417 protein-coding genes, 1 tRNA gene, 1 other RNA gene, 3 pseudogenes and 1 riboswitch (2 of these 423 only partly in view) are annotated in these 453,345 nt (G+C 65.8%); of the genes and pseudogenes, 211 read left to right on the top strand and 211 right to left on the bottom strand.

The window, feature by feature from the left end; genetic code table 11:
* Together ACIGJB_RS14180 and ACIGJB_RS14175 are read right to left on the bottom strand one after the other, a co-directional pair.
* Positions 1-215, bottom strand: partial view of an N-acetyltransferase family protein gene (locus tag ACIGJB_RS14180; protein WP_483730406.1) — the 5' portion only. The gene continues 199 nt to the left of window position 1, outside the view; 215 of the gene's 414 nt are visible here — the first part of the coding sequence; the start codon lies at positions 213-215; its stop codon lies beyond the left edge, outside the window.
* A 175-nt stretch (positions 216-390) separates the two neighbouring features.
* Positions 391-2,097 (bottom strand): ABC transporter ATP-binding protein, encoded by a 1,707-nt coding sequence (locus ACIGJB_RS14175; protein ID WP_483730405.1) that lies wholly within the window; start codon positions 2,095-2,097, stop codon positions 391-393.
* Positions 2,098-2,522: 425 nt separating this feature from the next.
* Here ACIGJB_RS14175 and ACIGJB_RS14170 point away from each other — a divergent pair, with 425 nt between their 5' ends.
* The 3 genes from ACIGJB_RS14170 (at position 2,523) to ACIGJB_RS14160 (ending at position 4,056) form a co-directional block, all read left to right on the top strand.
* Positions 2,523-2,774 carry a hypothetical protein gene (locus ACIGJB_RS14170; RefSeq protein WP_483730404.1) on the top strand — a complete coding sequence of 84 codons (252 nt, stop codon included), beginning with the start codon at positions 2,523-2,525 and terminating at the stop codon, positions 2,772-2,774.
* A gap of 34 nt (positions 2,775-2,808) precedes the next feature.
* Entirely contained in the window at positions 2,809-3,330 is a 522-nt protein-coding gene (locus tag ACIGJB_RS14165) for a helix-turn-helix transcriptional regulator (RefSeq protein WP_483732331.1), read from the top strand.
* A gap of 192 nt (positions 3,331-3,522) precedes the next feature.
* Positions 3,523-4,056 carry a DUF6496 domain-containing protein gene (locus ACIGJB_RS14160; protein WP_483732330.1) on the top strand — a complete coding sequence of 178 codons (534 nt, stop codon included), beginning with the start codon at positions 3,523-3,525 and terminating at the stop codon, positions 4,054-4,056.
* Positions 4,057-4,078: 22 nt separating this feature from the next.
* On the opposite strand, the gene ACIGJB_RS14155 is transcribed toward ACIGJB_RS14160, so the two are convergent.
* The gene (locus ACIGJB_RS14155) at positions 4,079-5,062 is read right to left on the bottom strand and encodes a tripartite tricarboxylate transporter substrate-binding protein (RefSeq protein ID WP_483730403.1); all 984 of its coding nucleotides are present in this window, start codon (positions 5,060-5,062) and stop codon (positions 4,079-4,081) included.
* Positions 5,063-5,412: 350 nt separating this feature from the next.
* Here ACIGJB_RS14155 and ACIGJB_RS14150 point away from each other — a divergent pair, with 350 nt between their 5' ends.
* From ACIGJB_RS14150 to ACIGJB_RS14125, 6 genes are all read left to right on the top strand, one after another.
* A complete protein-coding gene (locus ACIGJB_RS14150) occupies positions 5,413-6,528 on the top strand; it encodes a substrate-binding domain-containing protein (RefSeq protein ID WP_483730402.1) in 1,116 nt (371 codons plus the stop codon).
* A 42-nt stretch (positions 6,529-6,570) separates the two neighbouring features.
* Positions 6,571-7,590 (top strand): ABC transporter substrate-binding protein, encoded by a 1,020-nt coding sequence (locus tag ACIGJB_RS14145; protein ID WP_483730401.1) that lies wholly within the window; start codon positions 6,571-6,573, stop codon positions 7,588-7,590.
* A 73-nt stretch (positions 7,591-7,663) separates the two neighbouring features.
* Positions 7,664-8,482 (top strand): ABC transporter permease, encoded by an 819-nt coding sequence (locus tag ACIGJB_RS14140; RefSeq protein ID WP_483730400.1) that lies wholly within the window; start codon positions 7,664-7,666, stop codon positions 8,480-8,482.
* A 10-nt stretch (positions 8,483-8,492) separates the two neighbouring features.
* A complete protein-coding gene (locus tag ACIGJB_RS14135) occupies positions 8,493-9,368 on the top strand; it encodes an ABC transporter permease (RefSeq protein ID WP_483730399.1) in 876 nt (291 codons plus the stop codon).
* A complete protein-coding gene (locus tag ACIGJB_RS14130) occupies positions 9,361-10,422 on the top strand; it encodes an ABC transporter ATP-binding protein (protein ID WP_483730398.1) in 1,062 nt (353 codons plus the stop codon). Before ACIGJB_RS14135 ends, ACIGJB_RS14130 begins: the two co-directional genes overlap by 8 nt.
* Positions 10,419-11,261 carry a phosphodiesterase gene (locus ACIGJB_RS14125; RefSeq protein ID WP_483730397.1) on the top strand — a complete coding sequence of 281 codons (843 nt, stop codon included), beginning with the start codon at positions 10,419-10,421 and terminating at the stop codon, positions 11,259-11,261. The genes ACIGJB_RS14130 and ACIGJB_RS14125 overlap by 4 nt, the downstream gene beginning before the upstream one ends.
* Before the next feature lie 89 nt (positions 11,262-11,350).
* Here the strand turns inward: ACIGJB_RS14125 and ACIGJB_RS14120 are convergent, their stop codons facing one another.
* Both ACIGJB_RS14120 and ACIGJB_RS14115 read right to left on the bottom strand, forming a co-directional pair.
* A complete protein-coding gene (locus ACIGJB_RS14120; RefSeq protein ID WP_483730396.1) occupies positions 11,351-13,345 on the bottom strand; it encodes an AI-2E family transporter in 1,995 nt (664 codons plus the stop codon).
* 169 nt (positions 13,346-13,514) lie between these two features.
* The gene (locus tag ACIGJB_RS14115) at positions 13,515-14,435 is read right to left on the bottom strand and encodes a hypothetical protein (protein ID WP_483730395.1); all 921 of its coding nucleotides are present in this window, start codon (positions 14,433-14,435) and stop codon (positions 13,515-13,517) included.
* 348 nt (positions 14,436-14,783) lie between these two features.
* Between ACIGJB_RS14115 and ACIGJB_RS14110 the strand changes: the two genes are divergently transcribed.
* From ACIGJB_RS14110 to ACIGJB_RS14075, 8 genes are all read left to right on the top strand, one after another.
* Positions 14,784-15,044, top strand: a complete 261-nt coding sequence (locus ACIGJB_RS14110; RefSeq protein ID WP_483730394.1) for a hypothetical protein — start codon at positions 14,784-14,786, stop codon at positions 15,042-15,044.
* Between the two features lie 156 nt (positions 15,045-15,200).
* Positions 15,201-15,584 (top strand): lysozyme inhibitor LprI family protein, encoded by a 384-nt coding sequence (locus tag ACIGJB_RS14105; protein ID WP_483730393.1) that lies wholly within the window; start codon positions 15,201-15,203, stop codon positions 15,582-15,584.
* A gap of 4 nt (positions 15,585-15,588) precedes the next feature.
* On the top strand, positions 15,589-16,368 hold the full coding sequence (locus ACIGJB_RS14100; protein ID WP_483730392.1) for an N-acetylmuramoyl-L-alanine amidase: 780 nt from the start codon (positions 15,589-15,591) through the stop codon (positions 16,366-16,368).
* Positions 16,369-16,594: 226 nt separating this feature from the next.
* Entirely contained in the window at positions 16,595-17,854 is a 1,260-nt protein-coding gene (locus tag ACIGJB_RS14095) for an IS256 family transposase (RefSeq protein WP_483730391.1), read from the top strand.
* Positions 17,855-18,671: 817 nt separating this feature from the next.
* Positions 18,672-19,610 carry a LysR family transcriptional regulator gene (locus ACIGJB_RS14090; protein ID WP_483730390.1) on the top strand — a complete coding sequence of 313 codons (939 nt, stop codon included), beginning with the start codon at positions 18,672-18,674 and terminating at the stop codon, positions 19,608-19,610.
* A gap of 70 nt (positions 19,611-19,680) precedes the next feature.
* The gene (locus tag ACIGJB_RS14085) at positions 19,681-20,649 is read left to right on the top strand and encodes a Bug family tripartite tricarboxylate transporter substrate binding protein (protein WP_483730389.1); all 969 of its coding nucleotides are present in this window, start codon (positions 19,681-19,683) and stop codon (positions 20,647-20,649) included.
* 59 nt (positions 20,650-20,708) lie between these two features.
* Positions 20,709-21,944: a CaiB/BaiF CoA transferase family protein gene (locus ACIGJB_RS14080; RefSeq protein ID WP_483730388.1), complete on the top strand. Its 1,236-nt coding sequence runs from the start codon at positions 20,709-20,711 to the stop codon at positions 21,942-21,944.
* Complete coding sequence (locus ACIGJB_RS14075; RefSeq protein ID WP_483730387.1) at positions 21,941-22,738, top strand: enoyl-CoA hydratase/isomerase family protein; 798 nt, start codon at positions 21,941-21,943, stop codon at positions 22,736-22,738. The genes ACIGJB_RS14080 and ACIGJB_RS14075 overlap by 4 nt, the downstream gene beginning before the upstream one ends.
* A 34-nt stretch (positions 22,739-22,772) precedes the next feature.
* On the opposite strand, the gene ACIGJB_RS14070 is transcribed toward ACIGJB_RS14075, so the two are convergent.
* Genes ACIGJB_RS14070 through ACIGJB_RS14060 form a run of 3 tightly spaced genes read right to left on the bottom strand, consistent with a single transcriptional unit; the run spans position 22,773 to position 24,137 of the window.
* Positions 22,773-23,000, bottom strand: a complete 228-nt coding sequence (locus ACIGJB_RS14070) for a DUF2798 domain-containing protein (RefSeq protein ID WP_483730386.1) — start codon at positions 22,998-23,000, stop codon at positions 22,773-22,775.
* 37 nt (positions 23,001-23,037) lie between these two features.
* Complete coding sequence (locus ACIGJB_RS14065) at positions 23,038-23,598, bottom strand: flavodoxin family protein (protein ID WP_483730385.1); 561 nt, start codon at positions 23,596-23,598, stop codon at positions 23,038-23,040.
* A gap of 44 nt (positions 23,599-23,642) precedes the next feature.
* On the bottom strand, positions 23,643-24,137 hold the full coding sequence (locus tag ACIGJB_RS14060; protein ID WP_483730384.1) for a DUF2938 domain-containing protein: 495 nt from the start codon (positions 24,135-24,137) through the stop codon (positions 23,643-23,645).
* Positions 24,138-24,217: 80 nt separating this feature from the next.
* Between ACIGJB_RS14060 and ACIGJB_RS14055 the strand changes: the two genes are divergently transcribed.
* Positions 24,218-24,649, top strand: coding sequence for a helix-turn-helix domain-containing protein (locus ACIGJB_RS14055; RefSeq protein WP_483730383.1), 432 nt, complete (start codon positions 24,218-24,220; stop codon positions 24,647-24,649).
* A gap of 106 nt (positions 24,650-24,755) precedes the next feature.
* Here ACIGJB_RS14055 and ACIGJB_RS14050 read toward each other — a convergent pair whose 3' ends face one another.
* The gene (locus tag ACIGJB_RS14050) at positions 24,756-25,469 is read right to left on the bottom strand and encodes a hypothetical protein (protein ID WP_483730382.1); all 714 of its coding nucleotides are present in this window, start codon (positions 25,467-25,469) and stop codon (positions 24,756-24,758) included.
* Between the two features lie 373 nt (positions 25,470-25,842).
* Entirely contained in the window at positions 25,843-26,751 is a 909-nt protein-coding gene (locus ACIGJB_RS14045) for a LysR substrate-binding domain-containing protein (protein ID WP_483730381.1), read from the bottom strand.
* A 273-nt stretch (positions 26,752-27,024) separates the two neighbouring features.
* On the opposite strand from ACIGJB_RS14045, the gene ACIGJB_RS14040 reads away from it, so the two are divergent.
* Together ACIGJB_RS14040 and ACIGJB_RS14035 are read left to right on the top strand one after the other, a co-directional pair.
* Positions 27,025-27,231 (top strand): hypothetical protein, encoded by a 207-nt coding sequence (locus ACIGJB_RS14040; RefSeq protein WP_483730380.1) that lies wholly within the window; start codon positions 27,025-27,027, stop codon positions 27,229-27,231.
* A gap of 217 nt (positions 27,232-27,448) precedes the next feature.
* A complete protein-coding gene (locus tag ACIGJB_RS14035) occupies positions 27,449-27,997 on the top strand; it encodes a ferritin-like domain-containing protein (RefSeq protein WP_483730379.1) in 549 nt (182 codons plus the stop codon).
* A 25-nt stretch (positions 27,998-28,022) separates the two neighbouring features.
* On the opposite strand, the gene ACIGJB_RS14030 is transcribed toward ACIGJB_RS14035, so the two are convergent.
* On the bottom strand, positions 28,023-29,162 hold the full coding sequence (locus ACIGJB_RS14030; RefSeq protein WP_483730378.1) for an AI-2E family transporter: 1,140 nt from the start codon (positions 29,160-29,162) through the stop codon (positions 28,023-28,025).
* A 154-nt stretch (positions 29,163-29,316) separates the two neighbouring features.
* A complete protein-coding gene (locus tag ACIGJB_RS14025; protein ID WP_483730377.1) occupies positions 29,317-29,616 on the bottom strand; it encodes a hypothetical protein in 300 nt (99 codons plus the stop codon).
* A gap of 210 nt (positions 29,617-29,826) precedes the next feature.
* Here ACIGJB_RS14025 and ACIGJB_RS14020 point away from each other — a divergent pair, with 210 nt between their 5' ends.
* The gene (locus ACIGJB_RS14020) at positions 29,827-30,168 is read left to right on the top strand and encodes a hypothetical protein (RefSeq protein WP_483730376.1); all 342 of its coding nucleotides are present in this window, start codon (positions 29,827-29,829) and stop codon (positions 30,166-30,168) included.
* Here ACIGJB_RS14020 and ACIGJB_RS14015 read toward each other — a convergent pair.
* Positions 30,146-30,535 carry a nuclear transport factor 2 family protein gene (locus ACIGJB_RS14015; RefSeq protein WP_483709333.1) on the bottom strand — a complete coding sequence of 130 codons (390 nt, stop codon included), beginning with the start codon at positions 30,533-30,535 and terminating at the stop codon, positions 30,146-30,148. The genes ACIGJB_RS14020 and ACIGJB_RS14015 overlap by 23 nt on opposite strands.
* Before the next feature lie 72 nt (positions 30,536-30,607).
* Positions 30,608-31,867, bottom strand: a complete 1,260-nt coding sequence (locus ACIGJB_RS14010; RefSeq protein ID WP_483730375.1) for a CaiB/BaiF CoA transferase family protein — start codon at positions 31,865-31,867, stop codon at positions 30,608-30,610.
* 149 nt (positions 31,868-32,016) lie between these two features.
* On the opposite strand from ACIGJB_RS14010, the gene ACIGJB_RS14005 reads away from it, so the two are divergent.
* The 14 genes from ACIGJB_RS14005 (at position 32,017) to ACIGJB_RS13940 (ending at position 49,447) form a co-directional block, all read left to right on the top strand.
* Positions 32,017-32,823: an IclR family transcriptional regulator gene (locus ACIGJB_RS14005; protein ID WP_483732329.1), complete on the top strand. Its 807-nt coding sequence runs from the start codon at positions 32,017-32,019 to the stop codon at positions 32,821-32,823.
* A gap of 87 nt (positions 32,824-32,910) precedes the next feature.
* On the top strand, positions 32,911-33,927 hold the full coding sequence (locus ACIGJB_RS14000; RefSeq protein WP_483730374.1) for a tripartite tricarboxylate transporter substrate binding protein: 1,017 nt from the start codon (positions 32,911-32,913) through the stop codon (positions 33,925-33,927).
* Positions 33,928-33,968: 41 nt separating this feature from the next.
* Positions 33,969-35,144 carry an acyl-CoA dehydrogenase family protein gene (locus tag ACIGJB_RS13995; RefSeq protein ID WP_483730373.1) on the top strand — a complete coding sequence of 392 codons (1,176 nt, stop codon included), beginning with the start codon at positions 33,969-33,971 and terminating at the stop codon, positions 35,142-35,144.
* 335 nt (positions 35,145-35,479) lie between these two features.
* On the top strand, positions 35,480-36,679 hold the full coding sequence (locus ACIGJB_RS13990; protein WP_483730372.1) for a formylglycine-generating enzyme family protein: 1,200 nt from the start codon (positions 35,480-35,482) through the stop codon (positions 36,677-36,679).
* A 46-nt stretch (positions 36,680-36,725) separates the two neighbouring features.
* Positions 36,726-37,817 carry an HAD family hydrolase gene (locus ACIGJB_RS13985; RefSeq protein ID WP_483730371.1) on the top strand — a complete coding sequence of 364 codons (1,092 nt, stop codon included), beginning with the start codon at positions 36,726-36,728 and terminating at the stop codon, positions 37,815-37,817.
* 53 nt (positions 37,818-37,870) lie between these two features.
* Complete coding sequence (locus ACIGJB_RS13980) at positions 37,871-39,628, top strand: arylsulfatase (protein ID WP_483730370.1); 1,758 nt, start codon at positions 37,871-37,873, stop codon at positions 39,626-39,628.
* A gap of 58 nt (positions 39,629-39,686) precedes the next feature.
* Positions 39,687-42,323, top strand: a complete 2,637-nt coding sequence (locus ACIGJB_RS13975; RefSeq protein WP_483730369.1) for a fused MFS/spermidine synthase — start codon at positions 39,687-39,689, stop codon at positions 42,321-42,323.
* Positions 42,320-43,297: an AAA family ATPase gene (locus ACIGJB_RS13970; protein WP_483730368.1), complete on the top strand. Its 978-nt coding sequence runs from the start codon at positions 42,320-42,322 to the stop codon at positions 43,295-43,297. Before ACIGJB_RS13975 ends, ACIGJB_RS13970 begins: the two co-directional genes overlap by 4 nt.
* A 16-nt stretch (positions 43,298-43,313) precedes the next feature.
* Positions 43,314-44,342, top strand: a complete 1,029-nt coding sequence (locus ACIGJB_RS13965) for a DUF58 domain-containing protein (protein ID WP_483730367.1) — start codon at positions 43,314-43,316, stop codon at positions 44,340-44,342.
* Positions 44,339-44,884: a DUF4381 domain-containing protein gene (locus ACIGJB_RS13960; protein ID WP_483730366.1), complete on the top strand. Its 546-nt coding sequence runs from the start codon at positions 44,339-44,341 to the stop codon at positions 44,882-44,884. Before ACIGJB_RS13965 ends, ACIGJB_RS13960 begins: the two co-directional genes overlap by 4 nt.
* Positions 44,871-45,893, top strand: a complete 1,023-nt coding sequence (locus ACIGJB_RS13955; protein ID WP_483730365.1) for a vWA domain-containing protein — start codon at positions 44,871-44,873, stop codon at positions 45,891-45,893. The genes ACIGJB_RS13960 and ACIGJB_RS13955 overlap by 14 nt, the downstream gene beginning before the upstream one ends.
* A complete protein-coding gene (locus ACIGJB_RS13950; protein ID WP_483732328.1) occupies positions 45,893-47,530 on the top strand; it encodes a vWA domain-containing protein in 1,638 nt (545 codons plus the stop codon). Before ACIGJB_RS13955 ends, ACIGJB_RS13950 begins: the two co-directional genes overlap by 1 nt.
* The gene (locus tag ACIGJB_RS13945; protein WP_483730364.1) at positions 47,527-48,882 is read left to right on the top strand and encodes a BatD family protein; all 1,356 of its coding nucleotides are present in this window, start codon (positions 47,527-47,529) and stop codon (positions 48,880-48,882) included. Before ACIGJB_RS13950 ends, ACIGJB_RS13945 begins: the two co-directional genes overlap by 4 nt.
* A gap of 121 nt (positions 48,883-49,003) precedes the next feature.
* The gene (locus ACIGJB_RS13940) at positions 49,004-49,447 is read left to right on the top strand and encodes a thioesterase family protein (protein WP_483730363.1); all 444 of its coding nucleotides are present in this window, start codon (positions 49,004-49,006) and stop codon (positions 49,445-49,447) included.
* 63 nt (positions 49,448-49,510) lie between these two features.
* Here ACIGJB_RS13940 and ACIGJB_RS13935 read toward each other — a convergent pair whose 3' ends face one another.
* On the bottom strand, positions 49,511-50,410 hold the full coding sequence (locus tag ACIGJB_RS13935; protein WP_483730362.1) for a recombination-associated protein RdgC: 900 nt from the start codon (positions 50,408-50,410) through the stop codon (positions 49,511-49,513).
* Between the two features lie 89 nt (positions 50,411-50,499).
* Positions 50,500-51,078, bottom strand: a complete 579-nt coding sequence (locus ACIGJB_RS13930; RefSeq protein WP_483730361.1) for a BPSL1445 family SYLF domain-containing lipoprotein — start codon at positions 51,076-51,078, stop codon at positions 50,500-50,502.
* Positions 51,079-51,248: 170 nt separating this feature from the next.
* Here ACIGJB_RS13930 and ACIGJB_RS13925 point away from each other — a divergent pair, with 170 nt between their 5' ends.
* The gene (locus tag ACIGJB_RS13925) at positions 51,249-51,695 is read left to right on the top strand and encodes a hypothetical protein (RefSeq protein WP_483730360.1); all 447 of its coding nucleotides are present in this window, start codon (positions 51,249-51,251) and stop codon (positions 51,693-51,695) included.
* Between the two features lie 32 nt (positions 51,696-51,727).
* Here the strand turns inward: ACIGJB_RS13925 and ACIGJB_RS13920 are convergent, their stop codons facing one another.
* Complete coding sequence (locus ACIGJB_RS13920; protein WP_483730359.1) at positions 51,728-52,561, bottom strand: aldo/keto reductase; 834 nt, start codon at positions 52,559-52,561, stop codon at positions 51,728-51,730.
* 304 nt (positions 52,562-52,865) lie between these two features.
* Between ACIGJB_RS13920 and ACIGJB_RS13915 the strand changes: the two genes are divergently transcribed.
* Positions 52,866-54,989 (top strand): TonB-dependent receptor, encoded by a 2,124-nt coding sequence (locus tag ACIGJB_RS13915; protein WP_483730358.1) that lies wholly within the window; start codon positions 52,866-52,868, stop codon positions 54,987-54,989.
* An 80-nt stretch (positions 54,990-55,069) separates the two neighbouring features.
* Here the strand turns inward: ACIGJB_RS13915 and ACIGJB_RS13910 are convergent, their stop codons facing one another.
* The 5 genes from ACIGJB_RS13910 to ACIGJB_RS13890 all read right to left on the bottom strand — a co-directional run bounded on the left by ACIGJB_RS13910 (position 55,070) and on the right by ACIGJB_RS13890 (position 60,517).
* Positions 55,070-55,756 (bottom strand): Fe2+-dependent dioxygenase, encoded by a 687-nt coding sequence (locus tag ACIGJB_RS13910; RefSeq protein ID WP_483730357.1) that lies wholly within the window; start codon positions 55,754-55,756, stop codon positions 55,070-55,072.
* Between the two features lie 19 nt (positions 55,757-55,775).
* Positions 55,776-58,031, bottom strand: a complete 2,256-nt coding sequence (locus ACIGJB_RS13905) for a TonB-dependent receptor (RefSeq protein WP_483730356.1) — start codon at positions 58,029-58,031, stop codon at positions 55,776-55,778.
* Between the two features lie 354 nt (positions 58,032-58,385).
* Positions 58,386-59,384, bottom strand: coding sequence for a Bug family tripartite tricarboxylate transporter substrate binding protein (locus ACIGJB_RS13900; protein ID WP_483730355.1), 999 nt, complete (start codon positions 59,382-59,384; stop codon positions 58,386-58,388).
* Positions 59,385-59,611: 227 nt separating this feature from the next.
* Positions 59,612-60,085: a DUF2147 domain-containing protein gene (locus tag ACIGJB_RS13895; protein ID WP_483730354.1), complete on the bottom strand. Its 474-nt coding sequence runs from the start codon at positions 60,083-60,085 to the stop codon at positions 59,612-59,614.
* A 276-nt stretch (positions 60,086-60,361) separates the two neighbouring features.
* Positions 60,362-60,517: a hypothetical protein gene (locus ACIGJB_RS13890; RefSeq protein WP_483730353.1), complete on the bottom strand. Its 156-nt coding sequence runs from the start codon at positions 60,515-60,517 to the stop codon at positions 60,362-60,364.
* Between the two features lie 1,010 nt (positions 60,518-61,527).
* On the opposite strand from ACIGJB_RS13890, the gene ACIGJB_RS13885 reads away from it, so the two are divergent.
* Positions 61,528-62,136: a histone H1-like DNA-binding protein gene (locus ACIGJB_RS13885; RefSeq protein ID WP_483730352.1), complete on the top strand. Its 609-nt coding sequence runs from the start codon at positions 61,528-61,530 to the stop codon at positions 62,134-62,136.
* 279 nt (positions 62,137-62,415) lie between these two features.
* On the opposite strand, the gene ACIGJB_RS13880 is transcribed toward ACIGJB_RS13885, so the two are convergent.
* From ACIGJB_RS13880 to ACIGJB_RS13835, 10 genes are all read right to left on the bottom strand, one after another.
* Complete coding sequence (locus tag ACIGJB_RS13880) at positions 62,416-62,883, bottom strand: outer membrane lipoprotein (RefSeq protein WP_483730351.1); 468 nt, start codon at positions 62,881-62,883, stop codon at positions 62,416-62,418.
* A 37-nt stretch (positions 62,884-62,920) separates the two neighbouring features.
* On the bottom strand, positions 62,921-63,868 hold the full coding sequence (locus tag ACIGJB_RS13875; RefSeq protein ID WP_483730350.1) for a carbohydrate kinase family protein: 948 nt from the start codon (positions 63,866-63,868) through the stop codon (positions 62,921-62,923).
* 112 nt (positions 63,869-63,980) lie between these two features.
* Positions 63,981-64,481: a thiol peroxidase gene (gene tpx / locus ACIGJB_RS13870; protein WP_483709283.1), complete on the bottom strand. Its 501-nt coding sequence runs from the start codon at positions 64,479-64,481 to the stop codon at positions 63,981-63,983.
* Between the two features lie 131 nt (positions 64,482-64,612).
* The gene (locus ACIGJB_RS13865; protein WP_483730349.1) at positions 64,613-66,223 is read right to left on the bottom strand and encodes a zinc-ribbon and DUF3426 domain-containing protein; all 1,611 of its coding nucleotides are present in this window, start codon (positions 66,221-66,223) and stop codon (positions 64,613-64,615) included.
* Positions 66,224-66,232: 9 nt separating this feature from the next.
* Positions 66,233-67,126 (bottom strand): 50S ribosomal protein L11 methyltransferase, encoded by an 894-nt coding sequence (gene prmA / locus ACIGJB_RS13860; RefSeq protein ID WP_483730348.1) that lies wholly within the window; start codon positions 67,124-67,126, stop codon positions 66,233-66,235.
* A 45-nt stretch (positions 67,127-67,171) separates the two neighbouring features.
* Positions 67,172-68,524, bottom strand: coding sequence for an acetyl-CoA carboxylase biotin carboxylase subunit (gene accC, locus ACIGJB_RS13855; RefSeq protein ID WP_483709279.1), 1,353 nt, complete (start codon positions 68,522-68,524; stop codon positions 67,172-67,174).
* Positions 68,525-68,702: 178 nt separating this feature from the next.
* On the bottom strand, positions 68,703-69,170 hold the full coding sequence (gene accB, locus ACIGJB_RS13850) for an acetyl-CoA carboxylase biotin carboxyl carrier protein (RefSeq protein WP_483730347.1): 468 nt from the start codon (positions 69,168-69,170) through the stop codon (positions 68,703-68,705).
* Between the two features lie 177 nt (positions 69,171-69,347).
* Positions 69,348-69,836 carry a type II 3-dehydroquinate dehydratase gene (gene aroQ / locus ACIGJB_RS13845; RefSeq protein WP_483730346.1) on the bottom strand — a complete coding sequence of 163 codons (489 nt, stop codon included), beginning with the start codon at positions 69,834-69,836 and terminating at the stop codon, positions 69,348-69,350.
* 216 nt (positions 69,837-70,052) lie between these two features.
* A complete protein-coding gene (locus tag ACIGJB_RS13840; protein WP_483730345.1) occupies positions 70,053-70,601 on the bottom strand; it encodes a TlpA family protein disulfide reductase in 549 nt (182 codons plus the stop codon).
* Between the two features lie 75 nt (positions 70,602-70,676).
* Positions 70,677-71,360: a UDP-N-acetylmuramate--alanine ligase gene (locus ACIGJB_RS13835; RefSeq protein WP_483730344.1), complete on the bottom strand. Its 684-nt coding sequence runs from the start codon at positions 71,358-71,360 to the stop codon at positions 70,677-70,679.
* 172 nt (positions 71,361-71,532) lie between these two features.
* On the opposite strand from ACIGJB_RS13835, the gene mpl reads away from it, so the two are divergent.
* The 8 genes from mpl to mtgA all read left to right on the top strand — a co-directional run bounded on the left by mpl (position 71,533) and on the right by mtgA (position 79,931).
* On the top strand, positions 71,533-72,912 hold the full coding sequence (gene mpl, locus ACIGJB_RS13830; RefSeq protein ID WP_483730343.1) for a UDP-N-acetylmuramate:L-alanyl-gamma-D-glutamyl-meso-diaminopimelate ligase: 1,380 nt from the start codon (positions 71,533-71,535) through the stop codon (positions 72,910-72,912).
* Between the two features lie 10 nt (positions 72,913-72,922).
* Entirely contained in the window at positions 72,923-73,531 is a 609-nt protein-coding gene (locus ACIGJB_RS13825) for a YqiA/YcfP family alpha/beta fold hydrolase (protein WP_483730342.1), read from the top strand.
* Positions 73,528-74,133, top strand: a complete 606-nt coding sequence (locus tag ACIGJB_RS13820) for a chorismate--pyruvate lyase family protein (RefSeq protein ID WP_483730341.1) — start codon at positions 73,528-73,530, stop codon at positions 74,131-74,133. Before ACIGJB_RS13825 ends, ACIGJB_RS13820 begins: the two co-directional genes overlap by 4 nt.
* A 37-nt stretch (positions 74,134-74,170) precedes the next feature.
* The gene (fabG, locus tag ACIGJB_RS13815; protein ID WP_483730340.1) at positions 74,171-74,911 is read left to right on the top strand and encodes a 3-oxoacyl-ACP reductase FabG; all 741 of its coding nucleotides are present in this window, start codon (positions 74,171-74,173) and stop codon (positions 74,909-74,911) included.
* Positions 74,912-75,101: 190 nt separating this feature from the next.
* Complete coding sequence (locus ACIGJB_RS13810) at positions 75,102-77,216, top strand: ribonuclease catalytic domain-containing protein (protein ID WP_483730339.1); 2,115 nt, start codon at positions 75,102-75,104, stop codon at positions 77,214-77,216.
* Positions 77,217-77,408: 192 nt separating this feature from the next.
* On the top strand, positions 77,409-78,278 hold the full coding sequence (locus ACIGJB_RS13805; RefSeq protein ID WP_483732327.1) for an energy transducer TonB: 870 nt from the start codon (positions 77,409-77,411) through the stop codon (positions 78,276-78,278).
* Positions 78,278-79,162: a shikimate dehydrogenase gene (gene aroE, locus ACIGJB_RS13800; protein ID WP_483730338.1), complete on the top strand. Its 885-nt coding sequence runs from the start codon at positions 78,278-78,280 to the stop codon at positions 79,160-79,162. The genes ACIGJB_RS13805 and aroE overlap by 1 nt, the downstream gene beginning before the upstream one ends.
* Before the next feature lie 67 nt (positions 79,163-79,229).
* The gene (gene mtgA / locus ACIGJB_RS13795) at positions 79,230-79,931 is read left to right on the top strand and encodes a monofunctional biosynthetic peptidoglycan transglycosylase (RefSeq protein WP_483732326.1); all 702 of its coding nucleotides are present in this window, start codon (positions 79,230-79,232) and stop codon (positions 79,929-79,931) included.
* A gap of 79 nt (positions 79,932-80,010) precedes the next feature.
* Here the strand turns inward: mtgA and corA are convergent, their stop codons facing one another.
* A complete protein-coding gene (gene corA, locus ACIGJB_RS13790; RefSeq protein WP_483730337.1) occupies positions 80,011-80,973 on the bottom strand; it encodes a magnesium/cobalt transporter CorA in 963 nt (320 codons plus the stop codon).
* A 477-nt stretch (positions 80,974-81,450) separates the two neighbouring features.
* Positions 81,451-82,365 (bottom strand): DMT family transporter, encoded by a 915-nt coding sequence (locus ACIGJB_RS13785; RefSeq protein ID WP_483730336.1) that lies wholly within the window; start codon positions 82,363-82,365, stop codon positions 81,451-81,453.
* A 200-nt stretch (positions 82,366-82,565) separates the two neighbouring features.
* Here ACIGJB_RS13785 and pyrF point away from each other — a divergent pair, with 200 nt between their 5' ends.
* Positions 82,566-83,384 (top strand): orotidine-5'-phosphate decarboxylase, encoded by an 819-nt coding sequence (pyrF, locus tag ACIGJB_RS13780; protein ID WP_483709262.1) that lies wholly within the window; start codon positions 82,566-82,568, stop codon positions 83,382-83,384.
* Between the two features lie 73 nt (positions 83,385-83,457).
* On the opposite strand, the gene ACIGJB_RS13775 is transcribed toward pyrF, so the two are convergent.
* The 3 genes from ACIGJB_RS13775 to thiL form a co-directional block, all read right to left on the bottom strand.
* Positions 83,458-83,955 (bottom strand): CinA family protein, encoded by a 498-nt coding sequence (locus ACIGJB_RS13775; RefSeq protein ID WP_483730335.1) that lies wholly within the window; start codon positions 83,953-83,955, stop codon positions 83,458-83,460.
* Positions 83,956-84,022: 67 nt separating this feature from the next.
* Positions 84,023-84,589, bottom strand: coding sequence for a phosphatidylglycerophosphatase A family protein (locus ACIGJB_RS13770; RefSeq protein ID WP_483730334.1), 567 nt, complete (start codon positions 84,587-84,589; stop codon positions 84,023-84,025).
* A gap of 123 nt (positions 84,590-84,712) precedes the next feature.
* Positions 84,713-85,693 (bottom strand): thiamine-phosphate kinase, encoded by a 981-nt coding sequence (gene thiL / locus ACIGJB_RS13765; protein ID WP_483730333.1) that lies wholly within the window; start codon positions 85,691-85,693, stop codon positions 84,713-84,715.
* Positions 85,694-86,004: 311 nt separating this feature from the next.
* Here thiL and ACIGJB_RS13760 point away from each other — a divergent pair, with 311 nt between their 5' ends.
* The 3 genes from ACIGJB_RS13760 (at position 86,005) to ACIGJB_RS13750 (ending at position 89,672) form a co-directional block, all read left to right on the top strand.
* Positions 86,005-88,329 carry an NADP-dependent malic enzyme gene (locus ACIGJB_RS13760; RefSeq protein ID WP_483730332.1) on the top strand — a complete coding sequence of 775 codons (2,325 nt, stop codon included), beginning with the start codon at positions 86,005-86,007 and terminating at the stop codon, positions 88,327-88,329.
* Between the two features lie 387 nt (positions 88,330-88,716).
* Positions 88,717-89,064, top strand: a complete 348-nt coding sequence (locus ACIGJB_RS13755; protein ID WP_483732325.1) for a guanyl-specific ribonuclease — start codon at positions 88,717-88,719, stop codon at positions 89,062-89,064.
* Positions 89,061-89,672: a barstar family protein gene (locus ACIGJB_RS13750; RefSeq protein ID WP_483730331.1), complete on the top strand. Its 612-nt coding sequence runs from the start codon at positions 89,061-89,063 to the stop codon at positions 89,670-89,672. The genes ACIGJB_RS13755 and ACIGJB_RS13750 overlap by 4 nt, the downstream gene beginning before the upstream one ends.
* Positions 89,673-89,787: 115 nt before the next feature.
* Here ACIGJB_RS13750 and ACIGJB_RS13745 read toward each other — a convergent pair whose 3' ends face one another.
* From ACIGJB_RS13745 to ACIGJB_RS13735, 3 genes are read right to left on the bottom strand one after another with little or no spacing between them, the layout of a single operon-like run.
* On the bottom strand, positions 89,788-90,402 hold the full coding sequence (locus ACIGJB_RS13745) for a YidB family protein (RefSeq protein ID WP_483730330.1): 615 nt from the start codon (positions 90,400-90,402) through the stop codon (positions 89,788-89,790).
* A 38-nt stretch (positions 90,403-90,440) separates the two neighbouring features.
* Positions 90,441-91,190 carry a 16S rRNA (uracil(1498)-N(3))-methyltransferase gene (locus ACIGJB_RS13740; protein WP_483730329.1) on the bottom strand — a complete coding sequence of 250 codons (750 nt, stop codon included), beginning with the start codon at positions 91,188-91,190 and terminating at the stop codon, positions 90,441-90,443.
* Positions 91,190-91,621, bottom strand: a complete 432-nt coding sequence (locus ACIGJB_RS13735; RefSeq protein WP_483730328.1) for a VOC family protein — start codon at positions 91,619-91,621, stop codon at positions 91,190-91,192. The genes ACIGJB_RS13740 and ACIGJB_RS13735 overlap by 1 nt, the downstream gene beginning before the upstream one ends.
* 260 nt (positions 91,622-91,881) lie before the next feature.
* Between ACIGJB_RS13735 and tkt the strand changes: the two genes are divergently transcribed.
* Entirely contained in the window at positions 91,882-93,915 is a 2,034-nt protein-coding gene (gene tkt, locus ACIGJB_RS13730) for a transketolase (protein WP_483730327.1), read from the top strand.
* Between the two features lie 60 nt (positions 93,916-93,975).
* Positions 93,976-94,974 carry a type I glyceraldehyde-3-phosphate dehydrogenase gene (gene gap, locus ACIGJB_RS13725; protein WP_483730326.1) on the top strand — a complete coding sequence of 333 codons (999 nt, stop codon included), beginning with the start codon at positions 93,976-93,978 and terminating at the stop codon, positions 94,972-94,974.
* 13 nt (positions 94,975-94,987) lie between these two features.
* Here gap and ACIGJB_RS13720 read toward each other — a convergent pair whose 3' ends face one another.
* Positions 94,988-95,182, bottom strand: coding sequence for a hypothetical protein (locus ACIGJB_RS13720; RefSeq protein WP_483730325.1), 195 nt, complete (start codon positions 95,180-95,182; stop codon positions 94,988-94,990).
* A gap of 93 nt (positions 95,183-95,275) precedes the next feature.
* Here ACIGJB_RS13720 and ACIGJB_RS13715 point away from each other — a divergent pair, with 93 nt between their 5' ends.
* A complete protein-coding gene (locus tag ACIGJB_RS13715; protein ID WP_483730324.1) occupies positions 95,276-96,262 on the top strand; it encodes a LysR family transcriptional regulator in 987 nt (328 codons plus the stop codon).
* Between the two features lie 92 nt (positions 96,263-96,354).
* On the opposite strand, the gene fur is transcribed toward ACIGJB_RS13715, so the two are convergent.
* Positions 96,355-96,786, bottom strand: coding sequence for a ferric iron uptake transcriptional regulator (gene fur / locus ACIGJB_RS13710; RefSeq protein WP_483709247.1), 432 nt, complete (start codon positions 96,784-96,786; stop codon positions 96,355-96,357).
* Between the two features lie 185 nt (positions 96,787-96,971).
* Between fur and ACIGJB_RS13705 the strand changes: the two genes are divergently transcribed.
* From ACIGJB_RS13705 to ACIGJB_RS13665, 9 genes are all read left to right on the top strand, one after another.
* Positions 96,972-97,586 (top strand): outer membrane protein assembly factor BamE, encoded by a 615-nt coding sequence (locus ACIGJB_RS13705; RefSeq protein WP_483730323.1) that lies wholly within the window; start codon positions 96,972-96,974, stop codon positions 97,584-97,586.
* A gap of 88 nt (positions 97,587-97,674) precedes the next feature.
* On the top strand, positions 97,675-98,472 hold the full coding sequence (gene dapB / locus ACIGJB_RS13700; protein ID WP_483730322.1) for a 4-hydroxy-tetrahydrodipicolinate reductase: 798 nt from the start codon (positions 97,675-97,677) through the stop codon (positions 98,470-98,472).
* Between the two features lie 177 nt (positions 98,473-98,649).
* Complete coding sequence (gene leuS, locus ACIGJB_RS13695) at positions 98,650-101,271, top strand: leucine--tRNA ligase (RefSeq protein WP_483730321.1); 2,622 nt, start codon at positions 98,650-98,652, stop codon at positions 101,269-101,271.
* A 43-nt stretch (positions 101,272-101,314) separates the two neighbouring features.
* Complete coding sequence (locus tag ACIGJB_RS13690; protein WP_483730320.1) at positions 101,315-101,821, top strand: LPS-assembly lipoprotein LptE; 507 nt, start codon at positions 101,315-101,317, stop codon at positions 101,819-101,821.
* Between the two features lie 20 nt (positions 101,822-101,841).
* Entirely contained in the window at positions 101,842-102,900 is a 1,059-nt protein-coding gene (holA, locus tag ACIGJB_RS13685; protein ID WP_483730319.1) for a DNA polymerase III subunit delta, read from the top strand.
* 192 nt (positions 102,901-103,092) lie between these two features.
* Positions 103,093-104,379, top strand: coding sequence for a glutamate-5-semialdehyde dehydrogenase (locus ACIGJB_RS13680; RefSeq protein ID WP_483730318.1), 1,287 nt, complete (start codon positions 103,093-103,095; stop codon positions 104,377-104,379).
* Positions 104,380-104,445: 66 nt separating this feature from the next.
* The gene (locus ACIGJB_RS13675) at positions 104,446-104,868 is read left to right on the top strand and encodes a CopD family protein (protein WP_483730317.1); all 423 of its coding nucleotides are present in this window, start codon (positions 104,446-104,448) and stop codon (positions 104,866-104,868) included.
* A gap of 37 nt (positions 104,869-104,905) precedes the next feature.
* Positions 104,906-105,511: a DsbA family protein gene (locus tag ACIGJB_RS13670; RefSeq protein WP_483730316.1), complete on the top strand. Its 606-nt coding sequence runs from the start codon at positions 104,906-104,908 to the stop codon at positions 105,509-105,511.
* Positions 105,512-105,581: 70 nt separating this feature from the next.
* Complete coding sequence (locus ACIGJB_RS13665) at positions 105,582-106,838, top strand: THUMP domain-containing class I SAM-dependent RNA methyltransferase (protein WP_483730315.1); 1,257 nt, start codon at positions 105,582-105,584, stop codon at positions 106,836-106,838.
* 34 nt (positions 106,839-106,872) lie between these two features.
* On the opposite strand, the gene ACIGJB_RS13660 is transcribed toward ACIGJB_RS13665, so the two are convergent.
* From ACIGJB_RS13660 to ACIGJB_RS13635, 6 genes are all read right to left on the bottom strand, one after another.
* Complete coding sequence (locus ACIGJB_RS13660) at positions 106,873-107,919, bottom strand: response regulator (protein ID WP_483709237.1); 1,047 nt, start codon at positions 107,917-107,919, stop codon at positions 106,873-106,875.
* 116 nt (positions 107,920-108,035) lie between these two features.
* Positions 108,036-109,511, bottom strand: coding sequence for an NAD(P)(+) transhydrogenase (Re/Si-specific) subunit beta (locus ACIGJB_RS13655; RefSeq protein WP_483730314.1), 1,476 nt, complete (start codon positions 109,509-109,511; stop codon positions 108,036-108,038).
* On the bottom strand, positions 109,511-109,834 hold the full coding sequence (locus tag ACIGJB_RS13650; protein WP_211945740.1) for an NAD(P) transhydrogenase subunit alpha part 2: 324 nt from the start codon (positions 109,832-109,834) through the stop codon (positions 109,511-109,513). The genes ACIGJB_RS13655 and ACIGJB_RS13650 overlap by 1 nt, the downstream gene beginning before the upstream one ends.
* Positions 109,835-109,917: 83 nt before the next feature.
* Positions 109,918-111,048, bottom strand: a complete 1,131-nt coding sequence (locus ACIGJB_RS13645) for an HAD family hydrolase (protein ID WP_483730313.1) — start codon at positions 111,046-111,048, stop codon at positions 109,918-109,920.
* A 4-nt stretch (positions 111,049-111,052) separates the two neighbouring features.
* Positions 111,053-111,415, bottom strand: a complete 363-nt coding sequence (gene panD / locus ACIGJB_RS13640) for an aspartate 1-decarboxylase (protein ID WP_483709233.1) — start codon at positions 111,413-111,415, stop codon at positions 111,053-111,055.
* A 60-nt stretch (positions 111,416-111,475) separates the two neighbouring features.
* Positions 111,476-112,597, bottom strand: a complete 1,122-nt coding sequence (locus ACIGJB_RS13635) for a Re/Si-specific NAD(P)(+) transhydrogenase subunit alpha (protein WP_483730312.1) — start codon at positions 112,595-112,597, stop codon at positions 111,476-111,478.
* Positions 112,598-112,843: 246 nt separating this feature from the next.
* Here ACIGJB_RS13635 and ACIGJB_RS13630 point away from each other — a divergent pair, with 246 nt between their 5' ends.
* Entirely contained in the window at positions 112,844-113,335 is a 492-nt protein-coding gene (locus tag ACIGJB_RS13630; RefSeq protein ID WP_483730311.1) for an NUDIX hydrolase, read from the top strand.
* On the top strand, positions 113,332-114,420 hold the full coding sequence (mnmA, locus tag ACIGJB_RS13625; RefSeq protein WP_483730310.1) for a tRNA 2-thiouridine(34) synthase MnmA: 1,089 nt from the start codon (positions 113,332-113,334) through the stop codon (positions 114,418-114,420). Before ACIGJB_RS13630 ends, mnmA begins: the two co-directional genes overlap by 4 nt.
* 52 nt (positions 114,421-114,472) lie before the next feature.
* Here mnmA and ACIGJB_RS13620 read toward each other — a convergent pair whose 3' ends face one another.
* On the bottom strand, positions 114,473-115,087 hold the full coding sequence (locus tag ACIGJB_RS13620) for a glutathione S-transferase family protein (protein WP_483730309.1): 615 nt from the start codon (positions 115,085-115,087) through the stop codon (positions 114,473-114,475).
* A 374-nt stretch (positions 115,088-115,461) separates the two neighbouring features.
* On the opposite strand from ACIGJB_RS13620, the gene purB reads away from it, so the two are divergent.
* From purB to ACIGJB_RS13580, 8 genes are all read left to right on the top strand, one after another.
* A complete protein-coding gene (purB, locus tag ACIGJB_RS13615) occupies positions 115,462-116,838 on the top strand; it encodes an adenylosuccinate lyase (RefSeq protein ID WP_483730308.1) in 1,377 nt (458 codons plus the stop codon).
* Positions 116,839-117,090: 252 nt separating this feature from the next.
* Positions 117,091-117,642 carry a cytochrome b gene (locus tag ACIGJB_RS13610; protein ID WP_483730307.1) on the top strand — a complete coding sequence of 184 codons (552 nt, stop codon included), beginning with the start codon at positions 117,091-117,093 and terminating at the stop codon, positions 117,640-117,642.
* A 102-nt stretch (positions 117,643-117,744) separates the two neighbouring features.
* The gene (locus tag ACIGJB_RS13605; protein ID WP_483730306.1) at positions 117,745-118,317 is read left to right on the top strand and encodes a YceI family protein; all 573 of its coding nucleotides are present in this window, start codon (positions 117,745-117,747) and stop codon (positions 118,315-118,317) included.
* Positions 118,318-118,402: 85 nt separating this feature from the next.
* Positions 118,403-118,993: a YceI family protein gene (locus ACIGJB_RS13600; RefSeq protein ID WP_483730305.1), complete on the top strand. Its 591-nt coding sequence runs from the start codon at positions 118,403-118,405 to the stop codon at positions 118,991-118,993.
* 383 nt (positions 118,994-119,376) lie between these two features.
* Positions 119,377-120,768 (top strand): class I SAM-dependent methyltransferase, encoded by a 1,392-nt coding sequence (locus ACIGJB_RS13595; protein ID WP_483730304.1) that lies wholly within the window; start codon positions 119,377-119,379, stop codon positions 120,766-120,768.
* 60 nt (positions 120,769-120,828) lie between these two features.
* Positions 120,829-122,160: a sensor histidine kinase gene (locus ACIGJB_RS13590; protein ID WP_483730303.1), complete on the top strand. Its 1,332-nt coding sequence runs from the start codon at positions 120,829-120,831 to the stop codon at positions 122,158-122,160.
* A 7-nt stretch (positions 122,161-122,167) separates the two neighbouring features.
* Complete coding sequence (locus ACIGJB_RS13585) at positions 122,168-123,301, top strand: hybrid sensor histidine kinase/response regulator (protein WP_483730302.1); 1,134 nt, start codon at positions 122,168-122,170, stop codon at positions 123,299-123,301.
* Positions 123,298-124,305 carry a response regulator gene (locus ACIGJB_RS13580; protein ID WP_483730301.1) on the top strand — a complete coding sequence of 336 codons (1,008 nt, stop codon included), beginning with the start codon at positions 123,298-123,300 and terminating at the stop codon, positions 124,303-124,305. Before ACIGJB_RS13585 ends, ACIGJB_RS13580 begins: the two co-directional genes overlap by 4 nt.
* Positions 124,306-124,389: 84 nt before the next feature.
* On the opposite strand, the gene secF is transcribed toward ACIGJB_RS13580, so the two are convergent.
* The 5 genes from secF to queA all read right to left on the bottom strand — a co-directional run bounded on the left by secF (position 124,390) and on the right by queA (position 130,193).
* Positions 124,390-125,361 carry a protein translocase subunit SecF gene (gene secF / locus ACIGJB_RS13575; protein WP_483730300.1) on the bottom strand — a complete coding sequence of 324 codons (972 nt, stop codon included), beginning with the start codon at positions 125,359-125,361 and terminating at the stop codon, positions 124,390-124,392.
* A gap of 24 nt (positions 125,362-125,385) precedes the next feature.
* Positions 125,386-127,251 (bottom strand): protein translocase subunit SecD, encoded by a 1,866-nt coding sequence (gene secD / locus ACIGJB_RS13570; RefSeq protein ID WP_483730299.1) that lies wholly within the window; start codon positions 127,249-127,251, stop codon positions 125,386-125,388.
* 196 nt (positions 127,252-127,447) lie between these two features.
* Positions 127,448-127,774: a preprotein translocase subunit YajC gene (yajC, locus tag ACIGJB_RS13565; RefSeq protein ID WP_483709215.1), complete on the bottom strand. Its 327-nt coding sequence runs from the start codon at positions 127,772-127,774 to the stop codon at positions 127,448-127,450.
* Between the two features lie 185 nt (positions 127,775-127,959).
* Positions 127,960-129,090, bottom strand: coding sequence for a tRNA guanosine(34) transglycosylase Tgt (tgt, locus tag ACIGJB_RS13560; protein ID WP_483730298.1), 1,131 nt, complete (start codon positions 129,088-129,090; stop codon positions 127,960-127,962).
* A 53-nt stretch (positions 129,091-129,143) separates the two neighbouring features.
* Positions 129,144-130,193, bottom strand: a complete 1,050-nt coding sequence (gene queA / locus ACIGJB_RS13555) for a tRNA preQ1(34) S-adenosylmethionine ribosyltransferase-isomerase QueA (RefSeq protein ID WP_483730297.1) — start codon at positions 130,191-130,193, stop codon at positions 129,144-129,146.
* 155 nt (positions 130,194-130,348) lie between these two features.
* On the opposite strand from queA, the gene recG reads away from it, so the two are divergent.
* The 4 genes from recG to ubiA all read left to right on the top strand — a co-directional run bounded on the left by recG (position 130,349) and on the right by ubiA (position 135,264).
* Positions 130,349-132,523, top strand: a complete 2,175-nt coding sequence (gene recG, locus ACIGJB_RS13550) for an ATP-dependent DNA helicase RecG (protein WP_483730296.1) — start codon at positions 130,349-130,351, stop codon at positions 132,521-132,523.
* A 110-nt stretch (positions 132,524-132,633) separates the two neighbouring features.
* Positions 132,634-133,584: a LysR substrate-binding domain-containing protein gene (locus ACIGJB_RS13545; RefSeq protein WP_483709211.1), complete on the top strand. Its 951-nt coding sequence runs from the start codon at positions 132,634-132,636 to the stop codon at positions 133,582-133,584.
* Between the two features lie 190 nt (positions 133,585-133,774).
* The gene (locus tag ACIGJB_RS13540) at positions 133,775-134,260 is read left to right on the top strand and encodes a Dps family protein (protein ID WP_483730295.1); all 486 of its coding nucleotides are present in this window, start codon (positions 133,775-133,777) and stop codon (positions 134,258-134,260) included.
* Positions 134,261-134,406: 146 nt separating this feature from the next.
* Positions 134,407-135,264, top strand: a complete 858-nt coding sequence (gene ubiA / locus ACIGJB_RS13535) for a 4-hydroxybenzoate octaprenyltransferase (protein WP_483730294.1) — start codon at positions 134,407-134,409, stop codon at positions 135,262-135,264.
* A gap of 78 nt (positions 135,265-135,342) precedes the next feature.
* Here ubiA and proC read toward each other — a convergent pair whose 3' ends face one another.
* Together proC and ACIGJB_RS13525 are read right to left on the bottom strand one after the other, a co-directional pair.
* Positions 135,343-136,179 carry a pyrroline-5-carboxylate reductase gene (gene proC / locus ACIGJB_RS13530; RefSeq protein ID WP_483730293.1) on the bottom strand — a complete coding sequence of 279 codons (837 nt, stop codon included), beginning with the start codon at positions 136,177-136,179 and terminating at the stop codon, positions 135,343-135,345.
* A 45-nt stretch (positions 136,180-136,224) separates the two neighbouring features.
* Positions 136,225-136,914, bottom strand: coding sequence for a YggS family pyridoxal phosphate-dependent enzyme (locus ACIGJB_RS13525; RefSeq protein WP_483730292.1), 690 nt, complete (start codon positions 136,912-136,914; stop codon positions 136,225-136,227).
* 72 nt (positions 136,915-136,986) lie between these two features.
* On the opposite strand from ACIGJB_RS13525, the gene ACIGJB_RS13520 reads away from it, so the two are divergent.
* The 3 genes from ACIGJB_RS13520 (at position 136,987) to ACIGJB_RS13510 (ending at position 139,760) form a co-directional block, all read left to right on the top strand.
* Positions 136,987-138,030 carry a type IV pilus twitching motility protein PilT gene (locus ACIGJB_RS13520; protein WP_483730291.1) on the top strand — a complete coding sequence of 348 codons (1,044 nt, stop codon included), beginning with the start codon at positions 136,987-136,989 and terminating at the stop codon, positions 138,028-138,030.
* A gap of 61 nt (positions 138,031-138,091) precedes the next feature.
* Entirely contained in the window at positions 138,092-139,231 is a 1,140-nt protein-coding gene (locus tag ACIGJB_RS13515; protein WP_483730290.1) for a PilT/PilU family type 4a pilus ATPase, read from the top strand.
* Positions 139,232-139,265: 34 nt separating this feature from the next.
* Positions 139,266-139,760, top strand: coding sequence for a glutathione peroxidase (locus ACIGJB_RS13510; RefSeq protein WP_483730289.1), 495 nt, complete (start codon positions 139,266-139,268; stop codon positions 139,758-139,760).
* Positions 139,761-139,763: 3 nt separating this feature from the next.
* Here the strand turns inward: ACIGJB_RS13510 and ACIGJB_RS13505 are convergent, their stop codons facing one another.
* The 10 genes from ACIGJB_RS13505 to ACIGJB_RS13460 all read right to left on the bottom strand — a co-directional run bounded on the left by ACIGJB_RS13505 (position 139,764) and on the right by ACIGJB_RS13460 (position 149,938).
* A complete protein-coding gene (locus tag ACIGJB_RS13505; protein ID WP_483730288.1) occupies positions 139,764-140,453 on the bottom strand; it encodes a helix-turn-helix transcriptional regulator in 690 nt (229 codons plus the stop codon).
* 18 nt (positions 140,454-140,471) lie between these two features.
* On the bottom strand, positions 140,472-140,843 hold the full coding sequence (locus ACIGJB_RS13500; protein ID WP_211945710.1) for a VOC family protein: 372 nt from the start codon (positions 140,841-140,843) through the stop codon (positions 140,472-140,474).
* 85 nt (positions 140,844-140,928) lie between these two features.
* Positions 140,929-141,654, bottom strand: a complete 726-nt coding sequence (locus ACIGJB_RS13495) for an LrgB family protein (protein WP_483709199.1) — start codon at positions 141,652-141,654, stop codon at positions 140,929-140,931.
* Complete coding sequence (locus ACIGJB_RS13490) at positions 141,651-142,022, bottom strand: CidA/LrgA family protein (RefSeq protein WP_483730287.1); 372 nt, start codon at positions 142,020-142,022, stop codon at positions 141,651-141,653. Before ACIGJB_RS13490 ends, ACIGJB_RS13495 begins: the two co-directional genes overlap by 4 nt.
* Before the next feature lie 93 nt (positions 142,023-142,115).
* Positions 142,116-143,369: a glycolate oxidase subunit GlcF gene (gene glcF / locus ACIGJB_RS13485; protein WP_483730286.1), complete on the bottom strand. Its 1,254-nt coding sequence runs from the start codon at positions 143,367-143,369 to the stop codon at positions 142,116-142,118.
* A gap of 50 nt (positions 143,370-143,419) precedes the next feature.
* Positions 143,420-144,523: a glycolate oxidase subunit GlcE gene (gene glcE, locus ACIGJB_RS13480; RefSeq protein ID WP_483730285.1), complete on the bottom strand. Its 1,104-nt coding sequence runs from the start codon at positions 144,521-144,523 to the stop codon at positions 143,420-143,422.
* A gap of 15 nt (positions 144,524-144,538) precedes the next feature.
* The gene (locus tag ACIGJB_RS13475) at positions 144,539-145,459 is read right to left on the bottom strand and encodes an ion transporter (protein WP_483730284.1); all 921 of its coding nucleotides are present in this window, start codon (positions 145,457-145,459) and stop codon (positions 144,539-144,541) included.
* Positions 145,460-145,473: 14 nt separating this feature from the next.
* Positions 145,474-146,994 carry an FAD-linked oxidase C-terminal domain-containing protein gene (locus tag ACIGJB_RS13470; protein ID WP_483730283.1) on the bottom strand — a complete coding sequence of 507 codons (1,521 nt, stop codon included), beginning with the start codon at positions 146,992-146,994 and terminating at the stop codon, positions 145,474-145,476.
* 617 nt (positions 146,995-147,611) lie between these two features.
* Positions 147,612-148,502: a LysR substrate-binding domain-containing protein gene (locus ACIGJB_RS13465; protein ID WP_483730282.1), complete on the bottom strand. Its 891-nt coding sequence runs from the start codon at positions 148,500-148,502 to the stop codon at positions 147,612-147,614.
* A gap of 5 nt (positions 148,503-148,507) precedes the next feature.
* On the bottom strand, positions 148,508-149,938 hold the full coding sequence (locus ACIGJB_RS13460) for an FAD-binding oxidoreductase (RefSeq protein ID WP_483730281.1): 1,431 nt from the start codon (positions 149,936-149,938) through the stop codon (positions 148,508-148,510).
* Between the two features lie 235 nt (positions 149,939-150,173).
* Between ACIGJB_RS13460 and ACIGJB_RS13455 the strand changes: the two genes are divergently transcribed.
* The 4 genes from ACIGJB_RS13455 (at position 150,174) to ACIGJB_RS13440 (ending at position 156,175) form a co-directional block, all read left to right on the top strand.
* Entirely contained in the window at positions 150,174-150,749 is a 576-nt protein-coding gene (locus tag ACIGJB_RS13455) for a cob(I)yrinic acid a,c-diamide adenosyltransferase (protein WP_483730280.1), read from the top strand.
* A 204-nt stretch (positions 150,750-150,953) separates the two neighbouring features.
* Positions 150,954-152,894 (top strand): molecular chaperone DnaK, encoded by a 1,941-nt coding sequence (gene dnaK, locus ACIGJB_RS13450; protein ID WP_483730279.1) that lies wholly within the window; start codon positions 150,954-150,956, stop codon positions 152,892-152,894.
* 169 nt (positions 152,895-153,063) lie between these two features.
* Positions 153,064-154,200 carry a molecular chaperone DnaJ gene (gene dnaJ, locus ACIGJB_RS13445; RefSeq protein WP_483730278.1) on the top strand — a complete coding sequence of 379 codons (1,137 nt, stop codon included), beginning with the start codon at positions 153,064-153,066 and terminating at the stop codon, positions 154,198-154,200.
* A gap of 109 nt (positions 154,201-154,309) precedes the next feature.
* Positions 154,310-156,175: a chorismate-binding protein gene (locus ACIGJB_RS13440; RefSeq protein WP_483730277.1), complete on the top strand. Its 1,866-nt coding sequence runs from the start codon at positions 154,310-154,312 to the stop codon at positions 156,173-156,175.
* Positions 156,176-156,196: 21 nt separating this feature from the next.
* On the opposite strand, the gene ACIGJB_RS13435 is transcribed toward ACIGJB_RS13440, so the two are convergent.
* From ACIGJB_RS13435 to ACIGJB_RS13395, 9 genes are all read right to left on the bottom strand, one after another.
* Entirely contained in the window at positions 156,197-156,883 is a 687-nt protein-coding gene (locus tag ACIGJB_RS13435) for an energy-coupling factor ABC transporter ATP-binding protein (RefSeq protein ID WP_483730276.1), read from the bottom strand.
* A complete protein-coding gene (locus ACIGJB_RS13430; RefSeq protein ID WP_483730275.1) occupies positions 156,880-157,578 on the bottom strand; it encodes an ABC transporter permease in 699 nt (232 codons plus the stop codon). The genes ACIGJB_RS13435 and ACIGJB_RS13430 overlap by 4 nt, the downstream gene beginning before the upstream one ends.
* Positions 157,579-157,581: 3 nt before the next feature.
* Positions 157,582-158,403, bottom strand: coding sequence for a 3-methyl-2-oxobutanoate hydroxymethyltransferase (gene panB / locus ACIGJB_RS13425; RefSeq protein WP_483730274.1), 822 nt, complete (start codon positions 158,401-158,403; stop codon positions 157,582-157,584).
* 103 nt (positions 158,404-158,506) lie between these two features.
* Positions 158,507-159,151 (bottom strand): deoxynucleoside kinase, encoded by a 645-nt coding sequence (locus ACIGJB_RS13420; protein WP_483730273.1) that lies wholly within the window; start codon positions 159,149-159,151, stop codon positions 158,507-158,509.
* A gap of 33 nt (positions 159,152-159,184) precedes the next feature.
* Positions 159,185-159,712: a 2-amino-4-hydroxy-6-hydroxymethyldihydropteridine diphosphokinase gene (gene folK / locus ACIGJB_RS13415; protein WP_483730272.1), complete on the bottom strand. Its 528-nt coding sequence runs from the start codon at positions 159,710-159,712 to the stop codon at positions 159,185-159,187.
* On the bottom strand, positions 159,709-161,217 hold the full coding sequence (gene pcnB, locus ACIGJB_RS13410; protein WP_483730271.1) for a polynucleotide adenylyltransferase PcnB: 1,509 nt from the start codon (positions 161,215-161,217) through the stop codon (positions 159,709-159,711). The genes folK and pcnB overlap by 4 nt, the downstream gene beginning before the upstream one ends.
* A 1-nt stretch (position 161,218) precedes the next feature.
* Entirely contained in the window at positions 161,219-161,893 is a 675-nt protein-coding gene (locus ACIGJB_RS13405; RefSeq protein ID WP_483730270.1) for a histidinol-phosphatase, read from the bottom strand.
* A gap of 84 nt (positions 161,894-161,977) precedes the next feature.
* On the bottom strand, positions 161,978-162,685 hold the full coding sequence (gene hda / locus ACIGJB_RS13400; protein WP_483730269.1) for a DnaA regulatory inactivator Hda: 708 nt from the start codon (positions 162,683-162,685) through the stop codon (positions 161,978-161,980).
* Positions 162,686-162,786: 101 nt separating this feature from the next.
* Complete coding sequence (locus ACIGJB_RS13395) at positions 162,787-163,857, bottom strand: AI-2E family transporter (RefSeq protein WP_483730268.1); 1,071 nt, start codon at positions 163,855-163,857, stop codon at positions 162,787-162,789.
* A 157-nt stretch (positions 163,858-164,014) separates the two neighbouring features.
* Here ACIGJB_RS13395 and purM point away from each other — a divergent pair, with 157 nt between their 5' ends.
* Positions 164,015-165,067 (top strand): phosphoribosylformylglycinamidine cyclo-ligase, encoded by a 1,053-nt coding sequence (gene purM, locus ACIGJB_RS13390; RefSeq protein ID WP_483730267.1) that lies wholly within the window; start codon positions 164,015-164,017, stop codon positions 165,065-165,067.
* Between the two features lie 123 nt (positions 165,068-165,190).
* Here the strand turns inward: purM and ACIGJB_RS13385 are convergent, their stop codons facing one another.
* Together ACIGJB_RS13385 and ACIGJB_RS13380 are read right to left on the bottom strand one after the other, a co-directional pair.
* Entirely contained in the window at positions 165,191-166,630 is a 1,440-nt protein-coding gene (locus ACIGJB_RS13385; protein ID WP_483730266.1) for a coniferyl aldehyde dehydrogenase, read from the bottom strand.
* A gap of 60 nt (positions 166,631-166,690) precedes the next feature.
* A complete protein-coding gene (locus tag ACIGJB_RS13380) occupies positions 166,691-167,584 on the bottom strand; it encodes a sterol desaturase family protein (RefSeq protein WP_483730265.1) in 894 nt (297 codons plus the stop codon).
* A 117-nt stretch (positions 167,585-167,701) separates the two neighbouring features.
* Here ACIGJB_RS13380 and ACIGJB_RS13375 point away from each other — a divergent pair, with 117 nt between their 5' ends.
* A complete protein-coding gene (locus ACIGJB_RS13375) occupies positions 167,702-168,628 on the top strand; it encodes a LysR family transcriptional regulator (RefSeq protein ID WP_483730264.1) in 927 nt (308 codons plus the stop codon).
* Between the two features lie 6 nt (positions 168,629-168,634).
* Here ACIGJB_RS13375 and ACIGJB_RS13370 read toward each other — a convergent pair whose 3' ends face one another.
* The 3 genes from ACIGJB_RS13370 to mutL are packed head-to-tail and all read right to left on the bottom strand — an operon-like array spanning position 168,635 to position 172,133.
* Positions 168,635-169,138, bottom strand: a complete 504-nt coding sequence (locus ACIGJB_RS13370) for an N-acetyltransferase family protein (RefSeq protein WP_483730263.1) — start codon at positions 169,136-169,138, stop codon at positions 168,635-168,637.
* Between the two features lie 44 nt (positions 169,139-169,182).
* Positions 169,183-170,139: a tRNA (adenosine(37)-N6)-dimethylallyltransferase MiaA gene (gene miaA, locus ACIGJB_RS13365; RefSeq protein WP_483730262.1), complete on the bottom strand. Its 957-nt coding sequence runs from the start codon at positions 170,137-170,139 to the stop codon at positions 169,183-169,185.
* Between the two features lie 41 nt (positions 170,140-170,180).
* On the bottom strand, positions 170,181-172,133 hold the full coding sequence (gene mutL / locus ACIGJB_RS13360) for a DNA mismatch repair endonuclease MutL (RefSeq protein WP_483730261.1): 1,953 nt from the start codon (positions 172,131-172,133) through the stop codon (positions 170,181-170,183).
* Positions 172,134-172,273: 140 nt separating this feature from the next.
* On the opposite strand from mutL, the gene ACIGJB_RS13355 reads away from it, so the two are divergent.
* Positions 172,274-172,927 carry a VTT domain-containing protein gene (locus ACIGJB_RS13355; RefSeq protein WP_483732324.1) on the top strand — a complete coding sequence of 218 codons (654 nt, stop codon included), beginning with the start codon at positions 172,274-172,276 and terminating at the stop codon, positions 172,925-172,927.
* 19 nt (positions 172,928-172,946) lie between these two features.
* On the opposite strand, the gene ACIGJB_RS13350 is transcribed toward ACIGJB_RS13355, so the two are convergent.
* Both ACIGJB_RS13350 and murJ read right to left on the bottom strand, forming a co-directional pair.
* Complete coding sequence (locus ACIGJB_RS13350; protein WP_483730260.1) at positions 172,947-173,795, bottom strand: SirB1 family protein; 849 nt, start codon at positions 173,793-173,795, stop codon at positions 172,947-172,949.
* A gap of 82 nt (positions 173,796-173,877) precedes the next feature.
* Positions 173,878-175,428 carry a murein biosynthesis integral membrane protein MurJ gene (murJ, locus tag ACIGJB_RS13345; RefSeq protein WP_483730259.1) on the bottom strand — a complete coding sequence of 517 codons (1,551 nt, stop codon included), beginning with the start codon at positions 175,426-175,428 and terminating at the stop codon, positions 173,878-173,880.
* A gap of 361 nt (positions 175,429-175,789) precedes the next feature.
* Here murJ and rpsT point away from each other — a divergent pair, with 361 nt between their 5' ends.
* Positions 175,790-176,056 (top strand): 30S ribosomal protein S20, encoded by a 267-nt coding sequence (gene rpsT, locus ACIGJB_RS13340; RefSeq protein ID WP_011298911.1) that lies wholly within the window; start codon positions 175,790-175,792, stop codon positions 176,054-176,056.
* A gap of 122 nt (positions 176,057-176,178) precedes the next feature.
* Here the strand turns inward: rpsT and ACIGJB_RS13335 are convergent, their stop codons facing one another.
* Positions 176,179-176,478: a DUF3579 domain-containing protein gene (locus ACIGJB_RS13335; RefSeq protein ID WP_483730258.1), complete on the bottom strand. Its 300-nt coding sequence runs from the start codon at positions 176,476-176,478 to the stop codon at positions 176,179-176,181.
* Between the two features lie 426 nt (positions 176,479-176,904).
* Here ACIGJB_RS13335 and argF point away from each other — a divergent pair, with 426 nt between their 5' ends.
* Both argF and ppnP read left to right on the top strand, forming a co-directional pair.
* The gene (gene argF, locus ACIGJB_RS13330; protein WP_483730257.1) at positions 176,905-177,828 is read left to right on the top strand and encodes an ornithine carbamoyltransferase; all 924 of its coding nucleotides are present in this window, start codon (positions 176,905-176,907) and stop codon (positions 177,826-177,828) included.
* An 89-nt stretch (positions 177,829-177,917) separates the two neighbouring features.
* Entirely contained in the window at positions 177,918-178,229 is a 312-nt protein-coding gene (ppnP, locus tag ACIGJB_RS13325) for a pyrimidine/purine nucleoside phosphorylase (protein ID WP_483730256.1), read from the top strand.
* Between the two features lie 16 nt (positions 178,230-178,245).
* Here ppnP and murB read toward each other — a convergent pair whose 3' ends face one another.
* A complete protein-coding gene (gene murB / locus ACIGJB_RS13320) occupies positions 178,246-179,256 on the bottom strand; it encodes a UDP-N-acetylmuramate dehydrogenase (RefSeq protein WP_483730255.1) in 1,011 nt (336 codons plus the stop codon).
* 137 nt (positions 179,257-179,393) lie between these two features.
* Between murB and ACIGJB_RS13315 the strand changes: the two genes are divergently transcribed.
* Complete coding sequence (locus ACIGJB_RS13315) at positions 179,394-179,879, top strand: YajQ family cyclic di-GMP-binding protein (RefSeq protein WP_483709162.1); 486 nt, start codon at positions 179,394-179,396, stop codon at positions 179,877-179,879.
* A gap of 54 nt (positions 179,880-179,933) precedes the next feature.
* Here the strand turns inward: ACIGJB_RS13315 and ACIGJB_RS13310 are convergent, their stop codons facing one another.
* From ACIGJB_RS13310 to ACIGJB_RS13300, 3 genes are all read right to left on the bottom strand, one after another.
* Positions 179,934-180,383: a DUF192 domain-containing protein gene (locus ACIGJB_RS13310; RefSeq protein WP_483730254.1), complete on the bottom strand. Its 450-nt coding sequence runs from the start codon at positions 180,381-180,383 to the stop codon at positions 179,934-179,936.
* 157 nt (positions 180,384-180,540) lie between these two features.
* The gene (locus ACIGJB_RS13305) at positions 180,541-180,741 is read right to left on the bottom strand and encodes a hypothetical protein (protein ID WP_483730253.1); all 201 of its coding nucleotides are present in this window, start codon (positions 180,739-180,741) and stop codon (positions 180,541-180,543) included.
* 103 nt (positions 180,742-180,844) lie between these two features.
* Entirely contained in the window at positions 180,845-181,480 is a 636-nt protein-coding gene (locus ACIGJB_RS13300) for a pseudouridine synthase (protein WP_483730252.1), read from the bottom strand.
* Positions 181,481-181,733: 253 nt separating this feature from the next.
* Between ACIGJB_RS13300 and icd the strand changes: the two genes are divergently transcribed.
* Positions 181,734-182,984, top strand: a complete 1,251-nt coding sequence (gene icd / locus ACIGJB_RS13295) for an NADP-dependent isocitrate dehydrogenase (protein WP_483730251.1) — start codon at positions 181,734-181,736, stop codon at positions 182,982-182,984.
* Positions 182,985-183,313: 329 nt separating this feature from the next.
* Here the strand turns inward: icd and ACIGJB_RS13290 are convergent, their stop codons facing one another.
* Complete coding sequence (locus ACIGJB_RS13290) at positions 183,314-183,523, bottom strand: cold-shock protein (RefSeq protein ID WP_483709152.1); 210 nt, start codon at positions 183,521-183,523, stop codon at positions 183,314-183,316.
* Positions 183,524-184,047: 524 nt separating this feature from the next.
* Between ACIGJB_RS13290 and clpS the strand changes: the two genes are divergently transcribed.
* From clpS to ACIGJB_RS13270, 4 genes are all read left to right on the top strand, one after another.
* A complete protein-coding gene (clpS, locus tag ACIGJB_RS13285) occupies positions 184,048-184,374 on the top strand; it encodes an ATP-dependent Clp protease adapter ClpS (RefSeq protein ID WP_116318045.1) in 327 nt (108 codons plus the stop codon).
* Complete coding sequence (clpA, locus tag ACIGJB_RS13280) at positions 184,371-186,668, top strand: ATP-dependent Clp protease ATP-binding subunit ClpA (protein ID WP_483730250.1); 2,298 nt, start codon at positions 184,371-184,373, stop codon at positions 186,666-186,668. The genes clpS and clpA overlap by 4 nt, the downstream gene beginning before the upstream one ends.
* A gap of 122 nt (positions 186,669-186,790) precedes the next feature.
* Positions 186,791-187,792, top strand: coding sequence for a Bug family tripartite tricarboxylate transporter substrate binding protein (locus ACIGJB_RS13275; RefSeq protein ID WP_483730249.1), 1,002 nt, complete (start codon positions 186,791-186,793; stop codon positions 187,790-187,792).
* The gene (locus tag ACIGJB_RS13270; protein ID WP_483730248.1) at positions 187,792-188,640 is read left to right on the top strand and encodes a VOC family protein; all 849 of its coding nucleotides are present in this window, start codon (positions 187,792-187,794) and stop codon (positions 188,638-188,640) included. The genes ACIGJB_RS13275 and ACIGJB_RS13270 overlap by 1 nt, the downstream gene beginning before the upstream one ends.
* A gap of 11 nt (positions 188,641-188,651) precedes the next feature.
* On the opposite strand, the gene dut is transcribed toward ACIGJB_RS13270, so the two are convergent.
* The 6 genes from dut to ACIGJB_RS13240 form a co-directional block, all read right to left on the bottom strand.
* Positions 188,652-189,152, bottom strand: coding sequence for a dUTP diphosphatase (dut, locus tag ACIGJB_RS13265; protein WP_483730247.1), 501 nt, complete (start codon positions 189,150-189,152; stop codon positions 188,652-188,654).
* A gap of 8 nt (positions 189,153-189,160) precedes the next feature.
* Entirely contained in the window at positions 189,161-190,186 is a 1,026-nt protein-coding gene (locus ACIGJB_RS13260; protein WP_483730246.1) for an LLM class flavin-dependent oxidoreductase, read from the bottom strand.
* A 6-nt stretch (positions 190,187-190,192) separates the two neighbouring features.
* A complete protein-coding gene (gene coaBC / locus ACIGJB_RS13255) occupies positions 190,193-191,395 on the bottom strand; it encodes a bifunctional phosphopantothenoylcysteine decarboxylase/phosphopantothenate--cysteine ligase CoaBC (protein ID WP_483730245.1) in 1,203 nt (400 codons plus the stop codon).
* Between the two features lie 78 nt (positions 191,396-191,473).
* A complete protein-coding gene (gene lspA, locus ACIGJB_RS13250; protein ID WP_483730244.1) occupies positions 191,474-192,025 on the bottom strand; it encodes a signal peptidase II in 552 nt (183 codons plus the stop codon).
* Positions 192,025-194,916 carry an isoleucine--tRNA ligase gene (gene ileS, locus ACIGJB_RS13245; RefSeq protein ID WP_483730243.1) on the bottom strand — a complete coding sequence of 964 codons (2,892 nt, stop codon included), beginning with the start codon at positions 194,914-194,916 and terminating at the stop codon, positions 192,025-192,027. The genes lspA and ileS overlap by 1 nt, the downstream gene beginning before the upstream one ends.
* 133 nt (positions 194,917-195,049) lie before the next feature.
* Positions 195,050-196,051, bottom strand: a complete 1,002-nt coding sequence (locus ACIGJB_RS13240) for a bifunctional riboflavin kinase/FAD synthetase (protein ID WP_483709140.1) — start codon at positions 196,049-196,051, stop codon at positions 195,050-195,052.
* A 219-nt stretch (positions 196,052-196,270) separates the two neighbouring features.
* Here ACIGJB_RS13240 and ACIGJB_RS13235 point away from each other — a divergent pair, with 219 nt between their 5' ends.
* On the top strand, positions 196,271-198,076 hold the full coding sequence (locus ACIGJB_RS13235) for a hybrid sensor histidine kinase/response regulator (protein ID WP_483730242.1): 1,806 nt from the start codon (positions 196,271-196,273) through the stop codon (positions 198,074-198,076).
* Positions 198,077-198,102: 26 nt separating this feature from the next.
* Here the strand turns inward: ACIGJB_RS13235 and ACIGJB_RS13230 are convergent, their stop codons facing one another.
* A complete protein-coding gene (locus ACIGJB_RS13230) occupies positions 198,103-198,762 on the bottom strand; it encodes a response regulator (protein WP_483709138.1) in 660 nt (219 codons plus the stop codon).
* Between the two features lie 236 nt (positions 198,763-198,998).
* Between ACIGJB_RS13230 and purN the strand changes: the two genes are divergently transcribed.
* The 6 genes from purN (at position 198,999) to nadC (ending at position 206,206) form a co-directional block, all read left to right on the top strand.
* On the top strand, positions 198,999-199,664 hold the full coding sequence (gene purN / locus ACIGJB_RS13225; protein WP_483730241.1) for a phosphoribosylglycinamide formyltransferase: 666 nt from the start codon (positions 198,999-199,001) through the stop codon (positions 199,662-199,664).
* Positions 199,661-201,055, top strand: a complete 1,395-nt coding sequence (locus tag ACIGJB_RS13220; RefSeq protein WP_483730240.1) for an RsmB/NOP family class I SAM-dependent RNA methyltransferase — start codon at positions 199,661-199,663, stop codon at positions 201,053-201,055. The genes purN and ACIGJB_RS13220 overlap by 4 nt, the downstream gene beginning before the upstream one ends.
* A 72-nt stretch (positions 201,056-201,127) precedes the next feature.
* Positions 201,128-202,504 carry a mechanosensitive ion channel family protein gene (locus tag ACIGJB_RS13215; protein WP_483730239.1) on the top strand — a complete coding sequence of 459 codons (1,377 nt, stop codon included), beginning with the start codon at positions 201,128-201,130 and terminating at the stop codon, positions 202,502-202,504.
* 364 nt (positions 202,505-202,868) lie between these two features.
* Positions 202,869-204,059 carry a DesA family fatty acid desaturase gene (locus ACIGJB_RS13210; RefSeq protein ID WP_483730238.1) on the top strand — a complete coding sequence of 397 codons (1,191 nt, stop codon included), beginning with the start codon at positions 202,869-202,871 and terminating at the stop codon, positions 204,057-204,059.
* Between the two features lie 132 nt (positions 204,060-204,191).
* Positions 204,192-205,346: a quinolinate synthase NadA gene (gene nadA, locus ACIGJB_RS13205; protein ID WP_483730237.1), complete on the top strand. Its 1,155-nt coding sequence runs from the start codon at positions 204,192-204,194 to the stop codon at positions 205,344-205,346.
* The gene (nadC, locus tag ACIGJB_RS13200) at positions 205,343-206,206 is read left to right on the top strand and encodes a carboxylating nicotinate-nucleotide diphosphorylase (RefSeq protein ID WP_483730236.1); all 864 of its coding nucleotides are present in this window, start codon (positions 205,343-205,345) and stop codon (positions 206,204-206,206) included. The genes nadA and nadC overlap by 4 nt, the downstream gene beginning before the upstream one ends.
* A 74-nt stretch (positions 206,207-206,280) precedes the next feature.
* Here the strand turns inward: nadC and nadB are convergent, their stop codons facing one another.
* The 4 genes from nadB to radC form a co-directional block, all read right to left on the bottom strand.
* The gene (gene nadB / locus ACIGJB_RS13195; RefSeq protein WP_483732323.1) at positions 206,281-207,867 is read right to left on the bottom strand and encodes an L-aspartate oxidase; all 1,587 of its coding nucleotides are present in this window, start codon (positions 207,865-207,867) and stop codon (positions 206,281-206,283) included.
* A 209-nt stretch (positions 207,868-208,076) separates the two neighbouring features.
* Complete coding sequence (gene rpmG, locus ACIGJB_RS13190; RefSeq protein ID WP_010814980.1) at positions 208,077-208,247, bottom strand: 50S ribosomal protein L33; 171 nt, start codon at positions 208,245-208,247, stop codon at positions 208,077-208,079.
* Between the two features lie 13 nt (positions 208,248-208,260).
* Positions 208,261-208,494: a 50S ribosomal protein L28 gene (gene rpmB, locus ACIGJB_RS13185; protein WP_006575661.1), complete on the bottom strand. Its 234-nt coding sequence runs from the start codon at positions 208,492-208,494 to the stop codon at positions 208,261-208,263.
* A gap of 178 nt (positions 208,495-208,672) precedes the next feature.
* Positions 208,673-209,359 carry a RadC family protein gene (radC, locus tag ACIGJB_RS13180; protein ID WP_483730235.1) on the bottom strand — a complete coding sequence of 229 codons (687 nt, stop codon included), beginning with the start codon at positions 209,357-209,359 and terminating at the stop codon, positions 208,673-208,675.
* A gap of 108 nt (positions 209,360-209,467) precedes the next feature.
* On the opposite strand from radC, the gene ACIGJB_RS13175 reads away from it, so the two are divergent.
* The 7 genes from ACIGJB_RS13175 to ACIGJB_RS13145 all read left to right on the top strand — a co-directional run bounded on the left by ACIGJB_RS13175 (position 209,468) and on the right by ACIGJB_RS13145 (position 216,615).
* A complete protein-coding gene (locus ACIGJB_RS13175) occupies positions 209,468-209,956 on the top strand; it encodes an FKBP-type peptidyl-prolyl cis-trans isomerase (protein ID WP_483730234.1) in 489 nt (162 codons plus the stop codon).
* 9 nt (positions 209,957-209,965) lie between these two features.
* The gene (ispH, locus tag ACIGJB_RS13170) at positions 209,966-210,940 is read left to right on the top strand and encodes a 4-hydroxy-3-methylbut-2-enyl diphosphate reductase (RefSeq protein ID WP_483730233.1); all 975 of its coding nucleotides are present in this window, start codon (positions 209,966-209,968) and stop codon (positions 210,938-210,940) included.
* A 633-nt stretch (positions 210,941-211,573) separates the two neighbouring features.
* Positions 211,574-212,776, top strand: a complete 1,203-nt coding sequence (locus tag ACIGJB_RS13165) for a branched-chain amino acid ABC transporter substrate-binding protein (RefSeq protein ID WP_483709123.1) — start codon at positions 211,574-211,576, stop codon at positions 212,774-212,776.
* A 210-nt stretch (positions 212,777-212,986) separates the two neighbouring features.
* A complete protein-coding gene (locus tag ACIGJB_RS13160; RefSeq protein ID WP_483730232.1) occupies positions 212,987-213,922 on the top strand; it encodes a branched-chain amino acid ABC transporter permease in 936 nt (311 codons plus the stop codon).
* A gap of 13 nt (positions 213,923-213,935) precedes the next feature.
* A complete protein-coding gene (locus tag ACIGJB_RS13155; protein ID WP_483730231.1) occupies positions 213,936-215,093 on the top strand; it encodes an ABC transporter permease subunit in 1,158 nt (385 codons plus the stop codon).
* A gap of 13 nt (positions 215,094-215,106) precedes the next feature.
* Complete coding sequence (locus tag ACIGJB_RS13150; protein ID WP_483730230.1) at positions 215,107-215,883, top strand: ABC transporter ATP-binding protein; 777 nt, start codon at positions 215,107-215,109, stop codon at positions 215,881-215,883.
* 15 nt (positions 215,884-215,898) lie between these two features.
* Positions 215,899-216,615 carry an ABC transporter ATP-binding protein gene (locus ACIGJB_RS13145; RefSeq protein WP_483730229.1) on the top strand — a complete coding sequence of 239 codons (717 nt, stop codon included), beginning with the start codon at positions 215,899-215,901 and terminating at the stop codon, positions 216,613-216,615.
* A 61-nt stretch (positions 216,616-216,676) separates the two neighbouring features.
* Here ACIGJB_RS13145 and ACIGJB_RS13140 read toward each other — a convergent pair whose 3' ends face one another.
* Both ACIGJB_RS13140 and ACIGJB_RS13135 read right to left on the bottom strand, forming a co-directional pair.
* Positions 216,677-217,864, bottom strand: a complete 1,188-nt coding sequence (locus tag ACIGJB_RS13140; RefSeq protein WP_483730228.1) for an acetylornithine transaminase — start codon at positions 217,862-217,864, stop codon at positions 216,677-216,679.
* 302 nt (positions 217,865-218,166) lie between these two features.
* Entirely contained in the window at positions 218,167-219,225 is a 1,059-nt protein-coding gene (locus tag ACIGJB_RS13135; protein WP_483730227.1) for a CDP-6-deoxy-delta-3,4-glucoseen reductase, read from the bottom strand.
* 9 nt (positions 219,226-219,234) lie between these two features.
* On the opposite strand from ACIGJB_RS13135, the gene ACIGJB_RS13130 reads away from it, so the two are divergent.
* The 11 genes from ACIGJB_RS13130 to hutG all read left to right on the top strand — a co-directional run bounded on the left by ACIGJB_RS13130 (position 219,235) and on the right by hutG (position 231,562).
* A complete protein-coding gene (locus tag ACIGJB_RS13130; RefSeq protein ID WP_483730226.1) occupies positions 219,235-220,212 on the top strand; it encodes an NAD-dependent epimerase/dehydratase family protein in 978 nt (325 codons plus the stop codon).
* A 310-nt stretch (positions 220,213-220,522) separates the two neighbouring features.
* A complete protein-coding gene (locus tag ACIGJB_RS13125) occupies positions 220,523-221,500 on the top strand; it encodes an ABC transporter substrate-binding protein (protein WP_483730225.1) in 978 nt (325 codons plus the stop codon).
* Between the two features lie 16 nt (positions 221,501-221,516).
* Positions 221,517-222,371 carry an ABC transporter permease gene (locus tag ACIGJB_RS13120; protein WP_483730224.1) on the top strand — a complete coding sequence of 285 codons (855 nt, stop codon included), beginning with the start codon at positions 221,517-221,519 and terminating at the stop codon, positions 222,369-222,371.
* On the top strand, positions 222,371-223,150 hold the full coding sequence (locus tag ACIGJB_RS13115; protein ID WP_483730223.1) for an ABC transporter ATP-binding protein: 780 nt from the start codon (positions 222,371-222,373) through the stop codon (positions 223,148-223,150). Before ACIGJB_RS13120 ends, ACIGJB_RS13115 begins: the two co-directional genes overlap by 1 nt.
* Before the next feature lie 5 nt (positions 223,151-223,155).
* Positions 223,156-223,923 (top strand): histidine utilization repressor, encoded by a 768-nt coding sequence (hutC, locus tag ACIGJB_RS13110; RefSeq protein WP_483730222.1) that lies wholly within the window; start codon positions 223,156-223,158, stop codon positions 223,921-223,923.
* Positions 223,924-224,013: 90 nt separating this feature from the next.
* The gene (hutH, locus tag ACIGJB_RS13105; protein WP_483730221.1) at positions 224,014-225,588 is read left to right on the top strand and encodes a histidine ammonia-lyase; all 1,575 of its coding nucleotides are present in this window, start codon (positions 224,014-224,016) and stop codon (positions 225,586-225,588) included.
* A gap of 140 nt (positions 225,589-225,728) precedes the next feature.
* Positions 225,729-227,429 (top strand): urocanate hydratase, encoded by a 1,701-nt coding sequence (gene hutU, locus ACIGJB_RS13100; protein ID WP_483730220.1) that lies wholly within the window; start codon positions 225,729-225,731, stop codon positions 227,427-227,429.
* Complete coding sequence (locus tag ACIGJB_RS13095) at positions 227,426-228,019, top strand: HutD/Ves family protein (RefSeq protein ID WP_483730219.1); 594 nt, start codon at positions 227,426-227,428, stop codon at positions 228,017-228,019. Before hutU ends, ACIGJB_RS13095 begins: the two co-directional genes overlap by 4 nt.
* Entirely contained in the window at positions 228,016-229,287 is a 1,272-nt protein-coding gene (hutI, locus tag ACIGJB_RS13090; protein WP_483730218.1) for an imidazolonepropionase, read from the top strand. The genes ACIGJB_RS13095 and hutI overlap by 4 nt, the downstream gene beginning before the upstream one ends.
* A gap of 4 nt (positions 229,288-229,291) precedes the next feature.
* Positions 229,292-230,698 (top strand): formimidoylglutamate deiminase, encoded by a 1,407-nt coding sequence (locus ACIGJB_RS13085; protein WP_483730217.1) that lies wholly within the window; start codon positions 229,292-229,294, stop codon positions 230,696-230,698.
* A 51-nt stretch (positions 230,699-230,749) separates the two neighbouring features.
* Positions 230,750-231,562: an N-formylglutamate deformylase gene (gene hutG / locus ACIGJB_RS13080; protein ID WP_483730216.1), complete on the top strand. Its 813-nt coding sequence runs from the start codon at positions 230,750-230,752 to the stop codon at positions 231,560-231,562.
* Between the two features lie 181 nt (positions 231,563-231,743).
* On the opposite strand, the gene cls is transcribed toward hutG, so the two are convergent.
* The 11 genes from cls to ACIGJB_RS13025 all read right to left on the bottom strand — a co-directional run bounded on the left by cls (position 231,744) and on the right by ACIGJB_RS13025 (position 245,435).
* A complete protein-coding gene (cls, locus tag ACIGJB_RS13075) occupies positions 231,744-233,213 on the bottom strand; it encodes a cardiolipin synthase (protein ID WP_483730215.1) in 1,470 nt (489 codons plus the stop codon).
* A 148-nt stretch (positions 233,214-233,361) separates the two neighbouring features.
* Complete coding sequence (locus ACIGJB_RS13070; protein WP_483730214.1) at positions 233,362-234,987, bottom strand: bifunctional aspartate transaminase/aspartate 4-decarboxylase; 1,626 nt, start codon at positions 234,985-234,987, stop codon at positions 233,362-233,364.
* Between the two features lie 111 nt (positions 234,988-235,098).
* Positions 235,099-236,784, bottom strand: coding sequence for an aspartate-alanine antiporter (gene aspT, locus ACIGJB_RS13065; RefSeq protein ID WP_483730213.1), 1,686 nt, complete (start codon positions 236,782-236,784; stop codon positions 235,099-235,101).
* A 108-nt stretch (positions 236,785-236,892) separates the two neighbouring features.
* Positions 236,893-238,587 carry an aspartate-alanine antiporter gene (gene aspT, locus ACIGJB_RS13060; RefSeq protein ID WP_483730212.1) on the bottom strand — a complete coding sequence of 565 codons (1,695 nt, stop codon included), beginning with the start codon at positions 238,585-238,587 and terminating at the stop codon, positions 236,893-236,895.
* A gap of 274 nt (positions 238,588-238,861) precedes the next feature.
* The gene (gene loiP / locus ACIGJB_RS13055) at positions 238,862-239,614 is read right to left on the bottom strand and encodes a metalloprotease LoiP (protein ID WP_483730211.1); all 753 of its coding nucleotides are present in this window, start codon (positions 239,612-239,614) and stop codon (positions 238,862-238,864) included.
* 174 nt (positions 239,615-239,788) lie between these two features.
* Positions 239,789-240,577, bottom strand: coding sequence for a class I SAM-dependent methyltransferase (locus ACIGJB_RS13050; protein WP_483730210.1), 789 nt, complete (start codon positions 240,575-240,577; stop codon positions 239,789-239,791).
* A gap of 236 nt (positions 240,578-240,813) precedes the next feature.
* Positions 240,814-240,898, bottom strand: a tRNA-Leu gene (locus ACIGJB_RS13045).
* Between the two features lie 160 nt (positions 240,899-241,058).
* On the bottom strand, positions 241,059-241,949 hold the full coding sequence (locus tag ACIGJB_RS13040) for an NAD(P)-dependent oxidoreductase (protein WP_483730209.1): 891 nt from the start codon (positions 241,947-241,949) through the stop codon (positions 241,059-241,061).
* Between the two features lie 50 nt (positions 241,950-241,999).
* Positions 242,000-243,172, bottom strand: coding sequence for an ABC transporter substrate-binding protein (locus ACIGJB_RS13035; protein WP_483730208.1), 1,173 nt, complete (start codon positions 243,170-243,172; stop codon positions 242,000-242,002).
* 87 nt (positions 243,173-243,259) lie between these two features.
* Positions 243,260-244,405 carry a methyltransferase gene (locus ACIGJB_RS13030; protein ID WP_483730207.1) on the bottom strand — a complete coding sequence of 382 codons (1,146 nt, stop codon included), beginning with the start codon at positions 244,403-244,405 and terminating at the stop codon, positions 243,260-243,262.
* Between the two features lie 88 nt (positions 244,406-244,493).
* Positions 244,494-245,435 (bottom strand): CysB family HTH-type transcriptional regulator, encoded by a 942-nt coding sequence (locus tag ACIGJB_RS13025; protein ID WP_483709091.1) that lies wholly within the window; start codon positions 245,433-245,435, stop codon positions 244,494-244,496.
* A 165-nt stretch (positions 245,436-245,600) separates the two neighbouring features.
* Here ACIGJB_RS13025 and ACIGJB_RS13020 point away from each other — a divergent pair, with 165 nt between their 5' ends.
* From ACIGJB_RS13020 to cobA, 7 genes are read left to right on the top strand one after another with little or no spacing between them, the layout of a single operon-like run.
* Positions 245,601-246,374 carry a sulfite exporter TauE/SafE family protein gene (locus tag ACIGJB_RS13020; protein WP_483730206.1) on the top strand — a complete coding sequence of 258 codons (774 nt, stop codon included), beginning with the start codon at positions 245,601-245,603 and terminating at the stop codon, positions 246,372-246,374.
* 28 nt (positions 246,375-246,402) lie between these two features.
* The gene (locus ACIGJB_RS13015) at positions 246,403-248,085 is read left to right on the top strand and encodes a nitrite/sulfite reductase (RefSeq protein WP_483730205.1); all 1,683 of its coding nucleotides are present in this window, start codon (positions 246,403-246,405) and stop codon (positions 248,083-248,085) included.
* 17 nt (positions 248,086-248,102) lie between these two features.
* On the top strand, positions 248,103-248,678 hold the full coding sequence (locus tag ACIGJB_RS13010) for a DUF934 domain-containing protein (protein ID WP_483730204.1): 576 nt from the start codon (positions 248,103-248,105) through the stop codon (positions 248,676-248,678).
* Complete coding sequence (locus ACIGJB_RS13005) at positions 248,675-249,478, top strand: phosphoadenylyl-sulfate reductase (protein WP_483730203.1); 804 nt, start codon at positions 248,675-248,677, stop codon at positions 249,476-249,478. Before ACIGJB_RS13010 ends, ACIGJB_RS13005 begins: the two co-directional genes overlap by 4 nt.
* A gap of 17 nt (positions 249,479-249,495) precedes the next feature.
* Entirely contained in the window at positions 249,496-250,461 is a 966-nt protein-coding gene (cysD, locus tag ACIGJB_RS13000; protein ID WP_483730202.1) for a sulfate adenylyltransferase subunit CysD, read from the top strand.
* Positions 250,462-250,485: 24 nt separating this feature from the next.
* Positions 250,486-251,790 (top strand): sulfate adenylyltransferase subunit 1, encoded by a 1,305-nt coding sequence (locus tag ACIGJB_RS12995; RefSeq protein WP_483730201.1) that lies wholly within the window; start codon positions 250,486-250,488, stop codon positions 251,788-251,790.
* 39 nt (positions 251,791-251,829) lie between these two features.
* A complete protein-coding gene (cobA, locus tag ACIGJB_RS12990; RefSeq protein ID WP_483730200.1) occupies positions 251,830-252,633 on the top strand; it encodes a uroporphyrinogen-III C-methyltransferase in 804 nt (267 codons plus the stop codon).
* Positions 252,634-252,753: 120 nt separating this feature from the next.
* Here cobA and ACIGJB_RS12985 read toward each other — a convergent pair whose 3' ends face one another.
* Genes ACIGJB_RS12985 through lptF form a run of 3 tightly spaced genes read right to left on the bottom strand, consistent with a single transcriptional unit; the run spans position 252,754 to position 255,453 of the window.
* Positions 252,754-253,167, bottom strand: a complete 414-nt coding sequence (locus ACIGJB_RS12985; RefSeq protein ID WP_483730199.1) for a sirohydrochlorin chelatase — start codon at positions 253,165-253,167, stop codon at positions 252,754-252,756.
* A 13-nt stretch (positions 253,168-253,180) separates the two neighbouring features.
* Positions 253,181-254,335: an LPS export ABC transporter permease LptG gene (gene lptG / locus ACIGJB_RS12980; protein WP_483730198.1), complete on the bottom strand. Its 1,155-nt coding sequence runs from the start codon at positions 254,333-254,335 to the stop codon at positions 253,181-253,183.
* Positions 254,332-255,453, bottom strand: a complete 1,122-nt coding sequence (gene lptF, locus ACIGJB_RS12975) for an LPS export ABC transporter permease LptF (RefSeq protein ID WP_483730197.1) — start codon at positions 255,451-255,453, stop codon at positions 254,332-254,334. Before lptF ends, lptG begins: the two co-directional genes overlap by 4 nt.
* A gap of 165 nt (positions 255,454-255,618) precedes the next feature.
* Here lptF and ACIGJB_RS12970 point away from each other — a divergent pair, with 165 nt between their 5' ends.
* From ACIGJB_RS12970 to ACIGJB_RS12960, 3 genes are read left to right on the top strand one after another with little or no spacing between them, the layout of a single operon-like run.
* Positions 255,619-257,151, top strand: coding sequence for a leucyl aminopeptidase (locus ACIGJB_RS12970; RefSeq protein WP_483730196.1), 1,533 nt, complete (start codon positions 255,619-255,621; stop codon positions 257,149-257,151).
* 22 nt (positions 257,152-257,173) lie between these two features.
* Entirely contained in the window at positions 257,174-257,608 is a 435-nt protein-coding gene (locus tag ACIGJB_RS12965) for a DNA polymerase III subunit chi (RefSeq protein WP_483730195.1), read from the top strand.
* Positions 257,605-258,135: a hypothetical protein gene (locus tag ACIGJB_RS12960; protein ID WP_483730194.1), complete on the top strand. Its 531-nt coding sequence runs from the start codon at positions 257,605-257,607 to the stop codon at positions 258,133-258,135. The genes ACIGJB_RS12965 and ACIGJB_RS12960 overlap by 4 nt, the downstream gene beginning before the upstream one ends.
* Before the next feature lie 329 nt (positions 258,136-258,464).
* Here ACIGJB_RS12960 and ilvD read toward each other — a convergent pair whose 3' ends face one another.
* Positions 258,465-260,138: a dihydroxy-acid dehydratase gene (gene ilvD, locus ACIGJB_RS12955; RefSeq protein ID WP_483730193.1), complete on the bottom strand. Its 1,674-nt coding sequence runs from the start codon at positions 260,136-260,138 to the stop codon at positions 258,465-258,467.
* A gap of 152 nt (positions 260,139-260,290) precedes the next feature.
* On the opposite strand from ilvD, the gene ACIGJB_RS12950 reads away from it, so the two are divergent.
* The gene (locus ACIGJB_RS12950; protein WP_483730192.1) at positions 260,291-261,238 is read left to right on the top strand and encodes a LysR family transcriptional regulator; all 948 of its coding nucleotides are present in this window, start codon (positions 260,291-260,293) and stop codon (positions 261,236-261,238) included.
* A 17-nt stretch (positions 261,239-261,255) separates the two neighbouring features.
* A complete protein-coding gene (lgt, locus tag ACIGJB_RS12945; RefSeq protein ID WP_483730191.1) occupies positions 261,256-262,086 on the top strand; it encodes a prolipoprotein diacylglyceryl transferase in 831 nt (276 codons plus the stop codon).
* Positions 262,087-262,104: 18 nt separating this feature from the next.
* On the opposite strand, the gene ACIGJB_RS12940 is transcribed toward lgt, so the two are convergent.
* Both ACIGJB_RS12940 and ACIGJB_RS12935 read right to left on the bottom strand, forming a co-directional pair.
* Positions 262,105-263,148, bottom strand: coding sequence for a M48 family metallopeptidase (locus ACIGJB_RS12940; protein ID WP_483732322.1), 1,044 nt, complete (start codon positions 263,146-263,148; stop codon positions 262,105-262,107).
* A 48-nt stretch (positions 263,149-263,196) separates the two neighbouring features.
* A complete protein-coding gene (locus tag ACIGJB_RS12935) occupies positions 263,197-264,297 on the bottom strand; it encodes a YjgN family protein (RefSeq protein WP_483730190.1) in 1,101 nt (366 codons plus the stop codon).
* Between the two features lie 733 nt (positions 264,298-265,030).
* Here ACIGJB_RS12935 and ACIGJB_RS12930 point away from each other — a divergent pair.
* From ACIGJB_RS12930 to ACIGJB_RS12910, 5 genes are all read left to right on the top strand, one after another.
* Positions 265,031-265,747 carry a GntR family transcriptional regulator gene (locus ACIGJB_RS12930; protein WP_483730189.1) on the top strand — a complete coding sequence of 239 codons (717 nt, stop codon included), beginning with the start codon at positions 265,031-265,033 and terminating at the stop codon, positions 265,745-265,747.
* The gene (locus tag ACIGJB_RS12925; RefSeq protein ID WP_483730188.1) at positions 265,744-267,159 is read left to right on the top strand and encodes a malonyl-CoA decarboxylase domain-containing protein; all 1,416 of its coding nucleotides are present in this window, start codon (positions 265,744-265,746) and stop codon (positions 267,157-267,159) included. The genes ACIGJB_RS12930 and ACIGJB_RS12925 overlap by 4 nt, the downstream gene beginning before the upstream one ends.
* A gap of 132 nt (positions 267,160-267,291) precedes the next feature.
* Complete coding sequence (locus ACIGJB_RS12920; protein WP_483730187.1) at positions 267,292-268,293, top strand: Bug family tripartite tricarboxylate transporter substrate binding protein; 1,002 nt, start codon at positions 267,292-267,294, stop codon at positions 268,291-268,293.
* Between the two features lie 3 nt (positions 268,294-268,296).
* Positions 268,297-269,079 (top strand): enoyl-CoA hydratase/isomerase family protein, encoded by a 783-nt coding sequence (locus tag ACIGJB_RS12915; RefSeq protein WP_483730186.1) that lies wholly within the window; start codon positions 268,297-268,299, stop codon positions 269,077-269,079.
* A 103-nt stretch (positions 269,080-269,182) separates the two neighbouring features.
* Entirely contained in the window at positions 269,183-270,736 is a 1,554-nt protein-coding gene (locus ACIGJB_RS12910) for a malonate--CoA ligase (protein ID WP_483730185.1), read from the top strand.
* A 61-nt stretch (positions 270,737-270,797) separates the two neighbouring features.
* Here the strand turns inward: ACIGJB_RS12910 and ACIGJB_RS12905 are convergent, their stop codons facing one another.
* From ACIGJB_RS12905 to ACIGJB_RS12880, 6 genes are all read right to left on the bottom strand, one after another.
* Positions 270,798-271,490, bottom strand: a complete 693-nt coding sequence (locus ACIGJB_RS12905; protein WP_483730184.1) for an SIMPL domain-containing protein — start codon at positions 271,488-271,490, stop codon at positions 270,798-270,800.
* An 80-nt stretch (positions 271,491-271,570) separates the two neighbouring features.
* A complete protein-coding gene (locus tag ACIGJB_RS12900) occupies positions 271,571-272,383 on the bottom strand; it encodes a sulfite exporter TauE/SafE family protein (RefSeq protein ID WP_483730183.1) in 813 nt (270 codons plus the stop codon).
* 73 nt (positions 272,384-272,456) lie between these two features.
* Positions 272,457-272,960 (bottom strand): EVE domain-containing protein, encoded by a 504-nt coding sequence (locus tag ACIGJB_RS12895; RefSeq protein WP_483730182.1) that lies wholly within the window; start codon positions 272,958-272,960, stop codon positions 272,457-272,459.
* 104 nt (positions 272,961-273,064) lie between these two features.
* A non-coding RNA gene (ssrS, locus tag ACIGJB_RS12890) (6S RNA) lies at positions 273,065-273,282 on the bottom strand.
* A gap of 269 nt (positions 273,283-273,551) precedes the next feature.
* Positions 273,552-273,893, bottom strand: a complete 342-nt coding sequence (locus ACIGJB_RS12885; RefSeq protein WP_483709058.1) for a cell division protein ZapA — start codon at positions 273,891-273,893, stop codon at positions 273,552-273,554.
* The gene (locus ACIGJB_RS12880; protein WP_483730181.1) at positions 273,890-274,216 is read right to left on the bottom strand and encodes a hypothetical protein; all 327 of its coding nucleotides are present in this window, start codon (positions 274,214-274,216) and stop codon (positions 273,890-273,892) included. The genes ACIGJB_RS12885 and ACIGJB_RS12880 overlap by 4 nt, the downstream gene beginning before the upstream one ends.
* Before the next feature lie 199 nt (positions 274,217-274,415).
* Positions 274,416-274,668, top strand: a riboswitch (cobalamin riboswitch).
* 73 nt (positions 274,669-274,741) lie between these two features.
* Here ACIGJB_RS12880 and ACIGJB_RS12875 point away from each other — a divergent pair.
* Genes ACIGJB_RS12875 through ACIGJB_RS12845 form a run of 7 tightly spaced genes read left to right on the top strand, consistent with a single transcriptional unit; the run spans position 274,742 to position 281,612 of the window.
* On the top strand, positions 274,742-276,658 hold the full coding sequence (locus ACIGJB_RS12875) for a TonB-dependent receptor domain-containing protein (RefSeq protein WP_483730180.1): 1,917 nt from the start codon (positions 274,742-274,744) through the stop codon (positions 276,656-276,658).
* Between the two features lie 18 nt (positions 276,659-276,676).
* Positions 276,677-277,684, top strand: a complete 1,008-nt coding sequence (locus ACIGJB_RS12870; RefSeq protein WP_483730179.1) for a FecCD family ABC transporter permease — start codon at positions 276,677-276,679, stop codon at positions 277,682-277,684.
* Positions 277,681-278,517 carry an ABC transporter ATP-binding protein gene (locus tag ACIGJB_RS12865; RefSeq protein ID WP_483730178.1) on the top strand — a complete coding sequence of 279 codons (837 nt, stop codon included), beginning with the start codon at positions 277,681-277,683 and terminating at the stop codon, positions 278,515-278,517. Before ACIGJB_RS12870 ends, ACIGJB_RS12865 begins: the two co-directional genes overlap by 4 nt.
* On the top strand, positions 278,514-279,155 hold the full coding sequence (cobO, locus tag ACIGJB_RS12860; protein WP_483730177.1) for a cob(I)yrinic acid a,c-diamide adenosyltransferase: 642 nt from the start codon (positions 278,514-278,516) through the stop codon (positions 279,153-279,155). Before ACIGJB_RS12865 ends, cobO begins: the two co-directional genes overlap by 4 nt.
* A 55-nt stretch (positions 279,156-279,210) precedes the next feature.
* A complete protein-coding gene (gene cobT / locus ACIGJB_RS12855) occupies positions 279,211-280,251 on the top strand; it encodes a nicotinate-nucleotide--dimethylbenzimidazole phosphoribosyltransferase (RefSeq protein WP_483730176.1) in 1,041 nt (346 codons plus the stop codon).
* A 9-nt stretch (positions 280,252-280,260) separates the two neighbouring features.
* Entirely contained in the window at positions 280,261-281,037 is a 777-nt protein-coding gene (locus ACIGJB_RS12850; protein WP_483730175.1) for an adenosylcobinamide-GDP ribazoletransferase, read from the top strand.
* Positions 281,022-281,612 carry a histidine phosphatase family protein gene (locus tag ACIGJB_RS12845; RefSeq protein ID WP_483730174.1) on the top strand — a complete coding sequence of 197 codons (591 nt, stop codon included), beginning with the start codon at positions 281,022-281,024 and terminating at the stop codon, positions 281,610-281,612. The genes ACIGJB_RS12850 and ACIGJB_RS12845 overlap by 16 nt, the downstream gene beginning before the upstream one ends.
* On the opposite strand, the gene ACIGJB_RS12840 is transcribed toward ACIGJB_RS12845, so the two are convergent.
* The 4 genes from ACIGJB_RS12840 to cobU are packed head-to-tail and all read right to left on the bottom strand — an operon-like array spanning position 281,613 to position 285,217.
* Positions 281,613-282,527: a cobalamin-binding protein gene (locus tag ACIGJB_RS12840; RefSeq protein WP_483730173.1), complete on the bottom strand. Its 915-nt coding sequence runs from the start codon at positions 282,525-282,527 to the stop codon at positions 281,613-281,615. It lies immediately after the preceding gene.
* Between the two features lie 34 nt (positions 282,528-282,561).
* The gene (cobD, locus tag ACIGJB_RS12835; RefSeq protein ID WP_483730172.1) at positions 282,562-283,584 is read right to left on the bottom strand and encodes a threonine-phosphate decarboxylase CobD; all 1,023 of its coding nucleotides are present in this window, start codon (positions 283,582-283,584) and stop codon (positions 282,562-282,564) included.
* A complete protein-coding gene (gene cbiB, locus ACIGJB_RS12830; RefSeq protein WP_483730171.1) occupies positions 283,581-284,561 on the bottom strand; it encodes an adenosylcobinamide-phosphate synthase CbiB in 981 nt (326 codons plus the stop codon). Before cbiB ends, cobD begins: the two co-directional genes overlap by 4 nt.
* Positions 284,558-285,217 carry a bifunctional adenosylcobinamide kinase/adenosylcobinamide-phosphate guanylyltransferase gene (gene cobU, locus ACIGJB_RS12825; RefSeq protein WP_483730170.1) on the bottom strand — a complete coding sequence of 220 codons (660 nt, stop codon included), beginning with the start codon at positions 285,215-285,217 and terminating at the stop codon, positions 284,558-284,560. Before cobU ends, cbiB begins: the two co-directional genes overlap by 4 nt.
* Before the next feature lie 122 nt (positions 285,218-285,339).
* On the opposite strand from cobU, the gene ACIGJB_RS12820 reads away from it, so the two are divergent.
* The 4 genes from ACIGJB_RS12820 to ACIGJB_RS12805 all read left to right on the top strand — a co-directional run bounded on the left by ACIGJB_RS12820 (position 285,340) and on the right by ACIGJB_RS12805 (position 289,082).
* The gene (locus ACIGJB_RS12820; RefSeq protein WP_483732321.1) at positions 285,340-286,800 is read left to right on the top strand and encodes a cobyric acid synthase; all 1,461 of its coding nucleotides are present in this window, start codon (positions 285,340-285,342) and stop codon (positions 286,798-286,800) included.
* Between the two features lie 132 nt (positions 286,801-286,932).
* A complete protein-coding gene (locus tag ACIGJB_RS12815; RefSeq protein ID WP_483730169.1) occupies positions 286,933-288,150 on the top strand; it encodes a PepSY-associated TM helix domain-containing protein in 1,218 nt (405 codons plus the stop codon).
* Between the two features lie 99 nt (positions 288,151-288,249).
* Positions 288,250-288,579 (top strand): type II toxin-antitoxin system PrlF family antitoxin, encoded by a 330-nt coding sequence (locus tag ACIGJB_RS12810; protein ID WP_483730168.1) that lies wholly within the window; start codon positions 288,250-288,252, stop codon positions 288,577-288,579.
* On the top strand, positions 288,576-289,082 hold the full coding sequence (locus ACIGJB_RS12805; RefSeq protein WP_483730167.1) for a type II toxin-antitoxin system YhaV family toxin: 507 nt from the start codon (positions 288,576-288,578) through the stop codon (positions 289,080-289,082). Before ACIGJB_RS12810 ends, ACIGJB_RS12805 begins: the two co-directional genes overlap by 4 nt.
* A gap of 33 nt (positions 289,083-289,115) precedes the next feature.
* Here the strand turns inward: ACIGJB_RS12805 and panC are convergent, their stop codons facing one another.
* From panC to ACIGJB_RS12790, 3 genes are all read right to left on the bottom strand, one after another.
* Complete coding sequence (panC, locus tag ACIGJB_RS12800) at positions 289,116-289,964, bottom strand: pantoate--beta-alanine ligase (protein ID WP_483730166.1); 849 nt, start codon at positions 289,962-289,964, stop codon at positions 289,116-289,118.
* Positions 289,965-290,113: 149 nt separating this feature from the next.
* Positions 290,114-290,998 (bottom strand): segregation and condensation protein A, encoded by an 885-nt coding sequence (locus tag ACIGJB_RS12795; protein WP_483730165.1) that lies wholly within the window; start codon positions 290,996-290,998, stop codon positions 290,114-290,116.
* A gap of 34 nt (positions 290,999-291,032) precedes the next feature.
* The gene (locus tag ACIGJB_RS12790) at positions 291,033-291,224 is read right to left on the bottom strand and encodes a DUF3460 family protein (protein WP_483709034.1); all 192 of its coding nucleotides are present in this window, start codon (positions 291,222-291,224) and stop codon (positions 291,033-291,035) included.
* 223 nt (positions 291,225-291,447) lie between these two features.
* Between ACIGJB_RS12790 and ACIGJB_RS12785 the strand changes: the two genes are divergently transcribed.
* The 3 genes from ACIGJB_RS12785 to bamE are packed head-to-tail and all read left to right on the top strand — an operon-like array spanning position 291,448 to position 297,978.
* Positions 291,448-293,277, top strand: a complete 1,830-nt coding sequence (locus tag ACIGJB_RS12785; RefSeq protein WP_483730164.1) for an autotransporter assembly complex protein TamA — start codon at positions 291,448-291,450, stop codon at positions 293,275-293,277.
* Entirely contained in the window at positions 293,277-297,386 is a 4,110-nt protein-coding gene (locus ACIGJB_RS12780) for a translocation/assembly module TamB domain-containing protein (protein WP_483730163.1), read from the top strand. The genes ACIGJB_RS12785 and ACIGJB_RS12780 overlap by 1 nt, the downstream gene beginning before the upstream one ends.
* 43 nt (positions 297,387-297,429) lie before the next feature.
* Positions 297,430-297,978: an outer membrane protein assembly factor BamE domain-containing protein gene (bamE, locus tag ACIGJB_RS12775; protein ID WP_483730162.1), complete on the top strand. Its 549-nt coding sequence runs from the start codon at positions 297,430-297,432 to the stop codon at positions 297,976-297,978.
* An 81-nt stretch (positions 297,979-298,059) separates the two neighbouring features.
* On the opposite strand, the gene ACIGJB_RS12770 is transcribed toward bamE, so the two are convergent.
* On the bottom strand, positions 298,060-299,028 hold the full coding sequence (locus ACIGJB_RS12770) for a tripartite tricarboxylate transporter substrate binding protein BugE (RefSeq protein WP_483730161.1): 969 nt from the start codon (positions 299,026-299,028) through the stop codon (positions 298,060-298,062).
* Positions 299,029-299,140: 112 nt separating this feature from the next.
* A complete protein-coding gene (locus ACIGJB_RS12765) occupies positions 299,141-299,794 on the bottom strand; it encodes a chalcone isomerase family protein (protein ID WP_483730160.1) in 654 nt (217 codons plus the stop codon).
* 144 nt (positions 299,795-299,938) lie between these two features.
* Here ACIGJB_RS12765 and ACIGJB_RS12760 point away from each other — a divergent pair, with 144 nt between their 5' ends.
* Positions 299,939-300,832 carry an AEC family transporter gene (locus ACIGJB_RS12760; RefSeq protein WP_483730159.1) on the top strand — a complete coding sequence of 298 codons (894 nt, stop codon included), beginning with the start codon at positions 299,939-299,941 and terminating at the stop codon, positions 300,830-300,832.
* Here the strand turns inward: ACIGJB_RS12760 and queG are convergent.
* The gene (gene queG, locus ACIGJB_RS12755) at positions 300,825-302,006 is read right to left on the bottom strand and encodes a tRNA epoxyqueuosine(34) reductase QueG (protein WP_483730158.1); all 1,182 of its coding nucleotides are present in this window, start codon (positions 302,004-302,006) and stop codon (positions 300,825-300,827) included. The two genes, ACIGJB_RS12760 and queG, sit on opposite strands and share 8 nt — an antisense overlap.
* Positions 302,007-302,022: 16 nt before the next feature.
* Here queG and tsaE point away from each other — a divergent pair, with 16 nt between their 5' ends.
* Entirely contained in the window at positions 302,023-302,544 is a 522-nt protein-coding gene (tsaE, locus tag ACIGJB_RS12750; RefSeq protein WP_483730157.1) for a tRNA (adenosine(37)-N6)-threonylcarbamoyltransferase complex ATPase subunit type 1 TsaE, read from the top strand.
* On the top strand, positions 302,538-304,037 hold the full coding sequence (locus tag ACIGJB_RS12745; protein ID WP_483730156.1) for an N-acetylmuramoyl-L-alanine amidase: 1,500 nt from the start codon (positions 302,538-302,540) through the stop codon (positions 304,035-304,037). Before tsaE ends, ACIGJB_RS12745 begins: the two co-directional genes overlap by 7 nt.
* A 463-nt stretch (positions 304,038-304,500) precedes the next feature.
* Here the strand turns inward: ACIGJB_RS12745 and ACIGJB_RS12740 are convergent, their stop codons facing one another.
* Positions 304,501-305,517: a bile acid:sodium symporter family protein gene (locus ACIGJB_RS12740; RefSeq protein WP_483730155.1), complete on the bottom strand. Its 1,017-nt coding sequence runs from the start codon at positions 305,515-305,517 to the stop codon at positions 304,501-304,503.
* Positions 305,518-305,616: 99 nt separating this feature from the next.
* Between ACIGJB_RS12740 and ACIGJB_RS12735 the strand changes: the two genes are divergently transcribed.
* Entirely contained in the window at positions 305,617-306,534 is a 918-nt protein-coding gene (locus ACIGJB_RS12735) for a LysR family transcriptional regulator (RefSeq protein WP_483730154.1), read from the top strand.
* Positions 306,535-306,548: 14 nt separating this feature from the next.
* On the opposite strand, the gene ACIGJB_RS12730 is transcribed toward ACIGJB_RS12735, so the two are convergent.
* Positions 306,549-307,334, bottom strand: coding sequence for a class I SAM-dependent methyltransferase (locus ACIGJB_RS12730; RefSeq protein WP_483730153.1), 786 nt, complete (start codon positions 307,332-307,334; stop codon positions 306,549-306,551).
* 138 nt (positions 307,335-307,472) lie between these two features.
* On the opposite strand from ACIGJB_RS12730, the gene ACIGJB_RS12725 reads away from it, so the two are divergent.
* A complete protein-coding gene (locus ACIGJB_RS12725; RefSeq protein ID WP_483730152.1) occupies positions 307,473-308,309 on the top strand; it encodes a helix-turn-helix transcriptional regulator in 837 nt (278 codons plus the stop codon).
* Positions 308,310-308,336: 27 nt separating this feature from the next.
* On the opposite strand, the gene ACIGJB_RS12720 is transcribed toward ACIGJB_RS12725, so the two are convergent.
* The 7 genes from ACIGJB_RS12720 to ACIGJB_RS12690 all read right to left on the bottom strand — a co-directional run bounded on the left by ACIGJB_RS12720 (position 308,337) and on the right by ACIGJB_RS12690 (position 313,581).
* Positions 308,337-309,095: a 3-hydroxyacyl-CoA dehydrogenase gene (locus tag ACIGJB_RS12720; protein WP_483730151.1), complete on the bottom strand. Its 759-nt coding sequence runs from the start codon at positions 309,093-309,095 to the stop codon at positions 308,337-308,339.
* A 170-nt stretch (positions 309,096-309,265) separates the two neighbouring features.
* Positions 309,266-309,931: an adenylate kinase gene (adk, locus tag ACIGJB_RS12715; protein ID WP_483730150.1), complete on the bottom strand. Its 666-nt coding sequence runs from the start codon at positions 309,929-309,931 to the stop codon at positions 309,266-309,268.
* A 335-nt stretch (positions 309,932-310,266) separates the two neighbouring features.
* Positions 310,267-311,076, bottom strand: coding sequence for a 3-deoxy-manno-octulosonate cytidylyltransferase (gene kdsB / locus ACIGJB_RS12710; protein WP_483730149.1), 810 nt, complete (start codon positions 311,074-311,076; stop codon positions 310,267-310,269).
* Between the two features lie 10 nt (positions 311,077-311,086).
* Positions 311,087-311,290: a Trm112 family protein gene (locus tag ACIGJB_RS12705; protein ID WP_483710563.1), complete on the bottom strand. Its 204-nt coding sequence runs from the start codon at positions 311,288-311,290 to the stop codon at positions 311,087-311,089.
* Positions 311,271-312,377, bottom strand: coding sequence for a tetraacyldisaccharide 4'-kinase (gene lpxK, locus ACIGJB_RS12700; RefSeq protein WP_483730148.1), 1,107 nt, complete (start codon positions 312,375-312,377; stop codon positions 311,271-311,273). Before lpxK ends, ACIGJB_RS12705 begins: the two co-directional genes overlap by 20 nt.
* A 127-nt stretch (positions 312,378-312,504) precedes the next feature.
* A complete protein-coding gene (locus tag ACIGJB_RS12695) occupies positions 312,505-312,936 on the bottom strand; it encodes an ExbD/TolR family protein (protein WP_483730147.1) in 432 nt (143 codons plus the stop codon).
* A gap of 24 nt (positions 312,937-312,960) precedes the next feature.
* A complete protein-coding gene (locus ACIGJB_RS12690; protein WP_483710566.1) occupies positions 312,961-313,581 on the bottom strand; it encodes a MotA/TolQ/ExbB proton channel family protein in 621 nt (206 codons plus the stop codon).
* Between the two features lie 1,054 nt (positions 313,582-314,635).
* Between ACIGJB_RS12690 and xseA the strand changes: the two genes are divergently transcribed.
* From xseA to ACIGJB_RS12660, 6 genes and pseudogenes are all read left to right on the top strand, one after another.
* Positions 314,636-316,021, top strand: coding sequence for an exodeoxyribonuclease VII large subunit (xseA, locus tag ACIGJB_RS12685; protein WP_483730146.1), 1,386 nt, complete (start codon positions 314,636-314,638; stop codon positions 316,019-316,021).
* Positions 316,022-316,164: 143 nt separating this feature from the next.
* Positions 316,165-316,746: a superoxide dismutase [Fe] gene (gene sodB / locus ACIGJB_RS12680; RefSeq protein WP_483710568.1), complete on the top strand. Its 582-nt coding sequence runs from the start codon at positions 316,165-316,167 to the stop codon at positions 316,744-316,746.
* 570 nt (positions 316,747-317,316) lie between these two features.
* Positions 317,317-317,538 (top strand): annotated as a pseudogene (locus ACIGJB_RS12675) (glutathione-dependent formaldehyde dehydrogenase); the annotation flags it as partial.
* A 106-nt stretch (positions 317,539-317,644) separates the two neighbouring features.
* Positions 317,645-318,109, top strand: a complete 465-nt coding sequence (locus ACIGJB_RS12670) for a hemerythrin domain-containing protein (RefSeq protein WP_483730145.1) — start codon at positions 317,645-317,647, stop codon at positions 318,107-318,109.
* A gap of 252 nt (positions 318,110-318,361) precedes the next feature.
* The gene (locus ACIGJB_RS12665; protein ID WP_483730144.1) at positions 318,362-318,883 is read left to right on the top strand and encodes a hypothetical protein; all 522 of its coding nucleotides are present in this window, start codon (positions 318,362-318,364) and stop codon (positions 318,881-318,883) included.
* Between the two features lie 22 nt (positions 318,884-318,905).
* On the top strand, positions 318,906-319,055 hold the full coding sequence (locus ACIGJB_RS12660) for a hypothetical protein (protein WP_483710572.1): 150 nt from the start codon (positions 318,906-318,908) through the stop codon (positions 319,053-319,055).
* A 44-nt stretch (positions 319,056-319,099) separates the two neighbouring features.
* Here ACIGJB_RS12660 and ACIGJB_RS12655 read toward each other — a convergent pair whose 3' ends face one another.
* The 10 genes and pseudogenes from ACIGJB_RS12655 to ACIGJB_RS12610 all read right to left on the bottom strand — a co-directional run bounded on the left by ACIGJB_RS12655 (position 319,100) and on the right by ACIGJB_RS12610 (position 327,812).
* On the bottom strand, positions 319,100-319,975 hold the full coding sequence (locus tag ACIGJB_RS12655) for a DUF72 domain-containing protein (protein WP_483730143.1): 876 nt from the start codon (positions 319,973-319,975) through the stop codon (positions 319,100-319,102).
* A 31-nt stretch (positions 319,976-320,006) separates the two neighbouring features.
* A complete protein-coding gene (locus tag ACIGJB_RS12650) occupies positions 320,007-320,990 on the bottom strand; it encodes a chemotaxis protein CheB (RefSeq protein ID WP_483730142.1) in 984 nt (327 codons plus the stop codon).
* A 98-nt stretch (positions 320,991-321,088) separates the two neighbouring features.
* The gene (locus ACIGJB_RS12645; RefSeq protein WP_483730141.1) at positions 321,089-321,868 is read right to left on the bottom strand and encodes a CinA family protein; all 780 of its coding nucleotides are present in this window, start codon (positions 321,866-321,868) and stop codon (positions 321,089-321,091) included.
* Positions 321,869-321,949: 81 nt separating this feature from the next.
* Positions 321,950-322,174 carry a DUF2188 domain-containing protein gene (locus ACIGJB_RS12640; protein ID WP_483730140.1) on the bottom strand — a complete coding sequence of 75 codons (225 nt, stop codon included), beginning with the start codon at positions 322,172-322,174 and terminating at the stop codon, positions 321,950-321,952.
* Positions 322,175-322,336: 162 nt separating this feature from the next.
* Complete coding sequence (locus ACIGJB_RS12635; protein WP_483730139.1) at positions 322,337-323,350, bottom strand: FUSC family protein; 1,014 nt, start codon at positions 323,348-323,350, stop codon at positions 322,337-322,339.
* A gap of 156 nt (positions 323,351-323,506) precedes the next feature.
* Positions 323,507-323,788, bottom strand: coding sequence for a hypothetical protein (locus tag ACIGJB_RS12630; protein ID WP_483730138.1), 282 nt, complete (start codon positions 323,786-323,788; stop codon positions 323,507-323,509).
* 153 nt (positions 323,789-323,941) lie between these two features.
* Complete coding sequence (locus tag ACIGJB_RS12625) at positions 323,942-324,634, bottom strand: DUF2076 domain-containing protein (RefSeq protein ID WP_483730137.1); 693 nt, start codon at positions 324,632-324,634, stop codon at positions 323,942-323,944.
* 99 nt (positions 324,635-324,733) lie between these two features.
* Positions 324,734-325,537, bottom strand: a complete 804-nt coding sequence (locus ACIGJB_RS12620; protein WP_483730136.1) for a sulfite exporter TauE/SafE family protein — start codon at positions 325,535-325,537, stop codon at positions 324,734-324,736.
* Between the two features lie 6 nt (positions 325,538-325,543).
* Positions 325,544-326,755 (bottom strand): annotated as a pseudogene (locus ACIGJB_RS12615) (NAD(P)/FAD-dependent oxidoreductase); the annotation flags it as partial.
* A gap of 163 nt (positions 326,756-326,918) precedes the next feature.
* Positions 326,919-327,812: an MBL fold metallo-hydrolase gene (locus ACIGJB_RS12610; RefSeq protein ID WP_483730135.1), complete on the bottom strand. Its 894-nt coding sequence runs from the start codon at positions 327,810-327,812 to the stop codon at positions 326,919-326,921.
* Between the two features lie 274 nt (positions 327,813-328,086).
* On the opposite strand from ACIGJB_RS12610, the gene ACIGJB_RS12605 reads away from it, so the two are divergent.
* From ACIGJB_RS12605 to fdxA, 3 genes are all read left to right on the top strand, one after another.
* A complete protein-coding gene (locus ACIGJB_RS12605; RefSeq protein ID WP_483730134.1) occupies positions 328,087-329,403 on the top strand; it encodes a sigma-54 interaction domain-containing protein in 1,317 nt (438 codons plus the stop codon).
* Between the two features lie 142 nt (positions 329,404-329,545).
* Complete coding sequence (ppk2, locus tag ACIGJB_RS12600) at positions 329,546-330,469, top strand: polyphosphate kinase 2 (RefSeq protein ID WP_483730133.1); 924 nt, start codon at positions 329,546-329,548, stop codon at positions 330,467-330,469.
* Positions 330,470-330,580: 111 nt separating this feature from the next.
* On the top strand, positions 330,581-330,910 hold the full coding sequence (fdxA, locus tag ACIGJB_RS12595; protein WP_483730132.1) for a ferredoxin FdxA: 330 nt from the start codon (positions 330,581-330,583) through the stop codon (positions 330,908-330,910).
* A gap of 17 nt (positions 330,911-330,927) precedes the next feature.
* Here fdxA and ACIGJB_RS12590 read toward each other — a convergent pair whose 3' ends face one another.
* A complete protein-coding gene (locus ACIGJB_RS12590; protein ID WP_483730131.1) occupies positions 330,928-332,025 on the bottom strand; it encodes a substrate-binding domain-containing protein in 1,098 nt (365 codons plus the stop codon).
* Positions 332,026-332,172: 147 nt separating this feature from the next.
* Between ACIGJB_RS12590 and ACIGJB_RS12585 the strand changes: the two genes are divergently transcribed.
* From ACIGJB_RS12585 to ACIGJB_RS12565, 5 genes are read left to right on the top strand one after another with little or no spacing between them, the layout of a single operon-like run.
* On the top strand, positions 332,173-332,700 hold the full coding sequence (locus ACIGJB_RS12585; protein ID WP_483730130.1) for a formate dehydrogenase subunit gamma: 528 nt from the start codon (positions 332,173-332,175) through the stop codon (positions 332,698-332,700).
* Complete coding sequence (locus tag ACIGJB_RS12580) at positions 332,697-334,262, top strand: formate dehydrogenase beta subunit (RefSeq protein WP_483730129.1); 1,566 nt, start codon at positions 332,697-332,699, stop codon at positions 334,260-334,262. Before ACIGJB_RS12585 ends, ACIGJB_RS12580 begins: the two co-directional genes overlap by 4 nt.
* Positions 334,263-334,306: 44 nt before the next feature.
* A complete protein-coding gene (gene fdhF, locus ACIGJB_RS12575; RefSeq protein ID WP_483730128.1) occupies positions 334,307-337,171 on the top strand; it encodes a formate dehydrogenase subunit alpha in 2,865 nt (954 codons plus the stop codon).
* A 15-nt stretch (positions 337,172-337,186) separates the two neighbouring features.
* Positions 337,187-338,053 (top strand): formate dehydrogenase accessory sulfurtransferase FdhD, encoded by an 867-nt coding sequence (fdhD, locus tag ACIGJB_RS12570; RefSeq protein WP_483730127.1) that lies wholly within the window; start codon positions 337,187-337,189, stop codon positions 338,051-338,053.
* A complete protein-coding gene (locus tag ACIGJB_RS12565) occupies positions 338,050-338,274 on the top strand; it encodes a formate dehydrogenase subunit delta (RefSeq protein WP_483730126.1) in 225 nt (74 codons plus the stop codon). The genes fdhD and ACIGJB_RS12565 overlap by 4 nt, the downstream gene beginning before the upstream one ends.
* A gap of 67 nt (positions 338,275-338,341) precedes the next feature.
* Here ACIGJB_RS12565 and ACIGJB_RS12560 read toward each other — a convergent pair whose 3' ends face one another.
* Positions 338,342-339,037 carry a transglycosylase domain-containing protein gene (locus ACIGJB_RS12560; protein ID WP_483730125.1) on the bottom strand — a complete coding sequence of 232 codons (696 nt, stop codon included), beginning with the start codon at positions 339,035-339,037 and terminating at the stop codon, positions 338,342-338,344.
* A gap of 161 nt (positions 339,038-339,198) precedes the next feature.
* On the opposite strand from ACIGJB_RS12560, the gene ACIGJB_RS12555 reads away from it, so the two are divergent.
* The gene (locus ACIGJB_RS12555; RefSeq protein ID WP_483730124.1) at positions 339,199-339,948 is read left to right on the top strand and encodes a tyrosine-protein phosphatase; all 750 of its coding nucleotides are present in this window, start codon (positions 339,199-339,201) and stop codon (positions 339,946-339,948) included.
* A gap of 382 nt (positions 339,949-340,330) precedes the next feature.
* Here the strand turns inward: ACIGJB_RS12555 and ACIGJB_RS12550 are convergent.
* Together ACIGJB_RS12550 and ACIGJB_RS12545 are read right to left on the bottom strand one after the other, a co-directional pair.
* Positions 340,331-341,533: pseudogene (locus ACIGJB_RS12550) on the bottom strand (acetate/propionate family kinase).
* Positions 341,534-341,567: 34 nt separating this feature from the next.
* A complete protein-coding gene (locus ACIGJB_RS12545) occupies positions 341,568-342,542 on the bottom strand; it encodes a phosphate acetyltransferase (RefSeq protein ID WP_483730123.1) in 975 nt (324 codons plus the stop codon).
* A gap of 277 nt (positions 342,543-342,819) precedes the next feature.
* On the opposite strand from ACIGJB_RS12545, the gene ACIGJB_RS12540 reads away from it, so the two are divergent.
* From ACIGJB_RS12540 to ACIGJB_RS12520, 5 genes are all read left to right on the top strand, one after another.
* On the top strand, positions 342,820-345,195 hold the full coding sequence (locus tag ACIGJB_RS12540) for a DUF3141 domain-containing protein (protein WP_483730122.1): 2,376 nt from the start codon (positions 342,820-342,822) through the stop codon (positions 345,193-345,195).
* Between the two features lie 38 nt (positions 345,196-345,233).
* Entirely contained in the window at positions 345,234-345,512 is a 279-nt protein-coding gene (locus ACIGJB_RS12535; RefSeq protein WP_483730121.1) for an RNA recognition motif domain-containing protein, read from the top strand.
* Positions 345,513-345,563: 51 nt separating this feature from the next.
* Positions 345,564-346,358: a TOBE domain-containing protein gene (locus ACIGJB_RS12530; protein WP_483730120.1), complete on the top strand. Its 795-nt coding sequence runs from the start codon at positions 345,564-345,566 to the stop codon at positions 346,356-346,358.
* A 75-nt stretch (positions 346,359-346,433) separates the two neighbouring features.
* Positions 346,434-347,033, top strand: a complete 600-nt coding sequence (locus ACIGJB_RS12525; protein ID WP_483730119.1) for a LysE/ArgO family amino acid transporter — start codon at positions 346,434-346,436, stop codon at positions 347,031-347,033.
* A 26-nt stretch (positions 347,034-347,059) separates the two neighbouring features.
* Positions 347,060-347,599 carry a class IV adenylate cyclase gene (locus ACIGJB_RS12520; RefSeq protein WP_483730118.1) on the top strand — a complete coding sequence of 180 codons (540 nt, stop codon included), beginning with the start codon at positions 347,060-347,062 and terminating at the stop codon, positions 347,597-347,599.
* On the opposite strand, the gene ACIGJB_RS12515 is transcribed toward ACIGJB_RS12520, so the two are convergent.
* The 5 genes from ACIGJB_RS12515 to ACIGJB_RS12495 form a co-directional block, all read right to left on the bottom strand.
* Positions 347,569-348,291, bottom strand: coding sequence for an ATP-binding cassette domain-containing protein (locus ACIGJB_RS12515; RefSeq protein WP_483730117.1), 723 nt, complete (start codon positions 348,289-348,291; stop codon positions 347,569-347,571). The two genes, ACIGJB_RS12520 and ACIGJB_RS12515, sit on opposite strands and share 31 nt — an antisense overlap.
* A 7-nt stretch (positions 348,292-348,298) precedes the next feature.
* Positions 348,299-349,015 carry a molybdate ABC transporter permease subunit gene (gene modB / locus ACIGJB_RS12510; RefSeq protein WP_483730116.1) on the bottom strand — a complete coding sequence of 239 codons (717 nt, stop codon included), beginning with the start codon at positions 349,013-349,015 and terminating at the stop codon, positions 348,299-348,301.
* Between the two features lie 18 nt (positions 349,016-349,033).
* Positions 349,034-349,834, bottom strand: a complete 801-nt coding sequence (gene modA, locus ACIGJB_RS12505) for a molybdate ABC transporter substrate-binding protein (protein ID WP_483730115.1) — start codon at positions 349,832-349,834, stop codon at positions 349,034-349,036.
* Positions 349,835-350,051: 217 nt separating this feature from the next.
* A complete protein-coding gene (locus tag ACIGJB_RS12500) occupies positions 350,052-350,246 on the bottom strand; it encodes a DUF1059 domain-containing protein (RefSeq protein ID WP_483730114.1) in 195 nt (64 codons plus the stop codon).
* Between the two features lie 63 nt (positions 350,247-350,309).
* On the bottom strand, positions 350,310-351,251 hold the full coding sequence (locus ACIGJB_RS12495) for a 2-hydroxyacid dehydrogenase (RefSeq protein ID WP_483730113.1): 942 nt from the start codon (positions 351,249-351,251) through the stop codon (positions 350,310-350,312).
* Between the two features lie 135 nt (positions 351,252-351,386).
* Here ACIGJB_RS12495 and ACIGJB_RS12490 point away from each other — a divergent pair, with 135 nt between their 5' ends.
* Both ACIGJB_RS12490 and ACIGJB_RS12485 read left to right on the top strand, forming a co-directional pair.
* Positions 351,387-351,938, top strand: a complete 552-nt coding sequence (locus ACIGJB_RS12490) for a nucleoside 2-deoxyribosyltransferase (protein ID WP_483730112.1) — start codon at positions 351,387-351,389, stop codon at positions 351,936-351,938.
* A gap of 115 nt (positions 351,939-352,053) precedes the next feature.
* Positions 352,054-353,322, top strand: a complete 1,269-nt coding sequence (locus ACIGJB_RS12485; RefSeq protein ID WP_483729500.1) for an IS256 family transposase — start codon at positions 352,054-352,056, stop codon at positions 353,320-353,322.
* 69 nt (positions 353,323-353,391) lie between these two features.
* Here the strand turns inward: ACIGJB_RS12485 and ACIGJB_RS12480 are convergent, their stop codons facing one another.
* The 6 genes from ACIGJB_RS12480 to ACIGJB_RS12455 form a co-directional block, all read right to left on the bottom strand.
* On the bottom strand, positions 353,392-354,018 hold the full coding sequence (locus ACIGJB_RS12480; RefSeq protein ID WP_483730111.1) for a PqiC family protein: 627 nt from the start codon (positions 354,016-354,018) through the stop codon (positions 353,392-353,394).
* Positions 354,018-355,649, bottom strand: a complete 1,632-nt coding sequence (locus tag ACIGJB_RS12475) for a PqiB family protein (protein ID WP_483730110.1) — start codon at positions 355,647-355,649, stop codon at positions 354,018-354,020. Before ACIGJB_RS12475 ends, ACIGJB_RS12480 begins: the two co-directional genes overlap by 1 nt.
* Positions 355,642-356,394 (bottom strand): paraquat-inducible protein A, encoded by a 753-nt coding sequence (locus ACIGJB_RS12470; RefSeq protein ID WP_483730109.1) that lies wholly within the window; start codon positions 356,392-356,394, stop codon positions 355,642-355,644. The genes ACIGJB_RS12475 and ACIGJB_RS12470 overlap by 8 nt, the downstream gene beginning before the upstream one ends.
* A complete protein-coding gene (locus ACIGJB_RS12465; protein WP_483730108.1) occupies positions 356,391-357,062 on the bottom strand; it encodes a paraquat-inducible protein A in 672 nt (223 codons plus the stop codon). The genes ACIGJB_RS12470 and ACIGJB_RS12465 overlap by 4 nt, the downstream gene beginning before the upstream one ends.
* A gap of 9 nt (positions 357,063-357,071) precedes the next feature.
* The gene (locus tag ACIGJB_RS12460; protein ID WP_483730107.1) at positions 357,072-358,241 is read right to left on the bottom strand and encodes an AI-2E family transporter; all 1,170 of its coding nucleotides are present in this window, start codon (positions 358,239-358,241) and stop codon (positions 357,072-357,074) included.
* 222 nt (positions 358,242-358,463) lie between these two features.
* A complete protein-coding gene (locus ACIGJB_RS12455) occupies positions 358,464-359,603 on the bottom strand; it encodes an HPP family protein (RefSeq protein WP_483730106.1) in 1,140 nt (379 codons plus the stop codon).
* A 136-nt stretch (positions 359,604-359,739) separates the two neighbouring features.
* Between ACIGJB_RS12455 and ACIGJB_RS12450 the strand changes: the two genes are divergently transcribed.
* Complete coding sequence (locus ACIGJB_RS12450; RefSeq protein ID WP_483730105.1) at positions 359,740-361,503, top strand: chloride channel protein; 1,764 nt, start codon at positions 359,740-359,742, stop codon at positions 361,501-361,503.
* Between the two features lie 10 nt (positions 361,504-361,513).
* Here ACIGJB_RS12450 and ACIGJB_RS12445 read toward each other — a convergent pair whose 3' ends face one another.
* Entirely contained in the window at positions 361,514-361,936 is a 423-nt protein-coding gene (locus tag ACIGJB_RS12445; protein ID WP_483730104.1) for an Lrp/AsnC family transcriptional regulator, read from the bottom strand.
* Positions 361,937-362,093: 157 nt separating this feature from the next.
* On the opposite strand from ACIGJB_RS12445, the gene ACIGJB_RS12440 reads away from it, so the two are divergent.
* The gene (locus ACIGJB_RS12440) at positions 362,094-362,984 is read left to right on the top strand and encodes a dimethylarginine dimethylaminohydrolase family protein (protein ID WP_483730103.1); all 891 of its coding nucleotides are present in this window, start codon (positions 362,094-362,096) and stop codon (positions 362,982-362,984) included.
* A 30-nt stretch (positions 362,985-363,014) separates the two neighbouring features.
* A complete protein-coding gene (locus ACIGJB_RS12435; RefSeq protein WP_483730102.1) occupies positions 363,015-364,103 on the top strand; it encodes an ornithine cyclodeaminase in 1,089 nt (362 codons plus the stop codon).
* Positions 364,104-364,137: 34 nt separating this feature from the next.
* Here the strand turns inward: ACIGJB_RS12435 and ACIGJB_RS12430 are convergent, their stop codons facing one another.
* Together ACIGJB_RS12430 and ACIGJB_RS12425 are read right to left on the bottom strand one after the other, a co-directional pair.
* A complete protein-coding gene (locus ACIGJB_RS12430) occupies positions 364,138-364,734 on the bottom strand; it encodes a helix-turn-helix domain-containing protein (protein ID WP_483730101.1) in 597 nt (198 codons plus the stop codon).
* Positions 364,735-365,333: 599 nt separating this feature from the next.
* A complete protein-coding gene (locus tag ACIGJB_RS12425; protein WP_483730100.1) occupies positions 365,334-365,543 on the bottom strand; it encodes a hypothetical protein in 210 nt (69 codons plus the stop codon).
* Positions 365,544-366,200: 657 nt separating this feature from the next.
* On the opposite strand from ACIGJB_RS12425, the gene ACIGJB_RS12420 reads away from it, so the two are divergent.
* From ACIGJB_RS12420 to ACIGJB_RS12410, 3 genes are read left to right on the top strand one after another with little or no spacing between them, the layout of a single operon-like run.
* Positions 366,201-367,334 carry a polysaccharide biosynthesis/export family protein gene (locus ACIGJB_RS12420; RefSeq protein ID WP_483730099.1) on the top strand — a complete coding sequence of 378 codons (1,134 nt, stop codon included), beginning with the start codon at positions 366,201-366,203 and terminating at the stop codon, positions 367,332-367,334.
* Complete coding sequence (locus ACIGJB_RS12415) at positions 367,331-367,768, top strand: low molecular weight protein-tyrosine-phosphatase (RefSeq protein ID WP_483730098.1); 438 nt, start codon at positions 367,331-367,333, stop codon at positions 367,766-367,768. The genes ACIGJB_RS12420 and ACIGJB_RS12415 overlap by 4 nt, the downstream gene beginning before the upstream one ends.
* A 20-nt stretch (positions 367,769-367,788) precedes the next feature.
* Positions 367,789-370,029 carry a polysaccharide biosynthesis tyrosine autokinase gene (locus ACIGJB_RS12410; RefSeq protein WP_483730097.1) on the top strand — a complete coding sequence of 747 codons (2,241 nt, stop codon included), beginning with the start codon at positions 367,789-367,791 and terminating at the stop codon, positions 370,027-370,029.
* A 492-nt stretch (positions 370,030-370,521) separates the two neighbouring features.
* Here the strand turns inward: ACIGJB_RS12410 and ACIGJB_RS12405 are convergent, their stop codons facing one another.
* The 9 genes from ACIGJB_RS12405 to ACIGJB_RS12365 all read right to left on the bottom strand — a co-directional run bounded on the left by ACIGJB_RS12405 (position 370,522) and on the right by ACIGJB_RS12365 (position 380,555).
* The gene (locus ACIGJB_RS12405; protein WP_483730096.1) at positions 370,522-371,220 is read right to left on the bottom strand and encodes a WecB/TagA/CpsF family glycosyltransferase; all 699 of its coding nucleotides are present in this window, start codon (positions 371,218-371,220) and stop codon (positions 370,522-370,524) included.
* Between the two features lie 50 nt (positions 371,221-371,270).
* The gene (locus ACIGJB_RS12400; RefSeq protein ID WP_483730095.1) at positions 371,271-372,101 is read right to left on the bottom strand and encodes a heparin lyase I family protein; all 831 of its coding nucleotides are present in this window, start codon (positions 372,099-372,101) and stop codon (positions 371,271-371,273) included.
* Positions 372,098-373,123 carry a glycosyltransferase family 4 protein gene (locus tag ACIGJB_RS12395; protein ID WP_483730094.1) on the bottom strand — a complete coding sequence of 342 codons (1,026 nt, stop codon included), beginning with the start codon at positions 373,121-373,123 and terminating at the stop codon, positions 372,098-372,100. Before ACIGJB_RS12395 ends, ACIGJB_RS12400 begins: the two co-directional genes overlap by 4 nt.
* 103 nt (positions 373,124-373,226) lie before the next feature.
* Positions 373,227-374,447, bottom strand: a complete 1,221-nt coding sequence (locus ACIGJB_RS12390) for an O-antigen ligase family protein (protein ID WP_483730093.1) — start codon at positions 374,445-374,447, stop codon at positions 373,227-373,229.
* 81 nt (positions 374,448-374,528) lie between these two features.
* Positions 374,529-375,344 (bottom strand): glycosyltransferase family 25 protein, encoded by an 816-nt coding sequence (locus ACIGJB_RS12385; protein WP_483730092.1) that lies wholly within the window; start codon positions 375,342-375,344, stop codon positions 374,529-374,531.
* Positions 375,341-376,561 carry a flippase gene (locus tag ACIGJB_RS12380; RefSeq protein ID WP_483730091.1) on the bottom strand — a complete coding sequence of 407 codons (1,221 nt, stop codon included), beginning with the start codon at positions 376,559-376,561 and terminating at the stop codon, positions 375,341-375,343. Before ACIGJB_RS12380 ends, ACIGJB_RS12385 begins: the two co-directional genes overlap by 4 nt.
* A gap of 41 nt (positions 376,562-376,602) precedes the next feature.
* On the bottom strand, positions 376,603-377,859 hold the full coding sequence (wecC, locus tag ACIGJB_RS12375; RefSeq protein WP_483730090.1) for a UDP-N-acetyl-D-mannosamine dehydrogenase: 1,257 nt from the start codon (positions 377,857-377,859) through the stop codon (positions 376,603-376,605).
* A gap of 45 nt (positions 377,860-377,904) precedes the next feature.
* Positions 377,905-379,035 (bottom strand): non-hydrolyzing UDP-N-acetylglucosamine 2-epimerase, encoded by a 1,131-nt coding sequence (gene wecB / locus ACIGJB_RS12370; RefSeq protein ID WP_483730089.1) that lies wholly within the window; start codon positions 379,033-379,035, stop codon positions 377,905-377,907.
* A gap of 113 nt (positions 379,036-379,148) precedes the next feature.
* Complete coding sequence (locus ACIGJB_RS12365) at positions 379,149-380,555, bottom strand: undecaprenyl-phosphate glucose phosphotransferase (protein WP_483730088.1); 1,407 nt, start codon at positions 380,553-380,555, stop codon at positions 379,149-379,151.
* A 641-nt stretch (positions 380,556-381,196) separates the two neighbouring features.
* Here ACIGJB_RS12365 and ACIGJB_RS12360 point away from each other — a divergent pair.
* Both ACIGJB_RS12360 and ACIGJB_RS12355 read left to right on the top strand, forming a co-directional pair.
* Positions 381,197-382,900, top strand: a complete 1,704-nt coding sequence (locus tag ACIGJB_RS12360) for a hypothetical protein (protein ID WP_483730087.1) — start codon at positions 381,197-381,199, stop codon at positions 382,898-382,900.
* Positions 382,901-383,075: 175 nt separating this feature from the next.
* A complete protein-coding gene (locus tag ACIGJB_RS12355; protein WP_483730086.1) occupies positions 383,076-384,203 on the top strand; it encodes a hypothetical protein in 1,128 nt (375 codons plus the stop codon).
* A 64-nt stretch (positions 384,204-384,267) separates the two neighbouring features.
* On the opposite strand, the gene ACIGJB_RS12350 is transcribed toward ACIGJB_RS12355, so the two are convergent.
* The 4 genes from ACIGJB_RS12350 to ACIGJB_RS12335 form a co-directional block, all read right to left on the bottom strand.
* Entirely contained in the window at positions 384,268-384,471 is a 204-nt protein-coding gene (locus ACIGJB_RS12350; RefSeq protein WP_483730085.1) for a hypothetical protein, read from the bottom strand.
* A 337-nt stretch (positions 384,472-384,808) separates the two neighbouring features.
* A complete protein-coding gene (locus ACIGJB_RS12345; RefSeq protein ID WP_483730084.1) occupies positions 384,809-385,417 on the bottom strand; it encodes a phosphatase PAP2 family protein in 609 nt (202 codons plus the stop codon).
* A 9-nt stretch (positions 385,418-385,426) separates the two neighbouring features.
* Positions 385,427-386,746 carry a sigma-54-dependent transcriptional regulator gene (locus ACIGJB_RS12340; RefSeq protein ID WP_483730083.1) on the bottom strand — a complete coding sequence of 440 codons (1,320 nt, stop codon included), beginning with the start codon at positions 386,744-386,746 and terminating at the stop codon, positions 385,427-385,429.
* Positions 386,736-388,613, bottom strand: a complete 1,878-nt coding sequence (locus tag ACIGJB_RS12335; RefSeq protein WP_483730082.1) for a sensor histidine kinase — start codon at positions 388,611-388,613, stop codon at positions 386,736-386,738. The genes ACIGJB_RS12340 and ACIGJB_RS12335 overlap by 11 nt, the downstream gene beginning before the upstream one ends.
* Before the next feature lie 346 nt (positions 388,614-388,959).
* Here ACIGJB_RS12335 and ACIGJB_RS12330 point away from each other — a divergent pair, with 346 nt between their 5' ends.
* Positions 388,960-389,334 (top strand): cupin domain-containing protein, encoded by a 375-nt coding sequence (locus tag ACIGJB_RS12330; RefSeq protein ID WP_483730081.1) that lies wholly within the window; start codon positions 388,960-388,962, stop codon positions 389,332-389,334.
* 17 nt (positions 389,335-389,351) lie between these two features.
* On the opposite strand, the gene ACIGJB_RS12325 is transcribed toward ACIGJB_RS12330, so the two are convergent.
* On the bottom strand, positions 389,352-390,236 hold the full coding sequence (locus ACIGJB_RS12325) for an IclR family transcriptional regulator (protein WP_483730080.1): 885 nt from the start codon (positions 390,234-390,236) through the stop codon (positions 389,352-389,354).
* A 135-nt stretch (positions 390,237-390,371) separates the two neighbouring features.
* On the opposite strand from ACIGJB_RS12325, the gene ACIGJB_RS12320 reads away from it, so the two are divergent.
* The 4 genes from ACIGJB_RS12320 (at position 390,372) to ACIGJB_RS12305 (ending at position 394,626) form a co-directional block, all read left to right on the top strand.
* Positions 390,372-391,139: an enoyl-CoA hydratase/isomerase family protein gene (locus ACIGJB_RS12320; protein ID WP_483730079.1), complete on the top strand. Its 768-nt coding sequence runs from the start codon at positions 390,372-390,374 to the stop codon at positions 391,137-391,139.
* A gap of 11 nt (positions 391,140-391,150) precedes the next feature.
* Positions 391,151-392,359: a CaiB/BaiF CoA transferase family protein gene (locus ACIGJB_RS12315; protein WP_483730078.1), complete on the top strand. Its 1,209-nt coding sequence runs from the start codon at positions 391,151-391,153 to the stop codon at positions 392,357-392,359.
* 32 nt (positions 392,360-392,391) lie between these two features.
* Entirely contained in the window at positions 392,392-393,558 is a 1,167-nt protein-coding gene (locus ACIGJB_RS12310; RefSeq protein ID WP_483730077.1) for an acyl-CoA dehydrogenase family protein, read from the top strand.
* A gap of 75 nt (positions 393,559-393,633) precedes the next feature.
* Positions 393,634-394,626: a Bug family tripartite tricarboxylate transporter substrate binding protein gene (locus ACIGJB_RS12305; protein ID WP_483730076.1), complete on the top strand. Its 993-nt coding sequence runs from the start codon at positions 393,634-393,636 to the stop codon at positions 394,624-394,626.
* A gap of 489 nt (positions 394,627-395,115) precedes the next feature.
* Here ACIGJB_RS12305 and ACIGJB_RS12300 read toward each other — a convergent pair whose 3' ends face one another.
* The 3 genes from ACIGJB_RS12300 to ACIGJB_RS12290 form a co-directional block, all read right to left on the bottom strand.
* Positions 395,116-396,321, bottom strand: a complete 1,206-nt coding sequence (locus ACIGJB_RS12300) for an ISL3 family transposase (protein WP_483729871.1) — start codon at positions 396,319-396,321, stop codon at positions 395,116-395,118.
* 187 nt (positions 396,322-396,508) lie between these two features.
* A complete protein-coding gene (locus ACIGJB_RS12295) occupies positions 396,509-397,819 on the bottom strand; it encodes a dicarboxylate/amino acid:cation symporter (protein ID WP_483730075.1) in 1,311 nt (436 codons plus the stop codon).
* A 471-nt stretch (positions 397,820-398,290) separates the two neighbouring features.
* Positions 398,291-401,674 carry a diguanylate cyclase gene (locus ACIGJB_RS12290; RefSeq protein WP_483730074.1) on the bottom strand — a complete coding sequence of 1,128 codons (3,384 nt, stop codon included), beginning with the start codon at positions 401,672-401,674 and terminating at the stop codon, positions 398,291-398,293.
* A 283-nt stretch (positions 401,675-401,957) separates the two neighbouring features.
* On the opposite strand from ACIGJB_RS12290, the gene ACIGJB_RS12285 reads away from it, so the two are divergent.
* Positions 401,958-402,842 (top strand): c-type cytochrome, encoded by an 885-nt coding sequence (locus tag ACIGJB_RS12285; RefSeq protein ID WP_483730073.1) that lies wholly within the window; start codon positions 401,958-401,960, stop codon positions 402,840-402,842.
* Positions 402,843-402,846: 4 nt separating this feature from the next.
* Here ACIGJB_RS12285 and ACIGJB_RS12280 read toward each other — a convergent pair whose 3' ends face one another.
* A complete protein-coding gene (locus tag ACIGJB_RS12280) occupies positions 402,847-403,953 on the bottom strand; it encodes an acyltransferase family protein (RefSeq protein ID WP_483730072.1) in 1,107 nt (368 codons plus the stop codon).
* 210 nt (positions 403,954-404,163) lie between these two features.
* On the opposite strand from ACIGJB_RS12280, the gene ACIGJB_RS12275 reads away from it, so the two are divergent.
* The 3 genes from ACIGJB_RS12275 to ACIGJB_RS12265 all read left to right on the top strand — a co-directional run bounded on the left by ACIGJB_RS12275 (position 404,164) and on the right by ACIGJB_RS12265 (position 407,421).
* Complete coding sequence (locus ACIGJB_RS12275) at positions 404,164-404,622, top strand: (2Fe-2S)-binding protein (RefSeq protein ID WP_483710629.1); 459 nt, start codon at positions 404,164-404,166, stop codon at positions 404,620-404,622.
* Between the two features lie 14 nt (positions 404,623-404,636).
* Positions 404,637-406,898 (top strand): xanthine dehydrogenase family protein molybdopterin-binding subunit, encoded by a 2,262-nt coding sequence (locus tag ACIGJB_RS12270; RefSeq protein WP_483730071.1) that lies wholly within the window; start codon positions 404,637-404,639, stop codon positions 406,896-406,898.
* 235 nt (positions 406,899-407,133) lie between these two features.
* Entirely contained in the window at positions 407,134-407,421 is a 288-nt protein-coding gene (locus ACIGJB_RS12265) for an ArsR family transcriptional regulator (RefSeq protein WP_483730070.1), read from the top strand.
* Positions 407,422-407,475: 54 nt separating this feature from the next.
* Here ACIGJB_RS12265 and ACIGJB_RS12260 read toward each other — a convergent pair whose 3' ends face one another.
* Both ACIGJB_RS12260 and ACIGJB_RS12255 read right to left on the bottom strand, forming a co-directional pair.
* Positions 407,476-409,002 (bottom strand): MltF family protein, encoded by a 1,527-nt coding sequence (locus ACIGJB_RS12260; RefSeq protein ID WP_483730069.1) that lies wholly within the window; start codon positions 409,000-409,002, stop codon positions 407,476-407,478.
* A 151-nt stretch (positions 409,003-409,153) separates the two neighbouring features.
* Complete coding sequence (locus ACIGJB_RS12255) at positions 409,154-409,516, bottom strand: hypothetical protein (protein WP_483730068.1); 363 nt, start codon at positions 409,514-409,516, stop codon at positions 409,154-409,156.
* 525 nt (positions 409,517-410,041) lie between these two features.
* On the opposite strand from ACIGJB_RS12255, the gene groES reads away from it, so the two are divergent.
* The 7 genes from groES (at position 410,042) to ACIGJB_RS12220 (ending at position 418,214) form a co-directional block, all read left to right on the top strand.
* The gene (groES, locus tag ACIGJB_RS12250; protein ID WP_008644494.1) at positions 410,042-410,332 is read left to right on the top strand and encodes a co-chaperone GroES; all 291 of its coding nucleotides are present in this window, start codon (positions 410,042-410,044) and stop codon (positions 410,330-410,332) included.
* Positions 410,333-410,382: 50 nt separating this feature from the next.
* Positions 410,383-412,026: a chaperonin GroEL gene (gene groL / locus ACIGJB_RS12245; RefSeq protein WP_018312523.1), complete on the top strand. Its 1,644-nt coding sequence runs from the start codon at positions 410,383-410,385 to the stop codon at positions 412,024-412,026.
* A 520-nt stretch (positions 412,027-412,546) separates the two neighbouring features.
* Entirely contained in the window at positions 412,547-413,782 is a 1,236-nt protein-coding gene (locus ACIGJB_RS12240; RefSeq protein ID WP_483730067.1) for a pilus assembly protein TadG-related protein, read from the top strand.
* A 9-nt stretch (positions 413,783-413,791) separates the two neighbouring features.
* Positions 413,792-414,283, top strand: a complete 492-nt coding sequence (locus ACIGJB_RS12235) for a TadE/TadG family type IV pilus assembly protein (RefSeq protein ID WP_483730066.1) — start codon at positions 413,792-413,794, stop codon at positions 414,281-414,283.
* A complete protein-coding gene (locus tag ACIGJB_RS12230) occupies positions 414,276-414,722 on the top strand; it encodes a TadE/TadG family type IV pilus assembly protein (protein ID WP_483730065.1) in 447 nt (148 codons plus the stop codon). The genes ACIGJB_RS12235 and ACIGJB_RS12230 overlap by 8 nt, the downstream gene beginning before the upstream one ends.
* Positions 414,723-414,852: 130 nt before the next feature.
* Entirely contained in the window at positions 414,853-415,812 is a 960-nt protein-coding gene (locus ACIGJB_RS12225; RefSeq protein WP_483730064.1) for a phosphatase PAP2 family protein, read from the top strand.
* Between the two features lie 101 nt (positions 415,813-415,913).
* Complete coding sequence (locus ACIGJB_RS12220; protein WP_483730063.1) at positions 415,914-418,214, top strand: spermine/spermidine synthase domain-containing protein; 2,301 nt, start codon at positions 415,914-415,916, stop codon at positions 418,212-418,214.
* Positions 418,215-418,316: 102 nt separating this feature from the next.
* On the opposite strand, the gene ACIGJB_RS12215 is transcribed toward ACIGJB_RS12220, so the two are convergent.
* The 12 genes from ACIGJB_RS12215 to ACIGJB_RS12160 all read right to left on the bottom strand — a co-directional run bounded on the left by ACIGJB_RS12215 (position 418,317) and on the right by ACIGJB_RS12160 (position 429,843).
* Positions 418,317-419,102: a metallophosphoesterase family protein gene (locus tag ACIGJB_RS12215; protein WP_483730062.1), complete on the bottom strand. Its 786-nt coding sequence runs from the start codon at positions 419,100-419,102 to the stop codon at positions 418,317-418,319.
* Between the two features lie 219 nt (positions 419,103-419,321).
* Positions 419,322-420,293, bottom strand: a complete 972-nt coding sequence (locus tag ACIGJB_RS12210) for a type II secretion system F family protein (RefSeq protein ID WP_483730061.1) — start codon at positions 420,291-420,293, stop codon at positions 419,322-419,324.
* A 93-nt stretch (positions 420,294-420,386) separates the two neighbouring features.
* Positions 420,387-421,364 carry a type II secretion system F family protein gene (locus tag ACIGJB_RS12205; RefSeq protein WP_483730060.1) on the bottom strand — a complete coding sequence of 326 codons (978 nt, stop codon included), beginning with the start codon at positions 421,362-421,364 and terminating at the stop codon, positions 420,387-420,389.
* Between the two features lie 45 nt (positions 421,365-421,409).
* Positions 421,410-422,789 carry a TadA family conjugal transfer-associated ATPase gene (locus ACIGJB_RS12200; RefSeq protein WP_483730059.1) on the bottom strand — a complete coding sequence of 460 codons (1,380 nt, stop codon included), beginning with the start codon at positions 422,787-422,789 and terminating at the stop codon, positions 421,410-421,412.
* A gap of 49 nt (positions 422,790-422,838) precedes the next feature.
* Positions 422,839-424,032, bottom strand: coding sequence for a CpaE/TadZ family protein (locus ACIGJB_RS12195; RefSeq protein WP_483730058.1), 1,194 nt, complete (start codon positions 424,030-424,032; stop codon positions 422,839-422,841).
* Positions 424,033-424,096: 64 nt separating this feature from the next.
* Positions 424,097-424,441, bottom strand: a complete 345-nt coding sequence (locus tag ACIGJB_RS12190; protein ID WP_483730057.1) for a hypothetical protein — start codon at positions 424,439-424,441, stop codon at positions 424,097-424,099.
* Between the two features lie 32 nt (positions 424,442-424,473).
* Positions 424,474-426,366: a type II and III secretion system protein family protein gene (locus tag ACIGJB_RS12185; RefSeq protein WP_483730056.1), complete on the bottom strand. Its 1,893-nt coding sequence runs from the start codon at positions 426,364-426,366 to the stop codon at positions 424,474-424,476.
* 65 nt (positions 426,367-426,431) lie between these two features.
* Positions 426,432-427,274: a Flp pilus assembly protein CpaB gene (cpaB, locus tag ACIGJB_RS12180; RefSeq protein ID WP_483730055.1), complete on the bottom strand. Its 843-nt coding sequence runs from the start codon at positions 427,272-427,274 to the stop codon at positions 426,432-426,434.
* 39 nt (positions 427,275-427,313) lie between these two features.
* Positions 427,314-428,732 (bottom strand): P-loop NTPase family protein, encoded by a 1,419-nt coding sequence (locus ACIGJB_RS12175; RefSeq protein WP_483730054.1) that lies wholly within the window; start codon positions 428,730-428,732, stop codon positions 427,314-427,316.
* A 75-nt stretch (positions 428,733-428,807) separates the two neighbouring features.
* Complete coding sequence (locus ACIGJB_RS12170; protein ID WP_483730053.1) at positions 428,808-429,341, bottom strand: A24 family peptidase; 534 nt, start codon at positions 429,339-429,341, stop codon at positions 428,808-428,810.
* Between the two features lie 51 nt (positions 429,342-429,392).
* Positions 429,393-429,641 carry a Flp family type IVb pilin gene (locus ACIGJB_RS12165; RefSeq protein ID WP_483730052.1) on the bottom strand — a complete coding sequence of 83 codons (249 nt, stop codon included), beginning with the start codon at positions 429,639-429,641 and terminating at the stop codon, positions 429,393-429,395.
* A 16-nt stretch (positions 429,642-429,657) separates the two neighbouring features.
* Entirely contained in the window at positions 429,658-429,843 is a 186-nt protein-coding gene (locus ACIGJB_RS12160; protein WP_483730051.1) for a Flp family type IVb pilin, read from the bottom strand.
* A gap of 1,172 nt (positions 429,844-431,015) precedes the next feature.
* Between ACIGJB_RS12160 and ACIGJB_RS12155 the strand changes: the two genes are divergently transcribed.
* A complete protein-coding gene (locus tag ACIGJB_RS12155) occupies positions 431,016-432,287 on the top strand; it encodes a glycosyltransferase family 87 protein (protein ID WP_483730050.1) in 1,272 nt (423 codons plus the stop codon).
* Between the two features lie 169 nt (positions 432,288-432,456).
* A complete protein-coding gene (locus tag ACIGJB_RS12150) occupies positions 432,457-433,479 on the top strand; it encodes a glycosyltransferase family 2 protein (protein WP_483730049.1) in 1,023 nt (340 codons plus the stop codon).
* Between the two features lie 31 nt (positions 433,480-433,510).
* Here the strand turns inward: ACIGJB_RS12150 and ACIGJB_RS12145 are convergent, their stop codons facing one another.
* The 3 genes from ACIGJB_RS12145 to ACIGJB_RS12135 are packed head-to-tail and all read right to left on the bottom strand — an operon-like array spanning position 433,511 to position 436,035.
* Positions 433,511-433,900 (bottom strand): GtrA family protein, encoded by a 390-nt coding sequence (locus ACIGJB_RS12145; protein WP_483730048.1) that lies wholly within the window; start codon positions 433,898-433,900, stop codon positions 433,511-433,513.
* Positions 433,897-434,631, bottom strand: a complete 735-nt coding sequence (locus ACIGJB_RS12140) for a class I SAM-dependent methyltransferase (RefSeq protein ID WP_483730047.1) — start codon at positions 434,629-434,631, stop codon at positions 433,897-433,899. Before ACIGJB_RS12140 ends, ACIGJB_RS12145 begins: the two co-directional genes overlap by 4 nt.
* A 27-nt stretch (positions 434,632-434,658) precedes the next feature.
* Entirely contained in the window at positions 434,659-436,035 is a 1,377-nt protein-coding gene (locus ACIGJB_RS12135) for a sigma-54 dependent transcriptional regulator (RefSeq protein ID WP_483730046.1), read from the bottom strand.
* A 1,285-nt stretch (positions 436,036-437,320) separates the two neighbouring features.
* Here ACIGJB_RS12135 and ACIGJB_RS12130 point away from each other — a divergent pair.
* Positions 437,321-438,574, top strand: coding sequence for an MFS transporter (locus ACIGJB_RS12130; protein WP_483730045.1), 1,254 nt, complete (start codon positions 437,321-437,323; stop codon positions 438,572-438,574).
* A gap of 16 nt (positions 438,575-438,590) precedes the next feature.
* Here the strand turns inward: ACIGJB_RS12130 and ACIGJB_RS12125 are convergent, their stop codons facing one another.
* The 5 genes from ACIGJB_RS12125 to hemL all read right to left on the bottom strand — a co-directional run bounded on the left by ACIGJB_RS12125 (position 438,591) and on the right by hemL (position 442,883).
* Positions 438,591-439,259 carry a methyltransferase family protein gene (locus ACIGJB_RS12125; RefSeq protein ID WP_483730044.1) on the bottom strand — a complete coding sequence of 223 codons (669 nt, stop codon included), beginning with the start codon at positions 439,257-439,259 and terminating at the stop codon, positions 438,591-438,593.
* A 233-nt stretch (positions 439,260-439,492) separates the two neighbouring features.
* Entirely contained in the window at positions 439,493-439,996 is a 504-nt protein-coding gene (locus ACIGJB_RS12120) for a TPM domain-containing protein (RefSeq protein ID WP_483730043.1), read from the bottom strand.
* A gap of 12 nt (positions 439,997-440,008) precedes the next feature.
* On the bottom strand, positions 440,009-440,869 hold the full coding sequence (locus tag ACIGJB_RS12115; RefSeq protein WP_483730042.1) for a TPM domain-containing protein: 861 nt from the start codon (positions 440,867-440,869) through the stop codon (positions 440,009-440,011).
* A 16-nt stretch (positions 440,870-440,885) separates the two neighbouring features.
* The gene (locus tag ACIGJB_RS12110; protein ID WP_483730041.1) at positions 440,886-441,512 is read right to left on the bottom strand and encodes a LemA family protein; all 627 of its coding nucleotides are present in this window, start codon (positions 441,510-441,512) and stop codon (positions 440,886-440,888) included.
* A gap of 81 nt (positions 441,513-441,593) precedes the next feature.
* Positions 441,594-442,883 (bottom strand): glutamate-1-semialdehyde 2,1-aminomutase, encoded by a 1,290-nt coding sequence (gene hemL / locus ACIGJB_RS12105; protein WP_483730040.1) that lies wholly within the window; start codon positions 442,881-442,883, stop codon positions 441,594-441,596.
* Positions 442,884-443,117: 234 nt separating this feature from the next.
* Between hemL and ACIGJB_RS12100 the strand changes: the two genes are divergently transcribed.
* The 6 genes from ACIGJB_RS12100 to ACIGJB_RS12075 all read left to right on the top strand — a co-directional run.
* Positions 443,118-443,288 carry a rubredoxin gene (locus ACIGJB_RS12100; RefSeq protein WP_008644874.1) on the top strand — a complete coding sequence of 57 codons (171 nt, stop codon included), beginning with the start codon at positions 443,118-443,120 and terminating at the stop codon, positions 443,286-443,288.
* Between the two features lie 339 nt (positions 443,289-443,627).
* Positions 443,628-444,110 carry a response regulator gene (locus tag ACIGJB_RS12095; protein ID WP_483730039.1) on the top strand — a complete coding sequence of 161 codons (483 nt, stop codon included), beginning with the start codon at positions 443,628-443,630 and terminating at the stop codon, positions 444,108-444,110.
* 22 nt (positions 444,111-444,132) lie between these two features.
* On the top strand, positions 444,133-444,504 hold the full coding sequence (locus ACIGJB_RS12090) for a response regulator (protein WP_483710680.1): 372 nt from the start codon (positions 444,133-444,135) through the stop codon (positions 444,502-444,504).
* Positions 444,505-444,539: 35 nt separating this feature from the next.
* Positions 444,540-445,088 (top strand): chemotaxis protein CheW, encoded by a 549-nt coding sequence (locus tag ACIGJB_RS12085; protein WP_483730038.1) that lies wholly within the window; start codon positions 444,540-444,542, stop codon positions 445,086-445,088.
* Positions 445,089-445,209: 121 nt separating this feature from the next.
* Positions 445,210-447,402, top strand: coding sequence for a methyl-accepting chemotaxis protein (locus ACIGJB_RS12080; RefSeq protein ID WP_483730037.1), 2,193 nt, complete (start codon positions 445,210-445,212; stop codon positions 447,400-447,402).
* Between the two features lie 69 nt (positions 447,403-447,471).
* A protein-coding gene (locus ACIGJB_RS12075) for an Hpt domain-containing protein (protein WP_483730036.1) crosses the window boundary here: on the top strand, positions 447,472-453,345 show its 5' portion. It continues 18 nt past the right edge of the window; the window shows 5,874 of its 5,892 coding nt (coding positions 1-5,874); its start codon is at positions 447,472-447,474; the stop codon falls past the right edge of the window.

Genomic DNA, 453,345 nt, shown 5'->3' with positions numbered 1-453,345 from the left:
GCGATCACAGGAGCCTGATAGACGGGGAAATCAGTAGCCAATACCGCTCCTATCAATTGACCGCAAGCATCCTCGGCAACGAAAGACGCCTTAGGCAAGAGTTCCCCGTACCTGCCGTTGACGATCGAAGGAATTTTGCTGGTCCACAGCTCCAGCGGCGCACTGTCCACAGTATCTGCGAAGGCAGCATAAGTCAGCGGGGGCAGCGGTTGCATGTCACTGTCCGCGAAACACCGCACCGCAACGCCGCACGGCGTTCCAAGTTCTATCTCTGAACATACCCTTTCCCAAAGAGGTTCAGCGGAGCTGGCGGGCTCTGATACGGGCATTCGTGAGGACATAGGTTTCCTTGCTTGCCATTGAGCTTGGTTCCGGACCATTCCTGCCCAATCATCCCACGACGTTCGCAAAGCTTGGAGAATGCTCTTGAACCCTGCCATTCGCCACGTGATATACGCGATCTGACACCTGAACCAGCGCACGGCGGTGCGTAATCACGATCAGCGTTGGCACCCGTTGCCTGACGCGTTCGAAGATTCGCGCCTCGCGCTCGGGGTCGAGCGATGACGTAGGCTCATCGAGAATAATGACCGCTGGACGACGCGCAAGCGCACGGCCCAACGCGATACGCTGGCGCTCTCCCCCTGATAGTGCCCTGCCTTGTATGCCCAAGGGGCGATCCAGGATATCGCCGTTTCCATCTGACGCGATCCCATGTAGCTCGAGCAAAGTAATGAGTTCGTGCAGTGCATCGTCTGACGGCGGGTCATCACAGCCGTAGGTCAGATTCTCCCTGAGCGAGCCGGTGAGGATCATCGGCGCTTGAGGTGCGACAGCGACTTCGCGTGCAATATCGCTGACGGACAGCTTGCTCACGTCCGCACCAAAGAGGTAGACAGTGCCGGCAGCAGGGCGGGTGAGTCCCAGCATCAAGTGGATCAGGCTAGACTTGCCCGCACCCGATGGCCCGGTGACCGCGACCAGTTCGCCTCGGCTGATAGCAATGTCCACCCCCTGCAAGATCTGCTTCCCACCCTGGCAGACATCTGCACGCTCGATACGACAGACTTCGTTCGCAGTTTGGTCGATATGCTCGCTTGATTCGCTGCGCTCAATTGGCAGTTCCAGAAGCCCAAAACTCTCGTGCAGCGCGAGATGGTTGCGGCGCAAATCGGACAGCGATCCCGCGAGGTTAGTGAAAGGTATCGCCAGTGCCACAATGTAGCTGACAATCATCACGAAGTCGCCTGCGTTGAGTGCCGAATGGATGACGCCATATGCAGTCATCACCGTGAAGAGCGTAAGCAGAAGGCCGGTGCAGAGGGCTTGCGCCGCAAGCAGTAGCGCGAGCCTGGTGTTCCCTCGGGTCACTTTGCCGATATAGTCTTCAAGCGTGCGGTGCAACGCGGCATCTTCTCTCGCGTACGCGTTGTTGAGCTTGATGTCCAGCATGAAGCCCAGCTTCTCAACCAGATGGCTCGACAGCATGTCTGCAGCACTGAAGATCTCTTCGTGAGCGCCCTTGCTCTTGTCCGCGAGAAACCATGTCGCGGCAAGGAGAAGCAACATGGATATGGCGAATCCGAGAGCGAACGCGCCGTCGATCAGTTGCCACAGAACCACGCTGGACATTATCAACTGGAGAACAGTCGGCCCGATTGCCCAGAACACTGCAAACGTGATTGCACTGAAAGCTGCGCGGCTTCGCGCAATGACTGAGACCAGCTTACCCGGATCCTCTGCATTCAGACGCGGGTAGTCAACCCTGATCAGTCTGGCGAAGATGGCGTTATGGAATGCGGCATCACATCTTGCGAGAACGGCCGCGGAAAGCATGACTTTCAGCCAGTCAAACGCGCGAGCGGTAGTCCAGGCGAGTCCGTACGCGGCAGCCAGAAGCATTGGCATGCCTGTAGCGCTAAGCGTGGCTTGTGCAGTGAGGGCATTGGTGGCCTCGCGCAGGAGGTAGGGAACCAGCGTTGACAATGCCGCGGACAGCGCTACGAACAAGGTGGCTCCACAGAAGTGGATTGGCAACGCTCGATACTTTCTGACCGTGATTTGGTAGGCGAAGACCCAATCCTCATACAGATCCATAAGAAGGCTCATCGCCAATCATCTCCAGGCATCAAAGTCATTCGGGGCCTCAGGGCAGCTTTGGCATCGCCGTGGCCTTGCCTCGCGAACGTTCAATCTGTCCATCCTCAGCAGAGTGGTTCTTGTTTTGAACTTTGGAAATGAGAAGTTTCCCAACAGGGCCATTGAAACGTCTCGCGTTTGTGCAGCAATTCTTGGAGACGTGTCAGATGGCCGTACGAGTCATCGCCCCTTCGCTATCTGGCTGAGCCGCCGTGTTCGGAACTCCCGGCAGGAAGCTTGGCGATAGACGCCCTCAATTCCAGATTCCTCTCAAAGCCAACCCTGCCCAGCGCAATCACAATTCTCCGATTCAAGCAGGTAGCGTTTGTTTCGTAGTTGTCAGTTGACAACCATGCTTTGCGCTTCTAACATCGGAGATACCAGTGACCCGCGCCAACCATCCGAAGAAGGACGTCGAGGCCGCGCTACGGCAAGCAGAGTCGCAAGGCTGGCGCGTCGAGAGGGCGAAGGGGAACGGGCACGCCTGGGGGCGTCTGTATTGCCCCCGCAATGACAAGGAATGCCGCTGCGGCGAGTTCTGTGTCTCTAGCGTGTGGAGCACGCCGAAGAGTTCGGGCAACCATGCCAATGCAATCCGGCGAATCGTTGGAAACTGCTTGCATCAGCATCAATGACGTCGTTGCACACATCGCCGATCAGGAAACAGCTATGGAATACCCGTTCACATTCAGATTCCTGCTTTCGCAGGCCGATCACGATATCGACGCTCTGGTAGAACGCCTGGGCGAGGCAGGCTGCGATGATGCCCTCGTGGGCACTGGCCTGCCAGGACGCGTGGCGCTGTCCTTTGTCCGCGACTCGGATTCCGCAACGGCGGCGATGGTGAGCGCCCTGGCCGATGCCCGGCGCGCTATGCCATCCGCCACCCTGATCGAAGCGGCTCCTGATCTGGTCGGACTGACCGATATTGCCGATGCCGTTGGCATGTCCCGGCAGAACATGCGCAAGTTGATGATCGGCTATCCCGAGTCTTTCCCGGCGCCCGTGCATGAAGGCAGCACCACACTGTGGCACCTGCTGGACGTGCTGGTATGGCTGGATCAGCGCGATTACAGCATTGACCCGATCCTTGCCGAAGTCGCTGCTACGGCCATGCAGATCAACCTTGCCCGTTGCGCCCGTCAGGTAGCTCCTGCCATGGCGCGCGAGTTGCGGGCGCTGGTGGCGTAGTGGCAACGCCAACCAGCCTCTCGCGCTAGCGATGCCGCGGCCAGAAACTATGTAGATTCGACGCACGGAGTGCAGTTTTCGCAAGCTGCCGCACCGCGGTTTTCCCTTACGAGCGCCCGTCTCCACGACGGACGAGCCTGGCATGGCATATGCGGAAAGCTCAGAACTTCGGCGATCATCATGGAGACGATCATGCCAAGAGCATCCAGCATTGCGCAGGCAAAGGCGGACAAGCGAGCCGGCAAGGCCGCGAGTACCCAGGCCGGTCATTTTGTTCGCGATGAGATAGAAGCCGTTCGCCATGGCAAGCATGGCGTGCGCTCGGCCAAGCAGGCCATAGCCATTGGTTTGTCGGAAGCGCGCCGCGCTGGCGTTGAAGTGCCGCAGCCCAAGACCGGATCCAAGTCATCCAAGAGCGCCGGCAAGCCCGCTGCCAAGAGTGCCGGCGAAAAGGCGAAGGCGCCAAGACAGCCCAGTTCAGAAAGCACGGCCAAGCGTCGCAGTGCCGCGACCAAGGCGCTCAAACGGGAGAGCACGGCGGGGGCCTCGCATCAGGCGCTGTCCACCCAGGCGAAGAGCGCAGCCAGTAAGCGTACGGCGGCAGACCGCTCCGCGGCCGCCGAGAAGGCTGCCAAGACTAAGGGTGCGGAGGGCCGATCCGAAGCGGCCCAAAAGGCGGCGCGCACGCGTGCAGCGAGAAAGCGGGCAGACCAGGGATCCCGGTAGCGCAGGAAGCAAATGTACGCTGTCAGTCAACTTTCAGGTTGCGCAACAGCGGCTGCCACTTTTCGCTCTCGGCGGTCAGCCAGCGCTGCAGCCCCTGAGGGGTCTGTTTGTCCAACGGGACGATCTGGGCCCCTAGTTCGGTGAGCTTGGCGACCACTGCCGGGTCACGCAGGCCCTTCTGCAGTGCGTCCGTGAGGCGCTTCGTGGTGCCTGGCGGCGTGCCCTTCGGCGCATAGATGCCGTGCCAGACCTTGACCTCGAAGCCCTTGAGGCCGCCCTCCTGAAGCGTTGGGGCTTGGGGAAGCGCCGCAATGCGCTGAGCAGTGGTAACGCCGAAGAGCTTCACGCGACCGGCCTTGATCTGCGGTAGCGTGGCCGTCGTCTGGTCGCACAGCAGGTCGACTTGCCCGCCCAGCAATGCGGTAAGCGCCGGACCGGCACCGGGATAGGGAACCGCCGTCATCCTGGTTTGCACCGATTCCTCGAACAGCAGGCCACACAGTTGCGATACCGCGCCCAGGCCCGCGTTCGCCAGCGAGACCTTGTCGCGGTTCTGGCGAACATAGTGGATCAGCTCCGGCAGCGTCGAGGCGGGCAGGTCTTTGCGGCCCATCAGCGTCATCGGTACATCGGCAACTTGTCCGATGTACTCGAAGTCCTTGAGCGGATCGTAGGAGAGCTTCTTGTACAGCGCGGGCGCTGTCGCCATCCCGTTGTGGTGAATCAGGATGGTGTACCCGTCGGGCTGGGCGCGGGCAACGTACGCCGCCGCCACCGTGCCTCCGGCGCCGACCCGGTTCTCCACGATGACACTCTGGCCGAGCTCGCGCGTCATGGCAGCCGCGAGAGAGCGAGAGACCACATCGGTCGGGCCGCCAGCGGAGTAGGGAACAACGAGGGTCACCGGCCTGGACGGGTATGCGTCCGAGGCCTGGGCGGCCGATGCCAATGCCAGTGTTGCAAGCAGGCCAGACACGAACACGCTGGCGATTCTGTCTCCAAGCATTTTTGTCTCCATCTTGATTTGCCGGCACGCGAGAGTTCGCCAGCGAAAGACGCGTTGCCCGTACGATGGAAGGCACTCCTTAAAGCGACAATTCTTAATTCATGAAGTGGACTTTTGTGGTGGATGAACGCTGCGCAGGAAAAGTCCAAGACAATCCGCCTCACGCCACTGTCATCGCCCTGTCATTCCTCCCTTCCACAATGCGCAGCAGAGCAGGGAGCCGAGCCTTCCCGGCTGACCGCGTGACGCGGCGCAGCGACGGAATGTCTTGACTCCCGATTTTTTCCGCCTTCAATGAAAACGTTTTCATCCGGCCGCGCCGCTGCGGTTGATCCTCGAATCAGAATGCTGTGACGCGAAGACACATTCCAGATGGCAAGCCGGAGGCCAGGCCCGACAGCGGCGGCGCGACGCTGCTCGACGTGGCTCAGGCCGCGCGCGTGTCGCTGGCAACTGCGTCGCGCGTCTTCAGTACGCCCGCCATGGTGCGCGACAGCACCGCACAGCGTGTGCTCGACGCGGCGCATAAGCTGAGCTTTCGCCCGAACCTGCTCGGCAGCAAGCTGCGCGCCCAGCAGTCGAGGATGATCGGCGTGATGCTGCCGACCATGGACAACGCGGTATTCGCCGAATGCTGGCGTGGGATCGAGGAGGCGGCGCTTGCCGCCGGCTACTCGCTGATGCTGGTGACGAGCGGCTACGACCCGGCGCGCGAGCGCGAGCGCGTGGAGTACCTGCTGCGCCATCGCGTCGACGGCATGGTGCTGACGGTGGCCGACGCCGCCCGAAGCGCGGTGCTGGACCAGCTCGACGCCGAGGGCGTGCCCTATGTGCTCGCGTACAACCAGGCCAGCGCGCGCGGCCGGCGGCATTCGGTTTCCGTGGACAACCGCGGCAGCGCGTGCGCGGGCGTGGAGATGCTGATCGCGGCCGGACATCGGCGCATCGTCGTGGTCTCGGGCGCGTTCGTCGCCTCGGACCGCGCGCGCCAGCGCTTTGCGGGCTACCAGGACGCGATGCGCGAGCACGGCCTGGAACCGGTCCCGGCACTCTGCCTGCCGTCGCACACCGCCAGCAACGCGGCGCAGATCCGCGCGCTGATGAACGCTGACGACGCTCCCACGGCCTTCTTCTGCACCAACGACCTGCTGGCGATCGGCGTGATCGCCGACCTAGGCCGGCTCGGCTTGCGCGTGCCGGCGGACGTGTCCGTGCTCGGCTACGACGGTATCGCGCTCGGCAGCGTGGTCGAGCCGACGCTCGCGACCGTGTTGCAGCCCAACACCGACATCGGCACGCGGGCCGTGCGCCATCTGCTGGCGCGGCTGCGGGCAGCGCCCGACGACGCGCCGGCGCCCGCGCGTGTGACGCTGCTGCCGCACGCGCTGCGCGTGACCGGCACCATCGCGGCGCCGCCGGAGCGTGCGAGTGCGAGCATTCCGGCACGAATCCGGCGTATCCCATAACCCAGCTTCCACCACCGACAGTTGCCAACCAAGGAGCCTCTCATGCAACCGTTCTCCGCCTGGCGCCCGCTGCGCCGGATCGCCCTGATGTTCGCCGCCGCGGCCTTCGGCCACGGCGCCTTCGCGCAGACCGCCATCTGCTACAACTGCCCGCCCGAATGGGCCGACTGGGCCGCGCAGATCCGCGCCATCAAGGAAAAGACCGGCGTGACCGTGCCGCTGGACAACAAGAACTCCGGCCAGTCGCTCGCGCAACTGGTGGCGGAGAAAGCGAGCCCGGTGGCCGACGTGGTCTACTACGGCGTGACCTTCGGCATCCAGGCCAAGAAGGACGGCGTGACCGCCCCGTACAAGCCCGCGCACTGGAACGACATCCCCGACGGCCTGAAAGACCCGCAGGGCAACTGGTTCGCGATCCACTCGGGCACGCTCGGCTTCATGGTCAACGTCGACGCGCTGCGCGGCAAGCCCATGCCGCAGTCGTGGGCCGACCTGCAGAAGCCCGAGTACAAGGGCCTGATCGGCTACCTGGACCCGGCCAGCGCGTTCGTCGGCTACGTCGGCGCGGTCGCCGTCAACCAGGCGCTGGGTGGCAACTTCGACAACTTCGGCCCTGCCTTCAAGTACTTCAAGGACCTGCAGAAGAACCAGCCGATCGTGCCGAAGCAGACCGCCTACGCGCGCGTGCTCTCCGGCGAGATCCCGATCCTGCTCGACTATGACTTCAACGCGTACCGCGCCCGCTACAAGGACCACGCCAACGTGGCCTTCGTGATCCCGAAGGAAGGCACGGTCGTGGTGCCCTACGTGATGAGCCTGGTCAACAAAGCCCCGCATGAGGCCGAGGGCCGCAAGGTGCTGGATTTCGTGCTGTCAGATGCCGGCCAGGCGCTGTGGGCCAATGCCTACCTGCGCCCGGTACGCAGCAGCGCGGTCTCGAAGGAAGTCCAGGCGCGGTTCCTGCCGGCCTCCGAGTATGCGCGCGCCAAGCCGGTCGACTTCGGCCGCATGGCTGACGTGCAGAAGGCCTTCAGCGATCAGTACCTGAAGGAAGTGCGCTGAGCACGCGCTGGTAATGGTCGGTCGTTCCCGCCCGCCATGCGCGCGGGGACGACGCCACGGCAAGGCCCCTCCCATGACAAAGCGAAATCTCTTCCTGTTCGGCTTCGCGCTGCCGGCGCTGGTCGTGTTCCTGGCGTTCTTCTGCCTGCCGATGGCGCGCCTGGTTGCGGTCAGCGTCAACGGCCCGCAGGGCGCCGGCGTGTACTGGACCGTGCTGACGAGCCCGCGCTATCTGCATAGCCTGATGGTGACCGTGCTGCTGTCCGGCGCGGTCACGCTGGCTACGCTGGTCATCGCTGGCATTGCTGGCACGTTCCTGCAGCGCAACCCCGTGCCGGCCAAGCCCGCACTGGTCGCGGTGCTGACGTTCCCGCTCGCGTTCCCCGGCGTGGTGATCGGCTTCATGGTGATCATGCTCGGCGGCCGCAACGGCCTCTCGGCGATGGTCGGCGACTGGCTCGTGGGCGAGCGCTGGGCCTTTGCGTACGGGCTTGCCGGCCTCTTCGTCGGCTACCTCTACTTCTCGATTCCGCGCGTGATCCTGACCGTGATGGCGGCGGTGGAGAAGCTCGACACCTCGCTCGAGGAAGCGGCGCGCTCGCTCGGCGCGAGCCCGTGGCGCGTGGTGCGCGACGTGATGCTGCCGGCGCTGATGCCGGCGATGCTCTCCAGCGGCGCGATCTGCTTCGCGACCAGCATGGGCGCGTTCGGCACGGCATTCACGCTGGCCACGCAGCTCGACGTGCTGCCGCTGACGATTTACAACGAATTCACCAACTACGCCAACTTCGGCATGGCCGCCGCGCTCTCCATCCTGCTGGGCAGCGTGACCTGGGCCCTGCTCGCGGTGGCGCGCTGGTTCTCCGGCGATGCCGTCGCCGCAACCGCGTAGGAGCCCGCTCATGTCTACCGTTCGCCCCGGTCGCCCTGGCCTTCGCTACTGGCTGCAGCTCGCGCTGATGCTGGCGGTCTGCCTGTTCATGATCGTGCCGGTCGTGCTCTCCGTGCTGGCCGGTCTCACCAACAACATCTTCGTCGGCCTCGCCAGCGGTCTCACCACGCGCTGGCTTGGAGAGGTCTGGTCGCTGTACCGCAATACGATCTTCCTGTCGCTCGGCATCGCGCTTGCGTGCCTGGCCTGCACGCTGGTGCTCGGCGTGCCCGCCGCGTACTACATGGCGCTGCGCCGCAACCGCGTCACGCGCCTGATCGAGGAGCTGCTGATGCTGCCCGTGGCGATTCCGGGCCTGGCCACTGCGCTCGGCCTGATCCTGCTCTACGGCCAGTGGCAGGCGCTGCGCACGAGCTGGGTGTTCATCCTGATCGGCCACGTGCTGTTCACGCTGCCGTTCATGGTGCGCGCCGTGCTGGCGATCCTGTTGGCCATCGACATCCGCACGCTCGAGGACGCCGCCGCCAGCCTTGGCGCCGGCCGCATGCAGCGCTTTTTCACGGTGATCCTGCCGAATTGCCGCCAGGGCATCCTGGCCGGCGCGCTGATGGTGGTCACGCTGTCGGTGGGCGAGTTCAACCTGACCTGGATGCTGCATACGCCGACCACGCAGACGCTGCCCGTGGGACTGGCCGACAGCTATGCGTCGATGCGGCTCGAGATCGGCTCCGCCTACACCATCGTCTTCTTCGTGATGATCATTCCGCTGCTGGTGCTGATGCAGGCGCTGGCCGCCATGGGCGCGCGCGCCCGCAAGCACGTGCGCGCCGAGGTGCCGGCCATGGCCGTCGCACCCGCTACCCCTACCGAGACTCGCCATGCATGAACCCACGACCATCCGCCTGCGCCGCTGCGGCAAGACCTTCGCCGATGGCGCACTGGCGCTGCAGCCGCTGGACCTGGACATCGGCGCGGCCGAGACGCTGGTGCTGCTCGGCCCGTCTGGCTGCGGCAAGACCACCACGCTGCGCATCATCGCGGGACTCGAGTCGCCCGACGCCGGCGGCGAGGTCTGGTTCGGCGACACCAACGTGACCGCGCTGCCGATCGAGCAGCGCGGCGTCGGCATGGTGTTCCAGAACTATGCGCTGTTTCCCAACATGACGGTTGCCGAGAACATCGGCTACGGCTTGCGCGTGCGCCGCGTGGACGCCGCCACGCAACGCCGGCGCATCGACGACATGCTCGGCATGATGCATCTCGGGCCGTTCGCCGACCGCCGCGTCGACCAGCTTTCAGGCGGCCAGCGCCAGCGCGTGGCGCTCGCGCGCGCGATTGCCGTGCAGCCGCGCGTGCTGCTGCTGGACGAGCCGCTGACGGCGCTCGACGCCAAGCTGCGCGACGCGTTGCGCGCCGACATCAACCAGCTGCTGCGCAGCCTGCGGATCACGGCGGTCTATGTGACGCACGACCAGGCCGAGGCGATGGCGCTCGGCGACCGCATCGTCGTCATGGACCGCGGCCGTATCGCGCAGGCCGGCACGCCGCAGGAGATTTACCGCGCGCCGGCCAACGCGTTCGTCGCCGACTTCATCGGCACGATGAACCGCCTTTCCGCCACGGCCGAGCACGGCGGCGCGTGGCGCGTGCCGGGCGGCGTGGTGCCGCGCGACGGCGCGGCTGTGGCCGGCCCCCGCGCCGAACTCATGTTCCGGCCCGAAGACGTGGCGCTCGCACCTGCCGACAATGCGCACGTGCAGGGTGCCGTCGTCACCGCGCTGTTCCTCGGCAACTGCACGCGGCTACTGGTGGACGTCGGCGCCGGCGCGCCTCTGATCGTCGACACCACGCGGCGCGACCGCTGGCAGGCCGGCGAGCGCATCGGGCTGCGCATCGACACCGCGCACATGATCACATTGGCGGAGGCCGAGGCAGCATGAACACGCCGTATCTCGTCGCGCATGTCACCGACCTGCACATCAAGGCCGGCGGCAAGCTGTCCTACCGGATGGTCGATACCGCCGGCGCGCTGCACCGCTGGATCGACACGCTGCTGGCCCTGCCCCAACGCCCGGACCTCGTCATCATCACCGGCGACCTGGTCGACTTCGGCGCCGAGGCCGAGTACCGTTTCCTGCGCGATATTTTGCAGCGCCTGCCGATGCCATACCGGCTGCTGCCGGGCAATCACGACAGCCGTAGCGAGCTGCGCGCCGTCTTTGCCGATCACCACTACCTGCTCGACAACGGCGACGGCGAGGCGCCGGTCCACTATGTCGTCGACGCGGGGCCGCTGCGCCTCGTGGGCTTTGACTGCACGGTGCCCGGAAAGCCGGGCGGGCGCGTGGATCCCGCGGAGCTGCCGTGGCTGCAGACTGCGCTCGCTGGCGCGTCGGCCACGCCGACGCTGTTGCTGCTGCACCATCCGCCGTTCTACACCGGCATCGGGCACATGGACGAACAGGGTCTGGAGAATGCGGCGGCGCTAGAGGCCGTCGTGCGGCAGCACCCGCAGGTCGAGCGCGTACTGTGCGGCCACCTGCATCGCCACATCACGCGGCGCTTCGCCGGCACCATCGCCATCACTGCGCCTGGTCCCGCGCACCAGGTGGCGCTGGACCTGGACCCACAGGCGCCGTCAGGCTTCCGCATGGAGCCGCCCGGCTACCTGCTGCACTGGTGGCATCCGCAGCACGGCCTGGTCACGCACGCCGCCGCGATCGGCGAGTATGGTGCCGCGCATCCGTTCTTCGATGCGCAGGGCAAGCTGATCGACTGAGTGAAGAACGCCTTGCGAGCGACATGTCTTGCGCATCAACTGCGCGCCGCGCGGACTGGCGGCGTAGCGGCAACGCAATGGAAAAGGCGTTAGCTGGATTGCGGCGCCGTTATCACCCCTTGCGTCACGGCAGAGTGGGGCAAGTCGGCACCAGCCGCACTCCCGGTTTCCCCGGCGGCTTCCGCGGCGCGCTCCGAACGGACCAGGGCTATTACCTGGCTGAAGGACGACGCGGCAAATGCTGTCGTGCCGCGATGCTCCTGGGTGTCCCGCGACATCTCTGACACGAAGCCAAGAATCAGCTTCGCGGCAGGCGCTCGCTGCTGAAGCCGTCGCAGCAGGATACGGAGATAGACGTTCGACTGTCCCGCATCGAGCGACGTGATGCAGATTGTCGCCATCGCCGGCAGATTCTCTGGGGAAAATCTCGTGCGGGAGAACTGTTCATAACTGGCGGCCTCTGCCTGGATACCTGCCCTGGACAGAAGTTGTACGGTGGCCGCGGCGACCAGTTCATCGAGTCCCCCGCGACCGGCAACGCAGAGCACAGGGCCGACAACCGGCGCGCCGGAAGCGGCCGCCACGGTGGCGATTCCGGCTGCTTCGCGGGCTGGCGGCAGGCTTGGGGCCGGGCCGTCATCACCGCCGGATATTGGTGCGTCCCTGACCGGCTCATCGATATCTTCGAGCCCATCGATGATATCGAGCAGCGCTTCGCGGATGCGGCCAAGCTGTTCGGGCTGGATAACGCCCCGCATCATGTCGTTGTGCGCGAGCTTCAATCCCTCGAGCATGACAGTGTCGTAGTACTCGGCAAGGGTCATGTCCTTCAGCAGGGTTTCGGCCTGTCGCAACGCCTCGTCGGGATCATCCGCAAGGATGCGCTGGTAGAAGTTGGTCGGCGGCGATAGCGGCGGTCGGTCCCCCAGCAGGACTTCGAGAAATTCCAGCTTGTCGACATGCCGTCCAAGGATGACCAGGCACAGCGTGAGCGGCGTCGAAAGGATCAAACCGACCGGGCCCCAGATCCAGCTCCAGAAGATGGCGGCGACCACTACCGCGACGGGAGAAAGACCCGTGCTGCGGCCGTATAGCAGGGGCTCGATGACTTGTGAGGTGAGGAGATCCGTCGCGCCGAAGAGGCCAATCGTCCAGAGCAGCATGGTCCAGTCCGGACCCGTGGCCGCCAGCACGAGCGCGAGCAGCGCCCCGATCCACGTGCCGACATACGGAACGAACCGAAGCAGCGCCGTGATCACGCCGACCAGGATGGCACCCGGCACCCCGATGGTTGCCAGGCCAGCCGAGATGACGATGCCCACGCCGACGTTCACCCCGAGCTGCGTCAGGAAGTAGCGGCTCAAGCGGTGAGCGGCCTCGTTCATGGCCGTCGTGGCACGATGCAGGTCACGAGACCCGAACAGTCGGATCAGCCGGTCGCGCAGGTCTTCGCGCTGCAGGAGAATGAAGATCGCCACCACCAGCACGATGCCCGTGGTCTGGAGCGGGCCGACGATGGGCGAAAGATATTCCCTCATCAGGGCGAGCGGTGATGCCGGCGGTTCCTGGACTGCGACGGGCATCGGTGCCCGCTCTTCCTGTTTCCGGCCTGAGACGGTCGCACCTGGGACGCCCGCGCCGCCGGCAGCATGCGGAGTGCGCGCCGGCCGTTTGATGAGGTTTGATGCACTCACCAGAAGATCGTCCAGCCGCCCGACCGTGGCCTGCTGGACGAACTGGACTCTTTTCTCGATCGTAGCCTGGTAACGCGGCAGGTCGGCGGCGAGCTGCGCCACCTGCGCGCCGATCAGTGTCCCGATTCCGCCCATGACCGCCAGCGCCAGCAACACCGCAATGACAACCGAAGGGACTTGTCCAAATCTGAGCCGCGCCAGAATATCCACCAGCGGCGCGACAAGAAAACTGAGCAGCACCGCGAGCGTCACGGGCATCAACACATCACGGCCAAGATCCAGGGCGCAGATGACCACAACCGCGGTGATGAGCGAGGTCAGTTCCCGCAGCGTAGGAGCGTCCGCGGGCGCCACTTTCGTTGTGGGCCATTCAGGTCGTTTCTTGACCATCGCAGATACCCTTGCTCGATGCAAGGGATCCTCATTCGACGGGTTCAAGGCGCCTTACCCCTTCAAACTAATGCGAGAACAGCGCGATCAGGATGATCAGAGGAATGGGTACGCCGAGTAGGAAGAGGAGGATGGAACGCATGATTGTCTCCCGTTGGATAGATGGAATTCAGAGGTCGCGTTGCCGGCCGCCAATCGTGGCCAAAAGGCTTGCCGCGAACGCGCCCATCAGCAGCGAAACGAACAGCCAGAGTGACGCGTAGATACCGGCTTTTCTCGCTTTGTCGGCTGCGGCCTTTGCGGCGGCTTTGGCGTCCGCCAGTCTTTGCTGAAGCTGCGCATAGGTCGTCGTGACACGGGTCTGCGCGGCGTCCGGTGAGGACCCTGTTCGCCTGGCAACCAGCCGCGCGGCATAGTGAGTGTCCGCGGACGACAATGGGCCGCCCGATGCCAGGCTGTTCATGAATATGCGCACGACTTCTTCCCGGTCCGCAGCCCTTCCTTCGGGGCTGACATTGGGCGTAGCCGCCGCAGCGTCCGGCTCGCGAAACAGACCGTCGACGAGATAGCCCATCGGCCATGTATCGACCGCGGCGGACGCATTGCCACGGTCCTTCATGGTGCCCAGTGCGCTACCCGCTGCACCGGCCGACGCCGCTTGCGCCGTGGTGTAAAAAAGCCCTGACGCCGCGGACGTGATCAGGATCGCCGTCACGAGCGTTGCCGCTGCCCAACTCAGAAAGCCGTGCGCGGTATCCCGGAAAAAGGTCTCGTCCGAATGGACCGCGACCCAGCGTTTCCTCAACCGACCGGCCAGGTAGCCACCAAGTCCGGAAGCCAGGATCTGCGTCACGCAAATCCAGACAACCGCCGCGATGCCGAATCGTGCGGCGCTTTCCTCCCGGGGCGCCCAGGGCGAGATTGCCGACAGGCCAAGCCCGGATCCGAGCATGAGGAGGATGAGGGAAAAAGCCGCAGCAGCGACCGCGCCCGCGAGAATTGCGCCCCACGATACTGCGCTGCCAAGCGACGACGCCGCAGGGGGGTCTTCCAGGATTGCGCGGCGCCGGGTGTCTCCGAATTCTTCCATGTGGCTCTCCTGTCTACGGGTAAGCGCCGGACGCTTACACGGCGGGCGGCTGCCCTCCGTCAGCGACGACAGGTAGGAAGCACTACTTGTGCCTGGATTGTCAGCGCACGCTCTCCATGGGTTCTACAGCCGGCATTTCAGGTTTCGTTCCCTCAGCGCGGCGGGAATCATTGTGATGGTCAAGTAATTTCGAGAATCAGATGAGGTCTGGCGGGTAAATCTTGCATCTGCGCCATGCAGTTGCCCCGGCGCCTTGCGCATGCGCCTCAATCGCGCGCGGACAGGAACCGCTGCAGGAGCCGGCGGTTCGCGACGCCTTGTTCAGGCTCCGGACCGCGCGCGGTTTGCATGAGGCCTACGACCGGCATGTGGCGTGGCTGCAAAAAAGCGTTCGAAGATCCGTCGACCCTTGAGGCGCGCAGCCGGCTGGTGGTGGAGTGCACGGCAATGGCCCTTCAGGCCGCGCTGCTGTTGAGGTCCGGTAATGGCGAGATTGCCAACGCGTTCTGCCGCTCGCGCCTGGCGCGGGAAAGCGGCTTTGCCTATGGCACGCTGGATCCCCAGGCGCCGGTTGCCCTGCTGATCCACCGCGCCAGCCTGTCGATCTGAACTTCCGCCGCGCGCTGACAAGACACTGACAATCCATGCGCACGCTCCCGGCAGATGCGGCTGCAAGGTCAGGCGGATACACTGGCGGGCGTTGTCCACCCGCCTGGTGGCTCCATCCGGTTGCCGCCAGGCTATTCCTAACTCGATACCGAGCTCATGAAAGCCATCCTTTCCGCCCTGGCCCTCGCCCTGCTGGCCCCCGTTGCCGCCCACGCCGCCAACGAATGCGACAAGTACCGCACCAGTTACGACAAGACATATTGCTTCGCCAAACTGTTCCTCGAATCCGACAAGGAACTGAATACCAGCTACAACGACCTGCGCGGCCTGGTCGGCGATAGCGTGAAGCAGCAGTTGAAGGATACCCAGCTGGAATGGATCAAGTACCGCAACGCGTCTTGCGAAGCGAGCGGCGCCATCGATGTTGACTGCAACTATCGCGTCAATCGCGACCGCGCCGAGTACTTGCGCGACCGCGTGCGCGAGTGCAAGGCAGGCACCTGCCGTAACGACATGATCAGCAAAAAATCCTGGAACTGATCCGATGACGCGGGCGATCTCTCGTGGCCGCCGCGCGGTGGTGGCGGGGCTGGTGGCCGGTCTTTCTGCGGTCGCCTGCGCGTCGCAGTCGCCGGCTGGCCCGCGCCCGGGCCGCATCGTCATTGATCCCGGCCACACGCCGTCGCTGGGCGGCGCGCTGGGCGTGCGCGGTGTCCATGAGGTGCAATACAACGACCGGCTGGCAGCGCGGCTGGTTCAGGCGCTTTCGCTGGCGGGCTTCGATGTGGCCTTGACCCGTGGCCCGACCGAGAACGTATCGCTGGAAGCGCGGGCGCAGTACGCGAACGCGCGGCAGGCGGACCTGTTCCTGGCGATCCACCACGACTCGGCGCAGTTGCAGTTCCTCGAAAAGATCAAGGCGGGCGATCTCGACGCGTATCGGACTACGCGGCCCATCGCCGGGTACTCGATCTTCGTGTCGCAACGCAATCCACGCTTCGCCGAGAGCTATGCGTTTGCGCAGATGCTGGGCGAGGAGATGCGCAAGCTGGGCCGTGCACCGACGCTGCATCACGCGGAGCCCATCGCCGGGGAATCGCGGGAACTGCTGGCGCCGGATATCGGCATTTATCGCTTCGACGATCTGGTTGTGCTGCGGCAAACCGTCATGCCGGCGGTGCTGCTGGAGGCGGGGGTCATCGTGGACCCGACTGACGAGGGTTATGTCAGGGATCCAGGGAACCAGGGGCGCATGGTCCATGCGGTTGTTGTGGCGGTGCAGCGGTATGTGGCGACGATTCGGGGGGACTACTCGAAGAAATAAGGGGTTCTTCGCTGAATTGCGGGGACGGCGTGCTTGGCATGCGCGGCTGTTTCGCAGGCGTAGCCTGCGAGTCACTTTTTGTCCGAGCGACAAAAAGTAACCAAAAAACGCGTCGCTTGCCCTAACGGGCGAATATTGATCGTAGTGTGCGGAGAATTTCGTACGGGTACTCGGGCCTGTCAGAAATTTTGTGTTTAGGGCATAACATGTCGCCAAGGAGCATGTCATGCCACGTAGAAACAAGACGAGTCAGGCCGCCGATCGTGAGCTGCCGATCATTCCCGAGGATCTGATCGCCCATTTCGTAAAGGGCCCGATGACTGCCGAGGCCGTGCAGGACGCCTCAATGGCATTCAAGAAGGCCCTGATCGAGCGGGCCTTGGGCGCTGAACTCGGTCATCATCTGGGCTACCCGGCTGGCGCTGAGCGCCCAGCCGGCACAGCCAATCAACGCAATGGCAAGAGTGCTAAGACGGTTTTGACCGAGGACGGGCCGCTGCGAGTGGATATTCCGCGCGACCGCGACGGCAGCTTCGATCCGATCCTGATTCCCAAGCACGAGCGGCGCTTCACCGGGTTCGACGACAAGATCGTCGCCATGTACGCCCGCGGCATGACCGTGCGCGAGATCCAGGCGTTTCTGGCCGAACAGTACGGCACCGAGGTGTCGCCAGAATTCATCAGTTCTGTAACTGATGCAGTCATGGACGAGGTCACCACCTGGCAAGCCCGCCCGCTGGAGGCGATGTACCCGGTGGTGTTCTTCGACGCGCTGCGGGTCAAGATGCGTGAGGACGGCGTGGTACGCAACAAGGCCGTCTATCTGGCCTTGGGCGTGCTGCCCGACGGCACGCGCGACATCCTGGGCCTGTGGATCGAGAGCACCGAAGGCGCCAAGTTCTGGATGAAGGTGTTCAACGACCTGAAGATCCGTGGCACGCAGGACATCCTGATTGCAGTGACCGACGGGCTCAAGGGCATGGAACAGGCCCTGAACGCGGTGTTCCCGGCCACGACGCTACAGACCTGCATCGTGCATCTGATCCGAAACAGCTTGAGCTACGCCGGTTGGAAAGAGCGCCGGACCGTGGCTGCGGCGCTTAAGCCCGTGTACACCGCGCCCACTGTTGAGGCGGCGCTGGCCGAACTGGCGGCGTTCGAGCAGAGCGAATGGGCTAAGAAGTACCCCCCGATCGCCGCGTCCTGGCGTCGCGCCTGGGATCAGGTGATCCCGTTCTTTACGTTCCCACCGGCGATCCGCAAGATCATCTACACGACGAACGCGATCGAGAGCATCAACGCGCAACTACGTAAGATCATCAAGACGCGGGGGCACTTCCCCAGTGACGAGGCAGCAACGAAGCTGCTATGGCTGGCCCTGCGCAACATCACGGGCAAGTGGGGCAGCTCAACGCATGACTGGAAAGCTGCCATGAATCAGTTTGCGATTCTCTATGAGGAACGCTTTACCCACCCGCATCACTGAGATAATGCTGGCTCACCGGTTAAGTCGACGGGGAGCCTTTAACTGCCCTGAACACAAAAACGCTGACAGGCCCGGGTACTCGCTTCAGAGTCTGCCCCGCTGCCTGCCGCATGGTGCGCGTCCGTATGCAGGCTCTCCCACAATGATTGAACGAGCCCTGAACCTGTCCGTGGCCCGACACTGCCCGCGATATCGCATCATCGCCTACGGCTGCTGCGCGGCTCAGTAAAAGCCAAAAAAAGCGGGTAACGGAAGCACCGTCGCCAGCGCCGCTGATGCCCCTGACTAACCGACTAGTGAGCTGCGTAGCAGCCGAAGGCGATGATGCGATGACGGTGGAAGCAGGGGCCACGCAGGTTCAGGGCTCGTTCAATCATTGCCCGAGAGCCTGCTTGCGGACGCGCACCATGCGGCAGGCAGCCGGGCACGCTCTGAAGCTCATACCCGTACAACACCCTCAGCACACTACGATCAATATTCGCCCGTTAGGGCAAGTAAACGCGCTTCTTGCCTACTTCTTGTCGCTTGGACAAGAAGTAGGTCGCCGGCTACGCCGGCGAAACAGCAGCGCCTGCCAAGCAACCGCCCCCGCAATTCGCCGAAGCACAAAAAAATCAGGCAGCGGCGACCGTCGCTGATCGCATTCCATGCCGTCCAGACATGCGCATTGGCCGCGGGAAATCCGCAATTGCCGGAGCAGGCCCGCAAGCCGATAATCAGCGCCCACACGCAATCTTTCCCAGAATGCATGATGGCTTTACTAACCTTCATCCATTAGCTCGCCCCTGTAACGGCGCCCCACCGCGCGCAGATCACCTTGACGCCCTCCGCCCACCCGCGCAACCCCCGCCTGCATTTCGACCTCACCACCATCCAGCTCTTTATCGCCGTGGCCGACCAGGGCAGCATCACGCGCGGCGCGGAGCGCTTGCACCTGGCCGCCGCCGCCGCGTCGCGCCGCATCCTCGAACTGGAATCCCAGCTCGGCGTCTCGCTCTTCGAACGCCTGCCGCACGGCATGGCCCTGACCGAAGCCGGCCGCGCGCTGCTGGCCCACGCCCGCGGCATCACCCACACCGTCCAGCGCATGCAGGACGATGCGTCGTCGTTCGTCGGCGGCGATCTCGGCGTGGTGCGGGTGGCGGCGCCGAAGTCCGCCGTGATCCAGTTCCTGCCGTTCGATATCCAGCGCTGCGCCGCCGCCTGCCCCGGTGTCCGCATCGACCTGCAAGAGATGAACAGCCAGGAAGTCCAGCAATGCCTGCGCCGCGGCACGGTGGATATCGGCATCTACGAAAGCAGCCTCGGCGTGATCGACATGCCGACTGAGCCGTACCGCGCCGACCGGCTGGTACTGGTGGTGGCGCGCGGCCATGCGCTGGCGCGGCGCAAGCAGGTGACGACGGACGATGTGCTGGACTGCGACCTGATCGTGCTCGGCGAGAGTTCGGCGATCTCGATCGGGCTGGAGCGCCTGGCGGAAGAGGCCGGCCGCGTGCTGCGGATGCGCATGCGTGTAGGGGGCTTCGATAGCATCGCCGCGCTGGTCGCCCAGAACCTCGGCGGTGGCGTGATGCCGGAAGCGATAGCGGCCGAGGTGGCCGCCGGCAGCCGGTTCGTGCGGCTGCCTATCGCCGGCCCTTGGGCGGCGCGGCAGTTCGTGCTGTGCCACCGGCCCGAAGGCGCGCTCTCGTCGGCCGCGCGGGGCGTGCTGACGGTGCTTGCGCAAAACGCGAAACCTGAATCGCCCAAATAGCGATAGCCCGCGGCGGGCGCATTGCGCATCATGGGCTCCATAACACCCAGACACAGTACGGAGACACGCAATGCAGCGCAGGCAATTCATTCTCGCGGCTGCGGCCGGATTGGCGGTGCCCGGCTTTGCTCGGGCCGCAGTCGAGGTGCATGGTCCGGTACGGATCGTGGTCGGTTTTGCACCGGGCGGCGGCACGGACGTGCTGGCGCGCGTGATCGGGCAGAAGCTCGGGGTCATGTGGAACACCAGTGTGCTGGTCGAGAACAAGCCGGGCGCGACCGGCGCGATTGCCGCCGCCTATGTGGCCAAGCAGCCGCCTGACGGCACCACGCTGCTGATGGCCCACGTCAACAGCCATGCCATTGCCCCGGCGCTGCTCGACGTCAAGTACGACCCGCGCACCGATTTCTCGCCGATTTCGATGGTCGGCGTCACGCCCAATATGCTGACCTGCCGTCCCGAGCAGAAGGTGCGCACGGTGGCGGACATCGTGGCGCTGTGCCGCAAGAATCCGGGCAAGATTTCATTCGGCTCCTCGGGCATCGGCTCGGCGCAGCACCTGGCGCTGGAGATGTTCCGGATGCAGGCGAAGCTCGATGTGGTGCACGTGCCGTACAAGGGCTCTGGCCCGCTGGTGGCGGACCTGCTCGGCGGCCAGATCGACTATGCCTTCGACACGATGACCGCGGCCACGCCGTTTATCCAGCAGGGCAAGGTGATCGCGATTGCGCAGACCCGCCTGAAGCGCGCGGCCAGCCATCCGAATGTGCCGACGCTGGCGGAGTCCGGCTTCCCCGGTCTTGACGCGGCCTCATGGTACGGACTAGTCGGCCCGAAGGGCATGCCCTCGGCGCTGGTGCAGCGCATGAACGAGGACGTCAACCGCGTACTGGCCATGCCCGACGTCGTCGAGCGGCTCAAGAGCTTTGGCGCCGAGGACTCCGGCGGGACCAGCCAGCAATTCGCCGCCTTCATCGCGTCCGAGTCCGCCAAGTGGGCCAAGGTCGTGAAGGACGCCGGCGTCAAGGCAGAGGCCTGATGTCCGGGCGCCGCCGCACCGTTGCACGCCACCCCATACATCTCTCCAGAAACTACCCGATGACAGATTTCAGCGACACCTGCGGCCAGCCATCCGCGCGCCCCTTGCCGCTGGCCGGCGTGCGCGTGCTCGACGTCAGCCAGGTCATGGCCGGTCCCTATGCCTGCATGCTGCTGGCCGACCTCGGCGCCGACGTGATCAAGATCGAACCGCCCGAAGGCGGCGACCAGACGCGCGGATCGATGGGGTTCAAGATGAAGGGCCCGGACAGCATGGGCTTCCTCAATATGAACCGCAACAAGCGCAGCGTCACGCTCGATCTCAAGACCGAGTCGGGCCGCGAGGTGCTGTATCGCCTGGCGCAGACGGCCGATATCCTGGTCGAGAACTATCGCCCGGGCGTGATGAAGCGCCTCGGCATCGATTACGAGACGCTCAGCCAGATCAATCCGAAGCTGGTCTACTGCAGCATCTCCGGCTTCGGCCAGAGCGGCCCGTGGGCCAGCCGCCCGGGCTTCGACCTGATGGCGCAGGCCATGTCGGGCGTGATGAGCGTGACCGGCTATCCGGGCGGCGCGCCGGTCAAGGCGGGCGTGCCGGTGGCCGACATTGGCTGCGCGCTGTTCGCGACCTACGGCATGCTGTCCGCGTATATCGGGGCCAAGGCAACGGGCAAGGGGCAGTATGTCGATGCGTCGCTGTTCGATTCCGCGCTGGCGTTCTCGGTCTGGGACACCTGTGAGTACTGGGGCACCGGCCGCGAGCCCGAACCGCTGGGCACGGCCAACCGCATGAGTGCGCCGTACCAGGCGATGAAGTCCGCCGACGGCTACTTCGTCATGGGCGCGACCAACCAGAAGCTGTGGCAGTTGCTGTGCAAGACCATCGACCGGCCGGATTTGCTCGCCGATGAACGCTTTGCCACCGTGGCCTTGCGGCTGAACAACCGCAAGGCACTGATCGCCGCGCTCGAGGAGAGCTTCGCCGCGCAGGGTAGCGACTACTGGATCGAGCATCTGCTGGAGGTCGGTATCCCGGCCGGGCCGATCCTGACCTATCCGCAGGCCTTCGACAGCGAGCATGGCCGGCACCGCCAGATGCGCATCGAGATCGATCATCCGATCGAGGGCAAGGTGCCGAATATCGGCTTCGCCGTGAAGATGGGCGGCACGCCGCAACAGGTACGGCGCCCGCCGCCGCTGCTGGGCCAGCATACGGAGGAAATCCTGGCCGAGCTCGGCATTTCGCGTGATCAACAGCAGTCGCTGGCGGCGGCCGGCGCGTTCGGCGCATGAGTACCGCACAGTCCGATGAAGGGCGGGTCACGCTCGCGATGCAAGGGCAGGTTGCGACGCTGACCTTCGACCGCCCGGCAGCACGCAATGCGATGACGTGGGCCATGTACGAGCAGCTCGCCGCGCACTGCCACACGCTTTCCGCCGAGGGCAACGCTGGCGCGCGCGTCGTGGTCATGCGGGGCGCGGGCGGCGAGGCCTTTGTCGCGGGCACGGATATCGCCCAGTTCCAGAAGTTCTCCGGCGGCGACGACGGGGTGGGCTACGAAGCGCGCATCGACGCGGGCGTCGGGCTGGTCGAGCGATTGCCGATGCCCACCGTGGCAGTCATCGAAGGCTGGGCAGTCGGCGGCGGTCTTGCTATCGCGACCGCATGCGACTTCCGTATCGCTTCACCGAAAGCGCGCTTCGGCGTGCCGATTGCGAAGACGCTCGGCAATACGTTGTCCGCGCAAAATCTCGCCAAGCTGCGCGCGGCATGGGGGCTGCAGCCCGTGCGCCGCATGCTGCTGCTCGCGCAGATACTCGATGCCGATGCGGCGCTGGCGTGTGGTTTTCTGGAAGGCGTATATGCGCCTGAAGCGCTGGACGGCGCGGCCAAGGACCTGTGCGACCGGCTCGCAGCACTGGCGCCGGTTACGCAGCGGGTCGTGAAGGAATCATTGCGGCGCCAGACTGTGGAGGCGGTGGCGGATACGGATGACCTCGTGCGGGAGTGCTATGGCAGCGAAGACTTCCGCGAAGGGGTGGAAGCCTTCGTGGGCAAGCGGCCGCCGCAGTGGAAAGGCAAGTGAATGGTGGGCACGGCTGGTAACAGCCGTTGCATTGCTACGCCTTCACGACGAGGGCTTGCACAGCCTTGCGCGCAACCGGCGTGACCAGCAAAACGGCCGGGAACGCAACGGGCCATGCCGTCAGCCATGCGCTGGCCCACATGCCGGCAAAGTCCGGCACCAGGCCGACAGCGCGATACGTCGAGATGCCGGCAACGATCAGGGACATCAGCCCGGACAGCACCAGGCTGAATAGCGGCGCGCTGTATTTCCTCGGGATCATCGAAGTTCCTCCTGTTCATGACGCAGCATGCGCAGCTTCAGCGGATGCGGTGCAGCGTTTCGGCGAAGTTCCTGCCGAACATCCGGGCGGTCTTTACATCGCCGGGAGCGAACGCATCCGGCGCGGCCGAGTGCGCGGACTGGGCCATCATTCCGGACCACGATCCCAGCCGGTTGGCGGCCTCGTCATAGGGAACGCCGGCGTGCTGCTCGGGAAGGATAGGGTTGCCGACCCATAACATTCCGTGCTGCATGGAGAACACGAAGATCGACATCAGCGTCGATTGTTTGTCGCCGGCAGGCAGCGACGACACGGTGAAGCCGGCGGCGAGCTTGCCCTTGAGCTGCTGGGTTCGCCACAGGCCCCCGGTGGCATCCATGAAGGTCTTGAAGGGACCGGAGACACCGCCGAGGTAGGTTGGCGTGCCGAGGATATAGGCGTCATACCCGAGCAGTTCCTCCGGAGCTTCGGTGAGGTCCCTGGCCGGGAGCAGCCGAGCCTCGGTATGGGCCACGCCTGCCGCGCCTTCCTGCACACAAGTGGCAATGTGTTTCGTGTGCCCGTGGGCGCTGTGATAGATGATGGCGAGTTTCTTCATTGGATCGCTCCAGGTGGCGTTGTGGGGCTTCGGCAGGCTTGCGCTCATGGCGCGAGACAGCTGATGGCGAGCGCGGCGAGATACAGGCCGAAGCCAAACACGGTGTGGTTGGCGAAGCTGCGCAGGCAGTTCCTGAGCGGCGTCGGCGTCCGCGATGCTGCAAAGCCCGATCCCATCGCAGGCTGCATGACGAACAGCGGCGCCGCGACGGTGGCCATGCCGACAATCACTGCCGGCAGCACCGTAGGACTTTGCGCCCAGTCCATCCCATGAATCGCTATGAGCAATCCCGCGAAGGCGATGCCGATTGCGTAGTGAGTGAGCCAGCCCAGCGCGCGTTCGCCGGGAATTGGCCGCGCTTTCCCGATGGATGCATGCGCGAAGGTGCCGTGAAAGAGGTGCCCGACCCACCGGCCGATAAATGCGAAGTTGAGTGTCGGCACGTCCATGCGCTTGAGGAACGTCAGCCAGACGTCCATGAAAGCAGTGGCGCCGATCCCGATGGCGATGATCGTGGCGATTTCTGGCAGGCGTGTCATGAGAGCCCCTTGCGGTTGACTTGCGGAAACGATGTGGCCACTATAGAAGTTGAAGTCAACTTCAAGTCAAGGGCCGTCTCATGGATATCTCCGAAGTCGCAAAGCTGACCGGTGTGCCGGCATCGACACTGCGCTACTACGAGAAGAAGGGGCTCATCGTGTCGCTGGGTCGGCAAGGCGCGCGGCGTAGGTTTGCCGATGGCGTGGTCGATCAGCTCGCGTTGATTTCTCTTGGGCAGACTGCGGGGCTCTCGCTGGACGAGATCCGTTCCATGTTCTCGCCCGATGGGAAGCCGCACATCGACCGGCAGTTGCTGCGGGACAAGGCTGACGAGATCGACGCGCTGATCAAGCGTTTGCGGGCGATGAGCCACGGCCTGCGGCACGCGGCCGAGTGTCCGGCACCGAGCCATGCCGAGTGTCCGACTTTCCGGAAGCTGGTCAGGGCTGCGGGGTCGGGTGCGATGGAAAGAAGCCTGGGCAAGGCTGAGTTGAAACGGCGGGCGAGGTAGTGCCTTATCGCCGAGCTTCAGGCTGAGAGGCATCAACGCCGGCGGCAAGATGAGAGTTGGCAACCGGAGAGGAAGGCGCGATGCGCGCCCTCCGGTGCCCGCCTAGTTACTGCTTGAGCATCTGTGTCTTAAAGAAGCCCCCGGTGCCGGTGGTCGCCACCATGGTCAGAGAGCGGCTATACAACGTATTGCTGGTGATGAGGATGCCGCCATCGGATGGTACAAAACGGATTGCTGCATATCCATCGTGCGGGACACCCACGGACAGGTTGCACCCGGTGTTCGCAGGCTCTGTCGCGACGGACGGGATCACGGTGACGTGGTAGAAATTCTTCGCCGAGCCAGGCTCGGCCAACACGGCTGTCCCCGTCAACCTGCAGAGTTGCGTGCCGCTCGTGTAAGTGCCATTGATATTGCCCTCGGCGTCAATCGACATTGCGAATGCGCCTTGCTTCCAGTTTCCTTGAATGCTCGTCTGGTCCACCGACAGCGCGTTTGCGGGATCGTAAGTGGCATGGAAGTCCTTGGGCGTGTCCGATCCCTCCCTCTGATAGGAACCATCGAGCTTGCTGTTCAGCGTGATGGTGCCGGAGCCGGTTACAGGATAGGTAAAACCGTACTCGTAGAGTGCATCCGGTGTGAAATTCCAGTTTGACCCGGCGAACCGGAAGCCACCGCTCAAAGTACTTATCAGTTCGGCACGGACGAAGCGCCCCGCACTGTTGATGAACGTTACGCCCATGGGCTCCGACCAGATGCCTTCGCTGCCATTGCCCACCTTGGCCGTAGAGCCGGGCTGCGGATTGGAAAGGTCGGGCAAGGCTTCGCCTGTGCGCGAAGGATCGGGCGATGGCGCGGGGGAGGGGGATGGCGCCGGGGACGGAGAAGGCGAGGGGGCAGGCGAAGGTGCCGGGGTCGGCGTCGTGCCCCCGCTATCGCCGCTGTCTCCGCCTCCGCAGGCGCTCAGCAACGCGCACGCCGCAAGCGCGGCAATGGCGATCTGTGATGGAATGGCTCGCATCGAATTCTCCTTGTTGGGTGGTCTTGGTAAAGCCGACCGATCCTAGGGAGAGGGCTGCAAGCAAACTTGATTTCAGATCAACGGACCAGTGGTTTAGGAAAATTCCGATGGTATGGGACAAGCCGGTATCGCTTGAGCGCAACAAGCTCGCGATTGCCTGTGTGGAAGGGAATCAGTCCGGCCTTGTGCCCCCTTCGGACTCCAGCAGATGCCGCACCAGCAACTGCGCGGCCACCGGCAATGCCTCCATGCTGCGCACGGCCAGCAGGAACTCGCGCATGGCCAGTGCATCGGCGATCGGCACGATGCAAAGCGGCATGGTCGCTTGGTTACGTTCGGCGATGGCCTCGGGCAGGATGCCGATGCCAAGCCCGGCGCTGACCATCACGCATAAGGCATCGAAGCTGCTCACGCGGATGCGCAGCTTCAGGGGGCAGTGCAGGTCCTGCGCGGCGCGCAACAGGGCGACATCGATGGCGCTGCCGGTGTGCATGCTGACCAGCTCATGCTTGAGCAGGTCGCGCAGCGTGACATGCGGCCGATCGCAAAGCCCATGTCCCCCCGGTGTAATGACGACGAGGCGGTCCCGGCGGAACGGAAAGGTCTCCAGTCCCGGCACGGGCAGGACCGGCACATAGATGCCGATATCGGCCGCATTCTCCGCAATGGCCTTCGGGACTTGCGAGCTGGTCCTCTCTTCCAGCTCGAGCTGGACGGTCGGATATCGCGCGGAGAACGAATGCAGCGGCTGCGCCAGGAACTGCAGGATCGCCGACAGGCTCGAGCAGATACGGACCACGCCCCGCACGCCGGCAGCAAAGCTCTGCATCTGCGCCGACACCTGATCGAGTTCATGCAAGGCACTGCGCGCCAGCGTCAGCAGCGCCTGGCCGGCGGGCGTCGCTTCGACGCCCTTGTTGGTGCGCACCAGCAACTGGGTCCGCAACTGGCTTTCCAGCTCGCTGAGGCGCTTGCTGACGGCAGCGGCCGAGATGTGTTCGCGCTCGGCCGCCGCGGCAATCGTTCCCTGTTCCACCACATGGATGAAGAGTTGCAGGGAAAGCGGGTCAAGCTGGCTCATGTCGTCCGCAGCACTCGTCCGTGGCGCCCGGTTTTGCCTTGAACTTTCGTTATGGCGGCATCGCCAATGATTGCTTTGCACCGGCGCCTTCCCTAACCAGAATAGCAACCTATGTCCGGACGGCGCTGTCTGGGCGGCACGAAAGGAGACCGTGTCGATGCGCCGCCGAAGTTGCCAGGTCGAACCACGCACGGACACCGACGCAGCAAGAAGATCGAGGATCAGGCCGCACTCGCCCGGTGGTGCAGGCCAGGATGCAGAATCGGAGACAAGATGCTGACTCACCACGAAATTTCGGCGCTGATTCTTGTGCGGAACGCGCCATACCAAGCGACCAGCACGCTGGAACTCGAAGAGCTCGCGAGCAAGGGCATGATCCAGTGGGAAGAGCGCGGCATCACGCGGCCGCGGCCGTGCCTCACGGCGCTCGGCGAGAAGTTCTACACCAACGTAGTCGAGCGGATGCGCGTGGCTGCATAAGGCACGCGCTTGCGCGCTGGCACGCGCGACGGCTTTGCAATTTCTCGTCACCCTTCCCATTGCGTACCGTGCATTTTTTGCACGCCGCGACGCGGCGTGGCCGCTACGACGTTGATGAACCAGGGTCGCCGGCTTGGCATGTTTTTCGCGTCACACTCCCATTCATCCCACCCCGGACTGCGCGTCCCCCTGCGCGCCATCCGTACAGGAGCCCGTGATGACGACAACACCCTTCCTCACAGATGTAAAAACGCTGCGCGAGCGCGCGCGCAAGCATATCGACGATGGCGCGGTGACGGCCGGCTATGCGGCGGATCGCGACACCGTGCTGAAGCTGCTCAATGACGCGCTGGCCACCGAGCTGGTCTGCGTGCTGCGCTATCGGCGCCACTACTTCATGGCCAAGGGTCCGAACTCGAAGAGTGTCGCCGACGAGTTCCTCGCGCACTCGAATGAAGAGCAGGGCCATGCCGACCAGATTGCCGAGCGCATCGTGCAGCTCGGCGGCGAGCCCGATTTCGCGCCCAACGGGCTGACCAGCCGTTCCCATGCCGAGTATGTCGAAGGCAAGACGCTGACCGACATGATCCGCGAAGACCTGGTGGCCGAGCGCATTGCGATCGACAGCTATCGCGAAATCGTCAAGTTCCTCGGCGATCGCGATCCGACCTCGCGCCGCATGATGGAAGAGATCCTTGCCGTGGAGGAAGAGCACGCCGACGACATGGCGGACCTGCTGGCACGCCAGGGCGGGGAACAGCGCTGATTGGGGCCGCTGGCGGCGGCCGCTTTCAGCTCGCGTGCGGAGGCGCTGGCGACAGCGTCTCGGCCGGCTCGGGCGCCACCGCTTCGACCGGCGCCGCGGCAGGCTCGTCGACCCACAGCCAGAACAGGCGGTAGCCGACCGACAGCATCACCGGCCCGATGAACAGCCCGATGATGCCGCCGCTGATCATGCCGCCGAGCGCGCCGATCAGCACCACCGGCATCGGCACGTCGACGCCGCGCCCCAGCAGCAGCGGCTTGAGCACGTTGTCGGCAAGACCGGCCACGAACACATAGACTGCGAAGACGATCGTCGTGACGCTGGCGCCTTCCGTGACGAAGACGTAGACAATGACCGGGATCGTGATCAGCGTCGCGGGCAGCTGCATGATGCCCAGCAGCAGCACGGCCAGCGCCAGCAGGCCGGCGCCGGGAATGCCCTTCATGATGAACGCGACGCCGATCAGCAGCATCTGGATGAAGGCGATGCCGACTACGCCCTGCGCCACGGCGCGGATGGTCGCGGTGCACAGCTCCACGATGCGCAGGCCGCGCTCCGGCCCGACAATGCGCGACGCGATTCGCTGCGCGCTGCGGGTGCCCATTTCGCCGTACGCCATGATGATGCCGGCGATGATCAACGCAAACACGAACACAAGCAGCCCCGTGCCGACGCCGGCGAGCTTGCCCAGCATCAGGACGCTGAACTCCTTCAGTTGGGGCGCGACTTTCATCAGCAGGCCACTCAGGTCGTTGGCGGCCTGTTGCCAGAATCCGTAAAGCTGCTGGCCTATCAGCGGCCACTGGGATACCGCGTCGGACGGCGGTGGGATGCGCAGGTTTCCGCCCTTGACGACCTCGATCGCGCGCTCCACGGACTCGAACACGGCGAGACCCAGCAGGTACGCCGGCACCAGGATGATCAGGATCGACAGCAAGATGATCAGTGTGGCGATGTGCCCCTCGCTGAGGCCCAGGCGCCCGCGCAGCCGTACTTGCAGCGGATAGATTGTGACGGCCAGGATCAGCGCCCAGACCACCAGGTCGAAGAACGGGTGGAAGATCTCGAAGCAGAAGATCACCAGCGTGGCGATCAGCCCCGCGCGGATCAGGACGTCCAGTAATCCGCGGGACAGCGCCCGCTCGGAAATGGATGTTTGCAGCATCGCTTGTCTCCTGGCAGGGCGCGGCCGGACGCCGGTCCGGTGACGGAACGCTGGCTGTGCGACGGCCGCGGAAGGTGCACGGCGCAGAACGCCGGAGTTCAGTCTAGGTCAGCCCGAGTGCCGGATCAAGCTCAAAGACCCGGTGGCGGGACGGCTATTTGTCCGACGGCGCGTCCGCGAGCGCGTCCGGCTGCGGCGGCGGCAGCATCAGCGCCAGCGCGGGATTGAACGCCAGCCAGGGCTGCCATGTCGCCCGCACCATGTCGGCCCACCACTGCATGACATCTTCGAAGGGCAGCGGCGGGGACTGCGCCAGCCAGTGCTCCATGGCGGCGAACGACGGCGTAGCGCGGATCAGTACGGAAATGACATCGGTATTCTCTTCGGGCAGCCTGTGCCGCATGAGTTCGATATCCATCGTCGGAAGATGTGCGGTGATGCTGGCTTCGGGCATGGTCGGCAACTCCAGTTGGAAGAGAGGCATTGCCCCATTCTTGACGAGGAATGTGTCAACAGCAAGCGGGCGTCGTCAGGCCATTGCGAATCATCGCGCAGCGTTGATGCACGACATCGACAGCGCGTGGCGGAGGGCACGCAGCAAATTGACGGGCCGGGAGAACAGGAGCACCCTGTTGGTATCGTCCTACCATGCAGCGAGGCCGCCATGCCCACCGACGAATTCAAACCGTTCAAGGCAACGCTGGCAATGCTGCTGCGCGATATGCCAGCGGGAAGCACCGCGGACTTCTCCGACGTGGCCGTCGCCTATTGGAACGGCACCAGCGTGGCGGGCTTCTACCTGCGCGACGGCGGGCGGCTCGACGAGGAATTCGAGTTCGACGAAAACGCCTGGGAGAACTGGCGCGACGAGCTCGGCGCGTGGCTGGCCGCGCCACATTTCAGCGAACGCGCCGAACTCAAGGCCCGTCTGGCGCGGCCCGAGGCGCGCGCCACCGGCACGCGCCTGGCGACAGTCACGTGGCTTACGCCGGCGTCGCTGCGCTGAACGTCTTGTTGGCGATACCCCATACGCCATCGATCTCCAGCAGCGTGAAATAGTCGGTGAACGTCACGCCCGGATACTGCAAAACCACCTTGGCCGTGCCGGCGTTGCCGGTCACATCGAACTGCGTGATGAAGCGCTTGCGCTGCGCCTCGTCCGCGGCGGGCTCGCCCTGGAATCTGGCGGCGATAAACTCCTCGACGCTCAGGCTGTAATACACACCGTCACGGAAAGACTGGATGCGCGCATCGGCGTGGAACGCCTTGCGGATGTACTCGCCCTTGCCGGTCGCATGGCCCTTCAGGTAGTTCTCTACTGGCTCCAGTGCGGCAACGTGCTGGGTGGTCGGGCTGGTTTGGTGCGATGTCATGGTCTCTTCCTGTCCGGGCATGGTTCAAGAAGAGACATTGTATTCCATAATTGTATGCAATATGGGCGGCGTTCAGATAATCCCCGCCTGGTGCAACGCGTCCTGTTCTTCCGCGCCAAGACCCAGTTCGCCGTAGATTGACGCGTTGTGTTCCCCCACGGACGGACCGGTGCGGGGCGCGGGCGGGATATGTCCGGAGAACCTCGGCACGACGCACGGGGCGGGGAGCGAGCCGAAATCCGGGTCGGGCAGCCGCGTTACCACATTCCTGGCGCGGAAGTGCGGATCCGCCAGGATGTCTGCCATGCCGAAAACCTTGCTGAACGGCACGCCGTGCCGCTCCAGCGCCGCGCTGGTCGCGGCATGGTCGCGTTGCGCGAACCATCCGGCGACGATGGCATCGAGCCTGTCGATGTTGCGCACCCTTTCGACGTTGCCGGCGTAGTCGGCGCAGGTGGCCAGTTCTGGCTGATCCATGGCTTGCGCCAGGCGCGCGAAAGTAGCGTCGGAAGAGGCCACCACCGTGACCCATACATCATCCGCGGTGCGATACATATTCGATGGCGCGGCATAGGTCGTGCGATTGCCCGCGCGCTGCCGGGCCTGGCCCAGTTGTTCGTATTCGACCGCGAGCGGGTCGAGCAGGCGGAACACGGCCTCGGTGGCGGCCAGGTCGATCTCGCGCGCCGCGGTGTCGCGTCCGCTGCGCTGCTCGGCCACGGCGGTGGCGATGGAGAAGGCACCGAACAGGCCGGCGATCATGTCGCCAACCGGATAGTTCATGTGCAGCGGGCCGCTTTCGGGCGTGCCGGCCAGGTTGGTGAAGCCGCTCATGGCTTCGAAGATGCGCGCGAAACCGGGCCGCGTGGCGGCGGGGCCGGTCTGGCCAAAACCGGTCAGCCGCAGCACGGTCAGCCGCGGATTCGCCGCGCGCAGCGTACCGATGTCCAGGCCCCACCGGTCCAGCGTGCCGGTGCGGAAGTTCTCGACCAGCACATCGAACTGCGGCAGCAGGCGCAGGAAGATCTCGCGGCCGCGGGCCATGCGCACATCGAGCGAAATGCCGCGCTTGCCGCGATTGGTGACCTTCCAGTAGAGCGGACTGCCGTCCTTGACCGGCGCCAGCGTGCGCAGCGGATCGCTGCCATCGGGCAGTTCCAGCTTGACCACTTCTGCCCCCATGTCGGCGCACAAGGTCGCGGCAAACGGGCCGGCCACCACCGTGGCCATGTCGAGGATGCGCACACCGGCCAGCGGGCCGCGCGCGGCGTTGGAACCATCAGCGGGAGAGGGCGTGGACTGTGTCGTAGGAACTGCCGGAGATGCCTGCATGGAAATGACCTGTGGTTGGGCTTCCAGGCAAGGTGGCAGGCCGCGCCGCCAGGCGCAAGCACGGTTCCGCACAGCGAAACCGTCGTGATACAACGTTGACTTCCCCCCTTGCGGACACGAGCATGGAAAGCACGCAACGCCAACCGGAAATGGAACGCCACCCGCTGCCAGGTCTCGCGAGTTCCGATGAACTCTCCGTGGATCGCCAGTTCGCCACCAACCTGGCGCGCGGCCTGGATGTGCTCAGGGCGTTCTCGCCGGACCGTCCTGTGCTCGGCAACCAGGACATCGTCGAACGCACCGGGTTGCCCAAGGCGACGGTGTCCCGGCTGACGTACACGTTGTGCCTGCTCGGGTTCCTGAGCCGCGTGGCGTCGAACCAGAAGTACCGGCTGGGCGCGGGCGTGCTGGCGCTGGCGTACCCGATGCTGGCGGGGCTGGCGATCCGGCAGGTGGCCAGGCCGCACATGGAAGCGCTGGCGCGCGAGACCGGCTGCACCGTCAACCTCGGCATGCGCGAGCGCTTGTCGGTGGTGTACGTGGATAGCTGCCGGCTCGATCCGGCCAACCTCTATCAGCCCGACATCGGCAGCACGCGCCCGCTGCTGAGCAGTTCGATCGGCCGCGCGTTGCTGCTGGCTTGCGAGCGCGATGAGCGCACCGCCGTGCTGAACCGGCTGCGGGTCGAAGACCCGGAGCGCTTCGCCGCGGAGAAGCCGATGTGGGCCGCCGAGCAGAAGCATTTCGCGGAACACGGCTTCTGCGTGAGCCGCGGCGAATGGCGGCGCGAGATCCATGCGATTGCCGCCCCGATCCGGCAGTCGCTGCAGCAGGACGCGTTCGCGCTGAACTGCACGATGTCGGCCATGCGCGATGCCGGCGACCTGCTGGTCCGCGAGGTGGCGCCAAAGCTGACCGAGGCCGTTCGGCAGATCGAACTGGCCTGCGCACGATAGCAGTCGTGGAGCCACGTCCCCGGGGCGCCGCGACGGCAACCTGACCTGTCGTTCACGAAGACGGCGGGCATCCGACAAGGAGACGTGATGCACAGCAGCAAGGCTTGGAGCCGGCACCGTTTTGCCGGCGCAATCGCACGCATGGCGGCGGGCATGTGCCTAGGCGCCGCCGGACTGGCCGCCGCGCAGGAGCCGGCCGCCGCACGCTTTCCGGAGCACCCGGTCCGCATCATCGTGCCGTTCTCCGCCGGCGGCGTGGTGGATTCGGTGTCCCGCATCGTTGCCGAACGCGTGGCGCATATCCTGCACCAGCCGGTCATCGTCGAGAACAAGACCGGTGCGGGCGGCGCCATCGGCACCGACTTCGTCGCCAAGTCCGCGCCGGACGGCTATACGCTGCTCGCCGTCAGCCCGAGCCACGTGGTGGGACCGCTGCTGAACAGCGCCATCACGTGGAATGCGGAACGGGATTTCCGTTCCATCGCCGGCTTCGGGGTCATCCCCAACGTGATCGTCGTGCCTGCCGCGTCGCCGGCGAAGAGCCTTGACGCCTTGCTGAGTGCCGCGCGCAAGCAGCCCGGCGCGGTGACCTATGCGAGCGCGGGGGTCGGAACGTCCAACCACCTTTCCGGCGAACTGCTCGCCCAGATGACGAAGGTCAGCCTGACGCACGTGCCCTACAAGGGGCAGCCCGAAGCATTGTCGGACCTGCTCGGCGCGCGCGTGTCGATGATGGCGCTGACCATCGCCATTGCCAGGCAGCAGGTGCAGAGCGGCAAGCTGCGGGCGCTCGCCGTCACGTCGGCGCGCCGTTCGCCGGCGCTGCCGGACGTCCCCACGGTCGCGGAGGCGGCGCACATTCCCGGCTATGAGGTCGGCGCATGGTTCGGGCTGGTGGCGCCGCGCAAGACGCCGGATGCCGTGGTGAAGAAGCTTGCCGATGCCGTCGCGCAGGCCGTCGCCAATCCGGACATCGCACGGCGCCTGGCAGATCTGGGCATGGACGTCGCGCCGCAATCGGCACCGGCCTTCGACCGCTACATCGCCAGCGAGTCCCGCAAGTGGACCGGGGTGCTGAAAACGGCCGGCATTGCCTCGCAGTAAACACGCTGTCCCCCTATCTTCCGACCCGTCCTGTTACCGCCATGATCCAGAATCCCGCTCGCCTGCAGGCACTGCTTGCCACCCTGCGCCAGTTTGTCCTTGAAACCTGCATTCCGCAGGAAGCGCAGATCGATCGCGACGACTGCATTCCCGAACCGCTGGTCGACGCCATGCGCCAGCTCGGCCTGTTCGGGCACAGCATCCCCGAAGCCTATGGCGGCGCGGGGCTGACATCGGAAGAACTTACGCTGGTCAATATCGAGGTGTCGCAGGCGGCCACGGTGTTCCGCGCCCGCTTCGGCGGCAACACCGGCATTGCCTCGGAGTCGCTCGTTGTCGATGGCACGGCCGCGCAGAAGGCGCGCTACCTGCCGCGCCTGGCCTCCGGCGAGATCACGGGGTGCTTTGCGCTGACCGAGCCCGAGGCCGGCTCGGACGCCACGTCGCTGCGCACCAGCGCGACGCGCGACGGCGACCACTATGTGCTCAACGGGACCAAATGCTTCATCACCAATGCACCGCTGGCGGACCTGTTCACCGTCTTTGCGCGAACCGAGCCGGATACGCCTGGCGCGCACGGCATCAGCGCATTCCTCATCGAGCGCGGCACCCCGGGCCTCGACACCAGCGAGCCCGAGCGCAAGATGGGGCAGCACGGCTCGCCCGTCGGTGACGTGATCCTCAGGGACTGCAGGGTTCCCGCCAGCGCGATTGTCGGCGGCGAGCCGGGGCGCGGCTTTACCACGGCCATGAAGGCGCTCAACAAGCAACGCATCAACCTGGCCGGCCTGTGCATCGGCCCGGCGATCCGGCTGGTCGACGAGATGGTGCGCTATGCCCGCGAGCGCGAACAGTTCGGGCGCCCGATCTCGGAGTACCAGCTGGTCCAGCAGATGATTGCCGACAGCAACACCGAACTGCACGCCGCGCGTGCGCTGGTGCTCGAAACCGCCCGCCGTCGCGACGCCGGCGAGGACGTGACCATGGAAGCATCGATGTGCAAGATGTTTGCTTCCGAAATGACCGGGCGCGTGGCGGACCGGGCAGTCCAGGTGTTCGGCGGCAGCGGCTACATGGCGCGCACGGTGGCCGAGCGCTTTTACCGCGATGTGCGCGTGTTCCGGCTTTACGAAGGCACCACGCAGATCCACCAGCTCAATATCGCCAAGCGCACCATGACGGCGCGCGCCGGCGCGCTGGGCGCCAGCACGAACTGAAACTGGCAAGACCAATGCGGGCTTCGGGGCGCGACCTTTGTCTGTCGCGCCCTTTCCACGTGACCCTGTCGGCTGGTGTCTGTGTGTGCGGGTCGCAGCATTTTCAGCCGACGTGCCGTGCGTAGTCGCGCAAGAAATTCGGCCCGCGCCGCCGAATTGCTGCACAAAACATTGAACTCGTTGTCACGTCGCCTTTGCAAAGACTTGTCTGCTCGTCTATGCGAAATATCTAAAATCACGCGACAAGAAAACTGAATTCCGTTTCGCTTTTCGTTCTGCAACGATAGCCTCGTGGTGCGCTTTACGCACCACTTGTGCTTTGCGGAGGAAGAGTCATGGGCAAGAAGCGCCGGATTTCCGCAGCGACGGCGTCCGTCGCCGCGCCGCGCCGCTGGCGTGGGGCCATGATCGCGATGCTTGTGTGCGCCGGTGTCGCGGCGGGCTTTGGCGCGACCTGGTGGACGATGCATGGCCGCCACGTTGGCCAGTCGCAGGACATCGTGGTCGGTGATGGCGTGCGCGGCCCGGCCGGCATGGTCCACATCCCCGGCGGCGAATTCCTCATGGGCAGCGACAGCAAGATGGCGCAGGCCAACGAGAAGCCTGCGCACCAGGTGCGCATCCACGGTTTCTGGATGGACCAGCGCCACGTCACCAACGCCGAGTTCCGCAAGTTCGTCGAGGCCACCGGCTACGTCACCACCGCGGAAAAGGCGCCCGACTGGGAAACCCTGAAGGTACAGCTGCCGCCCGGCACGCCGCGCCCGCCCGACAGCGCGATGGTCGCGGGCGGCATGGTGTTCGTGGGCACTGCGCGACCCGTGCCGCTGCAGGACTATTCGCGCTGGTGGCGCTACGTGCCCGGTGCCGACTGGCGCCATCCGGGCGGCCCGGGCACGTCGATCGAAGGCAAGGACAACCACCCCGTCGTGCAGGTTTCGTATGAAGATGCGCAGGCCTATGCCAAGTGGGCCGGCAAGCGCCTGCCCACGGAGGCCGAGTGGGAGTTTGCCGCGCGCGGCGGCCTGGAGCAGGCCACCTACGCCTGGGGCGAGAAATTCGCGCCGGACGGCAAGCAGATGGCCAATGTCTGGCAAGGCCAGCAGGGCCAGCCGTTTCCGGTGGTCAGCGCGAAGGCGGGCGGCGCGCTCGGCACCAGCCCGGTCGGCACGTTCCCGGCCAACGGCTATGGCCTCTATGACATGACCGGCAACGCGTGGCAATGGGTCGCGGACTGGTACCGCGCGGACCAGTTCCGGCGCGAAGCCGCGCTGGGCAAGCTGATCGCGGACCCGGCGGGCCCCGTGGCGTCGTGGGATCCGAGCGAGCCCGGCGTGCCCGTGACCGCGCCCAAGCGCGTCACGCGCGGCGGCTCCTTCCTCTGCAACGAAGACTACTGCCTGAGCTACCGGCCCAGCGCCCGTCGCGGCACCGACCCGTACAACAGCATGTCGCACCTCGGCTTCCGGCTGGTGATGGATGACAGCCGCTGGGCCGAACAGCGCAAGCAGCAGCCGCTCGCCATGGCGCGATAGCCGCGCCACCCGCCTGCGCCACTTCCCGATGACCGGAGTACGCGTGATGGAACCTTTCACCTTCAAGCCGCCCGCGCGCAATGCGTTGCGTCCCGCGCTGGCCGCGTTGTGCCTGGCGGCACTGGCGTTCACTGGTGCCGGCCTGGGCGGATGCGCGGCACCGGCCGAGGGCGTTGCCGCGCCGAATGCGCAGCCGGCGCAGGCGCCTGAAGTCGCCGCGCAAGTGCTGCCTTCCTGGCGCGATGGAGCGGCCAGGCAGGCGCTGATCAAGTTCGTGGCCGATACCACGCGTCCGGGCTCGCCGACCTTCGTGGCGCCCGACGATCGCGTCGCCGTGTTCGACAACGACGGCACGTTGTGGAGCGAGCAGCCGCTCTACTTCCAGTTCTTCTTCCTGCTCGACCAGGTCAGGGCCGCCGCGCCGCAGCATCCGGAATGGAAGAACAACCCCGCCTTCAAGGCGCTGATGGCCAACGACATGCCGGCCCTGATGCGCAACGAGAAGTCGCTGCTGTCGCTGATCGCCGTGGCCAACAGCGGCATGACGGTGGGGGAATACGACCGCACCATCCGCGCGTGGCTGGCGCAAGCGAAGCATCCCAGGCTGCAGCGCCCGTTCACGGAACTGGTCTACCAGCCGCAGCTGGAACTGCTGTCCTACCTGCGCGCCAATGGCTTCAAGACCTACATTGTCTCGGGCGGCACCATCGAGTTCATGCGGCCGTGGGTGCAGAAGATCTACGGCATTCCGCCCGAGCAGGTGATTGGTTCCTCGCAGGCGGTCAAGTACATGGTGCGCGACGGCAAGCCGGTGCTCGTGCGTGACGCCAAGCTCGAATTCATCGATGACGGCCCGGGCAAGCCGGTTGGCATCTACCGCCATATCGGCCGTCGTCCGATCCTTGCCGTGGGCAACTCCGACGGCGACCTGCAGATGCTGGAGTACACCACCGGCGGCGAGGGACCGCGCATGGCCGTACTGGTCCACCACGACGACGCCGAACGCGAGTTCGCCTATGACCGGCAGTCAAAGGTCGGCAAGCTCGACAAGGCGCTCGACGCGGCCCAGGCCAAAGGCTGGACGGTGATCAGCATGAAGCAGGACTGGCTGCAGGTCTATCCGGCCAGCAAGCCATAAGCACGATGAGCGCAGCAAACCGACCGTAATGGGTCAATGAACGGAGGCGGGACATGCACCGAGTTGAAGAAGGCAAAGCAAAAGGAGGAGGCACCAGGCTGGTGATGCTGGCCGTGGCCGCCGCCGTCTTTACCGTCGCGGGCTGCGGCAAGAAAGAGACGCCGCCCAAGGCGCAGCAGCCGGCGGCGCAGGCGCCCGCCGCGGCGCCGGAAACCGCGGCCGCGCCAGTGCCGGCGAAGGAGAACCCGCCAGTCGCCGCCAGTGCGCCAGTCGACGTGGCATCGGCGCCCGCGGTGGCTGCCACCTCGCCGTCCGGCAAGAAGCCGAACATCCTGGTCATCTTTGGCGATGACATCGGGCAGACCAACATCAGCGCCTACAGCCATGGCGTGGTGGGCTACCGCACGCCGAACATCGACCGCATCGCCAACGAAGGCATGATGCTCACCGACTACTACGGCGAGAACAGCTGCACGGCGGGACGATCGACCTTCATCACGGGTGAAGTCGGCCTGCGCACGGGCCTGCTGAAGGTTGGCATCCCCGGTTCGCCGGTTGGCCTGCAGGCGCAGAATGTGACCATTGCACAGGCGCTCAAGCCCCTTGGCTATGCGACGGGCCAGTTCGGCAAGAATCACCTGGGTGACCGCAACGAGTACTTGCCCACCGCGCACGGCTTCGACGAGTTCTTTGGCAACCTCTATCACCTCAATGCGGAAGAGGAGCCCGAGCGCCCGTACTGGCCGAAGAACGACACGGCCTGGGTCAAGGCGAATTCGCCGCGCGGTGTGCTTCATTCCTTCGCCGACGGCAAGGTCGAAGACACCGGCCCGCTGAACCGCAAGCGCATGGAGACCATCGACGACGAAACCACGGCGGCGGCGATCGGCTTCATGGAAAAGCAGGTGAAGGCTGACAAGCCGTTCTTCGTGTGGATGAATACGACACGCATGCATGCCTTCACCCATGTGCGCGAGTCCATGCAAGGACAGAGCGGCATGCCGGGTAACGAGTACGCGGACGGCATGCTGGAGCATGACGGAGATGTCGGCAAGCTGCTCAAGTCGCTCGACGACCTGAAGGTTGCCGACAACACCATCGTCGTCTACACCACCGACAACGGTCCCAACCAGTGGTCGTGGCCCGATGCCGCGACCACGCCGTTCCGCAGCGAGAAGGATACCAATTGGGAAGGGGCCTTCCGTGTGCCGGCGATGGTGCGCTGGCCGGGCAGGATCAAGCCTGGCACGGTGTCCACGACCATGATGTCAGGTCTCGACTGGTTCCCGACGTTGCTTGCCGCGGCTGGTGACGGCGACATCAAGGACCGGCTCCTCAAGGGCACCAGCATTGGCGGAAAGTCCTTCAAGGTGCACCTCGATGGCTATAACTTCCTGCCCTACCTGACGGGACAGAGCAACACTGGGCCGCGCCAGGACTTCTACTACTTCAACGACGACGGCGTACTGGTGGCGATGCGGCACAACGACTGGAAGTTTGTCTTCTGCGAACAACGGCAGCCGGGCGGCTTCGAGGTGTGGGCCAACCCGTTCACCTGCCTGCGCGTGCCCAAGGCGTTCAACCTGCGCATGGATCCGTATGAACGGGCCGATGTCGTGTCGGACCAGTACTATGACTGGACCGCAAAGAATGCCTACATGATCGGCTATGCGTCGTCGCGGGTGGCACCGTTCCTCCAGACGTTCAAGGACTACCCGCCCAGCCAGCGTGGGGCGAGCTTCACCATCGACCAGATGACCGAGGCGGTAATGAAGTCGATCGACAAGGGCTCGGCGGGAGCCGGGAAGTAACTCCGGCGGCAATGGTTGGCCGGGCTGTCCCGGCCAACTTCTTCACCAGGATCGCACCATGACAGAAGCGCATGCCGGCGCCAACGCCGGCAAGCAGCAAGCGCGGCACAGATCTGGCAAGCCGCGGCGCGAACAAGGCGCCGCCTTGCAGGCAGGGCAGGGCCAACTGGCGCACGATGGCGCCGTGCTGGCACCTGCCCTGTTGCTTTTTGCGTCCGGCGCGGCCGGACTGATCTACCAGGTTCTCTGGATCAAGCAGCTTGCGCTGGTGGTTGGCGTCGATGTACACGCCGTCACTACGGCCGTGAGCGCATTTTTTGCCGGCCTTGCACTGGGCGGCTGGCTGCTGGGACGGGTGGCGGACCGCCATGCGCAGCCGCTGCGGCTGTACGCGTGGCTCGAGATCGCCGTGCTGGTGCTGGCCATCGGCGCCACGCTGGCGCTCGCGCGCGCCGCGGCACCGTTCGCGTGGCTGGAGAGCCGCGTTGGCCTGCTGGCGTGGGCGTTGCCGTTCGTGCTGGTGATCCTGCCCTCGGCGGCCATGGGCGGCACGCTGCCGGTGCTGATGCGCGTGCTGGCGTCGCGCGCTGGGCAGGTCGGCACGCATGGCGGACGCTTATATGCCGCCAACACCGCCGGCGCGATCGCGGGCACGCTGCTGGCGGGCTTCGTACTGATTCCGTGGCTCGGCATTACGGGCAGCGCACTGGCCGCGGCCACGCTCAACGGGCTTGCCGCGGCTGCCGCGCTGGCCATGGCGCCGCGTGCGGCGCCGGCGGACGAGCCTGCCGCCACGGTCATGACAGCCGCTGCGCAGCCGGGGCGCGATGCCGGCGCTGGCCGGCTCGCACTCGTGCTCTATGCGGCTGCGGGCGGCATCGCGCTCGGTTATGAGGTGGTGTGGTCGCAGGCCATCGTCCAGTTCATCAGCACGCGCACCTTTGCTTTCACGATCGTGCTCGCGACTTACCTTGCGGGCCTGGCGATCGGCAGTGCAATGGCGGCAAAACGCGCCGATCGCGCGCGCGATCCGTGGGGCGCGTTCGCCATGCTGATCGCTGCGGCAGGGCTGGTTGCGCTGCTGGAGATCGTCGTGCTCGGCGAATGGCTGCTGCAGGCGCAGGCAGCGGTATCGGCCTGGGCGCAGGCGGCCACGTCGAACGGCCTGGTAGCAGCCTGCGCGAGCTTCGCGGTGGCGGCGCTGTGCGTGGTGTTCGTGCCGACGCTGCTGCTGGGCGCGGCGTTCCCGTTCGTGCTGCGCGTGGGGGTGGACAATCACCGGCTCGGTGCCGGCGTGGGCGCGGTGGTGGCGCTCAATACGCTGGGCGGTATCGCCGGCACGGCCGTGGCCGGGTTTGTGCTGGTGCCGCGCATCGGGCTCGTGCATACGTTGTCGCTGCTGGCGGTGGGCGCAGGCATTGTCGGCGTGATTGCCGCAGCGCTCGGCTCGGGCGTGACGAGGCTGGCGCGCTGGGCGGTGCCGATGGTGGCGCTGCTGGCGGTGATTGCCGCGGCGCTGGCCCCGGCGGATCGCCTCGCCACGCTGCTGGCGCGCGCACGCGGCGGCGAGATGGTGTTCTACGAGGAAGGCCGCGGCGCTACCGTGGCGGTGGTGAAGCAATCATCGGCGACCCACAGTTTCAACCGGCTCTATATCCAGGGCGTGTCCAATTCCGGCGACACCATGACGTCGCTGCGCTACATGCGCTTGCAGGCGCTGCTGCCGCTGATCGTGCACAGCGGCACGCCGCGCTCGGCACTGGTGATCGGCCTTGGCACGGGCATCACCGCGGGTGCCACGCTGCCGTATCCGGGCCTGGAACACCGGGTGGTGGCAGAGCTGCTGCCGCCGGTGCTGCGCGCCGTGCCGCAGTTCCAGGGCAACTTCGGCGTGGCCAGCGACAAGCGCGTCGATATACGGCTTCGGGACGGCCGGCGCGAGCTGCTGCAGAGCGGGCAGCGCTACGACCTGATCACGCTGGAGCCGCCGCCGCCTTCGGCCGCGGGCGTGGTCAACCTGTACTCGACCGATTTCTATCGCCTCGCCGCGACCCGGCTGCAAGCGGGCGGACTGGTTGCGCAATGGCTGCCGCTGCCGACGCAGAACGACGAAGACACGCGCTCGCTGGTGCGCAGTTTCCTCGAGGTGTTCCCGCACGCGACGTTGTGGACCACGGAGCTGCACGAGATGATGCTGGTCGGCTCGATGTCGCCGGTCACGCTCGATGCCGCGCGCATCCGCGAGCGCTTTGCGCAGCCGGAAGTCGCGGCAGCGCTGCGCGAAGTGGGCGTGGCTTCACCGGCTGCGCTGCTGGCAATGTGGGTCACGGACCGCGCGGGACTGGAGCGCTATGCGGGTGACGCGCCCGCCGTGACCGACGACCATCCCCGCATCGAATACGCGACGTGGGTGCGGCGCGCCGAGTTTCCGCAGGTCCTGCAGCGCCTGCTGACGCTGCAGACCGAGCCGCCGCTGGTCGGCGCGGATGCGGCACTGATCGCCGATATCGGGCTCGAGCGCGACACCTTGCACACCTTCTACACGGCCGGCCTCGACGCCTATTACGGCGACCGCGACGCGTGGGCGCTGCATATGCAGAAGGTGATGCGCACCGATCCTGAAAACCCGTACTACGCCTGGTTCGGGGGCGGTCGTCGGGCGCCTGGCCCCGCACCATCGAGGAATGTCCCATGAGCATCCGTGACGACGTGCTGGCACTGCAGCAGCGAATGGGCGAAGCCATCGTCGGCCAGCAGCACATGATCGAGCGGCTGTTGCTCGGTCTGCTGGCCGATGGCCACTTGCTGGTGGAAGGACTGCCGGGCCTGGCCAAGACACGCGCGATCAAGGTGCTGGCGCGCAACCTGGAGGCGAAGCTGTCGCGCATCCAGTTCACCCCAGACCTGCTGCCGGCCGATATCACGGGCTCCGAGGTCTACTACACCGAGGGCGGCAAGGGCGAATTCCGCTTCCAGGCGGGGCCGATCTTCGCCAACCTGATCCTTGCCGACGAGGTCAACCGCTCGCCGGCCAAGGTGCAGGCCGCGCTGCTCGAGGCGATGGAAGAGCGCCAGGTCACGGTCGGCGGCACGACCCACAAGCTCGACCCGCTGTTCCTGGTCATGGCCACGCAGAACCCGATCGAACAGGAAGGCACCTATCCGCTGCCCGAAGCGCAGATGGACCGCTTCCTGATGCACGTGAACGTGACCTATCCCGACGCCGATGCCGAAGCGCAGATCGTGGCGCTGGCGCGTGCCGAAGAGTCGGGCGCCGAGGCCGGCGCACAAGTGGCTGCCGTACAGCGGCTCGCGCCGGAGGTGGTCTTCGCCGCGCGTGCCGAGATCCACCGCATTCACGTGAGCGAAGCGGTCTCGCGCTACATGGTCGCGCTGGTGCAGGCGACGCGCGAGCCCAAGACCGTCGATGACGAGCTGGATCGATGGATCCAGGTTGGCGTGAGCCCGCGCGGCTCCATCGGCCTGGACAAGGTGGCGCGCGCGCACGCCTGGCTGCACAGGCATGACTTTGTCTCGCCCGAGAATGTGCAGGCCGTGGTGCACGAAGTGTTCCGCCACCGCCTGATCCTGTCGTACGAGGCGCACGCCGCCGGTGTCAGCGCCGATGCCGTGATCGACCGCCTGGTGCAGCAGGTCGCCGTGGCCTGAAGCGGCGGCCGGCGCCATGCGTTCCCGACTTGCCTCGCTTGGCCGTTCGCCGGTGCCTGCCGGCGAAGGGCCTGCCTCGCGCGCGCAGCCGGGCGTCAGCGTGGACGCCGCGGCGCTGGCGGCGCTTGAACTCGCCGCGCGCGATTTCCATTTCCTGCCGCGCCAGCCGGTGCACAGCGTGCTGGCCGGCCGGCATGCGTCCCGCGTGCGCGGGCGCGGCCTCACTTTCGAGGAAGTGCGCGGCTACCTGCCCGGCGACGATATCCGCAGCATGGACTGGCGCGTCACGGCGCGCACCGGCAAGCCGCATGTGCGCGTGTACAGCGAGGAGAAGGACCGTCCGGTGCTGCTGCTGGTGGACCAGCGCATCAATATGTTCTTCGGCAGCCGCCGCGCGATGAAGTCCGTGGCCGCGGCCGAGGCCGCGGCGCTGGCCGCGTGGCGCGTGCTGTCGGAAGGCGACCGTGTCGGCGGGCTGGTGTTCGGCGACAGCGCATGCACCGAGCTTGCGCCGCGCCGCAGCCGCCAGGCCGTGGAGCACCTGCTTGGGGAGATCGCGCGCCAGAACCATTCGCTGCGCGCCGATGCGCCCGCGCGGCGTGGCGCGGGTCAGCTCAATGCCGCGCTGGAGCGGGCCTCGCGGCTCGCACGGCATGATCACCTCGTCATCGTCATCAGCGACTTCGATGGGCACGACGCGGCCACGCGCGACCTGATGCTGTCGATGTGCGCGCGCAACGACCTGCTCACGATGCTGGTCTACGACCCGTTCCTGCTCGAACTGCCTGACTCCGGCCAGCTTGTCGTCAGCGACGGCGAACTCCAGGTCGAGTTGGGCTTTGGCCACGCTGCGACGCGCAAGGGCATCGCCGAGTTCGTCGATGCGCAGAGCCGCGATCTGCTGGCCTGGCACCGCGCCATCGGCGTGCCGCTGCTGCCGCTGTCAGCCGCGGAGGAAACGCCGCAGCAGTTGCGCCGCCTGCTCGGGCAAGCGCTGCCGCAGGGCCATGGCACGCTGCGCGCACGGCAGGGAGCGCGACCGTGAGTGACCTGGTACACAGCACGGCCGCACCCGACAGCGCGACGATTGCCGGCGATCTCCTGCATCTGGCCGAAGTGGTCGTGCCGCCGCCGCCATCGTGGCGGCCCGAGACCATCGGCTGGCCGGTGGCGGGCGCGCTCGTGCTGGCGTTGCTGGCGGTCGCGGCGTGGCGCTGGTGGCGCCGCTATCGCGCCAACCGCTACCGTCGCGAGGCACTGGCCGAACTGGAGCAATTGCGTGCTGGCATGACCGCGTCGCCGCAGGCGCGCGCACACGCGCTGGCCGCCATGGCGGAACTGCTCAAGCGCACCGCGCTGGCGGCGTGGCCGCGCGCCCGGGTGGCCAGCATGGCCGGCGCGGAGTGGGCGAAATTCCTGCAGGCCAATGCGGGCACGGCCGGCGCCGCGGTGCCGGTGCTCTCGACGCTGGTCAACGACGCGCAGTACCGCGATGCCGCGGCGCTCGAGCAATGGCCCGACAGCCAGGTAGCGGCGACTGCCGCAGCCTGCCAGCAATGGATTGCGGGCCACCATGTACCAGTTTGAATATCCGTGGCTGTTCGTGCTGCTGCCGCTGCCCTTGCTGCTGTGGTGGCTGCTGCCGGCGTATCGCGAGGAAAGCCCGTCGGTGCGCCTGCCGTTCTTCGGCGAGGTGGCCAGCGCAGCGGGGTTGAAGCCCGCGCCGGGCGCGGTCGTGCCGCGCAGCAACTGGCTGCAGCGCATCCTGGCACCGCTGGCGTGGGCGCTGCTGGTGACGGCGCTGGCGCGCCCGCAGTTCCTGGAGGCGCCGATCGAGAAGGTGCAGCCGGCGCGCGACCTGTTGCTGGCGCTGGACTTGTCGCAGTCGATGGACACGCGCGACTTCCGCGACCCGGCCGGCGCGCTGATCCCGCGCGTGCAGGCGGTGCGCGAGGTGGTCAGCAGCTTCGTGGCGCGCCGCCCCGGCGTCCGCATCGGCCTGCTCGTGTTCGGCGATGCCCCGTACCCGCTGGCGCCATTCACGCTGGACCACACGCTGGTGCAGACCATGATCAAGGACCTGCTGCCGGGCATGGCCGGCCCCAGCACGGCGCTTGGCGATGGCATCGGCCTGGGCATCAAGATGTTCGACCAGAGCCAGACACCCGAGAAGGTGCTGATCGTGCTGACCGACGGCAACGACACCGCCAGCAAGATGCCGCCCGAACGCGCCGCGGAGATCGCGAAGCAGCGGCATGTGATCGTGCATACGATCGGCATCGGCGATCCTTCGGCCGAGGGCGAGCAGCGCGTCGATCTCGGCGTGCTGCAGCGCATCGCCGCATCGACCGGCGGACGCTACTTCTTCGGCGCCGACCAGGCGGGACTGGAGAGCATCTATGCGACGCTGGATCGCATCACGCCGCACAACCACAAGACGCTGTCGTGGCGGCCCCGCCGCGAGTTGTTCATGTGGCCGCTCGGCGCCGCGGTGGGCGTAGTGCTGATGTACCAGCTCATCATGGCGCTGTGGTCGGCGTGGCTGTCGCGTCCGCACCGGGGTGGCGTGCAGCAGCCAGCGGCGGAGGAAGCGTGATGCAGGCGCTGGCGGACTTCCACTTCCTGCGCCCGTGGTGGCTGCTGGTGCTGATCCCCGCGGTGCTGCTGGTCTGGGCCGTGCGCCGGCGCGGCGATGTACGGCGCCGCTGGCGCGACGCCATCGCCCCGCACCTGCTCGACGCCTTGATGGTGGGCGAGCGCCGCCGGCTGGCCATTCGCCCCGTGCACCTGACCGCGCTGCTGCTTGCGATCGGCGCCATCGCGCTGGCCGGGCCCAGCTGGGAGCGCGAGCGTCCGCCCTTCCTCGACGACAAGGCGCCGCTGGCGATCGCCGTCGACCTGTCGCCGACCATGGATGCAATCGACGTGAGTCCCACGCGGCTCGAACGCGCGAAGCTCAAGATCAAGGCGCTGCTGGCGCGCCGCGACGGCGGGCGTACCGCGATCTGGGCCTATGCCGGCTCCACGCACCTGGTGCTGCCGTTGACCGACGACGCCACGCTGCTGCAGACCTTCGTCGATGCGCTGCAGACCCGCATCATGCCCGCGCCCGGCCGGGACACCGCGCTCGCGCTGCGCACCATCGATGCCGCGCTCAAGCATGAGGAGGTGCCGGGCACCATCCTGTTCCTGACCGATGGCGTGGAGACCGCCGCCGTGCGCGCGTTCAAGGCCCAGGTCAGCAGCGGGCGCAGCCAGCCGGTGGTGCTGGCGATCGGCACCGAACGCGGCGGCCCGCTGCGCAGCGGCACCGAAGGCTTTGTCGAGAAGGACGGCGTGCGCGTATTCGCGCGCATGGATGTGGCCGCGCTCAAGCGCTTTGGCGACGACACCGGCGTGCCGGTCGCCACGTTCACGCCCGACAGCGACGATGACGTCGCCTGGGTGCAGCGCCACGTGCAATCGCACCTGGCGCAGCAGCAGTCGGCCGACAACACGCGCTGGAAGGATGAAGGCTGGTGGCTGACGATCCCGATCGCACTGCTTGGATTGTTGTGGTTTCGCAAGGGCTGGACCGTGCGCTGGATCACAGGCGTTCTGCTTGCCCTGATGCTGGCTGCACCGCCGCAGGAATCGCGCGCGCAGGCATCGGCGCCCGACGCCGATGCGCCGCGTCCACGGCGCTTTGTCGACCTGTGGCTCACGCACGACCAGCAGGGCCGCCGCGCGTTCCAGCGTGGCGACTTTGCCGGCGCCGCAGCGTTGTTCGACGACCCGATGTGGCGCGGCGTGGCGCAGTACCGCGCGGGGCAATACGCGCAGGCGGTGCAGAGTTTCGCGCTGGTCGACTCGCCCGAGAGCGACTTCAACCAGGGCGATGCGCTGGCGCGGATGGGCAAGTACAAGGACGCGGCGGCGCGCTACCGGCAGGCCCTGAAGCACCGTCCGCAATGGCCCGCGGCCACGGCCAACCTGGCGCTGATGGAAAAGCTGGCAGCCAGGGCGGACAAGCCAAAGGAGGGTGAGGAGCCGCCCGACATCAAGCCTGACGAAGTGAAATACGACAGCGAATCGAAGCCGCCCGAGGGCGAGGGCAAGAAGCGCGAGATGGGCGCGGTGGAAAGCGCCGAGACGTGGATGCGCGCAATCCAGACCACGCCGACAGAACTGCTGCAACGCAAGTTCGCGCTGCAGCAGAGCCAGGCGCAGCCCGGCGCCGGAGCCAAGCCATGACGCGCACGGTTCGGGGCCTCGGCATCTGGTTCATGGGCGTGATGATGTGGCTGGCGAGCGCGCTGGCGCTGGCGGCCGATCCTCTCGTGCGGGTTAACGTCGCGGCGAAGCAACCGATACTGCCCGGCCAGCAGATCAGCATCGACGTAACCATTCTGGCCCCCAATTTTTTCCTGTCGGCGCCTGTCTTCCCGACACTGCAGGTGCCCGGCGCAATCGTCACCATGCCGGACGACCGCGGCCAGAACACGGTGGAGACCATTAACGGCGCGAGCTACGCCGGCATCCGCAAGACCTACCTGTTTGCCGCGGAGCAGGGCGGCGATTTCCAGTTGCCGCAGGTCTCCATCGCCTTTACCTATTCCGGCGATGACGGCAAGCCGCGCCAGGGCAGCGTGACGCTGCCGCCCACCACGATCCGCGCCGCGGGCGCGGCAGGCGCGCCGGCCGCAGCCACACTGCCGGTGGCGCGCCTGAACGTCACGCAGCGCTTCGACCGCCCGGTCAGCGGTCCGCAGGCGCAGTTCCATGCCGGCGACGCGCTGGTGCGTACCATCACCACGTTTGCGCCGCAGACGCAGGCGATGATGATCCGCCCGCCGAAGATCGAGGCGCCGTCCGGCGTGCGCGTGTTCGCGGGTGATCCGCAACTGAGCGATGCCGCGCATGACAGCGCCGGCACGACGGGCGGCAGCCGCACGGACCGCATCACCTATGTGTTCGAGCAATCGGGCACCTATACGCTGCCGGCGATCAAGGTGGAATGGTTCGATCCGGTCACGCGCAAGCCCGGCGAATCGGAAGCGCCCGAGGTGAAGGTAGACGTGGCCTCCGCGCCGGGGTTGGCCGGACTCTCGCCGACCGGTCCGCACGCCGCGCCTTTGCCGGGAGCGGGCGGCTCCGCATGGCGGCTGTGGCTGTGGGCGGCTGGCGGCGCACTGGTACTGCTGCTGGCGTGGGCACTGCTGCATTGGATGCGGCCGCACGTGGCGCGGCTGCGCCGGATACTTGCGGCACGGCGCAGCGCCAGGGCTGCCGGAAGCGAGGCGCGGCTTGCGGCGCTGCTGCAGACCTGTCGCGCGAACGACGCGATGGAGGCCTATCGCGCGCTGGGCGTGTGGTCGCGCACCGCATGGGGCAGGGCGCCGGCGGACTGGGTGGCCGGCACTGGCGATGCGGCGCTGGCCGCCGCCGTCGATGCGCTCGAACGGCGACTGTTCGGCGCCGATGCCAGCGCCGGGCCGTGGAACGGCAATGAACTGGCGGCGCTGTTGTCAAAATACGCCGCCCCACATCGGTCTGTCCCTCTGCACCGGGCTTCGCCAGCAATGCTGCCGCCGCTCAATCCCTGAGGCCGGCTGGCCGAACCGCCGCGATCGACTATGATGGGCGCCTCGCCGCCTGCCTGCCCGGGATCAACGACGCTCTTGCGTGTCTGGCGGCGGCTTTCCGTCCACTCTGCCCGATGCCGCCATGGCCCGTCTTCAACTCGACCTCCCCGACGACCAGTTCTGCTATTCGACGCACATGACCGTGCGCGTCACCGAGATCAATTCGGCCAACCACCTGGCCAACGATGCGATGATCTCGATGATCTCCGAGGCGCGCGCCCGCTTCCTCTATGAGTTCGGCAGCGAGGGCGACAGGGTGGAGGGTCTGGGCATCATCGTCACGGACCTGGCCACGATGTACCGCAACGAAGCGCATGCGCGCGACCAGCTGCTATTCGAGGTCGGCGTGATGGATTTCAACAAGTACGGTGGCGACATCATCTTCCGCATCACGCGTCCGCAGGACGGCGCGCTGATCGCCATGGCCAAGTCCGGCTTCGTGTTCTTCGACTACCAGCAGAAGAAGGTGATGCCGATGCCGGCCGGTTTCGCCGGACGCTTCCCCAAGGTCAACTGGCTCGGCTGAGGCTGCATAAGAAACGGCCGCGCAAGGCGGCCGTTGGGGCTTTCAGGTCGTGCGGCGCTGGCCTCAGACCTTGCGCTCGCCGCCGAGCGCCTCGGTCAGGTCGCCCAGCATGCCGGCCAGTTCTCCGGCCATCATCGTGAAATCGGCGTCGAAACGCTCGTCTTCGTCGTTGCCGGTGTTGTCGGCCTGTTCCTTGATGACGTCCAGCGGCGCAACGCGCTTGATCGCGAGCGAATCGGTCAGGACAAACGACACGCGGTCGTTCCAGGTCATGGCCAGGCGCGTGCAGCGCTTGCCGCCGGAGATATGACGGCGCAGGTCTTCGGCATCGAGCGGATGGCGCACGTAGCGCACCGTAGCCTTGCTTTCGGCGCCGGACTGCAGCTCGATTTCCTGGTCCACCGTGAAGCCGGCGGGCGCGATGTCGGTCGCGAGCCAGTCAGTCATGGCCGCCACCGGCGATTGGTTCACGTGCAGGTTCGCCAGCGGCAGCGGGTCCAGTGCCTTGAACAGCATGCCGCGCACTTCGTCGGCCTTGGCCGCGCTAGCAGCGTCGATGGCCAGCCAGCCGTTGGCCGGGTCGATCCACACGCGCGTGTCGCGGCGGATGCTGAAGGCCCGTGGCAGCAGTTCTTCGGTGACCTGCTCCTTCAGTTCCTTCAGCTGCTTGCGGCCGGGCTTGTAGCCCTGCTGCTCTTCGATCTCGACGGCGCGTGCCTTGGTGACCTGGTTGACCACGGTGGTGGGCAGCAGCTTTTTCTCGGTGCGCAGCGTCAGCAGCATCTGGCCGCCCACGGTGTGGACCAGCTGGCCGTTGTCGCGCGGCGAGGCCCAGCCTTGCGTCTGCATTTCAAGGCTGGTGCCGGGGAAAAAAGCGTGTTTGGCCAGGCTGGCTTCGACTTCGTCGGCGCGGGGCGACCATGGAGCGGAAAAACGGTGGAGCTGGAGGTTCTTGAACCACATGGGAGGAATTCGGCCGGATGAAAGGGACGAATTCTAGCCGGTCGCTGCGATGCCGCCCGAAAAATGGGGCAGCATCGCGCGGTGGTGCGCTACAGATCGAGCTTGCTGATCTTGCTGCCTTCCAGGCTCAGCCCGGCCATCAGGCCGGCATTGGTCATGACGAAGCCGACGATCGGGGACTGCGCGGTGTTGGTGTCCAGCACGCCATTGGCGCCGATCGTGGCGAGCGCCACGGTGGCGTCCACGCCGGCAGTCCAGCCGTTGCTGCGCACGAACTTGTCGTAGGCCTCGGGCGTCAGGAACATCAGCACGATCGACTTGGACTGTGCGCCGATCTGCCAGCCGACCGAGCCCGCGACCAGGCGATAGTAGCCGTGCGTGGCGCCGCCCGAGCGTAGCGCGCCGTCGCCATACTCGCCGCCGACGACGAAGCCTGCCGACAGCGTCTTCGGGAACACCAGGATGCCGCGCGCCTTGTTGGCAAGCTCGCGCGAGCCCTTGACGCTGCCGTACAACTTGCCGAGCGTGGCGTCCACGCCCGAATCCAGCTCGCGCCGCCGCGCGGCCTTGTCACTGGGCGCATCGGGACCCGTGGTGGTGCAAGCCGCCAGCGACAGGCTGCCCAGCACAAGGCCGGCACCGGTTTGGAGGAATGAGCGGCGCTTCATAGGATCTCCTTCTGCTTGTTTGTGTTCTTTGAAGCATAGTGCCCGGGGGCTTGCGGACCCAATGGCCGACCGGCCGCAACACGTGGAAGTCGTTTCCATTTGTTAATGTTGTGGCGTATGGTCGACTTTAGCCCTGCAAGGGTGCAGACGCTGCGGTACAGTCCCGACGCATGAAGACGATCCTCCATGCCCCCAAACTGTCCATCGTGATGCTTGCCGCGCTGCTCGGCGCCTGCGGCTCGCATCCGCCCGCGCCTGATGCGGGCGAGGCCGCCACCGCCGCCAATGCCGCCAGCGCGAGCACGGAAGCCAGCAACGGCTGGCAGGCGCTGCGCGCCCGCTACATGGATTGCGTGCAGCACCAGGCCGACGCAGGCGTGTCCGGCAAGGCGCAGACGAAGGACGTGGTGTCCTCCTCGCTGACGGCGTGCAACGGCGAACTGAAGGCCATGCACGATGCCTTCGGCACCTATCTCGGCAGCCAGATGTCGTCCTCGCACGGCAAGTCCGGGGCGCGCCAGGCGGCCGACCGCGTCACCACCGACACGCGCGAGAAGGCGCGCGCCTACCTGACGAAATACGTCGAGCGCGAGCGCTATATCGCGCGCACGCAGTAATCCGCGATAGCACCTCGGACAGCCGGCTGCCGCTATAGCATTTCAAGCGGCGCGGGCCCGCCCGGCGGCGGGAACAGGCGGTCGAGTTCCCGCAATTGTTCCGGCGTGAGCGGGTGCTGCAAGGCGCCGAAATTCTCGGTCAGGCGGTCGCGGTGTCCGGTCTTGGGAATCGCGATGATGTCGTCGCGCGCAAGCAGCCACGCCAGCGCGACCTGTGCCGGCGTCATGCTGTTGGCCTGCGCGAAACGCACCAGCTTCGGATGGCGCACCAGCCGCGCCTGCTCGATCGGCGAGTAGGCCATCAACGGCACGCCATGCGCGTGCATCCAGGGCAGCAGGTCCCATTCGATGCCGCGGCGGGTCAGGTTGTAGAGCAGCTGGTTGACCGCAACCTGGTCGCCGCCGGGCACCGCCCACAATTCCTCCATGTCGGACAGGTCGAGGTTGCTCACGCCATAGTGGCGAAGCTTGCCGTCGCGCTTCAGGCTCTGTAGCGCTTCCATGGTTTCTTCCAGCGCAATGCCGCCGCGCCAGTGCAGCAGGTAGAGGTCGATGCGGTCCGTGCCAAGCCGCCGCAGGCTGCGCTCGCACGCGGCCACGGTGCCGCGCCGGCTGGCGTTGTGCGGGTAGACCTTGCTGACCAGGAAGACCTCGTCGCGCCGGCCGGCGATGGCTTCGCCGATCATTTCCTCGGACTCGCCCTCGCCGTACATCTCGGCGGTATCGATCAGGCTCAGACCCAGGTCCAGGCCCAGCCGCAGCGTGGCAATTTCCTCGGCACGCGCGGCGGGATGTTCGCCCATATTCCACGTTCCCATGCCAAGCGCGGGCACGCGCTCGCCATCGGGCAGGGTGACATGCTTCATGGTGGCTATTCCTTGGCGCGCGCGGTGCGGGCAGGGCACACGCTTGCGCTGGTTCACATGCCGTCAATCTACAAGAACATGACTGCGGGATTAAGAGGGCAATTGTCGGGTCAGCGCGTACGTGGCGGGTACGGCATCGACCGGCTGAGCGTCGCGCGGCTTAGCGGTTGCTGTCCAAATATGATTTAACGACCGCTTTATCCGCAAGGCAGATGCGGATATGTCCGCAAATTTGACCAAACCTTCCTTAGTAAATGATAATGCGTCGCATTTTATCGATCGCATTACAAAAAATTACAGGGAAATGAGCCTTAAACTGCATCCGGTACACCGCGCCGTCCTGACGGTATTCGCCTGCCAGCCGATGCTGGCTGGCATCGCCCACGCTCAGGAGGCCGGGGCTGCCGCGACGGCTCAGCAGAGCCTTCCAGAAGTCACGGTGAGGGCCGATGCCAGCCAGGACCTGGGCAGTGGCTATAACCCGTCCAGGACGGTCAGCGCGACCAAGACCGAGGCACCGCTGCGCGACGTTCCGCAGACCGTCAACGTGGTCACGGCCGATGTCATGCGCGACCAGCATGCCACCTCGATGCAGGATGCCCTGAAGAACGTGCCGGGGGTGTCGTTCTCCACCGGTGACGGCCAGCGCGACCAGGTGTCGATTCGCGGCTTTACCGCGATTGCCGACCAGTTCGTCGACGGCATCCGCGACGACGCGCTGTATTTCCGCGACCTGTCCAACGTCGACCGCGTCGAAGTCATCAAGGGGCCGGCAGCCGTGCTCTATGGCCGCGGCTCGTCTGGCGGCCTGATCAACCGCGTGACCAAGAAGCCGGGCATCGATGTCACGGATTTCGCGCTGAGCTACGGCATGTGGGCCGACCGCCGCGCCGAGGCCGACGTCGGCCGCGTGTTCGCCGATGGCGCCGCCGCATTCCGCGTGACGGGCGCCGTGGAGAAGGCCAACAGCTACCGCTCGCAGCAGTTCCTCGATCGCAAGGCGATTGCGCCGTCGCTCGAACTCCGCATCGCGCCGGAGACCACCGTGCTGCTGCAGGCCGACTATCTTGAAGACCGCCGCGTGACGGATTTCGGCATCCCGGCCTACAAGGGCCGGCCGGTCGACGTGCCGGCCTCGCGCTACTACGGCGCGGCCAATGCGCGCGATGCCGACTACTCGCAGTCGCGCGTGTATTCGGGCACAGCCACGATCAACCATCGCTTCAACGACAACTGGTCGATCCGCAATGCCACGCGCTACTACCACTATTCGCTGGACCGCAACAACACGCTGACCAGTGCGGTCAACGAGGCGGCGCAGACCTTCACCATGAACCACGGCAATGTGGGCCGCGAGGAGCATGGCTGGTTCAACCAGACCGACCTGACGCAGAAGGCGAGCCTCTTCGGCATGCAGCACGAGTTGCTGTACGGCATGGAGATCGGCCAGCAGAACAAGAACCAGGTCAACAACACCAAGCCCGTGCCGGGCAGCTTCAACCTGTTCAATCCGGTGCTGCCAACGCTGGCGCGCGTGAACCCGGGTACGCCGGGCACCGACAACCTTGGCGTGTTCAATACGCTGGGGTTCTATACGCAGGACATGGTTACCCTCAGCGAACAGTGGAAGGCGCTGGTGGGCCTGCGTTTCGACCGCTTCGAACAGGAGACGCGTCAGAACCTGGCCGGCCAGCCGAACCTGTCGCGCACCGACAATGCGTGGAGTCCGCGCGCGGGCCTGGTCTGGCAGCCGACGAAGGCGCAGTCCTATTACGTGTCCTGGAGCAAGTCGTTCCAGCCGTCGGGCGAAGCTTTTGCGCTCGCGGCCAACAATACGCAGCTCGCGCCCGAGACGACCAATAACACCGAAGTCGGGGCCAAGTATGACTTCCTGGACGGCAAGGCCAGCGCCACGGTGTCGGTGTTCCGCCTTGAGCGCACCAATATCAAGGTAGCCAATGCCGCCAACACGGCGCTGATCCCGATCGGCGAGCAGCGCACCGATGGCGTGGAACTCTCGGGCGCGGCCGAGCTGGGCAACGGCTGGCGCTTCCTGGCGGGCTACGCCTACCTGGATGCCGAAGTGACCAAGTCGACGGCGGCGTTCCAGGGGAAGAGCGCGACGATCACGCCGAAGCATTCGGGCAACGTCTGGCTGACCAAGAGCCTGGGCTATGGCTTTGGCGTGGGCGCCGGCCTGAACCTGGTCGGCGCGCGCTACGCCGACCCGGCCAATACCGTGACGCTGCCGGGCTATGTCACGGCAGACATGATGGCCTGGTATCGCCGTGGCGCTTTCGAGGCCCAGCTGAACCTCTACAACCTGTTCGACAAGAGCTACATCGTCTCGGCGCACGGCACCAACCCGAACCTGAACATGCCGGGCGCACCCCGCAGCGTCATGGCGACCCTGCGCTACCGGATGTAAGTCAGTACGGAATTCGGCAGCTGGAAAAAAGGCCGGGCGATGAGTAACCGCCCGACCTTTTTTCATTCAGTCACCCCGCCTCAGGTCTCGCTCCACTGCCTCAGCAGGTTGTGATAACACCCCACCAGCGTCCGGCGCGCCTCTTCATCGGCGCCGGTCTGGTTCAAGCGCTGGATCGCGTTATCCATGTCGAACAGCAGCGCGCGCTGGGTGTCGTCGCGCACCAGGCTCTGGATCCAGAAGAAGCTGGCCACGCGCGTGCCGCGCGTGATCGGCGTGACCTGGTGCAGGCTGGTGGCCGGGTACACCACCATGTCGCCGGCTTCGAGCTTGACCGCGTGCATGCCGTAGGTGTCCTGCACTTGCAGCTCGCCCCCGTCATAGCTGTCGCGCGGCGACAGGAACAGCGTGGCCGAGATGTCGGTGCGCAGCTTGCGCCCGTCATGCGGATGAATGCGTACGCTGCCGTCCACATGGGCGCCGAACGTCATGCCCTCGCTGTAGCGGTTGAACATCGGCGGGTAGACGATATTGGGCAGCGCCGCGCTGATGAAGCGCGGGTTGCGCTCCAGCATGCCAAGGACCAGGCGCTGGCACTCCAGCGCCACCTCCGAGCGTTCGTCGATCTGCTGGTTGAACTTGACCGGCGCGCCCGAGTAGCCGGCCGTCACGCGGCCGTCGACCCAGGCTTCGCCGGCCTGCTCCAGCCGTTCGCGCACGGCGCTGACCTGTTCGGCGTTGAGGACCTGGGGGATGACGACCAGCATGGCGGCTTTCCTTACACGCTTACATGCGATAGGTGAACGACAGCATGGCGGTGCGGCCGGTGCCCGGCACCGAGCGTCCGCCATCGGACTGGATCAGCGCATCGTAATACTTCTTGTCGAAGATGTTGAACAGGTTCAGGCGCACATCGTACTTCGGCTGGTGGTAGGCCACCATGCCATCCCAGCGCACGAAGCTGCCCACCTGCACGGTGTTGGTGTTGTTGGCAAAGCGCTCCGACATATAGAAGGCGCCGCCGCCGATCTCCCAGTTGGGCAGGAAGGTGTAGCTGGTCCAGGCCGTGGCGGTGTGCTTCGGCGTGTTCGTGGGCACCTTGCCGGTGGTGTTGGCGCCGATGCCGTTGATGATCTCGCCGTCCAGGTAGGTATAGCCGGCAAACACCTGCCACTTGTTGGTGATATGGCCCGTCGCGCCGGCGCGGAAGCCCTTCACGCGGATCTTGCCGGACAGCGCGTAGGTGGTGGCGTCGATCTGGCTGCGGGCATTGTCCTTGGTGATCTGGAACAGCGCCGAGGTCAGCGACAGGTCGCCGCCCATCAGGTCCCACTTGCCGCCGACCTCGTAGGACTTGTTTTTCTCAGGCTCGAGGCTCTGCTGGCCGACGGTGCCGACCAGCTGCTCCAGCGACGGGTTGAACGACGTGCCATACGACACGTAGTAGGACTGGGCCTCAGTCGGCTGCCAGATGCCACCCAGGCGCACGCTCGTGAAGTTGACGGTCTGGTCGGCGCTGGCCAGCGCGGTGCTGAAGTACGGGGCGCCGGCGGAGTTGGATGAATTAATGGAGTTGCTGACGCTGGCGATGTAGCGGTCATAGCGCACGCCGGCCACGGCCTTCCATTGCTTGCTGAACTCGATCGAATCGTTGAGGTAGGCGGCAATCGTATTTGCCGAGCCGCCTTGCAGGTTGCCGGTGCTGGTCGCCACGTTGGCGGGCGAGGCCGTGTAGGTCGGGTTGACCAGCGGTTCGCATGCAACATAACCGACCGTCGCGGCGGTCGTGCCGCTGACCAGCGGCTGCCCGTTGCAGCTGCCGTTGCGGTAGTAGTTCTGGTTGTTGTAGCCGTCGTGGCCGATCTCGGCGCCCACCAGCATGGTGTGCTTGACCGAGCCGGTGTCGAAGTTGGCCGTCAGTTCGGTCTGGTTGAAGATCGAATAGTCGCGGATCTTGCGGTCGTGGCTCTGCAGGCGCACGAAGAGTTGATCCAGCGGCAGGGTGCTGGTGGTGAGCGGCGTGAAGCCGCGCGCACTGACCGAGCCGACCGTGTTGGGCGCGGTTTCGCGCGCGTCGGTTTCCACGTAGTTGAACTGCGTCTGGTTGCGCAGGCGCAGGTTGGGCGAGAACTTGTGCGTGATGCCCGCGCTCAGCGCCGCGATGTCCTGGTTGGTGCGGTCGTCGGTGAAGCCGTAGAAGGTATTGCGGTCGACATTGGTCGGATGGCCGTTCAGGTTCGAGAAGCCATAGTCGGGCATGTCATGGTTGTGCTGCAGCAGCGCCGACAGGGTGATTTCCGTCGGCGTGCCGATGCCGAACCGCCACGACGGCGCAATGCCGAAGTCCTGCACCGTCATCTCGTCGCGCGTGCTGGTGCGGCCGTCCTGCGCCATCGCCGAGATGCGGAAGGCCGAGGTGTCGCCGGTGGGCGTGTTGTAGTCGGCCGTGGCGCGCACCAGGCCATTGGTGGTGACCGAGCCTGTCACTTCGGTCGCCGCCTTCAGCTGCGGCTTCTTGCTGACCTGGTTGATCACGCCGCCGGTGGACCCGCGCCCGAACAGCATCGACGACGGCCCCATCAGCACTTCGACGGAATCGAGCGCAAAGGTGTCGCGGTAGTACTGGCCGCGATCGCGGAAGCCATCCAGGTAGATGTCCGTGCGGGCCGAGAAGCCGTTCAGGTTGATGTTGTTGCCGATCTGTCCGCCTTCGGCACCGCCGATGGTGATGCCCGGCACATTGCGCAGCGCTTCGGCCAGCGAACTCACGCCCTGGGATTCCATCAGCGCCTTGTTCACCACGGTGACCGATTGCGGCACGTCGCGCAGGTCTTCCGGCAACTTGCTGAGCGAGCTGCGGCCCGCGTTGAAATCATCGCGCGCGGCCGCGCCCTGAACGACCACCTCCTGCAGCGTTGTGGCAGGAGCCGTGGACTGCTGCACGGGAGCGGCGGGCGCCTGCTGGGCAAGCGATGCTGCGGGCGCGGCAAAGAGTGCGATCAGTGCGGTGGCGATGGGGGTACGTTGGGAGCGGCGATTCATGGTGTCTCTTGTTCGCCCGGGGCGGGGATCCGGCCGGCTTCGCCGCCAGCGCGAATGCGCGAGGATCGACGATGCGGTCATGAGGGCGATGAAATTTTGGCTCGGCGAATATAAATGCGAATGATTTGCGTTGCAATTGACGTTGCGGACATGACACAGACATGGACAGAGCCATATCAATGTCATTAATGAAAAACAACTAATTCAAGATAGTGCGTTAAACGCCATAAACGCTGGCAATACGATGCTAAAACGGCGGGGAGGTGGCGCGCGGAAAAGAAAACGGCCCTTCGTCAGAAGGGCCGTCTCAATACATTGGGAAAAATGACCGGGAGGTCAGTTTAAAAATATTTCTCAGTCGGCGCTCATCTTGGCGTTCTTTGCAATCCGGCCCAGCCGTTCGCGTTCTGACTTGATGAACGCGACAAAGCTCTCCTGCGAGCCACCGGCCGGCTCGATGCCATTGGGCAGCAGGCGATCGCGCGTCTCCTGCGTCTGCATGGCCGCCGTCATTTCCCCATTGAGCTTTTTCAGGATGGCAGGGTCGGTGCCCTTGGGCGCGAAGATGCCGGCCCAGTGTCCGATGCGGACTTCAGGCATGCCCTGTTCCGCCGTGGTGGAGATGTTCGGCGCGGCGCTCATGCGCTTGTCCCAGGTCGCGCCGAGCGCCTTGAGCTTGCCCGCCTTGATCTGCGGCAGCACCACCACGCTGGCTACGGACGTCGCCGCAACCTGGCCGCCAATCACCGCGCTGATGCTCTCCGAACCGCTCTTGTAGGGCACCGGCGTCAGCGATGCACCTTTCTCCTTGAGCATCTCTTCGACGAAGTGAGGCGTGCTGCCGCTGCCCGCCGTGGCGAAGTTCACCCCGCCGCTTTGCTTCTTCGAGTAGTCGATCAGCTCCTTGAGATTGTTCGCCGGCAGCGATGGCGATGCCACGATCACCGAAGGACTCACCGCGATCAGCGACACGGGGATGAGATCGTCCGCGGCGTATGGCATCTTCGTCCGGATCAGGCTGTTGGTCACGGTGCCGACGGCGCCGACAAGAAAGGTGTAGCCATCGGGTTTGCTCTTGGCCACAAAGTCGGCGCCGACCACGCCACCGGCACCGGGACGGTTCTCGATCACGACGGTCTGGCCCAGGCGCTTGCCGACGGCGTCGGCCGCCGCACGTGCCACCAAGTCATTGGCGCCGCCGGCCGTGAACGGCACCACGAACTTGATCAGGTGGTTGGGCCATGCATCGGCCGCGCGCGCGGGCTGGGGAACGATGGCGATGGTCGCCGCCGCGGCCGCGGCAAGAGAGGGCAAGGCAAGGGCCAGCGCGCGGCTGGCGGTGATCTGTCGCATGGTGTCTCCGGCTGGATCGGTTGGATGGATCCGCGGTGCCACAACGCTGGCCTCTGCCGCGGATGCCGGAACATGTTACCGGGACTGGCTGTCAGTTCGCTTGACGTGCGTCTTGCGGTGCTTTCTCGCAAGGCGCGTGAGCGGGCATCGCGTTCGCACGGTGATGCGGAGAAACCCTGACGCGCTTCAACCTCGCGTCAAGGTACTGCGCATGGCGTAACCCGGCATCAGCGCTCGCGCTCCCAGGTCTGCGTGCGGCCCAGCAAGCTGATGCCGATGAAGCCGCGCACGTCGAGCTTGTTGCCATCGTCGGACAGCGTCATCTTGCTTTTGTAGACCTTGCCGTTCTCGGGATCGAGGATCTCGCCGCCGCTCCATTCGTTGTCGCCAGTCTTGCGCAGGCCGGAGAGGATGGTCATGCCGATGATGGGCTGGTCCTTGCGCGCGTCCGTGCATTTCACGCACACCTTCGGCTTGCCGTCGTCGTCGCCGAAGGTCTTCACCAGGCGGCCGCTGTAGACACCGTTCTTGTCGGTGATCTCCACCAGGCCGCGCGGCTTGCCGGTGGTGTCGTCGATCGTCTTCCAGCTTCCGCTCGGTGTGGCCTGCGCGAGTGCCGTGGCGCTCGCGAGCATGACGGCGGCGAACATGCCGGCGCGCAGCAGCGTGCGCGCGGCGATGGCTTGGGGATGAATGCGCATGGAGTCTCCTCTTGGTGGTGGCGGCCGCCGGCTTCAGGCGTGCCCGCCAATCTACTGGCGCCGCTGACGCTTCGCAATCGGCGGGCGTGTGCGAGCAGACTTGGCGTCGCCGTGGCGCGCTCCTCCGAAAGGCGCATGTGTACGCCGTTTGCGGGAATTTTGTATCGCAGCAAAACGCGCCACGCGCGTGCCCGAAGCAATCCTCTAAGCCTTGCATCGCGCGCGCTTTCGCTGGCGTCCCGACCGCGGTGCGAACGTGTCTCGCGAGTGGCTGTCCTAAGGGAAGCGACATCGCGCGAAGGTGTCGAGGCGCATGTCGATCGTTGCCTTCGGCGTTCGCAACGCGCGTTCATTGCGAAAGCTTTGCCGGATCGCAACGCTTTCGGTCGACGCGAGGTTGTTGCTTCGATGCAAACCGTTGCGTTGGCGCATCACTGTCTCGCGTAGTCGGAGACATCGATGCAAGCGGCCAGCGTGCGCGTCGTCATCGCACATGGAACATTGCACGGGACACGCGTCGCATCCGGTGCTTCAGCTGTGACGATGATGGCGACTCGCTTGGCGACACACGCGCTGCGCGAGCATTGGAGCGTGCCTCCGCAGGTTTTGCTTCGCTTGCCGGAGAGCCTTTGTTCATGCGGGTTTCCAGCCAGCGCGATGATCGTTGCACTGGCCTTTCAACGCCGTGGCATCGCGCCTCCGGTCGCGCGCTGCGCAGCGTGCGAGCGGCGTGGCGCTCGTGTTGGCGTGCGTGCATTCGCGTAGGCGGAGGCGTGTGTTCGCGACGCCGATGAGGACATGCGTCGAGGCATGCAGGCGTGGTTGCGCGAGGGTGTCGGCGACGTCTTCGCGAAGCGGTGAGCGCTGGCTAGATCGACTCGCTCGCGCGTGCAAGTTTTTTTGCACTTTTTTCTTAACATCATCGTGCAAACGAATTATGATTCGCCTTGACAAGAGTCTCACTTCATTGCAACGAAGCAGGAAGCAAGATCGAACGACGAGCGCGATGCGCGCTTCGATGCAGTGACACAGTGATGCAGGTAGTTGAGGAGCACGAGAACTTTGACGCAGACCAGGCCGAACCGGCTTTTTAAAACGCGTGCAGTCTCCTTTGGCCCACTGACGGGATGGGCCGGCTACCTCAAGATGAATGCCGTCTGCCGTGCGCGAGGCCACGCCCGCACCGCAGGCAAGCCGTCCGATATCTCCTCATTGCAGGCTGCGCGCCGACTCGACGGGCGGCGCGGGCCAATCGAATATTCCGGGGCGTCGCCATGGGCGACGGTCCTGCTACCGAATTCATTAGCGTGCGGCGGAGATAGTGTCGTGCGCCGATGAATCGCTCGCTCGACTGGGGTGGCCGCAGAATGCTGCGCCTCGGGTCGGTCGGGTCGCCAACCTAGGTCATTCGATATTCACTCTCTAGTGTGAAGGAGTTATCCATGGCAACGACTGCGAAGAAGAAGCCGGCGGCCAAGAAGGCCGCCAAGCCGGCAGCCAAGAAAGCTGCACCGGCAAAGAAAGCCGCTGTGAAGAAGGTAGCCGCCAAGAAGGCAGCACCGGCCGCCAAGAAGGCGGCAGTGAAGAAGGTCGCCGCCAAGAAGGCCGCACCGGCCAAGAAGGCAGCAGTGAAGAAGGTCGCCGCCAAGAAGGCCGCACCGGCCAAGAAGGCAGCAGTGAAGAAGGTCGCCGCCAAGAAGGCAGCACCGGCCAAGAAGGCAGCAGTGAAGAAGGTTGCCGCCAAGAAGGCAGCACCGGCCAAGAAGGCAGCGGTAAAGAAGGTTGCCGCCAAGAAGGCAGCACCGGCCAAGAAGGCCGCTGCCAAGAAGGCGGCTCCGGCCAAGAAGGCTGCTGCGAAGAAGACTGCCGCCAAGAAGCCTGCTGCGAAGAAGCCGGCTGCCAAGAAGGCCGCTGCCAAGAAGCCTGCTGCGAAGAAGGCCAAGGCTGCCCCTGCGGCGGCTCCTGCCGCTGCGGTTGCGCCTGCTGCCGCTGCCAAGACCGCGCTGAACCCGGCTGCGGCCTGGCCGTTCCCGACGGGCAACCGTCCGTAAGCCTCACTCGGTCGAGTGGGGGCCACGACTACCGCAAGGAGTCGCCCAGGCACGTACGGCGTGCCATAGTGGCCGGATACCTCGTATCCGGCCTGCAAGACACCAGTCTTGCCAACCCGCCGACGGCGCATGCCCGGCGGGTTTTTTCTTTCGGGCTGCCACTGTGCGGTGGGTGATGGGATCGCTGTCGCCGCGGCTGGCAGGCTGACCCGTTGTTCCAAAAGCAAAACGCCGCATCCTTTCGGACGCGGCGCTTCCGGAAGCCGGGACGCTGGCGGATCAGTGCGTGACGCGCGTCACGCCGCCCGAGGTCAGCAACCGCACCCGCTCGCCGGGGCGGAACAGTTCGTCGGCTTCCTGCGTGATCGCGCGCATCTCGCCGTTTTCCAGGCGGACCGTGATCTCGAGCGCGCGCCGCTGGTTGACCTTGTTCTCCGTCGCGCTGCCGGCAATGCCGCCGAGCACCGCACCGAGAATGCCGGCCGCCACGGAACCGTTGCCGCTGCCGATCAGGCTGCCCGCGGCCACGCCCCCAATGGCGCCGCCGGCAAGGGTGCCGGCGCCGGTCTGGCCGCCCTGGATCATCACGTCGCGCACGCCTTCGACCACGCCATAGCGCACGGTCTGTTCGCGCTGTGCCTGTCCGGTCGAGTAGACGCTGTTGGAGTTCGATTGCGTGGCGCAGCCGCTGACCAGTGCCGCGACGGCAATCACGGCGGCGACACCGGTTCGAAGCTTGTTGTTCATTTCATTTCCCGTAAACGTGCCGCGCCCATGCCGCAGGTCAGGCGTAGCGATAGCCGAATGCAGACTGGAAGCGGTTGCCGATTTCGTCGAGCGGCAAGCCGTGGTTCTGCGGACCCTGCTGCGCGATCTTGAGCGATCCCATCAGCGATGCCAGGCGGCCAGTGGTGTCCCAGTCTAAACCGTTTTCGATGCCGAACAGCAGGCCTCCGCGGAACGCGTCGCCGCAGCCGGTCGGGTCCACGATGCGCTCGGCCGGCACGGCCGGGATCGCGTACTGCTGACCATCGGCAAAGACGCTGGCGCCGCGCTCGCCGTGCGTGACGATGAAGGCACGAACCTTGGCGGCAACCTCGGCGCTGGTCCAGGCAGTGCGGGACAGCAGGACCTGCGCTTCGTAGTCATTGACTGTGACGTAGCTGGCGAGTTCAACGAACTGCCGCAGGTCCTCGCCGTTGAACAGCGGCATGGCCTGGCCCAGGTCAAAGATGAACGGAATGCCCGCCTCGGCGAACTGGCGCGCGTGGTGCAGCATGCCCTCGCGGCTGTCCGGTGCGACGATGCCGAGCTTCGGCGCCGCGCTGCCGCCCAGCGCATCCTTCACGTTGGAGAGCTGAGACTGGCTCATCGCGCCGGGGTGGAAGGCGGTGATCTGGTTGTTGTCCAGATCGGTGGTGATCATGGCCTGCGCCGTGAACGTATCGGGCAGCACGCGGATATGCGTGGTGTCGATGTTCAGGCCGCGGAGGTACTGCAGGTAAGGTTCGGCGTCCGTGCCCACCGTGGCCATCACCACGGGCTCGCCGCCCAGCAGCTTGAGCGTATAGGCGATGTTGCCGGCGCAGCCGCCGTACTCGCGCCGCATGCCCGGCACCAGGAACGAGACGTTCAGCATGTGGATCTGGTCCGGCAGGATGTGTTCGCGGAAGCGTCCGTCGAACGTCATGATGGTGTCGTAGGCGACGGAGCCGCAGATCAGGCTGGCCATGCTCTCTCCAGGTACTTTGGGATGGTCGGGCCGCGTGCAGCCCGAGGGGTTTCGGAAAACAGAAGCGGCCGCCCCGGGAATGCGGGCGGCCGGTGCGAGATGCCGGTGCGGCTTACTTCAGTGCGGCGAGCGCGGCGTCGTAGTCGGGTTCGTTCTTGATCTCGGGCACCAGCTGGCTGTACTTGACGATGTTGTTCTCGTCCAGCACCACCACGGCGCGCGCGGTCACGCCGGCCAGCGGGCCGGTCTTGATATCGACGCCGTAGTTGCCCTTGAATTCCGCGCCGCGCATGGTCGACAGCGGCACCACGTTGGCCAGGCCTTCAGCGGTGCAGAAACGGCCCATGGCGAACGGCAGGTCGGCCGAGACGGTCAGGACCACGGTGTTGGCCAGGCCGCTGGCGGCTTCGTTGAACTTGCGCGTCGAGGCCTGGCACACCGGGGTGTCCAGGCTCGGTACGATATTCAGCACTTTGCGCTTGCCGGCAAAGTCGGCCAGCGTCACGTCCTTCAGGTCCTTGCCGACCAGCTTGAAGTCGGCGGCCTTGTCGCCGGATTGCGGGAACTTGCCTGCCACTTCAATGGCGTTGCCGCCGAGAGTCACGTTGCTCATCACTGCTCCTTCCTGTTCAGGATCTTCGGGGGGCGCAGCTTGCGGCCGGACTCGATTCGGCCCTTGGCAGCAAGCCTGCGAAATCCAGGGACCGTCCACGGTGAAAGGCATGCGCCTTGGGTGAACAGGCCCTATGGATAGAAAATCAGCACGCGGTAGTTCGCCGCCGCCTGCTGAGTCCGGAATCGTACCCGAACCGGCAGCTCCGTGCCCGCGCGAAGGCCGTGCGTGGCGAAGGCTTTCTGCGTCGGCTCCAGGTACTCGGACGGCTCCAATACACGCCGCAGCAGCAACTGGTCCTGCAGATCGGTCATGACCAGCTCGATGGCCGGCAAGGCGGTGGTGGCGCGTCCCTGGTTGCGCAGCGTAACCGCGAGCACGTAGGCATCGCTGCCTTCGTCCTGCTTCTGCAGCTGCGAGGTATCGATGCGCAGCGCATTGATGTCGCGCCACGGCGGCACGGTGCAGCCCAGCGGCCCGCACGCGGCTTCCAGTACCGGGCGCAGCACCGGGAACTGACCGGCGAGTTGTCCGCGCAGCAGGTACAGCCCTTGCAGGACTACGCCAACCGCCAGCACACCGGCGGCGATATGCCAGCCGAAGCGCAGGCGCGGCCGTGCCAGGGGCGCGGCGGCCTCGCGCGCGCGCTCGCGGGTCTGGCGCAGGAAATCGGGCTGGAAGGCCGGACCCAATTGCGGCTCCTGGCGTGCCCAGCGCCGCGCAACGTTCTCGCGCGCAATCGCGCCGGCGGTGGCACTGAAAGCATCGCCCGCGCTGGGGCCACCAGGCCCGTAGCTCGGGCCGTAGTTGAGACCGTAGTCGTGGCCAGGCTCGCGCGGCGTTTCGGCGGCGGCTGTTGCCGGCGTGTCCGTCCCGGCGGCGGGGGCTTCGGTGCCGTCACTCGATTCCGCGCGCAGGAATTCGCTGGCGCTGCGCAGCACGGGTTCGGCGGCAGCTTCGCCTGCCGGTTCGTCCGGCGTCTCGACCGCCTGAGAAGCGGGCGCGCGCGCGGAGGCCTCTTCGTCTCCAAGCGCGGCGCGATCGAGCGTCGGCCACTGCGCATGAGCGGCCACGATGGCGGCCGATGCCTCGCCTGCCTCGTCGGCATGATGCATGCCGTTGGCAGTCGCGACAGGATTGTCGTCGGGGTGACCTGCAGCCTCTTGTGGCGCGTCCGCAGGTCCCGGTTCGGCGTGTTCAGATTGTTCGGCTTGCGAGGGGCGCGTGTCTTCGAATTCGCCCGCCTCGGCAGGCGTCTCTGCCGGCACGGCCGCGGAGGCTTGCTGCAGTGCCGGTTGTGCGATGTCTCTGGCCGCGGGCGACGGCTCGATGGAAGCTGCGTCCGCGTCCTGCCTGACCGGTGCCTCGTGCTCCTCCTCGGCGGAAGCATCTTCCTCCTCGGTGGGCAGCATCATCATGGTGGGCGAATCGAGCGCGGGCACGTCGTACCCCGGGTCGTAGCCAGGGTCGAAGTGCGTGGCGGACGAAGCCGGCCTGGCTTCGCTTTCCGCTTCAGCCGGTGCAGCCGGCTGAGCCGCTGCGGGTCCAGGCGAGGGCTGTGGCGCGCGCGCGGCAGCCGGGGCACCCGGCACCGGCACTTCGATCAGATGCTCCCGTGCATCGAAGACCGTTTCACAGTGTCCGCAACGCACCAGTCCCTGGCGCAGGCGCAACTGGTCGGCCACCAGCCGGAAGGCGGTGCGGCAGGCCGGGCAGCGCGTGACAAGCTTGGCGGCGGCCATCGGCTCACCTCAGGGGCGCGTGCCGTGCAGGCAGACCCAGCCTTCCTCGCTGCGCCACACCGTCAGCGGCAGCCAGGCGGCATAGGCGGCGGCCACTTCCTCGGCCTGGCGCTCGAGCACGCCGGACAGCACCAGGCGTCCGCCGGAGCGCACGCGGGCGCTGAGCATCGCGGCCATCAGCTTGAGCGGGTTCGAGAGGATATTGGCGACGACGAGGTCGTAGGTCGCTTCCGACACGGATTCCGGCAGCGCGAACTGGGCCTGGACACGGTTGCGCTCGGCGTTGTAGCGCGACGCTTCCACGGCGTTCGGGTCGATGTCGATGCCGAGCGTATCGCCGGCGCCGAGCTTCTTTGCCACGATGGCGAGGATGCCGGAGCCGCAGCCATAGTCGAGCACGGTCTCGCCCGCCTTCAGGTTCCGCTCCAGCCACTGCATGCACAGCCGCGTGGTCGGGTGGCTGCCGGTGCCGAAGGCCAGGCCCGGGTCGAGTTCCAGCACCACGGCATTGGGCTCCGGTGCCTCGTGCCACGACGGCACCACCCACAGGCGTTCGCCGACGCGGATCGGCTCGAACTGGGATTGCGTCAGGCGCACCCAGTCCTGGTCCTCGACATCGCGCAGGATGTAGGCGGGCACCGGATCGATGCCAAGCGTATTCGACGCGGCCGCGACGACGAGCGCCGGGTCGGTGTCGTCACCGAACAGCGCCACCACGCGCGAGCGGTTCCAGGCGAGCCTTGTCGGCTCCATCCCGGGCTCGCCGAACAGCGGCTGCTCGTCCGGCGTGTCGGCGTCGGCATCTTCCACCGATACCGACAACGCGCCAAGGTCGAACAAGGCGTCGGACCAGGCTTCGGCCTGGTCCTGCGCCACTTCGATCACACATTCCTGAAATGCCACGGGCTTCCTTTTTTACAGCAGTACAGCAGTGCGGCAGCCGCCGCGTCAGGCTTTCTCGCGCTGCGCCAGGCGATGCTCGAGATAGTGGATGCTGGTGCCGCCTTCGACGAAGTTGGCGTCCATCATCAGCTCGCGGTGCAGCGGGACGTTGGTCTGGATACCGTCCACCACCATTTCCGACAGCGCGATCCGCATGCGGGCGATAGCCTGCTCGCGGGTGGCGCCGTAAGTGATGATCTTGCCGATCATCGAATCGTAATTCGGCGGGACGAAGTAGCCATCATACGCGTGCGAGTCGACGCGTACACCGGGGCCGCCCGGCATGTGCCAGGCGGTGATGCGGCCCGGCGACGGGATGAACTTGAACGGGTCCTCGGCGTTCACGCGGCACTCGATCGCGTGGCCACGGAACTGCACATCCTTCTGGCGGAAGCGCAGCTTTTCGCCAAACGCGATGCGGATCTGTTCCTGCACGATGTCGATGCCCGTGATCATCTCGGTGACCGGGTGCTCGACCTGCACGCGCGTGTTCATCTCGATGAAGTAGAACTCGTTGTTCTCGTACAGGAACTCGAACGTGCCGGCGCCACGGTAGCCCATCTTGCGGCAGGCCTCGGCGCAGCGGTCGCCGATGCGCTCGATCAGGCGGCGCGGGATGTGCGGCGCGGGCGCTTCCTCGATCACCTTCTGGTGGCGGCGCTGCATGGAGCAGTCGCGCTCTCCCAGCCAGATGGCTTGCTTGTGCTGGTCGGCCAGGATCTGGATTTCCACGTGACGCGGATTCTCCAGGAACTTCTCCATGTAGACCTCGGGATTGCCGAAGGCGCGGCCGGCTTCTTCGCGCGTCATGTTGACGGCGTTGACCAGCGCGGCTTCGGTGTGGACCACGCGCATGCCGCGTCCGCCACCGCCGCCGGCGGCCTTGATGATGACCGGGTAGCCCACCTGGCGCGCGATGGCCAGGATTTCCTTCGGGTCTTCGGGCAGCGCGCCCTCCGAGCCCGGCACGCACGGCACGCCGGCCTTGATCATGGCCTGCTTGGCCGAGACCTTGTCGCCCATCAGGCGGATGCTCTCGGCGGTCGGGCCGATAAAGACGAAGCCGGATTTTTCCACGCGCTCGGCAAAGTCGGCGTTTTCCGACAGGAAGCCGTAGCCCGGGTGGATGGCCTGCGAGTCGGTCACCTCGGCAGCCGAGATGATCGCCGGCATGTTCAGGTAGGACAGCGGCGACGGGGCCGGGCCGATACACACGGCTTCGTCGGCCAGCTTGACGTACTTGGCCTCCTTGTCGGCCTCCGAGTACACCACTACGGTCTTGATGCCCAGCTCGCGGCAGGCGCGCTGGATGCGAAGGGCAATTTCACCGCGGTTCGCGATCAGAATTTTTTCAAACATGGTCTCTCTCTGCGAGAACGGGAGCGGTCCCGTCAGGTGCCGCAGCGGCACACCGGGCGCGCGGCCGGGAAACTGGCGGTGCCAGGGGCCGCTTCATGGCGTGGGATGCGGGCCGCAACGTGCGAACATCCACGAGATCCGGAGTGCCGCGCAATGCTGCGCGGCACTCCGGACAGCATCAGCCGATGACGAACAGCGGCTGGCCGTATTCCACGGCCTGGCCGTTCTCGACCAGGATTTCCTTGATCACGCCGGCCTTGTCGCACTCGATCTCGTTGAGCAGCTTCATGGCTTCGATGATGCAGACGGTCTGGCCTTCCTTGACGGTGTCGCCCACGTTGACGAACGGCGCGGCGCCCGGCGACGGGGCACGGTAGAAGGTACCGACCATGGGCGAGGTCACCACGTGGCCAGCCGGGAGTTGCGCAGCGGCAGGCTCGGCGGCAGCGACCGGAGCGCTGGCGGCAGGAGCGGCGCCGGGCATGACCGGCAGCGCCTGCATCTGCGGCATGGCCATCGGCGCGGCGATGACTTGCGGCGGTTGCTTGACGATGCGTACCTTGCCGTCGCCTTCAGTGACTTCCAGCTCCGAGATGCCGGATTCGGCCACCAGGTCGATTAGCGTCTTCAGCTTGCGCAGGTCCATCTTCTTATCCTCCTGAATCAGGTTGTCCGGGCGTGCCCTGGCGGGGCAGCGGCGGAAGAAATCGTCGGTACGGCCACCGGCTGTCCGCGTCCGCAGTGCCGTGCTGCACAGGCTGCGGGCGCGGCCGCCCGGCGGCGCGCTTCATGTATTCGGGTAATGCCTTTGTGCCGGTTGGCCTCAGCCCCCTGGCGGCGGCTGCTCCAGCCCGAGGGCATAGTCCAGCGCCATCAGGTAGCCTTGCCAGCCCAGTCCGCAGATCACGCCGACCGCGAGGTCGGAGAAATACGAATGGTGGCGGAAGCTTTCGCGGCGATGCACGTTCGACAGGTGGACTTCGACAAACGGAATGGCCACGCCGGCCAGCGCATCGCGTATCGCCACGCTGGTATGCGTGTAGGCGGCGGGGTTGATGATGATGAAATCCACCGCTTCCGTGCGCGCGGCATGGATGCGGTCAACCAGCGCGCCTTCATGGTTGGACTGGAACGACGACAACGCGATACCGGCATCGGCGGCATGCCGTGCCAGGGCGGCGTCGATATCGGCCAGCGTGGTGTGCCCGTACGTCTCCGGTTCGCGCGTGCCCAGCAGGTTGAGGTTTGGCCCGTGCAGGACCAGCACCTTGCGGTAGCGGGCTGAGCGACGATTGGAGCGGGTTGCAGTCACGGCGGCTCGACCAGTTCAACGAAATTGCGCGGAGATTACCGTAGCTTAGAGGGATTTGTCTAGCGGGCGATACAAGCCTTCACGCCTCGGCATGGCGATTGCGCGCTGATTAAGCCACATTGAGCCATTTCCGCCGATATGCGCCCCGTTTCAGCGCAGTTTGTGGACGGTTCGGCGAACTTGGGCGAAGAAGCGCCTTATGTCCCCGACTGCCGGCTAGGAACGGGGCAGAACAGCGCGCAATTCGTCCGACGTGATGCGGCCCATCTTGCGGTACTTGACGGAACCGTCCGGGTTGATCACGACGGTATAGGGCAGCCCACCGGCGTTGTTGCCGAAGTTGCGTGACAGCTCCGTGCCCGCAAAGCCAGCCACCGCGAGCGGGTAGGCCACCGGCACCTTCTTGACGAACTGCTGGATGTTCGCGGCGGAATCGATGCCGATGCCGACGAACTCGACCTTGCGGGCCGCGTACTCCGCATGCAGGGCGGTCAGCTCCGGCATTTCTTCCACGCACGGCCCGCACCACGGTGCCCAGAAGTTGACCACCACGGTCTTGCCACGCAGCTTGCCGAGGTCGATATCGGTGCCGCTCGGGTCGGGCAAGCGGGTCTGGAAGAAGGTTTCGACGGCCTGTTCCGACGCGGGTTTCGGCGAGAACACGAAGTGACCGGCCAGCGCGCCGCCGGCGCAGGCCGCCACGGCCACGGCAATCCACAGCCACAGGCGGGAACGGTGGACAGGTTTCTGGGTGGTAGCGTTCATGTTGTCTTCAGTAAGCAACGGCGGTATCGGGGCAGATACCGGCAAATGGTGAACTTCTGACCGGTCGGGTGCGCTTCAGTTCGACGTGTCGGCGTCCTCAAGCAGCGCACGCACGGCTTGCAGGTCGGCCCTGGCCGCACGGCCGCTTGCGTCGGTGCGCGCGGCGCCGCGTTCGTCGTCGGCATCATACAGAGCAATATGGATCCCGACCGGCGCGCCCAGTTCGGCGCGTACTTCGCCGGCCAGCAGGCGCGCTTCGCGGCGGTCGGGCCACTGGCCTTTCCACAGGAAGCTCAGCGTCTCCACGTCGCCGCGGCCGGCGAAATGGCGCGATTCGCTGGTCTCGAAGTCGACGCCCGCGTTGAGCAGGTGCAAGGTGGCGTCCTTGGGGCTGTCGCAGAAGCACTGCAGATAGATATCCGAATGCTCGGTGGCGGTGCCGTTGAGTACGGCGCCCACCAGGTATGGCCGGAAGCCGGCAAGGTCCTCCATCGCCAGGATGGCCACCCGGCGCAGCAGCGCCAGGATGCGCGGTTGCGTGTCGCCGTGGAAAAGTGCCTGATAGGCGCGGACTTCGGCCTCGATCATGTCGTTATCGGGCAGCCATTCGCCGGCCACGCGCTGGTCGCCGAGCAACTGGCGCGCGGCCTTGCGCTTCGCGGTGGCGTAGTCGGCGCCGTCTTCGGCAATCATGCGCGCCGCGGCCTGGGCGATCTCCTCGCGCAGGCGGACGGGGTCGGAAAATGCGTGTCGGGACATGTCCCGATGATACCGGAGCGGTGCGCTCGGCCGCTGCGCGCCGCGCTGCCGCAGTGCAGCGAAGCGCGCAAGCGCTCGGGTACAATCGGGGCCTTCCTGCCCGGCATGGTCCGCTGGACCCGCGCCGGCATGCCGACCGGCCCGGCCGGTCCCAAGTCTTTCCGGGAACCCCATGCATATTCATATTCTTGGCATCTGCGGCACTTTCATGGGCGGCCTGGCGGTGCTCGCCAAGCAGGCGGGACATCGTGTCACCGGCTGCGATGCCAATGTCTATCCGCCGATGAGCACGCAACTCGAGGCCCAGGGTATCGAGCTGATCGAAGGCTTCGATCCCGCCCAGCTCGCGCTCGAGCCGGACCTGTTCGTGATCGGCAACGTGGTGTCGCGCGGCAATCCGCTGATGGAAGCCATCCTCAACCGCAACCTGCCTTACGTGTCGGGCCCGCAATGGCTGGGCGAGCACGTGCTGGCAGGCAAGTGGGTGCTTGCCGTGGCGGGCACGCATGGCAAGACCACCACCACGTCGATGCTTGCGTGGATTCTCGAAGATGCCGGCTACAACCCCGGTTTCCTCGTCGGCGGCGTGCCGCAGAACTTCGGCATCTCGGCGCGCGTGACGGAGTCGGATTTCTTCGTGATCGAGGCGGACGAGTACGACACCGCCTTCTTCGACAAGCGCAGCAAGTTCGTCCACTACCGCCCGCGCACGGCCATCCTGAATAACCTGGAATACGATCACGCCGACATCTTCCCGGATCTCGAAGCGATCGAAACGCAGTTCCACCACCTTGTTCGCACGGTGCCGGGGCAGGGCAGGTTGGTCGTCAACGGCATCGAACCGAGCCTGGCGCGCGTGCTGGAACGCGGCTGCTGGAGCGAAGTGGAGCAATTCGGCGTCGGCGACTGGCGCGAAAGCGATGCAGGCGGCGATGGCGGCAAGGATGCCTTCGACGTCTGGTTCGGCGAGACCGTGCAGGGCCGCGTGACCTGGGACCTGCAGGGCACGCACAACCGCATGAATGCGCTGGCCGCGATTGCCGCCGCGCGCCATGTTGGCGTGCCGGCCGCGCAGGCGATCGAATCGCTCGGCCGCTTCGCTAACGTGAAGCGCCGCATGGAAGTGCGCGGCGTGGCGGGCGGCGTGACCGTCTATGACGACTTCGCCCATCATCCCACCGCGATCCAGACCACGCTGGAAGGCCTGCGCCGCCGTGTCGGTGGCGCGCGCATCCTGGCCGTGCTGGAACCGCGCTCCAACACCATGAAGCTCGGCGTGATGAAGGCACAGCTGCCGGCCAGCCTCGAACAGGCCGACCTGGTGTTCGGCTATGGCGCTCCGGGCGGCAAGGACGCACTCGGCTGGGACCTGGCCGGCGCGCTGGCACCGCTTGGCAAGAAGGCCGCGGCTTTCCACGATCTCGGCGCATTGGTCGAGGCCGTGCGCGCCGCAGCGCGCCCGGGCGACCAGGTGCTGGTCATGAGCAACGGCGGTTTCGGCGGCGTGCACCAGAAGCTGCTGGACGCGCTCGGCCAGGGCGCCGCCGGCTGAGGACGCGGACATGCTGCTGTACCTGCACGGATTCCGCTCCTCGCCGCAGTCGTTCAAGGCGCGGCTGGTGCAGGAGCGCATGCGCGAGTGGGGCGTGGGGCGCTACTACGCCTGCCCCTTGCTCAATGTCTCTCCCGCTCAGGCGATCGCCCAGGCCGAAGCCGCCATTAGCGCCGCGCGTGCGGATGGCGACCAGGAGATCGCAATCGTCGGTTCTTCTCTTGGCGGCTTCTACGCCCGCTGGCTCGGCGAGCGCCACGGTTGCCGCACGGTGCTGCTGAACCCGGCGATCCACCCGTGGACCGACCTGCAGCAATACATCGGCGAACAGCCGCTGTGGCACGGCGGCGGATCGGTCACGGTCGAGCCACGCCATATGCAGGAACTGATCGACCTGCGCGTGGACACCATCACGCGGCCCGAACGCTATTACCTAATCGCCGCCACGGGCGACGAAGTTCTCGATTACCGCGAGATGGTCGCGGCCTGCGCGGGCGCGCATATCCGCATCCTCTCGGGCAGCGACCACGGCATCGGCGAGTTCGCCAACTACGTCGACGACGTGCTGGCCTTTTGCGGCTACGGGCCCGGCGGCGTAGTGCCGGGCCGCGCGGCATGAGCGCGCAGTTCGCGCGCCGCTGCGGCTGGACCTGCCACCTGCCCTTCGACCCGGAGATCCCGCCGAACCTGCGGCATTGGGTCACGGGCGAAGGTTCGCTGACCGCGCGGCTGGTGGCCGCCTCCGAACGCTTTCGCGTGCGCCGCCTGCTGCAGGCTTCTGCGCGGCCTTATCTGGACGAATGGCAGGCGCTCGGTCAATGCAGCCGTGAACCAGCGCTGACGCGCGAAGTGCTGCTGATCTGCGACGAGCAGCCGGCCATCTACGCGCACACCGTCGTGCGCGAGCGCCACGCGCGCCGCGACTGGCCATTCCTGCGCGGGCTCGGCGAGCGCCCGCTGGGCGGCCGCCTGTTCGTGGATCCGGCCGTGCGGCGCGATCCGTTCGAGTTCGCGCGGCTGCTGCCGCACCACCCGCTGCGCCAGGCGCTGCAGCGGATCCTGCCGGCCATGGGGCCGGTACCGATGCTGCCGGCACGCCGTTCCGTCTTCCGGCGCGGCGCCGGCATCATGCTCGTGACAGAGGTCTTCTTGCCTGACCTGCTGGCACGGCCTTCACGGGGACCCCGGCAACGTAGCCCATCAGACCGGAGCCCCGACTGACTGACACACTACCCAGAATTACAGAAGAGAAGACATCATGAAATTGCAGGGTCGCGTTGCCATCATCACCGGCGCAGCTGCCGGTATCGGGTTTGCCACGGCGGAGCGCTTTGCCGCGGAAGGCGCCATTGTCATCCTGTGCGACGTCCAGGAAGCGCGCGTGCGCGAGGCCGCAGCGAAGCTGGCCGCCAACGGCGCCATCGCCAAGGCTTTCCGCGTCGACGTGACGCGCCGCGACGAGGTCGACGCCATGGTCGCCGCCGTGCTGGCCGCGCATGGCCGCATCGACGTGCTCGTCAACAATGCCGGCATCACCAAGGATGCGCGCCTGGCCAAGATGACCGAGGTGCAGTTCGACGCGGTCATCGACGTCAACCTGAAGGGCGTGTTCAACTGCGCGCAGGCCGTGGCCAGCGTGATGGCCGAGCAGGGCAAGGGCGTGATCCTCAACGCATCGAGCGTGGTCGGCCTGTACGGCAACTTCGGCCAGACCAACTACGCGGCCAGCAAGTTCGGCGTGATCGGCTTCACCAAGACGTGGGCGCGCGAACTCGGCCCCAAGGGCGTGCGCGTGAACGCCGTGTGCCCCGGCTTCGTCAACACCGAGATCCTGCAGACCGTGCCGGAGAAGGTGCTCGACGGCATGAAGGAATCCTGCTGGATGCGCCGCCTGGCCGAGCCGTCGGAGATCGCCAGCGTGTACGCGTTCCTGGCCAGCGACGACGCCAGCTACATCAACGGCGTCGCCATCGAGACCAGCGGCGGCATGTCGCTCTGACGTCACCGGACGTCCTCGCCGTGCCCGCCGGCCTGTTCGCCAGCGGGCAGCGGGAACCAGTGCGGTATCATTCTGACTTTGGCACTTGCGGCCAGCCCGCCCGCCAAGGGCGCTCACACTTATCTCCCCGGAACCCGCGTCTTTGCCGCCTGAGCGGCAGGGTTCCCGGCATTTCTGAAAGTACCGATCGATGCAGTTGCTGTTCGAAGAAGGCGGCGAGATTCGCGCCGGCACCGTGCTGACCCAGCAGGGCGAGGCCTACCAGGTCGAATTGCCGGCCGGCAAGCGCACCAAGGTCAAGTCCCGCGACGTGCTGCTGCAGTTTGCGCAGCCGTCGGCGATCGAACTGGTGCGCCAGACCGGCGAGATGACCGCCGAGATCGACCTCGACTTCCTGTGGGAATGCGCGCCCGAAGCCGAATTCGGCTTTCCCGAGTTGGCGGCCGAATACTACGGCGCGGATGCCGGCCCCGTGCAGCAGGCGGCGCTGGCCATGGCGCTGCATGGCAACCCGGTGTATTTCCGCCGCAAGGGCCGCGGGCGCTACCAGCGCGCGCCGGAAGACCAGCTCAAGGCCGCCCTGGCCGCGGTCGAGCGCAAGAAGCAGCAGGCTCTGCTGCAAACCGAATACGAAGACCAGCTCAAGGCGCTGACTCTGCCGGAGCCGTTCCGCAACAAGGTGCTGCAACTGCTGTTCAAGCCGGACAAGAACAGCCTCGAATACAAGGCGATGGATGCCGCGTGCACGGCGCTCGGCATGACCCCGATGCGCCTGATGGTAAGCGCCGGCGGCGTGGCCAGCGCGCGCGCGCTGCACGAGGCCAAGTTCCTCGCCGAGTGTTTCCCGAAGGGCACGGGCTTCCCGGACATCGACGTCCCCGAGCCGCAGGCCGACCTGCCCGTGGCCGACGTGCAGGCGTTTTCGATCGACGATGTGACCACCACCGAGATCGACGACGCGCTGTCGGTCACCGAGCTGCCCGACGGCAAGTTGCGCGTGGGCATCCATATTGCCGCGCCCGCGCTGGGCATCCGCCGCGGCGAGCCGCTCGACGTGATCGCGCGCAATCGTCTGTCCACGGTCTACTTCCCGGGCGACAAGATCACCATGCTGCCCGACGCCGTGGTCGAGCGCTACACGCTGCAGGAGGGCCGCCAGTGCCCCGCGCTGTCGCTCTACGTGACGGTCGAGACACAGTTCTGGCAAGTGGTCAGCAGCGAGACGCGCGCCGAGATGGTCATGATCGCGGCCAACCTGCGCCACAACCTGCTCGATGATGTCATCACCGAGGCGTCGCTGGCCGACGGCACCGGCGACTATCCGTTCCGCGCCGAACTCACGCGGCTGTGGCACTTTGCCGGCGCGCTGCATGACGAGCGCCAGAAAGCCCGCCTGGCCAGCGGCCTGCGGCCCGAATCGCACAGCCGCGCGGACTTCAACTTCTACCTGGACGACCAGGCCGATGGCAGCCAGCGCGTGCGCATCGAGCAGCGCAAGCGCGGCTCGCCGCTCGACAAGATCGTGGCCGAGCTGATGATCCTGGCCAACAGCACGTGGGGCAAGCTGCTGGCGGACAACGGCGTGCCGGGCATCTACCGGACGCAGAAGGCCTGGGGCATGCACCGCACCCGCATGCAGACCTATCCGGCGCCGCACGAAGGCCTGGGCGTGGCGCAATACGCGTGGAGTACTTCACCGCTGCGCCGCTATGTCGACCTGGTCAACCAGTGGCAGATCCTGGCGGTGGCGCAGCATGGCATCACGGCCAAGCTGGTGGCGCCGTTCAAGCCGAAGGACGCCGACCTGCTGGCCGCCGTGGCGGATTTCGAAGGCACCTACGCGGCCTATGCCGACCACCAGTCCACCATGGAGCGCTACTGGTGCCTGCGCTGGCTGCAGCAGGAAAACCGCGAGCGCATGATGGCCAGCACGCTCAAGGAAGGCGCGGTGCGCTTCATGGAGATCCCGCTGGTCACGCGCGTGCCGGAACTGGTGCAGGCCCAGCGCGGCACGCAGGTGCTGCTGGAGATTGGCGCCATCGACGAGATCTCGCTCGATGTGTCGTGCCGGGTGCTTGAAGTGTTCGCCGGGGAAGGCGCCTTGCCCGAGGAAGAACTCGAAAGCGACGAGGAAGCCGCTGAAGTCTCGGCGGAAGCCGCGGCCGAGATGGCGGCCGAAGACGCCGCCAAGCAGTCCGCGGAAGGCGCCGAGCCCGCCGCAGGGGAAGCCGGTGAACCGGCCGGAGAGGGCAGTGGCGACGGGGCGTCTGCCGCGCGCGACACCATGTTGCCCGGCCAGGGCTGATCCCTTCGGAAAAGCCGGCGGCTCACATACAATGCCCTTCTGACCCGGCGCCGCCGCCGGGCCGGGGGCGCATGGCGACATGCTGCCCCGGCGGATCTTCCAAGCGATTCCCCCAAGCCATTGTCCAGCCAGCTCTCCATCGTGAACGCCGCACTCGTCGATCCCCGCCACTGGTGGCACGCCAGCAATACGCTGGTCAAGGCGCTGGCCATCTCGGTCGCGGTGCACCTGGTGCTGCTGATGGTGCGGATTGCGGCGCCCGAGGTGTTCGAGATCAAGCGTATGGACGCGGCGCTGGACGTGGTGCTGGTCAATTCCAAGTCCGCGCAGAAGCCGCGCAACCCGACCGTGCTGGCGCAGGCCAACCTCGATGGCGGCGGCGACCACGACCAGCAGCGCGCCACCACGCCGCTGCCGGCGCAGACCGTGTCGCAGGACGGCGACCTGGTGCGCCAGGTGCAGCGCCGCGTCGAGCAGCTCGAGCAGGAACAGCAGCGCCTGATGACGCAGACGCGCGAAGCCGCCCCGTCGGTGCGCAGCCAGCCGCTCAAGCCGGGCGAGCAGCGCCAGGACACGCCGCTGCGCGGCCAGGACGAGCGTACCTCCACAGACGAGATGGCGAAGCTGGAAGCGGAAATCGGCCGCAACCTTGAGCAATATGCCAAGCGGCCCAAGCGCTACCAGCTCACCGCCACCAGCGCACGCGAGGTCGACTACGCCCAGTACTATGATCGCCTGCGCCACCGGATCGAGGCGCGCGGCACCAAAGATTTCCCGCAGCGCAACGGCAAGCCGCTATATGGCCAGCTGATCCTGGTGATCAACGTGAACCGCCTGGGCAAGCTTGGCTACAACCGCGACGGCTACAACGTCGACGCCATCGACGTGGTCAAGAGCTCGGGCGATCCGGCGCTGGACCGCCAGGCCGTCGCCATCGTCCGCGCTGCCGCGCCGTTCGGCCCGTTCACGGCCGAGATGGCGGCGCGCCAGGACATCCTTGAAGTCATTTCCACATTCAAGTTCTCGCGCAGCGGTCTGGAAACCCGCTTGCAGGCCCGCTGATGACATCCACTGAATCCTCCCAGCTTGCTGACCGCTACGTCGTGGTCGGCAACCCCGTTGCGCACAGCCGCTCCCCATTCATCCACGCCGCGTTTGCGCAGCAGACCGGCGAGGCCGTCGAGTACAGCCGGCTGGAAGCACCGCTCGACGCGTTCGCCGAGACCGTGCGCGCGTTCCTGGAGGGCGGTGGCCACGGTTTCAACGTGACGGTGCCGTTCAAGCTGCAGGCCTATGACCTGGCCGATCGCCTGACGGAGCGCGCGGAAGCTGCCGGCGCGGTCAACACGATGTGGATCGAGGACGGGCTGATCCACGGCGACAACACCGATGGCATTGGCCTGGTGCGCGACATCCAGGACAACCTCGACACGCTGCTCGAAGGCAAGCGCGTGCTGCTGCTCGGCGCGGGCGGCGCGGCCATGGGTGCGATGCTGCCGCTGCTGGAATGCCGGCCGTCGCGCATCGTGGTGGCCAACCGCACGGCTTCGCGCGCGAGCGACATGCTGGAAGAGTTCGTGGAAGCCGCCGATGCCTTCGGCGTGGAGTTGTGGGGCGGCGGTCTCGATGCACTGGAGCACTTGTCCGAGGACGAGGCCTGCGACGTGGTCATCAATGCGTCGTCCAGCAGCCTGCATGGCGAACTGCCGCCTGTGCCGGATTTCCTGCTTGGCGAGGGCGTGCTGGCCTACGACATGATGTACGGCGCCGAGCCGACCGTATTCCTGCGCCATGCCGCGCAATGCGGCGCGCGCACGGCCGACGGGCTGGGCATGCTGGTCGAGCAGGCCGCCGAGGCCTTCTACATCTGGCGCGGCGTACGTCCGCGCACTGCGCCCGTGCTGGCCGACCTGCGCGCCGCGCTGCAGGCCGAGCGCAAGGGCTGAACCACTGCCTGCGCCCGTGGCCACCCGACAGCGCACCGTGCGCGCCGCCGGCACGGCATTCGCCCCGATGCGCTGGGCTGGCTACCTGATTGCCTGTGTAGCGGCCGGCATCCTGGCGATGCAGGCCTACTTTTTCCTGCAGATCGCGGCCTGGCAATACGTGACGCCATCGTCCACGTCATTCATGCGCGCCGAGCGCTGGCGCCTGTGCGGCTTCAAGGTCTGGAACTGCGAGATTGACCGCCGCTGGGTGCCGTACGACCAGATTTCGCGCAACCTCAAGCGCGCGGTCATCGCGAGCGAGGATGCGGACTTCGTCAACCATCCCGGCTACGAGATCGACGCCATGCTCGATGCCTGGGAGCGCAACAAGAAGCGCGGCCGCGTCGTGCGCGGCGGTTCGACCATCACGCAGCAGCTCGCCAAGAACCTGTTCCTGTCGCCCGAGCAGCATTACCTGCGCAAGGGCCAGGAACTGGCCATTACATGGATGCTCGAGTTCTGGCTGGACAAGCAGCGCATCTTCGAGATCTACCTGAATTCTGTCGAGTGGGGCGAGGGCGTATTCGGCGCCGAAGCCGCGGCCCAGCACTACTTCCGCACCAGCGCGGGCAAGCTCGGCGTAGGCCAGGCCGCGCGCTTGGCGGCGGCGCTGCCGGCGCCGAAATGCTTCGACAAGAAGCAGTATTGCGCGAACGTACGCGTCAACTTCAAGGTGAAAGCGGGGATTATTGCGCGGCGGATGGGGGCAGCGACGCTGCCGGATTGAAAGCTCGCCTCTCAATAGGCGGTGGTTTTCTCCCTCTCCCGCGTGCGGGAGAGGGGCAGGCTGTGGTCGCTTCAGCCTCTCAGCTCAACCATCCCTTCCTGCGGAAATACACCAGCGGAATCGCCGCCGACACCGCCATCAGCACGATCGCCCACGGATACCCAGCAGCCCAATCCAGTTCCGGCATGAACTTGAAGTTCATGCCGTAGATGCTCGCGATCAGCGTGGGCGGCATCAGCGCCACCGACACCACCGAGAACAGCTTGATGATCTTGTTCTGGTTGATGTTGATGAAACCGACGGTCGCGTCCATCAGGAAGTTGATCTTGTCGAACAGGAACGCGGTGTGGTTCTCGATCGAGTCGATGTCGCGCAGGATCTGGCGGGCCTCGTCCTGCTGCTCGGCCGACAGCAGCTGGCTGCGCATCAGGAACGACACCGCGCGCCGGGTGTCCATGACGTTGCGGCGGATGCGGCCGTTCAGGTCTTCCTCGCGCGCGATGGTTTCCAGCACGTCGGCGGCGGCGGCGTCGGTCACGTTCTCGGCCAGCACGCGGCGGCTCGCTTCTTCGAGGCGTTCGTAGACTTCCTCGATCGAATCGGCCGAGTATTCGGCATCGGTCGCGTACAGGTCCATCAGCACGTCCTTGGCGTTGCGCACCGAGCCCGGGCGCATGCGCGCGCGCAACCGCACCAGGCGGAACACCGGCAGGTCTTCGTCGTGGATGGAGAACAGCACGTCGCGCGTGAGCACGAAGGCCACGCGCACGTTGCGCGACGCTTCTTCCTCGTCGAGCAGGAAGTCGGTGCGGATATGGATGTTCTCGTCCTCGCCTTCGAAATAACGCGCGGACGCTTCCAGGTCGCCCAGGTCCTCCAGTTCCGGCAGGGCTACGCCGTAGGTTTCCTTGATCCAGGCGAGTTCCTCGTCGTCGGGGCTGACGACGTCGATCCAGATCGGCTTGTGCTGAAGCAGCTCGCTGCGCTCGTCGACCTGCTCCTGGGCAAGCCGGCCTTTTTGCAGGACGAACAGGTTGATCATCCCCGGGATTCCTTATTGCTGATGCTGATTGCGACGAAAAAACAATGACAAGCGCGAAGACAAGCGCAGGCAGGCTCGCCGCATCCCAGGTGGTGTCCGGACCGGTTCAGTGCGGAATCACGGGCAAGCGTGATCGCGCTGCGCGGACGGCATCAGGCCGGCGGGCGCAAGGCGATGGCGTTTGCCTGGGGTGGCTGGCAAGCCGGGAGAGGGAAGATCCGCAATGGCACGGCACGCGCTGCGGCGGCCGTCGGCGATACGGAAAAACACTCGCCCGCATGGATTCTGCGGGCGATGCGACGAGGCGGGAGCGCGCGGCGGCTCCGGCGGTTCGTCTACGCAGCCCGCAGTGACATGGCATCCGACGAAGCTGCGTTAACTGTGTTACCGCGGCAACTCGAACACCCGATGCTACTGCCCACGTAGTTTCTCCGGGATTGTGATGGCCGCGAGTGTAGCCCAACGCGGGGGGGCTTGTTAAGTGAAATCTCCACGCGCGGCACCGGCCTGCAGGCGTCGCCGCAACAGTGGCACCAGCATCACCGACGACAGTGCCGCGAACATCAGCGCAATCGCCGTGTAGTCCTGCCAGTGCGGCTGCTCGCCGAGCATCCACATGCCCGAAAACACGCCGACCACGGGAATGAACATGACCGACAGGCTCGATACCACCGGCGGCAGGTTGCGCGCCAGCGCGAACCAGACCAGGTGGCAGTAGGCGAATACCACCACGGCGTTGTAGGCGATGGCACCCCATTCGGCAGCATTCGGCATGCGCCAGCCGGTCTCCAGCAACAGCGTGCCCGCGGCCAGGAAGGGCAGGGTGACCGTCAGCATCCAGAACGTGAGCGTGCCGATCGGGATGTCGATTTGCGTGCGCTTCATGAGTTGCGTGCCAAAGCCCCAGCCGGCCGCCGCCGCAAGCATCAGCAAGGTGCCGGCCGGGCTGCCGGTCAGCGCGCGGATCTCGCCGGACAGCAGCAGGACGGTGCCGGCCAGCGCGCAGCCGATGCCGACCCAGGCCGACGCGCCGATGCGGTCGCGATACAGCACCAGGCCCCACACCACGGCCCAGATCGGCATGGTGTAGCCGAGGATCGCGGCGCGTCCGGACGACAGCATCTTGACCGCGCAGATCGCCAGCAAGTGCCAGAACACCATGTTGGGGATGGCCAGCTTGACGATGGTGGCCCATTGCGCGCGCGGCACGCGCAGCGATTCACCGCGCACGCGCAGCGCCAGGCCCAGCGCCACCACGCCGCCGGCCATGCAGAGCAGCCGGAAGCCCATGGCGGGGAAATGCGCCACGCCGATTTTCATGATGGGCCAGTTGACGCCCCAGGCAATGGTCAAGACGACCAGCAGGAGGAGGCCGCGGCGATCGAGAGACATGGCATGCATGGCGGGTGTGTATCACGCCGCTCTTTGTTTTGACTTTGAGCGCGAAACGATAGCATGCAGCGGGTAAAATTGCCGGAAACGACATATGCTGCGTAGAGGAGGGGCCTATCCGTCCCAGCGCCCCAGCCCGCAGCGACCGGTCGCCCGCCCTGTGCAGGCGGCGCCGGAGCCAACAGGATATCGAGTAGCCCATGACCTTTATCGAGCAGCTGTCTGCCGCCTGGCAGCGCAACGATTCCCTCCTCTGCGTCGGACTCGATCCCGATCCGCAGAAGTTGCCGCTGTCCCTGACCGGGGCGGGCGGCGCGATCTTCTCCTTCTGCCGCGAGATCGTCGACGCCACCGCCGACCTGGTCTGCGCATTCAAGCCGCAGATCGCCTACTTCCATTCGCAGCGCGCCGAAGACCAGCTCGAGCAGCTGATCCACTATATCCATGACGCCCACCCAGGCATCCCGGTGATCCTGGACGCCAAGCGCGGCGATATCGGCTCCACCGCCGAGCATTACGCCAGCGAAGCGTTCGAACGCTACAAGGCCGATGCGGTGACCGTCAGCCCCTATATGGGTTTCGACTCGATGCAGCCGTACCTGGCCTATCCGGACCGCGGCGTGATCGTGCTGTGCCGGACGTCCAACCCTGGCGGATCGGACGTACAGTTCCTGCAGGTGGATGGCAAGCCGCTTTACCAGCTGGTAGCCGAGGCCGCCAGGGAGCGCTGGAACACCACCGGCCAGATGGGCCTGGTGGTCGGCGCCACCTTCCCGAACGAGATCGCGCGCGTGCGTCAGATTGTTGGCGACATGCCCTTGCTGATCCCGGGCATCGGCGCGCAGGGCGGTGATATCGAGGCCACCGTCAAGGCTGGCCGCACGGCGGATGGCACCGGCATGATGATCAATTCGTCGCGCGCCATCCTCTATGCCAGCCGCGAGAAGGATTTCGCGACCGCGGCGCGCAATGTGGCGATGCAGACGCGCGATGTCATCAATCGCTATCGGCACGGCTGAGCCGCGCCGGGCAGGCGCAAAGCGCCGTGACAACTGAAAAGGCCGCGCCCTAACAGGCGCGGCCTTTGTCGTTTCAGGCCTCGTTGCGCACCAGCTCAAGCAGGCCGCGCATGGCGTGCTCAGCCGCCTGGCGGCGGATCTGCGCGCGGTCGCCCTTGAAGCGCTGGGTCTCGGTGCGCGTGGTAATGCGGTTGCTCCAGCCGAAACAGACCATGCCGACCGGCTTGTCGGCGGTGCCGCCATTGGGCCCGGCCACGCCCGTGATCGACAGCGATACTTGTGCGCGGCTGTTGAGCAGCGCGCCCTCGGCCATCGCCCTGGCGACTTCCTCGCTGACGGCGCCGTGGTCGCGGATCAGCTTGGCGGGCACGCCGATCATCGTGCTCTTCGCCTCGTTCGAGTAGGTGACAAAGCCGCGCTCGAACCAACCGGACGAGCCGGAGACATCGGTGATGGCCGCGGCCACCAGCCCGCCGGTGCAGGACTCGGCCGTGGCCAGCATCAGCGATCTTTCGGCGAGGGCGACGCCGGCCTGGATGGCAAGTTGATCGAGCAAGCGGCTGATGGACATAGGTGAAAGTTGCCTGGCAATGGAAGGGGCTTGGCGGATGAACCGTCGTGCAAGCGTGGCAAGGGTGTCAGAACGAGCGCCACAGCGCGAACACCAGCAGGGTGTAGAACGCCGCGAAGATGTCGTCGAACATCACGCCGAACGCGCCGCGCAGCCCCGGGCCCTTGAGCGAGCGGTCGTAATAGGCGATCGGCGCTGGCTTGGCGATATCGAACAGCCGGAACCACAGGAAGGCGGCAAACTGGCCCCAGAGGCCCGTGGGCATGACGAACGTCAGCACCAGCCAGAACGCGATGATCTCGTCCCAGACCATGCTGCCGTGATCGTGCACGCCCATGTCGCGCGCGGTGCGCGCGCAGGCCCACAGCCCGACCAGGAAGCCGGCGCCGATGATCCACAGCCAGGTGGTCGGCTCGATCCACAGCGAGATCACGGCAAAGGACAGCCACCCGTAGAGCGTGCCCACGGTACCGGGGCTGACCGGCGACAGGCCGGAGCCGAAGCCGAGGGCGATCAGGCGTGCCGGGTGCGCCAGCATGAAGCGGGCCGTGGGCCGGGTCACCTTGGCGGTTTGCCCGGCTTCGAGTGTCATGGCGGGGTCGCGCGGCGCGGCCGCGGGAGGGGAGGTCGACATCAGGATTTGGCTCGTGTGCTTATGTTTTATGTCTGCGGCGCCTTGCGTGCCAGTTTCCCGGGTTCCCTCCCGGGTTTGCCGACGCTGACGATGCCGGCATCATGACACGGTCGTATGCCGCTGTCAGGACGAGGCGAAGTGGTCGAAGCTGGCGCCGGCGTAGGTCACCGGGCTGCCATGGCGGTCGACCAGTCGTAATCCTGGCTCGGGCGTGATCGCGCCGACCCGAGTCAGTGGCAGTTCCAGGCGCTCGGCGATCGCGGCGATGGCTTCGCGGTTGCCGATGGGCGCGGTGAAGCAGAGTTCGTAGTCGTCGCCGCCGGCCAGCACGCATTCGCGCTGCAAGGCTTCGGGCTGGCTGGCCAGCACTTCCGAGCGCGGCAGCGCATCGACATCAAGCAGTGCGCCGACCTGCGAGCGCGCCAGGATATGGCCGAGATCGCCGATCAGCCCATCGGAAATATCGAGTGCGGCATGCGCCATGCCACGGAGCGCCAGGCCCAGCGCGATCCGCGGGGACGGGGTTTCCATGCGCGGGCGCACGCGGCTGAAGTCCGGTTCGGGGAGCAGCCACTCGCCACGGCAGTCGCCGAGGGCCAGGCGGGCATCGCCAAGCGTGCCGGAGACCCAGATATCGTCGCCGGGACGCGCGGCGTCGCGCCGCAGCGCGGCGCGCTGCGGCACATCGCCAAATACGGTCAGGCTGAGCGTAAGCGGGCCGCGCGTCGTGTCGCCGCCGATCAGTTCGCACCCGTGGGCGTCGGCCAGTGCCAGCATGCCTGCAGCCAGTTCCTCCAGCCAGGCGGGATCGGCCTCGGGCAGCGCCAGTGCCAGCGTGAACGCGCGCGGCTCGGCGCCCATGGCCGCCAGGTCGGACAGGTTGACCGCCAGCGCCTTGTGCCCGAGCGCGCGGGGCGGCACATCGGCAAAGAAATGCCGGCCGCTGACCAGCATGTCGGTGCTGATGGCGAGATGATGGCCGGGCCGCGGGTCGATCAGCGCGCAGTCGTCGCCCACGCCGAGCACCGCTTTGCGCACCGGCCGGGTGAAGAAGCGGCGGATCAGGTCGAACTCGGAGAGCTGCGCGCGGCGGATCGTGGACATGGGATTAAGCGGGCCAGGGCGGCGCCGGCGCAAAAAAGGCGGATCGGGACAAGGATGCTGCCTGCCAGGGGGCTCGGCAAGATACCGCAGCGGGCGGCAGCAGTGACTGTTGCTTGCTGTTCAAGGCCTGCGGCTTGGGGCATATTGTACCGAATCACAATGCTGGTCCTCGCAAAATGCTTATTGTGAAATAATATTTCACAATGTAAAATGCCAGGTCCAGAGGAAGAGATGGGCGGGCACGTGGAGCCGGTCCGCCATCATCCCGAAGCCACGTCAACTGACGGCTCCACCGATTGGAATATGCGCCGATGACCAGCCCTCAGCAGTCCCCGTCCCAAGACGATCTGAAACAACAGCAGCGTGAGGCGCTGCGCAAAGCGGCGCTCGAGTACCACGAGTTTCCGACGCCTGGGAAGATCTCCGTCACGCCGACCAAGCCGCTGTCCAACCAGCGCGACCTGGCCCTGGCCTATTCGCCGGGCGTCGCGGCTGCCTGCGAGGAAATCGTCGCCGATCCGGCGAACTCGTTCCGCTACACCGCGCGCGGCAACCTGGTGGCCGTGATCACCAACGGCACCGCCGTGCTGGGCCTCGGCGATATTGGCGCCGCGGCGTCCAAGCCGGTGATGGAAGGCAAGGCCGGCCTGTTCAAGAAGTTTGCCGGCATCGATGTCTTCGACATCGAAATCGACGAAAAAGACCCCGAAAAGCTGGTGCAGGTCATTGCCGCGCTGGAACCGACCTTCGGCGGCATCAACCTCGAAGACATCAAGGCGCCGGAGTGCTTCTACGTGGAGCGCACGCTGCGCGACAAGATGAAGATCCCCGTCTTCCACGATGACCAGCACGGCACCGCCATCGTGGTCGCCGCCGCCGTCATCAACGGCCTGACGGTGGTGGGCAAGGACATCAAGAAGGTCAAGCTGGTGGCCTCGGGCGCGGGCGCTGCGGCGCTGGCCTGCCTGGACCTGCTGGTGGACCTGGGCCTGCCCATCGAGAATATCTGGGTGACCGACCTGGCCGGCGTGGTCTATGAAGGCCGTACCGAGCTGATGGATCCGGAAAAGGCACGCTTCTGCCAGAGGACCGACAAGCGCAAGCTTGGCGAGGTGATCGACGGCGCCGACATCTTCCTGGGCCTGTCCGCCGCTGGCGTGCTCAAGCAGGAGATGGTCCAGCGCATGGCCGACAAGCCGCTGGTGCTGGCACTGGCGAACCCGAACCCCGAAATTGCGCCGGAACTGGTCAAGGAAGTCCGCCCGGACGCCATCATGGCCACCGGCCGCACCGACTACCCGAACCAGGTCAACAACGTCCTGTGCTTCCCGTTCATCTTCCGCGGTGCGCTCGATTGCGGTGCGACCACCATCACGCGCGAGATGGAAATCGCCGCTGCCAACGCGATCGCCGAACTGGCGCGCCAGGAGCAGAGCGATATCGTCGCCTCGGCCTACGGTATCCAGGACCTGTCGTTCGGCCCGGAATACCTGATCCCGAAGCCGTTCGACCCGCGCCTGATCGTGTGGGTGGCCCCGGCCGTGGCGGAAGCCGCCATGAAGTCCGGCGTGGCCTCGCGTCCGATCGAGGACATGGACGCCTACCGCCTGCAGCTGCAGCAGTTCGTGTACCACTCGGGCACGCTGATGAAGCCGATCTACGCCGCCGCCCGCAAGGTCGAGATGGCGAAGAAGCGCATCGTCTTCGCCGAGGGCGAGGAAGAGCGCGTGCTGCGCGCCGTGCAGGTGATCGTCGATGAAAAGCTGGCCAACCCGATCCTGATCGGCCGCCCGGCAGTGCTGCAGCACCGCATCGAGCGCTTCGGCCTGCGTCTGCGCCCGGGCGTGGACTTCACCGTGGTCAATCCCGAGCACGACGATCGTTTCCGCGACTACTCCGATACCTACTACCGGACCATGGCGCGCGAAGGCGTGACGCCGCAATACGCCAAGCTCGAACTGCGTCGGCGCACCACGCTGATCGGCGCGATGCTGGTCAAGAAGGGCGAAGCCGACGGCATGATCTGCGGTACCGTCAGCAACACCGCGGCGCATCTGCGCTACATCGACCAGGTGCTTGGCGGTACCAACAAGGTCTACGCAGCCATGAACGGCCTCGTGCTGCCGGGCCGCCAGATCTTCCTGGTCGATACGCACGTGAACGTCGACCCGACCGCCGACGAACTGGCCGAGATCACGCTGATGGCCGCGGAAGAGCTCAAGCGCTTTGGCATCGAACCCAAGGTGGCGCTGCTGTCGCACTCGAATTTCGGCTCGTCCGAAGCGCCGTCGGCGCGCAAGATGCGAGATACGCTGGCGATCCTGCGCGAACGCGCGCCGGAACTCGAGATCGATGGCGAGATGCATGGCGACAGCGCGCTCGACCAGAAGCTGCGCGACAGCCTGGTGCCGGACGGCTCGCTCAAGGGCGAAGCCAACCTGCTGGTCTGCCCGAACATCGACGCGGCCAATATCTCGTACAACCTGCTGAAGGTTGCGGCGGGCAACAACGTCGCCATCGGGCCGATCCTGCTGGGCGTGAAGGCGCCGGTGCACATCCTGACGCCGTCGGCGACGGTGCGCCGCATTGTCAACATGACCTCGCTGGTCGTGGTCGACTCCGCCGCCAAGCGCTAAGCCGAATCCGGCTCAGTGTGGTGAAAAAGCCGGGCTTGCCCGGCTTTTTTTGGGCCTTGAAACTACCCGTTAGTATGCGCACACATCCTATTAACACATTGAAATAATTGAGGATTTTGCGCTGGCGGTGGGCCGGGATTGATTAATTTCCTGCATGCGCGTACCCTTACACCTTTGATGCAGGCGCTCGCCACGAGCGCTCCGGTGAGGTCGGCGGCTAGCAAGCCGGCCAGGGTGGCCCGGACAACTTGTCTACCCAGCAGGCGGCAGGCTCGATTTCCGGTTCAACCAAGACAGACCAACGTGGGTTCCCAGATTCCCCTGATTCAGCAGCGGCAACCGTGGCCGTTGCGCGGCCGGCGCGTGCTGGCCAGCACCCTGTCGGGCATGGTCCTGGCGCTGGCATGCATCCAGCCGTCACTGGCAAGGCAGCAGGCCGAGGGACTCCCGGGAACCATTGCCGTGCAGCAATTGCCCAATGAAGCACGGCAAACGCTGGAGCGCATTGAGGCCGGCGGCCCGTATCCCTATGAGAAGGACGGCTCGCGGTTCGGCAATTACGAACGTATCCTCCCTCAACAACAACGCGGTTATTACCGTGAATATACGGTCAAGAGCCCGAGCAGCCGGAACCGGGGAGCAAAGCGGATTATTTGCGGCGGCGACCAGCGCGCGGCGAACGACTGCTATTACACAGAAGACCACTACAACAGCTTCAAACGGATAACCAAATGATGACTGACATTTTCGGATTGGGCGACGCCCTTGCCGCCCGCGAGGAGCGCGGCGCCGGAGATGGCTGGCAGCGGGCGCAGCACCAGGCCCAGAACCTTTACGACAATGTGCTGATGATGCCGCGCCAAGAGCTCACGCACAAACTTCCGCCCGCCGCTCCGGCCGCCGTGCCGGCCATCGCGAGCTGGGCCGACGGGGCCGAGGGAGCCATGAACCTGTTCAAGTCGGTGCGCCCGAACATTGTCCAGTCGATCCGCGCGTTCCGCGTGCCCGACCTCGCCCAGGCGGCCGCCGAGCTTGGCCAGCATTTCCTGTATGCGAACTGCGCCCATTGCGCGAGCAAGGCGGAGATCCTGGAAACCATCGCGACATCGTTCACGTTCCCCAAGCATTTCGGCAAGAACTTCGACGCGCTGGCCGATTGCCTGACCGACATGATTCACAAGGCCGGGCAGCAGCCGGGCTTCGTGATCGTGCTGGAAGGCCTGCCGATCGCGCAGAAGTTCGACAAGGAAGCGCGCGAGGTCCTGCTGGACGTATTCCGCGACGCGGCCGAGTTCTGGGGCGAGCGCAAGGTCCAGTTCCGCGTGTTCTATTCGTTTGCCTGATTAGCGGTTCGCTGCGCGGGGTCGAAGGCTCCGGTCGGACATGAAATAGCAAAGCCCGCGATCGTCACCGACGATCGCGGGCTTTGGCTTTCTTACGGACCTGACTGCGGAGCGTTCAGGATTGCGATGGCAAGTGCCCGTGCGGGGTCAGCCGGTCGATCAGTTCGGGCAGGCCTTCGCTGAGCTGAGCCGCCACGTCGTCCTGCGACATGCCGGTGGAGTTGGCCAGCGATTCGAGCGCGCCAGTGTCGCCTAGCGCATTGCTCAGGGCTGATGGCGTCACGGGCTGGTTGCTTCCCGCGCCAATCCACGAATCGACCTGTTCGCCGAGGCCAGCCTGCGCGAGCACATCGCGCAATGCACCGATGCCACCGGCCGCGGCGCCGAGCGCCTGGCTGTTGGCCGGCGCGCCACCCTGGCCTCCGAGCAGCCCACCGAGCAGCGAGCCGAGATCCAGGCCGCCGCTGGCGCCGCCACCCGCACCGCCGGCCAGCCCGCCGAGCAAGCCGCCGAGGCTTCCCAGTCCGCCAAGCCCGTCATCCTGCCCCGGCTGCGCCGTGCCTTCCGTTGCGCCGCCCCCCTTGTGGCGCATCGCCATCATGGCGAGCAGCCCGAGCGCCATCATCAGCTTCGGGTTCAGGCCGCCGGCGCTTTGGCCCTCTCCCTCGCCCTGGCGCGCGCCGCCGAGTTGCCCGAGCACTCCGCCCAGCACGCTATCGAGTAATCCCATGATCGACTCCTCTTCAAGAAGGACGGCTTGCGCCGCCGTCAAAATCCGCCAAGCAAGGCGTTCAGCGTAGCCAGGCAAGCCAGCCCGGCGGTTTCGGTCCGCAGGATGCGCGGGCCGAGTGACACGGCGGTGAAGCCGGCATGCAGCGCCGCCTCTTCTTCTTCTGGCGCCAGGCCGCCTTCCGGTCCGACCAGCAGCGTGATGCCGCCGGCCAGCAGCGTTTCCCGGTTTGCCGCGGCGTAGGCGGGAAGCGACTGAACCGCGCGCGGCGACACCAGCAGCCGCGCGCTTTCGCCCGGCGCGCGCAGCCAAGTATCCAAGTTAGCTACCGGCGCGACTGGCGGCAAGCGATTGCGTCCGCATTGCTCGCAGGCGGCTTCGACCAGGGCCTGCCAGTGCGCCTGCCGCTTCTGCGCGCGCTCGCCGCTCAGCCGCACGACCGAGCGCGCGGCCTGCAACGGCTGGATCGCCGCCACGCCAAGCTCGACAGCCTTCTCGATCAGCCAGTCCATCTTGTCGCCGCCGGCCAGTCCTTGCGCTAGCGTGACGCGGAACGGCGGCTCGGCTTCGGTAATGTCGTGATCGCCGACGCGCGCGAGCGCGTGGCGCTTGCCCAGTTCGGTCAGGGTGGCGGCATGGCTGCCCCCACGCCCGTCGAAGAGGGTCATGGCGTCGCCGGTCTCCAGGCGCAGCACCTGCACGTGGCGGACGACGGCTTCGGGCAGCGCGAAATCGGTACCGGCGGCAAGCGCCGCCTCGGCGCTGCCGACAAAGAAACGGGGTGGCATCAGCTTGTCTTGCTTTCCTGGTTGGCGGCGACGGGTTTGCCGAAACCCCAGCGGTAGCCGTCCTGGTCTTCCACCATGCAGTAGCGGTCGCCCCAGAACTGGTCGGCCGGCTCCATCAGGCTGATGGCGCCGCCGGCGACGGCTTGCGCGTGCATGGCGTCGACGTCATCGCAATAGACGTAAAAGGTCTGCGGGCACTCCACGCCGAGCGAGCGCGGCGTGCGTGCCGTGCTGCCCCACGCGCCCTCGGGCGCGAACATCACGATCAGCTCGCCCTGGTAATGCATCTCGACGTGGGTGGGCACGCCGTTTTCGTCGACCACGTTGGCCGCCGCGAAGCCGAAGGCGCGCTGGTAGAAGTCCAGGGCTGCGCGTGCGTTGCTGACGGTCAGGTAAGGGGTGAGCCTCGGGGTATTGGCCGGTCTCGTCATGATCGTCTCCTGTCGGGAAACCTGGCGCTGCCAAACGGCACGCGGTGCGAGAGTGCATCTTACGCGTGCCGGAGAGCGCTGTCGAAGTCCACACCCCGATGGGGAAAGTGCGGCAACGGCAATATGCAGGCGCCGCCGCGCTTGTGCGATTACCGCCCCGCGCCCGACCTGCCAGCTCCCGCCGCTACGGCCGGATTTGCCCCCGGTATCTGTTAAAATTGCGGTTTTCCTGCCGCCAGGCCCAGCGCCATTACGCCCGCATGTCCGCCCTCGCTCATCCCGCCACAAGTCCTTTCGCTTCCCAGCCAGCCAAGCTGATGGCCGACGCCATTCGCGTGCTTGCCATGGACGCCGTCCAGCAAGCCAATTCCGGCCATCCGGGCGCGCCGATGGGCATGGCCGATATCGCCGTGGCGCTGTGGGGCCGCCACCTGAAGCACAACCCGGCCAACCCGCACTGGGCCGACCGCGACCGCTTCGTGCTGTCCAACGGCCACGGCTCGATGCTGATCTACGCGCTGCTGCACCTGACCGGCTATGACCTGCCGATCGAAGAGCTGAAGAACTTCCGCCAGCTCCACAGCAAGACTGCGGGCCACCCCGAATACGGCATTACCCCCGGCGTTGAAACGACCACTGGCCCGCTGGGCCAGGGCATCACCAACGCCGTTGGCATGGCGCTGGCCGAACGCCTGCTGGGCGAGGAATTCAACCGCCCGGGCTTCGACATCGTCAACCACCACACCTACGTGTTCCTGGGCGATGGCTGCCTGATGGAAGGCATCAGCCACGAGGCCTGCTCGCTGGCCGGCACGCTCAAGCTGAACAAGCTCATCGCGATGTGGGATGACAACGGCATCTCGATCGACGGCGACGTGGTGCACTGGTTCAACGACGACACCCCGAAGCGCTTCGAAGCCTACGGCTGGAACGTGATCCGTGGCATCGACGGCCACGACGTGACCGCCGTCGACCTCGCCATCGCGCAGGCCAAGGCGAGCGACAAGCCGACCCTGATCTGCTGCCGCACCAAGATCGGCAAGGGCGCGCCGAACAAGGAAGGCGGCCACGATGTGCACGGCGCGCCGCTGGGCGGCGCCGAAGTGCTGGCCACGCGCGAGGCGCTGGGCTGGGCCCATGCCCCGTTCGAAGTGCCGGCCGAGGTCTACGACGCCTGGGACGCCAAGGCTACGGGCCAGGCCCTGGAAAAGGCCTGGACCGCGCTGTTCGACGGCTACGCCGACCGCCATCCGTACGAAGCCGGCGAATTCCAGCGCCGCATGCGTGGCGAACTGCCGGAGGCATTCGACGCTGCCGTCGACGCCTTCATCGCAAAGTGCGAGGAAAAGGCCGAGACCATCGCCACCCGCAAGGCCAGCCAGAACACCATCGAGGCCTTCGGCCCGGTGCTGCCCGAGTTCCTCGGCGGCTCGGCCGACCTGACCGGCTCGAACCTGACCAACTGGTCGGGCAGCCAGCCGGTGCGCGTCGATGCCTGGGGCAACCACATCAACTATGGCGTGCGCGAATTCGGCATGAGCGCCATCATGAACGGCATCGCGCTGCATGGCGGCTATATCCCCTACGGCGCCACGTTCCTGACGTTCTCGGACTACAGCCGCAACGCGCTGCGCATGGCGGCGCTGATGAAGATTCGCTCGCTGTTCGTGTTCACGCACGATTCCATCGGCCTGGGCGAGGACGGCCCGACGCACCAGTCGATCGAGCACGTCGCCAGCCTGCGCCTGATCCCGAACCTGGACGTCTGGCGTACCGCCGACACCACCGAGACCGCCGTGGCCTGGGCCCAGGCCGTGCGCCGCGAGAACGGCCCGAGCTGCCTGATCTTCAGCCGCCAGAATCTGCCGTTCCAGCAGCGCGACGACGCGACCCGCGCCAATATCGCCCGCGGCGGCTATGTGCTGCGCGACGGTACCAACGCGAAGACCGGTCGTCCTGACGCGGTCATCCTCGCCACCGGCTCGGAAGTCGGCCTGGCTGTCGGCGCCGCCGACCAGCTGGCGATCGAAGGCGTGCATGTGCGTGTGGTGTCGATCCCGTCGACGAGCGTGTTCGACAAGCAGGACGCCGCCTACAAGGCCAGCGTGCTGCCCGCGGGCGTGCCGCGCGTGGCCGTGGAAGCGGGTGTGACGGATTTCTGGTGGAAATATCAGGTCCAGGCTGTTGTGGGCATCGACACCTTTGGCGAATCGGCTCCGGCGGGTGTGCTGTTCAAGCACTTTGGCTTCACCGTCGACAACGTGGTCCGGACCGTCAAAGACACGTTGCAATAACTTTCCGGCGGACAATCCGACGCCCCAGTTTTCTAGCATCAGGCATCTCAGGAGATAAACATGACCATCAAGATCGGCATCAACGGCTTCGGCCGCATCGGACGCATGGTGTTCCGCGCCGCCGCCGCGAACTTCAAGGACATCGAAGTCGTTGCCATCAACGACCTGCTCGAGCCCGACTACCTGGCGTACATGCTGAAGTACGACTCGGTGCACGGCCGTTTCGACGGTGAAGTGTCGGTCGACGGCAACACGCTGGTCGTCAACGGCAAGAAGATCCGCCTGACGGCCGTCAAGGACCCGTCCGAGCTGAAGTGGGGCGAAGTCGGCGCCGACGTGGTGATCGAGTCGACCGGCATCTTCCTGACCAAGGAAGGCGCGCAGAAGCACCTCGACGCAGGCGCCAAGAAGGTGATTATGTCGGCCCCGTCCAAGGACGATACCCCGATGTTCGTGTACGGCGTGAACCACGAGACGTACAAGGGCGAAGCGATCATCTCGAACGCCAGCTGCACCACGAACTGCCTGGCCCCGGTGGCCAAGGTGCTGAACGACAAGTGGGGCATCAAGCGCGGCCTGATGACCACCGTGCACGCCGCCACCGCCACGCAGAAGACCGTTGACGGCCCGTCCAACAAGGACTGGCGCGGCGGCCGCGGCATCCTGGAAAACATCATCCCGTCGTCGACCGGTGCTGCCAAGGCCGTTGGCGTGGTGATCCCGCAGCTGAACAAGAAGCTGACCGGCATGTCGTTCCGCGTGCCGACCTCGGACGTGTCCGTGGTCGACCTGACCGTCGAACTGGAAAAGTCGGCGTCGTACGAAGAAATCTGCGCCGAGATGAAGGCCCAGAGCCAGGGCGCGCTGAAGGGCGTGCTGGGCTACACCGAAGACAAGGTCGTTGCCACGGACTTCCGCGGCGATGCACGCACCTCGATCTTCGACGCGGAAGCCGGCATCGCGCTGGACGGCACCTTCATCAAGGTCGTGAGCTGGTACGACAACGAGTGGGGCTATTCGAACAAGTGCCTGGAAATGGCGCGTGTCGTGGCCAAGTAAGCCCGCTTGCCTGTCATAAAAACGCGCCTTCGGGCGCGTTTTTTGTTTTGAGCGCGCCGCTGTAGACAGCGGCCTGCGCCGCAGGGCCGGCCCAGGCACGGTTCGGAGTTTCATGAAAGTAGGCGAAATTTGCCCATAGTGAGTGGAAAATGCCGACCATTGTCAGGAGCGAAATGCCGAATCTGCTTTCCGCTGCCGTTTTTTCCACTTACACTGATAACGAGCCGTTGATATCTGATGTGCAGCCAGTGCAAGTCGCGGGGCCATCTTTGTTGAGAATAAATCGGAACAGGGCCTGATCATGGTGAACGTTGACACCAAGCTTCTTGTGATTTTCACCGAACTGCTGAGCAAGCGGAACGCGACCTATGTCGCGGAGAAAATGCACATGACGGCCCCGGCCGTATCGCATTCGCTGGGCCGGCTGCGCGAGATCTTCGACGATCCGCTCTTTATCCGCGTGCCGCACGGTCTGACGCCGACGCCGCGCGCGCTGGAACTGGGCCCCAAGATCCGCGACATGCTGGACCTGTGGTCGTCAATCAATGAAGGCGACGCCGACAATTTCGACCCGGCGATCGCGACGGGTACCCTGAGCATTGGTTTCGCTGCCGAACTTGGCGATACAGTGTTCAATCGCTTCGTACTGCGCATCAAGCAGCTGGCGCCCGAGTTGCATATCAAGCTGGTCGAATCGCATTCATGGGAAAGCGACGTGGCTTCAATGCGCGCCAACGAGCTTGACCTGGCGTTTTCACCGTTCCCGACGCGGCACCCGGAAATCGTCGAGGAAATGGTCACGTCGCTGAGCCTGTGGGTCTGCGCGCGCAAGAACCATCCCCTGCTGAAAGGCCAGTGCACGCTGGAGCAGTATCTCGATTGCGGCCATATCTTCATGGCGCACTCGGGTGGCGCCGGCCGGCCCGCGCCGTCGCTGATTCCGCTGGACTACGCACTGCAGCAGCGCGGACTGAAGCGCAATGCCACGCTGACCGTGCATTCGTGGCGCGCGCAGGCCGAACTCGCCGCGCAGACGGACCTGATCTTCACGGTCAATGCCCTGACCAAGGACATGGCTTGCGAAACCTATGGTCTCAAGGCGTTCCCGCTGCCCGCCGAGCTGAACACCACGGTAGGCCTGAATATGTTCTGGCACCGCAGCCGCAACACGCATCCGATGCTGGTCTGGGCGCGCGGCCTGTTCCGCCAGGTGGTCGGTGAGTTCGTCGGCGTGCCCGCGGCCAGGCCGCTGCGCGTGGTGGCTGAACAGGACGTCGAAGCGCCCTGACGGGTGCCGCACGGCGGACCCATGAAAAAACCGGCGCCTGGGCGCCGGTTTTTTCTTGCTTCCGTTCCGCCGCTACTGGCGCGACGGACGGCTTATCGTTTTGGTCTGTGGGGACAATCGATCTTGGTGCAATTGCCGTACAGCGACAATGCATGTTCCTGCAGTGCAAAGCCGCGCTCGCGCGCAATGCTTTGCTGGCGTTGCTCGATCTCGCCGTCGAAGAACTCTTCGACACGGCCGCAATCGAGACACACCAGGTGGTCGTGGTGCTTGCCTTCGTTGAGTTCGAAGATGGCCTTGCCGGATTCGAAGTTATTGCGCGAAAGCAGGCCCGCTTGCTCGAACTGCGTGAGCACACGGTAAACGGTCGCCAGGCCGATATCCATATGCTCGTTGAGCAGGATTCGGTAGACGTCTTCAGCGCTCAGATGGCGCTGTTCACTGGTCTGAAAAATCTCAAGGATCTTCAGCCTGGGCACGGTCGCCTTCAGGCCGATATTCTTGAGCTCCGCCGGACTCGGCATGGGCGTGACTCCCTAGAGTACAATGTCTGGATAGTTGAATCATAAGGGTTTTGGCGACAAAAGTCGCCCGGTGCCAAGGCCAGCGAAGGCGGCTTCAGCCCGCCGGATGCCGTGGCAGACCAGGCACCGCCGCACGGCGGAAATGCGCCTGCCGGCACTTTCCTTTCCCTCTGGAAGCGAGATCAATGCGTTCATCCCGTTCGTCTGCCATGCGCCCGACGCTGGTGTTTTCTCTGCTGGCCGTCACACTTCTGGCCGGCGCCTGCTCGACCTACGACTCCACCTCGCGCAAGGTCGCCAACGTCATCACGCCGTACCGCATCAATATCGTGCAGGGCAACTTCGTCTCGCGCGAGGCGGCTTCACAACTGCACGAGGGCATGACCCGCGACCAGGTCAAATTCCTGCTGGGCACGCCGCTGCTGACCGACGTGTTCCATAACGACCGCTGGGATTACGTCTTCTCGTTCCGCCGCGGCAATACGCCGGTCGTGCAGCAGCGCCGCTTCACTGTCTTTTTTGATGGCGACAAGCTGGTGAAGTTTGGCGGCGACGAGTTGCCGTCCGAATACGAGCTGATTGCCGAAATTGACGGCATGAAAAAGGCCCTGAAAGAACAGAAGCCCGGTATCGGCGGAAGCTCGGGCACGCAGGCGGCGGCGCCCGCGCCCGCGTCAGCACCAGCTGCCCGACAAGAGACAACAGCGGCACCGGCTGAGCAACCAAGTGCAGCGCCGGCCGCTTCGACAGCAGCGCCCGCCGCATCGACGCAAGCGGAACCGGCAGCGCAGCCGAACTGACGCGCACCGCTGCGGCCATGCCGCGCACCCAGATTTCCGGCCGGCGCTTTGCGACCGGCCGTTTTCCGATATCGCCAGGTAAAACACCATGAACATCGCCATTGCTGGCGCATCCGGCCGCATGGGCCGCATGCTGATCGAACACGTTCTTGCGACCGAAGGGATTTCGCTGTCCGGTGCGCTCGACCTGCCGGGCTCGCCCGCGCTGGGCCAGGACGCCGGCCTGCTGCTGGGCCGCCATACCGGCGTGGCGATCACGGACGACCTCGACGCAGGCCTGGCCGGCGCGGATTGCCTGATCGATTTCACCCGCCCCGAAGGCACGCTGGTCCACCTGGCGGCCGCCAAGCGCCTGGGCGTGAAGATGGTGATCGGCACGACCGGCTTCGATGACGCCGGCAAGGCTGCCCTGGCCGACGCGGCCAAGTCCGTCGGCATCGTTTTCGCGGCCAATATGAGCGTGGGCGTCAACGCCACCTTCAAGCTACTGGAAGTGGCGGCAAAGCTGCTTTCGACCGGCTACGACATCGAGATCATCGAAGCGCATCACCGCTTCAAGGTCGATGCCCCGTCCGGCACGGCGCTAAAGATGGGCGAAGTGGTTGCCGATGCGCTGGGCCGCGACCTCAAGACGTGCGCCGTCTATGCGCGCGAAGGCCACACCGGCGAGCGCGATCCGAATTCCATTGGTTTTGCCACCGTGCGCGGCGGCGATATCGTCGGCGACCACACCGTGATGTTCGCCGGCATCGGCGAGCGCATCGAGATCAGCCACAAGTCGTCGAGCCGCCAGTCTTATGCCGATGGCGCCGTGCGCGCGGCCCGCTTCCTGGCCGACAAGGCGAATGGCCTGTACGACATGCAGGACGTGCTCGGCCTGAAGTAAGACCGGGCCTCGCGGCGTGGCCGTGATGGCCCGGCCGCACGGTTATAATCAGCTTCTTTCGCATTGCACGACTGGCGGGCGCCCTCAAAGCGGGCGCCCGCCGTCTGCTTTCCTGTCCCCCGGATGCGGGCCTTCCAGACGCCGCGCAGACCGTTGTCCTGAACGTTGTCCCCGACCATGCAAGACAAATATCTTCCTTCCGCCGTTGAACAAGCCGCCCAGCAGCACTGGCAGGCGATCGACGCCTACCGCGTGCCCGAGCATGCCACCGGCCCCGACGGCAAGGAGAAGCCCAAGTTCTACGCCTGCTCGATGCTGCCGTATCCGTCGGGCAAACTGCACATGGGACACGTGCGCAACTACACCATCAACGACGTGATGGCGCGTTACCTGCGCATGAATGGCAACAACGTGCTGATGCCGATGGGCTGGGACGCCTTCGGCATGCCGGCGGAAAACGCGGCACTGAACAACGGCGTGGCGCCGGCCGCCTGGACCTACGACAACATCGCTTACATGAAGAAGCAGATGCAGTCGATGGGCCTGGCCATCGACTGGTCGCGCGAAGTCGCCACCTGCAGCCCGGACTACTACCGCTGGAACCAGTGGCTGTTCCTGAAGATGCTCGAGAAGGGCATCGCCTACCGCAAGACCGGCACCGTCAACTGGGACCCGGTCGACCAGACCGTGCTGGCCAACGAGCAGGTCATCGACGGCCGCGGCTGGCGCTCGGGCGCTATCGTCGAAAAGCGCGAGATCCCGATGTACTACCTGCGTATCACCGACTACGCAGACGAGTTGCTGGGCGACCTGGACAACCTCGGCTGGCCCGAGCGCGTCAAGATCATGCAGCAGAACTGGATCGGCAAGAGCGTGGGCGTGCGCTTCGCGTTCAAGCATGACATCCAGGGCGATGACGGCAAGCTGATCAACGACGGCAAGCTGTATGTGTTCACCACGCGCGCCGACACGATCATGGGCGTGACGTTCTGCGCCGTGGCCGCCGAGCACCCGCTGGCCACGCATGCTGCCGCGAACAATCCCGAACTGGCCGCCTTCATCGACGAATGCAAGCACGGCTCGGTCATGGAAGCCGACATGGCGACCATGGAGAAGAAGGGCATGCCGACGGGCCTGCAGGTCACGCATCCGCTGACCGGCGAGCCGGTCGACGTGTGGGTCGGCAACTACGTGCTGATGAGCTACGGCGACGGCGCCGTCATGGGTGTGCCCGCGCACGACGAGCGCGACTTCGCCTTTGCCAACAAGTACCAGCTGCCGATCAGGCAAGTCATCGACGTCAAGGGCCAGCCGTATTCGACCGAAGCCTGGCAGGAGTGGTACGGCGACAAGGAAAACGGCGTCTGCATCGAGAGCGGCAAGTACAACGGCCTCGGCTACCAGGCCGCGGTCGAGGCGATTGCCGCCGACCTTGGCGCGATGGGCCTGGGCGAGAAGAAGGTGACCTGGCGCCTGCGCGACTGGGGCATCTCGCGCCAGCGCTACTGGGGCACGCCGATTCCGCTGATCCACTGCGACAGCTGCGGCGTAGTGCCTGTGCCCGAGCAGGACCTGCCGGTCGTGCTGCCTGAGGACCTGGTGCCGGACGGCACCGGCAATCCGCTGAACAAGGATCCGCGCTTCCTGCAGTGCACGTGCCCGTCGTGCGGCAAGCCGGCGCGCCGCGAGACCGACACGATGGATACGTTCATCGATTCGTGCTGGTACTACATGCGCTATACGTGCCCGGACGCGACCACGATGGTCGATGCCCGCAACGACTACTGGATGCCGATGGACCAGTACATCGGCGGCATCGAGCACGCGATCCTGCACCTGCTGTACGCGCGCTTCTGGACCAAGGTCATGCGCGACCTGGGCCTGGTCAAGTTCGACGAGCCGTTCACCAACCTGCTCACGCAGGGCATGGTGCTCAACGAGACCTACTATCGCGAAGACGCCGCCGGCAAGAAGACCTGGTACAACCCGGCCGACGTCGACGTGCAGACCGATGAGCGCGGCCGCCCGCTGGGCGCCACGCTCAAGGCCGACGGCCAGCCGGTGGTGATCGGCGGCGTCGAAAAGATGTCGAAATCGAAGAACAACGGCATCGACCCGCAGGCCCTGATCGACCAGCACGGCGCCGACACCGCGCGCCTGTTCGTGATGTTCGCCGCGCCGCCGGAGCAGCAGCTCGAGTGGAGCGGCTCGGGCGTGGAGGGCGCATCGCGCTTCCTGCGCCGCGTGTGGAACTACGGCTATGCCAACGCCGCCGCGGTGCGCGATGGCGCCGGCGCCGCGCCGACCGCGGATGACGCGGACCTGCGCCGCGAGATCCACACCGTGCTCAAGCAGGCCAACTACGACTACCAGCGCATCCAGTACAACACCGTGGTGTCCGCCACGATGAAGATGCTGAATGCGCTCGAAGGTGCCAAGAGCGCTACGCCGGCCGCGCGCCGCGAGTGCTTCGGCATCCTGCTGCGCGTGCTGTACCCGGTAGTGCCGCACATCACGCACGGCCTGTGGGAAGCGCTGGGCTATGCCGCCGCCGCCGGCGACCTGCTCGACGCCCCGTGGCCGCTGGTCGATGAAGGCGCGCTGGTGCGCAGCGAGATCGAACTGGTACTGCAGATCAACGGCAAGGTGCGCGGCAGCGTGACCGTGCCGGCCGATGCCGACCGCGCGGCCATCGAGGCCGCGGCCGCCGCCAGCGAAACCGTGGCCAAGTTTGCCGAGGGCAAGGCGCCCAAGAAGATCGTGGTCGTGCCCGGCCGACTGGTCAACGTGGTGCTGTAAGCAGGGATCGGAAACCGATAAGCCGATGAAGGAATCGCCGAGAATGGATCGACTGGACAAGGGCCGCCGCAAGCTGCTCGCCGCGATGTTGGCCACGGGCCTGCTGGCGGGCTGCGGCTTCCACATGCGCGGCAATGCCGACTTCGCGTTCAAGCGGCTCTATATCGGCATTCCGCCCAATACGCTGATGGGCGCGGACCTGCGCCGCGCGATCCGCGGCGGTTCGGACACCACGGTCGTGAGCGACCAGAAAGAGGCCGACGCGCTGCTGGATGTGCTGCAGGACACGCGCACCAAGACCATCCTGTCGATCACGACCGAAGGCGTGGTGCGCGAATACCGCCTGACGCAGCGCTTCAGCTTCCGCCTGCGCGATGCCGCCGGCAAGGAACTGATACCGCCGTCGCAGCTCATCCTCACGCGCGACCTGACGTACAACGAAGCCAATACGCTGGCCAAGGACTACGAAGAGCAGCAGCTCTACCGCGACATGCAGCGCGACATCGTGCAGCAGCTGATGCGCCGCCTGGCGGCGGTCAAGGCCATCTGAGTACGGGCCATCGCACCGGCATGCAGCTCAAGCTAGACGGACTCGACGCCCACCTGCGGCAGGCCAAGGCCAAGGGCCTGGCCCCGCTGTACGTGGTCCATGGCGATGAACACCTGCTGGTGCTCGAGGCCGTCGACCGCTTGCGCCAGACCGCGCGCGAGGCCGGTTTTTCCGAGCGCGACGTGCTCGTGGCGGAGCGCAATTTCCACTGGAGCCACCTGGTCGAGGCGCAGCAGTCGATGTCGCTGTTCGGCGACCGCAAGATCGTCGAACTGCGCATTCCGTCGGGCAAGCCCGGCAAGGACGGCGGCGAGGCGCTGCGCGCCGTGGCCGCCCAGCCGTCGCCCGACGTGGTGATGCTGGTGACGCTGCCGCGGCTCGATTTCGCGGCGTCCAAGTCGGCATGGTTCCAGGCGCTGGAAGGCGCGGGCGTATCGATCAAGGTCGATTCCGTGGACCGTACCCGCCTGCCGGCGTGGGTCGGCGAGCGCCTCGGGCTGCAGCAGCAGCGCGTGGAAGGCGGCGAACCGGGCCGACGCGCGCTCCAGTTCATCGCCGACAAGGTCGAGGGCAACCTGCTGGCTGCCCACCAGGAAATCCAGAAGCTCGGCCTGCTGTATCCGCCGGGCGAACTGACGTTCGACCAGGTGCACGATGCGGTGCTCAACGTGGCCCGCTACGACGTCTTCAAGCTGTCCGAAGCCATGCTGGGCGGTGACGTTCCGCGCCTGGTGCGCATGCTCGAAGGGCTGCGCGGGGAGGGCGAGGCCACGGTGCTGGTGCTGTGGGCGCTGACCGAGGAAATTCGCGTATTATCCAAAGTCCGGCAAGGCATTGCGGCCGGCAAGCCCGCCGCCGTGCTGATGCGCGAGCTGCGGGTCTGGGGCCCGCGCGAACGCCTGGTGCCCCAGGCCGCGCAGCGGCTGACGCAGGCCCGGCTCGATGCGGCTCTGTCCATGGCCGCGCGGCTGGACCGGCAGGTGAAGGGTTTGTCCGACCTGCCGCCACCGGGCAGCGGACCATTGCCGGCAGAGCCATGGGATGGCCTGCAGCAGCTGGCGTTGATGATCGCGCGCTAGTTCTGGCTCCGAAGGTTTGCATCCCTACGGTTTGCTCCCCTCTCCCGCCTGCGGGAGAGGGGCCGGGAAAGAGGGCAGGCGGTGGCTCGTGCGTTATCGCCACGAGATGCTCCGACCCTCTCCCCCAACCCCTCTCCCGCGCGCGGGAGAGGGGAGGAACACACATTGACGGCCGTTCTCCCGGCCACGAACATGACCGAGCTCGACCTCAACCTCAACCAATACATGGACCGCGTCGGCCGCCAGGCACGCGCGGCATCGCGCGCGATGGCGCGTGCCTCCACCGCCGACAAGAACCGCGCGCTGCTGACCATTGCCGCGGCGATCCGCCGTGACGCCGACAAGCTCAAGGCCGTCAACGCGCGCGATGTCGAGCGTGCCCGCGCCAACGGCCAGGACGCCGCCTTCATCGACCGCCTGACGCTGTCGGACAAGGCCATCAAGACCATGGCCGAGGGCCTGGAGCAGATCGCCGCGCTGGCCGACCCGATCGGCGAGATCTCGAACATGAAGTTCCGCCCGACCGGCATCCAGGTCGGACAGATGCGCGTGCCACTCGGCGTGATCGGCATCATCTACGAGTCGCGCCCGAACGTGACCATCGACGCGGCGGCGCTGTGCCTGAAGTCGGGCAATGCCACGATCCTGCGCGGCGGTTCGGAAGCGATCGAATCCAACACCGCGCTGGCGGCGCTGGTGGCCGAAGGCCTGGCCAGCGCCGGCCTGCCGCCCGAGGCCGTGCAGGTCATCGAGACCACGGACCGCGCCGCGGTCGGCCGCCTGATCACGATGACCGAGTATGTCGACGTGATCGTGCCGCGCGGCGGCAAGAGCCTGATCGCGCGGCTGATGGAAGAAGCGCGTGTGCCGATGATCAAGCACCTGGACGGCATCTGCCACGTGTTCATCGACACCGACGCCGACCTCGACAAGGCCGTGCGCGTCTGCGACAACGCCAAGACTCAGCGCTACGCGCCGTGCAACACCATGGAGACGCTGCTGGTGTCGCAGGACATCGCCGCGCGCGCGCTGCCGCCGCTGTGCCGCATCTACCAGGAGAAGGGCGTCGAGCTGCGCGTGTGCCCGGCGACCCGCGCCACGCTGGAGGCCGCTGGCTTCAGAGGTCTCGTCGATGCCACCGAGGAAGACTGGCGCCTGGAATACCTGGCCCCGATCCTCGCCATCAAGACCGTGCCGGGGCTGGACCAAGCCGTCGCGCATATCAACGAATACGGTTCGCACCATACCGATTCGATCATCACGGAGAACTACTCGACCGGCATGCGTTTCATCCGCGAGGTCGATTCGGCCAGCGTGATGATCAATGCGTCGACGCGTTTTGCCGATGGCTTCGAATATGGCCTGGGCGCGGAAATCGGTATCTCCAACGACAAGCTGCACGCGCGTGGCCCGGTCGGGCTGGAAGGGCTGACGTCGCTGAAGTACGTGGTATTTGGCCACGGCGAGATCCGTACCTGAGAATCGATGGCGGGGCCGCCATGCCCGCCGCAAAGAACAACAACTACTGCCACCACGCGTCGCTGAATGCTCTGGGTCAAAGCGCTTCATATCGTCTTTGTCGTGTCCTGGTTTGCCGGCCTGTTCTACCTGCCGCGCATCTTCGTCAACCTGGCCATGGAGACGGATCCCGCCAGCACGCAGCGATTGCTGCTGATGGCGCGCAAGCTGTACCGCTTCATGACCATGCTGGCCGTGCCGGCGGTCGTGTTCGGGTTGTGGCTGTACCTGGGCTACGGCATCGGCCGCGGTCCGGGGCAGGGTTGGATGCATGCCAAGCTGGCGCTGGTGCTGGTGCTGATCGGCTACCACCACGGCTGCGGCAGGCTGCTGAAGAAGTTCGAGGCGGGCGGCAACACGCGCTCGCATACCTTCTACCGCTGGTTCAACGAGCTGCCCGTGCTGGTGCTGCTGGCGGTGGTGATCCTGGTGGTGGTCAAGCCGTTCTGAAACCCGGTCCGTCGGGACTCTCACAATCGAGCGAAAGATGAGCAAGCAGGTCGATTACTATTTCTCGCCGCAGTCTCCGTACGTCTATCTGGGGCATGAGCGCTTTGCCGCCATCGTGGCCAGCCACGGCGCCCTGGTCAACCTGAAGCCCTGCGATCTCGGCAAGGTGTTCTCGGTGTCCGGTGGACTGCCGCTCGCGCAGCGTCCGCCGCAGCGCCAGGCATACCGGCTGGTCGAGCTGGCGCGCTGGAGCGAGTTCCTGGGCAAGCCGCTGAACGTGCAGCCGACGTATTTCCCGGTGTCCGGCGACCCGGCCAGCAAGCTCATCATCGCGACCCAGCTCGCGCATGGCACGGCGCGCGCCATGCAGCTCCTTGGCGCGATTGGCACGGCACTTTGGGCGCAGCAGCGCAATATCGCGGATGCCGCCACGCTCGCGCAGCTGGCCGACGAGGCGGGTCTCGACGGCGCCAGCCTGCTCAAGGCCAGCGACGGACAGGCCGTGCTGGCCGCCTACGCGCAGAACACGCAGGACGCGATCTCGGCGGGCGTGTTCGGCGCTCCGTGGTACGTCTATGCTGGCCAGCCCTACTGGGGCCAGGACCGGCTCGACTTCCTCGACCGCGCACTGGCGGCTGGTTGAACCGTCGCCTAGGCTAATTTGATTCCCGTCCGCCACGGCGGACGTTTTTGTTTGCAGGAAACCTGAATCCATGACCCAAGCTTTCTTTGCTCCCTGCCCGCGCGGCCTTGAGGGCGCGCTGGCCGAAGAACTGCGCGAGATCGCCGCGCGGCCCGGAATGGCGTCGCTGGCCCCGTTCGAGGTGCATCGCGAGGTGCCTGGCGGCGTCAGCTTTTCGGGCGAACTGGCGGCCGCTTACGCCGTCAACCTGCATTCGCGCATTGCCAGCCGCGTGCTGATGCGCGTGGCCGCGCGCGGCTACCGGCACGAGGACGATATCTACGCACTGGTGCGCAACCAGCGCTGGGAGCAGTGGTTCTCGCCCGACGAGTCGATCCGCGTGGATCTGACCTCGACCAAGTCCCAGCTGCGCAGCCTGAATTTCACGGCGCTGCGCATCAAGGACGGCATTTGCGATGGCATGCGCGAACGGCTGGGTGCGCGGCCCAGCGTGGACACCGTGAGTCCGGATGTGCGCATCTATGCCCACCTGACGGAGTACGACTGCACGCTGTACATCGATACCACCGGCGAGCCGCTGTTCAAGCGCGGGTGGCGTATGGAGAAGGGCGAAGCCCCGCTGAAGGAGAATCTGGCAGCGGGCATCCTGCGCCTGGCCGGCTGGGTGAAGGGACAGACCAACCGCCCGTTCTATGACCCGATGTGCGGTAGCGGCACATTCCTGATCGAAGCCGCGCAAGTGGCGCTGGATATCGCACCGGGCGGCAGCCGCAGCTTTGCCTTTGAATGGCTCAAGGGTGCCGACACGAAGGCCTGGCAGAAGCTCAAGTCGGACGCCCAGCGCGCGCGCATGCTGGCATCGACCGAGGGCCTGCAGATTGCCGGATCGGACATTTCCACCGACATGCTGGCCATGGCGCATGCCAACTGGTCGCGTGCCGGGCTGCCCGACGAAGCGCGTACCAAGCAGGTCGATGCGCGCTTCGCGCAGCCGCCGTTTGCCGAGCCGGGCCTGATGCTGATGAACCCGCCGTATGGCGAACGGATCGTGGTGCGCGGCGAGCGCCGCATGCCCCAGGACGAAATGCCGCGCGACGAAGCCGAAGAGGCCGCCGCCAACCAGTTCGCCAGCGCCTTCGCCACCACGCTCAAGCAGAACTTCGCGGGCTGGCAGGCCTGGGTCTTTACCGGGGATCTGTCGATGCCGAAGCGCCTGCGGCTGAAGGAGTCGCGGCGCACGCCGCTCTACAACGGCAATATCGAATGCCGCCTGTTCCGCTTTGACATGGTGCGGGGCGGCAACCGCGGGCCACAGCAGCCGGCCTGAATGGCCGGCGACCGTCGCGGCGGCCGCCTGAACCTCAGGGCCGCTTGCGGCCCGTCAGCGTGTCGGGGTTGCGCGCGAAGTCGGCCAGGAAGGCTTGCTGGCTGACCACCGGCTCCTGCAGCAGGTGGCGCGGCAGGTCGAACAGGGCGTAGACATATTCCTCGCGCCCCTCGCAGCGTTCGGCCGGCAGGCAATATTGCTCCCAGTCCACGCAGGCTGGCGTGTACATGCCGTTGCCCGGCCAGAAGAAGGGCACCAGGCGGCCTTCGCGCAGCCCTTCGATCAGCGCCGCCGGCGCGTCGTAGGCCTCGGCCGATTCGACCTGGCTCATCAGCCCCACGCGGGTTTCGATCACCATCAGCGTGGCATGGCCCTGCGCCGTCAGCATCAGGATGCCGACCGGATTGGGGTACAGGTAGTACTCGACAAAGCCATAGCGCGCGGTGATCTGCCGCACGCGCTCGGTCATGGCCGGATCCGACAGGAACGAATACGAATGCCGCGTCAGCAGTTCGCGCAAGGTGCGCGACAGCGTGGCGAAGTACTGTTGCTGCAAGGCATCGATTTCCTGGCTCAGGCGCTCGACCATATTGGCTTCGTGCTTTTTCACGTAGCGGTCGATCAGGCCATGGTTGAAGCCCTGCACGGCGATGCTTTCGTCGGCGGTGCCGGTCAGCAGGATGGTCTTGCACGGCAGGTCCTGCAGCGCCTGGCAGAATTCGAGCCCATCCATCTGCGGCATCGAGTAGTCCACCACGATCACGCCGGGCTGCAGGAAGCGGTTGACGTCGTGGATCTGGCGGTGGATGCGGTCGATGTCGAGCTGCACCGTGCGCCGCTCGGTGAGGAAAGTCAGGTCGTCGTGCGTGACCCGCACCGGCAGGAAGGCGGGAAAGCGGGTGGCGTAGGCGTCGCGGATCCACTGCAGCGCTTCGCGCGGGTCCGTGAACGTGACCACCGCGCGAGACGCGTCCATCTGGAAAGCCAGGCTGTCGATGAACGACTTGCTGTCATCGACCAGGACGGTCAGGATCGGGTGATGGAAGACCGACAGGTTCCGGTCGTGCGGGTTGAAGGTCATGGTGCGTTCGGGCCATGCGGCAACGCTGGGAATTCAGCGCAGGCCAGTATAACGCGCTGCCGCCACGGCGGGCGGCAACGCGTCGTATCCTGCACTGATTCCGGGCGATCGCGTGGTTAATCGACAGCCTTGAACATGTCCTCGACCACCTTCTTGGCGTCGCCGAACACCATCATGGTCTTGTCCATGTAGAACAGTTCGTTGTCCAGCCCGGCGTAGCCGGCGGCCATCGAGCGCTTGTTCACGATGATGGTCTTGGCCTTGTAGGCCTCCAGGATCGGCATGCCTGCGATCGGCGATTTCGGATCGGTCTTCGCCGCCGGGTTCACCACGTCGTTGGCGCCGAGCACCAGCACCACGTCGGCCTGGCCGAACTCGCTGTTGATGTCTTCCATCTCGAAGACCATGTCGTACGGCACTTCGGCTTCGGCCAGCAGCACGTTCATGTGGCCCGGCATGCGGCCCGCCACCGGATGGATCGCGTACTTCACGGTCACGCCCTTCTCGTGCAGCTTCTCGGTCAGTTCCTTGAGCGCGTGCTGAGCACGCGCCACGGCCAGGCCGTAGCCCGGCACGATGATGACCGTTTCGGCATTGCCCATCAGGAAGGCCGCGTCGTCGGCGGAGCCGGACTTCACGTTGCGCTGGGCCTGCGCACCGGCCGCGCCGGCCGCTGCCGCTTCACCGCCGAAGCCGCCCAGGATCACGTTGAAGAACGAACGGTTCATCGCCTTGCACATGATGTACGAGAGGATGGCACCGCTTGAGCCCACCAGCGAGCCGGCAATGATCAGCATCGGGTTGTTCAGCGAGAAGCCGATGCCCGCCGCCGCCCAGCCCGAGTACGAGTTCAGCATCGACACCACCACCGGCATGTCGGCGCCGCCGATCGGGATGATGATCAGCACGCCGAGCACGAAGGCGATGGCCAGCATCACCAGGAACGGCAGCCAGTCCTGCGTCATGAAGAACGCGATGCCGAAGCCGACCATCGCGACCGCCAGCGCCAGGTTCAGCATGTGCTGGCCGGGGAAGACCACTGGCGCGCCCTGGAACAGGCGGAACTTGTAGCGCCCGGCCAGCTTGCCGAAGGCGATCACCGAACCGGAGAACGTGATGGCGCCGACGAAGCAGCCGATGAACAGCTCGATGCGGTTGCCAGTCGGGATCTCATGCGAGCCCGCGGGTGCGATGCCAAACGCCGAAGGCTCCGCCACGGCGGCCACGGCGATGAACACCGCGGCAAGGCCGATCAGCGAGTGCATCGCCGCGACCAGTTCGGGCATCTTGGTCATCTCGACCTTCTTCGCCACATAGGCGCCGACGCCGCCGCCCACCACCAGGGCGCCGAATATCAGCGCCAGGCCCGAGCCGACCGAGGACTGCGCCGTGCCGGCGGCCAGGAACTCGTTCTTGAGCTTGATGATCAGCACCAGCGTGGTGACCACGGCAATGGCCATGCCGATCATGCCGAAGGCATTGCCCTTGCGGGCCGAAGCCGGATGCGAAAGTCCCTTGAGCGCCTGGATGAAGCAGACCGAGGCGACCAGGTAGAGCAGGGTGACAAGGTTCATGCTGACGAGTTCGGTCATCACGCACCCCCCTTGGCGCCGGCCTTGGCCTTGGGCTCTTTCTTCTTGAACATCTCCAGCATGCGCTGGGTCACCAGGAAGCCGCCGAACACGTTTACGGCGGCGAGAGCGACTGCCAGCGTGCCCATGATGCGGCCCGTGGCGCCCTCGGTGAGGCCGGCTGCCAGCATGGCGCCGACGATGATGATGGCCGAGATTGCATTGGTCACGGCCATCAGCGGGGTGTGCAGCGCGGGCGTTACCGTCCACACCACGTGGTAACCCACGTAGATTGCCAGCACAAAGATGATCAGGTTGATCACCGTGTGGTTCACCATCTCCATCGACTTCTCCTCCCTTGATTGAATCCTGGATGCCGCTTGCGTTGTCTGTATTGGAATGCGAACGACCGGGATGTCGCGGGCCCTTAAGGCGCCTGCGCCCGCACCGGTGCCAGCGTTGCCGCCGCCGCGCCCGGGGCCTGGAACACACGGGCCCAGTCGCGCTTCATGCTCACCACGGTCCAGCCGCGTTCCGCCGCGGCTTTCAGCGACGCGCCGTCGTTTTCCGCATATGCGGATTCGCGCTCGGCGTCGTCATGGTTGACGAGCAGCTGGAACGACGGCCCCTTGCGCGCCTGCGAGTACGACAGCATGGCGATATCGCCCTTGCCGCCGACATTGCCGGCCGCGAACACCGGCCGCTTGCCGATCTGCAGCGCAATGTTGACCGGCTTCATCTGCTTGTCGTTGAAGCTTTCGATCTTCGGCTCGCGCCAGATTTCGTTGTCGCGGCCGTTTTCGCGGAATTGCGCGGCAAGCCGGGAGCCGATGACCTGTTGCGGAGGAATGCCGTAGTACGACTGCGACACGGCGCGCATGAAGTCGGTCGTGCCGCCCGAGCAGATCCAGGTCTGGTAGCCATGGGCGCGCAGCAATGCCAGCACTTCCAGCATTGGCTGGTAGGTGCCTTCGCGCAGCGGCGCTTTGGATTTCGGGTGGCGCGCATTGGCGAAGTAGCGCCGCGCGTCTTCCTGGAAGGCGTCGAGCGATGTGTTGCCGTAAAGCTCGTTGAGCAGGCGCACGGCGCCTGCCTCCCCGGTCGATTTGAAATAGGCCGCGGGGTCGGCCAGGAATTCCTTGTAGGGCGATCGACCGGCCAGTGCCGGTTCGGCCCGCGCGCGCTCCTGCGCGCGGCTGACCACGAACAGCAGCTCCACCACCGGGTCTTCGCGCCACAGCGTGCCGTCGTTGTCGAACACGGCGATGCGGTCTTCGGGCGCGACAAATTCAGGGCTGCCCGGCGTGGTGGTCTTGCTGACGAAATTCAGGATGGACTGCTTGGCCGCCCCGTCGCGCCATGCGGGCAAGGGGTCGAGCAGCCTGGGGCCGCTTGCGGCGGCAGCGCTTGCGGCACTGGACGAGCTGCCGCCCGATGTCCCGCACGCCGCGCACAAGGCCAGCAGGCCGATGCCGGCCGCCTGCGCGAACCGCATGCCAAGGCGGGCACGCCACGGTGCCGCCCTCGCTACGGAATTCCGACACAGGCTGGCCGTCATGGGCTTACACCTTCTTGATTTCCTTGATGCCGTTCTTCTCGTCGACCAGGATGATCTTCGGCTTGTACGTGGCGATCTGCTCTTCGGTCATCGGCGCGTAAGTGCAGATGATCAGATGGTCGCCGATATGCGCGCGGCGCGCGGCGGCGCCGTTGAGCGAGATCTCGCCGCTGCCGCGCCGGCCCTTGATGATGTAGGTGGAGAAGCGTTCGCCGTTCTGCACGTTGTACAGGTCGATCTTCTCGAACTCCTTCATGTCGGCAGCTTCGAGCAGGTCCTCATCGATGCCGCACGAACCCTCGTAGTGGAGGTCCGCCTGCGTCACGGTGACGCGGTGGAGCTTGGCGCGGAGCATGATGCGTTGCATGGGTGATACGTCCTTATATTGATGCGGAATGCAGCCGGCGCCCGCGGGCGCCGGGAAGACTCACGCCGCCTTGCGCACGACTTCGCCGCTGTTGCACATCAGGCAGGCTGCGACGATGTCGTCTTCGAGGTTCAGCGCGAACTGGCCTTCCTTGTCGATGACCAGCTTGAGGAAATCCAGCACGTTGCGGGCATAGAGCGCCGAGGCGTCGGCCGCCACCATGCTGGCGAGGTTGGTGTGCCCGATCAGGGTGACGCCATGGCGCTCGACCACTTCGTCGGCTACGGTCAGCGGGCAGTTGCCGCCTTGCGCGGCGGCCAGGTCGACCACGACCGAGCCGGGCTTCATCTGCTGCACGGTCGTTTCCTGCAGCAGCACGGGTGCCTTGCGGCCCGGGATTAGCGCGGTGGTGATGATGATGTCAGCCTGCTTGGCGCGCTCGTGCACCAGTTCTGCCTGGCGGCGCATCCAGTCCGGCGGCATCGGGCGGGCATAGCCGCCGACGCCTTGGGCAATTTCGCGTTCTTCGTCGGTGATGAACGGCACGTCCAGGAACTTGCCGCCGAGCGATTCGATCTGTTCCTTCACGGCCGGGCGCACGTCGGAGGCCTCGATCACCGCGCCCAGGCGCTTGGCCGTGGCGATGGCCTGCAGCCCAGCCACGCCGGCGCCAAGGATCAATACGCGCGCCGCCTTGACGGTGCCCGCGGCGGTCATCAGCATCGGCATGAAGCGCTGGTAATGGTGCGCGGCAATCAGCACGGCCTTGTAGCCGGCGATATTGGCCTGCGAGGAGAGCACGTCCATGCTCTGCGCGCGCGTGGTGCGGGGCGCGGCTTCGAGCGCGAAGGCGGTGATCGATGCCGCCGCCATGCGCGCATTGTTCTCGACATCGAACGGATTGAGCATGCCCACCAGCACCGAGCCCGGCTTCATCTGGGCCAGCTCCTCGGCTTCCGGCGCGCGCACCTTCAGCACCAGGCTGGCGCCAAGCGCCTCGGCGGCGCTGCCGATGGTGGCGCCGACGGCCTCGTAGGCGCTGTCGGGCTGGCTGGCCCGTACGCCGGCACCCGCCTGCACCACGACCTTGTGGCCCTGGGCGACATACTTCTTGACGGTTTCAGGGGTGGCGGCGACACGCGTCTCGCCGGCCCGCGTCTCCTGCGGGATGCCGATGTACATCGTCAATTTCTCCTTTGCTGGCGTCATATCTGATGGGCGGGCCGACGTCTGGCCCGTTGCGCGCCAACGGTTGTTGACACCCGCAGCGCACAATTTTTCACGCAGCTTACAGGAATCTGACCATTGTTGGTGACTGATCGGTCGGGTATTGGAAGGGGGGCAGCGAGACGGTTCGGACCGCCCCCGCCGCGGTGCACAATGCCCGCGCAACCGGTAAAATGCCGAATTGCCTAAAAAATGTGCATCATGCCACGTGACTGGAATGCCAGCGTGACGGTTGCCGCGGTCATCGAGCGCGGCGGGCGGTTCCTGCTGGTGGAAGAAGAAACCCGTGACGGCCTGCGGCTGAACCAGCCGGCGGGCCACCTGGATCCCGGCGAAAGCCTGATCCGCGCCGTCATCCGCGAAACGCTGGAGGAGACCGCGCACACCTTCGAGCCACGCGCGCTGCTGGGCTGCTACATGGGCCGCGCGGCGTCGTCGCGCACCGATTCAGATGTGACCTATGTGCGCTTTGCCTTCACCGGCGACCTCGGCTCGCTCGACGCGGGCCGCCAGCTCGATACCGGCATCGTGCGCACCGTTTGGATGAGCGCCGACGAGATCCGCGCCTGCCCCGAGCGCCACCGCACGCCGCTGGTGCTGGCCTGCATCGACGACTATCTGGCCGGCAAGCGCTTTGCGCTCGATGCGCTTTACACGCACCCGTCCGTGCTGGCCACCGGAGACGCATTGTGAGCGGCAAGCGGGTCGTGGTCGGCATGTCGGGCGGGGTCGATTCGTCGGTGACCGCGTGGCTGCTCAAGCAGCAGGGCTATGAGGTCATCGGCCTGTTCATGAAGAACTGGGAAGACGACGACGACAGCGAATACTGCTCCACGCGGCAGGACTGGCTCGACGTGGTGTCGGTGGCCGACCTGATCGGCGTGGACGTCGAGGCCGTGAACTTTGCCGCCGAGTACAAGGACCGCGTGTTCGCGGATTTCCTGCGCGAGTATTCCGCTGGGCGCACGCCGAACCCCGACGTGCTGTGCAATGCCGAGATCAAGTTCAAGGCCTTTCTCGACCACGCCATGTCGCTGGGCGCGGAAACCATCGCCACGGGCCACTATGCGCGCGTGCGGCAGAACGCGGCGGGCCGTTTCGAGCTGCTCAAGGCGGTGGACCACACCAAGGACCAGAGCTACTTCCTGCATCGCCTGAACCAGGCGCAGCTTTCGCGCACGCTGTTCCCGCTGGGCGAGATGCCGAAGACGCGCGTGCGCGAGATCGCCGCCGAGATCGGCCTGCCCAACGCGAAGAAGAAGGACTCGACCGGCATCTGCTTTATCGGCGAGCGGCCGTTCCGCGATTTCCTGAACCGCTACCTTCCGACCAAGCCGGGGCCGATGAAGACGCCCGATGGCAAGGTGGTTGGCGAGCATATCGGGCTGGCCTTCTACACGCTCGGGCAGCGCAAGGGCATCGGCCTGGGCGGCAGCCGCGACGGCAACGGCGACGCGTGGTATGTGGCGCGCAAGGACATGGCCAGCAATACGCTGTATGTCGTGCAGGGCCACGATCATCCGTGGCTGCTCACGCCCACGCTGGCCGCGGCTGACCTGTCCTGGGTGGCGGGCGAGCCGCCTGCTGCCGGTGCCGCCATGGCGGCGAAGACGCGCTACCGCCAGAGCGATGCGCCGTGCGTGGTCGATGGGGTCGATGGCGACACGCTCAGTCTCGCGTTTGCCGAGGCGCAGTGGGCGGTGACGCCGGGCCAGTCGGCGGTGCTGTATGACGGCGATGTCTGCCTGGGCGGCGGCATTATCCAGTCGGCGCAGTAACCTGAAAGCGAAAAACGCTCGCGCATGCGAGCGTTTTTCGCTGGCGCCATGATCAGACCGCCGGTGGTTCCGTGTCGATGAACGACTGGCGCTTGGCGAGTTTCTCGTGGTACGCCGCCAGGTTCGGATGGCGCTCGCGCCAGTGGATTTCCGGGAAGCGGAAGTCCAGGTAGGACAGCGCACAGCCCACGGCCACGTCGGCGAGCGAATAGTGGTTGCCGCTGCACCACGGGCGATCGGCCAGGTCGTTCGACATGGCGGCCAGTGCGGCGTCAATCTTGCCAAGCTGGCGCTGCACCCAGCGCTCGCTGCGCTCGTGCGGTTCGCGCTGGGTGTTTTCCAGGCGCGCCAGCAGCGCGGCATCGAGCAGGCCATCGGCCAGCGCTTCCCAGCAATGCACTTCCAGGCGTTCGCGGCCGCCTTGCGGAATCAGGCGGCTGACCGGCGTCAGCGTGTCGACGTATTCGACAATCACGCGCGAGTCGTAGATCGAGGTGCCGTCCTCCATGACCAGGCAGGGCACCTTGCCGAGCGGATTGTATTGGCCGATCACCGTATCGGATGACCAGACGTTCTCTTCGATCAACTGGTAGTCGATCTTCTTTTCCGCCATCACTACGCGCACCTTGCGCGCGTAGGGACTGGTCTGGGACGCGAACAGCTTCATTTTCTCCCCTCGAGCTTGTTATGAAGTGCATCGACGCTCGGCGGCAAGCGGCGCAGGAGCCCCTGGCTTTCAGCGCTTGCCCGATGCACTTCATAACAGGCTAATGGAACGGCGAGCGCGAGTATACCCGCGCCGCATGGCGAACGAGGTCTCCCGCACGGATGCCCCATGGCCATGCTATAGCGTTGCCCCGGGACGGCGGCATGGGTGGTAAAATCGCCCGTTGCGCGGCGCCGGTCCGTCAGCGCCGTTCGCTGCGGAATTCGCGCGGTGCGGCGCATCGGCCGCTTGCCAGTTGCCCGCGGGGTGTCCCCCACGCCTGGCGCGCCTGCGATCCATCCCGTACTCGCCCTCATTTTTCCCCGGTTGCCAGCATGTCCACCTCTTCGCTTTCGCCGCTCACCGCCCTGTCCCCCATCGATGGCCGCTATGCCTCCAAGGCCGATGCGCTGCGCGAATGGCTGTCCGAAGCGGCCTTCATGCGCAACCGCGTCAAGGTCGAAGTGCACTGGCTGATCGCACTGGCGCAGGCCGGCCTCCCCGATATGCCGAAATTCTCCGCAGCCTCGGAAGCCGCGCTGCTGGCGCTGGTCGATAACTTCTCCGAAGCCGATGCGGCCCGCATCAAGGAAATCGAAGCCGTCACCAACCACGACGTCAAGGCGGTCGAGTACTGGCTCAAGGAGCAGGTCAAGGGCAACGCCGAGCTGGAAGCGGCCAGCGAGTTTATCCACTTCGCCTGCACCTCGGAAGACATCAACAACACCTCGCACGGCATGATGCTCAAGGGTGCCCGTGAAGGCGTGGTGGTGCCGGCGCTCAAGCGCGTGCAGGCCCGCCTGGTGGAACTGGCCAAGGCCAACGCCGCCCAGCCGATGCTGTCGCGCACCCACGGCCAGCCGGCCAGCCCGACCACGCTCGGCAAGGAAATGGCCAACGTGGCCGCGCGCCTGGCGCGCGCCATCGAACGCATCGAGCGCGTGGAGCTGCTCGGCAAGATGAACGGCGCCGTGGGCAACTACAACGCGCACCTGTCGGCCTACCCGACCTTCGATTGGGAAGCGTTTTCGAAGCAGGTCATCGAAACCCGCCTGGGCCTGACCTTCAACCCGTACACCATCCAGATCGAACCGCACGACTACATGGCCGAGCTGTTCGACGCCGTGGCGCGTGCCAACACCATCCTGCTCGACCTGAACCGCGACATCTGGGGCTATATCTCGGTCGGCTACTTCAAGCAGAAGACCAAGGCCGGCGAGATCGGCTCGTCGACCATGCCGCACAAGGTCAACCCGATCGACTTCGAGAACTCCGAAGGCAATCTGGGCCTGGCCAACGCATTGCTGCGCCACCTGTCGGAGAAGCTGCCGGTGTCGCGCTGGCAGCGTGACCTGACCGATTCGACCGTGCTGCGCAATATCGGCGTGGCCTTCGGCTACGGCCTGCTGGCCTACGAGGCCTGCCTGCGTGGCCTGGGCAAGCTGGAAACCAACCCGGAACGCCTCAACGAAGACCTCGACAACTGCTGGGAAGTGCTGGCCGAGCCGGTGCAGACCGTAATGCGCCGCTTCGGCGTGCCCAACCCGTACGAGCAGCTCAAGGAGCTGACCCGCGGCAAGGGCATCTCGCGCGAGGCGCTGCAGACGTTCATCACCGGCCTGGCCATTCCGCAGGACGCCAAGGACCTGCTGCTGGCCATGACGCCGGCGAGCTACATCGGCAAGGCTATCGTTCTGGCCGAGCGGATCTGACGCGCCTCCCCGCTTGAAGCAAAAAAGCCACCCGATCGGGTGGCTTTTTTTGCTTGTTTCGATGGGAACGGTGGGGACGCACCCAGCGACAGAATGCCACTTCAAATCATTTGAATAACTTAATTAAGGACTGTCCTGCATGCGCGCACACTCCGCCGCAATAATGCGAGAATCTGAAGCGCGGGGCCACATTTCCCGTTGCAGACTTGCCCAAAGATTGTGAAATGCCCGCGACAAGGGCTGAGGAATTTGATGCGTTCGAACGCTACTGCTACCGGCTACGGTGCCACGGCCATCGGCCTGCACTGGATCATTGCCTTGCTGATCTTCGCCGCCTTCGGGCTCGGCTGGTACATGACCGGCATCCCCGGGCTGACGCCGACCAAGCTCAAGCTGTTCTCGTGGCATAAATGGCTCGGCGTGACCGTGTTCATCATCGCCGTGCTGCGCGTGCTCTGGCGCGCCACCCATGCCGCGCCACCGGTCGCCCCGGGCACGCCGGCATGGCAGGCCAAGGCCGCCGCGGGCGCCCACCACCTGCTTTACATGCTGATCATCGTGGTGCCGGTCACCGGTTACCTGTACAGCATGGCAGCTGGCGTGCCCGTGGTCTACCTGGGCCTGTGGAAAATGCCGGTGCTGATCGAGACCAATGAAGAGCTCAAGGCCGTCTTCAAGGTCGCGCATGTCGCGCTGAACTACCTGATGGCGGGCGTGGTGGCGGTGCACGCGGCCGCTGCCATCAAGCACCAGGTCGTCGATCGCGACGGCACGCTTGGCCGCATGCTGCCGTTCCTGCGCTAGGCCTCGCGACCGGAGCAGGTCGCTCCGGTCGTTGCTGTTCGGGAAATCCCATTTCGGTTCTGATGCGCGGCGCAGGGCGCCGCCCACTGACAGGAGTCATTGATGAAACGCATTCCCCGCCCCGGTTCGCTGCTGCTGGCCGCCGTGCTGGCCACCACCGGAGTCGCCGCCAACCTTGCCTGGGCGCAGATCGATACGGCCAAGAGCTCGGTGACCGCGGTGGCGCGCCAGATCGGCGTGCCCATGGAAGGCAAGTTCAAGAAGTTTGACGCCAACGTCGACTTCGATCCCGCCAAGCTAGCGACGTCGTCGGCCAAAGTCGAGATCGACGTGGCGAGCTTCGAGATCGCCGACGCCGAGACCACCAAGGAAGTGAAGGGCAAGGACTGGTTCGACGCGGCGAAGTACCCGAAGGCCGTGTTCCAGTCCACCAGCATCAAGAACGGCACGCCGGGCAAGTACGAGGTGGCCGGCAAGCTCACCATCAAGGGCAAAACCCAGGACATCGTCATCCCGGCCACGTATCGCCAGGACGGCGCTGCCCAGGTGTTCGAAGGCGTGCTGCCGATCAAGCGCACGGCCTTCAATATCGGCGACGGCGAATGGAAGGATACTTCCGTGGTCGCCGACGACGTGCAGATCAAGTTCCGTATCGTGACGGCAGCAAAGAAGTGAAGCCCGGCTGCGCCGGTCTTCTCGAACTGAACAGCTGTTGCCATTCCCGTTGATGTTCCTCTCCAACCTTTTGTCGGGAGATCCCATGAAACTGCGTACCCTCATGACCGCCGTGGCGGCCGTTGCTGCAACCGCCGCCTTCGGCGTGGCTTCGGCCAACACCGTGACCTATAACCTCGATCCGACCCACACTTACCCGAGCTTCGAGGCTGACCACCTTGGCGGCCTGTCGACCTGGCGCGGCAAGTTCGACAAGTCCACCGGCGTTGTCACGCTGGATCGCGTCGCCAAGAGCGGCACGGTGGAGGTCAAGATCGACCCGGCCTCGATCGATTTCGGCAATGCCAAGCTGAACCAGCACGCCAAGAGCCCGGACATGTTCGATGTCGAGGCCTTCCCGGAAGCCAGCTACAAGGGCAAGTTCAGCAAGTTCAAGGGCGACGTCCCGACCGAAGTGGACGGCGTGCTGACCCTGCGCGGCGTGTCCAAGCCGGTCAAGCTGGAAATCCGCGACTTCAAGTGCATCCAGCACCCGATGCTCAAGCGCGAGGCTTGCGGCGCCGACGCGGTTGGCCAGTTCAACCGTGCCGACTTCGGTCTCGACTATGGCGTGAAGATGGGCTTCAACCCGCAGGTCAAGCTGGCGATCCAGGTCGAAGGCGTCCGCGCGGAGTAATGCCTGGGGCGCTGCAGCCCAATTTGAGAAGGCCGGCCTTGCCGGCCTTTTTTATTTGCCGCATGCATGCCCACACATGTACTGGGGAGTAGGGGGGCGTTTCATCCACTTGGTTGTATGGGCCGCTCTTGCCACAGTACAATGACCCGCAGCAAATTGTCTTGAATCAGATTCTTCCCGATCCAGGCAGGAAACCGGGGCGCGAACCTCCGGTGACCAAGCCTCCAACAGGCATTCGCGCACCCGACATGAGCATTCGCTGTACATTCCGAAAACGGTAGCCGTCTCCGCGACCCTGTCGCCCTTCCTGTGCTGTACCTGGCCACCCGGTCCGTCCGGCTGCATGGCCTCCAGCCTTTCTCGGATTTCCCTGGCGTAATACCGTGTATTCAAAAACGCAAATCGATCCGGTAGTCAGCTTTCGCAACTCGCAGGGCGAGCAGGTGCGGGGCACGATCATCAATCTCCAGAGAAAAGCTCTGGTGATGGAAATCTACAATCCGTATTCGATCGTGCAGGTCAGCGAGGTGCTGAGCGAACTCAGTGTGCGGATGGGGGCAAAGAACGCCTACCTTGGCAAGGCCGTGGTCATGAGCTTGGTGAATACCGGCCTGACCGCGGTGGTGTCGCTGACGCTGATCGACGAATGGCGGGAGCTCACCGACCTGAACAACGAGCCCAAATCGGTCGCCCGAGAGGCCGAGCTGTTCGTACAGGACTGGGACGCGCGCTTCAACATCCGGCGCGATTACCAGATCGTGGTCAACGAGATGCGTGCGTTCCTTTCCGAAGTGTCGCGCTGGGTGGAGCAGGTCGACCTGACTGAGTCGCTGCCCAAAGTGGATGGCCGTCTGCGCGAAGACGTGTTCTACGAACTCGCCACGCCGATCATGGGCCGCACCAAGCGCTATCTCGACTGGCTCGAGGAAGAGGCGCAGCGCGTCGATCCGGAAATCGCCCCGGTGCACCGCACCTACGCCCAGGCGGCGCTGCATCCGCTGTTGCTGCGTGCGCCATTCGTTTACCGGACCTTCACCAAGCCGCTCGGCTACGCGGGCGACTACGAGATGGTGAACCAGATCCTGGGCGATCCGCAGCAGGGGCCCACCACCTACTTCCAGATCGTCAACACCGCTTTTCTCAAGGCGGCGGTGGCCACGGCCCACCGCAACCGTATCGACCTGCTGATCAATTTTCTGACGCTCCAGGCCGAGCGGGCCAGGCAGGCCGCGCGGCCGTTCCGCGTGCTGAACGTGGGGTGCGGCCCGGCCTTCGAGATCCAGCGCTTTGTCCGTGAATACGAGCACCCGGAAATGCTGTCGTTTCAGCTCGTCGACTTCAGCGAAGAGACCCTCGAATACACCAAGGCTTCGATCGAGAGCGCCGCCGCGCAGGCGGGCCACAAGGTCTCCGTGGAGATGGTTCACCAGTCAGTGCATGAACTGCTCAAGCGGCGCATCGCCCCGGACGATCTCGATGCCCGGGAGTTCGATGCCGTCTATTGCGCGGGCCTCTTCGACTACCTTTCCGACAAGGTATGTTCGCGGTTGCTGTCGTACTTTGCATCGCGCACCCGGTTAGGCGGGCAGTTGCTCGTCACCAACGTGCATGCGGACAATCCGGAGAAGTTCGGCATGGAGCACCTGCTCGAGTGGTACCTGATCTATCGGGACGGCGCGGGCATGGCGGCGCTGCTGCCCGAGAACTCGCGCGAGCACCGCATCTATGTCGATGACACCGGCGTCAACGTGTTTGCCGAAGCGACCATTCAATGAGGCACTGACGTGCACCTGCGCCAGTCCGCTGGCTGCGACGGTGTACCACCGGACCAGGTCATGAGTACGAACCAACTATATGCGGGCTACCAGTCCGAATTGGCCGATTTTCGCCTCGCGTTCAGCCGCGGCGGCGCCTATACCGCCATCGTGCTCGTTCTGCTTGGGGTAGGGCTGGACTACGGTCAGTACCCGCAGCAGCAACTCGCGTTCGGGCTCGCGCGCGTGGTGGTGTCGCTGCTGATTGCCGGCGTGGTGGTCGCGCTGTACAGCGCAGCGGGGCGGCGTTTTGCGCCGTGGCTCACGCTGACCTGGCTGCTGCTGCCGCAGGTCATGATCGCGTGGATGATTTCGCAGACCGAGGGCGTGGAATCGCCGTACTACGTGGGGCTCAACCTCGCGATCTTCGCCTCGGGCATCGCGCTGCCATTCGGGCTGTGGCAGAACCTGGTGTTCGGCATTCTCTCGTACCTGCTGTATGCGCTGGCTTGCCTGCTGCATCCCGGCGGCATCGAGCCGATGGGGGCCTTTATCGCCAATTCGCTGTTCCTGCTGTTCGCCGCGGCGGCCAGCGGGGTCTATACCTTCTTCAACGAGCGCGCGCGCTTCATGCTGTTCCGGCTCAAGGACGAGGTGGCCGAAAAGAACGCCGAGCTGGAAGTCATCAACCGCAAGCTCGTCGACATCAAGGGCCAGATGCTGCAGCAGGAAAAGATGGCGGCCATCGGTACGCTCGCCGCAGGCCTGCTGCATGAGGTGAACAATCCGGTCAACTTTTGCCTGATGGCCATCGAGGTGGCCATGGAAGAGCCGCAGGCCAAGGAAAATCCGTCGCTGGAGGAATGCCTGGTCGATGCCAAGCAGGGCATGCAGCGCATCCAGCATATCGTGTCGGACCTGAAGACCTTCGCCTACCGCAAGCCCGGGGCCGAGGTCGAAGGCACGCCGTTCCTGTTCGAGAAGGCGCTCGATTCCTCGATCCGCCTCACGGCCCACGAGCTGCGCGGCGTCAAGATGACGCGCGAACTGCCCGACGACACGCTGGTGCTCGGCGACGAAGCGGCCGTCATCGGCGTGCTGATCAACCTGTTCTCCAATGCCGCGCTGGCGATGCGCAAGGCAGGCACGGTGGCGCCGGCCATCCATACCACGATCCGTTGGGTCGAAAGCCGCCTGCATGTGCGAGTCCAGGACAACGGCCCGGGCATTGCGCCGGAGAACCTGGCGCGCGTGTTCGAGCCGTTCTTTACGACGCGCGACGTAGGGCAGGGGCTGGGGCTGGGCCTGTCGATCAGCTATGCGGTGATCGAGCGGCACGGCGGCCAGCTGTTTGTCGAGAGCGAATTCGGCAAGTGGGCTGCCTTCAGTTTCGACCTGCCGCGCGCGGAGTGATCTGGCCATGAGCGAAGTCCAGCAGGCACGGCCGACCGTGCTCTACGTCGACGATGAAGACATGGCGCTCAAGTACTTTGCGCGCGCCGTGGGCAACGAGTATGAAGTCCTGACCGCCGCCGGCGCCGATGAGGCGATCGACATCCTGCGTGGCGCCGGCACGCGCACGGCCATCCTGGTGACCGATTTCCGCATGCCGGGACGCGATGGCGGCGACCTGTTGCGCCAGGTGGCCGAGGAATTCCCGCAGATCGTCCGCATTCTCGTCACGGCGTATGCCGACAAGGACGTGCTGCTGCAGACCGTCAACAGCGGCGAAGTGTTCCGCATCCTGGAAAAGCCACTGAGCGTCGGCGATGTGCGCAACGTCCTGCGCCTGGCCGTGGAGCGCTCTCGCGAGCGGGCCCTGCGGCAGCAGCGGCTGATGGCGATCGACGAAACGCTGGCCTTCCTGGCCCACGAGCTGAATACGCCGCTCGCGGCCATTGCCAATTTCGCACGCGGCATCGAGGGGCGCGTGACGGCCGAATACACCGCGCAGCGCCAGGGCGAGATCGGCCAGGCCGCCAGCGCCATGCGTGACAACGCCCAGTATTGCCTGGCGGTGCTGTCATCGTTCCTGCAATCGGTGCGCAGCAGTGCGGGCAGTACGCCGGCGCGGCAGGAGCCGGGCACGGAAGTGAGCGCGGGCGCGCTGGTCGCGTCGCTGCTCGATAGCTATCCGTTCAATGCCGACCAGCGCAACTGGGTCCAGGTGGAGATGCACGGCGATTTTCCCGTGCAGACGCTGCCCAACTGCGTGGCGCTGGTGCTTTCCTCGGTCATGAGCAATGCACTGCGGGCGCTTGGCGACGTCGGCGCGCCCCTGCTGCGCTTTGTCGTGGTGTCGAAGCCGCGGCAGGAGATCCGCATCTGCGACAACGGCCCCGGGATTCCGCCCGAGGTGATGGAGCGCCTGCTCGTGGACCCCGTCACCACCCACGCGGGGGCCGGCGGCAGCGGCCTCGGCATGATTTTCTGCAACCGCGTCATGCAGTCGTTTGGCGGCGGCATCCGGATCGCCTCAGCCTCCGGAGCCGGCACGACCGTGACGCTGGACTTCCCAAATTTCAAGAATCGAATGAACAGGAGTGACCGATGAACGAACCGAATGCCACCCAGGCACCACCCCCGGCGATTCTGTTCGTCGACGACGAAGCCACGGCCGTCAAATATTTCCAGCGCGCGATCGGCGCGCTGGCCCCTGTGGTGACCGCCGGCTCGGTGGAGGAAGGCAAGGCACTGCTCGAAGCGCACGCCGACAGCCTCGCGGTACTGGTGTCCGACCAGCGCATGCCGGGCGAGTATGGCAACGAGCTGCTGCGCCATGCGCGCGAGCGCTATCCGCATATCGTGCGGATCCTGACCACCGCGTATTCGGAACTGGACCAGACCGTCGAGGCCGTCAACCAGGGGCAGATCCACCGCTACATCAAGAAGCCGTGGGATATCACCGCACTGCGGATGGAACTGAAGCAGGCTTTGGAGATGGCCGGCCTGCGCAAGGAGCGCGACCAGCTCGTGCGCGAAAAGCTGAGCGTGCTGCAGACCCAGACCGTGGCGACGCGCATCGGCATGATCCACGCGCTGTGCGCGAGCCTGATCGGCCCGGGCCGCTTCCAACCCGTCGAGACCTACCTGGCCGGCACGGAACTGGGCGGCGCGCGCAATGCCGAACCCGACTGGCAGCGCATGGACTATGCCGACCTGGTGGGCGCCGAGAGCGAGCGCAGCGGCACCTTCGGCCATGCCGTGGGGACGCAGCTGGCGGCCTTGCGCACGCGCCATGCCGGGCGCGGCGCCGCCGACGCGCTGCAGGTCGTGGCCGAGGCGCAGGGCGACAGCACTGTGCGACGCGAAGGCGAGACGGTGGTATGGACCGCACCGTCCGCGCTCAGCGAATTCCTGGCCAAGCCGGTGGGCGAGGCGGTTTCGGCACAGCATGCGGCGTGGCTGGCCAGCCTGCTGTGGCTCGAAGAAGCCGGCGGCGCGCTGCAGTTCACGCGCGAAGGCGAGACCATTGCCTGCCGCGCCGGCACACGCACGGCCAGCTTTTCGACGGACCGGCTGGCGATCTGGATCGAGCGGTTTTCGGAACGGGGGTGAGCGGCCATCCTGGTCGGGCAACCTTGATTCAGGCAACAAAAAAGCGCACCAAAAGGTGCGCTTTTTTTCCTCCAGCGTCAGATATCAGGCCTGCGCGCCGTAGTTCGGATCATCGCGATCCGTGCCTCCAGCCTTCTTGTCCCCCTTGACCAGGTCTTCGCGCTTGACGCCAAACCACATGGCCAGCGCCGCGGCAACGAACACCGACGAGTAGATACCGAACAGGATACCGACCGTCAGCGCCAGGGCGAAGTAGTGCAATGTGGGGCCGCCGAAGAAGAACATCGACAGCACCATCATTTCGGTCGAGCCGTGGGTGATGATGGTCCGCGACATCGTGCTGGTGATCGCGTGGTCGATGACCTCATGCGTGGTCATCTTGCGGTACTTGCGGAAGGCCTCGCGGATCCGGTCGAAGATCACGACCGATTCGTTCACCGAGTAGCCGAGCACCGCCAGGATGGCCGCCAGCACCGACAGCGAGAATTCCCACTGGAAGAACGCGAAGAAGCCCAGGATGATCACCACGTCGTGCAGGTTGGCGATGATGCCCGCCACCGCGAACTTCCACTCGAAGCGGAACGACAGGTAGATCACGATGCCGATCACCACGCACAGCAAGGCCAGCAGGCCGTCGGTGGCCAGTTCCTTGCCGACCTGCGGGCCGACGAACTCCACGCGTTGCAGCTTGACGTCAGGTGTGGCCACCTGCAGTGCGCCCATGACCTGCTCGCTCTGCTGCGCGGAAGTGACGGGCTTGCCGTCCGGGCCCTTCTGCAGCGGCAGGCGGATCATCACGTCGCGCGAGGTGCCGAAGTTCTGCACCTGCACGTCGCTATAGCCGAGCTTGCCCACCTGGCCGCGGATCTTTTCGAGGTCGGCCGCCTGCTGGTAGTTGACCTCCATCACCGTGCCGCCGGTGAACTCGATCGACAGGTGCAGGCCCTTGTGCCACAGGAAGAATACGGCCGCGGCAAACGTCAGGAAGGACACCACGTTGAAGATCAACGCGTGCTTCATGAACGGAATGTCGCGCCGGATGCGGAAAAATTCCATGATGTTGTCCTGATGTATCCGTGCTTACTTGGCGACCGGGGTGTCCGCACCCGGCTTCCAGATCTGGCCGATGGCCACGCTCTGCAGCTTCTTCTTGCGGCCGTACCAGAGGTTGACCAGGCCGCGGTTGAAGAACACCGCCGAGAACATCGAGGTCAGGATGCCCAGGCAGTGCACCACGGCAAAGCCGCGCACCGGACCGGAGCCGAAGGCCAGCAGCGCCAGGCCCGCGATCAGCGTGGTCACGTTGGAGTCCAGGATGGTGGCCCAGGCGCGCTCGAAGCCGACGGCGATCGCCATCTGCGGCGAGGCGCCCCCGCGCAGTTCCTCGCGGATACGCTCGTTGATCAGCACGTTGGCGTCGATGGCCATGCCCAGCACCAGCGCGATCGCGGCAATGCCCGGCAGCGTCAGCGTGGCCTGCAGCATCGACAGCACCGCAATCAGCAGCAGCAGGTTGATGCCCAGCGCCGCCACCGAGAACACGCCGAACAGCATGTAGTACAGCACCATGAACACGGCGATGGCGCCGAAGCCATAGGCGACCGAGTCAAAGCCCTTCTGGATGTTGTCCGCGCCCAGCGACGGACCGATGGTGCGCTCCTCGATGATTTCCATCGGCGCGGCCAGCGAACCGGCGCGCAGCAGCAGGGCCAGGTCGTTGGCGGCTTCGGTCGAGTAGGAGCCGGTGATCTGGAAGCTCGAACCGAGTTCGGACTGGATCGTCGCCACGGTCAGGACTTCGCCCTTGCCCTTTTCGAACAGCACGATGCCCATGGGCTTGCCGATGTTCTCGCGCGAGACGTCGCGCAGCACGCGGCCGCCCTGGGCGTCGAGCTTGATGTTGACCGACGGCCGCTGGTTCTGGTCGAAGCCGGCCGACGCGCTTTCGATGCGGTCGCCGGTGAAGATCACCTGCTTGCGCAGGATCACCGGGGCGCCGTTGCCTTGCGTGAACAGTTCGTCGCCAAACGGCACCGGGTCGCCCGGGCGCGGGTTGCGCGGCGCGTCGGGATCGGCCAGGCGGGCTTCCAGCGTGGCGGTACGGCCGATGATGTCCTTGGCCTTGGCGGTGTCCTGCACGCCGGGCAGCTGCACCACGATACGGTCGGCGCCTTGCTGCTGGATCACGGGCTCGGCCACGCCAAGCTCGTTCACGCGGTTGTGCAGGGTCGTGATGTTCTGCTTGACGGCGGCGTCCTGCACGGCCTTGCGGGCGGCTTCCGTAAAGGTGCCGACCACGTTGTTGCCGTCCATGGCGAAGGCGAGTTCGCGCAGGTTGTCGGCCAGGATGGCGCGCGCCTTGTTGGCGTCGTCGGCATTGCTGAAGCGCACGGTCAGCTTGTCGCCGTCGCGGTCGATGCCGCCGTGGCGAATATTCTTGTCGCGCAGCAGGGTACGGGCATCGCCCGAAAGGCTGTCGAGCTTCTTGTCGACGGCGCCCTTCATGTCGACCTGCAGCAGGAAGTGCACGCCGCCGCGCAGGTCCAGGCCCAGGTACATCGGCAGCGCGTGCATGGCGGTCAGCCAGCGCGGCGAGCCCGAGAGCAGGTTCAGCGCGACCACGTAGGTCGGGTCGGCCGCGTCGGGGTTGAGCGTGCGCGTCAGGACGTCCTTGGCCTTGAGCTGGTCGTCGGTGGTGCGAAAGCGCGCCTTGACCGAGCCGGACTGGCCCGAAACATCGAAGAACACGCCGTCAGGCTTGAGCTGGTTCTGGGCCAGGATCTCTTCCACATGCTTCTGCATGGAGAGGTCCACCTTGACCGTGGCCTTGCCGGAGGAGACCTGCACGGCGGGCGCCTCGCCGAAGAAATTCGGCAGCGTGTAGGTGATGCCGATGGCCAGGGCCACCAGGATCACGACATATTTCCAAAGCGGATAACGATTCATCTCTGGCCAGTCATTCTGCGGTTGGCGGATTCGCCGGGGGCCCCAGGGGCACGCCGGCGGGGCCGGACCGGTTGGCAAACAGCCGCCTGGCCGCCACGGGAAGGCCCATCAGGGGCCCACGGGCTGATCAGGCGGCTGCCAGGGCATGCGCATGCGGCATGCCGGAAAAGACAAAGGGCAGTGTCGCGAACGGGAATCAGAGCGACTTCAGCGAGCCCTTCGGCAGCACCGTGGTCACGGCGTTCTTCTGCACGGTGATTTCGGTGCCTGCGGCGATTTCCAGGCTGACGTACTGGTCGGTCACCTTGGTCACCTTGCCGAGGATGCCGCCGGCCGTGACGACTTCGTCGTTCTTGGCGAGGGCTTCCAGCATGGCCTTGCTTTCCTTCTGGCGCTTCATCTGCGGGCGGATCATGATGAACCACAGCACGCCGAACATCAGGATGATGGGCAGGAAGCTCATCAGGCCACCCGCTGCGCCGCCGGCACCGGCGGTCTGGGCGAATGCATTAGAAATCAGCACGTTGATTCTCCGTCACAAAAGTCATTCAAGTAATCGACCATTCTATCACCCGACTCGGTCACGCCCCGGCATTCTAGGCCGGAATTCGGGTTTGTTCGGGGTGCGTTCTGGACGACTTGCCGCTAGAGGCGGCAAGGCCGTCACAACCCCGGTATTCGACCATGCCGGGCGGGAAAGTTCTCGGCTCAGCGCGCGCCGCGCGCGCGGTCGCTGGCGAACTGGCGGCGGAAGTCGCTGAAGCGGTGTTGCTCGATCGACTCGCGCACTTCGCGCATCAGCTGCAGGTAGTAGTGCAGGTTGTGGATGGTGTTCAGGCGCGCGCCCAGGATCTCGCCGACGCGGTGCAGGTGGTGCAGGTAGGCGCGCGAGAAGTTGCGGCAGGTGTAGCAGGCGCAGCTTTCGTCGAGCGGGCGCGGGTCGTTGCGATGCGCGGCGTTCTTGATCTTGACGTCGCCGAAGCGCGTGAAGAGCCAGCCGTTGCGCGCATTGCGGGTCGGCATCACGCAGTCGAACATGTCGACGCCGGCGGCCACGCCTGCCACCAGGTCTTCAGGCGTGCCCACGCCCATCAGGTAATGCGGCTTGTTGGCCGGAAGGCGCGGCGCGACGTGCTCGAGCACGCGCATCATGTCTTCCTTGGGCTCGCCCACCGACAGGCCGCCGATGGCGAAACCGTGGAAGTCCAGCTCCGACAGGCCGGCCAGCGATTCATCGCGCAGGTCTTCGAACATGCCGCCCTGGACGATGCCGAACAGCGCATTCGGGTTGGCCAGGCGCTCGAACTCGTCGCGCGAGCGCTTGGCCCAGCGCAGGCTCATGCGCATCGACTTGGCCGCCTCTTCGTGCGTGGCGGGACGGCCTTCGATCTCGTACGGCGTGCATTCGTCGAACTGCATGACGATGTCCGAGTTCAGCGTGCGCTGGATCTGCATCGAAATCTCGGGCGACAGGAACAGCTTGTCGCCATTGACCGGCGATGCGAACGTGACGCCATCTTCGGTGATCTTGCGCAAATCGCCGAGCGAAAACACCTGGAAGCCGCCCGAGTCGGTCAGGATCGGCTTGTCCCAGCCGATGAAGCGGTGCAGGCCTTCATGCGCGTTCACCACATCCAGCCCCGGGCGCAGCCACAGGTGGAAGGTGTTGCCCAGGATGATTTCGGCGCCGATCTCGTTCAGTTCGAGCGGCGACATGGCCTTGACCGAGCCATAGGTGCCCACCGGCATGAAGATGGGCGTTTCGACCACGCCGTGGTTCAGGGTAACGCGGCCGCGGCGCGCGTTGCCGTCGGTGGTGAGGAGTTCGAAGTTGAGCATGGCGGGATTCGGAATTCGGTTCTGGCTTCAGGGCTGGCGCGGATCTGCGGGTTTCACTGGCGGGTCAGGAACATCGCGTCGCCGTAGCTGAAGAAACGATAGCGCGCCTCGACCGCGTGGCGGTAGGCGGCGCGGATGGCTTGCACGCCAGCCAGCGCCGACACCAGCATCAGCAGCGTCGACTTGGGCAGGTGGAAGTTGGTGATCAGGGCATCGACCAGGCGGAACTCGTAGCCCGGCGTGATGAAGATGTCGGTGTCGCCGCTGCCGGCGTCCAGCGTGCCGTCGGGCTTCGCGGCCGATTCGAGCGCGCGCAGCGAGGTCGTGCCCACGGCGATGACGCGCCCGCCGCGTGCGCGGGTTTCGCGCACGGCGTCCGCCAGTTCTGGCGAGATGGCGTACCACTCCGAGTGCATCTTGTGTTCGGCGATGTTCTCGGTGCGCACGGGCTGGAAGGTGCCGGCGCCGACGTGCAACGTCAGGAACGCGCGGCGCACGCCGGCGGCGTCAAGCCGGGCAAACAGCGCATCGTCGAAATGCAGCCCGGCGGTCGGCGCGGCGACGGCGCCCGGGTTGCGCGCATAGACGGTCTGGTAGCGCGTTTCGTCATAGGCGTCCGGGTCGTGCGTGATATAGGGCGGCAGCGGCAGGCGTCCATACTGCTCGATCAGGTCCAGCGCGGGCTCGGGGAAGCGCAGCGTGAAGAACTGGTCGACGCGCGGGCCGACTGTGACGGCGAAGGCGTCGTCCGCCAGGTGCAGCTGGCTGCCCTCGGGCGGTGTCTTGGACGCGCGCACCTGGGCCAGCACGGTGTGGGAATCCAGCACGCGCTCTACCAGCACCTCGACCTTGCCGCCGCTACGCTTGTGGCCGAAAAAGCGCGCCTTGATCACGCGCGTGTCATTGAAGACCAGCAGGTCGTCGGGCCGCAGGTATTCGGTGATCTCGCTGAACGCGCGGTCGACCAGCCGGACAGCGTCGGGCTGCTCGCCCGGCGCCAGGCGCTCGACGACCAGCAGCCGGCTGGCGCTGCGGTCGGGCAGGGCGCTCTGGGCAATCAGTTCGGGCGGCAGCGGGAAATCGAAATCGGACAGCGTCAGCATGAGGAAACGGCAAGACCCGGCCAGGCGCTGTACGCAGGGTACGGAGCGGCAACCGGGATAGGTACAATCGGCGAATCCGATATTGTAAGGCTTGGGCGCCAGGCGCCGCCCGGCCCTGTGTGATACCCCTTATTTCTCCGCCTGCCCGACTGCCGATGCCCGGAACCGCCACCGAACCGACCCAGGACAAAGCCGCAGCCCCCGACTCAGCGCCGTCTGCAAAGGGCAAGGCCGCGGGCAAGGACGGCAAGCCGTCGTCCGCGGTCGCGCGGCTGGCCAAGATGGGCCTGCGGCGCAGCGTCGACCTGGTGCTGCACCTGCCGATGCGCTACGAGGACGAGACCACGCTGATGCCGATCGCCGAGGCGATCCGCCGCTCGGGTCTCGGCCAGGCCGCGCAGGTCGAGGGCGAAGTCATTTCCAACGAGGTCACGTTCCGCCCGCGCCGCCAGCTGGTGGTGAAGATCGCCGACGACAGCGGCGAGTTGACGCTGCGGTTCCTGAATTTCTACGGCAGCCAGACCAAGCAGATGGAGGAAGGCGTGCGCCTGCGCGTGCGCGGCGAAGTCCGGGGCGGCTTCTTCGGTGCCGAGATGGTGCACCCGACGGTGCGCCCGGTCGCGCCCGACGAGCCCTTGCCGGACCGGCTCACGCCGGTCTATCCGGCCACGGCCGGCATTTCGCAGGCCTATCTGCGCAAGGCGATCTCCGGCGCGCTGACGCGCACGCCCATGCCGGAAACACTGCCCGCGGCCGTGCTGAAGGGGCCGCTCGCCAAGCTGAAGCTGCGCCCGCTCGCCGAATGCCTGCGCCTGCTGCACACGCCGCCACCGCAGGAAAGCGAGGCGGCGCTGGCCGACCGTTCGCATCCGGCCTGGCTGCGCATCAAGTTCGACGAACTGCTGGCCCAGCAGATCTCGCTGCGGCGCGCCCATGAGGCCCGGCGCGAAAAAAATGCGCCATCCATGCCCAGGCGGGAGGGCGGCCTGCTGACGCAGTTCCTGGCCGCACTGCCGTTCCGCCTGACTGGCGCGCAGCAGCGCGTGGTCGAGGAAATCGCGGCCGACATGACCGCGCAGCACCCGATGCACCGCCTGCTGCAGGGCGACGTGGGCAGCGGCAAGACCATCGTGGCGGCGCTGGCGGCGTGCCAGGCGATCGACGCCGGCTACCAGGCCGCGATCATGGCGCCGACCGAAATCCTGGCCGAGCAGCACTACCGCAAGCTGTCGGCGTGGCTGGAGCCGCTGGGCGTGCCCGTGGTGTGGCTGGCCGGCAGCCTTAAGGCCCGCGACAAGCGCGCGGCCGTGGCGCGCGTGGAATCGGGAGAGGCCCGGCTCGCGATCGGCACGCACGCGCTGATCCAGGACACCGTGCGCTTCGCCAAACTCGGCCTGTCGGTGGTGGACGAGCAGCACCGCTTTGGCGTGGCGCAGCGGCTGGCGCTGCGCGGCAAGGCGGCAGGCACCGAGCCGGCGCAGGATACGGCTCCGGCCGGGCCGGAAACCGTGCCGCACCAGCTCATGATGTCGGCCACGCCGATCCCGCGCACGCTGGCCATGACGTACTACGCGGACCTCGATGTGTCGGTGATCGACGAACTGCCGCCGGGCCGCACGCCGATCGTCACGCGGCTGGTCAACGACGAGCGCCGCGACGAGGTCATCGAGCGCATCCACCATGCGGCCGCCGAGGGCCGGCAGGTCTACTGGGTCTGCCCGCTGATCGAGGAAAGCGAGGCGCTGCAGCTGCAGACCGCCGTGGAGACCTACGAAACGCTGGTTGCCGCCTTGCCGGACCTGCGCGTGGGGCTGGTCCACGGTCGCCTGCCGCCGGTGGAGAAGGCGTCCGTGATGGACGATTTCAGCGCCAACCGCCTGCAGGTGCTGGTCGCCACCACCGTGATCGAAGTCGGCGTGGACGTGCCCAACGCCTCGCTGATGGTGATCGAGCATGCCGAGCGCTTCGGGCTGGCGCAGCTGCACCAGCTGCGCGGCCGCGTGGGGCGCGGTACCGCCGAATCGGTCTGCCTGCTGATGTACCAGGCGCCGCTGTCGCCCACCGCGCGCGAGCGGCTGGCCACGATGCGCGAGACCACCGATGGCTTCGAGATCGCCCGGCGCGACCTCGATATCCGCGGACCGGGCGAATTCCTTGGCGCGCGCCAGTCGGGCGAAGCCATGCTGCGCTTTGCCGACCTGAACACCGATGCCTGGCTGGTCGAGTACGCGCAGGAAGCCGCGCAGCTCATGCTGACGCAGTTTCCGGAGGCCGTGGAGGCCCATCTGTCGCGCTGGCTGGGAGGCCGCGAGCACTACCTGAAGGCCTGAAAACCGGGCAAACTTCGCGTTTTGGTGTCCCATGCGCCGCATTCGAGAAGCGTTCTGACAGATTGCGGAATCGAAGGTAAAATCTATCGCCTATCGAAAATTGATAAGTCATGACGCTCACCGAACTGAAGTACATCGTCGCCGTGGCGCGGGAGCGCCATTTCGGCCGTGCTGCCGAGGCCTGCTTCGTGTCGCAGCCGACCCTGTCGGTGGCGATCAAGAAGCTGGAAGACGAACTCAACGTGCAGATCTTCGAGCGCGGCACGTCCGAGGTCTCCGTGACCTCCGTGGGCGAGCAGATCGTGGCCCAGGCCCAGCGCGTGCTCGAACAGACCATGGCCATCCGCGAGATCGCCAAGCAGGGGAAGGACCCGCTGGCCGGTCCGCTGCGCGTGGGCGTGATCTACACCATCGGGCCCTACCTGCTGCCGTCGCTGGTCAAGCAGATGATCGGGGCCGTGCCGCAGATGCCGCTGATGCTGCAGGAGAACTACACGGTCAAGCTGATCGAGCTGCTCAAGCAGGGCGAGATCGACTGCGCCATCATGGCCGAGCCGTTCGCCGACTCCGGCCTCACAGTGCGCCCGCTCTATGACGAACCGTTCGTCGTCGCGGTGCCGCGCGGCCACCAGCTTGCCGAGGTCAGCCATGTCGATCCGGACGAGCTGAAGCAGCAGACCATGCTGCTGCTCGGCAGCGGCCACTGCTTCCGCGACCACGTGCTGGGGGTCTGCCCGGAGCTGTCGCGCTTCTCGCAGGCGTCCGACGGCATCCAGAAAACCTTTGAAGGCTCGTCGCTCGAAACCATCCGCCATATGGTCGCCAGCGGCGTCGGCATTACCGTGCTGCCGCGCACCTCGGTGCCGGACATGAAGGCCAAGGGCGATATGCTGGCCTATGTGCCGTTCGCCGAGCCGGTGCCGGACCGCCGCGTGGTGCTGGCCTGGCGCAAGAGCTTCACCCGCCTGCCCGCCATGGAAGCGCTGGCGAGCGCGGTGGCGGCGTGCGAGTTGCCGGGCGTGCGCAGGCTCAACGCCAAGGAATTGGCCGAGGCCGCCTGAGTTTTTTCTGTACGTCGTGAATCAATGGCCGCCATGTGCGGCCGTTTTTGTTTTTCGACTGCGGCGGGCTGGCTCGGGGTTTGTCCCGGCTTGCGCGGTAGTGCAATAATGTCGGGGCTATGCCGCTCGGCCAGGTTCGGCTCGGCCGTGTGGCAATCCTCGTGCTTTTCCAGAATGGAGCGTACTTACCATGGCAAAGAAGAATGAGATGAGCGTGAACATCGGCATCTCCGACAAGGACCGCAAGAAGATCGCGGAAGGCCTGTCCAAGCTGCTGGCCGACACCTACACCCTCTACCTCAAGACCCACAACTTCCATTGGAACGTGACGGGCCCCATGTTCAACACGCTGCATCTGATGTTCGAGACGCAGTACACCGAGCTGGCGCTGGCCGTGGACTCGATCGCCGAGCGCATCCGCGCGCTGGGCTACCCGGCTCCGGGCACCTACAAGGAATATGCGCGCCTGTCGTCGATCCAGGAAGAAGACGGCGTGCCGGAAGCCACCGAGATGATCCGCAAGCTGGTCGAAGGCCAGGAGTCCGTGATCCGCACCGCGCGTACGATCTTCCCGCTGGTCGATGCCGCCAGCGACGAACCGTCGGCCGACCTGCTGACGCAGCGCATGCAGACGCACGAGAAGACGGCGTGGATGCTGCGTTCGATGCTGGCCTGATTGCCGCCTGACTGCCATGCCGGCACGACGCGCCGCAACCGTCCTGGCTGCGGCGCGTTTTTGTTCTGAGCGTCACTGCGCTCCCTGTCTTTCTGATTCCTTCCGCCCCCGCTGCTGCCGTGCTGATTTCCTGTCCCCGAGCTCCCATGTCTGAACGCCTTGCCCTCTATGCGCGCCTGGTGCGCATCGACAAGCCCATCGGCACGCTGCTGCTGCTGTGGCCCACGCTGTGGGCGCTGTGGATGGCTGCCGGCGGGCCGCCGGCGCTGGGCGTGTTCTGTATCTTCTTTGCCGGCACGTTCCTTATGCGTTCGGCGGGCTGCGCCATCAACGACTACGCTGACCGCGACTTCGACAAGCACGTCAAGCGCACCAAGGAACGGCCGCTGACGGCGGGAAAGATTGCTGCGTGGGAAGCGCTGGCGGTGGCGGCGGTGCTGGCGCTGGCCGCATTCGCGCTGATCCTGCCGTTGAACAGCCTGACCAAGTGGCTGGCTGTGGTGGCCGCCGTGGTCGCCGGGACCTATCCGTTCTTCAAGCGCTTCTTTGCGATTCCGCAGGCTTACCTCGGCATCGCATTCGGCTTCGGCATTCCGATGGCGTTTGCCGCCGTGCAGGACCAGGTGCCGCTGGTGGCATGGGTGATGCTGCTGGCCAATGTGTTCTGGGCGGTCGCTTATGACACGGCCTATGCGATGGTCGATCGCGACGATGACCTGCTGATCGGCATCAAGACCTCGGCCATCACGTTCGGCCGCTTTGATGTGGCCGCGATCATGGTTTGCTACGCGGTCTTTTTGGGGCTGATGGCGTGGGCCGGTTCGCTGCTGTCGCTGGGATGGCCGTATTGGGCAGGACTGGCTGCGGCAGCTGTTTGCGCGGGCTATCACTACACCCTGATTCGTGACCGCGATCGTATGCGCTGCTTTGCGGCGTTTCGCCATAACAACTGGCTGGGTGCCTGCGTCTTTGCCGGAACCGCGCTGGCCTACGCGATCCGCTGATTTTCCTCCCCTCTCCCAGGGAGAGGGGAGCCGGTCTGCGGCATGGCAGGCGCGTTGGGCATCTGCTTGAGCGCTCGCTCAATCCTTCCCGAACTCTTCCCCCATTTCCTTCCCACGTGCCGCCGCCGCATGCATCGCCCGCACGAACGCATCCGCGATGCCCGCGCCTTGCATGGCCGTCACCGCCGCATACGTCGTACCGCCCTTGGACGTCACCCGTTCACGCAGGGTGGACACCGCTTCCGGCGATTCGCCCGCCAGCGTGGCAGCGCCCAGGAAAGTCTGCACGGCCAGTTCACGCCCTTGCTGCGCACTCAGTCCGAGTTCGGTCGCGGCACGTTCCATCGCTTCGATGAAGAAGAACACATAGGCCGGGCCGCTGCCGGAAATGGCCGTGACGGCATCGATCTGCTCATCGCCATCGACCCACGCGCACTTGCCCACGGCTTCGGCCACCGCGGTGGCAATGGCGCGGTCCTGTGCCGACAACCCGGCAGGTGAAGCCAGTCCCGTCATGCCCATGCCCGACAGCGCCGGCGTATTCGGCATGGCCCGCACCAGCCGTGAGCGGCCGCCCAGCCAGCGCTGCATGTCCTGCAGGCGGATGCCGGCGGCCACGCTGATGACGAGGTTGCCGGCGCCGGTAGCAGGCAGATAGGGCAGCAGGCTGGCCGCGGCGTCGCGGAATTGCTGCGGCTTGACGGCCAGCACCAGCACATCGGACGCGCCGAAGGCCGCATCGGGCGCACCGGACGCATGCACGCCGAGGTCGCGCACCAGGCGCTGCTGGGCGTCGGGGAACGGGTCGACCACGCGGATCGATCCGGCCGGCACGCCGCGCGCGATCAGGCCGCCGATCAGGGCGGTGGCCATGTTGCCGCCACCAAGGAAGCCGAAGGTCAGGGTTTCGAGCATGTCAGTCTCTGGCTGGAGTGGAATAGGGGAATGCGGGCGCGATGCTTACGCACGCGCGCCGAAGATAGCGGTGCCGATACGCACGATGGTGGCGCCTTCGGCGATGGCGGCGTCCATGTCGCCCGACATGCCCATCGACAGGGTATCGAGCGGCAGGCCTGCCGCTTGCAGCGACTGCAACAGGGTGCGCATCGCGGCAAACGGCTGGCGCTGCGCGGCTGGTTCGCTCGCGGGCTCGGGAATCGCCATCAACCCGCGCAGGCGAAGTCCCGGCAGCGCGGCCACCGCGCGTGCCAGTTCCGGCACGTCTTCCGGGGCGACGCCGCTCTTGCTCGCTTCATGGCTGATATTCACCTGGATGCAAACCTGCAGCGGCGCCATGCCGGCCGGGCGCTGCTCCGACAACCGCTGCGCAATCTTGAGCCGGTCGATCGCATGCACCCAGTCGAAATGCTCGGCCACCAGCCGCGTCTTGTTGCTCTGCAGCGGCCCGATGAAATGCCATGCGATCCGGCTGCGCAGGTCGGCCAGCGCCACGATCTTTTCGACGCCTTCCTGCACGTAATTTTCGCCAAAAGCGCGCTGTCCGGCCTCGAATGCCTCGCGCACGATGCCGGGCGCAACGGTCTTGGAAACCGCCAGCAAGGCCACCTCTTCAGGGTCTCTTCCGGCTTGTTGTGCCGCCGCCGCGACGCCGCGGTGCACAGCTTGCAAGTTGGCGGCAATTACAGACATAATCCGGCGGACATACAGAAGAAGTAAAAAGAAGTACGAAAAGTACTAACTAATCGGGTGGGGTCATTATAGATGGACATCGCGCAGCTATTGGCTTTCGCAGTCAAGAACAAGGCGTCCGATCTACACCTCTCGGCGGACATGCCGCCGATGGTGCGTATTCACGGCGACATGCGGCGCATCAACGTCGCGCACATGGCGCACAAGGATGTCCACGCCATGGTGTACGACATCATGAGCGACTCCCAGCGCAAGAGCTACGAAGAACGGCTGGAGATCGATTTCTCGTTTGAAATTGCCGGCCTGTCGCGTTTCCGGGTCAATGCCTACAACACGCAGCGCGGCGCGGCCGCGGTGTTCCGTACGATTCCCTCCAAGGTTCTCACGCTCGAAGAGCTGCGCGCGCCGGCGGTGTTCGCGGACCTGTGCATGAAGCCGCGCGGCCTGGTGCTGGTGACCGGGCCGACCGGCTCGGGCAAGTCGACCACGCTGGCGGCGATGGTAGACCATCGCAACGACAACGACATGGGCCACATCCTCACGGTGGAGGACCCGATCGAATTCGTGCACCAGTCCAAGAAAAGCCTGATCAACCAGCGCGAACTTGGCCCGCATACGCACTCGTTCGCCAACGCGTTGCGCTCGGCACTGCGTGAAGATCCGGACGTGGTGCTGGTCGGCGAATTGCGCGACCTCGAAACCATCCGCCTGGCGCTGACCGCGGCCGAAACCGGCCACCTGGTCTTCGGCACGCTTCACACCAGCTCCGCGGCCAAGACCATCGACCGCGTGGTCGACGTGTTCCCGCCCGAAGAGAAGGACATGGTGCGCACCATGCTGTCCGAATCGCTGGAGGCCGTGATCTCGCAGACGCTGCTGAAGACGCGTGACGGCAATGGCCGCACCGCCGCGCACGAGATCATGATCGCCACGCCGGCGATCCGCCACCTGATCCGCGAGAACAAGATCGCGCAGATGTACTCGATGATGCAGACCAGCAGCGGGCTGGGCATGCAGACCCTGGACCAGTGCCTGTCGGACTTGATCAAGCGCAGCATGATCAGCTACAGCGACGCACGGGCCATTGCCAAGAACCCCGACGCCTTCATGGGCTGAGGCCCGCGCCTCGCCCGCCGGCCGCGCCTCCGGGGCGGCCGCCTTTTCGCAGGACCATGCCATGCTAGACCGCGAATCCGCCGCCAAGTACATCAACGACCTGCTCGAGCTGATGGTGAGCAACCGCGGGTCGGACCTGTTCATCACCTCGGACTTTCCGCCGGCGATCAAGGTCGACGGCAAGGTCACGCCGGTCTCGCAGCAGCCGCTCAACCCGACGCAGGCGCTGGGCCTGGTGCGCTCGATCATGAACGAGCGCCAGGTCAAGGAGTTCGACGACACCCGCGAGTGCAACTTCGCCATCTCGGCGCCCAAGGCCGGGCGCTTTCGCGTCTCGGCATTCATCCAGCAGGGCAAGGCCGGCATGGTGGTGCGGACCATCAACACGCGCATTCCGTCGGTGGCGGACCTGGACCTGCCGCCGACGCTGCATGAGATCGTCATGTCCAAGCGCGGCCTGGTGATCGTGACCGGCGCCACGGGTTCGGGCAAGTCGACCACGCTGGCGGCGATGCTGGACCACCGCAATGCGCATTCCTACGGCCACATCATCACGATCGAGGACCCGATCGAATACGTGCACGCGCACCAGAACTGCGTCGTCACGCAGCGCGAGGTCGGCATCGATACCGAGTCCTGGCACATCGCGCTGAAGAACACGCTGCGCCAGGCGCCCGACGTGATCCTGATCGGCGAAATCCGCGATCGCGAGACCATGGAATACGCGATGCAGTATGCGGAAACCGGCCACCTGTGCCTGGCCACGCTGCACGCCAACAACGCCAACCAGGCCATCGACCGCATCGTCAACTTCTTCCCGGAGGAAAAGCGCCAGCAGTTGCTGATCGACCTGTCGCTGAACCTGAAGGGCATGATCTCGCAGCGCCTGCTGCCGCGTGCTGGGCGCAAGGGACGCGTGCCGGCCGTCGAGATCATGATCGGCACGCCGCTGGTGGCTGACCTGATCTTCAAGGGCGAGATCCACGAGCTCAAGGAAGTGATCAAGAAATCGCGCGAGCAGGGCATGATTTCCTTCGACCAGGCATTGTTCGACCTGCACGAAAGCGGCAAGATCACGTACGAGGACGCGCTGCGCAATGCCGATTCGCTCAATGACCTGCGGCTGATGATCAAGCTGCATAGCGCCGCCAGCAAGGATACCGACCTCGGTGCCGGTACCGAGCACCTGAACGTGATCTGATCCGCGCGCGTCCGGTCCAGGAGCCCAATCCGCCATGAGCAACGTCTACCAGTTCGAAGCCAACTCCCTTGCCGGGCAGCCGGTGCCGCTGTCGCAGTTCCGCGGCAAGGTGCTGCTGATCGTCAATACCGCCAGTGAATGCGGCTTTACGCCGCAATACGCAGGCCTGCAGGCGCTGCACGATGCGTATGCCGGGCGCGGGCTTGAAGTGCTGGGCTTTCCGTGCAACCAGTTCGGCAAGCAGGAGCCCGGCGACGCGCAGCAGATCGGCCAGTTCTGCGAATCGCGCTTCAGCGTGACGTTCCCGATGTTCGCCAAGATCGACGTGAAGGGGCCCGACGCGCATCCGCTGTACCAGTGGCTGACTAGCGAGAAGCGCGGCGTGCTCGGCACGCAGGCCATCAAGTGGAATTTCACCAAGTTCCTGCTGCGCCGCGACGGCACGGTCTACAAGCGCTACGGGTCGATGACCAAGCCGGAAGAGATCCGCGCGGACATCGAGACGCTGCTCTCCGATCCCGCCGCCTGACGCTTACGTTCCGCTGGCCCGTACCGCGCGCAGGAAGCCATTGAGCGAGCGGTCCGGCGTTTCGTGGAAACGGTCCTCGAGCATGCTGATCGCGCGGCAGCGGTCCAGGCGAAAGCTGCGGTAGTCGGTGCGCGTCGTGCACCATGCCGCCAGCAGCCACGCATTGCCCCAGAAGAACAATCCCAGCGGCTGCACCACGCGTTCGGTGACGCGCTGCTCCGCATCGCAATAATCGAGCAGCAGCAGTTTCTGCGCGCCCAGCGCACCATGGACGACATCGAACGCCTCGCGCACCTGCGCGCGGTTGACGTACTCGGGTGCGAACACGCGGCTTTGCTGCGCGGCCAGCCGGCGTGGCGGCGGCAGCGCGGCCATCAGCTTTTCCAGCGCGGGATCGGCCGCGGCCGCGAGCGCGCCGCCGCCCCAGGCCTTGAGCAGGCGCAGGCCGGCTACCAGCGCTTCGACTTCGAGAGCGGTGAACATCAGCGGCGGGACATCGAAATCGGCGCGCAGCCGGTAGCCGATGCCGGCCTCGCCCTCGACCGGCACGCCTGACAGCGACAGCGCCTGGATATCGCGGTAGACCGTGCGCTCGGACACGCCGAGCCGCTGCGCGAGCAACGCCGCCGTGGTCAGGCGGCGGCCGCGCAGGACCTGGACGATCTGGAACAGGCGGTCGGCGCGGCGGCTCATCGGTTCTCCGGCGCGGCCTCAGCCAGCGATCGGCTCGTGCAGGCCGATGCGGTTGCCTTCGCTGTCGGCAATATGCGCAATGCGGCCGATGTCGCCGGGCAGCTGCAGCGGGCCGAACACGGTCTTGCCGCCGGCATGGGCCACGCGCTGGAGCAGGGCGTCGAGCCCCGGCGCATGCAGGTAGGGCACCGGGCCATAGTGCTGGCTGGGCCGGTAGCCTTCGCCGGCCACCAGCGCGCCGCCGGGGTCGGGATTCGGGAACACCGCCATGTCGACCTGGCTCATGGTTTCGCGGCGCAGCGTCGTTTCGAACACCTGCTCGTAGAAGTGGATCGCACGCTTCATATCGTCGACGGGGATCTCAAGCCAGTTGATCAGGCCATTGCTCATGATGGACTCCTGGGTCACGGGGAAAGGAGTCCGCATCATGCGCGCGGGCTGCTGACAGCGTCCTGTCAGGAGCCTGGCAGCAGGATCAGTGCGGCATCCATGCCGCCAGCACCGGCACCATGATGGCGGTCAGCACGCCATTCAGGCCCATGCCGAGCGCCGCGAACGCGCCGGCCTCCTGGTTCACCTGGAACGCGCGCGCGGTGCCGATGCCATGCGCCGCCACGCCGGTGGCGAAGCCGCGCACGGTGTAGTCACGGATGCGCAGCAGGTTCAGCAGGCTGGTCGCGCTGACGGCGCCGATGATGCCGGTGGCCATCACCAGCACGGCGGTGAGCGAGGGCAGTCCGCCGATCTTCTCGGCCACGCCCATCGCGATCGGGATCGTCACCGACTTGGGCGCGAGCGACAGCACTGTCTCGCGCGAGGCGCCGAGCAACCATGCGATGCCAACAGCCGATACCACGGCCACCAGCGATCCGGCCACCAGCCCGATCAGCAGCGGGAACACATGCGTGCGCAGCTTGGGCAGCTGCAGGTAGAGCGGCACGGCCAGCGCCACGGTGGCGGGGCCGAGCAGGAAGTGCACGAACTGCGCGCCGTCGAAGTAGGTCTTGTACGGCGTGCCGGTGACCGTCAGCACGGTGACCAGCAGCGCGACGGCGATCATCACCGGGTTTGCGAGTGGTGAAAAGCGCGAGCGCTCGTAGATGCGGAACGCGAACACGTAGGCCAGCAGCGTCGCGGTCAGCCCGACCAGCGGGCTCGCGGCCAGGTAGACCCAGATCTCGTTGAGGCGGGGCGTCATCATGCATGGTCTCCGCTGTTGTCCGCGGCGCTGGTCGCCTTGCGCATCAGCATGCGCGTGACCACGGCGGTGGTGGCGATGGCCAGCCACGTCGATACCACCAGCGCGATCAGGATCGGAAACCATTCGCCTTCGATGCGATTGGCGTGGACCATGATGCCGACGCCGGCCGGCACGAACAGCAGCGACAGGTGCTTGAGCAGTTCGCTGGTGGTGCCCTGGATAATGGGCAGCAGGCGGTCGTCGAAGACCAGCCAGCCGAACAGCAGGATCATGCCCAGCACGGGGCCGGGCACCGGCAGGTGCAGCGCGTAGCTGATCACCTCGCCGACGGATTGGAAAACCAGGAGGATGGCAAAGGTCTGGAGCATGAGGGCGTCTTGGTTGTACTGTTTTCCCCTCTCCCGCAAGCGGGAGAGGGGAGACAACCACACCGCCCCGACGCGTGGCCAGGTGGCCGGGACTCAGCCCAGCATCTTGTCCACCAGTTCGATCCAGTGCATGACCGGCGTTTCGGTACCGCCTTGCAGGTGGGTGATGCAGCCGATATTGGCCGACACGATGGCTTCGGGCTGGGTCGCCTGCAGTTTGGCGAGCTTGTCGTCGCGCAGGCGGTAGGCCAGTTCCGGCTGCAGCACCGAATACGTGCCCGCCGAACCGCAGCACAGGTGGCTGTCAGCGCAGAGTTTGACTTCCACGCCGAGGCCGGTCAAGAGCGCTTCGACCTTGCCGCGAATCTGCTGGCCGTGCTGCAGCGTGCACGGCGGGTGATAGGCCACGCGGCGGCCGTCGCGCGGTACCGCACCGGCGAGCGCATGCAGCGGATCGGCAAAGTCGGGCAGGATCTCCGAGAGGTCGCGCGTGAGTGCCGAGACGCGGCGCGCGCGCTCGGCATACTGCGGGTCGTTGCGCAGCAGGTGGCCGTAGTCCTTTACCATCGCGCCGCAACCCGATGCGGTCATGACGATCGCTTCCGCTCCCGCTTCGATATGCGGCCACCATGCATCGATATTGCGGCGCATATTGTCGAGGCCGCCATCGTGATCGCCGGTGTGGAAACGGATCGCGCCACAACATCCGGCTTCGCGCGCCACCACCAGTTGTACGCCGACACGATCGAACACGCGCGCCGTCGCGGCATTGATGTTGGGCGACATCGCAGGCTGCACGCAACCGTCGAGCAACAGCATCTTGCGCGCGTGCGCGGTGCGCGGCCATTGGCCGGGATCGGCGGTCTTGCTCAGTTCCGGCACCTTGCTGCGCAGCGTGGCCGGCAGCATCGGGCGCACCATCTGCCCGAGCTTCAGTGCCGTGCCGAACAGCGCCGGACGCGTCAGGCCTTCGCGGAGCACCCAGCGCGTCACGCGTTCGCGTGCGGGGCGGCGGATGCCGCGCGCTTCGAGCTGGTCGTCCACCACCTGCCGGCCGATATCGACCAGCCGCCCGTAGCGCACGCCAGACGGGCAGGTCGATTCGCAGTTGCGGCAGGTCAGGCAGCGGTCCAGGTGCAGCCGCGTGCTTTCACTGACGGCATTGCCCTCGAGCACCTGCTTCATCAGGTAGATGCGTCCGCGCGGGCCGTCGAGTTCGTCGCCGAGCAGCTGGTACGTCGGGCAGGTGGCGGTGCAGAAGCCGCAATGCACGCATTTGCCGACGATGGACTTGGCTTCTTCGCCTTCGGGCGTATTGCGCAGAAAATCGGCCAGGGTCGTTTGCATGGTGTGGGGTGTGGTTGCCTTGGCGTTGGACGGGGGACGGGGCGCGCGACTCAGAGGCCGAGGTACATGCGCTGCGGATTGAAGATGCCGGCCGGGTCGAAGCTGGCCTTCAGCCGCGTATGGATCGCGGCCAGCGGCGAGGCCAGCGGCGTGAACACGCCCGCCGACTTGTCGCCGTTGCGGAACAGCGTTGCATGGCCGCCGACCGCTTGCGCAATGCCGCGCACGAGTCCGGCATGGTTGCCGTCGGGGCCGGCAGCGGGCAGCCACCAGCGCTGTCCGCCGCCCCATTCGACCAGTTGCGAGCCGGGCAGGTCCAGCGGCAACGAGGTCGGCGGCACGGCCAGACGCCACAGCGAACGTCCCTGCAGCGCCGGGGCGAAGAACGCATGCGTCTGCTCGCGCAGCGACTGCCAGAACGCCACGCCTTCGTCCTGCGCGATGGCCTCGCCGCCCAGCCGTGCGCGTGCGGCCTGCACCGCGGCGGTGGCGCCGGACAGGCGCACATGCAGCACGCCTTCGTGCCACGCCGATGCCGCGATCGGCAACGGCTGGCCACCCCACTGGTTCAGGCGGTCGATGGCCTGGGCCTGGCTCATCGCGAAGCGCAGCGTGGCATCGCCGAACGGGATCGGCAGAACCTTGACGGAAACTTCCAGGATCAGCCCGAGCGTGCCGAGCGAGCCTGCCAGCAGCCGCGACACGTCATAGCCCGCGACGTTCTTCATGACCTGGCCGCCAAAGTTCATCACCTCGCCGTGGCCGTCCATCAGTTGCGCGCCGAGGACGAAATCGCGCAGCGCACCGACCGACTGCCGGCGCGGGCCAGACAGGCCAGCGGCCACGGCGCCGCCGAAGGTGGCTGCACCGGGCTGGCCTGCAGCCGCGAAGTGCGGCGGTTCGAAGGCCAGCATCTGGCGCTTTTCCGCGAGCGCGGCCTCGATCTCGGCCAGCGGCGTGCCGCAGCGCGCGGTGATGACCAGCTCGGCCGGATCGTATTCGACGATGCCGCGATAGGCGCGCGTATCCAGCAGCTGGCCGTCCATGGCCTGGCCATAGAAATCCTTGCTGCCGCCGCCGCGCAGGCGCAGTGGCGTGCGGGTCTCGGTGGCATGCCGCACGGCATCGCGGAAGGAGTCGAGAGTGGCTTGCATGTGGGTCCGGTTCGGTCAGGGTTCTTTGCGGCGTCGGCCGGCGGGGCCGCCCGGGACCTCCGGGCGATCGTTCTGGTATTCGGGCAACTCGTCGCCGCAATGCTTGCAGTACAGTGCGTCCGGGTCATGCCCTTCGGTCAGGCAGTGCGTGCAGCTGCGCGTGGTGAGCGGGCGCTTCATGATGCTGGCCGCCAGCTCGGCGCCGACGATGCCGGTTGGGAACGCGATGATGCCGTAGCCCAGCAGGATCGTCAGCGACGTAATGAACTGCCCCAGCGGCGTCTTGGGCACCATGTCGCCGAAGCCGGTGGTGGTCAGCGTCACCACGGCCCAGTACATGCTCACGGGAATGCTGGTAAAGCCATGCTGCGGGCCTTCCACCACATACATGATGGTGCCCAGGATCACGGTGATGATGAACACCGTGCCGAGGAACACGAAGATCTTGCGGCGGCTGTTGGCGAGCGCGCGGTACAGTATCTCGGCTTCCTCGAAGTACACCGTGAGCTTGAGGATCCGGAACACGCGCAGCAGCCGCAGCAGCCGCACGTCGATCAGGAACGCCAGCTCCGGCAGGAAGAATGCCAGCCACGTCGGCATGATCGAGATGAAGTCGATCACGCCGAAGAAGCTGAAGACATAGCGCAACGGTCGCCGCACCACCAGGATGCGCATCACGTACTCGGCCGTGAACAGCAGCGTGAACATCCATTCGAGCACGGTGAACAAGCGGCGCAGGTGCTCGTTCACACCCTGCAGGCTGTCGACCATCACGATCAGCACGCTGGCGACAATCGCGAACAGCAGCGTGATATCGAACGCGCGCCCTTCGCGGGTGTCGGCCTCGAAGATGATGGTGTACCAGCGCTCGCGCCAGCCGGTTTCGGGCCGGCCCAGGCGCTGGCGCAGAGTCTCGTTGGTCTGGCGTGGCGGCATGGCTGGCGTGCCGGTCAGAAGCGGGGCAGGTCGGGGTGGGGCAGCAGGCCCTTCTTCACGTGCAGCTTGCCGTATTCGGCGCAGCGCGCGAGCGTGGGAATGGCCTTGTCCGGGTTCAGCAGGCGCGCCGGGTCAAACGCGGCCTTGACGCCGAAGAAGGCTTCGCACTCGGCGCGCGAGAACTGCACGCACATCGAATTGAGCTTCTCGACGCCCACGCCATGCTCGCCGGTGACCGTGCCGCCCAGCTCCACGCACGCTTCCAGGATGTCCGAGCCGAACAGCTCGGCGCGGTGCCATTCGTCCTGGTCCGCACCATCGAACAGGATCAGCGGATGCATATTGCCGTCGCCGGCATGGAACACGTTGATGCAGCGCAGCGCGTACTTGCGCTCCATTTCCTCGATGCGCCGCAGCAGCGTGCCGATGTGCTTGCGCGGGATGGTGCCGTCCATGCAGTAGTAGTCGGGCGAGATGCGGCCGGCCGCCGGGAACGCGTTCTTGCGCCCGCTCCAGAAGCGCAGGCGTTCCGCCTCGTTCTGCGACACCACGATGCGCGTGCAGCCGGAGGCGGTCAGCACGTCGCTCATGCGCTGGATTTCCTCCGCCACTTCCTCGGGCGTGCCATCGGACTCGCACAGCAGGATGGCGGCGGCGTCGAGGTCGTAGCCCGCGTGCACGAATTCCTCCACGGCGGCCGTGGCGGGCTTGTCCATCATCTCCAGGCCGGCCGGGATAATGCCGGCCGCGATGATCGCGGCCACCGCGTTGCCGCCTTTCTCCACATCGTCGAAGCAGGCCATGATCACCTGCGCGAGTTGCGGCTTGGGGATCAGCCGCACGGTGACTTCGGTCACCACGCCGAGCATGCCTTCGGAGCCGATTATCGCGGCCAGCAGGTCAAGGCCTGGCGCGTCCGGGGCTTCGGAGCCGAACACCACGACCTCGCCTTCCATTGTCACGGCGCGCACGCGCAGCACGTTATGCACGGTCAGGCCGTACTTCAGGCAGTGCACGCCGCCGGAATTCTCGCTGACGTTGCCGCCGATGGTGCAGGCGATCTGCGAGGACGGGTCCGGCGCGTAGTACAGGTTATGCGGCGCGGCCGCGTCGGAGATGGCCAGGTTGCGCACGCCGGGCTGGACCACGGCGGTGCGCGAAAGCGGGTCCATCTTCAGGATGCGCTTGAACTTGGCCAGCGACAGCACCAGGCCTTCGGCGATCGGCATCGCGCCGCCGGACAGGCTGGTGCCGGCGCCGCGCGGCACTACGGGCACGCCCAGCTTGTGGCACAGGCGCAGGATCGCGCAGACCTGTTCCTCGGTATCGGGCAGGGCCACGGCCATCGGCACCTGGCGGTAGGCGGCCAGGCCATCGCATTCATAAGGCACCGTGTCTTCCGGCTTCCACAGCAGCGCGGCATCCGGGAGGATCTGCGCCAGGCCCGCCAGCAGCGCGCTGCGGCGGCCGTCGTCGGCGCCGTGGTTGCCGGGGCTGGCGCTGGCGCTCAGTGGGGCTTCGTGCGGGGCATTCATGGCAACTCCTGTGGGACCTTTCTGCGAGGCCGGCATATGGTCTGCATGCGGCCGGAGGGACGGGTGACTATAGCGTAGCGCCTGCGCCGGCAGCGCATCGGGATACGTGAATTTGGCGCGCCATGCTGATCAAAAATGCTCATCATGCGGGCCGACCAATGCGCTGGCCGTGGCCGGTGATGGGTTGGCGTGCTTGGCGAGCGCTGCTGTTTCGCCGGCGTAGCCGGCGAGTCACTTCTTGTCCAAGCGACAAGAAGTAACCAAGAAACGCGTTTCCCGCGGGCACAAGCCCAAGCCCGAAGGGACCACCTCCTTCGAAACCGCTACTCTCAGAGTGGCCCCTTGGGAGAGGAATTTGGTCAAGCCAGCACCGCAGCAACGATACGTGGTTTAACGGCAAAGAAAGGGCTGAAGCCCAACCGAACCTACAAGCTATCTAACGGCGGCCACTCAGAGTTCAGCGATTTCGAAGGAGGTGGTCCCAACGAGCTTGGGCTTATGCCCGCAGGAAAACGCGCTTTTTGGTTACTTTTTGTCGCTCGGACAAAAAGTGACTCGCCGGCTACGCCGGCGAAACAGCAGCGCCCGCCAAGCACGACACCCCATCCATCCCCTCCTTACCAGTCCAAACTCAACAGCCAGTCAACAAAATACCGCGCCTCAGGCTTAAGCGGCGCATGTTCGCGCTCGACGATGTAATAGCCATGCGGCGAGACCGATTCGACATCGAGCAGCCGCACCATCTGTCCCAGCGACAGCCAGTGCCGCGCCATGCGCTGTCGCACCAGCGCCACGCCCTGGTTGGAGGCGATCGCTTCCAGCATCAGCCCGATATCGTTGAACTGCGGGCCGGTCTGCGGCTCGGGCCAGTCCAGCCCGGCCGTCTCGAACCACGGCTTCCAGGGTTCCAGCGGGCTGCGCAGCAGCACTAGCCCGTGTAGGTGCTCGGGCCTGGTGATGGCGCGGCCGTTGACACGCTCGTAGTACTCACGCCCGCAGGCCGGGAACACGGGTTCGACCAGAAGTTTGGTGGTCTTCAGGTCCGGGTAGCGGCCGGTGCCGTAGCGGACCTCCACATCGCTTTCCTCAGCCTTCACGTCCAGGAACGGGATCGCCAGGTGCAGCTCGATATCGATATGCGGATACAGCGCGCCGAACTCGGGCAGGCGCGGCACCAGGTGCTGGCGCCCGAAGGTCGGCGGGATCGCCACGCGCAGCCGCGTGCGCAGCTTGTTGTACTCGGGCCGCGCCAGTTCGTTGAGCGACTTGAGCGCGTCCCGCACGTTGCGCAGGTAGCGCGTGCCGGCCGCCGTCAGGCGCAGCGCGGCATTGGAGCGCACGAACAGGTCTTCGCCCCAGAGTTCTTCCAGGTTCTTGATGCGGTGCGACACCGCGCTGGGCGTGACTGACAATTCCTCCGCCGCGCGCGCGAAACTGCCCAGGCGCGCCGCGGCCTCGAAGGCGACCAGCAGGTGCAGCGGCGGAACGCGGTTGAACATCGAAGCCATCCCGCTCAGCCGCCCGGGCCGCGCACGGAGTGAAAGATCTTGCCCGGGTTCAGGATGCCGTTGGGATCGAGCGCTTGCTTGATCACGCGCATCAGGTCGAGTGCGTCTTCGCCGTGCTCGCGCACCAGGAAATCCATCTTGTGCAGGCCCACGCCGTGTTCGCCGGTGCAGGTGCCGCCCATCGCCAGCGCGCGCTCGACGATGCGTCGGTTGATGTCCTCGGCCTCGGCCATCTCTTCCGGCTTGTCGGGATCGACCAGGATCGCCACGTGGAAATTACCGTCGCCGACATGGCCGACGATCGGGCAGGGCAGCGACGAAGCGTTCAGATCCTGCTCGGTCTCGGCCACGCAATCGGCCAGGCGCGAGATCGGCACGCACACGTCGGTGGTCACCGCGCGGCAGCCCGGCTTGAGCTGCAGCATGGCGAAGTAGGCGGTATGGCGCGCGTTCCACAGGCGGCTGCGGTCTTCCGGCCGCGTGGCCCATTCGAAGTCCTGGCCGCCATGCTCGGCCGTGATCTGCTGCACGGTCTCGGCCTGCTCGCGGACGCCGGCCTCGGTGCCGTGGAACTCGAAGAACAGGTGCGGCATCTCCGGCAGCGTCAAGTTGTCGTGCCGGTTGATGGCGCGGATGGCCAGCGCATCGACGAACTCCACGCGCGCGATCGGCACGCCGAGCTGGATGGTCTGGATCACCGCCTGCACGGCGCTGCTCATGCTCGGGAATGCGCAGACCGCGGCGGAAATCGCCTCGGGCTGCGGGTACAGGCGCACGGTGACCTCGGTGATGATGCCGAGCGTCCCCTCGCTGCCGACGAACAGGCGCGTCAGGTCATAGCCCGCCGACGACTTGCGCGCGTGCGTGCCGGTGCGGATCACGCGCCCGTCGGCGGTCACCACGGTCAGGGCCAGCACGTTTTCGCGCATGGTGCCGTAGCGCACCGCATTGGTCCCGGAGGCCCGCGTGGCGCACATGCCGCCCAGCGACGCGTCGGCGCCCGGGTCGATCGGGAAGAACAGGCCCGTGTCCTTGATCTCCTGGTTGAGCTGCTTGCGCGTAACGCCGGGCTGCACAGTCACGGTCAGGTCTTCCGGCTGGATCGCCAGCACCCGGTTCATCTGCGACAAGTCCAGGCTGATGCCGCCGGCCACGGCCAGCAGGTGCCCTTCGAGCGAGGAGCCTGCGCCGTAGGGAATCAGCGGCACGCCGTGCGCGTTGCACAGGCGCGCGACTTCAGCCACTTCCTCGGTGCTGTGGGCGAACACGACGCCGTCCGGCAGGGCCGGCGGGAACGGCGATTCGTCGCGGCCATGGTGTTCGCAGACGCCGGCGGAGGTCGAGAAGCGGTCGCCGAAGCGGCCCTGCAGCGCGTCACGCAGCGCGTGCGGCAAGGGGCGGCGTGCCAGGGCGGCGTGTGGCGTGGGGTGGTTCATGCAGGTCTCCGGCGGGTCGCTGCGGCGTGCGGCCAGTCTCCGGAACCGTCGGCGGGTGTCGGCGGCGGAATGGGGCGCGACCCGATTGTTGATTGGGGAATGCCGCCATTCTACGCCGCGCGGCGCCTGATACACCCCTTCTCCTGGATCGGGACGCGCAGACGCGCCGCGTTCGCGCGGGCGGCAAAGCACGCCATAATGCGCGCCATCCCCAAGACTTCCAGAGGAGACCGGCATGGGCCACCGCCTGTCCAAGATAGCCACCCGCACCGGCGACGCCGGCACCACCGGCCTCGGCGACGGCAGCCGCACGGGCAAGGACAGCCTGCGCATCGCCGCCATCGGCGACGTCGACGAAACCAATTCGCAGATCGGCGTGCTGCTCACCGAAACGCTGCCGGCCGACGTGCGTGACGCGCTGCTGCATATCCAGCATGACCTGTTCGACCTTGGTGGCGAACTGTCCATCCCCGGCTACACCTTGCTCAAGCCCGAACAGGTGGCGCAGCTCGACGCCTGGCTGGCTCACTACAACGCGGGGCTGCCGCGCCTGGCCGAATTCATCCTGCCGGGCGGCAGCCGGGCCGCCGCGCAGGCCCATATCTGCCGCACCGTGTGCCGGCGCGCCGAGCGCGCGCTGGTCGCGCTGGGCGCCACCGAGGCGCTCAATGAAGCGCCACGCCAGTACCTGAATCGGCTGTCGGACCTGATGTTCGTGCTGGCCCGGGTGCTGAACCGTGTCGATGGGGGAAGCGACGTGCTGTGGCAGCGCGGACGCGATACGGCGAATTCTTCGGATAAAAGTGATTGAAGCACTGCTTTTTGGCGTAGAAAATCGCTCGCGGTCCGGATTGTTCAAGGCCGGACGCGGGCGCGCCGTTGACCGGATGGAAGTAACCGAGAAAATTACTCGGATTTGCAGATTCCGCCCTTGAAATGGCCTTGGACGGCCACATTTCGCACTCAGGATGAATTGCAGCCGCGCGGATGGCGATGGCTCAATAGGAGAGAACAAATGGGAAAGATCATCGGTATCGACCTCGGTACCACCAATAGCTGTGTGGCGATCCTGGAAGGCAATACGCCCAAGGTCATCGAAAATTCGGAAGGCACTCGCACCACGCCCTCGATCATCGCCTACATGGAAGACGGCGAGATCCTGGTCGGTGCGCCGGCCAAGCGCCAGGCCGTGACCAATCCGCGCAACACGCTGTATGCCGTGAAGCGCCTGATCGGCCGCAAGTTCGAAGAGAAGGAAGTCCAGAAGGACATCGGCCTGATGCCGTATTCCATCGTCAAGGCCGACAACGGCGACGCATGGGTTGGCGCGCGCGACCAGAAGCTGGCCCCGCCGCAGGTGTCCGCCGAAGTGCTGCGCAAGATGAAGAAGACCGCCGAGGACTACCTGGGCGAGCCGGTCACCGAGGCCGTGATCACGGTGCCCGCGTACTTCAACGACTCGCAGCGTCAGGCCACCAAGGACGCCGGCCGCATCGCCGGCCTGGAAGTCAAGCGCATCATCAACGAGCCGACCGCGGCCGCGCTGGCCTTCGGCCTGGACAAGAACGAGAAGGGCGACCGCAAGATCGCCGTGTATGACCTCGGCGGCGGTACCTTCGACATCTCGATCATCGAGATCGCGGACGTGGACGGCGAGAAGCAGTTCGAAGTGCTGTCGACCAACGGCGATACGTTCCTGGGCGGCGAAGACTTCGACCAGCGCATCATCGACTACATCATCGCCGAGTTCAAGAAGGACCAGGGCGTCGACCTGTCGAAGGACGTGCTGGCCCTGCAGCGCCTGAAGGAAGCCGCTGAAAAGGCCAAGATCGAACTGTCGAGCTCGCAGCAGACCGAGATCAACCTGCCGTACATCACGGCCGATGCCTCGGGTCCGAAGCACCTGAACCTGAAGATGACCCGCGCCAAGCTGGAATCGCTGGTCGAAGAGCTGATCACGCGCACCATCGAGCCGTGCCGCACCGCGATCAAGGATGCGGGCGTCAAGGTCAGCGATATCGACGACGTGATCCTGGTCGGCGGCATGACCCGCATGCCGAAGGTGCAGGAACAGGTCAAGGAGTTCTTCGGCAAGGAAGCGCGCAAGGACGTGAACCCGGACGAAGCCGTGGCCGTCGGTGCCGCGATCCAGGGTTCGGTGCTGTCGGGCGACCGCAAGGACGTGCTGCTGCTGGACGTGACGCCGCTGTCGCTGGGTATCGAGACCCTGGGCGGCGTGATGACCAAGATGATCACCAAGAACACCACCATCCCGACCAAGCATGCGCAGGTGTTCTCGACCGCCGACGACAACCAGCCGGCCGTGACCATCAAGGTGTACCAGGGCGAGCGCGAAATGGCGACCGGCAACAAGCTGCTGGGCGAGTTCAACCTCGAAGGCATTCCGCCGGCACCGCGCGGCACGCCGCAGATCGAGGTGTCGTTCGACATCGACGCCAACGGCATCCTGCACGTGGGCGCCAAGGACAAGGCGTCCGGCAAGGAAAACCGGATCACCATCAAGGCGAATTCGGGTCTGTCGGAAGACGAGATCCAGCGCATGGTGAAGGACGCCGAGGCCAACGCCGAGGAAGACAAGAAGGCCCGCGAGCTGGCTGACGCCCGCAACCAGGCCGACGCGCTGATCCACTCGACCAAGAAGGCGGTCACCGAATACGGCGACAAGCTGGAAGCCGGCGAGAAGGAAAAGATCGAAGCTGCGATCAAGGAACTGGAAGACGCCGCACGCGCTGGCGACAAGACCGAGATCGACGCCAAGGTTGCCGCGCTGTCGGAAGTCAGCCAGAAGCTGGGCGAGAAGGTCTACGCCGACATGCAGGCCAAGGCCGGCGAGCAGGGCGCGGCGGGTGCCGCAGGCGCCGGTGCTCAACAAGCCCAGCCGCAGGACGATAACGTGGTCGACGCCGAGTTCAAGGAAGTCAACGACAAGAAGTAATCGGGAAGGGCGGCGGCGCGGGCATGCGCCGGCGCCGCCCCTGTCCCGACGCCGGGCGACGGACATCGGACCCAGCGGGAAACCGCCGTCGGATGCCTCGCTCGGCTTTTTTGCTATTCGCCGGGAGCCGCTGCAGCGGCGGTTCCGGGCCAAAAGGTAATGAGCCACCATGGCAAAACGTGACTACTACGAAGTGCTCGGGGTAGGCAAGAACGCGAGCGACGACGAGATCAAGAAGGCTTATCGCAAGCTCGCGATGAAATACCACCCGGACCGCAATCCGGACAGCAAGGAATCCGAGGAAAAATTCAAGGAGGTCAAAGAGGCCTACGAGATGCTTTCCGATGCGGAGAAGAAGGCAGCATACGACCAGTATGGCCATGCCGGCGTCGATCCGAACATGGCCGGCGGTTTCGGCGGCGGCCAGGGCTACGGCGGCTTTGCCGAGGCCTTTGGCGATATCTTCGGCGACATCTTCGGCCAGCAGGGCGGCGGCGGTCGCCGCGGCGGCGGCCCGCAGGCCTATCGCGGCGCCGACCTGCGCTACAGCATGGAAATCTCGCTGGAGCAGGCCGCGCACGGCCACGAGGCGCAGATCCGCGTGCCGCACTGGGACGAGTGCGACCACTGCCACGGCAATGGCGCCGAGCCCGGTTCGAGCGTGGAAACCTGTCCGACCTGCCACGGCGCCGGCCAGGTGCGCGTATCGCAGGGCTTCTTCAGCATGCAGCAGACCTGCCCGAAGTGCCACGGCAGCGGCAAGTTCATCCCGAAGCCGTGCACCAAGTGCCACGGCCAGGGCAAGCTGAAGTCGCAGAAGACGCTGGAAGTGAAGATTCCGGCCGGCATCGACGAAGGCATGCGCATCCGCTCGTCCGGCAACGGCGAGCCGGGCATCAACGGTGGCCCGCCGGGCGACCTGTATGTGGAAGTCCACATCAAGGCGCACCCGGTGTTCGAGCGCGACGGCGACGACCTGCACTGCCAGATGCCGATCTCCTTCGCCACCGCGGCGCTGGGCGGCGACCTGGAAGTGCCGACGCTGAACGGCAAGGCCACCTTCCCGGTGCCCGAGGCGACGCAGTCCGGCAAGACCTTCCGCTTGCGCGGCAAGGGCATCAAGGGCGTGCGTTCGGGCTATCCGGGCGACCTCTACGTGCATGTGGCCGTGGAGACGCCGGTCAAGCTGACCGATGCGCAGAAGGACATGCTGCGCCAGTTCGATCGCTCGGTGCATGAAGGCGGCTCGCGCCACAGTCCGCAGGAGCAGTCCTGGCTGGACAAGGTGAAGAGCTTCTTCAGCTAAGCCAACCCCGGCAAACCGGCCACGCAAGCGCGTGGCCGGTTTGCTTTTGTGCCCGCGATGCGGGCCGGCAGCGCATAATGCAGGCGCTGCGTTTTCTCCCGCTTCGGCCGTGCCTTCCCCGCATTCCTGCCCCAATCCCGAATCTTTCGTACTGCTGGACGATGCTAGCGCGCCGCCAGGCGAAGCAGCCTCGCGCCTGTACACTGGTCTGGCCCGTGAAGACTTGCTGCCAGCCGGCAGCAATCCCGCCGAACTCGACATCCTGCTCGCCGAAGGCTGGCGCCAAGGCTGGCATGCCACGCTGTTCGCGCCTTACGAGTTCGGCGGCGCGCTGGTCGGTGCGCCTGCGCATACGGACAACAGGCTGCCGTTCCATGACGGTGCCGTGCGCCTGCTGTGGTTCCGCGAGATGCAGCGCCTGGACGGCGCTGCCGTGCGCGACTGGCTTCCGGCGCCCGATGCGCAAGCGCCCGCCGGGCTCATGGATATCACCGCCGACACCCCGAGCGAGGCCTTCGATGCCGCGATCGCGCGCATCCATGCCTGGATAGAGGCCGGCGATACCTACCAGGTCAATTTCACGCAGCGGCTCGCGTTTTCCGCCTTCGGCGATCCGCGCGCGCTGTATGCGGCGCTGCGCGCTGCGCAACCGGTGCCGTTCGGCGTGCTGGCCTGCCTGCCGGGCGATGCCTGGGTGTTGTCGCTATCGCCAGAGTTGTTCGTCCAGCACGACGGCGAGGGCCGCCTCGTCACGCGCCCGATGAAGGGCACCGCGCCGCGTTCCGGTGATCCGGAAAAGGACGCGCAAGCCTCCGCCGCACTCGCAGCCGATGCCAAGAACCGCGCCGAGAACGTGATGATCGTGGACCTGCTGCGCAATGACCTGGGTCGCATCGCGCAGCCGGGCAGCGTGGCCGTGCCGGACCGCTTCGTCGTGCACCCATTCGGCGCCGTGCTGCAGATGACATCGACCGTCACGGCAAACGCACGGCCGGATACGCGCTTTGGCGAATTGTTCGGCGCACTGTTTCCGTGCGGGTCGATCACAGGCGCGCCCAAGCGGCGCACCATGCAGATCATTGCCGAGCTGGAATCGGCGCCGCGCGGACTCTATACGGGCGCAATCGGCTGGCTGGACGCGCCGGCCGCCGGCGATCACGATTTGTGCCGCTTCGCCATGTCGGTGGCCATCCGTACGCTGGCGCTGTCGCCACCGGCGCCTGATGGGCTGCGAACCGGCGAGATGGGCGTGGGCGGCGGCATCGTGCATGACAGCGTGGCGGCGGACGAATTTGCCGAATGCGGCTGGAAGGCGCGCTTCGTGACCCGTCATGATCCGGGCTTCATGCTGTTCGAGACTTTGCGTGTCGAGGACGGCCATTGCCTGCGCCTTGACCGGCATCTGGCGCGCCTGGCCTTATCGTCGGCGACATTCGGGTTTGCCTTCGACCGCGCGGCAGCGAGCGCCGCTGTCGACGCAGAGGCCGTGCGACTTGGTGCGGGCAACTGGCGCTTGCGAATCAGCGTCGACAAGGCCGGCAAGCTTGTATTCGCCAGTGGTGCACTACAGCCGCTCGCTGCACAGACCGTTATGCTTGATTGCGCTGTTGAACCGCTGCCGGATGCCGATCCGCTGCGCCGGCACAAGACCAGCGTGCGCGCGGTCTACGACGCCGGCTGGCAGGCGGCGGAACGGGAAGGCTGCTTCGATCGGCTGTTCTTCAACACGCGCGGCGAATTGCTGGAAGGCGGCCGCAGCTCGGTGTTCGTCAAGGTCGATGGGGAATGGCTGACGCCGCCGCTAAGCGCGGACATCCTGCCTGGCGTGATGCGGGCCGTGGTGCTGGAGCAAGGTGATGCCCTGCTTGATGGCCCCGCGCGCGAGGGCATCTTGACGCGCGCGATGCTAATGCGCGCGGAGGCGATCGTTGCAGTGAATTCGCTGCGCGGGGCGATGCGGGCGACGTTGCGCTAGAAGGGGATGGCGATCGCAGTGCTACCGATGCTGCGTATCCAGAACCCCATCCCCCAGCTTCCACCGCACCACGCCGGGCAAATTGATCAGGTCACGGTCGTGGCAGATCATCACCACGGTGCGGCCCTCGGCCGCCAGTTCGCGCACCAGCGCAATGACCTGTTCTCGCGCCTGGCCGTCCAGGCTGGAAGTGGGCTCATCGAGCAGCATCAGTTCCGGCTCCAGCACCTTGGCGCGCGCCAGCGCGACGCGCTGGACTTCTCCGCCAGACAGGCGCTCAGGCGCGGTGTCCTGCAGGTGCGCGACGCCAGCCCATGCCAGTGCTTCATCCACCCGCTGGGTAATCTCCTGCTGCGGCAGCCCGCGCGCGTGCAGGCCGTAGGCGATGTTCTCGCGCACGGAGGTTCGGAACAGGTAGGGATGCTGATGCAAATACGCGATGCGCTCGCGCAGTTCGCGCGGCAGCGGATCGAGCGGTGCGCTGCGTGCCGCGGCGCTGCCGTCGGTCCAATGAACCGTAGCGCCCGGCGCAGATTCCAGGCCGGCCACCATGCGCAGCAGGGTAGTCTTGCCCGCGCCGTTTTGCCCCGTCAGCACGATGGCCGCGGCGCGCGGAAAGACCAGTTCGCCGATCTCGAACAGCCGGCGCCCCCCGATGCGGCGCGACAGTCCGCGCACGGTCAGCAATGGCGTGGTCGGGACATTCATCGGCGGAAGCCTCCGGCGCCTTGCAGCCACGACAAGGCAATGTTCACCAGCAGCGCCAGCGCCACCAGCACGATGCCGAGTGCAATCCCCTGCGCGAATTCGCCTTTGCTGGTTTCCAGCGCGATCGCCGTGGTGATGGTGCGCGTCGAGCCTTCGATATTCCCGCCGATCATCAGCGCCGAACCGACTTCGGCAATGACGCGGCCGAAGCCGGCGACGATGGCCGCCATCAACCCGAAACGCAGTTCCCGGATAACCGTGACGAACGTGCGCCAGCGCCCAGCACCAAGCACGCGCGCAGTTTCGCGCAGGCGCGGATCCGCGCCCTGCAGCGTGGACAGCGAAAACGCGAGGATCACGGGAAACCCGATCACCGCCTGCCCGAGCACCATGCCGGCCGGCGTGAACAGCAGCGCCAGGCTGCCCAGCGGGCCCTGCCGCGTCAGCACCAGGTAGAGGATGAGTCCGACCAGCACGGTCGGAAACGAGAGGAAGGCCTGCGCCACCACGACCACCGCGCGGCGGCCCGGAAACTGGTGCGTGGAGATCAGCCACGCCGCGCCCACCGCGGGGGCGGTGGCGATGGCCAGCCCCAGCACCGCCACCATCAGCGAGGTCCAGACAATGAACCAGAGCGCCGCGTCGCCGCTCGCGAGCAGGCGGAACGCGGCCAGCGTGGCGGCGCCGATCTCCACCGGTCAGGCGGAGAAGGTGTGCTCGGCTGCGGGGAAGCTGCCGTCCTTCACGGCGGCCACGTAGGCGCGGATGGCGCCTTCGATCGTGGTCTGGCCTTCCATGAAGTTGCGCACGAACTTGGCCTTGCGCCCCGGGTAGACGTTGATCATGTCCTGCAGCACCAGCACCTGGCCGGAGCACTCGGCACCGGCGCCGATGCCGATGGTCGGTACCTTGAGCTGCCGCGTGATCTCGCCGGCCAGCGTGGCGGGCACCGCCTCCATCAGCACGATCTGCGCGCCGGCGTCCTGCATTGCGAGCGCGTCGCGCTTGAGCTGGGCCGCGCCTTCGTCGGTCTTGCCCTGTACCTTGAAGCCGCCGAACGCGTGCACCGACTGCGGCGTCAGGCCGATGTGAGCGCACACCGGGATGCTGCGCTCGACCAGGAACTTGACCGTCGGGGCAAGCCAGTCGCCGCCTTCGAGCTTGACCATGTGGGCGCCGGCGCGCATCAGCGCGACCGCGCTGGCAAAGGCCATTTCCGGCGTGCCGTAGGTGCCGAAGGGCAGGTCGGTCACCAGCAGCGCGGTCTGGTTGGCGCGCGCCACGCATTCGGTGTGGTAGGCCATGTGCTCCAGCGTCACGGGCAGCGTGGTCTGCTGGCCTTGCATCACGTTGCCGAGGGAGTCGCCCACGAGGATGACTTCCACGCCGCAGAAATCCAGCAGTGCGCCGAAGCTGGAGTCGTAGGCGGTCAGCATGGCAATTTTTTCGCCGGCGTCGCGCATGGCCTGCAGACGGGTGATGGTGACGGTCTTGCGGGTGGGGTCGAGGAGGTAGCTCATGGCAGTGACGAGTCAGGAGAGAGGCGCTCGGCGTGTAGCGGCCGGCACGGCTGTCGTTATGGTTATGTACCGCCCCGGGCATCGCTCGGCTGCCCGGCCGCGGTCAGGGCGCAGCCAGGTTGAGAAAGGCCCTGCGGCCGCGCATGTTCTCGATGCGCGTCAGTAGTGTACGGAAATCCCCATCGTTGTCCACCGGATTGAAATGGGCGGTATCCACGATCAGCACCGGGGCTTCGTCGTAGCGATGGAACAGTTCGCCGTAGGCATCCGTGAGCCGTTGCAGGTATGACTCGTCGATGCCGGTGGCCTCGCCGGGCGCGCCACGGCGGGCGATGCGCTCGCGCAGCAATGACGGCGTCGCCTGCAGCATGATCACGAGATCGGTGCGCTGCGGCGGTAGCTGCAGGCGTGCGGCAATCGCGTCATAGAGCGCGAGTTCGTCTTCGGGCAGCGTCAGGGAAGCGTACAGGCGGTCCCGGGCGAAGAGGAAATTGGCCACCATGCGCTGCGTGGCCAGCAGGGCGTTCTGCCATTGCTGGAGCTGGTCGGCGCGCTTGTTCAGGCAGGCCAGCTGCAGCGGCAAAGCGTAGCGGGCCGGTTCGCGGTAGAAGCGTTCCAGGAAGGGGTTGGCGCGGGCGCCATCGAGGAGCTCGGTCGCGTGCAGCGTGTGCGCGAGGCGTTGGGCCAGCGCGGTCTTGCCGGAGCCGACCGGACCTTCCACCACGATGCGACGCAGGTGTTCGAGCATATCGTTGACAGCGCGGGCGTGCGGCCCCGCGGCTCAGCCGCCGGTGCCGGCGTTGCCGGCTGCCAATGCCCGCAGGCACTTGCAGGAGGAAACCTTCTCGATGCGCTGGTCGCCGACACCGGCGAGGTAGTCGATCGCCGGGCCCATGCCGGGGATCACGAGATCCGGGGCCAGTTCGAGCAGCGGCACGAGCGTGAAGGCACGTACGGTGACACGCGGATGCGGCACGGTGAGCTGTTCGTCGTTGTGCTGCTCGTCACCGAACACCAGCAGGTCGAGGTCCAGCGTGCGCGGCGCGTTGCGGAACGGGCGTTCGCGGCCGAACTGGTCTTCGATGTGGTGGCAGATGCGCAGCAGCTGCGCGGCGGTGAACGAGGTCTGCACCTTGACCACCGCGTTGTAGTAGTCGTCGCCACCGGCATCGACGGGCGCGGTCCGGTACAGCGCGGACCGTGCCAGCACCGTGATGCCGACCTGCTGGGCCAGGCACACGATGGCGTCTTTCAGCGCCTGGCGGGCATCGCCCAGGTTGGCGCCGATGCCGATGAAGGCGAGTTTCATTGATGTTCCTCCGGCTGGTCGCGGCCGGCATGGACTTCCTGCCCCGCTTCCGTGTCGCTCCGGGAAGAAACTTTATCCGATTTCCGCGGACTGCGTCGGCGGCGCTTCTTGCGTGCCGGGGCGTCGCCCTCGGCCGCCGGACCACGCGGCGTGCGGGCGCCATCGATCAGGCCTTCGCGTTCGTCGGGGTCGGCATCCTGGAAGTCCTGCCACCAGCGCGACAGCTCCTCCGGCATTTCGCCGGACTGGCAGCGCAGGTGCAGGAAGTCGAAACCGGCACGGAAGCGCGGCGACTCCAGCAGGCGGAACGGCATGCGGCCCACGCGCTTCTCGAAGCGCGGCTGCATGCCCCAGATGTCGCGCATGTCGGTGACGAAGCGGCGCTGGATTGCCAACTGGCCGGTCTGCTTTTCCAGCACGGCATCCATGGCCGTGTTAAGCGCCGCGATCGGGTGCTCGCCGCGTGCGCGCTCGGCATTCCAGTGCTGCAGCACGTGGTGCCACAGCAGCGCGGCGAACAGGAAGCCCGGCGAGACCGGCTTGCCCGACTGCACGCGGCGGTCGGTGTTGTCCAGCGCCAGCTGCACGAAGCGCTGGCCCATGGGCTGCTCCAGCGCCACGTCCAGCAGCGGCAGCAGGCCCTGGTGCAGGCCGGCCTTGCGCAGTTCCTGCAGCGATGCCCAGGCGTGGCCGGACATCAGCAGCTTGAGCATCTCGTCAAACAGGCGCGCGCTGGGCACGTTGTGGATCAGCGTGGCCAGGCCTTCGATCGGCTCGCGCGTGGCCTCGTCGATGCCGAAGCCGGTCTTGGCCGCGAAACGCACCACGCGCAGCATGCGCACCGGGTCCTCGCGGTAGCGCGTGACCGGGTCGCCGATCATGCGCAGCGTGCGCGCGCGGATGTCTTCCATGCCGTGATGGTAGTCATGCACGGTCTGCGCGGCCGGGTCGTAGTACATCGCGTTGATGGTGAAGTCGCGGCGTTCCGCGTCTTCCGCCTGCGAGCCCCACACGTTGTCGCGCAGCACGCGGCCCGAGGCATCGATCGCGTGGGTCTTGCTGTCGAGTTCGGAGCGCTTGAGGCGCCGGCCTTCGGGCAGCGTTTCGCTGGCCACGGCATCGACCAGCGCGCGGAACGTGGAGACTTCGATGATTTCCTGCTCGCGCCCGCCATAGAACGTGACGTGGACGATCTGGAAACGCCGCCCGATGATGCGCGAGCGCCGGAACAGCGCCTGCACCTGCTCGGGCGTGGCATTGGTGGCGACGTCGAAATCCTTGGGCTTGATGCCCAGCAGCAGGTCGCGCACCGCGCCGCCGACGATAAACGCCTGGTAGCCGGCCTGTTGCAGCGTGGAGGTCACTTTCACGGCATTGCGCGACAGCAGGGTCGGGTCAATGCGGTGCTCTTCCACGGTGACGATGCGCGGCGTGTGGGCGCGGCCGATGCGGCGCTGCTTGGGGCCAGGATTGCCCAGCAGGCGGTTGATGAGCTTCTTGATCACGTCAGAACAGATCCATGATGCGCCAGCCTGCGGCGGCGGCATGCTCGCGCAGGCGATCGTCCGGGTTGGTGGCGATGGGCTCGCTGGCCTTTTCCAGCAGCGGCAGGTCGTTGGCCGAGTCGCTGTAGAAGTAGGTGGTGCCGAAGTCGTTCCAGTGCGCGCCCTGGCTCTTCAGCCAGGCGTCGACGCGGGTAATCTTGCCTTCGCGGAAACTCGGCACGCCGTCGACCTCGCCGGTGAACTGGCTTTCCGGCTTGCCGTCAACCGTTGCCGGTTCGGTGGCGATCAGGTGCTTGATGCCGAACGCCGCCACGATCGGCGCCGTGACGAAGCTGTTGGTGGCCGTGACCACGGCGCACAGGTCGCCGGCTTCCAGGTGCTTGTAGACCAGCGCGCGGGCCTGCGGCGTCATGACGGGGTCGATCACTTCATGCATGAAGCGCTGGCGCAGGGCGTCGAGCCGGTCACGCGGGTTGGCGGCCAGCGGCGCCAGCGCAAAGCGCAGGAAAGCCTGGATATCCAGGGTGCCGGCCTTGTAGTGGCCATAGAACTCGTCGTTCTTGCTGCGGTAGGATTCCTCTTCCACAACGCCCTGGCGCACCAGGAAGCGGCCCCATTCGTGGTCGCTGTCAGTGGGGATCAGGGTATGGTCGAGATCAAAGAGTGCCAGATTCATGGGGCGCGATTTTACCTTAAGGGAGGAGACCGGTCGGCAACGTGGCCCGCGAGACCGCTCCGGCCCGAACGAAGCAAGTGGCGATTATTCCCGGAACTCCGCGAACATTTCGCGAAGCAGGGGCAAGGTCACCGGGCGCTTGCGCTCCAGCGAGTACGTATCGAGCGCATCGAGCAGCGCCATCAGGCTGGGCATGTCGCGATAATGGCGGGTCACCAGCCAGTGGGTGATCTCCGGGGAAAGCTGCAGTCCGCGCTCGCGTGCCGCTTGCAGCACAGCTGACATCTTGTCTTCGTCCGACAACGGCTGCACCTGGTAGACCAGGCCCCAGCCCAGCCGGGTGCGCAGGTCTTCACGGACCGGCATGGCGCGCGGCGCCAGGCCCCCGGCCACGACCAGCGCGGTGCGCACGTGCGCGCGGACTTCGTTGTAGAGCGAAAACACCGCGATCTGGCGCGCTTCGTCGAGCAGGTCGACATCGTCCACCGTATAGAGCTGGCAGGACGGATCGAACAGGAAGTCCGACAGCGGGTGGTGCGGGCTCAGGTAGCGGCAGTTGATGCCGGTCTGCGGCGTGGCTTCGCACACGGCGTGCAGCAGGTGCGTGCGGCCGCAGCCCACTTCGCCCCACACGTAGACCAGCCGGTCCACGGCGCGCTCCTGCGCGACCGCATTGGGCAGGTCGCGCAGGCGCTGCACCGCCTCGCGGTTCGAAGCCACGACGAAATTGTCGAAGGTCGAAGGCGGGGGGCTGCCAAGCTCGAGCGAAAGTTGCTTGGGACGCGGGGACATGACGTATGGCTTGCTTGCTGGAAACAGCTCGCGCGGTGCGCTTGGAATCGGCTCAAGCCGACTATTGTCCGTCATTTTTCCCGTTGCTTCCGTTATTTCCGTTATTTCCGATAAAGGTCGCTGGCCAGGTACGCGCGGCGCAGCTGCCTGGCTCCGACCAGCAATACGGCGGAAGTCGGCAGCGCCAGCAGCACGCCGAAGAAGCCGAACAGCTGGCCGAAGGCAAGCAGGGCGAAGATCACCACCAGCGGGTGCAGCCCGATGCGCTCGCCGACCAGGCGCGGCGTCAGGTAGAAGCTTTCGATGAACTGGCCGATGCCATACACGACCGCGACCGCCGCCAGCCCGTACCAGTCGCCGAACTGCAGCAGCGCGGCCAGGATCGCCAGCACCAGGCCGACGCCGAAGCCGATATAGGGAATGAAGACCGCCAGGCCCGTGAACACGCCCACGGGCACGCCAACGTCAAAGCCGGCAACAGTCAGCCCGATCGAATAGATCGAGGCCAGGATCACCATCACGAGGATCTGGCCGCGCAGGTACTGCGACAGCAGCACGTCGGTCTCGCCGGTCAGTTCGCGCACCTTGGGCACCCAGCGGCGCGGCACCAGGCCTTCGATGCGCCGCATCACCATGTGCCAGTCCATCATCAGGTAGAACATGACGATGGGGACGATGAAAAGCAGGCCGGCCACTTCGATCAGGGCCGAGCCCGAGACCTTGGCATAGTTCAGGAACACCGCCAGCAAGTCTTCGGGGCTGGCCGAGAAACGGTCCGACAGCATGCTGCGCAGGCCCGGGAAATCAAAGCGCACGCGCACGCCGAAGTCGGCCAGGCGCGGCGCGACCACGGCGTTGAGCTTCTTCAGCAGCACCGGCAACTGTTCGCGGACCTGGGGGATTTCCCGCTGGAGCACGGCGATCAGCAGCAGCACCAGTACCACGCCGATCACCAGCAGCAGCAGGATCATCAGCGTCACCCCGATGGCGCGCGGTATGCGCCGGCGTTGGAGCCAATCGACGCCCGGGGTCAGGATATAGGCAAAGATGAACGACAGCAGGAATGGCGTCAGGATCGGCGCCAGCGCGACGATGGCCGCAAACAGGCCCGCGGCGACCACAATCCACAGCAGGACGCGCTTGGTCTCTTGGTTCAGCAGGGGAGCGTTCATCGGTGGGCGCATAGGATGGAATGGCGAAACTGGTAGCCGGGCGCCTGTATCCGTTAAAATCGCGATTCTACTGGACTCGCGCCCGCCCCCTGCTGCTGCCGGGGCCGCCGGAGCGGCGAATTCACCACTTTATCTCCTCTGACACAAGCAGGTTCCCATGAGCGCTTCCTCGACCGCTGGCCAGGCAGGCCTTTCCTACCGCGATGCCGGTGTTGACATCGATGCCGGCGATGCCCTGGTCGACCGCATCAAGCCGTTTGCCAAGCGGACCATGCGCGAAGGCGTGATGGCTGGCATCGGCGGTTTTGGCGCGTTGTTCGAACTGTCGAAGAAGTACCAGGAGCCCGTGCTGGTGTCGGGCACCGACGGCGTGGGCACCAAGCTCAAGCTGGCGTTCCAGCTGAACCGCCACGACACCGTGGGCCAGGATCTGGTCGCCATGAGCGTCAACGACATCCTGGTGCAGGGCGCCGAGCCGCTGTTCTTCCTCGATTACTTTGCGTGCGGCAAGCTCGACGTGGACACCGCCGCCACCGTGATCCAGGGCATCGCCCGTGGTTGCGAACTGTCGGGCTGCGCGCTGATCGGCGGCGAAACCGCCGAAATGCCGAGCATGTACCCGGACGGCGAATACGACCTGGCCGGCTTCGCGGTCGGCGCGGTGGAAAAGCGCAAGATCATCGACGGCACCACCATTGCCCCGGGCGACGTGGTGCTGGGCCTGGCTTCGTCGGGCGCGCACTCCAACGGCTATTCGCTGGTGCGCAAGATCATTGAAGTGGCCAAGCCGGATCTGAACGCCGACTTCCACGGCCAGCGCCTGCAGGACGCCATCATGGCGCCGACGCATATCTACGTGAAGCCGCTGCTGTCGCTGATCGAGACCCTGCCGGTCAAGGGCATGGCCCACATCACCGGCGGCGGCCTGACCGAAAACGTGCCGCGCGTGCTGCCGCAGAACACCACGGCCGTGCTCCACCGCGACGCCTGGACGCTGCCGCCGCTGTTCCAGTGGCTGCAGTCGCAGGGCCGCGTGGCGGACGACGAAATGCATCGCGTGTTCAACTGCGGTATCGGCATGGTGGTGATCGTCGCGAAGGAAGATGCCGAACGCGCGATCCGTCACCTGCAGGCTGCCGGCGAGGCCGTGTGGCAGATCGGCGAGATCCGCGAGCGCGCGGAAGGCCAGCCGCAGACCGTGGTGGTCTGACGACCGGCTTGTCCTGTGCCGGTTTTCCGGCATGGCGACGGTGAGATGGGAAAGGGCACATGCATCGCATGTGCCCTTTTTGATTTTGGGCTTGGGCCGGGCTGGACAGGACCGCCCGCAGCGCTATCCCTTCAGCCTGGTCAGCAGATTCATCAGCTTCATGGCCTTGCCCGCATACGGCGGCTGAAACAGCTTCTGCACCAGCGACACCGGCCCCTGATAAAACACCGGCCGCAGCTTGGAGAAGGTATTGAACCCCTCACGGCCGTGGTAGTGCCCCATCCCGCTCGGCCCGACGCCGCCAAATGGCAGGTCATGCTGCGCCACGTGCAGCAGCGCATCATTCACCGATACGCCACCGGACATCACGTGCGTGATGTAGTACCGCTGCAGCGCCTTGTCATGCGTGAACGGGTAGATCGCCAGCGGCCGGTCATGCGCGTTGATGTAGTCGGCCACTTCCTGGTGGTCGCGATAGGTGCGGATGGGCAGGATCGGCCCGAAGATCTCGCGTTGCGACACCAGCATGTCCTCGCGGGGATCGAGCACCAGGCAAGGCGCGAACTTGCGCGTCGCGGCGTCGCCGGTGGCCAGCTCGACGATCGTTGCGCCTTTTGCCCTCGCATCCTCGAGCGTCGCATGCAGGCGGTCATAGGCGCGCTGGTCGATGATGGCCGTGTAGTCGTTGCCGTTCAGGTCGGGGAAGCGCTCGGCAACCAGCCGCCTGGCATGCGCGACGAACGCGTCCACCGCGCCCTCGGGCAGGAAGACGTAGTCGACGTTGGTGCAGATCTGCCCGGCATTGAACAGCTTGACCCACAGGATACGTTCGGCGGCAGTCTGGATTGGAAAGTCCGGCGCCACGATGGCGGGGGCCTTGCCGCCCAGTTCCAGCGTGACCGGCGTGAGATTGCGCGCCGCATTGGCCATGACCGCGCGGCCCGTCGCGCCCGAGCCGGTGAACAGCAGGTGGTCGAAGGGCAGCGAGGAAAAGGCCGGCCCGCGCCCGCCGCCATCTTCGAAGAATCTCAGCTTGTCTTCGGGGAAGTAGCGCGGGCTGATGCGCGCCAGCAACTGCGCGAGGTGGCGCGAGTTTTCCGACATCTTGACCATGGCGCGGTTGCCCGCCGCGAAGATCGCGGCAAGCGGGCAGAACGCCAGGTTGAGCGGAAAATTCCACGGCACGATCACCCCGACCACGCCAAGCGGCTGCGGGATGACGCGGTTGCGCGCACCCGGGTACATCAGCATGTCGATATGGCGCCGTTGCGGCTTCATCCACTTGCGCAACTGCTTGCGGGTGTCGCGGATCGATTCGAGCGCGACGAAGAACTCCGCGAACAGGGTCTCGAATTCGGAGCGGCTGCCGTAGTCTCGTCCGATCGCTTCAACGATCTGCGCGCGGTTTTCCTTGAGCATGCGCGACAGCTTCGCCAGGTCGGCGACCCGTTGCGCATGGCCTGGCTCGGGGTCGGCGAGATAGGCCTGCCGCTGACGCGCAAAACAGGCCTGGAATTCTTCCGGCATCACCACGTGATCGGCTGGCAGGTCAATGGCACCCACGGGGTCTCCTGTTGTTTGGTTCCGGTTGAGGCGTGAAGTCGTCCTGATGCGCTGCCCGCGTCACGGTTTGCCAGCGGCCGTGGCGTCGGTCGCGGCGTCCTGGTCGCCGTAAGCCTGTCCGCCGAAGCGCAAGGCCGTATGCTGGCGCTGCGAATGGCGCAGGGGGTAGAACATCTGCGCGGCCCAGTGCTCGGCGCCGAAACGGCGATCATCCTCCAGCCCGACCTTCGCGGGGTACTGACGGGTGATGTGGGCCGTGCCGAAAAGCACATCCCAGAAGAACAGCAGGTTGCCGAAGTTGCCCTTGTAGTGGCCGATGCCGTCGGCATTGGTCAGCGCATGGTGGGCCCAGTGCGTGGCCGGCGTGGAGATGGTTCTTTCCACCACCCACATCAGCGGGCGCAGCACGCGGATGCGGTACAGCGGCTCGTCCCAGCGCCAGGCGCAGTGCGCGCCGAGGATCACCAGCATCTTGACCACGATGTACACGGCATAGACCTTGCCGAAGCCGAGGTACAGCAGCACGCCCGCACTCCACAGTCCAGGCATCATCAGGTAATAGAAGAAGTTATTCCGGTACGTGACGCGGATGCTCATGTACGACGCCGAGTGGTGCGCGCGATGCAGCGGCCACAACCACGGCGAATGGGAGGCACGATGCCACCAGTACTGCGTCATGTCGTCGGCGACCAGCAGGATCGCGGTCATGGCCCACCACGGCAGGTGGGACCACGCACCGCGCATGCCGGGCATAAAGGCGTTGCACAGCCAGTTGGCGCCGAGCAGCGCGAGCGGCTGTGTCACGGCGACCAGGCTGACGAACATCAGCACTTCGAGCTTGGTGTCGTTGGCGTCGGCGCGCACGCCTTGCTGGTAGCGCCGCGTGGCAAATTCCATGACGGCAAAGCCAAGGATGATACTGCCGATCAGCAGGTTCTGTAGCTGAAGGTTCATGCGGGTTGTCTCCGATCTCTTCGATGCTGGTTGTGCGGAAACTCTAGGTTGGCTCTTCCGATGCGTCCAATGCATAATGAACATCGTTCCAATGTGTGATACGCAATGAGGTTGCCCATGGATCTCCGCCGGCTCAGCCATGTGGTCGCGCTTGCCGATACGCTGCACTTCGCCCGCGCGGCGGAGCAGGTCCACCTGAGCCAGCCGGCGTTCAGCCGCAGCATCCAGGCCATCGAAAGTGATCTCGGCGTGCGGCTGTTCGAGCGCGAGGCCGGCGATATCCGGCTCACGCCGGCCGGGGAATTCGTGCTGGAACGTGCGCGTCGGCTGCTGTTCGAGGCACGCTGCATGCAGCGCGATGTCGAGCTTTACCGGGACACCCAGCTTGGAGACACGGCGTTCGGGGTCGGACCGTTTCCCGCCGCGACGCTGATGCCGCGCGTGCTGTCGGCGCTTCGGCGCGAGCATCCGCAGGTCGCGTTGCGGGTAGAGGAGAGCAACTGGGTGCTATTGCTCGAGCGCCTGCGCGCGGAGGATATCGAGTTTTTCGTTGCCGACGTGCGCGACCTGGCAGAGGATGCGTCGTTGGACGTGCGCGCGTTGCCGGCCCAGTCGGCGCGCTTCTTTGTCCGCGCGGGGCATCCGCTGGCCGGCAAGACATGCACGATCAGGGAGGCCTGGCAGTACGGCGTGGCCAGCGTCAAGGCGCCGCGCGTGGTAACAGCGGCGTTTGCCCGGGCGCTCGGCTTGCCGGCTGGCCAGGACGCCGTGCTGGCACTGGAGTGCGATAACTTCGCCGTGATCCGCGCGGTCACCTTGTCCACGGACATGGTGCTCGGCGCCACCGATACGTCGGTCCGGGCCGAGTTGGCCTCCGGCGAACTGGTCGCGCTCGATGTGGAGGGATTGCCGGCGCTGAACGCCGGCATGGGCATCGTGAGCCTGCGCAACCGGACCCCTTCACCGATGGCGGTAGAAGCGATCCGCTCCATCGAGCGGGTGGCCGCGGAGATCAGCGCACCGCTCGATAGCTTGCCGCAATAGGCCGGTTCAGTCCGGCGTGCCGAGGCGGGCCAGCGCGTCGCCGGTGACGCGGCAGATGCGCCAGTCCGGCATCACGTCAGCGCCCATCGCCTTGTAGAAGTCGATGGACGGCGTGTTCCAGTCGAGCACCGACCATTCGAAGCGGCCGCAGCCGCGCTCCGCCGCCAACGCCGCCAGGTGCCGGAGCAGCGCCTTGCCAAGGCCATGGCCGCGCCAGGCCGGTTCGACGAACAGGTCTTCGAGATACAACCCCGGTTTGGCCAGGAAGGTCGAGAAATTGTGGAAGAACAGCGCGAAGCCGACGGGGCGCGTGCCATCAGGTGTATGGGCTTCGACCAGCACGGCCTCGGCCTGCGGCTGCGTGCCAAATAACGCGTGTTCAAGCTTCTGCGGCGTGGCTTCGACCAGATGGGTCAGCTTTTCGTATTCGGCCAGTGCCGAGATCAGGCGGAACAGCGTGGCGCTGTCGGAGGGCGTGGCGGGGCGGATGGCAAAGGAAGCAGACGGCATGGTGCGGGGCATCGTCGGAACAGGCGACGATTATCGCCGCTGCGTCACATACCGGCCAGACGTGCGACTTGCGCGACGTAGTCCGGCGCGAGGCAATCGACGGACACGCGCTCCGGCGTGCTGCGCAGCCATGTGATTTGGCGCTTGCAGAGCTGGCGCGTGGCCGCGATGCCGCGTTCGCGCATGGTCGCGTAGTCGCTGTCGCCGTCGAGGTACTCCCAGACCTGCCGGTAGCCCACGCAGCGGATCGACGGCAGGCCGGGGTGGAGATCGCCGCGCCGGCGCAGGCGTTCGACTTCCTCGATCAGGCCGCCGGCCAGCATGGCGTCGTAGCGCGCGGCAATGCGCGCATGCAGCACGGCGCGGTCCGAGGGCTCCAGCGCGATCACGCGGTAGCGCTGGTCGGCCGCGCCGGTGAAGGTGCGGCCGTCAGCCTGCCGCGCCAGCAGTTCGGACATCGGTTGCCCGGACAGCCGGTGGATCTCCAGCGCGCGCTGGATGCGCTGGGCATCGTTGGGCGCGAGCCGCGCGGCCGTGACGGGATCGATTTTCGCCAGCATCGCGTGCAGCGCGGGCCAGCCGCGTGCGGCGGCCAGTGTGTCGAGTTCGGCGCGCACGGCCGGATCGGCCTGGGGCAGGTCGTTCAGGCCCTGCGTCAGCGCCTTGTAGTACAGCATGGTGCCGCCGACGATCAGCGGCTGGCGCCCGCGCGCGCGGATCTCGCCGATCAGCCGTTCAGCGTCGCTGACGAACTGCGCGGCGGAGTAGCTGTCGGCGGGATCGATGATGTCGATCAGGTGGTGCGGCACCGCGGCCAGCTCGTCGGGCGTGGGCTTGGCGGTGCCGATATCCATCTCGCGATAGACCAGCGCCGAATCCAGGCTGATGATCTCCACGGCTGCCTGCTGCGCCAGGGCCAGCGCGGCAGCGGTCTTGCCGGAGGCGGTCGGGCCGAGCAGGCAGACGATGGGCGGGTGTTCGGACGACGGCAAGGCGGACATCAGGACTCAGGAAGGGCAGGACGTGGTGCGGGAGGGCGGCCTTACTGGCCGCGCAGAAACAGCCGGTCCAGCTCGGCCACGCTGAGCTGGACCCAGGTCGGGCGGCCGTGGTTGCACTGGTCGGCACGCTCGGTCTGCTCCATCTGGCGCAGCAGCGCGTTCATCTCTTCGAGCGTGAGCTTGCGGTTGGCGCGCACCGCGCTGTGGCACGCCAGCGTGGCCAGCAGTTCATTGCGGCGCTCCGCCAGCACGCGCGAGCCGCCGTAGGCGTTCAGGTCGCGGAGCACGTCGCGCGCCAGCGCCTCGGCGTCGGCCTGCTGCAGCAAAGCCGGCACGGCGCGCACGGCGAGCGTGGTCGGCGATACCGGCGCGATGTCGAAACCGAGCAACGCCAGCGTTTCGCGATGTTCCTCGGCCGTGCCGATCTCCACCGGGTTTGCTGGCAGGGTCACGGGCAGCAACAGCGGTTGCACGGCGAGATCGCGCGCATCAAGCGCGTCCTTGATCTGTTCGTACAGGATGCGCTCGTGCGCCGCGTGCATGTCGACGAGCACCAGGCCGCGCGCATTCTGCGCGAGCACATAGACGCCATGCAGCTGGGCGATCGCGTAGCCGAGCGGGTGATCGTCGGTGTCCTGGGCGGCGTCATCCGCCATGGGCGGGAGTGGGCGGGCCACGGCGATGCCGTCGAGCAGGCCGGGCGGCTCATCGGCCCGCGCGGCCTGCGCATCGGCCAGCCATGCGGGAGGCTGGGACGACGGCATATAAGGCCGCGGCGCCGTGGCGTCACGCACCATGCCCAGATAGGCCTGTCGCGGCTGTGCGATGCCAAGTTCGGTCTGGCGCGCCGCCGAATAGTTGACCCACTGGCTGCCGCTGCCCGCTGCACCGTAGGGCGCGCGTGGCTCTTGCAGCCGGATGGCGCCCGCCGCGGGCACCGGCTCATCGTCCGTGCCGGTGTGCAGGCTGTCGCCATGCTCGCCGGCCTGGCGCGCCAGGCAGCGCTGCACGGCGTGATAGACGAACTGGTGCACGGCGCGTGATTCGCGGAAGCGCACCTCGATCTTCGACGGGTGGACGTTCACATCCACCATCTCGGGCGGCAGGTCCAGGCACAGCACGTAGGACGGGAAACGGTCGCCATGCAGCACGTCTTGGTAGGCGCTGCGCACCGCATGGTTGAGCAGCTTGTCGCGCACGAAGCGGCCGTTCACGAAGAAGTACTGCTGGTCCGGCCGCCCGCGCGAGGCCGTGGGCAATCCGGCGAAACCATAGAGATGGAGATCGCCGGCCGCTTCATCGAGCGGTAACCGGGCCCGGGCAAAATCGCTGCCGAGCACCTGCGCCGTGCGCGTGGCCACATCGCCGGCGTTCCAGTGTTCGAGCGGCTTGCCGTTGTGGTGGACCGAGATCGCCACGTCGGGACGGGCCAGCGCCGCGCGCCGGACCATTTCCAGGCAATGCCCGAGCTCGGTCTGTTCCGACTTGAGGAACTTTCGGCGCGCGGGAGTGTTGAAGTAGAGATGCTGGACGTCAACCGTTGTGCCGACGCCGCCAGATGCCGGCTGCAAGGCGCCGGTATCGGCACTGACCAGCGTGGCGTGCGGATCATTCGCGGTGCGGCTGGTCAGCGACAGCTGGGACACGGAAGCAATCGAGGCCAGGGCCTCGCCGCGGAAACCGAGGGTCAGCACGGCCTCGAGTTCATCGAGCGAAGCGATTTTGCTGGTGGCGTGACGCATCAGGGCCACGGGCAGTTCGGATGCGGGGATGCCGCAACCGTTGTCCGAGATGACGATGCGCCGCACGCCGCCTTCCTCGAGCCGGATGCCGAGCTGGCTCGAGCCGGCGTCGAGCGCGTTCTCGAGCAGTTCCTTCACCACGGAGGCCGGGCGTTCCACGACTTCACCCGCGGCGATCTGGCTGATGAGCTGGTCGGGCAGGGGGCGGATCGGGCGCGGCGGCTGCGCGGTTCGGGAGGCGGAGGCTGGCATGCGGCGATTATACGTGCCGTGCCACACGCGGGATGACCGCTTCGGGGGCGTCCAGTGACCGAAGCGTCGGGCGGCTCTTGTATGATGTCGCGCTTGTTGGATCAACCTACAACACAACGGGGAACGACTTGGATCTCGCTCTGCAGCTCATCGACATGCTGTTGCACGTCGACAAATACCTCGGCACGGTCATCCAGCAGTATGGCGTCTGGGTCTACGCCATCCTGTTCGCGATCGTATTTGCCGAAACCGGGCTGGTGGTGCTGCCATTCCTGCCGGGCGACTCGCTGCTGTTCATCGCGGGTGCGTTCTGCGCCACGGGTGCCATGAACGAATGGGCGCTGATCGGGCTGCTGCTGACGGCGGCGATCACGGGCAATACCGTGAACTACTGGGTCGGGAGCTGGATCGGTCCCAAGGTCTTCGATCACCAATGGCGCTTCCTCGACCAGAAGGCGCTGCGCCGCACGCACGATTTCTACGAGCGGCACGGCGGCAAGACGTTGGTGATGGCGCGCTTTGTCCCGATCGTGCGCACGTTCGCGCCGTTCGTGGCCGGGGTTTCGCAGATGACGTTCGGGCGCTTCCAGCTCTTCAATGTGATCGGCGCGCTGGCATGGGTGGCAGGGCTGGTGTTCGCGGGCTACTTCTTCGGCAACCTGCCGTTCATCAAGCAGTACCTGAACCTGATCGTGCTGGCCGGCATTGGCGCGGCCGTGGTCCCGCTGGTGCTGGGCGGGCTGTGGAAGCTCGTGCGCGGCAACAAGCGCAGCACGTCGAGCGTCGAGCGCTGAGCGCAGCGCTGCCGCAGTCCTAGTTCAGGCTGCGGCTCATCATGCGCAGGGCCGGCATGCGGTCGCGGATTTGCGCGATGTCGGCGGCATCCGGGCGCGCCTTTACGTAGGCTTCCAGATCCTCCAGCGCCGGCCGGAAGCATTCCATGTTGGCATAGGCGAGGCCGCGGTCGCGCACTTCCTCGATCGATCCGGGCAGCAGGATCACCAGGCGGTTCTGCACCGCCAGCAGCCGCTGCCAGCGGGATTCCTGCAGGTAGATCGCCTTCAGGTTCCGCAGCATGCGCGCAATGATTTCGCGGTGGCTGGCGGCCTGCAGGAACAGGCCAAGCGGCACCTGGCCGGGATCGGAAATCCCCTCGCGCTCCAGGTAGGGATCAAGCATTTCCTGAAGCTGTTCCTTCGACAGGGTCTCGCCGGTCAGCGGGTCGAGGATGACTTCCCCGGCCGGGATCGTCATGCGCACCAGGAAATGGTTCGGGAAGGACACGCCCTTGAGCGGCAGGCCGATCTGCTGGCCGAGCTCCATGTACAGCACGGCCAGTGAAATCGGGATGCCGCGCCGCTGCTTCAGCACCACGTTCAGGTACGAGTTGTCGGGATCGTAGTAGTCGTTGGCGTTGGCGCCAAAACCGAGATCGCGATAGAAGAAGTGGTTCAGCAGGCGCAGCCGCTGGATGGCCGGGGTACCTTCGGCAATCCTGCGTTTGAGGCGCAGCGCCAGCACATCCAGCGCGGCCAGTTCGGCTTGAAGGTCCAGGTCGGGGAAGGCGTCCTGCGCGATGGAAAGTGCGGTTTCAGTCAGGGGGATGCCGTTCTCGTCCGCCACCAGGCTGGCGAAGTAATCAAGGACTTTCGTACTTGTCATTGCGGATTCCTGATGCGGCACGGCCGTGCCGTGCCCTGGCGCTCACTTGCGTGCTACGGCCCGTTCCGTCGGTGAACGAGCCCTAGACCGTCCGGCGCTTGAAGGCGGCGTATCGCAGTCCCATGAGCCACAGTGTACCGAAGTAGACCACCGCTGCAAGTACCAGGCAGGAAGCCAGCAGCGCGATGCGCAGCAGCGGCGTGGCCCCCAGCCCCACCCAGTCGAAATTGCGCACGAACCAGAGCAGCAGGCCGGATAGCAGCAGCACTGCGGTGAACAACTGGGCCAGGAACAGTCCCCATCCGGGCGCGGGCCGGTAGTAGCCGCGCCGGACCAGGCCGGCAAAGAGCAGCAGGGCATTGATGGTGGCACCGACGCTGATCGACAGCGCCAGGCCCGCATGGCCCATCCACGGCACGAACACGTAGTTGCAGGCCTGCGTAATGACCAGTACCACCAGGGCGATCTTCACTGGCGTGCGGATGTCCTGCCGGGCATAGAACCCCGGCGCGAGGATCTTGATGACAATGAGGCCAAGCAGGCCGGTGCCGTAGGACACCAGCGCCTGCCGTGTCATCTCGACGGCGTGCGCGTCGAACTTGCCGTAGTTGAACAGGACCGACGTCAGCGGCGCGCCGAAGACATAGAGCCCGACCGCGCACGGCACGGCCAGCAGGAATGTCAGGCGCAGGCCCCAGTCGAGCAGGCCCGAGTATTCGGCGCGATTGTCCTGGGCGCTCGCCTTCGACAGGCTTGGCAGCAGGATGGTGCCGAGCGCCACGCCGAGCAGCGCAGTCGGGAATTCCATCAGCCGGTCGGCATAGGTCAGATACGACACGCTGCCGGCGGCCAGGCGCGAGGCAATATTGGTATTGATGATCAGGCTGATCTGCGCCACCGACACGGCCAGCAGTGCCGGACCCATCTGCCGGAGGATACGGCGCACGCCGGGATCGGCCCAGGCCTTGCGCACGCTGAAAGTCACACGCGGCATGGCACCCAGGCGTTTGAGCGCGGGGACCTGGATCAGCAGTTGCAGGATGCCGCCGACCAGCACGCCCCACGCCTGCGCATAGATCGGCTGCGCCATGCGCGGGCCGACGAACAGGGCCGCGAAAATGAGGCACAGGTTCAGCAGCACCGGCGTGAACGCCGGCACGGCGAACTTGCGCCAGGTGTTCAGGATGCCGGACGCCAGCGCCACCAGCGAGATCAGGCCGATATACGGGAACATCACCCGGGTCATGAAGACGGCCGCCGTATAGGTCTCGCCCTGGCCGCGGAAGCCGGTCGCGACTATGGTCATCACCAGCGGCGCGCCGATCACGCCCAATAACGACACCCCCATCAGCGCCCAGGTCATGATCGTCGCGACGGCGTCGATCAGGTGTTTGGTCTCCGCGTCGCCGCGCTTGGCGTGGTATTCGCCCAGGATCGGCACAAAGGCTTGCGAGAACGCGCCCTCGCCGAAGATGCGTCGCAGCAGGTTGGGGATCCGGAAGGCCACGTTGAAGGCGTCGGTCATGTCCGAGGCGCCAAAGGCCCGGGCAATCAGGATTTCGCGTACCAGGCCCGTGATGCGCGAGAGCATGGTCAGGCTGCTGATGGTGGCGAGCGCTTTGAGCAGGTTCAAGGTGAGTCGGCGGGAAGCGGTGGATCGGGCTGGTACGGGCTGGCGGACATGGCGGCGCGTGCCGCCATCGCGTGCAGGCGCGCGGATGGCGGTTCAGACGCCCGGCGCGCGGTAAAGTTGCCGCAGCGGCACGCCGCGTGCGGCGAAGTGGCGCCTATTATACGGATCGCCTCGGTGCAACCCCGGCCCGGCTTGGTATACCGCGTTGGCCTTGCGTGTGGCTTCGGCGTGTGTGTATAATTGCCGATTCACAAGGACAGCTGCGTTCCGGATTCGTGTGTCAGTGCATCCCGGGTCGCTTGATATGACTTAATTGTTGTGTCCCCCGCGGCACGCATCTGAATTCAGGATATTTAATTACATGGCAAATTCCGCACAAGCACGCAAGCGCGCCCGCCAAGCCGTTGCTCAAAACGCTCACAACTCCAGCCTGCGCTCGCGCCTGCGTACCGCCGTCAAGGCCGTTCGCAAGGCCATCGATGCCGGCGACAAGGCTGCTGCTGCTGAAATCTTCAAGAATTCGCAAGCTACCATCGACAGCATTGCCGACAAGAAGATCGTGCACAAGAACAAAGCTGCACGTCACAAGTCGCGTCTGTCGGCTGCTATCAAGGCCATGGCTGCCTGATAGTTGCCTGGGCCGCTCCGGCGGCCCCCGACGGTACTGCAAAGTGCCCGTCTCAATAAAAAAGCTCGTCATCCGACGAGCTTTTTTGTTTTCCGGTCGCGCTGCGCGCGGCGCCGGCTGTCTTATTCCAGCGAGCAGGCTTCGACCAGTTGCAGGTTGTTGTCGCGCGCGAAATTCAGCACGAAGTCGAGCGCCTTCGGTTCGATCTCGCGCAGGCGCACATCGACCACCACGCATTTGATGTTGCCCGAGAAGATCGGGCGCACGTACGGGGAGTAGGTCAGGCGGGGATCGCCGGTATCACCTTCGGGGCGGAATTGCGCCATGACGCCGCAGAGTCGTTCAGCCCAGTCGCTTGGGCGGAAGGTCTTGCCTTCCTTGGTAATGCCTTGGATGAAGTATTCGCGAACATTGGGGTTCATGAGACTGGGCGACTGCGGGTGAGGCGAGGTGACTCGACGGAAAACCCGCGGAACGGGCGCCCGTTTGACGCGGCCGGCGAGTGTTTGGTTCGCTCTTTCCAGGCCGGGGTGGCGGGGCGTCGGTGTCTGCGGGGGCACTTTTGATGCCGGCGGCGGGCAGCGGCAAGGGTATGCCGGGCCCCGCGTGAATCAGCAAGTATTATATCTTATATAAGACTTGCGCATAAGCCCGGAAACCTGTCGGGAACCTGTCAGCAGGTGCCGAGACGGGTTCTTCCGGGCTCGCCAAAGCAGAAATAATCCCTTATGATCGTTGCACGTAAATTGCGTATGCGACGCGAAAGGCGGCTCCGCGACGCGCTTCTGTCATGAGGTTTCGTGAACCTTCATGACGGCGTGTCTCCTCCGGGCCGCCTTCTTTGTTTTATGAGCTCAACCCCGATCAAGCATTACCTCCAGTTCAGCGACTTGTCTCCCGATGAGTACGAGTACCTGCTGGACCGCGCACGGATCCTCAAAGCCAAGTTCAAGAACTACGAGACCTGGCACCCGCTGCACGACCGCACGCTGGCCATGATCTTCGAGAAGAACTCGACGCGTACGCGCCTGTCGTTCGAAGCCGGCATCCACCAGCTCGGCGGCCACGCGGTGTTCCTGAACACGCGCGATTCGCAGCTGGGCCGTGGCGAGCCGATCGAAGACGCGGCGCAGGTGATCTCGCGCATGGTCGACATCATCATGATCCGCACGTTCGGGCAGGACATCATCGAACGCTTTGCCGCGCATTCGCGCGTGCCGGTCATCAATGGCCTGACCAACGAGTACCACCCGTGCCAGGTCCTGGCCGACGTGTTCACCTACATCGAGCAGCGCGGCAGCATCCGTGGCAAGACCGTGGCATGGATCGGCGATGCCAACAACATGGCCTACACCTGGATCCAGGCGGCCGAGCGGCTTGGCTTCACTTTCAATTTCTCGGCGCCGCCGGGTTACCAGCTCGATCCGGCGATGGTGCCGGCATCGGCCGCGGGCCAGCTCAAGGTGTTCGACGATCCGCTGGCGGCGTGCCAGGGCGCCAGCCTGGTGACCACCGACGTGTGGACCAGCATGGGCTTCGAGGCCGAGAACGAAACGCGCAAGCGCGCCTTCAAGGACTGGATGGTGACCACGGCCATGATGGACCGCGCGGAGCCCGACGCGCTGTTCATGCATTGCCTGCCCGCGCACCGTGGCGAGGAAGTCGAGGCCGCCGTGATCGACGGCCCGAAGAGCGTGGTCTGGGACGAGGCGGAAAACCGCCTGCACGTGCAGAAGGCGCTGATGGAATATCTGCTCTGCGGCCGCTACTGAAGCACGCGCCGGCAGGCACAAGGGAGGGGCCATGATGGCCCCTCTTTTTACGTGACCGCATCCACATCAATGCAATCAAGGAGAGGGAAGTGAGCCAGTTCGACAACGTATCGGTCGTCAAGAAGGCCAACCTGTATTTCGACGGCAAGTGCGTGAGCCACACGGTGCTGTTCGCCGACGGCACGCGCAAGACGCTGGGCGTGATCTTCCCGGCGACGCTGACGTTCAACACCGGCGCATCGGAGATCATGGAAGTCAATGCGGGCGTGTGCCGCGTGCGCCTGGCCGGCTCGGAAGACTGGCAGACCTATGGCGCCGGCCAGCAGTTCAGCGTGCCGGGCAACAGCAGCTTCGATATCGAAGTGCAGGAAACGCTCGACTACGTCTGCCACTTCGCCTGAGTGGCGACCGAGCCGGTCAGAGCACGACCGGTTCCGGCTCGATGCGCACGCCGAAGCGGGACTGGACCGTATCGGCGATGCGCGTGGCCAGCGCCAGCAGCGCTGCGCCAGTCCCGCCGCCATGGTGCACCAGCACCAGCGCTTGCTTGCCATAGACGCCCACCGGGCCGTCATTGACCCCCTTGAAGCCGCAGCGGTCGATCAGCCAGCCGGCGGCCAGCTTGAACGTGCCGTCGGGCTGGGCATAGCTGACCAGGTCGGGGTGGCTGGCCAGCAATGCGTGCCGTTGCTCGGCGCTGACCAGCGGATTCTTGAAGAAGCTGCCCGCATTGCCGATCTGCGCGGGATCCGGCAGTTTGCGCGAACGGATGGCGATCACTGCGTCGCGGATCGTTGCGGCGTCAGGTGTGGCATCGCCTTCCAGTTCCCGTGCCAGTTCCCCATAAGCGAGCACAGGCTGCCAGTCGCGCGGCAGGCGCAGCGTGACCGCCGTGATGATGTAGCGATCGCGGCCCGCCCGCTTGAACAGGCTGTCGCGGTAGCCGAACGCGCACTGGAAGAGGTCAAGGTCGACGAAGCGCATCGTCTGGCGGTCAAGCGCGCGCAAGCCGGCAAAGCGCTCGCGCAGTTCCACGCCATAGGCGCCGATGTTCTGGATCGGCGCCGCGCCCGCGGTGCCAGGGATCAACGCCAGGTTTTCGAGGCCCGGCAAGCCGTCGGCAATGGTGCGGCAAACCAGGCCATGCCAGTTCTCGCCGGCACCGGCGGTGACGCGCAATGCGTCAGTGCCGGTCTCCACGCGGTATCCCGGAATCTCCATCAGCAACACCAGCGCGTCGAGATCGCCGGTCAGCACGACATTGCTGCCGCCACCGAGCACCACCAGCGGCAGGCCGTGGCCGCGCGGGTCTTCCAGCGCGGCCAGCAGGTCGGCTTCGCTGCGGACATGGACGGCGTAGCGCGCGCGGACATCGAATCCGAATGTATTGTGGCGGCGCAGGGGATAAAATTCGTGGAAATCTGCCATGCAAGCTAGAGGTGATGCGGCCGCCACTGTGCGGCCCGCTGCCCCATGGAGTGCGAGGCAGGCTGGATTATACGGAAGTGCCGGCGTGGCCCGAACTGGGCCAGGACGCCGTGCAGGCAAGTGAAAAGGAGAATGCAATGCCGTCGTTTGACGTAGTGTGCGAAGCCAATATGGTCGAGATCAAGAATGCGGTCGAACAGGCCAACAAGGAGATCTCGACGCGTTTCGATTTCAAGGGTTCGGACGCACGGGTCGAGCAAAAGGAAGGCGAACTGACCGCCTTCGCCGACGATGACTTCAAGCTGGGCCAGGTCAAGGATGTGCTGATCAACAAGATGGCCAAGCGCAATGTCGACGTGCGCTTCCTCGACTACGGCAAGGTCGAGAAGATCAGCGGCGACAAGGTCAAGCAGGTCGTCACCATCAAGAAGGGCGTGACCGGCGACCTGGCCAAGAAGATCGTGCGCATGATCAAGGACAGCAAGATCAAGGTGCAGGCCAGCATCCAGGGCGATGCCGTGCGGGTGTCCGGCACCAAGCGCGACGACCTGCAGGGCGTGATCGCGTTGCTGCGCAAGGACGTGTCCGAGGCACCGCTGGACTTCAACAACTTCCGGGACTGATTCCCATACCCGCGCCGGTGCAATGCCGGCGCGATGCGAGGCCGCCGGCGGCGCTCAGCGCGCCTGCGGCAGCCCGCCGATCTTCGCGCCGGCCCGGATGCCCTTCTGCGCGAACCATCCCTTGTTCATTTCGAGCGCGTAGCGGATCGCCGCCTTGGGGCAGTGGTTGTCCTGCGTCTGCGGCGCCATGTCCTCGATATTGACGATGCTGCCGTCGTCGGCCAGGAAGGCGATCGACAGCGGCAGGTCCGTATTTTTCATCCAGAAGCAGTGCCCGGCCTTCTGCTCGAATACGAACAGCATGCCGGCATTGGCCGGCATCGATTTGCGGTACATCAGCCCCTGCTCGCGGGCCGCGGGCGTCGACGCGACCTCTGCCTGAATGGCGTACATCCCCGCAGTGAGAGGCACCACGGGCAGGGCGCTCTGTGCGTGGGCCAGGCCAGTAATGGTGGAGGCCAGCAGGATGCAGCGGGAAAGCAGGGTCTTGGTCAGGGTTCGCATGGCAATGCGGCGGGGGGTCGATGGCAGGCGCAAGCATAACGCACGCGCGGGCAGGCTGAGCGACGTCCGCACGGCGGCCCGGTGGATACAAAAAAAGGCAGGTTGCCGGGCAACCTGCCTTTCACACGTGCGCCGGAGTTCCGGCGCGGCCGCGTGCTTACTGTGCGGCCGGTGCCGAAGCCGCTGCAGCCGAAGCTGCCTTCTTCGAGTGGTGCTTCTTGTGCGAGCTCTTCTTCTTGGCGGCCTTCGGGGCTTCCTTGGCGGCCGGCGCTGCGTCAGCGGCGGCCGGAGCCGAAGCCTGGGCGAAAGCGCCCGTGGCGAACAGACCAACAACCAGGGCAGCGATCAGTTTTTTCATTGCGATTACCTCGAAGAGTGACTGTAGTCGGAAAGTTGGCGCGCAATTGGACGCGTCACCGACAACAACGAGGACACCGCCCGCCGGGTTGACGTGCCGGCTGTTAGTTTTTGTAACGCACGCGACCCTTGTTGCCGGCGCCCGGCCCGCGCGGGGCAGGCTGTGGCGCGCGGGCTGGAGGCAGGCCAAGCAAATCCGGCGCCACGATACAGGATTGCCCGGGCAGCAACGCCAGTGCGCGCAGATCAAGCCGGCCGATGGTCGCGCGCACCAGGCGCAGCGTCGGAAAACCTACTGCAGCGGTCATGCGACGGACCTGGCGGTTCTTGCCTTCACGGATCTGCAGTTCGAGCCAGCTGGTCGGGATCGCCGCGCGATAGCGCACGGGCGGATGCCGGGGCCAGAGCCACGACGGCTCCTCGACCACGCGGACCTTGGCCGGCAAGGTATGGAAATCGCCGAGGTCGACGCCTTGGCGCAAGCGCGCCAGCGCGGCCTGGTCGGGAATGCCCTCTACCTGTGCGAAGTAGGTCTTGGCGAGCTTGTGGCGGGGATCGGCGATGCGCGCCTGCAGGCCCCCGTCATCGGTGAGCAGCAGCAACCCCTCGCTGTCTGCATCGAGGCGGCCGGCCGGGTACACGCCAGGCGTCGCGATCCACTCGGCCAGCGTCGGCCGGGTGGGATGCTCGGAAAACTGGCTCATGGTGCCAAAAGGCTTGTTCAGGGCAATCAACGTCATGGGGCAGCAGTATGCCGGAGCCGGGGCGATTCCCGGCGTTCCCTGGCCGGCGCGTCCGGCCGGCATGGCAGATCGGGATGAATTGCTGCATAATAACTGGCTAGTCTTGTGTCTTATATAAGACTGACGTGGTGCGGCGCAACGCAGGCGGCCCCGGGCCTCCGGCTACAATGCCTTCGCTCCGCCTCCCTTATTTTGCTGCCGGGTCGTGCGTGCCGGGCGGCTGTCTTAACCGTTCCGTACTGGAGACGTCATGTATCAACACATCAAGGTCCCGGCTGGCGAGAAGATCACGGTCAACCAGGATTTTTCGCTGAATGTCCCGGACCAACCGATCATTCCTTACATTGAAGGCGATGGTACGGGCCGGGATATCACCCCGGTGATGATCAAGGTGGTGGACGCCGCGGTGGCCAAGGCCTACGCGGGCAAGCGCAAGATCTCGTGGATGGAGATCTACGCCGGCGAGAAGTCGACCAAGGTCTACGGCCCGGATGTGTGGTTGCCCGACGAGACCCTGGAGGTGCTCAAGGAATACGTGGTCTCGATCAAGGGCCCGCTGACCACACCCGTCGGTGGCGGCATCCGTTCGCTGAACGTGGCGCTGCGCCAGCAGCTCGACCTCTATGTGTGCCTGCGTCCGGTGCGCTATTTCAAGGGCGTGCCTTCGCCGGTGCGCGAGCCGGAGAAGACCAATATGGTCATCTTCCGCGAGAACTCCGAAGACATCTACGCCGGCATCGAGTGGGAAGCCGAAAGCGCGCAGGCCAAAAAGCTGATCGCCTTCCTGCAGAACGAGATGGGCGTGAAGAAAATCCGCTTTCCCGAAACCTCGGGCATCGGCGTCAAGCCCGTCTCGAAGCAGGGCACTCAGCGCCTGGTGCGCAAGGCCATCCAGTACGCCATCGACAACGACAAGCCGTCGGTGACGCTGGTGCACAAGGGCAACATCATGAAGTTCACGGAAGGCGGGTTCCGTGACTGGGGCTACGAGCTGGCCCAGTCGGAATTCGGTGCCGAGCTGGTCGACGGCGGTCCGTGGTGCAAGTTCAAGAACCCGAAGACGGGCCGCGATATCGTCATCAAGGACGCCATTGCCGACGCCTTCCTGCAGCAGATCCTGCTGCGTCCGGCCGAATACTCGGTGATCGCCACGCTGAATCTCAACGGCGACTACATCTCCGACGCGCTGGCGGCGCAGGTCGGCGGCATCGGCATCGCCCCGGGTGCGAACCTGTCCGACTCCGTGGCCATGTTCGAAGCCACTCACGGCACGGCGCCGAAATACGCCGGCAAGGATTATGTCAATCCGGGTTCGGAAATCCTGTCGGCGGAAATGATGTTGCGGCACATGGGCTGGACCGAGGCGGCCGACCTGATCATCGCATCGATGGAAAAGTCGATCCTGTCGAAGAAGGTGACGTATGACTTCGCCCGCCTGCTGGAAGGCGCGACGCAGGTGTCGTGCTCAGGTTTTGGCCAGGTGATGATCGACAATATGTGATCCACGGGCCCGGCAGGCGCGCGCCTGTGTGCGAAAGCCCCGGCGCCGCATTGCGGCGACCGGGGCTTTTTTAACGCCGATGAGCGACGTCGGATCCGGGCCGGGTATTGCGACACGGCGCACGGCCGCAGAATGCAGAAAGCCCGGCGCGAGGCCGGGCTTTTCGTCGGATGCGGTAGCGTGCAGCTGAGAGCCGTGCAACGGCATTGCCGCGGCCCTGAAGGCGGAAGCCATGCTGTTTTCGCGGATCCCGTTCCGGGGGAGTTTCCCCCCGCATCCTTGGTGACTACCCCGAAACTCTGTCGGCCCGGGTGCAGTCGCGGCGCACTTCAGCCCTGGGCGTCCTGGATGTTGGTGGCCTGCTTGCCCTTGGGGCCCTGGGTCACCTCGAACGAGACGCGCTGACCTTCCTTGAGCGTCTTGAAGCCCGCCATCTGGATTGCCGAAAAGTGCGCAAACAGTTCTTCCTCGCCTTCGTCCGGCTTGATGAACCCGAAGCCCTTGGCGTCATTGAACCATTTGACGATACCGCTTGCCATATACTCCCCCAACGAAATAGCAGATTCAAAGCGGGGAAGCCTGCGGCCAGCTGGATGACACGCGCTGCGGCGCCATGGCAGCCGCTTCCTTTCGGGATGCGGACGGCAATGACGCAGCATGGGTGAATCGCGTAGCAACGCTCCTGGTTATTGTGTGCCAGTATCGTCGCCACTGGTTCGTAAGCCTCCCTGCTCACGGATCACCAGGCCCGGCCCTTTTGCTTGGCTCGCTGGCCTGAACCCGGTGTGCGACCGATTTTTCTGGCAAACCCATTGACTGTCAAGTTGGCGGATTCCCCACTCCCGGAAGGGTGTGGCGGGAATCGGACGGCCGCTGATGGTACCGTGTGGGGATGCGCACAGTGACGTGGCGCACGTTGTCGCTAGCGTGCGGGCGTGGGCCAGTCACGTGCATTGCAATGCCTTTGGCATTTTCCGAACGACGCGGAATGCGTGGCGCGGCTCTTGAATCCCGCCACAGTTCCCCAAATTGCAGAGTTGCGAGTAAGGGTTAGAATAAAGCCATGGCTACACGGCTGGCGAATGTCCCACAACGCGAAGCAGGCACCATTCTGGAGCGGAAAGAGCAGGCGCTCAAACCGCCCGCTATGTACAAGGTGGTGCTGCTCAATGACGACTACACTCCGATGGAGTTTGTAGTCATGATCCTGCAACAGTATTTCAGCAGGGACCGTGAAACGGCGACGCAGATCATGCTCACCGTGCATCGGGAAGGTAAGGGCGTCTGCGGTATCTACACCAGAGATATCGCCGCGACAAAGGTCGAGCTGGTGTCAACGCACGCGCGGCAGGCGGGCCACCCCCTGCAGTGCGTGATGGAGGAAGCATGATTGCGCAAGAATTGGAAGTGAGCCTGCACATGGCGTTCGTTGAGGCCCGGCAGGCACGCCACGAGTTCATTACCGTGGAACACCTGTTGCTGGCGTTGCTCGACAACCCGACGGCAGCAGAGGTCTTGCGCGCCTGCGCGGCCAATATCGAGGACTTGCGCACCAGCCTGAAGAATTTCATCGCTGACAACACACCGGTCGTGCCCGGCACGGACGAGGTCGACACCCAGCCGACCCTCGGTTTCCAGCGCGTGATCCAGCGCGCGATCATGCATGTGCAGTCGACTTCCAACGGCAAGAAGGAAGTGACTGGCGCCAACGTGCTGGTCGCCATCTTCGGCGAGAAGGATTCGCATGCCGTCTACTACCTGCAGCAGCAGGGCGTAACGCGCCTGGACGTGGTCAACTTCATCAGCCACGGGATCCGCAAGGACCAGTCCGAGCCGGCCAAGCACGGTGATGGCACGGGCGAAGGCGAAGGCGGCGACGGCAAGGAAAGCCCGCTCGAGCAATACACCCAGAACCTGAATACGCTGGCCAAGGCCGGCAAGATCGACCCGCTGATCGGCCGCGAAAGCGAAGTCGAGCGCGTGGTGCAAGTGCTGTGCCGCCGGCGCAAGAACAACCCGCTGCTGGTCGGCGAGGCCGGCGTTGGCAAGACCGCGATCGCCGAAGGCCTGGCGTGGCGCATCACCAAGAACGAAGTACCGGACATCCTGGAAAAGGCGACCGTCTACTCGCTCGACATGGGCGCGCTGCTGGCCGGCACGAAATACCGTGGTGATTTCGAGCAGCGCCTGAAGGGCGTGCTGAAGTCGCTCAAGGACAATCCGAACGCGATTCTCTTCATCGACGAGATCCACACGCTGATCGGCGCCGGCGCCGCGTCGGGCGGCACGCTGGACGCGAGCAACCTGCTCAAGCCGGCGCTGTCGTCGGGCCAGCTCAAGTGCATCGGCGCAACGACCTTTACCGAATATCGCGGCATCTTCGAGAAAGACGCGGCCCTGTCGCGGCGCTTTCAGAAGATCGATGTGGTCGAGCCTTCGGTCGACCAGACCGTGCAGATCCTGCGCGGCCTGAAGTCGCGTTTCGAGGAGCACCACGGCGTCAAGTACGCGGCCTCGGCGCTGACCGCGGCGGCCGAACTGTCGGCGCGCTTCATCACCGACCGTCACCTGCCCGACAAGGCGATCGACGTGATCGATGAAGCCGGCGCGGCGCAGCGCATCCTGCCGAAGTCCAAGCAGAAGAAGACCATCGGCAAGGGCGAGATCGAGGACATCGTCTCGCGCATTGCCCGCATCCCGCCGCAGAGCGTGAACCAGGACGACCGCAGCAAGCTGCAGACGCTGGAACGCGACCTGAAGTCGGTGGTGTTCGGCCAGGACCCGGCCATCGAGGCGCTGGCCTCGGCGATCAAGATGTCGCGCGCGGGCCTGGGCAAGACCGACAAGCCGATTGGCTCGTTCCTGTTCTCGGGCCCCACGGGCGTGGGCAAGACCGAAGTCGCCAAGCAGCTCGCTTTCATCATGGGCATCGAGCTGCTGCGCTTCGACATGTCCGAGTACATGGAGCGTCACGCGGTCAGCCGCCTGATCGGCGCGCCGCCGGGATACGTCGGCTTCGACCAGGGCGGCCTGCTGACCGAGGCCGTCACCAAGAAGCCGCACTGCGTGCTGCTGCTGGATGAAATCGAGAAGGCGCATCCGGATATCTTCAATATCCTGCTGCAGGTCATGGACCATGGCTCGCTGACCGACAACAACGGCCGGCGCGCCGACTTCCGCAACGTGATCATCATCATGACCACCAATGCGGGGGCGGAGACCATGAACCGCGCCACCATCGGCTTTACCACGTCGCGCGAGCAGGGCGATGAAATGGCCGACATCAAGCGCATGTTCACGCCGGAGTTCCGCAACCGCCTGGACGCGATGATCAGCTTCCGTTCGCTGGACGAGGAAATCATCCTGCGCGTGGTGGACAAGTTCCTGATGCAGCTGGAAGAGCAGCTCCACGAGAAGAAGGTGGAAGCCAGCTTCACCGAGAAACTGCGCAAGTTCCTGGCTCACAAGGGCTTCGACCCGCTGATGGGCGCCCGCCCGATGCAGCGCCTGATCCAAGACATGATCCGCAAGGCGCTGGCCGACGAGTTGCTGTTCGGCAAGCTGGTGTCCGGAGGCAAGGTGGTGGTCGATCTCGACGATCAGGACCAGATCAAGCTCGACTTCTCCGAAGCCGATCCGGAGCCGCCCGAGGCGCCGGAAAGCGAGCAGCGCGCGGAGGTCTGAGCGACGCACGAGGACATTGTCTGCAATTGCGGCCATCCTCGGGCAAAATACAGGGGCGGCAGAAATGCCGCCCTTTGTTTTTTGTCACGGCAGCCAGTGGGCCGCCTCTTCCAGAAAGACCGATGTCCCGTCCCGAACGCACGCGGCTGCGCCGCATGCTGCTCAAAGCCCTGCCGCTGGCCGCTACGCCGCTGACCGCGGTGGCCGCCGGCGCGCCCGCCGATTCGCCCGCAAGCGGCCGTCCGATCACGATGGTCCTCCCGTTCCCGCCGGGTGGCAGCGTCGATATCGTGGCGCGCCAGCTGCAGCCGGGCCTCAAGGCTTTGCTCGGCCAGACGGTCGTGGTCGACAACAAGCCTGGCGCCGGCGGACTGATCGCCTCCAGTACCGTTGCGCGCTCCAAGGCCGATGGCAATACCCTGCTGATGGCGTTCGACACCCACGCCATCAACCCGTTTGCCTATAAGCAGCTGCCCTACGACACCTTCCGCGATTTCACGCCGATTTCGCAGCTGGTGCGTTTTCCGCTCGTGATCGCCGCGAATCCGGCGCTGCCGGCCTCCAATGTGCGGGAGCTGGTGGCACTGGCCAAAGCCAGGCACGACGGCGTGCGCTATGCCTCGTCCGGCATCGGCAGCCTCAACCAGCTTGCCGCCGAAGCGCTGGCGACCGAGACCGGCGTGCATATGCTGCATGTGCCCTACAAGGGCGGCGGCCCGGCCGTGCAGGCCGTGCTGTCGAACGAAGTCGACATCTTCTTCAGCAGCTACGCGGCCGTGCAGGCCCATGTCGCGGCCAAGACCATCAAGGTGCTTGGCGTCACGGGCACCACCCGGCTGAAGCAGTTGCCGCAAGTGCCCACGGTGGCGGAGCAGGGCGTGCGCGGATTTGAGGCGTATTCGTGGATCGGCGTGTTTGGCCCGGCGGGCATGGCGCCCGCCACCGTGAACCGCATCCACGACGCGCTGGTGGAGTCGCTGCACCAGCCGCGCGTGGTCGATGCCCTGGCGGCGCAAGGCTTCGAGATCGTCGGCGGCAGCCCTGCCGAGCTCGGCAACCTTGTGCGGCATGAGCACGACAAGTGGCAGGCCGTGGCACGCAAGGCCAATATCCAGTTCGAGTAATGGCAAGCCACGCTGAGATGTTCGACCACGCTGTCGTGGTCTGCCCGGATCTTGACGCTGGCGCCGACGCCTGGCGCCGGCTCGGCTTCACGCTGACGCCGCGCGGCTATCACACGCTGGGTTCCCAGAACCACTGCATCATGCTGGCGCGCGACTATGTCGAGCTGCTCCACGTCACCGCTCCGAACCCAAGCCGGCAGTATTACTGGGACGCCCAGGCGCGTGGTGGCGGCTGTGCGGCCATGTCATGCAAGAGCGCCGACGCCTTCGCCACGGCGGCCCGCCTGCGCGAGGGCGGCTGGCATACTTCCGAGCCGATCGAGTTTTCGCGTCCGGTGGTGCTCGACGATGGCAGCGAGCACGCTGCCAAGTTTCGCGTCACGGCGCTCGATGACGCACCGGGTGCGCGCTACTTCGTCTGCGAGCACCGCACGCCCGAACTGCTCTGGCGGCCGGAATGGATCCGGCACGCCAATGGCGCGCAGGGGATTGCGTCGATGTTCATGGTGGTAGCGCCGGCGCTGGTGGATGCCACCGGCCGCGCCTATGCCGAGCTGACCGGCGGCGAAATGACGCAGCTGAGCGACCACATCTGCAGCGTCGCGGTGGACGATGCCACGCTGGTCATCAGCACGCCTCAGGCGCTGGCAGCGGCAACCGGCACCGCGCACATCCAGCGCGATGTGCCGGGCTATGCGGCGATCCGCCTGCGCACTGGCGCACTGGCAGAAGCGCGCCAGTTCTGGGGCGCGGCCGGCATTCCGGCCCAGGACCTCGGACCGCACGAGACCCTGATTCCGGCGAGCGCTGCCGGCGGCGTTGCCCTGCTGTTCGAACAGCAGGGCTGAAGCCGGCAGCGTCAGGCGCTGGCCTTGGCGTGATGCACGCCGGTGGAACCAAAACCGCCGGCGCCGCGCTCGCTGTTTTCCGAGAACTCTTCGACCGTCGTGAACACCGGGCGCAGCACGGGCACGAACATCATCTGCGCGATGCGCTCGCCGGGCTGGATCACGATGGGCTCGGTGCCGGGTGCGTTGCGGTTCCACACGCTGACCATGATCTGGCCCTGGTAGTCGGCGTCGATCACGCCGATCGAATTGCCCAGCACCAGGCCTTTCTTGTGCCCCAGGCCCGAGCGCGGCACGATGGTCGCTGCCATGTACGGATTGCCCATGTGCACGGCGATGCCGGCCGGCACCAGTTGCGCGGCGGTGCCCGCTGCGATCGACACCGGTGCGTCGACGCAGGCGTGCAGGTCGATGGCGGCCGCCATGTCGCTCTGGTAGGCGGGCAGGCCCCACTCGTTCAGGCGGGAATCCAGCACCTTGATTTCGACGGACGGGTTCAGTTCGTGGCTCATTTCGAGATTCAGTTTTCGGAATTCAGTTCAAACGCCTCGGCCAGCAATTCGTACGTGCGCAGCCGGGCGGCATAGGTCGCGGTCACGCTCAGCACCACCAGCTCGTCGGCGGCGAACTGCTCGCGCAGGGCCAGCATGCGCTCGGTCACGCGTTCGGGCGTGCCGCAAATCGTGCGCGGGCGCTCGCGCTCGATGATGAGCTGGTCGCGCTCGGTCGGGACATGGCTATCGGCCTGTTCCAACGACGGGATCGGCGCGTTGACCCCATAGGCCATCTGCAGCCGCCGCAGGTCCACGGCGCGTTCCAGTTCGGCCGCTTCGGCGTCGGTGTCGGCGCAGATCACGAAGATCGCGGCGGCGCTGTAAGGCTGGGCCTCATAGCCTGGCTGGAAGTCCTCGCGATACTGCCGTGCGACATGATGGCCTGTGTGCGCGTTGATGAAATGCGCAAACGCGAGCCGCAACCCCAGCCGCGCGGCCAATGCGCCGCCGTAGTCGCTGGAGCCCAGTATCCACAGTTCAGGCTGCGTATCGACCACGGGCTGGAGCAGCACGCCCTCGGCCAGATGGCCGGGCGGCACGTCGCCGCGCAGCAGGCACGAAAGGTCGCGCACCTGCTCCTCGAACTGCGCGCCGCGGTCGTACTGGCCCATCGCCACCGCCTGCGCCGTGCGCAGGTCGCCGCCGGGCGCCCGGCCCACGCCGAGGTCGATGCGGTTCGGGAACAGGCCTTCGAGCATGCGGAACTGCTCGGCCACCTTGAACGGGCTGTAGTAGGGCAGCATGACGCCGCCCGAGCCCAGCCGGATGCGCTGCGTGACGCTGCCAATGCGCGCCAGCATGACTTCCGGCGCTGGGTTACAGACGCCGCGAAGGCCATGGTGCTCGGCGCACCAGTAGCGCGTGTAGCCAAGCGCGTCGGCCATCTGCGCCAGTTCCACGGTGGCAGCCAGCGCATCCCGCGCGGTGTGGCCGGCGATGACCGGGCTCTGGTCGAGCACGGACAGGCGCAGGCGGGGTTTGGTCGCGGTCATGATGCGTCAGGGTTGGGCGCGGACCGGCAGGCGCTGGCCGATGGCCGCGACGAGCTGGCGCGCCAGCGTGAGCTTGTCGGCGCGCGGCAGCCGGGTCATGCCGGCGGCATCGAACAGTACGATCTCGTTGTCGTCGAGGCCGAAGGTATGGTGGCCGATATTGCCCACCAGCAGCGGCACGCCCTTGCGCTGGCGCTTCTGCTCGCCGTACTGCTCCAGGTTCTCGCTCTCCGCGGCAAAGCCGACGCAGTAGGGCGCATCGGCGCGTCCGGCGACGGTCGCCAGGATGTCCGGGTTCTGCACGAACTGCAGCGTCGGCGTATCGGTATCGTTGGCCTTCTTCAGCTTCTGCTGCGCCACCTCGGCGGGGCGCCAGTCGGCCACGGCCGCGACCGCGATGAAGACGTTCACGTCGCGCAGCTGGGCCAGCACCGTATCGTGCATCTGCTGGGCGCTGCGCACATCGGTGCGCACCACGCCGCGCGGCGTGGGCAGGGCGGTCGGGCCGGCCACCAGCAGCACCTCGGCGCCGGCTTCGCGTGCGGCGCGGGCGATGGAGAAGCCCATCTTGCCCGACGAAAGATTGGTGATGCCGCGCACCGGGTCGATGGCCTCGAAGGTCGGGCCCGCGGTGATCAAGACACGCTTTCCCGCCAGCGGCTTGGGCTGGAAGAAGGCGATCAGGTCATCGAGCAGTTCTTCGGGTTCCAGCATGCGGCCGTCGCCGACTTCGCCGCAGGCCTGGTCGCCGCTGCCGGGGCCCAGGATGACCACGCCGTCCGTGCGCAGTTGCGCCGCATTGCGCTGCGTGGGCGCGGCGGCCCACATCTGGCGGTTCATGGCCGGTGCCACGAGCAGCGGGCAGTCGCGCGCGATGCACAGCGTGGTGAGCAGGTCGTCGCACAGGCCATTGGCCAGCTTGGCCAGGAAGTCGGTTGATGCGGGCGCGATCACGATGGCGTCGGCCTCGCGCGAGAGGTCGATGTGCGCCATGTTGTTGTCGACGCGCGCATCCCACTGCGACAGGAACACCGGGCGGCCCGAAAGGGCCTGCATCGTGACCGGGGTGATGAAATGGGTCGCCGCCTCGGTCATCGCCACCTGTACCGTGGCGCCGGCCTTGGTCAGCAGGCGGACCAGCTCGGCCGACTTGTAGCAGGCGATGCCGCCGGTCAGGCCGAGAACGATGTGCTTGCCGCGCAAATCCATGGGGGACTCGTCAAAGAAAGGGGTGTCGGCATGATACCGGCAGCCCGCGCGGGCTGCCGGGGGCGGCTTCGTGCCGGCTCAGTGCCGACGAACGCGCCGCAGCTCGTCGACGACCAGCAGCACCGCGCCGACGGTGATGGCGCAGTCGGCCACGTTGAAGGCCGGCCAGTGGTAGTTGCGCACGTAGAAATCGAGGAAGTCGATCACATGCCCGTAGACCACGCGGTCGACCACGTTGCCCACGGCGCCCCCCAGAATCAGCGACACGGCGAAGCAGAACAGGCGCTGGCCCGTATGGCGGTAAAGCAGCCAGACGATGAACGCGCCGACCACGAGCCCGAGCCCGGTAAAGAACCAGCGCTGCCAGCCGCCGGCATCGGCCAGGAAGCTGAACGCCGCGCCCTTGTTGTAGACCAGGACCATGTTGAAGAAGCGCGTCACCGGGCGCGATTCGCCGTACGTGAAGGTACGCACGATGACGATCTTGAAGAACTGGTCCAGCACCACCACCAGCAGGGCGAACGCCATCCACAGCAGCGGCGTGGCGTTGCCCGAGGCCTTGTTGTTGTGGCCCGACGCCTTGTTATTGCGGCGTGCCGGGCGGGCGGAACGGGTCGTGGACGATGCCATCAGGCATGGCTCCTGTGTTCACCGGCGCCGAACAGGTTGCTGTCGCAGCGGCCGCAAAGGGTCGGATGGTCGGGGTTCTGGCCAACGTCGGCGCGGTAGTGCCAGCAGCGTTCGCACTTCGCGTGCGTCGAAGCTGCCACCGTGACGAGCAGGTCGCCGGCTTCGGGCGCGGGCGTGACGGTGGCCGCGGACGTCAGAAGCACGAAACGCAGGTCGTCGCCAAGGCTCTGCAGCGCGGCCAGCACCGCGCCGCCGGCCTGGATGTTGACCTCGGCCTGCAGCGACGATCCGATCGCGCCTTCGACGCGCACTGCCTCAAGCTGCTTCGTGACTTCCGCGCGGACTTCGCGCAGGGTGTGCCACTTCTGCAGCAGGTCGTCGGCCTGGTCCACTTCCGGCAGCGTGTAGTAGGTGCTCGTGAAGATGGTGTCGGTGTGGCCGGTGCCGTGCGCAAACACTTGCCACGCTTCCTCGGCGGTGAACGACAGGAACGGTGCCATCCAGTGCAGCATGGCCTGCGTGATGTGGTACAGCGCGTTCTGTGCCGCACGGCGGTCCTTCGAGTCAGGCGCCGTGGTGTACAGGCGGTCCTTCAGCACGTCGAGGTAGAAGCCGCCGAGATCCTCCGAGCAGAAGGTCTGCAGCTTGGCCACCACCGGGTGGAACTCGTACGCGTCGTAGTGCGACAGCACTTCCTTCTGCAGGCGCTCGGACAATGCCACGGCGTAGCGGTCGATCTCCAGCCATTCCGAAGCCGGCAGCGCGTGCTTGGCATGATCGTAGTCGGACAGGTTCGACAGCAGGAAGCGCAGCGTATTGCGGATGCGGCGATAGCTTTCCACCACGCGCTTGAGGATCTCGTCGGAGATCGACAGTTCGCCCGAGTAGTCGGTCGAGGCCACCCACAGGCGGATGATCTCGGCGCCCATCTTGTTCGCGATGTCCTGCGGCGACACGGTGTTGCCGACGGACTTCGACATCTTGCGGCCTTCGCCGTCGACGGTGAAGCCGTGCGTCAGCAGCGCCTTGTACGGCGGCTTGCCATACAGCATCGACGCGGTCAGCAGCGACGAATGGAACCAGCCGCGGTGCTGGTCCGAGCCTTCCAGGTACAGGTCCGCCAGGCGGCCATCGGCTTCATCGGCCGACGGGTCGTACAGGTCTTCGCGGTGCGAGCCGCGGATCACGGTCCAGTGCGTGGTGCCCGAATCGAACCACACGTCGAGCGTGTCGCGGTTCTTCTCGTACTGGTCGGCCTCGGCGCCGAGCAGTTCCTTCGGGTCCAGCGTTTGCCAGGCTTCGATGCCGTGCTGCTCGACGCGCTTTGCCACTTCTTCCAGCAGCTCCGGCGTGCGCGGGTGCAGCGCGCCGGTTTCCTTGTGCAGGAAGAAGGCCATCGGCACACCCCACTGGCGCTGGCGCGACAGCGTCCAGTCCGGGCGGTTGGCGATCATGTTGTGCAGGCGCTGCTTGCCCCACGACGGGAAGAACTCGGTAGCCTCGATGCCCGCCAGCGCGGTTTCGCGCAGCGTCGGCACCGGCTTGCCGTCGTGCTCGACCGGATCGACATCCATGCCAGCGAACCATTGGGAGGTGGCGCGGTAGATGATCGGCGTCTTGTGACGCCAGCAGTGCATATAGCTGTGGGTGTACTTGTGCGAGTTGAACAGGTTGCCCGATGCCTTCAGCACCTCGACGATCTTCGGGTTCGCATCCCAGATCGACAGGCCGCCGAACAGCGGCAGCGTGCCGGCGTACACGCCGTTACCCATGACCGGACTGATGATGTCGTGGTCGCTCATGCCGTGCGCCTTGCACGACTGGAAGTCTTCCACGCCATAGGCAGGGGCCGAGTGCACGATGCCCGAGCCGGTGTCGGTGGTCACGTAGTCGCCGAGGTAGATCGGCGACAGGCGGTCATAGCCGGCGTCCATCTTGGCCAGCGGGTGGTGGAAGCGGATTTCCGACAGCGCGGCGCCGGTAGTGGTCGCGACAACCTTGCCTTCCAGTTCGTAGACCTTGAGCTGTTCCTCGACGCGTTCGGTCGCCAGGATCAGGAAGCCGCGCGGGGTGTCGACCAGCGCGTACTCGACTTCCGGATGCACGTTGAGCGCCTGGTTGCTCGGGATCGTCCACGGCGTGGTGGTCCAGATCACGATCCAGCCCGGCTTGGCGCCGAGCTGCTCGAACGGCACCTTGAAGGCGTGCGCGAGCTTGTCGGTGTCGGCGAACGGGAAGCCCACGTCGATCGACAGGTCGACCTTGTCCTTGTACTCGACCTCGGCCTCGGCCAGCGCCGAGCCGCAGTCGAAGCACCAGTTGACCGGCTTGAGGCCGCGGAACACGTAGCCCTTTTCCATGATCTTGCCGAGGGCCCGGATCTCGTCGGCCTCGTTGCTGTAGTTCATGGTCAGGTAGGGGTGGTCCCAGTCGCCGAGCACGCCCAGGCGCTCGAAGTCCACCATCTGGCGCTTGATCTGCTCGGTGGCGTAGGCGCGGGCCTTGGCCTGGACTTCCTGCACCGGCAGGCCCTTGCCGAACTGCTTCTCGATCTGGATCTCGATCGGCATGCCGTGGCAGTCCCAGCCCGGCACGTAGACGGCGTCCAGGCCGGTCAGCCCGCGCGCCTTGACGATCATGTCCTTCAAGACCTTGTTGACCGCGTGGCCGATGTGGATGTCGCCGTTGGCATACGGGGGGCCATCGTGCAGCACGAACTTCTTGGCGCCCTTGCGCGCCGCGCGGATCTTCTTGTAGAGCTGCTTGTCCTGCCACTGCTTGACCCACTGCGGCTCGCGCTTGGGCAGGTCGCCGCGCATCGGGAAGGTGGTGTCCAGCAGGTTGACCGGATATTTGCTTTTCTCGGGCTTGGCGCGTTTGTCGTTGGACATGTGGATTCTCGGGGCAATTCGTTTGGCGCGCACCGGGCCGTTGATCTGGCCACGCATGGATCGCACTGGGGCGTGCGCGCAGGAAAGACTGGATAGGGCGGAGCGCGAACCGGCACCGCGGGGTGCCGGGCCGCTAGCTAATTCGGTCGGTGGCGGACGTGGCGAAGCCGCCAGCGCCCTCGGCGCGGCCGGTGGAGGCGTCCGGCGCGGTCAGGCCGAAGAAGGCGCGCGCGTCGGCGCTATCCTTGGCGATGGCCGCGGTCAGTTCTTCCAGGTTATCGAAACGCGCTTCATCGCGCAGCTTCTTCATGAACTCGACCCGGATCAGCTTGCCGTACAGGTTCTCGTTGACGTCGAACAGGTGGACTTCCAGCAGCACGCGGCCGGCGTCCTCGATGGTCGGGCGCACGCCGATGCTGGCCACGCCGGGCAACGGATGCTCGGCAATGCCGTGCACCTGCACGACAAAGATGCCGTTGACCGCCGGCCGCTTGTGCGAGATGCGAAGGTTCAGCGTCGGAAAGCCCAGGTCGCGGCCCAGCTTGCGGCCGTGGATCACGTGACCGCTGATGGCATAGCCATGGCCGAGCAGGCGGCGCGCGTGCTCAAGGTCGCCATCGGCCAGCGCCTGGCGCACCGCGGAGCTGGAAATGCGGATACCGCCCTCGGATACCGAGCCCATCTGCTCCACGTCGAAGCCGAAGCGCTGGCCTGCGTCCTGCAGGTAGGCGAAATCGCCGGCGCGCTTGGCGCCGAAGCGGAAATCGTCACCCACCAGCACCCAGCGCGCGTGCAAGCCATGCCACAGCACGTTCTCGACGAACGCCTGCGGCGACTGGCCCGCGAAGTGGGCGTTGAAGTGCTCCACCACCACGCGATCCACGCCGTTGCGTCGCAGGCTCTCGAGCTTGTCGCGCAGCAGGGCGATGCGGGCCGGGGCCTTGTCCGGCGTGAAGAATTCGCGCGGATGCGGCTCGAACGTCATCACGCACAGCGGCAGGCCGCGCGCGTCGGCTGCCGCGCGTGCGCGCGCAAGCAGCGACTGGTGGCCGCGATGCACACCGTCGAAATTGCCGATGGTGAGGGCGCAAGGCGCCCGGCTCTCGGCGTTGGGCAGGCCGCGGAAGACTTTCACGGGGACGGCGGGAAATGTTTCGGGTAAAGCGGGCATTATAAGGCGAATGGGTCCGATTGCCCCTGCCGGGCGCCCATGTGTCGTCGACCGCCGCGGTTTTTGTGGCGCAATCGTCCTGTCGTCGTGGCGCGATAGGGCAAAAGGCGGCATGATAGGCGCCAGTCCAGACGCGCGGCCTTGGCTGCCGACGCGTCCAAGCCTCGATCCCACACATTTCCCTTGAACGCGCTGCTCAACCGGCTGTTGCCGCGATTCCTGCCGCCTGCCGGCGCCCCGCTAGATACCGAGACGCGCGCGAAACTGATGGCGATCGTCCACAAGGGGTCGCCGTCGGGCACGCTGGCGGCGGTACTGCTGCCAGCGCTGACCATCTTCGCTTTCTGGGATTCCGCCGACCACGCCGCGCTGCTCGGCTGGGGCGCGGTGATGTTGTTGCTGGCCGGCGGCGGCGTGTGGTTCTACCTGGGCTACCAGCGCGACGGCGCTGCCATGAGCCGTTCGGCGCACACCAGGAAGTGGTGGGGCAATATGCGCGCCGTGGCTTTCCTGACCGGGCTGACCTGGGGCAGTTCGGCTCTGCTCCATATGTATACGGGCTCTACGCTCTTCTCGAGCGTGCTGTACCTGCTCAGTCTCGGCGTTCTGGCGGGCGGGGCGGTATCGCAGGCTCCCGTGCCGTCGAACCTGGTCTATGCCGGCGTGCCCGTACTGGTCCCGAACCTGTTGCTGGCCGAGATTGCGTTTCCGGGGCACGGCATTTACGTGCAGTTACTCCTGGTCATCTATGCGCTGATGCTGGGACGCCACGCAGTCGGCCTGCAGGGCACGCTGGTCAGGGCGATTCAGCTGGAGGGCGACAGCCGCCGGCTGGCCCAGCAATTCCAGGAAGAGAAGGAACGTGCGCTGCATGCGAGCGAGGAGAAATCGCGCTTCCTGGCCGCGGCCAGCCACGACCTGCGGCAGCCGGTTCATGCGCTGGTGATGCTGGTGGAAGCGTTGCGCGCGCGCAACCAGTCCACGGTGCTCCATCCGCTCGTGGAGCAGGTGGCGGCCGGTACACAGACCATCGACCTGTTGTTCCGCTCTTTGCTGGATCTGTCCAAGCTGGAGGGCCGCAAGGTACTGCCCACCCTCGAACCGTGTGAATTGACCGGATTGATCCGCGACGTCATGAGCCAGTTCGCCGCCGATGCGCGCGACAGCGGGCTCACCTTGACGCCGCGCGTGCCGGACGAGCTTTATGCCATGGCCGAGCCGGTGCTGCTGCGCCGCGCGCTGTTCAACCTGGTGCAGAACGCCTTGCGCTATACGAAGCGCGGCGGGGTATTGATCACCGCGCGCCAGCGCCGCAAGCATGTGCGGCTGGAAGTATGGGATACCGGAGCCGGCATATTGCCTGACCACCTGCCGGACATCTTTTCACCCTACTACCAGGTCCATAACCCGCAGCGAGACCCGTCGCAAGGCTTGGGGCTGGGGTTGGCCATCTTCAAGGAATGCGTGCGCCTGATGCGCGGCACGTATGGCGTGCGGTCGGTGCCCGGCAAGGGCTCGGTGTTCTGGTTCGCGCTGCCCCCGGTGCCGGCCGAGACAGTGGCCAGCGTGCGTGAAATGCGCGCCATGGCGGCGGCCGAGGATTCCAGGCCGGACAAGCTCCAAGGCACGGTCCTGGTGGTCGACGACGATACGCAGATCCGCAAGGCGTGGATTGCGTTGATGGAGGCGTGGGGCATCCGGGTGGCCTGTGCTGCCCATGGCGTGGAAGCCGACAAGCTGTTTGCGATGGGTTTGCGACCGGACATCATCTTCTGTGATCTGCGCCTGCCGGGCAGCGAAAATGGCCTGGATCTGCTGGAACGCTGGCAAAACACCCAGCCGCAGGCGCGTAGCGCCCTGCTGACGGGCGACCTGAAATCCGCCGCGCTGGCGGCGGCTGAGGATGCGGGATATTTCGTCTTGTCGAAGCCGGTGGACCCGGCATCGCTGCGCGTACTGCTGCGCCGCTGGCTGCGCTCCGCGGCCTGAAAGCCGGGTTTGAAAGCTGGACGGCCTTACTGACGCAGGCGGAAGCGTTCCATGCGGGACATGACCTGCATGCGCGTCCGGACACCGAGCCGCTGGAGGATGGCCGAAACGTGCTCCTTTACGGTGTTTTCGGTCAGTCCGAGCCGCCGCGCGATCACCTTGTTCGGCAATCCTTCCAGCACCAGCGCAAGCACCGAACCCTGGCGCGGCGTCAGGCCAAGCTCGGCAGGTGTCACGGGGATGCCGTGAGCCGGTCCAAAGGACTGGGCGCGTCCGCTGAGCGCTTCATCGGTCGGAAACGACGTATCGCCGGCGAGCACTTTGCGCACCGCGGAGGTGAAGGCGTGCGCGTCCAGATGCTTGCCCACGAAACCACAGGCGGCCAGGGCGCGGGCGCGTCCGACGATTTCGGGCGTGGCTTCCGCCGACATGAAAATGAACCGCGCGCCTGGAATGACCGTCTTGAAGGACTGCATGGCATCGAAGCCGGTGCCGTCGTTCAGCCAGATATCAAGCAGGACGATATCCGGGCGCAGGCCTTGCTGCAGGCTCGTCAGCGCTTCCCGGGCGCTGCCGGCGGCATGGACTGCAACATCTGGCATCACCTCCGTCAGGAATGCAGTAGTGCCTGACAAGGCCATCGGATGATCATCGACCACCAACAACGTCGGTGCAGCGTTCGACATGCTAATTCCCGTAATTTCCCGTTTCGTCCTTGTTGTCACCAGCTTGCACAAAACTGGAGCGTGGACGTAGGGGCCACTCTATCAGAGGGTGCGAGGCGTCACAATCTATCAAACGGGTCTTTGGGGCTTCACTGTCGCGTGCCCGTTGCAGTGTCCCGGCTCCGATTCTGGCGAATTAGGCGCCCGATGGTTTGGGTTTGCCGGAGTTTGGTGCCTGCCCTTGGTAGAATTGCGCGATGAAAAAAATCGTCATCCTGATTTCAGGGCGGGGCTCCAATATGGAAGCCATCGTCCAGGCCTGCGCGGCCGGCGGGTGGCCGGCGCGCATCGCTGCGGTAATTTCCAACCGGCCTGACGCGGCCGGGCTGCAGTTTGCAAAGGACCACGGCATCGCCACCAGCGTGGTCGACCACCGGCAGTATTCCGATCGCGCGAGCTTCGACGCGGCACTGGCGGAGGCTATCGATGGTTATGCACCTGACCTGGTCGTGCTTGCGGGCTTCATGCGCATCCTGACCACGGGCTTCGTGGATCACTATGCCGGCCGCCTGCTCAATATCCATCCGTCGCTGCTGCCTTGCTTCCCTGGCCTGAATACCCACAAGCAGGCGCTCGACGCCGGCGTGAAGCTGCACGGTGCCACCGTGCATTTCGTCACGCCTGAATTGGATCATGGTCCTATTGTGATTCAGGCGGCTCTCGATGTATTGCCAGTCGATACGCCCGAGAGTCTCGCCAACCGCCTGCTCGATTGCGAGCACCTGATTTATCCCCGTGCCGTCCAATGGTTTGTCGAAGGACGCCTGCTGGTCCAGAACGGGGTCGTTCACGTCAATCCGGCCGAGCCTCAACTGCTTATGGCCATCTCCGCCGGTGTACCGGCGGCAGGAGCAAAGCCATGAGTCGTCATCAGACCGGGGCGCGCCCGGCGCCCAAGGATTCCCGCCAGCCTGCGCGGGCCCGCAAGTCCAGTCCTATTCGCAAGGCCCCCGGTGCGGACGGTCAGCAGGTACGTTCCCCGAGCGGACTTCACGCTACGCACATCCAACATATCGACCGCTTGCTTGGCAAAGTCATGCTGTTCGCGCGCCCGGCCGATGCCGTGGTGAGCTATTACTTTCGCGAAAACCCCAAGCTCGGCCATCGCGAACGCGGCATCATCGCCGAGGCGGTCTACGCGGTGCTGCGCCGCCGCGTGGAGTTCGGCCAGTTTGCCGAAAGTGGCACCGGCGCGGCGTCGCGCCGCCTGGCGCTGCTGGGTCTGGCGGCAACCCTTGGCCGCGATGTGCTTTCGCCTTTCCTGTATCCGGAGGAAGGCGAGTGGCTCGATCGCCTGACCACCATCGAGCGCGCCAGCCTGTCGCCCCGCGTGCGGGCGAACCTGCCGGAATGGCTGTTCGATAACCTGGTGGCACAGCACGGCGAAGCGTTTGCTTCGGCACTGGGGGATGCATGGTTGCGCCCGGCTCCGCTGGATCTGCGCGTGAATCTTGGCAAGGCCACCCGCGAAGCCGTGCTGGCCGAGCTGGAAGAAGCCGGCCTGCGCGCCGAGCCCACGCCGATGGCGCCGGCCGGCATCCGACTGCAAGGCAAGCCGGCGTTGAACCAGTTGCCGCTGTTCGTGAATGGGCTGGTGGAGGTCCAGGACGAGGGCAGCCAGCTGCTGTGCAGCCTGGTCGCGCCGAAGCGCGGCGAGATGGTGGTGGATTTCTGCGCGGGCGCCGGCGGCAAGACGCTGGCGCTCGGCGCGGCGATGCGCTCGACCGGCCGCCTGTACGCGTTTGATGTATCTGAGAAGCGCCTCGCCAATCTCAAGCCGCGCCTGGCGCGTAGCGGGCTGTCGAATGTGCATCCCGTGCTGATCGATTCGGAACGCGACGCCAAGGTCAAGCGCCTGGCCGGCAAGATCGACCGCGTGCTCGTCGATGCGCCCTGCAGCGGGCTTGGCACGCTGCGGCGCAATCCGGATCTGAAATGGCGCCAGAGCCCGGAATCGGTGCTGGAGCTGACCGCGAAGCAGAGCGCGATCCTGGACGCGGCGGCACGCCTCGTGAAAGGCGGCGGCCGCGTGGTCTACGCCACATGCAGCGTGCTGGAAGCCGAAAACGAGGCCATCGTGCGCAGCTTCCTCGCCTCCCACCCGAATTTCCGGCTGGTTCCGGTCGCAGAGGTGCTGGCCGAGCAGAAGATCGAAGTGCCTGACTTGCCGACGGAAGGCGGCATGTTCGCGTTGTATCCCCACCTGCACCAGACCGACGGCTTCTTCGCCGCGGTCCTGGAGCGTACGCAGTAATCCCTCCCACCGGTCGTCGCGCGGTAAGCGCGCCGACCGGTGCGGCAGCAAGGTATCCCAGGCAGATCCTCCATGAGCGGAAACCCATTGGCCGGCTTGACGGCCACGCACTCGACATTCGGCAGGATGCTCGACGACCTGCTCCGGGATGCGGGCGGCCCCGGCTTTATCTGGCAGCTTGTCGTGCTGGGCGGCTGCCTGCTGGCGGCGTGGCCGCTCGCGCGCTTTATCGTCAAACGGCTAGAGGATCGTTACGCATCTTCAAGCTTCTCGCTGCGCTTCGCCGCAGCCAGTCTTGAGCGGGCCATGTTCCCGCTGTTCGGCTGGCTGCTGGTGATGACGGCCCGTTTCGCGCTGGAGCCCATGATGGCGATCAGCGTGCTGCGGCTGGCGCTTGTGCCGTTGTTCGGCATCACCTCGCTGTACTTCACGTTCTATATCCTGCGGCGCGTCCTGTCCGGCAGCGGCCAGTTGCAGGGCATGCTGCTATTGGTCGAGAAAGTGCTGACCACGCTGGTCTGGGTGGCCATGGCACTTTACGTCCTCGGCCTGCTTTCCGACGTGACGGGATGGATGGAGGCCATGCGCTTCTCGCTGGGCAAGCAGAAGGTGAGCCTGGCGGACATCCTGATGGCGATCGTGTGGATCCTGCTGACGGTGCTGATCGCCATGTGGTTCGGGTCCTGGCTGGAAGAGCGCCTGATGCGCTCGGCCAGTCTCGACGTGAACCTGAAGGTCGTGCTGACCCGCATTTCCAAGGCGCTGCTGCTGCTGGTTTCGCTGCTGCTGAGCCTGTCGCTGGTGGGCATCGACCTGACCGTGCTGTCCGTGTTCGGCGGTGCGCTTGGCGTCGGCCTGGGTCTTGGCCTGCAAAAGATCGCCAGCAACTACATTTCGGGCTTCATCATCCTGCTCGACCGCTCGGTCAAGCTGGGCGACCAGATTACGGTGGACAAGTACTCCGGTACCGTCTCGCAGATCCGCACCCGCTACACGGTGGTGCGCAACGGCGACGGCGAGACCCTGGTGCCTAACGAGCAGTTGGTGGCGCAGTCGGTGCAGAACCACTCGTTTTCCAACACGCATGTCCGCGTGGCGACGCGGGTGCAGGCCGATTACGCGGCGGATCCCGAAACCGTGATCATGCTGCTGACCGAATGCGTGCGCGAACTGCCACGCGTACTGAAGGACCCTGCGCCAGCGGCATTTCTGGTGATGTTCGCGGACAGCGGCATCGAATATGAGGTAGCCGTCTATATTGCCGATCCGCAGAACGGCAAGCTCGGCGTGCAGTCGGCCATGAACCGCGCCATCTGGCGTACGCTGCGCGAACACCGGATTTCGATCCCGTATCCGCAGCGGGAAATCCGCGTGCTCAATGCGCCGCAGGAACTCCACTCGGTCGATGAGGTTTCCGCGCCACCCGTGGAAGTGGCCAAATCGGCATGACTTCATAAAGAAACAGGCAAGAGCCGCACAAGGGAACAAAAATCGCGGCACCTCGTCAAACTCCGGGAAAAAGCGTATGACTCAGGCTTGCGCAATCCGGTAGAATGCCGGGTTGTCGCGGGTTGCGAGCATCCTGCGTCCCCACACCGACAGCCGCCAGATTGCAGCGGCTCGTGCCTGTCCCGCCTGCCAACCGCCGGCGCCGGAACTGCGCGCCGGGGGTTCCCGCCAAGAAATGGCCGGTCCCTGGCAGACGCCAGACCATATCGCAATCAGTAGATTTGCAGTCTTTTTTCTGCGCGTTGTGCACGGCGCCGGGGCAGCCGCAAAGGAATGCCCCTGTTTAACCGACGGAGAACAGAGTTTGTTCGACATTATTCTTGACTGGGCCGCCAATGGCCTTGCCAACTGGTCCTGGTGGGAGATCGTGATCTACACGCTGGTGATGACGCACATCACCATCGCCGGGGTCACCATCTTCCTGCATCGTTGCATGGCGCATCGATCGCTGGACCTGCACCCGATTGCCCAGCATTTCTTCCGCTTCTGGCTCTGGCTGACCACGGGCATGGTCACCCGCGAGTGGACTGCCATCCACCGCAAGCACCACGCCAAGTGCGAGACCGAAGACGATCCGCACAGCCCGCAGACCCGTGGCATCCGCAAGGTGCTGCTGGAAGGCGCCGAGCTGTATCGCGCCGAGTCGAAGAACAAGGAAACCATTGCCAAGTTCGGCCACGGCTGCCCCAACGACTGGGTCGAGCGCAATGTGTATTCGCGCTTCGGCTGGCAAGGCGTCGGCCTGATGCTGATTATCGACCTGGCCCTGTTCGGCGTGATCGGCATGACGGTCTGGGCTGTGCAGATGCTGTGGATCCCGATCCACGCCGCCGGCATCATCAATGGCCTTGGCCACTGGTGGGGCTATCGCAACTACGATTGCGAAGACGCCTCGACCAATGTGTCGCCGTGGGGCCTGATCATTGGTGGCGAAGAGCTGCATAACAACCATCACACCTATCCGACTTCGGCCAAGTTCTCGATCAAATGGTACGAGTTCGATGTGGGTTGGGGCTATATCCGCGCCATGCAGGCCGTGGGGTTGGCCAAGGTGAAGAAAACGCCGCCCAAGGCCCGGCTCGTGGAAGCGCGTCCGGTCGACGACAACACGCTGGAAGCCATCATCGCCAATCGCTATGACGTGATGGCGCGCTACGCCAAAGCCTTGAAGAGCGCATTCCGCCAGGAACTGGAGCAACTCAAGGAAGGCCGCGGCGCCGAGTACCGCACCCTCAAGCCGGCTGGCAAGTGGTTCCACCGCGAAGAGACCAAGCTGGCCGCGCCGCAGCGCCAGCAACTGGCCAGCATCGTCGAACAGAGCAAGTCGCTGCACACCTTCGTGGAAATGCGACGTGAGCTGGCCGCCATCTGGGGCCGTTCCAACCTGACGCGCGAGCAGCTGCTGCAGCAACTGCAGGCCTGGTGCCATCGTGCCGAGGCCAGCGGAATCCAGGCGCTGCACGATTTTTCGCTGCGCCTGCGCCGCTACGCCTGATACAATCGGCCCGCGCCCGAATGGCTACACAAGGCCCCGCCCATGGCGGGGCCTTTTGTTTTAGATAAACTCCCCCATGTTCTGGCCGCCCGCATGAAGTTGCATGCGCGAGGGCCACGAGGAGTACCGGAGATGACCCCCCAATCGATTAAGACCGTCGAGTTCGAAAAGCCGAACCTCGCGGATACCGACAACGCCGCCGGCGGCAGCTGCGTGGCCCATGCCTGGGCCAAGGTGCCCCCGGTGCTCTCTCCCGACGAACGGCAGGCGCTCAAGGCGCGCATCAGGCGCTTGCTGAAAGAGCGCAACGCTGTGCTGGTCGCGCACTATTACGTCGATGCCGACCTGCAGGACCTGGCCGAGGAAACCGGCGGATGTGTCTCGGACTCGCTGGAAATGGCCCGCTTCGGCCGTGACCATTCGGCCCAGACCCTGGTGGTGGCCGGCGTGCGCTTCATGGGCGAGACCGCCAAGATCCTGAGCCCGGAAAAGACCATCCTGATGCCGGATCTGGATGCGACCTGTTCGCTGGACCTGGGTTGCCCCGCCGACGAGTTCGCTGCCTTCTGCGACGCGCATCCGGACCGCACCGTGGTTGTGTACGCCAATACCAGCGCGGCGGTGAAGGCCCGGGCCGACTGGATGGTGACCTCCAGCATCGGCCTGAAGATCGTCGAACACCTGCATGCGCGCGGCGAAAGGATCCTGTGGGCACCGGACAAGCACCTCGGCGGCTATATCCAGAAGCAGACCGGTGCCGACATGCTGCTGTGGCAGGGCTCCTGCCTCGTGCATGACGAATTCAAGGGCGTCGAGCTGGACCTGCTGCGACGCGAGTTTCCCAACGCCAAGATCCTGGTGCATCCAGAGTCCCCGGCCAACGTGGTGGCGCAGGCGGATGTGGTTGGGTCCACGTCGCAGATGATTGCCGCCGCGCAGGAAATGGACGCGACCGAATTCATCGTGGCGACGGACAACGGCATTCTGCACAAGATGCGGATGGCGGCGCCGGGCAAGCACTTCATCGAAGCGCCGACTGCGGGCAACAGCGCCACGTGCAAGAGCTGCGCGCATTGCCCGTGGATGGCGATGAACGCGCTGTCGAACCTGGCCGAGGTACTCGAGACCGGCCGCAACGAGATCCACGTGGATCCGGCTACGGGCCGCCAGGCCGTGGTCTGCATCAACCGCATGCTGGATTTCGCCGCGCAGCAGAAGGCCAATGTCCGCCCGGTGGCTGACCTGGCGAAGGAACAGGCGTTGTTCCAGGGAATCGGCCCGGCATGAGCGTGAATCCGATTTTCGATAGCTATGGTCCGGCGCTGAAGGCGGCGCTGGAAGCGAACGTCGGCGCGGCCATTGCCGAAGACGTCGGCAGCGGTGACCTGACCGGCCTGCTGGTGCCGGCGGACAAGCAGGCGCTGGCGCGGGTGATCGTGCGCGAGCAGGCGGTGCTTTGTGGTCAGCCGTGGTTCGCCGCCTGCATGAAGGCCATCGACGAACGTCTGGTGGTGAGCTGGAAGCAGGAAGAGGGCGCCCGCATGGCACCCGATTCGGTCGTCTGTGAAATCACCGGACCCGCGCGCGCGCTGCTGACTGCCGAGCGGCCCGCGCTGAATTTCCTGCAACTGCTGTCCGGCGTGGCCACGGTCACGCGACGCTATGCCGACCTGATCGCCGGGACGCGTGCGCGCGTGCTGGACACCCGCAAGACATTGCCGGGCCTGCGACTGGCGCAGAAGTACGCAGTCCGGGTGGGCGGTGGCGAGAACCAGCGGCTGGCGCTCTATGATGGCATCCTGATCAAGGAAAACCACATTGCGGCGGCCGGCAGCATCACGGCGGCGATGCAAGCCGCCCTGGCGCTTGGTGCCGATGCGACGATCCAGGTCGAGGTGGAATCGCTGGCGGAACTGGAGGAAGCGCTGGCTGCCGGCGCCACGTCCATCCTGATCGACAACTTCACGGTGCCGATGATGCATGATGCCGTGCGCGTCAATGCCGGCCGCGCGCTGCTGGAGGTATCGGGCGGCGTCAATGCCGAGACCATTCGCACCTTTGCCGAGACCGGCGTGGACCGCATCTCGGTGGGGGCGCTCACCAAGGATGTGCGCGCCACCGATTTCTCGCTGCGCATCATCGGCTGATCGCTGACCGCGCAGAACAAAACGGCCCGCTCGATGCGGGCCGTTTTGCATGCTGACTTGCGGGCTGCTGCCTGTCAGCGCTTGCGCGCCGGCTGCATCACGGTGGGCAGCGCCTTGGGCAGGGTCTCCGGATAGTCGCGGCTGAAATGGAGACCGCGGCTTTCGTGACGCGAATACGCGCTATCGACGATCAACGAGGCGACCTCGACCAGATTGCGCAGTTCGAGCAGGTCGCGCGTGACGCGGAAATTCGCGTAGTACTCGGCGATCTCCTCGCGCAGCAGGCGGATGCGGTGCTGCGCGCGCTCCAGCCGCTTGCTGGTGCGCACGATGCCGACATAGTTCCACATCATGCGGCGCAATTCGTCCCAGTTGTGGGAGACCACGACTTCCTCGTCGGCGTCCGAGACGCGGCTCTCGTCCCAGGCCGGCAGCGTGAGATCCGGCAAGCCGGCCTTGTCCTGGCCTGCAATGTCGGTGGCGGCGGCGCGGCCGATGACCATGCACTCCAGCAGTGAATTCGATGCCAGCCGGTTGGCGCCGTGCAGGCCCGTGCAGGCGGTTTCCCCTACGGCATAGAGGTTGCCGATATCGGTGCGGCCCGCGGTATCGGTCACCACGCCGCCGCACGTGTAGTGTGCGGCCGGGACCACGGGAATCGGCTCGCGCGCGATGTCGATGCCCAACTCCAGGCAGCGCGCATGGATGGTGGGGAAATGTTCCTTGAGGAAGGCCTCGGGCTGGTGCGTGATGTCGAGGTAGACGCAGTCCAGGCCACGCTTCTTCATTTCGAAGTCGATCGCGCGCGCCACGACATCACGCGGCGCAAGTTCGGCGCGCTCATCGTGTTCGGGCATGAAGCGGGTGCCGTCAGGCAGCTTCAGCAGCCCGCCTTCGCCGCGCACGGCTTCCGAGATCAGGAAGGACTTGGCATAGGGGTGGTACAGGCAGGTCGGATGGAACTGGATGAACTCCATGTTCGACACCCGGCAACCCGCGCGCCACGCCATGGCGATGCCGTCGCCAGTGGCCGTGTCAGGATTGGTGGTGTACAGGTAGACCTTGCCGGCACCGCCGGCGGCCAGCACCGTGTGCGTCGCGGTGATGGTGCGAACCTCGCCGCTGCTGTCGTCGAGCACATACAGGCCGTAGCAGCGGTTGCCAGGTAGCCCGAGCTTGCGCGAGGTGATCAGGTCGACGGCGAACTGGTCTTCCAGGATCGTGATGTTCGGATGCTGGCGTGCCTGCTCAGACAGCGTGCTGACGACGGCATGGCCGGTCGCATCGGCGGCGTGGATGATGCGGCGACGGCTGTGTCCGCCTTCGCGGGTCAGGTGATAGCCGAGTTCGGCCTGTTCGTCCCGGGTGAACGGCACGCCGCGATCGATCAGCCACTGGATGGCTTCCCGCCCGTGCTCGACGATAAAGCGCGTGGCTTCTTCATCGCAAAGGCCGGCGCCGGCGACGAGCGTGTCCTGCGTGTGCTCGTCATGGCTGTCGCCTGAATCCAGCACCGCGGCAATGCCGCCCTGGGCCCAATCGCTGGCGCCATGCGTCATGGCGCGCTTGCTGAGGATGACAACCCGGTGGGTGTCGGCCAGTTGCAGCGCGACCGTGAGACCGGCCAGCCCGCTGCCTACGATGGCGACGTCGAAGTTCATGGTGCAGGAGGTGCCCGCGCGGGTGCGCGGCATTGGAGGGAAAGCTCGAAAGTCTACACCCCGGGGTGCCCTCACGCATCAGCGCCGTCGCTGGTGCAAGGGTCAAAAAGCGGTGCGGCTAGCCGTGCTGCGCGACATAAGCCGCGTTGGCGCCACAAAAACAAAAAAGCCCCGCGGTGGCGGGGCTTTCTGGCTGGAATCCGGATCAATTACTTGATCTTGGTTTCCTTGTAAGCGACGTGCTTGCGGGCGACGGGATCGAACTTCATGATCTCCATCTTTTCCGGCATGGTGCGCTTGTTCTTGGTGGTGGTGTAGAAGTGACCCGTACCTGCGGTCGATTCCAGCTTGATTTTGTCGCGGCCGCCCTTGCTTGCCATGATGTACTCCTAATTAGACTTCGCCACGTGCGCGCAGATCGGCGAGCACGGAGTCGATGCCTTTCTTGTCGATCAGGCGCAGGCCGGCGTTCGAGACGCGCAGGCTCACCCAGCGGTTTTCCGATTCAACAAAGAAACGACGATTCTGCAGGTTGGGCAGAAAACGGCGCTTGGTCTTGTTGTTTGCGTGGGAAACGTTGTTGCCGACCATCGGCGCTTTCCCGGTCACTTGACAGACGCGTGCCATGAAGCACTCCTAACTCTTCTATTCGTGGACAATGTTCGCAACAGATCAACAAAAGGCGCGCGGGCCCGGACTGCAGCGGATGAGACACAGCAAAACGGGCATTATAGACCGGATGCCGCCGATGAATCAATGCCTTCTGCACTCTGGTGTTGTATACCCCTCTGTAGTGCCGGGGGCATCACGTGGCGGACTTCAGTTGCCCGTGCTCGGCAAAGGAGTGCACATGGGTGCCCGCTACGACGAAGTGGTCGAGCAGCTGCACGTCGATCAGTGCCAGGGCGCGGCCAAGCATGCGGGTCATCTGCATGTCGCTCTGGCTTGGCGTGCACGACCCGGACGGGTGGTTGTGCGCGATGATGACGCTGGCGGCATTATGCGCCAGCGCGCGGCGTGCCACTTCCCGCGGATAGACCGCGGTCTGCGTAAGCGTGCCGCGAAACATCTCCTCGGTCGCGATCATGCGGTTGCGGGTGTCGAGAAACAGGCAGAGAAAGACCTCATGCGCGAGCGGGGCCAGCGTCATGCGCAGGTAGCTGCGTACCGCAGCGGGCGAATCCAGGCCGCGCGGCAGTTGCAATGACTCGGCCAGCATGCGGCGCGCCAGTTCGGGCACGGCCTGCAGCTGGGTGTACTTGGCTTCGCCCATGCCCCGCATGTCCACGACGGTTCGCGCATCGGCCGAGAACAGGCGGGTCAGCGAACCAAATCGGATTAGCAGATCGCGCGCCAGCTCCACCGCGCTCTTGCCCGTTGCGCCAACGCGCAGGACCACAGCCAGTAGTTCGGCGTCGGACAGGGCGGCAGCGCCGCAAGCCTGCAGCTTTTCTCGCGGCCGCTCGCAGGTAGGCCAGTTTGTGATGCTCATGTCTCAGGGATTAGTGGGCAGTGAGTGCGGTCAAGGCAAGGGTTGGATCGGCAGGGCGCCCGGCAGCCCAGTCGAATACAATACGGGTTGTTCCCTGGTTGATCACCCATGAATTTGCAAACATTTGCGTCGGATGCCGACGGCGGCGCAGCTGGCCGCAAGACGGTCCAGGCCGACTCGTTCCTGACCCTCCATTACAGTCTCTCTCTCGAAAACGGCACCGAAGTCATGAGCACGTTCGAGGACAAGCCCGCCACGCTGCTGCTCGGCCAGGGTCAGTTCGCCCCGACCCTGGAGCAGGCGCTGCTCGGCATGCCCGAGGGCGAGCGCACGACCTATCGCCTGGCACCCGAGCAGGCGTTCGGCCCGCGCAACCCGGAGCTGCTCCAGTGGGTCTCGCTCGCCACGCTGCGCGAGAACAGTTCGTTCGAGGAAGACTACAGCCCGGGCGACCTGGTCGAGTTCAACGCGCCCGGCGGCGGCAAGTACGCCGGCGTCCTCAAGGAGTTCGGCGACACGGCGGCGCTGTTCGATTTCAACCATCCGCTGGCCGGGCAGACCATCCTGTTCGATGTGCAACTGATCGGGATCCTCTGATATTGCAGCATGCCTGACCTGACTATCGCCCCCGATGCCGAGATCCTGATGGCGCAGCCGCGCGGCTTCTGCGCCGGCGTTGACCGCGCCATCGAGATCGTCGAGCGCGCGCTGGCGCGCTTCGGGGCGCCAATCTATGTGCGTCACGAGATCGTCCACAATGCCTATGTCGTGGCGGACCTGCGCCGCAAGGGCGCCGTGTTCGTGCGCGAGCTGGACGAGGTGCCTGCCGGCGCCACCGTCATCTTCAGTGCCCACGGGGTGTCCAAGGACGTCCGGGCCGAGGCCGCCGAGCGCGGCCTCAATGTGTTCGATGCGACTTGCCCGCTGGTGACCAAGGTCCATGTGGAAGTGGGCAAGATGCGCGCGGAGGGCTGCGAGATCGTGATGATCGGCCATCGCGGGCATCCGGAGGTCGAGGGCACGATGGGGCAGGCCGAGGGCGGCATGCTGCTGGTCGAGTCGGTGGCGGATGTCGCCGGCCTGGCGGTAGCCGATCCCGCGCGCCTCGCCTACGTGACGCAGACCACGCTGTCCGTGGACGAGACGCTCGAGATCGTGGCGGCACTCAAGGCACGCTTCCCCCTGATCCGCGAGCCCAAGAAGCAGGACATCTGCTATGCCACGCAGAACCGCCAGGACGCCGTGAAGTTCATGGCGCCCCAGGTGGACGTGGTGATCGTGGTGGGCAGCCCCAACAGTTCCAACTCGAACCGGCTGCGCGAGCTGGCCGCGCGCCTCGGCGTGCCGGCCTATATGGTGGACGCGCCGGAGCAGGTGCGCCCCGAATGGGTCGCCGGCAAGCGTCGCATCGGCCTGACCGCGGGCGCTTCGGCGCCCGAGGAACTTGCCCAGTCCATCGTCGCGCGCCTGCGCGAACTCGGCGCGGGCCGTGTTCGTGCCCTGCAAGGCATTGAAGAAAACATGGCCTTCCCGCTTCCGCGCGGCCTGCAGGCCGCTATCCCGGCCGGCGTTACCGCCTGACCTGCCTGGCGCCGCGTCCTGCGGCGCCTGTTTCCCTGCTTCGTTCCCCGCTTCGCTTTCCCCGCCGGGTCCGCCCTGCGTGCGCGGGCGTACCGACATTTCGCTCCCGCTGGCCGGATGCTTTTATCGTCACAACGATAATCTTTGAAATTCAATCCACAAAAAGCATCTTAATACGCCCCTTTAAGGTGCACTCATTACGTGCCTGTTTGGATGGGCAGACAAATCAGGGTAATCCCCGTAACTGGGGTTTTCCCTATTATGGTGCGGCGCTACATTCTGCACATTAGATAGCGGTGCATGGATTTGCGAATGAAATGCCTAATTAATACGGATGGATTATGTATGGCCTCAGGCGCGTAGATTTCATTGGAGAGAGGAAGCAGGCACGGTTCTTGTAAGGAATGGCGTTGACGCCGCCCGGTGATCAGGAATTGCCCCAATCTGTGCATTGGGGAAATTCCCTAGCTCGATTGGCGGGTAATTCGTCCAGGTTGTTGCGTCGCGTATTGCATCGCCGAAGAAAGGGGATACAATGCGCGCGTTTCAAATTGAAACTAACCAAAGGCGGTACGGGGAGACGTCCGGGAGGCGTCGCAAATCCCCGTTTTGTGAATCCCTAGGAGATCACTCATGCAAATCTCGTTTGCCAAGATTCTGCCGATTGCGGCCGCAGTGGCGCTCGTTGCAGCTTGCGGCAAGAAAGAAGAAAAGCCGGTTGAACCGTCGGCATCGGCTCCTGCTGCTGCCGCTCCGGCCGCAGGTGGCGGTGAAGTTGTCGTCAAGATCGGTCACGCGGCTCCGCTGACCGGCGGTATCGCCCACCTTGGCAAGGACAACGAAAACGGCGCCCGCCTTGCCGTGGAAGAAGTCAACAAGAAGGGTCTCGAGATCGGTGGCAAGAAGATCAAGCTGGAGCTGATTGGCGAAGACGACGCGGCCGATCCGAAGACCGGCACCGCCGTGGCCCAGAAGCTGGTCGACCAGAAGGTCGTGGCCGTGGTCGGCCACCTGAACTCGGGCGTGTCGATCCCGGCGTCGAAGATCTACAGCGATGCCGGCATCGTCCAGATCTCGCCGTCGTCGACCAACCCCGACTACACCAAGCAGGGCTTCAAGACGACCTACCGCGTAGTCGCCACCGACGCCCAGCAAGGTCCGGCGCTGGCCAACTACGCCGCCAAGAGCCTGCACGCCAAGAGCGTGGCCATCGTCGACGATGCCACCGCCTACGGCAAGGGCCTGGCCGACGAGTTCGAGAAGACCGCCAAGGCGGCTGGCGTGAACGTGGTGGCGCGTGAAGCCACCAACGACAAGGCCACCGACTTCAAGGCCATTCTCACCAAGATCAAGGGCAAGAAGCCGGACGTCATCATGTACGGCGGCATGGACGCCACCGGCGGCCCGTTCGCCAAGCAGGCCAAGGAACTGGGCATCTCGTCCAAGATCGTTGGCGGCGACGGCGTCTGTACCGACAAGGTGGCCGAGCTGGCCGGCGATGCCGTGTCCAACATCATCTGTTCCGAGGCAGGCCTGGCCCTGTCGAAGATGGAGAACGGCGCCGACTTCGAGAAGCGTTACCAGGCTCGTTTCAATGCCCCGGTGCAGATCTACGCACCGTTCACGTATGACGCCGTCATGGTCATCGTGGACGCCATGAAGCGCGCCAACTCGACCGAGCCGGCCGCCATCCTGGCCGAAATGCCCAAGACCAACTACAAGGGCGTGATCGGCAACATCGCCTTCGACGAGAAGGGCGACATGAAGGAAGGCACCATCACGCTGTACGAGTACAAGGACAAGAAGAAGTCCGTTCTCGACGTCGTGAAGATGTAATTTGGGCTTACCGGCCCATCCGAACGGCACCGTGAGTATTTTGCGGTGCCGTTCTTTTTAGCCTCGCCTAATGTAGAAGCATCCTTACCAAGGATGGAACAGGGCAGGCCGCTTACCAGCAACCCACCACACTCACCTACCCATCTCGCACCATGGTCCCTCCGGCATCCACACCATGCCGTAAGAACCGGGGCTGAAGCAGGAGTTTTCATGGATATCTTTATCCAGCAGATCGTGAACGGTCTGGTGCTCGGCAGCATTTATGCGCTGATCGCACTGGGCTACACCATGGTCTACGGCATTTTGGGCATCATCAACTTCGCCCACGGCGACGTCCTGATGATTGGCGCGCTGACCGCTTTGTCAGCGATCCTGGGGCTGCAGAAATTCGCGCCCGGGCTGCCCGAGTGGCTGACGCTGGTGATTGCCACCCTCATCGCCATGCCGGTCTGTGCTGTACTGGCCTATTCCATCGAGCGGATCGCCTACCGGCCGCTGCGCAACGCGCCGCGCCTGGCACCGCTGATCACCGCCATCGGCGTGTCCATCATCCTGCAGACCGTGGGCATGCTGATCTGGTCGCGCAACCCGCTGACCTTCCCGCAGCTGCTGCCCTCCGACCCGATCGACATCGGCTCCACCGGCGCCACCATTACCGGCAAGGAAATGGTCATCATCGGCCTGGCCGTGATGGTCATGGCCGGCCTGCTGGCACTGGTCAACCGCACCAAGCTGGGCCGCGCCATGCGCGCCACCGCCGAAAACCAGAAGGTTGCCGGCCTGATGGGCGTGAACCCGAACTTCGTCATCTCCGCCACGTTCATGATCGGCGCGACGCTGGCCGCGCTGGCTGGCGTGATGATGGCCACCAACTATGGCAACGCCCACTTCTACATGGGCTTCATTCCCGGCCTGAAGGCGTTCACCGCCGCCGTGCTGGGCGGCATCGGCAACCTGGCCGGCGCCATGGTCGGCGGCATGCTGCTGGGCCTGATCGAGGCACTGGGCGCCGGCTATATCGGCGACCTGACCAACGGCGTCTTTGGTTCCAACTACCAGGATGTCTTTGCGTTCATTGTGCTGATTACCGTACTTGTGTTCCGTCCGTCCGGCATCATGGGCGAACGCGTGGCTGACCGTGCCTGAGGGGAGCGAATCCATGAATACTCCGATTCCATCCACGGCCGCCGTCGCTGCGCCGTCCAAAGTTCCGGCGAAGACCCTGGCCGCGCTGGTGGGCTTCCTGGTAATCGCCCTGTGCGCCCCGTTCTTCGTCCAGACCCTGGGCGGCAACTACTGGGTGCGCGTGCTCGATTTCGCGCTGCTGTACATCATGCTGGCGCTGGGCCTGAACATCGTGGTGGGCTTTGCCGGCCTGCTCGACCTGGGCTACATCGCGTTCTACGCGGTGGGCGCCTACATGATGGCGCTGCTCGGCTCGCCGCACCTGGCCAACCAGTTCGAGTGGATCCACCAGTTGTTCCCCAACGGGCTTCACCTGTCGATGTGGTGGGTCTTGCCGATCGCGATCCTGGTGGCCGCCACCTTCGGCGTGCTGCTCGGGGCGCCGACGCTCAAGCTGCGCGGCGACTACCTGGCCATCGTGACGCTGGGCTTCGGCGAGATCATCCGTATCTTCATGAACAATCTGGACCGCCCGCTGAACATCACCAACGGGCCGAAGGGGATTACCGCGGTGGACCCGGTCCATATCTTCGGCTTCGATTTCTCGAAGACGCACGAGATCCTCGGGCTGAAGTTCTCACCGGTGTTCATGTACTACTACCTGCTGGTAGCGCTGGTCATCGTGATCGTGTTCGTGTGCTTGCGGTTGCAGAACTCGCGTATTGGCCGTGCGTTCGTCGCCATTCGCGAAGACGAGATCGCCGCCAAGGCGATGGGCATCAACACCCGCAACATCAAGCTGCTGGCCTTCGCCATGGGCGCGTCGTTCGGCGGCGCCTCGGGTGCGGTGTTCGGCGCGTTCCAGGGCTTCGTGTCGCCGGAATCGTTCACGCTGTGGGAATCGATCTACGTGCTGGCGATCGTGGTGCTGGGCGGCATGGGCCATATCCCGGGCGTGATCCTGGGCGGCATCCTGCTGGTCGGCTTCCAGGAACTGCTGCGCGTGGTGGCCGAGCCGATCCAGACCGGCATCTTCGGCCACGTGATCGTCGATGCGGAAGTCCTGCGCCAGCTGCTGTTCGGCCTGGCCCTGGTCGGTGTCATGCTGTATCGCCCGGCGGGCATCTGGCCGTCGCCGCGCAAGGAAGATCGCCCCGTCGCACGCCGCGCGGGCAGCGTCGGCCGTTTCTGACCAGGAGGACAACATGAGCAATAACAATTTCCTCCTGTCGGTACAGGGGGTGAACAAGCGTTTCGGCGGCCTGCAGGCGCTGTCCGAGGTTGGCCTGGAGATCAAGCCGGGCGAAATCTACGGCCTGATCGGCCCCAATGGCGCCGGCAAGACCACGTTCTTCAACGTCATCACGGGCCTCTACACGCCCGATTCCGGCGAATTCGTGCTGGGCGGCAAGCCCTACCAGCCGACCGCCGTGCATGAGGTGGCCAAGGCCGGCATCGCGCGTACGTTCCAGAACATCCGCCTGTTCGGCGACATGACCGCGCTCGAGAACGTGATGGTCGGACGCCACGTGCGTTCCAAGGCCGGCCTGTTCGGCGCGATCTTCCGTCCGCCGGCGGTGCGCCGCGAGGAAGAGGGCATCGAGGACCTGGCGCATGACCTGCTCGACTATGTCGGCATCGGCAAGTACGCCAACTTCACCTCGCGCAACCTGTCGTACGGCCACCAGCGCCGGCTGGAAATCGCCCGCGCGCTGGCGACGGAACCCAAGCTGCTGGCGCTGGACGAACCGGCTGCCGGGATGAACGCGACCGAGAAAGTGGAGCTGCGCGGCCTGCTCGAGAAGATCAAGAACGATGGCAAGACCATCCTGCTGATCGAGCACGACGTAAAGCTGGTGATGGGTTTGTGCAACCGCCTGACCGTGCTGGACTACGGCAAGGTGATCGCGCAAGGGCTGCCGCATGAAGTACAGAGCAACCCGGCGGTGATCGAGGCTTACCTGGGTTCGTCGGCGCACTGAGGCGGGAGGACAGCAATGAAACAGACAGTACTGAAGATCTCCGGCCTGAAGGTTGCCTACGGCGGCATCCAGGCCGTCAAGGGCATCGACCTCGAAATCAACGATGGCGAACTGGTGACGCTGATCGGCGCCAACGGCGCCGGCAAGACCACCACCATGAAGGCCATCACCGGCCTGCAGGGCTGGTCCGGCGGCGATGTGGAGTACATGGGCAAGTCCATCAAGGGCGTGCCCAGCTACGCGCTGCTCAAGCGGGGCCTGGCGATGGTGCCGGAAGGGCGCGGCGTGTTCGCGCGCATGACCATCACCGAGAACCTGCAGATGGGCGCCTATACCCGCAACGACGACACCAAGATCAAGGACGATGTCGATCGCATGTTCGGCATCTTCCCGCGCCTGAAGGAGCGGGCCAACCAGCTGGCGGGCACCATGTCGGGCGGCGAGCAGCAGATGCTGGCCATGGCGCGCGCGCTGATGAGCCAGCCCAAGGTGCTGCTGCTCGACGAGCCGTCGATGGGCCTGTCGCCGATCATGGTCGAGAAGATCTTCGAAGTCGTGCGCGACGTCTCGGCGCAGGGCGTGACCGTGCTGCTGGTCGAGCAGAACGCGCGCCTGGCGCTGCAGGCCGCGCATCGTGGCTACGTGATGGAGTCGGGCCTGATCACGATGAGCGGCGAGGCGAAGCAGATGCTGGATGATCCCAAGGTTCGGGCGGCGTACCTGGGCGAGTAAAGCGCTCGGCAGCAACAAAAAGCCCCGCGAAAGCGGGGCTTTTTGTTTTGAGGCGCAATGATCAGGCCAGCTTCTTCAGCAGCGTACGCAGCATCCCGATCATCTGGTCGATCTCTTCGCGCGTCACGTTCAGTGCCGGCATGAAGCGCAGCAGGTTGGCGCGCGGCGCGTTCAGCAGCATGCCTTCCGGTCCCATGTCGCGGGCTTCCTCGACCAGTTGCGGGCCGATGTCCTTGCCGAGTTGCAGTGCGCGCAGCAGGCCTTCGCCGCGTTCGCCTTCCAGGCCGAATTCGCTGCACAGCGCCAGCAGCTGTTCCTTCAGGTACTCGCCCTTGGCGTTGACGTCGTCAAGGAAGCCGGGCGCGGTCAGCTGTTCGATCACCGCGCTGCCCACGGCCGTCATCAGCGGGTTGCCGTTATAGGTGCCGCCCTGGTCGCCGGCTTCGAAACTGGCGACTTCGGCCTTGCACAGCAGCGCCGACAGCGGCACGCCGCCGCCAATACCCTTGCCCAGCGTCATGATGTCCGGCTCGACGCCCGACAGCTCGTAGGCGAAAAGCGTGCCGCAGCGGCCACAGCCAGTCTGCACTTCATCGACGATCAGCAGCAGCTTGTGCTTGTCGGCCAGCGCGCGCAGGCCTTGCATGAACTCGCGCGTGGCGGGGATCACGCCGCCCTCGCCCTGCACCGGCTCGAGCATGATGCCGACAGTCTTGTCGTTGATGAGCTTTTCCACCGAGGCCAGGTCGTTCAGGTCGGCCTTCGGGAAACCTGAAACCTGCGGCGCGAAGATGGTGTCCCAGCCGGCCTTGCCCGATGCGCTCATGGTGGCGAGCGTGCGGCCATGGAAGCTGTGGTCCATGGTGATGATCTCGAACGCGCCGTTCTTGTGCTTGCGGCCCCATTTGCGCGCGAGCTTGATCGCGCCTTCGTTGGCTTCGGCGCCGCTGTTGGCGAAGAAGACCTTGTCGAAGCAGCTGTGGTCGGTCAGTTGCTTCGCCAGCCTGATCATCGGCTCGTTGTAGAACGCCGGGCTCGGGTTGATCAGCTTGCCCGCCTGCGCGACCACGGCGTCGACCATGCCCTGGTTGGAGTGGCCGAGGCAGTTCACTGCCCAGCCTTGCACGAAGTCCAGGTATCGCTTGCCGTTGTGGTCCGTCAGCCAGGAACCCTTGCCCTCGGTGAAGACGAGCTCGGGCCGGTTGGTGATGTACATCAGGGATTGAACGGGATACTCGGCAAATGCCATGGCGGACTCCAGGGGTCGGCGTAAATCGTTAGACGGGATGGCGAAAGGACAAACAGGTCGAAACCCGGAAGGGCACGGCCCAAAGCAAAAAGCCACGGGGGTTGCCCGTGGCTTGTTGACCTGAACAGACGCTGTCGACGGTCAGCCGCGCGGCACCCCGGTGGGGAGCATCGTACGGAAACTGCGTCGGATCATGGCGGCGTTCATGCGGGCAAATATAAGACGCATGGCCCCCGGTGTCAAAACGAATTTTGGCGTTCGGGGGCATTGTTGCGCTGACGGAACGGCCTTGGCTGTCCGCTTCAGGCAGCCGGAGCGGCCGCGTGCATGTCGGCCTCGGACGTGAACGAGTCCGCGAAGAACGCGTCTTCGTGCAGCTTGCATTGCTTCGTGAAGTCGGTGCGGGCGGCGTTGATCATCACCGGGGCGCCGCAGGCGTAGACCTCGTGGCCGGACAGGTCCGGGTGGTCCGCGATCACGGCCTGGTGGACGAAGCCGGTGCGCCCGCTCCAGTTGTCTTCCGGCAGCGCGTCGGAGATGACCGGCACGTACTGGAAGTTGGGCAGGTCGCGCGCCCACTGCTCGCACAGCGCGTGCATGTACAGGTCTTTCGGCCGGCGGCCGCCCCAGTACAGCGTCATCGGGCGCGTGATGCCGGTGTAGGCGGCGTGCTCGACGATGGCCTTGATCGGTGCGAAGCCCGTGCCCGAAGCCAGCAGGACGATCGGCGCTTCGGAATCTTCACGCAGGAAGAAGCTCCCCAGCGGGCCTTCGAAACGCAGAATGTCGCGCTCCTTCATGGCCGGTGCGCCTTCCTTGGCGCCGAACACGTAGTCGGTGAACGCGCCGCCGGGCATGTGGCGGATATGCAGTTCGATCGGGCCATCCTCATGCGGCGGCGTGGCGATCGAATAGCTGCGGCGCTTGCCGTCGCGCAGCAGGAATTCCACGTACTGGCCCGCCAGGTACTGCATGCGCTCGGTGGCGGGCAGTTGCAGCTTGATGGCGATGACATCGTCGGCCAGGCGTTCCAGCGAGGTGACGCGGCACGGCACCTTCTTGATGGGGATGTCGCCCGCGCCGTGGACCTCGCGGCTTTCGATGGTGATGTCCGAACTGGCGTTGGCGCAGCAGAACAGCGCGCGGCCCTCGGTCTTTTCCTGGTCGGTCAGCGCGGCGGGGGCGTGGTCGCCCTGTACGATCGTGCCTTCCAGCACGCGGCCCTTGCACGAGCCGCATGCGCCGTTCTTGCAGCCGTAGGGCAGGCCGATGCTGTGGCGCAGGGCCGCGCCCAGGATGGTTTCATCGGCAGCCACTTCGAACTTGTGGCCACTGGGCATTACGGTGACTTGATAAGCCATAATCGATCTATGAGCGAAATTCTTAAGAAGCTGCAGCCATCGCGCCGTCCGGGCCCTGCCGTTCGCCTGGGCCGCCCGCGCCTGCTGATCGTCGGGTGCGGGGATGTGGGGACGCGCTGCCTGCGAATCCTGTCGGCGCGCATGCGTGTCTTTGCCGTGACGTCGCAGCCGGCGCGCCGGGCCGAACTGCGTGCCGCCGGCGCGGTGCCGCTGGTCGCGGACCTGGACCGGCCCGCCACGCTGGCACGCCTGCGCGGCCTGGCGGATCGCGTGCTGGACCTGGCGCCGCCACCCGGATCGGGTGAGGGCGATCCCCGCACACGCGCCTTGCTCGCCACCCTGCGCCGCACCGCCTGGCGCCGCGCCCGGGCGCACGCCGGCGAGCCCGTCATTCTACCCGAGCGCCGCAGGGCCCGTCCGGCCTTCGTCTATGCCAGTACATCGGGGGTTTATGGCGACCGGGCCGGCGCCCGGGTGGCCGAATTCGCCGGCGTTCGCCCGCAGACTGCGCGGGCGCGTCGCCGCGTGGCGGCCGAGCGCACCGTGCGCGAGTTCGGGCGTGCCGGGAACTGGCGCACCAGCATCGTGCGTATTCCGGGCATCTATGCCGAGGACCGCCTGCCGCTGGCGCGCCTGAAGCGCGGCACGCCGGCGCTGGCACCGCAGGACGATGTCTACACCAGCCACATCCACGCCGACGATCTCGCACGGACCATGGTGGCGGCACTGTTCCGCGGACGGCCGCAGCGCGTGGTCCATGCGAGCGACGACACCGAGCTGCGCATGGCGGACTATTTCGACCTGGTGGCCGACCGCCGCGGCCTGCCGCGGCCGCCGCGCATCACGCGCCAGCAGGCCCGTGAAGTGATCGAACCTACGCTCCTCAGCTTCATGAGCGAATCGCGCCGCCTCGACAACCGGCGCCTGAAGCGCGAACTGCGCCTGCGGCTGCGCTATCCCACCGTCTCGTCCTTCTTCGACGCCTGAGTCGCAAGACTGCGCGCCGTGCCGTTTCAGGCACGGCGCTTGCATTTCCATCCGCCGCATCTTTCCTGTCTATACAGCGATTGACTTTTTGCCCCGCGACCGTGCATCGGCTGCGATTGCCCAAGGCTGGTTCGTCGCGCACTTTGTGTCGCAGCTCGCCACGGAAGTGCGCAAATCGATGCCTGACGTATGGCATGCCTCGGGCAACTACTACATTGACTTGTATATACAGGATTGTAAAATCCCCCGGACACGAGCAGTGCCACAAGCATGGCGCCGCCGCTGACGGACAAACCAAAGGAGCTTACCGATGAGGATTCAGAGCCGGATTGCAGGTCAGGCCGCCATGCGCGTGGCCCGTGCGTCGCTGCTGGCAGCCGTTGCCATGGCCGGGGCGGCCCACGCCCAGACCACGCAGGTCACGCTCGGCATGAGCGGCTGGACCGGCTTCGCGCCGCTGACGCTGGCCGACAAGGCAGGAATCTTCAAGAAGCATGGCGTCGATGTGGACATCAAGATGATTCCGCAGAAGGATCGGCATCTCGCGCTGGCCTCCGGCGCGATCCAGTGCGCGGCCACCACCGTGGAAACGCACGTCGCCTGGAACGCCAACGGCGTGCCGATCACGCAGATCGTGCAGCTCGACAAATCCTATGGCGCCGATGGCCTCGCCGTACGCGGCGACGTCAAGGGCTTTGCCGACCTGAAGGGCAAGACCATCGGCGTGGATGCGCCCGGTACCGCGCCATACTTCGGCCTGGCGTGGATGCTGAAGAAGAACGGCATGACGCTCAAGGACGTGAAGACCACCACGCTGTCGCCGCAGGCGGCCGCGCAGGCCTTCGTCGCCGGCCAGAACGACGGCGCCATGACCTACGAGCCCTACCTGTCCACCGTTCGCCAGAATCCGGACAAGGGCAAGATCCTGGCCACCACGCTCGACTATCCGATGGTGACTGATACGCTTGGCTGCGCGCCCAAATGGCTCAAGGACAATCCCAAGGCTGCGCAGGCGCTGGTCGACAGCTACTTCGAAGCGATCGAGATGATCCAGAAGGAGCCCGGGAAGTCCAACGAGATCATGGGCGCCGCGGTCAAGCAGACCGGCGAGCAGTTCGCGAAGTCCTCGGCCTACCTGCGCTGGCAGGACCGCGACGCCAACCGCAAGTTCTTCTCGGGCGAGCTGGCCAGCTTCAGCAAGGAAGCCGCCGGCGTGCTGCTCGACATCGGCGTGATCCGCCAGGTGCCGGACGTCACCGCGCTGTACGACGCGCGCTTCCTCAAGTAAGCAAGGGGCCGATGTCATGGCGCAAGTTCAAGTGAGTTCCGCAGCGCCGGTCGCCATGGCGGCGAAGGCGGCACCGGCGCGCCGCCGGCATCCGTGGCTGTCGCCGCTGGTGCCGGTGTCGCCGCACGCGCGCTGGGTGCTGGGCCTGTCGTTCTTCGTGCTGTTCTTCGCGGTCTGGGCCGTGGTCACGCTGGGCGGCTTCGTGCCGCGCACCTTCCTGGCCGATCCGCTGACGATGGCGCGCGAAGGCATGACCCTGTTCGCCGAGTACAACTTCATCGGCGATATCGGCATGACCGTGTGGCGCGTGCTCGGCGGCTTCGTGCTGGCGGCGGTGCTCGCGGTGCCGCTGGGCATCCTGATGGGCGCGTACAAGGCGGCCGAGGCGTTCTTCGAGCCGTTCGTCTCGTTCTGCCGCTACCTGCCGGCCTCCGCCTTCATTCCGCTGCTGATCCTGTGGGCTGGTATCGGCGAGACGCAGAAGCTGCTGGTGATCTTCATCGGCTCGTTCTTCCAGATCGTGCTGATGGTCGCCGTCGCGGTGGGCGGTGCGCGCAAGGACCTGGTGGAAGCCGCCTATACGCTCGGCGCCAACAGCCGCGGCATCGTCAGGCGCGTGCTGATTCCCGGCGCTGCGCCGGAGATCGCCGAGATCCTGCGGCTCGTGCTGGGCTGGGCATGGACTTACGTGATCGTCGCGGAACTGATCGGCTCGTCCTCGGGCATCGGCCACATGATCACCGACAGCCAGGCGCTGCTGAATACCGGCCAGATCATCTTCGGCATCATCGTCATCGGCTGCATCGGGCTGGTGTCGGACCTCGTCTTCAAGCAGGCCAACCAGCGCCTGTTCCCGTGGAGTTCGATCTGATGAGCGCACTGTCCATCCAGCAGGTCTCGCGCACCTTCGCCAACCCGCGCGGCGGCCAGACCCAGGCGCTGCTGCCGGTCGATTTCGAGGTGCGCGACAACGACTTCGTCACCATCCTCGGCCCATCGGGCTGCGGCAAGTCCACGCTGCTGCGCATCGTCGCCGGACTCGACACGCCAACGAACGGCACCGTGCTGCTCGACGGCCAGCCGGTCAGCGGGCCGGGCGCCGACCGCGGCATGGTGTTCCAGTCCTACACGCTGTTCCCGTGGCTGACGATCGCGCAGAACGTGCGCTTCGGCCTGCGCGAGCGCGGCATGAGCGAAACCGAGCAGCGCGAGCGCAGCGACTTCTTCATCCAGCGCGTGGGCTTGCGCGGCTTCGAGCACCACTACCCGAAGCAGCTCTCGGGCGGCATGCAGCAGCGCACAGCGATTGCGCGCGCGCTGGCCAATGATCCCAAGATCCTGCTGCTCGACGAGCCGTTCGGCGCGCTCGACAACCAGACCCGCGTGCTGATGCAGGAATTGCTGCTCGGCATCTGGGAAGCTTCGCGCAAGACGGTATTATTCGTGACCCACGATATCGACGAGGCCATCTTCATGGCCAACCGGGTGGCGGTGTTTTCCGCCAGGCCGGGTCGGATCAAGAGCGAGATCGCGGTCGATTTTCCGCATCCGCGCCATTACACGATCAAGACGTCGCCGGAGTTTTCCGCGCTCAAGGCGCGGCTGACCGAGGAGATCCGCGCCGAGGCCATGGCCGCGGCCGAGCACTGAACACCATGAACCACGCCGTCGGCCAGGGGCCAGCCACTTCCGCTTCGAACTCTCCCACCGCGCTCTACCAGCAGGTCAAGGAGTACATCGCGCGCCAGATCCAGAGCGGCGCGTGGCAGCCGGGCGACCGGGTGCCGTCGGAGCAGGAGCTGGTGAACCGCTTCGGCGTATCGCGCATGACCGTCAACCGCGCGCTGCGCGAACTGTCCGAGCAGGGCAGGGTGGTGCGCGTGGCCGGCGTGGGCACATTCGTGGCCGAGCACAAGCCGCAGTCCACGCTGCTCAGCGTGGTCAACCTGCAGGACGAGATCCGCATGCGCGGGCATGACTATGCCTGCGACGTGATCCTGGTGGAGCGGGTGGCCGCATCGATCGAAGTGGCTGCGGCGCTGGAGTTGCGCACCGGCGAATCGGTTTTCCATTCGGTCTGCGTGCATCGCGAGGACGGCGTGCCGGTGCAGCTCGAAGACCGATACGTCAACCCGCGCGTGGCACCGGACTTCATCAGCCAGGATTTCACCGGCATCAAGCCTGGCGAGTACCTGCTGCGCAATGTGCCTTATGACCAGGTCGAGCACGTGGTCGACGCCATTTCCGCGACGCCCGACCAGGCCGCGCAACTCGAAATGCCGCCGACGCAGCCTTGCCTGATGCTGACCCGGCGCACCTGGACCAACGGTGTGCCGGTGACCTTTGTGCGTTGCCTTCACCCGGGCAACCGCTACCGCCTCGGCAGCCGCTTCCGCGCCGACGGCAATCCCGCCTTCGGCTGATTTCGCACTGAGTTCGGACAGAAGCCAACCAACCCAACCCCATTTTGTTCTAAGCTGTATAGACAGGAACATACAAGACAGGATCCACTCATGACCGCCAGCCAAACCACACTAGCCTCCCGCCCGTTGCTGACCCTGCATCCGGGCCAGGTCACCCTGGCCGACCTGCGCCGCATCTATCGCGGCGAAGTGCGCGTGGCAATGGCCGACTCGGCCTGGGCCGGCGTGCGTGCCGCGCAGGCCACCGTGCAGGACATCATCGACGCGGACGCCGTGGTCTATGGCATCAATACCGGCTTCGGCAAGCTTGCGCAGACGCGCATCCCCCATGACAAGCTGGCCACGCTGCAACGCAACCTGGTGCTGTCGCACAGCGTCGGCACGGGCCCGGACCTGGCCGAGGACACGGTGCGCCTGATCCTCGCCATCAAGGCGGTGAGCCTGGCGCGCGGCCATTCGGGCGTGCGTCCCGAGCTTATCGAAGCGCTGCTGGCGCTGGCCAACCACGGCGTGACGCCGTGCATCCCAGGCAAAGGTTCCGTAGGCGCTTCGGGCGACCTCGCGCCGCTGGCCCACATGTCGTGCACGTTGATCGGCGTCGGCGATGTCATTGTCGATGGCCGCCGCGTACCGGCCGCCGAAGGGCTGGCGGTTGCCGGTCTGTCCGTTTTCGAACTGGGTCCGAAGGAAGGCCTGGCGCTGCTCAATGGCACGCAGGTATCGACCGCGCTGGCGCTGGCGGGTTTGTTCGCCGCCGAAGATGCCTTCGCGGCCGGCCTCGTGGCCGGGGCGCTGTCGCTGGAAGCGATCAAGGGCTCGGTCAAGCCGTTCGACGCGCGCATCCACGAAGCGCGCGGCCAGGCTGGCCAGATCGCCGTGGCCGGCGCGACGCGCGCGATGCTGGACGGCAGCGAGATCGTCGATTCGCACAAGGCCTGTGGCCGCGTGCAGGACCCGTACTCGATCCGCTGCCAGCCGCAGGTGATGGGCGCCTGCCTGGACAACCTGCAGCACGCCGCGCGCATCCTGCGGATCGAAGCGAATGCCGCCTCGGACAACCCGCTGGTTTTCTCCGCGCAGGGCGACGTGATCTCCGGCGGAAACTTCCACGCCGAGCCGGTCGCGTTCGCCGCCGACATCATCGCGCTGGCGATCGCCGAGATCGGCGCGATCTCCGAGCGCCGCCTGGCGCTGCTCTTGGATACGGGCTTGTCCGGCCTGCCTCCGTTCCTCGTGCGCGATGGCGGCCTGAACTCGGGCTTCATGATCGCGCAGGTGACGGCAGCGGCGCTGGCATCGGAGAACAAGTCGCTGGCGCATCCGTCGAGCGTGGACAGCCTGCCGACGTCGGCCAATCAGGAGGATCATGTGTCGATGGCTACCTACGGCGCGCGCCGGTTGGGCGACATGGCGGCCAATACCGCGGTGGTGGTTGGCATCGAGGCGATGGCGGCCGCGCAAGGCATTGAATTCCATCGGCCGCTGAAATCATCGCCGCTGATCGAAAGCGAGCTGGCCCGCATCCGCGCGCGCGTGGCGTTCGTGGAAGCGGACCGGTACCTGGCACCGGATATTGAAGCGATGAAGCAATGGGTGGTGCAGGGCGATGCTGGGGCGGGGTGGCCTGCTGCGGTTCGGGAAATTTTGCCGACTAACGCAGGTTGATGCGCCGGCCCTCTCCCCGCCCCTCTCCCGCTTGCGGGAGAGGGGCGGGGAGAGGGCAAGCGCTTCCACGTGCAATGACGTACCAAGTGACAGCAGCCTGATTGATCGCGCCAACAGCGCTTTCCAAGGAGAACAAAGACATGAACGCACACGAATCCCAATTCCTCCAGCGCGGCCAGCGCGAAATCCGCGCACCGCGCGGCACGCAGCTGCATTGCAAGAACTGGCTGATCGAAGCGGCCTACCGCATGATCCAGAACAACCTGGACCCGGACGTGGCCGAGCGCCCGCAGGACCTGGTGGTCTACGGCGGCATCGGCAAGGCCGCGCGCAACTGGGAATGCTTTGACGCCATCCTCGACAGCCTGCGCCGCCTGGGCGAGGACGAGTCGCTGCTGGTGCAGTCGGGCAAGCCGGTCGGCGTGTTCCGCACGCACCCGGACGCGCCCCGCGTGCTGATCGCCAATTCCAACCTGGTGCCGCACTGGGCCAACTGGGACAAGTTCAACGAACTCGATCGCGCCGGCCTGATGATGTATGGCCAGATGACCGCGGGCTCGTGGATCTACATCGGCACGCAGGGCATCGTGCAGGGCACCTACGAGACCTTTGTCGAAGCGGGCCGCCAACACTACAACGGCGACCTGTCGGGCAAATGGATCCTGACCGCGGGCCTGGGCGGCATGGGCGGCGCGCAGCCGCTGGCCGGCGTGCTGGCCGGTGCGTGCGTGCTGGCGATCGAATGCCAGGAATCGCGCATCGACTTCCGGCTGCGCACGCGCTATCTCGACAAGAAGGCCACCACGCTCGACGAAGCGCTGGCGATGATCGCCGAGGCCACGCAGAAGAAAGAAGCGATCTCGGTGGGGCTGCTCGGCAATGCCGCCGACATCGTGCCCGAACTCGTCAAGCGCGCACAGGCGGGCGGCATGCGACCGGATATCGTCACCGACCAGACCTCCGCGCATGACCTCGTCAACGGCTATCTGCCGCAGGGCTGGACCGTCGAGCAATGGGAGCAGGCGCGCCAGCAGGATCCGAAGTCGGTGGAGTCGGCCGCGCGCCCGTCGATCGTCAAGCATGTGCAGGCGATGCTCGCCTTCCAGCAGATGGGCGTGCCCACCGTGGACTATGGCAACAACATCCGCCAGGTCGCGTTCGACGAGGGCGTGAAGAATGCCTTCGACTTCCCGGGCTTCGTGCCGGCCTATATCCGTCCGCTGTTCTGCCGCGGCAAGGGGCCGTTCCGCTGGGTCGCGCTGTCCGGCGATCCCGAGGATATCTACAAGACCGATGCCAAGATGAAGGAACTGTTCCCCGAGGACAAGGCTCTGCACCGCTGGCTCGACATGGCGCATGACCGCATCGCGTTCCAGGGCCTGCCGGCACGCATCTGCTGGGTGGGGCTGGACGAGCGCCACCGCGCGGGCCTGGCGTTCAACGAGATGGTGAAGTCGGGCGAGCTGAAAGCGCCGATCGTGATCGGTCGCGACCACCTCGATTGCGGCTCCGTGGCCTCGCCCAACCGCGAGACCGAAGCCATGCGCGACGGCTCCGATGCCGTGTCCGACTGGCCACTGCTCAACGCGCTGCTGAACACCGCGGGCGGCGCCACGTGGGTCAGCTTGCACCATGGCGGCGGCGTCGGCATGGGCTTCTCGCAGCATTCGGGTGTCGTGATCGTCTGCGACGGCACCGATGCCGCGGCGAAGCGCATCGAGCGCGTGCTGTGGAACGACCCGGCCACTGGCGTGATGCGCCATGCCGATGCCGGCTATGAAATCGCCATCGATTGCGCGCACGAGAAGGGGCTCAACCTGCCGATGGTGGACCGCGCATGACCCGCTTCGCACTCGACACGCTTTCCCCCACGCCGTGGAAGAACGGCGGCGGCACCACGCGCGAGGTCGCCGTGTGGCCACCCGATGCGGGACTCGATGACTTTGCCTGGCGCATCAGCGTCGCAGACATCGCGGCGGACGGCCCGTTCTCGGCCTTCGCGGGCATCGACCGGCAGATCGTGCTGCTCGATGGCGCCGGCGTGCGATTGCGCGCTGCCGATGGCAGCTTCGACCATCGCCTCGATACCGTCGGCGAACCGTTTGCGTTCTCGGGCGATGCGGCTGTGGATGCCACGCTCATTGACGGCGCCACGCGAGACTTCAACGTGATGTCGCGCCGCGGCGTGTGCCGCGCAGAGGTCCACGCCATGGGGCATGGCTTCTCGTTCAACTCGGGCGAGGACGCCGTGGCGCTGTTCGTGCTGCGGGGCGCCTGGCGCGATCCCGGCGCGAGCCTGATGGAGCCGCTGCGCGCCAACGAGGGGGTCTGGTATCCCACTGGCGTCACCGCGGCATTCCATGCGCTCGCGCCGCTCGAAGACGATTCGCTGTGCCTGTGCATCACGCTGCAAACGGAGGCCGAGCCATGACCGCGCCTTTTGCTGCGGGCCCGCCCGAAGCCCGGTCCGCCGACGGCGTCTGGCAGCGCTGTCACCTGCTGCCCGATGCCGACCCGGACCGCGCCGTGCGCGACGGTGCGCTGGTGGTCGAGCAGGGCCGCATCGCGTGGCTAGGGCCGGAGGCCGATCTGCCAGCCGACTATCGCGGCCTGCCCCGTCACGATGCAGAGGGGGCATGGATCACGCCGGGCCTGGTCGATTGCCATACGCACCTGGTCTACGGCGGCCAGCGTGCCGATGAATTCGCCATGCGGCTGGCGGGCGCCAGCTATGAGGAGATCGCACGAGCGGGCGGCGGCATCCTGTCGTCGGTGCGTGCCACGCGCGCAGCGGAGGAAGACACGCTGTTCGCGCAGGCTGCTGCGCGCCTGGCGCCGCTGCTGGCCGAAGGCGTAACGGCGATCGAGATCAAGTCCGGCTATGGCCTGGAACTGGAGGCCGAACGCCGGCAACTGCGCGTGGCGCGCAGGCTCGGCGTTGCCTTCGGCGTATCGGTGCACACGACCTTTCTCGGTGCGCATGCGCTGCCGCCGGAGTATGCAGGACGTGCCGACGATTACATCGATCTGGTCTGCAACACCATGTTGCCAGCTCTCGCCGAAGAAGGACTGGTCGATGCCGTAGACGCCTTCTGCGAATCGGTCGGCTTCTCGCTGGCGCAGACCGAGCGCGTGTTTGATGCCGCCGCCCGTCATGGCCTGCGGGTCAAACTGCACGCGGAGCAGTTGAGCAACCTCGGCGGCGCCGCGCTGGCCGCGCGCCATCGCGCACTGTCGGCGGATCACCTGGAGCATCTGGACGAAGCCGGTGTGGCGGCCATGGCGGCCGCGGGCACGGTGGCGGTGCTGCTGCCGGGCGCCTACTATTTCCTGCGCGACACGAACCTGCCGCCGATCGCGCTGCTGCGCCGCCATGGCGTGCCCATGGCGATCTCCACCGACCACAATCCCGGGACGTCACCAGTGACATCGCTCCTGCTCATGATGAACATGGCCTGCACGTTGTTCCGCCTGACCGTGCCCGAGGCGCTGGCCGGCGTGACCACGCACGCGGCGCGCGCACTCGGCGCAGCGGACCGGCATGGCTTGCTCGCAGCGGGACGTGCCGCGGACTTTGTGCTCTGGCGCGTCGATTCCCCGGCGGAACTGGCCTACTGGTTCGGCCGCAATCCGGCTGCTGCCGTGGTGCGTCAGGGACGCATCCATCCGGGGCCGTCGCAACACGGCGGGAGGGCATGAGAGCATGAGCGAATCGCGCATTTTTGCACCCCATGCATTGCTGCCCACCGGCTGGGCTCGCGACGTGTTGCTGGCCTGGGACGCCGATGGCCGCCTGACCTTGGTACAGGCGGGCGCATGCGCCGCGGCCGACGTGCCGCGCGCGGCTGGTCCGGTATTGCCCGGCATGCCGAACCTGCATTCGCACGCGTTCCAGCGCGGCTTTGCCGGCCTGACCGAGTATCGCAGCGTGGCGCAGGGCGGAGACCCCGCCGGCGCCGATTCGTTCTGGAGCTGGCGCACGCAGATGTACCGCTTTGCGCTGCGCCTGTCGCCAGACACGCTTGAGGCCATCGCCACGCAGCTCTACATCGAGATGCTGCGCGCAGGCTACACCAGCGTGTGCGAGTTCCACTACGTGCACCGCGACATCGATGGCAAGCCCTATGCGGACGCGGCCGAGATGTCGCTGCGCCTGCTGCGCGCAGCCCAGCGCGCCGGCATCGGCATGACGCTGCTGCCCGTGCTGTACCAGACCGCTGGCTTCGGCAACAAGCCGCCGCTGGCCGAGCAGCGCCGCTTCCTGCACGACACCGATGCCATGCTGAAGCTGCTTGAACGGCTGGTACCGGCCTGCGGCGAGCACGGTGCCCGTCTTGGGCTGGCCCCGCATTCTTTGCGCGCGGTGCCGCCGCAAAGCCTGACGCACGCGCTGGCCGGCCTGCATGCAATCGATCCGACCGCTCCGGTGCACATCCACATCGCCGAGCAGCAGCGCGAGGTGGACGACTGTATCGCCTGGGCCGGCATCCGTCCGGTCGAATGGCTGCTCGACCACGCCGAGGTCGACGCGCGCTGGTGCCTGGTGCATGCGACCCATATGGACTGGGATGAGCGCCGGCGGCTCGCGCACAGCGGCGCCGTGGCCGGCATCTGCCCGACCACCGAGGCCAACCTTGGAGATGGCGTATTCGAGGCGGCGCCCTACATGGCCCAGCACGGCGCGTGGGGCATCGGCTCCGACAGCCATGCGAGCGTCAGCGTGGCGGAGGAACTGCGCATGTTCGAATACGGCCAGCGGCTGGCGCTGCAGCAGCGCAATGTGCTGGCGTCGGAGTCGCACCTGCAGGTCGCGGACCGCTTGTACCTGGAAGCCGTGACCGGCGGCGCGCGCGCCGCGGGGCGTGCGGTGGCGGGACTGGCAGCCGGCCAGCAGGCGGATTTCGTGGTGCTCGACGGTGCGCATGCGGCGCTGGCGGGGCTCGATGGCGCGCAGGCGCTCGCCACGCACGTCTTTGCCAACCACGGCCATGAGACACTAGCGGAGGTCCGCACGGCCGGCCGTTGCCGCGTGCAGCATGGCGCGCATCCGCTGCAGGCGGAAGCCGGCCGGCTGTTCGTGGCCGCGCGCGCGAGCCTGCTGGGCGACTGAAACCGGAAGCCGCCGCCTTGGGGCGGCGTGCTGCCAAGCCTCACACAGACCATGTCCTTTTCTACCGATACCCCCGCCTTTACCTTGCATCGCGGCACCCGCCCGCTGCTGGTATCGATGCCGCACGTCGGCACCCATTTGCCCGCCACCGTGTCACAGCGGCTGACCGCCGAAGCGCGCACCGTGCCCGATACCGACTGGCACCTGGAACGCCTCTACGACTTCGCGCGCGAACTCGGCGCCTCGGTGCTGGCGGCCACGCATTCGCGCTATGTGGTGGACCTGAACCGTCCGCCCGATAACGCCAACCTGTATCCCGGCCAGGACACCACGGGCCTGTGCCCGGTCGACACCTTCGACAAGACGCCGCTGTACGTCAGCGGCGTGGGTCCGGATGAAGCCGAGATCGGCATGCGCCGCGATGCTGTATGGCGGCCGTACCACACCGCGCTGGCGGAAGAGCTGGCGCGCCTGCGCCAGCAGCACGGCACCGTGGCGCTGTGGGATGCCCATTCGATCCGCTCGGTGCTGCCGCGCTTCTTCGAAGGCAAGCTCCCGGACTTCAACCTGGGTACGGCCAACGGCGACAGTTGCGACCAGGCGCTGGCAGACGAGCTGCTGGAGATCGCGCAGGACGTGCCCGGCCATACCGCCGTGCTGAACGGACGCTTCAAGGGCGGCTATATCACGCGCAACTATGGGCAGCCGCGTGATGGCGTGCATGCCGTGCAGCTTGAACTGGCGCAATCGGCGTACATGAGCGAGTCGTATCCGTTTGCGTATGACGAAGCGAAGGCCTCGGCGCTGCAGCCGTCGCTGAAGCAGATGCTGGTGGCGATGCTGGGGTTTGTGGAAGGGCGTTGAGTCGCACTTCGTTGGGACGCTGGCCCTCTCCCCCAGCCCCCTCTCCCGCACGCGGGAGAGGGAGCATCCCAAGCCGGCCTTGCAAGTGCCACGTGCTGCGATACGCCACGGGTTTGCTCCCCTCTCCCACTTGTGGGAGAGGGGCGGGGGAGAGGGCAAGCGCTCGCCGTAGCCAATACCCTCACAACAACGAATCCGCCAGCCTGCAAAGGTTCTGCCACGTCCGCGTCCGCAACGGCCGCCGAGCCCATGTCTCCCGCACCACCGTATCGCTGTCCGCCAGATAGCGCTGCTGGATCCGCACCATCTTCTCCACCACCTCGCGGTCATAGATCACCAGCGCCGCCTCGGCATTGAGCGCGAACGAGCGGATATCCATATTGGTCGATCCCACCATGGCCACGGTGTCGTCGATGGTCACGTGCTTGGCATGCAGGAATGCCGGCCGGTACAGGTGGATCTTCACGCCCGATTCCAGCAGCACGCCGAAATAAGCTTCCTGCGCGGCCTGCGTGAAGCGCTGGTCGATGCGCTGCGACAGCACCAGGTGCACGTCCACGCCGCGGTAGCACGCCACGTGCAGCGCCTGCAGGAACGCTTCATCGGGCACGAAGTACGGCGTGGTGATGACCACGCGGCGCATGGCGTTGTGGATCATCGAGACCAGCACCATCTGCGCGTTCTGCGTACCGTAGCCCGGTCCGCTCGGCAGCATCTGCGCGATGCTCGGGCCGTCCGGCGCCAGCGGCGGGAAATCCGCCGCGCCAAGCTCCTTGTCGCCGGTTTCCAGGTAGCGGTCCGCCAGGAACACGGCCTGCAACTGCGACACCGCCGGACCCGTGACGCGCGCCACCAGTTCCTCGTTGGGCAGGCCCGGCATCGACTCCGCATCGACGATGTTCTGCGAGCCGATATAGCCGACGCGGCCATCGAGCACCACGATCTTGCGGTGGTTACGCAGGTCGAAGCGCGCGCTCTTGCCCTTGAGTACCGCTGACAGCGAGCCCATCGGCAGCACCGGCACCACCTGCACGCCGGCCTCCCGCAATGCACTCGTGAAGGCCTTCAGGCCGTCACGCGCGCCCAGCGCGTCGAGCAGCACGCTGCAGCGCACGCCGCGGCCCGCGGCGCGCAGCACGGCGTCGGTGATCGTGCGGCCGGTGGCGTCGGCGGCGTAGATGTACATGAGGATGTGCACCGACTGCACCGCGGCATCGATATCGGCCACCATTGACGCCACGACTTCGTCGTAGCGGTCCATCAGCGTGACCGTGTTGCCGCGCATCGGCGCGAACGAGCCGACGCGCTCGATCAGGCAGGACCCGGTCTGGCACACCCCGTCGGGCAGCGGAACTTCCGGCAGCTCGTGGCTGAGGCGCTCGCGCAGCTGCTCGATGCCGCCGTTGATGCGGGCCAGCTTCACGCTGCGTGATTTCGGATAGTAGATGCGCCCGAACAGCGCATAGAGCAGCAAGCCAAGCCAGGGCAGGAAGAAGATCAGCAGCAGCCATGTACGCGCGGCTGCGGGGGCGCGGCGCTGCGGTACATAGACCAGCATGGTCAGGCGGATCGCCCACTCGGTCAGCGCGAACAGCGGGTCCGACCACAGGGCGGGGTCGGGCAGCGAAGACAGGAACGACGGAAGCGGCATGCCAGGGCTCGGGTATGGCGGCGGAGGGCAACGGAAATCGCCCAGACCATACCAGAGCCGGCTGCCCGCGGCCATACGTGGCAACCGCGGTGGGCAGCCGCGGCGGGCAACCGGGGCCGGCACCTCGCGGCGCCGGCCAGTGCGGCGCTTACTTCTTCACCACGTTCTTGTCGGCCTTGTTGCCGGTGGCCGCGTTGTACTTCTCCACATACTCCTCGAACAGCTTACGGATCGAGCGGCCGATCTTGGCGTAGTCCGATTCGTTCAGGTTGGCCAGCGACACGCGGCCCGACGGGTGGCGCGTACCGAAGCCGCGGCCCGGCAGCAGCACCACGCCGGAATCCTCGGCCAGGCGGAACAGCAGTTCGTTGGGCTCCACCGATGCCAGCACCCATTTGACGAAGTCCGGCCCCAGCGCCTTGCCGCCCAGGGCTTCGATATCGAGCAGCGTGTAGTAGTCCACGGCGTTCGGATCGTCCGCCTCCGGCGCGATGCCGATCTCGCGGTACAGCGCCGCCTTGCGGCTGCGAATCAGGCGCTTCATGGCGATCTTGTAGCTGTCCGGCGTGTCCATCAGCGAGAACAGCGAGAACAGCACCATCTGCACCTGCTGCGGCGTCGACAGGCCCGCCGTGTGGTTCAGCGCCACGGTGCGGCTGTCGGCCACCAGGCGGTCGATGAACTTGAGCTTGTCCGGCTCGGTCGTGATCGACGTATAACGCTCGTGCAGTTCCTTGCGCGAGGCTTCGGGGAGTTTGGCGATCTTCTCGTCGAAGACATTGTCGCGGTGCGTGGCGATCACGCCGAGCCGCCAGCCGGTCGCGCCGAAGTACTTCGAGAACGAGTACACCAGGATGGTGTTCTTCGGGCACATCGCAAACAGCGAGACGAAGTTGTCGGCAAAGGTGCCATACACATCATCGGTCAGGATGATCAGGTCCGGACGTTCTTCGATGATTGAAGCCAGGTACTCCAGGCTTTCATCGCTCATGCGCACCGAAGGCGGGTTGCTCGGGTTCACGAGGAAGAAGGCCTTGACCTTGGGGTCGCGCAGCTTGTCGAGTTCCTTGTTGGAGTACTGCCAGTTGCTGCCGGGGTCGGCGTCGATGGACAGCTCCACCAGCTTGTAGTCGTTCAGCTCGGGGATCTCGATATACGGCGTGAAGATCGGCATGCCCAGCGCGATCGTGTCGCCGGGCTTGAGCAGGTGGTTCTCGCGGATCGAGTTGAACAGGTAAGTCATGGCCGCGGTACCGCCTTCGACGGCGAACAGGTCGAAGTCGCCGATGAACGGATGATTGCCGATCATCTCCTTGCGGATGTACTGGCCAACGATGACCTCGGACAGATTCAGCATGCGATCCGGCACGGGGTAGCTGCAGGCCAGGATGCCTTCGCACATCTCATAGAGGAACGCGCCGGCATTCAGGCCGAGCTGGTCGCGCACATAGGACACGGCACCCGCAAGGAATGCCACGCCGGGCACATCGGCGAATTCGCGCGCAAACAGGTCGAAGCGTTCTTCGATGCCTTCGCGCCGCGGGAAGCCGCCCACGCCCTCGGGCATGTACGAGAACGAACGCTCGGATTCGCGCATGGCGAACAGGCCGAGCTGCCAGAAGGCATGACGCGGCACGGTTGCGAGGAAGTTCGGATTGCCGCGGCCCGCGTTCAGCATCAGGCGATCGGCGTCGCTGCTGGCTAGCTTGATCAGTTCATCCTTCAGTTCAAACGGCGAGAGGCTGGCCAGCTTGGAGATATCCGGTTTGCTCATGACTTGCTCCTGTAAAGACGCTTGTCGGGTTGGCGCTGGCGGGCCGCAGGGCAGGGTTGGCCCGCGCAGCAGGATGGGCGACGACGATGCAACAACGGGCCCGCTATACCGCTATACGAGGCCCACCACCAGCGGTCCGAGCAGCGTCAGCAGCACGTTGGCGATGGCATAGGTAATGGCGAAGGGCACGGTCGGCACCGGGCTCTCCGCCTTGTCGAGGATGCCGCCGAAGGCGGGGTTGGCACTGCGCGAGCCGGACAGTGCGCCGGCGAGCAGCGCGGCGTTGTCGTACTTGAGCACGTAGCGGCCGAAGAACATGGTCAGGAACAGCGGCAGCAGCGTGACCACGGCACCGAGGATGAAGATGGTCAGCCCCTGCTGCTTCAGCGTGGTGGCAGCTTGCAGGCCGGAGTTGATGCCGACGATGGCGACGAACGCGGCCAGCCCGAAATCCTTGAGCAGCTGGCAGGCCGCCGTGGGCATGGCGCCGAACATCTTGTGCTTGGAGCGGGCCCAGCCGAACACCAGGCCGGACAGCAGCGCGCCGCCGCCGGCGCCGAGCGTGAGCGGGATCGAGCCGACGCGCCATACCAGCAGGCCGATCAGCAGACCCACCAGCACGCCTGCGCCGAAGTAGACGAAGTCGGTCTTCTCGGTGGGCACCAGCTCGTAGCCTGCCATCTCGGTCGCGCGCTTGGTATCGGCCGGCGTGCCATAGAGCGTGATGATGTCGCCGTGCTGCAGCTTCAGTTCCGGCAGCAGCGGCAGCGGATGGTCATAGCGCTCGAGCTGCTCGATGTAGACGCCATGGCGCATGTCGCGTCCCACGATCTCGACGATCTCCGCCACGGTCTTGTTGTTCATGCCCTTGGCGCTGAACACCACCTTGCGCGTCTGCATGACCACGCCCATGCCATCCGCGTCGGCCACTTCCTCGCCGATCCGTGCCGCCGTCGGTATCATGGCATCACGCCGACCCACTAGCAGGACCAGGTCGCCTTCCTTCAGCACCTCATCCTGCTTGACCTCGAGGGCCTTGCCGCCGCGCTGAATCTTTTCCACGGTCACCAAGTCCTCGCCGCCGATCTCGATTTGCGAAACGGTCTTGCCGGCGGCATCGGTGACGCGGAACAGGCGGCCCGTCAGTCGCGGCAGTGCGCCACGCTGGCCCGGACCGAACTGCGGCAACCCGCCATGCAGCTTCGCTTCCATCTTCTTGGCGTCGGCTTTGAGATCGGCCTTCATGAAGCGCGGCAGGATGTTCACGCAGACGATGATGGCGCCCAGCGATCCGAATACGTAGGTGACGGCGTAGCCGATCGCGACGTTGGCTTGCAACTGCTTGACCTGTTCTGGCGGCAGGCCGAGCTTGGTGATGGCATCGCCCGCGGTGCCGATAATGGCCGACTGCGTCATGCCGCCCGCGGCAAGTCCCGCTGCAATGCCCTTGTCGAGATCGAAGATCTTCGCCAGGACCACCACCGTCACCAGGCCGCACACCGCCATGAAGACTGCCATGGCGATCTCGCGCAGCGAGCTGCGGTTCAGCGAGTTGAAGAACTGCGGGCCGCTTTCGTAGCCCACGGCGTAGATGAACACTGCGAACATCACGGCCTTGACGCCATTGTCGATCTGCACGCCAAACTGGCTGATCACCACCGCGGCCAGCAGCGAGCCGGCCACGCCGCCAAGCTGGAAGCGCCCGAAGGTAATCTTGCCGATGGCGTAGCCAACGGCCAGCGCAAGGAATAGCGCTGATTCCGGCGATTTCTGGAAGATGTCATGCAACCATTCCATGGTGCCCTCCTGAAGCAATCGATGCGAGTAGAGACGACGTTTCGACAAGCTGCTGCCGGGGTCTTGCAGGGACAGTTCTCTCGCGCGGCCTCTCTCGTGCCGCGTCTTTCAATGTGTTGCCAGCGCGCCGGCCACGGCCACCGAGATGGGGCCCAGCAGCGGCAGCAGGACATTGGAGATCGCGTACGTGATCGTGTAGCCGATTACCGGGGTGCCGTTGCCGGCCGCGGTGGTCAGCGCCATGATGGTCGGCGTGCTGCAGTGCTGTCCGGCAACGGCGCCGAGCAGGATGGGCGTGTCGAGCTTGAGCCAGCGATGGCCGATGAACAGCGAGATCGCGGCCGGCACCACCGAGACCAGGATGCCCGCCACCGGCAGGACCAGGCCATATTCGCGGATGAGCTTGATCGCGTCAGGACCGGCGGAGAGGCCCACCGCCGCAATGAAGGTGGCCAGGCCGAAGTCCTTCAGGATCTCGGCGGCGGAAGAGGGCAGCGAGCCGAACAGCGGCACGCGGGCGCGCAGCCAGCCGAACATCAGGCCCGACACCAGGCAGCCGCCGCCGGTGCCGAGCGTGAGATCGGCGCTCCCCAGCTTGACGCTGAGGCCCCCGATCAGCATGCCCAGCAGAACGCCGATGCCGAGGAACACGAAGTCGGTCTTGATGGTCGGCGTGATGGTGTAGCCGAGTTCCGGCACCACGCGCTGCACGGCCTCCTGCGGGCCCGCAAGGGTCAGCACGTCGCCGCGCTCGAGCACGGTTTCGGGCAAGGCGGGAACGCCGTGCTGCATGCGCGCGATGCGCTGGATATAGACGCCGCGTCCCATGCCGACATCGGCCATCTGGCGCAGGCGTGCCAGCGTGAGACCAACGATCTCGCGCCGCGTGAGCAGGACGTCGTGTTCGCTCTGCACCGCGTCCATGCCGGGCTCTTCCGGCAATTCGGGGCCGACCAGTCCGGCGAAGGCCACCATGGCATCGCGCCGGCCAACGGCGAGCACCACATCACCGCCGCGCAGGATCTCGTCGGGGGTCGGCCGGAACGTGTTCCCGTCGCGCCGTACACGCCGGATCGTTACGCCCAGCGCGACCAGCTTCTCGGTATCGAGCACCGTCTTGCCGGCCACGTGGTCGACGCGCAGCACGCGCGCGACCAGTAGCGGCAACGCGCTGCTCTGGCCTGCGCCCAAGTCGTTCTCGCCGCCGAGCTTGTGCCACAGTTTTTCGGCGGACTCGCGCAGGTTCACGCGCAACAGCCACGGCGCCAGCTGGCTGGTGAACAGGACGATCGAGATCAGGCCGAACAGGTAGGTCACGCTGTACGCCGTGACGATATTGGTCTGCAGGACGCGTATCTGTTCCGGCGAAATGTCCAGCCGCGAAATCGCTTCGGACGCGGTGCCGATCACGGCGGATTCCGTCGCGGCGCCGGCCAGCAGGCCCGCGGCGGTGCCCTGGTCCAGCGCAAGCAGCGGCACCGCAATGGCCAGCAGTGCCAGCAGCACAAAGGCTTCCACGAGCGAGAGCAGGCCGATGCGCCATTCGCGCCCGACATTGGCAAAGAACTGCGGCCCGCCGGTGAAGCCCAGCGCGAAGATGAATACGGCGAACGCCACGTTCTTGACGTCGTCGTCGAGGCGCGCGCCGCTTTGCCCGATCACGAGCGAAGCGATCAGCGTCCCGCAGATACCGCCGAGCTGGAACGGGCCGAAGCGGATCGCGCCGATGGCATGGCCGACCGCAAGCGCGAGGAACAGCGCTATTTCCGGTTGCGAGGCAAGCAGGCCTGAAAGCAGTTCCATGGCGCGGCAGCGATATCCTTGGGGCGTGCGGCGTGGCGCGAAGTGCGTTGCGCAGGGCCGCCTGAAACGCGGCCGTTTGGCCAGAACGCATCAGCATCCGCAGGGGATGCAGCGTGATGGATTATCACTGTCGATTTGCAGCAGGCGTACTGAAAGCTTTTATCCGTGAATTAAATAATTAAAGGCCGTCAATGGCCGCCGCGCGGCAGCACGCGGCGGACCCTGTGACTCTCACCCGAATGGGGTGCGGCACTGCAATGGCAACAGCAAACGGCTATTTGCCGCCGGCGAGCCGTGCGTCGATGTGCTTGGCACGCTCCAGCGAGCCGGGGTGGCTGCTGAGCATGCTGGACTGTCCGCCATCGAGTGCCGCCAGCTTGCGGAACGCGGAGGCCAGCGCCTGCCGGTTGGCACCGTTCCTGGTGAGCAGGTCGAACGAATAGTCATCGGCGGCGCTTTCCTGCCGTTGCGAGAACTGTGCATTGATGAATTGTTCGCCCAGGTCCGCGATTTGCGACGAGGTCAGCGCGGTCAGCGTCGGACTGCCTAGCGAGCCGAGCAGCCCGCGTGCGGCCGACGTACTGTACGCCACCTGCATGGCGTGCTTCGTATGCCCCAGCGCGACGTGGCCGATCTCGTGGCCCACCACGCCGCGGACTTCGTCGTCGCTCATCAGGTCCATCAGGCCGCTGTAGACGCGAACGCAGCCGTTGGCCATGGCCCAGGCATTGACGTCCTTGGTGATGTACACCTTGGCGTCGAGCGGCAGGCCGGTATTGCCGAGCCCGCTCATCACGTTGGCAAGGCGTTTGGTGTAGGGGCTGTCGGCCGCGGCAATGGTGTTTTTCTTGTCCATTTCCGCGCAGGACTGGTCGGACAAGGTTTTGACGTTGGCGTCGGTCAGCGAGGCTGCCGAGAACAGGCTGCCGCCGGCTTGCGTCATGCTGTCCATGTTCATGTTGGCGCAGCCGGCCTGCAAGGCCACGCAGACCACGGCAGGGACGGCAACTCGCGCGATTCGCGTCATGGTTCGGCTCCAGGGCGGAATTGACCAATGCATAGCATAGGAAAACCGGGAGCGAATGCGCCAGTGGAGTTTGTCCGACACGGACGCGCCAGCGCGCGCGTCCTGTGACGTGGAGCGTTTTTTCAGCGGGCCTCGGGCCGTTTCGCGCACATTGCGGGGACGGCTCCCGACGGCTCAGATTCGCGGCAGTTCGTAGGCGATGGTGCGGATGACACCACCGCTATCGGCCACCTCGCAAAGGATCCGCGCGGACCGCACCTTCAGGTTGAACGGCGGCGCGGTCAGCACCAGCCCGCTCGGCTGCGCGCCGAACAGGCGCAGGTGCGAGCCGATCGTCTTGTCCAGATTGGGCGTGAAGTTCGCGCTCTGCGGCAGGTACTCGGTCAGGATCAGCACCTTGTATGGGACCAGCTTCGACAGCACGGTGGCAATGCGCGCGTTGTCCAGGTGATCGAGCACCTGGCGCAGGAACACGATATCGCCCGCGGGCAGCGGGTCGGTCGTGATGTCGACGCAGCGGAAATCCACGTCGAGATCGGCAAACCGCGACCGGTTCGACTGGACCGCTGCGTCCACGACATCGCAGCCGATATAGCGCCCGCACACGGCGCGGATGCGCTTGCCCACGTTGAAGTCGCCGCAGCCCAGGTCGACGACGGACGGCCGCTCCGGCATCGCGCTCAGGTACTCAGTCACGGCCTGGACATACGGGTCGACGATCTTCGGATCATGGGAACTGCTGCCGCTGTAGAACCCCGACTGGTCTTCCGCCACGCCCCAGGCGCCGGTTTCATACACATGGGTGAACACCTCGCCCAGCGACTTGCCCTCGTACAACGATCCTTCCCTGCGGATCACGCGGTCGCGGTGGAATTTCAGGATCCACGCAGGCATCAAGGGCTTCAGCCGTTGCTTGAATCGTTGCGCCAGCACGGAACGTGGGGAAGTGGCTGCCGTCGTCATGTTGCCTCCTGTCTGGGGACAGATGTGGAAGGGGTCCGGATGTTTGAGCTTAGTAACAATAAGGGGCGGCTTCATCCCAAAGACTGATGAGGTTTGTGCGGAAGGCCGCAGAACGGGTGGATGGGTTTTAAGCGGTTGCTGCGGCGATGGGCGCGCGAGCGAGCATGCGGTCCTGCATCGGGGACGGCTTGCCTGAATTGCGAAGCTGAGGGAAAGAAAACGACGTAGGAAAGATTTGGTGCCCGGGGTCGGACTCGAACCGACACGCCTTGCGGCGGGGGATTTTGAGTCCCCTGCGTCTACCTGTTTCACCACCCGGGCAGGTGTGGGCGCCTGAATCGGCACCGCGCTGAGCCGCGAATTATGCCGGAAATCGCACCAGCCGACAAGCTGTAGCACGCATCAGCGGCCCCGGCGGGCGTTGGTGCGGTGGTTGCGGGCCGCCCTGACGCTGGCGGGCGCCAGGGCGTGGCCGGCGCGCTCAGCTTTCCAGCACGCGCAGCAAGGACGAGGTATCGTCCTTGCCCCAGCCCTTTTCCATCAGCGTCTGGAGTTGCCCCGAGGTGGCCTCCATGGCCGGCAACTTCAGGCCGATTTCCTGCGCGATATCACGCGCGAGCCCGAAGTCCTTGTCATGCAGGCGTGCCTCGATGCCGGCGGCAAAGTCGTGCGCGACCATCTTCGGGCCCATCATGTCGAGCATGCGGCTGCCCGCCATGCCGGTGGACATGGCCTCGAACACGCGTGCGGTATCGACCTGCTGCGCGTACGCAAAGCGCATGGCCTCGGCGATGCCTTCGATATTGACCACCTGCGCGATCTGGTTGCACAGCTTGGCCACCTGGCCGGCGCCGTGGTCGCCGATGTGGGTGATGGTCTTGCCGAGCAGCGCCAGCAGCGGGCGCACGCCTTCCAGCACTTCGGGCTTGCCGCCGGCCATGATGGTAAGCGTGCCGGCCTCGGCGCCCATGGTGCCGCCCGATACGGGGCAGTCGAGCATGTCGATGCCGCGTGCGGCCAATGCCGTGGCGATTTCGCGCGTGACGATCGGCGAGATGGTGCTGTGGTCGATGCAGACGGTGCCGGGCGCGGCGCCGTGGATCACGCCGTTCTCGCCCAGCAGCACGCCGCGCACGTCCTCGGACGAGGTCACGTTGGTGAACACCACGCTGGCGCCGCGCGCGGCTTCGGCGGGCGTGAAGAACGGTTCGGCGCCCAGCGCGCGCGCGGCCTCGGCCGCTTCTGGGCGGCGCACGAAGGCGCGCACCGTGTGGCCGCCGGCCAGCAGGTGGCGGACCATGTGCGAGCCCATGGCGCCCAGGCCGATGAAGGCGACGGTGCGTGCGGAGGATTGTGGATTGGCGGTGGTCATGCGGTGTTTCCTTTTCAGTCCGGTCGTGCCGGTCGCAATGGCTGCGGATACTACTCGTCACCCGCGTAGGCGAACTTGCCGTTGCGGACGGTTCCCATCACGCGCGAACGCTGGTCGAAGCCCTGGTGGTCTTTCGCGCTCATGTTCATCACGCCGTTGGGAATGGTGAGGTTCGAGGTGGTTTCAATGGCGTTGCGCAAGGCGTTGCGGAACTCGCGCGTGCCCGGCTGCGCGCCGGTCTTCAGTGCGCGCCGCGAGGCATCGTCGAGCAGCTGCCACGCGCCCCACGCGTCGCCGGCGAATTGCGTCACGCTGTCGGCGCCGTACTTCGCTTCATAGCGCGTGACGAAATCAAGCGCCACCTTGCGCACCGGGTGGCTGGCCGGCAACTGGCGCGCGACCACGACGGGCCCGGTCGGGAACAGCGTGCCTTCCACGTCCTTGCCGCCGACGCGGAGGAAGTCCCACGTGGCGATGCCGTGGGTCTGGTAGATCTTGCCCTTGTAGCCGCGCTCGGCCAGCGTCTTCTGCGGCAGCACCGCGGGCGTGCCCGAGCCGGCGATGAGGATGGCGTCCGGATTGCCCGACATCAGCTTGAGCACCTGACCTGTAACGGAGGTGTCGTTGCGGCCAAAGCGTTCATTGCCGACTACCTTCAGTTTGCGCACTTCCGCCAGGCGCGAGAACTCGCGCCACCAGCTTTCGCCGTAGGTGTCGGAAAAGCCGATGAAGCCGACCGTCTTCACGCCATGGTTGCTCATGTACTCGGTCAGCACCGTGGCCATGTGCGAGTCGTTCTGCGGCATCTTGAAGGCCCAGCGCCGGCGCGCATCGGTCAGCGGCTCGATGATCGCGGCGGAGGCGGCCAGCGCTACCATGGGCGTTTCGCCCTCGGCGATGGCGTCCAGCGCGGCAATCGCATTGGGCGTGATGTTGGGGCCGACGATGACGTCGACCTTTTCCTCGGAGATCAGCTTGCGCACGTTGCGCACCGCGGCGGCCGGGTCCGAGCCGTCGTCCAGCAGCACGTAGTGGGCCTTCTGCCCGCCCAGCGTCTGCGGCCACATCAGCACCGTGTTCTTCGACGGAATGCCGATCGACGCCGCCGGACCGGTGGTCGAGACATCGACGCCGACACGGATGTCGGCCAGCGCGGCATTGGCGATCAAGGCGGTGGCAGAGGCGCAGGCGACGGCAAGCGCGCGGCGCAGCAGGTTGGGCATGGTTCTCCTCCTGGTGTGTGTGTTTTTCTTTTTGAGGGTTGCTCCCTCTCCCGCAAGCGGGAGAGGGAGCAACCACAGGGGGCAAGCTTACCGCGCCCCCAGCCGCCAGAGCGACGTCACTTCCGCTGAGCGCGCCGCATGGAGCGCGTCGGCGGCGTCCGTTGCGCGCGGGTGGCGCGGACGGATATCCGTGCGGCCCAATACCTGCAGGCCGGCCGCTTCGATCCAGCCGAGCAGTTGCTCGCGCGAACGCAGGCCAAGGTGCTCGGCCAGGTCGGACAGCAGCAGCCAGCCCTCGCCGCCAGGCTCCAGGTGGGCCGCCAGGCCGTCCAGGAAGCCACGCAGCATGACGCTGTCGGGGTCGTAGACGGCGCGCTCCACGGGCGAACTCGGTCGTGCCGGCACCCACGGCGGGTTGCAGACGATCAGCGGCGCACGGCCTGCCGGGAACAGGTCGGCTTCGATTACCTCGACCTGGCCAGCCACACCAAGCTGTTCAATGTTTTCGCGCGCGCAGGCGAGCGCACGCGGGTCCTGGTCCGTCGCCACGACGCGCTTGACGCCGCGCCGTGCCAGCACGGCCGACAGCACCCCAGTGCCTGCGCCGATGTCGAACGCCAGCGCCTTCGACGGCAGCGGCGCATTGGCGACGAGGTCCACGTATTCGCCGCGCACCGGCGAGAACACGCCGTACCACGGATGGATGCGCGCGCCGAGCGCAGGAATCTCCACGCCTTTGCGACGCCATTCATAGGCGCCGATCATGCCGAGCAGCTCGCGCATCGACGCGACGTAGGGTTCGCCGGCGTTGCCATAGACCTGCTCGCAAGCCTGCGCGACATCCGGCGCGCGGCGCAGCGGCACCGTATGGTCGGCGTCGAACGGCAGCAGCAGCATGCCCAGCGTGCGCGCGCGCTGGGACTGTGCCAGCCGGTGCTGGTGGAAGGCTTCGGTCGGCGACTCGGACGCATGCTTGTGTCCGGGCCGGCTCTTTTTCTTCGGCTTGCGCTCGGTGCGGCGGGCCATGGCCTGCAGCATCTGGCGGGCATTCTGGAAGTCGCCGCGCCATAGCAGCGCGGTGCCTTCGCAGGCCAGGCGGTATGCGGTATCGGCGGAGATGGTGTCATCGGCCACCACCACGCGGCGTGGCGGCGGCAGGCCGGCTTCGGAGCGCCACTGCGCGCTGCGTTCGGCGCCGTCCTCGGTCCAATGGATTTTCGGCAATTCGCTCACGGGCGGGCCTCCGGGTGGCACGGGTGTGCCAGGAAAACGTGCATAAAGGTGTCCTGCATAGAAATAGGGAAGGGCGGGAGCCGCGGCCTCAGAGTTCGTAGACCTCGTGCTCGCCCGACATGGCTTGCTCCACCAGCTTGCGGTTCAGCGTCGGGGAGAACAGTTCGATGAAGGTATAGACAAAGCTGCGCAGGTAGGCACCCTGCTTGACGGCCAGGTGCGTCACATTGGTGCCGAACAGGTGGCCGGCCGGGATGCCGCGCAGGTTGCGGTCGCGCTCGGCATCGTAGGCCAGGCCGGCAACAATGCCGACGCCGAGCCCGACTTCCACATAAGTCTTGATCACGTCCGCATCGATGGCCTCTAGGACGATGTCGGGCTCCAGGTGGCGCAGCGCGAAGGCCTTGTCGATCTTGGGGCGGCCGGCAAAGTTCGGATCGTAAGTGATCAGCGGATAGCCCTTCAGGTCTTCCAGCGCCAGGTGCTTCTTTTCCAGCAACGGATGATCGGGAGGCGTAATCACCACATGTTGCCACTGGTGCCCCGGCAGGGAGACCAAAGTCTTCTCGCTGGAGATGCCTTCCGTCGCAATGCCGATGTCCGCCTGGTCATGCAGCAGCATGTCGGCGATCTGCGCGGGGTTGCCCTGCTGGATCGACAGCCGGACCTTCGGGTAGCGCTTGGTGAACTCGCTGATCACCCGCGGCAAGGCGTAGCGCGCCTGCGTATGCGTGGTGGCGATGGTGAAGTTGCCCTGGTCTTGGGCGGCATAGTCCATGCCCACGCGCTTCAGGCTTTCCACTTCCTGCAGGATCTTTTCCACGGAGTTAAGGATGCGGCGCCCCGGCTCAGTCAGGCTGCGGATGCGCTTGCCATGGCGCGTGAAGATATCGACACCCAGCTCTTCTTCCAGCTCGATGATGGCCTTGGACACACCCGGTTGTGATGTGTAGAGCGCTTTTGCGGCTTCCGTCAGGTTGTAGTTCTGGCGTACCGCTTCACGCACAAAGCGAAACTGGTGCAGGTTCATATAACTTCAGTCGTATAAACAAACAACTTCTTATTAGTTTGAGGTATGAGGCCAGTTTATTACGATTCTCGAACTTTGTTAATGAACGGCCAGCCCGCATTGCGCCCGCACCCGCCACCCTGAAAGTGGCGCAGGCAAGACGGAATGGCCCAAAAGAGCTTCTCAATGTCCCTTGCCTATACCGTTTCCGGTTTGCTGGTAGGCGTCCTCGTCGGTCTGACCGGGGTAGGCGGGGGCTCGCTCATGACGCCGCTGCTGACGCTGCTGTTCGGCTTCTCGCCGGCCACGGCAGTCGGCACGGACCTGGCCTTCGCCTCCATCACCAAGGGCTTCGGCACGCTGGCGCACCGTGCGCACGGGCATGTGCAGTGGCAGGTCGTGCGCCGCCTGTGCCTGGGCAGCCTGCCGGCCGCGGTGGCCGCCATCCTCGTCCTGAAGAGCGCCGGCGAACTCCATGGGCAGTGGCTGCACGCAATTCGACTGACGATCGGCGTGTCGGTGCTGCTGACCGTCTTGTCGCTGCTGTTCCGCAAGCAGATGCTGGCCTGGCTGGCGCGCAATCCGCGCTTCCAGCTGGAAGGCCGCGCACAAGTCATTGCCACCGTTGTGGTCGGCGCCGTGATCGGCGTGCTGGTCACGGTGTCGTCGATCGGCGCCGGCGCGGTTGGCGCCACGCTGATCCTGCTGCTGTATCCCCATATGAAGCCGGCCGAAGTGGCCGGTACCGATATCGCCTACGCCGTCCCGCTGACGGCGCTGGCCGGGCTGGGCCATGTGTGGCTCGGCACCGTCGACTGGAATCTGCTGCTGGCGCTGCTGGTGGGCTCGATCCCCGGCATCTGGCTGGGTGCACAGCTCTCCCGCGCGCTGCCCGAGCGCCTGGTGCGCGCGGCCCTGGCCACCACGCTGACCCTGGTCGCCATCAAGCTCGTCTCCTGAATCCCACGAATACTGAACGGACCCCGCCATGTATCAGTACGACCAATATGACCAGCGCATCGTCAACGAGCGCGTCGCCCAGTTCCGTGACCAGGTGCGCCGCCGCCTGTCGGACGAGCTGACCGAAGAAGAATTCCTGCCGCTGCGCCTGCAGAACGGCCTGTACATGCAGCGCCATGCCTACATGCTGCGCGTGGCGATTCCGTACGGCCTGCTGGCTTCGAAGCAGCTGCGCAAGCTGGCCCATATCGCGCGCGAGTACGACCGCGGCTATGGCCACTTCTCGACGCGCCAGAACATCCAGTACAACTGGATGGAACTCGAGCGCGTGCCCGACGTGCTGGCCGAACTCGCCAGCGTCGAGATGCACGGCATCCAGACCTCGGGCAACTGCGTGCGCAATATCACCACCGACCACTTCGCCGGCGTCGCGCCGGACGAGTCGGTCGACCCGCGCGTGCTGGCCGAACTGCTGCGCCAGTGGAGCACGTTCCAGCCGGAATTCGCGTTCCTGCCGCGCAAGTTCAAGATCGCGATCTCGGCCTCGAAGGACGACCGCGCCGTGGTGCAGATGCATGACATCGGCATCTACGTGTACAAGAACGACGCCGGCGAGACCCGCATCCGCGTGCTGGCCGGTGGCGGCCTGGGCCGTACCCCGATCCTCGGCACGATCATCAAGGATGACCTGCCGTGGCAGCACATGCTGACCTACGTCGAGTCCGCCATCCGCGTGTACAACCGCTATGGCCGCCGCGACAACAAGTACAAGGCCCGCATCAAGATCCTGGTGAAGGCCATCGGCGCCGAGAAGTTCGCGCAGGAAGTCGAAGAGGAATGGCAGTACAGCAAGGACGGCCCCGGCACGCTGACGCAGGACGAGTTCGACCGCGTGGCGCAGTACTTCACGCTGCCGGCCTATGAGAAGCTGGCCGACACCGATGCTTCGTACGAGAAGCACCTGCTCGAAGACAAGGCCTTCGCGCGCTGGGTGAGCCGCAGTGTGCATGGCCACAAGGTGCCGGGCTACGCCGCCGTGACGCTGTCGACCAAGCCGGGTCCGGTCTCGCCTCCGGGGGACGCCACCGCCGAGCAGATGGAGGCCGTGGCCGACCTGGCCGACCGTTTCGGCTTCGGCGAGCTGCGCGTCGCGCACGAGCAGAACCTGGTGCTGCCGGACGTGAAGAAGCACGACCTGTACGACCTGTGGCAACTGGCGAAGAAGGCCGGCCTGGCCACGGCCAACATCGGCCTGCTGACCGACATCATCGCCTGCCCGGGCGGCGACTTCTGCTCGCTGGCCAATGCCAAGTCGATCCCGATCGCGCTGGCCATCCAGGAGCGTTTCGACAACCTGGATTTCGTCCATGACCTGGGCGAAGTGTCGCTGAATATCTCGGGCTGCATCAACGCCTGCGGCCACCATCACGTCGGCAACATCGGCATTCTCGGCGTCGACAAGGACGGCTCGGAGTGGTACCAGGTCACGCTGGGCGGCGCCCAGGGCAACAGCACCGCGCTGGGCAAGGTCATCGGCCCGTCGTTCAGCGCCGAGGAAATGCCGGACGTGATCTCGCGCATCATCGAGACCTTCGTGGCCAACCGCATCGAAGACGAACGCTTTATCGAAACCGTGACCCGGATCGGCCTGGCCCCGTTCAAGGAACGCGTGTACGCCGACAAGCAGCCGCGCGAGCGCGCCGAAGCCTGAGGACCGGAGAAAGCAACATGGCAAAGATCATTCAACTGCAACGTACCGCCGACGCGGTCACCCCGGTCATCGTCGAAGACAACTGGACCGTGCTGCGTGGCGCCGAAGGCCAGCCGCTGAGCGAAGAGCAGATCACCGCCGCCGTGCAGGGCCAGGACGCCGTCCTGTTCCCGCTGGCGGTGTGGAAATCGCATCAAGACCTGCTGGCGGGCCGTGCCCGCGAGCGCACCGGCGTGTGGCTGGCCCCCGAGGACGAGCCGGGCGATGCCCAGGCGCTGTTCGACGGCGTGGCCGTGGTCGCGGTGGATTTCCCGGTGTTCCGCGATGGCCGCGGCTTCTCCACGGCATACCTGCTGCGCACGCGCTACCAGTGGAAGGGCCAGCTGCGCGCCATCGGCGACGTGCTGCGCGACCAGCTCAACTTCATGAAGCGCTGCGGCTTCGATACCTTCGCGGTGCGCGCCGACAAGAACATCGACGACGCCATCAAGGGCTTCACCGAGTTCACCGTGGCGTACCAGGCTTCGGTCGACGAGCCGCTGCCGCTGTTCCGCCGCGCACGCGCCGAGGTTGGCGCAAGGGAATCGGCATGAGCGCTGCATTGAGCGACATCGCGGTGGTGGATGCCGGTGCGCCGGCGTCGGCGCTGCGTCCCGCGCTGTGGACCATGCCCGAGTACACGGGCAGCGTGGCCGCGCTGGAAGAGAAGGAGCGCGAGCTGGCGAGCCGCCTGTCGGGCATTGCCGCACGTTTCTTCCGCGCGCGCTTCGCCACCAGCCTCGCCGCCGAGGACATGGTGCTGACCGACGCGATCCTGCGCGGCACGCAGGCCGTGCGCGCGGGCATCCGCGTGTTCACGCTGAACACCGGCCGCCTGCATGCGGAGACGCTGGCTGTGCTGGACCAGGTGACCGGTCACTATGGCTACACCATCGAGCAATACACGCCGGATTCCGAGGCAGTTGAAAACTACCTCAAGAAGCACGGCTTGAACGCTTTCTACGACAGCGTCGAGCTGCGCAAGGACTGCTGCGGCATTCGCAAGGTGGAGCCACTGAACCGCGCGCTGTCGCACGCCGACGCCTGGATGACCGGCCAGCGCCGCGAGCAGGCCGTCACGCGCGCCGAGCTGCCGTTCGAAGAAATGGACGACGCCCGCGGCATCCCCAAGTTCAATCCGCTCGCGGACTGGACCGAGGCCGAGGTGTGGGCATACCTGAAGCGCCACAACGTACCGGTCAACGCGCTGCATGCCAAGGGCTACCCCAGCATCGGCTGCGAACCCTGTACCCGCGCGGTGCGCGCCGGTGAAGACGTGCGCGCCGGGCGCTGGTGGTGGGAGAGCAAGGACTCGAAAGAGTGCGGGCTCCACGAACAGAACATCAAGCATTGAGATTGGGGCCGAACGACATGGGCATCATGAACGACATCGCAAGCGCCGCCAGCAGCGTGGCGCACCTGCTGCAGGTACAGAACGACCACCTCGACCGCCTCGAGGCCGAATCGATCTACATCATCCGCGAGGTGGTGGCCGAGTGCCGCAACCCGGCACTGCTGTTCTCGGGCGGCAAGGACTCGATCGTCATGCTGCACCTGGCGCTGAAGGCCTTCCGCCTGGGCGAGCGCAAGATCGAGCTGCCGTTCCCGCTGGTGCACATCGATACCGGCCACAACTACCCGGAAGTGATCACCTTCCGTGACCAGCGCGTGGCCGAACTCGGCGCGCGCCTGGTGGTGGGCCATGTGGAAGAGTCGATCAAGCGCGGCACCGTGCGCCTGCGCAAGAACACCGATTCGCGCAACGCGGCGCAAGCCGTGACGCTGCTGGAAACCATCGCCGAGCATCAGTACGACGCGCTGATGGGCGGCGCCCGCCGCGATGAAGAGAAGGCCCGCGCCAAGGAGCGCATCTTCTCGTTCCGCGACGAGTTCGGCCAGTGGGACCCGAAGGCCCAGCGCCCCGAGCTGTGGAGCCTCTACAACGCCCGCATGGCGCAGGGCGAGCAGATGCGCGTGTTCCCGATCTCGAACTGGACCGAGCTCGACGTGTGGCAGTACATTGCCCGCGAAAAGCTGGCGCTGCCGCCGATCTACTACACGCACCAGCGCGAAGTGGTACGCAAGAACGGCCTGCTGGTGCCGGTGACGCCGATCACGCCGAAGCAGGACGGCGACGTCAGCGAAGTGCTGTCGGTCCGCTTCCGCACCGTGGGCGACATCAGCTGCACCTGCCCGGTGGCCAGCACGGCGGATTCGCCGGAAGCGATCATCGCAGAAACGGCCGTGACCGAGATCACCGAGCGCGGCGCCACGCGCATGGACGACCAGACCAGCGAGGCGTCGATGGAACGCCGCAAGAAGGAAGGCTATTTCTAAGCCGACGCAGCCAAGGATTCAGACATGACTCACCAATCTACCCACCAGGGCCTGCTGCGTTTCATTACCGCGGGCTCCGTCGACGACGGCAAGAGTACGCTGATCGGCCGCCTGCTGTTCGACAGCAAGGCTGTGCTGTCCGACCAGCTGACCGCGCTGGCCAACGCCAAGAACAAGCGCACCGCCGGCGAGCAGATCGACTTCTCGCTGCTGACCGACGGCCTCGAGGCCGAGCGCGAGCAGGGCATCACGATCGACGTGGCGTACCGCTATTTTTCGACCGCGCGCCGCAAGTTCATCATTGCCGATACGCCGGGCCACGAGCAGTACACCCGCAACATGGTCACGGGCGCCTCGACCGCGCATGCGGCCATCGTGCTGGTCGATGCCACCCGCGTGACCGTCAAGGACGGCCGCGCCGAACTGCTCGCGCAGACCAAGCGCCATTCGGCCATCCTGAAGCTGCTGGAGCTGCAGCACGTGATCGTGGCCGTCAACAAGATGGACCTGGTCGACTACAGCGAAGCACGCTTCAACGAGATCCGCACGGCCTATGCCGAGCTGGCCGAACAGCTCGGCCTGAAGGATGTGCGCTACGTGCCGGTGTCGGCGCTGCGCGGCGACAACATCGTGCACGCCAGCGACGCCATGCCGTGGTACCGGGGCGAGTCGCTGCTGCCGCTGCTTGAAGAACTGCCGGTGGAAGAGGCTGCGCCGGAGGGCGACGCCGCGCTGCGCTTCCCGGTGCAGTTGGTGATCCGCCAGGACGGCTCGCAGTCGGACGATTTCCGCGGCTACGCCGGCCGTGTCGAGGCAGGCACCGTGCGCGTCGGCCAGAAGCTGCGCGTGCTGCCGGCCAACCGCGACGCGGTGGTGGCCGAGGTGCTGACACCGAACGGCGCCGCCGATTCGGCCAGTGCCGGCGATACCGTGACGGTGCGCCTGGCCGAGGACGTCGATGTATCGCGTGGTGACATGTTCGTCGCCGCCGACGCGACGGCGGCCTCCGCCAAAAAGCTGCAGGCCGACCTGTGCTGGTTCGACGACGAATCGCTGAACCCGTCGCGCAAGTATGTGCTCAAGCACACCACGGCCAGCGTGTTCGCACGTGTGTCGGCTGTGGATCGCGTGCTGGACGTGCATACGCTGTCGCATGAGACCGGCCGCCACGATATCCGCCTGAACGATATTGGCTCGGTGCAGCTTTCGCTGCAGAAGCCGATCGTTTGCGACACCTACGGTGACAACCCGGCGACCGGCGCGTTTGTGCTGATCGACGAGGCGACCAATCACACGGTGGCTGCGGGCATGATCCGTGCATACTCCTGAGCGTTACGACACAACGTCAGGCGCGAGCGCAAGGGGCAGATGATGAGCAAGACAGGCAAAGCGACCGGCAAGGTCTACCTGATCGGGGCAGGCCCCGGGGCGGCGGATCTCATTACGGTGCGTGGTGCACGGTTGTTGGGCGAAGCCCAGGTCGTGCTGCACGACGCACTGGTATCGCCGGAGATGCTGGCCTGGTGTCCGCAAGCGAAGCTGGTGGAAGTGGGCAAGCGCTGCGGCAAGCGTTCGACGGCGCAGCTGTTCATCAACCGCCAGATCGTCGACATGGCCACCAAGTTCGAACGCGTGGTGCGCCTGAAGGGCGGCGATCCGATGCTGTTCGGCCGTGCCGACGAAGAGCTGCAGGCACTGGAAGCAGCGGGCATCGAGTATGAGGTGGTGCCGGGCATCACTGCCGCGCTGGCGGCCGCTTCGGCCATCGCCAAGCCGCTGACCAAGCGTGGCGTGGCGCGCAGCGTTGCGTTTGCCACGCAGGCCAAGGCCGCGGACGGCACGGAAGTGCCGGCTGCGGCGGCCGACATCGAGGCCGATGTACGCGCCGACACGCTGGTTTACTACATGGGCCGCGACCAGGCCGCGGCCATCGCGGCGCGGCTCATCGCGCACGGCAAGGCGCCATCGACGCCGGCATGGGTGGTGGAGTCGGTCAGCACCGCGCGCCAGCGCAGCCATGCGTTCACGCTGCAGCAGATGGCGGCGGGCGAGGCGGCTGGCTGGATCGACCCGGCACAACCGAGCTTGCTGATGATCGGCGAGGCATTGGCGGCGCGGGCGACGGAGCCGGTGCTGGATAAGACGGAGCCTGTTGCGGCGAAAGCGGCCTGAGGCTGCCGACAAAGCCAAAATCGCGAGGGTTGTCTCCCCTCTCCCGCAAGCGGGAGAGGGGAGACAACAAGCAGATATTTTTCGTTTGTCAGCAATCGGACCGGGCACTGCCCGGTTTTTTCATGCGCCGCCCGTTGCGGCCGGCGCGAGCGATGCCACGCAGTACGCGGCAATCGCATCGAGGACACTGTCATCCTCGCCCACTGCGGCCGCGCAGCGAATCGACAAGGCAGGATATTGCTGCCTGCAAGTATCGATGAGCGCCGGCAGGTCGCGCCGAATGTGGCCACCCTGCCCGAAGAACACCGGCACCACGGTAACTTCAGCGACGCCAGCCGCAGCCAGTTCAGCCAGGGCCTGCGGCAACTGCGGCGACATCAATTCCAGGAAAGCGAGCCGCACCGGCGTCCCCGGCAACGCAGCGCCGAGCTTCTGCGCCAGCCGGTCAAACGGTTCACGCCAACGCACATCGCGCGCGCCGTGGGCGAACAAAACGAGGGCCTGTTGCACGGGCGCGGTTGCGGTCGGAGGCATCGTGGCCCTTGTGTCAGTGACGATCCACCCAGCGCAGCGCCGTCAGCGCCAGCAGCAGGTACAGCGTGCCCGGCACCAGCGCCGAAACGATTGGCGGCCAGGTATGCAGCAAGCCCACGTGCGAAAACAGCGTATTCGACAGGTGGAACGACAGCCCCAGCATGATCCCGCCGAACACCTTCACGCCGACCGCGCCCGCGCGCGCGTGCAGGTAGGCGAAGGGCAGGGCGAGGGCCATCATGACGAACAGGGTCAGCGGGTAGACCACTTTCTTCCAGAAGGCGATCTCGTAGCGCTGCGTGTCCTGCTTGTTGTCGCGCAGGTGCCGGATATAGCGGAACAGGTCCAGCGTCGACATGCGTTCGGGCGTGACCAGCAGCACGGACAGGATCTGCGGCGTCAGCTCCGAGTGCATGGTGATGCTGGGGAACTTGACCTGCTCGGCGCGGAACTCGGGCGCGAGCCCGTCGCCAGGCGCGTTGGCCGGCTTGCCCAGTTCCGAGAAGCGCGTCTCGTTGACATCGCTCAGCAGCCACGACTGGGCGCCCTGGTAACGGCCTTCCTTCACCACCCGGATGACGCGCAGGCGGTACTGGGCATCGAACTCATAGACCGTGATGCCGGTGATGGTCTGGTCGGGCCGCAGCCCGGCCACGTTGACGAAGCGCGTGATCTCGCCATCGCCCTTCGGATCCTTGTCGCGGTCCTTGACCCAGACGCCGGAACGGAAGTCCGACGATACCGTGGCACCGATGGCTTCCAGCTTGACCTTTTGCGCGAACTGTTCGGCCCGGGGGCCGATGAACTCGCCGAAGATGAATGTGATCAGGGCCAGCGGCACCGCCAGCTTGAACAGCGAAAACAGCGCCTGCCGCGTATTCAGGCCCGCCACCCGGAAAATCGTGAACTCCGACTGGCTGGCCAGTTGCGAGAAGACGTAGATCGCGCTGATCAGCACCGCGATCGGCAGCACCTCGTAGACCCGCGTCGGCGCCTGCAGCAGGACGTGGAAGAACGCGATCAGCGAGGTGTACTTGCCGGCAACGCTCTCAAGTTCGTTGAGCAAATCGAAGAACACGAACAGCGACAGCACCGCGAACAGGATGAAGATGAACACCCCATAGACCTGGCGCGCAAAGTAGCGCTCGTAGACGCGCAGCACCCTCATGCCGTGCCCCCCTTGGCGGGCGCGGGCGCACGCCCGAACACGGCGCGCCAGCCGCCCAGGCTGCGGTTCTGCCGGTAACGGAACATCACCAGCGCGGCCAGGAGCACCACCAGGTGGATCGGCCACCAGGCCAGCCAGAACGGGACCGAGCCGGAACGCACCCAGGACTGGGCCAGGTTGATCATGTTGCTGTAAGTCAGGTAGATCAGCACCGCGAACACCAGCGGCGTGTAGCGGCCGAGCCGCGGGTTCACGTACGCCAGCGGGATGGCGATCATCACGAAATTGAAGGCAAGGATCGGCAGAGAAATGCGCCAGAGCAGCTCGCCCAGGTTCTCGCGCGTGGGATTGCGCAACAGGTCGATGGTGTCACGGCTTTTTGGCGGCACGGAGTTCTGGCTTTCGGGTGGCTTATTGTCCACCTTGACGGCATAGCGCTCGAACTCGACGATGCGGTAGTCGATCTGGCCCGGCGTGCCGGCATAGCGGCGGCCATTCTCCATGACCACCAGGCGGTCGCCGTTGGGCATGGTCTCGAACTTGCCCTGGTGGGCCAGCGCAACCCCGACCTTGCCGGCCTCGGCATTGGCGACAAAGACGTTGCGAGCGTATTGCATGTTGGCGTCGATGCCTTCGATGAACAGCACGTAGTTGCCGTTGGACGGTTCGATGAAGCGACCCGCGGCAATCATCGACAGCACGCCGCGCTGCTCGAAGCGGTCGCGGAACAGCGCGCTCTGCTGATTGGCCCACGGCCACGCGAACACGCCGAGCAACAGCGACAGCAGGATGAACGGCGCCGCGAACTGCAGCACCGGCTTGACCAGGTCGCGCAGCGAGATGCCGGCCGAGAACCACACCACCATCTCGGAGTCCTTGTACCAGCGCGTGAGCACAATCAGCGTCGAGATGAAGAGCGTGGCCGAGAGCAGGATGGACAGATAGCCGATCGTGGCCAGGCCGATCAGGATCAGCACGTCGTTCGGGCTGGCCTTGCCGTTGGCGGCCAGGCCGAGGATACGGATCACAAGCGACGTGAGCATGAAGGTCAGCATCACCAGGAACACCGCGCCGGCGGTGTAGGCGAGCTCGCGTCGCAGGGCTTGTTGAAGGATCATGCGGTGTCGGTTCCGGGCTGCCGGCCGGCGCGGGCGATGTGCCGTGTGTCAAGTGCCTCGCAGGACAGCGGGCTGGCGGCGGGGCGGATCGGCAGCGGCAGGTCGCGGATAAAAATCGCGGATAATGGGGGCTTTCGTGACTACAAGCCCCTAGAAGGAAGCGCGATGGAATTTAGCACAAAAGCCCTGGATTGGAGCAAAGCCGGCCAAAATGGTTTCCTGGCGACCAAGACCGACTGCCTCGTGGTCGGCGTGTTCGAAGGACAGAACCTGGCGGGGGTCGCCAAGGCCCTTGACGTGGCTACCAAGGGCTTGGTCGCACGCTTGCTGAAGCAGGGCGACTTCGAAGGCAAGCGCGGCACGCAGCTTACGCTGCACGAAGTGGCCGGCGTGGGCGCGGCCCGCGTGCTGCTGGTCGGCCTGGGCAAGGAAGCGGACTTCAGCGACAAGGCGTTTGCCGAATCCGTGCGCACGGCCGTGCGTGCCTTGTCGGCCACGCGCGCGACGTCGGCGCTGTGGTGCCTGTCGCAACAGCCGCCGCAGCAGCGCGACATCGGCTGGGCCGTCATCACGACGATCACGCTGGTGCGCGACGCGGGCTACCGCCTGCTGGAGCGTCACCCGGGCCTGAAGCGCGCCAACGGCAAGCCGGGCGCGCCCGACAAGCCGACGCTGCGCAAGGTGGTGCTGGCCGTGGACGCCAACGATGCCAAGGCCGCGACCCAGGCCGTGGTGCGTGGCACGGCCATCGCCAACGGCATGGAGCTGACCCGCGACCTCGGCAACCTGCCGTCCAATATCTGCACCCCGACCTACCTGGCCAACACGGCGCGCGCCATTGCCAAGCGCCACAAGCTCAAGGTGGAAGTGCTCGGCCGCAAGCAGATGGAAGCGCTGAACATGGGCTCGTTCCTGGCCGTGACCAAGGGCAGCGTCGAGCCGCCGCAGTTCATCGTGCTGCGCTATGACGGCGCGGGCGCCAAGCAGGCGCCCGTGGTGCTGGTGGGCAAGGGCATCACCTTCGATACCGGCGGCATCTCGCTCAAGCCGGGCGAGGGCATGGATGAAATGAAGTACGACATGTGCGGCGCGGCCTCGGTGCTGGGCACGCTGCAGGCCGTGGCCGAGATGGGGCTGAAGCTCAATGTGATCGCCGTCGTGCCGACCTGCGAGAACATGCCTAGCGGCATCGCCACCAAGCCGGGCGACGTGGTGACCAGCATGTCGGGACAGACCATCGAGATCCTGAACACCGACGCCGAAGGCCGCCTGATCCTGTGCGATGCGCTGACTTACGTCGAGCGCTTCAAGCCGGCCGCGGTGGTCGACGTGGCCACGCTGACCGGCGCCTGCATCATCGCGCTGGGCCACATCAACAGCGGCCTCTACGCCCGCAGCGACCTGCTTGCCGACCAGTTGCTGCAGGCCGGCCGCAAGTCCATGGACACTGCCTGGCGCATGCCGCTGGAAGACGAGTACCAGGACCAGCTCAAGTCGAACTTCGCCGACATGGCGAATATCGGTGGCCGCCCGGCCGGCAGCGTGACCGCCGCCTGTTTCCTGGCGCGCTTCACCGAAAAGTATGACTGGGCCCACCTGGACATCGCCGGCACGGCCTGGAAGAGCGGGGCGGCGAAGGGGGCCACCGGGCGCCCGGTGCCGCTGCTGGCCCAGTTCCTGATGGATCGCGCCGCCTGACGGGCGCAAGGGGCAGGCAGTCATGACGCGCATCGATTTCCACAGCAACGTGCCGGACAAGCTGGGCTATGTCTGCCGGCTGGTCCGCAAGGCATACGGCGCTGGCCAGAAGGTGGTGGTACACGGCCAGCCGCCGCAGCTCGCGGAACTCGACGCGCGGCTGTGGACCTTCTCGCCGCTGGACTTCCTGCCGCACTGCGGCGTGGACAGTCCCAATGCGGCTGTCACACCGATCGTGCTGGCCGCGCAGCTGGAGGGGCTGCCGCACCATCAGCTGCTGATCAACCTGGACTCGCAGGCACCGGCGCAGTTCGCCAGTTTTGAACGCCTGATCGAAGTGGTGGGTGCCGGCGACGAAGACCGCGAGGCCGGGCGCGAGCGCTATCGTTTCTACCGTGAACGCGGTTATCCGCTGACGCACCACGACCTCGGCCAGCCCAAGGGAGATTCCGCATGAGCGAACGCACGACCTCGCGGGTGATCCCGCGGCTTGGGCCCAACGACAGCATTCCGCTGCTGACCGAAGTGGTGGAGTTTCCGGATGCTGCCGCGGCGCGCGCCGAGGACGGTGTCATCGATACGGCCGGCATGGCCGAGTCCGGTGTGGTCACGTATGTTGGTGACACCGGTGAGCCGGATGCATTGGCGATACCGGTTTTGACGGATGAGCTGGAAGACGGCGATACTGCGTTGCCGGTGACCGATCCCGAAGACATCGCTGTGTCGGGTCGCTATTTGTCGGATGCGCCCGGCGAGGATGATCTGCGCGCCATGCGTTCCGAGTTGCTGACACGCGTGATGATGCGGTTTCGCACGGAGTGGCCGCAGGTGGTGGAAGCGCATACCGAGGCCACGCTGCGCGCGCGGTTGGCGCCGCTTACCGCGCAGCTCGCGGCTGAACTGACCCAGGCGCTGGAGGCTCGGCTGGTCGAGTGGCTGGATGCGACGCTGGAGGAGATTGAGAGGGATCCGGGGGGAATGTGAGGGCGGCGTGCTTGGCAGGCGCCGCTGTTTCGCCGGCGTAGCCGGCGAGTCACTTTTTGTCCGAGCGACAAAAAGTAACCAAAAAACGCGTTTGCTTGTCCTAGCGGACGAATATTGATCGTAGCGTGCGAAGAATTTCGTACGGGTATTCGCTTCAGAGCATGCCCGGCTGCCTGCCGCGTGGAGCGCGTCCGTCTGCAGGCTCTCCGACAATGATTGAACCAGCCCCGAACCTGTCCGTGGCCCGGCACTGCCCGCGCTTTCGCATCATCGCCTGCGGCTGCGCTGCGCGCGGCTCAGTAGCCGCGACGCTTCGCGCAACCGTCCGCTCAATCGGTCACGGCCCCCTTGCTCGCGGTTGACGCCAGCCGCGAAAACTTCGCCAGGACCCCCCGCGTATAGCGCGGTGCGGGCTGCTTCCATTCGGCGCGGCGCCTTGCCAATTCTTCATCCGATACATTGACCTGCAGCACCAGCTTGTGCGCATCAATCGTGATCGAATCCCCTTCCTGAACCAGCGCGATATTCCCACCCACATACGCCTCGGGCGCTACGTGGCCAACCACCATGCCCCACGTGCCACCCGAGAAGCGGCCATCCGTAATGAAGCCCACGGATTCGCCCAGCCCCTTGCCGATGATGGCCGAGGTCGGCGCCAGCATCTCCGGCATGCCCGGGCCGCCCTTTGGGCCCAGGTAGCGCAGCACCAGCACGTCGCCGGCGTTGATCTTGTCGGCCAGGATTGCCTCCATGGCGCTCTGCTCGTCTTCGAACACGCGCGCCGGGCCGGTGATGACCGGGTTCTTCAGACCAGTGATCTTCGCGACCGCACCCTCCTCGGCCAGATTGCCCTTCAGGATCGCCAGGTGGCCTTCGGCGTATAGCGCCTTGTCGATCGGCATGATCACGTTCTGGTCCGCACGCGGCTGGTCGGGCACGTGCTCCAGTTCCTCGGCCAGTGTCCGGCCGGTGATGGTCAGGCAGTCGCCATGCAACAGCCCGGCCTTCAGCAGGATCTTCATCACCTGCGGGATGCCGCCGGCCCTGTGCAGGTCGGTCGCCACATACTGGCCCGATGGCTTCAGGTTGCAGATCACCGGCACCTTGCGGCGGATGCGCTCGAAATCGTCAATGGTCCATTCGACTTCGGCCGAGTGCGCAATGGCCAGGTAATGCAACACCGCATTGGTCGAGCCGCCGGTCGCCATGATCAGGCTGACTGCATTCTCGATCGACTTGCGCGTGATGATGTCGCGCGGCTTGATGTCCTGCTTGACGGCCTCGACCAGCACGCGCGCCGATTCGGCCGCACTGTCGACTTTTTCCTGGTCAGGGTTGGCCATCGTCGACGAGTACAGCAGCGACATGCCGAGCGCCTCGAACGACGAACTCATCGTGTTGGCCGTGTACATGCCACCGCAGGAACCCGTGGACGGGCAGGCGTTCTTCTCCACGCCCTCGAAGTCTTCCTCGCTCATGCGGCCCGCTGTGAATTCGCCCACGGCTTCGAACGACGACACGATCGTCAGGTCCTTGCCCTTCCAGTTGCCCGGCCGGATGGTGCCGCCATAAACGTAGATGCTAGGTACATTGGTGCGCGCCATCGCGATCATGCCGCCCGGCATGTTCTTGTCGCAGCCGCCGATTACGACCACGCCATCCATCCACTGGCCCTGCGCGGCAGTCTCGATGCAGTCGGCGATGACCTCGCGCGAGATCAGCGAGTACTTCATGCCCTCGGTGCCCATCGACATGCCATCGGAGATGGTCGGCGTGCCAAACACCTGCGGATTGGCACCGGACGCCTTCACCGCATCGATCGCGGCATCGGCCAGGCGCTGCAGGCCCGCGTTGCATGGCGTGATCGTCGAATGGCCATTGGCGATGCCGATCATCGGCTTGTCGAAGTCCTCTTTCTGGTAGCCGAGGGCGTAGTACATCGAGCGGTTCGGGGAACGGGCCACGCCTTGCGTGATGTTCTTGGAGCGCTTGTTGAATGCCATGGTGGGGGTCTCCGGGGGATGTCTCTCGGCCGCCAGCACGCCGCACGGGCGCCGGCAGGGCAATGTTGTGCCAAAAGAATGCGACTTGCGTTTTGGCGTGTCAAATATATTATTTGACCGTTATTGAGTCGAAAAACATATCAGGAGCGGCATTGGACCTGCGCCAGCTGCGGTACTTCGTCACGGTGGCGGAAGAGTTGCATTTCGGCCGCGCCGCCACGCGGCTGGCCATGACGCAGCCGCCGCTTTCGCAGCAGATCCAGTCGCTGGAAGAGGAAATCGGCGTGCAGCTGTTCGCGCGCACGCGCCGCTCGGTGATGCTGACGCCCGCCGGTCAGCAATGGCTGCCCGAGGTGCGGCGCGTGCTGGCGGACGCGGCCGCGCTGCCGGCGCTTGCCCAGCGCTTCGCGCGGGGGGAAATCGGCTCGCTGGCGCTGGCGTTCGTCAGCACGGCCGACTACGGCATCCTGCCCGACCTGCTGCGGCATTTCCGCGCACAGCATCCGGAAGTCCAGCTGCAGTTGCGCGAGGCCACCAGCGATATCCAGCTCGAGGCGCTGATCGACGGCAGCATCGACGCCGGGCTGGTCATCCGCCCGCAATGGCCCGCCATGCCGCACGGCCTGTCCTACCTGCCGCTGGTCAGCGAACCACTGGTGCTGGCCGTGCCGGATGGCTGGCGGCCCGCGCACGGCATCGCGCCTGCGGATGGCAAGGTTTCGCTGCGCGACGCCGCGCAGGAACCGCTGATCATTTTCCCGCGACGAAGCGCGCCGGTGTTTTATGACATCATTACGGGCTACTATGCGCGCGACGGCTTGTCGCCAGTGATCGCGCAGGAAGCCATCCAGATGCAGACCATCGTGAGCCTGGTGTCTGCAGGCATGGGGGTGGCGCTGGTGCCGGCCTCGCTCTGCAACCTTCGCCGCACCGGCGTGTCGTACCTCGCATTGCGCGAGGCGGGGCCACAGATCGAGACCGGACTGGTCTGGCGCGAGAGCGCCGCCGGCGTCGCGCCGGCGCTGCGTTCCCTGATCGACATCGCGAGCGGGCTGGCCTCCGCGGGACCTTTGGGCTCCGTGGCTGCCGGGCCTTTATAACTTCCACCCACCTCACCATGCTGATTCATCCCCAATTCGATCCGGTCGCCATCCATCTCGGCCCGCTAGCCATCCGCTGGTACGGGCTCATGTACCTGGCCGGGTTCATCATGTTCCTGTGGTTCGGACGCCTGCGCATCCACCAGCCGCATATGGCGGCCAAGGGCTGGGTCACGCGCGATCTCGATGACATGCTGTTCTTCGGCGTGCTGGGCGTGATACTGGGCGGACGGCTCGGCTATGTGCTGTTCTACAAGCCGTCGTACTACCTCTCGCATCCGCTGGAAATCTTCAAGGTGTGGGAAGGCGGCATGGCCTTCCATGGCGGCTTTCTCGGCGTGCTGGTCGCGATGTGGCTGTTCGCGCGGCTGCGCAAGCGCCATTGGCTGGAGGTGACCGACTTCATCGCGCCGATGATTCCGTGCGGGCTGGCCGCCGGCCGCATCGGCAATTTCATCAACGGCGAACTGTGGGGCCGGCCCACCGACCTGCCGTGGGGCATGATCTTCCCGCAGGCAGGCGACAATATTCCGCGCCACCCGTCGCAGCTCTACCAGTTCGCCGGCGAAGGTGTGGCGCTGTTCATCATCCTGTGGCTGTTCGCACGCAAGCCGCGGCCGATGGGCGCGGTGTCGGGCGTGTTCCTGATCGGCTATGGCGCCTTCCGTTTCGCCGTCGAGTTCGCGCGCGAGCCGGACAATTTCCTGGGCCTGCTGGCGCTGCACCTGTCGATGGGTCAGTGGCTGAGCCTGCCGATGATCGTGATCGGGATCGGGATGGTGGTGTGGGCATATCGCCGCCAGCCGCGTACCGCCGAGGAACAGCCCGCGACGGGAACGGGTGCCTGACAGGGCGTCCGCGCGCGGTCAGGTGCCTGCCGCGCGCAATGCCTCGATCCGTTCGCGCGTGTGCGGATGCGTAGAAAGGAAATCATCGCTCTCGGGTTCTTCGGCCTTGCCGGCGGGCGCGGCGGCGTCCTTCTGCGCGCCACGGTTCCGGTTCTCGAGCGCAACCAGGACATCGGCGAGCGCTGACGGCGGCAGCCGGTTGCGCTGCATGATCTCGATGGCATAGGCATCCGCCTCGCGTTCATGCTCGCGCGAATAGCGCAGCGTCAGCATCGCGGCGGGCACGCCCGCCAGCACCGACGAATAGTCGCCGAACATGTAGGCCGCCAGCGCGCCGACCGCCGATGCCTGGATGACCTGCTGCAGGCCGTGGCGTCGCGCGACATGGCCAGCCTCGTGTGCGAGCACCCCGAGCATGCCAGCGCCGGTCCCCGCCAACTCTACCAGTTCATCGGTGACCACGATGGTGCCGCCGGGCAGGGCCAGCGCATTGGCGCCCAGGCGCCCGCCCCGGCGGAACACGATCTGGTAGTCATGGCCCGGATCCTCGGGCCGCGTCAGCCCGGCAAAGCCCGTGCGGATGCGCGCCTGTTCCGCGGCGGGCAGGCGCGTGGGCTCGACCACGCCGTTGTCCAGGCTGGCCAGCGTCGCGCGCCCGAGCTGCGCCTCGAGCGCGGGCGGTACGGCGCGTGCGATATGGGACGAACCCCACGGCAGCACGACGTAATAGCCCAGCACGAACACGGCAACCAGCGCGGCCACGGCCATGCCCGCCATGCGCCAGCTGTTCTGCGCCTTGACCACCCAGCCTTCCCGATGCCCCGTTTCGGCAAGCAGCCGGTCGAACCCGTTGTGGTCGCTCACCTGGCAGAAGGCGCCGTCCGCGAACGTGACCAGGCGCGGCGCGCGCCGGACCCGCTCCGATACGCGCAGCGACGACAGCGCCGCGCGCCGCAGTTCCGCACCATCGGCATCGCGCAGCACGGCCTGGCCGGCGTCCACGGCCAGCGTGGCCGGGTGCGCCCGGGAAGAGCGGCCATCGAAGTAGGTGACGGGAATCATCGGCGCCATGTCATCGGTGAATCATTGCGGCATCTGCTGCGCGCAGGCTCACAGCGCGATGTCGATGTCGTACCAGTCCGCCGCGGCATCGCCGAGCGCGCCTACGCTCTCGGCCTGCCCCGCCACGAAGGCATCCAGCGGCGCGCGCGCCAGCAGCGACATGCGTTCCACGCGGTAGCGTGCGGACCTGACCCGCGCAAACGGCAGGAACAGGCCCAGGGTCAGTGTGATGGCAACCATGTTGGTCAGGAAAATATAGAACAGGCGGCTTGCTTTCACCTCGCCGCGGAAGCCGTGCGGGGCCAGGGTGGTGTGGTTCCACACCACGTTCTGCAGCCGCGCGGTGAAGTAGGGCCCAATAGCCAGGAACGAGGCGTAGATGCCGAGTGCTCCGACCAGGCCCGCAAGCATCGAGGCGGCTTCGTTCCCGCGTGCCGCTGCGGCGAGCCCGGCAGCGCCGAGGCCGGCAACAATCAGCACCAGCACTGTCAGCCCGCAGCCACGCAGGTAGACGCTGTAGAAATCCCCGGAAACCGCGCTGAAGGCGAATGGCGCCGTGCCGAAACGCGTGTGGTTATGCTGGTAGTGCTTCAGCCGCTGATGCGCCAGCGGTGCCAGCGCGCCAAGCGTGAACACCGCCAGCAACGGCCACAGCACGAACACCTTGTACGCCTCGGCATCGCCGCCTGTGAAGGCGAAGCGCAGGCCGCGATAGCTCGTATTCGCCATGCGGAAGCGCAGCGACCGGACCAGCAGCAGCGGGAACACCGCGGCCAGCGCCAGGGCCAGCAGGACGGCCAGCAGCGGCGACACCTTGCCGGCCAGCTGGAACGCGAGTGCCAGCACGAACACGATGGCGCGACCCTTGAGGATGGCCGTCGGCTTGCCGTGGTAATCGAACGTCGCCCCGTCCAGGCTGGTGTTGCGATAGAAGTACTGCAACGTGCGGACCTTGGCCCACGCGGAGTAGATGCCGAACGTGACGACGGTCAGCAGGGTGTTAACGATCCAGATCCGGAAATATTCCGATCCTGTGCCGGTGAAGGCCAGCCGCAAGACGCTGGGCTCGACCGCGGACGTCGAAGGAGGCCGGGCGCGGTCAGTCGTTTCCGGGAAAGCGGGGACTGCGCTGGTGTCGCCGGTTTGCATGGTCGGAATTCCCCTCGGGTCGGATCGCGGACGCCGTGCCGCGTTGTTTCATCAGCGCAACCAATTTGCGCGTGTCGATTGTGCCTTACTCCCCATACCGCTGGCATTTGAACTGACAAATTCGCCACAAATGCCAGTGTCTTCAGGGCCTCCCCAACTTCCCGACCCGCGCCGGACAGGATCAGTGTCGTAACAGTCTAGAAACATTCTGTTACATCGATGCGGTCTTGTAACAAGTTTCTCATCATCGACTTCAATTAAAACAAGGGCTTAGCATTCGTGGCACGATCCTCGCTAACTCTTCTGTTACAACAGAGCGGGCTATGCCGAAGTCCGCCAGGACGGCGCCAGGGAGGACCTGCGGGTCAGGCAGGGGCACCGGACCACAATGACGGCAGACGGGAAATCTGCGCACGCATCTGTTGTGCGCCAACAGGGGGGGCGCGGGGTCTGCGCCGGGAGTCCATGACCCACGCCGGGCGATGCCTTTCCAGGCGTTGGCCGGCGATGAAATAGTCCGCAGCTGTTCTTTCAGGCGCGGGCGGATGCTGGCGGGGAGGCCTGGCATCCGCCCGCCGCACCTCTGCCCATTCCGGAATCGATCTCGCTGGCCCATCCGCCGCTGCGGCGCAGCATCGAAATGCCTTGCCTGATACTTCCAGTTATTCATAATTATGAATTATGGAGACCTCCGCACAACGTGGGAGGTCTGGACTGATCCTGGCGGAGGCCTATGCGTATCGTCCAGCAGGCGCTGTATCTCGAAGTGGCGGACCGCATGCGCGGCATGATCGATGCGCACGCGCTCGTTCCCGGAGCATGGATCGACGAAAGCACGCTCGCCGGGCAACTCGGCATTTCACGCACGCCGCTGCGCGAAGCGCTCAAGGTGCTCGCGGCCGAGGGGCTGGTTCGCCTGGAGCCGCGGCGCGGCTGCTTCGTCAACGAGCTGTCAGAGCGCGATCTCGACGAAATCTTCCCGCTCATGGCGCTGCTGGAAGGACGCTGTGCCTACGAGGCCGCGCGCAACGCGACCGCGCAGGATCTGGAGGCGCTCGAAGGGTTGCACGCCGAACTCGCGCGGCATGCCGGCGCGGGCGAGATCGATGCCTACTACGAGACCAATTTCCAGATCCACGAAGCGATCCAGCGGCTGGCCGGGAACCGCTGGCTGTCGGGGCTGATCAGCGATCTGCGCAAGGTGCTGCGCCTGTCCCGGCACAAGAGCCTTAAATTGCCGGGGCGCATCAACGAGTCCTGTGCCGAACACCTGAGCATCTTCTCGGCGCTCAAGGCACACGACCCCGAAGGCGCCGAAGCCCTGATGAAGACGCATCTCTTGCGCCAGCGCGTCGCCCTGACTGCGCTGGATCGCAGCGCACGGGCCGATGGGGCCGCGCTGCATGCGTTTCCGAACGTTTCTTCTCGCACCCAGGCAGGTACCCCATGAGCGCCCTCGACTCCGGTGATCAGAAGATCAGCGCCCCGCTGGGCGTCAGCGAACCTTCAGGTCCCAACCTGTTGTCCAGGATCGGACGCTGGTGGGGCCGCAAGGGCGAAGCCGCTCCCGTGCGGGCAAAGGACGTGGAGGCGGCGCCGTTGCCAGCGCGCGTGGCGCGCCGCCAGCATGAACAACTGCGGCTTTGCCTGGATGCGCGGCTGACCGACGGCAATGCCAATGCCGCCGCCCAGGCCTGGCAAGCCGAATACGAAGCCGCGGACGAAGGCACGCGCCGCGCCATGCTGGAAGTCCTGGCAGAAATCGCTAGCGGTGCGGGTTCCGAAGACGGCGCCGCGGACGCCGGCGGGGCCGCCAAGCCGGCACAGGCCTTGTCCCATGCGCGTATCCGCTTCTTCAAGCGGCTGGCCGCGCTGCATGGGCAGCGAGGCAACAGCGCCTGCGGCCTGCACTTCCTGATCCACCTGCGGGCCGACATGCTGCGCTGGCAGCGGCGCGTCCCGGGCTTGCGCGTGCTCGATGAAGACCTGGAGGCGCTGTTCTCCAACTGGTTCGATGTCGGCCTGCTCGAGTTGCAGCCGATCACCTGGGACTCGCCGGCGTCGTTGCTCGAGAAGCTGATCCGCTACGAAGCGGTGCATGAAATCTCGTCGTGGACCGACCTGCGCAACCGCCTCGATTCCGACCGCCGCTGCTATGCATTCTTCCATCCGCGCATTCCACGCGAGCCGCTGATCTTCGTGGAGGTCGCCTTCGTGCCGGAGATGGCGGCCAATGTCCAGTCCCTGCTGGACGAGGCCGCGCCGCTGGAAGACCTGCGCCGCGTGAAGTGGGCCATCTTCTATTCGATCTCGAATACGCAGGCCGGATTGCGCGGTGTGAGCTTCGGCAACTTCCTGCTCAAGCGCGTGATCGAGGAACTGCAACGCGAGTTTCCCAAGGTCAGGCAGTTCGCCACGCTGTCGCCGATTCCGGGGTTTGCCGACTGGCTGCGCAAGCAGGACGGCACCACCGTGGCCGAGGCGCTCGGTGCCAGGCGGGTGGCGCGCTGGCAGGACCGGCACGGCCCGGCGCCGGCCGATGGCGCGGGCTGGCTCGCCGCGTTGCCAGCCGATTCCCAGGACGCCGTGGTGCGTGACACCGCGCTGTCGCTCGCCGCGCATTACCTCGTGCGCGAGCGCAGCCAGTCCATGCCCGCGGACCCGGTGGCGCGCTTCCACCTGGGCAACGGCGCTTGCGTGGAACGGCTGAACTGGGGCGGGGACCTGTCGCGAAAAGGCTGCAGCCAGTCGTGCGGCATGATGGTGAATTACCTTTACGCGCCCGAGGCACTGGATGACAATCTAGCGCGCCTTGGCGAAGGCAACCCGCGCATCAGCCGTGCTGTCGCGAAGCTGCTGTGATTCTGGTCAGGTCACGTAAAACACGCCATGGCATCGCCGTTCCCTGACCACCGGGAACGGCCTTTGACGGGATTAACAACAAGCAGTATCGGGATCAACTTTCCACTTCGAGAGAAAGAGGAGACAGTGAAGATGAATCGTCGTCAGTTCAGCCTGGCCGCGTGCGCGCGCGCCGCCGTCGTGGTCGCAGGCGTTGCCGGCATGGCCGGGCAGGCACCCTCCGCGCTGGCGGATACCTGGCCTTCCAAGCCGGTCACGGTGATCGTGCCGTTTCCGGCAGGCGGTGGCACCGATGCCTTTGCCCGCCCGCTGACCGCGCAGCTTTCCAAGCAGCTCGGCAAGCAGTTCGTTATCGACAACCGCGGCGGCGCCGGCGGCACGGTCGGCGCGAGCCTGGCGGCCAAGGCCGCGCCGGACGGCTACACGGTCTTCATCGGCGGCGCGCACCACGCCATCGCGCCGTCGTTCTACAAGAAGCTCGACTACGACATCGAGAAGGACTTCATCCCCGTCACCGTGATCGCGCAGCCGCCGCAGGTCGTGGTGGTGAACCCGTCGCGCGTGCAGGCCAATACGCTGAAGGAACTGCTCGACTACGCGCGCAAGAATCCGGGCAAGCTGAACTACGGCTCGGCCGGCAATGGCTCCTCGCACCACCTCGCGGGCGAACTGTTCAAGCTGCAGACCAAGACCTTCATCACGCATATCCCGTACAAGGGCGCCGGCCCGGCGTTGTCGGACCTGATCGCTGGCCAGGTGGACCTGATGTTCGACGGCCTTGGCTCTTCCGCCCAACATATCCGCGCGGGGCGCATCAAGGCGCTGGCGGTGGCATCGGCCAAGCGCTCGCCGGCGTTCCCGAACGTGCCGACCGCGGCCGAGGCCGGCGTGCCGAACTATGAGGTCTCGACCTGGTATGCCATGTGGGTGCCCAAGGGCACGCCGAAGGAAATCGTCGACCGCCTCTACACCGAGACCGAGAAGGCCCTGAACACGCCGGATATGAAGCAGGTCTGGCTCAGCAATGGCTCCGAAACGCCGCAGTTCACGCAGGAGCAGTTCGCGCAGTTCCAGCGCAGCGAGATCAAGCGCTGGGCCCAGGTGGTGCAGGCCTCTGGCGCCAAGATCGACTAAGCGATGAGCGGTACTGTCCAGTTCGCTGTCGCAGGCACGACGGCCACCGTCACGCTGTCGCACCCGGGCAAGCTCAACGCCATCTCGGCGCAGATGTGGGAGGCGCTGACCGCCGGCTTCACGCGGCTGTCGGCCGACGCCTCGCTGCGCTGCGTGGTCGTGCGCGGCGCCGACGGCAATTTTGCCGCTGGCGCCGACATTGCCGAGTTTCCCACGGTGCGCGGCGACGAAGCCGCGGTGCGCCGCTACCACATGGAGATTATCGCGCCGGCGCTGGCGGCCATCGCTGGTTGCCTGCACCCGACCGTGGCGATGATCGAGGGCGTATGCGTCGGCGGCGGCCTGGAGATTGCCTCCCATTGCGACCTGCGCATCGCGGCGGACAACAGCCGCTTCGGCGTGCCGATCAACCGGCTCGGCTTTCCGATGGCGCCGGGCGAGCTGAAGGGTTTGCTGGCGCTCGCGGGCCGTGCCGTGGCGCTCGAGATCCTGCTGGAAGGCCGCGTCTTCGATGCGGCCGAAGCGCGCGAAAAGGGATTGGTGACGCGCGTGGTTGCGGCCGGCGGCGTGGCGGCGGAGGTCGAGGCCACGGTGCGCCGCATCACGGCCGGGGCACCGCTCGCCGCGCGCATCAACAAGGCCACGATCCGCCGCCTGTCGCCACAGCCCGAGCCTTTGAGCGACGAGGAACTGTCCGCACATTTCGCCTACGCCGAAGGCGGCGACCATGGCGAAGGCGTGGCCGCCTTCCTGGCGCATCGTCCCCCGCGGTTCACGGGGAACTAGCGCATTTCCGCATTACAATCGCCCATCGCGTCATCGTCCCATCGACCCTTCGTCCATTGCATTGCGCGCCCGGACTCCGGAAGCCCTTGTCTTCATCCGCACCATGAACGCCAACCTGTTCGCTCTGTTCGAAACCCGCTTTCCCGCCGACCGCACCGCGTGCTGCATCGAAACGCATGACGGCCTGTACTACAGCTGGGACGATCTCGACCGCGCCACCGCCAAGCTGGCCAACCTGCTGACAGGCCTTGGCCTGCCCGAAGGCGCGCGCGTGGCCGTGCAAGTGGAGAAATCGCCCGAGGCGCTGTTCCTGTACCTGGCCACGCTGCGCGCCGGCTATGTCTACCTGCCGCTGAACACGGCCTACCAGGAAGCGGAGATCGACTACTTCGTCGGCAACGCCGAACCGTCGGTGGTGGTGTGCAGCAGCAAGAATTTCGCCTGGGTATCGAAGGTGGCGTTCCGCCACGGCACCAGCTACGTCTTCACGCTTGACGAAGACCGTTCGGGCTCGCTGCTGTCGCGCGCCGCGGCGCGGCCCGATACGTTCGAGACCGTGCAGCGCGCTGGCGACGACCTTGCCGCCATCCTCTATACGTCCGGCACCACCGGCCGCAGCAAGGGGGCGATGCTGACGCATGGCAACCTGGCATCAAACGCGCAGACGCTGCACGAATACTGGGGCTGGCGCAGCGACGATGTGCTGCTGCACATGCTGCCGATCTTCCACGTGCATGGCTTGTTCGTGGCTTCGCACGGCGCGCTGCTGGCCGGTGCCAAGATGATCTGGGCGCCCCGGCTGGACATGGCGCAGGTGCTGAAATTCCTGCCGCGTTCCACGGTGATGATGGGCGTGCCGACCTACTACGTGCGCATGCTGCAGGAGCCGCGCTTCGACGACGACACCTGCCGCCGCATGCGCTTGTTCGTGTCGGGTTCGGCGCCGCTGCTGCTGGAAACATTCGAAGAATTCCGCAAGCGCACGGGCCACACCATCCTCGAACGCTACGGCATGAGCGAGACCGTGATGCTGGTCTCCAACCCGTACGACAGTGCCCTGGGCGAGCGCATCGGCGGCACGGTTGGCATGCCGCTGCCTGGCGTGTCGGTACGCGTGGTCGATGGCGAGGGCCACCCGAGCGCGATCGGCGAGATCGGCAATATCGAGGTCAAGGGCCCGAACGTGTTCAAGGGCTACTGGCGCATGCCGGAGAAGACGCGCGAGGAATTCACGGCGGATGGATGGTTCAAGACCGGCGATGTGGGCCGCTTTGGCGGTGCCGTCGTCAGCCAGGCGGGCGAGGTTTCGGTACCGGACAACTACGTGACCATTGTCGGCCGCAGCAAGGACCTGATTATCTCCGGGGGCTACAACGTGTATCCGAAGGAGATCGAGAGCTTTATCGACGAGATGCCGGGCGTGGCGGAAAGCGCGGTCATCGGCGTGCCGCATGCCGATTTCGGCGAGGCCGTAGTGGCGGTGGTGGTGAAGAAGCCCGGCGTCGATCTCGATGAGGGCGAGCTGATCGGCACGCTGAAGGGACGCATTGCCAACTTCAAGGTACCCAAGCGCGTGCACGTAGTGGATGAGCTGCCGCGCAATACTATGGGCAAGGTACAGAAGAACGTGTTGCGGCAGCAGTTCTCGGCGCTGTAATTCTTGTCTCCCCTCTCCCATTTATGGGAGAGGGGAGCAACCACCGCCTCCGCAATAAGGCTTACTTCAGCATCTGCACCGACCCATTCACCGACACGGTGACCTGCGTCTTGCCGCCTTCGACGGGTACCGGCGCCGCGGCGTCGGACATCATGGCCTTGGCGGCGCCGTACATGCGCGGCATCGGCGGCACCACGCCGCTCTCATTCACATTCACTTCGCGGATCGTATAGCTGCTGAATCCGAACAGCTTCGAGGCGGACTGCGCCTTCTCGCGGAAGGCGCCCACGGCCTGTTCGGTCAGCTTGCCTTCGGCGGCCAGGCGCGCTTCGCGCGACAGCGAGAACGCAATGCCCTGCACCTGCATCTGGTTGGCCAGCTCGCCGGCCAGCTTCGATACGGCCGCAAAATCGCGCGATTGCAGGATGACTTCCGAACGGCCGCGCCAGGTGGTGATACGGCCATTGCGGTCGGTACTCGGGCGGATCGTGAAGCCACCCGACTCGGCCTGCACGCCAGGCGTGCGCTTGGCCTGGTTGATGACGGCCTGCGTGCGGGTCGAGAGCTGCGACGAGATCGCGCCCGGCTCCGCGCCTTCCTGCTCCGCGGCCAGCGTCAGGTGCACGACGTCGGTCGGGACTTCGGTCACGGCCTGCGCGGAGAGAGACAGCACGCCGGCCGGTGGCGGCACGGTCTGCGCGGAGGCGGCCAGCGCCGTGGCGCCGAGCAGGGTCGCTGCAAGCAGTTGCTTCATTCTTCTTCTCCCAGTCAAAGTGATGGGTATGAGACGCAAACGCCCCGCAATCGTTCCGCGCACTCGCACGGATGGATGCGTCAGAATGCCTTCCAGGCCTTCCAGAACATATAGCTGGCCAGGCAGAGCAGCAGGATCGCGAACGCTTTCCTCAACTGCGCCACGTCCATGCGATGAGCGGTACGGGCGCCCAGCGGCGCGGTCAGCACGCTGGCGACGGCAATGCCGACCAGCGCCGGCAGGTAGATATAGCCGAGCGAGCCGGTCGGCAGGCCCGGCTGCTGCCAGCCGCTCCAGATGTAGCCGATCACGCTGGCTACCGCAATCGGGAAACCCAGCGCGGCCGAGGTGGCCACTGCATTGTGGATTGGCACATTGCACCAGGTCATGAACGGCACGGAGACAAAGGCACCACCCGCGCCGACCAGGCTCGACAGGAAGCCGATCACCGATCCAGCGCCCACCATGCCCGGCACGCCGGGCAACTGGCGGCTGGGCTCGGGGCGCCGGCTGCGCAGCATCTGCAGCGCCGAAAAGCCGACGAAGCAGGCGAATGCCAGCGACAGCCAGCTAGTCTTGAGCGCGGCGAACACCTTGCCGCCGCCGATCATGCCGCCCAGCAGGATGCCGGGCGCCAGCGCCAGCACGATCGGCCAGCGCACCGCGCCGCGCTTGTGATGGGCGCGTACCGACGACAGCGAAGTGAACAGGATGGTGCCCATCGACGTGGCGATGGCCATATGCACGATGGCCTCGCCGGTAAAGCCGAGGCTCGTGAACAGCAGCGTCAGGAAAGGCACCATCATCATGCCGCCGCCCACGCCGAGCAGGCCGGCGCAAAAACCGGTAAAGGCGCCCAGCGCGAGCAGGGCGGGAATCAGGGCAAGGCTCATAGGAAAGGAAACGAGGAAAACGCCGCGTCGCTTGTGGTTGTACTTGTGATCGCGTCCACCGCGCGGGCGCGGCTCAGCCCATCAGCCGCGTGGTGATGAAGCGCCATTCGGCCGGCGTGACCGGCGTGATCGACAGCCGGTTGCCACGCCTTAGGACGACCATATCGGCGAGTTCTTCGTGCGCGCGCAGTTCGGCCAGCGGGATCAGTGCGCTCTTGCGCACGAACTTCACGTCGACGAGCTGCCAGCGCGGCTCATCCGGCTTGGACGCGGCATCGTAATAATCGCTCTTGCGATCGAACTGGGTGGGGTCAGGGTAGGGCTGCGAGCAGACCTCGGCGAGGCCCGCGATACCAGGCTCGGGGCACGACGAGTGATAGAACAGCACGCCGTCGCCGATGCGCATGACGTCGCGCATGAAATTGCGCGCCTGGTAGTTGCGCACGCCGGTCCACGGCAATGTCCCTTCTTTTGCAAGGGTATCGATGCTGGCCTCGTCCGGTTCGGACTTCATCAGCCAGTATTGGCGGGCACGTGCGGGCGCTTTTTCTGTGCGGCTGTTTTCTGCGCGGCTCATGGCAGTCGGGGATGCGGGCGTTTTGGAACACACGCTGCACGCGCGACGCGGCAGCGCCCGGCAAGAAAAAAGGCGGTGGTCTGTGAAAACCACCGCCTTTTTAAGGGGTCCCCGCCTCGGCCGTTGGGTCGGCATCCTGAACCCTGTTGAGGTTCAGAGTGGCTGCGGAAGTCGTATTTCGGGTACATCACCCATTCAGGGAGTCCAAGCCAGGCCCAGACTATGAAGGTAGCGACGCGCTCGCCCATACGACATGATCCCGCACCATGCGATGCATATCGGTTCAAGGAGTCTATGACCCTAGCGAACCAGGCAGGGAAACTGTCAAACGTCTGACGCTCCGGACATCCCGACGTGACCAGAAATTCGGACTCGCGGGCGGGATGTCAGACGTTTGCCGTTTCTAACTAGGATGGGATGAGAACGGCGGTCAGGCGCGATAACCCGACCCTTATGCTGCACGTCTGTGGTGCCTCGTGCAGTCTGGCTACACTATACACCTCGATGTGTTGCATACCAAGTCCACCTGACCGCCTCGTTACACTTTGCCCGACAGCGCACATCCAGCGCACATGTGCCCGCGGGCCGCGCTCAGCCAGGCTGTGCCTGCGTGCCTGTGCCAACGTGCGCGTACTGGCGCAGCGCTTCGTCGGCACGCTCGTTGAGTTCGCGAATGCGCGCGCGGATGGCATCGACGGGGATCGCGCCATCCGACTGCTGCTTGCGCTGCAGGGCCAGCAGGTCGGACGCGATGCTGATCGCCGCCATCACCGCCACGCGCTCCACGCCCTTGGCCGAGGCGTTGTTGCGCAGCTTGTTCATCTGCGTGTCCACCAGCGCCACGGCGTCCAGCAGCGCGGCTTCGTTCTCGGGGGCGATCGCGAAGCGGTAGGGCTGGCCGGCGATGTTCACTTCGACTTGCTTGTTGCTCATGCGTGTTCTCCGGAGGCCTTGTGCGCGGCGCGTTCCTGGGCCGATGACCCGGCCTCTTCGCCGAGCAGGTCGAGCTGGCGCGAGTCGCCCGCGGTGGGGAGCTTGTCGAGGATGGACTGGATGCGCAGTTGCGCTTCCTCGATCTTGATATTGAGCAGTTCGCGATCGGCGGCCATGGCTTCGCGCTCGCCGCGCAACTGTGCGGCCTCGCTTTCCAGGCGTGCGATTTCGTCGCGCAGCCGCTGGTTCTCTGCCGCCAGGGTGTCCGCGTGATGGAGCACGCGTCCGATCTTGGCGGCCAGCTGTTCGAGTTCGTTAAGCATAGGGCCTGTCATGGTGAAAGGTGTCAGGTGTATCGGGATTCTAGCCGAAGCGCCGTCGCGCACAATGGATGGCAAGGCGGGTGTGACTGTCATGGCGCGTGGAAGTTGCGCGCTTCTGCGCCGAAATCCCGGTTTATGCGCCATTTGCGTGCCGGCAAGTGCGGTCCGAATCTACATTGACTCGGTTAGGGAAACTGCCTACACTGCCGCTCGTTCCAGGTGCTCGCCATCTTGCGCAAGGCAAGTGGCAGTTCAACGGGAAACAGGGAGCCGCGACCGACAGACAGCTCGGCCAGGCCAACCTGTGCTGCCCCCGCAACGGTAAGCGGCCGCGATGCCTGTCCACACACGGCATCGCAGGGCTGGCCCATCGCCACTGAACCACAAGCGTTCGGGAAGGCGGCCAGCCTGGCGTCGCCAGCCCGGATACCGGCCTGAACGCGGGCTGCCGCCCCTGCGCGGCACGCCTCATCGCCATCTGGCCCGCGGGGGAACGGGTCTGGCTGTCCTATCCATTCCTGCATCATGCGTTCATCGCTTTACAGGTCGAACCGTCCGGCGCTGCCGACGGTGCGTCCGTCCGTGGCTGCCGTACTGGCTGCCCTGTCTTCCCTTATCCTGAATCCCGCCGTGGCACAGACCGCCGAGACGCCTGCAGCGTCCCAGCCTGCCGCCGGCGCGGCGCCCGCGCAACTTGCGCCCGTGGTGGTCACGTCGACCCGCACGGCGCAGCCGCTCACCGAGGCCCTGCCGCACACCACGGTCGTGACGCAGGAAGACATCGTCAATTCGCAGGCGCCGGACCTGCGCACGCTGTTGCGCAACCAGGCCGGCGTAGAGCTGACCGCCAACGGCGGCATGGGCTCGAACACTTCGCTGTTCATGCGCGGCGCCAATTCCAACCAGACGCTGATCCTGATCGACGGCGTGCGCGTGTCGTCCGTGAGCAGCGGCACGGCTCAGCTGGCCAACATCCTGCCCGACCAGATCGACCATATCGAAGTGGTACGCGGCAACGTGTCGGCGCTTTATGGCTCGGACGCAATCGGCGGCGTGGTGCAGATCTTCACCAAGAGCGGTGCGGGCCAGGCGCCGGCGGCGAACGCGCAGGTCGAATACGGCAGCAACAACACGCGCCAGGGCACGGTCGGCTATGGCGGCCAGATCGGCGACACCTCGTTCAACGTGACCGGCTCCGCGTTCAAGACCGACGGCTTCTCGTCGATCAACACGAAGCAGGCGCCGCGCGCCAACCCAAACGACAACCCGTACGAGAACCAGAGCGTGTCGGCGCAGGTGAAGCACCGCTTCACGACCGACTGGGATGCGGGCCTGGCCGGCTACTACTCGAAGAGCAAGCTGTCATACGACAACAACTTCGGCCGGCCCACCGACGACAACCGTTCCAACAGCGATCTCTACACCGTGTCGGCCTTCGTCAACGGCAAGGTGCTGCCGGACTGGGCCACGCATTTCAAGCTGGCGCAGAGCGAGGATCGCAGCGAGAACTTCCTGAATGGCGCGAACAACGGCACCTTCAACACGCGCAACCGCCAGTTCAACTGGCAGAACGAGTACGCACTGGCGGCGACGCACACGCTGCTGTTCGGCACCGATTACCTGCAGCAGGAACTGGATTCCAACGCGTACAACGCGCCCTCGCGCAATGTTTTCTCGGTATTCGGCGGCTATGACGGGCGCATCGGCAAGCACCAGCTGCAGCTCAACGGCCGCAACGACCATTACTCGGACTTCGGCAACCAGGCCAGCTTCTTCGCGGGCTACGGCTATAACGTGACCGAGGCGTTCAAGCTGATTGCCAACCTCAGCAATGCCTTTCGTGCGCCGACCTTCAACGAGCTCTACTATCCCGGCTTCGGCAACCCGAACCTGAACCCCGAGCGCGCCAAGTCGGGCGAAGTCGGCGTGCAGTACAACACTGCCGCGGCGGGCCTGCTGCGCGTGACGGCCTTTGAAACGCGCTACAACGACCTGATCGTCACCGTGGCGCAGCCGAACGGCATGTTCCTGCCCAGCAACGTCAACAAGGCGAAGGTGCAAGGCCTGGAGGCCTCCTGGCGCGCGACGCTGTGGAATACTGACGTGGGGGCCAGCGTAACGTTCCAGAACCCGGTCGACGAGCAGACCAACACCCAGCTCGTGCGCCGCGCGCGCCGCCATGCCGCGTTCGACGTGGGCCGCAACTTCGGCAACTGGCGTTTCGGTGGAGAGTGGCTGCTGTCGTCGTCGCGCCTGGACGCCGGCTCGCGCACGCTGGGCGGATACGGTATCGTCAACCTCAACGCGCGCTACAACATCGACAAGCAATGGTTCGTTGCCGCCCGGGTGGAAAACCTCTTCGACAAGAACTACCAGCTCGCCTTCCCGTACAACACGCAGGGCAGGGCGGGCTACATCACGCTGGGCTGGCGCCAGAAATGACGGGCCGCGTGGCGCGCGATGTCTGAGTTCCGGCGCGCCCTCGCGGTATGGCTCGCGCTTGCGGCGGCGGCAACGGCGGTGTTCCTGCTGTCGCTGGCGCTGGGCAGCGTGCGTCTGGACGGCGGCCAGCTCTGGCAGGCACTGAGCGGCGCCGACACGGGCACCGCCGGTGCCATCGTGCGCGAGCTGCGCCTGCCGCGCGCCGCGGCCGCATTCGCATGCGGTGGCCTGCTGGCCCTGTCAGGTGCGCTGATGCAGGTGCTGCTGCGCAACCCGCTGGCCGAGCCCTATGTGCTTGGCGTATCGGGCGGCGCCGCTACTGGCGCGCTCGGGGCGATGCTGCTGATGCTGCCGCTGTGGGCCGTGCAGGCTGGGGCCGCGAGTGGCGCGCTGCTGTCGATGGTGCTGGTTGCCACGCTGGCGCGGCGCGACCTGCTGCATCCGCAGGTGCAGGGCGGCCACCATGAGGCCGGCGCGCGCCTGCTGCTCACTGGTGTGATCCTGGCTTCGGGCTGGGGTGCGCTGATTACACTGATCCTTGCCATCGCGCCCGAAGCGCGGCTGCGCGGCATGCTGTTCTGGCTCACGGGCGACCTCGGCGGAACAGCGGAATACAGTGCCGCGCTCGCCATGCTCGTTGTCGCCGTGCTGCTGGCCATGCCGATGGCGCGCTCGCTCAATGTGATGCTGCTCGGCGAAACCGTGGCGCAATCGCTCGGCGTGCGCGTGGGACGCGTGCGGCTGGCCACCTTCGTGCTCGCTTCGCTGTCGATTGCCGTGGCGATCACGACCGCCGGTTCGATCGGCTTTGTCGGCCTGGTGGTGCCGCATCTGGTGCGCCTCGCCTGGGGCAACGACCAGCGCCTGCTGCTGCCGGCCTCGGCGCTGCTGGGCGGTGCGCTGCTGATGGCCGCCGACCTGATCGCCCGCACCGTGATCGCGCCCGCGCAGTTGCCGGTGGGCGTCATCACCGCGCTGCTGGGCGTGCCGACCTTCCTCTACCTGCTGCTGCGGAGGCCGCGATGACATCATGGTCCGAACCCGCGGCCGCCTGTCCGACGCTTTCGCTCCACGAAGTCAGCCTGCGCACCGGCACGCGCGTGCTGCTGGAGCGCTTGTCGCTCGAGATCGCCCCGGGCCAGCTCTGGTGCGTGGCCGGTCCCAACGGCGTCGGCAAGTCCACGCTGATGGCGGTGCTGTCCGGCCTGCGCCGCGCGGATGCCGGCGGCGCCAGCCTGGACGGTACGCCGCTTGAGCGCCTGTCGCCGGCCGCGCTGGCCCGCCAGCGTGCTTACCTGCCGCAGGCGCTGCACGACACGTTCTCGATGTCGGTCATGGATGCGGTGCGCGTCGGCCGCCATCCCCACCTGTCCGGCTGGGGCTGGACCGGCCGGGACGACGATGCCGTGGTGCGCGCCACCATCCATGCGATGGATCTCGACACGCTGTCCGCGCGCGACGTCCTGACGCTGTCAGGCGGCGAACGCCAGCGCGCCGCCCTCGCCGCCGTGCTGGCCCAGCAGGCGCCGCTGCTGCTGCTCGATGAACCGGTATCGCACCTGGACCTGCGCCACCAGATCATGGTGCTCGAAGCGCTGGCGGCGCTGGCACGCGCCGGCCGCCACGCCATCGTCGTGATCCTGCATGACCTGAACCTGGCCCGCCGCTACGCCACCCATGCGCTGCTGATGGCCGAAGACGGCACCGCGCTGCATGGCCCGGCGCAACAGGTGCTGACCCCCGAACAATGCTCGCGCGCGCTGCGCACGCCGATCGTCAGCGTGACGGACGGCGTGCACACCGCGCTGATTCCAGATCGAGTGCCCCGCCCGGCGGGGGCACCGCACGACGAACCATGAACGATAACCCCACAGAACAAGACAACAGTCAGGACGACGCTGGCCGCGATGCGCGCCACAAGGCACGCATGGTCCGCAAGAAGGAAGTGATCGACGCCAAGATCGCCGCCGCGCAGGACGAGCGCGGCGTGATCGTCATTACCACCGGCAACGGCAAGGGCAAGTCCAGCTCGGGCTTCGGTATGGTGGTGCGCGCGCTCGGCCATGGCATGCGGGCCGGCGTTGTGCAGTTCATCAAAGGCGCGCAGGCCACCGGCGAAGAAATGTTCCTGCGCCGCTTTCCCGACGAGTGCGCTTTCCACGTGATGGGCGAAGGCTATACCTGGGACACGCAGGACCGCGCGCGCGACGTGGCCAAGGCCGAAGCAGCCTGGGAGGTGGCGCGCGGCATGCTGCGCGACCCGTCGATCGGGCTCGTGCTGCTCGATGAACTCAACATTGCGCTCAAGCTGCACTATCTTGATGTGGAGCAGGTCGTCGCCGACCTGCGTGCGCGCCCGCCGATGCAGCACGTCGTCATCACGGGCCGCGGGGCGCCGCCGGCACTGGTGGACGCGGCCGACACCGTGACCGACATGGTGCCGGTCAAGCACGCGTTCCAGCAAGGCATCAAGGCGCAGCGCGGCGTGGAGATGTAGCGGTACACTGCGGCCGGTTGGTTTTTACACGTATCACTCGAGTTCATTGCGCATCATGCTGTTCCCGGAAATCGCCCCTCTCGACGACGCGCTGCGTCCGGCCCTGCGGGCCGCCATCGACGACAAGACCAAGCCGCTCGGCGCGCTTGGCCGCCTGGAAGACCTTGCCATGCAGATCGGCCTGATCTGCGGAACTACGCAGCCGGCGCTGAAACGCCCCACCGTGATCGTCTTCGCGGGCGACCACGGCGTGGCTGATGCCGGCGTAAGCGCCTATCCCGCCGAAGTCACCGCCCAGATGGTGCTGAATTTCCTCAAGGGCGGTGCGGCCATCAATGTGTTCTCGCGCCTGCACGGCATCGCGCTCGAAGTCGTCGATGCCGGCGTGCGCGTGCCGTTGCCTGCTTCTCCGGGACTGGTCAACTGCCGCATCGCCGATGGCACGCAGAACTTCGCCGAGACGCGCGCCATGAGCGCGGAGCAGGCCAGCGCGGCGATGATGGCCGGCATGGCGCGCGTGCTGCGCGCCGCGCAGCAGGGCTGCAACGTGATCGGCTTCGGCGAGATGGGCATTGCCAACACTTCGTCGGCGGCCTGCCTGATGAGCCGGCTCACGGGCTTGCCGCTGGCCGACTGCATCGGCCGCGGCACGGGGCTCGACGACGACGGCCTCGCGCGCAAGCGTGAAGTACTCGAACGCGCGCTGGCGCTGCACGCGGACGCGGAGGAACCGCTCGACGTGCTGGCCGCGTTCGGCGGCTTCGAGATCGCAATGATGGCCGGTGCCTTCCTCGCCGCCGCGGCAAGCCGCATGGTGATCCTGGTGGATGGCTTCATTGCGTCGGCCGCGCTGCTGGTGGCGCATTCCATCGATGCCCGCGTGCTGCAGTACTGCGTGTTCTCGCACTGCTCGCACGAGCGCGGCCACCGCGCACTGCTCGATCATTTCAAGGCCGAGCCGCTGCTGGCGCTGGACCTGCGCCTGGGCGAGGGCACCGGTGCGGCGCTGGCCTGGCCGCTGGTGACATCCGCCGCGGCGTTCCTGAACGAGATGGCTACGTTCAGCGGTGCCGGTGTCAGCGGCGCCTCGGCCTGATCGCGCCGCATGGCCGACGAACTGCGCTTCTTCCTGACCGCGCTGGGTTACTTCACGCGGGTGCCGTTGCCGTCGCCGCTGGCGCGCTGGGTCGGCTACGAGCCGCGCTACTTGAACGCGGCCGCGCGTTACTTTCCGCTCGTGGGACTGATGGTCGGCGGCGTGGCGGCCTTGGTGACGTGGGGCGCGCTGCAGTGGTGGCCGCCGGGCGTGGCGGTGCTGCTGGGCATGGCGGCCACCTTGCTGCTGACCGGCGCCTTCCATGAAGACGGGCTGGCCGATTGCGTGGATGCCTTCGGTGGCGCGTGGCGGCGCGAGGACGTGCTGCGCATCATGCACGATTCGCGCATCGGCGCGTTCGGTGCCATCGCGCTGGTGGTGGCGCTGCTGCTCAAGTGGCAACTGCTCGTGGCCATCGGGGCGCGCAGCGAGCTGGCCGACTTGCTGCTGGTACTGATCACCGCGCATGGCGCCAGCCGTGCCATGGCCGTGAGCTACCTGGCTACGCTGGACTATGTGCGCGACGAAGGCAAGGCCAAGCCCGTGGCGCAGCGGCCTGGCTCGGCGGGGCTGGCTTTTGCGCTGCTGTGCGGCGCAGCGCCGCTGCTGCTCGTGTCGCCAGCCTTCGCAGGCGTCGCGATTGTCGCGCTGGCAATCCTGCGCTTCGTGCTGGGCCGCTACTTCGTGGGCCGCATCGGCGGCTACACGGGCGACTGCCTCGGCATGGCCCAGCAACTGGCCGAACAGCTGATCTACCTTGTGGCCGCGGCATGGACGTGGTCCTGATCCGCCACGCGCGGCCCGACGTAGGCTCCGGCATTTGCTATGGCCGCACGGACCTGTGCCTGGCTACGCCAGTCACGCCGGCCCCGGCCGCCATCATTGCGGCACTGCCGACACCGCATCGCGTGCTGACCAGTCCGCTGCTGCGCGCTGCGGACACGGCCCGGCTGCTGCTGCAGGCCTTGCCTTCGCATTCGCTGGAGCCCGAATGCGAACCGCGGCTTGCCGAGATCGACTTCGGCGCCTGGGAAGGCCGCGCGTGGGACGACATCCCACGCAGCGAACTCGATGCGCTGGCGCATGACCTGCTCGATGCCTGCCCGCACGGCGGCGAAACGGCGACGCAGGCCCTGGCGCGCGTATCCGGCTGGGCGACTGCGCTGGCACAGCAGGCTCCGCCCGAAGCGTGCCTGTGGGTCGTTGGCCATGCCGGTCCGATGCGCATGCTGGCCTCGCACTGGCTCGGCTTGCCGCTGGCGACAACGCTGGGTTGGGAGCTGGGCTTCGGCGCGAGCTGCCTGTTCCGTCTGGGCAACGGCATGCCGCAGCTCGCGTGGTGGAACCGCAGCGCTGTCTGATCAGCGCGCGGGCCGTCGGCTGCGCGCCATGTCGAGGTCCTTGCAGATCTCCTCGGCGCCTTGAACCACGCGCGGGCCAGCACGGCTGACGAGGTCGCCATTGATCGTGAACAGGTTGCCGCGTGCGACCGCGGTGACCTGCTTCCATTTCTCCCACATCGCAAAGTCCGCCAGCGGCCGGTCCGATTGCGTGGCGCCTGTGCCTGCGGTCAGCATGACTTCCGGATTGCCGGCCACCACGGCCTCCACGGACACGGTAGGCACAAGAGGAGACTCGGCGGCAAACAGGTTGCGGCCGCCGCACAGCGCCAGCACGTCGCTCATCAGATGCTGGCCGTTCAGCGTCATCAGCGGCTGCTGCCAGACCTGGTAGAACACCGTGACGGGCGGCTTGCTCGCATAGGTCTTGCGCAGCGTTGCGACGCGCTGGCGGAAGTCATCCGCCGCGCGGCGGGCCACGGCTTCGGTGCCCAGCAGGGTGCCGAGCTTTTCGACATTTTCGGGAATGGCATCGAGCCGGCGCGGCTCGCTGTAGAACAGTGGCAGGCCCAGCGAGCGCAGGCGGTCGGTCTGCTTCTGCGCATTGCCGTGCCGCCACACCACGATCAGGTCGGGCTTGAGCGCGGCAATGCGTTCGAGGTCCAGCGCCTTGTTGTCGCCCACGCGCGGGATATCGCGCGCCTGCGGCGGGTAATCGCTGTAGTGCACGGTGCCGACGATGCGCTCGCCGCCGCCCGCGGCGTAGATCAGTTCGGTCACGTGCGGTGCGAGCGATACCACGCGTCGCGCGGGCTGGGCGAGGGTGACAGTCTGGCCGGCGTCGTCGACGACGGAAATGGCTGCCATGGCCGGCGCGGCAGCGCAGAACCATGCGGCGGCAACGAGGCAGCGGACAAAGGCGATTCGATCAGGCATCGGCTTGATGAGGGAGAGTTCGCGGTGGTGGCGTTCAGCGGTGCAGCACAGCAGCCAGCGCGGCTTCCAGATGCTGCCACGCGTGCGGCGTATCGGGCGGCAGGCCGAGTCGCAGGCCCGGTGGGCAGTCTCCGGCGGCATCGAAGCGGCGAGTCCAGACACCTTGCCGGGCCAGCGCATCGTGCAGGCGGGCTGCGTCTTCACGGGGCACCCAGCAGAACAGCGGTTGCATCACCGGCTGCAAGCCGCAGCGGCGCAGCAATGCCGACAGGCGCTCGCCCGATGCGGCAAGCGTGTCGCGGTTGGCAGCCTGCCAGCCGGTGTCGGCCAGCGCAGCGCGCGCGATCACGCGCGCCGGCCCCGACACGGTCCAATGGCCAAGGCGTTCATCGAGCGCCTCGAGCAATGCGCGTTCGCCGAGCACGAAGCCGCAGCGGACGCCGGCCAGCCCGTAGAACTTGCCTAGCGAGCGCAGCACCACCAGTCCTGGTGTGCTGCTGTGAGCCGCGATGGAGTGTCCCGGCGTGCAGTCGATGAAGGCTTCGTCGACGATCAGGGTGCCGCCTCGCCGGGCGAGGGAGGCGTGCCAGTTCAGCAGCGTTTGCGGCGGCAGCAGCCGGCCGGTCGGATTGTTCGGGTTGACCACGACAAGGTGGTCCAGGCCATCCGCCAGCGAAGGCTTTGCGAAGTCCGATTCGCCGAGCAGCACGACGTCATGGCCAGCGGCGGCAAACGCGGGCGCGTACTCGCTGTATCCGAGCGCGGCGACGCCGACGGGGCCGCGTTCCAGCAGTTGCGGCAGCGTGCGGATCGCCGCCTGCGAACCGGCAACCGGCAATGCGTATTGCGCGCCGAATGCTTGCGCGGCGTTTTCCGCGAGGCCATCGTCATCCTCGGGCAGGCGCTGCCATGCGCTGGCCGGAATCGGAGGAACGGGATAGCTGGTCGGATTGATGCCGGTGGAAAGATCCAGCCATTCAGCGGCAGGACGTCCATAGCGGCGCACGGCAGCCTGGAGGTCGCCGCCGTGGCGGATGGGGGGCAAGGCGGGTCTCATATCGCCAGCGGTGTGGAAAACGCGTACAGGGCCGCGGCGCTCGCGAGGGGCAGCGCAAGCCACAGCCACAACGTGCGCCGCACCAGCCGCAGGCAGGCCAGCACATGGGTGGCGTCGGGGCGGGCACCGGTGCCCAGCGGCGGACGTGCCTCGAGTTCCCCGTGGTAGCGGGCCGGACCACCCAGCGCCACGCCAACCGCGCCGGCGCCGGCGGCCATTACCGGGCCGGCGTTCGGGCTGGACCAGGCCGGCGCCTGCGTCCGCCAGCAGCGCAGAGCCTGTGCGGTGGCGCCGAGCAAGGCGTATGACAGCGCCGTCAGCCGCGCCGGCGCGAGGTTGAGCGCATCATCCAGCCGTGCGGCAGCCCAGCCGAAATACCGCAGGCGCGGCGTGCGGTAGCCCCACATCGCATCGAGCGTGTTGGCCAGCCGGAACGCGACCACCGCGGGCGCACCGCCCACGAGGAACCAGAACAGCGCGCCGAAGATGGCATCGTTGCCGTTCTCCAGCGCAGATTCGCACGCGGCGCGTGCCAGCGCTTCGCTGTCGGCATCGGCCGTATCGCGCGACACGATGCGAGCGGTCAGCGCGCGCGCCGCGTCAAGGTCGGCGCGTGCCAGCGCCGCGGCGATCGGGGCGATGTGCAGATGCAGGCTGCGCGCGCCCAACGCGGCGTAGAGCGCCACGACGTGCACGATCCAGCCGAGCCACGGATGCCAGCCCGTTGCGACATCGACCAGCAGCGAGACCAGCGCCGTTGGCACCAGCACCATTAGCGACCATGCGGCAAGCCCGGCCAGTCGCTGGCGCCAGGCAGGCGTCGTTTGCGGAGAACGGTTGAAGCGGCGTTCCACGGCATTGGCGAGACGACCGAAGCCGACCAGCGGATGCCAGCGTCTCGGCTCGCCCAGCCATTGGTCCAGCAGCACGCCGGCCAGCGCCGCGGCCGCGCATGCCGGCCAGGACAACATGATCATGCCGGGTCGGCGCCCTTGACGGGAACAGGAATGCCGGCAACCAGCAGCCGCACGCAATCGGCGGCCGCGGCCAGCTTCTGGTTCAGGCGGCCCAGCTCATCGACGTAGAAGCGGGTGATGGCGCCCATCGGCACCACGCCGAAGCCGATCTCGTTCGAGACCAGGATCACATGGCCGGGCAGCGTGGGCAGGGCGTTGAGCAGCGCTTCGATTTCTTCGGCGAAGATGTCCGGCGGGGTGATCACGCCATGCTCGGGATACGCGCGGTCCTTCGGGAACAGCAGGTTGTTGAGCCACAGTGTGACGCAGTCCACCAGGATGCAGCCGTCATGGCGCGCATGCGCGTAGAGCGCATCGGCCAGTCGCACCGGCTCTTCGATCAGGTGCCAGTCGGCCGGGCGGCGGGCGCGGTGCAGCGCGATGCGCAGCTCCAGTTCCTCGTCGGTCTGGTCGGGGTCCTGGCGCGCGGTGGCAATGTAGGTGACCGGCCCGCCCTTGATGGTGGCGTGGTCGGTCGCCAGTTGCTCGGCGTAGTGGCTCTTGCCCGAGCGGGCGCCGCCGAGCACCAGCGTGAGCTGGCGCGGGCCATGGCCGTTCGCGGCCCGGCGGGGCTCCGCGGCCGTGGCGGTCGCGGTATCGGTGGCCGGTGTTTCCATCCGCGTATTGTAGCGGTCGCATCCGGTCGTCGCACGGACCGGTGAGATAATCGGCCGCTATGAAAAGTGATGCTTCTGAAACTACGGACCACGTCGACACGGGTGCCCTGCGCGGCACGCTGATGGTCCAGGGTACGACTTCCGACGCCGGCAAGAGCACGATCGTCGCGGGCCTGTGCCGCGTGCTGGCCCGCGCCGGCACGCGCGTGGTGCCCTTCAAGCCGCAAAACATGGCGCTGAACAGCGCCGTGACGGCCGACGGCGGCGAGATCGGCCGCGCCCAGGCGCTGCAGGCGCTGGCTGCGCGACTGGCCCCGCATACCGACATGAATCCGGTATTGCTCAAGCCTAGCAGCGATACCGGCGCGCAAATCATCATCCACGGCCGGGCGCGGCTCGACCTGGACGCGCGCGCCTATCACGCGTACAAGCCCGAGGCGATGAAGGCTGTGCTGGCTTCCCACACGCGCCTGACGCAGGCCTATGACGTGGTCGTGGTGGAGGGCGCCGGCAGCCCGGCCGAGATCAACCTGCGTGACCGCGATATCGCCAACATGGGGTTTGCGGAGCGCGTCGATTGCCCGGTCGTGCTGGTGGCCGACATCGACCGCGGCGGAGTCTTCGCGCACCTGGTGGGCACGCTGGACTGCCTGTCGGACAGCGAGCGCGCGCGCGTCACCGGCTTCATCATCAACCGCTTCCGCGGCGATATCGGCCTGCTGGAGCCCGGGCTGGACTGGCTGGAGGCGCGCACCGGCAAGCCGGTATTCGGCGTGTTGCCCTACCTGCACGGCCTGCATCTCGATGCGGAAGACGCCATCATCGGCACGCAGTCGGCCAAGCAGGGCGCGACGGATACGTTGCTGCGCGTGATCGTGCCGGTGCTGCCGCGCATCTCGAACCATACCGATTTCGATGCGCTGCGCGCGCACCCGCAGGTGGACCTGCGCTTCATCGGGCCGGGCATGCCGGTGCCGCCCGCGGATCTCGTGATCCTGCCCGGCAGCAAGAGCGTGCGTGCCGACCTGGACTTCCTGCGTGTCAACGGCTGGGAGCCCGCGCTGCGGCGGCACCTGCGCTATGGCGGCAAGGTAATCGGAATCTGCGGCGGCATGCAGATGCTGGGCCGGCAGATCCATGATCCCGCCGGGCAAGAAGGGCCGGCCGGCAGCAGCGCTGGCTTTGGCTGGCTCGACTACGAGACGACGCTCGCGCCGCACAAGCAGCTGCGCCATGTCAGCGGCCGGCTGTCAGGCGCGCAGGCGGCAGTCAGCGGCTACGAAATCCACATGGGAGTGAGTACCGGCGCCGGACTCGATCACCCGGCACTGTGGCTCGATGAGGGCGACGGCAAGGCACGCCCCGATGGCGCCTGTTCCGAGGATGGCCAGGTGCTGGCGACCTACGTGCACGGCCTGTTCGACGAACCGGCGGCCTGCCAGGCGCTGCTGCGCTGGGCCGGGCTGGACGGCGCGCAGGGCGTCGACCTGGCGGCCTTGCGCGAAGCGTCGATCGAGCGGCTGGCCGACAGCGTCGAAAGCCACCTCGACCTGCGAGCCATGTTCGCGCCGCTGCGCGGCTAACGGTTGTTCGGCGGGTAGGCAGGCCGCAGCGGGCTGCTGATACAATTGCGAATCTTTCCCATTTGCATCGCTGGCCTGGGCAGTGCGTCCTGCGCCATGCCCGCCGGCTTTCGCATTTCCTTCTGTCGCCCCATGGTCACTGGCCGCCTCCGCGTCGTCATCGTCAAGCTGCACCTGTATATCGGCCTGGTCTTCGGCCTGTTGTTTGTCCTCATGGGGCTCACGGGCACCACCATCGCGTGGCGCGACGAGCTGGATGCGTGGCTGAACCCTGACCTGCTCGTGGCATCCGCGCCAGTGCCGATGCCGGTGTCGCCGGATACGGTCCAGGCCGTCACCGAGCGGCTGTCCGTTCCCGGCTACGGCAGGCCCAACCTGCTGATGCTGCCGGTCGAGGAACATGGCGTCTTTATTGCCTGGTATCCAGTCAAGGGTCCCGATGGCGCGGTGCCGGGGCGTTCGCGCCAGGTCATGATCGATCCGGTCACGCTGCAGGTGAAGGGCGAGCGCGTGTGGGGCGAGCCCGGCCTGACGCGCCAGCAGCTGCTGCCCACGCTGTTCCACCTGCATCGCTACCTGCTCAGCGGCGACACCGGCAAGACCATAACGGGCGTGGCCGGCATGATGCTGCTGATTTCGGTGCTGCTCGGCATCGTGGCGTGGTGGCCGAAGCTGCGGCCGCGTTCGGTGCTGCAGGCGTTCCGCATCACGCACGGCGGCTCATGGTCGCGCTTCAACTATTCGCTGCATCGTGCGGGCGGCATCTTTGCGGCACCGGTGCTGGCGGTCATCGCCTTTTCGGGCTGGTACCTGAACCTGCCGAAATGGGTCACGCCGATCGTGTCCAGCGTGATGACCGTGACGCCGCCGGCCAGGCACGTGTCGGCGCCGGCCGAGCCCGGCGCGCCGCCGCTGGGCGCAGCGCAGATGATGGCGGCCGCCCAGGCGGAATACCCGAATGCCGCCGTGACCCGTATCAGCTTCCCGCGCAAGACGGGCGATGCCTACGAGGTGCGCCTGCGCCAGCCTGGCGAGGTGCGCCAGGACAGCGGCGCCACGCGCCTGTGGCTCGATGCCTATACGGGCCGGCGCCTCGGCGTGCGCGACCCCGCCGATGCGCCGGCCGGCGACACCTTCCTGAACTGGCTGTTCCCGCTGCATACCGGCGAGGCCTTCGGCATACCGGGCCGCATCTTCATTACCGTCTTCGGCCTGGCGCCGCTGACGTTCGCCGTCACGGGCGTGCTGATCTGGTGGAAGCGGCGGCGCGGGCACCAGCGCCATGTGGTCAAGGCCGGCCAGCGGGCGAAAGCGGTCCAGCCGAGGCATCAAGTCCCGGTGGCTGACTGAACGGTATGACCGCCAGCCAGTAGACATTGCGATTGCATTTACATGGCAATGCATTTGCATTACCATTGATGTATCCCTCGTTTCGTGACCGGAGACATTGTGCCCGCCACCCTCGAAGTCGAATCCACGTTGACCGACCGCTACCAGACTACGGTGCCGGAGACCGTCCGCCGCGCCCTTCGGCTTGGCAAGCGCGACAAGATCCACTACACCATCCGCCCCAGCGGCGAGGTGGTGCTGACCCGCGCCGAAGCTGCCGAGGGCGACGACCCGGTGATCAGCCGGTTTCTGGAATTCTTGGCACACGACATCGCCAGCCATCCTGAACGCCTGCAGGCCCTGGATGCTGGTCTCGTCCAACGGCTCGAGTCGCTGGTCGGTGGCGTTGAAGCCGATCTCGATGCAGCCCTGTCGGCAGACGATGAATGAGGGCGGGCAAGCCCGCACCTCTGGTCATTCATGGCTGGACGGTCTTCGCTCACCCGCTGTTCCTGGCGCAGCTTGAAGTGCTGGCGCAGCAGGTCGAGGCCTTCAAGCAGAAGGACCCGAGTGGATACGTAAAGAAGAACGCCAGCAAGCGACTGGCGGCGATCACCAAACTTGCGTTCGATATCATCCCGCAAGATCCATCGCGACCGGAGTACCGGCAAGGCAGCACCCTTGGCGACGATCACAAACACTGGTTCCGAGCGAAGTTCTTCCAGCAGTATCGGCTGTTCTTTCGCTACCACGTGTCTAGCAAGGTGATTGTGTTTGCGTGGGTAAATGACGAGGACACGAAGCGCGCCTACGAGAGCAGCGACGACGCCTACCGGGTTTTCCGCAAGATGCTGGAAAGGGGCCAGCCTCCAGATGACTGGAACCAGTTGCTGGCCGAGGCTCGTGCCGAGGGACAACGCCTACAACCAATCGCCGCTGTCATCGCCCCGTAAGGCCTGGTTTGTGGCGGCGCTGGCGCGCTGCGCTCAGATCTCCAGATTATCGATCAACCGCGTAGCACCCAGCTTGGCCGCTGTCAGCACCACCAGCGGCTCGCCGGCGGCGAATTCCTCGGGCGTCGGCGCCTGCAGGTTGCTGCGCTTGCGGATGGCCACGTAGTCGGGCTTCCAGCCGCGCTGCGCCAGCGTGTCGCACGCGTTGGCCTCGACCGTGGTCAGAGCGGTGGCGGCGCGGTCGCTACCCAGCACGGTGTCGCGCACATCATGCAGCGTGCGGTAAAGCATCGGCGCCTCGGCGCGCTCGGCTTCGGTCAGGTAGCGGTTGCGCGACGACAGCGCCAGACCGTCGTCGGCGCGCACGGTTTCCGCCGGCACGATCTCGATCGGCAGCGCGAACTGCTGGACCATGCGGCGCACGATCATCAGCTGCTGGTAATCCTTCTTGCCGAACACTGCCACGCGCGGCTGCGCGCACGTGAACAGCTTCATCACCACGGTGCAGACACCCTTGAAGAAGCCCGGGCGGAACTCGCCTTCCAGGATGTCGCCGAGGTCGTGCGGCGGATCGATGCGGTACTCCTGCGGCTCCGGGTACATGTCGCGCTCGGTCGGCGCGAACAGCACGTACACGCCTTCCTTCTGCAGCTTTTCGATATCGTCCTGCAGCGTGCGCGGGTACTTGTCGAAGTCCTCGTTCGGGCCGAACTGCAGGCGGTTGACGAAGATGGACGCCACCACCGGGTCGCCGTGCTGGCGCGCCAGCCGCATCAGCGACAGGTGGCCTTCGTGCAGGTTGCCCATGGTGGGGACGAATGCGGCCCGGTTCTGCCCGCGCAACTGGTCACGCAGCTCGTGGATGGAGGAAATGACTTTCATGAACGTGGTGTGCTGTCGTGGTATGGGTGACCCTGGCGCCTTCTGGCGGGCGCCCCGACATGCCCGGTGCACCTTTTTACGGACGCTTCCCGGGTTGTCGGCGGATTGTAGAACATGTAGCCACGCGCCGGGCGCGGCGCGACGGGAGGTCAGGCGGGGGTGTACGCCAATCGCACATAAATTGGCGCGAATGGCTCGGGCTGCGTGATCTCCACCAGGGACTCGCGCGCGAGTTCCAGCATGGCGATGAAGTTCACCACCACCACCGGCACGCCCTTGCCCGAGCGGATTGCATCTTCGAACAGCTCGGTGAACTCCATGAAGCGTGCATGCTGCAGCCGGCGCAGGATCTGGCTCATGTGCTCGCGCACCGACAATTCCTCGCGCGAGATCTTGTGGTGCTGGTTGAGCTTGGCGCGCTTGAGCACATCGGCCCAGGCCGATTGCAGGTCGATGGTTTCCACGTCCGGGAAACGCGGCGCCAGGCTCTGCTCGATATAGACCTGCGAGCGCAGGAAGTCGCGGCCCAGCTGCGGCACGGTATCCAGGCGCTGCGCGGCCAGCTTCATCTGCTCGTATTCGAGCAGCCGGCGCACCAGCTCGGCGCGCGGATCCTCGGCATCCTCGTCGCTGTCGGCCTTCTTGACCGGCAGCAGCATGCGCGACTTGATCTCGATAAGCATGGCCGCCATCAGCAGGTACTCGGCCGCCAGTTCAAGGTTGGTCTTGCGGATCTGCTCGATGTACGACAGGTACTGGCGCGTGACCTGCGACATCGGGATGTCCAGGACGTTGAAGTTCTGCTTGCGGATCAGGTACAGCAGCAGGTCCAGCGGACCCTCGAACGCTTCCAGGAAGATCTCGAGCGCGTCCGGCGGGATATAGAGGTCCTGCGGCAGCTTGAACAGCGGCTCGCCGTACAGGCGCGCGAACGCCATGCCGTCGACCACCTCGGCCGGGCTGCCCGATTGCGCTGGCGGCCCCGCAGGCAGTTCCACGGCAGGCTTCAGATTGTCCTGATCGCTCTGGTTCATGGATGGCGCGCGGTAGCCGCGACGTCAGCGCGGATCAGTTGTCGAGCGAGTAGACGTAGGGCTTTTGCGACACACGCGAGGCTTCGGCGCGGGCGCGTTCCTCGAGGTCGATCGGTTCCTTGTCCCACAGCAGGGCGCGGCCTTCGCGCTGCTCGGTTTCGAGGGCGGGACGTTCCTGCTTCAGCGACTTCAGGAACTGGGTGATTTCCGATTCGTACATGGCCATGGTGGGATTTTGGTAATGCGCCGCCAAGGCGGCTTGAAAGGTACGGTGCGGCAGGATTTTACAGTATCCGGCCCCTGAAACGGCCCGTTCCCCGGGTATGGCGTGCCAGACGCGTTGCGTTGTGGCGGTCCATGCTTACGGCCGCGGGCGGGGGTGTGGTCAAATACCGACTTCGTGTACTGCGCACATGCGCCATTCCCGCACGTCGGAGCCACACCAGCGAATGAGGACCGAATCGGCCTGCATGGCGGCCACCCCTGACCGGAACACCGGGCCGGACGCGCGGCCGCGGATCCCCTCGTCCCTGCGGCGGCTGCTCCTGTCCGTGCTGGCGGCCGCGTGGCTGCTGCCGGCGCACGCGACCTACAAAGTGGAGATCGAGGCGCCGAAGCCCTTGCGCGAGATCCTGGAAAACCACCTCGACCTGTCCCGCTACAAGGACCGCACCGACCTGTCGCCCGACCAGTTCGACTATATGGTGGAGACCGTGGGCGAGCAGGTGCGTCAGTTCGCCTCGACCGAAGGGTATTTCGATCCCGTCACCACAACGCGCCTGGAGGGCGAGGGCGACAAGCGCACGGTGCATGTGATGGTCGACCCCGGCGCGCGCACGCTGATCCGCAACGTCGATATCAAGGTGGAAGGGCCGGCGGCGACCCGTTCGCCCGAGCAGGTGGCCGAGGTGCAGAAGAAATGGGACCTGCCCGTCGGCAAGCCATTCCGGCAGGAAGACTGGGACAAGGCCAAGGAAGATGCGCTGGTGACGCTGCAGAGCCGGAATTACTACGGGGCGCGGCTGGCCCAGTCCCAGGCGCGCATCGAACCCGATGAACTGCGCGCCGAATTGTCCGCAAGCTATGACAGCGGGCCGGCGTACCTGCTCGGGCCGTTGCACGTCAGCGGCACGCGCCGCTATCCCGAGCAGATCATCTACAACGTGAATCCGCTCAACGAAGGCGAGCCCTATCGCGTCGAGCGGTTGCTGGAATTGCAGCGCGCCATCCAGAACCAGCCCTATTTCTCGAACGTCCAGGTCGAACTGGTGCCGCCGGCCGGGCAGGCGGCCAATCCGCCCGACGGCGTGATCACCGCGCCGGTCGAGGTCAAGGTCCGCGAGTATCCCGAGCACCGGCTCAACACCGGTGTCGGCTTCACCACCGATACCGGCGCGCAGGTGGAAGGCCGCTATTCCTACTACAACCTGTTCAACCGCGCCTGGGTGTTCGATTCCCAGGCCCGCATCGAGCAGAAGCGCTCGTACCTGTTTGCGGAAACCGCCATGCCGCCGGACCGCAGCACGTTCCGCAACAGCCTGTACGGCAGCTACGAACGCACCATCGACCTGGAGAACACCGACACCACGAGCTGGCGCGCGGGCCTGAAGCGTTCGCGCTCGCGCGAGAAGTACGACATCACGATGTCGCTGGACTTCTACTACGACAACCTGCTGCCGCAGGGCCAGCCCGCGCAGATCAGCAAGGCGCTGGTGCCGGCCTTCGCGTGGACGCGGCGCGACGTGGACAATCCGGTCTTTCCGCGGCGTGGCAACGTGATCAGTACCCAGCTCGGCGTGGCGGCCAAGGGTCTGCTCAGCGATGCGACCTTCTTCCGCATGTACGGGCGCATCCGCCAGTACGTGCCGGTGGGCAACCGCGACCTGTTCATCGCGCGGCTGGAACTGGGCGCCAACCTTACCAGCGCCGATTCCAGCAAGATCCCGGCCACGCTGCGTTTCCGCGCGGGCGGTACCGATTCGGTGCGCGGGTATAGCTACCAGTCGATCGGCACGGCAAGCGGTTCCAGCGTGCTGCCGGCCAAGTACCTCGCCACGACGGGGCTCGAGTACCAGTACTGGTTCAAGCCCGACTGGGGCATGGCGGTGTTCTGGGACGCCGGCACGGCCGCCGACGCGCTCAACGACGTGAAAATCTACAATGGCGTGGGCGTTGGCGCGCGCTGGCGCAGCCCGGTGGGGCCGGTGCAGCTCGATATCGGCTACGGCATCCAGAAGCAGCAGTTCCGTCCGCACATCTCGCTCGGGGTGGCGTTCTGATGGCCCTGGTCGACATGCCCTCCGTACCGGGCCGCGGCGACGACGCGCCGCCGCCTGACCTGCCGCCGTCCCGCCGCCGGCGTTTCGGACGGGTGCTGGCGTGGATCGCCGCGGGCCTGCTGGCCTTGCTGGTCGTGCTGGCGGCCGCAGGCGTGCTGGCACTGCGTTCGGAGACCGGCACGCGGCACCTGTGGACGCTGGCCACGCGGCTGTCGGCCGGAATGCTGGCTGGCAAGTACGAAGGCGGCACACTGTTCCAGGGCCTGAGGCTGCGCGACGTAGTGTTCGCGAGCGGTGCCACGCACGTGACGGTCGACCGGATCGACAGCAGCTGGAACATGGCGTGGTCGCCGCGGCGCTGGCACGTGGCGTGGCTGCGCATCGGCAAGGTGGACGTGCAGCTTGGCCCCTCCACGCCGAGCACGACGCCGGCCACGATGCCGACGTCACTCGAACTGCCGCTGGCCATCGATATCGACGTACTGACGCTGGAGCGGCTGTCGCTGCGTACCGGTCCGGCGGCGACGGCGGAGCCGATGATTTTCTCGGGGCTGGCCGGCGCGCTGCATTCCGACGGGCTGCGGCACCGCCTCAGTGTCGACCGTCTCGAGACACCGTATGGCAAGCTGGCCGCCAACGCGCAGATCGCGGCCCAGGCCCCGTTCGCGCTGAACGTGCAGGCCTTGCTGCAGGCTAGCTGGCAAAAGGAGGACTTCACGGTCAGCGCCACCGCGCAGGGTTCCCTGGAAGCGTTGCGGGCCGAGCTGGAGGCCAACGGCGAGCGCATCCGCGCGCGCGCCAGCGCCGACGTAACACCCTACGGCAAGGTGCCCTTCACGCACCTGCTGGCCGATGGCGAGCGCATCAACCCGCGGCTGTTCAGTCCGTCGGCGCCGCAGGCTAACCTGAGCGTCCATGCCGAACTGCGTCCCGTCGACGCCGCGGGGGCGCCTACGAAGCTGCCGGCGCCGGCGTCGGGCCCCGCAGCGCCGACCCCTGCGGCGGCGCCACTCACGGTCGCCGGCGACATCGTCGTGCGCAACCTGGAAGCGGGCCGCATCGATGCCGGCAGACTGCCGGTGCAGTCGGTGCAGGCCCATGTGCAGCTCAACGAGAAGGCGCAGGCCTTGCGCGATCTGCGCATCGCGCTGACGGGCAAGGCCGAGATCACGGGCAGCGGCTCGCTGCAGGACGGCCGCGGGGCTTTTGACCTGGACGTGCATCACCTCAATCCCGCCGCGCTGCACGGCTCGCTGAACGAAGCCAGCCTGTCCGGCCCGCTGGCCGTGCGCCTGGAGCCGGGCCGCCAGAGCGTGGCGCTGGATCTCAGTGGCGGCGAACTCAAGGTCTTTGCCGATGCCAGCATGGACGAGAACACGCTAACGCTGTCGGCGTTGCGCGCGACGCTGGGCGCGGGCACGCTCACGGCCGACGGCAAGCTCGGCCTGAAGGATCAGCAGGCGTTCGAGTTCAAGGGCAAGCTGGCGGCGTTTGATCCGGCGCGGCTGGCCAAGGTCGCCAGCGGCCGCATCAACGCGGACTTCAGCACCACCGGCACGCTGGCCAACGAGATTCGCGCCGCGGTGGATTTCACCGTGCGCGAAAGCGAGTACGCCGGCCTGCCGATGACCGGCGCGGGCAAGATCCGGCTGGCGGGCGAGCGGCTGCTGCCAAGCGAAGCCTCGCTCAGCATGGCGGGCAACCAGGTCGACCTGCGCGGCAGCTTTGGCGCGCGCGGCGACCGCCTGCATGTGGCCGTGGACGCGCCGCAGCTGGATCGGCTGAAGTTCGGCGTGGCGGGCAAGCTCAAGCTTGATGCGGACGTGAGCGGGACGATCAAGCGGCCCGAGGTCGGGGGCGACTACAGTGCGCAGGCGCTGACGTTCGGACCGCACAGCGTGGCGACGGCCAGCGGCCACGCCGAAGTGCGCGGCGGGATCGACGGCACGCTGTCGGTCCAGCTTGCGGCGCGCGGCTACAAGGGGCCGCAGGCGAGCCTGAGCACGCTCGACGCCACGCTCAACGGCACGCAGGCCAGCCACGTTTTCGATGCCAAGGCTGCGGGCACGCTGCACCAGCGGCCGCTGCAGCTGGCGTTGTCGGGGCAGGGCGCATGGAAGGGGCCGAAGGACGGCTGGCAAGGCACCATTCGCACATTGGAGGAACGCAGCACGGTCAACGTAAAGCTGGCCGCGCCGACACAGCTGATGGTGGCCGACCAGCGGCTTAAGCTTGGCGCCACGCGCCTGCTGTTCGACCGCGCCGTGCTGCAGATCGACAGCCTGGACTGGGACCACGGCCGAATCCGCACGCAGGGCCATCTGGATGGCGTGCAGGTCGGCAATGTGCTGGCGCTGGTCGAAACCGTGACAGGCGAGAAGCCGCCGCTGCGTTCGGACCTTGTGCTCGATGGCCGCTGGAACCTGACGCTCGCGGAAACCGCCGCGGGGTTTGCCGAGATGCGCCGCCGCAGCGGCGACGTGTCCGTCAACGCCGGGCGCGGCTTCACCACGCTGGGCCTGGGGGAGACCTCGCTGCGCGCGGACATCGCCGGCAATCGCATCACGCTGCGCGGCGGCACCGTGGCCGAGCGCATCGGCAAGGTTGCCGTCGATGTGTCGGCAGGACTGGTGCCGGACCAGGGCTTGCTCAGCGTGGGGCCGGCCTCGACGCTGGGCGGCACGGTGCAGGTCGACGTGCCTCGTCTGAAGTCGCTGGAAGCGCTGAGCGGGCCGCAGTATGCCTTCGAAGGGAAGCTGGCGGCAGCGCTGCGGCTTTCCGGCAGCGTCGGCGCGCCGGTGTTCACGGGCACGGTCGATGGCGACAGTATTGCCCTGACGATGTATGACCTGGGCATTCGCCTGACCGACGGCATCGTGCGCATCGCGCTGGACCAGAACACTGTCGAGTTGAAGCAGGTCGAGTTCCGCGGCGGCGACGGTAAGGTCACCGCCACGGGCAACGTCAAGCTGGGCGAGGCCGATCCGAACCTGACGGCCAGGATCGTTGCCGACAAGCTGCAGTTGTTCGCGAGCCCTGAACGCACGCTGATCCTGTCGGGCAATGCGACCATCGGCAACGAGAACCGGCAGATGGCGATTCGCGGCAAGTTCCGCGTCGACCGCGGCCTGTTCGACCTGCCGAAGGCCGGCGCCCCGGTGCTCGGCGACGACGTCGTGGTCGTGCGCCGCAAGGATCAGCGCGAGCTGAAAACGGCAGCCACGCCGGCGCCGGAAGCCAAGCCCGCGAGCAAGTTCAGCCCGCTGATCGAGGTCGCCGTGGATCTCGGCAATGACTTCCGGTTCCGTGGCGCTGGCGCCGATCTCAAGCTGGCCGGGCAGATGACGGTGCTCAGCGAGCCGCTCTCGCCGATGAAGGCCACGGGCACAGTGCGCGTGACCGAGGGCACCTACGAGGCCTTCGGCCGCAAGCTGAACATCGAACGCGGTACCATCAACTTCAACGGCCCGATCGACAATCCGAACATGTATATCCGCGCGATGCGCCGCGGCCAGGAAGTCGAGGCCGGCGTGGAGGTCACCGGCACGGTGCGGCTGCCGCGCGTGCGGCTGGTGTCCGAGCCCAATGTGCCGGAGGAAGACAAGCTGTCGTGGCTGATGTTCGGCTATGGTGCGGACAGCGCCGCGGCGGGCCAGCAGAAGCAGCTCGGCGGTGCGGCGCTGGGTGGCGCCGCGCTCGGCATGCTTGGCGGCAAGGCGGGGAAGGGCGTCGTGCAGCATTTCGGGCTCGACGAGTTCTCGATCGGTCCGTCGACCGCCGGCCTGAACGACCAGCAGGTGGTGAGCGTGGGCAAGGCCGTGACCGACAAGCTCGCGGTCGGTTACGAGCAGAGCCTGACGTCGGCGTCCAACGTGGTCAAGCTGACCTGGGCGTTTTCGCGGCGCTGGTCGCTGATCGCCAAGGGCGGATCCATCAACGGCCTGTCGGTCTTGTTCAACCGCCGCTTCGACAACTGGGGCGTCCTGTTCTCGGGGGCGTCGAATCGCAGCGGCACCAGAAGGAGCCAGGAGGATGGCAACACGGAATCCGATCTCGAAGGCGCGGCACAGGCCGCATCGGCTGCTGTCGCCGAGCCGGTCAAGCGTTGACCGTTACCCGCCAACTTATGCGTCGCCGCGACGCCTTGCCGCCATGGGACTGTTCGCTTCCTTGCTTGCGTTGTTTGGCTGTGACCAGCGGAAGGTCGATGAAGTCATGAAGAAGGCCGGCGATACCGCGCGCGCGACGTGGAACTCGGTCAAGCCGGACAGCGAACTGTTCAAGGGCATCGCGCCGGGGCAGTCCACCGAGGCTGACGTGCTGCGCCAGGCCGGCAAGCCGGAGACCACGTGGGAGGAGGAGAACGGTGCGCGGCGGCTGGAATACCCGCGCGGACCGGAGGGCGCCACCACGTGGATGGTGACGATCGATGCCGACGGCAAGGTCGGACGCATCGAGCAGGTCCTGACCGCGGAAAATTTCGCGCGCGTGCGGCCCGGGATGAACCAGGACCAAGTCCGGCGCATGCTGGGCAAGCCGACCAAGGTCGAGAAGTTTGCGTTGAAGAAGGAGGAGGTGTGGGGCTACCGGTGGTGGGAATCCTCGCAGGAGAAGGCGTTCTTCAATGTGCACTTCAATCCTGACGGTGTGGTTACGACGACGTCGCGCAGCGATGATCCGTCTCGGATGGGTGGAGGATGATTGTCCTGGCAAGCACGATATCCGTCGGACAGCCAAATAAAAAAAGCCGCCCGCAGGCGGCCCGGTGTGCGAGAGAGCGTCTTACTGCTCCAGCTTGATGTTCTGCACCTTAACAAGATTCTTCATCTTGTCGAACTCCTTCTTGATCTCCGCCGCGTGCTGCGCAGGCGAATTACCGGAAGGCTCCGCACCCGCGGCGCGCAAACGCTCCTGGAAACCCTTGTCCTGCAAGGCCTTGACGGCGGCTTCGTTCAGCTTCTTGATGACGTCGTCAGGCGTCCCGGCCGGGGCCACCAGGCCATACCAGGCCGGATCGTTAGGCTCCTTCAGCCCCATCTCTCCGAAGGTCGGCACGTCGGGCAGCGAATCCAGCCGCTTGTTCCATGCCACCACGATCGGACGCAGCTTGCCGGCCTTGATGTAGGGCATCGACGACGGCAGGTTGTCCACCATGATCGGCACCTGGCCGGCCAGCACGTCGTTCAGCGCCGGGCCCGCGCCGCGGTACGGGATATGCACCATGAAGGTCTTGGTCGAGACCTTGAACTGCTCGCCCAGCATATGGCCGAACGCACAGGTGCCGGACGTCGCGAACGAGTACTTGCCCGGGTTGGCTTTCAGCACGGCCAGGAATTCCTTGTAATTCTTGGCCGGGAAGCTCGGGTTCACCGCAATCACGTTGGCCACGTTGGCCAGGTTCGTGATGGGCTTGAAGTCCTTGATCGGGTCGTACGAGAGTTTGGGATTGCAGGCCGGGTTCACGGCCATGGTCGACACCGTGGAGATGCCGATGGTGTAGCCGTCCGGCGCTGCCTTGGCGATGGCGTCGGCGCCGATCGAGCCGCCGCCGCCGGCGCGGTTCTCGACCACGACCGGCTGGCCCAGGATGCGGCTCATCTGGTCGGCGGCGCCGCGGCCGACGATGTCGGTGGTGCCGCCCGGCGCGAACGGAATGATCAGGCGGATCGGCTTGGTCGGAAAGCTCTGCGCGTGCGCGACCGATGCCGCGGTGGCCAGGGCCAGGGTCAAAGCGATTTTGCCAGCTTGCATGAGATCAGGTCTCCCGTCAGGAAAGTCCGGGCGGGGGTGATGCCCGGAAGAAAACGCCGCCGCCGCGCCGCAGGTGGCGGCACGGCTGGCGGCAACATCATGACCGGCGGCCTCAGCCGCCCAGCAGGCCGCGCTTGACGTCCCGGTCGACGGGGTGTTCGCCAAGGAAGACGCGCAGCACGGCCTGGTAGAAGTCCTCGCCGGGAATCGGGCGGCCGCGCGGGGTGCCGTTGATGGCGACCACGGTACCGGCGTCCGGCGAAAAATCGAGGTTGATCACGTCGCCCCTGCGGGCGGTTCCGACCTGGTCGATGGTGCGTTCGAACTGGACCAGCCGGGCCGACAGCATCTGCATCTGCAGCTCGCTGTGGTTCTCGCGCATGCCTTTCTGCATCGCCCTGGCGAATACGTTGGGATCGACTTCGCGGAGCATGCGGAACTGCAGCCGCTTCGTGCCGGACGTGCCGAGCACCACGGTGGCGTTGCGCGCCTTCTCGGGCAGGTACAGCGCCGCCACGTAGCCCTTGAGCAGCAGGCCCGAGCGCAGCGCGGTGCCGTTGAGCTGCAATTCCTTGCCGGCCACGCGCGCGGCATCGTCAAAGCGCAGACCCTCGTATTCCGTCGCCCCGGCGGCCGCCGGCAATACGGCAAGCGCCAGGCCGGCGGCGAGCGCGGCCAGCACGCGGCGCGCGGTCGGGCGGGAGGGTGAAAACAGGCGCGGGGCAATCCATTGGCCCGGCGATGGCGGATGACGGCGGTGCAGCATAAGGGGTCAGGCGTACAACTTGGTATGCCATGCTGGCCCATTTCTGGAAAAATACCAATCCGGATCTGCCCTAGTCTGCACATTCCGCGATTTCCCCCGCTGCATCGACCCCCTCGCCTCGATAACAACGAAAACGCTCACGAGATGTCTTCCGCTCTCCTGCTGGTCCCGGACTTCAGCCTGATCCTGATCGGCTGGCTGCTGGTTCGCTATTCACCGTTCGACCGTGCCTTCTGGAGCGGCGTGGAACGCCTGGTCTACTTCGTGCTGTTTCCGGCGCTGCTGCTGCAGTCGACCAACAGCGCGGTGTTCGATTTTTCCTCGACCTCGGCCATGCTCGGCCTCGCGCTGGGGGTCATGGCCTTCGGCATGGTCGCCGGATACGCCGTCAAATGGGTGCTGCGACCCGATGCCGTGGACTTTGCTTCGGGCCTGCAGACGGCGTTTCGCTTCAATTCCTATATCGGCCTGGCACTGGCCTCGCGCATCGGCGGCAGCGAGGGCCTGGCCATGATGGCGGTGATCGTGGGCTGCACGGTGCCGCTGTGCAACGTGGCGGCGGTATGGGCGCTGGCGCGGCATGGCGAGACGCGGCTGTGGCGCGAGCTGGTGCGCAATCCGCTGATCCTGGCCACGGCCGGCGGGCTGCTGACCAACCTGCTGGGCCTGCATGCGCCCGAGGTCCTGGCCATGACGCTGAACCGGCTCGGCTCGGCATCGACGGCGCTCGGCCTGATGACGGTGGGCGCGGGGCTGCAGATGAGCGGCGCGACCGGCACGGTCGGCCCGGTCGCGTGGTGGTCCGGCGTGAAGCTGCTGGGGATGCCCTGCGTGGCCTGGCTGGCGGGCCGGCTGTTGCCGCTGACGGAGCTGCAATACCAGATCGTGGTGCTGTATGCCTCGCTGCCGACGGCGTCGAGCGCCTATATCCTGGCGGCGCGCATGGGCGGCAACGGACCGATGGTGGCAGCGACCATCTCCGTGATGACGGTGGCCGCGATCCTCACCACGCCGATCTGGCTCGCGCTGGTCAGCTGACAGCCTGGTCCTGCGCGAGTGCCCAGTCGATGTGCTCGCGCACGAGCGGCGTGGCGTCTTCGCGGCGGCTTTCCAGGGCGCCGCGGATCCGCGCGGCCAGCGCGTGGTCTTGCGGGCGCTGGCCGGACGCCGCGGCGCGCAGGCCGTTGCCGAGTCCCACCGCCAGGTTGCGCAGCCAGCGTTCATGGCCGATGCGGCGGATCGGGCTGCCTTCCAGGCGCCGGTTGAACTCGGCCTCGGTCCACAGGAACAGCTCGACCATGTCCGCGGCATCGAAGCCGTTGCGCACCTCGAAGTCGGGCAGCGTGGCCCGGTGCGCGAACTTGTTCCACGGGCAGGCCAGCTGGCAGTCGTCGCAGCCGTAGACGCGGTTGCCCATGGGCGCGCGAAACTGCTCGGGGATCGGCCCCTTGTGCTCGATGGTCAGGTAAGAAATACAACGGCGCGCGTCGAGCTTGTAGGGCCCGAGGATCGCGCGCGTGGGGCAGATGTCGATGCAGCGATGGCAGTTGCCGCAGTGCGAGGCTTCGGGCGGGTCCGCCGGCAGCGGGACGTCGACCAGGATCTCGCCGAGGAAGAACATCGAGCCGCCGTCGCGGTCGAGCAGCAGCGTGTGCTTGCCGCGCCAGCCCAGGCCGCCCTGGCTGGCCAGCGCCACTTCCATCACGGGCGCCGAATCGGTGAACACGCGGTAGCCGAACGGGCCGATGGCGGCTTCGATGCGGCTTGCGAGTTGCTGCAGCCGGTTGCGCAGCACCTTGTGGTAGTCCCGGCCACGCGCATAGAGCGAGAGCACGGCGGTGGCGGGGTCGTCGAGCCGTGCCAGTTCATGCCGGCGCCAGTCCGGCGCAGCGGTGGCCGGCAGGTAGGGCATGCGGGCCACGATGGCGCGTACCGTGCCGGGCACCAGTTCGGCGGGACGGGCGCGCCGCGGGCCATGGTTGGCCATATAATCCATGTCGCCGTGGTAACCCTTGGCCAGCCATGCCATCAGACCTGGCTCGGCATGGCTGAGATCGACATCCGCGATGCGTACCGAGGCAAAGCCCAGCTCGGCACCCCAGTCCCGGATCGATCGCACGAGCGCCTCCAGGCTGCCCTGGTCCGCTGCATCGGCAGCGGCCTCGGGCCGCGGAGTGGGGGCGCCTGGCGCTTCGGATGCTCGGTCGGTCATCCCTGAATTGTACGCAATGCCCCTGCTTGAAGAACGTTCCCTGACGCTGCCCGACGAAGCCGCCACCGCGCGCTTCGGTGCGGCGCTCGCCGGCGTGGTCAGCGCCTTGCCGCCCACCACCGTGCATGTGCAGCTCTCGGGCGATCTTGGCGCGGGCAAGACCACGTTGTCGCGCGCCATCCTGCGCGCGCTCGGGCATGCCGGCAAGGTCCGCAGCCCGACCTACACGCTGTGCGAGCCCTACGACGTGGCGCGCGCCGACGGCTCGCCGCTGACGGTCTACCATTTCGACCTGTACCGTTTCGCCGATCCGGAGGAATGGATCGACGCAGGTTTCCGCGACTGCTTTGCCGAGCCCGCCTTCAATCTCGTGGAGTGGCCGGAGAAGGCCGGACGCCTGCTTGGGGAACCGGACCTGCACGTGTTGCTCCAATCGGACATCTCCGCGGACGATATGGCGGATATGGCCGGCCAGCGGCGGATTGCGACGCTGCGCGCCTATACTCCCACTGGAATTACCTTGCTGAACGCATGCTGATCAAGCGACTCGCCACCGACCGACCCGATGGACCCGACGGACTGCTGCAGGCCCGCCGCAAATGGATGGCGCAGTGCCTGAAGCTGGGTGCCGGTACGGCCGTGCTGACACTGGCCGGACCGCAACTGGCCTTTGGCGCCGGCATCGTCGCCGTGCGCGTCTGGCCGGCGGAAGACTACACGCGCGTCACGATTGAATCCGATACGCCGCTGGCGGCCGTGCACCAGATGCTCCACGACCCGGACCGCCTCGTGGTGGATATCGACGGCCTTGACCTCTCGCCCACGCTGCGCGAGCTGGTGGCCAAGATCACGTCGAACGATCCCTATATCCAGACCGTGCGCGTCGGCCAGAACCGGCCGCGCGTGGTGCGCATGGTGTTCGACCTGAAGGAGAACGTCGCGCCGCAGGTGTTCACGCTGGCGCCGATCGGCAGCTACAAGAACCGGCTGGTGTTCGACCTGTATCCGGTGAACCCGCCCGATCCGCTGTGGAAGCTGGTGCGCGACACCGAGGAAAAGCAGCGCCGCTTCGCCAACAGCGCGCCGCCGCCGGGTTCCGACGGCATCGCCGGGGCCCCGGCAGGCGCGGAAGAAGACGCCATCGGCGCGCTTGTGCGCAAGTTTGATGAAAAGGGCGACGTGCCCGCGACCACGGCGCCGCCACCGGCCATTGCAGCGGTCAAGCCGCCGAAGCCTTCGGTGCCCGTGGTGCCCAGGCCGAACGCGCCGGTGGTCCCGCCCGTCGCGCAGGGCGATCCCACTGCCGAGCGCCCGTTCAAGATGCGCCGCCTGCTGACGGTGGCGATCGATCCCGGCCATGGCGGCGAAGATCCGGGTGCCATCGGTGCCTCGGGCTCGCGCGAGAAGGACGTGGTGCTGCAGATCGCGCACCGGCTGCGCGCCAAGATCGATTCGCAGCCCAATATGCGCGCGATGATGACGCGCGACGCCGATTTCTTCGTGCCGCTGAACGTGCGTGTGCAGAAGGCGCGCCGCGTGCAGGCCGACCTGTTCGTGTCGATCCACGCCGATGCCTTCCTGTCGCCGGAAGCGAAGGGCGCCTCGGTGTTCGCGCTGTCGGAGCGCGGTGCGTCCAGCACGGCCGCGCGCTGGCTGGCCAACAAGGAAAACGCCTCTGATTTGATTGGCGGCGCCAACCTGAACAAGGATGCACAGGTCGCGCGCGTGCTGCTGGACCTTTCGACCACGGCGCAGATCAACGACAGCCTGCAGGTCGGCAAGGCCGTGCTGCAGGAAATCGGCGGCATCAACCGGCTGCACAAGGGCAGTGTCGAACAGGCCGGGTTTGCGGTGCTGAAGGCGCCGGATATCCCGTCGATCCTGGTCGAGACGGCGTTTATCAGCAACCCCGAGGAAGAGCGCAAGCTCAATGACGACGCGCACCAGGAGCAGCTTGCGAATGCGATCCTGCGCGGGATTCGCAGCTACTTCGCGCGCAATCCGCCGTTGTCGAAGAATCCCTCGGTTTAGCGGGGCATAGGGCGCAGGGCGGAAAAGAAAAAAGGGGGATGCATTGCAATTGCATGCATCCCCCTTTTTTTGGGTTCTTCGCTGAATTGTGGGGACGGCGTTCCTCTTGCCTGCCGACTACTGAGCCGCGCAGCAGCCGAAGGCGATGATGCGATAACGGTGGCAGTGTCGGGCCACGGACAGTTTCGGGGCTGGTTCAATCATTGTTGGAGAGCCTGCATGCGGACGCGCACCACGCGGCAGGCAGCGGGGCAGACTCTGAAGCGAATACCCGTACGAAATTCTTCGCACGCTACGATCAATATTCGCCCGTTAGGGCAAGCGACGCGTTTCTTTGCTTACTTTCTTGTCGCTTGGACAAGAAAGTGAGTCGCCGGCTACGCCGGCGAAACAGCCGCGCCTGCCAAGCACGATGCCCCGCACTTCGCCGAAGAATGATTTCTTACCGGGCGGACCGCCAAGCTCAGGCCCGCGCCGTGCTCCCGTCCTCGATCAGCGCATCGCGATTCGCATAGCGCGCGGCAATGACCGAGCAAACGATCAGCTGCAACTGGTGATAGACCATCAGCGGCAGCACCAGCAGCCCCAGCGCCGGGTGGCCGGCGAACAGGATATTGGCCATCGGAATGCCATTGGCCAGGCTCTTCTTGGAGCCGCAGAACACCGCGGTGATCTCGTCCTCGACGCTGAAGTGCAGGCGGCGCGCAACGAAGGTTGTCGTGCCCAACACGACAAACAGCAGCACGGCGGCCAGCCCCATCACCGCGGCAATGGTCTGCCACTGGTAGTGGTGCCAGAGGCCTTGGGCGGTTGCGTCGCAGAACGACGAGTACACGATCAGCACGATCACGCCACGGTCGACCTTGCTGGTGATGTGCTTTTTCTTCGCCAGCCAGCTGCCGATCAGCGGGCGCATCAGCTGGCCCAGCGCGAACGGCAGCAGCAGCTGCAGCGCCACGCCGGTGAGCGCCTTGCCCAGCGGCATCGACGCGCCGCTGGCGCTGATCACCAGGCCCATCAGCAGCGGCGTCACGGCCATGCCGATCAGGCCCGAGATGGTGGCGTTGAAGATAGCGCCCGGCACATTGCCACGCGCCATCGACGTCATGGCCACCGACGACGATACCGTGGACGGCAGCGCGCAAAGATAGAACACGCCGAGCAGCAGGTCTGCCGGCAGCGAGTTGCGCAGCGACAACATCAGCAGCAGGCCGATCACCGGGAACACGACGTAGGTGAAGGCCTGCACGAACACGTGCAGGCGCCAGTGCCGCGCGCCCGCCACGAGCTTGTCGCGCGACAACGCCGCGCCATGCAGGAAGAACACGAGCGCCACGCCCACGCTCGTGACGGTGCCAAGGTGCAGCGGACCGCGGCTGCTGCCGAACTCGGGCGCAAGCAGGGCAATGCCGATGGCGGTCAGCATGATCAAGACGAAGCCGTCGATCAGGTCGTAGAGTTTCTTGAGCTTGGAAAGCATGCTGGACTTCTAAGGCGTCTAAGGGTTTAGCCTAGTATTGGACGACACCCGGGTCTAGAATGCAAATTCATTTATTGCATTCATTTATCTCGTCGTTGCATGAATTACACAATCCGGCAGCTGCGGGTGTTCCTGGCCGTGGCCGAGAAGGGCGGTTTCAGCCGGGCAGCGGACGCTGTGGGCCTGACACAGTCGGCCATCAGCCGAGGCGTGGCGGAGCTTGAAGAGTCACTTGGAGTGCGGCTGTTGGATCGCACCACGCGCGAGGTCGTCTTGACCCCAGCCGGCCATGCGCTCGCGCCCGCGCTCGAACGGTTGCTCGGCCAGCTTGACGACACGCTCGAAGACACCCGCCAGCTCGGCGAACACTATCGCGGCCGGGTAGTAATAGCCGGAGCCCCGACGATCTCGGCGCGGCTGATGCCGATGATTGTCTCCGCGTGCGCCGCGCAATACCCGGAAATCCGCCTGACCGTGCGTGACAACGTGCAGGCCGATGGCCTGGAGCAGGTGCGTGTCGGCGGCGTGGATTTCGGCGTGCTGATCGACCCGCTCGTGCATGAGGGACTGACCATCGAGCCGCTGGTGACCGATCCGTTCTGCTTCGTGTGCCGGCGCGACCATCCGCTCGCGCAGGAAAAAACGGTGCCATGGGCGGCGCTGGACGGCATGCGGCTGGTGCTGCTGGACTTTGCCTCCGGCAGCCGGCCGCTGATCGATCGCGTGTTCGGGCGGCACGGCATCGTGCCGCGGGTGATTCAGGAAATGGGGCACTCGGCGAGCGTGTTCGGCATGGTCGAGGCCGGCATCGGCGCGTCGGTGCTGCCGACCTACTCGCTGCCGCTGCCGGCAGCGTCGCCACTGGTATGGCGGCCGCTGGTGCCGCGCGAAGAACGCCGCATTGTCATGGTGCGGCGCGCGGATCGCTCGCTGTCGCCGGCCGCGGCGGCGGTATGGTCGCTGGTCCGGAATCTCGGCATCACGGCAGCCGGGCCGGAGCCGGAGGCCGCCGCCTGAGCGGCCTCGGGTCTTCAGCGTGACCGGGCGGTGACCATGACCGCTTCCAGGTCGAAGCTGCCGTCCGCCTGCACGCGATAGTGCTCGCGGACTTCGGCGGGCGCCAGCTGCCACAGGTGGCGGATGGCTTCGACCGCGACCGGCGCGGTGCGCATGCGCGTGACCCAGCTCTGGAACTCGATGCCGATGCGCCAGACCGGCGAGACGCCGATTTCATCGGCCGCGAAGCCCGCGGCCTCGAACATCGCGCGCCAGGCCGGGCCGGTGTAATCGCGCACGTGGGACGGATCGCGCAGCAATTCGACCGATTGCAGCCAGGTGTCGCGCAACGGATCCTCGGCACCGGCGATATCGATCAGCACCACCTTGCCACCCGGCTTGAGCACGCGGCGCATCTCGCGCAGCGCCGCCGGCACATTGCGCCAGTGATGGGCGCTCATGCGCGACACCACGGCGCAGAAGCTGCCGTCTTCGAACGGAAGCGTTTCCGCGGCGCCCTGGCGCGTCACGACGTTGGTAAGCCCGCGTTCGCGCGCGGCGCCTGCCACCACGTCGAGCATTTCCTGCGACAGGTCATACGCCGTGACCGTGCCGGCCACGGCCGCGGCGGCGAAGCTCGCGTGCCCGGCGCCGCAACCGAGGTCCAGCACCGTGCTGGATGCCCGCTTGTCGGCCGGGATCAGGTCCGCCAGTTCCTGCCGGAGTTGTTCCAGGTCTGCGCCCTGTGCGTGGACCGCACTGGTGAGGTAAGCGCTGGCGGTGGCGCCGAACTGGGCCGCGACGAGTTCCTGTTGTTGCATGACTGGCTCCTGGACCGGCTGCATGCCGGTCTTCTGGTGATCGGGGACTTGCCCGCGGTGCGGGTTCCGGACTACTGTAGGGCGATCGTTTTCCCGGTACAAGTCACCGTTTTATCCTGGTATAAGACGCACCAGCCTATGGTCGAATCTCTTTCAGATACCTTTGCACCGCCGGATCCTCCATCAGAGCCGGGCACGGCCGCGATGGTCACGCGCGAGGCGGTGCTCGGCGCCTTCCTGCGCGCGCACCGTGAACGGCTGGCGCCCGACGACGTGGGCCTGCCGCCCGGCCGGCGCCGCCGCACGCCGGGCCTGCGCCGCGAGGAAGTGGCCCAGCTGGCCGGACTGAGCGCCACGTGGGTGACCTGGCTGGAGCAGGGGCGCCCGGTCGCGTTGTCGGCGCGGGCGCTGGCCAGCCTGGCCACCGCGCTGCGCCTGTCGCGGGCGGAGCGCGCCTACCTGTTCGAACTGGCCGGGCGGCGCGATGCGCAGCAGGCCGGCACCGAGGCGGTTCCCCCGGCCGTCATGGCCAGCGTGCATGCCATCAACGGCCCGGCCTACCTGCTCGATCGCCAGTGGAACGCACTGGCGTGGAACGAGGCCGCGGCGCGGCTGTTCGTCGGCTGGCTCGATGCCGACCACCCCGAGCGTAATCTGCTGCGCGCGATGTTCCTGTCGGCCCCGCTGCAGGCGCTGGTCGAAGACTGGCCGCACCGTGCCGGCCGCCTGGTTGCGGAATTCCGCGCGCACAGCATCCGCCACGCGGACGATGCGCCCATGCGTGCGCTGATCGAGGGCCTGATGATGGAGAGTCCGGCCTTTCGCGCCGCCTGGCAGTCGCAGGACGTGGAAGACCGGGAAGGCGGACGCCGCGGCTTCCACCACCCGGCGCTCGGCGCGCTGCAGTTCGAGCAGCTCACGCTGTGGCCGGCGGCGGCGCCAGGACTGATGCTGGTGATGCTGCTTCCGGCCTGAGCCCTCGGCAGCCGGGGAGAGCGGACGCTACTTGGGCTGCATCCGGATCGCGCCGTCGAGGCGGATCACTTCGCCGTTGAGCATGGTGTTGCCGATGATGGCCTGGGCCAGCTTGGCGTACTCGGCCGGGCGGCCGAGGCGCGACGGGAACGGCACCATCTTGCCGAGCGCGTCCTGGACATCCTGCGGCATGCCCAGCAGCATCGGCGTCTCGAACAGACCTGGGGCGATCGTCACGCAGCGCACGCCGTCGCGCGACAGGTCGCGCGCGATGGCCAGCGTCATGCCGACCACGCCGCCCTTCGACGCCGCATAGGCGGCTTGCCCGATCTGGCCGTCGAACGCCGCCACCGAAGCGGTGTTGATGATCACGCCGCGCTCGCCTTCGGCATCGGGCGCGTTCTGCACCATGGCTGCCGCCGCCAGCCGGATCATGTTGAAGGTGCCGATCAGGTTGACGCGGATGGTCTTGTCGAAGGCATCGAGCGGATGCGGGCCGTTCTTGCCCACGGTCTTGCTGGCGACGGCGATGCCGGCGCAGTTCACCAGCCCCGCCACGCGGCCCAGCGCCTGCGCGGCGGCCACGACGGCCTGGCCATCGGCTTCGGACGCCACGTCGCACTTGACGAAGGTGCCGCCCAGCTCCTGCGCGAGCGCGGTGCCCGCGGCCTCGTTCAGGTCGGCAATGACAACCTTGCCGCCCGCTTCCGCGACCATGCGCGCGGTGCCTGCGCCCAGGCCCGAAGCCCCGCCCGTGACGATGAATACATTGCCCTGGATGTCCATCTGCTGTCTCCTCTGTGGTCAGTCGCGGTGCAACTGCCGTTTACGTAAACGTCAACTCCCGCGCTATTGTACGGAGCCATGCGCAACTGGCAAGAGGGGAGGCCATGCCTCCTCAGAAACAAAAAAGCGACCCAGAGGTCGCTTTTTTATGATGGCTCAAGTGCCGGGGCTTACTTCAGTGCCTCGAACGCGCGCGCGGTGATGCTCTCGACGTCGCCCATGCCCTCGATCTTGCGATACTTGGGCGGTGCCACCTTGGCGCTGCTGTCGCCCTTGGCGGCCCAGTCCGAGTAGTAGTCGACCAGCGGACGGGTTTGCTGCGAGTAGACGTCCAGGCGCTTGCGAACGGTCTCTTCCTTGTCGTCGTCGCGCTGGATCAGCGCTTCGCCGGTCTCGTCGTCGACGCCTTCCACCTTCGGCGGGTTGAACTTGACATGGTAGGTACGGCCCGAAGCCACGTGCACGCGGCGACCGCTCATGCGCTCGATGATGGCGTCGAACGGCACGTCGATTTCCAGCACGTAGTCGATCGCGACGCCGGCTTCCTTCATGGCCTCGGCCTGCGGAATGGTGCGCGGGAAGCCGTCGAACAGGTAGCCGTTCTTGCAGTCGGCTTCCTTCAGGCGGTCCTTGACCAGGCCGATGATGATGTCATCCGACACCAGTCCGCCCGCATCCATGACCTTCTTGGCCTCCACGCCCAGCGGCGTGCCGGCCTTGACCGCGGCGCGCAGCATGTCGCCCGTGGAGATTTGCGGAATGCCGAACTTCTCGCAGATGAACTTGGCTTGCGTGCCTTTGCCGGCGCCAGGTGCGCCCAACAGGATCAAACGCATTTACGGGTCCTCAGAGTTTTGAATCTTGTATGGCGGGAGACAAGAACGAGGGTAACGCCGTAACTTGACGCAGGACTTACTGCGCGCGCTTGGATCAGGTCACGTGGTCGGCCGGTGCGGCGCTGCGGAACGCGGCGCGGGTCACCGGACGGGCTCAATCTGTATCTCCCCACCGAGCCTTGGCCGGCCGGCGCATTCTGGTGCGCCATTCCGACGGCTCTGTATCGCCAGGCATTATGCCACGAGGCGCAGAGAATCCGGCCCGAAATCGGGCCGATTCCTGTTGCAGGTGTATAAACCCCAACGCAAAAGCCGTCGCCGCGCAACAAAGTGGCTCAGGGACCTTCCTGCGCCATGCCCTGCGCCCACAGCGCGCGCACGCGCTCCAGGTCGGCCGGCGTGTCGACGCCGGGCGCCGGCGCGGCGGCTGTTTCGAGCACGGCGATGCGCTCTCCATGCCACATGGCGCGCAGTTGCTCCAGCGCCTCGGTCTGCTCCAGCGGCGCGGCCGCCAGCGTCGGGAAGCGGCGCAGGAAGCCGACCCGGTAGGCATACAGGCCGATATGGCGCAGAACCGGCATGGGCGGCATCGGCACCTGCGCCATCGAGGCGGGCACCGCGGGCACGCCGGCCCAGTCGTCGCGCGACCAGGGAATCGGCGCGCGCGAGAAATAGAGCGCACGGCCGGCGGCATCGCAGACCACCTTGACCACGTTCGGGTTGAAGACCTCGGCCACCTCATGCAGCGGATGGGCGGCGGTCGCGATGGCGCAGTCGGGATGGTGCGCCAGGTGCAGTGCGACATCGTCGATCAGCTGCGGGTCGATCAGCGGCTCGTCACCCTGCACGTTGACGACGATGGCGTCGTCGGGCAACCCAAGCTGGGCCGCGACTTCGGCCAGGCGGTCGGTTCCCGACGGGTGGTCGGCGCGCGTCAGCACGGCCTCGATGCCATGCGCGGCGCAGGCTTGCGCCACGGCCGGCGCGTCGGTGGCCACCACCGTGCGCCGCGCCGACGAAGCATGCGCGCGTTCGGCCACGCGCACGACCATCGGCCTGCCGCCGATATCGGCCAGCGGCTTGTCCGGCAACCGCGTCGACGCGAGCCGCGCGGGAATGACGACGGTGAAGGAAGGGATGCTCATGATGCGGGTCTCAGCCAGCCCGGGGCGCGTCCGGGTCGATCACGCGGCCCGGCACCGACTGGCGGGCCTCGTCGGCCAGCATGACGGGAATGCCGTCGCGGATCGGGTAAGCCAGCTTGTCGGCGTGGCAGATCAGCTCCTGCGCGGCGCGGTCGTATTCCAGCTTGCCTTTGCAAAGCGGGCAGACCAGGATTTCAAGCAGCCGGTTGTCCATCTCGGGGTTCCTTGTTGGTGTCGCCGGGGCCGGTGGCGCCGCCCGATGCGGACGCCGGCGCGGCCGGGATGCGCGCTTGTACGGCGCGGCGAATCTTGTCGATCAGGCCCGCGTCGATCACGGGCGTGGTGGGAACGACCCAGATGCGCGGGTCGTCGAATCGCTCGCATTTTACGGCATCCTTCTCGGTGATCAGGATGACGTCGGCGTCGAGCGCGTCGGGGTTGCCCGCGAACGGGTCGTCGGCGAAATCGTAGTGGTCCGGCAGCGGCAGCGTCTTCGGGCTCAGGCCCGCACTGCGCAGGCTCGCGAAGAAGCGCTCGGGGTTGCCGATGCCGGCCGCGGCCAGTACGCGGCGCCCGGCAAAGGCACTGACGGGGCGCGCCATGGCGGGGTCGTTGAGCTGCCACGCATCGTCGAGTTCCAGCCGCATGCCATAGACATCGGGCCGGTCCGGCGTGGCGCGGAAGTTCGGGTCGTTGATCAGCGTGGCGTCGCGCGGGCGCGAAAGCGGCTCGCGCAGCGGCCCGGCCGGAAGCAGCAGCCCGTTGCCGCCCATGCGGGCGTCGAACATCACGATCTCGAAGTCGCGCTGCAGCCGGTAGTGCTGCAGGCCGTCATCGAGCAGCAGCACGTTGACGCCGGGGTGCGATACCAGCATGGTCTGCGCGCACAGCGCGCGGTCCGGGAACACCCAGACCGGCACGTCGGCCGCGCGCGCGATCAGCAGCGGTTCATCGCCGACGTCCGATGCCTTCGACGTCGGCTTGACCCGGCGCGGATGCTTGAGTGTCACCCCGTAGCCTCGGGACACCACGCCGGGGCGCAAGCCGGCCTCGGTCAAGGCCTGCGCCAGCGCGATCACGGCCGGCGTCTTGCCGGTGCCGCCCACGGTCACGTTGCCGACCACGATCACGGGCATCGGCAGCCGCGTGGACTTGAACCAGCCATGCAGGTAGCCGTAGCGGCGCACGCGTGCAATCAGGCCGAACAGCAGCGAGAACGGCAGCATCACCCACGCGAACCAGCCGCGGCGCTGCCACTGGGCGGTCACGAAATCGGCAAAGTCATGGCGCGGAACGGACATGGGAGGGCAGGGGAGGGAGGTTGGTTGGCTGGCGCTGTGGCCTGCCGGACGCGCACATTATGGGCATTGCCGTGCGCACGCGGCAACCCCGGGCCCCTTGTCCGGCGGGGCCCGATGCTGGCGGCGGTCAGCGCGGCTGGGCGCTCTGCGTGGCGAAGGTCAGGCGCGACAGTCCGGCCAGGCGCGCGGCTTCCATCACGTTGATGACGGCCTGGTGCGTGGCCTGGGCATCGGCGTTGACGATGACTACCGGCGGCTGGCCGCCCGTGTTGGGACCTGCCGCGGCGCGCAGCTGGTCCGCGAGGCTGGTCACGTCCTTCTGCTCCAGCACCTGCTTGTTGACGGAATAGACACCGCGCGAAGACACCGACACGACGATTTCCTGCGGGCGCTGCTGCGCGCGTTCGGCATCGGCGGTCGGAAGCTGGATCTGCAGCTCGGTGTAGCGCGAGTAGGTGGTCGTGATCATCAGGAAGATAAGGATCACGAGCAGCACGTCGATGAGCGGAATCAGGTTGATTTCCGGCTCTTCACGCCGCTGGCGGGAACGGAATTGCATGGCGCTTCCTGGCTGTTCCGGCGCTCAGCCGCGCCGTTGCGGCAGGATGGCGTCCAGGAACGCCGTGGCGCGGAATTCCAGCTCGGCCACGTAGTCGTCCACGCGGCGGCGGAAATAGCGCCAGAAAATCAGGGCGGGAATCGCGATGATCAGGCCGAAGGCGGTGTTGTACAGCGCCACCGAGATACCGTGCGCGAGCTGCTCGGGATTAGCGCCCGTGCCGCCCTGGCTGCCGAAGATCTCGATCATGCCGATCACCGTGCCCAGCAGCCCCATCAGCGGCGCGACCGAAGCGATGGTGCCGAGCGCGTTCAGGTAGCGCTCCAGCTCATGGGCGACCACGCGCCCGGCTTCTTCCACGACTTCCTTGGCGGCGTCGCGCGAGGTATGCGGCTGCAGCACCACGTGGCGCAGGCCGGCCGCGAGCACGCGGCCCAGCGGCGAGCTCTGTTCGAGCGTGTTGACCACCTCCGGCGTGGCGCGGCGTTGCTGCGCGGCCGACAGCGCCTCATCGTAGAGGCGGGCGGGAAGTACCTTGCTGCGCTTGAGGGTCAGGAAACGCTCGACGACCAGTGCCAGCGCAATTACCGAAGCGAGCAGCAGCGGCCAGATCGGCCAGCCGGCCGCTTGAATGATCGAAAACAATGGGACCCCCGAATCGACAACCAGGAACGACAAACAGACACGACAAGACAACGACCGGCTTTATATGGCAGGCCTTGGATACGCGCACACCGAGGCTCTGCACGCAGCGGCACTGCTCCGAAAATCAGGCAGCACTCTAACCTGCGCCATGGCGCGCGGCAAGACGCTGTCGAACGGTGTCTCCGCCGCGCATCGGTGCGGTGACACACACTTTCCACAGCCAGGCGGGACAGGATTGTGGATGGATTGTGGAAACCGGCCTGACAAGCACGCTAAGTCATTGATCCTTAAGGGTAAAGGAGGTGCTGCCTGTTTTTTGTGCAGATGGGGTCTCACGGCCTTTATTCGGCTGTGGATAGCCCTTTCCGGGCCTCGGGAGGGGTTTACCCGCTGCTTTCCACACGGTTGCGGGACAGGATTGTGGACGGCCTGTGGAAATTGTTCTGAGAAGACGGCTAAGTCATTGATTTCAATGAAAAGATGTGTTGCCGCCTAAAAAATAGGCAATGTGGCGCGCAACAGGCTCGCGGTCTCCGCGGCCATAGGCCCGGTCCATGTCGGTCTTTTTCCACACGCCACAAGGAGAGCATTGTGGACGGGTTGTGGACAACCTCTGAAGATCTGTCTTAACTCCTTGATTCTTCGGGGCTCCGCTGTCGTTGCCAAAAAAATAGGCAATGACATGCGCGACAAGCTCAAAACCGGCGAGTGGCCCCCGCGATTCATCCTGCCGACGAGGTGGAAGAACTTGGGTTGGAACAGGCGGCGAACGCTACACCTTTTCACCACTTGCGCCGGATGACTCTCTTTTATCCAGAGATCCTGTGGATAACTTTGTGAACAAGCCCCGGACGCATCCCTGTAAGTGGTTGACGCGTAAGGAAATTGGTTACATTGCCTAATTTTTGTTGCGGTCTGAAAATTCATAAGAATCAAAGGGTTGTACCTATTCATGCGGACTTCGGCAGTGGTCTGCGACAACATAACTGTCCTCTTGACATAGCCGTTATGCTGTGGACATGTCCAACCCACGCCGCACGCACGGCGACGCCCCATGCCAGAGCCGCAGAACTTTTCGCGCGAATCGTCCTCCATGCCCGTCCGCAACCCGCGCGAAGCGATTCCCGTCGGCGAGTTGAACCACGCGATCGCATCCATGCTCGAGCGCGGATTTCCGCTGACGTGGGTGCGCGGCGAAATATCCAGTTTCACCCGGGCTTCCAGCGGCCACTGGTACTTTTCGCTCAAGGACGCGCGTGCGCAGATTCGCTGCGTGATGTTCCGCGGGCGCAACCAGCATGTCGATTTCACGCCTCGTGAAGGCGAAGCGGTGGAAGTGCGCGCCGTGGTCACGCTGTATGAAGCACGCGGCGACCTGCAACTCGGGGTCGAGGCCATGCGCCGCGCGGGCCTTGGCAATCTTTACGAGGCGTTCCTGCGCCTGAAGGAAAAGCTCGCCCAGGCCGGCTTGTTCGCGCCCGAGCGCAAGCGGCCCGTGCCGACGCATCCGCGTGCGATCGGCATCGTGACTTCGCTGCAGGCGGCCGCCTTGCGCGATGTGCTGACCACGCTGCGCCGGCGTGCGCCGCATGTGCCGGTGACGGTCTATCCGGTGCCGGTGCAGGGCGCCGGCGCCGCACAGAAGATTGCCGACATGCTCGACCAGGCCAGCGCGCGGCGCGAATGCGATGTGATCATCCTGTGCCGCGGCGGCGGCAGCATCGAAGACCTGTGGTCCTTCAATGAAGAAGTGGTCGCGCATGCGATTGCACGCAGCGCGGTGCCGGTGATCTCCGGCGTTGGCCATGAAACCGATTTCACCATTGCCGATTTCGTCGCCGACGTGCGCGCACCCACGCCCACCGGCGCGGCCGAACTGGTCAGCCCGGATCGCGGGCATCTCCTGGCGCTGACGCGCCGGGCAGGCGATGGCCTGGTGCAGTCGATGCGACGCGAACTGGACCGGCGCGCGCAGCATCTGGACTGGCTCGCGCGGCGGCTGCGCAGCCCGCAGGCGCAACTGCAGGAACGGCGCGCGCGTGTCGACAATCTGGCGCGGCACTTGCGTGCGGCATTGCGGGAGACCGTGGTGGCGCAGCGCCACCGCCAGCAGTTGCTCGCCATGCGCTGGACGGCTTGCCGGCCCGACATGGCGGCGGCCAGCGCCGACGTCGCGCGGCTGGCGCAGCGCATGCAGGCCGCGGCGGCCCGCCAGCAGGAGCGGCAGGCGCAGCGCCTGGCACGCGTCGCGGGCGCGCTGGAGATGCTGGCCCCGCAACGCACGCTGGAACGCGGCTACGCGGTGCTGCTCGACCCGCGCGGGCACGCCCTGCGGTCGCCGGCGGAACTGCGTCCCGGCAGCGTGGTGGAGGCCCACCTGGCCGAAGGCGTGGCCGACGTCGCGATTGCCGCCGTACAGGCCAAGCTGGGCGGAATCTGAACCCTGACCGACCCGGCGCGGACAAACTAACATGACCTCAGGGGGCTTTGCGCCGCGGTTTGCGTGGGTCTTGCAAGTCTCCTACAATCGGCAATTCTCCGGCCGCATTCCCGACCACAACCCCAACCCACAGAGACAGAACAATGGAACACAAGCTCCCCCCGCTGCCGTACGCGCATGATGCCCTGGCTCCGCACATCTCCAAGGAGACGCTGGAGTTCCACCATGACAAGCATCACCAGACCTACGTCACCAACCTGAACAACCTCATCAAGGGCACCGAGTTCGAGAACGCGACCCTGGAAGAGATCACCAAGAAGTCGTCCGGCGGTATCTTCAACAACGCTGCCCAGGTGTGGAACCACACCTTCTACTGGGAATCGATGAAGCCCAACGGCGGTGGCCAGCCGACCGGCGCGCTGGCTGACGCCATCAACGCCAAGTGGGGCTCGTTCGACAAGTTCAAGGAAGAATTCACCAAGACCGCCGTCGGCACGTTCGGTTCGGGCTGGGCCTGGCTGGTCAAGAAGGCCGATGGTTCGCTGGACCTGGTGTCCACCTCGAACGCCGCCACCCCGCTGACCACCGACGCCAAGCCGCTGCTGACCTGCGACGTGTGGGAACACGCCTACTACATCGACTATCGCAATGCCCGTCCGAAGTATGTCGAGGCGTTCTGGAATGTCGTGAACTGGGACTTTGCTAGCAAGAACTTCGCCGGCTGAAACCTTCTGTGTGCTGACGCGGTCAGCACGGCCCATGAGGCTCCGACAGTTCTGTTCGGGCCTCGGCACTGAAAACAAGCCCTCCACAGCGAGGGCTTGTTTTTTGGCTCTTGGGTGAATTGCGGGGATGTTGGTCTTGGCAGGCGCGGCTGTTTCGCCGGCGGAACAGCCGCCGTTGATGTCGTCCCGCCAGCCGACTACTGAGCCGCGCAGCAGCCGAAGGCGATGATGCGATAACGCTGGCAGTGTCGGGCCACGGACAGGTTCGGGGCTGGTTCAATCATTGCCGGAGAGCCTGCATGCGGACGCGCACCACGCGGCAGGCAGCCGGGCAGACTCTGGAGCGAGTACCCGTACGAAATTCTTCGCACGCTACGATCAATATTCGCCCGTTAGGGCAAGCGACGCGTTTCTTTGCTTACTTTCTTGTCGCTTGGACAAGAAAGTAAGTCGCCGGCTACGCCGGCGAAACAGCCGCGCATGCCAAGCACGATAACGCAATCATTCACTGAAGCGCCACGCCTGGCTCCGCCGGCGAAACGGCGGCGTCTGCCGAGCACGAAGCCCCGCAAGATCCCGATGGGGGCGCTGATGAACAAGGGGCTGACGATTCGGACCGGACAGACCCACGTCAACCGCTGGACCGACGATCTGCACCAGCGCATCGTGGCAGGCGAGCTCGATCCGTCCTTCGCGATCACGCACCGCGTATTGCTGAAGAACGGTCCCGCCATGTACAGGACCTTCCGCGATAAAGAGGACGGCTGCATCAAGGTCGTGATGAAAATCTGACATCTGATCGCGGTGCCGGCCTGGAACGCATTTTGCTGCTGGCGGGCGGGGCGTCCTGCGCTGCGGGCGCGCCAATGGCTCCAATCTCCATTGCAGGGACGACATCATGGACAAATCGAAAATACCCACCGGGCAACGTGCCGCCCTCGGCCTGCTGGCCGACGATCATCGTGCCGTGAAGAAGCTGTTCAAGCAGTTCCAGGACGCCAAGGAAGATGCCGACAAGCAGTCCATTGCGGCGGAGACCTGCCGCCAGCTCACGGTCCATGCGCAGATCGAGGAAGAGATCTTCTACCCCGCATTGCTCGGCGTGAACGACAAGATGGACGACATGCTCGATGAAGCCAAGGTCGAGCACGGTGTCGCCAAGGACCTGATCGCGGAGATCGAGTCCGGCGAGCCGGAAATGCTCGAGGCGAATTACACGGTGCTATCCGAGTATGTCGGCCACCATGTCGAGGAAGAGGAGAACGAACTGTTCCCCGCCGTCATCCAGGCCAAGGTCGATCTCGCCGATGTCGCGCAGCAGCTCGAGGCGCGTAAAACGGAGTTGCTGGGCGAGCATGCCTGACGCGGGCGGGTGCGCGCCACAAGCGCCGCTGGCGACGCCGCAAGCAACTCCCGTACCCCTTTTCTTCAATGGCGGCGCAAGAACTACCGCCGGCTTGAAGATGGCCCGGCTGATCCCGGCCGATGAAGCCGGGCCGGGCCAAAAGGGGCCAATACGATATGCGATCACGTCATGCCGCCCGGCATGGTACGAACGTTGCTCGCAGAAGATCAGCGCCGTGTGGATCACGGTGGATCTCCTGGAGTCCGCACCATGCCTGAAGACAGAACAAGGTTGACCGACTACCGCTATGGTGGCCACAGCGCGGTGAGCGACGATCACGGCCACGCCGCGGCCGGCGACGTCAAGCCTGCCAGTCACGACAACGAGCCCGTGCAGCCCTATGTACCGTCGGGCCTCAACGAGCCGGCGGGCGTCGAGCGCTACGGCATGTATGGTGTCGCGCCGGCCAATGCGCCGGGGCCGACACCAGCCGGGCGCAGCGGATTGCCCGAACCGTTGCCGGGGCAGTTCGACGGGGACGGGGTGCGTACGGCCGTGCCGGCCAGCGAAGCGCGGCTGCGCGAACGATTGGAAATCGAGCTGGCCGGGATCATCGATCCCGGCATCGTCCAGGCCGAACTCCGCGACGGGGTATGGACATTGCGGGGCACGGTGCGCGACCTGGCCACAAAGCTGCGCGTCGAAGCAGTGGCCAGTGAATGCCTGCCGGACTGCGTGCTATGCAGCGAACTGCGCGTGGCCACAGAGCCCGCGGCCGGACGCGCGTCATGAAACGGCCGAGCGGAGCGCTGCCATGAGGCCGCATTTCGAGAAGTCACACCGTCTGTACCGCAAGACCGATCCGCATGGGCGCAGCCGATTCTATCTTTCACTGCTGGTCTTGCTGTGCGTCGTGGGGTTCGTCTACCTGCTGTTTGTCCTGTCGCCACGGCTCGCATGGTAGGCATGGCGGCGCAGCCAGGCCTTGCATCGCGGCAGGACTGGTCCTCAATGCCCGGTCCGATCGAGCCGCTCGCGCAGCCTGCGCGCGTCAAACGGTGCATTGACCTTCTTGTCGTTGTCGAAATAACAATACACGTCGCGCCGCGCGCGCGGCGCGGCAGCCTTGCCGATGCGCAACGCATCGACGGGCTCGCCGCCGGCGGCCCAGGCGTGAATGCGTTGCGTCCAGCGATCCAGCGCCTGGTCGGCATAGGCGCCGCTGTATAGCGCTTCGGCACCGTGCAGGCGGATGTAGACGAAGTCGCTGGTCACGTCCTCGGCATAAGGCCAGTCGGCGATCGCGTGCGATACCACCAGCGCTGCGCGGTGGCGGCGCAGCAGCGCGGGAAATTCCGCGGCACGGAAGCTGTCGTGCCGGATCTCCACGGCGTGGCGCAGCCGCTGGTTAGCCTGTGCGGCCAGCCACGGTGACTTCACGCGTCCGTCATGCTTGCGTGCCAGCGCGAGTGCCGCACTGGTGTCGCGTGGCAGCAGCGACAAGAAGCTCTCGAAGCGCTCGGGGTCAAACCGGAAGTTTGGTGGAAACTGCCACAGGAACGGGCCCAGCTTGCGTCGCAGCGCCAGCACGCCGGAGGCGAAGAAATTTGCCAATGCCGGCACGGCCGTCTCGTCGCGAAACCGCAGCCGGTGCGTGAGATAGCGCGGGCCCTTGACCGCAAACACGAAGTCATCGGGCACCGCGTCGTGCCATGCCTGCCAGCTTTCGATCGATTGCAGCGAATAGTGGGAGCCGTTGATCTCGATGCTCTGTACCTGGCGCGAGGCGTACTCGAGTTCGCGCCGCTGCGCGAGCCCCGGTGGATAAAACACGCCGCGCCACCCTGCGTAGCGCCAACCGGAGATGCCGACGCGTATCGTCATGGCCGCAGCGGCACCGCGGCGTACCCCGCGCTCATGTGGACATCGCCGTGTGCAGGATCTTCAGCAGCCGTTCGCATTGCTGGATGCGCGACTGCTCGAGCTGGTAGGCGTCATGGTTGCCGTCGGCCTTTGCCTGCGTCGCGCGGATCCGTGCGAGCGCCAGCGCTTCTTTCTGTGCGCGCAGCGCCGACCACATCGCCTGCTCGGCGGCCTTGTCCTCCGCCGTGGTCAAAGCCAGGCCACTGAAGGCATGGCCGGTATGACATCGGAAGCGCAGCGGATGCCCGTCGCGCAGCTGCCACATCGCTCCGCCACAGTCAGGACACGTGATCGTCGCGCGGGAAGCGATGCTGTCCAGCGCCTCATAGCCGCCGATTGGGGTATCCGCGGCAGCGGCCTCGGTTCGCAGTGCTTGCATGTCTTTCTCCCGCATGGTCTTGCGTTCGCCCCCGATGACGCCGCTCAGCATGGCGATGATTGTTTCGCCGAGCTCGCCGGGGCCCGCCGTGGCATCGGCGCCCGCCGCCTCCATGGCTGATCGCGGCATGGACGCCGCCTCGGATTCGTGTGGGTTCTGGATCAACGTGCGCCCGCCGAACGCCCGAACAAAGGCCAGCCCGGCGGCACCGTCGTCGAGATCGCCACTGAGAATCACGCCGAGCACGCGCGCGCCAAGCGCCACGGCCGCCGAGCGAAACAGCGGATCGATCGCGGGGCGGCTGAAGTTCTCCTTGGCACCGTGGGAAAGCTGGATCGTATCCTCCGTGATCATCATGTGGTGGTCAGGCGGTGCCACATAGATATGCCCGTGGTGCCAGGGATCGCCATGGTTTGGATACGAGGCGGGCAACTTGCCCCAGCGGCTCAGCAGCGATGGCAGTTCGGACTTGTGCTTGCCCACGTGCAGCACGACGAAGATGGCGGCGTCCAGTTTTGCGGGCAAGGACGTCACCACGTTCCGCAGTACGGCGAACGCACCGCGCGAACCCCCGATCGTGACGACATTTTTGTTCATTTCAGCTCCCGTGATACACCCTCCACGCATTCGCCATGCCATGGTGGCTGTCGCGGAGCCCGTCAACGTGCGGCGGCCCGAGCGCGATCTCGCCCGCTTTACTGGCTGGTCGCGTCTTCGTCGCCTTCGCCACCGTTGGCCTGGTTGGCCGTCTTGCGGGAGTCGACCGGTTTGCCGGGGTCCGGCAAGGGCATCGAGCCCGAGGTCTCGTCGTCGACCAGGCCGTTGCCTTCACCGGAGACCTTCACCTCGACGGTGTCCGGGGCTTGCGGGGATTGCGCAGTGTGGTCCGACGGATGCTTTTCAGGTGCTTGTCTGGTGGAAGTCATAGGTGGTGCCTCGATATCGGTAAGGATGGGCGCCGCTTCGGGCGGGGTGCCGGTAGAAGTTGCCAGCGCGTAGTAGTGCGGAATGCGCTGCAATGCCCATACGGCCGCCGCCGCGCGGATCTCGGTGCGGTTGCCGCGAAAGCGCCTGGTCTCGGTGAACGCATAGGGCAGGGCGGCGCGCGCCGGCAGGCGGATCAGCCACGCAAAGCACTGCGTGCCCGGCGGCGTGCCGTCCGGCGCGCCATCATCGGCCACGCCGGTATTGGCCACGGCGACGTTGGCCCGGCTGATCTTCAATACGCCCTGTGCCATGGCGAGCGACACTTCCTCGCTGGTCAGGCCGTGCCGTTCGATGAGCGTGTGGGTTACGCCGAGGATCCGCGTCTTGGCATCCGGCGAATAGGCCACGATGGCACACTGCAACGTGCCGCCGCAACCGGGCACATCGGCGATGTGCGAAGCGATGAGGCCGGCCGTGCATGACTCGGCCGTGGCAAGCCGCAATCCGCGCCGCTGCAGGAAGCGGGCGGTTTCCTCGATCGGGTCCATGGCTGGCTCCGCAGGGTTGTGCGCAACACTCGCAGCAAGCTCCACGCCAGAATCGCATCCCGACTGCATGCGCCGGGGACGTCAGCCCCGTATATGGCGCGGATCATGGCCAAACGAGCTGCGGCTGCGGATCTGGCCGTCCCTGCCATGGATGAACAGCTCGCTGCGACGCTCCCGGGCCATCTCGGTGGCGACCTCGATCGCATCTTCCTGCGTCGCGAACAGCTTCCGGTTGGCCGGGCTGCTGGCTTCCTCGACGGCCCAGCCTTGCTGCGCCGGCACGACATGCACGTCCATGGACTTCATTCCGGTACCTCCGGTTGTCCCGTTCACCTTGATTAATTCATCGGACGAGGCACCTGGGCAATCGGCGCGCGTCTGACAAGGGCGTAGGCGATTCGCGGACAAGCGCGTGCAGGTCCGATATGCGTATCGATGCGGCCGCGGCCGGGGCTCGTGTGCAGCGGGCTATCGCGTTCCGTAGGGAAAGCCGTGCTGCGCGCCCAGCCGGTCCAGGCGCGCGCGCATGCGGGCCAGGTCGGCGGCGAGCTGGCGCGCCATGAACGGGAGCGGGCCGGGTAGCGGGTCGGCCTGGGCAGCGGTTGATGACGAGGCCGGCGATGGCGCCTGCCCGCTCTCCAGCGCCTCGGCCATCGATAGCAGCGCGGGCTCGATGCCCGGGTCTTCGCCCTCGCGCAGGCCAGTCTCCTGTTCGATCGCGGCCATGAGTTCCAGCGCGCTGATGCAGACGCGCGCGGCGTGCTGGATCTCTTCAAACTCCGCGGCCGGCACGCCGGTCTCCTTGGCCACGGACGGAATCAGTCCGCGCAACGGGATCAGCCGCGTGCCGAGATCGAGCATGGCCGCGCGCTGTTCCGCGGCATCGGTGAAGCCGCCCTGCATCCTGCGGTGGACCGCCGCGCTCGCGCGCAGCAGCGCCGCCAGCCGGATGCGCCAGGCATAGGAGGCATAGGCCGGCAGCGCGAACGAAAACACCAGCGCGATCGCCGTGCCGATGAACACATCGACGGTGCGCCACAGCGCGTCATAGACATTCTGGTTGCCATGGCCGGCCGTGATCACCACGGTGATCGCCGCGAGCAGCGCGATGTAGCCGCCCTTGCCGATCGCGTGGTACGCGCAGTAGCCGCAGATCACGGCCATCAGCGCATAGGTGAGCAGCGGCAAGCCGACATACGACTGCTGCACGATCAGCGCCAGGCCTGCCAGCGCGCCGATCAGCGTGCCCAGGCCGCGCTCGGCCGCGCGGCGGCGGATATTGCCGTGGTGCTGCAGCCCGCCGATCACCACCAGAACGGTAATGGTGGCCCACTCGCCGTGCGGGATGTCGATGCCGGTGGTCAGCGCGATCGAAACCAGCAGCGCGAGTGCGACGCGAATCGCATGGAACTGCCTGGCTTGGCGGAAACGGCGGTTCGTAGCGAACAGCACATCGGTGGTCTTGCGCAGGAGATCGAGCATGGTCGCGGGGCGGCAGGGGGCGAATGCCCAGTGTACGTCACGCCGCGTGGCCGCAAGCCGCGCATTGCGTTGCCTGCGAGCGATGGCGCGATGGCGCTTCGCTACCGCGGCGAGTGCGGGCTGCTCAGGCCCTTAGGCCCTTAGGCCCTTAGGCCCCTAGGCCGTTATCCACGCCTGGTTGCGCCACGACACGATTTCACTGGGCGGCGCGGCACCGCCGGGCGCAACGCCCTTGCGGTAGGCGAGCGTGAACAGCACCAGCGAGGTCCGGCGCGACGAGTACCGGTCGCGCAGCGGCATGCCAGACCTTGCCGGCCAGCAGTGCGGCGGCAGCCGTCCGGCGCTTGCGTAGGCCAGGCCGCAATACCCCCATCCGGCCGAAGACAACTGCCACAGCCAGCGGAATCCTTCGGTCGGAGGGCGTATGCGTGCGCGCATGCAATGTCCTCGCCCTTGGCGAGCGCGAATGTGCGGTACGGGCAGGTCGCTTCGCGTGTGCGACGGGGCCTGCCTCGATCCGTCCTGCCAACATAGCATCTGGCGCTGGCCCAGGGGAAGCTTCCTGCCAGCGCGCGCTGCGCCGTGTGCGCTTTACGCCAGCGACGAATCGTCGTCGAAGAAGCCACCGTCGTCGAGTCCGCCGGACAGGCCGCCATCGTCCAGGAAGCCGTTTGCCGTGGACGTATTGCTGTTGCCCGACAAGCCCGCGTCGTTGTCGTAGTAGTTATTGACGATGGTCTCGGACGGTGCCTGGCCCGAGCCCGACTGGCCGAGGAAGCCGCTGCCGCTGTTGTGGTGGAACAGGTTCTCGATGCCCTGGAACAGGAACGCGCCGCCAGCCACACCGGCCGCGGTAGTGGCGATGCTGCCCAGCGCGCTGCCGAAGCCGCCGCCGAGGAAGCCCGGGCGCGATGCCTGGACCGGCGCGGCCTGCGGCATCGTTTGCGGCATTGCCTGCGGCACAGGCTGTTGCATGACTTGTGGCGCGGGTGCCATCTGCACGGGCGTGTTGCCCCATGCGTTCTGCGCGCTGATAAAGCCACCATTGCCCGCGTTGGCCTGCGCGGCGGCGAGCTGCCCTTGCAGCGATGCGACCTGCGCCTGCGCCGAGGCGAGCGCGTGGTCGAGCAGCATGGCGCGCTGGACCAGCAGGTAGGCCGCGTCAGGCTGCCGGGCCACGGCATCGGCAATGAGCTGCTGGGCCTGCGGGTCCTTGGCGTTGGCGCGGGCCTGCACAAGCTGAGTCAGAAAGGTTTCGAGTGCCTGCAGTTCCTGGGGGGCCATGAGTTTCTCCTGTCCGGGCGATCCGGTGCTTGGGTACGGGAGGAGTCTATGGGCTGAGACTTAAGCGAAACTTAAACGGGCCGTCCGATCATCAGGCCATCAGGCAACGCCCGCGATAACGCGCCACAGCATCAGCACGGCTGCCGCCATGCTTACCAATGCGAACAGGCGCTGCAGCCGTGCCGGCGGCGCCGCCGCCACGAAACGCCTGCCTGCCAGCATCGCCGCCACCGAGCCAAGCGCGAAGGGCAGGGCCATGCCCCAGTCCACGCGGCCGCGCGCGGTGGCCGCCGCGATGGCCCCCGCCGACACCAGCGCAATCACCGCCAGCGACGTGGCCAGGACGCTGCGCGCGGGCAAGTCGGTATAGCGGCGCAGCGCCGGCACGATGACAAAGCCGCCGCCCACGCCGAGCAGCCCGCTCAGCAAGCCGGACAGCGCCCCAATGGCGGCCAGCGCGCGTGCGCACGGACGCGTCCAGAGCAAGCGGCCACGCTGCGGCTGCAGCATGCACGGCGGTGGTTCCGTAGGCGCTGCCACCGTGCCCGCCTTGCGCAAGGTGCGCCAGGCATTCAGCCCGAGCACCAGCGCGAACGCCGCCATCAGCGGCGGATTGGGCAGCCATCCGGCCAGCGCCACGCCGAGCGGCGCCACGGCCATGCCTAGCACGCCGATCAGCGCCGCGGCGCGATAGCGCACGATGCCGTCGCGCAAGCCGAGTCCCGCGCCGACCGCGGCCGACATCCCCACGGCGATCAGTCCCATGGGCGCGGCCTGCGCGACGCCGAGATGCAGGCCGAACACCAGCATTGGCACGGCCAGGATGCCGCCGCCGGCGCCCGTGGCGGCCAGGATGGCGCCGATCACGCCGCCGAGCGCGGCGGTCAGGAGAGTGGCTTCCATCGCGGGCTACCCGACCACTGCCGGCCGCACCAGCCACTCCCGGCCCTTGAGCATGCCCTCCCAGTACAGCGATGGCAGGACGTTGGCCTTGAGCATCCACGCCGCGCGCGAAGGGCGCGTGCCATCGATGAACCAGCTCGGGAACGTCGGCTTGACCTTGCCGCCATAGACGAACTCGGCCAGAACGATCTTGCCGCGCTCGACCGTGAGCGGGCACGAGCCATAGCCGTCGTAGTGCGCCAGGCCTTGCGCGCGGCCCAGGCTGGCCAGCACGTTGTGCGCGACGATCGGCGCCTGCTTGCGCGCGGCGGCGGCGGTCTTGGCGTTGCTGGTGTTGGTCACGTCGCCGAGTGCCCAAATGTTGGCAAAGGCAGGGTGGCGCAGCGTGGCCGGGTCGACGCTGACCCAGCCGGCGGCATCCGCGAGCGGGCTGGCCTTGATAAAGCCGGGCGCGCTTTGCGGCGGCACGACGTGGATCATGTCGAAGTCTTCTTCGACGTCCTGCGTGGTGCCGTCGGCCAGCGTGCGCATGAAGCGCGCACGCCGGCGCGCACCGTCGATGGCGGTCAGCCGGTGTTGCAGGCGCAGGTCGATGCCGTATGCCTGCACGTACGACATCAGCGCCGGCACGTAATCCGCGACGCCGAACAGCGCTGCGCCGGCGTTGAGGAAGCTGACACGCGTGGCACCGAGCGTGCCCTGGCGCCGCCAGGCATCGCAGGCCAGGTACATGGCCTTCTGCGGCGCGCCGGCGCACTTGATCGGCATCGGCGGCTGCGTGAACAGCGCCTTGCCGCCGCGCAGCGCGCTGACGAGCTGCCACGTGTAGGGTGCCAGGTCGAAGCGGTAGTTCGAGGTCACGCCGTTGCGGCCCAGCGCCTGCGTGAGGCCCTCGATGCCGTCCCAGTCGAGTTGCAGGCCGGGGCATACGATCAGCTGCTCATAGCGGACGATGCGGCCGTCGTCGAGCCGCACCTCGTTGCGCTCCGGGTCGAACGCCGCCACCGCGGCGCGGATCCAGTGCGCCTGCGGCGGAATGCAGTCCGCCATTGGGCGCAAGGTGGTGGCGGCCTTGAAGACGCCGCCGCCCACCATCGTCCAGCCGGGCTGGTAGTAGTGGTGCTGCGCGGGGTCGATCAGTGCGATATCGAGCCCGGGCTCGCGCGCGAGCAGGCTGGCGGCCACGGCAATGCCGGCGGCACCTGCGCCGATGACGACCACTTGGTGCGTGCTGTCGATGACCTTGGCGGCCGGGGCTTGGCCGCCATGAATGACGGGGCGGGGATCTTGGGGGCGGGGATCCATGTGGGGGCGTTCCTTGAGGGTAAGTGCTGCCCGCCGCCGGCAGGCGGCGGAAGAGTGCGGCCGGGCCGCAGGGGCTTCAGACCGCGTTGAGCGGGATCTTCAGGTAGCGCACGCCGTTGTCCTCCGGCTCCGGCAGGTGGCCGGCGCGCATGTTGACCTGCACAGACGGCAGCATCAGCGCGGGCATGCCGAGCGTGGCATCGCGCTGCGTGCGCATGGCGACGAAATCGTCTTCGGTCACGCCATCGTGGACATGCAGGTTGGCGCGGCGCTGCTCGGCCACGGTGGTGCGGAAGCACAGTTCGCGGCCGCCGGGCTGGTAGTCATGGCACAGGTAGAGCCCGGTCTGCGGCGGCAGCGACAGGATGCGCTGGATCGAGCGGTACAGCGTGCGCGCGTCGCCGCCCGGAAAGTCGCAGCGGGCGGTGCCGTAGTCGGGCATGAACAGCGTGTCGCCGACAAAGGCGGCCTGCTGGCTGCCGTCGCTGACGAGATAGGTCAGGCAGGCCGGCGTATGGCCCGGCGTAGACATCACCGTGACCTCCAGCCCCCCGATGCGCAGGCCGTCGCCATCGGCCAGCAGGCGGTTGAACTGGCTGCCGTCGCGCGCAAACGCGGTGCCAGCGTTGAACATCGTGCCGAACACGTCCTGCACGGTCGTGATGTGGCTGCCGATGGCGGTCATGCCGCCCAGTTGCGCCTGCAGATACGGCGCGGCGGAAAGATGGTCGGCGTGGACATGGGTTTCGAGAATCCACGCGACCGTGGCGCCGAGAGCCTGTACGCGCGCGATCAGTTGATCGGCGCTGGCGGTGCTGGTGCGGCCGGCGCTGGCGTCATAGTCGAGCACGCTGTCGATGACGGCGCACTGGCGCGAGTCCTCGTCCAGCACGAGATAGCTGACGGTGCTGGTGCGAGGGTCGAAGAAGCCTTCTACGGCAAGGCGGGGGGCGGAGGGAGTAGCTGCCAAGGTTGTCTGCCAGTTGATGGTCTGGACAGGGAAGGATCAATTTCCGTGCCTGCTGCGCCGCTTGTGGCGCGGTCAGGGCGCGTTTCTCCAGGGAAATCAACGGGAAAGAGAGGTCAAGGCCGTTTTGGAATGCCGCTTCCAGCGTGTCCCTATGGCATACTCCTCTGCCATCTGGCAGTAACTGGCAGTCCATGGCAGTGGGCTGCCCACAATGATGGCGCCCCCCAAAACTATCCCTTCCGCGAGCGGCAACGCGCCGGCCCAGGCCGACGCGATGCGTCCGCTGATCGCCTTCCTCGAACATGAGGCGCAGCCGATGATCGTGCTCGATCCCGACTACAACATCGTCGCGGCCAATGCCGCCTACCAGCGGCAGTTCGCGCGCAACGGGACCCAGACCGTCGGCAGGAAGTGCTACCAGGTCTCGCACCAGTACGACGTGCCCTGCGACCGCGCCGGCGAGCACTGCCCGATGCAGAAGGCGCGCGAGACGCTGGGCAGCGACCGCATCCTGCACGTTCACCACACGCCGCGCGGCCCCGAGCATGTCGATGTCGAGCTGCGGCCCATCGTGGGCACCGACGGCAGCATCGTCGCCTTTGTCGAACGACTCGATACCGTCAGGAGCGCGTCCGCGCGCGTCAGCGAGGGCGGGCTGGTCGGACGCTCGCCCGCGTTCAACGCGGTGCTCGAACAATTGCATCGCGTAGCGCCGTCCGCGCTGCCCGTGCTGCTGCAAGGGGAGTCCGGCACCGGCAAGGAGATGTTCGCGCGCGCCCTGCATGACGCCAGCGACCGCGCCTCCGGTCCCTTCGTGGTGGTGGATTGCTCGGGCTTGTCCGAGACGTTGTTCGAGAGCGAGCTGTTCGGCTATGAAAAGGGCGCGTTCACCGGCGCGCAGTCGCGCAAGCCCGGGCTGGTCGAAACCGCGCAGCATGGCACGCTGTTCCTCGACGAGATCGGCGACGTGCCGCTGGCCATGCAGGTCAAGCTGCTGCGGCTGATCGAGTCGCGCACGTTCCGCCGCGTGGGCGGGCTGGAAACGCACGCGGCCGACTTCCGCCTGGTGGCGGCCACGCACAAGCCGCTGCAGGAAATGGTGGCGCAGGGCACATTCCGGCAGGACCTGCTGTATCGCATCAACGCGTTTCCGATCCACCTGCCGGCCTTGCGCGAGCGGTGGCAGGACATCCCGCTGCTGGCGCAGGCGCTGCTGCGGCGCGCGCTGCCGGTGGACCGTACCTTGCGTATCGACGACGATGCCGCGGCACGGCTGAGCGCGCACGCGTGGCCGGGCAATATCCGCGAACTGCGCAACGTGCTGGAGCGCGCCATGCTGTTCGCCGATGACGGGGTGATCCGCGCGCGCGATTTGCCGCCCGAACTGTTGCAGGGCCGTGCCACGCCGGTACGCGCGGATTCGCCGGGCGAGACCGCATGGCAAAGCCACGGCCGTGCGCGCTGGCCCGACAATGCGACGCTGCGCACGCTGGCGCTGGAATTCCCGGGCACGCGCAAGGCGCTGGCGGCACACCTGGGATGCAGCGAACGCACGCTGTACCGGCGGCTGCGGGCGCTGGGGCTGGATTGAATCGCGTGGTGCGTCGCGAGAGGGAAGCAACCAGCCGTTGCGCAGTCCTTCACCTGATTGCCATACTGCAGCACTAGCATCGCCACCCGAAGGGCCTGTGCCAGGCCCTGGCCGAAACGGGACCAAGCATGGGGAGCATGTCATGACCAACCACGAAGAAGCGCTGATCCGGCGCATCCACCGCGAGGTGGCGGACCAATACGACGAAGAGCTCGAACTCGAACTGGAAGATCGTGAATTCGTGATGGGCCCGGACGGCCAGGCCATGCTGGCCGAGGATGGGCCCGATGAACGGGCGCACCGCCAGCGCTACTTTCACGAACTGTTCCGACTGCAGGGCGAACTGGTCAAGCTGCAGAGCTGGGTAGTCAGCAGCGGGCACAAGGTGGTGGTGCTGTTCGAAGGCCGCGACGCGGCGGGCAAGGGCGGCGTGATCAAGCGCATCTCGCAGCGCCTGAATCCGCGCGTGTGCCGTGTGGCCGCGCTGCCTGCACCCAACGATCGCGAGCGCACGCAGTGGTATTTCCAGCGCTATGTGTCGCACCTGCCCGCGGCCGGCGAGATTGTGCTGTTCGACCGCAGCTGGTACAACCGCGCCGGCGTCGAACGCGTCATGGGCTTCTGCACCGACGACCAGTACGAAGAGTTCTTCCGCTCCGTGCCCGAATTCGAGCGCATGCTGGTGCGCTCGGGCATCCAGGTCATCAAGTACTGGTTCTCGATCTCCGACGACGAGCAGCACCTGCGTTTCCTGAGCCGCATCCACGATCCGCTGAAGCAGTGGAAGCTCAGCCCGATGGACCTGGAGTCGCGCCGCCGCTGGGAAGACTACACGCGCGCCAAGGAGATCATGCTGGAGCGCACGCACATCGCAGAAGCGCCGTGGTGGGTAGTGCAGGCCGTGGACAAGAAGCGCGCGCGGCTCAATTGCATCCATCACCTGCTGCAGCAGGTGCCTTATACGGATGTCGACCAGGAGGCCGTGGTGCTGCCCAAGCGCGAGCGGCATGCCGACTATGTGCGCATGCCGGTGCCGCAGGACATGATCGTGCCGGAGATCTACTGACCGGGTCCGCCACGGTTCAGGCATTTTGAACGAGTCGGACAGTGCATGGCGGCCCGCCGCCAGCGGTGGCGCGCTAGCATCAACGGGTTTGCTGTCCGCTGTTCGCCCCCAATGACCTTTGTCGTGACGGATGCCTGCATCCAGTGCCGCCACACCGATTGCGTGGAAGTCTGCCCCATGTCGTGCTTCCACGAAGGGCCCAACTTCCTGGCCATCGATCCCGACCAGTGCATCGATTGCTCGATGTGCGTACCGCTGTGCCCGGTCGGCGCGATCTATTCCGAGCATGACCTGCCCGAGGACCAGCGCCATTTCGTGGCCCTCAACGCTGAACTGGCGCACCGCGCGGACTGGCCGCCGCTGCTGAAGGCCAAGGGGCCGCTGCCCGATCATGCGGACTGGGCCGGCCATCCGGACCGACTGTCGCTGCTGGTCAGGTAAGCCGCCCGGTTTTCCGTTCAGCGCTTCTCCGCACGATATTCAGGAAAGGCCTCGGCCAGCGTCAGCACCGTGCCGGTCAGGCTGCCGTCATAGCCAGGCAAGGCATTGACGCGCTGGCGGAAGCTCTCGCTCGTCAGCGCGCCCACGGCGTCAGCCAGCGCGGGGCTGGTCAGCTTTTTCTTTTCGATCGCGAAGAAATAGCGCTCCTTGAGCACCGGCACGAACTCCAGCCCGAAGCGCCGCGCCGCTGTCTCCACGCCAAAGCCCACGTCCGCCATGCCGCTGCCGATATAAGCAGCGACCGCCGCGTGCGTGAATTCGCCGTTGTTGTAGCCCTCGATCCGTGCCGCGTCGATGCCGCGTGCGGCCAGGATCAGGTCCAGCAGCAGCCGCGTGCCCGAGCCGACCTGCCGGTTGACGAAGCGTACGTCGCTGCGCATCAGGTCCTCCAGCGTCTGCAGGCCAAGCGGATTGCCCACGCGCGTGAACAGCCCCTGGCTGCGCACGGCCAGATGGATCAGGCAGTGCGTGTCGGGTTTCAGCCACGTGGTGAAGTGGCGGACCATCCCCTCCTCGAACTCGCCTACGGGCACATGGAAGCCGGCGATGTCGCAGGCGCCTTCCGCGAGCGCGGCCACGGCCTCGACGCTGCCGCAGTACTTCAGGTCATGCCGCACCTGCTGCTCGTCGAGGAAATCGCGCAGCGCCGCCACCGCGAAACCGTGGCTCGCGTGCAGCCGCACGACCGGGTCGGTCCTTTCCATCAGCTTCTTCAGCTCGATCTCCAGCTCCGACGCCAGGCTGTCCAGCGTCGGCGACAGCCGCGCACCAATGCGCTTGCTGGCCCAGACCAGCTGCTGCGCCAGCGGCGTCAGCGCGCTCCCGCGACCACGGGTCTTGGCGATCAGCGGGCCGCCGAACAACGATTCGGCATCGCGCAGGATGCCCCACGCATAGCGGTACGACAGCGCCACCGCCTCGGCCGACTGGCTGATGCTGCCCGAGGTCTCGATGTGCCCCAGCAGCGCGACCAGGCGCGATACATCCAGCGGTTCGGCGGCCGGGCTGCCATCGTCCCGGATCTGCAGGTGTGGCGAAATCGAGATGCGGATCATATGTAAAAAATAGCTTATTGAACCGGGCCCAACAACTACTTATAGTCGCTCCAACGGCCATAAAGCCGTGGTTATAGCCCGGTAAATAGGTCAAAAATAGCATATAACGGTCGCCCCGCCGAGGATGCGGCCCCCACAGGAGACGCCATGCCAGATACCGCCACCCCCGCTACGGCGCCGGCCGACGCGGCCCGCTCAGCGGCCATCGCCGCGATCGTGGCGGCGCGCCAGGACATGCCCGGCGCCCTGCTGCCGATCCTGCACGAGATCCAGGATACCCATGGGTACATCCCCGACACGGCCGTCCCGGTCATCGCCAAGGCGCTGAACCTGTCGCGCGCCGAGGTCCACGGCGTGATCACGTTCTACCACCATTTCCGCCAGCAGCCCGCCGGCCGCCACGTGGTGCAGGTCTGCCGTGCAGAAGCCTGCCAGTCGGTCGGCGCCGATGCGCTGGTCGAACACGCCAAGCGCGCACTGGGCTGCGATTTCCATGAAACCACCGCCGACGGCGCGGTCACGCTGGAGCCGGTCTACTGCCTGGGCCAGTGCGCCTGCGGCCCGGCCGTCATGATGGGCGAGCAGCTGCACGGCTACGTCGATGCCAAGCGCTTCGACGTGCTGGTGCGCCAGCTGCGCGACTTTCAGCCCGCCAACGAGGAGGCCCAGGCATGAGCGCCGCCAACACCACCATCTTTGTCCCGCGCGACTCCACCGCGCTGGCCCTGGGCGCCGACGACGTGGCCCGCGCGATTGCACGCGAAGCTGAGGCGCGCGGCGAGTCCGTGCGCATCGTGCGCAACGGTTCGCGCGGCATGTTCTGGCTCGAACCTCTGGTCGAAGTGCAGACCGATGCTGGCCGCGTGGCCTACGGTCCGGTCAGCGTCGGCGACGTGCCTGGGCTGTTTGATGCCGGTCTGATGCAAGGCGGCGCGCATGCGCTGGCACACGGCCTGACCGACGAGATCCCGTTCCTCAAGCGCCAGGAGCGCCTGACCTTCGCCCGCGTCGGCATCACCGATCCGCTGTCGCTCGACGACTACCGTGCGCATGAGGGCTTCGCTGGCCTGGAGCGTGCGCTGGCGATGGAACCCGCCGCGATCGTCCAGGAAGTCACCGACTCCGGCCTGCGCGGCCGTGGCGGCGCGGCGTTCCCGACCGGCATCAAGTGGAAGACCGTGCTGGGCGCGAAGTCCGCCATCAAGTACATCGTCTGCAATGCGGACGAGGGCGACTCGGGCACGTTCTCCGACCGCATGGTGATGGAAGACGATCCGTTCATGCTGATCGAGGGCATGACCATTGCCGGCCTCGCCGTGGGCGCGGAAGAAGGCTACATCTACTGCCGTTCCGAATACCCGCATGCCATCGCCGTGCTGAACGCGGCCATCGGTATTGCCACGGCGGCCGGCTGGCTTGGCGACGATATCCAGGGCAGCGGCAAGCGCTTCCAGCTCGAAGTGCGCAAGGGCGCCGGTGCCTATGTGTGCGGCGAGGAAACCGCGCTGCTCGAAAGCCTGGAAGGCAAGCGCGGCGTGGTGCGCGCCAAGCCGCCGCTGCCGGCGCTCGAAGGCCTGTTCGGCAAGCCCACGGTGATCAACAACGTAATTTCGCTGGCCACCGTGCCCGTCATCATGGCGCGCGGCGCGCAGCACTACCGCGACTTCGGCATGGGCCGGTCGCGCGGCACGCTGCCGTTCCAGCTCGCCGGCAATATCCGCCAGGGCGGTCTCGTGGAAAAGGCCTTCGGCGTGACGCTTCGCGAACTGCTCCATGACTATGGCGGCGGCACGCGCAGCGGCCGCGCCGTGCGCGCGGTGCAGGTGGGCGGCCCGCTGGGCGCCTATCTGCCGGAATCGCGCTTCGACGTGCCGATGGACTACGAGGCCTATGCCGCGTTCGGCGGTGTAGTCGGCCACGGCGGCATCGTGGTGTTCGACGAGACCGTCGACATGGCGAAGCAGGCCCGCTACGCGATGGAATTCTGCGCGGTCGAATCGTGTGGCAAATGCACGCCGTGCCGGATCGGCTCGACGCGCGGCGTCGAAGTCATGGACCGGATCATCGCGGGCAACGAACCAGTCAAGCACATCAAGCTGGTGCGCGACCTGTGCGACACCATGCTCAACGGCTCGCTCTGCGCCATGGGCGGCATGACGCCGTACCCGGTGCTGTCCGCGCTCAATGAATTCCCCGAGGACTTCGGCCTCGCCCCCAACGCTGCCCAGGCGGCATAGGTCGACGCAAGCCGACTTCACGAACAGAACAACGGGAGACAACCATGGATTGCCGCGATGTGATCGACTTCGGCACCCCCGCCAGCGAATCGACCGAGATGGTCACCCTCGAGGTCGACGGCGTCAGCGTCACCGTGCCGGCTGGCACGTCGGTGATGCGCGCCGCGATGGAGGCGCAGGTCAGCGTGCCCAAGCTGTGCGCCACCGACAGCCTGAAGTCCTTTGGCTCGTGCCGCCTGTGCCTGGTGGAGATCGAAGGGCGCCGCGGCTATCCGGCCTCGTGCACCACGCCGGTGGAAGCCGGCATGAAGGTCAAGACGCAGAGCGACAAGCTGTCCGACCTGCGCCGCGGCGTGATGGAGCTGTATATCTCCGACCACCCGCTGGACTGCCTGACCTGCCCGACCAACGGCAACTGCGAACTGCAGGACATGGCCGGCGAGGTAGGCCTGCGCGAGGTGCGCTACAACGACGGCGGCCCGATCGCCACGCACACCGAGATGAAGAAGGACGAATCCAATCCTTACTTCACCTACGATCCGTCCAAGTGCATCGTCTGCAACCGCTGCGTGCGCGCCTGCGAAGAAACGCAGGGCACGTTCGCACTGACGATCTCGGGACGCGGGTTCGATTCCCGCGTCTCGCCGGGCACCAGCCAGTCGTTCATGGAATCGGACTGCGTATCGTGCGGCGCCTGCGTGCAGGCCTGCCCGACCGCGACGCTGACCGAGACTTCCGTCATCAAGCTTGGCCAGGCGCCGCGCAGCGTCGTCACCACCTGTGCCTACTGCGGCGTGGGCTGCTCGTTCAAGGCCGAGATGAAGGGCAACGAAGTCGTGCGCATGGTGCCGTACAAGGACGGCAAGGCCAACGAAGGCCACGCCTGCGTGAAGGGCCGCTTTGCCTGGGGTTACGCCACGCACCAGGACCGCATCCTCAAGCCGATGATCCGCGCGAAGATCACCGATCCGTGGCGCGAAGTGTCGTGGGAAGAGGCCATCGGCTACGCGGCTTCCGAGTTCAAGCGCATCCAGGCCAAGCATGGCAAGGATTCGATCGGCGGCATCGTGTCGTCGCGCTGCACCAACGAGGAGGGCTATCTGGTCCAGAAGCTCGTGCGTGCCGCGTTCGGCAACAACAACGTCGACACCTGCGCACGGGTCTGCCATTCGCCGACCGGCTACGGCCTGAAGCAGACGCTCGGCGAATCGGCCGGCACGCAGACCTTCAAGTCGGTCGAGAAGTCCGACGTGATCATGGTGATCGGCGCCAACCCGACCGACGGCCACCCGGTGTTCGCGTCGCGCATGAAGAAGCGTCTGCGCGCCGGCGCCAAGCTGATCGTGGTCGATCCGCGCAAGATCGACCTGGTCGATTCGCCGCATATCCGTGCCGATTACCACCTGCAACTGCGTCCGGGTACAAACGTCGCGCTGGTGACGTCGCTGGCCCACGTGATCGTGACCGAAGGCCTGCTGGCGGATGCCTACATCGCCGAGCGTTGCGAAGACCGCGCGTTCCAGCAATGGCGCGATTTCGTCTCGCTGCCCGAAAACTCGCCCGAAGCCATGGAGAGCGTGACCGGCGTCCCCGCCGACGCGCTGCGCGGCGCCGCGCGCCTGTATGCAACGGGCGGCAATGCGGCCATCTTCTACGGCCTGGGCGTCACGGAACATGCGCAGGGTTCCACCACGGTGATGGGCATCGCCAACCTCGCCATGGCCACCGGCAACGTCGGCCGCGAAGGCGTGGGCGTGAACCCGCTGCGCGGCCAGAACAATGTGCAGGGCTCGTGCGACATGGGCTCGTTCCCGCATGAACTGCCGGGCTATCGCCACGTGTCGGACTCGACCGTGCGCGGGCTGTTCGAATCGGCGTGGAATGTGCAGATCAGCCCGGAGCCGGGCCTGCGCATCCCGAACATGTTCGAAGCCGCGCTCGGCGGCAGCTTCATGGGCATGTACTGCCAGGGCGAGGACATCGTGCAGTCCGACCCGAACACGCAGCACGTCGCGGCAGCACTGTCGGCGATGGAGTGCATCGTGGTGCAGGACATTTTCCTGAACGAGACCGCCAAGTACGCGCACGTGTTCCTGCCGGGCTCGTCGTTCCTGGAGAAGGACGGCACCTTCACCAACGCGGAGCGCCGCATCTCGCGCGTGCGCAAGGTGATGCCGCCGAAGGCCGGCTATGCCGACTGGGAAGCGACCATCCTGCTGGCCAACGCGCTCGGTTATCCGATGGACTACAAGAATCCCTCGGAGATCATGGACGAAATCGCGCGCCTGACGCCAACGTTCTCCGGGGTCAGCTACAAGCGGCTGGACGAACTGGGCAGCATCCAATGGCCGTGCAACGCGGACGCGCCGGAAGGCACGCCGACCATGCACATCGACCAGTTCGTGCGCGGCAAGGGCAAGTTCATCATCACCAAGTACGTGCCGACCACGGAGAAGATCACGCGCGCGTTCCCGCTGATCCTGACCACGGGCCGCATCCTGTCGCAGTACAACGTGGGTGCTCAGACGCGCCGCACCGAGAACGTCCACTGGCATGACGAGGACCGGCTCGAGATCCATCCGCACGATGCCGAGGAACGCGGCGTCAAGGACGGCGACTGGGTCGGCGTGCAGAGCCGGGCGGGGGAGACCGTGCTGCGCGCGATCGTCAGCGAGCGCATGCAGCCGGGCGTGGTCTACACGACCTTCCACTTCCCGGAATCCGGTGCCAACGTGATCACCACCGACAACTCGGATTGGGCCACCAACTGCCCCGAGTACAAGGTGACCGCGGTGCAGGTCATGCCGGTGGCGCAGCCGTCCGCGTGGCAGAAGGAGTACCACGCGTTCAACGCGCAGCAATTGCAGCTGCTTGAAGCCGCCAGTGCCGATCCGGCCGCGGTAGGCTGACAGGAGGACCGCATCATGATGCGCTGCCTGAACGCGCCGGAACTCGAACCGGCGCAGCAAACCGACGGTGAGCCGGCCACGCACAGCACCTTTGCCGTGAGCCGCTGGCGCAATGGCGAACATGCGCTGAGCCCGGACGAGCTGGCCGAAGAGGTGCCCGTTGCGCTGGAATACAACGGCATCTCGCATGCGGTGATGCTGGCCACGCCGGCGGACCTGGAAGACTTTGCGCTGGGCTTCAGCCTGAGCGAGGGCATCGTCTCCAGTCCGCGCGACGTGTACGACATCGAGGTCGAAACGCGCGAGCATGGCATTGCGGTGCGGCTGGAGATTGCATCGGAAGCGTTCATGGGTTTGAAGGAACGGCGCCGCTCGCTCGCGGGCCGGACGGGCTGCGGGCTGTGCGGAACCGAATCGCTGGAGCAGGTGATGCGCATGCCGGCTCCTGTGAAGAGCGAAGCGAGTTTTCACACCGAGGTGATCCAGGCCGCGTTCGTGCAGCTTCAGTTGCGGCAGGCGTTGCAGCGCGAGACCGGCGCGACGCATGCAGCGGCGTGGCTGCGCGCTGACGGCCATGTCGCGATGGTGCGCGAAGACGTAGGCCGCCATAACGCGCTGGATAAACTGGCCGGCGCGCTGGCGCGCAGTGGCGAAGAGATCGCCACGGGCGCGGTGCTCGTGACGAGCCGCGCGAGCTATGAAATGGTGCTCAAGGCTGCCTCACTTGGCGCTGGCGTACTGGCCGCCGTATCCGCGCCGACCGCGCTGGCCGTGCGGCTGGCCGAACAGGCCAACGTCACGCTGGCCGGCTTCGTCCGCGCCAGCGGCCACGTGGTCTACACCCATCCCCAACGCCTGCAACATGAAGCGAGCCTGGCATGAAGATCGATAACCTGATTACGATGGCCAACCAGATTGGCAGCTTTTTCGAAGCGATGCCCGATCGTGAAGAGGCGCTTGCGGATATCGCCGGACACATCAAGCGGTTCTGGGAGCCGCGGATGCGCAGGGCTTTGCTGGGGCATGTTGATGCGGATGCCGGCGCCGGCCTGCTTGAGATTGTGCAGGAGGCGATGGGGCGGCACCGCGCGATGGTGGAGTAAGGTTTTCTGGCGAGCGCTGCGGCTTCGGCAGCCCGCGCCCGCCCTGCACATTCCCTGAGGCGAAGCGCTATTTCAAGCGCATCGGCTCCAGCAGCGCGCCGTCATAGTCGCCGCGCGAAATCTTCCCCAGCTCCAGCATCCGATGCAGGATATAAGCCTGCCGCTGCCGTGCGCGCCGCGGGTTGACCACCGGATTGTTGGCCGAAGGCGCTTTTGGCAGGCCGGCCAGCATCGCGCATTCCGCCAGCGTCAGCTTTCCGATCGGCTTGCCGAAGTAGGTCTGCGCCGCATCGGCAAATCCATACGCACCCTGCCCGAGGTAGATCTTGTTCATATACAGCTCAAGAATCTCGTCCTTGCTCATCGCATGCTCGATCCGGTACGACAGCAGCACCTCGTAGAGCTTGCGCGTATAGGTCTTCTGGCGTGACAGGAAGAAGTTGCGCGCGACCTGCATGGTGATGGTCGACGCGCCCTGCGACAGTTCGTCGGAGAGGTTGGCCACTCCGGCGCGGATCACGCCCACGTAGTCGATGCCGTCATGCAGGTAGAAGCGCTCGTCCTCGATGGCGACCACCGCGGCCGTCAGGTCGCGCGGAAATTCGCGCAGCGGCACGTAGTCGGGCGTGCTGCGGAACGCGGTCAGCGCATCGAGCGACGGTAGCTGGCGGTTGGCCACCAGCACGGCAACGGTGGCGAGCAGCGCGCCGCCGACGATGGCGAGCACCAGCAGTTTGACAAAGGCGGACCAGAGACTTTTCATGGCGCGTATTGTGCCAGCCCGGCGCCGAAAGCGGCATGGCCAGCGGTTCGGCGCAATGCGGGAAAGCGGCAGGTGACGCATGCGCCGGAGTGATCTGAAATAATTGGGGGTCGATCGGCGGCGGCCTGGTCGCGCCATCGAAGACAGAACAAGGACAACAGATGATCAACCAATGGGAAAGCGGACTGCAACTTGAGACCGTCAGCAACGCGCGCGACCTGGGCGGCCTTGCCGGCGCTGGCGGGCGCCGTGTACGGCATGGCTGCTTGTACCGCAGCGGCAATCCGGCGCTTGCCTGCGGTGCCGATATCGAGCGGCTGCAGGGATTGGGACTCGACATGGTGGTGGACTTCCGCTCGCCGGGTGAGAAATCGGCGGACGAAGCCTCGTTTGGCCAGCGCTTCAACTGGATCGCGATGCCGGTGCTTGAAGGCAGCATGGCGATGGATGTGCTGATGCCGCGTTTGCGCGAAAGCACGCCGGAAGATGTGGATGCGTTCATGCTCGGGGTTTATCGTGATTTCCCGGTGCTGTACCGCGATGTCTTCCGCAAGTTCATGCGCAACGCGCAGGCCGGCAAGACGCTGCTGTATCACTGCACCGCGGGCAAGGACCGCACGGGGTTTGCTTCGCTGCTGTTGCTTTCGGCGCTTGGGGTGGGGCAGGACGACATTCTTGCCAATTACCTGGAATCCAATCAGAGGAATGCCGCGTTCAATACGCAGGCGCTGGAACGCATCACGCAGTTTGGCATCCGGCCGGAGGTCATGATGCCGCTGCTGGAGGTGCGGGCCAGTTACCTGGAGGCTTCCATGCAGGCGATTGAAGGGGCTTACGGGGATATGACGAGGTATCTCTCCGATGGCCTGGAAGTCGATGTAGAAGGCCTCAGACGGTATTACCTTGCGTGAGCGGGAGTCGGGCTTGCATGCGCCGCCGTGCGCGCAACCCCGCCTCATTGGTTGTTACTGAGCCGCGCAGCAGCCGAAGGCGATGATGCGATAGCGCGCCCACTGCCGGGCCACGGACAGGTTCGGGGCTGGTTCAATCATTGTGGGAGAGCCTGCATACGGACGCGCACCACGCGGCAGGCAGCCGGGCAGACTCTGAAGCGAGTACCCGTACGAAATTCTTCGCACGCTACGATCAATATTCGCCCGTTAGGGCAAGCAAACGCGTTTTTTGGTTACTTTTTGTCGCTCGGACAAAAAGTGACTCGCAGGCTACGCCTGCGAAACAGCGGCGCCTGCCAAGAACGACTACCACAGCGCCAGCCAAGGACGGCAACCCCAGTCACCGCTGACACTCCCTCATCATCCTCGCCGTACTCAACGCGACAATTCCTTCTTCATCGGTCGGCAGCACCAGCACCGGCACCGGGCTGCCATTGCTGCTGATCCGCTGCCCGTTCTCCTCATTGGCCGTCGAATCGAGACTCACGCCAAACAGCGTTTCCAAATGCGCGCAGATGCGCGACCGCACCGCGGGCGAGTTAGCGCCGATCCCCGCCGTGAACACCAGCGCATCCAGCCCGCCTAGCGTAACGGCGAGCTTGCCGATTTCCTGCGCGGCGCGCAACGCGTAAAAGTCCACCGCCATCCGCGCGCGCGGCTCGTCGCTGGTCAGCAGGACGCGCATGTCGCTGCTGACGCCAGACAACCCTTTGAGCCCCGATTCCCCATACAGCATCGACTGGATCGCATCGGCAGTCATGCCCTGCTGCGCAAGCCACAGCACCACACCCGGATCGATCGAGCCGCAGCGCGTGCCCATCGGCATGCCGTCGAGCGCGGTCAGCCCCATCGTGCTGTCCACACTGCGCCCGCCACGCATGGCGCACAGGCTCGCGCCATTGCCGAGATGCGCGACGACCACGCGTCCCTCGGCCAGGTCCGGCGCCACCTGGGTCAGGCGCCGTGCAATGTACTCATAGGACAAGCCGTGAAAACCATAACGCCGGATGCCGCGTTCGTAATACGAGTAAGGCAGCGCCATCACCTGCGCAAGCATGTCATGGCCGGCATGGAAGGCCGTGTCGAAGCACGCTACCTGCAGCAGGTCCGGCGCGGCCTTGCGCACGGCACGGATGGCGGTCAGGTTGTGCGGCTGGTGCAGCGGCGCCAGCGGGATCAGCGCTTAATCGTCAATGCGCACCGCCTGCGAGAAGTCGCTGCCGCCGTGCACTACGCGATGGCCGACAGCCACCGGCGGGTTATCGCGCAGGCCGATGCTCAATACCAACCGCACCAGGCGGAACGCGGCATCATGATCGGTAACCTGCGACACCGGAAAGGACTCGTCGGCGACGACATGACCATCGGCCATGCTGGCGTGCAAACGGGGCGCGACGCCGATGCCTTCGATCTGGCCGTGCGCGCTCAGCACCGGGTTGATATCGGCATTGTCGTGCGCGGCTTCTGGCACGGTATAGACCGATACCTTGACGCTCGACGAGCCAGCATTGACGACCAGGATGACGGGATGATGGGTACTCACGCTCGATGCACTCCGCAAAGGGTTCGGGGGCGGCTCAGACGCTGACGGCGGCCTCGGCGCTGCGGCGCGCATGAGCCAGCAATACCGCGATGGCGCAGCTGCCGATGCGCGCGCGAATACTGTCCGCGCGGCTGGTCAGGATGATGGGCACGCGCGCACCCAGCACGATGCCCGCGGCTTCGGCGCCAGCCAGGAACGTGAGCTGCTTGGCCAGCATGTTGCCGGCTTCCAGGTCGGGCACGAGCAGGATGTCGGGGTCGCCGGCGACCTCGGATTCGATGCCCTTGGTGACCGCGGCTTCGCGGCTGATGGCGTTGTCGAACGCGAGCGGGCCGTCCAGCAACGCGTCCGTGATCTGCCCGCGCCGGCTCATGATGCACAGCGCCGCCGCGTCGATGGTCGACGGGATCTTGTCGGTCACGGTCTCCACGGCGGACAGGATCGCCACCTTGGGACGATCGATGCCGAGCACGCGCACCAGGTCAATGGCATTGCGGCAGATATCGGCCTTGTCGTTCAGCGTGGGGAAAATGTTCACCGCCGCGTCGGTGATGAACAGCGGCTTGTGGTAGCTCGGCACATCCATCGCAAACACATGCGACAGGCGCCGCCCCGTGCGCAGGCCGCTGGCCGAGGCCGTCACCTCATGCATCAATTCGTCGGTGTGCAGGCTGCCCTTCATCAGCAGCTCGGCATTGCCGTTGCGCACGGCCTCGACCGCGAGCCGGGCCGATGCATGGCTGTGCGGCGCATCGATGATGGTGGCGTTGCCCAACGTCAGCCCATGCTCGGCCGCAACTTGGCGGATGCGCGTCTCCGGGCCCACCAGGATCGGCACGATCAGGCCCAGGCCGGCAGCTTGTAGCGCACCGCCGAGCGACGACGCATCGCATGGGTGTGCCACGGCCGTGGGAATGGGCGGCAAGCCGGCGCAGCGCTCCAGCAGGATGGCGTACTTGTCGGTGCCGGCGGGTGCGGAAAGCGAAGACATGACAGGCGAAGGAGACATAGCAGTTCCGTTTGGCTTGGCTCGGTTCGGCGCAGCATGTTGCGCTGCGCAAGGCGCATCGGGCTCAGTATAGGCCACGATGCATGCGTCCCGATGATGCGGAAACTGCGCTTTGCAGGTGCCGCAGAGGCCCTCCGCTCGCCCACATGGCGCGGTTGCCATTGGCACAGCCCACTGGTACGCTTGTTTTTGCTGCAAAGCACAACGCGTCACTTCCGGACTGTCCCGGCTCCGGTAAGCACGGCGCGCTTACCCGATGCCAACAGGGGGAAGTGGAATGTCAGCTAGCGAATCCGGCGGCTTGTCCAAAGACAACAACGACAAGCCTGGTCAGCCTGGAACCACCGACGCACTGGCGCAGTTCGGCGCCTTTGCCCCGTTTGCCGCGTGGCCCCGCGCCGCGCTCGAATACGGCGTGGATGCCTGGCAGCGCTCGGTCCTGCTCATGGACATCCTGCGCCAGCGCGGCAATGAGTCGTGCGAGCACGAACGCGAAGGCATGCCTCCGGTGCTAGTGTTCGAGCACGAGATGCTCGCCGACGCGCGCACGCTGCCACAGCCGGTCAACTACGCGCTGCTGCGCATCATCCCGCCGGCCAGCATGCCGACCGACCCGACCAAGCGCCCCTTCGTCGTGATCGACCCGCGCGCCGGACACGGCCCCGGCATCGGCGGCTTCAAGGCCGACAGCGAAATCGGCATCGCGCTGCGCACCGGGCATCCGTGCTACTTCATCACGTTCTTCCGCGACCCGTGCCCGGGCCAGACCATCGAGGCCGTCGCCCGCGCCGAGGCGGGCTTCCTGCAGATCATCAAGGAACGCCATCCCGATGCACCGGGCAAGCCATTCGTGATCGGCAACTGCCAGGCCGGCTGGGCGCTGATGATCCTCGCGGCCGTGGCGTCGGATGCGGTCGGCCCGCTGCTGGTGGCGGGGGCGCCGCTGGCATACTGGTCGGGTGTGCGCGGCACCAACCCGATGCGCTACAGCGGCGGCCTGCTGGGCGGGTCGTGGCTGGCCTCGCTGACGGCGGACATGGGCAATGGCCGCTTCGACGGCGCATGGCTCGTGCAGAACTTCGAGCAGCTCAATCCTTCCAACACGCTCTGGAGCAAGCTCTACAACGTCTACGCCAAGGCCGATACCGAAGGTCCGCGCTTCCTGGAGTTCGAGCGCTGGTGGGGCGGCCACTTCCTGATGAACCGGGAAGAGATCGACTGGATCGTGCAGAACCTGTTCGTCGGCAACCGCCTGACCGCCGGGCAGGTGCGCAGCGCCGATGGCAAGACCGTGGTGGACCTGCGCAATATCCGCTCGCCGGTGATCGTGTTTGCGTCCTGGGGGGACAACATCACGCCGCCGCAACAGGCACTGAACTGGATTCCGGACCTGTACGCGACGGACGAAGAACTGGTCGCCAATGACCAGGTCATCGTCTACTGCCTGCATCCGACCGTGGGCCACCTGGGCATCTTCGTGTCGGCGGGCGTGGCCAACCGCGAGCACAGCGAACTGTTCTGCGCGCTGGACCTGATCGACGTGCTGCCGCCGGGGCTGTATGAGGCGAAGATCGAAGACATCGCGCCCGGCACGCCGCACCGCAACCTGATCGAAGGGCGCTACCTGGTGCGCTTCGAGCGCCGCAAGATCGCCGACATCCTCGCACTCGACGATGGCCGCGAGGACGAGCGCGCATTCGAGGTGGTGCGCCGCATCTCCGAAGTCAACCAGCACCTCTACGACACCTTCGCGTCGCCGCTGGTGCGCGCGGCATCGAACGAACTCACCGCGGAAGCCGCGCGCGCGCTCCATCCGTCGCGGCTGGAGCGCTCGGTGTCCACCGACGCCAATCCGTGGATGGCGTGGATCGGCGCGCTGGCGCCGATGGTGCGCGAGCACCGCCATCCGGTCGCGCAGGACAATCCGTTTCTGACGATGGAGCGTGCGGTGTCGGGGCAGATCACCGCCGCGCTCGACCAGTACCGCGATGTGCGCGATGCCTGGTACGAGCAGGTATTCGAAGCGATGTACCAGTCGCCGATGATGGCGGCGCTGGTGGGCATGACGGTGCAGGCGCCCGTCAATCTCGAATCGCCGGTGACGGTGCAACTGCGCAAGGAACTGGCGCAGCTGCGCCTGCGCGATGCCGAGGCGGCCATCGGTCAGGGCGGCATGCGCGAAGCCTTCGTGCGCGTCCTGGCCTATGTGGCGGACGCCCATGCGGCGATCGAGGAACGCCCGTTCAACCTGCTGCGCGAGATCGCGCGCGAGCAGCCCGAAGGACGCGGCGGCCTGACGCTGGCCGAGTTCAAGTCTCTGGTGCGGCAGCAGACCGCCATCGTGCAGCTTGACCGCCAGTGTGCGCTGCAGGCGCTGCCGCGGATGGTGCCGGAACAGGAAGAGCGCCGCAGGCTGATGGTGGCCGCGCATCGCGTGCTGACCGTCAGCGCGCCGCTGGAGGGCGAGCGCCTGGTGCACTACCGCGAGGTGGCCGACGTGCTCGGCACCGACCACGCGCATGGCGGGGCACAGCCTGCCGCGTTGCCGGTGGCTCCGGCTGCCAAGACTGGCAGCGAACGCACGCGGGCGGCGCGTCCACAGGCAAGCAAACCGGCAGGTGGCAAGCGCAGTGGCGGTGGCCACAGCGCGTAGCACAGCGCGTCACCGAGCATCAAGGCGATGGCTGTGCCATGCAGATACTGATTCGCGGCCTGCGCCGCAACGTCACCGAAGCGATGCTGCGCGACCTGCTCGCGCAGCATGTGGCGGTCAACTCCGTGGAGATCATCCGCGAAGGCGATCCCGAGCGTCCGTGGGCCTGGGTCGATCTCGCGGTCGACCGGTTCATGGCGTGGAGCCTGCTGCGGCAGATGGACCGGCACGTCTTTGCCGGCGGCCGCATGCACTGGTACATCCCCGTGCATCAGGAAACCGATGCGCCGGCTGATGGTGCAAAGCGATTACCATAGCCGCATTCCGACTCTGACGCGCCGCCTTTGCACGGGTGGCGCAACCTCGCCATGCTTGAACTCCAGGGAGCCATCTGGTTCCGCTCCGGCTCACACGACTGGGGCGGCAAGGACCGCATCGCGCTGCTGGCCGCCATCGGCGAGCACGGCTCGATCACGGCCGCGGCCCGCGCCGTGGGCATCAGCTACAAGGCCGCCTGGGACGCCATCGACGCCATGAACAACAGCGCCGGCGAACCACTGGTGGTGCGCGCTGCGGGCGGCAAGGGCGGTGGCGGCACGCGCCTCACCGAACGCGCCGAGCAGCTGATCCGCACTTATCGGGCGCTCGAGGAAGAACACCGGCGCTTTGTCGCCCACCTGGGCCGCCTGGGCGACAGCGCGGCCGAAGACCTTAACGTAATGAGGCGTTTCATGATCCGTACCAGTGCGCGCAACAAGCTTTTTGGAAAAGTCGACAGCGTCCGTGGCGGCGCAGTCAACGATGAGGTGGTGCTGGCCTTGCCGGGCGGGCAGACCATCGTGTCGACCATCACGCATGAAAGCGTCGAGACGCTGGAGCTCAAGCCTGGCGTCGAGGCGTTTGCGCTGATCAAGGCATCGTCGGTGATTATCGGCCTGGCGGAGCCGGGTCTGCGCCTGTCCGCGCGCAACCAGCTCCCGGGCGTGGTGTCGCGTGTCGTCCCCGGCGCGGTCAATGCGGAGCTCGTGCTGGATCTCGATGGCGGCGGCAGCGTGGCGGCCATCGTCACCAACGAGAGCATGCAGACGCTTGGCCTGGCCGAGGGCGTTCGCGCGCTGGCGATCTTCAAGGCATCGGCCGTGATCCTGGGCGTGGTTGGATAGGCTGCAGCGCGTACGCTGCGTGCGGCGGGTCGTCCATAATGTCGGGCTTCGACGCAAGTTCCGCCATCCCCGTACATGGACGCCACGCTGGCCGGTTTTTCCCTGAGCTTTTCGCTGATCCTTGCGATCGGTTCCCAGAATGCCTTCGTGCTGCGGCAGGGACTGCGCCGCGAGCATGTGTTCTGGGTCTGCCTGGTTTGCGCATTGTCCGATGCGCTGCTGATCCTGGCTGGCGTGTCGGGCTTTGCGGTCATGATCCGCCAGCTTCCGTGGCTGGCCGCGGCCATGCGCTATGGCGGCGCGGCGTTCCTGATCTGGTATGGCGCGCGCAGCTTCCTGGCCGCGCTGCGCTCGTCAGCGGTGCTCGACCCGAGCCATGCCGAGCCCCGGCCGCTGCTGGCGACGCTCGGCGTCTGCCTGGCGTTCACCTGGCTCAATCCGCATGTGTACCTCGACACGGTGATGCTGATCGGATCGGTCTCCACGCAATTCCATGGCCGCGAGAAGCAGTTCGCCGCGGGCGCGATGGCGGCGTCGTTCCTGTTCTTCTTCGCGCTCGGCTATGGCGCCGCGCTGCTGCGGCCGGTCTTTGCGCGGCCGCGCGCGTGGCAGGGGCTGGACGCTTTAATCGGCGTCACCATGTGGGTCATCGCAGCGAAGCTGCTGCTGGGCTGAATACGCACATCAAGGCGGAGATTCCCATGGCAAGAAATATTGAAATCAAGGCGCGTCTGGACAGCATCGACGCCATCGAATCGCGTGTTGCGGCGCTGGCAAGTGGCGGCCCGGAGCAGATCGAGCAGGATGACACCTTCTTCCCGTGCCCCAATGGCCGGCTCAAGCTCAGGGCGTTCAGTGCCGATCGCGGCGAGCTGATCTTCTATGCGCGGGCGGACCAGCCCGGCCCCAAGGAAAGCTTCTACATCCTGTCGCCCACGGCATCGCCCGATACGCTGCGTGCCGCACTGGCTGCCGCGCATGGCGAAGCAGGGCGCGTGCGCAAGGTGCGCACGCTGTATCGTGTGGGCCGCTCGCGTGTCCACCTGGACCGCGTGGAAGGGCTCGGCGAGTTCCTGGAGCTGGAGGTGGTGCTGGCCGATGACGAGAGCGTTGCCGCTGGCGTGGCGGAAGCGCACGGCTTGCTGGACCAGCTGGGGGTGGAAGCAGGCGCCCTGCTGGAGGGCGCCTATGTCGACCTGCTGCGCGCGGCTCAGACCACGACGGCGCGCAGCGGGGCGTAGACGGGCGGGTGCTGGCGCGCGGTGCCGCTGCCGTAGATGCGGCCTTCGCGGATCTCCAGCACGTGCTCGCCGAGCGCTTCCACGTCGGCCGGGTCGTGCGAGATGACCACCATCGGCACGTCGAGGCTGGCCTGCAAGGCGCGCAGTTCCTGGCGCATGCGCTGGCGCAGCGCGGGGTCGAGTGCCGAGAACGGTTCGTCGAGCAGCACGATATCGGGCTTGGCCACCAGCGCGCGCGCCAGTGCCACGCGCTGCTTCTGCCCGCCGGAGATCTCGGCGGGATAGTTGCCGACGATCTCGCGCAGGCCAAACGCCTCGATCCAGCGATCGGTCTCCGGATGCGTGGCGCCGCGGCGCGGATTGCGCCAACTCTTCGACAGGCCGAACGCGATGTTCTGCCCCACGGTCAGGTGCGGGAACAACGCGTATTCCTGGAACAGGTAAGCCACGCGGCGTTCTTGCGGACGCACGTTGATACCGGCCTCGGCGTCGAACAGCGTGCGGCCATTCAGGACGATGCGGCCGGCATCCGGCATCAGCAGCCCGGCAATGGCGCGCAGCGTCAGGCTCTTGCCGGCGCCGGACGGGCCAAACAGCGCGATGCGGCGGCTGGCCGAATCGAAGGCGATGTCGAGCGCGAAATGCCGGTCGGCCGACACCATGCGCTTGCGGATACTGACTTGCATGCCCATGGCAGCCTCACTGTGTCGAACGCGTGCGCCGCACGCGTCCGCGTTCATAGATTTCGGCCGGATTGCGCGCCGCGGCCGGCACCAGCCGCCCCGCCACGACCAGGATCAGGATGCAGGTGACCGAGGTAACCAGCACCAGCAGGTTGGCGGTGTTGTCATCGCCGGCCTGTACCGCTTCGTAGATCGCGACCGAGAGCGTCTGCGTGCGGCCCGGCAGGTTGCCGGCCACCATCAGCGTGGCGCCGAACTCGCCCAGCGCCCGCGCGAACGCCAGCAGCACGCCGGCGATGATGCCGCGCGCGGCCAGTGGCAGCGTCACGCGGAAGAAGATGGCCGCTTCCGGCACGCCGAGCACGCGTGCGGCGTTTTCGAGCTGGTGGTCGACGCCTTCAAACGCCGCGCGCGCCGATTTCAGCACCAGCGGGAAGGCGACGATGGTCGACGCCAGCACCGCGCCCTGCCACGTGAATACCAGTTCGATGCCGAGCTTGCCGAGCCATTCGCCGAACACGCCGCGCCGGCCCACCAGCACCAGCAGGTAGTAGCCGAGCACCGTCGGCGGCAGTACCAGTGGCAGCGTCAGTGCCGCATCCACCACGTCGCGCGCCGGCGAGCGCCAGCGCGCCAGCGCATAGGCGGCGGCCACGCCGAGCACGGCGTTGAGCGCGGTGGCCCAGCCCGCGACCTTCAGCGATAGCAGCAGCGGTACCCAGACAGCGTCCATGGTGTGCGTCGATCCCGATCAGGGTTTCTGGAAGCCGTAGCGCGCCAGGATCGCCTGACCTTCGGCCGACAGCACGTAGCGCACGAAGGCGGTGGCCTGCGTGTTCTGCTTCGTCAGGCTGGTCACGGCGATGGGGTAGGTCACCGGCGTGCGGCTGGGCACGCGTACGGCTACCTTGACCTTGTCTGGCATGACCGCCGCGTCGGTGGCGAAGACAAAGCCCGCTTCGACCTCGCCACGCGCGACATAGTCCAGGCTCTGGCGCACGTTCTGCGCGAGCACGCCCTTGGCCGAGACGGCGTCCCACAGGCCGGCGGCTTCCAGCGCGCCCTTCGTGTAGCGCCCGACCGGTACCGAGGCCGGGTTGCCGAAGGCGATGCGCTTCACTTCTGGTTTGTTCAGGTCTTGCAGCGCGTGGATCTGAAGCTTGCTGTCGTTCGGCACGATCAGCACGACCTGGTTGGCGGCGAAGTCGCGGCGCGTGGCATGGGCCACGACTTTCTCGGCCTCTGCTTTATTCATCGCTTCCTGGTCGGCCGAAGCAAACACGTCGGCCGGCGCGCCCTTGATGATTTGCTGCATCAGCACGTCGGACGCGCCAAAGTTCAGCACGACCTTTGTGTCCGGGTGAGTCTTCTCGAACGATTCGGCCAGGGTCTTGAATGCATTGGTCAGACTCGCGGCCGCCGATACCACCAGGTCGGCGCTGAATGCCGGCGGTGCGGCCAGCGCCAGGGCGGCCAGCGCGGCACTGGCGAAATGAACGGCACGGCGGCGGAACGCCGTGCCCGGCGTGCGGACGGAGCGGGAAGTGTGCATCGGAAGGTTCCTGGGAGCGCTGGGACGCGCGGATGGCTTCTGTGTACTGTCAGGCGCAATATACGTCTGTATATAGCGGGACGTCAATCTTGCCCCATGGTTGCTCGCATGGGTATTGATCTGGGCACAAGGGGAACATCATGGGCGGCGAATGCCGCACAGAAGGAACGCGGGGCGATGGGGAGAAGGCGCGCCGGGGCCGGCGCGCCAACAGGGTTCAGGCCGGTGGTGCGCCGTCCTTGAACATGGATTTCAGCTGCGTGCGCAGCTCAGGCGTGTCCTGATGCTGGTGCACCGCCACGGCATGCTGGACCGCGGCTTCGAGCAGTTCATCTTCGCTGTCGGCGCTGAGTGCGACCGTGCAGCCGATGTCGCTCGGATACTCGCGGCAGTCGACATACTTGCGTCCCATATTGCCTCCTGACGCCGGCATGGCGGCCGGCGGTTTTCAGTATAGGGCGCGGGTTGGCAGGTTTTACAGGACGGGATTGAGCACCTTGCCGGTGGCCAGGAACGCTTCCAGGTTTTCCAGCGTCCGCGCGGTCATGGCGGCGCGCGTTTCCTGCGTGCCGCTGGCCATGTGCGGGGCGAGCACGACGTTGTCGAGTGCCAGCAGCGCCTGCGGGACATTGGGTTCGTCGCGGAACACATCGAGGCCCGCGCCGCCGAGCCTGCCGTCGGCCAGCGCCGCCACCATGGCGTCTTCGTCGATCACGCTGCCGCGCGAGACATTGACGAGGATCCCGCTGGGTCCCAGCGCCTCGATGATCTCGCGCGAGACCAGGCCCTCGGTCTCCGGGCCGCCCACGCAGGCGACCACGAGGAAATCGGACCATGCGGCGAGCGCTTTCAGGTCCGGTTCGAAGCGCCACGGTGCGCCTTCGCGCTGGCGGCGGTTGTGGTAGGCGATCTCCATGTCGAAGCCGCCCGCGCGGCGCGCGACGATCTCGCCGATGCGGCCCAGGCCCAGGATGCCGAGCTTCTTGCCGGATACCCGCGTGGTCAGCGGAAAGCCGCCCTGCGGCCAGCGCTGCGCGCGCACGAAGCGGTCGCCATGGGCAATGCCGCGCGCCGCATCGATGAGCAGGCCGAAAGCCAGGTCGGCCACGCAGTCGTTGAGCACGTCAGGCGTGTTGCTGACCTGGATGCCACGGGCGCGGGCGGCGTCAAGCGCGATCGAATCGTAGCCAACGCCGAAGCTGACGATGGCCTCAAGGCGGGGCAGCGCGTCGATCAGCGCGGCGGTGCAACCGTGCCGGGCCGAGGTCACCACGACACGGACCGCACCGCCATGCTCACGCGCCCAGGCAAGCGGATCGGCCTGCTGCCACAGCGCGGCAGCGCTGAAGTGGTCCTGCAGGGTGAGGTTGGTTTGCGGCGCGAGCGGGCCGACCTGGAGGATCTGGAATGCGGACATGGGAGGCGAGGCTAATCGCGGGAAAACGGAACTGGCAATGGTAGCGCAGGGCTGCCAGCCTTGCCGGCCACGGGCGAGCTTGCTGAGATATGCTGGCAACCTTGCCGATCAACGTTGCGCGTACGCGCCCATGCCATGAAGACACTCTATCTGGCCGGTTTCGATGTGTTCCGTGTGGATGCTGTTGAATGGGGCGAACGACTCAAGGCGCTCTGCGCCGAGTACGGGTTTGAAGGTCTGTACCCGCTAGACAAGGCGGCGCCTGCGGGCCTGTCCGGGCCGGACACGGCGCGCTGGATTTATGACGCCAATATCGCGCTGATCCGACGGGCCGATATGGTGATGGCCAACCTCGGGGATTTCCGCGGTCCCGGAGAACCGGATTCCGGTACGGCCTTCGAGGTCGGCTTCGCCGTGGCGCTGAACAAGCCGGTGTGGGGCTACTACGGGGACGATGGATCGCTGCGTGAACGCGTGACTTCAACAGTCGATGAACTCGGACGTGCGCGGGATGTTCAGGGGTATCTGGTCGAGGACTTCGGGCTGCCGAAGAACCTGATGCTGGCCTGCCCGGCCAGGCTTGTGCGGGGCGGGGCCAGGGAATGCCTGCAGGCTATGGTGGAAGATGAACGGCGGCGGACAGTGCGGCGGGAAAGGGCGGCGGCGATGGGGGGTGCGGAGGATTGAGTCCCGCGAGCGGCTTTGCGTGTTGTGCCTGGCATGGGACGCTGTTTCGCCGGCGCAGCCGAGCCTGTCAGATTTTTAGTGTGACGAGGTCATGAGACGATTACGGAAACGTCCTATGACCGACACAACAGTGACCAAGAAGAGCAAGAGCCCGAAGGCACCCAAGCTGTTCCCTGATGAACTGATCGATCAACTGCTGGCGCAGGTCCAGAACAAAGATGCCGAGTCGATCCTCGGCGAATCAGGCCTGGCTGGGCAGTTGAAGAAGCAATTGGCCGAGCGAATGTTGGCGGCCGAACTGACTCATCACCTGGAGAGCGAGGCGGAGCAAGGCAAAGCCGGCAACCACCGCAACGGCAAGAGCCCCAAGACAGTCATTACGCCCAACGGCGAGCTGACGCTCGATATCCCGCGCGATCGGCAGGCAACGTTCGAGCCGCAGTTGGTTGGCAAGTATCAACGCCGGCTTCCAGGCTTCGACGACCACGTCATCAGCATGTATGCGCGCGGCATGAGCGTGCGCGAGATTCAGGGCCATCTGCTGGAGCTATACGGGCTCCAGGTGTCGCCCGATCTGATTTCCACGGTCACGGATGAGGTGCTGGCCGACGTCGAGCAATGGCAGCAACGGCCGCTCGAGGCCATGTATCCGATCGTGTACTTTGACGCGCTCCGGCTGAAGATTCGCGACGAAGGCACGGTCAAGAACAAGGCGGTCTATCTGGCGCTGGGCATTCGGGCCGACGGCCGCAAGGAAGTACTGGGCCTGTGGATCGAGCAAACCGAGGGCGCCAAGTTCTGGCTGAAGGTCTTCAACGAATTGAAGAACCGCGGTTTGAACGACATCCTAATCGCAGTGGTCGATGGCTTGCGCGGCTTTCCCGAGGCGATCGAAGCGGTCTATCCGGATGCCCAGATCCAGACCTGCATTGTGCATCTGATCCGCAATTCGCTGAGTCTGGCGAGTTGGAAGGATCGCAAGCCGCTCGCTGCGGCGCTCAAGCCGATCTATCAGGCCGCCACGGCCGATGCGGCAGCAGCGGCGCTGGAGGCTTTCTCCCAAGGCGAATGGGGTCGTAAATTCCCTACCGTCGCGGCCATGTGGCAACGCCAGTGGGAGCAAGTGATTCCCTTCTTTGCCTATCCACCGGAAGTACGCAGAATCATATATACGACCAACGCCATTGAAAGCATGCACATGCAGTTGCGCAAGATCGTCAAGAATCGAGGCCACTTCCCCAGCGACGAAGCGGCCAGCAAGCTGTTGTTTCTGGCCTTGCGCAACATCGAAAAGGATTGGAAGATGCCGCCTATCACCTGGCGGCAGGCAGTCAATCAGTTCGCCATTCTGTTTGGCGAGCGATTCACCAACGCCATCGGCTGAGATTTCTTACAACGACCTCAGCACACGAAATTCCTGACACGTCCGCGCAGCCGGCGACTCAAAAGCGCTTTACCGCTTCAATGATTGCAAGCCGGCCGCAATATCTTGCGCCGCAGCCCCCAGAATCTCCCGATAAGCCGCCACCACGCCTTCGACCTCTCCAGGCGCAGCCAGATCCGATTGCGTCCGCCCGCTCACCACCTTCCCATCCGGCAGCCGCCGCACGGTCCAGTTGATCGTCGCCCCGGCGCGCTGGCCGATATCGGCATCGAGCCGCACCACATCGGTGGTGATCCGGTAGACCGGCGTCACATCAGACAGCCCCTGCTGGTAGGTGTCCACCGCCCCCAAACTTGCCTGCAGCCGTTGCGACAGCGCATCGCGCATCTCGTCGGGCAGCGGCGATGACCACCGAGACAGGTCCAGCACTTTGAGCCGGGCTTCATTGCCGTTGCGGCTATCGCGCACCACGAGTTGCGGACGGTTCAAACGTTCGGGCACGCGCACAGGAGCCACTTCGATCCAGAGCGGATCCGTGTTAGGCACCCCCGGCGCCGCAACATTTGCCGCAGCGGCGGCCGGCCCTTGCGCGAGCGTGTAGTAGCGCGGATCCGGCGAGGCGCAGCCTGCCAGAACCGTAGCGGCGATCAGCGCAGCCAGGACACATGCGCGCGTGATACAGGTCCGATTCTTCATCAATCCTTCTCCGTCTTGCCGCGCAGCAGCGCTTCAGGATGCCGTTCGAGATAGTCGGTCAGTATGCGCAGCGACGTCGCCGTGCGCGTCAGCTCCTGCACCATGCGGCGCGCATCCTGCTGCAGCGGCGCGTCGGAGGACAACGTGCCGTTGGCGGTCGACAGCGTCTTGCGCGCGTCCTGCAGCGCGGCCAGCACCTGCGGCGCGACGTCACCGTTGAGTTGCTTCACCAGCGCGTCGGCGCTGGCCAGTGTGGCATTGAGCGCCGCCACCGACTTGCGCAGGTCCTGTCCGATCTGGTCGAACGGCACCTTGTCGATCCGGTTGACGATATCGCCGACCTGAGCCTGCAACTGGTCGAACGTACCCGGCGTAGTGGCGAATTCAGGAATCGGCGCGTTCAGATCGACGTTGGCCGGCGGCGCCTTCGGGAAGAAATCCAGCGCCACGTAGAGCTGTCCGGTCAGCAGGTTGCCGGTGCGCAACTGCGCGCGCATGCCGCGCTTGAGCAGGCCCGCGATGATCTCGTGGCGGCGGGTCGGGTCCTGCACGTCGCGTTCGCGGAAGCCCATGCGCGACGGATACAGCTCCACCACCACCGGCATGCGGAACGCCTTCTTGTCGCGCTGGAACTCGATGCCGATGGAACGCACCTGACCCACGATGACACCGCGGAAGTCCACCGGTGCGCCCGGCGAGAGGCCGCGCACAGACTGGTCAAAGTTGAGCACCGCCAGCGCAGGCGCCAGTTCCTCGGGCTCCTTCATGGCCTCGGCTTGGTCGGCGGCCAGCAGGAACTGCGTGTTTTCCGCGGCCCCGTCCGTCGCGCTGGTGCCTTCGGGCGCCTGGAAGGCGACGCCACCGAGCAGCACGGTCACCAGCGATTGCGTCGACAGCTTCAGGCCCGACGCGTCCAGCTTGAGGTCGACCCCGCTGGCGTGCCAGAAGCGCGTATCGGCGTTCACCAGCTTGTCATAGGGTTTGTTGACGAATATGCGCAGGGTGATGTCGCGCCCATTTGGATCAAGCTGGAAAGCCACCACCTGGCCTACCTGCACGCGCCGGTAATAGACTGGCGAGCCGATATCGAGCGAGCCCAGGTCCGAGGCGCGCAGCACGAACTGCTTGCCCGACGAGTCCGATGTCACCACGGGCGGCGCTTCAAGTCCCTTGAAATCGCGCGTGGTCTCGGTGGACTTGCCGGCGTCCACGCCGATGTATGCACCGGACAGCAGCGTTTCCAGGCCCGATACGCCGCTCGCGGCAAAGCGCGGCCGCACCACCCAGAAGCGCGTGTCGGCCACGGCGAAGTTTTCCGCATCCTTGGTCAGGTCGATCACGGCCAGCACGTGCGAGCGGTCGTGCGCGAGCCGCACCGACTTCACCAGGCCGATATCCACGTCCTTGTAGCGCACGGCCGTCTTGCCAGGCGTCAGGCCTTCGGCCGAGCGGAACGCCACGGTGATTTCGGGCCCGCGCGAAGACAGCGTGTGGACCAGCAGCGAAATGCCGACCACGGCCGCGATGATCGGGATCAGCCAGACCAGCGAAGGCAGCCAGCGCGCCCGGCGGCGGCGTTCGGGTTGCGGCAGCCCCGGCGGCGCGGGCGGAAGGTTGTCAGTGTCAGGCATCTTGTTGTTCCAGCGAGTCCCACAGCAGGCGGGGGTCGAAGCTCAGTGACGCAAGCATGGTCAGCACCACGACCGAGGCAAAGGCCAGCGCGCCGCCGCCGGGGATGATGGTGGCCAGCGCCCCGGCCCGCACCAGCGAGGCCAGCAACGCCACCACGAATATGTCGAGCATGGACCATCGGCCGATCACCTCGATCAGTCCATACAGTTTGGTCCGCTGCCGCAGGCGCCAGGTCGAGCGCATGTGCACGGAGACCAGCAGCAGCGTCAGAATCACCATCTTCAGCAGCGGCACGATGATGCTGGCGATCAGCACGATCCCCGCGAGCAGGTGCGAGCCCGACAGCCACAGGTAGATCACGCCGGACAGGATGGTGTCCTGCTGCGTGCCCAGGATGGACTGGGTCACCATCACCGGCAGCAGGTTGGCGGGAATATAGAGCATGTAGGCCGACAGCAGGAACGCCCAGGTGCGGGCCAGGCTGTCGGGCTTGCGGTGGTGCAGCGTGGCGCCGCAGCGCGGGCAGGGCTGGCCTTCGAGCGAACGCGGGCTGACCAGGTCGCAGGCGTGGCACGACACCAGGCCCAGCCGCGCGGCCGTGGGCACCTGCGGCAGCGGCGTGCGCTCGTCGTCGTCGGTGATCTCCTGCACCACGCTGCTGGCGAACTGGCGCGAGCGCTGCAGATGCTCGCGCGCGCCGGTCAGGCGCGGCAACTTGCGCCGCGGCGGCTGGGTATCGCTCATTGGCCGGCTCCGTCCGCGTCCTCGGCCGCTTGCGGCGATTCCAGGTAATGCCACAGGTCGCGCGGATCGAACGACAGCATGGCCGCCAGCACCACCACCAGCGCGCCGAACGACCACAGCGCGATGCCGGGCAGCACCTGCGCCATGCTCGACAGCTTCACCAGCGTGACCAGCACGCCGATCATGAACACTTCGATCATGCCCCACGGCCGGGTCTGGCGGATGCCGCGCACGATGCGGTCGAAGCCCACGGGCATGCGGTGGCCCGACATGGGCACCAGCAGGTAGACCATCATCAGCATTTCCGAAAGCGGGAACAGGATGGTGGTGGCGAACACCAGCGCTGCCACCAGCGACATGTGGTCGGCGTGGAGCGCCTGCACGGCGCCCAGCAGCGTGGTCTGCGTGCGCACGCCTTTCAGGTCCATCTCGACAATCGGAAAAGCGTTGGAGATCAGGAACAGGATCAGCGCGGTGATGACCAGCGGCAGCAGGCGCCGGTAGGTGCGCGCGCTTTCGCGGTACAGCTGACCGCCGCAACGCAGGCACAGCGCGCGCTCGCCCCGCGCCAGTGGCGCGCGCTGGTACACCGCGTCGCAGTACTCGCAGGCGATCAGTCCGTGCAGCGTGCTTGCGTCCAGCGGGGTGCCGGTGTCGCCGTGTGCCATGCGTCGCACTCAGCCGGGACGCTTGCCCGGCGCGACCGCCGGTGCGTCCGGGTTGTCGACCAGGGCGGGCGGCGGGCTGTCCGCCGGCGCTGCCGCAGCGGCTGCCGCAGCGGATTCGGCGCGCCGCACGGCTTCGATCTGCGAACCGACGGTCCAGTCGCGCAGCAGCGCGTAGGCCACCGCCAGCAGGGTCGGGCCGATGAAGACGCCAAGGAAGCCGAACGCCAGCGCGCCGCCGAGCACGCCCATCATGATCCAGATGAGCGGCATGCCCGTGCCCTTGCTGATCAGCAGCGGCTTGACGACGTTGTCGGCCATGCTGACCACGCCCACGCCCCACACCACCAGGAAGATGGCCCAGCCCGTGTCGCCGGCGTGGTAGAGCCACAGCGCGGCCGGCAGCCAGATCAGCGGCGGCCCCACCGGGATCACCGACAGGAAGAACGTCACGAAGCCGAGGATGGCAGCCGCCGGCACGCCCGCGATCCACAGGCCGATGCCTTGCAGTACCGCCTGGATAAACGCCGTGCCGAGCACGCCGTAGACCACGCCCTTGACCGTGCTGCCGGCCAGTTCGAGCAGGTGGTCGGCACGTTCGCCGGCAATGCGGCGCATGCCGGCGCGCAGCCAGTCGACTGCGTATTCGCCGCCGGTGTAGAAGAAGAAAGCCAGGATGATCGACAGCGCCAGCTGGCCCAGCCCTGCGCCGATCGACAGGCCGGCACCCAGCAGCACATGGCCCACCGGCGCGATCAGCTTGCGCAGGTTGGCGACCATGTCGGAGTCGGCATGGATCACCGACTCCCAGGTCGTGTGCAGGTAGCCGCCCACATAGGGCAGGCTGCTGAGCCAGTCGGGAAGCTGCGGAATGCCCTGCTCCGTGTAGCGGTCCACCAGGCCGGTCAGTTCATCGATATGTGCGGAAAAGCTCGCGCCCGCATATACAAACGGGCCAAGCACGATCACGGCGGCAAGCACCACGCAGATCAGCGCCGCCAGACTGCGCCGGTTGCCCAGCCAACGCGACAGCACGGTGTAGGGATACCACGAGCTGAAGGCCAGGATGGCGCCCCACAGCAGCGCCGTGGTGAACGGCGCCAGAACTAGCAACGAGCCGCCGATCAGCACCACCAGCGCGAACACAGCGGCGATCCTTTCAATCAGTTGGCCGGAATTCATGACTTCTCCCAACTCCGCCGGAGTGACGGAAACGGCGTAAATATAGCTTACGTCAGTCCCGACGGCGGCGGGCGCGGTATTTCAGGTGCGGGGGCAGGCACTCGGACGGAGATGGCCGGGGTACAGCCCACAGTGCCACAGCTGCATGACATGCGCCAGCACTGCCTGCCAACGCAAACGGGCGCCGTAGCGCCCGTTTGCGGTTCAGGTGAGTGCGACAGCTCAGGCCGTAGCGCTCATTACGCCGTCCTTGAGCAGCGCGGCAACCAGGTCCGACTGCGTCACCATGCCGACCAGGTGGTGGTGATCGTCGATAACCGGTGCGTGGTGCAGGCCGCCATCGCTGAAGGCCTGCGCCAGCTCGACCATAGGCTGGTCGGCGCGCGCGGTGACCACGGCGCGGGTCATCAGGTCGCGCACGGTGCCGGCCAGTCGGCGTGCACCGGTGTCGCGCTGCGCCGCGAAGAAGTCGCTCTGGGTAATGATGCCCAAGAGCTTGCGATGATCGTCGACCACCGGCAGCGCCTTGATGCGGTGCCGCGACAGCAGGTGCGATGCCTCGGTAGCCGCTTGCTCGGGGCGCACCGTCACCACGTCGCGCGACATGATGTCCGAGATCAGCACGTTGCCGAAGCGGCGGCGGTAGGCGCGCAATTGCGCGGCCACCAGGATCGCTTCCAGGTCGTCTTCTTCAATGTCGAGGAACTCGCCGCGCGCCTGCAGGGCGTCGTGCAGGTCCGCGCGCGTAAAGCCCACGCGCTGTCCGGGCGGCACGTCGCTGGTCAGGTGCTGCACCGGGGGCTCGGGCGGACGGTGCGGATAGCGCCGCCGCGACAGGTTGTTGAAGGCCAGCGCCATCAGCAACAGCAGCATGGAATTGAACAGCACCGGCACGACCACGAAGCCGAAGCCCAGCGCACTGACCGCGGGGCCGCCAAAGACGGCGGTAATCGCCACCGCGCCGCTGGGCGGGTGCACGCAGCGGAACTGGAACATAAGCGCGATGGCGACCGCCACGGCGGTGGCCGCAGCCAGGCCGGGGTCGGGAATCCAGCGCGCGCAGGCCACGCCGATCAATGCGGCAAATAAATTTCCGCCGATGATCGACCACGGCTGCGCAAGTGGACTCGACGGCACCGCGAACAGCAGCACGGCCGAAGCGCCCATCGGCGCGACAAACCACGGGTTGAAGCCGCCCAGCGTCTGGTGGCTGATCCACTCGGTCAGGAACAGGCCAAGCAGGGCACCGAAGCAGCTCTTGATGCGCTCTATGCGGTTGGCCGAGACCGGTAGGGGGACGAAAGTGCGGAGCCAGGCACGGGTGTTATGTGCGAGTGCAGCGACGGCGGGGGCGGAAGGCATTCGGGACGGGGGCGCGTTGGAATGGTCGGCGTAATATATCACGGAGTGATATATTTGGCGGCCTTTGGCAAGATCCATGTCTGGCGGATGTCCGCGTTGATTCTTGCCGCATCGCACAAGAATCCAAGGAGCCCCCATGCATACCGAAAAGAGCGACTATGCCGTCAGCCAGCGCCTGTTGCTGCTGTGCGGCATCGCATTGCTGATCGGCGTGATCAGCACGCTGGCCGCCGATGTCCTGCTGAAGCTGATCCGCTTCTTCACCAACCTGTTCTTCTACCAGACGCTGTCGCTGGCCGAACACTCGCCCGCGCACCATACGCTGGGCGCGTGGGTCATCCTCGTGCCCGCGCTAGGCGGACTGATCGTCGGCCTGATGGCGCGCTACGGCAGCGACAAGATCCGCGGCCACGGCATTCCGGAAGCGATCGAGGCCGTGCTGTTCGGCAAGAGCAAGATGTCGCCGCGCGTGGCGGTGCTCAAGCCGCTGTCATCGGGCATCGTGATCGGCAGCGGCGGCCCGTTCGGCGCGGAAGGGCCGATCATCATGACGGGCGGCTCGCTGGCGTCGCTGCTGGCGCAATACCTGCACCTGACCGCCGGCGAACGCAAGTCGCTGCTGGTGGCCGGCGCGTGTGCCGGCATGACCGCGATCTTCGGCACGCCGGTGGCGGCGTTGCTGCTGGCGATCGAACTGCTGTTGTTCGAACTGCGCCCGCGCAGCCTGCTGCCGGTGGCGCTGGCCTGCGCGGTGGCCGGCTTCATGCGGCCGTTCTTCTTCGAGGCCGGCCCGCTGTTCCCGCTGCAGACCGCGCCGGTGGGCGCGGTGGCGCTGGGTTCGTGCCTGGTGGCCGGGCTGTTGTGCGGGATCGTCGGCGCGGCGCTCACGCTGGCGCTGTACCGGACTGAGGACGCGTTTTCGCGCCTGCCGGTGCACTGGATGTGGTGGCCCGCCATCGGCGGCCTGCTGGTCGGCATCGGCGGCTACTTCGAACCGCGCGCGCTTGGCGTCGGCTACGACGTGATCGGCGACCTGCTCAACAACCACCTGGCGATCAGCGTGGCGGTGGGCTTGCTGGTGGTCAAGGCGCTGATCTGGATCGCGGCGCTCGGTTCGGGCACCTCTGGCGGTGTGCTCGCCCCGCTGCTGATGCTCGGCGCGGGCCTGGGCACGGTGCTGGCGCCGTGGCTGCCGGGCGGCTCGCCGCAGATGTGGGCGCTGGTGTGCATGGCCGGCGTGCTGGGCAGCGTGCTGGGCGCGCCGCTGACCGCCATCGTGTTCGCGTTCGGGCTGACGCACAACACCGAGGCGCTGCTGCCGCTGCTGCTGACCACCGCGGTCGCGTACGGCTTCTCGGTGCTGACCATGAAGCGCTCCATCATGACCGAGAAGATTGCGCGGCGTGGCCTGCATATCTATCGCGAATACGGCGTCGATCCGCTCGAGCGCGCCCATGTGGCCGAGCTGATGACGCGCGAAGTCATCGCTATCGATGCCGACCTGCCGGTGGCCGACGCGACGACGCGTTATTTCGGCGAACATGCGGCGCACCGCGCCTATCCGGTGGTGTCGGATGGGCGCGTGCTGGGCATGCTGGATCGCGCCACGGTGCGCGGCGCCTCCGCCGGGTCGGCGCCGTCAGACCTGCGCTGCCGCGACCTGCTGGTCGCGCAGGCCCAGGTGCTGGTGCCGTCCCAGACCGCGCGCGCGGCGGCCGGCAGCATGGCCGCGTCGAGCGTGGCGCGGCTGCCCGTGGTGGAGAGCGCCGACACCATGCGGCTGATCGGCATCGTATCGCTGCGCGACCTGCTGCGGCCGAGCGGCCAGGTCTTCCATGAGGAATTCAGCCGCGAACGCCTGCGCGGCGCCGCGACGGCCAAGCTGAGCGCTACGCGTTAAACGGCGAGCGCTAAAGCTTGTAGGTCGACAGCAGGATGCTGGTCTCGGTGGCGCCGATGCCGTCGATCAGCCGGATGCGGTCCAGCGTGCGGTCGAACGCTTCCAGCGTATCGGCGCGCAGTTCCGCGATGATGTCCCAGCGGCCGTTGGTGGTGTGCAGCGCCTGCACATTCGGCTCGCCGCGCAAGGCCTGCAGCACGCTGCGGGCCTTGTTGCCTTCCACTGCCACCGTCATCCACGCGCGGATGCGGTGCGGCTCGGCGTCTGGCCGCAGCCGCACCGTATAGCCGACGATCAGGCCTTCCTTCTCCAGTTTGTCGATGCGGTTCTGCACGGTCGCGCGCGATACGCGCAGCGCCTGTGCCAGCGCCGTGACAGGCGTGCGCGCGTTGTCGCGCAGCAGGGACAGCAATTGGTGATCGATGGCATCCATGGGGGCTTGGCGTTTCGCTGACGAGGGTTAGCGTTTTGCGCATTCGATGCCGCATTTTGCGCAAGTTGCTGGCTATTAGTTAACACCGGCCGGCACCAGAATGCAATCGAACCACCACTGCCCAGCAGCCCGCCACCGACGACCCCAAGGAGCCGCCGTGATCACCACCCCTACCATCCTGCTTGTCGAACCCACGTTCTACGATGTGTCCTACAGCATCAACCCGTGGATGGATCCGCAAGCCTGGGCGCGCGATCCGCGCGGCATGCACCGCAACGCCAGCCGCGCCTTTGACGCACTGCACGAAGCGCTGCGACTGTCCGGCTTTACGGTGGAACTGGCGCCGGGCTTCCCCGGCGTGCCGGACATGGTGTTTCCGGCCAACGCCGCCGTGGTCCTCGATGGCCGCGCCGTGCTCGCGCGCTTCCGCTACCCGCAGCGGCGCGGCGAAGAAGCGCCGTTCGCCAGCATCTTCGAAAGCCTGCGGCAGCGCGGGCTGGTCGATGAAGTCATGCAGCTCCCGGCCGGGTGCTACCAGGAGGGCGCGGGCGATTGCATCTGGGACGCGAGCCGTGGCCACTTCTGGGCCGGCTTCGGCCCGCGTTCCTCGCGCGAAGCGGCCGATGCCATGTCGGCCCGCTTCGGCCGCGAAGTGGTGGCGCTGGAACTGGCCACCCAGCACAGCTACCACCTCGACGTCTGCTTCTGCCCGCTGTCGGGCGGGGACGTGCTGTACTACCCGCCGGCCTTCACCGAGGCGTCGCTGCGCGAGCTGCGCACGCGCGTGCCGGCCAGCCTGCGCATCGAGGCGACCGAGGATGACCTGCGCCACTTCAGCGTGAATGCCGTCAACCTGCACGACCAGGTGGTGATGACCCGCACCACGCCGCACCTGCGCGCCGAACTGGGCGGGCGCGGCTACCAACTGCGCGAAGTCGACCTGTCGCCGTTCATGCTGTCCGGCGGCGGCGCCTATTGCATGACCTTGCGGCTGGACCGCAGCAGCGGGGCGGTCAACACCACCCGCACCACCCGCGCGGCAGCGTGAACGGGCACTACGGAGATTCGGGAGTCCATCATGAAAGACACCGTCATGACCCGCTTCCTGGACGCCACGGACGTCGCCAGAATGGTTGGCGCCATCGGCGTGCCGGCGGCCCTTGCGCAACTGGCCGAGCACGTGCGCCAGGATTTCCTGCGCTGGGAACAGTTCGAGAAATCGGCTCGGCTCGCCAGCCATTCGCCGCTCGGCGTGATCGAGCTGATGCCCGTGAGCGACGGCGTGCAGTATGCGTTCAAGTATGTCAACGGCCATCCGCGCAACGCGCGCTTCGCCATGCCGACCGTGATGGCCTGCGGCATGCTGGCCGAAGTCGAGACCGGCTTCCCGCTGATGCTGGCCGACCTGACCCTGGCCACGGCGCTGCGCACGGCAGCCACCGCGGCGCTGGCTGCGCGCGCCATGGCGCGGCCCGACAGCGCGGTGATGGCGCTGATCGGCAATGGCGCGCAGGCGGAATTCCAGGCGCTGGCCTTCCACGCCATGCTCAATGTGCGCGAAGTCCGTGCCTATGACATCGACCACGATGCCACCGCGCGGCTGGCACGCAATCTCGCGGGCGTTCCGAGCCTGACCATCGTTCCCGTGGATAGCGTGCAGGCCGCGCTGGACGGGGCGGACATCGTCACCACGGTCACCGCCGACAAGACGCGCGCGACGATCCTGACGCCCGACATGGTGCGCCCGGGCATGCACCTGAACGCCATCGGCGGCGACTGCCCGGGCAAGACGGAACTGCACGCGGACATCCTGCGCCGGGCGCGCATCGTGGTGGAGTACGAACCGCAGACGCGGCTCGAAGGCGAGATCCAGCAACTCGCGCCCGATGCGCCGGTCACCGAGCTCTGGCAGGTGCTGTCAGGGCGCGCACCGGGGCGCGCAGTCGGACCCGATGGCGCGGACGAGGTGACGATCTTCGATTCTGTCGGGTTTGCGCTGGAAGATTATTCGGCCCTGCGATGGCTGTATGCCACCGCGCGTGCGCGCCATGCCGGCCGGCACATCGAACTGGTGGCCATGCCGAAGGACCCGCGCAACCTGTTTGGCTGGATGATGGAAGCGCAGGCGCCGCAGCCGGCGGCATCGCGAGAATCGGTGCCGGCCTGACTGGCCTGCGCCGCGGGCAACCATTGCGGGGGCTTCAGCCCCCGCGGCCCATCATCAGTTGCGCGCGCAGGAAGCCCTTGACCTCTTCGAGCGAGGGCGTCTTCAGGAACACCATGATGCCCCAGTGCTGCAAGGCGTCGGCCACGCCGTCGTAGGCCTGGCGGTTGGTGATCACCGCAAATACCACGTGCAGGCTGGAGAAGAAGTTCTGCAGCTTCTCGATGGTGGCGGACTCGGCGTCGTTCAGTTCCTCGACGTAGTACAGCACCACGCGTGGGTGCGCGCTCACCGAGGTAATGACGGTGTCGAGCACGTCCTCCACCACCGCGGCGCGTAGCGGCAGGCCCCACTTGCTGAGCTGTCCGTGGATGCGCTGCGCTTCCTGGTGATTCGGGTGGAACACCACCAGATCGAGTTCATACTCGGCGGGCGGCGAACTGCCGACCCGTGTAGCCAGCAGATTGTGGACGGTTTCCTTATGGATGCGGCGATGGCCGCCGTTGGTTTTCCATGCCCCCAGTTCGCCGCGTTCCACCATCTTTTGAACGGTGCCTAGCGAGACATTGAGAAGCTTCGCCGCGGTGCGCGTACTGTAATAGGCCTTTTCAGCCACAGCAGTATTCCTTGGCATGTGTATCACCCGTGATGAATGAGAGAAAAAAGGACTGCACTCGTGTGGTGCTCTTACACCAGCTTTTCCCGAACTTCCGGAAGGCTGGCCCTTGCCGCCTCATGGCGGCTCCCCCGACTGGACTGCGTTACCGCAGCTTTGGCTCCAGCTTCAACAACCTGGCATCCGCACCAATGGACTGGCGTGTAGCGCCAGCGCGCGCGATTAAAGTCTAAGAGCCTGATACGTAAATCCCCCAAACGGGGGATGCGACGACAGACATGATATGCCTTCTTGCGAAGAATGCCACAGTCTGACACGTATTATTACGATCTAGTTCCGGCACTTCTATGACTTAGCGCACATTTGGGGTTTTGGATGACATGTTGGTAAAACACCGCGGGGAGAGCGCCTCGCCTGCGAAGGACGGGGGAGGGGAGCAGCAGGGATTCGGGCTGCAGGGAGGGGATTGCGGAAAAGAGGAAGAATCGCCCGGCCAGCCTCATTCTCCGACGCCAAAACGGCACGGGCTAAGAGGCAGGCTCAGTACAGGCCGGGTAAAGCAGAAAAAGGGCGCTTCTGGCACGGGTAACCATGGCACCGAAACTTTGCGGAAACTGTCAGGAGTAGCTCTTTACCAGCTTCGACTTGAGCGGCCAGCGTTTGGCGGCCAGGATCCAGATGCACAGCAGTGGCCCCAGGATGGGCACCAGCGACAGGTAGGCATACGCCGGCGCGAAGTGTGCTTGCCGGAATACCCGCTGGAACGGCATGAACCACGCGAGTTCGAACACCATCAGGGCTAGCAGAAGGGCGGGGGCGCTGTTCATGGGAAAAGGGGCTGCTTCGGGTCGCTGTTCACCGATTATGCGAACGCGTTTTGTGCGCTGCACTCCCTTCTTGAGGAGGGTAAACCTTAAGAATCCGGCCGAATGGCCGTCCGCACGCCTCCTCGTCGGATTGTGTGATGCAGCAATCCCGAGGCTGGTAGCCATTTTTTGCACTTTGTTTGTTATTTCTGACATTTCATTCCCTATCCGAGTACTCTCGCTCGGGCGCCGTCGCGCCTTCGCAACTCACCCGATCGGGTGTTGCCAGTCCTCCTGTCTCCTGCGAAACCACGCGCCGCGCGGATAGCAGGGCACAGAGGCAATGTCGTGTTTCCCAGACATGAATTTGGCCTGTTGCAATGCGGGAAAACCCATGGTCACCCAAAGGTCGAAATGCTAAAATGATCAAATTCGAGAAAATTGCGTGAAAAGCTAAACGCAATGCACCTCCAGGGCGGCCGCCACGCGGCGGATAGGCGACAAAGCCGATCCATGCTGCTAGGTAGGGGATTAGGTGGGGAAGCCGGCGGTCCGGCTTTGCACCAGGCGCGCCGGGAAGACATGCAAAGCGTTGTACAGATGCCGCTGCCATAGCGACCGGCAAGCGCATTGCTTCAAACGTCTTCGGCGTAATGTCAACTTTTGAAGACGTATTGAATGCTGTCAAGACTTCTGAGTTTCCGTCGAGGGCTGGTCGCTATCGCAGTGGTTCCCGTGCTGGCATCCTGCGCGCTGGCGCCGGGCATGCGCTTTGATCCTCAGCGCCCGCTGAATCCGGAGGATCCCAATTCGGTACCTAAAGTCACGCTGATCACGGCTGAGTTGGTAAGGGCGCAGAAGGCTGCGGCTCGTCCGACCAATGATGGCGTCGAAGAACTGTTTGGCACGCCGCAGCCGTATGTGATTGGCGCGGGCGACATCTTGTCCATCGTGGTGTGGGACCACCCGGAGCTGGTCTTCCCGACGCAGACCTATTCGATTGGTGCTGCGTATGACATTCCGAACTACAGCGGCGCCGCCAACGTACCGGGCTATGTCGTCAGTCCGGCCGGCACCATCCAGTTCCCCTATGCGGGCGTCGTAAAGGTCGTTGGCAAGACGCCTGATCAGGTGCGCGGTGAACTGAGCGTCGCGCTGAAGAACATCGTTACCATGCCCCAGCTCACGGTCCGCGTGCTTGCCTATCGCAGCAAGCGGATCTACCTGGACGGTGAAGTCAAGGTCCCGGGCCCGCAAAACATCGATGACGTCCCCATGACCCTGGTGGAGGCGCTGAATCGTGCCGGCGGGGTGAACGTGACTACTGGCGACAACAGCCGTGTTCGTATTAGTCGTGGTGGGAAGAATTACTACGTCAACATGCCAGCCCTGCTACAGCAAGGCGTTGACCCTGCGAATGTCCTGCTTCGCTCGGGCGACATCGTTCGTGTGGAACAGCGTGAGGACAGCAAGGTTTTTGTCGCGGGTGAAGTGGTGCGGCCGTCTACCGTGCTGCCGCGCAATGGCCGCCTGACGCTGAACGAGGCCATTGGCGAAGTTGGCGGGCTGAATCCGATCTCGGCGGATGCCAAGGAAGTCTACGTAATCCGTAAGAGCACGGACGGCGAAGCCGAAGTGTTCCATCTGGATGGCAAGTCGCCTGTGTCGTTGGCCTTGGCCGAAGCGTTTGAACTGAAGCCTAAGGACGTTGTGTACGTCGACGCCGCCGGGGTGGTGCGCTGGAGCCGCGTGATCAATCAGTTGATCCCGAGCGCCAATTTCTTCAATTCGACTGCGAATACGTTGAAATGATTAAACGCGTGCTTGTTGTTTGTATTGGGAATATTTGTCGCAGTCCGATGGCGGAGGGGTTGCTGCGTGAGGCATTGCCGGAGTTGAACGTCTTTTCTGCCGGGCTTGGCGCACTGGTGGGTAAGCCTGCTGATGCTACGGCCATCGAGCTTGCCATAGAGACTGGCGTTGACATCACGCAGCATCGTGCCCAGCAGCTCACCAGCGTGCTTGCTACCCAGGCGGACCTGATCCTTGTGATGGACAGCGAGCAGAAGCGAGAGATTCAGCGGCGTTACCCGGCTGCGTCCGGTAAGGTCTTTCGCCTCGGTGAAGTTGGCAAGTTTGATATTGACGACCCCTATCGCAAGCCGCGCGCCGCATTCGAACATTCTTTCCAACTCATCCAACAGGGCGTGAGTGCGTGGGTACCCCGTATTCGGGCACTCGCTTAACAGCATTGGCAGTTTGACTTATGAGCCAGAATCTCCCTTACGTTCCAGTGGCTGGACAGCAGATGTCGGATGACGAGACTGATATCGTGCGCTATCTGGATGTGCTGCTCAAAAATCGTTGGCTTATTGCAAGCATTGCAGTTGTGGTGCTGGTGCTTGGTATTGCTTATGCACTCCTCGCACCTCCGGTCTACGAGGCTGACATCGTTGTTCAGGTAGAAGACAACCCTAACAGCGCCAACAGCCTGTTAGGTGATGTTTCTTCTCTCTTTGACGTGAAGACTCAGGCTACCGCCGAAATTGAAATTCTGCGTTCGCGTATGGTCGTAGGCAAGGCAGTAGACAACCTGCTCCTATATATCGACGCGCAGCCAAAGTACTTTCCATTGATCGGCTCCTGGATTGCCAGGCGGTCTAAGGGTCTTTCCGAGCCGGGACTGCTTGGTGTCGGTGGCTATGCCTGGGCGGCAGAATCCATCAAGGTCAGCTTGTTCGACGTGCCGGAAGAATTGGAGGATGAGAAGTTCACCTTGACTGCATTGGGCCAGGGCCGCTTTCGGTTAGAACAGAGCAGCCTTGATAAACCTGTTGAGGGCAATATAGGCGAAGCTTTGCAGGTCAGTCAGAGCGTTGGGACTATTAGTCTGCTTGTGGCAGAACTGAAGGCAAAGCCGGGCATTGCATTTACGCTGATCCGTAACTCCCGCCTGAAGACTCTGGAAGATTTGCAGGATCAATTGAAAATTGAGGAAAAGGGGAAACAAAGCGGCATTATTGGTGCCGCTCTGCAAGGTAAAAATCCGGCGCTTACGGCTTCGATTCTGAATGAGATCGGAGACGAGTATGTTGCGCAGAACATCAGGCGTAAGGCAGCAGAGGCTGAAAAAACGCTAGTTTTTCTTGGAGACATGCTTCCCCAGTTGAAGCGAGAACTCGAACAGGCTGAAGTCAAATACAACGCGATGCGCAATAAGCGCGGCACGTTCGACCTGAGCGAAGAGGGCAAGGCGTTTCTGCAGCAAAGTGTGGCGGCCGAGTCCGGACTTCAAGAACTGAAGCAGAAGCGCGCAGAGTTGGTCACCCGCTTTGCGCCGGGCCATCCTGCGCTCCAGGCAATTGATCAGCAGATCGCGGCATTGACGGCTAAAGCGGGGAGCATAGAGAGTCGTGTCAGGTCGCTGCCCAATCTTGAGCAGGACACCGTGCGCTTGACGCGTGATGTTCAGGTCAACAATGAACTCTATGTTGGCTTGCTGAACAATATGCAGCAACTCAAGCTGGTAAAAGCCGGAAAAGTTGGGAATGTACGGCTCGTTGACAATTCGCCAGTTCCTGAGGTGCCGGTTAAGCCTAAAAGATTGGTGGTAGTCCCATTGGCCGCTATTGCGGGGTTGATCCTGGGCATAATCGTTGCGTTCACCAGAGAGGCGCTTTATGGTGGCATTACTGATCCCCAGGATATCGAGCAGCATACCGGTCTCAACGTATATGCCACCGTGCCGCTTTCCGAGGCACAAAATTCTCTGGCAAATGAACTGCGCACACGCAAGCGCGGACAATATCTGCTCGCAGAACGGTTCCCCAATGAGCCTTCTATCGAGAGCCTGCGCAGCCTGCGAACCGCACTTCAATTCGCCATGCTGGATGCGAATGACAACCGCGTCTTGTTGACCGGCCCAACCCCAGGGGTCGGGAAATCCTTCGTCTCTGCCAACCTGGCGGCGGTAATGGCCTCAGGCGGTAAGCGCGTATTGCTTGTTGATGCTGACATGCGCAAAGGATATCTCAATCAGTATTTCGGCAAGGACCGCAACCCGGGCTTATCCGATCTGCTCGCGGGAAATGCCAACCTGGATGATGTGCTTCATCGCGATGTTGCCGCTAATCTGGATCTGATCAGCACCGGTACGATTCCTCCGAATCCTTCCGAATTGCTCTTGAATGAGCGCATGGTGCAACTGCTGGACCGCTTCAGCGAGCTCTACGATCTTGTATTGATCGACACTCCGCCGGTTTTGGCCGTAGCGGATACGGCGGTACTGGCCGCTCGCTGCGGCACCGTGTTCCTGGTGACCCGATTTGAGACCACCACCATTGGCGAGGTCACCGAGTGCGCAAAGCAGTTGAGCCATGCAAAGGCAGACGTGAAGGGTGTTATCTTTAACGGTCTCAACCCCAATGCCTTCCGCTACGGCTATGGCTCCAAGTATGGGCGCTATCGCTATGCCTATTACGGCTACGCAAGCAGCGAGAACACCTGAAGTCCAAGAGATCAAGCACAGGAAGCCCTGACGGCGCCGAGGCTAGGGCGCACAGGGCGCGGGCGCCGGGCAGAACGTAAGACGCCGATTTGGACGGGGTCGGCGCATATTGCAGGTCGAAACACCAAATGCGACCAACTCGTATTACACGTGTTGTATGAGGATGCACATATCTGGCTGCGATGCCGGAAACTCCGACCATAGCTCAAGCGAACCTGGATAGGGATCGCAGCATGAGTTATGCGGGTCGCGCGATTGTTAGCGTTAATTACATGAAACAACGCGACGACGAAGCATGGGATAACAGGCGTATAGACCCCTTGGGTTCGTCAAGAGGGTCCAATTGTGCACTGGGGCGCTGGGGTGGCCGAATACATGAAATAGTCTACGAAGCCCGCTCGCACACGTCTTGCCTACTAAGATGCCTCGCAACCCATCTTGAATATAGATAGGTAACCAGATAATACGGTGAAGAATCTCGTTTGGCTCGGTCTAACGTCCCGCACGCGGATTCAATAAGGCGCCCACCAACATCACGGCAAAGCGCAAATTGGTGAACAAATAGCGTTTCCACATGCGGCCAGGTTCCTGCAGCACACGGAACAGCCATTCCATCCCGCCGCGCCGCATCCATCCCGGAGCACGCTTGACCTTACCCGCCACTACGTCAAAGGTGCCACCCACACCCATTACGAAATCGACCCCTAGCTCGGTCTGCCATCGGTGAATGAAGTTTTCCTTACGGGGTGACGTGATGGCTACGAACAGAAGGCGTGCCCCCGATGCACGGATCTGCTGGACCACGTCCGCTTCGTTGTCCCAGAAGTAGCCATGGTGATAGCCGGCCAATTGCAGCCTCGGGTAGCGCTCGGTGCACCGCGCTGCGGTGGCAGAGACCACTTCATCCGTCGCACCCAACAGAAACACAGGGAAGCCACGACGGGTGGCCTCCTGCAGCAGTTGATCAAAAAGATCGACCCCAGCGACGCGCTCTGGTATGTCATGGCCGAGCAGGCGTCCCGCCCAGACTACGCCCATGCCATCGATGTTGATCAGGTCGCAACTGGTGACCGACCGTGCTAATTGCGCGTCGGATTGCATATGCACCAGCTTGGCAACATTGATGCTGGCTTGTTGGGTAAATTGGTGGCGCTCGATGCGCTCGCAGATACAGGCCACAGTCTGGGCCATGGTGGCTGTGTCCATTGGACAGCCAAACAGTTCAATGCGTGTCGTCATGACTATGGGATACGAACATGAGCGCCGTCGCGCTCGGCCACACTCACAGGGCCGAAGTAGATGAGGGTTCGCGTGACATCCGAGGGTTCCTTCTGCCAACCGGCTTTATAGAGGCCGAGCTTGAGATAGGCACCCTGCTCGTCGGTGTAGGAGTTGGGCGAGCCGTTTGCCTCGAAGACCATCACGCCATCCTTGTACAGGGCGGTCTTGGATTGCTGTCCCGATGCGTCTGGCACATAGCGCAAGGCCCACTGCACCCACTTGCCGCGATCTGCGTCCGCGCAGCAGAGTCGCTTCGCTGCCGAGACCTTCTCAGGATGTGCGCCGCCGCGTTGGGAAATCGTGTAGCTATTACCTAGCAGGGTCAAGGCGAGCGTCGGCGGCCCGGATCTGGCGCTCTGATGGATCTGGGTAAAGATCACCATCTGGGCATCGTCGAAGACAAAGTCCGACGATAGATAAGTGCTCCAGCGGATCAGGTAGTCGTGCCCCGGCGAGAATATGACCGACGGCGGTAACAGTAACTCCGCCCGCGGCGTTCCGTTGGCGACGCCTGAAAAATCGCTACTGCGCTGTATTGCTGCAAGCACAGCCTTGCCACCTGGTGTGACAGGGTCGTCCACGATCGCTAGGTCGCCCGGGTTGGCCTGCACCCCGATTCCAGACATCAGGCCATGCTGCCAATTGTTGGCATACACAGGCCGGTAGGCGTTGTTAGCGAGGCCAGCGGCCTCTTGCGAATGCGTCGGAGGAAGGGACGCGCAGGCATTCAGGCTGAGTGCCAGCCAAGCAGCGCGGCGGCAAAATCGTTGATACATGTTGATGCTTCTCATCGAGCTGCCGCCACTTCGCGGTAGCAGTCCACTAGCAGATTGACGATGGCATCCTGACCAAATCGTTCGTGCGCGCGTGCCTGCCCGGCCGCCCCCATTTTGGCTGCCAGGAACGGCTGTTCCCACAATTGGCGCAGGCGTGCGGCCAGCGCAGGGATATCCGAAGGCTCGACTAGGTATCCGGTGACGCCTTCCTCGACCAGATCCAGAAATCCCCCGAGCCTGCTGCCGACAACGGGGAGGCCGCCATACATCGCCTCCAGTGTGGCGATGCCGAAGGATTCAAAGCAGCTTGGCATGCAGAACACCCGCGCTTGCCGGTAGAAGGCAAGCTTGGCATCGTCATCCAGCCAGCCGGCAAAGTTGACGCAATCGGCAATGCCAAGGCTGTGCGCAAGTTGCTGCCAGTGCGGAATGTCCCCTGCACCGGCAAAGCGAACCGAAATGCGGCAGCCCTGAGCCTTGAGCATAGCTATGGCTTGCAACAGTGTGCCGACGCCCTTTTCTGCAGTTAAGCGCCCAGCAAATGCTATGTAAGGCATGCCTGTATCTGCCTGTACCGGCGGGGCCTCGGCTGCATGCTCTGCAAGGCTGGCCATATTGCCAACAATATGTAGGCGGCTGTCGTCCCGCCCCAGCGTCCGCAGTTCCCGGCCGATGGCTTGAGAGACGGCAATTAGAGCGTTGGCGCCGCCGACGAACCAGGCGATTGCCAGCCGCACTATGCCGGGAGACTGTGCATAGAATTGACCAAAGTTGCCCGCGTGCAAATGGAAGACAACGGCCCTGCGGCGCAGCTTGGCGATCGCATGTAGCAGGCACTTGCGAACAAAGGAACCACGCACTGAGACATGAAAGTGCACGATATCCGCACGGCCTAGTGCATGTGTAAAGCGAGGCACGTCTTGGAACACGAAGCGCAGCAGGTCACCTGCACGCTGGAAGCCATGGGTTTCAAGCACGGCGAGGGACACACCGGCGGCTGAGAAGGAATCCTTCTGCGCGGCCAGTTCAGCCAGCATTGACGCAATGCCGCCACGTTGCCCGTGGCCCGGTCCCACATGCAACACATGGATCGGTCGATGGTACGGAGGACTTGCAGTGCTGGTAGCGTTGGCAGCTTTCTCAGGCACGATTCCGCCTCTTGCTGTTGTATTGGACGACATCCGGCTTGCCCCTGACGGCAAGAAAGGCTAGGTAAGGTCCAATGATGGAGGACACCAGCACGTGTCCGGCGGAGCAGGCGGCAAGAAGCAGAAGGCCGAAGAAGATGGTGTTGAAGCGGCCTGCCGGGGTATTACGTGTGCCGGCAAATGCGCGCTTCAGTGCAAGAAGGTAGAGCACGAACACCGGCAAGCCGAAGGCTAGCGCCAGATCCGGCCCGTCAATCTCAACCATATAGCGCACTACTGGATAGCCGCCGCTCAAGAGAGCGACGTAGTCGTGCTGGGCAAGATCCGCCCACACATTGGCGAATTTGAGGTTGCGTCCGGACAGCACAACCGACGCCAGCTTATCGCTGCCACCGTTCTCGTAGTGATAGCGGAAATAGTCCAGCGTGAGGTCGGCGGCCTGGGCCACGGCCGGCACTAGCATGTAAGCGGTCGCGGCAGCCGCCGCCAGTAGGGCCACGGTCACGCCTGCGCGAAGAGTGGCCTGAGCAGCACCGTACCGGGCGAAAAAGTACAGGCTTGGCACCAGCACCGCGACACCGGCTGCGGTCTTAGTGCCGATCAGCAGCGACGCGCCGACGAGGGTCGTGATAAGGACTGTGTCGGACAGGCGCCAGCCTTGGCGCAGTACGCGCTGAAATGCGTAAGCGAGCCCCACCATCATGAGCGCTGAGGCTTCGTTTTGGGCGTTGATGATCCCTTTATAGCCGGCCCGGATCTGTGTTTCGCCAACATAGCTGCGAAACATCTCGATCGACAGCGTGGCGCCAGCAATGATGGCGCCCGCATATATCAGCAGCGCAAACCGAAGCCAAGGCTCAAGTGCTAACAATCGCTTCTCGCTGAGCCCCGACATAGCGGCCAGGAAGATGAAGAATGAGAACACCTTGAAGACAAACACAGCTTGGTCGGACAACTCCTTGAGTGTCATGCCGCCGGCGGCACACGTAACGCCGGCGGCCAGCATCGGCACGGTAGCCAGCAAGGCCAGGTACACGCTGCCAGGTCGCAACCTCCCCCGCAGCAGCATGGCGATGATCAACCCAAAGGTGACAGTGCCCCGGACCAGCAGGGAATAGTGCGCTTCGCCACTGAATGCCGTCGCTGCCCGTACGGACAGGAAATCACCCAATGGCGATAGCAGGAAGCCGGCAGCCAGCAGCGTCCACACCATGCTCGCCGACAACTCGCTCGTAGGGTAGGCGACCTGCGCGAGTGGGGGCGGCAAGCGGGGAACGGTAGATCTCTGCATCCTTCAACCGCCCCTTGCTACACGGTGGCGTGTCGCGGCAGCTGCGCGCAGCCAGCCAATAGCGGCCCACCTTCCCAACGCCCGAGCAGTCCGAAGCGGTTCCAGTATCGACTCACGCCAGCGCGGACGCGTCTGGCTGCGGGCGCGCCGTTCAGCTTCGATATCGCTAGGCATGGTTTCAAATTGCTCCCACACCACGTAAGGTCGCATTTCGGCAACACGCATGCCGCCATAGTCGCGATGCCACGGCCAGTCGTCCAGCAACGCGACTACAGGTCCCTGGCTGTAAGCCAGCGCGCGGCGTGCGCCTGCTGCGGAAATCCAATAGCCCACGGCACCCGAGGTCCATTGTTTGAAAGGAAAGCCCATGCGCAGGCCATCGATCTGCGTGTAGTGCTTCAAAGGATTGCGAAAATATGCGCGCGGAGCTGCGCTTCGCGGGAGTTTTGAGCGTCCAAGCTGGACAACGTCCGCGACCTGAGCAAGGTGCTCCTCGTCAAGCCGTAGCACCTTGTCGAAGAAGCTTGGCATCAAAAGCGCATCATCTTCTAGAACGATTGCCCCGTGCCCCGTCTGTGAAATCCGTTCCCAGACGGCACGGTGACTGGCAAAGCAGGCGACTTCTGCGCGTGTCAGTGACCGCCCATAGCGTTGGCGCGCGGCACCGTCGTCGTAAAGCGCCGCAAACGCTGGCTCCGCCAGCCGGCGCGCGTCGATGGCATCTGCGAAACGGAATGCCACTCCATGGCTGGCCAGTGCTGCGGCGATGCTGGCGCGCCGCATTGAGCCTTCAAGAGAGATCACATGGATGTCAGTCATGGTTGCAGCAGATAGGCGCGCATTTCAGTGCGCGCAGCAATGATCAGCAGGTATAGGGCAAGCGTCGCAACTTCCGCGATTAGAAAGGCTCCCGCGGCGCCGGCAGCTCCGAAATGTGGTACCAGGGCAAAAGCCAGCGCCACATTCGCCAGTCCGGCGCCGAACATGACCCAGGCGCGCCAACGCGTGGCGCCGAAGTTTACCAGCACCTGCAGGCCTAGGAAGTAGGCTAGGTTGCCGAACAATGTCGCGGCGCAAAGCCATTGCAGAACCGTGCCGGCACCTTCGTAGCCGGGGCCTAGCACTAGCCGCGTTAGGGGATGAGCCACGACACCGGTCACGGCGACGCCGGTAGCCGTTACCGCAACCGTGGCGGCCGCACCACGCCAAGTCATGCGGGCAGCGTTGTGTCGCTGGGTGCCGAATAGCGTTGCAATGCGGGGATAGAGCACAGTGTTAATCTGCGCTGGCACCATGTTTGCCACGGTCTTGAGCTTGTCAGCTGCGCTGTAGAGGCCGGCTTCATATGTCCCCGCGACCGAACCCAGGATCACCGTATTTGTCGTGCCGAACAGCGTCACGCAGGCGGTTGCCGCAAACATGTCGGCGCCTTGCACCAGCCGCTGGCGCACTGCAGGCCAGGAAGCGGCGGGACGCCGCAATATGCCGAGCCGAGCCGCGACAGTCAGCGATAGACAGCCAGTCAGCACGGACGCCGCAGCCTGCAATCCGATGGCCATCGGGGTGTCTGCAGGCGTTTTCACCAGCAGAAACGTTAGCGGTAACGTGCAAAAGCGCCCTAATAGCGACGCCGTCGTGAATAGCCAGAAGCGCTCTAGGCCCTGCAGCAGCCAGCTCAGCGTGAAAACATTCCCAGCGACGGCGACCCAGGAAAGTAGCAGAGCCGTGCGCATGGCGGCCAATTGCGGGAAGACCTGCAATGCCACCAGCAGCACCGCAAACGATAGCGCGCACAGACAGGCTTTGGCAGCCATGGTCGACCACACAAGTGCATTCAGGGCATGAGGCTCGCCGCGATGTTCCACTACGGACTTCGGTCCGCTGAGGTTGAAGCCCCACTCCGTGAAGACGGTACCGTAAATGGCGAGCGCGGTAGCGTAGCCGAGCAGACCGAACTGCTCCGGGCCGAGGACGCGGGTCAGATACGGGAATGTGGCCAGCGGCACCAGATAGTTGCCGATCTGCCAGGTCAGCATGGCTAACAGGCTTCGTCGGACCCCGGTGCCCGTGGTTCTTGTCATGCGTTGCCTCGACGCCGGCTGGACCACAAGCCGCGGGTATCGATCACGACCTTATCTTGAAGCCGGTCAGTGTCGATGGCGGAAAATTGCGCATGGTCCACCAGCAGCACGATGATATCGGCGTGATCAAAGGCGTAGCCGGGAGTTACCAGCTGCGCACCCTTCAGCTTGTCAGGCAACGTCTGGACATGGGGCTCGACCACCAGCACGCGGCCCAGGTCTTGTTCGATCAGGTGCGCGGTGATGTCCACAGCCGGGCTTTCGCGCAGGTCGTCGATATTGGCCTTGAAGGACAAGCCGAAGCAGGCGATAACGGGCTCGCGCAGGCGGCGCGCTGCGCGGCAGATGCGCTCCAGCACGAAGTGTGGCTTCGCGTCGTTGACCTCGCGCGCAGTGCGGATCAGTCGTGCCTTGTCGCCGGCGGCATCGACAATAAACCACGGATCCACCGCAATGCAGTGGCCCCCGACGCCAGGGCCCGGCTCCAGGATTTTTACGCGCGGATGCAGGTTAGACAACCGGATCAGCTCCCAGACGTTGATGTTCAGGGAGTCGCAGATGATCGAGAGCTCGTTTGCAAACGCAATGTTGACGTCGCGGAATGAGTTCTCCGTGAGCTTGCACATTTCTGCGGTTCGTGCGTCGGTGATCACGCTCCGCCCACGCACGAAGATGCTGTAGAGATCCTGCGCCGCCTTGGCGCAACGAGGTGTCAGCCCGCCGATAATACGGTCGTTCTCGATCAACTCGCGGAGCACGGAACCCGGCAGCACGCGTTCGGGGCAATGGGCAATGCGGATATCGGACTGCTCGCCCGCCTGGTGCGGAAAAGTCAGGTCGGGCCGGGCGTCTGCTAGCCATTGCGACATGCGCTCGGTGGCGCCCACCGGCGATGTTGATTCCAACACGATCAGGTCGCCCGCTTTGAGTACCGGCGCAATGGATCGGGTGGCCTGCTCGATATAGGACAGATCCGGGCGCTTGTCTTCGAGGAATGGTGTGGGCACAGCCAGCAGGAACGCGTCAGCGGGCTCAGGCGTGACTGTGGCACGCAGCAGACCTTGGCTGACCGCTGCGCGTACCAGCATGTCGAGATCTGGTTCGACGATATGGATCTCGCCGCGGTTGATCGTTTCCACCGCGCGCAGGTCGACGTCGACGCCGACCACCGGAATCTGGCGGGAAGCAAACATTGTGGCGGTGGGTAGGCCGATGTACCCAAGGCCAATTACAGAGATTTTCTCGAATTTCATACTAAATCTATGCGGCAGAACTTCTATTGAAGGCGGTGACGGGCGTTACTGCAGGAATGTGCGGATGCCGTCCGCAATGCGCGCACAGGCATGACCGTCGCCGTAGGGATTGATGCTGCGGTGCATAGCCGCGTAAGCGCTATGGTCGTCGAGCATGGTGCGGATGCCTTCGACGATGCAACGCTCATCCGTTCCAACTAATCGCACCGTGCCGGCCTCGACAGCCTCCGGGCGCTCAGTGGTATCGCGCATGACCAGCACAGGTTTGCCCAGCGACGGTGCCTCTTCCTGGATGCCGCCGGAGTCGGTCAGGATCAGGTATGACAGATCCATCAGGCGCACAAATGACAAATAGTCGAGCGGTTCAAGCAGGTGCACATTTGCGATGCCACCCAGTACGCGTTGCACCGGCTCGCGCACGCTTGGATTCAGGTGCACCGGATAAACGACGTCCACGTCGGGGTAGTCACGAGCGACGTGCGCGAGCGCGCTGCAGATGCGCTCGAAGCCGGCGCCGAAGCTTTCGCGCCTGTGGCCAGTTACCAGAACGATTCGGCGGCTTGGGTCGATCGGCGGCAGGCGAGCATCAGTCGCGGCGCGCAGGTTGTGATCGGTAGCTAAGCGTTCGCGCACTGCGAGAAGCGCGTCGATCACCGTATTGCCGGTGACTAGGATGCGCTCGTCAGCCACGGACTCAGCAAGCAAATTCTCGCGCGCGCGCGCCGTAGGCGCAAAATGCAGGTCGCTGAGGACTCCAGTAAGCTTGCGATTCGCTTCTTCTGGCCACGGCGACAAAAGATTGCCGGTGCGCAGGCCGGCCTCGACGTGGCCTACAGGAATCCTGCGGTAAAACGCTGCAAGGCTGGACGCCATGGTGGTGGTGGTGTCGCCATGCACCAGCACCATGTCGGGCTGGAAGGCATCGAGCACTCCGCGCATGCCCACCATGATTTCGGAAGACAGGTCATACAGGTCCTGGCCTGGCTTCATCACGTTAAGGTCGAAGTCCGGCTGGATATTGAACAGTGACATGACTTGGTCAAGCATCTCGCGATGCTGTCCGGTGACGCAGACGCCGCAGGTAAGGCCTTCGCTGCGCTGTAGTTGGCGTACCAGCGGTGCCATCTTAATGGCTTCGGGGCGGGTCCCGAAGGTCAGAAGAATTCGTTTAGTCATGGAATTTTGGAAGACGCGCGGCGCGCTGCTGGCGGCGCAATGGGCACGCCTGCTGCCGTCGTATGGCTAGGTCTGGTTGGTGACGTGTTCAGTCGGATGTGTCAGGTATGGCGTCAGTAAGCGTTGTTTCCTGTCCAGCCGCGGAACGTCGTCCAGAAGATAATTCTCAGATCCATCCAGAACGACCAGTTCCGGATATAGAAGATGTCGTGCTCCACACGCTTCGCCATCTTATCCAGAGTATCCGTCTCCCCCCGATACCCATTAATCTGCGCCCATCCCGTAATCCCAGGCTTGACCCGATGGCGCAACATATAAAGATCGAGCTGTTCCTTATAGATATCGTTGTGCGCCATCGCATGCGGCCGCGGCCCCACAACGCTCATCTCCCCGCGCAGCACATTAATGAACTGCGGAAGTTCATCCAGGCTGGTACGCCGCAGAAAAGCCCCAATGGGCGTCACACGGCTGTCTCCCTTCTTAGCTTGCGTGACGACTTCATGCTCCGTATGCACCTTCATGCTGCGGAACTTGTAGACATGGATAACGCGGCCATCCAGCCCAAGGCGTTCCTGCTTGAAGAATGCCGGCCCAGGCGAGCCCTTCTTAATGAGCAGGGCAATGGTCACCAGCAGCGGGGATAGCAAAGTCAACACCACTGCAGCAAATGCGCGATCGAATGTTGCCTTGATGACGCCGCGCACGCCCAGCGAAGGCGGCCGATTGAGTTCCACCGCCGGCATGCCCATAAAGTCCTGCATCTGATGATTCAACAACTCGAAGTCCATCAAGCTGGGCATCCACTTGATGTCAATAAAGTCATTGCGCAGCGCAAAGGCGATGTTCTGCATCTGACGCGTGGCACTGATCGGCAGGGCGATCCAGATTTCATCAATCTGGTGCTTGCGGGCGAAGCCAGCAATGTGATCACTGTCTTCAATCCGTGGGATGCCTTCTGGCGTTGCATCCTCGACGCCAGCATAGATTCCGGCCACGCGGAATCCGCTCCAGCGGCTCGCCGTAGCCCGGCGATACATCTCCTGACCCGTCGTGCCAAAGCCTACGATCAACACTTGCTTGGAATTTCTGCCGATACCGCGTGCCAGTGCCAGCAGGCTGTAGGTCACGATCCGCAGCGCCAGCAAGGCCACCGCTGTTCCCACATACCAGTACGCCGCCCATAACCGCGACATCGATCCCGCCTGGTGCATCAAGAAGCTCATCAGGATGCCGATAAGCCAGACAAGCGACCATGCGGCCAGTAGCCGTGCGCCGAGCGAAAGAAAGCTGCGACCGCGCCAGGACGTGTACAGGTCGAATGCCGGCAGCACGATCAGCGCTACCACACTGCTGAAGTACAGGATGAACTGATGAATGGGGGAGGCTGCTGCGAAGTCAGAGGGAAAGCGCAACTCGGTGGCCAGGAAGCCGGCCAGCCAGATCGTACTCACGTCTGCCAGGCGTACTGCAATGGCCAGCGAGTCGTGATGCTTCACAAACATGTTGCGATAAATTCCCATGCTTTCCCCGGGGGTGGCGTTATCCCTCCGGCCGGCGCAAAAGCGCAGGCTGGATCTCCCCGTCGAAACAAAGCCAAAGCCCCATAGAGGCCAAGAGCGCGCCTGACCAAGGCGGCATGTGCCAAAACTGTGGCAACTGATATTTTTGGTACTTCTGTTAGTGGCGGCACATTAGCATAAATGCGGGAAATCCACCACGCCAAACGGGCTTGTCCGCCGTCAATCTTCACGGGGAGTTGCGGCGTTGCAGCATGTCACCCATTCGGGGGCAGCGTGGCCGGAAAGTCTGTGGCAATAAGCCTTGACGGTCTTCGTCCAGTCCTTCTCCCCGCTTGGTGGGGTTGCGCTCGCCTTCTCATACGGATCCACGGCGCCGAGCGTCTGCCGGGGCTGCTTTACGCCTGACTGCAGTCGCTTTCCTTACGCGGCGCTTAGCTGTCGCGATTCGAATATATGGCGAAGATGTCGGTGTGATGATTTTGATATTTTCGTGGATTTCTGCGGTAGACTTTCGCCGCGAAGTTTCCCCGCGCGCGCAGATGGGTGGGGAGCGGGCGAGCCGAAGAAGAAAACGTAGCTGTTAGGCCGGCAAACGCTTGTCGGTGGAAAAGCACTTATTGACGATGGGTTGGAGAAAAACAATGCAAGCAAGTCTCTCGAGGCGTTTTACCCTGGTGGCGGCAGCCTCCGCAGCCATGCTGCTGGCGGCCTGCGGCGGTGGCGGCGGTGACAGCACCCCCAGCACCCCTTCGGCCACCATCAGCGGCAAGGCCATCGACTTCTATCTGTCCGGCGCGACGGTGAGCTTCCTGGATTGCAAGGACTCGGCCGGCAAGGTGCGGACGGCTACGACCAACGCGACGGGCGATTTCACCTTCCCGGCAAGCTGCACCAAGAGCGCACTGTCCGTGTCGGGCGGTACCGATATCGGTACTGGCCTGCCGTTCAACGGCGTGATGCAGGCACCGGCGGTTGAATACCGCGCCGGCATTACCCCGATGATCAGCCCGCTGACCACGCTGGTGGCACAACTGGGCGCAGACCAGGCTGCTGCCCTCGCCACCAAGCTCGGCCTGAGCGGCAAGGATCTGCTGAATGCAGATCCGATGACCGATGCCGACGTGCTGAAGGCTGCCGTCGTGGTGCAGCAACTGGTCGAGCAGATCAGCAAGACGCTGCAAGGCGTGGCAACGGGCGCCGGTGGCAGCCTGAGCGCCGATGCCGCCGCCGCAGCAGCCGCAAAGGCCGTGGCAAGCGTGGTCAGCAACGCCAGCGGTACGGCCGACCTGTCGAGCGCAAACACCGTGTCCGATGCCATCAAGGCTTCCGTGAAGAACGCGCAGTCCAGCCTGCCATCCACCCTGCAGGGCAGCATCGACACCGTTGCCGCCAACGTGGCAGCGCTGGCCGCTCCGCTGGTGAGCAAGCAAGTCGGCGACGTGAGCACTGCGCTGGGCAAGATCAAGCTGGGCAGCGATGCATCGTCCACCGTGACGGCGCTCAAGAACAGCGGTGCCCTGAATGCACTGAAGGACAGCAGCCAGTCGACGCTGTCGACCACGCTGGCTTCCTCCACGTCCGCCTCCGTGCTGACCGACGGCACCAATACCTCCAAGCTGGCCAATCTGGGTAATGCCGTGGCAACGGGTTCGGCGGACCAGGTGCAAACCGCGGCCAATGCCGTTACGGGCCTGGACAGCAGCAAGGTGAGCACCATCGTCAGCAAGGTCACGCTGACGGACTACCTGCAAGCCAGCGACGTCCTGATCAATAACCAGTCGGCCACGCTGGGCGACACGATGACGACCACCGGTGGCCTGTCGGACATCAAGGTGACGATCAAGGAAATCGGCGCGCCGTTCGGCACGGGCGCTGCGGACGTCCGCCTGGGCATGCACTACAGCTACAAGGGCAGCACGGTCGACGTGATCTTCGAGAAGGTGTCGCTGGTCTTCAGCGGCGGCAACCTGGTGTCGGCGACGTTCCCGGCCAATACCAGCTACTCGTTCTCGGTGACCGGCGCCGCGCCGGCTTCGGCCACGCTGACCAACGGATCGGCGGACAGCCTGTCCAGCGGCACCGGACAGTTCACGCTGCCGTATGCGGCCATCCTGAACAAGGTGAAGAACAGCGGCGCGCTGAACAGTTCGCAGCTTGCCGCGCTGACGCCGAGCGCGCCTGGCACGGTGGACGTTGCCTTTGCCGTGGCTGGTGTGGATGGCTCGGCCGTCAAGCTTGGCATCGGCACCGGTACCGCAGCGACGTACGCCGGCAAGGTCGCCGTGCAAACCAGCGCCAGCCAGGTCAGCGGCTATGGCCTGAAGTCGACCATCACGATGAACTAAGCAGTCGATTCGCTTCTGGCAGACGCTCCCGCCATGCGGAGCGTCACCGGGCGTTCGCGCACGGCCGCTTTGCGGCGCGTGTCGCGGCCGCCCGGTTTTGTTGTTTACGTGGCCGCGCAAATTCGGTCTGCGGCTCATTCGATTTGCGGGACGCTAGCGTCCTCCGGAGTTCACGATGTTCGAGTTTTGTTCACGCCGAACCATGTCCACGGCGGCGGCAGTGTTTGGCCTGACAGCCGCCGGCACGGCGCTGGCTGCATCGGAAGATGTTTTCTTGCGTGCCGAGCCGACCACCGGCGAGTTCACCGGCTTTCGCGCTGAGGGCAGCTTTGACGCGGTGAACAAGGCGCTGGATGTCTTCAACCTGCGGAACCAGGGCGGCAGCGGCCCGGCGCCCGACAACGCCGGCGACTATCGCGGCGGCCGGGTCATGCTTGGCTACAAGTTCTCGCCGTACTTTTCGGGCGCCGCCACGTACCTGCGCCGCAATATTGACTACGGCCAGGACACCAACAGCATCGACACCTGGCAGCTCGCGTTGCACTACGATCCGCTGGCCGAGCCGGGCGCGAAGGATCGGCTGATCTTCCGTTTTTCCCTGTGGGGCGACCGTGCGGGTTCGGTCAGCAAGACATCGCCCACGCAGGTGCGCGGCACCACCTTTAGCCAGATCCGGGTCAACGATCCCAACGATTTCCAGGCGCAGGCCGATATGATCTTCTCGGGCCAGCTCAGCGAGCGCAGTACGCTGACGGGCTTTCTTGGGGGCGGCTTCAGCAATGTCTCGGTGGGCGACCTGACCGCGCAGGTAAAGCGAGGCAACTGCAATTTCAACGTCAAGATCGGCTCGGACAACATCGCCAACGGCACGCTCGCGTCGCCCTGCAATGTCGGTGGTTCCGTGTTGCAGAACGCGTACTTTTCCGCCAACGCTTCGCAGTTCGGGCTCGACGTCAGCAAGGACCTGAACTACACGGCCGCCTTCCTGACCACGGGCGTGTCCTGGCGCTGGAAGTACGAACGCTTTTCTACCCAGCTCGGCTATAACTTCCAGTACCTGTTCCGCAGCAATATCGACGATCGCTTGTCGAGCTTCGGCGTGTCGCCGATCAAGTCGAACCATACGCTCGGGCTTGAACTTGCCTATAGCGTGACGAAGAGCGTTGAGTTCTACCTTCGCGGACAGGCGTTCAAATACAACTTCGTTGGGACGATTCCGTTCCTGTACAACGCTGCCACGGCTGGACGGATGGATCGGTACTACGGCTACGGGTCGATCGGCGTGCGGTTCTCGGGGTTCTGAGGGCAGGGCGCCTCTCTCTCTCTGTCCTCTCCCTGACAGGGAGAGGACAACTACACGGGCCGCTTTACCAAGCGTCGCAAACCTCCTCCTCCTGCATCGAGTTATCGAGCCGTGCCTTCAGCATCGCCAGCAGGCAGCACGCCGCATGACAGTCCTCGGAGCGATCGCTGGCAATTTCCAGCAAGGCGAGAACGCCATGCAGGCCAGCGCTGATGGATTCGAGCAGGGTGGGATCGTTGGCTTCAACCTGGGTACGGGATACGGGCATCGCAGACTCCTGAGTCGGTTCGGATGGTCCGCCGGGGAAGCATGAAAAGGTGGCGGGCCTGACAGCGGGGAGGGATAGCCGGGGAAAGCAACGAAAAAGCCCGGTCGGCCTTGCAGCCGGCCCCGCCCGGCCCGCCATTGATCTGTTGGCGCGCGCGTGCGATGCGCATGGCCGCATGACGCGGCCTATCGTTGCTTGCCCTTTCAGGTATCCCGACCCGTTCGCCGATGTCTTCGGCGAAGCATGCAGTTTCCCCGGATGCCCGAGCTTCGTCGATGAGACGGATCTGATTACGCATCACGCGCGGGTCAGCACACAGGTCGCTACAGTTGGCGATTCAAAGTCCGCGCTGGTACGGTTGATCGCGGCCCGACAGGTAAGTCGCCATGCTGACCACCAGTCGGTGTGTGGCATTGCTGGCGCCAGGCATTGGCAGCGCATGCAGTGCGGTGAAGACGGCCAATGCGGCAGCCAGCGGGACGATGCTCCGCGGCAACACCTTGTCTCTCGGCAAACTCAGGAAGATCAAACTTACGGCCAGTCCTAACACCAGCCCGGCGATCACTTCTGACGGCGAGTGCGCATGCAGCACCAGGCGCGACCAACCTACCAGTAGTGCCAGGCCGACCCCGCATGCCGCGCCGAACCCGGCGATCCAGCGGCGCGATGGCGGCGCGCACAGGTAGAACAGCACGGGAAGGACCGTGGCCGACATCGCGCTATGGCCGGACACACCGGTGAAGTCCAGCGCAGGGATGCCTACCCCCCATCCCAAAAACGCAAGTTTCGAGGCCAGCGTGATGCCCGCTGCGACGGCCACGCCCGCAAGCCAGCGCAGCGCGCTGCGCGTCTGGCCACGGTGGCATAGCCACAGCCCCGTCAGCACCGCGGCAGGTAGCAGATACGTGCTTTCACCGAATCGCGAGACCACAGGCCAGAAAGACATCCGGTCTCCCTACAGCCCGTACTTCTTGGTCTTGTCGAACAACGTAGTCTTCGCCACCCCCAGCGCCTCGCTGGCCCGCGTGAGGTTTCCGTCGTGCCGGCGCAGGGCATCGGCGATCAGCGCGCGCTCGAATTGCTCGACGGCCTGCGCCAGCGGCAGGGCCTCCGGCGCCGTGGTGCCGTGGCCCGGATCGCAGCCGAGCCCCAGCACGTGGCGCTCGGCCAGGTTGCGCAGTTCGCGCACGTTGCCGGGCCACGGGTAGGCCACCAGCGCGGCCAGTTCGGCCGGCGTGGCCGGCACGGGGTCGCGCCCGAAGCGCAGGGCGGCCTGCGCCACGAAATGCTCGAACAGCAGCGGCACGTCTTCGCGCCGTTCGCGCAGCGCGGGCAGCTCCAGAGTGATCACGTTGAGGCGGTAGTACAGGTCGGAGCGAAACTGGCCGGCGTCGGCCAGCGCGCGCAGGTCGGCCTTGGTGGCCGCGACCACGCGCGTGTCTACGGCCACCGGCTCGTTGGAGCCCAGGCGCTCCACCACGCGTTCCTGCAGCACGCGCAGCAGCTTGATCTGCAGCGGCATCGGCATGCTCTCGATCTCGTCGAGGAACAGCGTGCCGCCTTCGGCATGCTCGACCTTGCCGATGCGGCGCCGCGCCGCGCCCGTGAACGAGCCGGCCTCGTGGCCGAAGATCTCGCTTTCGAACAGCTGCTCGGGCAGGCCGCCGCAGTTGATGGCGACGAAGTGGCGCGCATGGCGCCGGCTGGCCTCGTGCAGGCAGCGTGCCACCAGTTCCTTGCCGGTGCCAGTCTCGCCGTGGATCAGCACATTGGCGGCGGTGTCGGCCAGGTTGGCGATCAGCCCGCGCAGCCGCTCGATGGCGGGCGAGCGGCCGATCAGCGTGGCCTCGAGCTTGTCGCGGCCGGCCAGGCGTTCGCGCAGTTGCGCCACTTCGTGCGTCAGGCGGCGCTGCTCCAGCGCGCGGCGCGTGGCTTCCACCAGTGCCTCGGGCGAGAACGGCTTTTCCAGGAAATCATAGGCGCCTTGCTTCATGGCCTGCACGGCGAGCGCCACGTCGCCATGCCCGGTGATCATGATCACGGGCAGCGACGCGTCGCGCGCGCGCAGTTGCGCGAGCAGGGCCATGCCGTCGATGCCCGGCAGGCGGATGTCGCTGACCACGATGCCGGGCCAGCCGGCGGCGGTCTCGCGCAGCGCCGCCTCGGCGCTGGCCACGCCGCGCGTGGCGATGCCTTCGAGCCGCAGCGCCTGCTCGCAGCCCAGGCGCACGTCGGCGTCGTCCTCGACGATCAGTACGGTCAGTTCATCCTGCATGCGGGTCGTCCTGGCGGATCAGCGGCAGGACCAGCGTGAAGCACGCGCCGCCGTCCGGATGATTGGAGGCGGACAGGCTGCCGCCGTTTTCGTTGAGGATGCCGGCCGACAACGTCAGGCCCAGGCCCAGGCCTTCGCCGGCGGGCTTGGTGGTGAAGAACGGCTCGAACAGGCGCGAGAAGGCTTCTTCCGACAGCCCCGGGCCGTTGTCGCGCACGGTCAGGTACGCCATGCCGCCGCTGACGTGGGCATGCAGGGAGATCATGGGTTGCTCGCGTCCCGTCACGGCGTCCAGTGCATTGCCGACCAGGTTGACCAGCACCTGCTCCAGCCGGTTCGGGTCGCACGCGACCAGCAGCCCGGGCTCCACCTCGCGGCGCAGGCTCGGATGCACGGCCGCGATACGGGTGTCGAGCAGGAACAGCGCGTTGTCCACGGCCTGGGCGAGTTCTGCCTGGCGCACGCCGTTGGACTTGCGCGCGAACGACTTGAGCGCGCCCGTGATGCGGCCCATGCGCTCCACCAGGCCGATGATCGTGCGCAGGTTGGCGCGGGCCGTGTCGTAGTCGCCGCGTTCCAGGAACTTGCCGGTATTGCCGGAAATGGTGCGCAGCGCCGCGAGCGGCTGGTTGAGTTCATGCGCGATGCCGGTCGACATCTGTCCGACCGCGGCAAGCTTGCCGGCCTGCAGCAGGCCGTCCTGGGCCTGGCGCAGCACGGCCTCGGTGCGGATGCGCTCGGCCACTTCGGCCTGCAGGCGCTGGTTGGTCGACGACAGGTCGGCGGTGCGTTCGGCCACCTTGCGCTCCAGTTCGCTGTTGGCGGCTTCGAGCGCGGCGCGCGCGGCCAGCCGCTCGCCGATGATGCGCCGGCGCACGTTCCACGCCGCGCCCAGCAGCAGGATAAAGGCCGTCAGCACGCCGGCCAGCGCGGCGCTGTTCAGTGCCGCGAGCCGTGCCTGCGAAGTATTGGACAGCAGCGTGAGCTGCCAGTCGGTGCCTGGCAGCGCGGACTGTTGCGCCAGCATCGGCGGCCCCTGGCGCAACCGCACCAGGCGGTCGCTGCCATTGCCGAGCACGCGCACGTCGGACAGCGGCAGCTGCGGCAGCGGCGCGCGGTTGTATTGCAGGCTGCGCGCGAAGCGCGCGCGCGCGTCCGCCGACAGCGGGCGCAGGGCCGCGAGTTTCCAGGACGGGTCGGACGCCAGGATCACCACGCCGTTCTCATCCGCCAGCAGCATCTGGCTGTCGGCGCCCTGCCAGCGGTTCTCCAGCGGCTCCAGGCCGATCTTGACCACTGCGACGCCGTCGGGGTTGTCGCGCTCGCCCAGCGGTGCGGACAGGTAATAGCCGGACTCGCCGCGCGTGGTGCCCACGCCGTAGAAGCGGCCAAGCTGGCCTTCCATGGCGGCGCGGAAGTATGGGCGGAAGCTCAGGTCCTCGCCCAGGTAGCTGTCGGGCCGCTGCCAGTTGCTCGTCGCCAGCACCTTGCCGCGCGCATCGAGCACGTAGACCACGCGGGTGCCGGCACGCGTGTTGAGGGCGGACAGGTAGTCACTGGCCCGCGCCGCCGCGGCGATGTCGTTGGGCTGGCGCAGCAGCGTGCCGATGCGCTCGTCCAGCGTCAGCAGGCTCGGCACGTAGTCGTAGTGCGCCAGTTCGCTTTCCAGCGCCTGCGCATACAGGCGCAGCTGCACCTGGCCGCGCTCGGACTGGCGAGCCAGGGCGGTGTCGTAGCTGAAGCGGTAGGCAAGCCATCCGGCCAGGCCCACCAGCACGGCCAGCGCCAGCAGCGCTAGCAACGGCGCGGCGCCACGCAGGGCGGCGGGGCGGGGAGCGGGGTGGTGTGGGTCTGGCGAACCGGTCATGAAGTGCTGGGTAAGGCTGGTCTTGGGGCGGGGGGCCGGGGGCTTCGGCGGGGCCTATTTTTACCACACCGGGAGGGGGGCATCTTGCACAGGGGACGGATTCCTTGGCGGGCGCTCGGGGGATCAGGAAGCTTTGGGGGCGGCGACGTTCGAGGCCAGCTGATTCGTCGTCATGATGCGCCAGACATTCGCAACGTCAGCCGTCGACACGCTGAAACCGCACCTGTTTTCCGTCCGTCTGTACTAGATTTGGATTGTCCCCGCCGGGCAGTGCCAATCCGTTTTCCGGTGCGTTTTTGTTCCGGTCGGTGGCAACCGTTCTTTTTGGATAGACGGAGGTGAAGACATGGGAGCCCCAGTTGCCGTAACCAGATTTGAAGTGAAATCCCACGCGTCGCCCGACGAAGTTCGCGCCCCGGCGAAGACCCGGATCGAGGTCGTCCAGCTTGAAGGCTTCACCATCGGGCGCTTCAATTTCGAGCCCGGATGGCGGTGGTCGGAGTGCATCAAGCCGGTCGCGAAGACCGACCACTGTCAGGCCTCCCATGTGGGCTATGCGGTATCCGGACGTCTTACCGTTCGAATGAAAGACGGAACCGAGAAGACAATAAGCGCAGGCGATTCGTACACGATCCCGCCGGGACACGAAGCTTGGGTGGAAGGCGACCAACCCTTCGTTGCGCTTGAGGTGATGTCGGCCGACACCTACGCCAAGGCTTGATGGCGAAACACGTGGTCCTACGTTGCATCGTCGACGATGCCGCACGCCGTCCGGATCTTCGCAATCAGGTCGAGCAGCAACGGCGCGTACCGGGCCACGTCCCGCCTCTTCTCGCTGGGCTTGTGCGGGAAGCTGATATTGAGGCCGTACCACTGATGGTCCGGGCCGCGAAACGCGGCGCCGACTGCGGTCAGATGCCCCGGCTGGTAGTTGGCTGTGCAGTAGCCCAGTCTCTGTGCCTGGCCGATGCCGCGCGATAGCGCCTTGCTCACGGCCGGCCAGTCCTCACCGGCTTTCCGTTCGATCCTCGCCAGGAATTCGGCGCGTACCGCCGGCGTTTCGCAGGCAAGCCAGGCCATGCCGATCGAGGCCTGTTCCATCGGGATCCTTGTGCCGCGCGCCACGCGCCGCGTACGCGACACGCTATCGCTGCTGCAGCGCACGGAGGCCAGGTAGACCATCGCGGTCTGGTCCGGCACGGCAAGGCCGACATTGACCATTTCCGTCTCGGCAATCGCTCGCATCAGCGGCAAGGCGATCTCCGGCACCTCAACGGCATGGTAGAAGGCGTCCGCCAGGCTGACCACCACGGCCGCCAGACGGTAGGCGCGTTCGGTGGTGTCATAGCGCAGGAACCCGCTGTCCACCAGCGAGCGCGTGAGCCGGCTCACCGTCGGCCGGGGCAGGCCGGTGCGCGCGGCAAGTTCCGCATTGGTCAGGCTCGAAGACCCGATGCGAAACGCGCGCAGCAGCGTCAGTCCGCGCTCCAGCGACTGGCTGCCTTCGGTCTGCCGCGTGAAGCAGCCCGTGCTGTGCGTCAGTTCGCGGCTCGACGGCTCGGCCGCGTGCGCGGACGTGCGCGAACTCGTGCGCGGCGGTGAGGCGGATCGGGAAGTGGCCATGGCAGGGAAGCGCGGCGCCGCGACATACACGTCCCGCGGCACCCGCAGCAATTTCAGAATCCGAAATTGCAGTGTAGCGCAGCCGCGCGGGTCGGCGAATACTGGTTGCGTTCTTCACCCCTGGAATGCTTCGCCATGACCTCCGCTTCTGCTGTCATCACGCTGAGCCGCGACGCGCACGTCGCGCAGATCGAGATATCCCGGCCCCCTCACAACTTTGTCGACGTCGACGTCATGCGGCAGCTCGCCGAGATATTGCTTCAGCTCGATGAAGACGACGGCTGCCGCGCCGTGGTGCTGGCCTCCGGCGTCGGCACCTTCTGCGCCGGGGCCGACTTCAGTGGCGCAGGCAGTGTCTCGCGCGATCCCTCGGCGTTCTATGCGCAGGCGATGAAGCTTTATCGCAACCGCAAGCCGATCATCGCGGCGGTGGAAGGGCCGGCAATCGGCGCCGGGCTGGGCCTGGCGCTGGTCGCCGATTTCCGCGTGACCTGTCCCGAAGCGCGTTTCAGCGCCAACTTCAACCGGCTCGGTTTTCATCCCGGCTTTGGCATGAGCGTGACGTTGCCGCGCCTGGTGGGCGAACAACAGGCTGCACGCCTGCTCTACACGGGCCGGCGCATCGGCGGCGAGGAAGCCGTACGGATCGGCCTGGCCGATGAACTGGTCGCGAAGGAAGCGGTGCGCGCGCATGCCCTGGCACTCGCGCATGACATTGCAGCGTCGGCGCCGCTGGCCGTGGAAAGCACGCGCGAAACGCTGCGGCTGGGCCTGGCGGACCGCATTGTCGAGGCCAACCAGCGCGAGTTGTCGATGCAGCGTGTGCAGTTCGCCACCGCCGATTTTCGGGAGGGGGTTGCCGCCATGGCGGAACGCCGCACGCCCGTGTTCCAGCGCCACTGAGGAGGGAAACGATGCAATCAACGCAATCCGCTTGCGCCGGCCCGCTCGATGGCATCCGCGTGCTGGACCTGACCTCGGTCGTACTCGGACCGCTCGCCACGCAAACGCTGGCCGACCTGGGCGCGGACGTCGTCAAGATCGAAGGACCCGAAGGCGACCTGATGCGCGCCAACGGCGTCTCGCGCAACCCCGGCATGAGCTCGATCTATCTGGCGTTGAACCGCAACAAGCGTTCGGTGGTGCTGGACCTGAAGACCGAAGCGGGCGCCGCGGCCCTGCGGCAATTGATCGCGGGCGCCGATGTCTTCATCCACAACATGCGCGTGGCCGCCATCGAGCGCCTGGGCTTCGGCTATGACGCCGTGACCGCGATCAATCCGCGCATCGTCTACTGCGTGGCGACCGGCTTCGGCCAGGACGGCCCGCACCGCGACAAGCCTGCCTTCGACGACATCATCCAGGCCGGGTGCGGTCTCGTGTCGCTGGGCGCCGCCGGCGGCAGCCGGCCTGAGTACGTGCCGAGCCTCATCGCCGACAAGACCACAGGCCTTGCGCTGGCCAACGCGGTACTGGCCGCGCTGCTGCATCGCGAGCGCCATGGCGAGGGGCAGGCCGTTGAAGTGCCGATGCTGGAGACCATGGCGAGCTTCGTGATGGCCGAGCATCTTGCCGGGCTGACCTTCGATCCCGCCACGGGAGGCGCCGGCTATGCACGGCTGCTGGAGGGCGGCAGGCGGCCGGCGCGGACCGCCGATGGCTGGATCTGCGCACTGCCTTATACGGACCGGCATTGGAAGGCGTTCTTCCGCGCTGTTGACCGTGAAGACCTGGCCGCGAAGTACAACATCGCCAGCCGTGCCGAGCGCAATACCCACATCCGCGCGCTGTACCAGCATTTTGGCGAGATCACGCCGGGCCGCACCACGGCGCAGTGGATGGCGCTGTTCGAGACGCTCGATATTCCCGCCACGCCGATCTATACGCCCGACGAACTGCCATCGCATCCACATCTGGAAGCGGTCGGGCTGTTCCAGCCCACCGTGCATCCCACCGAGGGACCCTTGCGCGAAATGCGTCCGACGGCCCGGTTTTCGGCCACGCCGCTGGCCCTGCGCCGCCACGCGCCGTTGCTGGGCGAGCACACCGCGGAAGTGCTGCGCGAGGCCGGCCTGGCGCCGTGCGATATCGACGCGATCGCCGGTACCCCGGCCGTTGCCTGACGCCACGAGATATTTCATTCAGGAGACCACGCATGCACTTCCAACTCGATGAAGAACACCAGATGCTCAAGGACCTGGTGGCGCGCTTCGTCCGCGAACAGTTGATTCCGCTCGAGCCGGCCGCGCTGGCGCGCGAGGCTGAGGGCGGGCAATTCATGCTGACCCCGCAGGAGCAGGACCGGCTCGACGGGATGTCGCGCGAACTGGGCCTGTGGGGGCTGGACGCCCCGGCCGAGATGGGCGGCGCGGACTTGCCCGTGGTGGCAATGGTCGGCGTCAACGAAGAGCTGGGCAAGACCGTCACGCCATACGACCTGCCGCCCGATTCGCCCAACCTGCGCATGCTGCTGAAGACCGCCGATGCGGCGCAACGCGCGCGCTATCTTGAGCCGTACGCACGGGGCGAGACGATTTCCGCGATTGCCATTTCCGAGCCTGGCGCCGGCGGCGATCCCGCCATGATGACCACGCGCGCCGAGCGCGACGGCGATGACTGGGTGCTCAACGGACGCAAGATCTGGATCAGCCGCGCCGCGCGCGCCGACTGGACCATCGTGATGGCCGTCACCGACAAGACGCGCGGCGCGCGCGGCGGGATCTCCGCCTTTCTCGTCGATCGCGGCACGCCCGGCTTCAAGGTCGAGCGGCGCATCGCGATGATTGGCGGCGCCAGCACCTATGAGTTGGTGCTGGAAGACTGCCGCATTCCCCAATCCCAACTGTTGGGCGTGGAAGGGCAGGGCTTCGCGCCGATGCAGACGCGGCTGTCCAGCCGCCGCGTGCAGATGGCGGCGTGGTGCATCGGCCGGGCGCAGCGCGCGCTCGACATGCTGTGCGAGTACGCGCCGCAGCGCCGTACCTTCGGCGCCGCGCTGGCGGACCGGCAAGCCATCCAGTGGTGGGTCGCCGACGCCGCCACGCGCATCCACGCGTGCCGCCTGATGACCTATGAGGCCGCGGCTCGCATCGACAAAGGTGAGGAGGCCCGCACCCAGGTCTCGATGATCAAGGTGTTCGCCACGGAAATGGCATGGGACGTCATTGACCACGCGATGCAGGCATTCGGCGCCATGGGGATGACGAAGGAAATGCCACTGCAGCAGATGGCCAACGAAACCCGGCTGATGCGCATCTACGAAGGCCCGTCCGAAGTGCACCGCTGGGTGATAGCCCGCGAGCTGCTAGGGCTCAAGCGCTAGCGTGCGCCGGCCCCGGCATTCACTGAAGTACCGATACCGGCGCGAGATGCCGCCGGACGCATGACAGGAGACCACATGACCACCACTTTCAGCGCTTCGCGGCGACGTTTCACCTTGATGGCGGGCGTGGCGTGCGCGGCCGGGCTGGCCGGTCTGCCGCCCGCTTGGGCGCAGGCCTTTCCCAACCGGCCGATCCGTTTCATCGTGCCGTTTCCGTCCGGCAGTGGCACGGACATGACCGCGCGCGTCTTTGCCAAGAAGATCGGCGATCTGACGGGGCAGGGCGTGGTGGTCGAGAACAAGCCCGGTGGCAACGGCTTCATCGGCGTGCAGACGCTGCTTGGCGCGCCGGCCGATGGCTACACGGTATTCATTGGCAGCAATTCCACGCTCTCCACCAATGCCGCCACGTTCCGCAAGCTGCCCTACGACCCGCTGACCGACTTCAAGCCGATCACGCTGCTGTCGCGCGGGCCGTGCCTGATCATCGTGCCGCAGAACTCACCGTATCGGACCCTCGGCGAGTTGGTGGAGGACGCGCGCAAGCGCCCCGGAGCACTCAACTACGGCACTGGATCCGTCTCGTATACGTTGTACAGCGAGTGGCTGAACGAGCAGAGTCGCATGAAGACGACCGGCGTGCCCTACAAGGGCGCGGGCGATGCCATCAACGGCGTGCTGGCCGCCAATGTCGATTTCGCGGTAGTGGACGCCAGCGGCGCCATCGAACTGGTGAAGTCGGGAAAACTGCGCGCACTGGCCTACACGGCCCCCCAGCGTTCGCCGTTGTTGCCCAACGTGCCGAGCGCAAGCGAGGCGGGCGTGCCGGACTTTCTGGCCTACAACTGGGTGGCGGCGGCGGTGTCCGCGAGGACGCCCGAGCCGGTCGCGCAACGGCTGGGCGAGCTGTTCAGCCAGGCTGCGGCTTCCGCCGAGGTCAAGGACTACTACCAGCGCCAGTCCACAACGCTGATTGTTTCCACGCCTGCGGAACTGCACAACTATCAGAAGGAGGAAATCGCCAGATGGAAGCGGCTGGCCGCGATTGCAAAGATCGAATTGCAGTAGCGGATACCTAAGGAGCGAACCCGGATTACTTGGTGGCTCCTTCAAGCCACGCCATCGGTAGGACGCCTACGGCTGCGCTGCGCGCACGGTGAAAACCAAAGGGGAATGGCGGAGCGGAAGCACTAGCATCTGCGCCGTTGATGTCTTCCCGCCAGCCGACTACTGAGCCGCGCAGCAGCCGAAGGCGATGATGCGATAACGCTGGCAGCGTCGGGCCACGGACAGGTTCGGGGCTGGTTCAATCATTGCCGGGGAGCCTGCAGGCGGACGCGCACCACGCGGCAGGCAGCCGGGCATTCTCTGAAGCGAATACCCGTACGAAATTCTTCGCACACTACGATCAATATTCGCCCGTTAGGGCAAGTAAACGCGTTCTTTGGTTACTTTCTGTCGCTCGGACAGAAAGTGACTCGCCGGCTACGCCGGCGAAACAGCCGCGCCTGCCAAGAACGACGCGCAATTCGCCGAAGATCCAAAAAAAAAGGTTCTTCACCGATTTCCGGGGAAGGCCGCCCGGATCTTCAGGAAGAAGTAATGGTCATCACGGAAGCCATAGGCCATCCGTTTGATGACCTTGATCCGGTTATTGATGCCCTCCACCAGATTGGTTCCCAACGGCCAGCGGCTATGAGCCAGGATGCCTGGCAGGTAAGGCTTGAGGCGTTTGGCGAACAGGCAAAGAGGTGCGATGCCGCTGGCCATGGCGCGCTCGTACCACCCTTGCCAGAAGCGCCGGGCGTAGCCGGGATGCCGGTATGTCCAAAGTGTCTTGAGATCGTCCTTGAGCACGTAGACGGTCATCAGCGCTTGGTTGGCCGCCAGTATTTCATCAAGCCGGATCTGATCGGCCTCACGGGTAACGTTCTCGCGGTTGCGCAACAGCAACCAGCGAGAAGACTTCACCACCTTACGGGCCGCCTTGTCGCCGCGTAGCCGATTGGCCTCATCCACCCTAACGCGATCGATGACTTCACGGCCGTACTTGGCCACCACATGGAACAGGTCATAGACGACCTGTGCGTGCGGGCAATGCATCTGCACTTCAAGGTCGTAGGCGGTATTCATGTCCATCACTGCGGCGCGAATCTTGGCGCAGCCTTCGGGGCCAAGTAGCTCGAAGAAGGGTCGGATTTCCTCTCGCGAGCGTCCGCGCCCAACCCAGAGTACCCGCTTGCTCGACGGCTCAACGATGACCGTGGCATAGCGATGGCCCTTCTGGATAGCAAACTCGTCCATCGCGATCACGGTGACGCCTTTCAGGTCGACCGGCCCCAGTTCCCGTTCCAGATGACGCAGGTCGATGCGCTTGACCGTAGTCCAGGCCAATTGATAGAAGGCAGCGACATGGCGCAACGACATGACCTTGCACAGTCGCGCTACGCTGGCGGCTAGCCGCGTTGTCACCCGCGCATAGGGTGCGAGCCAGTCCAGGCGTTCCAGCTTCGGGCCACATTGCCGGCAAGCTAGACGAAGTCGCGGCACGACCAACTCCACCGGAGTCTCGAACATAGGCAGATCCCGCACGCGTCGCTCTACCCGATCGTGGATACTGCTAACGCCTCGACCACAGCCATCGCAGCACCGCCTCCGGCGCCCCTTAGGTTCCAGCCGGATGAGGCAAATACGTTGCCCATTACGGGTCTCTTCCCAGCTATCGCGCAGGCGATAGCCTTCCCAGCAGCCGAGCTGGGCCATACAATCGCGCAGGGCCAACCTCCACCTTCCTGATTCTTGTTGTGTCGCAACTCCAAGATAACAGTGGTGGGCGCGTTGGCCCTTTTTGTTTCTATACGGTCACGCAGATCGGCGAAGAACCAAAAAAAAGCCCAACTGCCTGATCGACAGCCGGGCTCCGGCGCGTGTCCTGCGGAAACAGGACGGCTTACTTGCCCGCCATCACCTGGCCGGGTGCCAGGGCAGGGGCGCTGTCCGCGACGGGTTCATCCTCGTCGGACGGCACGGGCGCGCCGATGGCGCCTTCGCTTTTGGCGACGACAGCCGTGGCAATCGCATTGCCAAGCACATTGGTCACAGTGCGACCCATGTCCAGTACGTGGTCGATGCCGAGCACCAGCAAAATGCCCGCTTCCGGCAACCCGAACATCGGCAGCACGGCAGCGACCACCACCAGCGAGGCGCGCGGCACGCCGGCGATGCCCTTGCTGGTGACCAGCAGCACCAGCAGCATGGTGATCTGCTGGGTCAGCGACAGCTGGATGCCATACACCTGCGCCACGAACAGCGCGGCGAACGAGGTGTACATGATCGAGCCGTCCAGGTTGAACGAGTAGCCCAGCGGCAGCACGAAGTTGGTGATGCGCTCCTTGACGCCGAAATGGGTCAGCTGGTCGATCACCTTCGGGTAGGCCGATTCGCTGCTGGCCGTGGCGAAGCCGATCATCAGCGGCGTACGCATGCCCTTGAGCAGGCGGAACACGTCGCGGCCCAGGAAGAAGTAGCCGCCGCCGATCAGCGCCACCCACAGCAGCGCCAGCGCCAGGTACATGCTGCCCAGCAGCTTGGCGTAGACCGCCAGCACGCCCAGGCCCTGCGCGGTAATGACGGCCGAGATGGCACCGAACACGCCCACCGGCGCGAACGCCATGACGTAGTTGGTCACCTTCAGCATGACGTGGCCCAGGCCCTCGATGCCTTGCAGCACCGGCTTGCCCACGCCGTCCTTGACCGTGCCCAGCGCAAAGCCGAAGAACAGCGAGAACACCACGATCTGCAGGATCTCGTTGGTGGCCATGGCTTCGACGAAGCTCTTCGGGAACATGTGCGCGACGAAGTCACGCAGGTTCAGCGAGCCGGTCTTGAGCGTCGAGGCGGCGTCGGCGGCGGGCAGCGGCAGGTTCATGCCGTGGCCCGGGGTCAGCAGGTTGGCCATCACCAGGCCCAGCAGCAGCGAGGTGATGGACGCACCGATAAACCAGGCCATCGCCTTCATGCCGATGCGGCCGACGGCGCGGCCGTCGCCCATGCTGGCGATGCCGGCCACGAGCGTGGCGAACACCAGCGGGCCGATGATCATCTTGATCATCCGCAGGAACACGTCGGTGAGGATGGACAGGTGGTCCGCAATCGATTTGGCGGTGGCGGCGTCCGGCGACAGATTGTGCGCGGCGGTGCCGACCAGCACGCCAAGCAGCATCGCAATGAAGATCAGGGTGGGCAGTCGGTTCAGTTTCATCGTGGGTCAGGCCGTGCGCCCGGTGCCTCGCCCGCGGACGGGGAAGGAGCCGGACGGCTGTATTGCGGGATCGGCGAGGCCGGAACGCTGTGCCGCCGGCAAGGGCGGTGCGTCGCGCCGGCGCGGCCGGGGACGTCAGCGGGGCAACAGGCGCCGCAATCGCGCCGGGGCGGCGCGGACTGGTTGATGGTCGGGTTCCGTCATATGTCTCCTCCTTGGTATTGGCATTCGCCGGCGCGTCGCTGGGACGGCCTGGCTGCCTGTTGGCCCTGTCGGTGGCGCCATACTTCGCACAAGGCATGCCAGGGCCGCATGCGCCGGTGCGCACGCTAAGCTACTGAAAACAAAGGAGAAAAAATGTGACGCCGGTGCCTGTGTTCGGCCGTCCGGATATTGGCCAGCGGGCGCCGTTCGGTTTTCCGAATGGCGGCCGTGGCGACCGACGCGCAGCAGGCCTGTCTTAAGGTGCTCTTAGGAGCCTTCAGTCACTTTCCGCGAGATAACGTTCTCGCAGTCAGCCAGATAGGCATCGAGCGGCACCGGCCTTCCGATGGCATAGCCCTGCGCGTAGTCCACGCCGATCGCGCGCAGCACGTTCAGCGTGCGCTTGTCTTCCACCCATTCGGCCACGGTCCGCACGCCGAGCCGGTGGCCGATATCGTTGATCGAGCTGACGATCTCGCGGTCGACCACGTTGTCGGCCAGATTGCGGATAAAGCTGCCGTCGATCTTGAGGTAATCCACCGGGAACTGCTTGAGGTACGAGAACGACGACAGCCCCGACCCAAAATCATCGAGCGCCACCGTGCAGCCCGCGCGCCGCATTTCCGTCACCACACGGTTGGCGGCGGCCATGTTGTTGATCAGCGCGGTTTCCGTGATCTCCATGCGGATCCGGCTGGCGGGCAGGGCTGACTGCTCCAGTTCGGTATGCAGGAACGGCAGCAGGAAAGGCTCGTCCAGCGAATTGGCCGACAGGTTGACCGACACCGACAGGCCCGGCACCGCGCACAGCCGCGCGCCGTATTCGCGCAGCACGTGGCGGATGACCCAGCGGTCGACGTGTCCCATCAGGTCATAGCGCTCGGCGGCGGGGATGAAGGCGCCGGGCATGATCATCTCGCCATCCTCGTCGACCATGCGGACCAGGATCTCGATATGGCGTTCCTCGCGGCTGTCGCCGGGCTTTTTCTGCAGTGCGCGGATTTCCTGCGCGAACAGCCGGAAGCGGTTGCCCTCCAGCGCCGAGTGGATGCCCGCGGCCACCTCCAGCTCGCGATGGTGGCGCCGCGCATCGCTTTCGTCGCGGCGATAGACCGACAGGCGGCTGCGCCCGGCCGCCTTGGCGGCGTAGCAGGCCACATCGGCGCGGCTCATCAGCTCGCCCACCGGCGGCACGTCCTGGTCGATGGCGGCAATGCCGATGCTGGCGCCCACGTCGTACACGCGGCCGTCCCACGGGAAGCGCCGGCTGCGGATGGCGTCGATCACGCCCTGGGCGATGGCCTCGGCCTGGTCGACCGTGCAGTCCTTGAGCAGAAGCCCGAACTCGTCGCCGCCGAGCCGCGCCAGCAAGTCGTCGGCGCGCACATGGTTGCGGATCAGGTAGCCCAGTTCGCGCAGCAGGATGTCGCCGGCGCCGTGGCCGGCCGTGTCGTTGACGATCTTGAAGCGGTCCAGGTCGATAAAGCACAGCGCGCCATGATGGCCCAGCGTGCGCGCGGCGTCGCAGGCCTCGCGCAGCCGCTTTTCGAACCAGGTGCGGTTGGGCAGGCCGGTGAGCGCGTCGTGCATGGCCGAATGGGCCAGCTCGCGCTGCATCGCCCGCGCCGTGGTGATGTCCTGGAACACCAGCACCGCGCCGAGCACGTTGCCCGAGGCGGTGAGCACCGGGGCGGCGGAGTCCTGCACGTCGTGGCGCTCGCCGGTCAGGCTCTGCAGCACCGCGCCCTCCTGCAGGTAGGCGGGCGTGAGCGTCTGCAGGCAGGCTTCGACAGGGCTGGGAATGGGCAACCCGGTGATTTCATCGACGATGCGGAACACGCGCTCCAGCGGCAGGCCGCTGGCGCTGGCCATGGTCCAGCCCGTGAGCTGTTCGGCGATCGGGTTCATGAAGGTCACGCGGACCGCGGCGTCGGTGCAGATCACCGCGTCGCCGATCGACTGCAGCGTGATGTGCAGGCGCTCCTTCTCCTCGAACAGCGCCTCGGTCAGGCGGTGCTGTTCGGTGATGTCCCAGTTGGTGCCCACCAGCGCCAGCGCGGTGCCGTCGTCGCGGCGCGTGACATTGGCCATGGCGCGCACGTGGCGCACGTCGCCATCGGGCCGCACCACGCGGTATTCGGTGTCGAACGGCTGTTCGCCGCGGATGGCCTTGCGCATCTCGCCGTTCACGCGCGCCACGTCATCGGGGTGGAGCATGGCAATCCATTGCGCGATCACCGGCGCGCCGCGCGCGGCGTCGGTGCCGTGCAGCGCGTGCATGCGCGCATCCCAGGTGATGCCGGAACTGGTGAAATCCCATTCCCAGATGCCTACGCCGCCGGCTTCCACCGCGAGCTGGGTTCGGCGCGAGAGCTGTTCGAACTGCTCCTGCGCGAGCTTGCGCGAGTGGATATCCTCGATCTGCGCGATGAAATGCAGCGGGCTGCCGCTTTGCTGGTCGCGCACCAGCGACACCGCCAGCAGGGCCCAGCGATAAACGCCGTCCTGGTGCAGGAAGCGTTTTTCCATGCGGTACGACTCGATCTCTCCGGCCAGCAGCCGTTGCACCTGGCGCAGGTCGGCATCGAGGTCGTCGGGATGCGTGATGTCCTGGAAGCGTTGCTGGTGCAGCGCCGCGGGGCTGTAGCCGAGCAGGTCCGTCAGCGCGCGGTTGACGGTCTGCCAGCGGCCGTCCAGCCCGGTCAGCGCCATGCCGATGGCCGAGTGCTCCATGGCCAGGCGGAAGCGCTGGTCGCTGCTGTGCAGGCTGGCGCGGCCGTGGCGGTTCTGCTCGGCCAGGTAGGCGATGCAGATCGGGAACACCATGACCAGCGCCGCCGACAGCGGCACCGACTGCTGCACCTGCGCCGCCACCGCGGCCAGTTCCATGGTCAGCGTGGCCAGCAGCGTCAGCAGCGCCGTGCCGAACGGGTTGGCGAACATGGCGGCGAGCACCAGCGGCAGCGACATGGCGACGAAGGGATCATGGCCCTGCCACAGTCCGAATACGCCGATGGCCAGGCACAGCGCGAGCAGGCCGGCCTGCGGCAGCAGCATCGGGCGCGCGAACGTCGCGCGCTCGCGCGCCGCGTTGACGGTCAGCGCCAGCGGCAGCAGGACCACCATGCCCAGCGCGCCCGCCTGCCACCAGCTCCACCAGATGCTGGCAAAGCGCGTGCCGGCCACCCAGGTCAGCGCCGCCGCGCCGGCCGTGGCGCCCAGCGCCGGTCCCAGCACGCAGGCCACGCCGAGCGTGACCGCAAAATTGCCGAGCGGACCCAGGCGCTGTGCGCCGGCATGCGCGGAGACAAAACGCAGCAGCCATGCGGACCAGGCGACTTCGAGCAGATTCGCGCCGGCCAGCAGCGCGGCGGCGTCGGCACTGTCCAGGAACAGGAAGTTGGCGGCCAGGTTGGCGCCGGCCATGCTCGCAAGCAGCCACGGCGCCTCGGCGCGCGGACGGAACAGCAGCAGGCCCAGGCAGAAGGCGTTGGGCAGCCACAGCGTGGCCACGCTGCCAGGCAGGCGCGCCAGCCAGATGCCCAGCGCGGCAAGGGCGAAATAGCCCATGCCGCAGATCAGCATGGGCAGCCAGCGGCGCAGCGGGGCGCCAATGGAAGGAGCGGCCGTATCGACCGTGTCGGACGTCATGGACGATTCTTGCGGGCAGGAACGTAGGTTCAACGTCGCCAGGGCGGACCGTGCCCCAGCGTAGCGCCACTTTATCGGTTCGGGTACGCCGGCAGGCCGGAGACAGCAGGCAGGTCCCGTGCCTGTTGCCACTGGTGCTGGCGGCATTTTTTTGGTATGGCGCTGCGGGTCGCGCGCGGCCCCGGGCAAGTGTGTCTTTCCCCACAGACACGGCGATGCCGCCCCCGCAATCTGAAACGCCGGCGCCGCATGGGCGGCGCGATCTCCGCACGGAGGAAGCAGCATGGCGCGTTATCTGCGTGTGGCGGCCTGGTCGCTGGCCGGTGCGGTCGTGACCGCGGCCGCGGTGGTCTATGGCGCCATGCTGATCGGCGACCAGAAGGCCGGGCGCACGATCGATGTCAAGGTCGCGCCGGTTGCCTATCGCGACGACGCGGCCGGCATTGCGCTGGGCAAGTACCTGTTCGAATCGCGCGGCTGCATGGCATGCCACGGCGCGGCCGCGGGCGGGCGCCAGGTGTTCGATGACCCGGCCGGCCTGCAGGTGCGCGCGCCCGACCTGACGCGCGGCAATGCCGAGATCGCCCACTACCAGCCGATCGACTGGGTCCGCGCCATCCGCCACGGCATCGGGCCATCGGGCCGGCCGCTGCTGGTCATGCCGAGCGAAGACTACAACCGGCTCAGCGACGATGACCTGGCCGCGCTGGTGGCGTACCTGCGCAGCCTGCCTCCAGGCCTCGGCGCGCCCGCCGACATTCGCATGCCGTGGTTCGTGCGCGCCATGTATGGCGCGGGCCTGATCCGTGACGCGGCTTCCAAGATCGACCACAAGCTGCCGCCTTCGCCGGCCATCGCGCCATCGGTGACGGCGCAGTACGGCGGTTACGTGGCCAATGCCTGCCAGGGATGCCACCGCCCGGACCTGCGCGGTGGCAAGATTCCGGGGGCGCCGCCCGACTGGCCGCCCGCGGCGGACCTGCGGCCGGTGTCCGGCGGCGCCATGGCGCGCTACGACCGTGCCGCCACTTTCGTTGCCATGATGCGCAGCGGCAAGCGGCCCGACGGATCGGCCATCAGCAGCGTGATGCCGTTCGATTCCTTCGGCCGCATGAACGACACCGACCTGACCGCGCTCTACCTGTACCTGGCCAGCCTGCGCAGCTGAGCCGTCAGCCTGGCCGTCGCGCCAGGCGCCGGCCGGCCGCGATGCCGGGCAGTTCGACCCAGCGGTGCAGCAGCATGGCCAGCAACAGGGCCAGCGCGGCATCGATGGCGAATCGCGTCAGTTGCAGGACGGTCTGGTCCGGCGCCAGTTCGGGCATCAGCCGCTTGACGCCTTCGATCACCGTCGGGTGGACCAGGTAGAGGGCGTACGACAACTCGCCCAGCCATACCAGCGCACGCGGCACGCGCAGCAGGCCGGTGTGCTCGGCCGCGACCGCGCCCGCCAGCAACGCGGCGGCGGGCAGGCCGCGCCCCGCCAGGCTGAAATCGGGACCGACCAGCGGCAGCGATGCCAGGAACCAGCCGGTGCCGAGGGCCAGCATCGCCCACGCCGCGCCGCGCGTCAGCACGTGGCGCCAGCGCGCATAGGCCCACGCCAGCAGGCAGCCGAGCAGGAACTCCAGCACCAGCGGATTGCTCGCCATCGCCATCCACGGCGACGCGAACGGATAGCCCTGCGCGGGGTCCACGACCGGCGCGCCAAAGCGCCACCACGGCAGCACCAGCGTGAACACGGCGAACAGCGCCAGCACCACCCACAGCGCGCGCCGGCCCGCGAGCCACAGCCCGAGCGCAAAGGCGCCGTAGAACGCCATCTCGTAGTTGAGCGACCAGCCCACGTACAACGCGGGATAGCCGTAGTACGGCGCGTGATCCGTGCTGGTCGGCACGAACGCGAGCGACGCCGCGAACACCGCTGGCGTAACCGGGTTCAGCAGCAGCGCATGGATCGCCGACATGGTCCAGTACGGCGGTGCCAGCCGGCAGCAGCGCCGGATCACGAAGCTCAGCGGCGTTTCGGGCCGCGGCCTGGCCAGCACCGCAACCCACGCGATGATGAAGCCGCTGATGACGAAAAACACATCCACGCCGACATGGCCGCGCTTGATCACGTTGGCGGTGATCCACGCGAGCACGGGCGTCTGCGCCGTGCCCAGCGTCAGGCCGGAGTGGTACAGCACGACATACGCGGCAGCCAGCCCGCGCAGGGCCTGGATGCTGTCGAGTGTCGCGATGGCGCGTTCGCGGGATTCTGGAATAGTCGGTGTCACTGTTGCTGCGGTGGCCGTGGAGGAGCGCTGATCTTCTGACTGACCGCGCCAGCTTGCACAAAGTTCGTGCATAACGCGGGCGCGGCGCGCTGCTGCCGGCAGGGTGACTGAAATTGCACTATCCTCATTTGTCCGCGGCGGCCGGTCAATGGCCGTGGCCGCGGCGTGTGAACAAGAATGACGGGCAACGTACCCAAGGAGTGTCCCCGCATGACCACCCTCAATATCAACGGCAAGGCGCAGGAAGTCGACGTGGATCCGTCCACGCCGCTGCTGTGGGCCTTGCGTGACAACCTCGACCTGACGGGGACCAAGTTCGGCTGCGGCATGGCCGCATGCGGCGCCTGCACGGTCCATATCAATGGCACGGCCACGCGCAGCTGCGTGACGCCGATTTCGGCGGCGGCCGGTGCGCGCATCACCACCATCGAGGGCGTGAAGGCCGACAAGGTCGGGCGCGCGGTGCTCGACGCGTGGATCAAGCATGACGTGGCCCAGTGCGGCTATTGCCAGAACGGGCAGGTAATGAGCGCGGTGGGGCTGCTGCGCACCAAGCCCCGGCCCACCGATGCCGACATCGACCAGGCCATGGCCGGCAACCTGTGCCGCTGCGGCACTTACCAGCGCATCCGGGCCGCGATCAAGGACGCGGCCCGCGCGCTGGCCTGAGTGGAGCGACTGACATGCGTATTCGTGGACTCGAAGCCCTGGCCGGTGCAAAGCCGCACGGTGGCAAACTCGGCAGCATCGGCGATGCCGGCGTGGCGACGCTCGACCGCCGCAGTTTCCTCAAGCTGACCGGCCTGGCCGGCGGCGGCCTGGCGCTGGGCATGGTGCCCGTGGCGCAGGCGCAGGAAGAGGGCGCACCGAAGGCCCCGCCCTCGGCGCCGCAGGCATTCCTGGTGATCGCGCCGGACAACACGGTGACGATCGCCGTGAACCGGCTGGAATTCGGGCAGGGCGTGCATACCGCGCTGCCCATGGCGCTGGCCGAGGAACTGGACGTGGACTGGCGCAACGTGCGCGCCGCGCTGGCTCCCGCCGGCGATTCGTACAAGGACCCCGGCTTCGGCATGCAGATGACCGGCGGCTCCACCGCCATCAATCATTCGTTCCAGCAGTACCGCGAACTCGGTGCGCGCGCCCGCGCCATGCTGGTCGCCGCGGCGGCGCAGCAATGGCAAGTCGATCCCGCGAGCTGCAAGGTCGATCAGGGCGTGGTGACCTCGGGCAGCCGGCGTGCCACGTTTGGCGAACTGGCGCCGGTGGCGATGAAGCTGCCGGTGCCGCAGCAGGTGCGCCTGAAGGACCCGTCGCAGTTCCGGCTGGTGGGCAAGCCCACGCCGCGGCTCGATGCGCGCGGCAAGCTGGAAGGCCAGCCCGCGTTCGGCATCGATACCAAGGTGAAGGACATGATGGTGGCCGTGGTGGCGCGGCCGCCGCGCTTTGGTGGCAAGGTCAAGTCGTTCAATGCCGACAAGGCCCGCGCGATCAAGGGCGTAAGCGACGTGATGCTGGTGCCCGTCGATCGCGGCGGCACCGGCGTGGCCGTGGTGGCCGATGGCTACTGGCCCGCCAAGCAGGCGCGTGATGCGCTGCAGATCGAGTGGGAGGACACCGGCTCGAAGGTGTCGTCGCAGGCGCTGTTCGAGGAGTACGCGAAGCTCGCCACGCAGCCCGGCACTGTGGCGCGCGCGGGCGAGGGCGACATTGCCGCGGCCGTGAACGGCGCGCCGCGCAAGATCGATGCCGAATACCGGTTCCCGTATCTCGCCCATGCGCCGATGGAGCCGCTGAACTGCACGCTGCAGCCCGAGGTGGTCGGCAGCAAGGTGCGGTCCGTCAAGGTGTGGGTCGGGTCGCAGTTCCAGACCGTCGACCAGGCTGCCGTGGCGCGCGTGTTCGAACTGGCTCCGGACAAGGTCGCGCTCAACACCATGATGGCGGGCGGCGGCTTTGGCCGCCGCGCGGTGCCCACGTCGGACTACCTGGTGGAAGCCGCCAATGTGGTGCGTGCCTGGGTCGCCAACGGCCACACCGAACCGGTCAAGGTGATCTGGAGCCGCGAGGACGATATCCGCGGCGGCTACTACCGCCCGCTCCATGTGCACCGTGCGCGCATCGGCCTGGATGCGCAGGGCAAGGTGGTGGGCTGGCAGCACACCATCGTCGGCCAGTCGATCCTGAAGGGCACGCCGTTCGAGCCGTTCATGGTCAAGAACGGCGTGGACGCGACCATGACCGAGGGCCTGCAGGAGAACGACTACAACCTGCCGTTCCAACTTGCGGTGCATCACCCGCAGGTCGACGTGCCGGTGCTGTGGTGGCGCTCGGTCGGCAATACGCACACCGCCTACGTCAAGGAAACGCTGGTCGACGAAATGGCCGCGGCGGCGAAGCAGGACCCGGTGGCCTACCGCCTGGCGCGGCTCGACGAGCGCAAGCACGCGCGCCATCGCGCCGCGCTGCAGCTGGCGGTGGAGAAGTCCGGCTACGGCAAGCGCAAGCTGCCCAAGGGGCATGCCTGGGGCGTCGCGGTGCATGAGTCGTTCAACTCGGTGGTGGCCCATGTGGCCGAGGTCTCGCTGGTCAAGGGCCAGCCGCGCGTGCACCGCGTGACCGCCGGCGTGCATGCCAACCGCGTGGTCAACCCGCTGTCGGCCGAGGCGCAGATCCAGGGCGCCTGCCTCTTCGGGCTGGCAATGACGCGGCCCGGGTTTGCCATCGAGATGGAGAACGGCGTGGTGAAGAACAGCAACTTCCCCGACTACCCGCCGCCGCGCATCATCGACGCGCCCGTGGTCGACGTGTTCTTCGTGCCGTCGCAGGATCCACCCACGGGTCTGGGCGAACCGGGTGTGCCGCCGATTGCCCCGGCGGTCGCCAACGCGCTGTTCGTGCTGACGGGCAAGCGGCAGCGCCAGTTGCCGTTCGTGCTGGCCTGAGCGGCAGCCCGGCGCCAGAGGGGCATGCCCCTCCGGCGCTCATCGCGTGGCCAGCCACTGTGCCGGCCAACACCAGCGGCGCCGGTGGCGCATCACCCGTCTGCGGGCCGCGCCGCTGCGTGTTGTAAATCGTGCAGCCGGGGCGCGGCCCTATTGCCTTTGCCGCCCGGCCCGCGTAGAACGTGGAAAAAACGAGGGCGGCGGCGCCTGCCCGATGACGACCCGAGGTGTGTCCATGGAGACCCAGGAAAGCGCGCTCACAATGGCGCTGATGACCGACCCCGCGCGCGTGAAGATCTGCCGGGCGCTGCTGCAGGCCGGCGAAGAAGGGATGCCCGCGGCAGACCTGGCGCAACTGGCCGGGCTGCCCATCAAGCGCGCCGGCCACCTGTTCGAGGAAATGCTGCAGGCCAACGTGGTCACGCTGGCCATTCGCGAGCGCCGCGTCTGCTACGTGCTCAAGGCGCGGCTGGCAGTGACGGAAGCGCTGGGCTATATCGACGCCAGCGGGCTGGCCGACTGAACGCGTTGCAGCGGTACGGCCCGGCACGGCGCCGTCCGCGATCCGCGGCAGGGCCTATCTGCTGACTTCCTTCAGCGCGCGGTCCCGCGTGGCCTGCATGTCCTGCATCAGCCGGTAGGCAGCATAGTACTTGAAGATATTCCGCACATAGGTCGTGGTCTCGATGCCGATCTTCTCGGCCACCACGATCTCCACATTGTTGAACCACTTGTCCGGGTCCAGGCCGCGCGCCGCGGCCTCCTTGCGCATCTTCGCGATATTGCCGGGGCCGGCGTTGTAGCTGGCGAAGGCAAAGAGCGGTCGGTTCGCGTCGGAGAAATGCGCATCGGGGAAATACCGGGTCATCAGCTTGTCCAGGTACTTGGTGCCCGCGTGGATGTTGGACTCGGTCTGCTTGATATCGCCCACGTTGAGTTCCTTGCCGGTGGCGGGCATGACCTGCATGACGCCGATGGCGCCCACATGGCTGCGGGCCTTCTGGTTCAGCTGCGATTCCTGGAACCCCTGCGCGGCCAGCATCAGCGGGTCGAAGCTGTAGTCCTTGCCGTACTTGTCGAAGAAGGCAATGGTCTGCTCGAAGCGCTTGTATTCCGCGTCATTGGTGTTGTTGCGGATCTGCTTGATGCTCTTCATCAGCTGCTTGAGCCGGTATTCCGCGACCCCGTGCTTCTTCAGGTGGTTGGCATAGAAATCATCGATCGCCGCACGCAGTTGCGGGCTGTTCTTGCGGAAGGCCCAGCCGATATAGCCCTCGGCGCGGAGCACGAGGTCCGTGCGCACCTTGATGTTGGGCAGGATCTGCGCCCACATTGCGGCTTTCCAGTCGTCCACCACGATGATCTGCAGCAGCCCGGCATTGACCATCTCCATGGCATCTTCGTCTTCGAGCGCGTCGGGCAGCAGCACCAGTTTCACGGGAGCCTTGCCGGTCTGGCGCAGGCTGTCGTTCAGGGCCGTCAGGCTGTCGTAGTAGCTGCTGGTGCGCCGCACATGCACGGTCTTGCCGGACAGGTCGACCAGGCTCGACAGCGCGGGTGCCTTGGGTCCGGTGACGACCAGTTCGCGCACCGCCTTGCGGTCGCGCGGCGCGATGAAGTCGACCAGCCTGAGCCGGGATTCGGTCTCGGTCAGGTTGCCGGCGGCAATGTCGCCCAGGCCGGCGGCCAGGTCGGGCAGCAGCCGGTCGCGCGTGGTCGGGATGATGATGACCGTCAGTGGGCGCTTGCCGAGGCGGCTGGCGTAGGTCTTGTTCAGGTAGCGCTCGAAGTCCCGCACCAGTCCGGCCGTCAGGCCGGATTCGTGGCCCTTGTCGCTGAAGTACAGCGTGCGGCTATAGGGCACCAGCACGCGGATGACCCGGCGCTCGACCATGGCATCGAAATCGCCTTTCCACGGTTTGTTGGCCAGGCTGAGTCCGCGTACGGCGGCGGCGTCGGATTTTGTGGCGGGCGCCGCAATCGGCGCGGAGGCTGGTGCGGACTTTTGCTGTGCGGCGGCAAGCGGGCCGAAGCAGCACGCTGCGCCCACCAGGCCTTGCAGGAAGAGGCCGGCCAGCTTGGAGGGCAAGCGGAGAGCGGGCATGTCGAGCGCAGCCGCTGCGCGAGTGCCGGCGGCGCGTGCTACTGGAGTCTAGTGCGGAAACGGCCCGGTGCAAGCCGGCCGTGAGGCGGCCGGCGACGGCAGCGCCGGCAGTGGCTTGCCAGTCCACTGCCGGCGAAGCGGATGTGCTTTGCTATTGCTTCGGCGCGGTAAGTTCCTGGCGCGCGGCGGCATCCGCGGCCTGGTTCTCGGCCTTGCGTTCCTGCTTGGCGGCGTTGACGTCCTGCTTGTACTCGCCCTTGGCAGTTTTCTTGGTGGCCTTGTATTCATCGGCCGCCTTCTTACGCGCCTCGCGGCGCTCCACCAGCGGGTCCTTCGGTGGTTCGATCTGCGTCATGCCAGGGGGTACGCCTTGCGCACCGGCTGGCGCAGGTTGGGTAGCGGGAGTCTGGGTGGCGGGAGTCTGGGCAAAGGCGGCGGCACAACTCAGACCGGCCAGGACCGCGACGAGCGCGCCGGCCACATGGGTCGGACGGACGGGCTTTTGTTGATCCATTGGGAACCTCATCAGGGTTGTTGTCGGATGCGACCGGCATGCTGAGCCACGGGGGCGGTTGCGGCACCTGTGTCCAGCAGCGTTCGAGCGCAGGGACCAATTTATCGGGCCGCCGGGAATGGGGATGTCGGGGTTGCGCCGAATGGGTTGGGGGACGATGTCTGACAGGGATGTGCCTTGGAGGCCCCGATATGCAGGTGCGTCACTTTTTGTCCCGGCGAACCGATTGCCTTGGGGATGTTGGTGGTGCGTGAGATCTTGTTGGGCGCCTTATTAGACGCTCATGATCGCTGGTCCGCGGACTGTTTAAGCCGGCGCGAAGCCCGCAAAAGCCCGTCCCACGCCGACCAAGGGAAAACCCGCATCAACTCCCTGTCTTGAAATGGCCATACCCCGTCCCTATAATTAGCACTCGCTGGGGGTGAGTGCTAACAGCCTCCTGCGGTACCCGAAATTCCGCGGCCGCCGAACCTGATCGCGGCTTGCTTGTGAATCAAAACTCACTTTTGTATCTAGGAGTCCCGTATGAATCTGCGTCCTTTGCACGACCGTGTGATCGTGAAGCGTCTGGACAACGAAACCAAGACCGCGTCCGGTATCGTGATTCCCGACAACGCCGCCGAGAAGCCGGATCAAGGCGAAGTGCTGGCCATCGGCCCGGGCAAGAAGGATGACAAGGGCAACAACATTGCCCTCGACGTCAAGGTGGGTGACCGTGTGCTGTTCGGCAAGTATGCCGGCCAGGGCGTGAAGGTCGATGGCCAGGAACTGCTGGTCATGCGCGAAGAAGACATCATGGCCGTGGTGAACAAGTAATCCGTTACTTGTTGACGACTAGCACCGTACCGAATTAGGAGAATCAGAACATGGCAGCAAAAGACGTAGTATTTGGCGACGCCGCCCGTGCCAAGATGGTCGAAGGCGTGAACATCCTCGCCAACGCAGTGAAGGTTACGCTGGGTCCGAAGGGCCGCAACGTGGTGCTGGAGCGCAGCTTCGGCGGCCCGACCGTGACCAAGGACGGCGTGTCCGTGGCCAAGGAAATCGAGCTGAAGGACAAGCTGCAGAACATGGGCGCCCAGATGGTCAAGGAAGTGGCTTCCAAGACCAGCGACAACGCCGGTGACGGTACCACCACCGCAACCGTTCTGGCCCAGTCGATCGTGCGCGAAGGCATGAAGTTCGTCGCCGCCGGCATGAACCCGATGGACCTGAAGCGCGGCATCGACAAGGCTGTCGCCGCCGCCGTGGAAGAGCTGAAGAAGGTCAGCAAGCCGACCACCACCAGCAAGGAAATCGCCCAGGTTGGCGCGATCTCGGCCAACAGCGACACCTCGATCGGTGAGCGCATTGCCGAAGCCATGGACAAGGTCGGCAAGGAAGGCGTGATCACCGTCGAAGACGGCAAGTCGCTGGCCGACGAGCTGGAAGTCGTGGAAGGCATGCAGTTCGACCGCGGCTACCTGTCGCCGTACTTCATCAACAACCCGGAAAAGCAGGTTGTCCAGCTGGACAGCCCGTTCGTGCTGCTGTTCGACAAGAAGGTGTCGAACATCCGCGACCTGCTGCCGGTGCTGGAGCAAGTGGCCAAGGCTGGCCGCCCGCTGCTGATCATCGCTGAAGACGTCGAAGGCGAAGCCCTGGCGACCCTGGTGGTCAACAACATCCGTGGCATCCTGAAGACCGCCGCCGTCAAGGCTCCGGGCTTCGGCGACCGCCGCAAAGCCATGCTGGAAGACATCGCCATCCTGACCGGCGGCACCGTCATCGCCGAAGAAATCGGCCTGACGCTGGAAAAGGCGACCCTGAACGACCTGGGCCAAGCCAAGCGCATCGAGATCGGCAAGGAAAACACCATCATCATCGACGGCGCCGGCGATGCTGGTGCGATCGAAGGCCGCGTGAAGCAGATCCGCGCCCAGATCGAAGAAGCGACCTCGGACTACGACCGTGAGAAGCTGCAAGAGCGCGTGGCCAAGCTGGCCGGCGGTGTTGCCGTGATCAAGGTTGGCGCTGCCACCGAAGTCGAAATGAAGGAAAAGAAGGCCCGCGTGGAAGACGCCCTGCACGCCACCCGCGCTGCGGTGGAAGAAGGCATCGTCCCCGGCGGCGGTGTGGCCCTGCTGCGTGCCCGCGCTGCGATCTCGGCACTGACCGGTGAAAACCCGGACCAGAACGCCGGTATCAAAATCGTGCTGCGCGCCATGGAAGAGCCGCTGCGCCAGATCGTGCTGAACGCTGGCGAAGAAGCTTCGGTTGTTGTTGCCAAGGTTATCGAAGGCAAGGGCAACTACGGCTACAACGCGGCTTCGGGCGAGTACGGCGACCTGGTGGAAATGGGCGTGCTGGACCCGACCAAGGTCACCCGCACCGCACTGCAGAACGCCGCTTCGGTGGCTTCGCTGATGCTGACCACCGACTGCGCCGTTGCCGAATCGCCGAAGGAAGAATCGGCTCCGGCAATGCCGGGTGGTATGGGCGGCATGGGCGGCATGGAAGGCATGATGTAAATCAGGCCGACTGACTGCCGGCCCGGGAGGGGCGGCAGGCTGTCTGAAAAAACCCCCGCAAGCGAAGGCTTGCGGGGGTTTTTATTTGGGGGAGGTCATGTTGGCGCGCGTGCGGTTTGACTCGACGCGGCCGCGCCCTTCGCCAGAGGTATGAATCAAGTCTGCAACATGCTGCGGACTTGCCCGGGGCAGCAGGGGTACCTCAATACGGCAAGGCGTTTGCTTAAGTGCATCCACTGGCACTATTGAGCCGGCTACGCCGACCTTGTCTGGTCGCGGGGCGCACGCCAGCCCTCACTGCCTCCTGCGTTCTCGTTCCTGCGTTTCATTTCTTGATCGCTTCTTGGCTGACAGCCTGCGGCCCGTTCCGCCATTGGATCGATACCAATCGCCGTACGCATCGCCAAGAATGCATGTACGTCGGTAGGGCTTGGGAAGTTTCGCCGGGGCAATGGCTATTCGGACCCGTTCCCGCAATTCGCCCCATCGTGCTCACATGATTATCCAAGGGCGAAGCCATATGTCCAGGTACGACAACAAGAAGGAAAGAGGGGTCATTCTTCCGATTGTGGGCCTGACCCTTGCCGTGCTGCTGGGCATGGCCGGCCTGGTCATCGACCTTGGGGCCATGTTCGTCGCCAAGACCGAGCTGCAGTCAGCCGTCGACAGCTGCGCGCTGGCGGCGGCACAAGAACTTGATGGTGCCGCGGATGCCCTGACACGGGGGACGAGCGCCGGCCTGACCGCCGGGAACGCCAACAAGGTTCAATACCAGAAGGCATCGGCATCACTCATTGACACGGATGTCACGTTCAGCGACACGCTCACCGGCGCGTTCAGTTCGACCTTCACGCCGGTGGCCAATGCGCGCTACGCCAAGTGCAATCATTTGACCAGTGGGATCGTGGCTTATCTCATCCAGATGGTGGGTGGGCCGACCAGTAATGCGGTGGCGGCCGTAGGCGTTGCCACGCGTACGCATGCCCAGAGCACTTGCCCCATCCCTGTTGGGCTGCTCCCGAGAACCGGTGGGACTTCACCCGACTATGGCTTCGCGGTTGGCGACTGGGTGACCGTACTCTATGACGGGACGAAGACGGCTGGTCCCGGGGAAATGGGCTGGTACAACCTTGATGGCTCGACCAACGCCAATGAGACAAAGAACGAGATGTCGGTCGGGTATTGCAATTCCAAGGTCAACGATACGCTGCGGACCCCGGGCGCGAAAGTCGCTGTCGACGATCAGTGGAACGGCCGCTTCGGCATCTACAAGAACAATGGAGACATGCAGACGTTGCGGCCTGATTTCACAGGCTATGCCTACACGATCAAGAACTGGCCCAATGGCAGGAACGCGTATAACGGCCCATCCGGCGGAGCCGACCCGACTGCGGTTAACTTCAAAGCCAAGCGGCTCACGTTTGCGAGCTATGCAGATACAGGCACGGATGTAAACGCCGGCGACAACATTACTGGCCTCAACATGAAGGGCGGCTACAAGAACCTTGCCTCACCGGGCAGCACGGGGGACATCGCCAAGCTGGGGATGAGCCGTCGCCTTGTCATCGTGCCGGTTGTTTCCTCATCGAAGGTGGCTGATTTTGCCTGCATGCTCATGTTGCAGCCAATCAGCGGTCCAACCGATACGGTGCAGTTCGAATACCTTGGTAACGCCGCGAGCATCAGCAGTCCTTGCACGACCAACGGCCTGGCCGGCGGCAATTTCGGCCCCATGATTCCGGCACTCGTACAGTAGGGGGAGTCGATGAAACAGCGACAGAAAGGCGTGGCGCTCATCGAGTTTGCCATCACGATCTCATTGCTGCTGGCGATCTGTTTTGCGGTCACAGAGTTCGGTCGGGCCATCTATACGTACAACACGCTGGCGAAGTCCGTGCGTGACGCGGCCCGCTACCTGAGCACGCAGGCGGCAGGCAACGCGGCGGCGCATGCCATGGCACAGCAGTTGGTGGTTTATGGGACTCCGGTGGTGACCAATAACCAGGCGACGCTGGTGCCGGGCCTGACTACGGGCATGGTCAGCATTTGCGATGCCGCCGATCCGACGTGTACCTCCAATATGGGGCAGGGCAGTAATCCTGCCATCAACACGGTAACGGTCCGGATCTCGGGCTACACGTTTACGCCTCTCCTCGACCTTCTGGGCTTCACGCGGTTCTACACCGGCGGCAGCAATTCCCTGACGTCGATTTCCTTCAGCGACATCTCAGCCACGATGAGGCAGGCATATGAATAGGCATCAGCGGGGTGCGACGGCAGTGGAGTTTGCGCTCGTCGCAGTGCTCTTCTTTGCGGTGCTTCTTGGAATACTGGAGTTCGGGCGCGTGCTGTTCACCTGGAACTCCGTGGCGGAAGCCACGCGGTGGGGCGCAAGGCAGGCCGTGGTGTGCGGGCGAGGATCGGGATCAGTGCTCAGCCGGATGCAACAGATCGTTCCGAGTCTCTCGTCCAGTAACGTCGCTGTTACCTGGTACGACGCGAACGGCATCAGCGCAAGTTGCGACAGCACATCCTGTACCGGGGTTTCCGTCAGCGTGACAGGGATGAGCGCTTCTCCGGTATCACCGGCGGCATGGATCGGGTTCTCTTCCGGCCTCGCAGTACCCGGATTCGTGACCTATCTTCCACGGGAAATCATGGGGCAGGATCCTGGAAGCGGCACTGTATGCAGCTAGGATCCCAGGGTCCCAAACCGCAACGCGGCAAGAAGGGCGGGTCGGCTAGCCGAAAGTTTGCGAGTGGATGCACCATGCCTCCTCAGCAGCGCCTAAATTTCCGTCCGAACGGTTCCAGGGGGACTGCAAAATGACAACTGATACTCAGGTGTTTACCCGGGGCGATGCTATCCGATGGGCCATTGTGCTCGTGATTCTGGTGCTGGATTTCGTTTGGCTGATTGTCAGCGGGCATTCGGTCACGCATGGCAGTCTAGTCGCGCAATGCGTGGCTGTGGCCCTCCTTGGGGCCATCGCCTTCGTGCTGAATTTGATTGCAAGCCTCCCACGCATAACGACGACGTCGCGCGGACTCCACTACCGACGGCTGGCGCTGGTAGCGCAGTGTGGCGCGTTGATGGTTGCCTTCACCAGTGTCATGAGTGTCTTGTCCTACTTGCTTGTCACGCTTGCTCCTCCATTGGTGGACACCAAACTTGCGGCATTGGATGCGATGCTGGGCTTTGATTGGCCGCGGGCCTATGCCTGGGTGCGGTCGCATTGGACGCTGAACTTCGTCCTGCAGCTGGCCTACGCCAGCGGTTTGCCTCAACTGGTGCTGGTGCCAATGCTGATCGGGCTGCTGGGGCGCGCTGCTTACTTGCGAGAGTTTCTTTCCAATCTGATGCTCTCATGTGTGCTGCTGCTGCTGATCGCGGCTCCCTGGCCGGCTGCCGGAGCCTTTGTTTTTTTCGACGTGGCGAGCCCGGCAGAGATGGCTACCGTTTCACACTTCAGCGCGCTCCGTGAGGGAGCGATGCAGGTGTTCGACCTCGCGCAAATGCAAGGCCTGGTGTCGATTCCGTCGTATCACACGGCTATGGCTCTGTTCTTTGTGCAAGCGATGCGCTGGACGCGCGTGGGCTTGGTGATCATCGGCCTGATTAACCTGTTGATGATCATGTCGACCCCCACCGAGGGTGGTCACTATCTTGTCGATGTCGTGGCTGGCGTGGGATTGTGGGCGCTGACTGCTGGCGCGCTGCACTTGCTTGCCCACCGGAGCACGCCGGCAAGAGCGGAGCCCGCTGCAGCGCCTCAGCCGGTCTGAGCCGGGGCGCGTCGCGTGCCCTCTTCGCACTTTGGCTGGCCCGTTGTTTTCGAATCGCTAACGCGCTACAGAGAAGAAGAATCTTCGGCTAGAGGGAATCCATGGAAACGAGAAACCCAATCGCAAACGCATCGCCGACGGAAATACGGGTTCGAGATGACGGAAGAATCCCGACGGATGCCACTGCGCTGCGTTGGAAGCACACCATCTGCGTCCTGTTTTTCTTTTCCGGATTCCCGGCGCTTATTTACCAGCTGATATGGCAAAGGGCGCTGTTTCGGATTCTCGGCGTCAATATCGAGTCGGTGACCATCGTCGTCACCGCCTTCATGCTGGGACTTGGGCTTGGCAGTCTCGCGGGCGGGTTCTTGTCGAAGCGACGCGGCCTTGCCCTGCTTCCGTTGCTGGCCGCGATCGAACTTCTTACCGGAACCTTCGGCCTCGTTTCGCTTGATGTATTTGACCGGGTTGGCACACTAGCGCTGGGTCTGCCCTTAAGCGCGACAGCGGCAGTGGCGCTGGCGCTGGTGCTGGCGCCGACGTTGCTCATGGGCGCAACGCTGCCGGTGCTGGTTGGACACCTGGCTCGACGCTCCGGGAACGTGGGCGGCTCCGTTGGTTTGCTGTACTACGTCAATACATTGGGGGCCGGTGTTGCTTGCCTGATCTGTACCGTGTTGCTATTCCCTTTTCTCGGCATGCAGGCCGCAGTGTACGTGGCGGTTGCCATCAACGCAGCCGTAGCCGTCGTGGCGTTGGTCGCGCACTGGCGCGGCCGTGGTAGAGGCGATACGGGCGCGGCACAATCGCAGGTTTTTTCGTCGACCACGACACCGGCACTGCGCTTCGGCGCGGTGCTGGCCCTGGCTTGTGCTGGCGGGGCGATCTCGCTCTCGTATGAGATCTTCTTCTTTCGCACAGTGTCTTATGCATCCGGGAGCGGGGCTTCGGCTTTCTCAGCTACTTTGGCAGCATTCTTGATCGGCATCGCCTCGGGATCGCGCCAGGCGGGGGAGTGGTGCGCAGGGGCGCTGGAACACGGCATGCGGCAATTGTCAGGTTCGCTGCTAAAGGCCAATCTGGTGGGCTTGCTGTTTCTGCCACTGCTGGCGCATTTCCCCGTCCCCGGTGGCGCGGAGCTTGGCGTCTCGCTGCTGGTGGTGTTCGTGGTAGCTCGCAGTTGGGGGACGCTGCTACCTTGCCTGGCGCATTGGGGCGTGTCCCCCGACGGCCATGCCGGTATGCGCATTGCTCTACTCTATCTTGCCAACATCGCCGGCTCGGTCACGGGCAGCGTCCTTACCGGCTTTGTTCTGATGGAGCATCTCGGACTAGTCAGCATTTCCATGGTGTTGGTTGGGGCTGGTGTCGCTTGCTTGTTGTTGTTGCACGCGTGGCTGCCACTACCACCGCAGGTGAAGCGCTGGCATGCCGGCTGTGCCGGCGTCATGGGCGTGTTGACCGTAGTGGCACTCCCGGCACTCAGTATCGGCGTACTGGAATCGCTGTTATGGAAAGGTTCACCCGAAGCCAAGGGGCCCTTCGCTCATGTGATCGAAAACCGCAGCGGCATCATCACGGTTGATCGGGAGGGTACTGTGTATGGCGGTGGTATGTATGACGGCCGTTTCAACGTCGATCTGCGGCATGACACAAATGGCATCTTGCGTCCCTATGCGCTGAACCTGTTCCATCGCCACCCCCGCGACGTGCTGATGATCGGACTGTCATCGGGTTCGTGGGCACAGGTGATTGCCAACAATCCGGAAGTCCGATCGCTCACGATCGTGGAGATCAACCCCGGCTACGTGGAGTTGGTGGCGGGGGCGGCGGAAGTTGCGTCTGTACTGAGCAATCCCAAGGTGACACTCGTTACTGACGACGGACGCCGCTGGTTGCGCATGAACCGCGAGCGGCGTTTTGACGCCATCGTCTCTAATACAACTTGGCATTTCCGGGCCAATGCCACCAATCTTCTGTCCGCCGAATTCCTTCAACTGGCCGATGCCCATTTAAATCCAGGAGGGATCCTTTACTACAACACCACCGATTCGGAGCGGGTTCAGCGCACGGCTTGCCTTTCATTCCCCTACGGGGCGCGTTTCAGCAATCATATGGTTGTGTCGCGTGCACCTCTGGCCTGGGACTTCGAACACTTCCGCCGGACTCTGGAAGCCTATCGCGTCAATGGCCGGCCGGTCCTCGATGCCGGTAGGGGCCAGGATCGCTTCGTCGCAGATGCCTTGATGGCCGAGTGGGAATCCTCGCTGCACCGTGGCAGCTCTCGTCGCGAGGACGCCATGGAATCCTGTCCGCGCATCCTGGCTCGCACTGCCGGTATGAGCCAGGTTACCGACGACAATATGGGTACGGAATGGCGCCAGCTGATGCGTCTCGAATGAGCGGTGCATCGGCGGCGATTGCATCATCGGCCGACTAAGGGAAGGATAAGCGCGGCGGACCCCCTTCCCCTTGTTACGGGCGTAAGGCAATCCGCGCTTGCATCAAATCTCGACCACGCAGCACCAGTCAAACTGGGCGTTTTCGAGCTCGCCAGTGCGGCGGCTGACATAGCCGCGAGGGTTGCATACCACGCGCGACGAGTCGATCCAATAGTCGAAGCTGGTATGCGTATGGCCGTGGATCCAGAGATCGGCCTGCGCTACCAGATCAGGCCGCCGCGACAGGAAGCCACTGGATACCAGGTCGTGCGAGTAGCGTGGATCGAGGCTGCCGAGGTCGGGGCCGTGGTGTGTGACCACCACGGTCTTGCCGTCGAAGGGCAGTGCCAGTTCCCTGGCAAGCCACACAGAGGCGACCTCGTGGCGCGCCAGCGCGTCTTCCGGCGAGAAGTGACGAAGGTGACCGTCGTCGCCATTTAGCTCGATCAGACGGTGGTCCAGCATCACCGCCGAACAGGCCTGCATCGATGCCTCGCGCCTGTCGGCGCCGAACAGGCAATAGTCTGTCCACCAGGTCGTGCCCAGGACGCGTACGCGTCCACTGGCGCCGCTGAACTCCGCCACCGCGCCGTTGAGGAGATGCACGCCGGGATGCGCGGCAGCCGCGTCCGCCATGATCCGGTTCACCGCGTCGACGTTGCCTTCGTAATACTCATGGTTCCCCGGCACGTAGATCACCGGCTGACCGAAGGTTCGAGTCGCCCAATCGATGCCTTCGCGGCCATTGGCGATATCGCCGGCCAGTATCACGATATCTGCTTCGCAGTCTGGCACGGATTGCGGCATGGAGTGCTCGATATGCAGGTCGCTCAGGATACGTAGTTTCATGGGGACTCCGGGCGAATTCATTCGGATGGCGCGTCGCGCAACGGACGGTTGAATTCTTCAGAAGGCTGGCGATCCGGTCAAGTCCCGTGGATCGCAGCGGTGCCGCAGAGAGCTCTCGCAGAAGGCGAAAAAGCCCGGAGCCAAGCCCGGGCAAAGACCGTCTTGCCGGCGTTGCACCGGGAGACAGCCGGGGGAACCGTTTCCGGCTATCCGGTTACGCTATCCCTGGCCGGCCATGGTCGGCAACAGGACGCGATAGATCTGGATGAATGCCGGGCCCAGCAGTACCAGCAGCAGTGACGGGAAGATCGTAAAGATCAGTGGGAACAACAGTTTCAGCGCAATCTTGGCTGCCTGTTCTTCTGCCCGCAAGCGGCGCTTGGTGCGCAACATTTCGGACAGCACGCGCAGCGAGTCGCCCAGGCTGGTACCGAAGCGGTCGGCCTGGATCAGCATGGATGCAAACTTGTCAACATCCTCCACACCCGTGCGTAACGAGAGGTTGGAAAGTGCCTTTTCCTTGGAGAAGCCGGAGCGCAACTCCAGCAGCATCAGCTGCAGTTCGTCGGCAAGGACCGGGCAGCGCAGGGCCAGTTCATCGGCCACTCGCATCAGCGCCGCGTCGAGGCCGAGGCCGGCTTCCACGCATACCGTCAGGAGGTCGATTACGTCCGGGAACTCTTCGAATACCGCGCGCTGGCGTTCGGCCACTTTGCGCGAGAGCACAGTGTTCGGGAGGTAATAGCCGATGGCGGCAAGCAGCGTCAGCAAGGCGAACATGGTGTGTTGCTGCTGCAGCGACGGATGATTGCTGACCGCGATCAGGCCGACCATCGGCAGGGCGATTGCCAGTAGTGTCTTGGCGGTGAAGTACAGCGGCGCGGCACTTCTGCCACGCCATCCGGCGTTCATGAAACGCACCCGCAATTGCGAACCTTCCCATCCTTCCTTGGGCAGCGAGAGGCGCGATACCGGCTGCGTCCATTGCACGAGCTTGTCGATGAGGGCCTGTTGCCTTCCGGTGCTACCGGGAACCTGCCCTGCCTGGCCCGCGAGTTGCTCGGCGCGGCCGCGCATGCGGTTGGGCGAGAACGCATAGAGCACACCAAAGACCGCGCCAAATGCCGCCACGAAGATCAACCCAAGCACGACAAGCTGATCGGACTGAAACCCCTGAATGATGCCTTGCATGATGGACTCCCGTCAGGCTACCTGCCCATGATCTTTGTGTCGAAGCACTATGTTGTTCGAGCGCCGCTGCCTGCGTCGGCGATCGTGGTGATGTCATACCCGGATGCGGATGATCTTGCGCATCCACAAGACGCCGAGCACCATCATTACCAGTGCGCCGCCGACCATCTTCAAGCCCATCGGATCTTCCCAAAGCACTTTCATGAAGTCCGGGTTGACCACCAGGATCATCCCACCGGTGGCAAAGGGCAGCAGGCCCAGCACCCAGGCAGACATGCGCCCTTCCGCAGACAACACCCGGATCTTGGCGAACAGCTTCAGGCGTTCGCGTACCATGTTGGCGATGGTGTCGAGGATCTCGGCCAGGTTGCCACCGCTTTCGCGCTGGATCAGGACCGCAATGACGAAGTAGCGCAGGTCACCTACGGGTACCCGTATGGCCAAATTGGTCATGGCTTCATCGAGCGCTACACCGTAGTTGATTTCCTCGAAAGTCGTGCGGAACTCCGGGCCGATCGGCGCCTTCATTTCCTGGCCGACCATGCCGAGCGCGCCACTGAACGCGTGCCCGGCGCGCAATGCACGGGCGATCATGTCGACGGCATCGGGCAACTGCGCTTCCAGCTGAATGATCCGCTTGGTCCGCTGGCGCGACACATGGAGGATCGGAAGGACCGCAGCGGTCGCGGCGGCGACCAGCATCAGGGGTATGGGTACCGGCGACACCGGAATCAGCGCGACGGTGCACAGAGCTACCGTCGCGCAGTAGCCCATCAACTGGGCCACTGACCAGGAGCTGCCCGACTGCTCGAGCCAACGGTCGAGCGCGCCGACACGGGGCATGCTCATCAACAATTTCTGCATGCGCGGCGAGTCGGCGAGCAGCCGCTTCTTCAGGATCGACAGCTGCTCGGAGCCGACCTGGCCCCCGGCGGACAGTGCGCGCAGCCGCGCCTCGATGCGCTTGGCCGCCGCACCATGCGTGCTGTTCCACCAGATGAAGACACCCTCGACGCAGAGCACCACGGCCACGAACAGCAGGATGCCAAAGGCATAGAAGATCATGCTCATGAGTGTCTCCGCGTAGCGTTATCGCTGTGATATTCCGTGCCTGCCTCAGACCTCATGGCGCTTGGCCGGATCGTAGGTTTCGTCGGGCAGGCCGACGCCGAACACACGCAGGCGTTCGGCGAACTTCGGGTACACCCCCGTAGCGCGGAAATGACCGTGCACGGTGCCGTCCTTGTCGACGCCAGTACGCTGGAACGTGAAGATCTCCTGCATGTTGATGATGTCGCCTTCCATACCGGTGATTTCGGAGATGCTGATGATCTTGCGCCGGCCATCGGTCATGCGCGCGGCCTGGACGATGACCGTGATCGCTGAGGCGATCTGCTGCCGCATGGCCTTGGCCGGCATGGTCAGGCCGGCCATGCTGACCATGTTCTCCAGGCGGGTCAGGGCATCGCGCGGCGTGTTGGCGTGGATGGTTGTCAGCGAGCCCTCATGGCCGGTGTTCATGGCGTTGAGCATGTCCAGTGCTTCGCCGCCGCGGACTTCGCCCAGGATAATCCGGTCCGGGCGCATCCGCAGCGCGTTGCGCACCAGCGCGCGCTGCGTGATCTCGCCCTTGCCCTCGATGTTGGGCGGGCGCGTTTCCAAGCGCAGGACGTGGGGCTGGCGCAGCTGCAGTTCCGCGGCGTCCTCGATGGTGATCACGCGTTCGTCCTCGGGGATAAAGCCGGACAGGATATTCAGCAGCGTGGTCTTGCCGCTGCCGGTGCCGCCCGATACCAGCACGTTGATCTTGGCCTTGGACAGCGCCTGCAGCAGCTGCGCCATCGGCGGCGTCAGACTGCGCAGTTCCACAAGGTCAGAAACCTGAAGCGGGTTGACGGAGAAGCGGCGAATCGACAGCAGGGGGCCGTCGATGGCGGACGGCGGAATAATGGCGTTGACACGCGAACCGTCCGGCAGGCGTGCATCGACCATCGGGCTGGTTTCATCGATGCGGCGGCCCACGCGCGAGACGATCTTCTCGATCACCTTCATCAGGTGCGCATCGTCATAGAACACGACGTCGGTCAGTTCGAGCTTGCCGCGTCGTTCCACATAAGTCTGGCGTCCCGTGTTGACCAGGATGTCCGACACCGTGGGATCCTTTAGCAGGGGCTCGAGCGGACCGAAGCCAAACATCTCGTCGTAGATCTCGACCGTCAGTTGACGTCGTTCGTTGTCGTTGAGCAGGACCCGTTGCTCATCGATGATCAGGTTCACTAGTGTGGCGACTTCCTGTCTCACCTGTTCCTGCGGATAGCGCGCCAGGCGCTCGAGCTCGACGCGGTCCAGCACAGTTTCGTGCACTTCGCGCTTGAGGGCGTGGTATCCCGGAGACGAAGACGTGCCGGCAGGCGTAGCCGTCGAAAACTGGATCGCGGCGTGGCCATTGGTCGTGAATGCGGGGCCGGCACCGGCAAGCTGTTCGCGGATCGACATGATGGGCTCCTTCATTGGAATAGGGTTCGGCGCGGCCAGGCAGCCATCGTCAGGTACTCTTGGTGCGCAACATCAGGCGACGCAGTGGTGAAATGGATTCGGCTTTGCTATGGCGGCCGTTCTCGGGCGGGGCAGAAAGTTGTGCGGCCATGGCCTGTAACGCCCGGGCGATGGCGCTGCGCCGGCTTAGCTTGCCAACCGGTTCGCCGTGGCTCACGGCTTCATCCACGGCTGAGGGATCATCGGGCAGGGTCACCGTCACTTTCATCGCCAGGATCTCTTCCATGGTGGTGCGCGGCACCTCGTTCTTGCGGCCCGTGCGGTTCAGTACAACCTGGATCTTGCCCGCCGGGTAGTGCAGCGCGTGCAGGATGTCGAGCAGGCGGCGGCTTGGCCGGCCGCACGCGACTGCCGGCTCCGTTACCACGTAGATGCGTTCGCTCAGGTCCAGCATGCTGATCGACAACGGATCGATGCTCTGGCCCATATCGAAGAAGATGAAGTCATAGTTCGGCTGCGCGACGGACAGGATCCACTCCAGCTTGTCCTTCTGGATCTTCGTGGCCTTGACCGGGTCCGTGGCTCCCGCGAGCAGGTCGAAGCCACTGTCCACGTGGACCACGCAGGCATCGAGGAAGGCAGCATCCAGGCGGTCGACCTGGTCGCAGACGTCCGGGAGCGTAGACGGCGGTGTCTTGTCAGTGACGATGTGGGTCAGGTCCCCGAAGTGCCGGTTGAGGTCGACCACCAGCACGCGCTTGCCATGTTGCCTGGCCATCGTATCGCCAAGGTTGGTAGTGATGAAGCTGGTGCCCACGCCGCCCTTGCAGGCGATCAGCGAGATGACCTGGGCAGCTTCCTGCGCGCGCGGTACATGGGTAGCTTCGATCCGCTTCAAGGCCTCGGCCAGTTGCGCCTTGTCCAACGGCCACGACAGCACATCGCGGATGCCGGCGCGCATCGCCTTGATCAATACGTCCGGGCTGGGCGCCTGCGTCACCAGGATGCAGGGCAGATCGGTGTGTTGCTGGCGCAGGGCTTCGATCGACAGCATCTGCGCCGGTCCCAGATCCGGCACCTCCACGATCAGCATGTCCGCCATGCGCAGCCAACTGGCATGGAGCGGGAAGCGGGCCAGTCCTTCCTGAAGCGACATGGCCCGGAAGTTCCCGACGGCGGCGCAGAGCCGGCTGATCTCGGCCAGCCGTTCGGTGTTCTCGGATGCGATCAGGATCTTCAGCATGGTGTCCTCGCAAGTCTCTCTTCTGGTTTCCTGGATCCGGCGTGATGGTGTGCTCGGGGCATGCTCAGCGCGAGCTGCCGCCGCCGCCCATGCCTATGCCGCCGTAGCCGCCGGAGCCGAAGTCGATGCCGAAGCCTCCGGTGCTGCCGCCGGTCGGCTGCATGCGGATCAGCGAGCGGTCAAAGTTGCGCATCGCAGCCACCGCGGTTTTGCCGTCGGTGCCGGTGACAGTCGGCAGGCCGGCGGGCGCATCGGGGTTGATGATCTGCATCTGGTTGACCGTGGCGAGTGCCACGCCCCGTTGGCCATCCCACACCGGCGTGGTTGTCATGCAGGCCGACAGTCCCAGGCAGGACAGGGCGCCCGCCACCAGGGCGGCGCTGCGCGGAAGCTTCGAGATCTTGCTCATGGTTGCTCTCCTGTTTGCTGTGGCGCGGCGGCTCAGTTGCTGCCCGACGTGGTGCCGTTGGCCGTGCCCGTGGTCCGGGCCTGCGCCAGGCGCGCGGCGGTGGCTTCGATGCGGGCGATGCGCGCGGCCGAGTCCTCCGGCGGCGGCAGCGCCGCCACGCCGCGCGCTGGTGCAGCGGGCGCCCTGGGTGCGGCGGCCACCGGCTGCGGGGCTGCCGGGGCCGGTGCGGGCGGCTTCGCCGGGGACGGCGCTGCAGCCGTCGACGGCTGTTCCAGCGCCCGGCCATTCGGCGTGGCCGAGATCGACGTGGCCGGGGTGGCTTCGCTGCGCGGGGCCGACGGCGCGGTAGCGGGCGCTGCAGCGGGAGCCGGGGCGGCCGGTTGCGACGGGGCCGGGGCCGGCGGCGCATTGCGGCGGCCTTCCATATTGCCCATGAAGTACAGGGAGAACGGGTCAGGCGTGGCGAAGCTGTCGGTCGGCAGCGGGTAGTTGTTGGTCGCCATCGGCTTGACCAGGCGCGGCGTGATGATGAACACCAGTTCCGTCAGGTCCTGCTGGTACTGCGTGCTGCGGAACAGCGTGCCCAGCACCGGCACTTCGCCGGCGCCCGGCAGTGCCTTGAGCGAGCCGCGCGCGCTGTCCTGCAGCAGGCCGCCGATGGCGAAGCTTTCGCCATCACGCATCTGCACCGTGGTGGAGGCGCGGCGGGTGGTGATGAGCGGCAGCACGGTCTGTCCCGCCAGGCTGCTGCCACTGACGGTGGCGCCGGTGGGCGACAGCTCGGACACTTCCGGCGCGACCTTCAGGTGGATGCGGCCATTGGCGAGCACCGTGGGCGTGAACTTCAGGCCCACGCCGAACTCTTCTTCCTGCAGCGTGACCGTGCCGGCACCATTCAGCACATTGGCCTGCGCCACCGGGATGTAGATCTTGCCGCCGGCAAGGAAGCTGGCCTCCTGGCCGCTGATGGTGACGAGGTTCGGCTCGGCCAGGATCTTCACCAGGCTGTCGTTCTTCTGCGCGTCAACGGCAAACTGGAATGGCTTGTTGTTGGCCTTGCTGCCGAAGATCGCTGCCGAGGCGCCGGTAAGCAGCGACGTCACCACGCCACCGGTCCAGGAGCCGAAGCCGCCTTGCAGGTTCACGGACGAGCCGAGCTGGTTCAGCAGCGTCTTCGAAACCTCCGCCACCTTCACTTCGAGCATCACCTGCTGTGGCGTATCGACCGACAGCATGTTCAGCACGCCGCCTTTCTTGCTGGCGTCACCGCCACCCGCCTGCGCGGCGTTGGCATAGGCCTGCGCAATTTCCATGGCCTGCTGGGCCGACTGGGAATTGGTGACGCTGCCTGTCAACACCAGGTTGTCCGCGGCCGTCATGACCTTGATGCCGGGTTCACCGGGCAGGAGCTGGCCGAGCGATGTCTGCAGCCCGCCGGCATCGGCGTTGACCACCACGTTGATGATGCTGCAGCTGCCGCTGCGGCCCTGCACGATCATGTTGGTGGTTCCCACCGAGCGCCCCAACACATAGAGCGTCTGTGCCGATACCATCGTGGCCTGCACGACGTTCGGGTTGCCCAGCGTTCGATTCTTTACCGGCTCCTGCAGCGTGATCAGCTGCGACTTGCCGACCGGAACGATCACGCTCGACTCAGCCCGGACCGAGCCGGTGCAGTTGGGGCCGCGCGCGTCCGCGGCAGGCACCGGCGCAGCGCCCCCGGCGGGTGCCGTGCCGGCTGGCGCCATGCTGATGGTCATCTGCATCGGCGCCTGGGGCGCCTTGGCCGCCGCGGGCACGGTGGCCTTGCCCACGTTGCCGGCTTCGATGGCGGCTTGTGCCGCGGCGGCCAGCGGTGTGCAGAGGATGGCAGCCAGCACCAGGAGGCGGGTGCCGCCGGCGGCTTCGGATCGTTTCTGGTTCATTTTGAATCTCCCCCCGGAGAGGCTGTGTGACAGCGCAAAATTCATCGATGCCGTGCGGTACGAGCTCAGAAGCACTCTACGCCGCCCTGGATACCCGACAGCACGCCAACACAGTTGCCTGCGTGCGGTTGTGCCGCCACCGTGCGGGTCTTGACCACGGTGCGCGTTTGCGTCTGCGTGACCACCTTGACCTGCGGCGCTTCGGGCGCCTTGCCCAGCAGCGTGCCCTTGGTCGCGCCACCGGTATTGATGTCGGCGACGTCCATCTGGTTGCGCAGCACCAGCGACAGGGTTCCCACGCTGCGCGCCACGTCGAGCTTTTCGGCCTGGTCCGGCGAGACTTCCAGCGTCACCGCGTTGACCACCTTCGGCTGCGTGTCGTCGCGGCTGACCTGCTGTGCCACGGCGAGCACCAGGATCTTCTCGAGCACGATCTTCGAGATGCTGCCGTTCTGCGCGGTCTTGGCTTCCTCATTGGTATTGACGATCACGTCGACGTAGTTGCCCGGCAGCGCAAAGCCGGCCACCCCGACCACGTCGTTGACGCGCACCGTGATGGCCCGCTTGCCGTCGTTGATGACGGCGGACAGGCCGCCCTTGGTGCCGATCGGCGCGAGCTTGGCGTCGAGCACCGGCTCGCCACGCTGCAGGCTGGTGCGAACCACGCGGCCTTCCAGCAGCTTCAGGTCTTCGAACGCGCCGGGCGGCACGCTGGCCGTGGGCCAGTTGACCAGGCGCAGCTGGCTGCCATTCAGCGGCTGCCCCAGGTTCAGATCATTGGCGGCCACCACCACCTGCTTGACGGAGCTGGACGATTGCTCCATCAGCCATCGCGACGCCGATACCACGGCCGCCACGCCGGCGAGCAGGGCAATCAGCAGCATCAGGATTGCGCGTGTGTTTTTCATGATGACTCTCCCCTGGAAGTTCCGTGTGAGCTGGTACGTTCAGCTTGCCGCGCGCTGGTCGATGGACCAGTGTTGAATCGTGCTGGCCGATGGCATGCCCTCGGCCGAGGTCCGCAATCCGTAATAGGCTTGCCATGCGGCGAGCAGTCCTTCCTGGGTCACCTGCGGGGCATGGCCGTGGTAGCGCACCCCTGAAGCGACCAACCGCAGCAGATCGCGCGGGAGGCAGGCCATCAGCGGCGTGTCGCTCTCGTAATGCAGGCTGTCGACCAGGAACTCGAAGACGGCTTCGGCGCTGGTCAGCCCGAATTCCGCGGCCGTACGCTGGTACACCTCGCGGTAGTCATCGAGCGACAGCGGCCCGACGTAGAGCTTGCTGCCGAGGCGGCGCAGGAAGGCCTCGTCGCCGAGCGCGGAGGGTTCGAGGTTGGTCGAGAACACCGGCCAGACGTCGAACGGCACCGAGAAGCGCACGCCGGTCTGCAGCGTGAACATGTCGACCGAGCGGTCCAGCGGCACGATCCAGCGGTTGAGCAGGTCATCGACCCCGACCAGTTGCCGGCCCAGGTCATCGACGATATAGATGCCGTTGTTGGCCTTCATGTGCGGTGGCGCCTGGTAGAACCCCGCGGTGCGGTCGTAGCGCAGGTCCAGCATTGCCAGCGTGAGCTCGCCACCGGACAGCACTACCGGGCGGTGGCAAAGGACCCAGCGGCGGTCCAGCGAGCGGCGTGCCATCGATGCCTCGCTGTCAATAAAGGGCACATGCACCAGCGGGTCGAACACCTGGATGATTTCGCCGGCCACGGTGATGGCATGCGGCACCGGGACCGCGCCCGGCAGTAGCATGCCAAGACGCTGCGCCAGGTAGGTCTTGCCGCTGCCGGCCGGGCCATAGATCATCAGCGCGCGGTAGGTATTCAGCGCCATGCCGATCGCGTCAAGCAAGTGGACCGGGATCACGAGATCGTGAAATGCCGCGGTGACGTCGGCTTTGGTGACGGAGCCGTGGCTGACCGAGTGGTGCTTGACGGCTTCGATGTAGGCATCCAGGCTGACCGGTGCCGGACCGTTGTAGCTGCAGCGCGCGGAAGCTTCGGCGGCACGCGTGTAGCCGGCATCGGTAAGTCGAAAGCGAACGTCGAGATCGCTGGCGCCGCGGTGTGCAATTTCGAGAAGGCGCTCGCGGACCGCGACAGCGGCGATTTCGTTGACCACCGCGGCAGGAAGCTTCAGCGAATCCGTCAGAACTGCCAAGGTCACTGTACGGTGCAGGTAAGCCGCCTTCATTAGCAGGCCGAGCAATTGGGCAATCTCAAGGCCAGTATCGGCGATGGTGCGCGGCAGCACATGCCAGGGGGGCAGCGGCACCGAGCTGTGGTCGCCGCCGGTATTCCTGCCAGTCGAGACGGGCTCGAGGAGTCGAGGTGCATGTCCCACGTCGTGATGCTCGTTCATTGCCGCCCCCTGTTTGCGGATCTGCGCGTTCTTATCGAGGCACCCGTCACTGCAGGCGCGGTTGCGTTGACTGCTTCACGTACCGAAAAAGAGCATGGCCAGGGTGCCGCCGGCGATGGCGACACCATAAGGTATGGATCCAGCGGATGATTTGCCCCCAGGGTTCGCAGGTCCCATGCGACGTTGAATGGCCACACTCAGCAGCATGTTGCCGACTGTCGAAAACGTCGCGCGGGCTTTTCCGGTGATGAAAATCAGTGCCAGAGCCCAGGCTCCGCCGATCAACCAGGTTGCAACCGCGATCGACGGCACCATGCTTGCGCCCAGCCATGCGCCGACGGCGGCCATCAGCTTGACGTCGCCCGCAGCCATGCCTCGCAGCAGGTAGAAAGGCAGGAAGATGATCAGGCCAGCGATCCATCCGCAGAGCCACGCCAGCGATCCGGCGGCCATGCCGTGGATGGCAACCTGCATTGGCAGGGCTGCCATCCATGAGCCGAGGGTCAGCCAGTTCGGAATGCGACGCCGGTCCAGGTCGATGGCCGCCGCGATCGATACGATGACGATGGTGATGGGGCCAATGAAGGTGGCGATGGTGTCGGATGGCATGGCGCTTGGGACCGGTAGTTTGGGCGGCAGTAGATTCATCGGCCCGATGCATCACGGCATCTTGGCGGCGAGGGATTCATACAAGGTCTTGACGGCATCCCCGACCGAAGAGACGGCGCCGACAATGGCGACCGCGATAAGCATGCCGAGCAACGCGTACTCGATGGACGTGACGCCTGCGTCATCGTGCAATAGATCCGCGGTCCGGTTGAGGAGCTTTTGCATTTCGCGTTCCCGGTGATGGAGGCGATACGCCGAGCATTGTGGTTTCCGCATGGCCGGCCAGTTCTGAGCAGCCATGCGGGCTCGCCAAGTGTTAGGTGTTGGCGGTCGTGAGAGCGGTGCCGATCTTGTTGAATGTGGTGGCCAATTGAGTGCCGACGATAGTCACAGCCGTGATGATGACGACTGCAATAAGGGCAGCAATCAGGCCGTACTCGATGGCCGTCACGCCATCTTCGTCGCGGATGAATTGCTTGAGCATGGTGGTCAGGTTTTGCATGACAAACTCCTTTTGTGAGGAACAAGGACTCGGTACTACAAGACTGCGGAACTACGGTCAGAGAACGCAGCGCCGTGAATCAATGCGCAAAATGTGCGGTAGCGCGGCGGCGCGCAGATGGCGCACGCATGGAACGGCCAGCGGCCAGGGCTGCCTTGCACACCTTTAGGGCTGCGCGCCTGCAATCGGCGTTCTGCCGAGGCGTGCATGCATCGCGCTGCGTGCTGCGCATGGCCGGCGCGGACCATGCAACGGAACGGCACGCTCGGGGCAATGACAGCGCGGCTGGCGTTCCGGTGCGGCGAACCAAGTCGGCAGACGACAGACATGGCGAATTTCCCCGTATGTTCTCGTGATCCGGCCAACGCGCCGGCACTGCGGCAATCCGATTGAATGCGTTGCCGCGTGCCCTGGCATAGGCAAGTCGCGGGCCAGGTTGCGCAGAACCGTTGTCCCGCAATGGTTTGCGGGAAGCGTGTGCGATCGGCACTGGCCTCGCCGACGTGCAAGAGGGGGCCCCGGAAAGAACTTCGTTGCCAGATCGAAACGCGAGCCGCAGAGACTAATTCGGATGACAGAACCGATGGACTAGGGCTCGGCACGGTGCGCGTTCCGCAACCGTGAGCGATGGCGCGTTGCCTTCCGCCAAAAGCATGAGCCGGCGAGGTGAGCCAGGCGCGATGCATCCGGCGGTTGGACGACGCGCTTGACTCTTTTGAGCACTTGTCGCCGTATGGGGCCCCCCGATGGATGAGGCGGTGATGCGCCGGACTGGCGTTTCTGAATAGAAACAACACGTCTGCCCGTCTGTGCCGCACCGTGGCTAGGCACTCCTCAGAATCCGCGCCGGGGACTGGGAGATCTGGTGTTCCCGGATTCAGAGTTGCATGATTCAGCATGGAAACGTTGCTGCCGGAATGCGTTGGCGGGCAACGAGTCTGTGCTCTTCAGGACAAAGCCATTGCCTTGCCCTTCCTAGTACGGGCAACAACAATGAATTTGTCGGTCGGCAAGTGACAACGTATAGAGAAGCGGATCGTGGAGATGACCGGCGCAGAATCGAAAGGGAGAAGCCATGAGTGGAACACCCATGAATGCAGATGCAGGGGCACGGCCGGGCAACGCCGGGACTAGCCGCTTTCGTCCCAAATGTGAGTGCGGGAGCGACTGACATGGCCTTTGAGAACCTAGCAGGCAGCAAGCCGTTGTTCCGCGCGCCGGACGCGCACTGGCTCAACGCGCAGCGCATGTGGTTGTATTCTTGTGTGTCGCTGATCTGCTGCGCCGTGTTCCTGGGATTGAGAATATTTCGTGCCTGGATCCTGAACGTCCCCGGTGTCTTATCGCCGGGAGCAGACTTCGTAGTCTTCTGGAGCGCCGCCCGCGTGGCTCTGGAGCATGGCGCGACTGCTCCCTACAATCTTGACCTGCTCCAGGCTAAAGAGCTTGCGACGGTGCCTGGGGTACTGGCTGGAGGCGGCGAACTGCCGTGGCTATATCCGCCTACATTCCTGCTGCCGGTCCTACCACTCGGTTTGCTGCCTTATAGGGCCGCTGCCTTCCTGTTCTTGATGGGAGGGGCAAGCTGGTTTGGGTGGGCAATGTCCCGGACATTGGCCCGGCGCGGCGCGGGGATTGCGGCACTGGGCTTCCCAGCGGTCGCGGTATGCATTGCGACGGGGCAGAACTCACTCTGGCTTGCCGGCACTGCCGGTCTGGCATTGACGCTTCTGCGCGGACGCCCCGTAGTGGCTGGCATGTTGCTCGGGCTGCTTACGGTCAAGCCGCATATTGCGGTCATGTTCCCGCTTGCCTTGCTCTGTGCAGGCCAGTGGCGCGCGTTGCTGGGGATGGCCGCAAGTGCAATGGCACTGGTGATGCTGTCGCTGGTGTGCTTCGGTATCGAGCCGTTCTCTGCCTTCCTGGACGCAATAGCGATTGCACGTACGGCGGTCGAAAATGGCAGGGCAACGATGATGCGGATGCCGACGATGTTTGCAGCCGCCAAGTTGCTCGTCGGAGGTGTCGCGGTGCCATATGTCGTACATGCACTGGTCGCCGGCATTGCGGTGGCCTCGCTGATCTACGCATGGTCGCGTCCATGCAGCTTTGCGCTTCGCGCCGCGGTGCTGTCGACTGCAATGCTGCTGGTTCCCTCCTACCTGTACGACTACGACCTGGCTTTCCTGGGAATTGCCATGGCGTGGTTGGGTATTCATGCCAATCGCTGCGGATGGCTGCCAGGTCAACGTGAACTGATGGTAGTGCTGTGGCTACTGCCCTTGTACGGGGTGCTGGTGGGCGATTGGGCCGGCATCCAGTTGATGCCGATCGGGCTGATCGTAACGCTGGCTCTGGGCGTTTGGCGGATCCGGTTGGAGCGGACGGGCCGGACATCGGCTGACATTGATGTGGGCGATACGCGCCGGTGCGCTAAAGCTTGATCAGCAGCCTTGGCCGTTCGGCGGCTGTGCCATCGGTGCACGGATGCCGCTTGGTCTTGTGTGGGTCACCATTCAGAGGCTTCGCTATCAGGCTTGAATTGCTGAAGACGGCAGTGCATAAGTTGAATTGGCGGTGGTGAGGTAACGCGCCCCCGCCCCGGGAGACAACATGTCCGTTCCATACGATTTCAGAATGCTTTCACTCGTTGTCCCCTGCTACAACGAGTCGTCAAGCATCGCAGGGTTCTTCGATTGCGTCATACCGATCCTGGAATCCATCGACCGCCTCCGCTTCGAAATCGTGCTCGTGAACGATGGCAGCACAGACGACACGCTGGACCAGATGCTCGACTACGCGCAGCGCGACGAACGCGTGCGTGTAGTCGACCTGACGCGCAATTTCGGCAAGGAAGCCGCATTGACTGCGGGGCTCGATGAAGCCCTGGGCGATGCCGTGATCCCCATGGACGTGGACCTCCAGGATCCTCCCTCGCTGATCCCGATGCTTGTCGCGCACTGGCGCGAGGGCGCGGAAGTCGTGCTGGCGCAGCGGAGCAGTCGCGCGTGCGATTCTTGGCTCAAGCGCGTGACGGCGGCCAGCTATTACCGCATCCATAACCGGCTGTCCGACCTGAAGCTGCCCGTGAACGTGGGCGATTTCCGCCTGATGGACCGCGTGGTCATCAATGCGCTCAAGCAGTTGCCGGAGCGGCATCGCTTTATGAAGGGCCTGTTTGCGTGGGTGGGCTACAAGACAGCAATCGTGCGCTACGAGCGTGAGCCGCGCAGCGCGGGCCGCTCGAAGTTCTCGGGCTGGCGCTTGTGGAACCTCGCGCTCGAGGGCATCACCAGCTTCAGTACGCTTCCGCTGCGCAGTTGGACCTATATCGGGCTCCTGATCGCCGCGAGCGCCTTTATCTATGGCACCTTCATCGTGGCGCGGACGCTGATCTTCGGGGTCGATGTTCCCGGCTATGCATCGCTGCTTTCCGTGGTGCTGTTCCTCGGCGGCATCCAGCTGATCGGACTTGGTGTGGTCGGCGAATATATCGGCCGCATTTACGACGAAGCCAAGGGGCGGCCGATCTACCTGATACGGCGCCGCTACCAGGAGCTTGGCCAGGATCGGCAGTTCGCTTCCGGCCGGCGGGTGATCCGGCTGGAGCGCGGGCACGCCAGCAACAGTCGCTGAGGTCGGATTCGGCCCCATGACCGGGGCCGGTCTATGTCCGGTAGGTCCAGGTCCGGTGCGCTATGTACGTGAAGGCGGGCACCATCAGCACGACGCAGGCAAGTCCCGTCCAATAGCTTGCGCCCAGCGCCTGTGCGGTCCACGAGATGCCCGTGGTCAGGCCCAGTCCGAGCAGCGATACGCCGGCAAAGCGACCGAGCGTCGCATAGCGCAGCCGCGATGAAAAGCTCCATAGCGTGTTGAGGAGATAGGAGCAGGCGGTCGCGCACAGGAAGGCCACGCCGTTCGCCGTGACCGGTGAAGTTCCCATGGCGCCGATCAGCGTCACAGCAACGGCGACATGGACGCCGGTCGAGCTTGTACCGGCTACCAGGAACCGCGCGACCTGGCGCAACTCGCCCGTGCTGACTGCCGTTCTCACGGTGTCCGGACGATCGCCATCAGCGAGATGCCGAACGGCAGTGAACGGCTTGAAAGCCAGTGGCGCTCCGCGCTGAACAACGCATGCAGTGCGTTGTTGATCGATCGGGCCGGAACGCCGGCACCAGTAGCCTTTTCGCTGCCCCGCAACTGGTCGCTGAGGCGGGCGGTGATGGCCAGCGGAGACAGAAGGGTGTTGAAGTAGCTGATGCGCTCCAGGCGCAGGCCGCAACAGCTGACCAGTGCCTGCAGCGAGCCCTTGGTGTAGCGCCGCTGGTGATGCAGGAAGACGTCGTGCCGGCTCCATAGCCACTGGTACGCCGGCACGGTGACCAGCATCGCGCCGCCCGGCTTCAGCATGCTTGCCGCGCAGTCGAGGGCGCCATCGTCGTCGGCAATGTGTTCCAGGCAGTCCAGCAGGCAGACCAGGTCAAAGCTGCCTTCCGCAAACGGCATGTCGTCCGGGCACCTGCCGGCGCGGATGTCGTGGACCCCGCCGGTCTTTTCACGCGCCAGTTGCAGGGCCGTGTGATCCATTTCCACGGCGCTGACTTTGCCGAAGTGCGAAAGCATGTCGAGGTTGCCGCCGGTCCCCGCTCCGATTTCCAGGATGGACGCGTCAGGCGGCAAGGCCACGCCGGCCAGGACGGTGGCGAGAATGTCGCGCCGCCCACGGAACCACCAGTGGCTGGCTTCGGTGTCGGCCATCTCAAGATAAGCGTCAGGGGACATGGGACGATTCCTTCGAAGTCGGTCAGATCAGCCCTGCACGCAAACCAGCCCCAGATCCCCCTTCTTCACCTGCAGCTTGTAATCCCGCATCAACCGGAACAACGTCACCCGCGAAATCCCCAGCTCTGCCGCGACATCGATCAGCCGCTCATGGTTGCGCTGAAGCGCCTCCACGATCGCGCCCTGCTCAGCGGCCTCGCGGATCGCGGCCAGCGTCAGCGGCCGTTCTTCGGCGGGCGCGGCCAGCTCCAGGTCTTCCGGCTGTATCACCCCGTCTTCACACATCGCCGCCGCATGCCGAATCCGATTGATCAGCTCGCGCACATTGCCAGGCCAGTTGTGCAGCTGGATCGCGCGCAGTGCAGTCGGCGAGAAGCCGCGGATACGGTTCGGCGACTGCTTGCGCACGCCGGCGAGCATGTGTTCGGCGAGCAGCACAAGGTCGCTGCCGCGCTCGCGCAACGGTGGCTGGCGCACGCGCAGCACGCACAGGCGGTGGTACAGGTCGCCGCGGAACCGTTCAGTCGCGATCGCCGCTTCCAGGTCGACGTGGGTGGCCGAGATGATGCGCACGTCCACCTCGATCGATTCGGTGCCGCCCAGGCGCTCGATCTTGCCGGTTTCCAGGAAGCGCAGCAGGCTGGTCTGGCTTTCCAGCGGCATGTCGCCGATTTCGTCCAGGAACAGCGTGCCGCCCTGGGCCATCTCGATGCGGCCGAGCTTGCGCTTGGCCGCGCCCGTGAACGCGCCGCGCTCGTAGCCGAACAGTTCCGACATGAGGAGCGTGGGTGGGATGGCGGCGCAGTTGACGGCGACAAAGGGCTTCTGTGCGCGATCGCTGGCGCGGTGGATCGCTTGCGCGGCGAGTTCCTTGCCGGTGCCCGATTCGCCCGAGATCAGCACCGGCGTGTCCCAGAGCGACACCTTCTCGATGCCGCGGAACAGTGCCTGCATGGCCTGGCAATTGCCGATCATGCCGTCCGGCCGCGCGCTGCTGGCGCCCGCGCGCTGCGCGGCGGGGCGCATCTGCGCGATGCCTTGTGCGTGGCCGAGCGAGTGCGCCAGATGCGCCAGCTCGAACGGGGCGGTGTAGTAGTCGACAAAGTAAAGGCCAAGCAGGCGGCGCGCCGCATCGCTCAGCGCGTCGCGGCTCGCGACGATGCCAATCCAGCTCAGCAGCGGATGCGATAGCCAGGGCTCGAAGGACTCCAGCTCGGTGTCGCTGAACCCGCTGTGGAGATCGAGCAGCGCGGCACAGGCCTGTGGATTGTGCGAAAGCGCGTCGAGATCCTGCAGGCTCGACGCAAAGCTGATCTTCCAGCCGCGTTGCGACAGAGCCCGGCACAGTGTGGCGTCGTGATGCTGCGACAAGTAGAGCAGCGGACGGTTGGCGTAAGCGCTCATACGATTTCCCCGGATCTTTTTATTGACGAAACCGATACCAGCGGTTGCCGGACATCGGATTCGGTGGCCCTCAGGCCCGCGCCGGCCGCGCGTCGATGCCGCGTCGGCCAGGCGTCTTTCCCGAATTCTGTTTTTTGCCGGGCCCGCTCGGCAGGCCTGGCTACACCCCTTGTGATGCCGGCGCACCGGCATCCCGCTCTGTTCGCGGTCCCCATCGCCGCCATGGTCATCCATGACTGGCTTTGACTGTCCAGGTCGCACGGGCCGCCCGCGCTGGCGCGACCCGTGGTTTCCTGAAAGACCTCTCCTGTACTTCCCGGCTCAGACCGCAACGGTATGCGTCGGTGCGAGCCGTTCCCTTCCGCGCGGCCCCGCGCTTACAGCACCAGCCCGAATCCCGCCCTGGGAAGCGGGGTCGTTCTGAAACTGATCTCCGTCGAACGTTTGCCAGTGTGTTGGCGCTTCGGTTTCAGACTTCCCCAATTCCGGGCTTCATGTTCGCGAGGACATATTCGCGACGAATGTGCCAGAGCCGGTTAAACGCATGAAAACAAAGAAAAAATTGTGGTTTTCCGAAATTCGCCTGAGCGTGGGAAAGTCAAAATGTTCCATTTCTGTTACTGCCCGGGTCGTCGAGCGCGGTTGGGCGCGACACAGTCATGGTGCAAACGAAACGCATACTCATCCACTTGTGGATGAAGGGGCATTTCCAGTCGGTCGGTCCCTCCGGACTGGGGGAAGCGCTGTTGGAAACGCCAGAGGGCCGCGACACTGAGTCGGCACGCAAAAGAGACCTCCGAATGGTTGCGCGTGTGTAACAAGGAACCGAAGCGATTACATGGAAGCGCACTTCAGTGACCGGGTTATCCCCAGGTGCAATCGGCGTTGTGGCTTCTTTTGATGTTGTCGTCGTGCGCGTGGCGGCGCGATGACACGCCTTTGCACGAGTCGGCGGATGAGGCCACCAACTGCCATCCACCACATCTCATCTCTATGGATGGGATGGGTAGAAATTGCACGGTAGCTGGCATGACCGCGCCAATCGGTTGCATTCGTGAAACTCTGACCGCCGGAAGAGTGTCGGCGCCCGGACTTGGCCGGGTAATGGTGCCTTTGACGCGAACGCTGATCCGCTGTGGTTCGCTGCATCAAACGAAATTGCTTTGTATTGCCAACATTGGGCATCAAAACAATTTCAGGAGTGATACGTCGCGGCTTTGGCAGGCGTAGCGGAGTCCGCCGCCAGCGCTCCAGGCGCACCTGTTGCACAATCCAGCCCATGACGATGACCGCTCCTCCCAACCTCTCTTCTGCGTCCCAGCACGCAAAGCCTGCTTCCGACCCCCGCTGGCGCGTGCTGGCCGTGTTTTCGCTGGGCTTCCTGGTGTCCTATGTGTTCCGTGGCGTCAACCTTGGGTTTGCGCCGCACCTGACACGCGAGCTGGGCCTCGGTGCCGGCGACCTGGGCCTGCTGACGAGTTTCTATTTCCTTGGCTTCGCCTGCGCGCAACTGCCGGCGGGCATCCTGCTGGACCGTTATGGCCCGCGCCGCACCGAGGCTGCGATGTTGCTCGTGGCGGTGGCTGGCTCGCTGGTGTTCGCGCTGGCGCCTGGCATGGCGGGCCTCGCCGCCGGCCGGATGCTGATCGGCGTCGGCGTGTCGGTTTGCCTGGGCGCGGCAATCCAGGCGCTGTCGATGTGGTTTCCCTTGTCGCGCATGCCGCTGCTCAATGGCGTGGTGATGGCCATCGGCGGCCTCGGTGCCGTGCTGGTGGGCACGCCGCTGGCGTGGCTGCTTTCGGTGGCGGACTGGCGCATGGTCAATGCCGGGCTGGCGGGCGTGACGCTCGCGATGGCGGTGCTGCTGTGGTTCGGCGTTCCGGACAAGCCGCGCGCCGGTAAGGAAAGCCTGCGCGAGCAGTTGCGCGGCACGCGCCAGATCCTGGCCAGCGAACGTTTCTGGCGCGTGGTGCCGCTGACGCTGCTGAACCAGGGCGTATTCCTGGCGGTACAGACCTTGTGGGTGGGCGCTTTCCTGCGGGACGTCGGGGGCTTCGGGCCGGCCGCCGGCGCGCGGCTGGTGTCGGTGATCGGCATTGCCATGATGGTGGGCTGCGTCGGCTCGGGTTGGGCCGCGCGACACCTCGAACGGGCGGGCATCAGCCTGTATGCCTTTGCCGGGGCGGGCATGACGGCGTTTATCGTCGTCCAGGTGCTGCTGCTGGCTCAGGTGCCACTGCCACCGGCGCTGCTGTGGGCGGCTTACGGGGTGTTCGGCTCGAGCGGCATCCTGACCTACGCCGTGCTGGCACGCAGCTTTCCCGATGCGCTGATCGGGCGCGCCACCACGGCGCTCACGTTGACGGTGTTCCTGGCGACCTTTGCCTGCCAGGTGGGCGTGGGCTTCGTGCTCGATCTGTGGCCGGGGGTTGGCGGCCACTATCCCATCCAGGCGCACCGGGCGGCATGGACCGGGCTAGTCGTGCTGCAGGCGCTGGCGGCGGCGTGGTACGCCATGGGGGCGCGACGGCCCCGTTGATCGATCGGCGAAGGGTTCAGTAAATGCCAGGAAGGACGCGAAACTGCACCTTCTCGCGATACGCGCGGTATTCGGGATCGTCGGACAGCAGCGCTTCCTCGCGATGAATCCGCACGAACTGCAGCGTGTACAGCCCCGCATAGACGAGCAGGTTTTGCGGTCCGAAGTTTGTGAGCAGAAAGCCGATATCGGCGATCAGATAACTCAGGTAGATCGGGTGACGCATGAAGCGGTAGGCACCGTTCGACACAATGCCACGATTCGCCGGCAAGATGCCAAACGAGAAGCGAAGCGAGAGCTTTGCGTAGATTTGCCATGCAATGCCTGCGACCTGCAGGGCGGCGCCCACAATCTCCGGCGCGAGGTGTGTGCCGGGCGCCAGGTCGATGGCGAGGAAATAGTATGTGCCACCCAGCGAGCAGAGTACCGTGACCGGATTCCAGTCTCGCTTTTTGGGGACGCGGGCAAACAGGGTGAGGCCGAGTGTCAGGCAACTGGCCACCACGAGCAGCAAAAGGGTGATTCGCGATGGCTCGGCCAACCAGCGCTTGATTGCCCCATATGAGAAACCTGCCAGCAGTACTGCCGTGGTGGCTCTTAACGCCAACTCCACGACCAGTTCGCGGAGGTCTGTTTTGGGCGCGGGTGCGCTTGCTTGCCCGGTGTGCGCTAGGCTTTCTGGCATGGTTTCCCCGTTCTGGCGGAGGTCAGCGCTCCGCTTTTTTCGCTGAGTGTCGTTGTGCAATCAGCTTAGTCGGGGCACGCGCGGCGCCATATCGGGCAAAGGGATGTTTCGCGCGTGAACAGGTGTCGCGTTACAAGAATGACGCGTGCAGCGCCGGCGTGTCGAATCCGTATTGGAGCGTCGCAGCCAGGAATGGAATGTGCGGGATGCCGGCCTTCGCGTTCGGGCCCGGTCTACAGCACCAGCGGCCGGTCGTCCAGCTCATTCGGATTACGGCCGCCATCGGAAGGAAAATGCGTCGCGAGCAGGTTATGAATGCTGGCCACGGCTGCCAGCACCGGACCAACCGACAGGTCCCTGGCCAGCCCCTGTACCAGTTCATCGCAAACCGCGCGCCAGGTGTTCGCGCCCACGCTGGCGTCGATACCCCGGTCGGCCAGCAACTCCACCGCATGATCGGCCAGGTTGATATAGAGCAGCACGCCGGTGTGCTCTTCCGTGTTCCACACCTCCAGCGCGCCAAACAGCGCACGCGCCCGTGCCCGCGGCGTGGTGCCGCCCCAGGCATGGCCGAGCGGCAGGCTGGACTCGATCACCACGCGGATCTCGCCGCGGTGGCGCGCTTCGCCGGCGTGGACGGCGTCGTGCAGCTGCTGTTGCGCCTGTGTCGGGAAGTGGCGGCGGGCAGTGCCGGTGGTGGTGCCGAGGTGGCGCAGCGCGCGTCGCAGCGATGGCATGGTCCGCTCTCCTTACCAGTTGCCGGAGGCGCCGCCGCCGTCGAAGCCGCCACCGCCTCCGCCCCCGAAGCCGCCCCCGCCGCCACCGAAATCACCGCCGCCGCCGAAGCCGCCGCGACGTCCCCAGTCGCTGCCCATGCCGTAGCCGCCCAGTCCGCCGAGCCCGCCCGCGATCACGTCGCGGCCGCGCGGCGTGGTGATGATCTGCGGACCGCGCCGCCGCGTGGCGGCCGTCAGGAAGAAGAACACGATGATGGCCAGCGGAAACAGCACCGGCAGCCAGTCCGACCAGAATGACGATTCCTGCTTGCCCGGCTGCGGGCCGGCCAGGCCTTCCTTGTCGATGGTAGCCTGGATCGCGGAAATGCCGGCCGACAGCCCGCCATAGAAGTCGTTCTGGCGGAAGTGTGGGGCCATGATGTCCTGAAGGATGCGCTTGGACATGGCGTCCGTGAGCGATCCCTGCACGCCGCGTCCGACCTCCAGCCGCATCTTGCGCAGGTCGGGCGGGTTGTCCTTGGCAATCAGGACGATCACGCCGTCGTCGATGCCCTTGCGCCCGGCGCGCCAGGCGTCCGCCACGCGGATGCCGTAGGCGTCGATGGTCTCGGGCTCGGTCGTCGGCAGCATCAGCACGAAGATCTGGCTGCCCCGCTGCTGCTCGTACTCGGCCAGCACGTTTTCCAGCGCGGTGCGCTGTGTGGCGGACAGGGTATTGGTCAGGTCGGTGACGCGCTGCGTCAGCGGCGGTACCGGCACGAAACCGTCATTGGCCGCCAGGGCCGGCATGGCCAGCGCGGCGGCCAGCCAAAGCAGGGCGGCCAGCCAGCGGCGCCCGGAACGGAAGGCGGGCAAGTCCATCAGCGTGCCCATGATGATTGCCTTGCGATCAGAACTTCACAGCGGGCGGTGTGGAGATGGCCTTCTCGTTTTCCACCGCGAACGAAGGCTTGACCTCGTACTTGAACACCATGGCCGTGAGATTGGTGGGGAAACTGCGCGCGAGCACGTTGTAGTCGCGCACGGCAACAATGTAGCGCTGGCGCGCCACGGTGATGCGGTTCTCGGTGCCTTCGAGCTGCGATTGCAGGTCGCGGAACGAGGCATCGGCCTTCAGCTGCGGATAGTTCTCGGACACCGCCAGCAGGCGCGACAGGGCACCGGACAACTCGCCCTGGGCCTGCTGGAAGCGCTTGAACGCCTCAGGATCGTTCAGGGTCTCGGGCGATACCTGGATGCTGGTGGCGGCGGCGCGTGCCTTGGTCACGGCCTCGAGCGTTTCGCGCTCGTGCGTGGCGTAGCCCTTGACCGTGTTGACCAGGTTGGGGATCAGGTCGGCGCGCCGCTGGTACTGGTTGACGACCTCGCCCCAGGCCGCCTTGACCGCCTCGTCCTTGGTCTGGAAGTCGTTATAGCCGCAGGCCGACAGCAGGCTGGCCAGGCAAGCCAGCAACAGCCAGCGGAACCAGCCGGCAGCCCGGTTCAAAGAGGAGGGCAGGGGCAGTGAGGCGCGCATCGAGGGCTCCCGGGTTGAGACGAATCTCAAGTGTAGCGCACGGCGCGTTACCGCCGGCGGCGACCCCGGGAGCGGTCTGCGTCAGGCCGCGAAGGCCTTGCGCGCGGCGTCCAGCGTAGCCTGGAGGATGGCGTCGTCGTGGCAGGCCGAGACAAAGCCAGCCTCGAAGGCCGACGGCGCCAGGTACACGCCGTTGTCGAGCATGGCGTGGAAGAAGCGGTTGAAGCGCGCGGTATCGCTTTTCGTGACTTCGGCAAAGCTGCCCGGCACGCCTTCGCGGAAGTAGAGTCCGAACATGCCGCCGATCGCATCGGCGGCAAACGGCACGCCGGCGGCGCGGGCGGCTTCGCTCAGGCCATCGGCCAGCTTGCGGGTTTGTGCGGCAAGCTTGTCATAGAAGCCGGGCGCCTGAATCAGCCGCAGCGTGGTCAGGCCGGCGGCCACCGCCAGCGGGTTGCCGGACAGCGTGCCGGCCTGGTACACGCCGCCCAGCGGCGCCAGCCTGGCCATGATGTCGCGCCGGCCGCCAAAGGCCGCCGCGGGCATGCCGCCGCCGATGATCTTGCCCAGGCAGGTCAGGTCCGGGGTCATGCCGTAGTGCGCCTGGGCGCCGCCCAGCGCCACGCGGAAGCCGGTCATGACCTCGTCGAAGATCAGCACGGCGCCGTCGCGCGTGCACAGTTCGCGCATGGCCTTCAGGAAGGCGTCGCTGGCGCGCACCAGGTTCATGTTGCCGGCGACCGGCTCGACGATCACGGCGGCGATCTCGCCTGCATGCTTGGCGAACGCCTGCTCCAGCTGCTCGACGTTGTTGTACTCGAGCACCATGGTGTGGCGGGTCACGTCGGCGGGCACGCCTGCTGAAGACGGCGCGTTCTGCGTGGTGTCGGCAAAGGTCAGCAGGCCCGAGCCGGCCTTGACCAGCAGGCTGTCGGCATGGCCGTGGTAGCAGCCTTCGAACTTGATGATCAGGTCGCGGCCGGTGAAGCCGCGCGCGAGGCGCAGCGCGCTCATGGTCGCCTCGGTGCCGGAGGAAACCAGCCGCACCTGTTCGATGGACGGCACCAGCTTGCAGATTTCCTCGGCCATCTCGATCTCGCCTTCGGTCGGCGCGCCGAAGGAGAAGCTGTGCGCGGCGGTCTCCTGCACGGCGCGCACCACGTCCGGATGGGCATGGCCCACGATCATCGGGCCCCAGGAGCCGATGTAGTCGATATAGCGCTGGCCCTCGGCATCCCACATATAGGCCCCTTCGGCGCGCGTGATGAAGCGCGGCGTGCCGCCCACCGAGCGGAAGGCGCGCACGGGCGAATTGACGCCGCCGGGAATGGTTTGCTGGGCACGGTCGAAGAGCTGCTGGTTACGGGACATGGGTCTGCCTGGTCTAAAACTCGGGAAACGCGTTCAAGCGGACGCGAACTGGCGCCAAAGGATCGGCAAAGCGGTGCAATGCGCCGGAATAGCGCGGCATTTGTCCGGTATTTGTACGCTAACGTGCGCGAACACGGCGGATTTGGCACGATTCTGGCTAACGCGGCTGGCGCCGTCGGCGCCGATTCGGTACCATCTGCGCTGAATTTTAATGGAGAGCGACCAGAGCCTGTTATGGAATACAAGACTTGGATGTGCCTGATCTGCGGCTGGATCTACGATGAGGCTGCCGGCGCGCCGGAAGACGGTATTGCCCCGGGCACCAAATGGGAAGACGTGCCCATCAACTGGACATGCCCGGAGTGCGGGGCCCGCAAGGAAGATTTCGAGATGGTGGCCATCTGAGGCCACGGCTCGCTGGCGTCGGGGGCGCGGCATCGCCGCGTCGCGCCGGCGCGACAATTCGCCGGACCGTGCCGGTCGCTCCGGATTGACGGCCCTCCGGCGTCTTGTCACACTCTGTCGCAAAATAATCCTTCGTCCATCCCGCCATTCGGGGGTGGCAAAGGACGCCAAGGCAGGTGCGGGTTCCACGTGCCGCCACAGGCCGGTCTCCTGACCGGCCTTTTGCAGGGAAGATTATTCGGGGTTCCGCCGGTGCGGCTGGCCAGTCCATGCCGCTCCGCGCGGGTGTTCTCAAGAAATGCCGGTGCTCCGCAGGGAGACGCTGGTCGCGGGAACAACATGCGGGTCGCACAACCACTAGAAAACCATTGGGTCAATGCCGGCGCCAGCGCGCAGCCGGAACCGGAGCCGGCATCCGCGCCGGCATCGTCGCGCAGGGTGCTGGTGATCGATGATTCCAGCACCATCCGCCGTACGGCGGAGATCTTCCTGTCGCAGGCGGGCTATCAGGTCGTGCTTGCCGAGGACGGTTTCGAAGCGCTTGCCAAGGTCGGCGACATGCGTCCCGATCTCATTTTCTGCGACATCCTGATGCCGCGTCTCGACGGCTACCAGACCTGTTCGCTGATCAAGAAAAGTCCGCGTTTCCACGCCATTCCCGTGGTCATGCTGTCCTCGCGCGACGGCGTGTTCGACCGTTCGCGCGGGCGCCTGGTCGGCGCGCGCGATCACCTTGCCAAGCCCTTTACGCGTGACACGCTCTTGCAAGCCGTCCAGGCCTGCATGCCTGCCCAGGCGGCCGGCAACGTGCTGCCGGCATGACCCGGATTCAAGGAACTGACTCATGACAACCATCAACAAGATCCTCATCGTCGATGACTCGCCCACCGAAGCCCTGTTCATGTCCGACCTGCTCGGCAAGCAGGGCTTCAAGGTCTCGGTCGCAGGCAACAGCGAACAGGCTTTCACGCGCCTGGAGGCCGAGGCCTTCGACCTGATCCTCATGGACGTGGTGATGCCCGGCCAGAACGGCTACCAGGCCACGCGCGCCATCAAGCGCGACGACCGCTTCAAGGATATTCCCGTGATCATGTGCACCAGCAAGGGCCTGGACACCGATCGTATCTGGGGCATGCGACAGGGGGCTTCGGACTACATCGTCAAGCCGGTCGACAGCAAGGAATTGCTCACCAAGATTGCGGCGCTGTCCCACTGACGGCACCCGTCTTCGCCAGTAAGCTGGAGACGCACATGAACGCGCCACGCCAAGACCTACGCACCCGCCAGACCCGCCTGCAGGATTACCAGGCCATGCTGGCCAGGCGCCTGCGCGAAGCCCGCAACGTGCCCGCGGCGGACAGCTACCTGGCGCTGCAGGTGGGCCAGCGCGGCTGGCTGCTGCCGCTCGCGCAGACTGGCGAGGTGCTCGACATGCGCCAGCCGAGCCGCGTGCCGCTGACGCAGCCGTGGTATGCCGGCCTGGTCAATGCGCGCGGCAACCTGCTGGGCGTGGTGGATTTCGGCCTGTTCTGCGGCGAGGGACCGACACCGCTGCAGCCGGGCAGCAAGATCGTGGTGCTGTCGCGCCAGGTCGAGCGGGCCTGCGGCATCCTGGCCACGCGTGTGGTCGGCTTGCGCCACGCGGCGGACCTGCGTGCGCCGGCGCACGACGCGGCGGCCGATGCCGCATGGGAAGGCCGGCGTCTCGATGATGGCGACGGCCGTGCCTGGCAGGTGCTGGACGTGCGCGCGCTGCTCGATGCGCCAGCTTTCCTCCAAGCGGGCCGGGTAGCGGCATAGCCCCGTGGGGCGTCCGACGCCGTGGGTCGCGGTGTCGGGGGCGCAAGAGAATTAAGAACAAATAACGCGGCGGCGCGGGTCGAGGCCGCCCCAGACAACGATTCAACGGACAGAGGGTGCTATGGGGTTCAAGAAAATCAGCCTGGGAAGCCGGAAGCCGGCCGCCGACGCGGCTGCGGGCCTGGTGGAGGACCGCGCCGGGGCGGCATCGGCCGGCATGCGTGCCGGCGGGCTGGGCCGTTCCCCTGTCGATGCCGTGTCGTCATGGCTGGAACGCATGCCGTTCTCGTCGCAGCAGCGTGGGCTGACCATCGGCGTGGTGGTGTCGCTGGTGGCACTGCTCGGCTCGGTGTACATGGACAACCGCATCGCCAACAACGCCGCCGCGCAGATCGAGATCTCCGGCGACATGCTGATGCACTCGCAGCGCCTGGGCAAGGCCGCGCCGGTGGCGCTGCTGGGCAACGTGCAGGCCTTCACGCAGCTGCGCCAGTCCAAGGAAGCGCTGGCCGAAGACTTGCAGGCCCTGCTCGCGGGCAGCGTCGAGAAGCAGGTGCGCGCCACCACGGGTGCGGCGCAGGCCCTGCTGGAAGCCGCGATCAGCTCGTGGAAGCGCAGCGAGAAGAGTGCCGCCGACGTGCTCGCGCAGCAGCCCGTGTTGACCACGATCGGCCAGACGCTGCAGGTCTTCAACGCCTCGAACCCCGAACTGCTCGAGGCCGCGGAACAGGTTGCCGCGCTCAAGCTGCAGTCCGGCTCCAACGCGCGCGAGGTCGCCGCCTCGGCGCAGCTGGTGATGCTGACGCAGCGCCTGGGCAAGAACCTGAACGAGTTCCTGTCGGGCGAAGGCGTGAACCCCGAGACGGCGTTCCTGCTCGGCAAGGACACCAACACCTTCCGCGAGACGCTCGACGGCCTGCTCAACGGCAGCGAGGCGCTGCGGCTCAACGCTGCGACCGATGCCGAGACGCGCGGCTACCTGCAGCAGCTTTCGCAGCGCTTCGACGCGGTGCAGAAGACCACCCAGACGATCCTGCAGAACCTGCCCGGCCTGATCGCCGCCAAGCGCGCGCAGCAGCAGATCTTCAACGACAACGAAGCCCTGCGCGGCGAACTGTCCGCGCTGCAGAAGTCCTACGCCGAGGCGGCGCGCTTCCGTCCCGTGACGCTGGGCGCCACCGTGGTTTCGGCGCTGATGACGCTGTTGTGCCTGGCCGGCCTGGCTGCGCTGTACCTGCGCGATTCGCGCCTGCGCGCACTGGAAGCCGAGGCGCGCGAGCGTGAAGCCGAAACGCGCCGCCTGGAGGAAAAGCGCAACAACGACACCACCCAGAAGGCCATTCTGCAGCTGATGAACGAGCTGCAGGACATCGCCGACGGCGACCTGACGCGCCAGGCCACCGTGACCGAGGACATCACCGGCGCCATCGCCGACTCGGTGAACTACACGGTGGAAGAACTGCGCGAACTGGTGGGCCGCGTGCAGCAGACGGCCGGGGAAGTGACGCTGGCCTCGGGCCAGGTGCAGGCGACCTCCAACCAGCTTGCCACGACGACGGAAGAGCAGTCGCGCCAGATCCGGCAGACCGGGGAATCGGTGGTGGACATGGCCGACCGCATCACGCAGGTGTCGCGCGGCGCGGCCGAGTCGGCCAATGTGGCGCGCGCCTCGCTGACCGCCGCGGAGCAGGGGCAGCACGCCGTGCAGAACGCCATCGCGGGCATGAACGACATCCGCGAGCAGATCCAGGAGACGTCCAAGCGCATCAAGCGACTGGGCGAGTCGTCGCAGGAGATCGGGGAAATCGTCGAGCTGATCTCGGACATTACCGAGCAGACTAACGTGCTGGCACTCAACGCCGCCATCCAGGCGGCGTCCGCCGGCGAAGCCGGCCGCGGCTTCACGGTGGTGGCCGAAGAAGTGCAGCGCCTGGCCGAACGCTCCGGCGAGGCCACCAAGCAGATCGGCGCGCTGATCCGCACCATCCAGACCGATACCCAGGACGCGGTGCATGCCATGGAGCGCAGCACGCAGGGCGTGGTGGAAGGGGCGCGCCTGTCGGACAATGCCGGCGCCGCGCTGCAGGAAATCGGCCGCGTGTCGCGCCAGCTGGCCGAGCTGATCGAGCAGATTTCACGCTCCACCTCGCACGAGGCGGACCTGGCCGGCGGCGTCGCCCGTCACATCGAACGCATTCTGCAGGCGACCGAGCACACCACCGCCGGTACCCGCCAGACCGCGAATTCGGTGCGCGAGCTGACGCAGCTGACCGAAGAGCTCCGCAATTCCGTATCGCGGTTCAAGATTGCCTGACCTTGATGACGCCCGCTGTCGCGTCTGGACTGCCCCGCCTCGCGCGCAAAGGCCGCAATGGAAGCCGTGATGTCCTTGAATTCTCCCCTACCGCGTGATCCCGCCGAGCCGCTGCCGCAAATGCTGCCAGCGGACCTGACCCACGCGCCGCTGGCGGATGCGCCGGAGCCGGCCATGCCGGCCTCGCGCGACCTGTCCGTGCTGGCGTGGGTGGCACCGAGCCTGCGCGCCGCGCTGGACGATGCCGCGACCGAGCTGTCCCACTACGTCGATGAAGTCCAGCAGGCGCCCGAGGCTTTGGGCGCGCGCGATACCACGTCGCTGCGCCTGGCCGGGCAACAACTGCACCAGGCCGCGGGCGCCGTGCATATCGTGGGCCTGCGCGGGGTCGACCCGTACTGCCAGGCGCTGCGGCGCCTGATCGAGGGCCTTGACGGCGGCGGCGTGGCCGCCAATGCCGCCACGCTCGCCGTGTTCCGGACCGGCGTGCAGGCGCTTGCCGAATACGTCGACGACCTGATGGCGGGCGACGAGCAGGATCCGCTGCGGCTGTTCCGTCCGTATGCCGAGATCCTGTCGCTGCTCGGCGACGAACGCGTGCATCCGGCCGACCTGTGGCTCGATGAATTGCAGATGCTGCCCGGCATCCTGCTGCCCACGCGCAACGCAACGGCCGTCACGCGCGCGCGCCAGCGCTATGAAGCCGCGCTGCTCAAGGCGCTGCGGCTGCCGCTGCAGTGCGCCGAGTCCGAGCGGCTGCGCGAAGCGTACCTGCCGTTGCAGGAAGCGCTGGACGACGTCCGCGCCGGCGAGCAGGAGGCGCGCCGCGCCACCGACCATCCGGACCGTGGCGTCTGGCATGTGCTGGCGCTGGTGTTCCGCGCCCTGGCCCACGGCTTGCTGCCGTCCGACCTGCTGTCGAAGCGATTTGCCGGTCGTGCCCACCTGTTGCTGCGGCAATACCAGCAGGGGCAGGTGCGCGTGCCGCAGGCCTTGCTCAACGATGCCATCTTCCTGCTGGTCTGCACCTTGTCCGAGCAGGGGGAACCCCCTCTGCACGGCGTGGACGAGATCGCCCTGACGACGGTGCGCGCCGATATCGCGCGCACCGTGCAGGCGTTCCGCCTCGACCGCGCGCACGCCCAGCCCGGCGCCGACCACCGTCTGCGCTACTACGGCTGGCTCGATCCGATCGACACCCGCAACCTGCAGCAGGCCGCCGCAGGGCTGGAGCGTGCCGCCGAAGGCGACCCCGCGGGCTGGGAGATCGCGCTCGCGGCGCTGGCCGAGGCCGCGCAGCCGCTGGCGCAGCCGGCCCTGCAGCTGTGCCTGTCGCAGGCCGCGCTCCGGCCCGGCGCGGCGCCCGACCGCCACGAGGCGCTGGGCGCCACCGGCATCGCCGTGTTCCTGTCGCGGGCGCTGGCGTTGCCCTGGCGCGTGCACGGCATGAGCCCGAACCCCACGGCAGCGGTCTTCGCCGCGCGCTGCGAGGAACTCGCGCAATGCCTGGCCGACCCGGCTGCCGTGGCACCGGCGTGGCTGGCGCGCATGGCCGACGAAGCCCGCGCCCAGGCGGCGCGCGTGCAGGCTGTCGCGCAGTTGCGCGCGCAATTGGACGGCGGCGAATCGTGGCTCGATACCTATGACCGCAACGCGGCCCGGCCCGATGCCGGGACCAGCCTGGCGGAGGCCGTGCAGGCCTTCGAAGCGTTGCGCGCCACGCTGGATGCGTTGCAGGACACCGATGGCCTGCCGCACGGGCTGAACGACGAGGCGCAGCGGGCCGGTGAAGCCGTGCAGGCGGCGGTGCGGCAAGCCGGCAGGCTCGGTACCGGCATCGACGAGGCCTTGCGCGGCGAGACCCTGTCCGCCATCGCCGAGACGCTGGGCACCGTGCATGCGTTTATCGATGCACTGGAACTGGGCCGCAGCCGTCACGAAGCCGAGGACGAGGACCCCGACGACGCGCTGGCGCTGCGCCAGACGGGCGCGGTCGGCAACGATCCGCTGTCGGTGGCACGAGCAGCGGCCAGCGAAGCCATCCGCACCGGCGCCACCGCCGACATGCCGCCGGTCCAGCGACTGCGCACCGCGCTGCAGGCCCTGGCCGACCAGGCCGCCATCGACGACAATGCCGCGCTGCGCCGCCAGGCCACCGAAGCCAGCACGCAGCTCAATGCGTGGCTGGCCGGCAGCGACACATCGGGCGAACGGCTGATAGCGGCACTGGCCGAGCCGATGCCGGTCGCCCTGCAGGCGGCCGGACCGTCGTTGGCGCCCGACGATGGCGCCGCACTCGACGCCGAACTGTTCGGGATCTTCCTGCACGAAGCCGACGAAGTCCTCGGTGGCATTGCCGGCGACCTGGGTTCTGGCCTCGAAGCGCTCGGCGATGCCGATACGCTGAGCCGCATCCGGCGCGCTTTCCATACGCTCAAGGGCTCGAGCCGCATGGTCGGCCTGCATCGCTACGGTGAAGCGGCCTGGGCCGTGGAGCAGGTGATGAACCTGTGGATCGCCGAGGCACGCGAGCCCGTGCCGGCCCTGCTCAATCTGCTGCGCCGCGCGCACGCGGAGTTGTCCGCGTGGGTGGCGCTGCTGCATCGCGATGCCGGCGCGGTCCATGACATCGCGCCGCTCGTCGCCGCGGCCGAGGCGGTGCGCGATCCGCAGCCGGAAGCGCCCGCAGTTTCCGGCACGGCGGAGCCGGAACAGGTCTTCATCGACGATGCGCCGGTGCCGGACACCGTGGTTGCGGAGGCATCCGAAGCCGCGCCCGAGGCCGGGAGCGAGACGCCCGCCGCCGCTCCCGACGACGACAACGTCATCCCGTTCCGCCTGTCTGGCGCGCTGTCCGACGAGGACGACAACTTCAAGGTCATCGGCCCGATCCGCATTGGCCTGCCGCTCTACAACGTCTACCTGCAGGAGGCCGACGATCTCCTGCGCCAGTTCGCTACGGACATTTCCGAGTGGCGCCATGAGAACCACCCGTGCCCGAGCGAGCTGGCGCTGCGCGTCGCGCACACGCTGCAGGGCAGCGCCTCGACGGTCGGGCTGGAGCCCGTGCGCGAGATTGCCGAGGCGCTCGAGCAATTGCTGCTGCAACTCGGCGCGCACCCTGTCGCCATTCACCCCGGTGACTTCCGCCTGCTGGAGCAGGCGGTCGAACGGTTGCGCGGCATGCTCCATCAATTCGCCGCGGGGATCTGGCCCGAGGCTGATGCCAGCCTGCACCGCAGCCTGACCGAGTTTGGCGAGCGCGCACTGCTGCGCCCGCGGGTCCAGGTGCCGGCACCGCAGGCGCCTGCCGAGCCGGATGGCTCCGTGGCCAGCCTGTTCGGTCAATTGTCCGCGCACGCGCCGGAGCCGGAAGCGAACACGGAACCGCCCGTGGTGCCGGAGCAGGCCCAGCCGGCATCCCCGGCATCGCAGGCCCCAGCGGCGGTGACGCATGACGCGGTGGTGATCCCGATGCCGACGCCCGTCCGTCCGCTGCCGGCGGCGGTCGTTCAGGCCGATACCACCGAACTGGACGCGACCCTCGTCGAGATCTTCCTGGAGGAAGCGCACGGCAGCCTGCCCGAACTCGGCCGGCTGGTGCGCACGTGGGAAGCGGCACCCGAAGACGCCAGGCAAGGTGGCCTGGTGCTGCGCGCGCTGCATACGCTCAAGGGCAGTGCGCGCATGGCCGGCGCCATGGCGCTGGGGCAGGCCGCGCACGAGATGGAAACGCTCCTCGACGCCAGCCTGCGCGCGCAGCGCGTCGGTCCGCAGCTGTTCAGTCGCCTGTATGCGTGGTACGACCGGATCCTGATGCATGTCGAGGCCCTGCAGGCCGGCCGCCTGCTCGTGCCGGACGATGCTGACGTCATCAACGGGCTGGCCGCGCCGGAACCGCCCGCTACGCCGGTGATGGCCAGCGTCGCCGCCGCCAAAACGGAAAATGCGGAAAGCGCGGGCGCGGCGTTGCCGGTGCCCCTCGGCACGGCCACGGCTGGCGAGCCGGCGCAGGTGCCGGTGCCTGAGGCCTCCGAACGCCAGCGCGCATTGGTGCGCGTGCAGGCCCGCGCGCTCGATACGCTGATCAACGAGTCCGGCGAAGTCGGCGCCACGCGCGCGCGCCTGGAAAGTGAACTCGATTCCATGCGCGCCTACCTGGGCGAACTGAACGACAACGTGGCGCGCCTGCGCGGCCAGTTGCGCGAGATCGAGATCCAGGCGGAATCGCAGATGGCCTCGCGTATAGCCGACGCCCAGCACAAGCAGGACTTCGATCCGCTCGAATTCGACCGCTTCACGCGCTTCCAGGAACTGACGCGGATGATGGCCGAGTCGGTCAACGACGTGGCCACCGTGGAGCAGAACCTGCACCGCGGCTTCGACCGCGCCGCGGGCGACCTGGCCGCACAGGCGCGGCTCACGCGCGGCCTGCAGCGCGGGCTGATGCAGGCGCGCATGGTGCAGTTCGACGCGCTGGCCGAACGCCTCTATCGCGTCGCGCGCCAGTCCGCCGCGGAGACCGGCAAGGAAGTCAGGCTGCTGATCCAGGGCGGTACGGTGGAGGTCGACCGGTCCGTGCTGGACCGCATGGCCGGCCCGATCGAGCACCTGATCCGCAATGCCGTGGCGCATGGCATCGAAACAGCGGAAGTCCGGCACGCCGCGGGCAAGTCGGCGGCCGGCTCGCTGACGCTGGAAGTGCAGCAGGAAGGCAACGAGGTCGTGCTGCATTTCGTCGACGATGGCGCGGGCCTGGACCTCGCGCGGATTCGCGCACGCGCCGTGGAGCGCGACCTGCTGGCGCCTGACGATGAAGCCAGCGACGCGCGGCTGACGGAGATGATCTTTACGCCCGGGTTCTCGACGGCCGATTCGGTCTCGGAGCTTGCCGGGCGCGGCGTGGGCATGGACGTCGTGCGCGCGGAAACCGTGGCACTGGGCGGACGCATCACGCTGTCGACCGCAGCCGGCCGCGGCACCACGTTCACGGTGCACTTGCCGCTGACCACGGCCATCACGCAGGTGCTGGTGGTGGGGCTGGGCGGGCGCATGTATGCGCTGCCGAGCGGCATGATCGACCAGGTCCAGCAGCTGCGCACGCAGGCCCTGCTCGATGCCTATAACCAGCGCCAGATCACCGTGGCCGACCACGCCGTGCCGTTCCATTACTTTGGCGCTTTGCTCGAGGAGAGCGCGGCGACGCCGTCCGGCCGCAAGTATTCGCCGGTGGTGGTCGTGCGCAGCGGCACCGAGCGCGTGGCGGTCCATGTGGATGAAGTGGTGGGCAACCGCGAAGTGGTGGTCAAGCACATCGGTCCGCACCTGGCGCGCCTGGAAGGCATTGCCGGTGCCACCACCATGGGCGACGGCGAAATCGTGCTGATCTACAACCCGGTGGTGCTGGCCCAGCGCTTCGAGCGCGTGCGCGGCGAAGCAGCGCCGGCGGCCATGCAGCTGTCTGCTGCGCAACCGCTGGGCGCAGTGGCCGAGCTGAGTGGCGATGGCGCCGCGACGCCGGTTGCGGGCCTGGTGATGCAGCCTACCGTGATGGTGGTGGACGATTCGCTGACCGTACGCAAGGCCGCGCACCGCCTGCTGTCGCGCGCCGGCTACGAGGTACTGCTGGCCCGCGATGGCGTCGATGCGCTCAAGCAGCTCCAGGACGTGATGCCGGATGCCATGCTGGTGGACATCGAGATGCCGCACATGGACGGCTTCGACCTGACCCGCAACGTGCGCGCCGACAGCCGCACCACCCACATGCCGCTGGTGATGATCACCTCGCGCACGGCCGAGAAGCACCGGCGCTATGCGGAGGAGATCGGCGTGGACGTGTACCTTGGCAAGCCCTACAACGAGGACGAGTTGCTGGGCACGCTGCAACGGCTGATCGGCGCACGTGCCGCCAATATGGCAGGTTCGGTTGCGCAGATGCTTGGG

Source organism: Cupriavidus sp. C2SS-8b, assembly GCF_057073745.1.
This window is presented reverse-complemented; position numbering and strand designations above follow the sequence as displayed.

Coding starts and splice junctions, on each gene's coding strand:
- ACIGJB_RS12790 (WP_483709034.1), bottom strand. CDS start 291,224: ATGGCCATGTACGAATCGGAAATCACCCAGTTCCTGAAGTCGCTGAAG.
- ACIGJB_RS14155 (WP_483730403.1), bottom strand. CDS start 5,062: ATGCTTGGAGACAGAATCGCCAGCGTGTTCGTGTCTGGCCTGCTTGCA.
- ACIGJB_RS12815 (WP_483730169.1), top strand. CDS start 286,933: ATGGTCACTGGCCGCCTCCGCGTCGTCATCGTCAAGCTGCACCTGTAT.
- ACIGJB_RS12625 (WP_483730137.1), bottom strand. CDS start 324,634: ATGGCCCCCCAGGAACTGCAGGCACTCGAAACCTTTCTGACTCAGCTT.
- ACIGJB_RS12960 (WP_483730194.1), top strand. CDS start 257,605: ATGAGCGAACGCACGACCTCGCGGGTGATCCCGCGGCTTGGGCCCAAC.
- ACIGJB_RS12100 (WP_008644874.1), top strand. CDS start 443,118: ATGGAATACAAGACTTGGATGTGCCTGATCTGCGGCTGGATCTACGAT.
- mutL (WP_483730261.1), bottom strand. CDS start 172,133: ATGCCAGCCTCCGCCTCCCGAACCGCGCAGCCGCCGCGCCCGATCCGC.
- ACIGJB_RS13005 (WP_483730203.1), top strand. CDS start 248,675: ATGAGCGCTGCATTGAGCGACATCGCGGTGGTGGATGCCGGTGCGCCG.
- ACIGJB_RS12670 (WP_483730145.1), top strand. CDS start 317,645: ATGGACAAATCGAAAATACCCACCGGGCAACGTGCCGCCCTCGGCCTG.
- ACIGJB_RS13510 (WP_483730289.1), top strand. CDS start 139,266: ATGAGCAACGTCTACCAGTTCGAAGCCAACTCCCTTGCCGGGCAGCCG.
- ACIGJB_RS12640 (WP_483730140.1), bottom strand. CDS start 322,174: ATGAAGTCCATGGACGTGCATGTCGTGCCGGCGCAGCAAGGCTGGGCC.
- folK (WP_483730272.1), bottom strand. CDS start 159,712: ATGAAACTCGCCTTCATCGGCATCGGCGCCAACCTGGGCGATGCCCGC.
- ilvD (WP_483730193.1), bottom strand. CDS start 260,138: ATGGCATTCAACAAGCGCTCCAAGAACATCACGCAAGGCGTGGCCCGT.
- ACIGJB_RS13470 (WP_483730283.1), bottom strand. CDS start 146,994: ATGAATGCCCCGCACGAAGCCCCACTGAGCGCCAGCGCCAGCCCCGGC.
- fabG (WP_483730340.1), top strand. CDS start 74,171: ATGAAATTGCAGGGTCGCGTTGCCATCATCACCGGCGCAGCTGCCGGT.
- nadA (WP_483730237.1), top strand. CDS start 204,192: ATGACCCCCCAATCGATTAAGACCGTCGAGTTCGAAAAGCCGAACCTC.
- ACIGJB_RS13165 (WP_483709123.1), top strand. CDS start 211,574: ATGCAAATCTCGTTTGCCAAGATTCTGCCGATTGCGGCCGCAGTGGCG.
- ACIGJB_RS13375 (WP_483730264.1), top strand. CDS start 167,702: ATGGATCTCCGCCGGCTCAGCCATGTGGTCGCGCTTGCCGATACGCTG.
- glcF (WP_483730286.1), bottom strand. CDS start 143,369: ATGCAAACGACCCTGGCCGATTTTCTGCGCAATACGCCCGAAGGCGAA.
- ACIGJB_RS13650 (WP_211945740.1), bottom strand. CDS start 109,834: ATGGAGATGGTGAACCACACGGTGATCAACCTGATCATCTTTGTGCTG.
- ACIGJB_RS13890 (WP_483730353.1), bottom strand. CDS start 60,517: ATGCGCCAACGCAACGGTTTGCATCGAAGCAACAACCTCGCGTCGACC.
- ACIGJB_RS14110 (WP_483730394.1), top strand. CDS start 14,784: ATGAGGCCTACGACCGGCATGTGGCGTGGCTGCAAAAAAGCGTTCGAA.
- ACIGJB_RS12465 (WP_483730108.1), bottom strand. CDS start 357,062: ATGGCACACGGCGACACCGGCACCCCGCTGGACGCAAGCACGCTGCAC.
- ACIGJB_RS13940 (WP_483730363.1), top strand. CDS start 49,004: ATGGCCCGTCTTCAACTCGACCTCCCCGACGACCAGTTCTGCTATTCG.
- panD (WP_483709233.1), bottom strand. CDS start 111,415: ATGCAACGCATCATGCTCCGCGCCAAGCTCCACCGCGTCACCGTGACG.
- panB (WP_483730274.1), bottom strand. CDS start 158,403: ATGAGCTACCTCCTCGACCCCACCCGCAAGACCGTCACCATCACCCGT.
- ACIGJB_RS12315 (WP_483730078.1), top strand. CDS start 391,151: ATGCAATCAACGCAATCCGCTTGCGCCGGCCCGCTCGATGGCATCCGC.
- ACIGJB_RS14015 (WP_483709333.1), bottom strand. CDS start 30,535: ATGACATCGCACCAAACCAGCCCGACCACCCAGCACGTTGCCGCACTG.
- ACIGJB_RS12395 (WP_483730094.1), bottom strand. CDS start 373,123: ATGCTGGCTGAACTGGCCGCGCAGAAGGATTCCTTCTCAGCCGCCGGT.
- lpxK (WP_483730148.1), bottom strand. CDS start 312,377: ATGTCCGTTCCGCGCCATGACTTTGCCGATTTCGTGACCGCCCAGTGG.
- ACIGJB_RS12080 (WP_483730037.1), top strand. CDS start 445,210: ATGGGGTTCAAGAAAATCAGCCTGGGAAGCCGGAAGCCGGCCGCCGAC.
- ACIGJB_RS12940 (WP_483732322.1), bottom strand. CDS start 263,148: ATGATTCCCGTCACCTACTTCGATGGCCGCTCTTCCCGGGCGCACCCG.
- ACIGJB_RS13035 (WP_483730208.1), bottom strand. CDS start 243,172: ATGCCCAACCTGCTGCGCCGCGCGCTTGCCGTCGCCTGCGCCTCTGCC.
- ACIGJB_RS13130 (WP_483730226.1), top strand. CDS start 219,235: ATGAGCGAAATTCTTAAGAAGCTGCAGCCATCGCGCCGTCCGGGCCCT.
- cbiB (WP_483730171.1), bottom strand. CDS start 284,561: ATGATCATGTTGTCCTGGCCGGCATGCGCGGCCGCGGCGCTGGCCGGC.
- ACIGJB_RS12235 (WP_483730066.1), top strand. CDS start 413,792: ATGAAACAGCGACAGAAAGGCGTGGCGCTCATCGAGTTTGCCATCACG.
- ACIGJB_RS12335 (WP_483730082.1), bottom strand. CDS start 388,613: ATGACCGGTTCGCCAGACCCACACCACCCCGCTCCCCGCCCCGCCGCC.
- hutI (WP_483730218.1), top strand. CDS start 228,016: ATGACCGCGCCTTTTGCTGCGGGCCCGCCCGAAGCCCGGTCCGCCGAC.
- ACIGJB_RS14065 (WP_483730385.1), bottom strand. CDS start 23,598: ATGAAGAAACTCGCCATCATCTATCACAGCGCCCACGGGCACACGAAA.
- ACIGJB_RS12140 (WP_483730047.1), bottom strand. CDS start 434,631: ATGTCCCCTGACGCTTATCTTGAGATGGCCGACACCGAAGCCAGCCAC.
- ACIGJB_RS13350 (WP_483730260.1), bottom strand. CDS start 173,795: ATGACAAGTACGAAAGTCCTTGATTACTTCGCCAGCCTGGTGGCGGAC.
- ACIGJB_RS13875 (WP_483730350.1), bottom strand. CDS start 63,868: ATGGCCAGCCTGATCTGCGGCTCCGTCGCCTACGACACCATCATGACG.
- ACIGJB_RS13160 (WP_483730232.1), top strand. CDS start 212,987: ATGGATATCTTTATCCAGCAGATCGTGAACGGTCTGGTGCTCGGCAGC.
- ACIGJB_RS12380 (WP_483730091.1), bottom strand. CDS start 376,561: ATGCTGACCTGGCAGATCGGCAACTATCTGGTGCCGCTGGCCACATTC.
- ACIGJB_RS12460 (WP_483730107.1), bottom strand. CDS start 358,241: ATGAATTCCGGCCAACTGATTGAAAGGATCGCCGCTGTGTTCGCGCTG.
- kdsB (WP_483730149.1), bottom strand. CDS start 311,076: ATGAGCATCCCTTCCTTCACCGTCGTCATTCCCGCGCGGCTCGCGTCG.
- ACIGJB_RS13935 (WP_483730362.1), bottom strand. CDS start 50,410: ATGTGGTTCAAGAACCTCCAGCTCCACCGTTTTTCCGCTCCATGGTCG.
- ACIGJB_RS12255 (WP_483730068.1), bottom strand. CDS start 409,516: ATGGATCAACAAAAGCCCGTCCGTCCGACCCATGTGGCCGGCGCGCTC.
- ACIGJB_RS12920 (WP_483730187.1), top strand. CDS start 267,292: ATGAATCGTCGTCAGTTCAGCCTGGCCGCGTGCGCGCGCGCCGCCGTC.
- ACIGJB_RS14175 (WP_483730405.1), bottom strand. CDS start 2,097: ATGGATCTGTATGAGGATTGGGTCTTCGCCTACCAAATCACGGTCAGA.
- ACIGJB_RS12930 (WP_483730189.1), top strand. CDS start 265,031: ATGCGTATCGTCCAGCAGGCGCTGTATCTCGAAGTGGCGGACCGCATG.
- ACIGJB_RS12935 (WP_483730190.1), bottom strand. CDS start 264,297: ATGCAAACCGGCGACACCAGCGCAGTCCCCGCTTTCCCGGAAACGACT.
- ACIGJB_RS12905 (WP_483730184.1), bottom strand. CDS start 271,490: ATGAAGCAACTGCTTGCAGCGACCCTGCTCGGCGCCACGGCGCTGGCC.
- ACIGJB_RS13925 (WP_483730360.1), top strand. CDS start 51,249: ATGAAGACGATCCTCCATGCCCCCAAACTGTCCATCGTGATGCTTGCC.
- ACIGJB_RS13310 (WP_483730254.1), bottom strand. CDS start 180,383: ATGCGAACCCTGACCAAGACCCTGCTTTCCCGCTGCATCCTGCTGGCC.
- ACIGJB_RS13975 (WP_483730369.1), top strand. CDS start 39,687: ATGACAGAAGCGCATGCCGGCGCCAACGCCGGCAAGCAGCAAGCGCGG.
- ACIGJB_RS12895 (WP_483730182.1), bottom strand. CDS start 272,960: ATGAGCCGCGCAGAAAACAGCCGCACAGAAAAAGCGCCCGCACGTGCC.
- cobD (WP_483730172.1), bottom strand. CDS start 283,584: ATGAGACCCGCCTTGCCCCCCATCCGCCACGGCGGCGACCTCCAGGCT.
- ACIGJB_RS12110 (WP_483730041.1), bottom strand. CDS start 441,512: ATGCGCGCCTCACTGCCCCTGCCCTCCTCTTTGAACCGGGCTGCCGGC.
- ACIGJB_RS12795 (WP_483730165.1), bottom strand. CDS start 290,998: ATGAACCAGAGCGATCAGGACAATCTGAAGCCTGCCGTGGAACTGCCT.
- ACIGJB_RS12500 (WP_483730114.1), bottom strand. CDS start 350,246: ATGGGACGCAAGTATGTCGACTGCCGCGAGTATCCGAGCGACATCGGC.
- ACIGJB_RS13680 (WP_483730318.1), top strand. CDS start 103,093: ATGACCGAGCTCGACCTCAACCTCAACCAATACATGGACCGCGTCGGC.
- secF (WP_483730300.1), bottom strand. CDS start 125,361: ATGGAATTTTTCCGCATCCGGCGCGACATTCCGTTCATGAAGCACGCG.
- ACIGJB_RS13275 (WP_483730249.1), top strand. CDS start 186,791: ATGTCCCGTCCCGAACGCACGCGGCTGCGCCGCATGCTGCTCAAAGCC.
- rpsT (WP_011298911.1), top strand. CDS start 175,790: ATGGCAAATTCCGCACAAGCACGCAAGCGCGCCCGCCAAGCCGTTGCT.
- ACIGJB_RS13050 (WP_483730210.1), bottom strand. CDS start 240,577: ATGACGACGGCAGCCACTTCCCCACGTTCCGTGCTGGCGCAACGATTC.
- ACIGJB_RS13145 (WP_483730229.1), top strand. CDS start 215,899: ATGAAACAGACAGTACTGAAGATCTCCGGCCTGAAGGTTGCCTACGGC.
- ACIGJB_RS12270 (WP_483730071.1), top strand. CDS start 404,637: ATGCGTATTCGTGGACTCGAAGCCCTGGCCGGTGCAAAGCCGCACGGT.
- groES (WP_008644494.1), top strand. CDS start 410,042: ATGAATCTGCGTCCTTTGCACGACCGTGTGATCGTGAAGCGTCTGGAC.
- fdhD (WP_483730127.1), top strand. CDS start 337,187: ATGATGCGCTGCCTGAACGCGCCGGAACTCGAACCGGCGCAGCAAACC.
- ACIGJB_RS12805 (WP_483730167.1), top strand. CDS start 288,576: ATGAGGGCGGGCAAGCCCGCACCTCTGGTCATTCATGGCTGGACGGTC.
- lgt (WP_483730191.1), top strand. CDS start 261,256: ATGCTGATTCATCCCCAATTCGATCCGGTCGCCATCCATCTCGGCCCG.
- ACIGJB_RS14145 (WP_483730401.1), top strand. CDS start 6,571: ATGCAACCGTTCTCCGCCTGGCGCCCGCTGCGCCGGATCGCCCTGATG.
- ACIGJB_RS12880 (WP_483730181.1), bottom strand. CDS start 274,216: ATGCTTAACGAACTCGAACAGCTGGCCGCCAAGATCGGACGCGTGCTC.
- ACIGJB_RS12325 (WP_483730080.1), bottom strand. CDS start 390,236: ATGGCCACTTCCCGATCCGCCTCACCGCCGCGCACGAGTTCGCGCACG.
- ACIGJB_RS13070 (WP_483730214.1), bottom strand. CDS start 234,987: ATGAGCAAACCGGATATCTCCAAGCTGGCCAGCCTCTCGCCGTTTGAA.
- ACIGJB_RS13590 (WP_483730303.1), top strand. CDS start 120,829: ATGAGTACGAACCAACTATATGCGGGCTACCAGTCCGAATTGGCCGAT.
- ACIGJB_RS12210 (WP_483730061.1), bottom strand. CDS start 420,293: ATGCAAGGCATCATTCAGGGGTTTCAGTCCGATCAGCTTGTCGTGCTT.
- ACIGJB_RS13380 (WP_483730265.1), bottom strand. CDS start 167,584: ATGAACCTTCAGCTACAGAACCTGCTGATCGGCAGTATCATCCTTGGC.
- ACIGJB_RS12485 (WP_483729500.1), top strand. CDS start 352,054: ATGACCGACACAACAGTGACCAAGAAGAGCAAGAGCCCGAAGGCACCC.
- ACIGJB_RS12470 (WP_483730109.1), bottom strand. CDS start 356,394: ATGAGCGATACCCAGCCGCCGCGGCGCAAGTTGCCGCGCCTGACCGGC.
- ACIGJB_RS12525 (WP_483730119.1), top strand. CDS start 346,434: ATGGACGCCACGCTGGCCGGTTTTTCCCTGAGCTTTTCGCTGATCCTT.
- ACIGJB_RS12115 (WP_483730042.1), bottom strand. CDS start 440,869: ATGGGCACGCTGATGGACTTGCCCGCCTTCCGTTCCGGGCGCCGCTGG.
- ACIGJB_RS13970 (WP_483730368.1), top strand. CDS start 42,320: ATGAGCATCCGTGACGACGTGCTGGCACTGCAGCAGCGAATGGGCGAA.
- dapB (WP_483730322.1), top strand. CDS start 97,675: ATGAACATCGCCATTGCTGGCGCATCCGGCCGCATGGGCCGCATGCTG.
- ACIGJB_RS12405 (WP_483730096.1), bottom strand. CDS start 371,220: ATGGCCCAGACTGTGGCCTGTATCTGCGAGCGCATCGAGCGCCACCAA.
- ACIGJB_RS13490 (WP_483730287.1), bottom strand. CDS start 142,022: ATGCTCCAGACCTTTGCCATCCTCCTGGTTTTCCAATCCGTCGGCGAG.
- ACIGJB_RS13760 (WP_483730332.1), top strand. CDS start 86,005: ATGACCAGCCCTCAGCAGTCCCCGTCCCAAGACGATCTGAAACAACAG.
- ACIGJB_RS13605 (WP_483730306.1), top strand. CDS start 117,745: ATGAAACGCATTCCCCGCCCCGGTTCGCTGCTGCTGGCCGCCGTGCTG.
- wecC (WP_483730090.1), bottom strand. CDS start 377,859: ATGAAATTCGAGAAAATCTCTGTAATTGGCCTTGGGTACATCGGCCTA.
- ubiA (WP_483730294.1), top strand. CDS start 134,407: ATGTCTGAACGCCTTGCCCTCTATGCGCGCCTGGTGCGCATCGACAAG.
- queA (WP_483730297.1), bottom strand. CDS start 130,193: ATGCTGACGCTGTCCGATTTCGATTTCCCGCTGCCGCCCGAACTGATT.
- bamE (WP_483730162.1), top strand. CDS start 297,430: ATGGGACTGTTCGCTTCCTTGCTTGCGTTGTTTGGCTGTGACCAGCGG.
- ACIGJB_RS12420 (WP_483730099.1), top strand. CDS start 366,201: ATGCTGTCAAGACTTCTGAGTTTCCGTCGAGGGCTGGTCGCTATCGCA.
- dnaJ (WP_483730278.1), top strand. CDS start 153,064: ATGGCAAAACGTGACTACTACGAAGTGCTCGGGGTAGGCAAGAACGCG.
- ACIGJB_RS13420 (WP_483730273.1), bottom strand. CDS start 159,151: ATGCTCGAACACCTGCGTCGCATCGTGGTGGAAGGTCCGGTCGGCTCC.
- ACIGJB_RS13740 (WP_483730329.1), bottom strand. CDS start 91,190: ATGCCACCCCGTTTCTTTGTCGGCAGCGCCGAGGCGGCGCTTGCCGCC.
- ACIGJB_RS12165 (WP_483730052.1), bottom strand. CDS start 429,641: ATGGCTGCTCAGAACTGGCCGGCCATGCGGAAACCACAATGCTCGGCG.
- ACIGJB_RS12225 (WP_483730064.1), top strand. CDS start 414,853: ATGACAACTGATACTCAGGTGTTTACCCGGGGCGATGCTATCCGATGG.
- aspT (WP_483730213.1), bottom strand. CDS start 236,784: ATGGAATGGTTGCATGACATCTTCCAGAAATCGCCGGAATCAGCGCTA.
- ACIGJB_RS12695 (WP_483730147.1), bottom strand. CDS start 312,936: ATGCAATTCCGTTCCCGCCAGCGGCGTGAAGAGCCGGAAATCAACCTG.
- ACIGJB_RS12580 (WP_483730129.1), top strand. CDS start 332,697: ATGAGCGCCGCCAACACCACCATCTTTGTCCCGCGCGACTCCACCGCG.
- recG (WP_483730296.1), top strand. CDS start 130,349: ATGCCCGGAACCGCCACCGAACCGACCCAGGACAAAGCCGCAGCCCCC.
- ACIGJB_RS12345 (WP_483730084.1), bottom strand. CDS start 385,417: ATGTCTTTCTGGCCTGTGGTCTCGCGATTCGGTGAAAGCACGTATCTG.
- ACIGJB_RS12130 (WP_483730045.1), top strand. CDS start 437,321: ATGACCGCTCCTCCCAACCTCTCTTCTGCGTCCCAGCACGCAAAGCCT.
- ACIGJB_RS12390 (WP_483730093.1), bottom strand. CDS start 374,447: ATGGTGTGGACGCTGCTGGCTGCCGGCTTCCTGCTATCGCCATTGGGT.
- argF (WP_483730257.1), top strand. CDS start 176,905: ATGAGCTCAACCCCGATCAAGCATTACCTCCAGTTCAGCGACTTGTCT.
- ACIGJB_RS12155 (WP_483730050.1), top strand. CDS start 431,016: ATGGCCTTTGAGAACCTAGCAGGCAGCAAGCCGTTGTTCCGCGCGCCG.
- aspT (WP_483730212.1), bottom strand. CDS start 238,587: ATGGAACTGCTTTCAGGCCTGCTTGCCTCGCAACCGGAAATAGCGCTG.
- cysD (WP_483730202.1), top strand. CDS start 249,496: ATGGGCATCATGAACGACATCGCAAGCGCCGCCAGCAGCGTGGCGCAC.
- ACIGJB_RS13120 (WP_483730224.1), top strand. CDS start 221,517: ATGGCGCAAGTTCAAGTGAGTTCCGCAGCGCCGGTCGCCATGGCGGCG.
- ACIGJB_RS12555 (WP_483730124.1), top strand. CDS start 339,199: ATGATCAACCAATGGGAAAGCGGACTGCAACTTGAGACCGTCAGCAAC.
- ACIGJB_RS12730 (WP_483730153.1), bottom strand. CDS start 307,334: ATGCAACAACAGGAACTCGTCGCGGCCCAGTTCGGCGCCACCGCCAGC.
- ACIGJB_RS12885 (WP_483709058.1), bottom strand. CDS start 273,893: ATGAGCAACAAGCAAGTCGAAGTGAACATCGCCGGCCAGCCCTACCGC.
- ACIGJB_RS14000 (WP_483730374.1), top strand. CDS start 32,911: ATGCACAGCAGCAAGGCTTGGAGCCGGCACCGTTTTGCCGGCGCAATC.
- hda (WP_483730269.1), bottom strand. CDS start 162,685: ATGTCCCCGCGTCCCAAGCAACTTTCGCTCGAGCTTGGCAGCCCCCCG.
- ACIGJB_RS12290 (WP_483730074.1), bottom strand. CDS start 401,674: ATGACGTCCGACACGGTCGATACGGCCGCTCCTTCCATTGGCGCCCCG.
- ACIGJB_RS14140 (WP_483730400.1), top strand. CDS start 7,664: ATGACAAAGCGAAATCTCTTCCTGTTCGGCTTCGCGCTGCCGGCGCTG.
- ACIGJB_RS12540 (WP_483730122.1), top strand. CDS start 342,820: ATGTCAGCTAGCGAATCCGGCGGCTTGTCCAAAGACAACAACGACAAG.
- ACIGJB_RS12985 (WP_483730199.1), bottom strand. CDS start 253,167: ATGCCTCCGACCGCAACCGCGCCCGTGCAACAGGCCCTCGTTTTGTTC.
- ACIGJB_RS13580 (WP_483730301.1), top strand. CDS start 123,298: ATGAACGAACCGAATGCCACCCAGGCACCACCCCCGGCGATTCTGTTC.
- ACIGJB_RS13220 (WP_483730240.1), top strand. CDS start 199,661: ATGAGTCGTCATCAGACCGGGGCGCGCCCGGCGCCCAAGGATTCCCGC.
- ACIGJB_RS12425 (WP_483730100.1), bottom strand. CDS start 365,543: ATGAACAGCGCCCCCGCCCTTCTGCTAGCCCTGATGGTGTTCGAACTC.
- wecB (WP_483730089.1), bottom strand. CDS start 379,035: ATGACTAAACGAATTCTTCTGACCTTCGGGACCCGCCCCGAAGCCATT.
- ACIGJB_RS13500 (WP_211945710.1), bottom strand. CDS start 140,843: ATGAGCAATGGCCTGATCAACTGGCTTGAGATCCCCGTCGACGATATG.
- ACIGJB_RS13835 (WP_483730344.1), bottom strand. CDS start 71,360: ATGTCCCGACACGCATTTTCCGACCCCGTCCGCCTGCGCGAGGAGATC.
- ACIGJB_RS12260 (WP_483730069.1), bottom strand. CDS start 409,002: ATGCCCGCTCTCCGCTTGCCCTCCAAGCTGGCCGGCCTCTTCCTGCAA.
- ACIGJB_RS13505 (WP_483730288.1), bottom strand. CDS start 140,453: ATGAGCCGCCGCGCCGACCGCCTGTTCCAGATCGTCCAGGTCCTGCGC.
- rpmG (WP_010814980.1), bottom strand. CDS start 208,247: ATGGCAAGCAAGGGCGGCCGCGACAAAATCAAGCTGGAATCGACCGCA.
- tsaE (WP_483730157.1), top strand. CDS start 302,023: ATGCCCCTGCTTGAAGAACGTTCCCTGACGCTGCCCGACGAAGCCGCC.
- ACIGJB_RS12220 (WP_483730063.1), top strand. CDS start 415,914: ATGGAAACGAGAAACCCAATCGCAAACGCATCGCCGACGGAAATACGG.
- ACIGJB_RS14130 (WP_483730398.1), top strand. CDS start 9,361: ATGCATGAACCCACGACCATCCGCCTGCGCCGCTGCGGCAAGACCTTC.
- ACIGJB_RS13025 (WP_483709091.1), bottom strand. CDS start 245,435: ATGAACCTGCACCAGTTTCGCTTTGTGCGTGAAGCGGTACGCCAGAAC.
- ACIGJB_RS14035 (WP_483730379.1), top strand. CDS start 27,449: ATGACGACAACACCCTTCCTCACAGATGTAAAAACGCTGCGCGAGCGC.
- nadC (WP_483730236.1), top strand. CDS start 205,343: ATGAGCGTGAATCCGATTTTCGATAGCTATGGTCCGGCGCTGAAGGCG.
- ACIGJB_RS12915 (WP_483730186.1), top strand. CDS start 268,297: ATGAGCGGTACTGTCCAGTTCGCTGTCGCAGGCACGACGGCCACCGTC.
- ACIGJB_RS12350 (WP_483730085.1), bottom strand. CDS start 384,471: ATGCCCGTATCCCGTACCCAGGTTGAAGCCAACGATCCCACCCTGCTC.
- ACIGJB_RS12605 (WP_483730134.1), top strand. CDS start 328,087: ATGCGTCCGCTGATCGCCTTCCTCGAACATGAGGCGCAGCCGATGATC.
- ACIGJB_RS12415 (WP_483730098.1), top strand. CDS start 367,331: ATGATTAAACGCGTGCTTGTTGTTTGTATTGGGAATATTTGTCGCAGT.
- lptF (WP_483730197.1), bottom strand. CDS start 255,453: ATGATCCTTCAACAAGCCCTGCGACGCGAGCTCGCCTACACCGCCGGC.
- ACIGJB_RS14075 (WP_483730387.1), top strand. CDS start 21,941: ATGAGTACCGCACAGTCCGATGAAGGGCGGGTCACGCTCGCGATGCAA.
- ACIGJB_RS13820 (WP_483730341.1), top strand. CDS start 73,528: ATGAGCGCGCAGTTCGCGCGCCGCTGCGGCTGGACCTGCCACCTGCCC.
- ACIGJB_RS14030 (WP_483730378.1), bottom strand. CDS start 29,162: ATGCTGCAAACATCCATTTCCGAGCGGGCGCTGTCCCGCGGATTACTG.
- ACIGJB_RS12705 (WP_483710563.1), bottom strand. CDS start 311,290: ATGGACAACCGGCTGCTTGAAATCCTGGTCTGCCCGCTTTGCAAAGGC.
- ispH (WP_483730233.1), top strand. CDS start 209,966: ATGCCTGACCTGACTATCGCCCCCGATGCCGAGATCCTGATGGCGCAG.
- panC (WP_483730166.1), bottom strand. CDS start 289,964: ATGAAAGTCATTTCCTCCATCCACGAGCTGCGTGACCAGTTGCGCGGG.
- cobT (WP_483730176.1), top strand. CDS start 279,211: ATGCTGTTCCCGGAAATCGCCCCTCTCGACGACGCGCTGCGTCCGGCC.
- ACIGJB_RS13705 (WP_483730323.1), top strand. CDS start 96,972: ATGCGTTCATCCCGTTCGTCTGCCATGCGCCCGACGCTGGTGTTTTCT.
- purN (WP_483730241.1), top strand. CDS start 198,999: ATGAAAAAAATCGTCATCCTGATTTCAGGGCGGGGCTCCAATATGGAA.
- murB (WP_483730255.1), bottom strand. CDS start 179,256: ATGGCAGATTTCCACGAATTTTATCCCCTGCGCCGCCACAATACATTC.
- fur (WP_483709247.1), bottom strand. CDS start 96,786: ATGCCGAGTCCGGCGGAGCTCAAGAATATCGGCCTGAAGGCGACCGTG.
- tpx (WP_483709283.1), bottom strand. CDS start 64,481: ATGAGCAACGTGACTCTCGGCGGCAACGCCATTGAAGTGGCAGGCAAG.
- ACIGJB_RS12450 (WP_483730105.1), top strand. CDS start 359,740: ATGCATACCGAAAAGAGCGACTATGCCGTCAGCCAGCGCCTGTTGCTG.
- ACIGJB_RS12765 (WP_483730160.1), bottom strand. CDS start 299,794: ATGCTGCACCGCCGTCATCCGCCATCGCCGGGCCAATGGATTGCCCCG.
- ACIGJB_RS12445 (WP_483730104.1), bottom strand. CDS start 361,936: ATGGATGCCATCGATCACCAATTGCTGTCCCTGCTGCGCGACAACGCG.
- ACIGJB_RS12770 (WP_483730161.1), bottom strand. CDS start 299,028: ATGCAAGCTGGCAAAATCGCTTTGACCCTGGCCCTGGCCACCGCGGCA.
- ppk2 (WP_483730133.1), top strand. CDS start 329,546: ATGACCAACCACGAAGAAGCGCTGATCCGGCGCATCCACCGCGAGGTG.
- ACIGJB_RS13405 (WP_483730270.1), bottom strand. CDS start 161,893: ATGAATCTGGCACTCTTTGATCTCGACCATACCCTGATCCCCACTGAC.
- ACIGJB_RS14010 (WP_483730375.1), bottom strand. CDS start 31,867: ATGCAGGCATCTCCGGCAGTTCCTACGACACAGTCCACGCCCTCTCCC.
- ACIGJB_RS12645 (WP_483730141.1), bottom strand. CDS start 321,868: ATGGACCCGATCGAGGAAACCGCCCGCTTCCTGCAGCGGCGCGGATTG.
- ACIGJB_RS13715 (WP_483730324.1), top strand. CDS start 95,276: ATGGTGAACGTTGACACCAAGCTTCTTGTGATTTTCACCGAACTGCTG.
- ACIGJB_RS13660 (WP_483709237.1), bottom strand. CDS start 107,919: ATGACCTTCAACCCGCACGACCGGAACCTGTCGGTCTTCCATCACCCG.
- ACIGJB_RS13460 (WP_483730281.1), bottom strand. CDS start 149,938: ATGAACCACCCCACGCCACACGCCGCCCTGGCACGCCGCCCCTTGCCG.
- ACIGJB_RS13655 (WP_483730314.1), bottom strand. CDS start 109,511: ATGACCGAACTCGTCAGCATGAACCTTGTCACCCTGCTCTACCTGGTC.
- ACIGJB_RS12845 (WP_483730174.1), top strand. CDS start 281,022: ATGGACGTGGTCCTGATCCGCCACGCGCGGCCCGACGTAGGCTCCGGC.
- ACIGJB_RS13475 (WP_483730284.1), bottom strand. CDS start 145,459: ATGCCGCCACGCCAGACCAACGAGACTCTGCGCCAGCGCCTGGGCCGG.
- ACIGJB_RS13665 (WP_483730315.1), top strand. CDS start 105,582: ATGACCCAAGCTTTCTTTGCTCCCTGCCCGCGCGGCCTTGAGGGCGCG.
- proC (WP_483730293.1), bottom strand. CDS start 136,179: ATGCTCGAAACCCTGACCTTCGGCTTCCTTGGTGGCGGCAACATGGCC.
- purM (WP_483730267.1), top strand. CDS start 164,015: ATGAGCGCTTCCTCGACCGCTGGCCAGGCAGGCCTTTCCTACCGCGAT.
- nadB (WP_483732323.1), bottom strand. CDS start 207,867: ATGAACTTCGACGTCGCCATCGTAGGCAGCGGGCTGGCCGGTCTCACG.
- lptG (WP_483730198.1), bottom strand. CDS start 254,335: ATGAGGGTGCTGCGCGTCTACGAGCGCTACTTTGCGCGCCAGGTCTAT.
- ACIGJB_RS13675 (WP_483730317.1), top strand. CDS start 104,446: ATGCTCTGGGTCAAAGCGCTTCATATCGTCTTTGTCGTGTCCTGGTTT.
- ACIGJB_RS13525 (WP_483730292.1), bottom strand. CDS start 136,914: ATGTCTGTAATTGCCGCCAACTTGCAAGCTGTGCACCGCGGCGTCGCG.
- aroE (WP_483730338.1), top strand. CDS start 78,278: ATGACATCCACTGAATCCTCCCAGCTTGCTGACCGCTACGTCGTGGTC.
- ACIGJB_RS12620 (WP_483730136.1), bottom strand. CDS start 325,537: ATGGAAGCCACTCTCCTGACCGCCGCGCTCGGCGGCGTGATCGGCGCC.
- ACIGJB_RS12560 (WP_483730125.1), bottom strand. CDS start 339,037: ATGAAAAGTCTCTGGTCCGCCTTTGTCAAACTGCTGGTGCTCGCCATC.
- ACIGJB_RS13260 (WP_483730246.1), bottom strand. CDS start 190,186: ATGACCGCGACCAAACCCCGCCTGCGCCTGTCCGTGCTCGACCAGAGC.
- cls (WP_483730215.1), bottom strand. CDS start 233,213: ATGCCGCTTCCGTCGTTCCTGTCTTCGCTGCCCGACCCCGCCCTGTGG.
- ACIGJB_RS13920 (WP_483730359.1), bottom strand. CDS start 52,561: ATGAAGCATGTCACCCTGCCCGATGGCGAGCGCGTGCCCGCGCTTGGC.
- corA (WP_483730337.1), bottom strand. CDS start 80,973: ATGATCAACCTGTTCGTCCTGCAAAAAGGCCGGCTTGCCCAGGAGCAG.
- ACIGJB_RS14135 (WP_483730399.1), top strand. CDS start 8,493: ATGTCTACCGTTCGCCCCGGTCGCCCTGGCCTTCGCTACTGGCTGCAG.
- ACIGJB_RS12275 (WP_483710629.1), top strand. CDS start 404,164: ATGACCACCCTCAATATCAACGGCAAGGCGCAGGAAGTCGACGTGGAT.
- xseA (WP_483730146.1), top strand. CDS start 314,636: ATGCCAGAGCCGCAGAACTTTTCGCGCGAATCGTCCTCCATGCCCGTC.
- ACIGJB_RS13370 (WP_483730263.1), bottom strand. CDS start 169,138: ATGCCGTCTGCTTCCTTTGCCATCCGCCCCGCCACGCCCTCCGACAGC.
- ACIGJB_RS13040 (WP_483730209.1), bottom strand. CDS start 241,949: ATGACCACCGCCAATCCACAATCCTCCGCACGCACCGTCGCCTTCATC.
- ACIGJB_RS13515 (WP_483730290.1), top strand. CDS start 138,092: ATGCTAGACCGCGAATCCGCCGCCAAGTACATCAACGACCTGCTCGAG.
- groL (WP_018312523.1), top strand. CDS start 410,383: ATGGCAGCAAAAGACGTAGTATTTGGCGACGCCGCCCGTGCCAAGATG.
- fdxA (WP_483730132.1), top strand. CDS start 330,581: ATGACCTTTGTCGTGACGGATGCCTGCATCCAGTGCCGCCACACCGAT.
- ACIGJB_RS12725 (WP_483730152.1), top strand. CDS start 307,473: ATGGTCGAATCTCTTTCAGATACCTTTGCACCGCCGGATCCTCCATCA.
- ACIGJB_RS13455 (WP_483730280.1), top strand. CDS start 150,174: ATGGGCCACCGCCTGTCCAAGATAGCCACCCGCACCGGCGACGCCGGC.
- ACIGJB_RS13995 (WP_483730373.1), top strand. CDS start 33,969: ATGATCCAGAATCCCGCTCGCCTGCAGGCACTGCTTGCCACCCTGCGC.
- ACIGJB_RS12745 (WP_483730156.1), top strand. CDS start 302,538: ATGCTGATCAAGCGACTCGCCACCGACCGACCCGATGGACCCGACGGA.
- ACIGJB_RS13990 (WP_483730372.1), top strand. CDS start 35,480: ATGGGCAAGAAGCGCCGGATTTCCGCAGCGACGGCGTCCGTCGCCGCG.
- ACIGJB_RS13955 (WP_483730365.1), top strand. CDS start 44,871: ATGTACCAGTTTGAATATCCGTGGCTGTTCGTGCTGCTGCCGCTGCCC.
- ACIGJB_RS12410 (WP_483730097.1), top strand. CDS start 367,789: ATGAGCCAGAATCTCCCTTACGTTCCAGTGGCTGGACAGCAGATGTCG.
- adk (WP_483730150.1), bottom strand. CDS start 309,931: ATGCGTTTGATCCTGTTGGGCGCACCTGGCGCCGGCAAAGGCACGCAA.
- ACIGJB_RS13645 (WP_483730313.1), bottom strand. CDS start 111,048: ATGACGGCCAGCCTGTGTCGGAATTCCGTAGCGAGGGCGGCACCGTGG.
- ileS (WP_483730243.1), bottom strand. CDS start 194,916: ATGTCCAACGACAAACGCGCCAAGCCCGAGAAAAGCAAATATCCGGTC.
- ACIGJB_RS12495 (WP_483730113.1), bottom strand. CDS start 351,251: ATGTCCGCATTCCAGATCCTCCAGGTCGGCCCGCTCGCGCCGCAAACC.
- ACIGJB_RS13770 (WP_483730334.1), bottom strand. CDS start 84,589: ATGTCGACCTCCCCTCCCGCGGCCGCGCCGCGCGACCCCGCCATGACA.
- ACIGJB_RS12660 (WP_483710572.1), top strand. CDS start 318,906: ATGAGGCCGCATTTCGAGAAGTCACACCGTCTGTACCGCAAGACCGAT.
- ACIGJB_RS12995 (WP_483730201.1), top strand. CDS start 250,486: ATGACTCACCAATCTACCCACCAGGGCCTGCTGCGTTTCATTACCGCG.
- sodB (WP_483710568.1), top strand. CDS start 316,165: ATGGAACACAAGCTCCCCCCGCTGCCGTACGCGCATGATGCCCTGGCT.
- ACIGJB_RS12820 (WP_483732321.1), top strand. CDS start 285,340: ATGGTCCAGGGTACGACTTCCGACGCCGGCAAGAGCACGATCGTCGCG.
- pyrF (WP_483709262.1), top strand. CDS start 82,566: ATGACCTTTATCGAGCAGCTGTCTGCCGCCTGGCAGCGCAACGATTCC.
- ACIGJB_RS13230 (WP_483709138.1), bottom strand. CDS start 198,762: ATGTCGAACGCTGCACCGACGTTGTTGGTGGTCGATGATCATCCGATG.
- ACIGJB_RS13985 (WP_483730371.1), top strand. CDS start 36,726: ATGGAACCTTTCACCTTCAAGCCGCCCGCGCGCAATGCGTTGCGTCCC.
- ACIGJB_RS14025 (WP_483730377.1), bottom strand. CDS start 29,616: ATGCCCGAAGCCAGCATCACCGCACATCTTCCGACGATGGATATCGAA.
- ACIGJB_RS13915 (WP_483730358.1), top strand. CDS start 52,866: ATGAGCCTTAAACTGCATCCGGTACACCGCGCCGTCCTGACGGTATTC.
- cobA (WP_483730200.1), top strand. CDS start 251,830: ATGATGAGCAAGACAGGCAAAGCGACCGGCAAGGTCTACCTGATCGGG.
- ACIGJB_RS13095 (WP_483730219.1), top strand. CDS start 227,426: ATGACCCGCTTCGCACTCGACACGCTTTCCCCCACGCCGTGGAAGAAC.
- ACIGJB_RS13825 (WP_483730342.1), top strand. CDS start 72,923: ATGCTGCTGTACCTGCACGGATTCCGCTCCTCGCCGCAGTCGTTCAAG.
- dut (WP_483730247.1), bottom strand. CDS start 189,152: ATGAGCCACGAACTGAACCCGTCCGTCGAAATCAAGGTGCTGGATTCC.
- ACIGJB_RS12435 (WP_483730102.1), top strand. CDS start 363,015: ATGAAAGACACCGTCATGACCCGCTTCCTGGACGCCACGGACGTCGCC.
- leuS (WP_483730321.1), top strand. CDS start 98,650: ATGCAAGACAAATATCTTCCTTCCGCCGTTGAACAAGCCGCCCAGCAG.
- ACIGJB_RS13010 (WP_483730204.1), top strand. CDS start 248,103: ATGGCAAAGATCATTCAACTGCAACGTACCGCCGACGCGGTCACCCCG.
- ACIGJB_RS12965 (WP_483730195.1), top strand. CDS start 257,174: ATGACGCGCATCGATTTCCACAGCAACGTGCCGGACAAGCTGGGCTAT.
- ACIGJB_RS13670 (WP_483730316.1), top strand. CDS start 104,906: ATGAGCAAGCAGGTCGATTACTATTTCTCGCCGCAGTCTCCGTACGTC.
- ACIGJB_RS12230 (WP_483730065.1), top strand. CDS start 414,276: ATGAATAGGCATCAGCGGGGTGCGACGGCAGTGGAGTTTGCGCTCGTC.
- ACIGJB_RS12385 (WP_483730092.1), bottom strand. CDS start 375,344: ATGACTGACATCCATGTGATCTCTCTTGAAGGCTCAATGCGGCGCGCC.
- ACIGJB_RS13965 (WP_483730367.1), top strand. CDS start 43,314: ATGCGTTCCCGACTTGCCTCGCTTGGCCGTTCGCCGGTGCCTGCCGGC.
- ACIGJB_RS13910 (WP_483730357.1), bottom strand. CDS start 55,756: ATGCTGGTCGTCATCCCCCAGGTCCTCAACGCCGAACAGGTCAGCGCC.
- ACIGJB_RS12520 (WP_483730118.1), top strand. CDS start 347,060: ATGGCAAGAAATATTGAAATCAAGGCGCGTCTGGACAGCATCGACGCC.
- mpl (WP_483730343.1), top strand. CDS start 71,533: ATGCATATTCATATTCTTGGCATCTGCGGCACTTTCATGGGCGGCCTG.
- ACIGJB_RS12585 (WP_483730130.1), top strand. CDS start 332,173: ATGCCAGATACCGCCACCCCCGCTACGGCGCCGGCCGACGCGGCCCGC.
- loiP (WP_483730211.1), bottom strand. CDS start 239,614: ATGACGCGAATCGCGCGAGTTGCCGTCCCTGCCGTGGTCTGCGTGGCC.
- hutU (WP_483730220.1), top strand. CDS start 225,729: ATGAACGCACACGAATCCCAATTCCTCCAGCGCGGCCAGCGCGAAATC.
- cobO (WP_483730177.1), top strand. CDS start 278,514: ATGAACGATAACCCCACAGAACAAGACAACAGTCAGGACGACGCTGGC.
- ACIGJB_RS13465 (WP_483730282.1), bottom strand. CDS start 148,502: ATGGCTTCGATGTTCAACCGCGTTCCGCCGCTGCACCTGCTGGTCGCC.
- ACIGJB_RS13635 (WP_483730312.1), bottom strand. CDS start 112,597: ATGTACATCGGCATCCCGCAGGAGACGCGGGCCGGCGAGACGCGTGTC.
- ACIGJB_RS12475 (WP_483730110.1), bottom strand. CDS start 355,649: ATGCCTGACACTGACAACCTTCCGCCCGCGCCGCCGGGGCTGCCGCAA.
- thiL (WP_483730333.1), bottom strand. CDS start 85,693: ATGTCCACGATCCGCCGCGCGCAGCTCTCCGAGTTCGACCTGATCCGC.
- ACIGJB_RS13125 (WP_483730225.1), top strand. CDS start 220,523: ATGAGGATTCAGAGCCGGATTGCAGGTCAGGCCGCCATGCGCGTGGCC.
- ACIGJB_RS12170 (WP_483730053.1), bottom strand. CDS start 429,341: ATGCCATCCGACACCATCGCCACCTTCATTGGCCCCATCACCATCGTC.
- ACIGJB_RS13495 (WP_483709199.1), bottom strand. CDS start 141,654: ATGATGACGCCCCGCCTCAACGAGATCTGGGTCTACCTGGCCGCGAGC.
- ACIGJB_RS14095 (WP_483730391.1), top strand. CDS start 16,595: ATGCCACGTAGAAACAAGACGAGTCAGGCCGCCGATCGTGAGCTGCCG.
- ACIGJB_RS13620 (WP_483730309.1), bottom strand. CDS start 115,087: ATGAAGCTGTTCGCGTCCCAGACCAGTCCCTACGCGCGCAAGGTGCGC.
- glcE (WP_483730285.1), bottom strand. CDS start 144,523: ATGCAAGCCACTCTCGACTCCTTCCGCGATGCCGTGCGGCATGCCACC.
- ACIGJB_RS12175 (WP_483730054.1), bottom strand. CDS start 428,732: ATGAACGAGCATCACGACGTGGGACATGCACCTCGACTCCTCGAGCCC.
- ACIGJB_RS12650 (WP_483730142.1), bottom strand. CDS start 320,990: ATGAACAAAAATGTCGTCACGATCGGGGGTTCGCGCGGTGCGTTCGCC.
- rpmB (WP_006575661.1), bottom strand. CDS start 208,494: ATGGCACGCGTCTGTCAAGTGACCGGGAAAGCGCCGATGGTCGGCAAC.
- clpA (WP_483730250.1), top strand. CDS start 184,371: ATGATTGCGCAAGAATTGGAAGTGAGCCTGCACATGGCGTTCGTTGAG.
- ACIGJB_RS13520 (WP_483730291.1), top strand. CDS start 136,987: ATGGACATCGCGCAGCTATTGGCTTTCGCAGTCAAGAACAAGGCGTCC.
- ACIGJB_RS12150 (WP_483730049.1), top strand. CDS start 432,457: ATGTCCGTTCCATACGATTTCAGAATGCTTTCACTCGTTGTCCCCTGC.
- ACIGJB_RS13895 (WP_483730354.1), bottom strand. CDS start 60,085: ATGCGCATTCATCCCCAAGCCATCGCCGCGCGCACGCTGCTGCGCGCC.
- hutG (WP_483730216.1), top strand. CDS start 230,750: ATGTCCTTTTCTACCGATACCCCCGCCTTTACCTTGCATCGCGGCACC.
- hutH (WP_483730221.1), top strand. CDS start 224,014: ATGACCGCCAGCCAAACCACACTAGCCTCCCGCCCGTTGCTGACCCTG.
- ACIGJB_RS13980 (WP_483730370.1), top strand. CDS start 37,871: ATGCACCGAGTTGAAGAAGGCAAAGCAAAAGGAGGAGGCACCAGGCTG.
- ACIGJB_RS12125 (WP_483730044.1), bottom strand. CDS start 439,259: ATGCCAGAAAGCCTAGCGCACACCGGGCAAGCAAGCGCACCCGCGCCC.
- gap (WP_483730326.1), top strand. CDS start 93,976: ATGACCATCAAGATCGGCATCAACGGCTTCGGCCGCATCGGACGCATG.
- ACIGJB_RS14070 (WP_483730386.1), bottom strand. CDS start 23,000: ATGATCCCGAGGAAATACAGCGCGCCGCTATTCAGCCTGGTGCTGTCC.
- ACIGJB_RS13785 (WP_483730336.1), bottom strand. CDS start 82,365: ATGTCTCTCGATCGCCGCGGCCTCCTCCTGCTGGTCGTCTTGACCATT.
- hemL (WP_483730040.1), bottom strand. CDS start 442,883: ATGTCCCGTAACCAGCAGCTCTTCGACCGTGCCCAGCAAACCATTCCC.
- cpaB (WP_483730055.1), bottom strand. CDS start 427,274: ATGAAAAACACACGCGCAATCCTGATGCTGCTGATTGCCCTGCTCGCC.
- ACIGJB_RS14100 (WP_483730392.1), top strand. CDS start 15,589: ATGACGCGGGCGATCTCTCGTGGCCGCCGCGCGGTGGTGGCGGGGCTG.
- ACIGJB_RS12490 (WP_483730112.1), top strand. CDS start 351,387: ATGAAGACACTCTATCTGGCCGGTTTCGATGTGTTCCGTGTGGATGCT.
- ACIGJB_RS12480 (WP_483730111.1), bottom strand. CDS start 354,018: ATGAAGAATCGGACCTGTATCACGCGCGCATGTGTCCTGGCTGCGCTG.
- ACIGJB_RS12430 (WP_483730101.1), bottom strand. CDS start 364,734: ATGCCAAGGAATACTGCTGTGGCTGAAAAGGCCTATTACAGTACGCGC.
- ACIGJB_RS12535 (WP_483730121.1), top strand. CDS start 345,234: ATGCAGATACTGATTCGCGGCCTGCGCCGCAACGTCACCGAAGCGATG.
- ACIGJB_RS13140 (WP_483730228.1), bottom strand. CDS start 217,864: ATGGCATTTGCCGAGTATCCCGTTCAATCCCTGATGTACATCACCAAC.
- ACIGJB_RS12160 (WP_483730051.1), bottom strand. CDS start 429,843: ATGCAAAACCTGACCACCATGCTCAAGCAATTCATCCGCGACGAAGAT.
- ACIGJB_RS13745 (WP_483730330.1), bottom strand. CDS start 90,402: ATGGGATTACTCGATAGCGTGCTGGGCGGAGTGCTCGGGCAACTCGGC.
- ACIGJB_RS12295 (WP_483730075.1), bottom strand. CDS start 397,819: ATGAAACTGAACCGACTGCCCACCCTGATCTTCATTGCGATGCTGCTT.
- modB (WP_483730116.1), bottom strand. CDS start 349,015: ATGGACGCTGTCTGGGTACCGCTGCTGCTATCGCTGAAGGTCGCGGGC.
- ACIGJB_RS12590 (WP_483730131.1), bottom strand. CDS start 332,025: ATGATCCGCATCTCGATTTCGCCACACCTGCAGATCCGGGACGATGGC.
- ACIGJB_RS12090 (WP_483710680.1), top strand. CDS start 444,133: ATGACAACCATCAACAAGATCCTCATCGTCGATGACTCGCCCACCGAA.
- purB (WP_483730308.1), top strand. CDS start 115,462: ATGTCCACCTCTTCGCTTTCGCCGCTCACCGCCCTGTCCCCCATCGAT.
- hutC (WP_483730222.1), top strand. CDS start 223,156: ATGAACCACGCCGTCGGCCAGGGGCCAGCCACTTCCGCTTCGAACTCT.
- ACIGJB_RS13945 (WP_483730364.1), top strand. CDS start 47,527: ATGACGCGCACGGTTCGGGGCCTCGGCATCTGGTTCATGGGCGTGATG.
- ACIGJB_RS12900 (WP_483730183.1), bottom strand. CDS start 272,383: ATGAGCCTTGCCCTGATTCCCGCCCTGCTCGCGCTGGGCGCCTTTACC.
- ACIGJB_RS13585 (WP_483730302.1), top strand. CDS start 122,168: ATGAGCGAAGTCCAGCAGGCACGGCCGACCGTGCTCTACGTCGACGAT.
- ACIGJB_RS12300 (WP_483729871.1), bottom strand. CDS start 396,321: ATGGCCCAGCTCGGCTGCTGGGAAGGCTATCGCCTGCGCGATAGCTGG.
- ACIGJB_RS12195 (WP_483730058.1), bottom strand. CDS start 424,032: ATGCTGAAGATCCTGATCGCATCCGAGAACACCGAACGGCTGGCCGAG.
- ACIGJB_RS12910 (WP_483730185.1), top strand. CDS start 269,183: ATGAACGCCAACCTGTTCGCTCTGTTCGAAACCCGCTTTCCCGCCGAC.
- ACIGJB_RS14060 (WP_483730384.1), bottom strand. CDS start 24,137: ATGACACGCCTGCCAGAAATCGCCACGATCATCGCCATCGGGATCGGC.
- ACIGJB_RS13335 (WP_483730258.1), bottom strand. CDS start 176,478: ATGAACCCCAATGTTCGCGAATACTTCATCCAAGGCATTACCAAGGAA.
- ACIGJB_RS12320 (WP_483730079.1), top strand. CDS start 390,372: ATGACCTCCGCTTCTGCTGTCATCACGCTGAGCCGCGACGCGCACGTC.
- ACIGJB_RS12215 (WP_483730062.1), bottom strand. CDS start 419,102: ATGAAACTACGTATCCTGAGCGACCTGCATATCGAGCACTCCATGCCG.
- clpS (WP_116318045.1), top strand. CDS start 184,048: ATGGCTACACGGCTGGCGAATGTCCCACAACGCGAAGCAGGCACCATT.
- ACIGJB_RS12970 (WP_483730196.1), top strand. CDS start 255,619: ATGGAATTTAGCACAAAAGCCCTGGATTGGAGCAAAGCCGGCCAAAAT.
- ACIGJB_RS13750 (WP_483730331.1), top strand. CDS start 89,061: ATGATGACTGACATTTTCGGATTGGGCGACGCCCTTGCCGCCCGCGAG.
- ACIGJB_RS12085 (WP_483730038.1), top strand. CDS start 444,540: ATGAACGCGCCACGCCAAGACCTACGCACCCGCCAGACCCGCCTGCAG.
- ACIGJB_RS14105 (WP_483730393.1), top strand. CDS start 15,201: ATGAAAGCCATCCTTTCCGCCCTGGCCCTCGCCCTGCTGGCCCCCGTT.
- ACIGJB_RS12305 (WP_483730076.1), top strand. CDS start 393,634: ATGACCACCACTTTCAGCGCTTCGCGGCGACGTTTCACCTTGATGGCG.
- coaBC (WP_483730245.1), bottom strand. CDS start 191,395: ATGGATTTGCGCGGCAAGCACATCGTTCTCGGCCTGACCGGCGGCATC.
- ACIGJB_RS14020 (WP_483730376.1), top strand. CDS start 29,827: ATGCCCACCGACGAATTCAAACCGTTCAAGGCAACGCTGGCAATGCTG.
- ACIGJB_RS12740 (WP_483730155.1), bottom strand. CDS start 305,517: ATGCTTTCCAAGCTCAAGAAACTCTACGACCTGATCGACGGCTTCGTC.
- ACIGJB_RS12785 (WP_483730164.1), top strand. CDS start 291,448: ATGAGGACCGAATCGGCCTGCATGGCGGCCACCCCTGACCGGAACACC.
- ACIGJB_RS13900 (WP_483730355.1), bottom strand. CDS start 59,384: ATGCGACAGATCACCGCCAGCCGCGCGCTGGCCCTTGCCTTGCCCTCT.
- icd (WP_483730251.1), top strand. CDS start 181,734: ATGTATCAACACATCAAGGTCCCGGCTGGCGAGAAGATCACGGTCAAC.
- ACIGJB_RS12780 (WP_483730163.1), top strand. CDS start 293,277: ATGGCCCTGGTCGACATGCCCTCCGTACCGGGCCGCGGCGACGACGCG.
- ACIGJB_RS13840 (WP_483730345.1), bottom strand. CDS start 70,601: ATGAACGCTACCACCCAGAAACCTGTCCACCGTTCCCGCCTGTGGCTG.
- fdhF (WP_483730128.1), top strand. CDS start 334,307: ATGGATTGCCGCGATGTGATCGACTTCGGCACCCCCGCCAGCGAATCG.
- ACIGJB_RS12870 (WP_483730179.1), top strand. CDS start 276,677: ATGTCTGAGTTCCGGCGCGCCCTCGCGGTATGGCTCGCGCTTGCGGCG.
- ACIGJB_RS13020 (WP_483730206.1), top strand. CDS start 245,601: ATGTCCCTTGCCTATACCGTTTCCGGTTTGCTGGTAGGCGTCCTCGTC.
- ACIGJB_RS13545 (WP_483709211.1), top strand. CDS start 132,634: ATGACGCTCACCGAACTGAAGTACATCGTCGCCGTGGCGCGGGAGCGC.
- ACIGJB_RS13600 (WP_483730305.1), top strand. CDS start 118,403: ATGAAACTGCGTACCCTCATGACCGCCGTGGCGGCCGTTGCTGCAACC.
- ACIGJB_RS12875 (WP_483730180.1), top strand. CDS start 274,742: ATGCGTTCATCGCTTTACAGGTCGAACCGTCCGGCGCTGCCGACGGTG.
- modA (WP_483730115.1), bottom strand. CDS start 349,834: ATGCACACTTCCCGCTCCGTCCGCACGCCGGGCACGGCGTTCCGCCGC.
- ACIGJB_RS14080 (WP_483730388.1), top strand. CDS start 20,709: ATGACAGATTTCAGCGACACCTGCGGCCAGCCATCCGCGCGCCCCTTG.
- ACIGJB_RS12355 (WP_483730086.1), top strand. CDS start 383,076: ATGTTCGAGTTTTGTTCACGCCGAACCATGTCCACGGCGGCGGCAGTG.
- ACIGJB_RS13885 (WP_483730352.1), top strand. CDS start 61,528: ATGGCAACGACTGCGAAGAAGAAGCCGGCGGCCAAGAAGGCCGCCAAG.
- holA (WP_483730319.1), top strand. CDS start 101,842: ATGCAGCTCAAGCTAGACGGACTCGACGCCCACCTGCGGCAGGCCAAG.
- ACIGJB_RS14125 (WP_483730397.1), top strand. CDS start 10,419: ATGAACACGCCGTATCTCGTCGCGCATGTCACCGACCTGCACATCAAG.
- ACIGJB_RS12665 (WP_483730144.1), top strand. CDS start 318,362: ATGCCTGAAGACAGAACAAGGTTGACCGACTACCGCTATGGTGGCCAC.
- ACIGJB_RS12760 (WP_483730159.1), top strand. CDS start 299,939: ATGTCTTCCGCTCTCCTGCTGGTCCCGGACTTCAGCCTGATCCTGATC.
- ACIGJB_RS14115 (WP_483730395.1), bottom strand. CDS start 14,435: ATGGAAGAATTCGGAGACACCCGGCGCCGCGCAATCCTGGAAGACCCC.
- ACIGJB_RS14040 (WP_483730380.1), top strand. CDS start 27,025: ATGCTGACTCACCACGAAATTTCGGCGCTGATTCTTGTGCGGAACGCG.
- ACIGJB_RS13930 (WP_483730361.1), bottom strand. CDS start 51,078: ATGAAGCGCCGCTCATTCCTCCAAACCGGTGCCGGCCTTGTGCTGGGC.
- ACIGJB_RS13690 (WP_483730320.1), top strand. CDS start 101,315: ATGGATCGACTGGACAAGGGCCGCCGCAAGCTGCTCGCCGCGATGTTG.
- ACIGJB_RS12635 (WP_483730139.1), bottom strand. CDS start 323,350: ATGCTCGATCTCCTGCGCAAGACCACCGATGTGCTGTTCGCTACGAAC.
- ACIGJB_RS12120 (WP_483730043.1), bottom strand. CDS start 439,996: ATGCCATCGCTGCGACGCGCGCTGCGCCACCTCGGCACCACCACCGGC.
- ACIGJB_RS12840 (WP_483730173.1), bottom strand. CDS start 282,527: ATGCCTGATCGAATCGCCTTTGTCCGCTGCCTCGTTGCCGCCGCATGG.
- ACIGJB_RS14120 (WP_483730396.1), bottom strand. CDS start 13,345: ATGGTCAAGAAACGACCTGAATGGCCCACAACGAAAGTGGCGCCCGCG.
- ACIGJB_RS12265 (WP_483730070.1), top strand. CDS start 407,134: ATGGAGACCCAGGAAAGCGCGCTCACAATGGCGCTGATGACCGACCCC.
- ACIGJB_RS12190 (WP_483730057.1), bottom strand. CDS start 424,441: ATGAGCAAGATCTCGAAGCTTCCGCGCAGCGCCGCCCTGGTGGCGGGC.
- ACIGJB_RS13435 (WP_483730276.1), bottom strand. CDS start 156,883: ATGAATGTCCCGACCACGCCATTGCTGACCGTGCGCGGACTGTCGCGC.
- ACIGJB_RS14085 (WP_483730389.1), top strand. CDS start 19,681: ATGCAGCGCAGGCAATTCATTCTCGCGGCTGCGGCCGGATTGGCGGTG.
- ACIGJB_RS12240 (WP_483730067.1), top strand. CDS start 412,547: ATGTCCAGGTACGACAACAAGAAGGAAAGAGGGGTCATTCTTCCGATT.
- ACIGJB_RS12135 (WP_483730046.1), bottom strand. CDS start 436,035: ATGAGCGCTTACGCCAACCGTCCGCTGCTCTACTTGTCGCAGCATCAC.
- ACIGJB_RS12565 (WP_483730126.1), top strand. CDS start 338,050: ATGAAGATCGATAACCTGATTACGATGGCCAACCAGATTGGCAGCTTT.
- ACIGJB_RS12850 (WP_483730175.1), top strand. CDS start 280,261: ATGGCCGACGAACTGCGCTTCTTCCTGACCGCGCTGGGTTACTTCACG.
- ACIGJB_RS13775 (WP_483730335.1), bottom strand. CDS start 83,955: ATGTCCATCAGCCGCTTGCTCGATCAACTTGCCATCCAGGCCGGCGTC.
- ACIGJB_RS12735 (WP_483730154.1), top strand. CDS start 305,617: ATGAATTACACAATCCGGCAGCTGCGGGTGTTCCTGGCCGTGGCCGAG.
- lspA (WP_483730244.1), bottom strand. CDS start 192,025: ATGGCATCGTCCACGACCCGTTCCGCCCGCCCGGCACGCCGCAATAAC.
- ACIGJB_RS13755 (WP_483732325.1), top strand. CDS start 88,717: ATGGTCCTGGCGCTGGCATGCATCCAGCCGTCACTGGCAAGGCAGCAG.
- ACIGJB_RS13950 (WP_483732328.1), top strand. CDS start 45,893: ATGCAGGCGCTGGCGGACTTCCACTTCCTGCGCCCGTGGTGGCTGCTG.
- ACIGJB_RS12360 (WP_483730087.1), top strand. CDS start 381,197: ATGCAAGCAAGTCTCTCGAGGCGTTTTACCCTGGTGGCGGCAGCCTCC.
- cobU (WP_483730170.1), bottom strand. CDS start 285,217: ATGGAAACACCGGCCACCGATACCGCGACCGCCACGGCCGCGGAGCCC.
- ACIGJB_RS14165 (WP_483732331.1), top strand. CDS start 2,809: ATGGAATACCCGTTCACATTCAGATTCCTGCTTTCGCAGGCCGATCAC.
- ACIGJB_RS13290 (WP_483709152.1), bottom strand. CDS start 183,523: ATGGCAAGCGGTATCGTCAAATGGTTCAATGACGCCAAGGGCTTCGGG.
- ACIGJB_RS12720 (WP_483730151.1), bottom strand. CDS start 309,095: ATGGACATCCAGGGCAATGTATTCATCGTCACGGGCGGGGCTTCGGGC.
- tgt (WP_483730298.1), bottom strand. CDS start 129,090: ATGCTCAACTTCGAACTCCTCACCACCGACGGCAACGCGCGCCGCGGC.
- ACIGJB_RS12455 (WP_483730106.1), bottom strand. CDS start 359,603: ATGCCTTCCGCCCCCGCCGTCGCTGCACTCGCACATAACACCCGTGCC.
- ACIGJB_RS14055 (WP_483730383.1), top strand. CDS start 24,218: ATGGATATCTCCGAAGTCGCAAAGCTGACCGGTGTGCCGGCATCGACA.
- ACIGJB_RS13630 (WP_483730311.1), top strand. CDS start 112,844: ATGCCACGTGACTGGAATGCCAGCGTGACGGTTGCCGCGGTCATCGAG.
- ACIGJB_RS12400 (WP_483730095.1), bottom strand. CDS start 372,101: ATGAGAAGCATCAACATGTATCAACGATTTTGCCGCCGCGCTGCTTGG.
- ACIGJB_RS14160 (WP_483732330.1), top strand. CDS start 3,523: ATGCCAAGAGCATCCAGCATTGCGCAGGCAAAGGCGGACAAGCGAGCC.
- ACIGJB_RS12185 (WP_483730056.1), bottom strand. CDS start 426,366: ATGAACCAGAAACGATCCGAAGCCGCCGGCGGCACCCGCCTCCTGGTG.
- ACIGJB_RS13810 (WP_483730339.1), top strand. CDS start 75,102: ATGCAGTTGCTGTTCGAAGAAGGCGGCGAGATTCGCGCCGGCACCGTG.
- ACIGJB_RS12365 (WP_483730088.1), bottom strand. CDS start 380,555: ATGGGAATTTATCGCAACATGTTTGTGAAGCATCACGACTCGCTGGCC.
- tkt (WP_483730327.1), top strand. CDS start 91,882: ATGTCCGCCCTCGCTCATCCCGCCACAAGTCCTTTCGCTTCCCAGCCA.
- ACIGJB_RS12530 (WP_483730120.1), top strand. CDS start 345,564: ATGCTTGAACTCCAGGGAGCCATCTGGTTCCGCTCCGGCTCACACGAC.
- ACIGJB_RS13905 (WP_483730356.1), bottom strand. CDS start 58,031: ATGAATCGCCGCTCCCAACGTACCCCCATCGCCACCGCACTGATCGCA.
- ACIGJB_RS12205 (WP_483730060.1), bottom strand. CDS start 421,364: ATGAGCATGATCTTCTATGCCTTTGGCATCCTGCTGTTCGTGGCCGTG.
- ACIGJB_RS12200 (WP_483730059.1), bottom strand. CDS start 422,789: ATGTCGATCCGCGAACAGCTTGCCGGTGCCGGCCCCGCATTCACGACC.
- ACIGJB_RS13395 (WP_483730268.1), bottom strand. CDS start 163,857: ATGAACGCTCCCCTGCTGAACCAAGAGACCAAGCGCGTCCTGCTGTGG.
- dnaK (WP_483730279.1), top strand. CDS start 150,954: ATGGGAAAGATCATCGGTATCGACCTCGGTACCACCAATAGCTGTGTG.
- mtgA (WP_483732326.1), top strand. CDS start 79,230: ATGCGCTGGGCTGGCTACCTGATTGCCTGTGTAGCGGCCGGCATCCTG.
- ACIGJB_RS13735 (WP_483730328.1), bottom strand. CDS start 91,621: ATGACGAGACCGGCCAATACCCCGAGGCTCACCCCTTACCTGACCGTC.
- ACIGJB_RS13155 (WP_483730231.1), top strand. CDS start 213,936: ATGAATACTCCGATTCCATCCACGGCCGCCGTCGCTGCGCCGTCCAAA.
- queG (WP_483730158.1), bottom strand. CDS start 302,006: ATGACCGACCGAGCATCCGAAGCGCCAGGCGCCCCCACTCCGCGGCCC.
- ACIGJB_RS12865 (WP_483730178.1), top strand. CDS start 277,681: ATGACATCATGGTCCGAACCCGCGGCCGCCTGTCCGACGCTTTCGCTC.
- miaA (WP_483730262.1), bottom strand. CDS start 170,139: ATGTCCGCCTTGCCGTCGTCCGAACACCCGCCCATCGTCTGCCTGCTC.
- ACIGJB_RS12285 (WP_483730073.1), top strand. CDS start 401,958: ATGGCGCGTTATCTGCGTGTGGCGGCCTGGTCGCTGGCCGGTGCGGTC.
- ACIGJB_RS12630 (WP_483730138.1), bottom strand. CDS start 323,788: ATGCGCGCACGCATACGCCCTCCGACCGAAGGATTCCGCTGGCTGTGG.
- ACIGJB_RS12925 (WP_483730188.1), top strand. CDS start 265,744: ATGAGCGCCCTCGACTCCGGTGATCAGAAGATCAGCGCCCCGCTGGGC.
- secD (WP_483730299.1), bottom strand. CDS start 127,251: ATGAATCGTTATCCGCTTTGGAAATATGTCGTGATCCTGGTGGCCCTG.
- ACIGJB_RS14005 (WP_483732329.1), top strand. CDS start 32,017: ATGGAACGCCACCCGCTGCCAGGTCTCGCGAGTTCCGATGAACTCTCC.
- ACIGJB_RS12330 (WP_483730081.1), top strand. CDS start 388,960: ATGGGAGCCCCAGTTGCCGTAACCAGATTTGAAGTGAAATCCCACGCG.
- ACIGJB_RS13175 (WP_483730234.1), top strand. CDS start 209,468: ATGAATTTGCAAACATTTGCGTCGGATGCCGACGGCGGCGCAGCTGGC.
- ACIGJB_RS12340 (WP_483730083.1), bottom strand. CDS start 386,746: ATGCAGGATGAACTGACCGTACTGATCGTCGAGGACGACGCCGACGTG.
- ACIGJB_RS13115 (WP_483730223.1), top strand. CDS start 222,371: ATGAGCGCACTGTCCATCCAGCAGGTCTCGCGCACCTTCGCCAACCCG.
- ACIGJB_RS12545 (WP_483730123.1), bottom strand. CDS start 342,542: ATGTCTCCTTCGCCTGTCATGTCTTCGCTTTCCGCACCCGCCGGCACC.
- ACIGJB_RS12310 (WP_483730077.1), top strand. CDS start 392,392: ATGCACTTCCAACTCGATGAAGAACACCAGATGCTCAAGGACCTGGTG.
- ACIGJB_RS13880 (WP_483730351.1), bottom strand. CDS start 62,883: ATGAACAACAAGCTTCGAACCGGTGTCGCCGCCGTGATTGCCGTCGCG.
- ACIGJB_RS13085 (WP_483730217.1), top strand. CDS start 229,292: ATGAGCGAATCGCGCATTTTTGCACCCCATGCATTGCTGCCCACCGGC.
- radC (WP_483730235.1), bottom strand. CDS start 209,359: ATGAGCATCACAAACTGGCCTACCTGCGAGCGGCCGCGAGAAAAGCTG.
- ACIGJB_RS12515 (WP_483730117.1), bottom strand. CDS start 348,291: ATGGGCATGCAAGTCAGTATCCGCAAGCGCATGGTGTCGGCCGACCGG.
- ACIGJB_RS13315 (WP_483709162.1), top strand. CDS start 179,394: ATGCCGTCGTTTGACGTAGTGTGCGAAGCCAATATGGTCGAGATCAAG.
- ACIGJB_RS13610 (WP_483730307.1), top strand. CDS start 117,091: ATGCGTTCGAACGCTACTGCTACCGGCTACGGTGCCACGGCCATCGGC.
- ACIGJB_RS12655 (WP_483730143.1), bottom strand. CDS start 319,975: ATGACGATACGCGTCGGCATCTCCGGTTGGCGCTACGCAGGGTGGCGC.
- ACIGJB_RS13300 (WP_483730252.1), bottom strand. CDS start 181,480: ATGACGTTGATTGCCCTGAACAAGCCTTTTGGCACCATGAGCCAGTTT.
- ACIGJB_RS13135 (WP_483730227.1), bottom strand. CDS start 219,225: ATGGCTTATCAAGTCACCGTAATGCCCAGTGGCCACAAGTTCGAAGTG.
- ACIGJB_RS12095 (WP_483730039.1), top strand. CDS start 443,628: ATGCGGGTCGCACAACCACTAGAAAACCATTGGGTCAATGCCGGCGCC.
- ACIGJB_RS13865 (WP_483730349.1), bottom strand. CDS start 66,223: ATGGCCGCCGCCAAGCTTGTCACGCGCTGCCCGGCCTGCCGCACCGCC.
- ACIGJB_RS13540 (WP_483730295.1), top strand. CDS start 133,775: ATGGCAAAGAAGAATGAGATGAGCGTGAACATCGGCATCTCCGACAAG.
- accC (WP_483709279.1), bottom strand. CDS start 68,524: ATGTTTGAAAAAATTCTGATCGCGAACCGCGGTGAAATTGCCCTTCGC.
- ACIGJB_RS13215 (WP_483730239.1), top strand. CDS start 201,128: ATGAGCGGAAACCCATTGGCCGGCTTGACGGCCACGCACTCGACATTC.
- accB (WP_483730347.1), bottom strand. CDS start 69,170: ATGGACCTGCGCAAGCTGAAGACGCTAATCGACCTGGTGGCCGAATCC.
- ACIGJB_RS13150 (WP_483730230.1), top strand. CDS start 215,107: ATGAGCAATAACAATTTCCTCCTGTCGGTACAGGGGGTGAACAAGCGT.
- ACIGJB_RS13305 (WP_483730253.1), bottom strand. CDS start 180,741: ATGAAAAAACTGATCGCTGCCCTGGTTGTTGGTCTGTTCGCCACGGGC.
- ACIGJB_RS14045 (WP_483730381.1), bottom strand. CDS start 26,751: ATGAGCCAGCTTGACCCGCTTTCCCTGCAACTCTTCATCCATGTGGTG.
- ACIGJB_RS13015 (WP_483730205.1), top strand. CDS start 246,403: ATGTATCAGTACGACCAATATGACCAGCGCATCGTCAACGAGCGCGTC.
- ACIGJB_RS13270 (WP_483730248.1), top strand. CDS start 187,792: ATGGCAAGCCACGCTGAGATGTTCGACCACGCTGTCGTGGTCTGCCCG.